The organism is Cobetia sp. 2AS, from assembly GCF_029846355.1.
In the GTDB taxonomy this organism is placed as follows: Bacteria; Pseudomonadota; Gammaproteobacteria; order Pseudomonadales; family Halomonadaceae; genus Cobetia; species Cobetia amphilecti.
In genome coordinates this window covers 461,372-922,744 of the sequence record NZ_JARWKQ010000001.1, presented here as the reverse complement: position 1 = coordinate 922,744, position 461,373 = coordinate 461,372, and the positions used below count along the sequence as shown (strand labels likewise).

The following is a 461,373-nucleotide window of genomic DNA, read 5'->3' as shown; positions in this document are numbered from 1 at the left end:
GAACATGAAATTGGGCTTGAGAGTGAGCTTGCCCGTGCATGGGGACAGGCATGCGGACGGGCATGCGGAAATTACGGGCTTTCAGGGCAACCAGGCGGCAATCGCCAATGAGCATATGTCCTTACCTTTTGCGAGAAGACGCCAGCCTCAAGGCCTTGTGCAAGGACCCGAGGCTGGCGCCTGAAGGGGTGGAGTGAAGTGGTGGGGTGAAATGGTAGATCAAGGTGGCGAGCGAGGTGACAGGTAGTGCAGCATCAGGCCTGGCGTCGCCACCCCGTCACCAGGCTGTCAGGGGCGCTCACCGCGCGCCAGACGCGCCTCGATCTCGCGGATCACCTCGGGCAGCTGCGCGATGGTATCGATCATGAAGTGCGGACCGGACGGCGCGAACTGGGCTTCGATGGCGCTGCGCCTTTCGTTGAGCTCTGCCTCTGACAGGGCCATGAACGCCGCGTGATCGAGCCCCATGGCGTTGCCGGAGCAGGTCAACGCGACTGTCCACATGCCGGCACTGCGACCTTCCAGCAGCCCCGGCGCCGTGTCATCCACCTTCACACAGGCCGCCACGTCAGTGATGCCCAGCGCGATGACATTGGCCAGAGACTGCGCCGGAGAGGGTCGCCCCTTGGGCACCTCATCGGTGGCCACGACATGATCCACCACCAGCCCATTGCCCTTGCCCCGTGCGACCACCTGCTCGAGCACCTCGCGGGGGTAGCCGGAGCAGGAGCCGATCTTGATACCCTTGTCGCGCAACCCGTTGATGACCTCCAGCGCACCGGGAATCAGTGCGGAGTGCGCTCCGATCTTGTCGATCTGCAGCGGCATGAAGCGCTCATAAAGCGCCGTGACATCGGCATCACTGGGGGCGTGGCCACAGGCTGCCTCGAAACGGGCCGCGATCGCAGGGTCATCACACAGGGTGCGGATGTGTTCCCATTTGCCCATGCCCATCGGGCCGCGCGCCTCTTCCAGACTGATGGCCACGCCGATTTCCGCGAAGGCCTCGACGAAGATCTGGGTCGGCGCGAAGGAGCCGAAATCCACCAGGGTGCCGGCCCAATCGAAGATGGCAGCCTGCAGACGATCCGGGGTGTGATATTGCATGACAGTTCTCCAGTCAGTTGAGTGCGACAGCGTCAGCGCACGGGTGGGCATCGTCGACACCCAGGGTGGCCAGCGCGTCATCCACGGCGGCCAGAAGTTGATCCATCACGCGGACATCCAGCTGTCCGATGCTGCCGATGCGGAAGCTCTCCACGTCGGTGAGCTTGCCCGGGTAGATGATGAAGCCACGTGCCTTGAGCTCGGCGTAGAAACGTGAAAAGTCGAAGTCCGGGTGTGCCGGGCTCAGGAAGGTGGTGATGATGGGCGACAGCCAGGCATCGTCGAGCAGGGTCGTGAAGCCGCGCTGACGCATGCCTGCCACCAGTCGCTGCATGTTGGCGCGATACCGGGCGTGGCGGCCCGCGACGCCGCCCTCCTCGGCGTGTTCCTTCAGCGCCTGGTGAAACGCCGCCACCACGTGAGTCGGCGGGGTATAACGCCATTGGCCGGTGCGCTTGAGGTACTGCCATTGATCGTGCAGGTCCAGTGACAGCGAGTGACTACGCCCCTGTGCCGCCTGCAGCGCATCACGCCGGGCGATCACGAAGCCGAACCCCGGCACCCCCTCGAAGCATTTGTTGGCCGAGGAGATCAGCGCCAGAAACGGAATACGTTGCGCATCGATCTCCAGCGCCCCGAAGCCACTCATCGAATCGAGGATCAGCTCACGACCGTGTGCTGCCACCACCTCGGCGATGTCCGCCACCGGATTGAGCATCCCGGAGCTTGTCTCGCAGTGAATCATGGCGACATGGCCAATCTCGGGCCTTTCCGCGAGTCTGTCGGCCACGGCCTTGGCACACGGCGCCTCGGCATCGCCCCATGCCAGCACGTCGCAGTCACGCCCCATGCGGGTCAGCAGACTGACCAGCCGCTTGCCATAGGCGCCATTGACCAGCACCAGCGTCGTACTCGTCGGCTCGATCAGACTGCCCAGCGCCGCCTCGACCGCGAAGGTACCGCTGCCCTGCATCGGCACGCACTCATGGTGCTCACTGGCATTGGCACAGCGGAGCAACTGCTGGCAGATCTCGGCGGTCTTGGTGTTGAAGTCCTGATCCCAGGAGCCCCAGTCCTTCATCATGGCGGCCTTGACGCTCGCACTGGTGGTCAAGGGACCGGGAGTCAGCAGGTACGGATGTTGAATGCTCATTGGTATATACCAGTTAATTTGCACAAAAAAAAGACGGCCAACGGCGTAATCAAGTCGCCTGTCGCCAGCGTTGGGCACGGGTCAACAGCAGATGACTGACCACCGCATGCAGCAGCTTGACGCCCAGACAGGTGAAGAAGATCAGCACTGCCATGGCGGCCGCGCTGGCGAAGTGCCCGGCTTCGTCGAGATGCATCACCGCGATGGAGGCCAGTCGGGTATCGCTGTTGTAGAGAAATACCACTGCCGAGACGGTCGTCATCGCGTTCATGAACAGATAGGCCGAGATATCCAGCACTGACGGCAGAGACACCGGCAAGGTGATGCGGCAGAAGGTCTTCCAGAACGGCACCTTGAGTGAGGCACCGACCGCCTCGAATTCCCCATCAAGCTGCTTGAGCGCAGTCACCGAGGTCAGGTGGCAGACGGTATAGAAATGCACCAGGGTGTTGAGCACCAGAATCGCGAAGGTGCCGTAGATCCAGTTCAGCGGGTTGTCGGCCTGGTTGAAGTAGAAGATGTAGGACAGACCCAGCACCATGCCCGGCACTGCCATCGGCATCATCGCCATGAAGTGTAGCCCCTGGCGCAGCGGGCGATAGCCCTGACTCTTCTCGGTCAGCCAGGCGTTGAAGAAGATGACCAGCGTGCCGATCAAGGTGACCCAGAAGGCCAGCGTCAGCGAGTTGAGCCACGCGTTCCAGCCACCACCCGCCAGCGCCTTGAAGGCGTAGTGATCGAGGGTCAGGCTCAGGTTGTAGGGCCAGAACTGCACGAGCGAGGCGTAGATGGCGGTACCGATCACGGCCAGAATCGCGGCGGCCACGCCGTAGCAGAGCAGCGTGAAGACCCAGTCACGCAGCGGGCTTGGCGTCGGCTGCCAGGGCACGGCGCGCGCCGAGAGCTGCGCGACCTGACGGCGCTGGATCCAGCGGTCCACCGCGAAGGACAGCAAGGCCGGCAACAGCAGGATGACGCTGACCACCGCGCCCATCTGGAAGTTCTGCTGCCCCACCACCTGACGATAGACATCGGTGGCCAGCACACTGAACTGCCCGCCGATGATCTTCGGCACGCCGAAATCGGTGATCGCCAGCGTGAAGGCCACGAACGCACAGGAGATGATGCCGTAGCGCGCGCCCGGCAAGGTGATGGTCAGAAAGCTGCGCCATTTGGGCGTTCCCAGCGCATCCGCGGCTTCATAGAGACGGGCATCGCTGTTGCTGAGCGCCGTCATCATGATCATCAGCGCATGCGGGAAGATCCAGAAGGTCATGCCCATCACGATGCCGATGGGGCCGTAGATGCTCTCCCCCAGCAGCACATCCTTGAACCAGCCCTGATTGCCGAACAGATACACCAGACTGATGGCTGGCAGCAGTGACGGAGCCAGTAGCGGCAGGATGGACAGCATGCGGAAGACGCGCTTGCCCGGCATGCAGGTTCGGGTGATGCCGTACGCGCACAGGAACGCCAGACTCACCACCGTCAGGGTACTGATCAACGCGATGCTGACGGAATTGATGATCGAGCCGACCAGCGCCGGCGTCTGCACATAGCGCGCGAAGTTGGCCAGGCCGACGAAGTCGCCGCTGCGGTCCTGCACGCTCTTGATCAGCATGGTGGCGAGCGGCAACAGCAGCCCGATGACCAGCAGCGCCAGGGCCAGCAGCAACATCAACAGACGCAAGCCGGACTCGCCTGACAGCCGACCCGGCAAGGGCAATGCGCGCGCCATCATGCCTGCGCCTCCACCAGCGGATACAGGCGGATCGCCTCGGACGGCAGACGCACACCCACCCGGGCACCGACCCGCACGCCCAGTGACTCACTGTCCTTGAGCGCCACATCCGCCGACAGTGTCTGCCCACAGCCCTCAAGCGTCAGAGTGATACGCAGGAAGGCGCCGAGAAACTCGACGTGATCCACCTGCGCCGACAACCCCTCACCCACTGCGCACAACGAGACGGCTTCCGGGCGAATGGCCAGACGCGCCTGATCCAGGCCTTCCAGATCATGCGCCGCGCATTCCAGTCGCTGCTGCCCCAGACGCAAAGTACTGGCGTTTTCGGGACAGCATTGCAGGAAGTTCATGCTGCCGATGAATTCGGCCACGAAGGCGCTCGCCGGCTGACGGTAGATCTCGGCGGGAGTGCCGATCTGCTCGATCACACCATGGTTCATCACCACGATGCGGTCCGCCATGGCCAGGGCCTCTTCCTGGTCGTGGGTCACCATGATGGTGGTGACGCCCAGCCGTGCCTGCAGTGCCTTGATCTGACTGCGCAGATGCAGGCGTACGCGCGCATCCAGTGCTGAAAGCGGCTCATCGAGCAACAGCAGCCCCGGCTCGGTCGCCAGCGCCCGCGCCAGTGCCACGCGTTGCTGCTGGCCCCCGGACAGGGCCGCCGGATACTTGCCTTCACTGCCGGCCAGGTCCACCAGGGTGAGCAGCTCCGTCACGCGACGACGCATCGCATCACGCGCATCGCGCCGATTGCGCAGCCCATAGGCCACGTTGTCGAACACGGTGAGATTGGGGAACAGCGCATAGGACTGGAAGACGATGCCGAAGTCGCGCGCCTGCGGCGGCAGTCGCGAGATGTCCTGGCCGCGCTGGTGGATGGTGCCTTCGCTCTGCGGCGCAAGCCCGGCGATGGCGCGCAGCAAGGTGGTCTTGCCACAGCCGGAGGGGCCGAGGAAGCACACGAACTCGCCTTCGCGGATCGCAAGGTCGATCTCGCTCAGGGCCGTGAACTGGCCATAGCGCTTGGTGAGGCCGCTGATCTTGAGGTGAATGCTGTCTGACGACGCAGAACGCGTGGTGAGTGCCTGAGGCGCTGCGTCACGCGCAGGCGCCCGGGCTGCAGGGGCGGATACCGCGCGCGGCGAGGCGCCGGCAGTCGATGGCGGCGCTTGACGCGAGGCGTGATGACGCGGGGGTGCGGTCACAAGAGACATGCGAGAAACTCCCGACCCCGGCGCAAGGCGCCGGGGCAATGACGAAGGTGGCTGGGCGTGACTTACTGACTGTCGGACTTGCCGTCGTAACGGCGCTGCCATTCGGCGAGCACTGCATCCCGCTGGTTGGCCGCCTTGGCAAAGTCAGCCTCGATCATCATCTCGGTGATATTGGCCGGATAATGCTCGATCGGCTTGGCCACCCCCGGATAGGCCACGACCGCATAGCCTTCGTTGTAGAGTTCATTGGCCGGCTTGGACACAGCCCAATCCATCAGCGTCTGCGCCGCCTCACGCTTGTCGGTGCCCTTCATGATCGCCGCGGCTTCCATGTCCCAGCCCAGCCCTTCCTCGGGGAAGACCAGGTCCACCGGTGCGCCCTGTGCCTTGAGGCGCGCGCCTCGGAAGGCGAAGGACACCCCGACCACGGCCTCGCCGGAACCGGCCAGGTTGCAGGGCGCGGAGCCTGAGTGGGTGTAGCGGGCAATGTTGTCGTGCAGGCGGTCCATGTACTCCCAGCCGCCCTCGTCACCCCACAGCTGCAACCAGCTGGCGACATCCAGATAACCGGTACCGGAAGAACTCGGGTTGGGCATGATCACGTGGCCCTTGAACTCGGGACGCGTGAGGTCTTCCCAGGACGTCGGCTTGGGCACTCCCAGTCGCTCACCTTCGACGGTGTTGTAGCAGAGCGAGGCGACCCAGGCGTCCATCCCGACCCAGGACGGGTCCTGGCCATCACGGTAGGCGGGGTCGACGAACTTGGTATCCAGCGCCTCGACTCCCTTGGGGGCATAACGCGACAGCATGCCTTCCTTCTCGAGCACCAGCAGGCTGGTCGCGGCCAGGCCCCACACCACATCCGCCTGCGGGTTGTCCTTCTCGGCAAGCAATCGTGCGGTGATCACGCCCGTGGAGTCGCGTACCCATTTGATGTCGATATCCGGGTGCGCCTGCTGGAAGCGCTCGGCATATTTCTGCAGATCATCGGACTCCACCGCGGTATAGACGGTGAGCTCGGTGGCCGCCTGGGCATTGAGGGAAACGACCAGACCAACGGCACTGGCCAGCAAGGAACGGGTGAGGAAGGAACGGGTCAAGAAGGACATCGGGACTCTCCAACGCTTGGAATGAATGGCTCTCGCCATCTGGTATATACCAAGAGTATGGGCGGGCCGAATGACACCCCCGTGACAGTCAGTTGAAACCCCAGTGAAACAGTGTTACCTCATATAGTGTCCCTGCAGCGCTGGCTCAGGGCTTGTTCTTGAGCGTGACGGTGATGCACAGCGCGTTGTGCAGCCAGCGCTCTTCGTCATAGCCGATGGGACGATGCTGCTCATCGAAGGTAGCGCGACGTACGGTCAGACCGGGGCTGCCCATGGCGACTCCCAGCTCCCGGGCGGCCTGCTCCCCCAGCGACTCGGAGTAGAAGCGCAGCTCACGGTGGGCCAGCGTCAGGCCGTAGCGCCCGCGCAGCTCCGCCCACAGTGACACCCCGAACTGGCCCTCCTCGAGCAGTCCCGGGGCGCGCTCCGGCACCACCCACATCGACTCGCTGAGCACGGCGCGCTCATCCACGAAACGCCGGCGGCGAATAAGATAGAGCGGTGTCTGGGCCGCCAGGCCAAGCGCTTGCGCAGCCGGTGGGTGGGCCTGAAGATCGGTCAGCAGCACTTCCGTGCGTGGGCGCCGCCCCTGCGCCGTCACATAGTCATTGAAGCCGGAGTCACGCGTGGGGTCGTAATCCAGCCGCGGCGGCGACACGAACCACCCACGCCGATTGCTGCGATGAATGCGCCCTTCCCCCTCCAGCTGCCCCAACGCCTGACGCAACGTCACGCGCGTGGTGTCAAAGCGCTCGGCCAGCACGCGTTCAGAAGGCAATCGCCCCTCTTCAAAGGCATCAGGGTCCTTCAGCTGTTCGCGCAGGCGATCGGTAAGGTGGAGGTAATACGCATCACTCATGACGGGGAGTCCTGACCAAAGATGAAGAGGGTTGCCACTACCGGGTAATAACACGGCGCCGCTTGCCCCGCCGGCGAAGAAAATGCCCGGGACTCTGCGCCGCCAAACGGCTGGATGCTCCAGAAACTATCACATTCGCGTGACTCGCACTGGCCTGCCAGCTTACGTGCAGGTGGCGCTGCAGGATTTCATGACAGCCGCCTGGTTGAGCTCACAGGCGTGGAGGGCGGTGGGATGGCACGCTGATGTTCAAGGGGGGTGAACGCACAATGCGCAGCCTCTAAGGGCCGCGCATTGAATGGGCAAACAGGAAACGAATGAGCGGCGGAGAACTCAGAACTCGCTGACGATATTCAGGTACTGCTGCATGTCCCCGACCATGGCCTGCTCCAACAGCTTGCCTGTCTCGATGGCATAGGGCTGCTGGAAGTGAATGTCCCACAGGTCTGACTCCGTGCGCCAATGCTCGTATATCACCAGCGTGTCGTCCTGCCCGTCGATGGTATACAGATCAAACACGAGATTGCCCGGCTCCTCACTGCGCGTCTTCGCCACATGCGTGGTGAATTGTTGCAGCAACCGAGCGCGATATTCTTCCTTGATCTTGAAGATGAAGAAGATACTAAATACCTCATCTTCCGGCTGCACGTGCCTGGGGTTCGTCTCATGCAATGGCGCCGGGTCAGTATCGTTCAAGGGCATCACCTCGAATGGCGATGCCAACGCCGTGTCAGCCAGTTTCAGCAGGGCTTGCGCGTAGGGCTGATTCACATGTGCCTGATGCGCTTCGGTGCTTGCCCAGCGCTCGTAGGCGAAGATGGTGGTGGGAGAATCCTTGGCCGCGAAGAAACGCATTTCCAGCATCCCCGGTTCAGCCGCTGAGCCCAGCTTGTTGTCAGCCAAGGCCTGCTTGAAGGTATCGAGTTGTTCGGGCTTGACGTCAAATTTCACGATCAAGGTGAGCATGGAGATGCCCCTTATAGTCAATGGTTGTCATCGGCCCAACGGCAAGACCTGCTGCGTCACGTGGCAGCAGCTCTGTCTTGGGAAGTGACTGACACTATCTTTCGCTGCCTGGCTGAAAAACCCGCGGCACGGAGAAAGACTTTCAATGAAACCTTGAACGTGAATTTAGCCCCCTCCACAGCAATGCGGCGCTTGAAACATGAGCCCGCGGCACTCACGCAGATCCAGAACGAAAAATCCCGCAGCCAAGGCTACGGGATCATCGAATACAGATACCACATGGGCAAGCTCACACCCTCATCCCAGGCCGTGCTTGCCACTTGCCGCAGAGATCAACGCCGCCCCACATGCCGTATGGCAGCCATGAAACGCTACCGGCTTGCCATTCAAGCTGATGGTGGGATGCCCCTCGATGATGCTGCAGGTGCTGTGGCCATCCTTGGGGCACGTCACCATGTCCCCCACCACTGCCACCGGCTTGCCCTCCAGCAGATAGTTGGACTGGGCAGACACCACCTTGCCGCCATGTGTCGTGCTATCCCCGAGTACGATGACGCCATCTCCGGAACTGAACATGCTTATCTCCTAGCTAGTAATACAACGCTTTATAAAATTCTATCACTGAATCAAGAACAACTGCGATAATTAAGACTTTATCTTCAAAGATCAACTGTATAAGAATAAACATTGACCACCATGAAATGGCCATTCATTTATAGCTCCACATTTACTAATGAATAAAAAAATGATAACATATCACGAACAAATTTAACTAACTGAGAAATATAGTGAGCAATTCATCTTCCACTTTTATCTTAGCAATATCACTTTTGCTACTCTCAGGCTGCAATGAATCTAAGTCCAATAGCGAGGAACTTACTACCTCCGATCAGGAAAAAATCGCGGCTCTTATCAAAAAAACTGAAGACAATATGATTTCTGTCAAAGGTGGTACCTTCCAAATGGGCGATTTTGGGCCTATTGATGAGGGGACCAATGGCCTACCTTACTCCGTTCACAAAGACAACAAGCCATTACATACAGTGACTCTCGATAGTTATTCTATTTCTACGACTCAAGTATCTTATGATGATTTTGATACCTATACGTTAGCCACTGGAAAACAAACTATAAACAACAGTGGCATTGAGAAAAAATATAGAGCTCCTAATGTTCCAGCGGGAGTCACGTGGCACCAAGCCAATGACTATTGCTTTTGGCTTTCTGCTAATACTGACAGCACCTATAAATTACCTACGGAAGCACAGTGGGAGTTTGCTGCGCGCTCAAGAGGTCAATTTTATATTTTTGCAACAAATGATGGCTCTTTTGAGAGAGGTGTTAATATACCTACACGTGAAGAAATTAAAAATAGCACTCCAGCTAATTCTTCATTATCTCCTAGCAAAATAAAAGCGATACCACCGAACCCTTTAGGCATTTATCAAATGGGGCTCAACGGATTCGAATGGACAAATGACTGGTACAGTGAAGGTTACTATAAAAACTCACCACAGCTTAACCCCCAAGGCCCTAATAGTGGTAGTGAAAAAGTCGAGCGAGGTGGAGGTTTTGGTGAAGGCCCTACAGCTATGTTCACTTTTAATCGTAGGAGCTCAAAAGCAAATGGGGAGTTTGTAGCTACAGACGGCAGCAAAAAGAGTCTACCTCTAGCAGAACACACATTCAGATGTATATCTATACCCAAATAAGAATATCGTGCTGAGCGAATCAAACCTGATCTTCCTTAACGAGTACTGTATCGGCTTGGAGTCTCAAGTTCATTCGACCGCAGAATGGTGTTTCAACCGCAACAGCGGTCGCGTTCTGACCTGTAATGGTGGCCTATTTTCCTACCAGTCAGATTATCCGGCTGATAGGGAGATGCAAGACGCACTGACTCTGTCAACGCGTCCTTCGCATCGCGTTGCGTCGCCAGCACTAGATTAGCCAGCCCGAACAGGCTACATAGCTGCGCCTAGTTCTTGGTCAGCCCCTTGTAGCGAACCTTCCGGTAGCCGTATAGGTTCTTGATGACGTGGAACGGATGTGTGGCCTTGGTTAGCTCGACCTTCAGCAGCAGTTCTATCATCGGGCTCTATTTCATCTTCTTGATGCCGCCTAGCTTGGCCGCGATACAGCAACGGGAATCCACTCCGTTTCGAGGGGTAATACACCAGGTACACTTAACCCTGGATAAACGCTATAGAGCCTGGCGACATTTGATTGACTTTTATCTCCTTTGGCGAGATCTGCTTCATAGTTATTACCAGTACCATCAAAAAAAGAACCTATAAATAGATTAGTATGGCAGGATTGCAATGGATTGCTAATATGTCTATTTTCATACGTTTTTATGCGTCTTACCTCTCCCTTGGAAAAGAAACTATCGAAATAACTAGGGTCATGACTCGAGCTTTCTACATTAGATGCCAGTTTTGCACTCATGGTCTAGACCTCCTATAAATATCTATTTTTCTATCGTCTCTAGCAATACCTGCTTTTAAATAGCTTTTCAAGAAGTCATTAAATCCCGGATCTTGATAATCTGAGAAACCTTTTATCTCTTTAGCCATATGCATAATATCACTAAAAACATTCCAATAACTTTTTAGAACCGTGCCGGAGTTTCTTTCTAATTCATTTAGATCTTCTTGCTGATTGTTTTTACTGCTTTCTAAAAATTTAATCTCTTGATTTATCTTTTGTCGGCGGTATTCATCTGAAGGCACAGGCCACCCTTTTACATCTCCGGGATAATCTTCATGATCCGGCGATAAATCACTTACCACAACCTTTATTCCTTTGTCGGGCATGAACTGTACCCACAATGTTCCTGCTGCAGGTGTCTGATACTTTGGAACGGATACATTGAATGTTTCAGTTACATTACCAGCGGCTTCCCGTTTTTTTAGGTCTTCTACCATTTCATCGCCATTCTTCCCTTTCAATGGATAGTAGACTTCGATCTCGGCTGTCAGCCCTTCATGCCATTGTTTTGGCACTTGATAACAGCAACGAATCCCCCCGCCTCCATAGGGAGCCATCGAACCACCATCCCCATAAGCATCAGGAACATCTGGATTTCTGACGCGAAAGGCACGAATACCAGTCCCAGCATAGTCTGCACCGGTGATATTCAGCTCTACAGTATCGGGCTCCTGTCCACAGGCAGTCAGTGAGAAGAGTATGCCCAAACTTAGCACCAGGTTACCTAATAATTTCATACAACATCCTTTGGTTGATAGTAGGATCTACTGTTTGGCGTATGCTATTACACATAAAGATGTCATTGGAGAACCTGAACAAAATATTCGAACTAAAGCTCCCCTATATCCTACCTTGATGTTTTGCTTTATCGAGACAATGTATAACTTGTGCTGGATGGTCATGTCCTTCTCGGAGGTCAATTCCATCGCATCACTCTGCGCCTGCATTTCCACCTTACCCTTTGCGGCAAACAGCTTGATGCTGGCACGTTGCACGAACAGCAAGCACTTTTCGGAGAGCGAGGCGATCAGGCTGCGGCCGGTGGCCAGGTTGATGTCTTCGTCGCTGGTGATGCTGAGTGACTTGCCCTGCGCCAGATGGGTGGATTCCGGCATACTCAGCGCGATGCCTGCCGGTGAGCTGACATGCAGCCAGGGGGCGTCGAGACGAGCTGCTTCACCACGCCCGCCCGCGCTGGCACTTGAGGCAGAGCTGCCATCGAAACTGGTGCCACTGTCTTCAGCGCCGTAGCGACCCTGGGCATCTTCACTGGCCTGCTTGAGATTGTCGCGCGACTCGAGCGCTTCTGCGTTGTGGCTGGTGGCGCTGTCACTGAGCGTATTGGAAAGCTGATAGGCGCTGGCCAACTGTTGCTGAGCGGGCGTCAGATCGAGCTGTTCGCCACTGGCGGCGATCTGGCCCCAGCTGGTCAGCAGCAGGCCCTGATGCGCGCGGATTGCCCCATAGGCGTCCGAGCGCAGCTCGAAGCCGGTACCACGGAAGCTGCCGCGTGTGTTGCCCTGTTGGTGGATCAGATAGCCGAGGTTGAGCTGTGATTTCTCGTGCTCCGAGTTCAGGCGCACACGCTCCTGATCGGTCGCATCATCGAAGACCAGCTCGTTGTAATTGTTATCACGGTAGGTCTTGCTCTTGAGGCCGGAGAGCAGGCCGTTGGAGCGCCATTGCGGGGTCTGGTCACCGTTATAGACGCGGCCAAGATCAGTAGGTATCAGTACCCTCTTCTCGTCAGTCTGCTCACACGGCCAACTCATGAATCGGTATGGAGCTATAAATATCAAAAAACCCTCATGGAGTAGCCATGAGGGTTTTTGGGTAATGCGAATAGTTTATCAACCTAGTCCATGGGTACCACTCGCCGCCGAGATCAACGTCGCACCACATGAGGTATGGCAGCCATGAAATGCGACAGGTTTGCCATTCAGGCTGATAGTCGGATGCCCCTCGATAATCTTGCACTTGCTATGGCCATCCTTGGGGCACGTCACCGTATCCCCCACCACTGCCACCGGCTTGCCCTCCAATAGATAGTTGGACTGGGCAGACACCACCTTGCCGCCATGGGTGGTGCTATCACCTAACACGATGACGCCATCGCCTGAACTGAACATTGATAATTTCCCTGCCTGATCTGATAAGTGTATTGTATTCCGTGATTGCATTCAAAAGAGATGCAGTTACTTTAAAATTATATCTTCACCGCACTCATCGATAATTTCCTGTGACCATTGTGGAATCTTACCATATCGACAGATGAGATAATGCCCAAGTATTTGCCATGAGAAAAAGACACACATAGAGCGATAGAAAACGGTAGAAAGGAAATTTATGGTCGAGTTGTCTGTGATGAGCCTGGGTATCGTATGTCGAGCAGATTCAGCTAACGATGGACGCCAAGACATGAGTGTCGGCGGAATTTCAAACTCATCATCATATTCCATGAAAGATTGGATATAATAAAAAAGATAAAAGACCTCATTTTTTGGAGCTTCTCTCATTTCAAGAATAGTATCGCCGAAGGAGAAACTATCCTCAACGCGAAAATCATCCATTAAAAAGCCACGCAACTCATATTGGCAGGCCGTAATAGACCTCCCTTTATAAGCAACAGCATATAAACAATCTTGCCAAGCCATTTCCTTGGGCTGATAATCCTTATTGCTGAAAAAATAGACTTTACTAGTTTCACGGTTAAAGACTACGGGATAGACAGAGTCTTTTTTCACTTCAAACCATGCACCTAAAATAAACGGATGAAATACAAATATAGCAAAAAAAATCTGAAAAATTGCGTAGAAGTATGCTTGAGCCGAAAACATAAAATAAGCAAAAATCGAGCAAAGTGTCACAATAACTGGAACATATAGAAAACTTGCTCCGAGCAGTCTTCCTCTCTCTCTAAAATCAGTATCCCCAAGAATCATATGGCTCTTATCAATATAAAATATTGATTGAGGCGGCGATTTAATTCTTTCTCCTTTCTTAATCACAGGGATTTCAATATCAGGATACTCCCCTTTTTTTATCATACCCGTAACACGAAGATACTTTTCGATATTCACTGCATTACTCTCTGTTAAGATAGATCACTATAAATAGCAAACCCTCATAGAGTAACCATAAGGATTTCGTGATTAATACGGACAGTTGATCAACCTAATCCATGGATCCCACTCGCCGCAGAGATCAACGCCGCTCCACATGAGGTATGGCAGCCATGGAATGCGACAGGCTTGCCATTCAAGCTGATAGTCGGATGCCCTTCGATAATCTTGCACTTGCTATGGCCATCCTTGGGGCACGTCACCGTATCCCCCACCACTGCCACCGGCTTGTCCTCCAACAGATAGCTGGACTGGGCAGACACCACCCTGCCACCATGTGTCGTGCTATCACCTAGTACGATAATACCATCGCCTTAACTGAACATAAGGCACCTCTACATAAATCACCAGAGATATACTCGGGAAATTTATTATATAATCCACAAGAGTATTAACAATAAAAACAGTCGTTATAGCAACAAACACTACAAGCTATAATACAATGCCTTCAACCCCCATAACATCAGGAGTGTTGTCACTGAAAGTCCAAAAATAAAACATACAAATGGCCAAGTAGTATCTAAAAAACTCAAATGCGTATTTTTATCTACATATGAGTATTCTTTTGAAACTTCATTATTCATAACATCTTCGGGCCATTTTGGAGCTTTACTAGTGATTATAGACAGTTTTCTCCCTAAAACAAAAAGCGAACTAATCGGTGACACAATTAATTGTGAAATAGGCATACCGCTGATCGGCGCCATTACTAGAACAATACTGAGCCTAAAACTTTCAGTCTTGTTCTTTATTGGAAGATAGTAACTAACTTTATTCACAAGATAATCTAGACTAGAATCATCTTCCATATAAAGGCGTACAAACTCCCAAAAATTTATTGCATCAGCTTTTGTTTCTGAAAAGCTTCCTAGTGTGAATGTTTGCAATACTTTCTTACGGTCATCTGACAAAATATGCACACAAATTTCGTAATGATAAGACTCAGAATGACTTATAGAAAATGGTTGTCTTGTTTTTTTAAAAAAAACAAAAGCCTTATCCCAATCTACTTCAATGAATCTATTTTTAGGTAATATAGCATATATCTTCTTGTTTATTTTATCAAACCTAATTGGGTAGTATGTTTTTTGAAAAATTTCTAATGATAACAATCGAAATGCTATATAAAAAATGGGCAGATGAAAAAACACAACCATCATTAAGAACCATTTAGCTGCCGGATCGTTACTTGCAACTGCTCCATATGTCATCATAGCAAGCACAAGAGACAAATATAATAAAAAACAACCACCGGCAAAGGTTACTATACCTTTATGTACAAACCAGCTATCAATTATCTCTAAATAACAAGAATTCACTTGAATTATATTTAGATTGTCATGGGGACTAGTGCTAGCTTTAATGTTTTTATCAAGCTTGCTACTTAATTCTTCTCTAGATATCTTTCTATTAAGCTTAAGGGCGAAAAAGCCATTTTTCTCCAATCCCAAAAAATTCATATCGATACCAATTTATTTATAGACCTAATATTCAACTTCTGCTCATTTAAGATTCTAAATCTAACTTTATCATCATATCCGACAAAATAGTAACTACCCATCCACGTATGAATTTCATCATCAGTGAAAGGTAGCTAATCAGACATCGTCTCCAGACTCGTCGGCCCGCCAAAACTGTGCTGTGCGCCTTTGACATCGACCTTTCCCGGCCCGTGCACTTCGATATTTCCGCCGCTCAGGCGGATATAGCTGCCGCCGCTGGTGAGCAGAATCTCGTTCTTGGCCTGGAGGGTGACGGTGCCTTCGGTGGAGGTGATGGTCATGTCCTTCTCGGAGGTCAGTTCCATCGCATCACTCTGCGCCTGCATTTCCACCTTACCCTTGGCGGCAAACAGCTTGATGCCGGCACGCTGCACGAACAGGGAGAACTTTTCGGAGAGCGAGGCGATCAGGCTGCGGCCGGTGGCCAGGTTGATGTCTTCGCCGCTGGTGATGCTGAGTGACTTGCCCTGCGCCAGATGGGTGGATTCCGGCGTGCTCAGCGCCATAACGCCCCTGGGCATCTTCACTGGCCTGATTGAGATTGACCCGCGACTCGAGCGCTTCTGCGTTGTGGCTGGTGGCGCTGTCACTGAGCGTATTGGAGAGCTGACAGGCGCTGGCCAATTGTTGCTGAGCGGGCGTGAGATCGAGCTGCTCGCCACTGGCGGCGATCTGGCCCCAGCTGATCAGCAGCAGGCCCTGATGCGCGCGGATTGCGCCGTAGGCGTCCGAACGCAATTCGAAGCCGGTGCCGCGGAAGCTGCCCCGTGTATTGCCCTGCTGGTGGATCAGATACGAGTGCCATTGCGGGGTCTGGTCACCGTTATAGATGCGGCCAAGATCAGTAGGTATCAGTACCCTCTTCTCGTCAGTCTGCTCACACGGCCAACTCATGAATCGGTATGGAGCTATAAATATCAAAAAACCCTCATGGAGTAGCCATGAGGGCTTTTGGGTAATGCGAACAGTTTATCAACCTAGTCCATGGGTACCACTCGCCGCCGAGGTCAACGTCGCACCACATGAGGTATGGCAGCCATGGGATGCGATAGGTTTGCCATTCAGGCTGATGGTGGGATGCCCCTCGATGATGCTGCAGGTGCTGTGGCCATCCTTGGGGCACGTCACCATGTCCCCCACCACTGCCACCGGCTTGCCCTCCAGCAGATAATTGGACTGGGCAGACACCACCTTGCCACCATGTGTGGTGCTATCCCCGAGCACGATAACGCCATCGCCGGAACTGAACATAGTTTATAACAACTCAATTAAATTATAGCACCCAATATAAATCAAGGCGCTTGATATAATGCTGCCTGCAATAAAACATATAATAGGCCAAGTACCTTCAACAAAGCTCAACTGGGCATTATTTTCAGAGCTTTTACTAAATTTATCTACACTCACATTTTCGTATTTCTCCTTAATATAAGCGGGCCACTCGGGCGTCTTACTTGTATACACCGCGAAGAGACGACACCAAGCCAAAACAGCCATAAAAGGAGAGGTTATAAATTGAACAAAAGGGCTGTTAGATGTCAAAAGCATTGCTCTGAATATACAAAAGACAATCGACTCCCTTTTGTTGTCTATAGGCATACACATATTTATAAGCTTTGAATTTTCCTTATATCCTGCAGGCTCCTCCATGTATCTTCTAATAAACTCCCAAATCGCACATGCATCATTTTCATCACCCCAGGCTGGATAACCTAAAGAGAAGGTTTCTAGAACAGTCTCTTTATCTTCGGCTAACACGTGCGCTTTTATCTCATAATAACCTTCGCTAGAAAAAGGTATATTATTGGCCTCGATATAAAAGAACAAGTCATCCCAGTTTTCGCTTACGAATTTACCTCTAGGCAAAATTGCATATACCTTACGCTCTAATCGGTCAAATCTGACTGGGTAATATGTTTTCTGAAAAGATTCTAATCTTAAATATTTATACCCGAAATAACCGAGCGGAGATATAATCACTAACATACCTATGAATGCGATCCATGTCTCATATCCTTCTTTATTAATAGAAGCCACTAATAAAGCAATTGCTGCAAAAAAGAATAAAAACAGCATTCCGAAAGAATATATTAATGAGTGCCCTTTATGAGCATACCAACGATCCACCACCTCTAAATAAATATTATTCATCTTGACAACCGAAAAAAGATCTTTCGGCAAGCATTGCATTCTATGCTTGCGATTTAATTTCCTGCATTTTTCATCCTCGGACAACTTCCTATTTATGGAGTACCTAAGAAGCTTACCTTGAGTTAGACCTTTGAAATCCACAGCAACTCCCAAAGATAATGTTCAAATTCAATGCAGCTTAAAATATTCCTTGGACTCAAGTAACAAGTGCAGCATCTACGGTGACCAAGGATCCTGAACACTCCCCAAGAATATTTGCGCTGGTGTTAGATTGCCGAGGTATTTTCGGGGGATAATCATTCAGCTTCTCGAGCAGTTGCGTAGCTCTGCATTGCTGACCTGTCGATAGACCGTTCCTTTAGGAAAGTACAGACGTATCAAGCCATTGGAGTTTTCGTTAGCCCCTCGCAGGCCCGAGCAGTAGGGGTCACAGAAATATATCTTTGCTGGCAAGGCCTTTGCGCCAACTTCTTGGTCGGCGAATTCCGGGCCGTTATCCAGGATAACGGTCAGGTTTACGCGTCCTCACAGATATACCGACTTTGTAATTTCACATGGGTTCCTGACGAAAAATCCCGCAGCCAAGGCTACGGGATCATCGAATACAGATACCACATGGACAAGCTCACGCCCTCACCCCAAGCCGTGCTTGCCACTCGCGGCAGAAATCAGCGCCGCCCCACATGCCGTATGGCAGCCATGAAACGCTACCGGCTTGCCATTCAAGTTGATAGTGGGATGCCCCTCGATGATGCTGCAGGTGCTGTGGCCATCCTTGGGGCACGTCACCATGTCCCCCACCACTGCCACCGGCTTGCCCTCCAACAGATAGTTGGACTGGGCAGACACCACCTTGCCACCATGAGTGGTGCTATCTCCGAGCACGATGACGCCATCTCCGGAACTGAACATGAGCACTATCTCCGCTTTAGGGGATTCCAAGAAAAGGAAAATATTTACATTATTTCATATTTGCGCTGCTGTGAATGTCTCTCAAACTGACGATCAGCGACAGCAGGGTCCTCTGAAAACTCACCTGTATACTTTGGCTCTTGTAATATCATTGGATCATCTGATGCAACGATGCATTCGGCCTCTACTGACGAAGGCCATACGGGCTTCTTACAGGTGCTCAAAGTGAACCATCTGCCAAGCGCCAAAATCAAAAGTAATGGATAAAAAATAGGGGCAAGATAATACCGATAGTCGCTAGCAAAGGACCACATGTTAGCATAAACATGCATATAGCAGTTTTTCAAAGAGACCTCTGCTGTTTTATCTATATGCCTGTCCAAAGGCTCATCAAACAAGCTATCAAGCGGCTCTTCCATATAGCGCCTAACAAATTCCCACATAGCCATTATTTGATTGACACGACTATCATCATAAAAATTGCCCACACTGAAAGTATCGACAATGACTCCATTTTTCATTACATGCCCACGCAAGTCACAATTATATTCCTGTTGATACCCTTTACCAATGTGCCAAAATATATCATTCCAATTAACCCTTAGAACACCACCAGATTTTCGATCACGATAACATACACCATCCTATTTTTACGATTGAACCTAATAGGATAAAAGCTTACAGTAAAAAAATCTCTACCTAAATGATACTTCCAGACAAAATAATCAGTTAAAGACAATATCAAAACAATAACAAGAAATGTAACCGCATGTATTGACATTACATCAATGGAATCTATATAGCCGCCTACATATATTGCAGAAAAAATACCTAAACCATTTATCAATGCAACCAATAAAAAGCCGAACGTTGTTTTTGACATTCCTCGGTGCCGATCAGCTCTATCTATGAATTCAGCGTACGTAGAATTCAGCTTTATTAAACTTCCATAAGAATCTGGAATAATCCCGTCTTGCCTAGATTTTGGAAGGGCCAAGAGTCCGTCAAGATTTGATGAATAATTTATGGCTATTGCCCTCTACAATTTATATAAAATATATCTTAAGATTTAGATATCTAGGCCGCAGGTATGACCGCAATACCGGTGAACGCTATAAGTGTGTTGCACTCGAAATTTGCGGCCGAGTGATATATAATTGACACTCAACTTTATCAATACGTATTCAACTCATCCTTGCCAAGCTTTTTTCCTTCATGCTATCCAGTGCATATTTTCTTTCTGTATATTGTGACTCTTGAAATTCTTTGAGTCGAGCAAGATAAACGTCATTAGCCCCTGCGTATATACGTCTGAAACGTAAATACCCGCCCCCTAACCAATATGATTCTCTTCCTCCTAAATCATCCATAGGCGGAATTTTACCATTTTCTTCATAAAGCCTTATATAACTTTCTTCTTTTTCAGTAAGCATCGCAACTGAATTAACCTTGCCATAATAGTATTTATCTCTTATATCTCGAATGGAGATCAAAGTCTTCAAATAGGTAATTACTTCGTCTTTGCTAGACCATTTTGTTAAAAATCCAGCAATTGAGTCATGGACATATTTATCCAACATAGTACTTATCGCACTACTTGGTGTACCAAAGCTTTTGCTTGCAATTGCGACTTTCTCCCAGTCATCTAATACTGAAGCATCAAATCCATATTGATAGTCTCGATATAGTTTCCAGCCAGGCCCCATAACAGCATACTTTAGTATCTTCTTCCATGCTGCAGTATCTCTCCATTCGAGATGCTGCTCAACGTTCTTGAATTCCTCCATTTCATCGCAAAATTGTGTATATGCACTATCAAGATTATTTTTATAGAATTGAGACGCACGCTTGTAACTTTCCAGACTAGATATTCCACCATTTCTATAATAGTTGAAGCGCCACTCTATACAGCTCTTCCAATGCTCTCGAATGATCCGCCCAGTCTCTCCTGACTTTATTTGACATGACGCAATATAGGAATTGAAGTCATCTATCAATTTCGGTGAGATTTCAAATCCTACTTTATCTTGCCCTAAGGCTTTCTCCAATTTTAAAGGAACACCTGATATTCGTGCATCACGATACATGACAGCTAGAGGAATACGAGATAATTGATCCCTACCTACTTCATCCTCTCCCTTCCCTTGTACTCCAGGGCCATACCCTCCACCTAAATCTGAGTGAGCTCCTGGAAATACGACTTCTTCGCCGTTAGCAGGCATTGATTGACTATTATAAATGGAGTCTAAAGGGAAGGACCTTCTATTCTCATGAGCCGCAACCAAGTGATAACAACGTGCAACTTCAGAGGGAATTGCCAATGATACCTCTGCATCTGCCCATGCCATATGACCGTGCTTAAAGGGAATCATATTTACGATACCGACGGATGCAACAGTATCAAACAACCCCAAATAATCATAAGTCACTGGAAAACCAGCTAAAGTCAGCCCATTACTTTGCGTCAGGTATGCATCAATCTTGAATAGTTTAATTACCCAATTGGAATATACCCTTGCCAAGGCCGAGCCACGGGAAAAACCAAATGTTGATAAGTATATGTTTTGAAGAACCCCTGGATCTTTATTATTTGGTAAGCCATCCCCTCCTTTCTCGATCATATGTGGAGAAATAGCAGCATATAACTTTTTCAACCAATTACTTAATTTAATCACTGCAACACGATCATAAGAAGTAGGAGATGCAGCTCGACCTACTTTCCTCGAGGCGTAATCTTCAAGAGCTTGCTTTATATTTACGCTCAAGGCCTCTGCTGTAAGATCTCCATAAAAATTCTTGACATCCTCGTTACTGATGATAGATCTTTTTATAAAGTAGCGACTTATGACATTGATAATCTGAGCCAGTGCCCAGACAATACGCACTTCTCCTAAGCGTCCTGTACCGCCACCGAGCGTTTCATCCCAGAACCCTTCTCCACTATCTCCTACTTGTGTAAACTTTGTGCCAATTCCAGGAGAATATATTCTAAAATAATTTTGGTAGTCAGCAATGTCTGTAATCCACTCCGTTTCGAGGGGCAATACACCAGGTACACTTAACCCTGGATAAGCGCTATAGAGCCTGGCGACATTTGATTGACTTTTATCTCCTTTGGCGAGATCTGCTTCATAGTTATTACCAGTGCCATCAAAAAAAGACCCGATGAATAGATTAGTATGACAAGGCTGCAATGGATTACTATTGTTCTCTCTAGATTTATAGTACCTAGCAATCTCTCTTTGTTCTTCTTGACCAAAAAAAGTCAACCTAGCACTAGGATCATTAAATTCGTCTTTTATCTCTTCAACAAGCTTAGCGCTCACTAATTGACTCCTTATATTCTTTTAATCTTTTTATTTTCAACTCTTTTGCTGCAATATCTGCCTTACTCTCTTTTATCAATAGCTCCAAGAACCGTGGGTCTTTGTAACCATTAATGCTTTTTATTTTATCTTTGAAATGTTTTTCATAAGAAACCCAAGCTGCTCTTAATGATTCACCAGATGGTTCATTAGTCCACTCATCTAGGCTGTCTATGAAAAGTTTTAAATCTCCTTTTTCGAGCTTAAGATCACGATCAATCAAGCTAATCCGGTATTCATCCGAAGGCACAGGCCACCCTTTGACATCACCCGGAAAATCTTCATGATCCGGCGATAAATCACTTACCACAACCTTTATTTCTTTATCGGGCATGAACTGTACCCACAATGTACCTGCTGCAGGAGTCTGATACTTTGGAACGGATACATTGAATGTTTCAGTTACATTACCAGCGGCTTCCCGTTTTTTTAGGTCTTCTACCATTTCATCGCCATTCTTCCCTTTCAATGGATAGTAGACTTCGATTTCGGCTGTCAGCCCTTCATGCCATTGTTTTGGCACTTGATAACAGCAACGAATCCCCCCGCCTCCATAGGGAGCCATCGACCCCCCATCCCCATAAGCATCAGGAACATCTGGATTTTTGACGCGAAAGGCACGAATACCAGTCCCAGCATAGTCTGCACCTGTAATATTAAGTTCTACAGTATCTGACTCCTGGCCACAGGCAGACAGTGAGAAAAGTATGCCCAAACTTAGCACCAGGTTACCTAATAATTTCATATAACTTCCTTTATTCGGTAGTACAATCTACGGCACTGGTTTATGCCATCATATAAAAAAATTTCTCGAGGTATGTAAATGTAATATTCGAGCTAAATGGTTCTATATTAAACCTTGGATCGCCGCTTTATCGAGACAATGCATAACTTGTGCTGGATACTCACTTTCCGCGACTTCATTTATTGTTTCAACAAGCCAATCATGGCGCTGAGACGGTTGCTCGAAGGCTTCATAGAGTTCCGTCTCGTTACGTCGCAAGTCATCAATCAAGGCGTCAATGCGATTCATGCTGACAAGCGCTTGGGTTTGTCCATCATTACATTGAATCTCTTCAAAACGTGCAGGAATGTCGACAGGAATTGAAGGTAGCTCAAGCGCATACCACGCACTATCTCGCCCGACATATTGCCATGCCAACATGTGCTGCATGAGATGGCCACACTGTTGTGGGGTCAGCATCTCGATCACTTGAGGTAAACGTCGCGTATCCGAGAGCCGCAATACGTAACGTGTCTTCTGCACACTCACCAAGCGGAATGCATAGAAACGCTCCCAAAGTGCTGACAAAGACTCCGAAGTGACAATCATGCTGACCATCGGGCTGCCTGATGTCAGCTCAGCCAGCGTATCGAGACGCCCTCTCCACTTGGGGTCGTCTCGCCCGATACGTAGCAATAGCGGCGACACTTGAAGCACTTCACGACGAGTTTTCGGCGAGTCCTGATAAAGCGCTCGCCACTCTGCTGCGGGCCATGAGGACTGTATCCAGGAATACAAAGTGTCGCGCCGGAAGGCAGCATCTACCAGTAGATAGACAGATGGCTGCTCAGCATGAGCTAACCATGCCTCAATCATCTCACCAGTCTCTACAGCCCAGTTGGGTGGATAATGATCTATCAGTTGCATAATGATCTCACGCGACATTCACCAATGGTGACCCGTTGGAGAGGTTTTTCAATAGACACTCGACGCAGATGGCTTCTGGCATTTGTGGCAATGCAGCCTCCAGACTCGCAGGGCCTGCAAAGCTATGCTGTGCGCCTTTGACATCGACCTTGCCCGGCCCGTGCACTTCGATATTACCGCCACTCAGACGGATATAGCCGCCGCCGCTGGTGAGCAGAATCTCGTTCTTGGCCTGGATGGTGACGGTGCCTTCGGTGGAGGTGATGGTCATGTCCTTCTTGGAGGTCAGTTCCATCGCGTCGCTCTGCGCCTGCACTTCCACCTTGCCCTTGGCGGCAAACAGCTTGATGCCAGCACGTTGCACGAACAGCGAGAACTTCTCGGAGAGCGAGGCGATCAGGCTGCGGCCGGTGGCCAGGTTGATGTCTTCGCCGCTGGTGATGCTGAGTGACTTGCCCTGCGCCAGATGGGTGGATTCCGGCGTGCTCAGCGCGATACCCGCTGGTGAGCTGACATGCAGCCAGGGGGCATCGAGACGTGCGGCTTCACCACGTCCGCCCGCGCTGGCACTTGAAGCGGAGCTGCCATCGAAATTGGTGCCACTGTCTTCAGCACCATAACGCCCCTGGGCATCTTCACTGGCCTGCTTGAGATTGACGCGCGACTCGAGCGCTTCTGCGTTGTGGCTGGTGGCGCTGTCACTGAGCGTATTGGAGAGCTGATAGGCGCTGGCCAATTGCTGCTGAGCGGGCGTCAGATCGAGCTGCTCGCCACTGGCGGCGATCTGCCCCCAGCTGGTCAACAGCAGGCCCTGATGCGCGCGAATCGCACCGTAGGCGTCCGAGCGCAGCTCGAAGCCGGTACCGCGGAAGCTGCCGCGTGTATTGCCCTGCTGATGGATCAGGTAGCCGAGATTGAGCTGGGATTTCTCGTGCTCCGAGTTGAGGCGCACGCGCTCCTGGTCGGTCGCGTCATCGAACACCAGCTCGTTGTACTTGTTGCCGCGGTAGGTCTTGCTCTTGAGGCCGGAGAGCAGACCGTTGGAGTGCCATTGCGGGGTCTGGTCGCCGTTGTAGACCCGCCCGGTGATCAGCGGACGATCCACGTCGCCTTCGAGGAAATCGACGATGACTTCCTGGCCGATACGCGGCACGAACACACTGCCCCAGCCAGCACCGGCGTTGGGTTGTGCAACACGCAGCCAGCAGCTGGCATCGGCGGCGCCCTTCTCGCTGCGGTCCCAATGGAACTGCACGCGCACGCGGTTGAGCGAATCGGTGTGGATCTCTTCGTTCTCGGGCCCGACGACAATCGCGGTCTGCGGACCACCCAGGTTGGGGCGCGGATGATCGAGAGACGGACGGTACGGCTGACTGAGCCTCTGGGATTCGAAGTCGATCAGATACTGGCCGGTGCCGACATCGGCATAATCATCTTGCGTGTCACTCTCAAGACCATGTGCCTTGCGCGCACTGGCCATGCGCGTCTGCAAGCTGCCTGGCAATACCTTGAGATGCGCGGAGACCGGCAGTGCATTCTCGGCGCAGACGGTCAGGCCCAGCACGAGGAATTCACGCTCACTCGAGTCGCCGTCTTCATGGCGGGCGTGCTGGCTGAGTTCGAACCAGCGGCCGACCTTCAACTGACGGGTGCCCCCGGCGCCGTAGAAGCGCTTGGCGCGAGATTCATGCGCCTCGAGGCGATTGACGGTCAGGCGTTCGCCGCGCGAGTGATCATCAAAGTAGTACTCGCCGGGGTAGTCGTAGACTTCCTGCTCGCTGAGGTTGCCCTGATCGCTGCGCGTGTCCTGACCGGAACGTTTTTCCAGGCTCGGCTGCTTGTAATCAAAGGTGCCGAGGCTGACACGCGTTGGCTGCTGCTGACGACGGCCGCTCCATTGGGTGATGGAGTCTTCCAGTTCGGTGGCGTCCTGACGGTGGAAGCGAATCACCTGTGGCTCAACCGGTGCGCAGGTCGCGACATCGTCGGTGATGACGAGGCGGTGGCCATTGAAGTCGCTGTCGTCAGAGGCGTGTTCGAAGTAGTAGAACAGCCCTTCCTGCTCCATCAGGCGATTGACGAAGTGGAAATCGCTCTCGCGATACTGCACGCAGTAACTGCGCTCAGGGTATTCACGACGCAGGTCCAAGCGCCAGCCACCCTGGGCTTCGCCTTGCGCGATGGCGTGGTTCGAGAACACCGACTCGATCACCTCGACGGCGGTGAGATCCTGGAAGATACAGCTGTCGCGGCCGAGCTTGAGCATCGAAAGCCACGGCACCAGCGTCAGCTGGTAATAGAAGACGCCACCGTCCTCACCGAGCAGCGCGGCCGACTCGACCAGCCCCGAGAGCTTGCGGTAGCTGCCATCGGCCTGGCGCACCGAGAGCGCCGCCGGCTGCGCCATCAGGGTCTTGAGTTCGATATCACCGTTCTGGGAGATGCAGTCGAGGGTATAGGCAAAGGGACGCGACATGCGCTCTTCCCCCACCAGGCGATGCGGGATGAAGTCCGCACCGCTCATCTCAAGCGTGAGCAGGCGCTCGTTCTGATCCAGTGAAATCTCGAACGACTCCAGCAGGCTATCCAGCCAGGAATTCTCTGCCATCCTTAACATCCTCACGGTGCGCGCTTGTTCGCTCGGCAAGCGAGTGCACCGGCTTGTTCAGTTCGGGTGATGCGTCTCAAGACGCAGCGATGTTCAACACAGGACGAGCACAGTCTGCACAGGGCAAGCGCAGAGTCGTCAGCGCTAACCGGCACAGGGCGTGAGTGTCAGCATCCGGGTCCGGGTATCGTCCCGCAGCGACACGACCAGGGCGCTGTCGTTGTCTTCCAGTTCCGCGATCGCCAGCACCAGCGCCAACGCCAGCCAGGCATCTCCCGGCCAGCCGCAGAAGCTGTCGAGCGTGGTGCCATCCTCGATCATGTCCAGTCCCGGCCAGCGGTTCATCAGGCTGGTGCCGGCTTCCACCGCGCGACCGGGCAGCCCGAGGCTATCCATCACCAGACGCATGGGCTCGAACGGCTCGCGGGGAGAGGCATGCTCGTCATTTCCCGCCTGCACGGGCCACTGGCGTTCGATCAGCTGCATCAGCGGTGCCGGCGAGCGGCGCAGCTCTCGGCTGCCCCGCGCCGGATGGGTCAGCGTTGCCGCCAGCGGCACCTGCCAGCCCTGCAAGGGAGCCGGTGAGTCAGGCGCGAGACGCTCGAAGAGCAGCGCCGCGACAGCCTCGCCGGGGAACAGACCGCTCGGGCGGGAGGCATACGCCAGCTGACCGCGTCGCGACAGCTCCGAGACGCTGCTGTCGAACAACAGCGAGTCGACGCTGAGCCAGATGACATGCGGCATGCCACCCGACGCTTCGGCGGCCAGCAGTTCATGCAGGTCCTGCTCGGCCGCCGCACGATACGAGACGCTACCCAGCGCGTCGGCGAAGGGCGTGGCCGCCACCGTCTCGCGCAGGCGTGCGATGAATCCCTCTACCAGGCTGGCATGACGGATCGGCGCACTCAGCACGATATCGAAGGGCGCGCCCTCCGGCAGCGCTTCTAGCATCAGCAGCGCGTCGATGATCAGGGCCTGGATCAAGGTCTCGAGCCGCTGATGACGGCGATCGAGTCGTGCCACCTGCTCGCCGGAGGCAGGCGATGCGCCCGCCTGGCCCAGCGCGATTTCGTGCACCAGCAGGCCATAGCCATCCGGGCCACGCAGGGTCGCGGAGATCTCGGCCGCCGCCGATGACGGCAGCTGCCCCTTGGCCACCGCCCCAGCCGAGGTCAGCGCCACGCCATCCAGCAGACACAGGGTGTCAGTGCGGTAGTCGCTGCGCACCTTGGTAACCGGCGCCTCGGGCTCTGCCGGGCGCACCTGCTGCAGGCGGTCATAGATCGAGCTCTTGAACATCATCAGTGATCATCACGCCGCTGAGTGCCCAGGGTTTCACGGATGCCGTCGACGATATGTTCCTCGCGGATGACATCACGCAGCCATTCCTCCAGCGGCATGCGGCCCCAGCGCACGGCGCGTTCGACCAGATACGGCACCGGGCTGTGCGGCTCGCTGCCCTTGAAGTACTGGGCGACGCCGTTGAGCATGTCGAAGGCTTCCTCACGGGTCTGCGGCGTGGTGCGCAGTGCCGCCGGCGCCATGCCCGCCTGAGCGGACGGCGTGGCACTCGCATCCCCGGTGGAGGCATCGCCACTTGCGGCGTCCGTCACCTCGGCATCGCTCTCGGCAGATGCCTGGGCCTCATCGTCCAGGCTGACCCCGCGCTCGCCCAGCAGTCGCTCGATCAACTGGGTGCAATCCGCCAGACCACGCTGCAGCTGACTGAAGGTCGGCGCGCTCACCCCCAGCTGGGCATTGAGCTGCGCCACCAGACCGGCCAGCGCCTGCTGGCACTTGACGATCTGCTGGTGACGCTCGCGGAAGGTCGCCGTTTCGGTCAGCACCACGGAGCGCTGGAAGATATCGGCATTGATCTTGCCATCCGCCAGCGCGCTTTCCATGGCATCCACGTCGGTACGCGCCAGGTTCTCGACCTGACGCGACTCCTCATAGCGGTCGAGCCCGTAGAGCTGCCCTTCCACCAGCGGCAAGGTGCCGATCATGCCGGCGAGAGTGTCATCCAGCCAGGTCAGACGTGCGACACGCTCTTCATCCCCTTCCTCGAGCGTCGGGTAAAGCGTCTCCCAGTACTGCTCACACAGCGCCGTCATCAGCTCCAGTCCCCAGGTCAGGCCCGTGAAGTGATCACGATGCGCCAGGCCTTCGCAAAGCCAGCCCGCCAGCGACAGGTCCTTGCTCTGCTCGGCCAGACCGTCGGCAGTCAACGAGATGACGGCGTTCCAGTCGGACTTCTTGAGATCGGCCTGCCATTCGCCCTGGCTCAGGTAGGCCGGGTCTGCGCGACGCGCTTCCTTGATCTCATCAAAGAGCAGCGAGAACCCCAGGTCCTCTCCTGTCCCATGAGCGCCGATTGGCGCGAGCAGTTCGTCGCGGTCCCATTCGTCGGCCATCTTGTCTCTCCTGAATCACGTGTTGATCGCGTTGCGAGGCAACGCCTGCGAAATCACTATGGCGCAGTGCTGTTGTTTCAGAGCCAGTTAGCACAGCGCTATTGGCACAGACCCTGATGGCAAAGAGCTATTGGCACAGAACTGACAGCGCAATGATTTCGCAGGCGCTCATCGAAGCAAACGGGGATGCGCAAGGGGAAAACAGACATGCCGGGAGAGCCTTTCGCTCCCCCGGCATGCCTTCTACCCGGACGTGATATCCCCTGAAAACGAGCTCACGCCAGCACGCTGGCCAAGCCCCGGGATGCCGCCCTCCTGTTCATGGACGGCGACTCACGCCGCCGCGCCATGAGCCGATACTCAGGAGTAGACGCGGTTGCGCGTGCGGTCCCAACCACCGGTGATGTTGCCGCCACCCTGGCCATCGCTGCGCTTCTGCTGGGTGTAGGTGACCTTGATACGCGCGAAGTTCAGCTTGATCTCTTCAGACGGCAGATCGTGACGCGAGTCGTGCACGGAATCGGTCGCACCGGCGCCGCCAGCCTGAGAGAAGGACGCCATTCCTTCCAGGTCCACGGAAGACACGATGACTTCCTCAAGCTTCACTTCCATGTAACGCACCTGCTCGCCACCGGCACGGTGAACCTGCAGGGTGATTTCCTTGATGTGCTGGCCGCGGCAGCAAGCTTCGAACAGCTTCGGAGAAGCCTTGTCGATGAACTTCTTGATCGCGAACTCGCTCAGGTTGACGCGCTCGGCAGACGCGCCGCCCGCAGAGCTGGCCGTCGCGGAAGTCGCCTGGCTGGCGCCGAATTCAAAGCTCAGCAGCTCGATCCAGTCCTTGTGATTGGTGTCCAAGCTCTCGCCCGGGATGCCGTCGATCTTGAGGTAGGCGTCAAAAGCCATGGTAAAACTCCATTTCAGTCATGTGATGGGTAGGCATCACGGGTAGCAGCACTCCCTGGCTGCCACCTGTAACGCGCGTTTGGACACGCTACCGCCAGGAGATGCCATCCAGGCACCCCCACTGCGTATGTCCATGCTTCTCCGCTCTCGTGCTCCGGGCCTGCCTTCAGGCCTGTCATCCAAGAGCTCGACTCCTCCATGAGTCGGCAAAGTGAAAACGGTTCAGCGCAGGCGCATCAGTTCAGCGCACGCACTTCAATCTCGACACGACGATTGGGCGCCAGGCAGGCGATCTTGTCGGTGCGCGACATCTCGCCATCGCACTTGACCAGCGGACGATCACTGCCGGCCCCTTCCGCGCCGATCAGCTCACCCGGCAGCCCCTTGCCCACCAGATAGGTGCGCACGGTCTCGGCGCGCTGCAGCGAGATCCGACGGTTGGCAGTGGCGGACCCGATCGGGTCGGCGTGGCCAGTGATGGTGATGCGCCCCAGGTTCGGCGTATTGGAAAGTCGCTCGGCGATGGCATTCAGCTGACGTTGCCCCTCGCCCTGCAGCCCTGAGTAATCCGCACGCCCGAAGGCGAACAAGGTGTCGGATTCCAGCGTGATGGTCTCGACGGTGCTCAGGGAGCGGTCCAGCAGACCATCGATGTAGTTGCGACTGGAGGACACCAGGAAGGTGTTGTCTTCCAGACGCGGCACGTCCGGACGCACGACCTGCTCGGCATAGAAGTTGACCTGCCGGCTGGCATATTCCAGATCACGGCTATCGCGCGGCACATCCTCCCCCTGGGTGATGGCCGGATACCAGTAGACCGGCATCTCGCTGCGCAGCCATTCCGGTTCGATGTCCTCGCGCGGCGTGCGCGACAGGGACAGGTAGGTCTTCAGGGTGTTGTTGCCGAAGTCCGCCAGCGCCTGGGCCGAGTTGTCACGCGGCTGGGCGTGGTCCTCGACTCCCGGGACATGGATATCGGTCTCGCGCGGGCCATCCTCGCGGTCATGCACGCTGATGGTCGGCAGCATGAACAGTGACTGGTTGAGGTTGCTGGCGATCGGCACCAGCATCGTCTGACGCAGCGCGCCGAAATAGACGTCCCGCAGCGCGGGTTCCAGCGTCTCGCCTTCATAGAGCCCGAAGCCGAGCGACCAGGGCACGCCACTCTCGTGATGACGCCTGTCGTAGCGGGCCGCGCTGTCACGCAGGGCATCCAGCGTCGCCCACTGGGCATAGGCATTCGGCTCGCCGGCATCTTCCTCGTAGGCGGCATCCAATGCCTGATCCAGCGCCCCCAGCTCTCGGGTATTGGCGGTGAAAGACACCGCCCACGCCAGGCACATGGCCGCGGCGAGCGCCAGTGCCAGCCACACCCAACGCAGCTGACGCCGACGCTGGAGATTGGCACCGCCATAAAGACCGACCAGATGCTGGTCCGGCAGTACCACCCGCGAGAACAGCCCCGAGACGAACAGCGGCTTGCCATCCTGATGGCCCGGCGCATGACGCTCGGTGACGGCGAAGCGTGACGCCACGTTACGCCCGTGGGCTGCCGTGCTGGCCTGCCCCTCGGAGAGCGCGCTGGTGAAATAGAAGCCGCGCAGCAGCGGCGCCGCCTGATAGGGATTGACCTTGAGCAGTTCCGTGACGAAATCGGTCAGGTGCGGAGCCAGCGCTTCCAGCTCACGCGGGAATTCCACCGCCGCCGGTGCCTCGCGGGTGCGCACGATGTCACCCTCCACCAGACAGCGTTCACCGGTACCCGCACAACGTGCCACCAGACGAGTCATCGCCTCACTGAAACGAGTACGCCAATCCGCCTCGGCATAGCCCTGGTGCGGGAAACTCATGCCCAGCACTTCATCGCGCTGCGCCGGCGCCAGCTGAGCATGGAACTCGCGAAAGCCCGGGATGTGGTCACTCTTGGTGAACACCAGATAGATGGGCAGAGCCGCACCGAGACGCTCGTAGCTTTCCTGGATGCGTTCGCGCAGCTGATGCGCCAGTGCCTCGACGTCATGGCGGTTCTGGAGCACTTCATCGATGCTGACCGCGACGATCAACCCATTGAGCGGCTGACGCGGACGATAGCGACGCAGCATGTCGAGGAAGGCACGCCACTTGCCGACTTCCTCCTCGGAGCTGACGTAACGCCCTGCGGTATCCAGCAGCACGGCCTCACTGCTGAAGAACCAGTCACAGTGACGGGTGCCACCGATGCCCGCGACACGTGCGCTTTCGCGCTCCGCGAAGGGGAAATCCAGCCCGGAGCGCGAGACCAGCGTGCTCTTGCCCACCGCAGGCTGACCGATCACCAGATACCAGGGCAGCGTATAGAGCACATCCCCCTGACGATTGAACCAGCCACTACGCTTCTCGCTGGCACTCTTGCGCATGCGGTCCAGCGCCGCCAGCAGTCGCTCGCGCAGCAGGCTGACTTCCTCGCGGTCCTGGGGCGCGGCACTGAGCACGGCGTCATCGGCGTTCTGGATCAGCAACGACTCGACATCCTGACGCTCGCCCACCCCACGGTAGAGCAGCAACAGATAGAAGGCGGAGGCGACGAGGAATGCCAGAATGCCGACCAGCAGGCTATCCAGTGACGGGAAGCCCAGGCTCACGCCGACGCCCCAGATCAGGAAGATGCCCAGGAAGAACAGCACGCCCAACCAATACGGGCGGTATTTGAGGATGTAGTACTTGAGAACGTGGAGCTTTAGCTTGTTCATGTCGGTGCCGATTCATCCTTGGATATGTCGCCGTATGCCATCTCTGCACTGCCCGGGTGTCTGGCTGGCTGCCCCGCCTTGTCGGCCGCGTCTGCAAGCGCAGCGCCATCTGCAAGTGCGACGCCATCTTCCAGCGCGGCGCTGTCGTTCAACGCGAGCAGGTAGGCCCCCATGCCCAGCGTCTGCGCCGCCTCTGATACCTGATCTGCTGCCGGCCCCGCTATCTGAGCCGCCTCGCCCTGCGCGCTTCCGAGCAGGCGCCAGCCACCGAGTGCCTCGGGGGCCGACTCGGCCAGGATGCGCAGTGCCTCCTGGTCATCGCGCGTGAAACGCACGAGCGTCGGGCGCATGAAGTCGTCGACGATCACGCTGATGTGCCCCGGCGCGCCATTGTCATGCTCCAGCCAGTGCAGCCACAGGTCCGCCGCCGGACGCTTCAGCGCGCGCTCCGGTGGCAGCGGCAATGCCACATGGCCCCGCTGGCCATGCCTGGCTGCCGACTGTCGGCGCAATGCCTGCATGTCGCGGGTCAATCTGCTGGCACTCACATCGGGAAAGCCACTGGCCAATGCACGCGTGAGGTCTCCATAGCGCACGTCTTCCAGAAAGCGCGCGAACAGACGCCGATGCAGCTTGAGATCGGAATCATCCAGCGGGCGCAGCGCCTCGATGCCCGCCAGTAGACGCTCCTGCGCCTGCTGGGGGTCTGCGCAATGCATCACATCGCGCAGCAACTCCCGCACCTGCCCCGCGAAGGTCTCGCCGAGGGTATGCACCCCGACACTGCCTTCCACCACCGGCGAGACGGCCAGCCGCTGGAAGACCAGCAGCGGGTAGCGTCGCCCGGAGGCGTCCTGCGAGGGCGACATGGCGCCCATCAACCAGGCCCCACCGCTGGCACGGTAGTGAAAGAAGCACAGCGGCAAGGCGTCGAAGCGTGCCTGCCAGTCTTCGTCGCGCTCGGCCATGCGATTCAGCGCCCGCTGCCACCAGCCATCCAGTTCCCGGATGTCCTTGTGGCCCGCATGGTGGGCGATGAAGTCCGCGCTGCCGGGCAGCTTGCCGAAGAAGCCGATCATGCGGTCATCTCCCGGCGACCGAGGGCATCGACAGGTTGCGCACCTGCTTGAGGTCCGTCAGCTTCACGCCGCCGAAGTTGCGCGCCTCGAAGCTCACCGGGCCGACCGGGGTGTACCAGGTGAAGCGCTGACGGGCGGTGTCCAGATCGGTCACGTCCGCGGATTCGATCAGCTTCAACAGACTCCAGCGATTGGGGAAGTTGAAGACCGTGATGCGTCGGCCGTCACGTGTCACCACATCCAGTCGCGCGCCGGAGACTTCCGGGTCGCCCGGCCAGACGAAGCGCTGCCAGTGCTGACGACCATTGCGATACACCTGCTGCTGGCCATCCAGTGTCAGCTGGATCGAGATCAGCCGGGAGGAAGGCCGGATCATGATCTCGAAGCCGTTCTCCACATCCGCCAGACTCTCCAGCACCCGACCCACTGCCGTGCCCTTGGTGATGGTGGCGGTGATCTTGGGGTCTACCAGCGGCGTGCCGTCCTGTTCGCCCTCTTCCAGATTGCCGACTTCTTCATTGTCGAAGCGGGTCAGCAGACCGGTATCGGGGTCGATGAACTGGCGCAGGTCGCGCACGGACGTCTCGTTGCCGGAATCACTGACCGGATAACGGCCACTGACCATGCGATGCCACGGCGAGACGACCTGCTCACCCCAGGCGGCGGCCAGCTGTGAGGCCACCGGCCCCTGCAGGCTGGCCACGGAGTAATCGATGGGCGCACGGAACAGACGCTGCAGCGACTGCACCAGCGGTTCCTGCGAGGTATCGACATTGGCGGCGACATAGTCACGGGCCGCCGAGATTTCATTGGGCTTGCCGCCGATCATCTCGGCCAGCAGCTGCTTGGTGCGCTTGCCGACATCGCCACGCTCGAGGCCGTCGAGGCGCACCTTGAGCTGACGCAGGCGCAGCTGATAGCGATTCATGACCGAGGCGTCACCGCCCTGGCCTTCATCCTGGGCGAACAGGCTGGCGACCGGCGCGAAGTGGTCCGCAAGCTGGCCATCGTGAACGCGGGGCAGCCCCTGCATCACGCCGGCACTTTCGGACACCTCGGCGCCACTGCCTTCCAGCCACGCCACTGTCTGGTCCCACATGCCTGCCGTCTCGACGGCCGGTGCGGTGGCTTCACCTTCACCTTGACCTTGCGGCTGCGGTGACTTGCGGGACTCGGCATCACGGCTGTCCCAGCGCGTGTTGTCATCCACGACGGCCATCAGTGTCTTGAGCGGTGAACGCTGATAATCGCTGAAGCGCGCCAGACGCTGACGCGAGAGCGCCAGGCCTTCGAAGCGACGCACTCCGACATCGGCCAGGAAGCGCTCCCAGGCCTCGGCGTAGTCACGCTTGTAGTGGGCCAGAATGGTCGCGGCGAATTCGCTCTTGCCCTGGGCCGCATCGGGGTTCTCGTCTTCCAGTACCCAGTCATGCTCCACCGGCAGGTCCGAACTCAGCGTCTTGAGCAACTCGGGGCGTACGAACTCGTCCCACACACGGCGCGTGAAGAAGGCCGGCACCGATTCCCCGGCATAGAGCAGGCCGCGTGCGCCCTCATCCGGCAGCATCACCGACAGGGTCATCGACGGGAAACGGGCTTCGGCCGCCAGACGCAGACGCAGGTATTCACGCTCCGCCGGCGAGTTGTCGAGCAGGAAGGCCTTGAGATCACGGCGTGAACGCGCCACGCGGTCCTCATCACGCACCAGTGCAGGCGCCTTGCCCTGCTCCAGGTATTCGCTGTAGAGCGCGACGTTGTCGGCAATGCGCTGATCGCCGCCCGGCACCTGACGACGGCTGTCGGCCAGCTGATGCCAGGCACGCGGCAAGGCTTCACGCACGAAGGCGACATCCGGGTGCGCGACGGGATCACTCAGGATCAGATACAGCTTGAGCGCATCGTAGGCATCGATGAGACCGGCGACCTGTTCCGGCGTCAGCTGATTGAGCACTTCACTCGAGAAAGCAGGCCCGCCGGGCATGCTACCCTCGGCCGGGCCACCGTCTCCCGGCGCGGTGCCATCACCGCCGAACCCCGTCGGCGAGCCACGCAGGGCGTCTGCCTTGTCGCGCAGCGCCTCACGACCCTGCTGGCGCGTGCTCCAGTAGGCGTCATTGACGCCACCGCGCAGGCGATAATCCGCCTCGCCCTTGAGCTGGCTGGCCAGTTCGCCCGGCGAGCGCGGCACGCTGCCCAGCGTCGGGCGCTCGGTCAGGCGCTGACGCAGGCGCTCACCGCTGGAGGTCAGCAGTGACTTGCCATCCTCGATCAACACATCGGAGGCCCCGGCCTCGGACGCGCTCTCCCCGCCCATGGCACGCAGCGAGGCAGATTCGGAGACGATGCCCAGCGACACCGCCAGGCGCCCGACGGCCCGCAGGCGGGCGTCCAGGTCCTCGGCCAGCGGCGCCAGCACCTGCTGCTTGAGCGTCGCGAAATACTGCGCTTCAAGCGTGGTGCCCAGGCGCTCGCCGCCATCCAGGCCCATGTGCTGATACCAGGGCAAGCCACCATCTTCACGGGCCTGTCGCACGCGCGACAGCTCGTCGTGGAGAAGATCGAGCTGCACGCTCGGCGTCACGGCACCGTCAAGCGACGTCAGTTGCGCATCGACGGCCTCGAGACTGGTGCGGCTCTGGTAGTAGGCGTTGCCGAGCAGACCCAGCGTCACCGCGCCTGCCACCCCGCCCACGCCGATCAACAGCGGGTTCAGGGAGCGGCCCTGACCATCGCGTGCGTAGTGACGCACCAGGTTGCGGTCCGGAATCATCACGTCGCGGAAGACACCGCCGACGAAATAGGGACGATCGCCGACGGCAGCACTCGCCGCTGTCGCGGACTGGGCGACACTCGGCTCCTTGAGTGCGAAGCCCTGACGGACCTGCTCATCGAGGATCGCCGGCATCGCGCTGCCATCCTGCAAGGCGCTGGTGAAATAGATGCCGCGCGTCAGCGGCCCACGCGCGCTGTTGCGACGCAGATCGAAGGGCTCGAGGAAGTCGGCCAGCAGGCCTTCCATCTCGGCAATGTATTCCGGGAAGTGCAAAAGCTCGCTGTCCGCCTGCTGACCACGTTCACGCAGGGCCGCTTCCACATGGCCGCGCAGCCCCGCCACCATCTCGGGGAAGTGTCTGGAAAAGGCTGCCACGACCCCCTTCTGGCGTGCCTCGGCCACCGAGAACGTCATGCCCCACGGCGCATGGCGGGCATCGCTGTCCAGGGTATTGAAGGCGGCGGTGAAGCCCGGCAGCTGGTCGGCCTTGGTGAACATCAGGTAGACCGGCGGCGAGGCATCGAGGGCATCGCGGAAGTCATTGATGCGCTCGATCAGCTGGCGTGCCAGCGCGTGGTTCTCGTCGCGCGGCGCATGCAGCAAGGCCGGCAGGTCGACCACGACCACCAGGCCATTGATGGGCGCACCGCGACGGCGACGCGCCAGCAGACGCAGGAAGTCACTGAAGGCACGCGCCGGCTGTTCCTCGGCGACGTAGCGCCCGGCGGTGTCGATCATCAGGGCGTCATTGCCGAAGTACCAGTCGCAGTACTGGGTGCCGGAATCGCCGCCCAGTCCCGCCACGCTGGAACTCAGGCCGGAGCGTGTCAGCAGCGAGGTCTTGCCGGAGGACGACAGGCCCAGCACCAGATACCAGGGCAGATCGCTGAGCGAGGCACTGCCACCCTTGTGCAGCCCACGCTGGGCGCGCAGCATGCGCAGCGCCGACTTGAGACGCTCACGCAGCACTTCGTAGTCGCCGGCTTCGGTGGCGGCATCCGCGGCTTCACGGTCCACTTCCAGCTGGACGAGGTCTTCCAGATCACGCTCGGCGCGCACCTTGCGATACTTGCGCAGCACGATGGCCAGCAGCCACACCGCGGTGAGCAGGGCCACGGCGATCGCGAGGCGTTCCAGCGAGCCACCCAGACGCGGCACCCACCAGACACACAGCACGACACCGGCCAGCCACAGCAGTGACGACGCCAGCCAGAAACTCTTGAGGAACCCTAGCACCCGTTTCATTCAGTCACGCCTCATGTCGTTGCGAACAGGGACGACAGTCGCTCGATGAGCGCCGTGACCTGAGCATCCAGCAGGTTGTCGAGCACCAGATAGACCGCGCCACAACACAGCGCGATCAAGAGCAGGTAGACCCACACCGGAATTTCGTAACGCAGCAGCTGGCCCACCTGGTCAGGCAGCTGCCAACCCGGCGACAGCACGGCGGAAGACTGGCGATAGCGCGCGATATCCTGGCCCAGAGTGCTGGCCACGTAGCGCAACTGATCGCGGTGTTCGAGGCGGAACTTGCCTTCGAAGCCCAGCGCCAGACACAGGTGATAGACCTCCAGCACATCCAGGTTGGCCTTGACGTCGGTGCGCAGTGCCTCGAGGCGCTCGAAGAAGCCCTCACCGGCCAGATGCACCCCGAAATAGGTGTACTGCAGCGGGTGCAGTTCCAGGTGCTGGCGAATGTTGCTGGCGCCGGCGCCCAGCACGCTTTCATCGAGGAAGGCGCACAGTGCGTACTGGGCGTCACGCACCTGGTCCATGCTGTAACCGACGGCCAGCGCCTGGGCTTCCAGCTCACGGAAGTAGTCGGCGACACGGGTCAGGAATTCATCGACGTTGCGCGCTTCACTGCCGCGACGAATCATCAGGATCAGTGAGAAGAAGTCCTGGGACAGCGTGCGCAGACGCGTATCCGCCGGCGCCGCCGCGCCGTTGGGCTGAGCACTGCCAGACTGGGCACTGCCGGTCTGGGCAGCGTCATTCGGCCGGGTTGCCGTGTACTGGTTCATTTCAGCACCGCCATCAATTCAATCTTGAGGTTGTGGAAGCCGCCGGGCACATAGAAGGCGATGGCCTGGGCGGCCATCATGCGTTCGTACATGCGCCCCTGGGGTTCCAGCGCGAAATAGTGGTTGTCCAGACGCGAGGGAATCGCGGTGGGCAGACGCGAGGCATGCACCAGCGAGCCGCCGGGCATGGCGCTGTTGACCACCACTTCGATGTCATCCGGCGAGCCGACCTTGAAGGCACGCGGCACCAGCTCCAGCAACTTGGCACCGGGCATGTCGGCATGCACGCTGATATAGAAGTCAGCGTCGGCAAGGCGCGCATCGTGCAGATGGGCGATGTAATAGGACGGCTTGGTCTGTTCCAGCGCGATGGGGATGTACTGGTTGGGCACCACGGTATCCAGCAGCTCGCGCGCCATGGTTTCCAGCGTCGTCAATGACTGGACCGGGTCTTCATGGCGGTACGGCGGCAGGTCACTCAGGCGGTAATCCATCGAGAAGGTCATCAGGCTCGCGACCAGATCCGACAGGAAGGTGTAGAGCTTCTCGGGATGCTGCTGCGGGTGTTGCAGCAGATGCGCCAGCGCCGGGTAGGCACGGTTGACCGTATGCAGCAGCCAGAACAGCGCCACGTCGCTTGAGCCGAATTCGGCGACCTGATCGGCGCGCTCGCGGCGACGGCCTGACAAGGTCTCGTGCTTGGCCTGCAGCATGCCGGCCAGGCGCTGGCCCATGGCCATCAGCGTCTCGCTGCTCGAGAGATGCAGCGCGGGCGGCACGAAGCGCGGCGAGACGGAGAATCCGCCGGCGGCATTGCGCGTCAGCACGGCCAGCGGGCAATGCGTGCTGCCTTCCAGGTCATCGCCTTCCAGCAGCAGACGCACATTGAGTTCCAGCAGGCTCAGCTCGTTCTCGCCATCGCCGTCCAGCAGATCCGGCAGGGAGTCGAAGCGCTGACGGAAGCGGCGACGCGCGCCCCGCTGCTGCTCATCTTCCTGCACATTGCCGGCGTAGGGTTGTACCAGGCTCAGCGCAGCGTGCACCTTGATCTCGCTGTGGCCCGCCAGTTCACCCAGGTCGCGCGCCCGCGGCAGGCTATCGTGCTGCGGTGCATCGAACAGCGTGCCGTCGGGGAAGACCAGCTTGAGGCGACTCAGCTGCAGGCGACCCTGGGCCAGCGCGCTTTCATCGATTTCCAGACGCTGCACGCCAAAGGCAAAGGGCCCGCTGCGCGTGCTGGCTTCGCCGAGCTGCCACTGGTGATACTCGTCCTGATACTGGAAGTGCTGGGGCAGCAGGAACATGCCCTCGGACCACCTCACGCGATTATGCTTGCTCACGAATCCATCCTTTATAAAGTCCGTCCGGTGTCACCGATGACGTGTCAGCCACGCGGTTCGTGGCCCGGGTGTCAGGGCTGGGTCGCCGTCGCCAGCAGGTCTTCGCTGTCGGGCGCCACCGTGATGTAGTGATCGGCCAAGGTCAGTTCGACGCCATCCGGTGAGGTGAACAGGCCGTCCTTGCGCATCGCATCGGCATCGAACAGCACGCGCCAGCGCGTGTCCGGGGTCTGTCGGAAATAGGCCGCGACCGCCACGTAACGGGCACCCGGCTTCAGCGGCGCCTCATCCACGACGTGCCCGCCGGGCACCATCACCACTTCGCGGGTATCCAGCAGCGTGTCACCCAGCACCTTGTCGGCGTGGTCCCACAGGCCATCGGGCGAGGCACTGGCGAAGGCTTCACGCGCATCCAGCTGATAGATGCGCACCACCACCGACAGCGACGCCTCGTCGACATCCGGATTGAGTGATTCATCGGCATCGAGGGTGAAAGCGACCGTCTCGTCCTGACTGAACAGGATGTCGCCCACCGTGCCGTCCATCTGCTGGCCCAGGCGGCTGCCGACGCCACAGCCACCGAGCAGCAGGCTGGCGCACAGCATGGCCGGCAACCAATGGCGCGGGCGCAGTGACCTGGCGCGCTGGGCAGCCTTCAAGAGATATCCCCGGACTGGCATGTGATGGTCCTCACTGCATCTCGTAGGTGAACTGGCCGGCGTCATCCAGCGCGATGCGGATGTCGCCCACCGGCTGCTGATCGGCCATGCGCTCCAGCACCCACTCCACCAGCGGCGGCATCATCGAACCGCTGAGCAGATGGTCGATGCTGCGTGCACCACTGTCGGTCTGGGTGCAACGCTCGGCGATATGATGCGCAAGCGATGAGTCGAAGCTCAGGTGGGCGCCGTGATTGCGCGTGAAGCGCGCGGACAGACGCGACAGCTTGAGGTCGACGATGCGCGCCAGGATGTCGCTGTGCACCGGGTAGTAGGGCACCACCTTGAGACGGCCGAGGAAGGCAGGCTTGAAGACGCCATTGAGGGTATCGCGCAGGCCCTCGACCAGCGCCTCGGGCGCCGGCGGAGTCGCCACGCCCAGGCAGCGGTTCATGATCTCGTCGGTGCCGACATTGGAGGTCAGCAGGATGACGCAGTTGCGGAAGTCGATCTCGCGCCCTTCCCCGTCATCCATCACGCCCTTGTCGAACACCTGGAAGAAGACTTCCAGCACGTCCGGGTGCGCCTTCTCGACTTCATCGAGCAGCACCACGCTGTACGGCTTGCGACGCACGGCTTCGGTCAGCACGCCGCCTTCGCCATAGCCGACATAGCCGGGCGGCGAGCCCTTGAGCGAGGAGACGGTGTGCGCTTCCTGGTACTCGGACATGTTGATGGTGATCAGATTGCGCTCACCGCCATACAGGGTATCGGCAAGGGCCAGCGCGGTTTCGGTCTTGCCGACACCACTCGGGCCGAGCAGCATGAAGACACCGATCGGCTTGTTCGGGTCTTCGAGCTTGGCGCGCGACAGGCTGATGCGCTTGCCGATCTCTTCCAGTGCGTGGTCCTGCCCGAGTACGCGCTCGCCCAACAGCGCCGGCAGACGACGCACGGTGTCGATTTCGTCACGCTGCATCTTGCCCAGCGGGATGCCGGTCCAGGCGGCGACGACTTCGCCGATGGCATTGCCATCGACACAGGCGTGTACCAGCGGCGCCTCGCCACCGGCCTCTTCCAGCACCGCACGCGCGGCGCGCAGTTCTTCCAGTGCGCTTTCACGGGCCGCGTCATTGGCCGCGTCGTTGGCCTCATCATTGATCTTGTTCAGAGCGGCGTCGGCCTTGAGCACCGCCTCGACGGCCTCACGCTGACGCGTCCAGTCGGCTTCCAGCGCCGTGACCTGAGCAGTGATGGCCAGTACTTCCGTGTCGATCTCGTCCAGACGCGGGGCATGGCCGTCATCGCCGCGCTCGTGTTCCCGGGCCAGCGCTTCCCGCTCGGCCTCGAGATCACGCAGGCGCTGACGGGCATCTTGCAGCGGTGCTGGCGTGGTCTGCTGGCCCAGCGCAACACGCGCACAGGCGGTATCCAGCACACTGACCGCCTTGTCGGGCAGCTGACGCCCGGTGATATAGCGGCTGGAGAGACGCACCGCCTGCACGATGGCGTCATCGAGAATCTCGACCTTGTGGTGATCGCGCATGCGCGTCGCCAGCCCACGCAGCATGTCGATGGCCTGCGGCTCGGCCGGCTCCTCGACCTTGACGACCTGGAAGCGACGCGCCAGGGCGGCGTCCTTCTCGAAGTACTTCTTGTACTCGGCCCAGGTAGTCGCGGCGATGGTGCGCAGCTCGCCACGCGCCAGGGCCGGCTTGAGCAGGTTGGCGGCATCGTTCTGGCCTGCCTGACCGCCACTGCCGATCAGGGTGTGGGCTTCATCGATGAACAGGATGATGGGGTGCAGGCTGCGCTTCACTTCCTCGATCACATCCTTCAGGCGCTGCTCGAATTCGCCCTTCACGCTGGCGCCGGCCTGCAGCAGGCCGAGATCCAGGGTGCGCAGCTCGACGCGTGCCAGCGGCGCGGGCACTTCGCCGGCGACGATCTTCTGCGCCAGGCCTTCGACCACCGCCGTCTTGCCGACCCCCGCCTCGCCGGTGAGGATCGGGTTGTTCTGACGCCGACGCGTCAGGATGTCGATCATCTGGCGCACTTCATCATCACGCCCCAGGATAGGGTCGATGTTGCCGTCACGCGCACTGGCGGTCAGGTCGATGGTGTACTGGTCCAGCGCCGGGGTCTTGTGACTGCCCGGGCGGGCAGCGCTGGCGCCCTCGCCTGACGTCAACTCACCCGCGCGCGGGGCATGTTGAGACGGCTGGGACAGCTCGGCTTCGGGACTGGCAGCCAACAGGCTGGTGAAGTGCAGACGCAGGTCCGCGACATCGATGCGCACGAAAGGACTCTCGAGACCCGGCATGTCGCTTCGGATCACGCGCGCCAGTTCCGGGTCTTCCAGCAGTGCCAGCAGCAGGTGACCACTGCGGATATGGGCGACCTCATGGTCGATGGAGGCGATCAGCCAGGCCTTCTCGATCAGCCGCGTGATATGCGGTGAGAGTGCCGGCGTCGCGGTGCTGCCCGTCTTCAGGCGCTCCAGCGAGCGATCCAGCTGATCGGCGAGTTGATCCAGGCCCAGCGAGTAGTGACGCGCGATGCGCAGCAGGTCGTTGTCATCGCCATCCAGCAGCTTGATCAGCAGATGCTCGACATCGACTTCATACTGGCGCTTGGCAAGGCACAGACCCGCCGCCTCTTCCATGGCACCGCGGCTGACATCATTGAGCTTGGCGAATAGCGTCTTGAGACTCACGGGGTCACTCCATCGAAGGGGATTCGTAACAGCACACTTCCCGAGGTGCTGCGTGGTGTCTGGCCCAGCCAACCCAGACGACCCAGCGAGATGCCGCTGGCACCTCCCAGGCGGGCCGACGGGACTTCACTGGGGTCGAGCTGCAATTCCAGCTCGAAATCGAGCTCCGGCCCGACATAGAAACGGATCAATTCCGTCATGCGCAGGTGGTCTTCACCCCCGGGCAGAAAACGGCGGAAGTCCGCCAGGCGCAGGGGGCCAGCGACCATGCGCAGGCAGGACTGGTAGTCCCAGGCACGCTTGCCGGCCACGGCGCTCTGGCCGAGACGCGCGTTTGCCTGACCCAGGCGCGTCAGTTCCGGCTCACTGATGTCGAGCCAGCGGCCCTGAAACGGCTTCACCTGACAGGGCACACCGAAGAACACGCCCAGCAATGTCTCGAGATTCTGCTGATTGCGTGGCCGCTGCCCGAGCAACCCGGCGAAGAAGGAGAACAGCTCACGCGGCAGCTCGCGGCTGCCGGCGCGCTGCTCGTCAGTGCCGTGGTTGTCACGGTTCTGACTGCCGCCGCTTTGACTGCCAATGCCCCAGCTGGGCGCCGCGTTGTCGCGGTTCTCGTCCACCTCCGGCGCCTCGACTGACGTCCTGGCGGCAGGCAGTGCCAACGGCGCCTGCGGGGCAAACAATAGCTCGGCCGAGGCACCCGACAGGCCACACAGCGCGTGCAACTGGCGCTCGATATCGGCCTGCCCCCGCCGCTCGTACTCGACGTGGAAGCGATACTTCTGCCACGCCTGATAGAACAGCGCCGTCATGCGGTGCGAAAACAGATCGAAGAAGGCATGGGCGCCGTCATCGCGCAGCTGCACGTGGCGGTCGATCAGTGTCTCGGTATACGGCCGCGGCAGTACGCCAGACGGCCCGACCAACCCCATGAAGGTGACCTGCACCTGGGTCAGCGGCTGGTCGGTGGGCGAACGCAGCGTCTCGCTCTCGAAGACAAGGTCACTCACTTCGCTGGCCGGGAAGTTCAGCGACAACTGGCTGCGAAACCGCAGCGGGTCTTCGTGCGGGCGCAGCTCGGGTTCGAGACGACCGGCACGGCTGTAGTGCAGCCGCAGCAAGCGTACGAGCTGAAAGAAGCTGAACCGGTATGGCTCAGCGCGCGCCTGGTCGATCAGACCAGGGGCTGAGTGCCGGTTCTGGCGGGCCATGTCACGACGTCCTTTTCGCGCTGGCGACTGCGTAATGTCAGCCGGGTGAAACTGTTGAGCGAGCAGTACTGCCCGAAGAAGTGATCCAGCACCATGCCGAACACGTAGATGCCGCTACCGATGAATTCCTGTTCATCCAGTTCCAGGGTGATGCCGATTCCGCGCACGAAGGCCGGGCGCGGATGCCCGATCCGCGTCATCGCCGGCTCACTGTGGATGCTGGCGATGCCATTGATCTGACGACGCGTGGCTTCGAGGTCGCGATAGTTGTAGAGCGAGAGCATTTCCAGCAGCGCCTCACGGCCGCGCTCCACCAGTGACAGGTGGTTGAGCGAGAGGTGCGAGATCAGACGCCAGATGACGCCCTTGCCCATCGGCGGCCGCGCCGAGGGCGTCGGCTTGCGCAGGCAGCGGATGGCCTTGACCACCTGCTCGCGCGGCAGGGTGAAATCGCCACGCGGATGGCCGAAGCTCAGGCGCTGCGGCAGATCACGATTGCTGCAGGTCAGCTTGAGGCTCAGCACGTCACTGGTGGCTTCGATGGCGTTCAGTTCGCGGTCCGCCAGGCGAAGCAAAAGCTCGGTGCCGGCATCCCGCTCACGGGCGGAAGGCACCCGCCGCGACAGCCAGTAGCTGGTCTCACGTGACGGTGCACTGCCCTGCGGCTCGAAGAACGGCGGGCAATAGCGCACGTGATCGCGCTCGGCGGTCTTCTGCACGCGCGTGACGCGATCGATCGAGACCACCTCGGCGCCGTGCGGGTTGCGCACATCGGCGACTACCGGGTATTCCGCCTGGGTATGCGTGAGCAGGATCGGCTCGGCCTGGCGCTCGAACAGGTTGATCACCGGCGTGCAGCCCAGGCGGAAGTGATTGCGCCCCAGGCTCTGGGACAGCCGCGACAGCCGCTCGTCCAGCGCATAGTCCGCGAAGTGGAAATGCAGCTCGAAGCGCGTGCCACTGGCGCGCGCCAACAGACGTGTCAGCCCTTCGACATCGAAGAACATGAACTTGTCGGGGAAGGTGAAGTACTCGTGCAGCAGGCGATAGCCGAGGAAGGAGCGCTCGGGGTAGTCGATCAGCCCCTCCTCGGGCGCGAACCCGACCGGCTTGAGCGAGTCCGTCGGCAGCGAGACTTCACGACGCTGCCCGCCTTCATCGAAGCTGACGCTCAGGCGAGTCAGGTTGTTGAACAGCAGTTCGTACATCGGGTGCATCAGGGCACCCTCGCCGTCCAGGAACAGGCGCAGGCGGTCGATCCCGAAGCTGCCCACCGACTGGTCATTGAGGGCCTCGAAGGCCAGATCCAGTCGCGCGACGCTGTCCTTGTCGCGGCCATTGAAGGCCGAGCGTTCCAACAGCGAGAAGCCGGCGCTTTCCACGCGCAGCGGCCACACATCCACCGGATAGCAGGTACGGAAACGGCAGGCCACGCCTTCCACCGGGCGCGAGAACATCTCGGTATGCCGCGCGACCTGATAGCGCCCGGTCAGCGAGGTCTGCTCACCGGGGTCGAGCTGTGCGATCGACAGCGAAGGCGTCGGTCGCAGGTAATGAGGGTAGAGCACATCGAGGAAGGCCTCGACGATTTCCGGCAGATCATCATCCAGCTTCTTGTGAACCCGTGCCGACAGGAACGCGAAGGACTCGACCAGACGCTCGGTGTGCGGGTCTTCGCAGTGGTCGCCTTCCAATTGCAGTCGTGCGGCAATCTTGGGGTACTCACGTGCGAACTCCCGGCCCAGAAAGCGCAGGTGCGAGATTTCTTGTTCGTAATAAGGCAGCAGTTCATCAAGCATCAGGAAAGGTTCTGCACTTTGTATTGCTGAGTGTCGGCATGCAGCACGGCATCGAACGCCACTTGCCGCGTTGCATCCTTGAGGACGAGGAGCGTCTCGACGCGAAAGCGCAAGAGGCGATCCTGGCCGTCCTGGTCAAGCAGCTTGACCTGCACGTTACGAAAGCGACGGTCATTGCTTTCGATGGCGTACTCCAGCTGACGCTGGATCAAGCGGCGATCTTCACTGCTGTGCAGGCCTCGGCCGAGAAAATCCGGCAGGCCGAAGCCCAGCACCGTGCCGCGCAGCACGGGAAAGTCATTCAAGCGACCTCCCAGCAATTCGCTGCGCGTGTTCACCAGAATCTCGAGGTCACGCACGATGGTGCGCTTGTACTCGTCGAGACTGACGAAGCGTTGCTCCTCCGCGGCCTCTCCCTGATGCGGTGCATCGTCCTGCAACCGATCCCACAAGGTGGGAATGAGGCGGCGGGTGCCATTCATGCGCATAACGCCTCCTTTTCGGCGATATACCGCATCGCCAGGCTGGCGTTGGCCAGTCTGACGATGCGGGCGTGCAGGACACGCAGGGAAAAGAGCGAGGGGTCTTCAGTGACGAGACGCCATCAGCTGCGAGTGGACTGCGGCAGCTCTGCGACCAGGCGCAGCGAGGCGGTCAGTTCATCCAGCTGGTAGTGCGGACGCAGGAAGGTCACGGCCTTGAAGACACCCGGCTTGCCCGGGACTTCCGCGACTTCGACACGTGCTTCACGCAGCGGGAACTGCGCCTTGGCTTCCTGGCTGGCGTTGTCGTCCAGCAGGACGTACTGGGACAGCCAGTCGTTCAGGTAGCGCTCGACACTGGTGCGCGAGGCGAAGCTGCCGACCTTGTCACGCATGATCGCCTTCATGTAATGCGCGATGCGTGAGGTGGCGAAGATGTACTGCATCTGCGAGGACAGGCGCGCGTTGGCGTTGGCTACATCGGTGTTGTACGTCTTCTGCTTCTGGGCGGACTGGGTGCCGAAGAAGGCGGCGTAGTCCGTGCCCTTGCAGTGCACCAGCGGGATGAAGCCCAGGTCTGCCAGCTCCTTCTCGCGACGATCGGTCACGGCGATCTCGGTCGGGCACTTCAGCGCCACTTCGCCATCGTCGGTCTGGAAGGTGTGGGTCGGCAGGTTCTCGACCAGGCCACCGCCTTCGACACCGCGAATGGCGACACACCAGCCGTAGTTGGCGAAGGCGTCGGTCACGCGCGAGCCCATGGCGTACGCCGCGTTCATCCACAGATACTTGTTGTGCTCGCGGCCATCGACGTTCTCGACGAAGTTGAATTCCTCGACCGGCGTGGTGTCCGGGCCATACGGCAGACGTCCCAGCACGTGCGGCAACGTCAGGCCGACGTAGCGCGCATCTTCGGAGTTGCGGAAGGACTTCCACTTGGCGTATTCGACGGTGTCGAAGATCTTGGACAGATCACGCGGACCGCTCATCTCGGTGAAGGAGTCCCAGCCGAACAGCTCCGGTGACGCCGCGGAGATGAAGGGGGCGTGCGCCGAGGCGGCCACGTGGGAGATCTGCTCCAGCAGATAGATGTCTTCCGGGCTGCGCGAGAATTCGTAATCGCCGACCAGCATGCCGAACGGCGCGCCACCGAAGGTGCCGTACTCTTCTTCGTAGACCTTCTTGAACAGCGCGCTCTGATCGAATTCCGGCGCCGATTTCAGGTCACGCACCAATTCCTTCTTGGTGGCGTTGAGCATCTGGATCTTCATGTTGCTGCCGGTCTCGGTCTGATCGACCAGATAGCGCAGACCGCGCCAGGAGGATTCCAGCTTCTGGAACTCACTGGCGTGCATGACTTCATTCATCTGCTCGGAGAGCATCGCGTCGATCTCGGCGATACGCGCATCCAGCACGGCGATGAGGTCCTTGCTGGGCATGACTTCGCCATCCAGCACCTGGGCGACCAGCTCTTCGATCAGGTCGCGCGCACGGGTGCGTTCAGTCTCGGAGCGCGCCACGCGGCTCTCGGAGATGATGCTGTCGAGCAAGGAAGACTGCGGCGCGAAGACGGCATCCTGCGCTTGCGGCGCCACTGTGGCTGATTCACTACGATTGTCACTCATGGTCTGACTCCGCAATCAGTTGTCGTCTTTGCGCACGGCTTGCTCGCGACCGAACTCGTCGCCCAGCGTCTTGAGCTTCTCGCTGTTCTGCAGCACGTCCATCAACAGCTCTTCCAGCTTGTCGTTGCCGCCCATCTTGTTGCGCAGATCGGCGAGCTTGTTGCGCACATCCAGAAGCTTGCGCAGCGGCTCGACCTGCTTGACGACATTCTGCGGCTCGAAGTCTTCCAGCGAGTTGAAGTTCAGCTCCACCGGCAGCTGGGTGCCATCCTTGCTCAGCGTGTTGTCGACGCGATAGGCAAGGCGCGGCTTCAAGCCCTTGAGGACGCCGTTGAAGTTGTCGCGATCGATGGCGACGAACTTGCGGTCCTTGAGCTTGGGCGGCGGGCTGAGCGGGTTGCCGGTGTAGTCACCGACGGCACCGACCACAAACGGCAGTTCCTTCTGCTCCTGGCTGTCACCGATCTCGACGTCATAGGTGATCTGGACGCGTGGTGCGCGAATGCGTCCCAGCTTGTGTTGTGTGCTATCCCTCTCCGCCATGGGGCATTTCCTTATGTGCTGTTGTGAAGTGATTGCGCGTGTCAAAAATGGGGGATCAAACTGAGCCGTCCGGCGCATCTTTGAGCGACATCAGCCTGTCAGACTGCCGCTATCGCCTTGAGTAGCCGCTGCTTGACGGCGTCATCCATCGACTCGATATCCGCGACATCGATCAGTTCTTCAAAGGTGTCGTTGCCGGCGATTTCGGTACTGCGCAGGATGGTGTCCTGCTCCGGCAAGTGCGAGCGGATGGGCGACCCCACCACGCAGAACGGCATGCTGCCGAATTCGTCCAGCTTCTCGAAACTGACCGGGAAGCGCAGGCCCAGCAACAGGCGCCCGAGGCCCGGGGCACGATTGACGCAATAGAACAGCATCAGGTAGTGCACCACGTAGCGCAGCAATTCTGCCGTGCTGCGATTGGGGTCCTTGATGATGTGGCGGAAGCGCTGCAGCGAGAAGCCGTCAAAGCCCACGACCCAACGTGTGGGGCTGGTGACGCGAATCACCTTGCCGGTGGACGTGAGGCGTACGTCATATTCATGCGGATAAAGGCGCGGGGCGGTGCTCAGAAGCTCCAGCGGCACATCCAGCTCCTGCAGCAAGCGGAAAGGCTCGGCATTGGCCGTGGAGTCATAGAGAGCGGTGAATTCCTTGAAGGCATGCTGTGCCTCACGGCCGCTACCGCGCGGCGCCCCTTGCAGGTATTCGCCAAAGATCATCTGTGGGCGAATCAAGGCCCCCAGCGTCGTCAGATAATCCGACGCATTGTCATACAACAGATCACTGACGACGCGAGTCTGCTTGCGCTGACGGATGAAGGCTTCAATGTCAAAGGACGAATCCATGTCAGATACTCTCCGTGCGCAGACCTTGCGCAACGCGTGATGAACCTCAGCCAAGCGGCTCGGCACGGGTGAACTGGTAATCGCTATCAGTGTCCTGCTGCCCCATCAACTCCAGGGTGTCGCCGCCCTCTTCCATCTTGAGCATCAGCGGCGCATCCCGCTCCAGACGCAGATAGGTAGTGCTGTCAGAGGTCTCGGCCTCGAAGTCGCCCCACTGCGTGGTCACGAAATCGCCCCCGATGGCATCGACGTGAGCTTCCTGCAGGAAGTACGCCGTGGGCTTGCCACTCTCGGAATCGCGATGCAGGGTCAGGTCCGCGCGGATGAGGCGGCAATCCTGGCAGGGAAGCGTGCCGACGAAGCGCTCGATCGGCGGCGGCGTGTAGTCGGCAGGGCCTGTGTCCGGAGCAGAGCTGCAACCGCTCAACAGCAGGAGCCCTACCACCAATGACCCGACAATGGCAATAAAAGAAGTCTTCAAGGTTTCACCGCCTGGTAAGGACATGCCGCCATTTCTTGACATCAATCTGCTTCCCTGTCAGATAAATCAAGACAACGTCTTGCCACCACTACCCTCTGATTGACGTGCTCGATACCGTAAATAGGTGACATCTTGCGGCGGGCATACAGAAGGAAAAGCGTTGACGATACATAGAAGGTAAATCTGTATATTTGTTCTAGCGCAGACGCGAATATGGAAACATATTGCAGGTGGAGATTCCAGCAAGAAACGCAAGGCAAATATCGTTTAAATAACGATTAACGCCATGCTTGCCACGCCGCAGAGCGGACGGCGCCATCTCCCATGGTGTCGCAATCATCTGACAGGGAGGCCTGCCGTACCTACCCTGGAGCGATAGTAAGGACTCAATCCTGCCCCGCCACTCCCGACTCGCCACCACCTAGCACGCAGGTCTGGAAAACACCATCAGAACAATGACATGCTGCCATATACCATACTGGAACAAAAGTGTTACAAAAATACCGAGATTGGATAACACAAATATGACAAGACAGTTGCCCATTACGCGACGACATTTCTTCTGACACTTTGAATCAGTTTAAACTAATATTATAAACGACCCTTTCACTGAGTGAAATGACAGAGTCATCACGTTGATGAAACCCCTCATTATTGACCAGCGATGTCTCCTTTTTTCGCATGCCGCACTTCCTGACCTCTCAGTCATGCAGGCGACCATTGCGCAACCATGCAGCCTCTTCACGCTCACTCATGGCGACCAGCGCCAGCAGAACTGCAGCCAGCCTCTCTCGCCCATGCGCTAGCGAGTCACGGGCCATCCTGATCGCCTTGCCCTGCTACAGACCCATGGCACCCGCTCCCCTTCGTCGGAGCTGACTCACGATCATCAGCCAGCATTGAAAGCCCCAACCACGAAAAGCCCGAGCCCTGGAAGGGCTCGGGCTGTCTGCACAACACTGGGGTGGACTTAGTCTACTAACGGTAGCTACCATCAGGTTGATGCTGAAGACCATTATAACTAGGCACGAATATATTGTGTTCTTCTTGCCAAGCACGCGACTGTTGAATAGCTTTCTCGATCTCAGTATCAGTCATATCTTTCGCAATTCTATTTTTTTCTTTTACACCAGCTGTACCTAATAGATCGTAATATTTGTAAGCCAAAACAAGATCTTTCGTGGTGCCTATTCCTTTTTCATAAAAAGGAGCCAAATCTCCCAAATTGATCATTTGAACCCCTTTAAATTTTGCGTCGACAGATCTTTTAGCCCATAGGAATGATTTATCTTCCTGACCTTGTGACAAATAAAACTTAGACAAAGAGGACGCAGATTGCCCATAGCCTCTTTCCGCAACTTTCAACAGCCAGTACTCAGCTTTATCCAGATCATTATTAACTATATTTGGGAATGTAATAGACTTCCCCCAATAAGCAATACCCAAACTTGTCTGAGATTTCGAATAGCCTTGCGCAGCTGACTCCATTAAGAAATATTTTGCTTTTTCAATACTTTTATGAACACCAATGCCATTATAATAGAATTGTGCCAATGCGTAACCCGCATCAGCCACATTGCCTTCCCACGCCTGATTCATAAACTTTGCAGACTTAGTCTTATCAACCTCTATATCTTGTTTTGAGTACCCCTGCGCATATAGCAACCCCAACAAATAACTTTCTACAGGCTTGATAGTCGAGCCAGCTTCCTTTAAAACATCAAAGTCTAACGCTTCGACTTCATTCTGTATATTATCCTCATTAGGATTATCGAAGTATACATTAGCATCAACGTGGCTTATATTCATGAATATAGTAAAAAATATAACTAAAAATTTCATAGTGAGTACTCATCGATACTTAATATATTGAGTAAAGATTAATCTGCTGACTGAAAAGCCCGAGACCTGGAGGGGCTCGGGCTGTCTGCATACATCGGGGTCAAGAGAGTCGACTAGCGGTAGCTGCCATCAGATTGATGCTCAAGCCCGTAATAACTAGGAACAAACGTGTTATGCTCTTCTTGCCACACACGAGACTGCTTGATGGCTTCTTGGATCTCAGCATCAGTCATATTTTTTACTACTCTATTTTTTCCATCGACACCAGCAGTTCCGCTAAGATCATAATATTTATACGATTTAATTAGATCAACATTAGTACCATATCCTAGCTCGTAATAAGAGGCGAGAGTAGAAAAACCAATTCCTTCCGACTCTGTGTACTTAGCTTTAGTTGAGGCTTTCATCCAATAAAAGGCCTTGCTTGGGTTCTCTTCGACGCCAATACCGTCTCTATAAATATATGAAAGATTCCCAGCTGACTGTCTATCCCCAGACTTAGCTGCTAAAGATAACCAGTATATAGATTTACTCATATCGACTGGAACCAGATCTTCCCATTGCCGCCCCCAATAGGCTCTCCCCAACGCACGCTGAGACAACAGGTATCCATCTTTAGCTGAAGTCAAATAGTATTTTAAAGATAAATCCCTGTTTTCTTTTACACAATATCCATTATAATAAATAGAACCTAAGACATAATCAGCATCAGAAACCCCATCAGCACTAGCCATCTTTAATAACTCTACACCTTTACCACAATTTTTTTCTATATTAAACCCTTTATCGCCATTGATCGTTAGCAAACCCAAATAATATTTTTTTTCTTTACTCGATCCAACGTTTTTAATTTCTTTTTCAGTATATTTACTTATTTTTTGCGACAGTACTTTCCCTGTAGGCTCTTGCACTAAAACTAGAGCAAAAGCATTATTGCTAGAAATTAATGTTAATATAAGGACTAAAATCTTCATTATTTCACCTCTAAATTAAAGAAATCACTTAGCAATTTTTCAGAACCATTAGTAGCAATCTTTATACTTAACTCATAGCTCCTACCTAAAGAAGATTCTGATACATCTTTCTCCCATGAAAATACTAGCTTGTTATCTTTTCTTATTATATTTACATCATTATTTTGAGAAAATCCTTGTGTAGTGTGCTGCGGCTCTGAAATGTTACTCAATAACCCTTCTCTAGATGTTTTATTCGCGTCGTCATTTGTCCAGCTCCAGCTTAAAACCGAATCAGAACTTTGCTTTGCAATTAAATTAACATTCATAGATTTACAAACATCTCGAGGAACTTCGATGTTAATTGCAAGATTGCTATGCATTTCATCGAAATGTAACTGTCTTTCATATTCATCATAATCTTTATCTATTAATGCTCTTGCCATTTTAACGCTTTGTGTATCTGAGCTGCTAGAAGTAAACTCCACAAGTATACCACTAAACACTAATTCAAGAGAGCTTTGTTCTGATTCGATATCGTCAAAGGGTAAAACCTGGGATATATGCCGGCCAATGATACTTCTATCAACCCAAGCTTGTACTGATGGCGCAACAATACTGATAAACTGGTAGGCAATATATAAAGTCAATATACCCAAGGCAACACCAATTGCCATACCAACTACTGCACCAGCCATCATAACAGCTGCAATAGTCACTAGGCCGTTAACTAATGATGCACCACTCATAGCTAAGCTGTAAGTTGAAGAAGTTGAGTGTCCCTTTTTAGTAGAATCTAGAGATTCACCAAACTTTGATGCAGCATCGAGTAGAGATGCACCTGCACCTATCAAGCCAACACCTTTACCTGTTATTTTCCAAAATACATTAGTGTCTGTTGCAAAACTGACCCATCCTACCTTCTGTGCGCCTTCTAATATAGCTGTAACACTACTACCCACACTAGAAGCTGCGCCCAAGAATTTGGCAAAGTACTCATCATCATTCTTTAGGGCTAAGTCATCCCACTTTGCATTAAAGGTAGTAGCTGAAATTACAACAAGTACGAATACATTACCTAAGCGACCACTGCCGCCATGATTTGAAATTTTTTCACTACTGATAGTTGTACTTATTGCTCTCAGCATGTCGTATGTCTGAGAAATTCGATCTGAATCAGTAACTTTTTTATCTTTATACCTATAAGTCGATTCTTCTCCTTCAGTGTTTTGTATATCTACTAACCCAGCTGGAGCCGGCAGTGCAACATTTATATAACTATCCATGCCAGCAGGCGGGGCTACAAAATTCCCTATATTGCCCTGGATATTCTTCAAAGCTTGAGATTTATCTATGTCACTACTATCGCCACCATCTATTTTTGAAACTACTTCTTTAAGCCAATTTTGGTAGCTAGAGAGCTTTACATCAATCGATTGAATTAAGGGTAATTGAAAGTTATCATTGAGTGCATACGGACTCGCCATATAAACTGCTTGATTATAGCATAGGAATTTTTTTATATTTAGTGATTGCTCTTGTTGCAAATCCTCTTCACCATTGTATTTAGCAACGTGGCTGTAGATTTTCAACGAAGAGAATGAGGTACCTATCATAGATGACATGATAGCACTCGCTGTTTCAATTTTTATAGCTAGTCCAGCATTATCTTCATTAAACATAGAGGGACTTGAAGTTTCACGAAGAGCTTTAAATACTTCTGCCCACTTGCGAAGCATTACAGCATCCAAATAGCTTTCTTCAGAGAGGCTATCAACCTGTTTTAAGGCCTTACAAACCATCTCTTTGTTATTAAAAAATAGCCCTAACATTAAGAGAGAGTCTTCGCTTGAAAAGTCGTCAGCCAAGTATTTCCACAAACTTACGCTAGCAGGCGACAGCATACCACCGTGCAACGAGTTAAATATATTCTTGCAAACTTCTAAACCCACACAAAAATCACTTTGGCTGTTACGCATGACTGCCGAAATCAAGTGATCTTGTACCCATAATGAATAATCACTGTCCTGCACCATGAGCAACTTGTCACACATATAAGTATGCGTTGCATACTCCTCCTCAAAAGACTTCAGTGAGCTAGCATCATACTGCTTCTTTAGCTCCTCTAAGTGCCTTTCTGATGGCGTTTTAAAAATACTATTTTCTTCATCATTTCGATTCAAAACCTTAAACCCAGGATTTTGAGACATCACTTCATTGCTATTACTACCCACATTCGTGTTTTTTTCTGATTTATTATTATATTCAATGAGCTCCTGATCCCGTTGATATCTTGCTCTCAAGATTTCTTTGTCTAGCGCTTGGACATTTAAATATATCTCGTTGTTACGTGCATCAATATCATTGTTTTTCGCCCGAGCATATTCTTTGCGATTATTCCCGGCATTCAGATAATCTTCTCGCTTTTTTTTCGCTTTTTTAAGTGGTGCTTCGATCTCAGATTTTTGACTGGCATCATACGAACGCTCAAAATTCTTCTGAAATGCATCAATTGCTTGTTTACAAAGAAGTTTGCGACGCCGCTCCTCACCCAATCTTTTAGAAGATTCATCTTCACCTGGATGGAAAAAGTCTTCTACCGCGGCAAGTGCTTGGTGACGATAAGCGTTGAGCTCCTGGATAATGCCTATTTCATCATTGACCGCGAGGATCAAGCCTCTGCCCTCGTAATCCGTCGAGGCATATCTGAGACGCTCGCTCATCGTCTGCTTCATTTCTTCTGGGCTATAGAGATCACGCTTTGGTCCACTGGACCAGAATTGCTCATCCAGCCCTGCTGCGCCGGGACTATATTCAGCGACCTGATCCAGCTCTTCCAAGCTGAAAGCATGATCTTGTGCCACCCCTGCTTTCCAGTCAGGAACATTGAATTTTTGCAGATACTTGTCACACCAGGGATCACCGCTAAGAATCCTGGATTTCACCTCATCCAGAAATCCTTCAGGCCATGCATGTTCCGTGTAGGCATAATACACATCACCGCTCTTGTCAGGAGTCGTGATAGTGACCAGAGAGGCTTGTAGGGATTCATTCTTGACGCGTGTGACTTTTTCTTCATCACTCTCGCCATCTCTATTGCCAGTCTCGAGCGTACACGGCATCGCCATCTTGTCCAGAGATGGAGGCTGCTTGACGGGGAACTGGTAATATTTTCCATCAGCGGTAATCGCAAATGCAGACCAATACATGCCATCGGGATTATCTTTATCGAACAAGTAAAGATAACCGCTGCGCAATTGGCGAAGGATATATTTATTGACCTGACTGGAGGTGCTATGGGCTATCTCTTCCTTGACCTCAGAGGGAACCACGCGCGTGGTGCGCTTACCATTCTCAAGTGTCTGGTCAAGCTTTATATCAGTAAAAGCCTTCACCCTATCTTCTGATAATTCAGGGATTTGCTGATTGGCATCATTACGTTGGCAGACAGCATATCGAACAGGCAGGATCGGAAAGCCAGTACGCTTGCAGAAACGACATTCGCCATTCACGACACTCAAAGCGACATGCTGATTTACTATTTGACCTGACATGAGGTTATACCTTTTCCCTGCTTTCCATGATCTTGTCCCAATCGGCGCTACCAAGCTTGCTGGTCAAGCTGATATAGCTGTGAGTGCTGCGTGAATCAGGTGTCGCTCTGGCGCTCAGTAACTGGCGCATGATCGGATGCTGATAGAACTTCGGATATGTGACCATCCCGTGGAGCACGAAGACCGAGATATCCTGTCGCTCTTCCAGACCACACTCCTTTGCGGCGACCAGTAACGCATCGGCAGTTGCGGCATCCGCAGAAGCTGCCTTGCTCTCTTCCGGAAGCGTGCGATATAGCTCCAGACAATGGTTCAGCATCCCTATCCGTCTAATGGCAGACCACTGCGTCAATGTCAGGTTCAATCTCCCGAGGTGACGCTGCTCACTGTGTGGTGCGATGCTCTGCAGTGCGTGGGCGTTATCCAGGTAGATCCACTGATCGACAGGCCCCAGCAGTGCCGATAGCTGCTCGCGGTCAAGAATGACCTCGAGGCGCTCCAATACTCGGGGGTCATGAAAACGCAGCAGCGCCTTCTTGCCTTCCGGGGTCGTCTGCTCAAGTTGGCGCTGGATATATGACACCACGCTGGAGAGCGGCTGAGCTGTGATGATCCAACCACCGAACGCGACCGGAGTCGTGAGACTTGCAGAGCGTTGCTGCCTCTCCTTCTCCAGCTCTTTGCCCAGGTGCGTTTCTGGCGGCACCGGTTGTAGATAGAGTTTCTGCGATGGCGTCTGGGCATAGAATCCGTTGCGTACCAGGCCCGCGGATGTCTGGTCCTTCGCACTCAATGCGCGCTGCGGCGTATTGCTCGGGTCTACCACGCGATACAGGCGTGACTCGGTAGCCGCTTGTCTTGCCATCTGCAGGAATTCCGCATCATCCAGCATGGCCATATCAGGACTCCACCACACCGTCGCCATTGGCGGCAGCGCTTTGTCCTTTACTCGGACACAGCAAGTCTTCGCCTTCCGGCAACTCCGTCATCGCGGCATTCAGACTCGTCGGCCCACCGAAGCTGTGCTGCGCGCCTTTGACATCTATCTTGCCCGGCGCATGCAGTTCGATATTGCCGTCCTTGAGGCGGACGTAGGCACCACCGCAGGTGAGCAGAATTTCCTTGGCGGCGTTGATATCGATGTCGTTTTCGGTGGAGGTGATGGTGACGTCCTTTTCCGCCGTCAGGTCCATCGCATCGCTTTGCGCCTGCACTTCGACCTTGCCCTTGCCGGCAAACAGCTTGATGCCGGAGCGCTGCACGAACAGCGAGAACTTCTCGACCACGGCGCCTACCAGACTGCGCCCGGTGGCCAGGTTGATATCTTCGCCACTGGTGACGCTGAGCGAGCGGCCCTGTGCCAGGTGCGTCGATTCCGGCGTACTGGTGGCGATGCCGGCGGGCGATGTGAGATGCAGCCAGGGCGCATTCAGGCGCGCCGCCTGCCCCCGCCCGCCATTGGTAGCACTCTGGGCTGAACTACCGTCGAAGCGGCTACCGCTGTCATCGGCGCCATAGGTGCCTTGGGTATCGTCGCTGGCCTGCTTGATCTGCGTACGCGCCGCGAGCGCCTCGGCGTTGTGGCTGGTGGCGCTATCGCTGAGCGTATTGGCCAGCTGATAGGCGCTGGCGAGCTGCTGTTGCGCAGGAGAGAGATCTAGCTGTTCGCCACTGGCCGCGATTTGGCCCCAGCTACTGAGCATCAGGCCGCTGTTGGCACGAATCGCCCCATAGGCGTCCGAGCGCAGCTCGAAGCCGGTACCGCGGAAGCTGCCGCGTGTGTTGCCCTGCTGATGGATCAGATAGCCGAGATTGAGCTGGGATTTCTCGTGCTCCGAATTCAGGCGCACACGCTCCTGGTCGGTGGCGTCATCGAACACCAGCTCGTTGTACTTGTTGCCGCGATAGGTCTTGCTCTTGAGGCCGGAGAGCAGGCCGTTGGAGTGCCATTGCGGCGTCTGATCGCCGTTGTAGACCCGCCCGGTGATCAACGGCCGATCCGCATCGCCTTCGAGGAAATCGACGATGACTTCCTGGCCGATACGCGGCACGAAGACACTGCCCCAGCCAGCACCGGCGTTGGGTTGTGCAACACGCAGCCAGCAGCTGGCATCGGCGGCGCCCTTCTCGCTGCGGTCCCAATGGAACTGCACGCGCACGCGGTTGAGCGAGTCGGTGTGGATCTCTTCGTTCTCGGGGCCGACGACAATCGCCGTCTGCGGGCCACCCAGGTTGGGCCGCGGATGATCGAGAGACGGTCGGTACGGCTGACTGAGGCGCTGGCTCTCGAAGTCGATCAGGTACTGACCGGTGCCGACATCGGCGTAGTCTTCGTGAGCGCTCTCATTGAGACCATGCGCCTGGCGCGCCTCGGCCATGCGCGCCTGCAGGCTGCCCGGTAGCGCCTTGAGATGCGCGGAGACCGGCAGCGCATTCTCGGCGCAGACGGTCAGGCCCAGCACGAGGAATTCGCGCTCACTCGCGTCGCCGTCTTCATGACGGGCGTGCTGGCTGAGCTCGAACCAGCGGCCGACCTTCAACTGGCGGGTGCCCCCGGCGCCGTAGAAGCGCTTGGCACGGGATTCATGGGCCTCGAGGCGGTTGACGGTCAGGCGTTCGCCGCGCGAGTGATCATCAAAGTAGTACTCGCCGGGGTAGTCGTAGACTTCCTGCTCGCTGAGGTTGCCCTGATCGCTACGCGTATCCTGGCCTGAGCGCTTCTCCAGGCTCGGCTGCTTGTAATCAAAGGTGCCGAGGCTGACGCGCGTCGGTTGCTGCTGACGACGGCCGCTCCACTGGGTGATGGAGTCTTCCAGTTCAGTGGCATCCTGACGGTGGAAGCGGATCACCTGTGGCTCAACCGGCGCACAGGTCGCGACATCGTCGGTGATGACGAGGCGGTGGCCATTGAAGTCGCTATCGTCAGTGGCATGTTCGAAGTAGTAGAACAGCCCTTCCTGCTCCATCAGGCGATTGACGAACTGGAAGTCGCTCTCACGATACTGCACGCAGTAGCTGCGCGCCGGATACTCGCGACGCAGGTCCAATCGCCAGCCGCCCTGGGCTTCGCCTTGCGCGATGGCGTGGTTCGAGAACACCGACTCGATGACCTCGACGGCGGTGAGGTCCTGGAAGATACGGCTGTCGCGGCCGAGCTTGAGCATCGCCATCCACGGCACCAGCGTCAGCTGGTAATAGAAGACGCCACCATCCTCACCGAGCAGCGCGGCGGACTCGACCAGGCCCGAGAGCTTGCGGTAACTGCCATCGGCCTGACGCACCGAGAGCGCCGCCGGCTGCGCCATCAGGGTCTTGAGTTCGATGTCACCATTCTGGGAGATGCAGTCGAGGGTGTAGGCAAAGGGACGCGACATGCGCTCTTCCCCCACCAGGCGATGCGGGATGAAGTCCGCGCCGCTCATCTCAAGCGTGAGCAGGCGCTCGTTCTGGCTCAGTGAGACATCAAACGACGACAGCAAGGCGTCGAGTACCCATGAATCTGACATGTTCTGCATCCCTGGCAGTTATCGTAGACGATGCCCTGTTGTACAAGACCGTCCATGGCTCTCAATCAGGCTGCACAGCATATAGGAATGCACTGATTTAGTTAATGACTCAACAGAGTGAACACTTACGCTGAAAGCTCGTTAACGACTACGTGAGGCGCAGCATGACTGGCGATAAAGGAGGATATGTCATGACGGAGTCGACACCAGAAATCAGTACAAGACTTGCCATCAATTCCGGTCAGTCGCGTGGTCTGCTCTCTCTATCTGCTCTCTATCTGTTCTCCCCATCTGCTCTCTATCTCTCGTCTTTCCTCTTCGCTCTGTCCTCTCCCCTCTTCGCTCTGTCCCCTGCTGTCTGCTGCTGTCTGCAGTCTGCCGCCTGCTCAGCCAGCGGGGCAGTCTGTGTGATAGCGCCCGGCCCAGGGTGTTATCTCGCGAATGGCGAGCCTGTCAGCCACTGCGCATACCGATTGAATACGCGGGATAATGTTCTCGGCGGCGAATATTCGCGACAAGAGACAAGTCGTTAATTCCATATATGGAAATCTATTTCTGCATGTGAAAAACAGTTTGACACCTTTGACGTCACTTCATAGCCTGTAGGCCAAATTCAGGAGGAGTGATGCATGCGCACTGACAAGAACTTCATCAACAACGAATTCGTCGCCTCATCCCAGGGCGAGATGATTTCGGTCTACAACCCGGCCACCGAAGCACTGGTAGGTCAGGTGCAGGCAGCAACCACTGACGAAGCGCTTGAAGCGGTGAGCATTGCGGCCAAGGCTCAGAAGGACTGGCGTGCCAAGACCAGCACCGAGCGTGCCGGCTACATGCACAAGCTTGCCGAGGCGCTGATGGCGCGCAAGGATGCCATCGGCCAGGCATTGGCAGATGAGTCCGGCAAGAGCCTGGAAGACGCCACCAATGAAGCCGTCTATGCCGCCGACATCACGCGCTACCACGCCGAGTGGGCACGTCGTATCGAGGGCGAGATCGTCCCCAGCGACACTCCCAATGAAAGCCTGCTGCTGCAGCGCGAGCCCATCGGCGTCGTGGCCTGCCTGATTCCGTTCAACTACCCGGTGTTCACCCTGCTGCGCAAGATCGCCCCGGCGCTGATCACCGGCAATGCCGTGGTCGTGCGTCCGAGCAACAACACCCCGACCTCCGCCTTCGAGATCGCCAAGGCGATTCAGGATGCCGGCATTCCGGCAGGCATCGTCAATATCCTGGCGATGGACCACGGCACCGCGGAAGCCGTCTGCACTCACCCCAAGGTGGGCATGATCACCCTGACCGGCAGCGTCGGCGCCGGTCGCAAGGTGCTGGAATATTCCCAGGTCAACATCGCCAAGTCCTCACTGGAACTGGGCGGCAAGTCACCGGCCATCGTCGAGCCGGATGCCGACCTGGCCAAGGCAGCGGCACAGATCGCGGCCTCTACCCTCACCAACTGTGGCCAGCTGTGCACCGCCATCGAGCGTGTCTATGTGCACGAATCCGTCTATGACGATTTCGTCGCCCAGCTGAAGCAGCAGATGGAAGGCGTCAAGTTCGGCAACCGTCTGGAAGATGCCAGCCTGATGGGGCCGCTGATCAACGAGAATTCGCGTCTCAACATCCATCAGATGGTGGAACGCGCCATCGATGACGGCGCCACTCTGGAAATCGGCGGCTACATCCCCGAAGGCAAGGGTCACTTCTACCCGCCGACCCTGCTGACCGGTTGCCGTCAGGACATGGAGATCGTGCAGGAAGAGATCTTCGGCCCGGTACTGCCGGTGCTGACCTACAGCGATGTGGATGAAGCGCTGGCACTGGCCAATGACCACCAGTTCGGTCTGGCCTCCGTGGTCTTCACCGAGAACTATCGCACCGCCATGAAGGTCGCCAACAACATCGAAGCCGGCGAGCTCTACATCAACCGCACCCCGGCGGACCCCTACCAGGGCTACCACGCCGGCTGGAAGCGCTCTGGCCTGGGCGGTGATGATGGCAAGCACGGCATGCTCGACTACACCCAGACCCGTCTGGTCGTGATGAACTACTGATCACGCCATTCCGTTTTACCTGTCACGCCTTCGGGGAACCCTCTCCCCGGAGGCGCTGACGCCCTACCCCATTTCTTTCCGGAAGCGCGCTGTTGGCGTCGAATGACGGCATGCCAGGCAGTGCGCTTCCACAATCTCCTGCTAGCCAGTGACCACTGAAAGGCCTGCCACCATGAAAGTTGTCAGTTGCGAGACACACATCGTCGCCACGCCGCCGCCCCACGTCGGCGGCATGTACTGGATCTTCGTTCAGCTGCGTACCGCTTGCGGCATCGAAGGGGTCGGTGAAGTCTATGCCGCCACCTTCCACCCGGAAGTCATGAGCAAGGCGATCGCCGATGTCTTCTCGCGTTACCTGGAAGGCAAGAACCCGCATCATATTGAACGTCTGTACCGCGAAGCCTTCTCCAGTGGCTTCACCCAACGCCCTGACCTCACCATGATGGGTGTGCTCAGCGGTCTCGAGATGGCCTGCTGGGACATCGTCGGCAAGGCGGCCGGTCTGCCGGTGTATGAGCTGATCGGTGGCAAGGTCCACGACAAGCTGCGCTCCTACACCTACCTGTACCCCAAGGATGCACGCGGCAACTACGACTATGACAACGTCGAGCTGGCTGTCGAATGCGCACTGGAAAACCGCGAGAAGGGCTTCACCGCGCTGAAGTTCGACCCGGCCGGCCCCTACACCGCCTACTCCGGCCAGATGCTGTCTCTGGAAGGCATGGACAAGAGCGCCACCTTCTGCCGCCGCATCCGCGAAGCGGTCGGCAACAGCTGTGATCTGCTGTTCGGCACCCACGGCCAGATGACGCCGGCATCCGCCATTCGTCTCGCCAAGTATCTCGAGCCGTATGACCCGCTGTGGCTGGAAGAGCCGGTGCCGCCGGGACAGAGCGAAGCCATGGCGCGCGTGGCAGACCACACCTCCATCCCGGTCGCGACCGGTGAGCGCCTGACCACCAAGTACGAATTCCACGATGTGCTCAAGAACAACGCGGCCTCCATCCTGCAGATGAACCTGGGACGCGTCGGCGGCATTCTGGAAGGCAAGAAGATCGCGGCGCTGGCAGAAGTCTATTACGCCCAGATCGCCCCGCACCTCTACAACGGCCCGGTCGGCGCCGCGGCCAGCATCCAGCTGGCGACCGCCACACCCAACTTCCTGATCCAGGAAAGCATCGGCACCTGGGATGGCTTCCACGCCGATGTGCTCAAGGAGAAGATCGAGTGGCGTGATGGCTACATCATCCCGTCCACCAAGCCGGGCCTGGGGGTCGAGCTGGACATGGACGTGGTCAAGGCCAATTCGCCTTACACCGGCCGAACCCTGCACCTGAGCATGGACCCGCGTCCCTATGACGTGAAGGAACAGTCCAGCACCGACTGGAAGCGCAAGCCGGAGGCGTAATGCCGATGCAATACGATTTCATCATTGTCGGTGCCGGGTCGGCGGGGTGCATCCTCGCCAACCGGCTCAGCGCCAGCGGACGCCACAGCGTGTTGCTGCTGGAGGCCGGCGGCAAGGACACCTCGCCCTGGATCAAGGTGCCGGTCGGGTTCGCCAAGACCTACTACAACCCGACCTACAACTACATGTATTACAGCAAGGAAGAAGCCGCGATGGGGGGGCGCAAGATCTATACCCCCCGCGGCAAGGTGCAGGGTGGCTCCGGCTCCATCAATGCGATGATCTATGTCCGGGGCCAGGCCTCGGACTTCGATGACTGGGCGCGCGCCGGCAACGACGGCTGGTCCTATCGCGAGGTACTGCCCTACTTCAAGCGTCTTGAATGCCACCCGGATGGCGACACCGAGTATCGCTCCGGCCAGGGGCCGATCGGTATCACGCCGCTGAAACATGGCGCGCACCCGATCTGCCAGTCGTGGCTGGAAGGGGCCCGCGAACTGGGTTACACGCTCAATGATGATTTCAATGGCGAACACTTCGAGGGTGCTGGCATCTATGAGGCCAACATCCGCAAGGGACAGCGGGACTCCAGCAATACCGCCTACCTGAAGCCGGCACTGTCACGCGACAACCTCACGCTCAAGCATATCTGTCGGGTGGAGCGCGTAACGCTGGAAGAGGCGCCCGATGGCGGCAAGCGCGCCACGGGTGTCGTCTACCGGCTTGATGACGAGGTCATCGAGGTGACAGCACATCGCGAGGTCATCCTCTGCGCTGGCGCCGTGGACTCCCCGAAGCTGCTGCAGCTTTCGGGGATCGGCGGGCGTGAGGCGCTGGCGACGCATGGTATCGAGACACAGGTAGACCTGCCGGCCGTCGGTCAGAATCTGCAGGACCACCTGTGCGCCAGCTACTACTACCGCGCCAATCGCACCACGCTGAATGATGACTTCGCGTCCTTCTGGGGCCAGGCCAAGGCGGGACTGCAGTATCTTATCAATCGCAGTGGGCCACTGGGCATGAGCGTCAATCAGGCCGGGGGATTCTTCCGCGGAAGCGAGGCGGAGTCAGAGCCGAACATCCAGCTCTACTTCAATCCGATGTCCTACCAGATTCCCAACGACCCGAAGGCCAAGCTGACGCCGGAGCCGTATTCCGGCTTCTTGTTGGCCTTCAATTCCTGCAGGCCGACCAGCCGTGGCAGCATTTCACTGGCCTCGGCAGACCCGGCGGCGCCGGCGACCATCTGCCCCAACTACCTCAGTACCCAGAAGGACATCGATGAGGTGATCCAGGGCAGTCGTCTGGTGCGCAAGCTGATGGGCGCGCCCGCTCTCAAGGCCATCACCGAGTGCGAGGTCGCCCCGGCCGAGACGGTCCAGGATGAGGACAGCATGCTGGCGTACTTCCGCGCTCAGGGAGGCTCCATCTACCACCTGTGCGGCTCCTGCGCGATGGGCCCGGACAAGGCGAACGCCGTGGTCGACAGCCGGCTGAAGGTGCATGGTGTGGCGGGGCTGCGCGTCATCGATGCCGCCATCTTCCCCAATATTACCTCCGGCAATCTGAATGCGCCGGTGATGATGGTGGCGGAAAAAGGCGCGGACCTGGTGCTGGCCGATCACACCGAGTGAGCCGAGGTCAGCCACCAAACAACCCGCGCACGGCCCATGGGTCTGGTACCCTATGGGCCGTTTTATTTTCAGCGCATGAGAGATGCCGTGTGGCATCGTTCATCCGTCGTCAAAGTGTCACAGCCCCGGATGCACGCCGTCTGTGACCGAGATTCGCGTTTCGGAGTGTCCCCGCGTTCATGAATCACGAGAAGACCAAAGCCCCTGCCGTCGACCACAGTGTCATGATTCTGGATCTGCTTGCGGCAGCCTCCTACCCGCTGACGCTCTCGGAAATCTGCGAGTCCACCGGCATCTCGCCTGCCACCGGACACCGCGTGATCAACTCCCTGCTGCACCATCAGCTGGTCGCCCACGATCCCGGTCGCAAGAAGTCCTACTGCATCGGCTCGCGCATCTTCCAGATCTCCTCGACGATCTACAACAAGCAGAGCCTGATTCCGGTCTTCTACCCCATCGCCGAGATTCTCAAGAACGAGATTCACCGCTCGATCTTCCTGTGCATCCCCATCGGGGATCAGGTGGTGGTGATCTCGAAGGTCGATGCCTCCGGCAGTGGCAGCTACAACCTCTACATCGGCAAGACCATGGCCCAGCACGCCTGTGCTGCCGGCAAGGCGATTCTCGCCATGCGCCCCGAGGCCTCATGCCAACTGTATCTGGAGGCTGCGACGCGGAGTACGCCTGGCCTGGCCGAACGCCGTGACGAGATGGATGCCGAGCTTGAACGTGCACAACGCCTGGGATATGCGGTGTCCAGCGGCGAGGCCGAAGGACAGCTGAGCTGTATCGCGGCGCCTGTCCTGAACATGCGCAACGAGCCCATTGCCGCCATCAGCGCCGTCATCAGCCAGGACTGCCTGAATCCGCAGCAGGCACGCGCCTACTCCAAGCATCTGGTCCAGGCGGCGCGCCAGCTGTCCTCGCGCATCATCTGAGGCCGAAAACGTTGCCTGGCGAGCCCGTCATGCTGCACCGCACAAAGTCTTGCCACTATATATAGGTATTTTCAGCACCCAATATAGGTATTTTTCAGCACCCAGCGATCTGACAGACGTTATCGATGTTGCTCTGATAGCGAAACGCGGCTGCGACAGCCGACAAGCACCTTGAGGGCGCCTTTTGTCGATGGCGCGAATGGTCGATGGCACGAATGCAAGATACCCGTGATTCACAAGGCCACCCTGGCCTCACGAATCACGGGTATCTTGCGTGGCATCACGGCGGCGTCAATCGCCTCCTGTCAGGAGATGACCGGCGCGCCGAGCAGTGCCTTGACCTCGACATATTCGGCCAGGCCTTCGTCGCCCCATTCACGGCCGTTGCCGGAACGCTTGTAGCCACCGAAGGGCGCATCGAAGGAGAACTCTGCCCCTTGCAGATAGCATTGCCCTGCCTGCATGCAGCGGGCGATCGGCAATGCTGCCTCGGCGTCACGCGCATAGACTGCAGATGACAGGCCATAGACGCTGTCATTGGCGATGGCGATCCCCTGCTTCACGTCATCGTAGGGCAGGATGCACAGCACCGGGCCGAAGACCTCCTCACGGGCGATCTCCATTTCATTGCTGACATTGGTGAAGATGGTCGGCCGCACATAGCAGCCCTTCTCGAGCCCTTCGGGCGGCTCGACGCCACCCAGCGCCAGCTCGACACCGTCGTTGATGGCCCGCTGCACCAGATCAAGCACCCGCTCGCGCTGACGCTGAGAGACCAGCGGCCCCATGGTGGTCGCCGGATCATTCGGGTCACCCACCACCTGCTCATTGGCGATCTCGACCGCCAGGCGGGTCGCCTCTTCCAGTCGCGAACGCGGCACCAGCAGACGCGTGAAGGCGTCGCAGGTCTGACCGGTGTTGGCCATCACGTTCTCGACATTCAAGCGCACGGCCGCGGCCAGGTCGGCATCTTCCGTCACCAGCAGCGGTGACTTGCCGCCCAGTTCCTGACAGACCCGCTTGACAGTGGGCGCGGCACTCTCGGCGACCTTGCTACCGGCAATGGTCGAGCCAGTGAAGGACACCATGTCGACCTGCGGATGGCCGGACATCACCGGGCCGATCTCGCTGCCCTCGCCCGTCACCACATTGAAGACGCCAGCAGGCAGACCGACCTTCTCGAAGATCTCGGCCATGATGAAGTCCTGCAGCGGCGTCTGCTCCGCCGGCTTGGCGATCACGGTGCAGCCTGCCGCCAGCGCCGGGGCCAGCTTGCCGATCAACTGATGCAGCGGATAGTTCCACGGGTTGATCAGCGAGCAGACACCGATGGGCTCGCGCATCAGAGTCACATCGCCCTTGCGCTCGTCCTCTTCCATCTGGAAGGCACGTTCGGCGTAGTAACGCATGCCTTCGATGGGGCCTTCCACGTGCAGCGCGCCGGCCAGTTGCACCGGGCAACCCATAGTGAGCACCTGCACGTCGCGCAGCTCATCGAAGCGACGCTGCATCTCATCCGCTGCCGCCATCAGGATATCGTGGCGTTCCTGCGCGGATGTCGTGGACCAGGCAGGCAGCGCCTGACGTGCTGCCATGATGGCAGCCTCCACATCCTGCTCACCGGCGCGCGGCACACTGGCGCACAGCTCGCCGGTGGCCGGATTGATGACCTCCATGCGCTCGCGCCCGAAGGGTGCCTGCCAGTGGCCATTGATGTAGAAGTTGTCGTGATGTTGCATGCCAGACCTCTCGTTGCTGGTGGGAGATAACACTTTCCCTGAGGGTGAGTCTCAAACGCAAATGCCCCGGAGGCCATTCGCACGGCGCTCCGGGGCAGTCTCCACGGCTCAGTTGCGGCCGGTAACGCCGACTTCGTAGCCGACTTCTTCCGGCTCGTCATCAGTCAGCTCTGCCGGGAAGCCGGTGCCGAGCACACGGACATCGGCGGCTTCCTCGAGACGACGGATGATGTTGGAGGACCACTCACGCGGACCGAAGCGCTCCTGACCATCGCGGAAGATGTCCATCAGCATCGGGGAGATTTCCAGCGGCACATCCAGGTTCTTGGCCAGGGTGTCAAACAGGCCGACATCCTTGAGCACCAGATCCATGGTGAAGCTGATGTTGCGGCTTCCGTTCAGGATGACCTGGGACTCGGTCTCGTGGACGAAGGAGTTGCCCGAGGAAATCTTGATCGCCTCGTAGGTGGTGTTCATGTCCATGCCGGCCTTCTTGCAGACGGTCAGGGCTTCGGCGACGGCGCACAGGTTGGCGGTGGCCAGATAGTTGGTCATCACCTTGAGCACGGAGGCGGTACCCAGCTCCCCGGTGTGCAGAACTCGACGCCCCAGGTTGGTCAGCACCGGCAGCACCTGCTCGAAGGATTCGCGGTCACCGCCGACGAAGATGGAGATATTGCCGGTGGCGGCGCGGTGGCAGCCGCCGGAGACCGGTGCTTCCAGTGCCTTGGCACCGGTGGCCAGCACCTTGTCGGCGATACGACGCAGTTCGCCGTCGTCGGTAGTGCTCATCTCGAGCCAGATCTTGCCTTCACGCAGACCGGCGATGATGCCGTCGTCGCTTTCCATCACGGCGCTGCAGGCAGCCGGAGACGGCAGGCAGGTGATGACCATGTCGTTGGCTTCGGCGAGTTCCTTGGCAGAATCCGCCCACTTGGCACCCTGCGCGAGGAAAGGCTTGGCGGCTTCCGGGTCAAGGTCACGCACGGTGACGTCATGTCCATTGCGCAGCAGACTACCTGCCAGCTTGCCACCCACGTTACCGAGACCGATGAATCCGACTTTCATGTGCTGTCCTCTTTGCTGTCTGCCTGCTGGCTGTCCGGTGTACTGCACCGGGCCGCTTGGGACGGAGTGGAATCCTGTCCGTCGTGGCCCATGTCATCTTGAAGCTCACCCTACTGGCCGACCTGCCTGCCAACAATTCATAAGAATTTGGCAATTGGTAACAATTTTTGTGAGTCCCCCAGACCCCACGTCTCCGAACGAACAGCAAATAGCGAACAGCGATCAACCGGCAGATGCCAGATGCCCAGCCCCCCATAACTCAGAACACAGAACCCAGAGCCCAGAACTCAGAACTCAGAACCCGGAAACAAAAAACGCCACCCGAAGGTGGCGTTGTCACGTAACAGCTCTCGCTCTGGCGGATCAGGTGGGCACGCTGCGACTCTGTGCCTCCAGCCAGCCAAGGAGGGTCGCGACGCGCGGATCCCGCTCCAGCTCGCGATGACAGACAGCCCCCCATTCACCGCGCCCGGTCGTCACCTGCCCGGTCGGGTTGATGAGTCGACCGTTCGCCAGGTCATCGTCGGCAAAGGGCCCGTTGACCAGTGCGACGCCCTCCCCGCGCGCCGCCATCTCCAGGGCGACTGCCAGGGTGTCGACCACGATGCAATTCCGGGTGGGACAAGGGCCTAGCGACAATGCCTCGAAGTAACTCTCCCAATTCCAGCCCTCGGTGTAGACCCCGATCAACGGCAGCGTCTTCAAGGCATCCGCGGGAACCGGGTGTGCATCGTCGCCCAGCAGCTGGGGGCTGCATACCGGGAGGAGGCGTGACTCGAACAACGGCTGCCAGTGCAGGTGGTCCGCCAGCGGCGCATCGCGGAAGACGATACCGACATCGGCATTGGCCTCATCGAACTCCCAGCCGAGACTGCACGTCATCAGCTTGAGCTCGACTTCAGGATGCATGGCCTGGAAATGCGACAAGCGAGGTGCCAACCAGCGAATCGAGGTCGTCACATAGACCTGAATCGTCAGCGGCTGGGCATGCTGCATCTGGCGCAGAGACTCGGCGCCTTGCACCAGGCCCGCCAGCGCTTCACGCACTACCGGATAGAAACGCTCGCCAGCCGCCGTCAGCACCACATGACGACCTTCACGGGCAAACAGTTTCACCTCCAGACTCTCTTCGAGACGCTGAATCTGGTTGGCGATGGCCGGATGCGTCAGGTTCAGTTCCTCGGCGGCCGCGCGGAGACTCAGCAGACGCGCAGCAGCTTCAAACCCTTTCAGCGAACTCAAGGGCGGCAGTTTCTGCAGTGGCAGAGGGGTTGGCATAGACGACACTCACGAAAGGCGGACGATGGGAGAGCAGGAGCCATTCTCGAAACTGACAAACGCCTCGCATGCCGCTCTCACCTCCGCCGAAAAGACAATGACAAAGACGGGTGACTGTCACAGACAGCCACCCGCGTAATTGCCTTCGATGATACCAAACCCATCGGGGCTCGTAAGGCTCCTGGCTTTGCATGGGTCTTGCTGCTTATGCGGGAGTCTTTACTATCCCGATTGCGACCTTCGCGTTTCTTTTTACGACAGGGCGCAAGATTTCTCGCGGTTCATTGCCATAGGCTGCATGCGCAACCCACTGCCACACCTGGGCGAGGTTTCCCGATCTGGAATGGCCAGCCATGAACGTGCGATAAACATGATATTCTCAACAAAAACAAACGTTCGATTCTTTCGCATCTTACAATGAGGCCCCCCGACCCCGACACCGCGCTATACCGAATCCCCTTCCCGCAAGAAACACTATAACAAGATCAAGGAGTGACCCATGTTTGGATCTTCCATTCGACCACTGGTCTTCTGGCCCCCGTTCATACTGCTCTTCGTATCCGTCGTCGCCAGCCTGGTCGACCTCGAAGGGTTTCTGGCTGTCACCACCAATCTCAACAACCAGGTACTGAGCAAGTTCGGCTGGTTGTTTTCCATCACGGCGCTCAGCATGGTGGTGGCCTGCCTCATAGCCTATCTTTCGCCGCTGGGCCGCACCCGTATCGGCGGCGAGAACGCGACGCGACTGTTGTCCCCATGGCGTTGGTTCTCCATCACGTTATGCACCACGTTGGCCGTGGGCATCATGTTCTGGTCGACCGCAGAGCCGCTTTATCATCTGCACTCGCCGCCCACCTCGCTGGACATTGCCGCCAATAGCCCGGAAGCCGCGCGGTTCGCGCTCTCGACCATGTTCCTGCATTGGTCATTCACGCCCTATGCGATCTACACCGTTCCTGCGCTGATCTTTGCCCTGATGCATTACAACCTCGGCAAGCCCTTCTCGCTCGGGACCCTGTTCGTGCCGCTGCTGGGAGATCGACTGATCGGTCGCAAGGGACGTGCGCTCGATGCACTTGCGCTCTTCGCCCTGGTCTGTGGCATGGCGTCATCCCTCGGCACAGGGGCCATGACACTGGCAGGCGGCATCGACCGCTTCCTCGGCACTGGCTCGGGCCCGCTGATGCTGGGCATCGTCACCCTCGCGATCGTGCTGTGTTTCACCGCTTCGGCGGCCAGTGGTCTGCAAAAAGGCATCGCACGCCTGTCCGCCATCAACGCCAAGGCCTTCTTCGCCTTTCTCATCTTCGTGTTTGCCTTCGGTCCGACGCTGACCATCCTGGGCTACGGCACGGAAGCGGCTGGCGAGTATTTCACCAACTTCATGAGCAAGAATCTGTTCACCGGGGCCTTCGACAATGACCCCTGGCCACAGAGCTGGACCATCTTCTACTGGGCCAACTGGATGGCATGGGCACCGATTTCGGCTCTGTTCCTGGGCAAGATCTCACGGGGGTATACCGTGCGACAGTTCATGCTGATCAACATGGTGGCGCCCTCGCTCTTCTCGATCATCTATGTCGCGGTGTTCAGCAGCACGACATTGAAGCTCGACATGGATACCACCGGGGCACTCAACACCATCCTCAGCGAGGCCGGGGCTGGCTCGGTGATCTACGCACTATTCGATGAGCTACCGATGAGCTCTCTGGTGGGGGGGATCTTCCTGGTCATCGCCTTCCTGTCCTTCGTGACAGCGGCCGACTCCAATACCGACGCCATCAGCCAGCTCTGCAGCTCGGATAGCCAGGAGGCTCTGGCAGGCAACGAAAGCGAAGACCGCAGCAAGGGCCGCCTGATGATGAAGATCATCTGGGGCTCGACCATCGGCGCCGTCGCCTGGATCATGACTTCCTTCGTCGGTATCGACGGCATCAAGATGCTCTCCAACCTCGGCGGGGTACCAGCGCTCTTCATCGTGATCGGTGCCACGGCGTCTCTGATACGTCTGGTCTCGATCGGTACCGCCAAGATCGGCCTCGAGCACACGCCGTCACGCAGTTATTCGGCAGAAGCCCATCAGCGTTGGCAATCTTCCCAGTCCAGCTGAGCCAACTCGAGATGGCGTGATACTCAAGTCCTCAAGGAGAAACCATGACACCCCCGGGCCGAGAGGCGACGGGGGTGTCGTGGTTTTCTCTTGAGTGTCATGGCCCGCACAGTGGCGTGGGCCATGCAGCCTGCGTGACGGCTCGGGTGCGTTAGCCACTGACGCAATTTCCGGACAGAACTTTCTGGAAATCCCGCCAGCGCATTACATGAACGCGCGCGTATATACGCCGTTGATGAGCGAATCTCAACGCTGACAAAACAGAATTTTATGAGTTAGGATCCGCACCCTCACAAGAAATTATAGGAATGCGTATGTTTGGCTCTTCCATCCGCCCCCTGGTCTTCTGGCCACCGTTCATCCTGTTGATGGTCGCGGTGGCAGCAAGCCTCATCAATCTTGAAGGCTTTCTCGCCACCACGACGGCCTTGAATGACTGGGTACTCAACAAGTTCGGTTGGCTGTTCTCGATTACGGCATTGGCGATGGTGGTGACATGCTTGATCACTTACCTGTCACCACTGGGTCGGACCCGGATCGGTGGTGAAAATGCCACGCGGATCCTGACACCCTGGCGCTGGTTTTCCATCACGCTATGTACCACGCTGGCCGTCGGCATCATGTTCTGGTCGACCGCAGAACCGCTCTATCATCTGCATACTCCCCCCGGTTCGCTGGATCTGACGGCGAACTCTCCCGAGGCGGCGCGCTTTGCGCTCTCGACGATGTTCCTGCATTGGTCATTCACGCCCTATGCGATCTATACCGTCCCGGCATTGCTGTTCGCCCTCATGCATTACAACCTGGGCAAGCCGTTCTCGCTCGGCACGCTCTTCGTGCCGCTGTTGGGTGATCGCCTGATCGGTCGCAAGGGCCGCGCGCTGGATGCACTGGCGTTGTTCGCACTGGTCTGCGGCATGGCATCGTCATTGGGTACGGGCGCCATGACATTGGCCGGCGGCCTGGACCGCTTCATGGGGACCGGCACTGGCCCGCTGATGCTGGCACTGGTGACTCTCGCCATCGTGGCCTGCTTTACCGCCTCCGCGGCCAGTGGTCTGCAGAAAGGCATTGCGCGTCTGTCCGCCATCAACGCCAAGGCCTTCTTCGTCTTCATGGCCTTCGTCTTCCTGTGCGGCCCGACCCAGACCATTCTTGGCTATGGCACCGAAGCCGCGGGTGAGTATTTCAACAACTTCATGCAAAAGAGCCTGTTCACCGGGGCCTTCGATGACGATCCGTGGCCGAAAAGCTGGAGTATCTTCTACTGGGCCAACTGGATGGCATGGGCACCGATTTCTGCCCTGTTCCTGGGCAAGATTTCCCGTGGCTATACCGTGCGACAGTTCATGCTGATCAACCTGGTCGCGCCGGCACTGTTCTCGATCACCTACGTGAGCGTCTTCGCAAGCTCCACTATCCAGTTCGACATGCAAAGTGGCGGTGCGCTTTACCAACTGCTGAATGAGTCTGGTGCAGGCTCCGTCATCTATGCCCTGTTTGACGAACTGCCGATGAGCACCTTGGTCAGCGCCGTCTTCCTGATCATCGCCTTCCTGTCCTTCGTGACGGCAGCCGACTCCAACACCGAAGCGATCAGCCAGCTGTGCAGCACTGACAGCCAGGCCGCCATGGCCGGTGACAGTGATGAAAATACCCATGATCGTCTGCTCATGAAGATCATCTGGGGCTGCACCATCGGCGCCGTCGCCTGGATCATGACGGCCTTCGTGGGCATTGATGGCATCAAGATGCTCTCCAACCTCGGCGGTGTGCCGGCGCTGTTCATCGTGATTGCCGCCACGGCGTCCCTGCTGCGTCTGGTGTCGATCGGTACCGCCAAGATCGGTCTCGAGCACACGCCATCACGTAGCTATTCTCCCGAAGCGCACCTGCGCTGGGAAAGCACTCGCAAGACAGCAGAAAGCTCTCGGTAAGCCAAACCCTGCGTTGAGCATGCCCACTACGCCCTGTCTTCGGACAGGGCGTTTTACTGTGGGTAGGCCGCTTTGAAGACTCGCTCTCCCATGGGTCAACACCCCCTCCAAGCCGAGTCAGTCGTTGCCTGAGCCATTGAGGGAGTCTTTTCCTCAAGCATTGGACAAGTAATACGCATGACGTAATGACAACGATTTATTCCACTTTCTGGCACCATTCAGAACACTCAGCAAATAAACACAACTCATGCCGAGTAATATTATTTATATAATACGTCATGTCTTCCATGCTGCTCTGGCACGTGTCACGCAACTGAACATCGTCGCACCCGCTCGTCCAACCACCGTTGACGTGAATGAGAGGCAAGCTTTGCCCGCCAGGGTGTAGACATTGACATGCGCATAATTTATCGTTGTCAACGAATTTGATAACGAGAGAAAATAAAAACACCGTTTCGCCAAGCTTGGGGCTGACCAACAACTCGCATCAGCGCTCTTGCAAGGCTTGACCGATAACAAGGACGCGTATGCGATATCATTATTCCGATGAAGGCAGATGCATGCCACGCCGCCCTCCCCCAAGTTCCCGCCTGACCGGGAAGTGCCACCAACTCCGTCTTCATTGACCGAGATTGCCGATTATTGATGACGCGGCCCACGTGCTGCGCTGGATGCCATTTGCTTGAGCAAATGACGCAGAACTACGTCCACGGCTAAGAACCTTCCCCTCCTTACTCGTCGCTATCGACAACCGTTTGCCCTCGGGCAACTGCGTTGCGTAGCGCCCTGTTTCCCTACCGAGGGCCAGTTCTTGAACAACGAATCGCTATATCAATTCTCTACCCTGACTGTCGTACTGCTGCTGCTTGCCTTCTATGGCGGCACCTATCTGATGACGCTGGGGATCCGCAAGAAAAATGAAGATGCCGATGCCTTCATGGTCTCCAACCATCGCGTTGGCTTCGGCATGGGCGCGGCGAGCATGACGGCTACCTGGATCTGGGCGGCCTCCTTCTATGCCGCCGCCACCTCCGGCTATACCTATGGTGTCTCAGGGCCGATCCACTATGGCCTGTGGGGCGCACTGATGATTCTGTTCATCTATCCCTTCGGCCGCCGCTTCCGCAAGCTGGCGCCCAATGCACATACACTGGGCGAGCTGATCCACGCGCGTCATGGCTCCTCCAGTCAGCTGATTCTGGCGCTCTCCAACCTGCTGGGTAGCGTGATCAGCCTGATGGTCAACTTCACCGCCGCCGGGGCGCTCGTGTCCGTGCTCTCGCCGCTCTCCTTCCAGGCGGGTGTGATCATGGCGGGCGTGGGGGTGCTGTTCTATACCTTGTGGTCGGGCTTCCGCGCCTCGGTACTGACCGACTTCGCGCAACTGGTTGCCTTGATGGCAATCGCTATCGTCATCATCCCGGCAGTGTTCTTTGCCATGGGTGGCCCGACAGAGCTGGTCGCAGGCCTGGACAATCTGACGCCAGAGCAGGCCAACTTCTTCTCGACGGATGCCATCCTGAATCAGGGTGCGCCCTTCTTCGTCGCGGTACTGGCCTATGCGATCGGCAATCAGACCATTTCCCAGCGCCTGTTCGCCGTCAACGAAGACCACATCAAGCCGACCTTCCTCACCGCGACGCTGGGCTATGGTGCCATCGTCATCGGCCTGGGCATGATTGGCCTGATGGCACTGACTCTCGGGGTGGAGCCGCTCAACGGCGACATGAACAACCTCATCCCGCAGATGGTGTCCGAGTATCTGCCGCCGTTCTTCATCGCGCTGTTCTTCATTCTGGTGATCGGCTCGCTGTCCTCCACCGCGGATTCCGACCTTTCCGCGCTGTCCGCCATCATCATGGCCGATGTCTATGGCAAGAATATCGCCCGCGGCAAGCCAGACCCGAAGCGCATGCTCTTCATCGGCCGCTTGACCATGATCATCGCCACGGTGCTGGGTATCGTCTTCGCCAGCTTCTCGCTGGATATCCTGGTGATGCTGGTCTTCGTCGGGGCTCTGTGGGGCGCGATCGTCTTCCCGGTCATCGCCAGCTGCTTCTGGAACCGGGTGACCAATACCGCCTTCACCACTTCCGTCCTCGTCGCGATGGTGATGTTCTGCCTGGCACGCTTTGAACTGGTGCCGCTGACGGGCATGAGCGGCCTGTTCTTCGAGCTGCTCGCCAGCATCGGCGGCGGCGTGATCATCGGCCTGATGGTATTCGGCTTCCTGGGGCGCATTCTCGGCATCCTTGCGGGAATCGCGGCCATGATCGCCATGCTGATCTTCGCGACTGACTTCCTGCGCGACTACACCGTCCTGCTCGCATCGTTGACCGCTTACGGCACCAGCACCCTGGTGTGTGTGGTCATGAGCCTCGCCAGCCGCCAGGAACGCTTCGACTTCGACACCATCACCGCACGTGTCGGCAACTATGACGAAGCACTCGACTCAGACGGTCGTGATACGACAACACCGATCCAGACTCAGCCTGCCGCCTCCACCGGCGCATGATTCTGGATACGTCCTAGACAGAACAGGGAGACAACACACATGACATTGCTATTTGCCACCTACGTACTGGTATGGCCAGTGCTCACCCTGGCGGTATTGATCGTCATCTGCCGCGCGGTCGCACGTGATCGCCGCAGTGCACGGGAAGAAAAGCGCGAGCTGGTATGAAGCTCCTGGCGTAATGTGACGCCAGGAACGCAAAAGCCCGCCTCTGGAATGTCCAGAGGCGGGCTTTTTTACGACTTACCGAAGAATAGCCTGTCTATCACGCCTGCTCGACGATCCACTCATGCGCAGGATCATTCTTGAACTTCCACACCCGCTTGGGGCCGGCCATGACATTGAGGTAGTAGAGCTCGTAGCCGTGCGGGGCGGCGGCGGGATGATATCCCTCCGGCACCATCACACAGCAACCGTCCTCCACCGCCATGGTCTCATCCAGAGAGCGATCATCGGTATAGACGCGCTGGAACGCAAAGCCCTGTGACGGATTGAGCTTGTGATAATAGGTTTCCTCAAGGAAAGACTCCTCCGGGAGGTTGTCCGCACAATGCTTGTGCGGCGGGTAGCTGGACCAATTACCCGGCGGTGTATAGACCTCAACCACCAACAAACTATCAGCAGGCTCTGTCTGCGGAAGAATGTCCTGCACATGGCGCGTATTGGTCCCCTCGCCTCGTGTCGAACAGGCCACCTGCTCGGGGCGAATCAGGCGCGCGGCATGGTTGCCATGCCCCGGAGCACTACAAACTGCTATTTCAAGCTCTGTCAGGGCTTCTACCGAGTAGGCGACGCCATCTGGCAAGTACACCGAATAGGGAGGCAAGTGATCGAAAACACTCATGCGCTCGCCGATATTCTCGAAAGTCTGGTCACCGGTACGCACGGTCGCGCGCCCCGAGAGCAGCACGAGGCATTGCTCACGACTCTCGGTGTGGCGCTCGAAACGCTCACCTTGTTTCAAGCGATGCACGCGAAAGCCCACGTGTGTCCAGCCTGCAGATTCCGGGGTTACCTCGAGCAAGGTGCCATCTTCACTCGGGGCATGCGGTCTTACCAGAAGGCTCATTGGTCGACTCCTATCATGGCGATGGCAATTCAAATTACTAAGCAGGTCTCAGCGGATTTCACTGAGCAAGACTCGCCGACCTTCTCGGTAGGAAATCAGCGCGGCTTCTGCTAGTTCAAGTGCCGCCAGACCATCTTGCGCTCCTGCCAACGGCGCCCGATTTTCCTGCCAGGCTGCCACGAAGTCGGCGACTTCCTGTGCATAAGCGCGCGAGTAACGCTCGAGGAAGAACCACTGTGGACGCTCATCCACGGCCCCCTCGGCACCTGTGAAACGCAACTGAGTATCCGTTTCGTTGCGCGCCTCCAACATCCCCTTGCTGCCAAACACTTCAATACGCTGATCGTAGCCATAGCAGGCCCGGCGAGAATTGCTGATATTGACCAACTTGCCCGACGCACTCTTCAGATTGATCAGGACACTGTCGAGATCACCTGCCTCACCAATAGCCGGGTCCACAAGACAGCTGCCACTTACTGTCACTTCCGTTACAGGCTCTCCGAGCAACCAGGCAGCCATATCCAGATCATGAATGCTCATGTCACGGAAGATACCGCCCGAGGCTGCAATATATTCAGCGGGGGGCGGCTCAGGGTCACGGCTGGTGATCGTGATCATTTCCAACTTGCCAATGCGTCCTGAGTCCATTGCGGTCTTCAGCGCGGAAAACTGGGGGTCGTGACGACGATTGAACCCCAGAGCGCAGGTGACCGGATACTCTTCCAACACCGCGAGACAATGGCGCGTACGCACTAGATCCAGGTCAATCGGCTTTTCACACAGTACGGCCTTGCCAGAACGAGCGGCGCGTTCCAGGAAGTCAGAATGCGTTGGTGTTGAAGACGCAATCAAGACACCGTCAATATCGTCAGAGCTGAAAACATCATCAGCACTTAGCACCGGCACGCCGTACTCGCTAGCCAGTGACTCGGCTGCTGCAGAAAAGGCGTCGCTAACCGAAGCCAGCTCGGCCGTCGGGTGGTCAGAGATAGCGCGAGCATGAACACGGCCGATGCGACCGGCACCTAACAGAGCGATTTTCATATAAGACTTCCTCTTCATGGCGTTTGTTGTTGAGCTTGTTGCAACTGCATTGCGAGAAGTCGCGGGGCTGGAAGGCAACACCTCCTGTGTTGACTTGCCAAGAGAACCCGCTGGTTATTGAAACATCAGTTTTCTATCTGCAATTTCTGACTATCTGTTGCCATATTGGCTTCATTGCGAACCCCCAGCCCGATTGCCAGCACTTGTGCCAGACATAACGTGGAGGTCAATCCTCTGAATCCCTGTACTTCCGCCTCATTGACGACCAATGCCACATCCGCTTGGCGAGTCAGAGGGCTCAACGAGGAATCCGTAATCAATATGATGGGGACCCCTCGCTCCCTGACCGACCTGACGGCGTTTTGTACCTCCTCGGCATAGGGGGCAAAGCTGGTCACCAATAGACAGTCCCGTTCAGACACTGCCTCGGCCTGCTCGCGATACATCGCCCCCATCCCATCCATGAGAAACGCACGCTTGGCCACGTGACGCAGCGAATAGGCCAGGTAACTTGAGACCACGAAGCTACGGCGAGCACCCAACAGATGAATGGCCTCCGCGGCCTGCATGAGGTCCAGCGCCCGCTCGATATCTTGCGTCGGCACGCGATGAGGCAACTGAGCCAAAGCTTGCAGATTGGCCTCGGCGAAATTCATCAGTAGCTCGTTGACGCTTGGGCTCGTCCCAGTGACCTCACGAGCCACACGAATGCGTTCGTTGTAATCGGGCTCTGCCTCAACCAAGCGTGAGCGGAACAGCTTCTGCATCTCCGAAAAGCCAGAGAATCCCAGCGCATTCGCAAAGCGGATCATGGTGGAGGGTGTCACCCCAGCTTTGTCAGCCAGTGCGGCTACCGTGCCGAATGCCACTTGCTGGGGATGATCCAGAAGAAAGCGAGCACTCTGCTGCAAGCGCTTGGAGAGCTCGGGATATTGCTCGCCTATATGCGCCTCTAGGGCTTCAAAAGTCTGCAGCTGACGCGCGGCGCGCTGCAAGGAATTGGGATCTGGCATAAATACTCCTCGCTGTGCCTACCTGACTGGGCGCTGAGATCTTGGCGATCCCCCGGTAGGCGATAGGGAGGAGTCTAGGCGCATGGAATGAAAATTCCAAGATCAAAATAAAATGAATATTCCGATTGCATTCCATCCGAATGGAATCTACATTCCAACTACCGGTCGCGATGGAATACGCCATGTTCCAGACCACCGGGCACTCGCATACTGGAAGAGAGCAGCGCCAGTCCGCTCTTCCTCACTGACAAAGACAATAACCAAAGAACGTCAGGAGCCAACCATGTACAAAGTCGAGCCTCTCGCCACCTCTCCGAACTCTCACAGAAGGATGCCACGCCTGCGTCGTGCGATAGCCAGTCTCACGACAGCCTTGTTAGCAGTCTCTGTGGCCAATGCCGCCTGGGCAGCCGAAACCGAGCGCTACGTCATGATCACGCATGGCCAGAACTCCGACCCCTTCTGGTCAGTCGTCAAGCGCGGCGCTGACGATGCAGCTGAAGAACTTGGCGTCGAAGTCGAGTACCGCGCACCTTCTACCTTTGACATGGCAAAGATGGCGCAACTGCTGGATGCTGCAGTAGCTTCAAAGCCAGATGGCCTTATCATTTCCCTGACCGACGCTGATGCACTGGGCAAAGGCATCAAGAATGCTGTGGATCAGCAGATCCCGGTCATCACCATCAATTCTGGTGGCGATAAGTCCAAGGAGGTCGGCGCACAACTTCACATTGGTCAGAGTGAATATGAAGCAGGGCGAGGTGCGGCAGAACGCATGGTAGAGAGCGGCGCCAAACACGGACTCTGCATCAATCAGGAGCAAGGCAACGTAGGGCTAGATGCACGGTGCGCGGGCTTCATCAAGGGGTTCGACGGTAGCGCCAGTGAACTAGCCACCAGCACCGATCCCACCGAAATCAAAAACTCTCTCGTTGCCTACCTCAATCAGCACAGCGAAGTGGATGCCATCCTCGCCTTGGGGCCTCTCGGTTCCGAGCCAATGCTCAAGGCAATGCAAGAAGCTGGCGCTACTCAAAAATTCCAGCTCGGCACCTTCGATCTCTCCCCCGACATACTCGCCGCCATTCAGTCGGGTGAAATGAACTTTGCCATTGATCAACAACAGTACCTGCAGGGCTATCTGCCGGTGGTCTTCATGCATCAGTACCACATACACGGTCTGATGCCGGCTGGCGATGTCGCCACAGGCCCCGGATTTGTCACCGCCGAGAATGCAGGTCAGGTCATCGAGCTTTCAGAGCAAGGCATTCGCTAAGCGAAAAGCTCAATTTGGCAAAACTTTCATTTCCATGATATGGCGTCCTCCCCCTATGAGGACGCCCGGAGAGAGCATCATGACTGATCACACTATCAGTGCCGTTCCGGCCGCTGATGACGAACGGCTTCGCCGCGTCCACCCTCTCAAGGCCGCACTGAAACGTCCCGAATTTGGCGCCATTGCCGGCACCATCCTGGTATTTGCCTTCTTCTCTGTCGCCGCTTCGGGGACCGGCATGTTCAGCCTGGCGGGCATCCTCAACTTCCTGGAAGTCTCTGCGCAGCTAGGCATTCTCGCCATCGCGGCATCGCTCCTGATGATCGGTGGTGAATTCGACCTTTCCCTAGGCTCAATGATCGGCTTTGCCGGCATCTTGATTGCCATCCCTGCCGTGCAATACGGCTGGCCCCTCTGGCTGGCCATTACTTTCGCCTTTGCTTGCGCCGTCCTGATTGGCTGGATTAACGGCTATCTGGTGATGCGCACAGGTCTGCCCTCCTTCATCGTCACACTGGGCTTTCTGTTCATCCTGCGCGGCCTGGCCATCGGCCTGACCCGCTTGACGACTGGACGCACCCAAGTCAGCGGTCTGCAAGAGATTGCCGATCATGACTGGTTGGCACCGTTTTTCTCCGGCGAGGTATTTACTGGCCTCTTCAGCTGGATGGCAGCCCAAGGCTGGATTGCCACCAACTTCGCGGGAAATCCAAGTGTCACTGGTGTCCCGGTCTCTATCGTCTGGTGGATTGTACTGGCCGCTGCCGCGACCTGGCTGCTGCTTTACACCCGCTTCGGCAACTGGATATTCGCCTGCGGCGGTGATGTGAATGCTGCACGCAACGTCGGCGTCCCTGTAATGAAGGTCAAGATCCTGCTGTTCATCTTTACCGCTGTCGCCGCCACCATCTTTGCCTGCCTGCAAGTCATGGATACCGGTTCAGCCGACACGACTCGCGGTCTGCTCAAGGAACTGGAAGCCATCATCGCCGTCGTGATCGGCGGAGCTCTGCTGACAGGCGGCTATGGCTCTGCCGTGGGTGCCGTATTCGGTGCGCTTATCTTCGGCACGGTACAGATGGGCATCTTCTACACCGGCGTTAACACTGACTGGTTCAAGGTCTTCCTCGGCGCCATGCTCCTGATCGCAGTACTGTTCAACAATTACGTGCGCAAGAAAGCTCTGGAGGCTAAGTAATGACTACTAACGCCAACCTGCAACAGACGCCGGAACAGACTACGACCGCCGCCGATCGCGCCAGAGGTGATACTCCGAAAGCCGCTGACACCCGCACTCCTCTTATCGAGATGCAGGCTGTCGACAAGCACTTCGGCAACGTAGTCGCCCTTTCCAATATTTCATTGAAAGTCTACGCAGGCGAGGTCATGTGCCTGCTCGGCGATAACGGCGCCGGCAAGTCGACCCTCATCAAGACGTTATCAGGAGTGCATGCCCCGACTCACGGTGAACTGCTGCTGGAGGGGAATCCTGCCAATTTCACGTCCCCCGGCCAGGCACTCGATGCCGGCATCGCAACGGTCTTCCAGGACCTCGCAATGATTCCCTTGATGTCGATCACCCGTAATTTCTTCATGGGCCGTGAGCCCACCAAGGGGTTCGGTCCTTTCAAATATGTGGACTGGGAGTTTGCAGATCGGGTGGCACGTGAAGAGATGGCCAAGATCGGGATCGATGTGCGTGACCCGTCTCAACCAGTCGGCACGCTGTCAGGCGGCGAACGCCAGTGTGTCGCAATCGCACGCGCTGTCTACTTCGGTGCCAAGGTGCTCATTCTGGATGAGCCAACGTCAGCACTAGGTGTCAAGCAAGCATCGAAGGTACTGCGCTATATCGCTCAGGCGCGCAACCGAGGGCTCGGCGTCATCTTCATCACGCATAACGTCCATCACGCCTACCCCATCGGTGATGCCTTTACTCTGCTCAAGCGCGGCACCTCATTAGGAAGCTGGCGCAAAGAGGACATCACTCGTGAGGAAGTGCTCAACATGATGGCCGGTGGCGAGGAAATGGCCAGCCTGGATGCAGAGTTGGCGGAGTTCCAACGGACGGATTCCGCCTCTGTTGCCTGACCGCTAGCAGGCGTACACGTAGATCATCAATAAGCACTACGGGGCTCCCCCCGATACCTCGATCTACATCGATTATTGTCAATGCCGGGTAACACCGGCCCATTAAGGGATATGCCCATGACGCGCCACTCTCCTCACTCACCGGATCTGGATGTCATTTGCCTCGGCCGCGTCGCCGTTGACCTCTACGCTGAACAGATCGGTGCGCGTCTCGAGGACGCCACCAGCTTCAAGAAATACCTGGGCGGGAGCTCCGGCAATATGGCGTATGGTACGGCACGCCTTGGACTCAAATCCTCGATGCTAGCTCGAGTTGGGAACGAGCAGATGGGGGAATTTCTGCGCGAAGAGCTCACCTCGGCCGGTTGTGATGTCAGCCACTTAATCCGCGATCCTGAACGCCTGACGGGCCTGGTGCTCCTCGGCATCAAGGACAAAGACCAGTTCCCCCTACTCTTTGTTCGTAACGACTGTGCTGACATGGCCATTGATGCAGATGATGTCGATCCGGCATTTATCTCCCGAGCACGTGCCTTAGCCATCACCGGCACTCATCTCTCTACACCGCGTACGCAGCGCGCTGCTCGCAAGGCACTGGATGCTGCACGAAACGCTGGTGTAAAGCGTGTCTTGGACATCGACTACCGGCCAGTACTCTGGGGGCTGACCAGCATTGGCGATGGCGAGACTCGGTTCGTCGCGGATGAAAGCGTAAGCCAGCACATGGCACGTTGGCTTGGCGACTTTGACCTGATCGTCGGCACGGAAGAAGAGTTTCACATTGCCGGCAACAGTACCGACACGCTAGAAGCGCTGCGTGAAGTTCGCCGTCATAGCGAGGCAGTGCTCGTGTGCAAGATAGGGGCGCGTGGCTGCGTCATCTTCGAAGAAGAGATCCCGCAACAACTGGAAGACGGCATTCTGGTCGAAGGCGTCAAGGTCGAGGTCATGAATGTACTCGGTGCCGGCGATGCTTTCATGAGCGGTTTCCTGCGTGGCTACCTGCGCGATGAAGGTTGGGAAACTTGCGGCCATTACGCCAACGCGTGCGGCGCCTTGGTGGTGTCCCGTCACGGGTGTGCACCAGCCATGCCCACAGAAGCGGAACTGTTCGATTATCTGAGCCGCCGCGAGTCCGTGCCTCGCCCGGATCTTGATGATCATCTAACCCACCTGCATCGCGTCACCACCCGTCGTGTAGCGCACTGGGACAGCGTGTTGGGACTGGCATTCGACCATCGCCGCCAATTCATGGACATGGCACGCGATGTCGAGGGTAACCCCGAGCGTCTGCCTCGCTTGAAGCAGTTACTGGTACAAGCCACCCGCACAGCAGCACAGCAGGCCGGCATCGCACGGCCGGCGATCCTCTGTGATGATGTCTTGGGCCAGGATGCACTCAATGACACCGCTGAACTGGAATGGTGGGTCGGCCGCCCGGTCGAGCTCCCCAGCTCACGCCCACTTCGCTTCCAGCATGGCGATGACATCGGTAGCCAGCTGAGACGCTGGCCGCGCCATCACATCGTGAAGTGCCTGGTGTTCTACCACCCCGATGACGAAGCCACACTGCGCCTTGACCAAGAAGCCCGCTTGCGCCAGCTGTATGACGCCTGCTGCATTTCCGGACATGAACTGCTGATTGAAGTGATTCCGCCACGTCAGGCAGACGCCCCCACCTGCGACGAGACCACCATTCCGCGCAGTCTGGAGCGTCTCTACAACCTCGGCATTCGTCCTGATTGGTGGAAGCTTCCGGCTCTTTCAGCCCAAGGCTGGGAAAAGGTGAGCCAAATCATCAGTACACGTGATAGCTGGTGTCACGGTGTCGTACTTCTGGGACTTGATGCCCCCATCGAAGACGTAAAGCGTGGTTTCGAGCAAGCAGCACGTTTCCCGATCTGCAAAGGGTTCACCGTCGGCCGTACATTATTCACCGCCCCCAGCCAAGCTTGGCTTTCGGGCACTATCGATGACGCGACCCTGACTCGACAGGCCGCTGACAACTATCTCGAATTGATTACCCATTGGCAGAAACTGCGTGATGCCTATTGCAACGCAGAGGATGCCAGTTCTGCCACCACGCTCGCAGAAGGAGTCCTGCAATGAGCTCTGTTTCTCACTCAGCGGCAGCGCCGGGTACCGTGCGCCTGACAGTCGCTCAGGCATTGGTGCGATACCTGAGTGCGCAATATATCGAGCAAAACGGACAGGAAGTCCCCTTGTTCGGTGGCTGCTTTGCCATCTTCGGCCACGGCAATGTGGCAGGCCTTGGCGAGGCCTTGCACGCCGCAAGTGATGCGTTCCCCACCTATCGTGCTCATAACGAACAAGGCATGGCCAATGCTGCCATCGCCTATGCCAAGGCGAACAACCGTCGCCGAATCATGGCGTGTACCTCGTCCATCGGACCTGGTGCCACCAACATGGTGACCTCTGCCGGGCTTGCCCATGTCAACCGATTACCGGTGCTGTTCTTGCCAGGCGACACCTTCGCCAGCCGCGCACCAGACCCGGTGCTTCAACAGGTCGAACATTTCAACGACCCCGGCCTGAGCGTCAATGATTGCTTCCGGCCTGTTTCGCGCTTCTTTGATCGCATCACACGGCCGGAACAGTTGCTGACCGGCCTTCCCCAAGCATTGGCCACATTGTTGGATCCCGTGGACTGCGGCCCTGCCACCCTGTGTCTGCCACAGGACGTCCAGACGCTGGCATACGACTGGCCTACCGATTTCTTTGACCGCCAGCTCCATCGTATCCGCCGTGCTCCTGTCGCTCAGGAAGAGCTTGTGATGGCGTTAGACACGCTCCGCTCAGCCAAGCGCCCACTTTTGATTGCAGGCGGTGGCGTGCACTACAGCGAGGCGTGCGATGCTCTATCCACATTTGCCAAGCAACACGGTATCCCCGTGGTCGAAACACAGGCAGGCAAAGGTGCCCTGCCTTGGAGCCACGCTCGCAATATGGGCGCGATTGGAGTGACGGGCGCGGCCAGCGCCAATCAGCTGGCACGTGAAGCAGATGTCATTCTGGCCATCGGTTCACGACTCCAAGACTTTACCAGCGGCTCTCGCACGCTCTTTGAAGCCGCCGATCAAACACTCATCAGCCTCAATGTCGGTCGCTTCGACGCCGTCAAGCATGGCGCACAGCAACTGCAGTGCGATGCCCTGCGGGGACTTGAGGCCTTGACGGCAGGGCTGGGTGACTGGACCGCGCCAGACAGCTGGGTGCAACGCCAATCCGGGCTCAAGCAGGAATGGGAAGCGATCAGGGAAAGCGTGATGGCTAACCAGGCACTCTCGCTGCCAACCGATGCTCAGGTACTCGGTGCCGTAAATCGTCAAGCGACAGAAGACACCACCGTAGTCTGTGCCGCCGGTGGCTTGCCAGGTGAGCTTCACAAGCTATGGGCAGCCACTGTCCCCGGCAGTTATCACGTGGAATATGGCTTCTCATGCATGGGCTATGAACTGGCCGGCGGGATGGGCGTAAAGATGGCCCACCCATCGCGTGATGTGACCGTCGTAGTGGGAGACGGTAGTTACCTGATGCTGAACTCCGAGCTGGCCACCTCAGTGATGCTGGGCCACAAATTGACCGTCGTCGTGCTCGATAACCGAGGCTACGGCTGCATCAATCGCCTACAACACGCGACTGGCGGTGCCGGTTTCAACAATCTGCTCAAGGACTGTCGCACCGTTCCGGAAGGCGCTCCCAAGGTGGATTTTGCGGCACACGCTCGTGCGCTGGGCTGTCAGGCCGAACAGGTCACAGGGATTGGCGAACTGGAAGCCGCCCTCGAGCGTGCCCGGGCCTCAGAGACAACCTACGTCATCGCGCTAGACACTGATCCGTTGCCCTCCACCCAGGAAGGCGGGCACTGGTGGGAGGTCGCCATTCCCGAGGTCAGCGAACGTACTGAGGTCCGTGACGCCTACCAGGGCTATGTGACGCAAAAACAGCAACAAGCTCACTAAGACATTCACAGGGTCGGGCGACAACAGACAGCCAGTCTCTCCGGCCCTGAAGCTACGCCATGCCGTTGGAGGCCACCGTGTCTCCCTGCACTCTTAATATCTCGAAGAAGGATACCGCCATGAGCATTCGCCTAGGCATCAACCCGCTGACCTGGACCAACGATGACCTTCCGAGCCTCGGTGCCGACACACCGCTGGAAGTCTGTCTCAGCGAAGGCCGCCAAGCAGGTTTTGCCGGTTTCGAGCTAGGAAACAAATTCCCTCGCACACCCGATGCCCTGTCTAAGGTGCTCAATGCTCACGATCTGGCGCTGGTATCTGGCTGGTACTCAAGCCGTCTGCTGGAGCGTAGCGTCGAGGAAGAGCTGGAAGCCCTGAATGATCATCTTCAGCTGCTCAAGACGTGTGGCGCTACTGTCATGGTGTATTGCGAAGTCAGCCGCTGTGTACATGGGGATCAAGACACTCCTGTCTCACGCCGCCCCGTCATGAATGATGCCGATTGGGAGCGTTTAACAACCGGCCTGGATGCAGTCGCAAAAGAGATGGCGTCTCAAGGCGTGGAAATGGCTTATCACCATCACATGGGCACCGTCATCGAGAGTGAAGCCGATGTGGACCGTTTGATGGCCTCCACCCAGCAGGTGAAGCTGTTGCTGGATGCCGGTCACCTGACCTATGCCGGTGGCGATCCCGTCGCTGTGGCACGCAAGCATGGCAACCGCATTACCCACGTCCACTGCAAGGACATCCGTATGGCACTGATGGACAACGCGATCAACCGTGACAAGTCCTTCCTGGATGCCGTACTGGATGGCGTTTTCACCGTGCCGGGAGACGGCGGTGTCGACTTTGCCGCGCTTTTCGCCGAGCTGAAGCGTCAGGGATATGGTCAGCACGATGATCGCTGGCTAGTTGTAGAGGCCGAGCAAGACCCTGCCGTCGCCGACCCGCTGACCTACGCAACGCTCGGTCACGACAATCTGGCTCATCTCGCACGCGAGGCAGAGCTGATCAACGCCTGATTCATCTGCCATTTCAAAGTTATCCGAAATATTTGGGCCGGGATGATGTGGCAACCGCGCTCAACAAATAGAACGGTTCTTATTCCTCTGCGCACGGAGGGAGCCGGCTCTAGGCCACTAGGCTGCATAGACAGCCCGCACGACTCAGATCACTTCGCTTGAGTCAGCGCCAATACCACTCTCCACGAGGACACGTTCATGCAACAGTTACATCACTTCATCAATGGTCAAACGCAACCCGGCGACAGCGGTCGTAATGCACCAGTCTACAACCCGGCCACGGGCGAGCAGTCCGCAAGTGTGTCACTGGCCAGTGCCGAGGAAACCCGCTCCGCCATTGCTGCCGCCAGCGCCGCCTTCCCCGGCTGGTCCAACACCTCAGCCCTCAAGCGCTCACGCATCCTGTTCCGCTTCAAGGCACTGCTGGAAAAGCATAGCGACGAACTCGCCACACTGATTTCGCGTGAGCACGGCAAAGTGCATTCGGATGCGCTCGGTGAGGTGACTCGCGGCATGGAAGTCGTCGAATTCGCCTGTGGCATGCCTCACCTTCAAAAAGGTGAACACTCTCTTAACGTCGGTACCGGCGTAGACAGCCACTCTCTGATGCAACCGCTAGGTGTCTGCGCAGGCATCGCCCCATTCAACTTCCCGGCCATGGTACCGATGTGGATGTTCCCCATTGCCCTGGCAACCGGCAATACCTTCATCATGAAGCCTTCGGAGAAAGATCCCTCTGCTCCGCTGCGCATGGCAGAACTGCTGACAGAAGCCGGACTGCCGCCGGGCGTATTCAACGTCGTCAATGGGGACAAGGAAGCCGTCGATGTCCTGCTGACCGATGAGCGGGTCGAGGCCGTTTCCTTTGTCGGTTCCACCCCGATCGCCGAATACATCTATTCCACAGCTTCTGCACATGGCAAGCGTGTTCAGGCCCTGGGGGGGGCGAAGAATCATATGGTCGTGATGCCGGATGCCGATCTGGATCAGGCCGCAGACGCTCTGATGGGAGCGGCGTACGGCAGTGCTGGTGAGCGCTGCATGGCGATCTCCGTAGCAGTACCGATCGGTGAGCAAACCGCTCAGCGACTGCGTGACAAGATCCTCGAGCGGATGGCCACCCTGCGAGTTGGCCCCGGCGAAGTCGAGGGGCAAGAAAATGACATGGGACCGCTGATCTCGCGCGTGCATGCCGACAAGGTCATCGAGTTCATCGACAGCGGTGTCGAGCAAGGTGCGGAGCTGGTCGTGGATGGCCGTGACATCAAGGTTCCCGGGCACGAGAACGGCTATTTCGTGGGCGCTACCCTCTTTGATCATGTGCGCCCAGATATGCGCATCTATGCCGAAGAAATTTTCGGGCCGGTTTTGTGTCTGGTTCGCCAGGAATCACTCGACGAGGCGATTTCCCTCATCAATGCCCACGAGTATGGCAATGGCACGGCCATCTTCACTCGCGACGGTGATGCTGCCCGCCAATACACCACCCGTATTCAGGTCGGCATGGTCGGCGTAAACGTCCCCATACCTGTGCCGATGGCATTCCATAGCTTTGGCGGCTGGAAGCGCTCACTCTTTGGTCCGCTTCACATGCACGGCCCGGATGGTGTGCGTTTCTATACCCGCATGAAGGCCGTAACGACTCGCTGGCCGGATGGACTCAGAAGCGAGCAGACAAGCCACTTCACGATGCCAACACTTTGATGTCTCCCCCTGCCATACATCTAATCCTGGCAGGGGGCACTCACTTCCTTCAACAACAATAGCGATCAATGGAGTCATTCATGAAACTAGGTGTCTGCACTTGGACTTTCGGCCCGATCTCTCTGGAAAATACCTTTGAGCGCGTCTCGCGCTTGGGGTTTGACGGTGTCGAGCTGCACGGAGACTTGGAAAGCTTTACTCCCGAGTATGTACTGGGCTTGTGCCAGAAGCACAACCTGCAAGTCTTTTCCCTGACGCCGGGTGACTGTGATCCGGCATCTCCGGATGCATCAGATCGGGAAGCCGCTGATAAGTATTACCGAGATCTTATTGATTTTGCGCATGCAATTGGCGGTGCTCGAGTATCACTCCATGGGTTGGTGGGACGCATCCGCCCCTCCGCAGGTAGCGATCATGCCACTGAATACGGCTATCTCGTTGAATTCCTCAGGCCAATCTGTGCCTATGCTGCAGAGCGGCAGGTACCTTTGGTTTTCGAAGTGCTCAACCGCTACGAATCTCACCTGATCAATACTGGGGAGCAATGCCGCCAACTGATCAAGGATGTCGGCAGCGATCAGCTGAAAGTGTTGCTGGACGCTTATCACATGAACATCGAGGAAGCCGACCCTGTGAAGGCACTGGCGCAGACCGGCCAGCAGCTCGGCCTTTACCACGTCGCAGATTCCAATCGAGGCGGAATTGGCCAAGGCCACAGCGCCCTGCAGCCACAATTCGAACAACTGGCTGAAATGGGTTATCCAGGGCCGATTATCATCGAGGCGCCAGCTATGGGCCCTGACCCCTTCACTCCTGTCAAAGAGGGCGACTACCTCACCAAGCTTGAACATCAGTTGTCACTGAGCGTTACAGCGCTCCGCGAGCAATTCGCCCCCGCTACCGCAATCTAACTTCATAGTGCCCACTATATCGGAGTCAGCCTTATGGCTGGCTCCGGTCTTATCAGGATGGATAGGCCCGCATGGGCCAAGAACGTCAAGACGTCCATCCTCAGAACAGAACAATATCAGGACCGGCCACGCCAACCCGCCGGAACCCTGGCCAACCGCGTCTTGCACAAGCATGACGCTGGAGGACATGCATGCCAGTCACGTCAGGATCGACACATCACAAGACCGGCTCCGAACATCAGGGGCTGACCAAAGGACAACTGGGCTATCTGATTCGTATCACGCTGATTGCAACCCTAGGGGGACTGCTATTCGGGTATGACACCGGCGTCATCTCAGGTGCTATCGGTCCCATCACGGATTACTTCCAATTAGCACCAGCAGAGAAAGGTTGGGCCGTATCGTCTGTGGTTATCGGCTGTATCGGCGGCGCCATCTGTGCAGGCTGGGTCTCTATTCGATTCGGAAGGCGTATGGCCTTCCTGATTGCTGCCATCCTCTTTTTCCTGTCTGCCATTGGCTCAGCGACAGCTACGGACTTCACCGTTTACAGTATCTGGCGAGTCATCGGTGGTATGGCCGTCGGCCTGGCAAGTGTCGTCGCCCCGATGTACATATCAGAAATGTCACCAGGCCACCTGCGAGGCCGCACTGTCAGCCTGTTCCAGCAATCGATCGTCTTTGGTCAGATGGTCGTTTTCTTCGTGAATTACTTCATTGCCAAGGGCATGGCAGAGGCCTGGATCATTGAGCATGGCTGGCGCTGGATGCTGGGATCAGAAGCCTTGCCCGCCCTGTTGTTTGCCATTCTGTTGATGTTCATTCCCGAATCACCTCGCTGGTTGGTCCTCCGTGGACGACACGAGCAAGCACGCGGAGTGTTGGCCAAATTTACCCCTGCCTCTCGTGTCGAGAGCACGCTGAAAGAAATCGTCTCTTCCTATCGTGACGCCACCCTGGAGAATCGCATCAGCCTCAAAGAGCGTGGCCTGCTTGGTTTAGTGGTGCTGGGCTCATTCTTGGCCTGCGCCCAGCAGCTGACAGGAATCAACGTCGTGATGTATTACGCGCCGGAAGTCCTCTCCACCGTAACTTCAAGCAGTGAAGATGCGCTGTTACAAACCTCCATCATGGGTGTGACCTTCGTGGGCGGGAATTTGCTGGGCATGCTACTCATCGATAAGGTCGGCCGCCGTCCGCTGCTGATAGCGGGAAGCATTGGCAGCATGATCGGTATGTGCGCACTAGGGCTGATCATTTCGCGCGATGCCATTGGCTACGGCGCACTACTGGCGCTTATTGTCTATGTCGTTTCCTTTGCTGTCTCTTGGGGCTGCGTATGCTGGACGCTACTGTCAGAAATCTTCCCCAATGCCATCCGCGGCCGTGCAATGGCCATCGCTCTGGCGGCTCAATGGTTCATGGGGTTTGTGGTCACCCAATCCTTCCCCATGCTACGTCAGAGTGAGTTCCTCAACTCGGCCTTCGGCACTGGCTTCAGTTTCTGGCTATATGCCGTCTTGATTTTGCTCAGCATGCTGATCGTGATGCGCTATGTGCCCGAGACCAAAGGCAAGACGCTGGAAGAATTGGAAGATATTACTGGTACACGTCTAAGTAAGCGCCGCCGGGAGCTCGCAAGCGCCAATGCCAGCAGTTGATACTCTACCCTCGCCATCGCAAGACTGACTTGTCGTAACACCTGCCCCTTGCCTGCCATCATTTTGCGATGGCTCGCAAGGGGCAAGTGTTTGAGGCCAGAAACACGCGAACACGATTCGCCTTCTCAGAAGATATCGTGCAAATGGGTTAGGCTCTCATTTCGAGACCTGTAACTCGAACCCGGACTCATCCCGAATCCCCACCCGGTTACCGTCGGGATCATGCAGATGTATGGTCCTGCCCCATGGTGTCTCTTCAATTTCGGCGTCGATACCCCAGGCTTTGACATCTGCCAATGCCTGATCGATATCCCTGACATTGAAGCGTAGCTTGGCGCTACCTTGTTCTGGTGTCTTGCCGCCTTCAATGGCTTTCCCACCCTGCTCGATCATCAGATAGCCCGCCCCATAAGACAGGCAGGTCAGCCTGAAACTGCCATCTTCCTTGCTGAACATCAGCGGCAGTTCGAAAAGACCTTGATAGAAAGCGACACACTCCTCGAACCGTTCTGTATTCAATATAAGGCCATACCGCGCGACGTTATGCTTCATCCATGTGTCCTCTGGCTGTGGCTTGGTGTCCTTTGATCATGCCATCGGTATCGGGGCAGAACGATAGTGCCCGGTGCAAGACATGCTCCCGCCAGCACGTGAAGATTGCCAGCGGGAGTAGATAACGACGGCTTGATGAACAGTCCAGAGCGCTCCTGGTTTACTCAGCGGTCAGTGGCAAGCCCTGACGAGCAAGACGACGGCGACGCTTGCTCAAGCGAGTGCCTGTGATGTTCTCGAGCTCCTCCAATGTCTTGCCCTTGGTTTCCGGCACGTAGCGCAGCACGATCATCAAGCTGATGAAGGTCAGGACAGCGTAGAGCCAGAAGCTGAATCCACCACCGACGAGTTCATTGAGGAAGTCGCTCTGGCGCATCATCGGGAAGGTCTGAGTGACGATGAAGCCCAGCAGCCACTGCGCCGCCACGGCCAGTGACATGGCTCGTGCGCGAATGGCATTGGGGAATATCTCGGAGACCAGTGTCCAGCAGACACACCCCCAGGAGATGGCAAACGAGACGACATAGACGATCAGGGCGATCAAGGCGCTGATGCCCGGTTCGCCATTGCCGATCACGACACCCAGGAAAGTCATGCCGACGATGCTGCCCAGGCTCCCCGCAATCAACAGCGGACGACGGCCGACCTTGTCGATCAAGAGCATGCCCAACAGGTTACCGGCGACGAAGGTCACCCCCATGATGGAGGTCTGGAACAGGGCATCTTCATTGCTGGAAGTGACGGCGGACAACACATCCGGGGCGTAGTACATCACCACATTGATGCCAGTCAGTTGCTGAGCAGCCGCGATGAATATCCCGATGGCCACCAGCCCCAGCATCCCCTTGGTACGCAGCGACGCGTGACGCTTGCTCTCATTGTGCTGGAAGGATTTCTGGATCTCCCCCAGCGTGCGTTCAATGGCGTCGCCATGATAGAAGCGCGCCAGGACTCGGCGGGCATCGTCCAGGCGCCCTTTCAGCACCAACCAACGTGGAGATTCCGGCACGAAAGGAATCAGCACCGCAAACAGAATGGAAATGATCGCTTCAGACCCCAGCATCCAGCGCCAGCCGTGATTCAGGATCCAGGTTTCCGCCATGCCCTTGGCAATGAAGTAGTTCACGAAGAACACCACCATCTGGCCAAAGACCACGGATTGCTGGAACAGACTGACGGTGCGCCCACGCATATACCCGGGTGACATCTCGGAGATATACATCGGTGCCATGACACTGGCCATGCCGACGGCAATCCCGCCGAGAATGCGCCACCAGATATAGGCATCGAAGGTGCTCGCCAGACCGGAGCCTAGTGCTGACGCCGTGAACATCAACGCTGACAGCATGAAGACGGCCTTGCGCCCATAGGCAATGGACAGGCGTCCGGCGATGAGTGCGCCACCGATACAGCCGATGACGACAGATGAGACTGCCCAGCCCTTCTCGGCCGCGGACAGATCAAAATACTGCGCGATGGGCCCGATGGCCCCGGAGATGACGCCGGTGTCATAACCGAACAGCAGGCCACCCAGGGCGGCCACTAGAATGATCTTGATCAGGAAGACAAGCTGCGCTGGCGTCAACTTTTCTTGATTGTCGGGTGAGGAGGAATCGGTTGATGCTGAGGGGATAGCGGTGTCGCTACCGGGGTGTGAAGTGGGCATGACGACCTCTCGTGATCGATTGTTATAGTATTACGAGAACTGCTGAGGCAGATGTGGCTCGAGTGCTCGTGGCATCTGAGCACCACGCTATCGAGACAAGTCATTGCTGTACCTTCCGTGCCCTGCCGTCTTCTGGCGTGATGACGACAGGGCTTCATGCGGATCAGGCTTCCGCCAGGCCCTTTTCAAGAATGCTGCGTTCAATGAATTCACGACTTTCGCGGGCATTTTCCAGCGCGCTGTTGTCCTTGGTCGGGTCCACGTCCTGCTCGACGGTGATCCAGCCTTGATAGCCGATGGATTCCAGGCTCTCGCGGACCGCGTCAAAGTCGACACAGCCCTGGCCCAGCGGGCAGAACACGCCCTGGCCGATGGCGGTATAGAAGTCGATGCCATCCTTCACCACGTTTTCCAGCACCGGCGCCTGAATATCCTTGAAGTGGATATAGGCGACGCGCTTGCCATAGGTGCGAATCAGCTCGGCGGGGTCGATCCCGGCATAGGTGCAATGGCCAGTGTCGATGCACAGCTTGACCAGGTCAGAGTCCAGCTCTTTCATGGCGCGATCGACTTCATCACGATACTCGATATAGGTGCCGGCATGCGGGTGAAGCACCGGCATCACGTCATATTCCTGACAGATTTCAGCCACTTGGCGGATAGTGACCATCATCTCGTTCCATTGCTCATCATTGAGACGTGTCGCGGTTTCCTGCTGGCCAGCCTCATCGGTGCGCGGCGAGCTGACGTGATCGATGATGACCATATAGTTGCCCTGCTGCGGCTTGAGCACTTCACAGGTCGCGCGGGTGTAATCCAGGATTTCCTGACGACGTGACGCGTCATGTAGATGCTTGAAGATGGTACCGGCGATCAGCTCGAGCCCTCGGCTGTCCAACGCGGACGCCAGTGCTGCCTGCTCGGTCGGCAGATAGTTGAGCGGACCCAGCTCCGTCGCCTTGAAGCCGGCACCGGCGATCTCATCCAGTACGGTCTGCCAGCTGGGGTTGGCGGGATTGTCGGCAAACTCGATACCCCAGGAACACGGTGCGTTGGAAAGCTTGATTTGCATGAGGATGTCCTTCTCTTTGGTGTTGTCGTTGTCTTTTGAAATAACCATCGTCAGTGGCGCAATGGCGAAGCGACCTCACAGAAACCACCAATCCATGGCGGCGATAACGTCAGAGTGAGGCGCTCCAGATGCCGGCAGTCAGGTCAGAACGCGACCCAGCGATTCTCGTTGTCAGACGATTCCACACAGCACTCCAGCAACCGCACACCTTCGATACCGGCGTCGATATTGGGGAACCAGAGCGACTCCAACTCCTGCTCTGACAGACCGAGATGCTGAGTACTTCTGCCATCACGGCGCGCTTCGGCGCCCTGCATGGCGAGTGCATAGCGGTGATAGACATTGGCCCAGGACTCGAAGAAGCCTTCGGCATGCCCGCCGCCGATGCGATTGCTATTCACGGCGCTGTCGCCTTCGGCGAGATAGCCCATGCCACGCTCGAGAATGCGGGCCGGCTCGCCCTGCACTTCCAGGCGCAACTGGTTGGGATACTCATCCCACCACTCGATACTGGCCTTCTCTCCCACCACGCGAATCTTCTGTTGGTGCATGGAACCCGCGTTCACGGCGCTGGCCCACAGCGACCCCACCGCGCCGTTCTGGTACTGGAGCAACACCTGGGCGTTGTCTTCCAGCGGCGCACGCGAGGCCACGAAACTCTGGCGGTGGCACATCAGGCGTTCGACCTTGAGTCCGGTGATGAACTGGCCGGCATAGAAGATGTGCGTCCCGAGATCCCCCAGCACATAAGTCGGCCCGGAAACGGCAGGACTGGTACGCCACTTGGCGCCGCTGCTGACCTGCTCCACCGGCTGGCTATGGAAGCCATGAGCGAATTGCATGTTGACCATGCGGATCTGCCCCAGCTCACCCGACTGCACCATGGCACGTGCCTGGTGCAGCATCTGATAGCCGCTATAGCCATACATGACACCGAAGACCAGACCGCGCGCCTGTGCTTCGGCCTTGAGCTCCTCGGCCTCGGCAACCGTGAAGGTCACCGGCTTTTCGCAGATCACATGCAGACCGGCCTTGAGCGCTGCCAGGCTGATGGCATGGTGGGTGCTGTTGGGCGTGGCGATGCTGACCGCCTGAATGCCGTCCTCGCGAGCAGCTTCGGCCTCGAACAGGCTGGCGTAATCCGGGTAGCAACGCTCTGGATCGAGTCCCAGGTTGGTGCCGAATTCACGCCCGCGTTCAGCGTCGAGATCGAAGGCACCGGCGACCAGCTGAAACAAGTTGTCACGATGGGCAGCAGCACGATGGGCGTGGCCGATTTCACTGCCACGGCCACCACCGACCATGGCCCAGCGCAGCGGTGCGATATTGTGTTCTTCATTGAACATCAGGGTTCTCCTGCAAATGCATGGGTGCTGGTAATTGGCGTTGTCATTCCAAGCGTGTTCATGAGGCCCGTTGCGGTGTGCGCCAGGCCTCACGCAGAATCAGAGCCCGCGACGCTGATGGACACGGCCGGCATTCATGGCGGTGACCTGCGCTTCATCCACGTCCTCGCGGACGACTTCGGGTAGCCCCACATCCCACCAGCAGTCACAGGAAGACCACTTGCTGGAATCGATATCCACCACGATGACGTAGGTCCGCGGGCTCTCCTTGGCGCGCTGGTAGGCGGCCCGGAAATCACTGATGTCACTCAGGTGCTCACCATAGGCACCTTGCGACTGGGCATGCTTGAGGAAGTCGACGCGTACCAGCTCATCGGCCTGGCTGCGACAATCGGCCAGCATGTTGTTGAAGGACGGATTGCCACTGTTGTTCTGCAGCTTGTTGATGACCGCAAACCCGGCGTTGTCACACACCAGCACGATCATCTTGTGGCCCGTCAGCACCGAGCTGTAGATGTCGGAATTCATCATCATGTAGGAGCCATCGCCGACCAGGACCACGACCTCGTTGTCGGGATTGGCGATCTTGGCGCCCCAGCCGCCCGCCACTTCATATCCCATGCAGGAGAAGCCGAACTCGATATCGAACTTGCCGAGCTGCTTGCTCTGCCAGTTCATGTTGAGCTCTGCCGGCAAGCCACCGGCGGCAGTCAGCACGGTATCGCCGGGTTCCTGCACCGCATTGACGCTGGCAATGACCTGGGCGTAGGACGCCATCTCGCCGGGCATGATCTCGCCACGGTTGGCGCACAGGGATTTCCACTCGGCGACCTCAGCCTGGCCCTTTTCCAGCCAGCGCTGATCGGCTTGCCATTCACCCAACCCGGAATCAAGACGCTCCAGCGTGTGGCGAGCATCGCCGATGACCGCCATGGCGCGATGCTTGATGGCATCCATATGCGCCACGTTGACTGACACGATCTTCAGCGCTGGATTACGAAACACCGACCAGGATCCGGTGGTGAAGTCCTGCAGGCGTGTGCCAATGGCCACCAGCACATCACATTGTGCCGCCATGGCATTGGCGGAATTCGAGCCAGTCACACCAATCGGGCCGATATTGCAGGGGTGGGATTGCAGCAGCGAAGAACGGCCCGCAATCGTCTCGACCACCGGAATATTACGACGTTGTGCAAAGTCGGCCAGCAACTGATTGGCTTCGGAATAATGAACGCCACCGCCAGCGATGATCAGCGGCTTCTCCGCCTTTTCCAGCAGGGAAATGGCATCCTGTACAGCACGCGTATCGGCTTCCGGACGACGAATATGATGGATGCATTCTTCGAAGAGTGCCTCTGGATAGTCATAGGCAACGCCCTGAATATCCTGTGGCAATGAAATCATGACCGGCCCGCAATTGGCGGGGTCCGTCAGCGTCGCGATCGCTGTCGGCAAGGACTGCATGATCTGTGCGGGATGAGTGATGCGATCCCAATAGCGAGTGACGGGCTTGAAGGCATCATTGACGCTCAGGCCTGGTTGATGGGCATGCTCGACCTGCTGCAGCACCGGGTCTGGCAGGCGTGAGACATGGGCATCGCCGGCGAACATCAGCAACGGAAGGCGGTTGGTGTGCGCGATACCCGCAGCCGTGATCATGTTGGTGGCACCCGGCCCGATGGAGGTGCTGGCGATCCCGATGCGCTGGCGCTTGTTGGCCTTGGCGTAGGCAACGGCGGCAACCGCCATGGACTGCTCATTCTGGCCGCGCCAGATCGGGATCGTGTCCTGGATGTTGTGCAGCTGCTGCCCCAGACAGGTCACGTTACCGTGGCCAAAGATGGCGAACCCGCAACCGAACAAGGTCTCGACACTGCCATCGAGTTCAATCTTCTGCGCCGCCAGGTATCTGGCGATGGCTTCGGAGACGGTCAATTTTATCGTTTTCATTCCTCTCTCCCGACGAGCATATGGCGTTGTTTTATTGTGTGCATTCAGGTCGAAAAATCCGCACCTGAAGCTCAGTGATGATGACGTAGGAAAATGATGGTCAGCGCTGAATTCTTCGCCGTTTGAAAAGACACTAGCAGCGCTTGAAAACGTTTTCACCCTCATTTTCAAAAAAAGTGCTTTCCTTGGATCAAAGTTCAATAAGGATGTCTTGGCATGATTGAAGCAGCCTATAAAACTGTCGCTTCGATCACCCTTATCCTATTGATCATCCCAAGGAGCACTCGATACCACTCCGGCGAAAGCCGCCATCTCGTTGCCAGTGGCGCTGGCACGAAAAGCGCTTCATGGGGAGTGATGCATGCAAAACGCAGCCTCCCAAAACGCTCTGCGAAAACGCCATGACCACTTCAGCATGGCTAGACGAGGCCACCATCCACAATATAGGTCTGGGCCGTCATCATGCGACTGTCATCCGCTGCCAGGAACAACACCATCCGAGCCACATCCTCGGGCTGTACCCGCTGGTGCAGGCTCTGATTTTCCAATACCTGCTTCTCCAGCTCGGGATTCCACCACAGCGCCTTCTGACGCTCGGTAATGATCCACCCCGGCAGCACGGTATTGACGCGAATCCCCGCATCTCCCATGTCACGCGACAAGGTGCGCGTCAGACCGATGGTGGCCGCCTTTGCGCTCGAATAGGCCGAGATGTCCCGCGAGCGACGCAGGAAGCTGGGCGAGCTGAAATTGATGATCGACCCGCCGCCCGCCGCCTGCATCCCGGCAAAGACTGCCTGACAGGCAAACACCACATGGCGAAGATTGGTGGCCTGAAGGTCATCCCATGTCTCGACATCCAGCTCCGTGAGCGGTACCCGGGTATCACGCGCGGCATTGTTGACCAGGGCCCCTATCGGCCCCCACTCATCTGCTGCAGCCTCGATGACCGTGCGCAGCTGCTGGATGTCAGTCACATCGCAATGTCGGTAATGCACCTCTCCTCCCTGATCGGTCAGACGCGCCGCCAGGGCCTCGCCTGAGGCATCATCGATATCGATGAAACTCACTCGCGCCTGCTGCTCACAGAAATGCTCTACCAAGGTCGCGCCGATGCCGCTGGCGCCGCCACTGATGAAGACATGCCGGCCTTCCAGGCTGGGATAACGTGCGAACTGATTCATTTTGCCTCTCCTCTGATAGCGTATCGCTGGCTCAGGCGAACGACTGCCACGGCCAGGTGCATTCAATAGCCTTCACAATGATTCGCGCTGCGCTCCATGTCCTTCAGTACTGCCTGTGCCCCTGCCATCAACAGACGTGTATCGGCTCCGACCGTGACCAGATCACAGCCACGCGCCAACATCCGTCGCGCATGCGCGGCACTGCCGTTGTGAATGCCGATGACGCTGCCGTGCTGCCGAGCCCGTGCGACAATCTCGTCGATCAAGATATCCATGGGGCCATCACCGTGATCAAACCCAGGTGTGTGCCCGTGTGACAACGCCAGATCCGCAGGGCCGATATAGATGCCATCCAGCCCCTCCACGGCCAGAATCTCTTCCAGGTTCGCCACGCCTTCGCGGGTCTCGATCATGCCCAGCACCAGCATCTCGTCATTGGCATGCTTCGCATAATCCGCTCCGCCATACAGCATGGCGCGATGAGGGCCGAAGCTGCGCATCCCCAGCGGGGGATAACGACAGGCGGCCACCAGTGCCCTGGCGTCATCGGCCGTGTTGATCAAAGGCGCGATCACGCCATAGGCCCCCGCATCCAGCACCTTCATGATCAACCCCGGCTCCAGGCTTGGCACTCGGACAAGCGGGACGGTGTCAGTGGTGGAGATGGCCGTCAGCATCGGCAGCAGATCGCTGTAATCGATCACCCCGTGCTGCATGTCGATGGTCAGGCTGTCCCAGCCCTGATGGGCCATGATCTCTGCCGAGAAGGCACACGGCATGGAGAGCCAGCCATTCACGACGCCCTCTTTTTGGGCAATGCGTTGCTTGAGGCGATTGAGGCGCATGGGGTCTCCCTCTGGAATTCATCAACGGTGGAGGTCACAAGGGACGGGGCACAAGAGCAGTCACAAGGTCAGTCACGCGTGAGGTTCACGGGTCGTGTCCAGGGAGGGTGAGCGTTCTCCATTCAGCACGTCGGGTGATGCTGGAGAGCGAGAGGCAAAGGTGGCGATGGGGACACCCGGCACCTCGACCTCCAGCGCGAAGACACTGCCAGACAAGGGGGCTGCGGCCAGTGCCTCAGGGCTCATGCCCTTGCGCAAGGTGGTCACGTAAAGCGTTGTCATATCGGCCCCGCCAAAGCACGGCATGGTCGGGCCGGGACATGGCAGGCGGACCTGGCGCGCCAGACGTCCCTGGGCATCCCAATAATTGAGGACTCCGCCAAAGACACCTGCACTCCAGTAGCCTCCCGCCATATCCATCGCCCCACCGTCGGGGCGACCGTGCAGTGCAGGCTGGGTCTCGGCAAACACTCGCGGCGTTCCCATGACACCATTTTCCGGGCAGTAGTCCGCGACATGGATCGTGTCGCGCCGCGTATCCGCAAAATGCATGCGCCGTCCATCAGCACTCCAGGCCAGTCCATTGGCGACAATGAGGCCTGACTGCAGACAATGCGTCTCGCGCTCAGGCGTGACCGAGTAGAAATGCCCCAACGGCCGGGAGCGGCTCGCTTCATCCATGGTGCCGATCACGAACTGTCCATTCGGTGCGACCTTGCCGTCATTGAAGCGCGTGCCAGCCAACGGCTCACCGGGTGGGCAGGCCAGGAACTCCAGTGCACCCGACTCGAAATCGAGCAGATGGATACCCGAACGCATGGCAACGATCAAACGCCCATCGGCACAGCGCCCGAAGGCACCCAAGGTCTCTGGCAGCACGCGACGCTCTCGCTTGCCATCACTCAGGCAGTAGCGCTCGATCGCCGGGGCATAAAGGTCCGCCCATAACAGGCTGTTGCGACTGGCATCCCAGACCGGGGATTCACCCAATTCCGCCCGGCTCTCTATCAACAGTTCGATTTCCGCCATTTCCTGGACTCCCGTCGACGATGGCTATGGCACATGCGTGGATACCCCTGCGGGCTTACACCTTCTATCTCTCTGCCCCCGATACCCTCGACCTTATCTCCCTGCTTCAGGCAGCGGCGCTCAATAGATATCGGGCTCAGGAGTACTGCCAGGGGCACCATTGGCAAAGTCGAAGTCACAGCCTTCATCTGCCTGGGTGACATGCGATTTGTAGAGAGAGGCATAGCCATGAGGGTGCCGGTCCTTGGGCGGCTGCCAATCTGCCAGTCGACGTTGGATCTCCTCCTCATCGACCATCAGGTCCAGCCGCCGATTGGGGACATCCACGGCGATGATGTCGCCGGTCTTGACGATGGCCAACGGGCCGCCGACGGCGGCTTCCGGCGCCACATGCAGAATGCAGCTCCCGTAGCTGGTGCCACTCATGCGCGAGTCGGAGATACGCAGCATGTCGCGCACGCCCTGTTTCAGCAGCTTGGCCGGAATCGGCATCATGCCCCACTCCGGCATGCCGGGGCCGCCCACCGGTCCGCCATTCTTGAGCACGATGATGCTGTCAGCCGTGACCGGGAGGTCTTCATCATCGATACGCGCCTTGAGGTCGGCGATATTCTCGAACACATAGGCAGGCCCTTGATGGACATGCAGACGAGGGTCCGCCGCGGTCGGCTTGATGATGGCCCCCTTCGGCGCCAGGCTGCCGGTCAGTACGGCAGTCCCGCCCGAGGCATTGACCGGCGTGTCCAGCGGGAGAATGACTTCCGGGCGCCAGACCTTGGCGCCCTCGATGTTGTCGCCGAGGGTGCGGCCGGTCACGGTCATGGCGGAGAGCTTCAGCTCACTGCCGATGTTCGTCATCAATGCCGGAAGCCCTCCGGCATAGAAGAAGTCTTCCATCAGATATTCGCCGGAAGGCTTGAGGTTCAGCACCAGCGGCACACGACGCGATATCTCGTTGAAGCGCTCCATCGGCAGCGTGATTCCGAGACGACGTGCCATGGCCACGATGTGGATGATGGCGTTGGTCGAGCCACCGATCGCCATGTCGACAGCAATCGCGTTATCAAAGGAGGCCTCGCTCATGACATCGGTCGGCTTGAGATCTTCCCAGACCATTTCCACCGCTCGCTTGCCGCTGGCGTAGCACATACGGTTGTGATTGGCGTCCACCGCGGGGATGCTTGAGGCCCCCGGCAGGCTCATGCCCAGCGATTCACCGATCGACATCAGCGTTGCCGCCGTGCCCATGGTCATGCAAGTGCCCGGAGAGCGGGCAATCCCATTCTCGATCTCGTTCCAGTCACTCTGACTGACGTTGCCGATACGTCGCTCATCCCAGTACTTCCAGACATCCGTACCGCTCCCCAACACCTGACCACGGTAATTGCCGCGCAGCATGGCACCAGCGGGGACATAGATGGTCGGCAGATTCATGGAGATCGCGCCCATGAGCACGCCCGGCGTGGTCTTGTCACACCCGCCCATGACCACGGCGCCATCCACGGGGTAGCTGCGAAGCAATTCCTCGACTTCCATGGCCAGCATGTTGCGATACATCATGGCGCTGGGTTTCATCAATTGCTCACCCAATGACATGGCAGGCAGTTCGACAGCAAAGCCCCCCGCTGCCGTGATACCACGCTTGATATCCTTGACCCGCTCAGGAAAGTGAGAATGGCAGGTATTGAGGTCGTTCCAGGTATTGATGATGGCGATCACCGGCTTGCCGACGAACTCCTCTCCCCAGTAACCCATCTGCTTGACGCGAGAGCGATGCCCGAAAGAGCGCAGATCATCCTGCTTGAACCAGCGATTACTGCGCAGATCGTCGACCCCTTTCCTGTTCATCCCGTACTCCTTACAACGTAATTGACCGAACAATGGCGTAGCAGAATCCGCACCGGCTGCCTCGAGGGCGGCCCGTCATTGCGTCATTCCTGAATGAAGTGGCATTGGCTATCTCAATTCCACAGCCGAATCAGCGCGTCAATTGACTGTCCGCCGTGATGGGAGAGACACCCAATCGCCATTTCGTCGACTGGAGTCGAGCGCGGTGGCGGCGAACTCGACACCACGCACACCACTGCGCAGGTCGGGATACCAGCAGGCCAATGGGTGCGGCTCAGTCCCCTGCTGGCAGGCAGTGATGTCCTCATGGAGGTCGCTATACAGGGAAGAAAAGGCTTCGCGATAACCTTCGGGATGTCCAAAGGCCACACGAGAGATGCGCGTGGAGGCTTCATGAAGTCCCGCTGCCCCTTTGGAGAGCAGCACAGGAGCGCCATCAAGACGGCGGAACAGGAGCTGATTGGGGGTTTCCTGATGCCATTCGAGCCCCCCGAGACTGCCGAAGATCCGGAAGCTCAGGCCATGCTCGGCGCCGGCAGCCGCCTGGGTAATCCACATCAGGCCGCGGGCACCATTGCCATAGCGCAACATTACGTTGGCATTATCGTGCGCTTCGCGTCCGGCCACGCTGGCCGTGACATCGGCACTCAATTCACTGGTCTCAAGCCCGGAAACATACTCGAGCATATGAAAGGCGTGGGTGGCGATATCATTGAGTATCATCGACTCCCCCGCGATGGCGGGGTCCATATGCCAGTCGTGGCCTGCCTTTTCCGCATCCGTCAGGCAGGCCAGGTGCCCCTGAACGTAGTCACACTGCAGCTGACGGATTTCACCGAGCTCGCCATTCTCGATCATGGCGCGTGCCTGACGCACCATGGGATAACCGGTATAGCCATAGGCCATGCAGAAGCGCAGCCCTGCCCGCTCGGCAATCGCTTCAAGCTCGCGAGCCTGAGCCGGATCATTGACCAGCGGCTTTTCACAGACGACATGAAAGCCCAGCTCCAGAGCCAGCTTGGCCAGGACGAAGTGACTATCGTTGGGCGTGAGAATGGCGATCACCTCAGCACCATCTTCGCGGGCAGCTTCCTCGCGTAGCAGTGATTCACCATCGCCATAACCACGTGCGATGTTGAGTTGTTCCGCCTGCTGGCGAGCACGCTCGGGATTCGATGACAGCGCACCGGCGACGACACGATACCGTCCATCCATCTGCGCCGCCGCACGATGGACCTGACCGATGAAAGACTGAACGCCTCCCCCGATCATCCCCATGCGCAGCACTTTGGGGGCCAAAGTGCTCGACTGGTGTTCCGCTGTCTGCTGTGAGCTTGAAGGGTGATCGAGTGAGGGCGGTGTCTGCTGAGTCATTGGGCGTCTCGGCTTCAGGCGTGGATGGCGTTATTGTTCTATCGCGTACCACAGGGGCTTTTCCTTGGCTTTGGTACGCTGCATATCAAGCAGCCTAGCGCAGCCAAACCGGCTTTGAAAATGTTTTCAAAGCCATTTAGACCAAGGGACGAGAAAGAACGAAAATCCACCGATGTGCCAACGAATCGCCAGTATTCCAGGCGGACTACCAAGAGAGTGCTGCTCCGCCACCAGAGAAGATTTCACGAGAAAACTATCAAGCGTTCTGCAGTGCGCGTGTCAGTTGACGTGACGAGTCGACCCGCGTTGCGTGATCTGACACGGCATGATGACCCGACTGGGCGCCATGCCACCTTGCTTGATGCGCGCGAACAACAACGACACCGTCTTGTTGACCATTTCCGTGAATGGCTGGCAGATCGTCGTCAGATCATAGGATTTGCTTGAGGCAAAGCGAATGTCATCCACCCCGACGATACCGATATCCTGTGGTATGCGGTGCGAGAACTCATGACGTATGGCGTCCATGCCGCCACATGCCATGATATCGTCAAAGTAGAAGATGCTATCAGGAATGACCTCCGCCTCTGCGAACAACTCACAGGTGGCTTCATAACCCGCATCGTAGCTGTGGCGATGCCCTTCCCCCACGCCATGCAAGGTCAGCCCGCGCTGCTCCAGCCGCTCGATGAAGCCACGCTTTCTATCCAGCGTGGCCTGCTCCTTGGTCGACGCCCCCACATAAGCCAGCCGACGATAACCGAGATCAATGAGATGATCTGCTGCCATGCGCCCCATCTCGACATCGTCACAGGTCACCACACAGGCGCCGGAATCTTCTCCATCACGCCCGAATATGGCCACAGGCGTATTCTGCTTCGCACAGGCCTCGACCAACTCCGGCGGCACCGATGCAGAAGTGACGATCAAGGCATCGACATGATATTCCATCACCAACGAGACAGCCTCCGAGATGCTTTTCTCGGTATTCACGTTGATCAACAAGGTGTGGCAGTTATGCCGCTGAATCGCAGCAGAAAATTCGCTGAGAATCGCCAGGTAGACAGGGTTCTCGAAATTGGTCACGAGAATCCCGATCAGGCTGGATTGCGACTTGATGCCTCGTGCCAGACGATTCGGCTTGTACCCCATTCGCTCGGCTACCGCCAGGATCCGGCTACGCATCTCGGGGGAGCTGCTGCCTTCAGGATTCATTGCCCGAGAGACCGCCGCAATCGAGACGTTGGCCTCCTTGGCAACTTCAGTGATGGTGACACGCTTGGATGAGGATATGTCCTCGGACTTCTTCATGCTCACTCCCTAACGGGGCTCAATGCTCAACATCTCATCAAGGCATTCCACCCCACATTGGATAATCATTGGCCGACCATACCGCGGATCACGCAAGCATGCAGCAGGCGCATGATGAAGAATACAGCCATATCACGTTGGCTTTGACGTGTGCCACCAGGGAGTCAATAGCCGCCTTTCGATAACACGACCCTGGCGACTATCTCTGGCAGCACGACGGCTCAGGACCACAGTAGAACTGACGCAACAGCCGATGCATCGGTTGCTGGAGCCTCGTCGTGGCACACCCAGACGATGACCTTGGATACGACTCGGAGGTCGCCAATCACGAAGATGTGCAAAGGGCTTTGACAGTAAATGTATTGCTATGCCCTCTATAGCCCCACCTGGCGAGGGACCAAGGAGAATATCAATGGCTTGACACGCCAGTACTTCTCCAAGGGGCAGTCTCCAAGAATGTCAGTAATACTGAGCTACGCAAGGTGCGTCGAGAAATGGAATGACCATTCTCGACAGCGCCTCGGCTATCGAATAGCCATCCCAAGTATTCTCGAGAGAATGTTCTAAAACCCTGTATACCATGCGTGCTGCTCTTGTTGCTGGAGCTCAGACACAAAAAACCGATGCCTGCAAAGCGCAAGCATCGGTAACATGGAAATATATATTAAAAAAGCTTTACGAATCGGACAGTTTATTCCATTCCTTTTCAGCGTCTTCTTTGTTCATGCCATAACGCTCTTGAACCTTTCCGACAAAGTGCTCCTTGCGACCCGCAATTTCGTCGACATCTTCATCTGTAAGCTCTCCCCAACCTTCGCGGACCTTACCTTTGAGTTGCTTCCACTTACCTTCGGCGATATCACTATTCATGGCAGTCTCCTAAATCAAACAGATAATGCGATAAATAAAAATCTACCAATGACCAGTCACATGCTGTGATTGAGCCTCATGGCAGGCCACGAATATAAGCTAGCACAGATATTAGGGCTCAACAACAGCCCTACCGCTTCACCTCATTGGTGGTGCGACCACTGACTTTACATAAAATATAGCGCGAGCCAGCCGAGTCAATACAACATCATCGACAGAAAGTTCCCTTCATCTTTCCGTGGCATACCGCCATTTCCCAGCCTTCAACAACCAATGTGACAACTGTCATTAAATGTATAGGGCAAAATATTCAGCATACCCCATCAATAACTCACTATAAGGTGCCGGATGATCGATTCTTACAACGAATCTATCCTTTATTAGCCTCTCGCATGCCCATCAAGCAATCCATACAGAAAAGGCATCATGGGTATCAAGCTGCACAATCAAGAGACAACGATACTGAAAATTCATGCCGACTTCCTAAGCAGCTCCTCCCAGCATTACGAACAAGATCTCGCTCGTCAGTTTGCGGTCAGCGTCTCAACCATCCAGCGATGACGTTACAAAAAACCCGCGGCTGACCGCGGGCAAGATCGAAACACTGGCAGACGATGATCAGCTTGGCATCCTGCTCCTAGAACCATACCTCGCTCTGGACACCGAAGGCCCATTCGCCTCCCGTGAAGCCTGCACTCCCGAGGGCATCGTCTTCGGAGTAATCATTGAGCTCCTCATCCCAGTCACTCCAGGACGCGAACAGGCGAATTTCCGGACGCTTCCAGAAGCCACCGACTTCAGGCTTGAAGGTCGGTGCAATGGTGAACTTGCGATACCCGCCTTCCACGGCAGTGCCTGTCGAGCCTGGGTCCAGGTCCATCCATTGATAGCTCAGCTCGTACTGCATCTCGAAATTCGTCGTCAGCTCATTGGCCAGACGCGCATTGAAGGTCGCCCAGGAATACTCATCTCCATCGTCGTAGCGATCTTTGCTCACCTCTGCCAGAACGGCTGGTGCGAAGCGCCACTTGGGTGCGAGATAGGTCGTGCCGTAAAGCCCCAGGCGAGTAGAGGTGGCGTCATCCGTCAGGTTCCCGTCAGCCCCGATGACCTTGGTCTCCGCGCCGAGCCCGCGGCCATGCAGCACGGCGGCCTTGAAGCTGCCATCGGCGAGGCCAAAGAAGCTGTCGCCATGGTAGGCCAGCATGGTGTGGAAGCCGGAATCGGCCGCTTCGGCCCCCGTGTCCATGGCGCGCTCTTCATTGTCTGCCGCCGACAGGGCACTGACCATCCACTGCCAGTGGCCGACATAGTTGTTCATGGTGAACGTCAGGTTGTCGGTATTACCGCCAGTATCGGAGTCCTCTGTCGGGTATTCACTGTAACTGCGCCCGTAGACCGAGAAGTTGGCTTTCCAGTCATCGGCAAGCTGGACGTCGTAGATACCTGCGCCGGTCCCGGCGAGGAAGATGAAATCGCTGTCTAGCCAGTGGATATCGAAGTTGTCCCGATCGAAGCGCTTGCCCGCCCAGATGGAGGAATTCTCGAAGGCGCCGGTAAAGCTCGGCAGATCGCTCAACTCCACGAAGACCTGTCGTACGTTCAGACTGGACTCGTCCGAGGTCCAGTCGTTACTGGTCTCTACTCCGTCGGCAATCATGGTGCGGTAAAGCGCCTTCGTCCCGTTGTCGTAGCGGGTCTTGTAGTTGAATACCGACTCGACGTAGGTGTCGGGCTCGTTCCCCAGCCGCCCGACCGCCCCGCCCACCGAGCCCGCCGGCGTGAGATAGGGGCCGCCTTCGATGCTCTTGCCTCCTTCGCCGATCAATAGCCCAGAGCGGGCATAGGCATTGAAGGAGAAACCTTCTTCGCCACTGGCCTGGCGCTCGACGGCCGCCAGACGCTCTTCGAGGTCCTCGGTCTGCGCGGTCACGCGCGCGGGTTGATCAGCCTCATTCGACTGGCGCTGAACGGCCATCGCGCGCTCTGCCTCGGCGGCGCGACGCTCAGCCGCTCTGGCCCGTTGTTCGGCGTCATCGATACGCTGTTCCAGCTCTGCGAGCCGCGCCTCGATATCGCCTGTCCCGTCGGCATTGGCGAGTCCACTGGTGCTCATGACCGCTATGGCAACGGCCATGACGAGTGGGGTCTTGAGCGGGTGCTGAGGGGGAGTTGTCATGTTGAAGAGAGCCTTTGTTGTTGTTGACGAATCACTCGCTTGGCGATGATCAGCGAAGTGGCGCCCGAATCATTGGCGTTGGCGTTGGAGGGGTGGCCACATTCACTTAATCGTTTAAGACCCTAGTGGCAATCCGGCGCTCCAGACACACGACTTATGTCGAAATTCGACCAAAGGGGAGCGATCACCGCGTAAAACTCCCATTTCTGGCGACATATCGGTGACAGCAAGACCAAAGTTCAGGTTGCGGATATCGACGCCAATCGCTTGACTGTGACTACGCCTTAATCGATTAAGAAACCACCATCAGACGACGTTGTGACTCTCCCCCACCCAGACGTCCGATGCGGGTCAAACAACAACAAGTGACGAGGATCCACCATGCAACGCAAGACGCTAATCGCCTCAAGCTTCGCCCTGCTGGGAGCAGCCACCACCGCCCCTGCCATGGGCGCGGACCTGACCATCTCCTGCGGTGCGGTCGGAGCCGAACTGGAACTCTGTGAACAGGGCGTCGCTGCCTGGGAAGACAAGACCGGCCATGAGGTCGATATCGTCTCCACGCCCAATTCCTCGACGGAACGCCTCTCGCTCTACCAGCAGATTCTGTCGGCCCAGTCCGGTGACATCGACGTCTTGCAGATCGATGTGGTCTGGCCGGGCCTGCTCGGCAATCACCTGCTTGATCTGCACCAGACGCTCGGCGAAAAGGCAGCGCAGGGCCACTTCAAGACCATCATCGACAACAACACGGTCGATGGCCGCCTGGTGGCCATGCCCTGGTTCACGGATGCCGGGGTGCTCTACTACCGCAAGGACCTGCTGGAGAAGTACGGGTTCGCACCTCCCGAGACATGGCAGGAGCTGACAGAGACTGCCACGCAGATCCAGGCCAAGGAACGCGAGACCGGCAGCGAGAAGATGTGGGGTTACGTCTTCCAGGGGCGTGCCTATGAGGGCCTGACCTGTAATGCGCTGGAATGGGTCGCCAGCAATGACGGTGGCGCCATTGTCGATGCCGATGGCGAGATCACCGTCGACAACCCCAATACGGCCTCCGCTCTCGACCTGGCCGCCAGCTGGATCGGCGAGATCACCCCGCAAGGGGCGCTCAATTATTCCGAGGAAGAAGCCCGCGGCATCTTCCAGTCCGGCAACGCCGTCTTCATGCGCAACTGGCCCTACGCCTGGTCGCTGACCCAGAGCGATGACAGCAAGGTGGCTGGCAAGGTCGGGGTGGTCAAGCTGCCTCACGGCGCCGAGGGAGAAAGCGCAGCGGCGCTGGGCGGCTGGAACCTGGCGGTCTCGAAGTACAGCGAGAACCCCGAGCTCGCCTCACAGCTGGTGGCTTTCCTCACCGGTGAGTCCGAGCAGAAACGCCGGGCCATCCAGGCCGCCTACAACCCGACCCTCACGGCGCTGTATCAGGATGAAGAGGTGCTCACCGCCGTGCCCTTCTTCGGCACGCTCTACGACACCTTCACCAATGCCGTGGCACGTCCGTCTGCCGTCACCGGTGACAACTACGGCCAGGTCAGCAACGCCTTCTTCAATGCGACCCACAGTGTGCTGAGCGGCGAGCAGAGCGGCGCCCAGGCCGTGGCTCAGCTGAAGGGCGAGCTGTCTCGCATCAAACGTCGTCGCTGGTAACCCGGGAGGTTTCGCATGACAACCACGCTCAATGAGTCAGTGCCGACGGACACGCCCTCGGCCCGGACCCGCAAACGCGGCACCAAGGTCAGACGCCAGCGGGTACGTGCGGCCTGGACCTATCTCGCGCCGATGCTGGTCGCGCTGGCCCTGGTGGCCGGCTGGCCACTGCTGAGAACCTTCTACCTCAGCTTGACCGATGCCTCGCTCTCGGACACGACCGGCGCCGCCTTCATCGGCTTTGAAAACTATCTCGTGAAGGACGACGGCGTCTGGTACGGCCTGCTGGCTGACCCGGTGTGGTGGAATTCCGTCTGGAACACCGTCTATTTCAGCGTCATCTCGGTGTCGCTGGAAGTTGTCTTCGGCATCATCGTGGCCCTGCTGCTCAACGCCGAATTCAAGGGGCGCATGCTGGTCCGCGCCGCGGTGCTCATCCCCTGGGCCATCCCGACCATCGTCTCCGCCAAGATGTGGGCCTGGATGCTCAATGACCAGTTCGGAATCATCAACCACCTGTTGATGGGGCTGGGGCTGATCGATGCGCCACTGGCCTGGACGGCGGATGCCGATCTTTCGATGTGGGCCGTGATCATGGTCGATGTGTGGAAGACCATCCCGTTCGTGGCACTGCTGGTACTCGCCGCGCTGCAGATGCTGCCCAAGGATTGCTATGAAGCCGCCGAGGTCGATGGCATCCACCCGGTGAAGGTGTTCTTCCGTGTCACCCTGCCATTGATCACCCCGGCCCTGCTGGTCGCCGTGATCTTCCGTCTTCTCGATGCACTGCGCGTCTTCGACGTCATCTATGTGCTGACCTCCAACTCGTCCAGCACCATGACCATGTCGATCTACGCCCGCCAGCAACTGGTGGAGTTCCAGGACGTGGGCTACGGCAGTGCCGCCTCCACGATGCTGTTCCTGATCATCGCGCTGGCCGTCGTGGTCTACCTCTACCTTGGCCGCCGCCAACTGGGAGTGGATAAATGAATCAGCATCCGATGAATCGTTACCAGATGACCCGACTCGCCAAGCTGGTCGGCAAATGGGCCTTGATCGCCATCATCATCGTCTACGCCGTGTTCCCCTTCTATTACGCGGTCATCACCTCACTGAAACCGTCCAGTGAGCTGTTCGAGGTCAACTACTGGCTGACCTCACTGGACTTCAGCAATTACGCCCAGATCTTTGCGCAGAAGAGTTTCCTGCAGGCGATCGGCAACTCGATCCTGATCGCCTTGAGCGTCGTGTTGATCGCCTTGCTGCTGGGTATCACCGCCTCCTATGCACTGGGACGCGTGCGCTTTCGCGGCCGCTCCACCGTGATGCTGATCATCCTCGGGGTCTCGATGTTCCCTCAGGTCGCGGTGCTGTCAGGGCTGTTCGAGGTGATTCGCAGCCTGAATCTCTACAACAACCCTGGTGGCCTGATTCTCAGTTACACCATCTTCACGCTGCCCTTCACTGTCTGGGTGCTGACGACCTTCATGCGTCAGCTGCCCATGGAACTGGAAGAGGCCGCGATCATGGACGGCGCTACGCCGTGGGAGACCATCACCAAGGTCTTCCTGCCCCTGATGTGGCCGGCCATGGCCACCACCGGGTTGCTCGCCTTCATCGCGGCCTGGAACGAGTTCCTGTTCGCCTTGACCTTCACGCTGACCGACAGCGAACGCACCGTGCCGGTCGCCATCGCCCTGATCTCCGGCGGCAGCCAGCATGAGCTCCCCTGGGGCCCCATCATGGCCGCCTCCGTCACCGTCACCATACCGCTGGTCATCCTGGTGATGATCTTCCAGCGCCGCATCGTATCCGGCCTGACCGCCGGCGCCGTCAAAGGATAATCTTCATGTCATTGCTCGAAGCCCAAATGCAGACCTCCTCCAGCTGGTGGCGCGGTGGCGTCATCTACCAGATCTACCCGCGCAGCTTCCTGGACAGCAACGGCGACGGGATCGGGGATCTGCCGGGCATCACCGCCAGACTCGATTACGTGGCCTCCCTGGGCGTGGATGGCATCTGGCTGTCGCCCTTCTTCACCTCTCCGATGCTCGACTTCGGGTATGACATCAGCGATTACCGTGATGTCGACCCGATGTTCGGCACCCTGGAGGACTTCAAGGTGCTGCTGGAGCGCGCTCACTCGCTCAATCTCAAGGTCATGATCGACCAGGTGATCAGCCACACCTCCGATGAGCATCCCTGGTTCCAGCAAAGCCGTCAGGACCGTACGAATGACAAGGCCGACTGGTTCGTGTGGGCAGACCCCAAGCCCGACGGCACGCCGCCCAACAACTGGCTGTCGATCTTCGGCGGCTCGGCCTGGACCTTCGATTCGCGCCGCCAGCAGTATTACCTGCATAACTTCCTGACCAGCCAGCCCGACGTGAACTTCCACCACCCAGAGGCCCGTCAGGCTCAGCTCGACAACATGCGCTTCTGGCTGGAACTTGGCGTCGATGGCTTCCGACTGGATACCGTCAACTTCTACTTCCACGACCAGGCCCTGCGCGACAATCCGCCGGTACCGGCAGGCGAAGCCAAGACACTGGGCGCGCCGGATTCCAACCCCTATACCTGGCAGCGCCACGTCTATGACCTGAGCCGCCCGGAAAACCTCGACTTCCTCAAAGACCTGCGCGCCCTGATGGATGAATACCCGGGTACCACCACAGTGGGCGAAATCGGTGATGACAAGCCGCTGGAGCGCATGGCGGAGTACACCGCCGGGGGCGACAAGCTGCACATGGCCTACGGGTTTGATTTGCTCAATGCCCCGCACTCCGCAGGCTATCTGCGAGAAGTCATCGAGCGCTTCCAGCGCCTGGCCGGTGATGCCTGGCCATGCTGGGCCCTGTCGAACCACGACGTCGTGCGCAGCGCTACACGCTGGGGTGCCGACGAAGACCCGGTGGCCTATCCCAAGGTCGCCCTGGCCATGGTGTTGTCACTGCGCGGCAGCGTCTGCCTCTACCAGGGTGAGGAGCTGGGCCTGCCGGAAGCCGAGGTGCCCTTCGAGCGCATTCAGGACCCCTACGGCAAGGTGCTGTGGCCGGAATTCAAGGGCCGCGACGGTTGCCGGACTCCCATGCCCTGGCGTCAGATGGCCCGGGGGGACTTCTCGAATGTCGAGCCCTGGCTGCCGGTCGATGAACGCCACCTGCCACTGGCCGTGGCCAATCAGGAAGACGACGCCAACTCGGTATTGCATGCCACACGCACCCTGCTGAATTTCCGCCGCCAACACCCGGTCCTGCGCGAGGGGAACATTGAACTGGTGGACGTGGGTGACGAGCTGCTGGGCTTTCAGCGCGAGCACGATGGCCAGCGCATGCTGTGTCTCTTCAACCTGACCGGCACCGAACGGACCACCGCACTGCCGCAAGCCTACGCAGGCGGCGCGCGCCTTCTCGAGGGCACGGGCTTCACTGCCGAACTGGACGAGGCTCAGCCCCAGGCAGCGCGCCTGGCACTGCCGGCCTATCAGGCTGCCTTCCTGGCACTCGACTAACCTTCTTTCGAAAGCCGGTGCCGAGCACCGGCTGGGAGTCGCAAGATGACAAGCGTAACCCTCTCCAAGATCAACAAGACCTTCGGCAGCACGCACATCATCAAGGATCTGGACTTGAAGATCGGCAGCGGAGAATTCGTGGTCTTCGTCGGGCCGTCAGGCTGTGGCAAGTCGACCTTGCTGCGCCTGATCGCCGGGCTGGAATCGATCACCGAAGGTGAGATGCATATCGCCGGCGATCTGGTCAATGACCTCCCCCCGCGTGAGCGCGGCGTGGGCATGGTCTTCCAGTCCTATGCGCTCTACCCGCACATGACGGTGTACGAGAACATGGCCTTCGGCCTCAAGCTTGCCAAGGCCGACAAGGACAACGTCGAGCAGCGCGTGATGGAAACGGCGCGCATCCTCCAGCTCGAGGAGTTGCTGAATCGCAAGCCCAAGGAGCTTTCCGGTGGCCAGCGCCAGCGCGTCGCCATGGGGCGCGCCATGGCGCGTGAGCCCAAGATCCTGTTGTTCGACGAGCCGCTCTCCAACCTGGATGCCTCGCTGCGCGTCCAGATGCGCAACGAGATCGCCCGCCTGCACCATCGCCTGGGCTCCACCATGGTCTACGTCACCCATGACCAGGTCGAAGCCATGACGCTGGCCGACAAGATCGTGGTACTGCGTGATGGGCGTATCGAACAGGTCGGCAGCCCCCAGACGCTCTATCAGGCGCCGGCGACCCGCTTCGTGGCCGGCTTCATCGGCTCCCCGACCATGAACTTCCTGCCGGCAGAGCTGCTGCGAAGCGAGGGCAATGGCTGTCGCATCTCGACGCCCGGGATCGGCGAACTGGATCTGCCTCGCGATGCCGGCGACGAACGCACTGGCAGCCGCCTGACGCTGGGGATTCGTCCCGAACACCTCTGCCTGGAAGAGGCCCGTGGCGACAACGCCTTCGAGATCGTCAACGTCGAGTACCTGGGCAACGAAGTCTATGTCTATCTGGACCCGAAAGACGGCGACAGCCTGCTGATCCACCGCAGTGAAGCCCCCAGTCAGTGGAAGATCGGCCAACGCGTCGCGCTGGTGCCGGACCTGGAGCACGTGCATCTCTTCGACAGCCAGGATCGCGCGCTGAGCCTGACCCAGCAACGCCAGGCAGCCTGACGTTCAGGGCCTGTTCTGCAGGGCTTTTCCTCGAGGACCTGGCAGCCAGGACTGAGTATCCAGCGCCTACTCACGGCGCCTCAGGCCAACCGCTTCATTCTCCGCAAGGACCGCACGGGCGGGAGCCATGGCTCCCGCCCAGGAGACTCGCATGTCCACGATTCGAGACACCCAGGTGTCGGCCCACGATTGGTGGCGCGGTGCCGTCATCTATCAGATCTACCCGCGCAGCTTTCAGGACAGCAATGGCGATGGCATCGGTGATCTGCCGGGCATCCTCGAGCGCCTGGATTACATCGCCTCGCTGAATGTCGATGCGATCTGGCTATCTCCCTTCTTCACCTCGCCCATGAAGGACTTCGGCTATGACATCAGCGACTATCGCGATGTCGACCCGATGTTCGGCACCCTGGAGGACTTCGACCGTCTGGTCGAGGCAGCGCATGCGCGCGGCCTGAAAGTCATCATCGATCAGGTGCTCTCACACACCTCCGACGCCCACCCGTGGTTCGAGGAAAGCCGCCAGAGCCGCGATAACCCGCGCGCCGACTGGTATGTCTGGGCAGACCCCAGACCCGATGGCGCACCGCCCACCAACTGGCAATCGATCTTCGGGGGCTCCGCGTGGCAATGGGATACTCGCCGCTGCCAGTACTACCTGCACAACTTCCTGATCGAGCAGCCGGACCTCAACTTCCATCACCCCGATGTCGTGACGGCCATTCTTGAAGAAGTGCGATTCTGGCTGGAGCGGGGGGTGGATGGTTTCCGCCTGGATGCCATCAACTTCTGTACACATGGTGAGCTAAAGGATAACCCGCCGCGGCGCGAGATCGCTGAGGGCTTCATTGGCGTGCGCCCGGACAACCCCTACGGCTATCAACAACATCTTCACGACAAGACCCAACCCGAGAACCTCGCCGTTCTCGAACGGCTGCGGAGTCTGCTCGATGAATACCCCGGCACCACCAGCGTTGGCGAGGTCGGCGACGATGACTCCTTGCGCGTGATGGCCGAGTACACCCGGGGCGACCAGCGGCTGCACATGGCCTATTCCTTCGATCTGCTGACCGAGAACGCCTCACCCGACCACCTCCTGGCGACCCTGCAGACGATGGAAGCACAGATCGGGGACGGCTGGCCGTGCTGGGCGCTGGGAAACCACGATGTCACACGTCTGGCAACGCGCTGGGACGCCGAAGCCTCGCCGGCGCGCCTGCGCCTCTATCTCGCCTTCCTGCTGACCCAGCGCGGCAGCGTCTGCCTGTATCAGGGCGAAGAGCTGGGACTGAGCGAAGCCCAGCTACGCCATGACCAGCTGGTGGACCCCGCCGGCATCACCTTCTGGCCACGCTACAAGGGACGCGACGGCTGCCGGACGCCCATGCCGTGGCAGGCCGGTGAGTCGCATGCGGGCTTCTCTCGCGTGTCTCCCTGGTTGCCGGTTCCCGACTTCCACCATGCCTTGGCCGTCGACCATCAGGAACACGACCCGGCATCGCTGTTGAATGCCAGTCGGGAGCTGCTCGCCTTCCGCCGCCGTCACTCCGCTCTCAGCCGAGGGGAGATCCACTTCCACTCGCTGCATGAGGAGGTCATCTGCTTCACGCGTCTCTCAGACGGCGAGTCGTTGCTGATCGCGCTCAACTTCTCTGCCCAGGCCCTGACTCTGGAGACCGCCTGGCGAGCGGAAGCCCTCGAGGATGCCCCCGGCATGATCAATGGTCACTGGCAGGCAGGTCGCCTGACGCTGCCGCCCCACGGCGTTGCCATCGCGCGCTGTGTTGGCGAGGCGCACTGAATCTCCCGCTTGCCGATCACGCGACTCACAAGGAGGTCATGATGACCCTGTCTCAACTCGACCCTCACGCACGCCTCGACTGGTGGCGTGGTGCCACGATCTATCAGATCTACCCCCGCAGTTTCATGGATGCCAACGGCGACGGCATCGGCGACCTGGCCGGCATCATCGAGCGCCTGCCCCATGTGGCCAGTCTCGGCGTGGATGCCATCTGGCTATCCCCTTTCTTCACCTCGCCGATGAAGGATTTCGGCTATGACGTCGCGGACTATCGGGATGTCGACCCGATGTTCGGCCACCTGGAGGATTTCAAGCACCTGGTCTCGCAAGCCCACCAGCTGGGGTTGCGCGTGATCATCGACCAGGTGCTGTCTCACAGCTCCGATCAACACGTCTGGTTCCAGCAAAGCCGTCAGGACCGCCACAACGCCAAGGCCGACTGGTATGTCTGGGCCGACCCGCTCCCAGATGGCAACCCGCCCAACAACTGGATGGCAGCCTTCAGTGGCCGCGCCTGGACCTTCGATGCCAAGCGCCGCCAGTACTATCTGCACAACTTCCTGGCCAGTCAGCCGGATCTGAATTTCCATCATCCCGAGGTGCGCCAGGCGCAGCTGGACAACCTGCGCTTCTGGCTGGATCTGGGGGTGGACGGCTTCCGCTTCGACGTCGTCAATTACTACTTCCATGACCGCGCCTTGACCGACAACCCAGCGATGGCGCGCGAAGGCGTCAACCCGGGCAACCCGCAGAGCTATCAGCGAATGCAGCACAATATCGAGCAACCGGAGAATCTGGCGTATCTGGAGCGCATCCGCGACATGCTCGATGAGTACCCGGGCACCACCAGTGTCGGCGAGATCGCCGGCAATGACCCTCTCCCGACCATGGCTGCCTATACCGCCGGCCAACGCCGCCTGCACATGGCCTACACCTTTGACCTGCTCAACAGTGATGGCGATGCCCGCGCGCTTTACGACGTGCTGACGCGCTTTGCCGAGCAAGGCGAAGACACCTGGCCTTGCTGGGCCCTGTCCAATCATGACGTGGAACGCAGTGCGACCAGCTGGGGAGAATCGCGCGCCCTGCTCGCCCTGACGGTGTTGTGTTCGCTGCGTGGCAGCCTGTGCCTCTATCAGGGAGAAGAACTGGGGCTTCCCGAAGCGGAGCTGGCCTTCGAGGACCTGCAGGACCCTTTCGGCATCAACCTGTGGCCCGAGATCAAGGGCCGCGATGGCTGTCGCACGCCGATGGTCTGGGATGACAGCCTGAACGGTGGATTCAGCCGCTGTGCGTCGAAGTCCGGCGTTGAGGCCACGCCCTGGTTACCGGTCTCCCCACGCCAGTTGCCATTGTCGGTGGCGCAGCAGGAACGCCGTGATGACAGCTTCCTGTCGCGAGCGCGTCGCCTGCTGCGCTATCGCGGCACCAGCCAGGTGCTGCGCGAGGGTGATCAGACCCTGATTGCCCCCGAGCGGCTCCCGGACGACGTCTTCGCCAGCGTGCGCCAGCATGGAGCGCAACGCCTGCTGTGTCTGGCACACCTCGGGACAGGCGATACGCCGAGCGTGATCGACCCGAGTCAACTGGCGCCAGACATCACCACCTGGACCACCCTCGAGATCGCCGGTGTCACGGCGACACACGCCTCTCACCACCCCCTGTCGCTGATGCCAGGCAGCGCCATGTGGCTCGCCCTCAACTGACGCCTGGCAGATTCGATGCTTCACGGGATGCTCGGTGGATGACGGTCATCCCGGACGCCGCAACAACAATCACAATGATGGAGTCGCACGCCATGCCTTCTGTTATCAGCACCCCACGCCAACGGATGCTCACGACCCTCAAGGGTAGCGCCGGTGCCCTGTTGTTGAGCGGGGCCTCATTGACGGCACCCCTCGCATTGGCCACCGAGGTCACGATTGCCTGTGGCCCCGGCGGAGATTCCGACATGTGTCCGGAGCTCGCCCAGCAATGGGCCGAGCAGTCCGGCAATCGTGTCAATGTGATCTCCACTCCCAACGACACCACCGAGAAGCTCTCGCTGTATCAGCAGCTGCTGAGCAGCGGTTCCAGTGATATCGACGTGCTGATCGTCGACATGGCGTGGCCTGGGCTGCTCGACGATCACCTGGTCGACCTTTCCCGTTACCTGCCCGACGATGCCACCGAGGGCTTCTTCCCCGTGCTGGTCGACAACGGCACCGTAGCGGGACGTCTGGTGGCCATGCCCTGGTACACCGACGCAGGCGTGCTCTATTACCGCAAGGACCTGCTGGAAAAATACGACCAGCAGGTGCCGGAGACTTGGCAGCAACTCACCGAGACGGCGCGCACGATCCAGGCGGCGGAACGTGACGCCGGCAATGCCGATTTCTGGGGATACAGCTTCCAGGGGCGCGCCTACGAGGGGCTGACCTGCAACGCACTGGAGTGGGTCGCAAGCCAGGGCGGCGGCACCCTGGTGGATGATGCCGGTGAGGTCACCATCGACAACTCGCGCGCCGCCGAGGCACTCGACCTTGCCGCCTCCTGGATCGGCAGCATCGCTCCGGAAGGCGCGCTGAATCATACCGAGGAGGAGTCACGTGGTCTGTTCCAGTCGGGCAATGCGCTGTTCCTGCGCAACTGGCCCTATGTCTGGAAGCTCAGCCAGGCCGAGGGCAGTCCGGTGGCAGGCAAGGTCGGCATGGCGCCCCTCCCTCATGGCCCGCAGGGCGAGTCACGCGCAACCCTGGGCGGTTGGAATCTTGCGGTATCACGCTACTCGGAGCACCCACAGGCCGCAGCGGAGCTGGTCGCCTACATCACCGCCGCTCCGCAGCAGAAGGCCCACGCCATGAAGATGGGGCGCAACCCCACCATCGAACACCTCTATCAGGATGACGAGGTGCTGGCGAGCAACCCCTCGATGGGGGAGCTCTATGAAGCGCTCAGAACCGGCGTCGCGCGCCCGGCCTCGGTGACGGGAGATGCCTACGCACGCGTCTCCAATGCCTTCTTCAATCGCACCCATCAGGTGCTGTCGGGCGAGGGAACCGGTGCTCAGGCGGTGGAAGCGCTCGGGAGAGAACTCACCCGCATCGGACGCCGCGGCTGGTAACGCCAACGGCCTCACCCCGCCAGGCCTTGCGCCTGCAGACTGATGACGCCCGGAAGGTCTCGCGCAGAGACGCGGGGCCTTTCCGGCGCTCTAGCATGCCCGTGCCCCCTGCCGCCTCGACAACAAGGATCGTGCAATGACATCTACCCAACTCCATCGCCATGCCGCACACGACTGGTGGCGCGGCGCAACGCTCTATCAGATCTATCCGCGCAGCTTCATGGACGCCAATGGCGATGGTGTCGGCGATATTGCCGGCATCATCCAACGTCTGGACTACCTCGCGACCCTGGGGGTGGACGCCATCTGGGTCTCCCCCATCTTCACCTCGCCCATGCAGGACTTCGGCTATGACGTCTCGGACTACCGTGACATCGATCCCCTGTTCGGCACTCTGGAGGACTTCTCGCGGCTCGTCGCCCGCGCACATGAGCTCGGGTTGGGCGTCATCATTGATCAGGTGCTGTCACACAGCTCCGATCAGCATGCGTGGTTCCGGGAAAGTCGCCAATCCCGGGACAATGCCAAGGCTGACTGGTATGTCTGGGCAGACCCGCGCCCGGATGGCGGTGCGCCCAACAACTGGTTAGCCGCCTTCGGTGGCCCGGCCTGGACCTTCGATTCACGGCGCTGCCAGTATTATCTGCACAACTTTCTCGCCAGCCAGCCGGACCTCAACTTCCATCATCCCGAGGTGCGTCAGGCACAGCTCGACAATCTGCGCTTCTGGCTGGAGCTGGGCGTCGACGGGTTCCGCTTCGACACCGCCAACTTCTACTTCCATGACCAGGCGCTGACGGACAATCCGCCGTCCTCGGACGACTACCGTAGCCGTGGTCATCCCCGCAGCTATCAACTGCTGAAACACAATGCGGATCAGCCGGAGAATCTCGACTATCTGGAAGAGATTCGTGCCCTGCTGGAGGAATACCCCGGCGCCACCAGCGTCGGCGAGGTCGGGGGCAGCGACCCGCTTCCCGCCATGGCAGCCTACACAGCGGGCCAGCACCGCCTGCATATGGCCTACACCTTCGACCTGCTCAACAGCACGGGCGATGCCGTGGACTTGCACGCCGTTCTGGCACGCTTTGCCGAACATGCCGGTGACGCCTGGCCGTGCTGGGCATTGTCCAATCATGATGTTCCGCGCAGCGCCAGTCGCTGGGGGAGCGCACGCGCCTTGCTGGCTCTGACGGTTCTCTGCTCATTGCGGGGCAGCCTCTGTCTCTACCAGGGCGAAGAGCTTGGATTCGAGGAAGCAAAGCTGAGCTACGCCGAGCTGCAGGACCCCTTCGGAATCGCGCTCTGGCCCGAGGTCAAGGGACGCGATGGATGTCGCACGCCCATGGTGTGGGAGCCTCATCGCCATGGTGGCTTCTGCGCCGACTCCCTATCGCCCTGGCTTCCCGTCAATGCCCAACACCAGTCACAGGCGGTCTCGCTGCAACAAGAGGTGCCCGAGAGTCTGCTGAATCACGTTCGCCGGCTGCTGAGACTGCGTGGCGAAAGCACGCTGCTCAAGACGGGGCAACAGACGCTCATCTCCCCGTCCGTGTTGCCGAAGGGTGTCTTTGGTGTGATACGTCACGACCGTCATCAGCAGATGATGTGCCTGGCCAACCTGGGACACCAATCAGACCACGCCCCGGAAAACGACAACGCCCCCGTCATGCTCGACCTGACAGCCCTGCTGGGCTCGCGAACACTGCATGGCCAGCATCATGACCCGATAGAGATCATCTCTTTGCCCGGCATGGCCACGCCTATCCTTGAGGCGGGCCAATTGAGTCTGGCGCCGGGGATGGCAGCCTGGCTGGTCGTGCCAGCCGATACCTCGCAAGTACAGGGCCGCTAGCAGGCGTTTCCCGGCTGGACGCCTTGTGCGCAGTTGGCCGCTCGGTCGGCCAACTCCGACACTTTCTGGGCATTTCTGGTACGCGGCGATATGCTATCTCTGCACTTAATCGTTCAAGCTTTTCATCTTCAGGAACCCGACGCCTGTGTCATCGCCTCGCCGCATCACTCTCAAGGAGCTAGCCGCACAACTCGGCGTCTCCACCGCCAGCGTCTCCAACGCCTTCAACCGCCCTGACCAGCTCTCGCCTGCATTGCGCGAGCGGATTCTCGAGGAGGCCAAACGGCTGGGCTATCGTGGTCCGGACGCCAAGGCGCGAAGCCTGCGTACGGGGCGCTCACGGATCATCGCCGTGGTACTCGCGGAGACACTGACCTACAGCCTCAAGGATGCCGTCGCCAGCGAGCTGTTGTCGGGCATCGCCGAAGTGCTGGACGCCCACGGCCATACCCTGCTGCTGCTCTCGGGTCGCCAGGATGCCTCTCAGGTGCCGGGGTCTTCCAGCATTGCCGATGGCTTCATCGTCTACGGGCTGATGGCCAGCATGGCGCTGGTGGAAGAACTCCAGAGCGCGGGTCACAAGCCCATCGTGGCGGTCGACTTCGATCTGGGCGATCACCCTGCCATCCACGTGGATGATGAGCCCGCCTGCTACGCCATCGCGCAACATGCCTTGAAGACACCCGCCAGTCGCATCGGCATCGTCAACCTGCGCCTGACCGACACGCCCTGCAATGGCCCCATCACCGACGCCCATACGCTGCTTCCGGCCGGCCGTACCATTACTCGCTCGCGTCTGGCAGGGTTTCATCGCGCCCTGGCTGAGAAAGAGGTGTCTTTGCAAGACGTCGCGATGTGGAACATCGAGGAAAACACCTATGAAGTCTGCGCACCGGTGCTGGCAGAGATACTCGACCTGCCGGCCAGCGAGCGGCCAGACCTCCTGCTGTGCATGTCAGACCGCATTGCTCTGACCGCCGTGACCCTGGCCGAACAACGTGGCATCCGAATTCCCGAGGATCTGCGTATCACCGGCTTCGATGGCATCGAGGAAGGACAATATCGGTCACCGCGCCTGACCACCGTCCACCAGGACAGTACCGAGAAAGGCCGCCTTGCCGCGCGAATGATTCTGGGGCTGGAGCCCGCCTCATCACACCGACTCTCGACACAGCTGATCCAGGGCGAGACCTGCCCGTGAGGAGATGTCGCCAGGAGTGACGCTATGGGGCGTGGCAGGTATCATCCCCAGCCCGTTCATCGCAGCCGAGGGAGGTTTCCATGCCGATCCTGCACAGCATCATTCACCGTATCGACAAGGGCAATAGCGAGACGCCGGCCCAGCTGGTGCCTGCCGCCACCGCCCTGCCGGCATCCGATGCACTGGAGAATCTGGTGTCCGGGCTCAATGACGCCTACCACGGCAAGGCCAAGAACTGGGGGCGTTTCAATGAAGACGCACCTGCCCCCTTCCCCGCCGAGTTGGCGTCTTTCCTCGCAGGTGATAGCGATTTCGCGAGCCTGACCCAGACGCTTGCCGGTCGACTCATGCCGTTGATCGATGACAACCTCCCGACAGGCGGCCATCTGCTGGTGGTGGATCACCAACAGGGCGAGACGCGCCACCTGTTCATGGCGTTGCTGCACCATCGTGATGGCTTCGCGATCGACGAGTCCCTCGCGGTAACGCCTGCCCGTCAGCTCAACATGACCCAGATGTCGCTGGCCGCACGACTGGATATCAGTCAGTGGCAAGGCAGCTCGACGTCTCACCCCTATCTGTCCTGGGCGCGCGATCGCGGACGCACCAAGCTCGCCGAGGCCTTCGCCGAGACGCTGGGCGCACAGGAGCAGCGGGATGCCGGCCAGGAAACCCGCACCCTGCTCAAGGCGTTCAGCGACTATGTCGAGAAGGAAGACATGGCCGAGGAAGCCAGCCGGCAGAAGACCGACACCCTGGTCGATTACGCTACCGACCAGGCCAAGCTCGGCGAGCCGATCACGCTGGATCAGTTGTCTGAGCTGATCGATGAAGAGCACCCGCAGGCCTTCTACGATCACATTCGCAACAGTGACTACGGACTGTCGCCGGAAATCCCGCCGGACAAGAAGACGCTCAACCAGTTCAAGCGTTTCACCGGGCGCGCCGCGGGTGTCTCGATCAGCTTTGACTCGCACCTGCTGGGCGACTCGGTGGAATACGATGAAGCGAGTGACCGTCTGATCATCAAGCAGGTTCCGACCGGCCTGCGCGATCAGCTCAAGCAGCGCTGAGCCATGCCAACTGGCAGCTGACGCGAACAGATGTGCACTGACTCGCCAGCAGTGCATCACAACGACAAGGGCCCGCTGCTGATGCAGCGGGCCCTTGAGTCACCTCGTCGCTCAGTATTCTCCAACCGGCTGAAGCACTACCTGGCGAGGGTGAAGGATGTGCGAATACCTCACTACTGCGACGAAAAAGTCGCTCAGCGTATCAACGCTTTTCTGGGGCATTTCTCTCGATCATGCTGATGGCTATCGCCAGGAAAAGTACGTCCTTTACCAAGAAGAAGTTGGCGATCAATACGCCATCGGTCACTTTCCAAACGTCGGGAGTCGTGAACAGAAAGCTCAGTGTCGTCAAGAATATGGCACTGGCCGCGAGACCAGAATAGAACGCTACCTTCCTGTACTTGAGACCAAGCAGAATACCGATAGCGACAAGGATCTCGGACAGGCCGACCAGGTTCGATACCGCTTGTACCGACATCACGTCATAGAGCCAACCCATGGCAAAATGGTTCTCGACCAGCGGATGAATGAGGCCCGCTTCCGTGGGAGTGAATTTGTAGGCTCCCAGCCATAGCAAGAGCAACGCAACACCGAATACGCCAACGTAATAGCCGATACTGCCCTGCTTGATTCCTTGATAATTACCTTGCATGCCTCATCCTCACTCCACTCATCTTGATTCACGAAACCTGTCGGCCTCAGCGTTCATCATGCTCCCCGGCAGTGATGTCTCCACGGCCAAGCTTCCTGCATGACTGATGCAATGAGATACGGCAGTTCCTCGCGCGCGGATGCAAAGGAAGGTGTTCTATTTGTCTTCTCGGGAATGTCAGACCCCGTATCGGGCGCATCTGTCTCCGTGGCGGCCGCACCCTGCAACGCAAAGCATGCAACACAATGCATAGAACGAAAAACACCGCTCTGCAGACTGCCAGAGCGGTGTTGATAGTGGTCCAAGCGTGATCTTACAGCCCTTCGAGAATCTCATTCATCTGGGCCCGCACGCTCTGCAGCCCACTGCCGGAGAGATACCAGAGGCCAGGCGAGAGCACGGTAACGCCAATGGTCTCACCGCCAGCGTCGGCCAACGCGGCTTTCAGCGCCTCAGCATCCATCGGGGTCTGACCGATGGCGGCACTGCGATCGATCACATAGAGCGCATCCGGCGCCATCTCGGCGATGTTTGCCGGTGACAGCGGGTAGAAGGTGCGCTTGCCACGGCTGACCGGCTCCACGGAATCCGGCAGCTCAGGCTGGGCGATCTGCAGAAGCTCCGTCACGACCGGCTCCTGGCGCAGGATGTAGCGACCGTCGTTATGGATCACGACCAGTGCCTCGAGATCCTCCGCCAGCCCTTCACGAGCCGTCGCGATATCCGACTCAAGCGCTGCCAAGTGCTCACGTGCCTTTTCCTGGGCATGGTACTCAGATGCCAGGCTCAGTACCTTGCCGCTCAGTGCCTCGAAATAGTCGCCTTCTGCAAGAGTCACATCGCGTGTTTCCGCCACCGCCTTCAGCGCCTCTAGCGATCCAGACTGACGGCCGGTGACGAGAATCAGGTCCGGCTCCAGTCCCGCGATCGCCTCGACATCAGGCTCCTTGAGCCCGCCGATGTCTGCTCGCCCCTCCACCAGATGCGCCACGTAGGCAGGCGCGGGCTTGTGCGACACACCGATCAGATGCTCAGACAGGCCGAGCTCATCCAGCGTATCGGCAGCCCCCCAGTCCAGACTGACGACTGAGGGACCATGCGCGCCTCCTTCAACCTCGTGAGCTTGCGCGCTCAATGGCAGAGAGGCCAGCAATAACGTGGTGACAGATAGCGTGAGTCCAGACACTTTCATCGACATTCCCTTGGTGCAAATAATAATTGGTTCGATTTGTGTTCTGGAAACTAGCACACCTTTCTTCCGTAATCCTGCAACTGTGCGTTGCACCCAATGCAATTGATGTACTCCAGCGTCGAAAACGCCCCAGTCACGGCAGGCTTTTGCAGCATCGCCGACAAGGGGAGCCTCGGCCCTCCTTGTCGGCGATGCTGGTTCAGAGTCTCAATGCTGAACGTCAATCACGGCATCAGGTGCCTTTATCATGCCCCCTTCAAACATCCACGAAGATCACTTCCCCAGTGATGAAGCCATCGACGGAGCGTTCGAATGCCTTGCTGACCAATGCGCTCGGCACTGGCTGGAAGCCCGGTATCATCTCGCCATACACCTCTCAGGCCTCTTCCAGCACGGTGGGATTGATGGCGTTGATGCGAATGCCTCGCGACACTTCATAGGCAACGCATTTGATGTTGATCTGAAGTCCCCGCGATAATCCCTCACCACACTGAGCGGTGAGTGAAATGTCCATGTCGCTTGACTCGGATGCAACGATTCAGGTGGCGGTCGCCTTCAGTGACTGCTCGAACCTTTCTAGGAAGAGGCCCGCTTCAGCCTGCGTGATACACAGTGGTGGGCGAATCTTGAGGGTACTGCCTGACTTGCCCGCCCCGCCGATCAAGACACCATTGTGCTTGAGGTCGTTGATCAACGCGGTCGTCCGTGCCGCATCCGCGGCTCCATCACGCGCCGGATCACACAGGTCTACGCCGAGAAACAAGCCAGCGCCTCGGACACCACTCACTTCCTCGAAGCGTGACTGAATATCGCGTAGCTGGCGCATGAGATAGGCGCCCTGACGCTGCGCATTCTCCATCAGGTTTTCTTCAGCGATGACATCGAGCACTGCTGTTCCTGCCGCCACCGCGACGGGCGAACCCCCGAAGGTATTGAAGTAGCCGACATCGGTATTGAGTTTCGCCAGCAACTCCTCGCGCGCCGCCAGCCCCGACATCGGGAAGCCGTTGCCCATCGGCTTGCCCATGGTGACCACATCCGGCGTGACACCATGACGTGCAAAGCCCCACATGCCATCACCGGTCCGCCCGAAGCCGGGCTGAACCTCATCAGCGATGAATAGCCCTCCCTGTGCTTGCAGCATCTCGACCGAGGGTTTCAGAAAACCGACGGGGTCCGCGTAGATGCCATCGCTGGAAAAGATCGAGTCCACTAGCAAGGCCGCACATCCGTAGCCCCGAGCATCTAGCTGCTCGATACCATGCCGTACCTGCTCAGTGAACCAGGCGGCGGGGTCCGATTGCTGGGACATCTCGGAAATCGGCAGGATATGGACATGATCCGGTGGCGTGCCCTGCTTGTAGGAAGACGGAGACACCTCGGTCACGGCCGCCGTGTTGCCGTGATAGGCCGCCTCGGTGACGATGATACCGTGGCGGCCCGTCCAGCCACGCGCCAGCCGCAACGCCATATCATTGCTTTCACTCCCGGTACACATCATGACCAGCCGGTTGAGCGCTGTCGGCAGCGTGTCCAATACGCGCTCTGCGTAGCGATGAATGCCTTCATGCAGGTAGCGGTTGTGCACATTCAACGTGCCCATCTGTTCCGCCACGGCTTGCACGACACGAGGATGGCAATGCCCGATCGAGGGCACGTTGTTGTAGACATCCAGATAACGTTTGCCTGAATTGTCATACAGCCACACTCGCTCACCGCGCACGATGTGAAGCGGCTCTTCGTAGAACAGCATCGTCGTCGGCCCGACCGTATCGAGTCGCTTGCGCACCAGCTCACTGATTCGCACATCCGCCTTGTCGATGTGCGCCATATTGAATGCATTCTGATCCAGTATTCCGCGTACCTTTTCCATCACGCCATCCTCACTTTGTGGTGTCGTTGCAGATCATCAGGTAGGTAGCCATCGCGCACCGGATGGCCACGTTGTGTCATATAGCGATGTGCCATCACCGCGGTATCGCGGCTGAAGTCACTGCCCAACGCCTGGCCTTCCTGGCTCTCCTGATGAGTTGCCAACCAGGCACATAGCAAGATGCGGCGAATCAGAATGAAGGTGTCGAGCATCGCCTCATCCGCTGCCGAGAATTCAGCAACCGAGCGATAGCCCTTGAGCCAGGCGTCCCGCAATTGCGGAACACAGGGGTCTGTCTCATGGAAGCTGATGGCGGCAGCGAAGTCATAGGCATACCAGCAGAAGCCACAATCATCGAAGTCGATGATCGACATGCCCTCTCCCGACACCAACAGGTTGGTCAGCCTCAGGTCGGCATGCACCAGGCCATAGCGATGGGGTGCCGTGCCGTATAACGCGATCTCTGACTTGATGTAGGGGATGGCCTCACTGATGGCGTGGGCCTCGCTCATCGTCATGCCGGGGGCATTACGCCAATCCCCCCATAGCCCTTGTGCAGAGATCATCGTCTCGAGATTCCAATGCTTGCGCACGAACCCTTCTGGCAACTGCCAACGACGACTGTGCGCATGCAAGGTCGCAGTGACAGCCCCGAGACGCTCGAACCATTCCGGCAAGCCGTCACCGATATCTGGCTCGGCTCCCGCTGCATACTCAAAGGCCACCACCAGTAATGTCAGCTCTCCCACGGAAATGCTCAGCACAGGGCTCCCCGTCTTAGTCGGCAAAGGGGCTGGCGTGTTGACCTCGGTGGTCGCCCGAATAGCGCGTATCCAGGCCAATTCAGACTCGATCTCTTCTCGGCAGTGATAGTCCGGCCGATGGACACGAATAATGATCTTGCGACCTGTCGCACTCTCCTCAGCGATGAAGGTCGCGTTCTCCGACAGGGTCAGGAGCGATACCTGAGCCTGTTTCGATAGGCCCCATTTCTCCAGACAGCGTGCCAACTCAATTTTTATTTGATTTGTAAGAGTGTCCGTATACATCTCACTACCTCGCTGACATCAGAAAGGCCGGGACGCTGCGAAATACTCACTGCCTCGCGATGTCACATGAAGGGCGGCCTCATGGTCGAAGCCATGCCCTCCTCGGCGATTCTTGTCCTTGTGGTCTCGGTGCCACTTCGCGGAAGAAACAGGCATGGGTATGCGAATCGATATTCCGAAACCCCGCTCCCTCTTTGAAGATGTGCGCGAAAGTTGCATGTACAGACTAACGACACAGCAAGGGAGAGCGTTATCAGCATCCGGCAAACCTTGCTTAACCACGAAAAACAATGAGTTACACGCGATATGCCACAATATGTGTCACTAGCAGGCGCAGACGATGCCACAGGGAAGAACAGGAAAGATTCACTCGCACCAGGCAAGTGCACGCGGGAGGCATGGGACGTCAATGAACAGGCCGGCAACCTGACCGATTGGTCACAGGAATATGATCAATACGGCGAGGGGAGATTCTATGGCCGTATCGATGAACTTCACCTGCCTCACATGCAGGTATTCAAGGAATACACCAGTCATGCGCTCGGGCAGCAATGTCATGTCTGGCCGGATTCGCTGTGGCTGGGCATCCCGGCAGCTCGGGTACCTTGCCGTATCAATGGCTACTCTCTGCAAACGCAGGACATCATGTGTCAGCCGGGAGACCATGACTTTGAACTGACCACACCTGATGACTTCGCGATCTATAGTCTGGTGATCCGGCGGGACTGGCTGGTGAACGTCGCGGGAGAGTCGGCACTGGCATTGCTGGAGGCAGACCCACAACAGGTGATGCGTCTGGAGGTATCATCCAAGACTCGGCAGGCCGCCACCTTCCTGATGGAATGCCTGCTCAAGCGTCAAGGTGCGGGGTTCGAGGTGCAGGTCCACCAGGACATTCTATCTCTGGCAATCAACACCATCCTGCACGAAAAGACGCCTCTCCCTGAGCGCTACCCGAGCTATCACCATCGGCGTCAAGTCGTCGCGAAGATACGTGACTACGTGAATGGCAGTGCTTCTGCCCCCATCAGCATCGACACCCTGTGTGACATCGCCCATGTCAGCCAGCGCACGCTTCACAACAGCTTCGTCAGCATTCTCGGTATCAGCCCGATGCACTTCATTCGCCTGAACCGCCTCAACCATGTACGACGTCGGCTATGTGACCCGAACAGCGCCAGTACGGTGAGCCAGATTGCCAATGACTGGGGGTTCTATCATCTGGGAAAATTCGCGCAGGATTATCGTCATTTGTTTGGCGAGCGGCCGTCGGTGACGCTGTCACGTTATCGCGCCAACCCCTTGCTGGAAGCGTGAAGGGGTTCAAGTGCGCGGATCATGACCTGACCGAGAGCTCACACCGCCTGTGTCGCACGACACTCAGGATATGCCGAGCATCCCCAGAATTGCTGGCCCTCACGCGCACCGGACTTGACAGTGCGCAGCACCATCCGGCTGCCGCATTTCGGGCATTCACGTCTCGCCTGTGGATCATTGCGCTGCTTGAGATGCTGTACATGGGCACGCTGCGTCGCCCGAGTCGGTGCCAGACGCCCTGTCAGCAGCGCCTCGTGCATGGCCTCGACCTGCGCCTCGCTGAAGACGGGGGTCTTAAACGACTGTACGAAGGGAACGAAGTCAGTGCCGCGCGTCACGTTGGACGGCATCTCACCCTTGAGCCTGGCGCTGCCGATGAAGATGATCACCGAATGCAGGTGTTCGAATGGCACGCCAAGCGTCGTCTCCAGCGCCTTGAGGTGACGGTAGTTCTGACGTAGCGGGTTCTGGAAGCTGAACGATTGGCGAGGAAACTGCTGGGTCCAGTTCGCCTCGTGCTCACTGCCGAAGATCCAGCCCTTCATGTTCTTGGTTTCCAGCACGAAGCAGCCGAAACGCGACAGCAGCACATGATCGATCTGGGTGGTGCCGTTGGCGGTATTGAGAGTGACATTGTGCAAGGCCCGATAGCCTTGCTTGCCGAGTCGACGCGCCATCCAGCGCACCCGCCACTCGCCGATGCGGCCTTTCATGCGGGAAGACTTGAGATAACGACTGACGCAGGAGGCCAGCACGAGGCATAGCAGTACACTCATCACTGGCGCGATGTTCGAAGGGACAACCACTGTCATGACTCCTGGTGCAGCCTGTACGGAAAGGAATCAAGCGAGGTGATTCGTCCAACCGGAGTACTGAGTCTTGATAAGGGAAAGGTAATGCTGCACCGCGCCCGATGGAGGAGCGCTGTGCAGCAAGCTGCCGAATTCTAACTATCCGGCGAACGCCAAGCTACTGTTCTCTATCGGTTTATCTCTGAAGCAGAGTACGACAGGACCTTATACGCCGACGAGAGAGAATCAGGTTGGCCGCGAGTCATTCACCTGAATCACTCTACTTCCAACGTAACCTTGTCGGTATCGAACGCCAACCGCCCTGCGATCGCCTGCATTTCCTCGATGGGCTGGTCGTAACTCCAGGCGATATCAGGAAGGTCTGATAGCGAGTAATAGGTGCTGTCGCCCTTGAAGGGACAATGGGTGACGGTACTGGAGACCGAGAGCTTCGCCATCGCCACATCGGCGCGCGGCAGGTAGAGCCTCGGTGGATAGCCCTTCTCGTGCAATTCCAGCGCGTTGCCGGTGTCAGCGATCACTGTCTCACCGACCAGGATTCGCACCCGCGAAGATAGCGGGTGCAGCGTGATACGCGGTTCGGGGTGGTCGGCCATGAAGACTCCTTTACGGGTTGGAAGATAGAAGCGGCAGATGAAGGTGCTTGGAGGCGCGTTCTAAAGGGGTCAGCCCATCATGCCCCACCGTCCCTGGCGAGACGGAAGCCGGAGAACGCCCAGCGCGCCTCGGGGGGGAAGAAGTTGCGATAGGTCGCGCGGATGTGGTCTGCCGGCGTGGCACAACAGCCCCCGCGGAGCACCATCTGACCGGACATGAACTTGCCGTTGTACTCTCCCAAGCTGCCCGGCAGTTTGCGAAAGCCCGGATACGGACGATAGGCACTGCCCGTCCACTCCCAGACATCGCCGAACATCTGACCCGGCGTGCCTTCGGCTCTCGCGGCCGCGACTGGCTGCAGATGATCCTGATCGACGAAGTTGCCCGTGAGGGGGACATCTTGGGCCACCGTTTCCCACTCGGCTTCGGTCGGTAGGCGAGCCCCCGCCCATTGCGCGTAGGCATCGGCCTCGAAGAAGCTGACGTGGCAGACCGGCGCGCTCAGATCCACCGGCACCAGGCCACCCAGGGTGTAGTGATGCCAGACGCCGTCGCGCTCGACCCAGTAAAGCGGCGCCTGCCAGCCTTCCGCCTTGACCGTGGCCCAGCCATCCGCCAGCCAGTACTCGGGGGTGGCGTACCCGCCGTTTTGCATGAACGCGAGAAACTCGCCGTTGGTCACCGGACGATCGGCCATCTGGAACGCTTCGACAAACTGACGGTGACGGCCCATCTCGTTGTCGTAGGCAAAGCCACCTTCGGCTGCATCATGACCGATCTCGCGAATCCCGGCTGGATAGGCCAGCCATCCAAGCGACGGCACCTCCTGCTCAGGGGCTGGTGCCAATCCCGGAGTCAGATCATCCCGATAGGCCGGACACAGCGGGTTCTGCGCCAGGATGTGCTTGATGTCCATCAATAGCAGCTCCTGATGCTGCTGCTCATGCGGCAGCCCCAGCTCCAGGCGGCGAAGAATCTCGGGCAGATGTTCCCGTGGCGGATTCTCAAGCAGCGCTTGCATGGCCTGATCGACGTGCGCGCGATAGCGATAGACATCGTCGACGGTCGGGCGCGAGATCGTGCCACGCTCGGCGCGCGGGAACGGTACGCCATGGGTCTCGTAGTAGGAGTTGAAGAGGTGGTCGTAGGCGGGATCGAGCGTCTGATAGCCCGGCTGAAACGGCTTCAGGATGAAGGCTTCGAAGAACCAGGTGACATGGGCGATGTGCCACTTGGGCGGGCTGACATCTGCCATGCTCTGCACCATGTAGTCTTCCTTGTGCAGCGGCGCACAGATCGCCTCGGTGGCGGCGCGTACCCGCTGGTACGCGCTTAGCCACTCCTTGGCATGCAGGCTATCGGGTCTTTCGATGACGGTGTCATGGGCAGATGACATGATGGCTTCCTTTGCGAGTCTGGTTCTCTCCCTGAAACGTGATCGGACAAGCTCTGACGGCCAGCACGGCTGACACGCCTCCCCTGCCCCATCAGCGCTTGGCCGGGGTGATGTCCCCACCCTATCACTCGTGTTGCTGATGCCAACTCTTCACGGGCTCTGGTCTTTCCTCTGAAACTAGGTCTGCACCTTGATCTCCCCCCTGATCTGATCTGATCTGCCCTGATCTGCCCTGGCCTTCACTTCGCCGTAACGCACGTCCCGCTGCAAGTGACTTGCCTGAGCGCGCCAGCCTCAGTTCTGCATCGGAATATTCTCTTCCCAACGAAAGCCGATACCGCCGCCCTGCCATACACCATTCTCCAGCGGGCTGGGGCCATGGATATCCACCTGCAGCGGCAGGCCGAAGCCAGGTGCCAGATCCTGAGTGCCACGCACGGTACTGCGATGCATGATCCGCAGGCCTTGCTCCTGTGCCGGCAAGTGCGCGCCGGGCGCGGCCCGATGCGCCACCGCCAGGTTATCGATGAACACGCAGTCGTTTTCCTGATACTCGAAGTCGAGGGCGTAACCCTCGGTGAAGCCGGCATTCAGGATGGTGTTGTACTCACGGCAGAGCTGCGTCAGCTCTTCGGCGGTCAGCAGTCGGAAGGCATCCTGATCGGGTAGCTTCTCGATCACTGCACCGGTCATGCCCAGATGAAGCCAGATGCACTTGCGACCGGTGATGGGGTGTTCGTGTACCACAGGATGTACGGCCCCGGAGGAGGAATTCACCGAAGCAAGACGGCGCCAGAAAGCCTGACGCTCGGCAGACAAGGCGTCATGGGCCGCGCCTGATGGGCAAAGCAGGTACCGCCGCCTTTCTCGGCCGGGCGGATGATGTGGTAGCCCGAGTGCGAGAATGTATCGGTATTGAAGCTGCCGTCGTTATGCCACTGCGGCCCGACACCGGGAATGCCGTGGCGGCGATCGTTCGACAGCCGGAAGATATGCCGGTTGCCGTCGGGCGTGGCCGGGTGCATGCCGTGAGTACTGTGCAGCTCCTTGCCGCCCCACCAGCAACTGGCGCGCAGGAAGTCATCGGCCTCCAGGGGCATATCGCGCTTGAAGACCAGGAAGCCGCGCTCGGCCATGATCTGCTCCAGCGCCTCAAGCACTGGCGCGGGCGGCGCGTCCTGAGCGGACAGATCGATCCCCCTCACCTCGGCGCCAATCGGCTCCAGCAGTGTGATGCTGCCGCCGAATTGCTCGATGACAGCCACCTGTGCCGGGTCGAGCTGAACGCCCGGCGCTGACTCGGCTACCTCAGTGCGTGTTGGATTCGCCATGACACTGACCTCCTGTCGCGGCTCCCACGCTGACGAGACGCTGATGTGTCATCAGACAGCGCTATCGCTGCGTGACGACACCCGCGGCTCACAGACTCTCAGCGTGGGATGAATGTATCAGCATTCTCGCAAACACATTCCCGTGCGCCAAACCTCGGCCCATCTCATCCCGAACGCTGCGAGTGGCCCATCAGGGTGACGTTGGTCAATCACGTCACTCGTATTTCTTCTGCCAACTCTTCACGGCGATCCGCTCCTTGAGCAGATCCAGCATGTCGATCAGCACCTGCTCGGTGATCTGCTCCGTCCTCGGGTCAGTGCGCGACCAGGCATCGAAACCACTCTCTGCCAGGTGCCCCACCAGCGCCGAGAACTCCTTGGAGCGCAGGCCGACCAGTGCTTCATCGACAAGGTGACAGGCCAGATCGGACAGCGAGCTTTCGAGCCCTTTGGTCAGCTGGGTGCCCATGGGCAGGCGCGAGACACGCTGGAGCTCCGGGCTCTCGGCAAGAGTGCGGCTGACCAGGCCCCGCACATAGCGCAGGGTATCGTCGCGATTCTGGGTATAGACGTCCCCTGCCATGGTCTCGAGGCGCTGGGTAATTTCCTGGATCAAGGCCTGCTTGCGCGGTTCCACGACACGCTCGATCACCGAGGATGAGAGGTCATCGCTGTCGCGCAACTGCTGCTGAACGTTGTCGAGCATGCGCAGGGAGATACGATCCGTCAGCTCCTCCAGCAGAATGTCGAGATACTTGGCGGCAACACGATAGACATACCATTGCCGCACATCGATCAATTCCAGACGTTGAAGACGGAACAACAACGAGACCACACGCAGCACACGCAACAGACGGAAGCCGCTCAGCGGAATGCAGCCCAGCACGTCATACCAGTGCACGAAGGGATAGAAGAACCAGCGGTGATAACGCCGCTCCGCGATGGCCACTGCCCACCCCGCCAGCACATCCAGCAGGAAGACGGCGACGAACGCCAGATCGATGGAGAGGAAATTGGCGTGGATGTTCTGCTCATAGGCCGCATGCAACCCGGGTGTCACGGCCTCGAAGGCCGTGTTCAGCGGGGGAATCAGGAAGAGGCTATCGAACAGCAGCAATGCCAGATTGGCGATCACGAGCACGATGATGAACAGATCCCACCACAGATGTATCCGCTCCCTGGCGGACGAGGGCGTGCGGGTGGCTGGCATGACAACTCCTTGGCGATTGTTTCAGAATGCGTAACGCGTCTTCCTGACTCAGCCTACAACGCTTCAGATGACCACGCTGGCGATGACCGCGCATCAGCTGACCACACTGGCGATGACGCTGTCTGCGAGGGCTTGCAGCGCTACCGGAGCCCAGCCCCGAATCGCCGTAGACACCCTATTAGTGAGGGAGACACCCGCATGAAACAAGCGCAAGTGATGACATGGGCCGCCGTGATGAGCGCAGCACTCACCCTGGGCGGCTGCGCAGGCGCTCAATCCTCTGAGGATTATCAAGGTGTCGACGAGCCACTGGAGAACACCTATTGGAAGCTGGTGACACTCGACAACCAGCCAACACCCGTGGTGGTAGGCAAGCGTGAAGCCCATATCGTCTTGCATACCCCTGACTCTTCGACACAAGACTCGCGAGTAGCCGGCTCCACCGGCTGCAATCGCCTGATGGGGGAATATCACCATGATGCGCAAGAACTCGGCTTCGGCCGTCTGGCCACCACACGCATGGCGTGTCCCGGTGAAGCTGGCTCACTCGAGCGCGATTTCCTCGCGACACTCAACGACGTGTCGGGCTGGCAGATTGAAGGCAAGACACTCACGCTGACCGATGAGCAAGGTGTGTCGCGTGCACGTTTCCAAGCAGTTCATCTCTATTGAAAGGTCAAAGTTCCAATGAAGACTTGCGGGCTTCACTCTACTGCTTCTTAGCGACAGCGCAGCTGGATCGCGAGCGTTGGACCTGCACGAGTTAGAGGCCACGCTGCCGGTAGCATTCAGCACGCTCAGCCTAGCTGAGAGCCTCCGTCTCCAGTACGGTATGGAACTTGTCATGCGAGCTCCAGCTTTCGGGATCATCGCTCTGGTCAGGTAGTAAATAGCCGGCTTGCCGAGCCTTCTTGCGCCGTTATGAAGTGTCGCTGGGGGATGCCTTCTTCCTGAGCGACTTCTTCGGCCACCGTGCGGTTGTGCGGCGGAAGCAGTTTTTTAAGGATGGCTTCTCGGAGCTCGTCGGAGTACTTCATCGGAACCTCATCACGCCTCATGGGGTTCAGAGCCTAACAGCCTCTGAAACTCCAACTAGCATGACAGCGGGGGGACGGGGCGCTGATCACGGCTTCTAGCAGCGGCAGGGCTAGGAGGGTAAAATCAGACAGGGCGTACCCTATCTTGTAGGTGAGATCCTGACTGTAAAAAAATCAATAGAGCCCTACCCTTCCTACATCCTCCCGTACACTAGGAATCGCCATAGCTCCACACACGGCTTCTGGAGTAGGTATCATTCACGCCCCTTTGTTATCCGGAGTACCACATGCCAAAGTCTTCACGCCCCAACCTAGCTGTTAGCGCCTATCAACAAATAAAGCAAGATATCATCAGGGGGGTGCATACTCCAGGTAAAAAATTGTTAATGAGCCATCTCAAAGAACGCTATGGGCTCGGTGTTGGGCCGTTGCGGGAAGCCTTATCACAACTTGTAGGCGAGCGACTAGTAATAGCTATTAGTCAACGCGGTTATCGTGTGGCACCAATGTCAGTAAGGGAGTTGCAAGATATTTATGATGCCAGGGCGAACTTGGAAAAATTAATAGTAGAGCTGGCAATAGAACGGGGAGGAGATGACTGGGAGGCTGACATTATTGCGAAAGGACATACATTAAATAAAGTTAGCGAAATTCATAGCCCCGAACAAATGCTTGATGTGTGGGATGCTCGTCATAAAAGTTTTCATACAGCTATCGCGGCCGGATGCCGCTCTCCTCACTTATTGCACGTACGTGAATCACTCTCTATTCAGGCTGAGCGCTACCGGCACTTATGGTTATGTCAGACTGTATTTTCACCACAGGCACTTACAAACAAACGAAAAGAACACTCCGAAATTATCGAAGTAATTTTAACACGTAATGCTAGTGCCGCAGGTGAGCTAATCCGGAAACACTTAATGACACCAGTGCCCTTGATAGGCGATATATTGGAAAAACTAGACCAATAATAGAGGTACGCTTAATCATAATGTCACATCAGCCGCACTGATTAAACCAATATAACCAGGCGCACTAGATGAATACATAGAGTATGAAGTCCAAGAGCCACTAGCAAACAAGACCAAATATTAAAAATATAAATCAAAAAAGCTTGAGGAAACATACAACAGAGGTCAAGACACTGTATAGGTACTTGTTATTGAAAGCAATAAAATTAATTGTTTAGCCATACAGCGTTTGCAGTAAAATTGCTTTATAACCGAAAGGGTTACTTATAATTTGATAGTGCGGTTTCAGCAATTGTTAGATTGACATCTATACTTACTCAAATCCCAGACACCCGATGCAACACATCGGGTGCTCAATAATACCTTATATTCTATCCTATATCAAATAACACTACAGTCTGTTAAATTTGTTTGTAGTACATTCAAAAGACAAAAATCATTCAATATAATCATTAACGCTAACTAGAAAATGCCTGCATGGGCACATCAACATCAATGGAAGCGATAAAGCCTTCACGCTCAGCGCTACGATTTCCCTCGTCAAAATCAGGTGCTACACAGAGGTAAAGTGTCTTACCCTCTGCGCCGCCTAGTGCAACAGCAAAAACCTGGTGTGGGGCAACACTTACTTCATCAAGTATCTTGCCACCCTTAGAGATCCGCAGAGCACGTTGATTTGTGCAGTCAGCAATCCAGACACAACCTTCAGCATCTAATGTCAATCCATCGGGCACGATGGTCGCTGCCTCTAAGCGTTTTTCGATACTCGACTCCTCCCCAATATCGCCAAAGTTCGCCCAATCATAACGAAAGCCGAGAGTACCATCTTCAAAAATATCAAAGGCTGAGAGCTTGTTACCAAAGAGCTCGTTGACGATCAGGGTGTTACCGTCTTCCGTGATCACCATACCGTTAGGAAACGATAGACCGTCAGCAACTACTCTTACCGAACCATCAGGGTTAACCAAAACAATATTCGTGGTGGCGTGGTCAGCGCCCCCCATCAGATCAAATCCAAAATTTCCCACATAAGCCTGCCCGTTCTTTGCCACCACCATATCATTAGCATGACCGCCACAAAGTTCATAGATGTTAGCATGCTCAACCAAAGTGCCGTCAGGCTCCATGCGTAAAATACGGCGATCTTTCATTGAGACCACCAACATTCGACCGTCGGGTAACCAACCAAGACCTGAGGGTTGATGCTCAACCTGGGCAACTGTTTCTATCGCACCATCTCTACATACCTTATTGACGGTATAGGTATAAAAATCAACAAACCAAAGTTCGCCATTATGCCAGCGAGGTCCTTCAGTGTAGGAAAATCCATCCGCCACGACTCGTAAATTTCGGTTAAGCATAACGCCCCCTCATACTGATAAAACTGCTTCTAATTGTTGGATATAAAAACCATACTATGATAAAGGCTTCTAATGAAAGGCCTCAGATAAGAGGCCTTTCATTTAAAATATATTAAAAACCTGATCTACCCTGCAAAGACCCAGCCATGCTTGAACGGGCAGCTATACCCCAGTTACCATCTTGTTTGGTTACAATATAGAATGAATCAAATGTCTGACCGGGAATATTATTCCCTTGTTCATCATATCGAGTGAAAGAAAGCGATACATGATATTTCATTTCACCAGTATCACCGTCCATTCCGGATTGAATAACATTTCTGTAGTCCCAGCGAGATTCCTTCCAGCCAATAGCTTTAAGAGAGCTTTTATTTTGATCAGATGCATAATCCTCAGGCTTTTGCCACACGTGAACATTTCCGCCAGAAATACGCACATGTGGATAATTTAGAGTTTCCGAAAGAGCTTTCTCATCTACAGCATTGAATGCTTCGAGAAATACATCAGTAGCTTCACAGGCGGGAGCAATATCATGCGGATACTCTCCATTGCTATTTTTTACGCAGTCGTCAACCAAGTCACCTCTTTCTGAAGAAGCCCCATAAGCGTTGAATGTAGCCAAAAGCAGTAGACTGGCGGCTGTTTTGTAGATATTTTTTACTGTCATTTTTATAAACTTCCTTTATCTGGCGTTTTATTATCTAAACTGTAGATCATTTCCCCTACAACATATCAGCAAACAATTTATAAATCTTTGATAGTCCCTACCTCCGTTGTCCTATTTAAAACAGCCTAGTGAAAGTCAAGAACACAAACAACTTGACCTACCATCGAAATCATACAGTTTCCACTGATATAGACAGGCAATCATCGATACCGACGCCATAACAATACTATCAGTCTAGACTGAAGAACCCTAAAAACTTCATGCCATCAACTCACTTCATTTACGTATAATAAAGTGAAGCAGAATACTATTCAAACATGTGCTTTAGTCTATAACAGACTCATACAATTCAATGATATCTTGTAGCTTACTCTTACGCGGGTTGACTGAAATATTTCCGCTTTTCATAGCATCTTTTGCCATATTTGGTATAGAAGATTTAACGACACCAAACTGAGTAAAACTGTCCGGTATGCCGATGTCTCTTGAGAGTGTCTCTACAGTATCTATCGATTTATATGCATGTGATAAGATAGTATCAGAACTAGTCCTTGGTACTCCCATCAAAAGAGCAATATCGGAGAATTTTTCTGGAACCGAAAGCAAGTTGAACTTCATTACCGTAGGAAGAAGCATGGCATTCGCTACTCCATGTGGAACGTTATATATGGCGCTCAGTGGGTGGCTCATGGCATGAACATTACCAAGACGGGTGTTACTGAAAGCAACCCCAGCGAGTAAGCTTGCATAGATCATGGAAGATCTTGCTTCTAAGTTACTCCCATTAAATACAGCTTGTCTAAGATTGCGTGATATGAGTTTTATGGCTTCAGTAGAAAATAACTCACTCAACGGAGAAGACATTGTGGACGTATATGATTCAATAGCGTGAACAAGAGCATCAAGACCTGTTGAGGCAGTAATACTTTGCGGCAGACTCTGGGTCAGCCCTGGATCGAGAAACGCCCATTTAGGTGCCATGCTTCTACCACCTATAGTTATTTTATAATCTCGACTTTTATCTGTTATTACAGAAAAAACAGTTACCTCACTACCAGTACCTGCCGTGGTCGGAATAGCAAGTAATGGCACCGGAAAATTATGGTATTTATCCACACCCTCAAGATCTGCAACTTCGATTGGATTTGTTGAGAGAACGGCTAAGACTTTAGCTGCATCAATAGGACTTCCTCCACCTATACCGATAATAATATCTGGAGCAAAATCCAGGGATGCTGAATGAGCTGTCTGCACCTCTTCTACAGTTGGGTTAGGTGAAATTTCAGTATAAACACATGTAGAGATGCCATTACATTCTAAAACATCCTCTACAATAGACAGAATTCCGGCTGATTTAACTCCTTGATCGCTAACCAAGAAGGCACGCTTGAATGAATTTTTCTCAAGCAGCTCAGGAACCTGATTAATACATTGATTTCCAAATACAATTTTCGTATCCATTGTGAATGTCATAGCTGTAGCCACTTCATACCTCCACTGCCTTAAATTAGCAATATCAAAAAGATAACTATCTTTCACATTTTTTATTCCTACGGTAGACATAAGCACTCCGCATGCCAATATTTTATTTTTTTGATCAGCGGGCAAAATATTTAAAAATATCCTTCAAAATCAATGTGTTAAAAAAACAATATACTTACTATACTTTTGTCTATATTTATTCTTACCCCTAAACTATAGACTTTAGCATAGAGATAAAAGTATAGTATTAGTGCATTTATGCACTGATACTGAGCATTTATGCACAATTGAGCAATTATGCACTTCAAATTTTTTATTTGAATATTCCCAACCACGTACATCGTGGATGTTCTCTATTGCCTAGTCATGCCCAATAACCAGGAACACCGGCGTAGCTCTCCCCTGGATGCGCACGATGCTGATATAGATAACGAGGAACAGCAAAGTCTAAACACCATCATACCAAGGCGAACGGCAATATCTCTGGCAGTAGAGAAGTACCACACGCAACTGGCACTGTGCCGGACGATCTGACAGAATCTCGATTAGAAAGACCACTGATTCAACTCGACCAACGATGGGAAGCCAATACTCAGAATTTCATCATAACTGACAATTGTCGCTGCTACCATGGAGAAAGTAACATGAGGAATATCAAGGATGAGTATAACACTGCGTTCTAACCAGATAAAACTAGCTATTAAATATAGTGCTCTAAATACGACAATTTTGCGTAGACCGCACTTCACCGTTTGTGCATTTTTAGGATAATAGAGATGAAAAATAAACTTTTTTTAGATTTAGAGAATTTTATACATTACTCTGATTCTCCTTGTTGTTTAACCGATTCTTCTGGTCAGCCTCTATACATAAATAAACCAGCTCAGCATATTTACACGTCACTTCCTGGGTCAATCACCGATAAAGTAAAGAGCTACGCAAAAAAAAATTTAGCAACCTCCGAATCCTTGAAAATCAGTTCGGAACAATATGCTTTATTAAGAAGTATCGTTATTGATGGGGAAAATTTCACTCATGTAACTATTAAGAATATAGCGTCTGATGGTTTTGATACGATTCTAGGTCGTAATATTAATAGCATCATGGAATCACTTCAAGAAGGAGTCTATATAACTGACGGAGAAGGTTTTACACAACGTATCAATCATGCATACACGGCTCTAACTCGTTTGACGAAGAAGAACGTCGAAGGCATTCATGTTCTAGAGTTAGTTAACCAGGGGATTTTCGATAGCTCTGTTACAGCTACCGTAATGCATGATAAAGTGACATCATCTAAGATGCAAAAAATAAACGGCGATAAAATTTGTCTCGTAACTGGCGCTCCTGTTTTTGATGAGGATAGACAGATAATTGCTGTCGTTAATTCAGCTTTGGACCTTACAGAGCTTAACAAACTGCAAGATAGTCTGGATAAAAGCAAAGTAACTCTTAAACATAAAGAGAACGAACTTAAACGTCTACGAGGCTATATTGTAGAAAGTGAAAATGTAAACTCTTTTAATATGGAAATGAAAAGAATAAATAAGACTTGCGAAAAACTATCAAAATTTAACGTGCCGGTAATATTACTGGGGGAAACAGGAACCGGAAAAAGTAATATGGCATATCGAATTCATAATAGTAGCGATCGCTACGACAAACCTTTTATTGAAGTTAATTGTGGGGCAATTCCTGAAACTCTTTTTGAATCTGAACTATTTGGGCATGTACAAGGTGCCTTCACTGGTGCATTAAAGTCAGGAAAAGTGGGATTGATTGAGTCTGCTGATGGGGGGACGCTTTTTCTAGATGAAATTGGTGAAATGCCACTTTCATTACAAGTTAAATTACTAACATTTCTCCAAACTAATAAAATAAGAAGACTTGGTGAGTCTTTAGATAGAAGTGTCGACGCTCGGGTTATATCAGCTACCAATAAAAACCCCGAAGACCTTATTGAAAAAGGAATGTTTCGGGAAGATTTATATTATAGACTTTCTTTAGTTAATCTAAAGGTTCCGTCTCTTCGTGAAAGAATGGAAGATTTATCAAGTCTCACAACATACATGCTAGATAAATCTAACAAGAAGCATAACTTAAAGAAAAGAATGTCTAATGAAGTTTTTTACTACCTTGATAAATATCATTGGCCAGGTAACATTAGAGAGTTGGAGCATACGATAGAGCAAATGGTTGTGCTTTCTAGTGATGATATAATTAGGCCATACGATTTACCTTGTAAAATATTTAATGACGACACCCAAAATATTACATCTGTTGGCAGGCATGACTCGCGAGTGATTGATTCAAGTAGTGAAATGACTCTCAAAGAATTCTTGGAATTTCATGAGAAAAACTTTTTATCTAATCATTCAAACAAATCAGAAGATATTAATAGATTGTCAGAAAAATTAGGTGTACACCGTACTACTTTGCTGAGAAAATTGAAAAAATATAATTTGCAATAAATTTATTTTTATATCCGACATAACAATGGCTCTTCGATTTTTCGTGATAATGTTATCGCCGGTGTGAAAATTCGAAGAGTCATAACAAGGCGGCTCGTAAGCCGCTAAAGATTGATATTAGTTGAAATACTTTTAGAAACTCTATGAGTTAATCAGATTGGAAGCAACAATCTCTAGCATTAATGATCTCAATCAAGGACTTTTATACAAACTCTAATTTCGAGAATTATTCGGTTTATACTCTTTTTGCACGATAAAGTATAATGTTATCCCAATGATTATTCCATAGGCAGCTCCGTATACTGCCAAGACAACAGCGACTATACCTGCAACACCTTTTTCCGTGCTGGTTTTAGCTTGTTCCATACCAACTTGAATACAGAGAAATCCTGTTACAAGCATGGTTAGAGAGAGTGCAATTGGTAAAACAGGTTGAAAAAAAGTCATAAGAGGTAGTAAAAAAAGAGAAATAAAATTTACCAGCATAAATGTCCCAGAGCCGCTAAAAACTGACTCCATTGCTTTTTTACCGAATGTATACCTCTCCAAGACAGTAGCTGTGACTGCAGTCCATACCGGTCCAGCTAATCCCACATATGGCGCAAATAGTGCATGAAGGATATTTCTTATCGCTGTTACAAGGTGTACTCTATCTGGATTATTATCGATAAACTCGTCATTCCTCAATGAGTTCATCTTGTCTACAAGTGTATCGCCAACAATAATATCACCATAGGCAATTATATATGCAATAACAGCAGTGGGTACCGCTAGAAAATATGTATTGAGTGAAGGAAAACCTATAGTAAATGGCAAGTAACTCCACATTTCCCCAAACGCTGGAGATACAATACCCCATTCAATAACTGGAATAGAGTATTCCGAGCTAAGCAAGCCTACTAAGATAGCAATAAGAATAGCGGGAACCATTCCATAGTTAGAAATAAATTTTACTATAGCGTTTCTTTTCCTCAAATTTTTAAAAGAGATAGAAAACATCAAATAAGCAGTCAACAAAGCTCCAACCGTGATAGATATTGGAGTTTGTAGAAGCCTGCCGCCCTCTTCAATCTCTCCGAGTAAGGCGGCTATACCGGCCCCCATCACAATACCCGACTTTAGTGAATTAGGTACGATATTTACTATTTTACCTCCTAAGCCTGTTAAACCAAACAATGCAAATATAAAGAAGACTAATAATTGGACTGCAACCAATGCCTGAATAGCTTCTGGTCCTGGCTCGTAATCGCCTAAAAACAATACTACCAAAGGTATAGCTGGAGTAATCCAGCCTGGTACTAAGGGTGTCCCCAGAAGTGAGGGGATCATATTTCCTATACCGCATACAATGATAAATGCTACTGCAACATCATAAGGAATCCCCAAGTACTGCTGTAGTAACGGGATCATGCTTATTGTAACAACAGACAGTGTGATTGCCTGAACACACTCAGCCATTTCAAAGCGATAATGAACAAATGGAATTCTTAGCTTGAATGGCCCAGCAGGAATGAATGGTTGCTCCTTCCCTTCTTTTATTTTTTCAGATCGCATAGCGCACCTAGATATATTATATAGTTGAATTTAAATTACTCGCCGAATAATAAGATTAGCTGCTTTCTCAAAGTTATTTTATTTTCAATTTTCCTTATGATTATCGATAAAAATGGCGGTCCATAGACCGCCAAAAATCTAACTGCTATAAGTTTTAAATGTTCAATTTCGTTTACCGTCAACCAAACGGGTGACACCTAAAGGATTATCGTCCTTAAGGGCCTTTGGTAATAACTCGTCGGGTAAGTTTTGATAGCATACAGGTCGTAAAAATCTATTAATCGCCGCACTACCCACCGAGGTGGTACGGGAATCAGATGTTGATGGGAAGGGGCCGCCATGGACCATGGCATTGCATACTTCGACCCCCGTGGGCCAACTGTTTACTAGTATGCGGCCAGCTTTACGCTCGAGCACTGGCAGCAGATTACGCGCTACACCTTGATCAGTTTCGTCCATCTGAAGCGTAGCGGTGAGCTGCCCATCCAAGTGCCTGGCCACGGCTTCAACTTCCTCGAAATCGTTGCACTCAACCACCAACGAGGCTGCACCGAATACCTCTGCATGCAGTGCATCGTTTTTAAGTAAATCACTCGCCGAGCAAGCAAATAGTGCTGGCTGACAGGCGCACAGGCCATCGCCGACAGGGCCACGTGCAATCTCACGGGCTTCACGTTCTAAAGCACTAACCCCAGCCTGATAGGCTGTATGAATGCTAGGGGTTAGCATGGTATGCGCAGCGCTTCGCTTTACTGCCTGACCAGCTGCGGCGACGAAGATATCCAGCCCCTCCCCCTTAATCGCAATGACTAGCCCGGGGTTGGTGCAGAACTGACCTGCTTGCATGTTCAGCGAACCAATGAAAGCCTCACCCAGCTCAGCACCACGGGAGCTCAATGCCGTCGGTAGTAGGAAAACCGGGTTGATCGAACTCATCTCGGCATAGACAGGTATTGGCTGCGGTCGACTTTGTGCCGTAGCCATGAGTGCCAGACCTCCAGAGCGCGAGCCAGTGAAACCCACTGCTTGTATCCGCGGATCAGCGACTAATGCTTGCCCAATATCATTTCCCGCCCCGAAGAGAAGCGAAAACACTCCCTCGTGGAAACCAGAGCTGGCCACAGCATTTTGCACCGCCCGCCCTACCAGTTCGGATGTCCCAGGATGGGCTGAGTGCGCTTTGACCACCACCGGACAGCCAGCAGCCAGCGCCGATGCGGTATCTCCTCCTGCCACGCTAAAAGCGAGAGGGAAATTAGAGGCACCGAACACTACTATGGGTCCCAAAGCCACGTGGCGTTGACGTATATCAACTCGCGGCAAGGGCTGTCGATCCGGAAGTGCTGAATCAATACGTACATCAAGCCATTCGCCGGCACGCACTACAGTGGCAAATAGCCTTAGCTGGCCACAAGTACGAACACGTTCGCTTTCTAGCCGCGTGCGCGGAAGGCCAGTTTCAGTCATGGCTCTAATAATCAGAGCATCACCGATTTCCTCGATCTCATTTGCGATAGCCTCTAAGAAGGCTGCTCGATCCTCTAGATCGCTTTCACGAAAAGTATCATAGGCGTCTTCAGCCAAGCGGCAGACTTTATCGATTTCACTTAACTCTATCCCTGGATAGTCCGGTGCAATTATCTCACCTGATGCAGGGTTTATGGCTCGAACGACTGACTGGTTGCCTTTAACAGACTCACGGCCAATTAGAGATGTTCCTTGAAGATTCATACTATACCCCTATTCATACTATTATTTTTCATCGTGTCTGTTCTTTACTCAACTCTGTGCTTTTTTCTTCAAGCAATTCGCTATGCAGATAGTCAAAGTCATTCATACAAGCATGGTTTATGCCATGACACGCTCCTAACTCAATAGTTTGCGCTTCTTCATCATGTGAAAAATAATTTTTCAAAACAGCTGGTTGCAGAAATTTCTATAGAGATTCTTGTTTTAACCAATAGAATGTAGCCTATAGATTGGTAGACTAAGGTATAAACTTATTCCCTGGCAATGCAGAATTGCTCAACAATTGTGCAAAAGTGCTCACGCTTGCTTTACCTATTTTCAGACTCCGTCCCATAGCCCGCGCTCAGACTAATTAGCTTTACGATTTAATTTATCAAATCTTCATCGCTACGCGAAGTGCATTATAGCAAAGCGTATTCTTTAGAGTACAGTGCTTTTATAAGTCAGGAAAATAGTCAAGCCAAAGACTTACAAATTTTAACCCTCCTGAATACTACCAATAATCGTGCAGTTTGTGGTGAGTTATGGAGCACAGTTTTTATATCAATTATAGGGTTGAATTGTCTTAACTATTGGGTTACGTGCAACCGAGATAGATGTTTCTTAAAGACGAAGCACAAGCTACTAAATTAAGCTCTCAAATCGCATAGCCACACGCAGCACCGACAAGGAATCTGATCATCCGACACCCAATACCTATCCACCATACGCTAGAATTGACAATAATTTAGAACTCAGCCATCAAGCTTACCTGTTCAACTATGCGAGCTCCGATCGGTAGCGCCGAAGTGGCCGCCGGCGATGGAGCATTTCCAACGTTCACCGTGCGCCGAGTATTAATGAACAAAAAGTCATCAACTAATTTACCGTCACGCGAAACCGCTTGAGCACGAACCCCAGCTGGATAGGGCTCAAGGTCCTTCAATGTCAGACTAGGACAGTACTTGCGCACCAACTCAAGATATCCCCTTTTATAGAAAGAGTTCTTCATCTCTGAAAGACCAGGCCGCAGGTTACGGCCCAGGACTTTAAGAATCCCCGGATTGGTTGCCATTCTTGACAGATCTGAAATCGAGACATCGCCCCTGTGATATCCTTCACGCTTAAAGGCAAGTACCGCGTTGGGTCCCACGGTCACGCTGCCGTCAATCATACGGGTCAGGTGTACACCAAGAAATGGCATCGAAGGGTCTGGAATTGGATAGATTAGGTGATTGACGATATCGTTGTGTTGCGCTGGCAGCCGGTAGTACTCACCCCGGAAGGGGCAGATGGTGAACCCTGGGTCCTGCCCCAGCATACGAATCACGCGGTCTGCCATTAATCCCGAGCAAGTCACTAGATAACGTCCTGTGAAGTCACCCTTACGGCTTTTCACCACGACTTCCTGGCTACGCTCTTCTAGGCCGACCACCTCATAGCCGTAGAGAATTTCCCCCCCCCTACGCGTGAACTCGGTTGACATAACTCGCGTCACTTCAGCGTAGTCCACAATACCACTAGATGGGACGAAAACCCCACCCAAGCCAGTAATGTTGGGCTCGCGTTCGGCCAGCTCACCAGCTGACAGCCACTCCCGCTCCAAGCCGTTGGCCTCGGTTCGCTCCCATAACGCCTTCATGCGCTGCATCTCGAGATCGCTAGTGGCCACCAGAAGCTTGCCACAGGTATCGAAGGGGATGCCGTGGGCTTCGCAGAACTCGACTGTGGCTCGGTTACCTGCTAAACAGAAGCGCGCTTTTAGACTTCCTGGGGTGTAGTAAACCCCAGCATGAATCACGCCACTATTATGGCCAGTTTGGTGCATTGCGGGCGCTTTCTCTTTCTCCAGTAGCAGTATCCGTCGTTCAGGGTAAGCCTGTTGCAGCTGCATAGCTGTAGACATCCCGAGGATACCGCCACCAATGATAATAAAATCGTGCATCGTGTGTCTCGCTCAATGTGCTCGCTGGAACCATACAAGTAGCCCTGCAAAGACATGTGAAAACTCATGTGCATGTCTTCACAGGGTCATAATAACTTCGAGCACCATCATACTTGGTGTGGATTACGGAGGGTCTTGGCGTGGTTAAAGTATCCACGTTGACGCATTAGCTCACGACGCAAGTCCGGATGAGGCTTGAACCGATCGCGACCATGCAACCAAAAGTGATTATTAATCAGCAGGAAACTCCCTACCGGGTTGGGCACCGAAAGGATATTCGGGCTATTCTCGAGTGACTCTGAAAGGTCAGCCAGCCAATTTCCCTCTTCGAAGTCTTTAGGCTGCACGAACTGGTCGATATAAGACAAGATCGGACGTCCTTCGCAATCCACATCAAACACCGGGTGGAAGGTGCTCCGGGTAACATTCTTGCTAGGCGGCACGGACCAGCACATGGGGCGGTGGGCAAGCGGGTGGGCAAAGAAGCGCTCAAGATCTTGCCAGTCGTCTAAATGAAGCAACAGAGAATTACCCCCCTCCATATTCTGCTCGTCGATCTTCATCATCAGCACATAATCAGTGTCCTGCTCGACGAAGGTACCATCGTTATGCAGTTCCATCACCCGATGCGGCTGCCGAAGGTAGGAGTCGGAGTTGTCGACGTTCTTAACCACGAAGCGTGCATAGTATTGACCACTCATGGCGTCATAGTTAGAGCGTCCAATCAAGTGAGCCACAGCAGTAGATAACTTGACCATGTCCTCGGCCTGTTCCACGGAGTCAAGTCCTTCCAACACGACTTGGATCCCCCCAGTGGCGCGATCCACCAAGGTGTTGACGAGCACTGACTGCAAGGTGTTGTCGCACAGGTCGTCGAGAATCTTAGCTACACGGAAACGAAGCATCGACTTGTATTCCAGCGCCTGCACCGGCCACTCGTCGGTGGCGGCGATGAAGGCCGCGACCACATCGCGGGAAATTGTCAGTTGCAGCAGTCGTGGTGAAACGAGAGAGGGCGCCAAGAAAAACCCGTGGATATCAGTGGGTAGAGGCATCGCTGTGTCGGTAAGCTGGTTCAGCACAGTCATGTAGATTCTCCAGTTTTAGTAAGCTTGCTCTGGAAAAATATCTACATTTTTGCATTTCGTCAAAATTTTTTTACTTTGAAATTTTTATCAGGTCTTAGACATCTGTTCCAGCAACACAGAGGGGAGCGGTGATTGGCACCTGAACACTGCTCGCGGGCCTTTTTAAAGAGCGACTGAGTTGGGCTTGTAGTCTTGGTGTGTAATGGTTCATCCACACCCAAGGTAAATGAGATGTGGTAGGACAGATGAGACCTCTTATGCCTTCTTCACATTGCGGCCGCTTCGCTACGATGCCGCTTTGCCCCCTCCTACCGACGGAGCCATAACAACCATTCCTTCACCCGACAACACCACAACGCCGCCTCCCGTTGCCGGAAGGCGGCGTTGTGTCATGAGATCCCCCCTTGCCGTCAGCTACTGAGCTCAACCTTGCTCTCTGTGCTGACTCAATGCGGGCTCATTGCTGACTCACAGCGTGAAGCCACCATCGACGGCGATGGCCTGCCCTGTCACGTGTTCGGCCTGGGCGAGGTAGACCACCAGCTGCCCCATGTCCTCAGGTGTCTGGGCGACGCCCTGGGGCAGCAGGCTCTTCTGCAGGCGCTCCCATGCAGCGGACTCGCTTTCGCCTTCCTGACTCCAGCGTGCCGAGAGCCCGCTCTCGCCCCGCCACATGCCGGTACCCACCACGCCCGGGCAGATCGCATTGACGGTGATGCCTTCCGCTGCCACTTCCTTGGCGACGGCATTGGTAAAGCCGATGACCGCGAACTTCGAGGCACAGTAGTGCGACAGATCAGGGAAGCCGACCTTGCCGGCCATCGAGGCCACGTTGATGATCCGCCCGACGCGGCGTGCGCGCATCACGGCGACCTCGGCCTGAGTGCACAGGAAGGTGCCGCGGGCGTTGACGTTCATGACGCGGTCCCACTCCTCCACCGTCAGCGCATCGATGGAATGGATGCCGATGATGCCGGCATTGTTGACGGCGATATCGAGCGGGCCGAGTCCGGCTTCGGCCTCTTCAATCAAGCGCCGCACGGACGCCGCATCCGCGACATCGACCTGAAGCGCCAGACACCGTCTACCCAGTGCCTCCACTTTTTCCGCCGTCTCGCGGGCGCTGGCGAGATCCAGATCCGCCACCACGATATCTGCGCCCGCCTTGGCCAATGCCAGCGCGATCCCCTGGCCAATACCGCGCCCACCCCCTGTCACCAGTGCAATCTTGTCGTTCAGTTGCATGAGTCGTCTCCTGAATCTCTCACTGAAATCTGCAAATGCTGCGCTGCTGCCATGACGCTGGCACACTGCCCAGCGCCACTGGCCTCAGCTCAGGTGGTGGACTTCCTGAAGGCCGTAGACCGGCGTCGGGATACCCTCGAGCCGCGCCTTGAGCTGCAGCGCCAGATACTGGGAGTAGTGGCGGGACTGGTGCAGGTTGCCGCCGTGGAACCATAACGCCCGCTGCTGGGTCGGCTTCCACATGTTGCGCAGCTCGCCCTCCCAGGGCCCGGGGTCCTTGAGCGTATCGGAGCCCATGCCCCAGCATTTGCCGACCTTGTCGGCGACGTCCTGCGAGATGATTCGTGCCGCCCAGCCATTCATCGAGCCGTAGCCGGTGGCATAGACGATCAGATCGGCGGGCAATTCCGAGCCATCGGTCAAGGTGACCGAGCGCGGATTGATGCGCTCGATGCCGACGCCACTGCGCAGCTTGATGTCACCATTGGCGACCAGATCACAGGCGCCCACATCGATGTAGTAGCCGGAGCCGCGGCGCAGATATTTCAGGAACAGGCCCGAGTCGTCATCGCCGAAATCGAGCAGGAAGCCTGCCGCCTCCAGTCGACGGTAGTAGTCGGCGTCGCGCTTGCGGATCGCCTCGAAGATCGGGCGCTGGAAGTCTGGCAGTATCCGGTAGGGAATCGAGGCAAAGATCAGGTCCGCCTTGTGGTGATCGATGCCGTTTTGCACCGCCTGCTCGGAATAGAGCGGCCCCAGCGCCTCTTCCATCAGCGAGTTGGACTTCACCACATGCGTGGAGGAGCGCTGCAGCATGGTCACGTCTGCATCGTTCTCCCACAGCGCGGCGCAGATATCGTGAGCGGAATTGTTGGCACCCACCACGACCACTTTCTTGCCACGATAGGCATCAGGCCCCGGGTGCTGGCTGGAGTGCTGCTGCTCGCCTTCGAAGGTCTCGGCTCCCGGGAAGTGCGGCACATTGGGCATGCCCGACATGCCCGTGGCCAGTACCAGCTGCTTGGGACGCAAGGTCACGGGCTTGCCATCGCGTACCACCTCGACCACCCACTCGCCGCTCGCCTCATCGAACTGAGCACTCTCACAAGCCGTGGAGTTCCAGTAATTGAGCTCCATGATTTTGGTGTACATCTCCAGCCAGTCCGCGACCTTGTCCTTGGGCGCGAACACCGGCCAGTTTGCCGGGAAGGGGATGTAAGGCATGTGGTCGTACCACACCGGATCATGCAGACACAGGGACTTGTAGCGATTGCGCCAGGCATCGCCCGCACGTGGATTCTTGTCGATCACGATGGTCGGCACATCCATCTGTCTGAGCCGCGCGGCCAGCCCGATGCCGCCCTGACCACCACCGATGATCACGCAATACGGCTGGCGCTCGTAGCCCAGCTCGGCCTCTTCGCGCTGACGCGACTCAAGCCAGGTCTCACGCTGCTTGTTGGCTCCATGCTCGGCGCCCTTGGGGCGCTGCATGCCCAGCGGCTCAGGAAATTCCTTGAGTTCGCGCATGGCGGTCAACAGCATCCAGCAGCGCCCTTCCTTCAGGCGCAACAAGCCCTTGCCGCGTGCATCTGCGGTCTCGAAGGTGAACCAGGCTTCGACGATGCCGCCAGCCTCACTGGCCTCACCATCCAGCTGCCAGCGAGAGGGAGCGACATGCTCGAGGGTCGCCGCGAGCATCGACTGGATCTCGTCCTTGCCTTCCGACGTCTTGAGATTCCAGGTGAAGGCGATCAAATCGCGCCAGTAGCATTCCTCGCCAAACAACGAGAGAACCCGGGCGATATCGCGCTGAGTCAGGGAGGACTCGAAATCATCGAGCCATTGCTGAGCGATCTGAGTTGGCGTGCGTGCGGTCATGGCGTCTCTCCGCGTGTTGTTGGATGTTGTAGTCACGCCTTCCATCCAAGGCATCAAGCATGCCAGCTTCGTCATGCACGACAGACAAAGCTCGTAAACACTTGTCATGAATGACAAAAATTCGCCACTACCGCGCCACCAACCTCCTCGCCTCGCTGGGCATTCCACCGTCCTCGTGACAACTGTACGCCGTACGCCTGACACGGGGCGTTACACCTGTAACGCCCCGACCAAGGATGCAGGCCAGGGTGATTGACGCTCCCGCCACACCGCATACGCTTGAAGGAGCACACGCCGCTTTCGCTATGGCCGCTGTTGTGACAACCGCGATTGCCACCGCCACTTTCACAAGAGCCATCGCCACTTGCACAAGAGCCATAGCCACAATCAAAAGAGCCGTCTCGAGACGGCCAGCGCCGAGGCAGCCATGATCCGCCAACTCGAAACGATGCAGCCCGACAAACGGCAGCATATCCAGACCCTGATGCAACTGGGCGAAGGCCGCGACGTCTTCCCCGAGACGCAGCGCGACGTCATCCGTCGTTCCTGGCAGCGCTGTCTGGAGGAATATCAGCTCGACCCCAGCCGCCCTCGCCCAGTCCGTGTTCTCACCCAGCAGGCGCTGCGCGATCATCAGGAATCGGCGGATGAGCTGCTGCACGTGGCACGTGCCGGGGTGGAGCGGCTCTATAGTCAGATCGCACAACATGGCTATGCGCTGATCCTCACCGATCAACGCGGTATCGCGGTGGATTTCCGGGGCCAACGTGATCAATTGAGTGAGCTGCGGCGCGCGGGCCTCTACCTTGGGTCGGATTGGAACGAGCGTTATGCCGGCACCTCGGCGGCGGGCACCTGTCTGCACGATGGCGCAGCCGTCACCTGCCATCAGCGTGAGCACTTCGATGCTACCCACATCGACCTGACCTGCACCGCAGCCCCCATCACCGATCCCCAGGGCCGAGTGATCGCCGCCCTCGACATCTCGGCGCTGAAATCACCCCGCCCGCAGGAGAGCCAGACCTTTGCGCTCTCCCTGGTCACCCTGCATGCCCGCATGATCGAGGATGCGTACTTCCTGCATCGCTATCGGGATTGTCTGATCCTGCGTTTCGACACGGCGCGGGAATTCGTGCACCTGAATGGTCGTGGCCTGTTTGCCATTCAGGAAGATGGCAAGGTGATCGCCGCCAATCACGAAGGCCGACGCCTGATCGATGCGCACCTTGAACGCTGGCCACCGTGGACGGTCTCCACCCTGCCCGCCGTCACGCAACTGTTCGATGGAGAGCTCAATGAGCTGCTGAGCATTCCGCACGCCAACCGGGATCAGATTCGCGCCTTCCGCCTGCGGGCGGATGACGCCATCGTCTTCGTGACCCTGATCGAGCCACGCGGCTATCCGGTACGGGCCCTCCCCACCGTCAGTCAGCAGGATGATCCGGTGCCCGAGCTGGACCAGCTCGCGGGAGATGATCCTTCCATGCATCGGCTGCTCAAGCTGGCGCGCCGCATGCGCCATGAAAACGTGAGCATCCTGATTCGTGGCGAGACGGGGACCGGCAAGGAAGTGTTGGCGCGAGCGCTGCATGACAGCGGGCCACGTGCCAAGGCGCCCTTCGTGGCGGTGAACTGCGCCGCCATTCCGGAATCGCTGATTGAAAGTGAACTCTTCGGCTATCTGCCGGGCGCCTTCACGGGAGGAAGGCCCAAGGGCATGCGAGGCCTGATCCAACAGGCCGACGGTGGCACACTGTTTCTGGATGAGATCGGCGACATGCCGCTGCCGCTCCAATCACGCCTGCTGCGCGTCCTCGCCGAGCGGGAGGTGTCGCCACTGGGGGCCGAGACGCCCATCAAGGTGGATATTCGCGTCATCACTGCCACGCATCGTGATGTCACGGAGCTGATCGCCAGCGGCCAATTCCGCGAAGACCTCTACTACCGACTCAACGGCGCCGAACTCCTGCTGCCCGCGCTACGTGAGCGTGCCGATCGTCACTACCTCATTCGCAAGCTGCATGCGGAACTGCAAGCCGAACGCGACCAGACACTCCACCTGCGCGCTGACGCCATCAGTGCGCTGTTGAGTCATCACTGGCCGGGCAACATACGCCAACTGCGCAATGCGATTGCCTTCTCGATGGCCACCGCGGAGGGCGATGAAATCACCCTGCATGATCTGCCGGAGGTCTGCCAGACCCACACCGGCAGCGCCCGCGGGGCTGCCAGCTCGCTTGCCGCTGCCTCCCCCTTTGCCTCCGGTGCTTCCCCGAACCCTGCCTCTCCTGCGCTCGCGTCTGCAGGGGCTGATGCGGGGACTGATGCGGACGCCAGCGAACTGCTCGAGCTGTTGCGTCACACGGACTGGAACGTCAGCCAGGTCGCCCGCCAACTCGGTGTCTCACGCCCCACCATCTACCGCCGCATGCGCCGCCACGGTCTGGTGGCGCCCAATCATCAGCCGCTCGCCTCATGAACCAGCCGCATCTTCATGGCCGAGTATGGAGAACGTGAAGAGTGCATGAGGATGTCGTGCTCTGAAGCGTCAGGTGCTTGCCACACACGCTGGCCCGAGCGGAAGTTCGGGCCAGCGTGTGTGTTTCTATTCTTACCCCTCTTACCCCTCTTTCCCACTCCTCACGTCAACGTCTCAGCGGCTCACGTTGCGCGCTTTCTGAGTCCGTCTCCCCCCGCTCAGCGTGCCTCTCACATCATGGATGCATTCTCACAGAGTGCAACTCGCTCACGAGACACCTGAAAGATCACGGGAAGATATCGATGACACAGTCAATTTTCTCTCTCAGGATCAGGGTGAACGCTATGAGCAATGAATTCGGTTTCAGCATCAAGAGTCTGCACTTCGACGAGAACTCCACGCCGCAGGAAAACAGCCGCCTGACCACCAACTTCGCCAACCTGGCGCGTGGTGAGAGCCGTCAGTAGAGTTTCGAGTCATTGATTACATCATGGTGGGTCGCGAGGGATGCCAGATCTTTGCTGAAAGGGAATACATCTGAACGAAAACCACGACATACGCCGGTGCTCCCCCCTTAGACAGCACCGACTTAATGATTAACTTTTTTCAGATACTTCCCATAAGATACTACATATTTCCAAGTTAATATCTACAAACTCATTCCAACTATATTGATCAGCATAATGCAACTCATACTGCCGATCGACCCGGCAAATATCAGGTCGATCGGCGTAAATGTTACATCTCTTATCAGCATCACTGTAATGCTTGCAAGTACCATCTCCCCGATCAAGAGGCTTAGTCTCGTTCGCCAAATTAACATGCTGACAACAAAGGCCACATTGGGTGCATGGAAACGTGCTTATCCCTTGATGCATGATGCCAACCATTTCCGCGTACTCTCAGAGTTCCCCATCTCGTAGGGCAATTCTATACCTCTCTTATCAACTTCGTCTTGTAAGAGCGACCCCCTCTGAATTTCATTGTTACAAGCTACTAACTGTTGCGAGAAATCTTCCAGCTCATCTGCATCAAGATTAAACTCGAGCTTGCTCAGCTCTATAAGATACTGATCCAGCTCAGCGTTGATGGACTGGAATTTCGCGATCATGTCGGCATGCGGCATGATCGACTCAACAAACGCCCAGATTTTTTTTGCTATGCCGCTATGGAGCATGAAGTAGCTCAGCCCCAAAGTGACGACGCCAGTTACCAGCGCGCTACAGAAAGCCGCCAGCTCGGCACCCAGCGGAAAATTGCACATCGGCAATAGTTGGGTATAGGCCACAGATCCCACCACCGTAGCAGCCCCAATGGACAGCACGGAGACGACAGCCTTACACAGATCAACAAAGCCTAACTGGTCGGGGTTAAAAATCAGCAACTTCAAGGCCTTTACAAACTGACCCCAGACCTCTCGGATGATTTTTACTGCCATGCGCTGCGTTGTAGCAAACACATTGAATAGCGTGGTTGTGAGGCTGGCAAATACGCCACCGAAGACGCCATCCTTGAAGGCCGTAAGAAAGTCCTTGAAGCGTGCCTTTACTCGTATCCAGATACCTTTCAGTGTCTTGTTGATACTGTCGATGAATGATGAAAAATCGAAGTTTTCTCTATTCTTCTCTACCAAGGCTGGAATTTGCTCGCGCAGTTCGAACCAGACCTCAGCCATGATCAACCCCAACATTTGGCGGGTGCCCATCTTCACCCCCGCCATACCCGATGCCTTAGCGGTCTGCTTTACGAACTTGCTGCTAGTGTAATAAGAGCGATTGATCTGCTGTTCGTAGGGCATTCTGGCTTCCGCGTCCCTTTTCCGCATCTCCTCGGAGTCAATGGACTTAAGCTCCTTGATCGCATTTTCCTTCTGACGAATCCTGTCTTCAAGTTCTCGAGCTTTGTGCCGCTCCTCGGGAGTGTTTCTTGGCATACTTTCCAGCCGCTGGATATCCCTGTCCCGCTTTTCTTCCTTACGCTCTATGAGCTTCGGTAGCTTTTCCAGGTATGCATTGATGGGGGTCGCACTCTTCGACTTGTTGACTGTTTCCTGCGTGGATTGGAGGTTGCTATCCTGATTGGCCAGTTTTACCCCATCCATCTCCGCTAGGGTGCGCCCTGGGTCATCATGAACTTCCTGGGCACTGATCACATGATCGAGATTACGCTTCTCTCCCGGCCCCATGGTGGTATTTCGATAAGGATCGTGAAGACCCCCAGCTTGATGCCGTAGCTTGTCATCACTCCCGGTCTTTTTAAACCTAGCGTCCTTATGATATAAGCCGCTATTATACTTTTCTCGATTTTGATAGCGCTGCTTTTCTCTGTCTGTGGCCCAAACCCCTTGGCGAGCGTTATGAACGGTGTCGACGTTTCCACCTATCTTGTCCTCAAACAGAAGAAAGTCCAAACCGAAACTGGTTGTCAAACTATTGACGACGGTTTTTTCGAGCTCTTTCGCCCAGTTAAAATCCTGCGCTGAAGTGTGCATAGGGAGACTCATGAAAAGAAAAGGTGATAGTGGGGAGCTTTCACTCCCCACTGGCGACATCAAGCTTCCTTGATGCCTTCCGCACTGGATGTCGCTTCTTCAAGCTGATTATCCAATTCACTATGATTGAGTATCATAGAGCCCTCTGCATCTGCCTCCATAACAGGCACACCTTTCTCATCCAGGAGTACTCCACTATCTACAGCTTTGACCTTAAATATCGGAGTAGTGATCAAATCAACCATAATGGCTGCCAATGCATAGCCATTTTCGATAGTACGCATGATCTCTTCATTCATCTTACTTATTTCTTTCGCCACACCGAGATCATGGCTTTTAATATACTGCAGATAACCGTCAATTTCTTTAAGTTTATCAAAATACAAAATAAACTTATCATCAAGTAATGTGAGTGCACTTTTTATCTTACGCACATAAGCCGTGGTCTGACTAAGATGCTCAATAGCTCGTTCCAGCTTTTTGATGGATTCATTGGCTTCCTCATCGGCCTTGCGAGCATTCCTGAGCGCTTCTTTACCATGGCTATTATAAGCCCAGCCTGCAATCGCCAATACAGGGCCAGCTACTGCGCCCCCAAGAATTGCCGTTCCACCAGCCATGCCCATACCGCCCGTTGCCAAAGAGCCACCACCAATGGCCGCCAGGGTGGCGTTGGTGGCGGCAGCCCCTGCCAGAGAGGATATCGCAGTGCCCGTTGACGCTGCGCCCAAAGCCATAACGCCACCGTAGACTGCAAACCCGGCAGCAGCACCGGCGGTGCCGGCTCCTGCGATCGTTCCCAGCACGCCAACGGCTGTGTAGCTATATTCCCCAATTTCTTGGAGCTTATGCTTGGGAATATTAACTTTCAGCTTATTCTTTCGACCCTCATTCAACTGCTGCTGAAGCTTGTCAGCCAAAACCTTGAACTCACCTAGACGCTTGCCAATCTCCAGCTCTTTTTTTCCCAGCGCTTCGAGTGCCCCCGTTGTCGTCTTCTCCTGTTTATTAAACACTTCTCGTTTTTCGTCATAGCGCTGCTGGGCACTCTTAACGATTTCGTCGGCTTCCGAATGACTCTGATAACCGTCATAGCCTTTCTTCGCGCCGTAGGCGGCGCTAGCCAGGGCTGCTCCAGCAAGGATTAAGGGAAGTGGCATAACAATATCCTTATTGATCAGCTATAAAAAATAAATTCCCAAATTTCAATGCGACCTTGGCCATATAGACTATGATCGATATAACAAGTTGATCACATCAGATATCGCAGCTATCCGCCAAGACCTAGGTATTACCCTATGCATATCGACCGAGAGCGATGATTCTTGAGGCATATTTTCATAATACAGGCACTCATTTCACTTCTTGTCATAAGAATTAGCTTTAATTACTGATACGACAATCCTGGTCGCAGCTTGGATTCCTTCGCCGTGCAGCATCTTTGCAGGGCGTACGACCCAATCGCTCCGGTGCACGACGCATCAACGCCTCAGCGGCTCACGTTGCGCACGTGCTGAGTCCGCCTCTCCCCACTCGATTCGCCGGCTTTCACAGCGCCAGACATGACGCCCGCCTCCATCATGAATTTCACTCAACTTGAACATTAAAAAATCCAGTTTGTCTCATGGAGACAGTCACTAGATACTCACCTCCATCAGATCGTTGATGAAGACTTCCCATGACGCTGCACTTCACAGCCAGCACACGGAACGTGATGGCGAGCAGCGTGCCTCCTCTCCCGGCATGGATGCGTTCTCACAGAGAGCAACCCGCTCACGAGACGCCTGAAAGATCACGGGAAGATGTCGACGACACAGTGAATTTTCTCTCTCAGGATCAGGGTGAACGCCATGAGCAACGAATTCGGTTTCAGCATCAACAGTCTGCGCTTTGACGAGAACTACGTTCCGGCGGAAAACACCCGCCTGACCACCAATTTCGCCAACCTGGCGCGTGGTGAGAGCCGTCAGCAGAACCTGCGCAGCACGCTGAACATGATCAACAACCGATTCAATGCGCTGGCCAACTGGGACAACCCCAAGGGCGATCGTTACTCCGTCGAGCTGGACATCATCTCCGTCGAGCTGAATCTCGATGCCGCGCGTTCCGACAACGCCCTGCCGATCATCGAGATCCTGCAGACCACCATCGTCGACCACCAGACGAATCAACGCATTGATGGCGTGACCGGCAACAACTTCTCGTCCTACGTGCGCGATTATGACTTCAGCGTGCGACTGCTGGAGCACAACAAGGGCAAGGACTCCTTCAGCGTGCCGGAGCAATTCGGCGTACTGCACGGCAATCTGTTCCAGGCCTTCGTGGGCTCTGCTGCCTACAAGGAATGCTTCAAGAAGCCGCCGGTCATCTGCATCAGTGTGTCGACCACCAAGACCTACCAGCAGACCGAGAACGTGCACCCGATCCTCGGGGTGGAATATCGCCAGGACGACGATTCCCTGACCGATGCGTACTTCAGCAAGATGGGCCTGAAGGTGCGTTACTTCATGCCGCCGGGCAGCGTTGCGCCGCTGGCCTTCTATCACACCGGCGACCTGCTCAACGATTACAGCAATCTGGAACTGATCAGCACCATCAGCACCATGGACACCTTCCAGAAGATCTATCGTCCCGAGGTCTACAACGCCAATTCCGTGGCCGGCAAATCCTATCAGGCGAGCCTGAAGCAGCAGGACCACTCACTGACGCGCATCGTGTACGACCGCGAAGAGCGCAGCCAGCTCGCCATCGAGCAGGGCAAATTCGTGGAAGAGAGCTTCATCAAGCCCTACCAGAGCCTGCTCGAGCAGTGGTCCGCCAACTGGTCCGCCAACCGATAACTCCATCATTGGTCAGCTCACTGATCCGCAAACAGCGCGCGCTGATCGACGAACGACATTCGCTATCTGAACCATTCCAAGGACAAGGTTATTCATCATGACGAGATTACTCCCGACCTCTACCGCTGGCAGCCTGCCGAAACCGTCCTGGCTCGCCGAACCGGAGGTCCTGTGGTCCCCCTGGAAGCTCGAAGGTGAGGCACTGATCGCGGGCAAGCAGGATGCCCTGCGCGTCTCCCTGCAGGAGCAGCAACACGCCGGGATCGACATCGTCAGCGATGGCGAGCAATCGCGTCAGCACTTCGTCACCACCTTCATCGAACACCTGAATGGCGTGGATTTCGAGAAGCGCGAAACCGTCAAGATCCGTGATCGCTACGAAGCCAGCGTGCCGTCCGTGGTCGGCCCGGTCTCCCGCCAGAAGCCGGTGTTCGTCGAGGATGCCAAGTTCCTGCGCTCGCAGACCGATCAACCGATCAAGTGGGCACTGCCGGGACCGATGACCATGGTCGACACCCTCTTCGATGGCCATTACAAGAGCCGCGAGAAGCTGGCGTGGGAATTCGCCAAGATCCTCAACGAGGAAGCCAAGGAACTCGAAGCGGCAGGCGTCGACATCATCCAGTTCGATGAACCGGCCTTCAACGTGTTCTTCGATGAAGTGAATGAATGGGGCATCGCCACGCTGGAGCGTGCGATCGAAGGCCTCAAGTGCGAGACCGCCATCCACATCTGTTACGGCTACGGCATCAAGGCCAACACTGACTGGAAGAACACCCTGGGCTCCGAATGGCGTCAGTATGAAGAAGCCTTCCCCAAGCTCCAGCAATCCAACATCGATATCGTCTCGCTGGAATGCCACAACTCCCACGTGCCGATGGAGCTGATCGAGCTGATCCGTGGCAAGAAGGTCATGGTCGGTGCCATCGATGTCGCCAACAACACCATCGAGACGCCGGAAGAAGTCGCCGAGACCCTGCGCAAGGCGCTGCAGTTCGTAGATGCCGACAAGCTCTACCCCTGCACCAACTGCGGCATGGCTCCGCTCTCCCGTGAAGTCGCCCGCGGCAAGCTGCAGGCACTCAGCGCCGGCGCCGCCATCGTACGCAAGGAACTCGAAGCGCAGCGCTGATCGCTTGGCGAAACACTGAACCGGCCAAGATACAGCGCGGGCCAAGGCACAGCACTGTCAGATAGCGCCAGGCTAGTCCCGAACCGAGTTGGCCCGACGATAGTGCTCGAGAGTGGAAGCAGCTGCGGCTGATACCGCCGCAAACAAAAATGGCCATCGTGAAGAATTCACGACGGCCATTTTTTCATCACTCACATCCTTGTCACTCAATCACCCAGTCCCGCGCTATCGCTGCAGCCCCTCCCCCACGGCTGACAATTACCACCTCCCCACTCTCCCAGGATTTGCCATGTCACTCCCCGACACCAAAGCTGACATCCATTCAGACACACCCATCGACCCCGCCAGTTTCCGTGAAGCCCTCGGCCACTTCGCCTCCGGCATCACGATCATCACCACCCAGGTCGACGACGAACCGATCGGCTTCACCTGCCAGTCGTTCTACAGCGTCTCGATGAACCCGCCGCTGGTCTCCTTCAGCGTCAAGGCAAGCTCGTTCAGCTATCCAAAGATTCGCCAGGCAGAACGCTTCGCCGTCAACATCCTCTCCAGCGAACAAAGCCATGTCTCCAACCAGTTCGCCATGCGCGGCGCGGATAAATGGCAAGGCATCGACTGGCAGCTCTCCCCCCTCGGCAACCCGGTCATCAATGACAGCCTGCACTGGCTCGACTGCAAGATTCACGCTGAGCACCCCGCAGGTGATCACCTGATCGTGATCGGGGAAGTGAAGGGACTGAATCTGGATGTTACGGGGTCCGCGCGGCCTTTGTTGTATTTCAAGGGGCAGTACGGGGGCTTGGCTGGAGTTAAGTAGTAATACTTGGATTGGCTGCTATCTAGTCGATAGCAGCCTCAGTACAATGGATAGAAAACAAAGCTTATATAATCCATGGTAACTCAGATAATATCACCATAGCCGTTATCAAAACTCCACTTAATTGAATATTTTAAATTATCCTCATAGACTCAAGCAGTTTTTGACCTACATAGCAAAAACTCTTACCATACCTGTTTTGTTGATAAAATCTTCCCCTACAAGGTAAGGACGGTGATAACCGACTTTAGCATCTTCCTCCTGATCCGGAGTAATCAGCATGATACACTGATGAGAGGGATGAACATCTCTTCCAAATATTATATCGGCATGCGCTTCGGCCGTACAATCAATTATCGCTCCATCACTTAAAGTCAGCCAAACATGTGCTTTTATTGGTTGATCAACCTCAGGACTAGTTAATTCTTGTTCTATCGCAGTACGGCTCATCTCACAATAAATATAATCATCCCAATATCTATCACCAATGGTAATATAACTATCTATTCCCATATCATCTTTCAAATGCTGCTTGATTAATGAGTGAACACGCACACATTGTGAAGCAAGATCTGTAGAGTCATTAAAACCATAGTGATATAGAGCATCACCACATAATTGAAATATCTCTTGAAGAGTTGAATGACTCAATTTTTCAGTGAATGCAGCTGGCATCTCTTTAACATTTAGACCCAAGCTTTCTGTATATTTCACTGCAGCCATAAATCTAGAGTTGTAATTCATTGCAAACCTTACTATGGATTATGTAAATTAAATAACACCCAAATTAAACCCAACAAAATAAAATAATCGCATTAATTGTTTTAGATGCTTTATCGCATGGTGATCTGTAACATTTCAACGCCTTACTCAAGGCAGGTTTTAACTAAATCTCAATCTTACTAAAACTGATATATCGAGCTATAATGTTACCACCAAACTCGCAAGTTTCCGTGAAGTCACCAGCTATCTCGCCCCGAGGATCAAGCTAATTACCATCTAGGTCGAGGACGAACCGATCAACTTCACCTGCTAGGTATTGTACGAAAAGTCATTTTTGCTAATGTGACTCATGAACATCCAGCATAGGTGCGGTATGACAGGACGCTACGAAATCTCGGATAGCCAATGGCAGTTGAGCGAAGACATTGTCTCACCGGCTCAATCGGTGGGCAGGCCCAGGAAAGACGACAGACAAATACTGAACGGCATCTTTTGGCCCTCTATTCTGGTACCAAGTGGCGCGACCCTTCCCGAATGTTATGGCCCTTGGAGCACTATCTACCCAAGGTTCGACAATGGCGTGAGGACGGTACCTTTGAGGCAGTCTTCTCGCAGCTACAACTGCGGCTTCGCGAAGATGGCCTGATGGATCTCGAGACCTGGATGATCGACTCAACCGCCGTTCGTGCAACACGCGGCTCCGCTGTTGGAGGCACAAAGGGGGATCTGAAGAATCCTTAGACCATGCGTTGGGCCGGGGTTGTGGCAGCATCACGACCAAAATCCATTTGATCTGTTATCGCTTTGGTTGGTCCATCGACTTCACGCTGTCGGCGGGGCAAGAATCGGATACGCGGTACTTCATGCCCACTCTGGAAAAGGTTCATCTACCGGGGTGTCGTAGCCGGCCACGAAAGCGTTGCCGCTACATCGTGGCATACAAAGGCTATGACAGTGATGAGTTGCACCGTTACTGCGACCGCGTTCGAATCAAGCCGATCATCGCTCAACGAAAGATGAAGCGAATACCCCGTCCAAGTCCTACGGGATTTCGATAAACCCATGTACCGTCAGCGAAATATCGTGGAGCGCTCTTTCAGTTGGTTGAAAGAGTTCCATCGTATTGCGACGCGATATGAAAGGTTGGCCCGTAGCTTTTGTGCGATCGTATACGTAGCTTACATACGCCGCTGTCTACGAGCCGACTTTTCGTACAGAACCTATAATTTTCCCTGTCATGACTTTCATTCGGACCAGAATTTTAAAGCATCAGCACATAACACAACTATATAACTATACGACTAAAATGAGGATACTGTCGATAGAACTTTAGGTAGCTTTCAATCATATTTAGTGATTTCTCTTCACTAGAGTCAAATAGAAATCCAAGTTGACTTTGTACAGCAGCCGCATCATCAGAAGGCATTGTCGCATCTATTTCTAGTCGCTCCTTCAGAGAGAGCACTGGAACCCTAACATCTAAAATCGAATCATTTTTATCATACAAAAAAGGCCACATTCCGAAGACCCTATCGCTTAGCAAGCAACTCTTCTCCTCGCTAGAGACTAAGACTCCAGAAACAGTAACCATTCTATGAGTATCTTGGTAAGTACATGCAACAATTGGGCAAAAAGAAACATTTTTGCCTTGCAAAGCAAGATATGCTGCCTTAATAACAGCATCTAATAAAATTTTGGGGTAGTTCTTAGAGGTTAACTGCTCTTCACTAATATCAAAAGCAAGATAATCGTTTAGCTTACTTTTTAGGCATTGTAGCCTAGCTCTTTTAAGCTCTTGTCTGCTTTTCTCACTATGCGAGCCTAATGTATCGATATTAGCATTAAGGGTTATTTTTACAACATCCCCTTCTTGGAGCTTCGATAGTAGTTGTCTAAACTCTTGGAGTTGAGCACCTATTTTTTTGGAGGATGCATAGTCAAGCCAAAAGATGACATTGCCTTCGATAGAAAAACTATCAATAAAATCTTCTGCAGTTTGATTTTTACAGTCAATACATCCAAAAGGAAGATTCTTCCTTTGTCTTTCAATTACACTTTCATCTTCCTCTAAACTTATCATTTTTTCAACATAAAGCTCAGAATGGATTTGTTTAAAATCCTCTAGAAATGGGCCTCCAAAACCAATATAAGTATATTTTTTCATTAAAAAATGCCTAGACATAATCTGCAAAGACTCTATGAAAAGTTTTCTATCAACAGCCTTTCCTGGCCTTAGGTGGTAAGGAATAAAGCCACCGCTCATAGCTCCTCCTTGGCATCCCTGAGGATAATATTAAAGCACTCTTCGCCAACCTCCTTTGGTTCACGATTTGAGTCACCAAATAAAAACTGAGAAACTTGATTTATCTCTAGTTGAGGTTTAGAGTACCTAATCTGCTTAGAGGAGGTTCTAGAAGAAGCTGGCCTAGGCAACTCAGGAATAAATTTCTTCTCTTTTTGATTTTTCCTAGGATTCACCCACTTATCATGCGGAATAACATCAGAAACATCTCTAACGCTTTTCATTGCAGAAGTCTTGAAGAGTTGCTTTTCTTCCTCTTTATACTGTTTCCAGTGATTAGTATGCTGAGTAAATAACCTCATACCCTCCATCATGTAGTCTTTTACTTGTAGATAAAGATCATCACTAGCTTCTAAGCCTCTCTTCGTTGTATTTATCGGAAGTTTATTAGCATTATTACATGTAAATTCAACAACTCCCGAGATGGTTATAAATTGATTATGATAATTAGGAACTTTTGCAACCCCCCAGCCGGTTAATCTACTTTTATCTTTATAGAGTACAACGCGCTCGTTCGCTATAATGGTCCAACCTGCTTCTTCACTTGATCGTTTAGGGGACTCATTCCACTCATCTAGTTCTGACTCGGACGGTGGCTCTGCTAGAAAACCGACAACAAGCCGCACATTAACATTGTTAATTTCACCTTCGTAAATATATGGCAACACGCCTTTCTTATTCTCATAATCTTCAAATGAAGATGCCATTACAGTCAACGGCTTTGGGCTTACAACCTTACCAGAAAGAGTAATTCTAAATCCTTTTTTTATAATATATGTATAATGCGTCGAGATTAGCTCATATAGTTGATCTTGGAACCAATCATGCTGTTCTTCTGAAAACTCATTGGCAACTGTTTGAACAAGTTTACTTATGATTATTTTGGTTCCATCATGATCTAAAGCTTCTTCTGGCTGGCTTAAACCCAAATCCCAATTATTTGTATCTTTAAGCCATTCAGGGGAGATATTTACAACGTACGAATCTGTGCCATGTTTTGAAATAACTGAGGCCTGACGCCCCATTTTAAAAATAGCACGCTTCATGCCTATTCCGTAAATACCTACAGTACTTAGATCTTCCTCCCTATCATCAGGCCTACCCATCCTAAAAGCATATTCTTTAGCAGTTTTAGATGGTATACCTCCACAGTTATCATATATTATAAATGAATTCTCATCGAAACTTATCTTGCAAAAAAAACCTTCATAAGGCCTATCCGCAGCGGAGATTTCACTCCCCATAATCGTTCGTGCAATACCATCCACACAGTTATCGAGAAGATCTAGAATAGCATCTTTTAAATCTATATCTCTCGTTAGCATTTCTACAAAAAATCTTTTTGTTGGGGCGGCATTAACTATTGCATCATCGCCTTTGTCTTCTTTTATCATATTTTCCTTATCCTTTTCCAAGCTCTCTTTCTGTATTTAATTTTTTTAAAATCACATTTAAAACATTTTCCGCAAAGATAGGAGAAACACTATTGCCAATCATCCTAAAGCTATGCCAAATGGTTGGATGAAATACAAACCAATCTGGAAACCCTTGAATCCTAGCTGCTTCTCTTATAGTTATCACTCTGGGCTGCTCAGGGTGAATGGGCCTGACAGATTGAAAGCTCCCTTTATCTTTCCCTGTACCCGCCCTTAAGGTAGGAGCTTGTGCATCCCATTTTAATCTTGGAAATCTACTTACACTGTCCACTTTTCCCGGTACAACTTTTTTGAACCGATTCTGTACTTCTAGTGTATGCTTAGTGAAATTTAAACCAGTGACGTAACCTTGGGTTATTTTATTTTTAAAATATTGATCGCCTAATTCATCATTGGGCAATGATCTCAAGAAAGATGCATAATCACTGAGTACTATAGTTCGGGGGTACTTCCCCACATGAAACCCTTCTTCCCCTTTCAAAACAGCTATGGATGGAGAAGGTAGATCTGATATAGCAGATCGAACGGTTACTTTCCTATCAACTGTACTCGAAAAATCAGCTTCTTTTAAAGACAATCCACTATGAGGCTTATAACCAACAACTACTACTCGTTTCCTGTTTGTAGGCACACCGTAATCACTTGCATTAAGCACCATAGGTTTTAAAACTACGTATTGCTTTTTGAACACTTCCAAAGCAGCATCGAGTGACTTCTTATTCTGACTATCTAAGATCCCTTCAACATTTTCCATGACGAAAAATAACGGGGATATAATATTAACTTGGTTAGCAAAGGCTACAACAAGACTATTTCTAGGATCAGAACTGTCACGCTTGCCTATCCTACTAAATCCTTGGCAAGGGGGACCTCCTATCACACCATCAGGCTGCCTGCCATCAAGAACTACTTGCCAAAATCTCTCATCTAATTTCTGTATATCAGCATGCAGAACTTTTGTACCAGGGAAGTTCATTCGCCAGCTAGAAGTAAGATCTTGGTCAATATCCACTGCTGCAAGCGTAGAAAAACCTGCAAGGTGCGCTCCCAAGGAAAAGCCACCTGCACCGCAACATAAATCAACAACAGTCTTATTCATTGAGCCATATATATTTAAGGAATAACAAGCCTTACGGCAACCCAGAAGCAAAACTTGTCAATCATAACACAAAAAAAATCAATTCAAAACCAAATGTTATAAAACCCCGATGCTATACGATATCTCAAGAATACTTTAATATTTTATTTATACCTAAAGAAAACAATTAAAGATTCCAGTGAGGATGAAACTCACTTAGTGATTCGTCAACGGCAGATTGTAATTCAGAGCCACTCTGCAGGAGTGTATATCCCCTCATCATGGAAAGCAGCTATCGTGATAGCGCAAAGAGTAACCCAAGAAGCCACCTCGTTGTGCGGCGAATTACGGCTTAGTTTACGTGGCACCTCATCTTGTTGGCCTTAATGCTCACATTGATCTGGATATCACCAATGAATTGTATCTCGAGGTTGTTGTAAACCAGCATCCCAGTTGCAGTGCTCATTGGTGGTGTGTATCGCTTGCCTCATCTCTTCACACGGCTACCGCACGGCGCTGCAGCAGGGCAAGCTCCGTCAAGGGATCATACGACCCAACGTCCTGTTGAGTCAGTCAACAATCGTAAACCCGAATATGTGAAATTTCATGAAACCTAATAGTAGCTGACTTGGTGCACTTCGGGTATAGATCGTCAGTTCAATGCGACATCCTGCGTCGCCTGAACGGTACGCTGTCTCGGTCCCCCAGCGCGCCTCGCTGCGCCCTCCTCTCTATCGCATCTAACTCCACGCCGGAAATTTCTGCGATGTTCGCCAACGCCTACTTGCTCTGTCTAACTGAACTGATACCCAGCTTCATAAAATTCATACGCCTACGTAAGACATTGCCAACGAATCCCAAAATCCACTTTTCCCAGCCCCACGGGAAATCCCCGCCTCAGCCCGGAAAATTCTGGTTCTTCAGGCCCCCCGCGTCGCTAACCAACTGATTTTCATAGAAAGTGGTGATAATTGAGGCTCCGATTCGCCCTATCTCATCTCACAGCCAAAACTCATATTGCACTGCAGCAAAAACAGGCGTATCAATGTACTCAGGTTCCTTACTTGGAGAGCACAATGGCTAAACAACCTGCCTGGTCAGAGTTGGTCCCGACGACGCCGGCTGCGATGTTCGATGTCTGGAAGTTGGGCACGACGTCGGTGGAGATGTGGTCGACGGCCATGTCGACCATCATGTCGCGCACTCAGTTGTGGGGAACCCAGTCACCGCTGGACCCGAAGATGATTACCGAGAACCAGAAGATGGTGTCGGAGAAGATCGCGGCCAGCTGGGAGATGTGGTTCGTGATGCAGAAGGCGTGGATGAACGCGATGACGGGCGGCAAGGTGGCGCCGTGGTGGACGACGGGCACCCTCTTCATCAAGCCGTTGCACAAGCGTACGACGGCCAACTCGCGTCGACTGTCGTGAGAGGCGTTGCATGACTTGCAGCTGCGGCCGATAGGCTGTGAGCTGAGATGCGCTCAGCTATGGTCAGATGCGCTCAGATGCCACAACGCAAGACGGGAGCCCTGGTGGCTCCCGTCTTGCGTTGTGCTCTGGCGATGATTTCAGTTCATTGCCCTGCTCTTTGCTTTGCGTGCCCTTTCCGTTGCGTGCCCTTTCCGTTGCGTGCCCTTTCCGTACTCTTTCTTCTCCGGGCCCTTTCTTTACCTATCCCTTCTCTGGCACGCCGCCAGCGGACTATTGGCCTGACTCGAGGGTTTCGTCTTCGGCGGTCAGGCAGGCTTGCCAGATGCGTTCGGCCACGCGCTGGTCATGCTCGGCGTGGCGGAAGAGGCAGATGTCCAACGGCGCGGTGTGGCTATCATCGCTGATGATGACGAGGCGCTCGGCGGCCAGCTCGTCGCGTACGGCGCGTTCCGGCACCCAGGCGATGCCACTGCCGGCGAGTGCGCCGCGCTTGAGCACGTCAGACATCGAGCATTCGTAGCGGAAGTTGAGACGCGCGGCGAGGTTCTGGCGGCCGATGATCAGTGCGGTCAATCGGCCGAGATAGCTGTCACTGGAGTAGCAGAGATAGGGTTGCGGTGTGTCGCTGTCGAGGGTGTAAAGCGCTTGGCCTGCGTCATCGACGGCACTGACGGGCACCAGTCGCTCGGAGCCGAGCACGATGGAGGGATAACGCACGATGTCGGTGAGCGTCGGGAGTAGCGGGCTGTTGTAGGCCAGCATCAGATCACAGTTGCCGCTGATCAGGGCATCGACACAGCCGGCGACGTGGTCGGGCACGATGCGTGCCTTGAGATTGCCCAGTCGGTTTTGCAGCTGTTCATGCCAGTCGACGAAGAAGCTGACCGCCAGCGTGTGCGAGGCGGAAATCGAGACGACTTCCTCTATCTTGGGCACGAAGCCGAGCGCCTCATCGCGGCCGACGCGCAATACCGAGAGCGCATCCTGGGCGGTGCGCTGGAAGGATTCGCCTGCGGGGGTCAGGCCGACGGGGAACAGGCTGCGGTCGATCAGGGTGGCGCCGACCCAGTATTCCAGATTGCGAATACGACGGCTGAAGGCAGGTTGCGTCACGTTGCGCAGGGTGGCGGCGCGCGAGAAGTTACGCGTCACCGCCAGGGTGAGGAAGTCTTCCAGCCAGTTCATTTCCACGGCGAGCACCTGAAGAGAGGCATGAATGAGGCAAAGGCACACAGCGCGCCTGGGTGAGCGCAGTATATCGCGTCGCTGCGTGCCTTTTCTTCAAGCTCTCTTCACTGGCTGATCGGATGGATGCAGCGCTGATCAAGCCTCGGCTTGCGCCAGTGCCACACAGCGCTGCGCGAGAATTTCCGCGGGGTCGAGCAGCGCTACCCGCTCACGCAGTGCCGCATCGAGCTCGATCAGCGGAAGCTCGGTACAGCCCAGGATGATCACTTCTGCGCCCCGCGCCAGCAGGTGGGAAATGGCAGCCTGCAGATGCTCGCTGCACTCCCCTGTCGTATGCCCCGCCTTCACACCGTGATGCCCGTAGATCGCCTCCATCACCTGGGTCTGACAGCTTGCATCAGGCACCAGCGTTTCCCGCCCCGAGCCCTCGATGATGTCGTGGTAGACCCGACTGGTCACGGTGCCGCTGGTTGCGAGCAACCCGACCCGCGTCACCGGCGTCTGCATCGCCGCGATATGGTCAACCACCGCCGTCAGCATGTTGATGATCGGGATGCCGATATAGGGCTGGATACGCGCCACGAAGGCATGCGCGGTATTGCAGGGAATCGCGATGGCATTGGCGCCATCGGCCTCCAGCCGCTGACAGGTCGCGAGCATCGGAATGCTCGGATCTTCGCCCTTGCCGATCAGATTGGCGGTGCGATCGGGAATCTGCGGATTCTGCTCCACCACCATCTTGAGGTGGTCCTGATCGCGCTCGGCACGCGTCAGGCTGACCACCTTGCGCATGAAGTCCACCGTGGCCGCCGGCCCTACCCCACCGAGCACACCGAGCTTGAAGTTGCGATTCTCGCGCTCGCGGTCCACGCCCAGTGCGTACTCGGCGTAGATGAGATTGGAGTCGAGCAAGGGCACCGGCACCAGCGGCTGCAGCGACTCCATCAGCACCGGAATCTCGCTCAGGCCCGGCACGATGATCTCCGCGCCCTGACTGACCAGGTCATCACAGGCCTCGAGCAACAGTTGCAGACACTCGCCACCATGATGGCCGCTCTTGATGCCGCTGGGCCCATAGATGGCCTGCATCAGGGCATCACGCTGCAGCGTGGCATCTGGGTAGATGACCTCGAGGCCGCCAGCTGTCGCGAGGCTTTCGTCTTGCGTGGCATCCGTGACAGCCATCGTGGCCTCCGGCTCACCGAAGCGCTGCTCGAAGATACCGGAGGCGCGCACGTAGCTTGAGGTCAGCACGCCGATCTTGCGCACCTCGGGATAGTCGCGGCGAATGCGCGCCAGCAGCGCATCGAAGATATCGACGACGTTGAAGCTGATTTCCGGGGTGATCTCGGCCAGGAAGGTGTGGGAGAGAAAGCATGGCACCATCGCGTTCTCGACCTTGCCCTGCATGTCCTTGAGCACGTTGTAGACATAGAACTTGCGCCGCAGCGGGTCGTAGGCCTCCGCCGCGATTCCCGGCCCATCATCGAAATGGCGTTGCTCGAAGGCGATATCCACTCCGCCCGGCGGCTTGCAGTACTGCGCCGCGCGCACCGTCTTGAGCAAGACATCCGCGCTGCCGATCGCCCCCAGGCCACCCACGACGCCGTAGCGAACGACAGAGGAGCTGGCTTTATGGGAAGGTGCGTTGGGGCGTTCCATGACGATGTTCTCCTGATGTCTTTGACACGCTTATCACGCGGATGCCGACAAGCCGATGATGATGACGCGGTAGGTGTTCAGACAAGAGCGCTCAACTGAGCTCTGAGCGCATGACGTGGGGCGTATTGAAGACTTCCTCGTCCAGCTCGCCTTCGCTCTTGGCCACCAGGCAGCTGACGGCGCAGTCACCCGCAACGTTCAGGCCGGTACGCGCCATGTCGAGCACACGATCGATACCCGCGATGATGGCAACGCCTTCCAGCGGCAGGCCGACGGAGGTCAGCACCAGCGAGAGCATGATCAAGCCGGCACCCGGCACACCGGCGGTACCGATGGAGCCCAACGTCGCGGTCATGATGATGGTGACGTATTCGGTCATGCCCAGATCGACGCCATAGGCCTGGGCGATGAAAAGCGCGCAGACGCCCTGATACAGCGCGGTGCCATCCATGTTGATGGTCGCGCCCAGCGGCAGCACGAAGCTCGAGACACCTCGCTTGACGCCCAGATTCTGCTCGGCGGCCATCATGGTCACCGGCAAGGTGCCGGAACTGGAGGTGCTGGTGAAGGCGAGCATGATCGGCTCGACACTGCCCTGGAAATAGCGCAACGGGTTCAAGCGCGCCAGAAAGCGCAGCATGCCGCCATAGACCACGATGGCATGCACGAAGCAGCCGAGATAGACGATACCGATCACCTTGGCCAGCGGCGCGAGCATTGCCAGGCCATAGGTGCCGGCCACCCAGGTCATCAGGGCGAAGACACCGTAGGGCGTGAAGGCGATGATGATGCTGGTCATGCGATAGATGATTTCCGCTGCGGATTCGAAGAACACGCGCACCGGACGGGCCTTCTCTCCCACCAGCGTGATGGAGAGGCCAAACAGGATCGCGAAGACGATGATCTGCAGCACATTGCCTTCGGCGAAGGCCTCGACGGCATTGGTCGGCACCAGCCCGAGCAGGGTATCGACGGCGGTCGGCGCTTCACGCACCTCGACATTGGCCGCGCTGCCCAGGTCGATCCCGACGCCCAGCTGGAAGACGGTGGCCAGCCCCAGGCCGATGGTGATGGCGACTGCCGTCATGCCCAGATAGAGCACCAGCGTCTTGACGCTCAGGCGGCCGATCTTGGAGAGGTTGTTGAGCGAGGCCACGCCAGTGACCAGCGAGATGAAGACCAGCGGCACGATCAGCATCTTGATGCCGCGGATGAACAGGTCACCCAGCGGTTTGATATCGGCGGCGATATCGGCGCGCCCGGTCTGGTTGAGCACGATGCCCAGCCCCAGACCCAGAACCAGTGCGATGAAGATCTGCTTCCACAGCGCCAGACGTGTCCAGGGAGACAGAAAGCGCGCAATGGGCCCGGGAGAGCGAGGCATCGGGGCGGAGGAAGAGCCTGAATCAGCCATGAGTGTTTCCTTCTTGTCATTATTGTTGGCTACGCGTGGAAGCAGCGCAGAGTGCAGACTGATGGTGATACAGGCCCCTATCTCGCGACCAATTCTTTATTTGGATTTTCCATGCAAGATTTGCATGACGACGAATTCTCCCCCTGATGGGCAGCACGCCAGAGGTCATTTTCTGCCCTGACACTGCGCACGCTTTTGACACGTTCACTGCTGTAGAACGCACGAAGCCCGCTCAATGAGCGGGCTTCGTACACTGACCACAATATTCAAGGTGTTGCATCCACAAAGATCAGCGGCACCTTTTCAAGCTGTCGATCATGCCTCCGGCAGGCCGAGAGCCTCCTTGACGGCCGGCCAGGCAGGTTCGCCATCACGGGTGGTCACGCCTTCCAGCCAGGCCTTGACCTTGGCTGGGTTGGCCTTCATCCAGGTTCCCGCCACCTCTTCCTGCGGGCGCTCTTCCTTGCCATAGCCATAGATGAGTTCACTCTGCTCCTCGGAGGTGAAGGAGATCTGATCCAGGAAGATGGATGCATTGGGGTGTGCTTCCGACCATGCCTTGTTGGCCAAGGTCTTCACATCACTGGCGCCACCACCCGGGCCCCAGAGGTCTTCCGGGTCATCGAGGAAGACCATGTCGTATTCGACGCCCATCCAGTGCGGAGTCCAGCCGACGAACATGACCCACTCATCACGCTTGATGGCATTGGCGACTGTCCCAAGCATGCCGGCAGTGGAAGACTCCTTGAGGTCCCAATCGCCGAGGCCATAGATATCCTCATCGACGGCACGGTTGGCGATTTCACTGGAGCCCGAGCCGATCTCGATGGAATAGATGGTCTTTTCGAACTTGTCGGCAAATTCCGGCTTGTCGACGTCATGCAGTGAGGTGACACCGGCTTCGGCCACGTAACGTGGCACGGCGAAATTGGCACGTGCGCCATCCACATTGTTGCCGAAGTCGACCATGGCATCCTTTGCCATAGCCGCCTTGTACATGGTGCTTTGACCCGGCAACCAAGCGGCCAGGTAGACATCGACTTCCCCGAGCGAGATGCCTTCGTAGGTGATCTGCGCGCCCAGCTGGCGGGTGGTGGGGGAGTAACCCAGTGCCTCGAAGACTTCGGAGGCGATCTCGGTCTTCATGGTCACGCCCGGCCATGGCGGCGCCGCGAACACCACACTGGCATCTTCCGCGGCAGTCGCCGGCGCTGACAGCGTTGCCAGCAGCAGACCACTGCCCGCCAACGCCATGCGCAGTGGCAGAGGTTTCAGCAGGTGGGACCTGGTGAAGGGAGACGACTTGAAGAAGGGGGACGACATAGTGGATTTTCCTCGTTGTTGTTATGAATACGCCATTGTCATGAAAATACTGGAAACAAGCGTTTGATTGAAGACGGCCTCTGCATAAATACCACTTCTGCAAAACCCACTTCCAGCAAATAATTCACAATACGAGCAGACAATTGCCTACCTTAAGCGCGATCGTTGGATCGATACAAGGCTCGGCGGCCAACGACGCGCATGAAAAAGCCCCCGCCATTCGTGAAAATGACGGGGGCTTTTCATGACGCATGCGTCGATGAATCAGAAGCTAGCGACCAGAAGCGAATGATCAGAAGCTGGCGATCTCTTCCGGACGCAGGAAGCGACATTCGCCCGGCTCCAGCTCCGGGTCCAGCTCGACAGCCCCGATGGCTTCGCGATGCAGGGCTTCGACGTGATTGCCGATGGCAGCGAACATGCGCTTCACCTGGTGGTAACGGCCTTCGGTGATCCACAGCAGGCCCACGGTGGCGGTTTCCATCTCGAGACGCGCCGGACGGGTCGGCTTCTCCTCGCCATCCAGCATCAGGCCGTGATCGAAGTCCTCCACGGCGCGCGCCAGCTCATCGCCTTCCAGCGGACGCGCCAGAGTGACGCGATAGCGCTTGGCACAGGCCTTCTTGGGCGAAGTGACACGGTGGTTCCACTGGCCGTCGTCTGTCATCAGCACCAGACCGGTGGTGTCGACATCGAGACGCCCGACGATGCTCAGGCGCTCGACATTGGGCAGATCGATCAGGTCATGCGCGCGCTCATAGAGGCCCGGCTTGCTGGTGCATTCCACATTGGCCGGCTTGTACAGCATCAGATAGCGCAGCCCCATCAGCTCCAGGTGCTCGCCATTCCATTCGACGCGCATGCCATCCTTGACGGCGCTCGCGGTGTTCTTGACTACCTCACCATCCACGGTGACATCGCCGCGGTGCACGACCTTCTTGGCATCGCTACGGCTGAGATCCGTGGTTTCGGTAAGGAATTTGTCCAGGCGCATCAGGCCTCCAGAGTGAAATGATCGGCGTCCATCCACGCCGGAAACTTGGTGCGAAACTCGTCGAGCGCGCCGCGATCAAGCGTCACGGTCTCGATGAAGGGCTGGTCTGGCGCAGGGTCGAGGATGGGCTCGCCCTTGAAGTCGCAGACCATGGAGTCGCCGGTATAGTGCAGCCCGTTGGCGTCGTCACCCACACGGTTGACGCCCACCACATAGGCCAGATTCTCGATGGCGCGCGCCTGCAGCAGCGTACGCCACGGATGACGCCGTACGCCCGGCCAGTTGGCCACGCACAGCAGCAGGTCATATTCAAAGGCGCTGTCGGCGGCGGTCTCGGCAGCACTCACGCCACCGATGACGGGACGCTGACGCAGCCAGGTCGGGAAGCGCAGGTCATAGCAGACCGAGAGCTGAATCCGAAAGCCGTTGAGCTCGACCAGCACCCGCTCATAGCCCATGCCATAACGCTCATGCTCACCGGCCATGCGGAACAGATGGCGCTTGTCATAGTGCGTCACCTCGCCGTCGGGCGTGGCCCACAGCATGCGGTTGTAACACTCGCCGTCATCCAGCACCGCAATGCTGCCGGTCATCACGCAACCGCGGGTGATGGCCTGTGCCTTGAGCCAGTCGACGCTCTCGCTGGACTCCATCGGCTGCGCCATCTCACGCGAATTCATGGTGAAGCCGGTGGCGAACATCTCGGGCAGCACGATCAGATCGGTTGCGGCATTGCGGCCATCGGCGCCCATGACCAGGCCAGCGGCATCCAGCTGCTCGCCGAGCAGACGGCAGTTCTCCGCCGGGTCTTCCCAGCGCAGGTCCGCCTGCACCAGGCTGACACGCAGTGTCGCCCCTCGCGAGGCATCGCCAGCATTCGCTTGCGAGGAAGTCGCCTGTGGCTGTGTCGTCATGGTCGTCGTGCCTCCCTGCTGACTGAATGGACGCTTGAGTGGCAACTGGCGGATTCGCGGCGGCGTGAGCCTTGCCCACCCTGCCGCTGGTCGTGCCACGCCTTGAAAGCGCTCATTCTACCGTCTGTGGCGATCAGATGTGAGAGGCAAAGCATGATCTGTCACCACCGCACTGCTCAGCACGCGCACGAATCCCTGGCGGCGGGTGTGAGCATCAGAAGCCAGTGATATATTGGCGATGAACGCAAAGTCGCCACGCCAGGTTGCGGCGACGTCTGTTCACCGCGAGCTTGCTCGCCCCCTCCCTATCCCGACTCACAGGAGAGCTTCATGCCTCAGCTTCGCTTCCACGGTGTCACGCCTGCCCGTCTTGCCCCTGTCTCGCGCGCACTGATCGATCAGCTGAGCGAAGCGACCGCCACCGCGCGCGACGAATTCACGCTGGAATGCATCACCACCCAGTATGTGTTCGATGGTCAGCTCGTCGATGCCTTCCCCTTCGTCGAGGTGCTGTGGTTCGAACGTGGCCAGAAGGTGCGCGATCTGTGCGCCCAGTCCATCGCGCAGGCAATGAAAGAGGCCGGCTATCCGGAGGCCGAAAGCTTCTTCATCGCCCTTGAACCTTCTGGCTACTACATCGCAGGTAAACCGCTGGCGCAGGATGGTTCGAGCGACTCCGCATGAGGCGGGAGCAGGCAAGCCCCTCAGTCGAGAGCCTGGCTCAGGCGCGCCGCGAGAGCGCCAAGGGTGTCGGCTTCGGGCTGGGCGCCTATGTGATGTGGGGCTGTTTTCCGCTCTACTTCGCGCTGTTCGAGAGCATTCCCGCCTGGGAAGTGCTGCTGCACCGCATCCTGTGGAGCTGCGTGTTCATGGTGCTGCTGATCAGCGTCATCCGACGCTGGTCGCCGGTGCGCGCCGCCTTCGCCGAACCCCGCAAGCTGGTGCCGGTGCTGGCCTGCTCGATCCTGATCGCGCTCAACTGGGGCATCTACATCCACGCGGTGGAGGTGCATGAGGTACTGCAGGCAAGCTTGGGTTACTTCATGACGCCGCTGGTCAATGTCGGGCTGGGCATGCTGTTCCTGAAGGAGCGCCTGTCGCGCGTACAGCTGTTCGCGCTGGGGCTGGCCGTTCTCGGCCTGAGCCTGCAGCTGATCGGCCTGACGAAACTGCCGTGGATCACGCTCTCGCTGGCCGTCACCTTCGGCACCTACGGGCTGCTCAGAAAGCGCATCGCGCTGGATGGCCTGTCGGGCCTGCTGGTCGAGACGATGATGCTCGCGCCACTCGCGCTGCTGCTGATCGGCGGTCAGTGGTTCTCCGGCGAATCGCACTTCACGGACAGCGATGTCGGCCCGCTGGGGCTACCCGCCAGCGTGCTGATGATGTCCAGCGGCGTGCTCACCGCGCTGCCGCTGCTCGCCTTTGCCGGTGCAGCGCGTCGCCTGCGCCTCGCCACGGTGGGCTTTCTGATGTACATCAACCCGACCATGCAGTTTCTGATCGCGCTGCTGATCTTCAAGGAAACCCTGCATCCGACGATGCTGATCACCTTCGTGCTGATCTGGAGTGGTCTGGCGCTCTATACCGCCTCGACGTTCTTCCAGCATCGCGCCCGACAGCGCGGCTGATATCACCCTTGAACTGACACCACGAACCAAAGCGAGGATGCCCAGCCATGCCAGACCCTGCTGCAGACTCCGTGAGCAGCCGCCTGTTGCGCTTTCTGCCGCGCCTGCTGGCCTTCGCCCTGCGCGTCATCGGACAGTTCATCGCCAACCGTGGCGTGCTGCTGGCCGGTGGCGTCGGCTACAACATCCTGCTGTCCAGCGTGCCGCTGTTCGCCTTGCTCTGCGTGCTGCTGACGCACCTGGTCGATGAAACGCGCCTGATGAGCATCATCGCCATTCAGGTCCAGCATCTGGGGCCGGGCCAGGAAGATATCCTGCTGGACGCGGTGCGCAAGCTGCTGGCCAATCGCGAGGTGATCAGCTGGATCGGCATGGGCGGCTTGCTGTTCTTCGCCGGACTGGCCTTTCGCATGCTGGAAGACGCCATCGCGCTGATCTTCCATCAGCATCCGGTGATTCGTAAGCGCAGCGCCTGGATTTCCGCCCTGCTGCCCTACGCCTTCGTGATGGTGCTGGGCGCGGGCCTTCTGGCGCTGACCCTGCTGGTGGCGCTGGCCTCGGCGATGAATGACGCCCTGACGCTGTTGACCGGTATCGAGCTGACCCTGGGCGATGCCGGCAGCGAGGTGATCTATCTGATCAGCATCGTCGGCATGTTCGGGCTGTTCAGCGCCATCTACAAGATACTGCCCCAGACCCGCGTCTCGACCCGCCGCGCGCTGGTCGGTGGGCTGGTCGCGGCCACGCTGTGGGAGCTGACGCGTCTCGCCTTGAGCTGGTACTTCACCCACCTGTCCTTCGTGGGTGCCGTCTACGGCTCGCTGGCGACGCTGATCGTGTTGCTGCTGGGGCTGGAGATCGGCGCCGTGATCCTGCTGCTCGGCGCCCAGGTGATCGCCGAGCTGGAGCAATGCTCACGCGAGAACATTCGCTGGTACCGCACGCCGGATCGCAAGCCGCTGACGCGACTGCAATCGCGCCGCAATGCCATGCAGCATGCCGGCGAGGTCAGCGAGGAGGAGGAGTTGGCAATGAGCCCAGACAGGGGTTCAGACAAGGTTGCAGAAAACGGCTCAGCAAACGGTTCAGCAAACGGCTCAGACAAGCGCTAGTACACGCCCTCGGAAAGCTCACCGCGCACAACGAAAAAACCGCCCCGGGGGGCGGTTTTTTCATGCTCGCATCGCAGAGATGATACCTGCGGTCACGCGAGTCGTTGTCGTCGTGGTCGACGCTTGACGGCCATTCGCCCGCGACGACTGGGTCGACAAGCGACGCCTCAGTTGACCAGCGAGGCTTCCAGCGAGATCTCGGCGGTGAACAGCTTGGAGATCGGGCAGCCACCCTTGGCCTTCTCGGCGGTGGACTGGAAGTCTGCCTCGCTGATGCCCGGCACATCGGCCTTGGTCACCAGAGCGACCTTGGTCACGCTGAAGCCGCTGTCGTCCTTGTCCAGATGGACGGTGGCGGTGGTATCGATGGCCTTGGGCTCATGCCCCGCCTCGCCCAGCATCATCGAGAGTGCCATCGAGAAGCAGCTGGCGTGAGCCGCCCCGATCAGCTCTTCGGGATTGGTGCCGGCGCCATCTTCAAAGCGCGTGTTGAAGCCGTAAGGCTGATCCTTGAGCGCACCACTTTCACTGCTGACAGTGCCTTTACCCTGCTTGACGCTACCTTCCCAATGCGCGGAACCGGTTTTCTTGATCGTCATGCCTGTCTCCTTGACCTGGGTGAACACTCAGGGCCGTTGCCCTGTCCCTCTCACATTGTCATGGCGCGTCGCGACTTCAAGGGGCGTCTGCCCTTTTGCCATCACAAGTGTCTGATCGATCGCGTGTCGGCTGCGCCTCAATCGAGTGAGCAAGACACGCCACCCTCCCCGTCGAGAGCGCCCGTCGCCACGGCCAATTATTGAACAAGAGTTGAATTCGCGCCGCGTGCCCCGATAACTGTTCTATCGATTACCTGGCGCGCAACGCCGAGTTGCAGTCACTCACGTCACCCTCTCATGTCTGGCATCGTGCGCTCGCAAGCTGGCGCAGCATTCGCCGACACCTCATACGTCGCCGGTGAATCCCTCACCCGCGCGGCTGCCGACACCGGCAGCCAGACCCGCAAGGAGTCCCCTCATCATGTTCTACAAGACCTCGACAGACATCGCTGACGACAACGCCTCTCTCAATGGCCAGCGCTCCGGCCTTCTCTCAGGCCAGCGCCCTGCCGCGAGCGCCCGCCTGCGCCGTGGCATCGGCGCCGCCGCAGTGATGCTGGGCCTGCTGGGCCTCTCCTCGGCCCAGGCCTTCGACGAGATGAACACCGAGACAGGGACCAGCGGCGCGGCCTCTTCCCAGCATTCCTCGCAGGGCCAGCCTACGCCCAGCCACTCCAAGCGCACCGCGGACGGCGCAGCTGACAACGGCGCGCACTATCAACAGAACGAACAGCCCGAAGCACGCCAGCAAGCCAAGGACAACGCCACGCGCCAGGTACAGAAAAGCCTCGATGGCGGCGAGATCGGCAGCCAGGGCGGCCGACACGCCAACACTGGCCAGGCCAAGCCGACCGAGAACTGGTTCGGCTGCCCGCCCTCCGGCAGCAGCAAGCAGAACGCCCAGTGCGACGGCAAGTGATCAACAGCACGGAGCACTCGCCATAGGCACGATTGGCGCTGATGACGCAGGCCCCGCAACCCACGGTTGCGGGGCCTGCGTCGTTGCGCGCATATGCTTATGTGCATGGAAAGCAGCACTGCGTTGCCACTTCATGCAGCAACCCTGAATTATTTGAAAAAAGTCTCGCAAATTCAGTCAATTACATGCACAGGTTGTCAAAACGACAACACTCTCCTTCCAGCGTTCCGGCTTGTGACACCCAGGTGCGGCAGGCACGATATAGGGCATGCAGATGATCCGTCGATCATTCATTCAGGCCACCGCTTTGCGTCGATCTTCACCTCTTTGTGCACGCAGACGCTCAGGGCCTACGACCGGATACGACAGCGGAATGCTTTCCGCGGGAGACGTACTAGATGACAGACACCACCGCACTGTTTACCCCCCATGCCTTCGCCGGGCTGGAGCTCAGCAATCGCCTGGTGCTCGCCCCGATGACGCGTACCAGCGCGCAGGATGACGGCCAGGTGCACTTTGACATGGTCGATTACTATCGCGATTTCGCGCGGGGCAACTTCTCGCTGCTGATCACCGAAGGCATCTACACCGATGAAGCCTTCAGCCAGGGTTACGCCAACCAACCGGGGCTGGCCAACCAGGCGCAGCAGGACAGCTGGCGTCCGGTGGTCGACGCCGTGCATCAACAAGGTGGCCGTATCATCGCCCAGCTGATGCATGCCGGCGCCCAGACCCAGCACAACCGCTTCAAGGATGAGGTCGTCGCCCCCTCCGAGAGCCGCGCCAGTGGCGAGATGCTCAGCTTCTACGGTGGCTCCGGCCCCTTCCCGCTGGCCCGCGAGATCAGCGAAGCGGAAATCCATGATGCGATCGCCGGCTTTGCCACCAGCGCCCGTCGCGCCAAGGAAGCCGGCTTCGATGGTATCGAGCTGCATGGTGCCAACGGCTACCTGATCCACCAGTTCATCAGTGAGCGCTTCAATCAGCGTGACGATGCCTGGGGCGGCGACGCCATCGCGCGTCTGGCCTTCCCGCTGGCGGTCATCCGCAGCGTGCGTGAAGCAGTCGGCGCCGATTTCGCCATCGGCATTCGCCTGTCCCAGGGCACCGTGACTGAGCCGGACCTCACCTGGCAGGGCGGGCCTGACAAGGCCCGCGAGCGCTTCGCCAAGCTGATGGAGGCCGGGCTGGATTTCCTGCACCTGACCGGCAGCGATGTCGATGCTCCCGCCTTCCCCGAGGCAGACGACGAGCGCGAGCGCAGCCTCAGCCTGACCGCACTGGCGGCACAGGTGCGCAGCGAGAAGGCCGCCGAGGTGAGCCTGATCACCAATGGCAATGTCGCCAACGTCGCGAAGGCGCAGGCCGCCCTGCAGCACGCGGACCTGGTCGCCATCGGTCGCTCGGCGCTGGCCAATCATGACTGGCCCAAGCGCGTACAACGCGGCACCTGCCTCACCGAGTTCGACTTCTCGATGCTGTCGCCGCTGGCCACGCTGGCCAACGAGGAAGACTGGCGCATCGCCAATGACAAGCCTGCCAACTGCGAGGGTCGCTGCTGATAGCGGCTGACAGGCAAGACGCAAGGAGCCCCGCCAGTTCACTGGCGGGGCTCCTTGCGTTGGGGGGCTGACCTCTTCTGGACCTGACCTGACTTCAGCGCGGCAGACGCTTCACTTCCCTTGCCAGTGATCCCGCCCCCACTGCCGACGCTGGTCGGGCGTGAGATACGACCAGGCGACGAAGCGGCTGACCTTCTGCCCCTGGGACATCTCGATCACCCTGACCTCGCTGGCGCCACTGCGCTTGAGGGCTTTCCTGATGCCGGTCAGGCTCGCCGAATGCGCGACCAGCGAGGTGAACCACAGGCACTGCGAGGCGACGTTGCGGCTCTCCTGGATCATGCGGGTGACGAAGGATTCTTCCCCGCCCGGACACCAGAGCTCGGCTGCCTGACCCGCGAAATTCAGCGCAGGCGCAGTGCGTGACCCACCCTTGCGTGAGGCATTGCCGCGCTGCCGGCGCGACTTGTCGAGCCCGCGCCATTTGCGCTGCGATTCCCGCGCCATATCGGCTTCACTGGCATGGAACGGCGGATTGCACAGCACCAGATCAAAACGCTCATCCGCGCCCCAGATACCAGCGAAGTGACGCGTGCGATCGGCCTGCAGACGCACCTCGATCTGGCCCTTGAGGCGCACATTGGCGCTCACAATCGCGCGAGCCGAGTCGATCGCCTGCGCGCTGATATCACTGCCGACCATCTGCCAGCCAAAGCTGCGATTGCCCAGCAGGGGGTAGATGAGGTTGGCGCCGGTGCCGATATCCAGCGCGCGCACGTGCTCACCCGCCGGCAGCTGACCGCCATTCGCCTCACTGATCAGGTCCGCCAGATAATGCAGATAATCGGCGCGCCCGGGGATGGGCGGACACAGATAGCCGGCAGGAATGTCCCAATGGGCGATGCCGTAATGGCGACTCAACAAGGCCCGATTGAGCGCCTTGACCGCCACGGGATCGGCGAAGTCGATGGACTCGCTGCCAGCAGGTGTCTTGATCACGAAGGCCGCCAGTGCCGGGCTCGCCTTGACCAGCGCGGCCATGTCATAGCGCCCACGATGCGGGTTGCGGGGGTGCAGCTGACCCTTGCGAGCCGGGGTCAGCTTGATGGCAGGCGCTTGGACGGAAGGCGCCTTGGCCGCGCTGGGCTTCTCGCGCGCGGCCGGATCACGACGGCCAGCCGGGGCGGCCTGCTGACGTCTGTCAGCCGAGTCGTGTCGGGGGGATGCGCCGGACTTGGCGAGGGGAGCACCGCGTGGGCGGCGCGAAGACGAGGACATGACGACATACCGGACAATGACAGGGGGCGCCATCTTACCAGAGGGCGCCGTTCAACACAGACCGCTGCCGCTCAGAACGCTGCCTATCAGGACAGGTCGCTACCGATCAGCGCTGCGCGCGAGTTGGCACGCTGATCGACCCGACGCGTCTGGGCACGGCGGGCCGTGGCGCGCTCGATGCTCAGCGGACAATTGCTGCAATAGCCCAGACACTCGATGCGATAACGCACGCAGCATACCTTGCGCGGCGTATGCCGTTCGCCGTGGCGGTCCATCACGTCGCTGACCGGCTGATAGAGCGGATTGCGCCGCCCGTCGGCCAGAATTCTGGTCGCCATCAGCTGACGTGCCGGCGCCGCCTGCGCGACCCAGCCCTGCTCTTCCAGCATGCCGACGATATAGACGAAGTAATGTGCCGCGTTGCTCCAGAAGACCTTGGGCCCCAGCGCAGTGTGCGGCACCAGGCGCTCGATGACGGCCTCAAGATGCGCCAGGTAGCCCTGAAAGCGCGCCTGGAGACGCGTCACCTCATCGGCCGACTCGATCTCCGCCGGGAGGCTTGTGCCCTGCCCCGCCGCATCATCGAGTATCAGCTGCGTGACCACGCCATGCTCGCCAAGGCGCAGCGAAAGATGTCGCAGCTCCAGCGGCAGTTGATGATCCAGCAGCAGGTTGGCCGCCAGCGGCAGCGATACCATCGAGGACAACAGGTACTTGGACCACTGGGAAAGCAGCGCCTGCTCATCGGGAGCGCTGTGGTGAGAGGCGGCGTCTGCCGGGCCGGTCTCGTACTGCATGCCATGCGCGGCGATGCACGCCGCCAGCCACCCAGGGCTGAGCACATCGCGCGCCGGTACTACACGCTGAAGCGACGCCTCATCACCTGCCTGCACCTGAGCGTAGGTAGTGATCAGGTCCCGATAGGCAACCATCGGACCGGCAAAGAGCGGGGAAAGCGCGTCGATCATCGGGAAGCTCGCAGACGTGAAGAAACAGACAGTGCCTCACATACTAACGAAAACTATTAGCATTTGCATATCAAAAAAGCATGATGAACCAGCAGGGCTTGCAATGGGGCTTCCAGCTCGCTGCGTCGGGCTCGCCAGCACTCACAGCCTGCCGTCCCGACACAGCCGACGACGCACCCAGGCATCGTAGACTCGCGTCAGCGCCGGCTCGATCAGCGGCCGCGTGATCAGCCACCCCAGCCAGGCAAGACCGGGGATGCGCGCAAGCAGCAGGCGATACGCCGGCATGCCCTCACGGATCTGCCCTTGCGCTGTCTCGACATGCAACGACAGCAATGCCTGCTTAAGCCCGATGCCACGAGCGGCGAGATGCTCGGCGTTATCCGTCGCATCCCACCACTCCACATTGGCGTCTTGGCGCGACAGCCGCTCGTAGCGGGCGCGTTCACGACGACACACCGGGCAGCGCGCGTCGTAGTAGATCCTGATGAGTGGCAAACCGTCACGCTGAGGTTGCTGGCTGGCGGTGTCCGACATGCTGGCCTCCCTCTTGTGATGAATGTGCGCGGTGCGCGTTTCTCAATGAGCGTTCAGCGCGACATCAGATCAGGACGCCGCGCCGATGCGATCGGAATACTCCTTGTCTTCATAGCGATGCAGCGGCGCGTCCTCGGCACAGTCCGGGCTGGTCTGGAAGGTCTTGCGCACATCGAGTACGCCCAGGCTCTGGATGGTGCGGCGCCCCAGCAGCACCGGGTAATTCATGCCGTCACGATCGCGCAGACTGAACTGCTCCTCGTAGCGCTCGCCGCCCATGCACAGCGTCATCAGCACCACCGGGCGCGTATCGCGTCCGCCTGCGCCGGACACCGTCAGGTCGCGATACAGGGGGCGCTCGAAGGTGTTCTCGACCTTGTCACCCTTGGCTTCGTCCTCGACTTCCACATCGAAACGCACCCACTCCTCGTCATCACGCTCGAAGGTCTCGATATTCTCGGCATGCATCGAGGAGGTCAGCGCGCCGCTATCCAGCTTGGCCTTCACCATCACGCCCCACGGCTCGATGGTCGCCTTTTCCACCCAGCCGAAGACCTTGTCGTCTGCCGCCTGGGCCACGGCTGGCGCGGCGAGCGAGGCAATCAAGCCGACACCGGCGAATTGACGGGCGGCGCGCGCAAGGGATGTAGCAGCGTGTCTCGACATGGTGACTCCTGGAAAAAGTGGCGACATTGCAAGGGCAATGCCCGACATCCTTCACCATGGAGGCTTGCGCCAAGGTTAACAAGGCGTGAGAACACACCCTCGTCTGTCACCCTGTCAGGCGAAAGCAACGGCCGGTTGCGAGCAGGCGATGACAGGCCACCCTTGATATGGCGCGCTGCCCCCACCAGCTATCAAGGAGGGCCGCGTCATCAGCGTACTGCTATCAGCGCATTGCTATCGGCGCACGGCCATCTACGACATCCACTCGACAGGAGGTCACCATGCAAGATCTATTACGTGAGTCACTTTCCCACTGGAGCCTGCTGCTGTGCTGGCTGTTGCTGATGGTACCGGCGCTGATCTGGGTCGTGCGTGACCTGACCACGAAGAATGCCCATCTGGCCCCGATGATGAAGTGGGTGTGGGGGCTGACCACACTCTACTCCGGCGTGGTGGGATTGCTGGTCTATCGCTTTGCCGGGCGTCGCCAGATCGCCGCCAACGGTGATGCCCGCAAGGGACTGAGAAGTGTCGCGCACTGCTATTCGGGCTGCGGACTGGGGGAATTCGTCGGCGTCAGCCTGGCGGTGGGCCTGTTGGCCATGGGCAATATCTCCACCGCGATCATCACCTTCCTCTTCGCCTACCTGTTCGGCTTCCTGCTGACGGTCGGCCCGATGCTGCAGGGCGGCAGTGATGACAAGCCGCAGGTAATTCGTGATGCCTTCAAGAGCGAGACGGCCTCCATCGTGGTGATGGAAGTGGTGGCGATCTCCGTGGACCTCTGGCTTGCGGGCGGCGCCGGCATGCATCAGCCGCTGTTCTGGAACTCGCTGATCATTTCCTTGAGTCTGGGGCTGCTCGCCGCCTGGCCCGTCAACGTCTGGCTGGTGAAGCACGGCGTCAAGGGTGGCATGGCGGACCCACGCGAGACGGACCCGCAAGCGCAGCACCATGCACATTGCTGAAGCGCGCGCACTGCTGAGGCGCGCGCACTGTCGATACGTGCAGAGTGTCGAAACGTGCAGGGTGTCAAAACGTGCAGAGTGTCGAGACATGAAAAAGCCCCGTCGGCATGCCGATGGGGCTTTTTTCTGACTGACCTCTCACACTGACATTCGCATCCCAGTCAGCGTGAAGCTGTCAGTCGCATCACGTTCAAGACGCTGACTTAGACGAACTCGCCGTTGTGATAGACCTGCTGCACGTCTTCACAATCATCCAGCAGCTCGAGCATCTTGTTGAGCAGCTCGGCGTCATCGCCGCCGACTTCGGTATGGATCTGCGGAATGAAGCTGATCTCATCGACTTCGAAGTCGAGGTCTTCACCGTAGATGTCGGTCAGCGCACCCTTGGCCTTGAAGTACTCGGTCGTCGGCGCGAGAACCGTGATGATGCCTTCGTCGAGCTCGATATCACTGACATCGACGTCGGCTTCCATCAGCGCTTCCAGGACCTTTTCCTCGTCCTCTTCCGCGCCCTTGAAGGCCAGGATGGCGCGGTGGTCGAACATGTGCGACACCGAACCCTGCGCGCCCAGCTTGCCCTTGCCCTTGTTGAAGCAGGTGCGGACTTCGCCGAAGGTGCGGTTGTTGTTGTCGGTCAGACAATCAACGATGACCATGACGTTGCCCGGACCAAAGCCTTCATAGCGCGCCAGAGCGAAGTCTTCGCCGCCGGTGCCCTTGGCCTTGTCGATCGCCTTGTCGATGACGTGAGTCGGCACCTGGTCCTTCTTGGCCTTCTCGATGAGACGACGCAGGCTCAGGTTGCCGTTGGGGTCGAGGCCACCGCTCTTGGCCGAGACGTAAATCTCGCGCCCGTAACGTGAATACACGCGTGCCTTGTTGAGAGAGGTACGCGCCATTGATTCTTTACGGTTCTGGAATGCTCTTCCCATGCAAGTCGACTCTTGTCCGCCTGAATTCAAATGCCCTTGCGACCATGTCGCGGGACCTGAAGCAGCATCGGCCTCCTGGCCGACACCGCAACGCTGTGACGAATAGTAACGCAGACAACGCCGTACGTCGCCATCCCTGCCGGGTCTTGCGCGTTGAGCGCAGCGCACCACGACGGGCAAGACGACTCAGGCATGCGACTGACCGTCACAGACAGTTGGTCGGCTTGGGCAGCCCGGCGATGCGCGCGCCCACCTTGGGCGGGCTGTCCGGGAACAGCCGCATCAGATGCAGCGAGCGACCCTTGTCGGGGCCAAACCGCTGGGTCATCGCCTTGCTCAGCGGGCGCATGGCCGGCGAGAGCGAGAAGCGCTGATAGAAGTCGCGCAACACCTCGATCACCTCCCAGTGCTCCGGCGTCAGTTCACGCCCCTCCTCGGCGGCCAGCATTTCCGCCAGCGCCGGGCTCCAGTCATCCAGATCGACCAGATAACCTTCCGCATCCAGTCCGATATCACGCCCATCAAGCGTCAGTGTGCGCACCGCTTCACTACTGGCCATACAGATCCTGATTCACTGTCTTGCATGAAAATTGAAAGGGAGAAGCGTCTGGCGCCTCAGAACCAGCTGACGGTCTTGTCGGCGGCCTCGGTCAGGGCGACGAAACCGTCGACGTCGACCACGATGACGTTCTCCGCGCAGCGCCCCAGCAGGCCGCGGGACTCGAGGTCTTCGCGCAACGCGAACAGCCGTCCCTCAAGCCCGGCAAGGTGCTGCTCGGCGTTGTCGAGGGCGCCATTGACGCCATCCTCGATCAACAGCAGCTGGTCTTCCGGACCCATGGCATTGAGCACATCATCATGGATGCGGCTGGAGAATGGCGAACGATTGAGTAGATGTAGATTCATGCAATTATCCAGGCAAGGGAAGCTGGGACTGCCACTGGCCATCAATCAAGAGATATCAATGACATGGCATCAGGAAACTGATGCGAGCATATCAGTCGCCAGCGTTGGCGGCAGTGACGTGTCAGAAGCTCAACACGCGCGAGAACGCGGTCGTCAGCGCGACCTCCTCGTCGTGCTCGAGCAGCGTGACCGGCAACAGCGTGACATCCTGCGCTGTCAGGCCGCGTGCGCGCAGGGCCGCCGCATCGACGTAGCAGCGCTCGACGTCATACATCTCAAGCGCCGCCAGCAGGTTGTCACTGCCCTTCTGCCCCAGCGGCCCGACCTGCTGCCCTTCCAGCAGCGCCATCACGCCATCGCCGGTGAACAGCAACCCGACCTCGCGCCCGAAGGCCGCCGCGACCATCGCCGCCTCCAGTCCCTCGCGCAGCCAGCTGCTGCCATGCGGGCCATGGCGCAGCATGACCAGCAGATCACCGGCGGCTATCCCGGCGTCATCGCCTGCTGGGGCTGCCGTCATCACATCGCTCATGGTCTGCTCCTCACTCGATAAGTGACATCATCAGTGACGACAAGAAATGACGTCATGCAAAGGTGATCAGGTGGTCATTGTCCAGCGTCGCCTCGACCAGCTGGCCCAGCCCCGTCAGCTCGAACGGCGCCTCGAGGGTATGCCCCTGCTTGCCATGCCGCGCCGCTTCGCGCTCATCGAGCATGCCGCGTCTCAGGCCCGCCGCGACACACACCTGCAGGCGGGTGGCGTGATTCTCGGCAAGCGACAGCCAGCGATCGCGCAGATGCGGCTCGTCCTGGGGCGGTGCCATCATGTTGGCGGCGTTGTAGACGCCATCGTGATAGAAGAACACCGTGGTCAGCTGATGGCCGCGCGCCAGCAGGGCGTCGGCAAAGCGCAGCGCCGAATGGCTGGCCTGCTGGCTGTAGGGGCCGCCGTAGACGGCCAGAGCATAACGCATGCGAACCTCGTGTGACTGCTCATGAATGGGCGCCATTCTAGCGCGTGTCACGCCACCTGACACCCGAACGCAAACGACCCCGCCGAGGCGGGGTCGTTTGCAGGTCTCATGTTCCTTCGCTTGACGATCAATCGTCGGAAGCGAAGCCCAGCAGGGCCAGCAGGCTGACGAACATGTTGTAGATGGAGACGTACAGGCTCACCGTCGCCAGCAGGTAGTTGGTCTGCCCGCCGTGGATGATCTGGCTGGTCTCGAACAGGATCGCCGCGGAGGCGAACAGCACGAAACCGGCGGAGACGGCCAGTGCCAGGCCGCTGATGTTGAAGATCATCGCTGCCAGCATCGCCAGAATCAGCACGATGGCGCCAGCGAACAGGAAGTTGCCAAGGAACGAGAAGTCCTTGCGCGTCACCAGTGCTACCGCGGACAGGCCGGCGAAGGTGATGCCGGTCATGCCGAGCGCGGTCATCACCAGCTGGCCGCCGTTGGGCAGGCTCAGGTAGGCATTCAGTACCGGACCGAGCGTGAAGCCCATGAAGCCGGTGAAGGCGAAGGTCGCGAAGATGCCGGCGGTGGAGTTCGCGGTCTTGTGGACCAGGAACATCAGGCCGTAGGCACCGATCAGCAGCACGAAGATGTTCATGCGGCCGACGCCCATGCTCATCGCCACGCCAGCGGTCAGCGCGGAGAACAGCAGCGTCATTGCCAGCATCATGTAAGTGTTGCGCAGTACCTTGTGAGTACTGAGCGAGCGGCTCGCGGTATCCTGCGAGACCTGCCAGGAGCTGTTAGCCATGGTGTCTATCCTCAGGTTGCTACGATGGATTCATCGATTTGACCCCAGCATGCCCTCAGGGGTTTGCCTAATCAAGAGACAGAACGATGAAAAGCCCTATTGAGGCAACCATCCGGCGCGTGCAAGGCAACGACATCGTCAGTCTCCGCAGCCATTGTGGCATGTGCGACCTTTCAAGCATCTGAACGACAAGGAAATTTACGCCAAGTCCTTGACCCTGACTGAAAAATCCGTAGTATTTCATCCCGTGAGTCGGAGGGATGGCAGAGCGGTTGAATGCACCGGTCTTGAAAACCGGCGTAGGTTAATAGCCTACCCAGGGTTCGAATCCCTGTCCCTCCACCACCTTGATTCCGAAAGCCCCGTCTACCTCAGGTAGGCGGGGCTTTTTCGTGGCCTGAGTCATGACCTGATTCATGGTCTGGTGCCAGCAGGCGGCTCCGGCGGCCTCACCCCGGCGCCATCCTGCTGCAAGTGATTGTCCGCGATGGCTTTTCCGAAGATTTTTCTTCGCCTAGCTCTTGCTATTCTCATCAGGTTCGGTAGTATTTCGCTCCGTGAGTCGGAGGGATGGCAGAGCGGTTGAATGCACCGGTCTTGAAAACCGGCGTAGGTTAATAGCCTACCCAGGGTTCGAATCCCTGTCCCTCCACCACCTTGAATTCCGAAAGCCCCGTCTACTTCAGGTAGGCGGGGCTTTTTCATTGTTGCCGCGCAGCGCCCATCGCCGCCACTTCGCTACCCTGCCTGAGCAGCGATGGCCAATGATGCGCCGGGCCGTCAGCGGACTTTCGGCTACAGTGAGCATCACTGCGCCAGACATTCCTTGCCGCAGAATGTGCGCTTGCCCCTCCCCCTTTAGACAAGTCGAGACACCATGCCATTTTCTGCCCTTGGTTTGAGCGATTCCATCGTCAAGGCCGTCACCGAGCAAGGCTACCAGACCCCGACTCCCATCCAGGAGAAGGCGATCCCCGTCGTGCTGGCCGGTGACAACCTGATCGCCGCCGCCCAGACGGGTACCGGCAAGACGGCAAGCTTCGTGCTGCCCATCCTGCAGACCCTGCAGCAGGCGCCCAAGGTACGCGCCAAGCGCGTACATGCCGTCATCCTGACGCCGACGCGGGAGCTGGCGATTCAGGTCGAAGACAACATCCAGCACTACTCCAGGTATCTGGAAGTCAGCTCCATGGCGATGTATGGCGGCGTGGAGATCGAACCCCAGCAACAGCGCCTGATCGAGGGCGTGGACATCCTGGTGGCGACGCCCGGCCGCCTGCTGGATATGCTGACCCGCCGCGCGATCCACCTCGACGAGACACGCACCCTCGTCATCGACGAAGCGGACCGCATGCTCGACATGGGCTTCATCGCCGATATCAACAAGATCGTCGAGAAGCTGCCCAGGGAGCGCCAGAACCTGCTGTTCTCGGCCACGCTCTCGGCCCAGGTGCGCGTGCTCGCCAAGACCGCTGTGACGGACGCCGTCGAGATCATGGTCGCACCGGAGAACATCACCGCGCCGGATATCAGCCAGTATCTGATCACGGTCGACAAGGAGTTCAAGTCCGCCCTTCTGAGCCATCTGATTCACGAGAAACAGTGGCAGCAGGCGCTGATCTTCATCGAGACCAAGCGTGGCGCCGCCAAGCTGGTGAGTCAGCTGGAGAAGCGTGACATCGCCGCCGAGTCCTTCCACAGCGGTCGCAGCCAGGCAATGCGCGAGCAGCTGCTGGCCGACTTCAAGGCCGGCACCATCAAGTATCTCGTGGCCACCGGCGTTGCCGCGCGGGGCATCGACATCGATGACCTCCAGCGCGTGGTCAACTATGACCTGCCGGACGCCGCCGAGGATTATGTCCACCGCATCGGGCGTACCGGTCGTGCCGGAGCCAGCGGTGAAGCCATCTCGCTGGTCTCGCGTGATGACTTCCGCAACCTGTGCGCCATCGAGCAGCATCTGGGCTATTTCGTGACGCGCGAAGTCGTGGAAGGCTTTGCGCCCAAGCTCGCGGTGCCGGCCTCGAACAGCGACTATGCCCCCAAGTCCGCAAGCAAGGGCCGTCGTCGCCAGTCCAACCGCCGCTGACTCTTCTCAAGGCAAGCCTGATAACGCCCTGACACACGCACGCCCCCGGAGACATGAACGTCATTCTCCGGGGGCGTGCTGGGTTGTATACCAAGCTTTGTTCGCAAATCTCTATGCGCAAAGCTCTGCTTACAGAGCTTTGCGCTCAATTGATGACGGCGATGCCCGGCCCACCCACGGGGCCCAGCTGGGTGTCACTGACGAAGCCATTGCCGCCGTCCTGCTTGGCGCGGAACAGATTGACGTCGGCCTTGGCGATCAGGCCTTCCAGGTCCTTGTCGCCGGACTGGCGCTGGGCGACACCGATCGACAGATTGACATCCAGACTGTTGAGGCCGTCATTGATGACGAACGGCAACGCCGAGGCGCCCTTGCACAGACGCTCTGCCACCTGATCGACGCGCTCGCCATGCAGCCCCGGGCACAACAGCACGAACTCCTCGCCGCCATAGCGCCCGACCAGGTCCTCCCCGCGCAGGATGCTGCGCATGCGCCGCACCAGCTCCTTGAGCACCTGATCACCGGCCTGGCGACCCCAGGTCTCGTTGATCAGCGCCAGATGGTCGACATCGACCATCATCACGCTCAGCGCCCCGTTGTTGATCAACATGCCACGCCCGCTGTCGACCAGCTCGGCGCGACTCAGGGCGCCGGTCAGCGCATCGAAGCGCCCTCCCGTCTCGAAACGCTGCTGCAGGCGCTCCACCGACCAGCCCATCTGCACCAGCACCAGCGTGAAGAAGATGGTCAAGACGCCCAGATTGATGATGCGAAATGCCAGCATCCAACCAGCGGGCAGCGGATTGGTCGGCCCTTCCAGCATCAGGATGATGTAGGCCAGCAGCGGCATGCTCAGGCAGGCGGCACACAGAAGAACGCGCCGCATGAACGACATGCGGATCGAGTAGATGCACAGCAAGGCGCCGAAGTAGAAGTAGTCGAACCCGGCCTCCGAGCCGAAATAGCGCAGCGAGAAGCTGATCTGCGCGCAGGTGCCCAACGCCATCAGCGTGGCCGCCAGGGCTTCACGGCGAGCACGGTGCAGCTGCAGGCAGACCAGATCGACGATCAGCATCGCCAGATTCAGCGCCAGAATGCCCATCTCGCCCAGCCACAACAGCAGGATGGCGTAGAGCAGATGGCAACTGACCGCCAGCACGTAGACCACGTTGAAGGTAGCATGAAAGGTCTTCTCATCCGCCGTGAGTCCGGGCGGGAATTGCTCGAATCGTCGCAGAAAGCCCGCGAGATGAGGATGTGGGCTGGCCATGTAGTCACCTCCTTGTCGCTGGCCACAATCGGTGGCCAGGCGCTGTCACGGACAAATTGGCCTGACATCAACAGAATACGATATTGATGAGTCCAAACACGACGCCCCCATTACACGCAGTGCAATGGGGGCGTCGTAGTGTGTGAAGCGCAGGCGCAGGTGCAGACACAGGCTCAGGCCCTGACACGGACTCAGGCTCAGTGCAGTCGCAGGCCGACCTTGGTGATGCGATTGCCTTCCACCTCGTTCACCACCCAGTGGATGCCATGCCAGTCGACATCGTCGCCGACCACCGGCACCCCGCCGACCCGACGGGTGATGAACTCGGCGATGGTCAGGTGGTGCTCGCCCTGGGAGAGCGTCAAGCCGTAGACATCGGCGATATCCTGCATGTTGGCATCGCCTTCCAGCGTGAAGGTCCCGAAGAAGGCGCGCTGCTCGTGCTGCAGACTCTCGCCATTGAACATGCGGTTGAGGCTCGGCACATCACACGAGCGCCCCACCACGCACAGCACATCCTGCTGATGCAGACAGGTGCTGCCCTTGGGGTGGATCAGCACCTTATTGCGGAACAGCGCCCCTACCTTGGCCCCCGACGGGAAGCGCAACATGCGCAGCGCCACGCCTTCCAGCGCCGTGTTGTCGACGCGATAGACCAGCATCTCATAGTCATTGACCGGCATGATGCCGAGCAGGTTGCGGCGACTGGGCTGTGCGCCCGGTGGCACCACCACCCTCAGCTTGCGCGCCATCGGCGCCAGCGACGAGCCCTGCACCAGCAGCGAGATGATGACCACGAAGAAGGCGACATTGAAGTAGAGACCGGCATTCTCGACCCCGGTGATCACCGGGAAGATCGCCAGCACGATCGGCACCGCCCCTCGCAATCCGACCCAGCTGATGAACCACAACTCACGCCAGCGGAAGCGGAAGAACGGCTTGAGACACAGGATGACCGCCAGCGGGCGCACCACCAGAATCAACGCCACGCTGAGGATGGCGGCCGGCAGCGCGAACTGCAGCATGGTCGAGGGCGAGACCAAAAGGCCCAGCATCAGGAACAGCACGATCTGCGAGAGATGCGCCAGACCATCATGCACCGGCAGGATGTGCTCCAGATGCCGGCCGGGGTGATTGCCGATCATCAGGCCGCACAGATAGATGGCGAGGAAACCGCTGCCGCCCATCTCGTTGGTGGTGGCGAACAGGCTCAAGCCCAGCGCCAGCGCCAGCAGCGAATAGAGGCCGGGCGCGAGGTCCAGATAGCGCATCAGGCGGGCGATCAGCCAGCCGCCGGCGATGCCCATGGCGGCGCCGACACCGAACTGCAGCAGGAAGCTCATGATGCCCGACGCGACACCGGAGAGCTGACCGGTCAGGATCTCGGCCAGCGTGATGGTCAGGAAGATCGCCATCGGGTCGTTGGTGCCGGACTCGATTTCCAGCGTCGCACCGACACGCTCATTGAGGTGGACACCCTGGCCGCCCAGCAGCGAGAAGACCGCCGCGGCATCGGTGGAGCCGACGATGGCCCCGACCAGCAGGCCTTCGATCAGGGTGAGGTCAAACAGCCACATGGCCAGAAGGCCCACCAGGCCGCTGGTCATGAAGACCCCGACGGTGGCCAGCACCAGCGCCGGTTTCAGGCCGGCACGAAACGTGGACAGCCGTGTGCGCAGGCCGCCATCGAGCAAAATGAGCGCCAGCGCCAGGTTACCGATCATGTAAGCGGATGAGGCGTCGTCGAACTGGATGCCCAGCACGCCATCTTCACCCGCCAGCATGCCAAGGCCGAGGAACAGCAGTAGCAGCGGCATGCCAAGACGCGCCGAGACGCGGCTGGCCAACACGCTCAAGGCGATCAGCGTGCCTGCCAGCAAGAAATAATAATTCAGGTTCTCTACCACGAGTGCTCCCCCGCCAAGCCCTACATCAGATCTCGAGTGACGTCCACGACGACTCACCCACAGTATTCCATGTCAGCGATGGGGCTGCAGAGAAATTTCACACCTTTCATGTACTTGCAGTGTGCAGCACGCGGATTTCACGCCAGGCTGCGCGGCGAGACCCAGGCCGGGGCTGCCGCAAGCTCAGCATAGGACCGCGGACCGAAGGCCTCCATCGCCCACAACAGCGCACGACACAGCTCACGCTGGCCATCGAGATCGATCATGCGCCCATGGCGCGAATAGCCCTTCATGAAGGCCTGACGCTGCTCCGGCGTTTCCAGCAGCAACTCCACCAGCGCCCAGTCGAACTCGATCGGTGCCCACACCAGCGCCTCCCAATCGCTCCATACCCAGCCGGTGGCAGCGCACAGGTATTGATCGGCGCGCATGTCCGGCAGACACCACACCGCGCGAGTCGGTGCCGGGAAGGTGCGCTTGAGCAGCGTGCCGAGTTCCGCGCAACGCGGGTGATGGGCGAGAAAGCGCGTGACACGGGTATTCCAGTGCAATAGCGGCATTGGCTGCGCCAGCGGCTGACCGAAGCCCGACACCGTATCCTGATGCAGGCGACCGAGCTGGTCGCCCAGCAGCTCACAGAAGGTGATGCTGAGATCACTCGGCTGCCCGCTGGACCACGGCAGGTGCCAGATGGGCGCGCCATCGAGACGCCCGAGAAAGGTCAGGGGCAGCGGCGGAATCGGCAGGCGCGCGGGCAAGGCGCCCGCCAGTCGCGTCAGGCCCTCCGGGGTCGCCCAGCGATCGGCGCCGAAGACCCCGCGCATGGCGCGCCAGAAGGGGTCATGGTCTGGGCCGGTGCGCGCCAGCTTGATGAGGCCGGGCGTGCCGCCACGCTGGCGCCATAGCCAGTTGGCGCTATCCGGCCAGGCGAGTGCCAGCGGCTCGAGCGGTTGGCCCAGATAGGTCGAGAGCCGGCGGGTCAGTGACTCCTCGGGCCAGCCCCTGGGCACGGGACGCGGCTCGCCAACGGCCTCAGCCGTGCTCGGCCGCCGCGGGGGAACGGGATAACTGGAACAGGTCGAGAGATCCGGTGTGTCGGGCATGATGATCTCCTTGGGCTACACGTCTTGTTACAGTAAACCTCAGCATACCCAAGGCGTGGCACATCGGCATAGTCCGTTTCGCCCCACTCAGGAAAGCCACCGCCTGCCCTGCCCGCCTGCCCTGCCCACCTGACCCGCGTCGGACAAGACACCGGCAAGACAGTGACGTTACACTGTCGGCCTGGATGGGGGTGCCCGAGGATGGGCTGAGAGCCGCAGCGATACGTCGCGCGACAACCCCTGGAACCTGATCCGGTTGATACCGGCGGAGGGAATCCCCGACGCGTGCCCTGCATGGCGCGTCACCTGCTTCCTCCTGCCGGCACGCCGCCTGACCACGGAATTGCCTGTGTCGCTGGGACTCACCCTCAACAACGCACGAATCGATTACGCCGGCCACACGCTGTTCCGCGATATTTCCGCGCGTCTGGAGGCCGGTAGCTGGACGGCACTGCTTGGGCGCTCCGGCTGCGGCAAGAGTTCGCTGCTGCGCCTGCTGGCCGGCCTGGAGATGTCAGACCTCCACCAGCTCGACCTCGCCACCGATGACGGTCAGCCGCTGACCGACCGCGTGGCCTGGATGGCGCAGCAGGACCTGCTGCTGCCGTGGCGGCGCGTCATCGACAACCTGTGGCTGGGCGATGACCTGCGCCGGCGGCCGCGCAATCGCAAGCTTGCCCATGAGCTGCTGGCCGCGGTCGGGCTTGAGGGCCGTGAGCAGGCCTGGCCGGACGCCCTCTCCGGCGGTCAGCGCCAGCGCGTCGCCCTCGCCCGCACGCTTTACCAGCAGGCACCGGTCGTGATGATGGATGAGCCGTTCTCGGCGGTGGATGCCATCACCCGTCTGGAGCTGCATGATCTGGCCAGCCGCCTGCTCAGGGGCCGCACCGTCCTGATGGTGACCCATGACCCGCTGGAGGCATTGCGCCTTGCCGATCAACTGCTGGTGCTGCGCCCCTCGCGCATCCCGGGCCACGGCGCCGAGCTGGAACGCCTGCCGGGGCTTGGCGCCGCACGCCCGGTGCCGCTGGATGACCCGGCCCTGCCACCGGCGCAGGCGCAACTGATCGCCCGCCTGCGTGATAGCGAGGAGGCCGCATGAAACGTCTGCACGCCATGCGTCACCTCGTCATCAGCGCGCTGCTCCTGCTGGGGCTGTGGCAGCTGATCATTGCCGTCACCGCCGTACCACCCTACATTCTGCCCACACCGCAGGCCGTGCTCGAGGTACTGATCCAGAAGGCGCCGCTGCTGGCCCATCACGCTGGCGTCACCATCAGCGAGATACTGGCCGGGCTGGTGCTGGGCATTCTGCTCGGCCTTGCCACCGCGCTGGCGCTGGCCTTCATTCCCCGCCTGCGCCGCACGCTGCTGCCGATGCTGCTGATCAGCCAGGTGATACCGCTGTTCGCGATCGCGCCGCTGCTGGTGCTGTGGCTCGGCTATGACATGCTGTCCAAGGTGGTGATGGCGACGTTGATCATCTATTTCCCGGTCGCCTCCACCGGCTACGACGGCCTGCGTCAGACCCGACAGGGCTGGCTGGATCTTGCCCATACCCTGGGTGCCAGCCCATGGCGCCGACTGATCCACATCCAGCTGCCCGCCGCGCTGCCGGCACTGGCCTCCGGCATTCGCATGGCCGCGACCGCCGCCCCCATCGGCGCCGTCATCGGGGAATGGGCCGGTGCCAGTCAGGGGCTGGGCTATCTGATGCTCAACGCCAACGCGCGCATGGAAATCGACCTGATGTTCGCCGCCCTGCTGGTGCTGGTCGCCTTCTCCCTGCTGCTCTATTTCTCGCTGGATGCGCTGCTGCGCGCCCTGATGCCATGGCACCGCGACCGGCTGACACGTCTGAGCTGACACGCCTGAGCTGATACACCCGGGTCAAGACGACTGGCCTTCGGGCAGACACTGCATGACCGCATGACCGCAAGATCGCGTTACCGAAAGACGCAACGACGCTCGACACAAATTGCATGAGCCTGACGACTGCCGCCCACGAACGGCAGCACCACTACCCTGTGATCACAAGGAACTCCGCCATGTCTCTTTCGTCATCGGCGCCACGGCGCAAAGCGCAGCCGACACGTTCACCGCGTGCCTCACTGCTGTCCACCGCCTTCGCCACCCTGCTGACCACGCTGTGCCTGAGCAGCCTGCCAGCCACCGCCATGTCGGCCCACGCCGCCGAGGCAGAACCCGCCACCAGCACCCAGTCAGCGCCGGAAATCGTCGCTCAACAGGCCGAGGTCGGAGTGAACGGCGACTCGGCCGCCTCGGCGCCGGTGGCAAGCCAGGAAGCCGTCGAAGCGACCGCCGGCGCCGCCGAACAGGCGAAGAACGGTACTGAACCGACCGCGGATGCCCCGCCAGCCGCCAGCGACGAACAGAGCGCTGATGCTGACTCCAAGGACGTTGCCAATGACGCTACCAAGGACGCTGCCACCGCCGAGCAGCCATTGACGCAGTTCAAGGTCATGCTCGACTGGTACACCAACCCCGGCCACGCCCCGCTGGTGCTGGCGCAGGAGCTGGGCCTGTTCAAGAAGCACGGCCTTGATGTCGAGCTGATCGCCCCCGCCGACCCGAGCGTGCCGCCCAAGCTGGCCGCCGCCGAGCGCGTCGACATCGCCATCAGCTATCAGCCGCAGCTGCACCTGCAGATCGATCAGGGCCTGCCGCTGGTACGTATCGGCACCCTGGTCGCCACGCCGCTGAATGTGGTGGTGGTACGCGCCGACAGCGACATCCAGTCGATCGCCGACCTCAAGGGCAAGCGGGTCGGCTACTCGGTCGGCGGTGTCGAGGAAGTGCTGCTATCCACCATGCTGCAGCACAGCGGCCTGACGCTGGATGACATCACGCTGACCAACGTCAACTTCTCGCTGACGCCGTCACTGCTGACGCGCAAGGTCGATGCCGTCACCGGCGCCTTCCGCAACTTCGAGCTGGCCCAGATGGCCCAGGAAGGCGTCAAGGGCCGCGCCTTCTACATCGAGGAAGAAGGCGTGCCGACCTATGACGAGCTGATCTTCGTCGCCAACAGCGACAGCTACGAGCGCAAGCAGACCCAGTACGCCGGCTTCCTCGCCGCCGTCGGCGAAGCCACCGCCTGGATCATCAATCACCCGGACCAGGGCTGGGAAATGTTCCGCGACTCCGACCCGGCACTGGATACCGAGCTCAACAAGGAAGCCTGGTACGCCACCCTGCCGCGCTTCGCGCTGCGTCCTGCCGCGCTGGATGCCGGCCGCTACCGTGACTTCGAGGACTTCCTGTTCGAGCGCGGCATGATCAAGAAGCGCCAGTCGCTGAGCCACCTGGCCGTCGACGTCAACGCGCCCTGAGACGCTGAGCGCTTGAGCGCGCCCAATGCAAAACGCCCTGCCGGAGATTCCGACAGGGCGTTTTGGGTTCAGGACCGGCTCACTCTCGCCGTCTTGTGCCTATTCCACAAGCGCTAGCGGCGTGCCAGGCGACGCGACAGCCACAGAATCTGCAGCGGCTGAATCACCAGCGCGATCATCAGCACCGCGACCAGCAGCGGCATGCCCTCCAACGCGCCGCTCGGCGTGCTGACCAGCAGTCCGGCGCCTACATAGCTGCCGGCGGCAGAACTCAGATGCTGCACGGCACTCTGGGTGCTGGTGAAGGCTGCCCGCTCGTGGTCGGCGGGAATGAAGCTGTTGAGCGTATTCTGGGTCACACGCCGCGCCGACGAGAACAGCATGTAGGCGCCAAAACCGATCCAGATCAGCGACGGTCCCGGCGAATGCAGCAGGAAGGCCCAGCCGACCAGCGCCGTCATCAGGCAGGTGATGGTGCCCGGCCAGACACAGCCATAGCGATCACACAGCCGTCCCGTCAGCTGCATGCCGACCAGCGACAGGCCGCCACCGATCATGTAGAGCCCACCGAGATCCTCGCGCGGCAGGCCCAGATTGAACAGCAGATAGCTTGCCAGGTTGGGAATCACCAGGAAGTTGCTGAACATCGCCGTGGCGATCAGCGCCAGCCCCAGCCGATGGTCGGGCTGGGCCAGGATGGCCAGGATCGTGGTGCCCTTGCGGCTGCGCTGACGCGTCTCGGGGTTATCGAGATGGCCGCGGATCGGCGGCAGTATCCAGGCCAGCAGCCCGCACACCAGCAGCGCCAACAGCGCCACGGCGCGAAATGGCGCCTGCCAGCCGAAGCCCTGCGACAGCCACAGCGCAAACGGCAGCCCCAGCACCGAGGCCACCGAGAAGGCGCCCATCACCAGGCCCATGGCACGCCCCCGGCGTACTCCCGGCACCACGTCGATCACGATGGCCAGCGCCGTCGCCGCCGCCGGCCCGCCGAACAGTCCGCCCAGCATGCGCGCCGCCAGCAGGGTCTCGAAGTCGGTGGCGAAGCTGGCGATCAGGTGACAGAGCGCCGCACCGAACAGGAAGCCCAGCACCGCCCAGCGCCGGTCGAAGCGATCGGCGTGTCGCGTCCACAGCAGAGTGCCCACCGCGGCGGCCAGCGGATAACTGCCGACGATATAGCCAAGGTGATCCAGCGGAATGCCCAGCGAGGTGGCAAAGTCGGGGCCCAGCGCCATCACCATGGTGAAGCCCATGATGACGGCGAACTGCAGCAGGGTGACCAGTGCCACCACCAGGCGCTCGTGGGTGGTCACCGGCGGGATGACCCGCTCGCTCGCGGCCGGCTGACGATTTTCGGAGTGACGGCTCGGCGTACTCAAGCGCGTGCGACGCGATCAAGGAACGCCACCACCGCCTGCTGGAACTCGCTGGCACGCTCGGCGTGCAGCCAATGGCCGGCCTCCAGCGAGTCATCTTCCAGCGCAGGGAAGTGCTCGCGCATCGTCGCCAGGCCCTCGGACTGCACATAGTTGGAGCGCGAGCCCCACAACAGCAGCGCCGGCAGCTCGACCGGCCCCTGACCGTGCGGCGCCTCGACGACCTGCGGGTAGCCCGCCGCGATATGGTCCAGCCCGACGCGCCAGCCCATGGCGCCATCGTCGAGACGCACCAGATTGGTGGCGAGGAACTGGCGAATGGCCGGGGTATCGACATGCTGCGCCATCACCGTATCAGCCTCCTTGCGTGAGGCCGGGCGCGCGTCACGTACCGCCTCGAAGGCGGCAAAGATATCGTCATGCCCGTGGCCATAAGCGACCGGCGCGATATCGGCGACCAGCAGGCTGCGCAGACGCTCGGGCGCCTCGAGCGCGACCTGCATGGCGACCTTGCCGCCCATCGAGTGGCCCAGCAGGTCACAGCGCTCGATGGCGAGGCTGTCGAGCAGCGCGATGACATCCGCGGCCTGCTCGGGGTAGCTCATGCCGGCCACGTGCGGGCTGCGGCCGTGGTTGCGCAGATCCACCGCAATCACGCGGCGCGTCCGCGACCATGACTTGATATGCGAACGCCAGTTGTCGGCACTGCCGAACAGGCCGTGAAGAATGACCAGCGGCGTCGCGTCCTGCTGGCTCGTTGTCTGTTCCTCGGCGCCATCACGAGCATCGCTCTCGTGGTAATAAAGCTCGACCGTTGTGCTCATCATCATCTCCATGGACGCTAGACAGACCGTTACGCTCCCCGTGGCTCAGGCGCAGTAGCTCAGGCGCAGTAGCTCAGGCGCGGTAGCTCAGGCGCGGTAGCTCAGGCTCAGTGGCGTGGCTCAGCGGCGTGGCTCAGCGGCAGCCGGCTCGCGGGGAGCGCCTATGTTAGCAAACTATCAAGCGCGCGGCGGCTCCGTCCTCGACGGCTCAGCGCGGGCTGGCTTCCAGATAGACCTTGACCGCCTGCCACAGCGGGCTGCGATAACGCTCCGGGTGCCACAGCATCGAGAAGCGCCGCTTCAGGTTGAGCTGGGGCGTGGCCAGCACCACCAGCTCGCCACGCGCGATCTCGGCCGCCACCGACAGCCGCGACAGACACCCCAGCCCCAGCCCGGCGAACACGGCCTGCTTGATAGCCTCGTGCTGGCCCAGCTCCATGCGCACCTTGAGGCGCTCGATCCGCCCGTGCAGTGCACGCTCGAAGACCGCCCGCGTGCCCGAGCCCCCCTCGCGCAGAATCCAGTCGGCCGTGGCGAGGTCCTCGTCGCTGAGCGCCACGCCACGCACGGCCAGCGGATGGCTCGGCGGCGCCACCACCACCAGCTCATCCTCACGCCAGGTCTGACTCATCAGGCGCGGCGCATGGCAGTCACCCTCGATCAGGCCGAGTTCGGCGTCATAGTTGAGCACCGCTTCCACCACCTGATGGGTATTGCGCAGGCGCAGATTGAGCTCGGTACCCGGATGTTCGCGCATGAAGGCCCCCGCCAGCCCCGGCAACAACCAGGTGCCGATGGTCGCGCTGGCGGCGATTTCCAGCTCGCCACGCAGGTTGCCATCCACCACGCCGGGCTCACGCGCCTCCAGCTCCAGCGCGTGGGTCTGCTCCAGCAATTGCTCGGCGCGCGCCAGCAGGCGACGGCCATTGGCGTTCAGGGCCAGACGGCGGCCGAGGCGCTCGAACAGCTGCACCTCGAGATGACGCTCAAGCTCGGATAGCCCCTGACTCGCCGCCGATTGCGACAGGCCGATCTCGCGCGCCGCGGCACTGACGGAGCCATGGCGGGTCACCGCCACGAACACTTGCAACTGGCGCAGCGTGATGTGGATCTGCATATCGGTTTTTCCGGTATGTAATAAAAGAATAATCGACTAACTGCCGAATAATATTCCCGAATAGACTAATCATCAAACCAGAGACACTAAGCAAGCGACGCAGACTCAAGCGCCCTTGCCGATGACAGCCGTGCACCCCACGCCAGCGCACGACCCATAACAAGACAGGCCATGTTCCGCACGGGATAGGCCACTTTCCTCAAGGAGAATGCTCATGGACGCACAGACCCTGACTCCCCCCGCCACTGCCGAGCGCTTGCGCCGCATGTTGCCGGGCCTCGCCCTGTGTGGCGGCCTGACCCTGGTGGGACTGGCATTGCATTCCATTCCGGCGCTGGCCTCCACCGGCATCAGCCCGCTGGTTTTCGCCCTGCTGTGCGGCATCGTGGTCGGCAACCTGCCGATCACCAGCCGGCACGCCGCGGCGCTCTCCCCGGGGCTGCATATCGCGACCAAGAAGCTGCTGCGTCTCGGCATCATCCTGTTCGGCCTCTCCATCACCCTGCAGCAGATTCTCGGCCTGGGCTGGAGCGTCGTCTTCCTCGATGTGCTGGTGATCACCGCGGTGCTGAGCAGCGGCTACTTCATCGGCACGCGCTGGCTGGGGCTGGACCGCGACACCGCACTGCTGACCAGTGCCGGTTCCGCCATCTGTGGCGCCGCGGCGGTACTGGCGACCGAATCGATGATCAAGGCACGCCCGGCGGCCACCGCCATGGCCGTCGCCACGGTGGTGCTGTTCGGCTCGCTGGCGATGCTGGTCTACCCGCTGCTCTACCCGCTGAGCGGCATGCATGAAGGCCTGTTCGGCATCTATATCGGTTCCACCATCCACGAGGTCGCTCAGGTCGTGGCCGCCGGTGAAGCGGTCGGCCCGGACGCCCTGGCCAATGCGCTGATCGTCAAGTTGATGCGCGTGATGATGCTGGTACCCTTCCTGCTGCTGTTGCCGAAGCTGTGGGCCATGCGTGCCCGTACCGAGGGCGATGACCGCGAAACCGGCGGCAGCATGACGATTCCGTGGTTCGCGCTGGGCTTCATCGCCATGGCCGGCATCAACAGCACCGGCGAGATCCCGGCGGCAGTGCACTCAAGCCTCTCTACCCTCGGCAGCGTGGCACTGACCATGGCCATGGCGGGCCTGGGCGTCGAGACTCGCATCGATCGTCTGCGCTCACTGGGCATGAAGCCTTTCCTGCTCGCGCTGATCCTGTTCACGCTGCTGATCGTCGGTGGCTTTGGCGCCAATCTGCTGCTGATGGGCTAATCCTCAGCACGGCAGTGATTGATTGCCCCAATGACTTTGGTAGTACGGCTCAATTGGCAAACCCGGGCAGGCTCAAGCACAATGGCGGCCATCGATTACTCACCGGCAGTGCCGGCGCCATTTTCTCGGCCCACCCAGTACGGGCTGAACGAGAGTCACGAACCTTAGGAGAGTCTCATGCTTGCAGTCATTTTCGGTCGTCCGGGTTGCCCTTTCTGTGTCCGCGCCAAGGACCTCGCGGAAGAGCTCACCGCCAAGCGCGATGATTTCGACTTCCGCTACATCGACATCCATGCCGAAGGCATCAGCAAGGCCGACATGGAAAAGACCATCGGCAAGCCGGTCGAGACCGTGCCGCAGATCTTCGTCGATCAGACCCACATTGGTGGCTTCACCGAATTCAACCAGTACGTGCAGGACGAAGCTCTGATGCCGCAGGCCTGATCGCCGCCATCAGCCGCTTCACTGCTGAAGCCCTCGCCATTGGCGGGGGCTTTTTTGTGCCTGCGTCACCGCCTCCCGCCCCTGGTCACGACACTCACTCGCACCACAACGCTGTGCACAGGGTCGCATCTTGCGCACCTTGCCGCTTGCGACAAAAGGAGGGGGCAGCGACAATCGCTGCCTTCTCCGCCCGTGTATGCACAAGGACACGCACATGAACATGTTGATGGAAGGCGCCGTGCTGCTGGGGTGCGCGGTGGTTGCCGTGCCACTTTTCCAGCGTCTGGGCCTCGGCTCCATCCTGGGCTATCTGGCCATCGGGGTACTGCTGGGTCCGTCGTTGATCGGCTTCATCTCGGAGCCTGGCGAAGTACTGCACTTCGCCGAATTCGGGGTCGTCATGCTGCTGTTCATGATAGGACTGGAACTGGAGCCCAAGCGCCTGTGGGACATGCGCCTCAAGCTTGCGGGCCTGGGCAGCGCCCAGATGCTGCTGTGCGGCGCCCTGCTCACCCCTGTCGGCCTGTGGCTGGGGCTGGAATTGCCCGCCGCCGTGTTGCTGGGCCTGATTCTGGCGCTGTCCTCGACCGCTTTCGCGCTGCAGGTATTGAGCGAGAATCAGCAGCTGGCGACGCCGCACGGCCAGTCGACCTTCGCCATCCTGCTGTTCCAGGACCTGGCGGTGATCCCGCTGCTGGCCTTGATGCCGCTGTTCGCTGACAACTTCGATGCCTCCACCGGCACCAACTGGATCGGCATCGCCAAGGGCATCGGCATGATCGCGGCGGTCATCATCGTCGGCCGCCTTGTCGTGCCGCGCCTGCTCAAGATGGTCGCGCGCAGCGAGATCCACGAGATCTTCACCGCCGCGGCCTTGTTCGTGGTGATCAGCACGGCGCTGCTGATGGAGTGGGTGGGGCTGTCCATGGCCCTGGGCGCCTTCCTGGCCGGGGTGCTGCTGGCCGATACCGTCTACCGTCACGAGCTGGAAGCCAACATCGAGCCCTTCAAGGGGCTGCTGCTGGGGCTGTTCTTCATGGCCGTGGGCATGTCGGTCGACGTGTCGCTGGTGATAGAGCGTCCGCTGACCGTGCTGGCGCTGACGCTGGCGCTGATGTTCGGCAAGGTCATCGTCATCACGCTGGTCGGACGCGTCGCACGCCTCAAGATGGCCGAGGCCCTGCCGCTGGCGGCGGTCCTGTCACAGGGTGGTGAGTTCGACTTCGTGCTGCTGACCGCCGGCATGGCCGCCGGCATCTTCGATCAGACCCTCACCAGCCTGGTGATCAGTGCGGTGACCCTGTCGATGGCTGCCACGCCCTTCCTCTATCGCTATGCCCGCCACCTCGGCGCCACCAGCGAAGCCAAGCGTCCCTATGATGAGGACTTCGGTGAGGAAACACCGCAGGTGGTCATCGCCGGCTTCGGCCGCTTCGGCCAGATCAGCGCGCGCATGCTCAAGAGTCAGGGCATCAACTTCACCGCCCTTGACCCCAATATCACCCAGGTCGAGTTCGTGCGTCAGTTCGGGTCGCGTATCTTCTACGCCGATGCCAGCCGCGCCGAATTGCTGCGGGCGGCGGGCGCCGAGCAGGCCAGGATCATGCTGGTGGCGGTCGATGATGCCGAGACCTCGACAGGCATCGTGCGCATGGTGCGCCATCAATTCCCGCACCTGAAGCTGTTCGTGCGTGCCCGCAACCGCCACCACGCCTGGGAGCTGATGGAACTGGGCGTGGAGCACGTGATTCGTGACACCTACGCCAGCAGCCTGGAGATGGGCGGAGAACTGCTGGTGGCGATGGGCTATCCCAGTGCTCGCGCGGCGGAAGTGGCGCGTGCGTTCCGGGAAATGGATGACAACATGCTCAAGCAGAACTACGAGCACCGTCACGACCAGAAAGCACTCGTCAACAGCGAGCAGGCCGCCATGGTCGAGCTCAAGCGTCTGTTCCAGAACAATCAGGACTGACGTCGCACGACTCGCCAGAGCGCTCAGTCGCGCCTGAAAAGACACAAGGGCCGCCCCGGCAGGGGCGGCCCTTGTCGTTGGTGGACTCGGCAACACCTTGCGTGCAGACCCGCCCTCTCGAGAGACAGACGGGCGGCCCGAGGCCTGCTCAGCCCTGCGACAGGCGGCGGGACGTCAGGCGCGCCCGCCACTGCGGGCCGAACAGATAGGCGCACAGCCCGATCACGATCAGCAAGGCCCCGGCGAGCACGCGGCTGGAGATCAGCTCATCATTGAGCACCGCGCCCAGGCTCATGGCGAAGATGGGGGTGATCAAGGTCGCCAGCGCCACCGTACTGGCCGACAGGCGTGACAGCACGAAGTAGTAGCACAGGTAGCCGATCAGCGAGCCGAAGATGCCAAGGTAGAGGATGGCCGCCATCGGACGCCCCTCCGGCAGGGCCTGCGGCACGCCATCGACGATCAGCGCACACACCAGATAGAGCGGCAGAGAGACCAGCAGCGCCCCCTCCGTCTGCACCAGCGGATGCAGCCCTGCCCGCTCGCGCTGCACCAGTACCCCAGAGGCCGCGAAGCAATTGACGGCCAGCAGCATGGTCAGCACTCCCTTCCAGCTGCCCGGCGGCAACGCCAGGGAATCCGAGACCGCGACGGCCAGTCCACTCAATGCCAACGCAAACCCCATCCACTGCAACTTGTCAAGTGGAGCACTTTTCAACCACCAGCGTGCATAAAGCCCTGATAGCAAAGGTGCCAGTCCAAACAGTAACGACATGATACCGCTTGGTAACCAGGCCGCAGAGAGGTAGGCGAAGTACATGCCACCCCAGATACCCAGAGCAGCTGCCGAGTAGCTGCGCAGCGCCCCACGCGAAAGGTCAATTTTCAGCCCCATCATGCGTAACAATGGGTAACCGAGGCATGCGGCAATTAACATTCTGCCCATCGCCGACCAGGCAGGCAGCCAGCCCGAGGCGCTCCACGAGATGGCCAGCGGTGTCGTCGACCACACCATGAGAACCACGCAATACGCCACCAGCACTGGCATTTTTACTCTCCGATCAAGAAACGCGAAAAAACGGATAATGGCGTTGAATACCCCTTTGCACGACTACCTATAATCGCTCCAGCACTGAGGTCATAGGGGCCGTCCAAGGAGGCATCATGCAACGCAAGGAATTCCAACAGCAGCTATGGCTGGACTTCGTCCATCGCCATCCCGACATCGGGGCGCTGGATATCTGGCCAGACAGCATCAACCCTGAATATCTGATGTTCCTGACGCTGAATCAGGGGCCTTTCAGAAGCGAGAAACTGTTACCCAGCCTGTATCACCAGGGCTATCGCCGCGTGAAACAGTACGCCATGGCCGACCGCGGCCTGCTGGTCGATCTGCTGCTTCCCCCGGATGGTGGCGCTGCCGTCATGCTGGCGGAACTGCAGGCCAACAGCCTGCCGCCGATGCACCGCGACCTGCTCAAGCGCCTGATCAGTCAGAGTCATCGTGATGACTGCAAGGGACAGAACCTGCTCGCGCCCTGCCGTCCGTGGGACATGCCGGACTGGCCGACCTTCGAGCGCCTGCTCGAGGCCAACCCGCTGGCTGCCTGGCTCTCCGTGATGGGGCCGCGCCTGCACCATGTCGGCTTCAATGCCGAAGAGCTTGGCGAAACGCTGGAAGCGGTCTGCGAGGGCATGCTGGCCTACGGCATGGCTCCGCAGACCGGGCGCCATCATGCGGTACTGCCCATCAATCCCAAGCTGCAGTATCACTACTACCCGGCCCACGCCCAGCGCATGGTGTTCGCGGACGGTGACGAGCATATGGTGGTGCTGGGCGGCATCGCCCTGCTGGCGACGGCACCGGTGACGACTCAACAAGAAGGAAAACAGCGTCCCGCAGAACAACTGCTGCCGGAACATACGCTGTGCCAGCTCAGCGCGTAACGGCTTCTTGGCAGCACTGCGCAATGAGATGAGTCGCATTCAGCCCCCTACGCATGTGTAGGGGGCTCTTGTGTTCAGCGGGTGACATGCCCTGTCATGCCATACCCTTCACACCCTCTCTTGCCATCACCCTTCATGGCATCACCCCATGGTGTCATCACCGCACGACTCGCCGCTTTCCCCCGCCATGCCTGCGTCTTGTGTCTGAGCCTCTAAACCTAACGTCGCAGACAGGTTATCAACAGAAGCTGTGGAAAAAGCTGTGAAGAATCTCTGTACATCTAGGTATCGCCATCGAGATCAGGCGAGCGCAGACAGATTGATCAAAAAATGATCAGTCGACCGCAAACAGCGCCAATTCCCCTTCCGACCACGCATCTGGCAGTGCATCAGGCGGCCGCTGTGGCAGCGACTACGGCAGCGGCTGTGGCCGTAGTGAACACCCCCATCAACTTCCACATCAGCCCAGAGACGAGAGCGCCAATGTCACTGGCGTGTTCGTGATCTGCCCGCCCAGCCAGTATGCCCCCAGATAGCCCACGCTGTAGGCCAGCAACAACGCCGGGAAGAAGCGCAGATAACTCATGAAGCTCACCTCGCGCACCTTGGAAAGCGCGATCACCCCGGCGGCGGAGCCAATCACCAGCAGCGAGCCACCCACGCCTGCGGCATAGGTCAGCGCCAGCCACTCCGCATCGTTCATGCTGACATCCGCCTTGAGCACTGCGGCGGTCAGCGGCACGTTATCCACCAGCGCCGAAAGCAGCCCGACCAGATAATTGGCCTGCATCGCCGGCATCAGGGCATAGAGCTGTGCCAGGCCTTCCAGCAGACGAGCTTCCTTGAGCGCCCCGACCATCAGCAGGATGCCGAGGAAGAATAGCAATGTATCGAATTCGATAATACGAATGTAATCAAGTATGCGGCGCTCTTCGCTGTCGCTGCGCCGTTCGGCGACATGTCCAAGCAGGAACATCAACGACATCCCAAACAGGAAGGTCAGCAGCGGCGGCACGCCAAACAGCACGTTGAGCCCGAGGGTCGATAGGATGGTGGCCAGAAACAGCCAGGCGACCAGACGATCAAGACGCCGGGTCTCGCGCGGCTCGCGCACCAGGTTCACCTCGCCTCCCAGCCCGGGCAGCAGTAGCGTCGCCAGCAGCATCACGCTGAGGAAGGACGGCAGCGCCAGCAGCATCAGCTCACTGATGCGCACCTTGCCCGCCAGGAAGATCATCAGCGTGGTCACATCCCCGGTGATCAGCGCCACCCCGCCGGAGTTGACGGCGAATACCGCCAGCACCGCAAAGCGCAGCGTCTTCTTCGGCGCCAAGCCCAGCGACAGCACCAGGGTCAGCGAAACCAGCGTCGCGGTGATGTTGTCGGCCAGCGATGAAAAGGCGAAGGCAAAGAGCCCCGTCAGATACAGCAGGCCGCGCTCCCCGATGCGTTTCGGCAGCAGGCGGTAGATCAGATTGGCGATCAGCCCCTTGGCATTGAGAAAGGCCACGAAGGTCATCGCCGCCATCAGAAACAGCCACAAGGTGGCGATCTCGAGCAGGTTCTCGTTCAAGACCTCGGGGACATCATCCACCGCCAGGGCCGCGGGGCCGAAGATGAATAGCAGCAACCAGCTGAAGGTGCCCAGCAACAAGGTCGTCTTGGCCTTGTTGAGATGGATCACATCCTCGATGGCAATCAACACGAAGGCGGCCAGCGCCAGCCCGATCAATAATCCCTGCAACCACATGCCACTCTCACTCCCTGAGATATCGCCGCGCAGCGGCGGCGATGATTGACGGTGCCCGGCGTGACTTCAGCGTGAGCCCTGCCACGACCTTTCCCTTGCACCGACCCGTCACACGACCGGCGATGCATCTCATCACAGCTGCGTGCGCCCCGCCATTCGACCTGAGGGGGCGTTCGCTTCGTGCAACGCAGGGTTGCCATCCCCCACGCAAGCGGGGTGGGCATCCACTCTTGGGTGAATTACGATGGCGCCACCTGATGAAGGAGTCATGCATGTCGAGTATCAGAGGTGTCATCAGCCTTGTCTTTCTGATCATCAATACCCTGTGCTGGGCGCTGCCGCTGTATCTGCTGGCCGCACTCAAGCTGATCACGCCATCGCGCCGCCTGCAGTTGCACATGCTGGAGGGGCTCAACCGCCTCGCCATGGGCTGGATCGGCACCAACAACCTGTGGATTCGCCATGTGCTGCGCCCGCGCTGGGACATCCACGTGCCGCCATCGCTGCGCGATGGGTCTGCCCGACGTCGCTGGTGGCTGGTGATCGCCAATCATCGCAGCTGGACTGACATCTTCGTTCTCCAGTACGCCCTGCACCGTCGTACGCCGATGCCCAAGTTCTTCCTCAAGCAGGAGCTCATCTGGGTACCGGTGATCGGCCTTGCCTGGTGGGCGCTGGAATTCCCGTTCATGCGCCGTTACAGCCAGCAGAAACTGGCCAGCAATCCGCGGCTCGCCGAGCGTGATCGCGAAGCGACGCGACGCATGTGCGAGCGCTCGCGCCAGGCGCCGATGGCGATCTTCAACTTCGTGGAAGGCACTCGCTTCACGCCCGCCAAGCACAGCCAGCAGCAAAGCCCTTTCCAGCACCTGCTCAAGCCGCGTGCCGGCGGCAGTGCCCAGGTGATCAACACGCTTGGCGATCGACTTTCCGGTATTCTGGATGCCACCCTCGATTACCGACATGCCGATGCCAGTTTCTGGCAGTTCCTGTGCGGTCACGGGGGCGACATCACGCTCGTCATCACTCAGCGGCCGTTGGAGCCCTGGATGCTGGACGGCAACTATCATGCGGACGCCGCCTATCGCGAGCGCTTCCAGCAATGGCTCAATCAGGTCTGGAAGGACAAGGATGCCCGACTGTCACGTGCAGGGAATGACATTGATGAACACTGAATACGGCCTGAATGCCGCGGACTTCTCGGCACGAGCGCAGGCCGGACCTGACGTGAACCGTCCACTTCTGCAGCGGGCCGGCCTCGCGCTGCGCTGGCTGGCGCTGATCTGCCTCGGCCTGTGGCTGAGCGGCTGCGCGACCGGCAGCTACTCCGGCTCGCCGGCCGGCCAGTGGGTCACCATCCAGAAGGGCGATACCCTGGGGCAGATCGCGCGCGATGCCGACATTCCCCTGCTGCGCCTCACGCGCTTCAATCCGGGCGTCAAGATTCGTGACCTCAAGGTCGGTCAGCGCATCCTGGTGCCCACCGCGCGTGAGCGGGCTCCCTCCGGCGGCCCGTATCGCTATCAGCTGCGCCCCGGCGACACCTACTCCAAGGTCGGTCGCTATTTCGGTGCCAGCCCGCAGCGCATTCAGGCCGCCAACCCCGGCAAGGACCCCAATGATCTCGATGTCGGCATGCTGATCTCGGTGCCGCTCAACGGTGGCCCGAGCCGCAGCGCCCCGGCCGCGCGCGCCAGCGGTGGCAGCCTGGTCGCCCGCCCGGACCCCGGCCCGCTGCAGAAGCCGGGCCAGTCATGGCGCTGGCCTGCCGCCGGCAGCGTGACGCGTGAATTCGGCACCAACGGCAATGGCCAGCTGGCGCCCATGCAGATTCGTACCGCCGCCAGCGGCATCGCCAGTGCACCGGCGCGGGGCGAAGTGCGCTTCGCCGACTCCATGCGCCAACTGGGCAACGTGGTCATCCTGCACCACTCCGGCAACCTGCAGAGCGTGCTGGCCCAGTGCGGCGAGATTCTGGTCAAGGTGGGTCAGCAGGTCACTCCGGGCACGCCGCTTTGTCGCGTCGCACGCGGCAACAACGGTCAGCATGAATTGCTGTTCGACGTGCGCCACGGCGGCAAGCCGATCGACCCGCGCGAGATTCTCGAGAAGCGCTGAACCAGCGTTGCTTCACGGCGCCAGCCCGACATGGCGCCACCTCCAATCCCCGCCAGATGACGACAGCGCCGGTGCCACGCCGGTGACTGTCGTCCTTGCTTGACGATTCATGAGACAACCCACATACCTCTGAGTTGTGAGGGGTTGAGGGTGTGTCATCGCTTCGTCACCTGCTTGTTATGCCGCCGTCACTCCCTCTCTCGATAATGACCACAATAGTCATCTAGGGAGACGTCATGGAGCGCATTGCCTTCGTCAGTGAAACCTGGCATCCGGAGATCAATGGCGTGGCTCATACCTTGAGTCATCTATGCGATCAACTCATCGCACGCGGCTGTGAGCTCCAACTCATTCGTCCCGCCACCCGAGATGGCAGCCTGGAGCCGCGTGTCCAGCAGGAGCTTCAGGTACGCGGCTTCCGCCTGCCCGGATATGACACCGTGCAGGTCGGCGTGCCGGCACCGCAGCGCCTGATGCGCATGTGGCGCGAGCATCGCCCCTCCGTCGTCTATATCGCCACCGAAGGCCCGCTGGGCATCAGCGCGCTGATGGTCGCCCGCCGTCTGGGCCTGCCGGTGGTCGCGGGCTTCCATACCAATTTCGATCAATACAGCACCCACTACCGGCTCAAGGCGCTACGTCCGCTGGTGCGGCGCGGCCTGCGACGCTTCCACAATGCCGCCAACATGACGCTGGTACCGACCCGCACCCAGGCAGACAGCCTGATGCAGCAAGGTTTCGAGCATGTGCAGGTGGTGGGACGCGGCCTGGATTGCGAGCGCTTCTCGCCCAGTCATCGCAGCGAAGCATTGCGCAAGTCATGGGGCGTCAGCTCACAGCAACCCGTCGCGCTGCACGTCGGGCGCTTGGCCGCCGAGAAGAACATCGAGCTGCTGATCCGCACCTATGAGGCCATGCTGGCCGTGCAACCGGACCTCGCCCTGGTGCTGGTGGGAGACGGCCCGCTGCGCGAACGCTTGGAACAGCGCCTGCCCGAGGCGATCTTCGCCGGCTTCCAGACCGGTGAGGCGCTGGCCGCCCATTACGCCAGTGCCGACCTGTTCGTCTTCCCGTCACTGTCGGAGACCTTCGGCAATGTGGTGCTGGAAGCCATGGCCAGCGGACTGACCGTGATCGCCTTCGATTACGCGGCGGCCGCCGAGGTGATCCGCGATGATCACCAGGGCCTGCTGGCGCCCTGCAGCCAGCCGGAGCGCTTCATCGAACAGGCGGTGGAGGCCTGCCAGCGGCCGGCCCGCATCGCCAGACTGGGACGTGCCGCCCGCGTGCGCGTCGAACCATTGGGCTGGAGCCGCATCGCCGAGGGCTTTCTGACCTGCTTGCGCCACGCCGAGGAGAAGCCCGATGCACGATCGCAGCCTTCCCGTCTTTGAGCGACTGGACCTTCTTGAGTGGCGCCTGTGCCGCCAGGTAGCACGCCTGGCGCTGTTCCGGCCGATACTCACCCTGTTTCGTATCGTCTCGCGCCTGGGCGACTGGCCGGTATGGGCGCTGCTGACGCTGAGCCTGCCGCTGCACCATGCCATGGGCGGCTGGCTGTTTCTGGAATTCGGCCTGGCGGCCGGTGCCGGGGCGCTGCTCTACCGCGCGCTCAAGACGCGGCTATGTCGGGAACGTCCGTTCATCACCTTCAACACCATCAACTGCACCATGCCGCCGCTGGACCGCTACAGCTTTCCCAGCGGTCACACCCTGCATGCTGCCCTCTTCGCCAGCCTGACCGCTCAACAGCTGCCGGAGCTTGCCATCCTCGTCACGCCGCTGGCGCTGCTGATCGCGCTTTCCCGGGTGATCCTCGGCTTGCATTACGTCAGTGATGTGCTGGCCGGCGCGCTGCTGGGGCTGGGCCTTGCCGAGGTGGCCATCCTGACCTTCGAGGCGCTGCTGACGACCTGACGCTCGCGAGGCATGCGCCAGCCCGGGGGCGGCGCGAATCGAGAGCCACTTGCCCAACCTGACGCGGCTCTGGCACTCTCGCCGCATGACGACTCCTTCTGCTGGCAATGATCTCTTCGCCGCCCTCTCGACCTCTGATTCGACGTCCGCGGCTGATGGAGCTGCGCGCCAGACGGCGGCGGATGGCTCGGCCCTGGCAGCTCGCCCACGCGAGCTGCCCGATGACTGGCTCACCCTCACGCACGGCTGGTACCGCCACCCGCTGCATCCGCTGTATCTCAAGCCGCGCGCCCTGACGCCGCTGCAGGCCGATCAGGCCCTCGTCACGCTGGAGGGCGATCTCGACTGGCAGCGCCCCAGCCTGAGCGTGCATGGCAAGACGCACCCGATCCCACGCCGTCAGGTGTGGATGGGCGATGTCGGCGCCCGCTATCGCTACTCCGGCAGCCTGTTCGAACCCAACCCCTGGCACATGACCGCCTGGCAGCTGGGCGAGCTGTCGCGTCATGCCATCAATCACGAGCTCAGCCCGCAACGCGATGACCTGGGGCGCAGCGAGCCCGTGATCCCGGAGCATTTCAACAGCCTGCTGGCCAATCGCTACGCCGATGGTGCCGACCGCATGGGCTGGCACAGCGACAACGAGCCGGAACTGGGCACTCGCCCGATCGTGCTCGCCATCTCGCTGGGACGAGAGCGCCCCCTGCGCTTCAAGGGCCATCCGCGCAGCCCCTATGCCGACACGCCGGCGTTCAATCTGTGGCTGCCGCACGGCTCGCTGTTGGTGATGGGTCGTGGCTGTCAGGACCGCCTCCATCATGCGCTGCCGCCGCGCAAGCTGGAGGGGCTGCGCATCAGCCTGACCTATCGCCAGTTGCTGACGCCCTCGCGCTGAGGTCGTCTTTCTTGTGCACTCTGCTTTCTCTCTTCTCGCTCTCCTCTTGCCTTCTTCATGCTCACTTCCAGCTCTAACGCCCTCTCTCTTGTTTCTTCTCTCTGCTTCACTTTGCCACCCCACATTCATTCCGCCGACGGATAACGGGCGCGCAGGGTCTCCAGCATCGCCTGTACCGCCACCGATAGCTCATGGCGGCCGCGACGGATCACTCCGACCCGCTGCTGAATCTCGGGGCCTGTCAGCGGCAGGCACTGACAGCCCAGCGCACTCATCTGCGCCGCGCTCATCACCGGCACCGCGCTGACACCCAGACCTTCCGCCACCATGCGCCCGCAGGTGACCAGCTGGTGGGTCTCGAAGGCGACATGCAGCGCCATGCCCGCATCCTCGAGGCGCTTCTCGAGCATGCGACGCACCCCCGAGGGCCGCTGCAGCGTGATGAAGTCTTCCTTGAGCAGCCGTGACCACTCGATGGAGGTCGGCGCCTCTTCCAGCAAGGCGTGGCCGGGGGGAATGATCGCCACATAGCGGTCCTCGAACAGCAGCTCGAACACCAGGTCCTGGCGCACGCCGGGGTCGAAGCAGATCCCCAGCTCGACACGGCCATCGGTGACCCGCTCGACCACCTCTTCGGCGATGACGTCATTCACTTCGATGGTGATCTCCGGATATTGGCGGCGAAAATCGGCCAGTACCCCGGGCAGAAGATTGCCGGCGAAGGTCGGCATCGCAGCCAGAGCCACGCGGCCGCGCCCGAGGCTGAAGCGCTGGCGCATCTCATCCTCGGCATGCTCCCAGTCCGACAGCAGGCGCCTGGCCAGCGGGAAGAAGGCGCGCCCCTCCGGCGTCAGGCTGACCTGTCGGGTCGAGCGCTGAAACAGGCGCCCGCCCAGCGACTCCTCCAGATTCTTGACCGCCAACGACAGGGCCGGCTGCGAGAGATGTACCAGCGTGCCCGCCTCGGCGAAGGACAGCGTGCGCGCCACGGCCACGAAGGCCTTCAGCTGTTTGAGAGTCATGTCGTGTCCTGTCCCGGGGTTGTTTCAAGAGATGTCACAAGAGGTGATGCGGCGCAGTTCGTCGTCTGTCGCTCGCAGGGCAGGCGCTCGCAGGGCATCTAGGCCATTGGTCATAGATGACAGCCACGAAGCTCTCACATGACTGACCGCTCAGCTCAGGCCGTTCCGCCCCGCTACCGCGTCAGCCCCGCCAGCATGGGGTTTGGCGGACTTTTTCCTCGCGAAAAGGCGCGATAAACAGCAGATCAATTCTTATTAAAAACTGATCAATGGATAGAAAAAACAAACTTATTAAATATATACAGACTCAGGATTGTCGGCAATGATGAAGACATCCCGACAACAACAGCTTGGATACTCAAGGAGATTCGCATGGCAGGATTCAACAAGGTGGTGACCAGCTACGCGGAGGCCATGGCAGGCCTCGAAGATGGCATGACGGTAATCGCCGGTGGCTTCGGCCTGTGTGGTATCCCGGAGAACCTGATTGCAGAGATCAAGCGCCTCGGCGCCAAGGACCTCACCGTGGTATCCAACAACTGCGGCGTCGATGGCTTCGGGCTCGGCATCCTGCTGGAAGACCGTCAGATCAAGACCATGATCGCCTCCTACGTCGGCGAGAATGCGCTGTTCGAGAAGCAGCTGCTCGACGGCGATCTGGAAGTCATCCTCACCCCCCAGGGCACGCTGGCCGAGAAGATGCGTGCTGCCGGCGCCGGTATCCCCGCCTTCTTCACCGCCACCGGTTACGGCACACCGATCGGCGAGGGCAAGGAAGTGCGCGAGTTCGATGGCCGCCCCTACATCCTGGAAGAGTCCATCAAGGGCGACTTCGCCATCGTCAAGGCCTGGAAGGCGGACCGCTACGGCAACGTCGTCTACCGCCATACCGCGCGCAACTTCAACCCGCTGGCCGCCACCGCCGGCAAGATCACCGTGGTCGAAGTCGAAGAGCTGGTCGAGCCGGGGGAACTGGACCCCGCCGACATCCACACGCCCGGCATCTATGTGGATCGCGTCATCAAGGGCAACTTCGAGAAGCGCATCGAGAAACGCACCGTCCGCTCGCGTTGAGCCCAGGGCTCCGCCGGCATGAATCGCCGCCATCAGGGCGACAGGCCCCACGGCGAACTTTCTCGACCGCCTTCACGACACGGCACAGTGCCTCATGGCTGATGGCACCCAAGACAAGGAAACAATCATGGCTTTGACACGCGAACAGATGGCCCAGCGAGTGGCTCAGGAAATCCAGGACGGCTCCTACGTCAATCTGGGAATCGGCATCCCGACACTGGTGGCCAACTATATCCCCGACGGTATCGAGGTGATGCTGCAGTCCGAAAATGGCCTGCTCGGCATGGGCCGCTACCCCTATGAAGACGAAGTCGACGCCGACATGATCAATGCCGGCAAGGAAACCGTGACCGCCATCGATGGCGCCGCCATCTTCGATTCGGCCGAATCCTTCGCCATGATCCGTGGCGGCCACGTCGATCTCACGGTGCTCGGTGCCTTCGAGGTCGACGTGAACGGCAACATCGCCAGCTGGATGATCCCCAACAAGCTGGTCAAGGGCATGGGCGGCGCCATGGACCTGGTCGCCGGTGCCGAGAACATCATCTGCACCATGACCCACGCCTCCAAGCACGGCGAATCCAAGCTGCTCAGCCAGTGCGAACTGCCGCTGACCGGTGCCGGCTGCATCCGTCGCGTGCTGACGGACCTCGCCTTCCTCGAGATCAAGGATGGTGCCTTCCATCTGCTGGAGCGCGCGCCAGGCGTGAGCGTCGAGGAAATCGAGCGCCTGACCGCAGGCAAGCTGGTCGTCCCCGAACACGTGCCGGAAATGCAGCTGGACGCCTGAGGCAATTTCTGCCCCGGGCACTGGCCACCCTCGCGCCGCTTTTGACCTTCGAGCCACTTTTGACTCATGAAACAATTGCGCTCGAGGGTGGCGAATCACGCCCCCGGCATCCCACGGATTTTTGCCGACTCTTTTGAGGAAAATCTCTCATGATGTGATGGGCGCATCACATCCTCTCTCCGAGAGCCTTGATGGCTTCGACGCCATCCGCCGGCAGCGCTGCCATCGCTGCCGGCTTTTTTGTGTCCATCGCCCGCCATACGGGGCTTTGCGCCATTCAACCCCCTATACAAGCAAAGCCGCACTATGGTCTTTTTCCTACAGGTGTCATCGCTCACACCAAGATAACGGGATAAAAAACAAGCGAACTCCCTGCCCTCGGTGTGGCGAAATTCTCAGCACTATTGGCACGGCTTTGCGGGCGAATTCTGCGCACGATTATTAGGCAAAAGGATAAGTTTTTGATATTTCATTTGACCTTGCCGCCCGAGCAGCGCAGTATTGCTCTCGTTGGTTAGCAAGTCGAATATCGTCAGTCGTGATCGAAGCACTTCGGTACCTGGTGTATATCCTCCTTGTTTTACCCACGTTTATCGGGTAACTCCCGGCAATATCATCAGTAAGGAATTACGATCATGGCAACTGGCACAGTCAAGTGGTTCAACGACACCAAAGGTTTCGGCTTCATTTCTCCGGACGACAACGGTGACGACCTGTTCGCACACTTCTCCGAAATCCAGGCTGAAGGCTTCAAGTCTCTGCAAGACGGTCAGAAGGTCTCCTTCGACGTCACCCAGGGCAAGAAAGGCCTCCAGGCCGCTAACATCAAGCTGATCGACTAAGCTTTGATTTTAGCTGGAAGAGGCTAACCCCTCCTCCGCCAGAAAAGCCCGCTTCGGCGGGCTTTTCTGCGTCTGGCGTTCGCGCACGCCGCGGGGTATCGCATCCCTCCGCATGCCCGAGTGCCAGACATGAAAAAAGGGACTGCCTGGGCAGTCCCTTTTTCGTTTCTCTTCCTTTTCGCATCTCTTCAAGGCGCTGCTACCCGCGACGGGTCGTCACGCCTCGCAGCGAGCGCTGACTGTGGCTCACCTGGCCACGGTGCGCTTACCCCCGATAGTAGCGCTGCTCGACGAACGGCATCTTCGTCACCGTCATCGGCAAACGCTTGCCACGCACATCGGCAAACACTTCGGTCTCGAGTGCGCTGTGAGCGATGCCCACGTAGCCCATCGCCACCGGCTTGCCATAGGTCGGCCCGAAGCTGCCGGAGGTCACCACACCGATACGGTTGTCCTGGGCATCATAGAGCTCAGCCCCTTCGCGGATAGGCGCACGCCCCTGGGCGACCAGCCCCACCCGCTTGCGGGTGTGATCCTTGTTGGCGATCTGGGTCAGGATGACATCGGCCCCCGGGAAGCCGCCTTCACGCTCGCCGCCCTGACGACGCACCTTGCCCAATGCCCAGATCAGACTGCCTTCCACCGGCGAGGTGGTGGTATCGAGATCGTGACCGTACAGGCACAGTCCCGCCTCGAGACGCAGCGAGTCCCGCGCGCCAAGACCGATGAACTCCACCTCTTCCATCGCCAGCAACAGACGCGCGAAGCGCTCTGCATCGGCATCGGGCACGGAGATCTCGAAGCCATCCTCGCCGGTGTAGCCACTGCGGCTGACCCAACACTCGATGCCCTCGATGGTGACGTGGGCATGATGCATGAAGGTCAGCTCGCAGGCCTCGGGTGACAGACGCTGCATTACCGCGTGAGCCATCGGCCCCTGCAGTGCGAGCAGTGCCCGATCATCCAGCACCTCAAGCTCGATATCCATCGGCAGGCCGACCCGCAGGTGCGCGATGTCCTGATCCTTGCAGGCAGCGTTCACCACCACGTAGAGGTGATCACCGCCATTGACGATCATCAGGTCATCCAGGATACCGCCGGTGTCGGAGGTCAGCAGGCCATAGCGCTGCATGCCCACCGGCAGGTCGATGATATCCGTCGGCACCAGGGCCTCCAGCGCCGCCTGCACATTCTCGCCCCGCAGGATCAACTGCCCCATGTGCGAGACATCGAACAGCCCTGCCTTGGCGCGCGTGTGTTCATGCTCCTTCTTGACGCCAAGCGGGTACTGCACGGGCATGGAATAGCCGGCGAACTCGACCATCCTGGCCCCCTGCTCGACATGCAGGTCATGAAGGGCGGTCTGCTTGAGACCCGTCACTGCGGCGGAATCGGACATCGTCATTCTCCAGGTTGGCTTGCGATGACTCTCAGAGATGGCGCCCGAACGGCACACGCTCTCTGGAGGCTTGTTGTCATGGGCACTGCTCTCAAGGGCACTGCCGACTTGAACAGGGCGCCCTGTGCCTGCACCGCCCAGGTCAGGCGACCCGGGCGATGCAGAAGGCAGTCAGTGGCACGGTAGGGCCAGGCGAGTCATCAGCGTCGTTCAGCGATCTTCGCCAGCCAGCACTTCCTTGCCATCAAAATAATCACGCGTCAGCTTGAAGACCACCGGCGACAGCAGCGCCAGACCGATCAGGTTCGGAATCGCCATCAGCGCATTGAAGGTGTCAGCCATGAGCCAGATCAGGTCGAGCTTGGCCATCGCGCCCAGCGGAATCGCGATCACGAACACGATGCGATACAGCATGATGGCACGCGTGCCGAACAGGTACTGGAAGCACTTCTCACCATAGAAGGACCAGCCAAGGATGGTGGTGAAGGCGAAGACCGCCAGCGCGATGGCCACGAGGTGGTTGCCCACCCCCGGCAGCGCCTGATCGAAGGACATCGAGGTCAGGGCCGCGCCGGTTTCCCCGGAAGACCACAGGCCGGAAGTGATGATTGCCAGCGCCGTGATGGTGCAGATGATGATGGTGTCGATGAAAGTTCCCAGCATCGCGACCAGACCCTGACGAACCGGGTTCTTGGTCTGCGCCGCCGCGTGGGCGATGGGCGCACTGCCCAGGCCCGCTTCATTGGAGAAGATACCGCGCGCAACACCGAAACGGATGGCGGCCATCACCGCTGCCCCGGCAAAGCCGCCGGTAGCCGCGACCGGATTGAAGGCATAGGTGAAGATGAGACCGAAGGCATGGCCGATCTGGTCGGCGTTGATCACCAGGATGATGATGCCGGCCAGGAAGTAGGCGATGGCCATGAACGGCACCAGCTTGCCGGCCACGCTGGAGATACGCTTGATACCACCGAGAATCACGGCGCCGGCCAGCACCATCATCACCACACCGGAGACCCAGTGCGGGATGGCGAAGGACGTTTCCAGCGCATCCGCGACCGAGTTGGACTGCACGGTGTTGCCGATGCCGAAGGCCGCGAAGCAACCGAAGAAGGCGAAGGCACCGCCCAGCCAGCCCCACTTGGCGCCCAGACCGTTGCGGATGTAGTACATCGGGCCACCGACATGGTTGCCGGTGTCATCGACTTCACGATAACGCACGGCACACACGGCCTCGGCGTACTTGGTCGCCATGCCGACCAGCGCGGTGATCCACATCCAGAAGATCGCCCCCGGGCCACCCAGCGCGATGGCGGTTGCCACGCCCGCGATGTTACCGGTACCGATGGTCGCCGACAGCGACGTCATCAGGGCATTGAAAGGAGAAATCTCGCCGTCGCCATCCTTGCCCGGCGCACGACCATTCCACAACAGCTTGAAGCCGGTACCCAACTTGCGAAGCGGCATGCCCTTGAGGCCTGCCTGAAGATAGAAGCCGACCCCGAGCAACAGGATCAGCATCAATGGGCCCCAGACGACGCCATTGATGGCACTAAAGACGGAACTGATCATTTCCACGCAGATTTCCTCCGCTGAATTGTTGTTATCACACGATGCGCAGTGACTCGTGGCGGTGCCATCCCCAGGCGGGTGATCGACCCGCGACGAGCCTCCCACGGCATTTTCACCGTTGGGACAGCTCACATTAGCGGAAGCTATCTCACTTCACTAGCCCAACAGGGCTTTACGCTGGCAGGTGAGGCAATCATTGCGTAAAAAGTACGATGAGACTGCGCCAACTCGCATGTTTCATCGCCTCATCGTGTCTTCTGGCAGCAGATCCTGCGCCGGGTGATCTCGAGACTGGCGAAAAAAGTCTCACAACAAACCGAGCCGAATGACGAGCTAGATGCAGAGCCGTATGCCCGACGCGGTCACGCTCAGGTAAAGACTCTCTCAATGCCACCAGCGCTCTCATGCGCTCTCATCAGGTTCGCTCTGCTTGAACGCATCAGGCATTGACAGCCGGGTCTTCACGACACAACATGGAAACAAGTTTCCGATAAGAAACTGTCGGCACCATAACGCGAGTTTGAGCGCCTCGCAACAGTGACTCGGACATCCTCGCCCACTGGCGCGACCGATCTCCCGCACTGCTGCGCTGCACTCAACCTCTCACGAGGTGTCACGGCGCACTGGAAAGGCGCCGGGCGGCCTGGCCAGCGATGCGCAGCCACGGGCCAGGCAAGCCCGTGATGGCGGGCTTCATGAGTGAACCACGCAAGACACTGGACGCCCGAAGAGTGACAGACCACGATAGAGGTACGGCCGTCAGCAATACACGCCCAAAGTCGTAGCATCACGCGGCAGTCTGCCACTGCCACACGCCGGGACCTTGGGGCATAATGACGTACCGATTCCCTGAATCAGAAAATCTTTTCACATAGGAAAACACTCATGAGCAATATTCCCGCCACGCTGAAGTACACCGAGAGTCACGAGTGGGTTCAGGACAACGGTGATGGCACCGTGACCATCGGGATCACCGACCACGCCCAGGAAGCGCTGGGCGATGTCGTCTTCGTCGAACTGCCGGAAGTCGGCCGTGAGCTGGCGCTGGAAGAAGAGTTCGGGGTCATCGAGTCCGTCAAGGCGGCCTCTGATCTGTACGCGCCGCTGGCCGGTGAAGTCATCGCCGTCAACGAGAGCCTCGAAGACGCGCCGGAATCCGTCAACGAAAGCCCCTATGACGATGCCTGGATTCTGAAGATGAAGGTCGCTGACAGCGCCGAACTCGACAAGCTGCTCGACGCTGATGCCTATTCTCAGCTGGTCGAAAGCGAAGCCTGATCGCCGTCAGCCTCCTGTCCATGCCGAAGACGCTCAGGGCAGGAGGTTTCAGCGCCTTTCCGCGCTCGCATAAAGTCGCACTCGCGCACAGCCACCCTCGTGACTGCGCCACCCCGTTTCGATGGCACGACACCCCTGACGCGACTGCCCTTGCAGGTCGCGCGGGGAGTGAAGCAACTGCAGCATGCTCGGCAGTGATGTCGATGCCCCCATGATTCCCGACGCCCTGCCCGCAGCTTCCTCGCTGGCACGGTGATGTTCCTCCCGCGGACTGCCCTCTGCAGTCCCCGTTGCAGCACAGGATTTCTTGCATGGCTCACGAGACGCTTACCCTGGCCCAGCTGGCCGGACACGACGATTTCATCTCCCGCCACAATGGGCCGACCGATGCCAATGTGACGCGCATGTTGGCGACGCTGGGCGAAGAGAGCATCGCCACGCTCATCGACCGCACGGTGCCCACCGCCATTCGTCTGGGCCGTGAGCTGGATCTCGAAGGGCCACGCACGGAATCCGAAGCACTGGACTACCTGAAGCGCCTCGCGCGTCAGAACAAGGTGTTCAAGACCTATATCGGCCAGGGTTACCACAACACCCACCTGCCGGCGGTCATCCAGCGCAACGTGCTGGAAAATCCGGGCTGGTACACCGCTTATACGCCGTATCAGCCGGAAATCGCCCAGGGTCGTCTCGAAGGGCTGCTCAACTTCCAGCAGGCGGTAATGGACCTGACCGGTATGGAGCTGGCCAACGCCAGCCTGCTGGACGAGGCCACCGCCGCTGCCGAGGCCATGGCGCTGTGTCAGCGCGGCAACAAGAAGAGCAAGAGCAAGCGCTTCTTCATCGCCGATGACGTGCTGCCGCAGACCCTGGACGTCATGCGCACCCGCGCCGACTACTTCGGCTTCGAGCTGATCATCGATGCCGCCGAGAACGTCGGCGAGCACGACATCTTCGGCGCCCTATTCCAGTATCCGGGCAACACCGGTCAGGTGCGCGACCTCGCGCCGCTGCTGGACGACGCGCGCGCCAATGGCGCGATGACCGTGGTGGCCGCCGACCTGCTGAGCCTGGTGCTGCTCAAGTCGCCGGGCAGCCTCGGCGCCGACATCGTCGTCGGTACCTCCCAGCGCTTCGGCGTGCCGATGGGCTTCGGCGGCCCACACGCGGCCTTCTTCGCCACCACCGACAAGCTCAAGCGCTCCATCCCGGGCCGCATCATCGGCGTCTCCAAGGACTCGCGCGGCAACCCGGCACTGCGCATGGCGATGCAGACCCGCGAGCAGCACATCCGCCGCGAGAAGGCGACCTCCAACATCTGTACCGCCCAGGCGCTGCTGGCCAACATCGCCGGCTTCTACGCCGTCTATCACGGTGCCGAGGGCCTCAAGCGCATCGCCACCCGCGTGCATCGCCTGACCAGCATTCTCGCCGAGGGCGTCAGCCGTTGCGGCATGGCACTGGCCCACGACAGCTGGTTCGACGCCATCACCGTGACCGGCGTGGATGAGGGCAAGATCCACGGTCGCGAGCTGACCCACGAGATCAACCTGCGCCACCACGGCGACGGCCGCATCACCATCAACCTCGACGAGACCACCACCGCCGCTGACGTCGGCGTGCTGTTCGACGTGCTGCTCGGCGAGGAGCACGGCCTATCCGTCGCCGCGCTGGACCAGGACCTGCTGGCCAAGGGCGCAAGCGCGATTCCGGCGGCCTGCCAGCGTGACAGCGACTTCCTGACCCACCCGACCTTCAGCCGCTACCACTCGGAAACCGAGATGCTGCGCTATCTGAAGCGTCTGGAGAACAAGGACCTGTCGCTGACCCACGCGATGATCCCGCTGGGCAGCTGCACCATGAAGCTGAACGCCACCACCGAGATGATCCCGGTGACCTGGCCCGAATTCGCCAACGTCCACCCCTTCGCACCGTCAGATCAGGTGGTCGGCTACAAGCAGATGATCGATGAGCTGTCCGCCTTCCTGGTCGAGATCACCGGCTACGACGCCATCTCCATGCAGCCGAATTCCGGCGCGCAGGGGGAATACGCGGGGCTGGTCGCGATCCGTCGCTATCAGGCCTCCATCGGCGAAGGCGCGCGCGACATCTGCCTGATCCCCAGCTCCGCCCACGGCACCAACCCGGCCTCGGCCGCGATGGCCGCCATGAAGGTGGTGGTGGTCGAGTGCGACGCCAACGGCAACATCGACATCGCCGACCTGCGTGCCAAGGCCGAGCAGCACAGCGACAAGCTGTCCGCGATCATGATCACCTACCCGTCCACCCACGGCGTGTTCGAGGAAACCGTGCGCGAGGCCTGTCAGGTCGTTCACGATCACGGCGGCCAGGTCTACATCGACGGTGCCAACATGAACGCCCAGGTCGGCATCTGCCGCCCGGGGGACTTCGGCGGCGATGTCTCGCACCTCAACCTGCACAAGACCTTCTGCATTCCCCACGGTGGCGGCGGCCCGGGCATGGGCCCGATCGGCATCAAGGCCCACCTGGCGCCGTTCGTCTCCAACCACGTGGTCACCCCGCTGGAAGGCGTGAAGCCGGAATGCACCGCCGTCTCGGCCGCCGCCTTCGGTTCCGCGGCGATCCTGCCGATCTCCTGGGCCTACATCAAGATGATGGGCGCGCAGGGGCTACGTGAAGCCACCGAGCTTGCGATCCTCAACGCCAACTACATCGCCACGCGTCTCGATGGGCACTATCCGGTGCTCTATCGCGGCAAGAACGGCACCGTGGCGCATGAGTGCATCATCGATATCCGCCCGCTCAAGGCCGCTTCCGGCATCAGCGAGGAAGACATCGCCAAGCGCCTGATCGACTACGGCTTCCACGCGCCGACCATGTCGTTCCCGGTGGCGGGCACCCTGATGGTCGAGCCCACCGAGTCCGAGTCGCTCTACGAGATCGACCGTTTCTGTGAGGCGATGATCGCGATTCGCGCCGAGATCACCCGTGTCGAGCAAGGCGAGTGGACACTGGAAGACAATCCGCTGGTGCACGCGCCGCACACCCAGGCCGACCTGATGGACGCCGAGTGGACGCGCAGCTACTCCCGCGAGATCGGCGCCTTCCCCAGCGAGCACGTCAAGGCCGCCAAGCAGTGGCCGGCGGTCAACCGGGTCGACAACGTGCACGGTGATCGTCAGTTGATCTGCTCCTGCCCGAGCATCGATCTCTACCGTGATTGAGAGCCGTGATTGAGAGCCAGCAATGAGACAGTGATGAAACACTGTCGCTGATCGCTCTGGCACAAAAACGCCCCTGCCGGGAAACCGGCAGGGGCGTTGTCGTTGCTGCTGTCTTTCAGGAAACTGCTCGAAGGCGCAGTGTCGCGCCAGCCAAACTTACTCCTTCCAGCTCTTGAGCAGCTCGTCGTAGGCGATGGTCTCGCCCTTGGGCTTCTCGTTGTCCAGCTTGGCCTTCGGCGCACCCGGCTGGGCGAACCAGTACTCCGCATCACGCTCCTCGTTGAGCTTCGGCCCACAGTTGTCCATCACCTTGGCACGCTCGAGACGCTCGAGAATGCGGTCCTGCGCCTTGGCCAGGCCATCGAGGGCTTCCTGCGGCGTGGCTTCGCCACTGGCGGCCTGGGAGATGTACTGCCACCACAGCTGGGCGAGCTTGGGGTAATCCGGCACGTTGGTGCCGGTCGGCGACCACTGCACCCGCGCCGGGCTGCGATAGAACTCGACCAGACCACCCAGCTTCGGCGCGGCATCGGTCATCGCCTGGGACTGGATATCCGACTCGCGGATCGGCGTCAGCCCTTCCAGGGTCTTCTTGAGCGAGACGGTCTTGGCGGTGACGAACTGCGCGTACAGCCAGGCCGCGTGACGATTCTTCTCCGGCGTGGAATCGAAGAAGGTCCAGGCGCCCACGTCCTGATAGCCAAGCTTCATGCCCTCTTCCCAGTACGGGCCATGCGGCGACGGCGCCATGCGCCACTTCGGCGTGCCATCGTCGTTGACCACCGGCAGGCCATCCCGCGTCATGTCGGCGGTGAAGGCGGTGTACCAGAAGATCTGCTGGGCGATGTTGCCCTGGGACGGCACCGGGCCGGACTCGGAGAAGGTCATGCCCTGGGCTTCCGGCGGTGCGTACTTGCCCAGCCAGTCGACATACTTGGTGGTGGCATAGACGGCCGCCGGGCCGTTGGCCGCGCCGCCACGTGTCACCGAGGAGCCCACCGGCTGACATTCCTCGACACGAATGCCCCACTCATCCACCGGCAGGCCGTTGGGCAGGCCCTTGTCGCCGGCACCCGCCATCGAGAACCAGGCATCGGTGAAGCGCCAGCCGAGTGACGGGTCCTTCTTGCCGTAATCCATGTGGCCGTAGACCCGCTCACCGTCGATTTCCTTGACGTCATTGGTGAAGAAGTCGGCGATGTCCTCATAGGCCGACCAGTTGACCGGCACCCCCAGCTCGTAGCCGTACTTGTCCTTGAACTGCTTCTTCAAATCTTCGCGTTCGAACCAGTCGGCACGGAACCAGTAGAGGTTGGCGAACTGCTGGTCCGGCAGCTGATAGAGCTTGTCATCCGGGCCGGTAGTGAAATCCAGTCCGATGAAGTCGTCCAGATCCAGCGTCGGCGAGGTGAAGGCCTTGCCGTCGCCTTCCATCATGTCGCTGATCGGCACGACCTTGCCATAGCGGAAGTGCGTGCCGATCAGGTCGGAGTCGTTGACGTAGCCATCGTAGATATTGCGCCCGGACTGCATCTGGGTCTGCAGTTTCTCGATGACGTCGCCTTCCTGAATCAAGTCGTGGGTCAGCTTGATGCCGGTGATCTCGTTGAAGGCCTTGGCCAGCACCTTGGACTCGTATTCATGGGTGGTCAGGGTTTCCGAGGCCACCTTGATTTCCATGCCGCGCAGCGGTTCAGCGGCCTTGATGAACCATTCGAGCTCGGACATCTGCTCGTCCTTGCTCAGCGTGGAGGGTGAGAACTCCTGATCGATCCACTTCCTTGCCGCATCCTGATACTGATCGGCCATGGCCTGACTGGAAAGGCCGACGAGCCCCGCCGCCGTGGCGAAGGCGATGGCGTAACGCAGGCGTGCGGGTCGAATGATGTGCTGACTCATGGGATGTCCCTTCATTGGCGTTATTGTTGTGTCGCGTCTTCCAACAACCACTTCCGTCAATCACGTGTCGCGCGGCGCGATTCGCCGCCTTGCTTGCTCTCGGTGCTGCTCGTCCTCCTGCCGTTGCGATCGGCTGTCGTTGGCTGCTGCTCTGTTGTTCTTGCTGCTCTGTTGTTCTTGCTGCTCTGTTGTCCTTGCTGACCTGCTTGCTCTGCTGCGCTGATGCCCTGATGCACTGATACTCAGCGGCTTGCTGTCACTCTCGCGCCTCCTGCAGCAGCTCGCGCTGGGCGCGGTAGAGCGAGGCCGGCTTCACGGCCTCGCCCGGTGACTCGACGCGGGCCTGCAAGGCATCCATCGGCGGCAAGGGGTCATACTCGGTCACGCCCTTGGCATTCATCACCCGGGCATAGTCATGGCGATTGGCGATGCCCAGCGCATGCCCGGTCGCCCCGACGACCGTCGGCATGATCACCTTGCCGAAGTGAGAATCGGCGCGCATGAAGGGCCAGGCAGCATGTGGCTTGCCGGTATTGACCGGGTTCCACAGCACCAGCCCGCGCAGATGATTGGGCTGATGGCCGACACTGGCGCCCCAGCGGTCGCGCACATGACCGCCACGCTTGCGATCGAACACGTTGTCGCGCGATTGCTGACCATGCAGCTCGATACCACTGTCACCGGCGTGCTCCAGTTCAAGGTAGACGTTATGGGTCGCGTAGCGGGCCACCCCGGGCGCATGCCAGGCATGACTTTGGTCGACTACCTGGCGGGCCAGTACCTGATTGCTGTCACTGATCGTCATCGCGATATGCCCGGGCTTGCCGGTCATCGTCACGTCCTCGAGTGTCAGCTGTGAACTGTGGCGCACCTTCACCCCCTTATTGAAACTGTCGAGCCGTACGTCACGCACCCAGCCATCCGTGATGCCATCCAGGTCCAGAAGGCCGAAGCCGCTGTCGTCCTCGGCGCTGCGGTGATGCTTGAAGTGCCCCCGCCAGTTGCCCTTGAGCGTGATGCCCTGCACCCCGACTTCCCGCGCCGGGTGCAGGCGTGCGATCCGCCACTGCTCACCGGGAAAGCGCTCATGCACCACCGGCAACGAGAGCGTGAGACGCTTGCCGTCACGTGCCACCACGCGGTAGCGCGCCCGCTTGATCACTCCGTCACGCTCGATCAACCAGCGTGACTCGCCGGTGCTGGCGTCCTTTTCCATCTGATAGGGTGCCAGGGCACGGGCCACTGCCTCAGACCGCTTGTCGATGCTCTCCAGCAACACCTCGTCGCCTGGCGCGAGCGCTGCGCCATCTGTCTCACCCGCCTCACCCGCCAGCGTGATCGTGTCCTGCGTATCTGCCGGCTGCCGGTGGCTCGTCGGCGTGACGGCTTGCCATTCTTCCTGCTTGCCCCCCTCGGCCAGATTGCCCAGATGCAGCAGCCAGGGAGTGCTCCAGTACCAGCTGGCGTGCAACGGCAGCATCGGCCGGGTCTGCTTGAGGTGCGTGACATCACTGCCCGCGCCCATCAAGGTCCAATGACTGCCTGCCAGACTCAAGCCCTGCATCTTGAGCAATGCCTCGCGCAGCGCCTGCTGGCGTTCTGCATCCGCCACCGCGGCTTTCAGTGCCACCAGGCGGGAGTGAAACCAGTCGCGCTCGGCTGCCCCATACACCACGTAATCCCCCGCCGGGAAATACAGCACGCCGCGTCGCGCCGGGCGGTCAGCGTCATCACTGCCCTGGCGCTGCCAGTCACGCATGGCGGCATGCGCCTCGAGAATGGCGCGGCGATCACTCAGGGTGTCACTGCCATCCGCGCCGTAGGCCGTGACATCGAACCGGCGCAGCGCGCCCTTTTCGCTCTCACCTGCCGAGCCCTTTTCTGCCTCGCCCTTTCCTGGCGCTTCACCCTCGTCACGGGACTCGAGCTCAAGCGCCGGAAGTGCCTCGCCCTGGTGGTAGCCGGCACGGGAAACGTCAGGCAGTGGCAGTGGCTTGCGCGCCTCGGGTGGGCGGGTCTGATTGGCCTGCCACACGCGCTGATACTGCTGCCACAATGTTGATTGCCCTGCATCTTCCGTTTCGCCATTCCCGACCTGCTGATCAGGCGTCGTGGTGTCCGGGTTGTCGAGCGGTGTACCGGCCCACCAACCGAGGGCGACAACGCAGGCAATGCTCAGCCCTATCACGCCCGCCCAGAGACGACGGCGGTTCTTGCGGCCCGGCGAGGGAGAGTCGCCATGTGAAGCGCCATGTAAAGCACCCTTTGAAGCACTATCAGTAGACGAGCGATGCGGTGAGCGAGATGACGACATGCAACGAGGTTCCAGAGCGGCGAATGTCACTGGCGGATGCCAGTCAGAACCGCTTGGGACTCCTCTCAGGCTGTCCGGTTCCGTGTTGCCACCGGGCGACGCTGCCTGTCGTCAGCGCTCTCTCCTCTCCACATCTCCCCGCATTTCATCCCCACTTCATCAACACCAGCATCCAGACGACACACACGATGCTGATCATCCACAGCACCTGATCGGTAAAGCCCAGCCACAGCAGATGCAGCCAGCCGCTGGAGAGCAGCCCGATGAACAGTCTGTCGCCCCGCGTGGTCGCGATGGGCAGAAATCCCTGCCGACTCAGTGTCGGGGTCACGAACTGCCAGGCGGTCATGCCCAGCAGCAGGGTGCCGATACCGGCAAAGAAGAGTGACGTGGGCAGTGTCCAGGCCATCCATTCCATCATCATGTCCTCTTGTGGGCCGCCAGCAGAGACTTGCTGACGGCAATGACAGCGGCGCTTGTCCTGGTGCCGATCACACCCGCCCCAGGGCGAAGCCCTTGGCGACATGGTTGCGCACGAAGTAGATCACCAGAATGCCGGGAATCAGCGTCAGGGCACCGGCGGCGGCCAGCACGCCCCAGTCGATGCCCGAGGCCGAGACCGTTCGCGTCATCACCGCCGCTATCGGTTTCGCCTCCGTCGAGGTCAGGGTTCGCGCCAGCAACAGCTCCACCCACGAGAACATGAAGCAGAAGAAGGCGGTCACCCCGATTCCCGGGCGAATCATCGGAATGAACAGCGTCAGGAAGAAGCGCGGGAAGCTGTAGCCATCGATATAGGCCGTCTCATCGATCTCCTTGGGCACGCCGGACATGAAGCCCTCCAGAATCCAGACCGCCAGCGGCACGTTGAACAGACAGTGCGCGAGTGCCACTGCCAGCGGAGTATCGAACAGTCCCACCGAGGAATAGAGCTGGAAGAACGGCAGCAGGAAGACCGCCGGCGGCGCCATGCGATTGGTCAGCAGCCAGAAGAACAGGTGCTTGTCGCCTAGGAAGCGATAGCGCGAGAAGGCATAGGCCGCCGGCAGCGCCACCGCCAGCGAGATGAGCATGTTGAGCACCACGTAGCTCATCGAGTTGAGGTAGCCCATGTACCAGCTGGGGTCGGTGAAGATCACCCGATAGTTGTCGAAGGTGAAGTTCTCGGGCCACAGGGTCAGGCCGCCGAGAATCTCCTGATTCGACTTGAAGGACATGATCAGCAGCCAGTAGATCGGCACCAGCAGAAACAGCAGATAGATCGTCATTACCAGACGCTTGCGTGTGGTCATCACTCGTCTCCTCAGGCGTCGTCACTGTCCTGATGGGTCATGGCGGTATAGAACAGCCACGAGACCAGCAGGATGATGAGGAAGTAGATCAGCGAGAAGGCTGCGGCACGTCCGAGATCGAACTGGCCGATCGCCATCTGGGTCAAGGTCTGGGACAGGAAGGTGGTGGTGGTACCCGGCCCGCCACCGGTGAGCACGAAGGGCTCGGTGTAGATCATGAAGCTGTCCATGAAGCGCAGCATGATGCCGATCAACAGCACGCTCTTGAGCTTGGGCAACTGGATGTAGCGGAACACGGCCCAGGGCGAGGCACGATCGATGCGCGCGGCCTGGTAATAGACATCGGGAATGGCACGCAGCCCCGAATAGCACAGCAGCGCCACCAGCGACGTCCAGTGCCAGACATCCATCACCAGCACCGTCACCCAGGCGTCTGCCGGATTGGAGGCGTAGTTGTAGTCGATGCCCAGCTGGCCCAGTGCCCAGCCGTAGAGTCCGATGTCCTCACGACCGATGATCTGCCAGATGGTGCCGACCACGTTCCAGGGAATCAGCAGCGGCAAGGCCAGCAGAATCATGCACAGCGAGACCATGAAGCCCTTGCGCGGCATCGAGAGCGCCACGGCGATCCCCAGCGGAATCTCGATGGCCAGCACCGCGAAGGAATAGACGAACTGCCGGATCAGCGAGTCGTGCAGGCGCTCGTCACGCAGGATCTCACGATACCATTCGGTGCCGACGAAGAAGCGCGTGGAGGGATCGAAGATGTCCTGCACCGAGTAGTTGACCACCGTCATCATCGGGATGATGGCCGAGAACGCCACCACGATGACCACCGGCAGCACCAGCCACCAGGCGCGATTGTTGTGTGTGCGTTGCATCAGGCGTTACCTCCCGGCCGCTCGTCATCTTCCCCTCTGGCAAGGCTGTCCGCCTCGCCACTGTCATGCGCGCCGGCCTGCGACAGATCCAGCAGATGCTCATCGAGATAGAAGCGTTGCCAGCGGGCGGGCAGACGCAGGCGCACGCGGCCTGCCGGCAGCGGCGCATCTTCCTCGATGCGCGCCTTGAACAGGCAGCCGCCACCGATGTCGAGATCCACCACCTTGTAGGTGCCAAGATCCTGCACCAGCGTGACCTGACCACTCAGCCAATGCTCGCGGGTGTCGGGAACCGCCGCCGCTGGTGAACTGTCGCTGGCCTCGAGCTCGACGAATTCCGGCCGGATGCCCAGCTTCAGCTCGCCCTTTCGCTCCTCAAGCGTCGCCAGCAGCGCCCGAGGAAGATGCAGCAAGGGCGCATCCTCCCCCGTGCCGAGTCGCACGCCCTGTGATTCCAGCGTGATGCTGGCCAGGTTCATGCCCGGTGAGCCGATGAAGTAGCCCACGAAGGTGTGCGCGGGGTCCTCGAACAGCTCGCGCGGGGTGCCGAACTGCACGATGCGGCCCTCATACATCACCGCGATCTTGTCGGCGAAGGTCGAGGCCTCCAGCTGATCATGGGTGACGTAGACCATGGTGATGTTGAACTGCTCATGGATCTGCTTGAGCTTGCGGCGCAGCTTCCACTTGAGGTGGGGGTCGATGACCGTCAGCGGTTCATCGAACAGGATGGCGGCCACGTCATCGCGCACCAGGCCACGGCCCATCGAGACCTTCTGCTTCTCGTCGGCTGTCAGGTTGCTGGCACGCCGAGTCAGCAGGTCTTCCAGCTCCAGCACCTGGGCGATCTCACGCACCCGGGACTGCACCTTGTGCTCCGGCTGGCGCTGATTGCGCAGCGGAAAGGCCAGATTGTCGAAGACCGTCATGGTGTCGTAGACCACCGGGAACTGGAACACCTGAGCAATGTTGCGCTCTTCCGGCGGCAGCCGATTGACCACGCGATCATCGAAGCGCACCTCACCCTCGGAGGGGGCCAGCAACCCGGAGATGATGTTGAGCAGCGTGCTCTTGCCACACCCCGACGGGCCGAGCAGTGCATAAGCGCCGCCCTGCTGCCAGACATGATTCATGCGCCGGATGGCGTAATCACTGTCCGCGGTGGGCGCCGCCAGGTAGCTATGCGCCAGATCATTGAGGTGTATTTCCGCCATCAGGCCAGCCCTCCGCCAGTCGTGGTGGGTCGCTCGGGCGAGCGGATCAGTGCCCCATCGCCACGCTGTTCCGCCCCGTCACCACCATCGGCGGCATAGACGAACAGCTTGTGGGCGGGGGCATAGACGCGGATGGCATCATCCACGGCGAAGTCGTGGATACCGGCCAGATGCAGGACCAGCGAGTGATCGTCATTGCTGACATGCAGGAAGGTCTCGGAGCCGGAGATCTCGGCGATATCCACCGTGACGGCGAACTCCAGATCATCATCGGCCAGCGGTGCCAGCCCCAGATGGCTGGGGCGGATACCGAAGCGGTAGGCCCCGCTCTCGATCCCCGCCAGTGGCGCGGGCAGCACGAAACGGCTGCTCTGCTCGCCGGCACTGGCCGCGCCGGAGAACGCCAGCTCACGTCCGCGCACCTCGGCCTCGAACAGGTTGATCTGCGGCTCGGAGTAGAGCTTCGCCGCCTCGACACTCAGCGGATGATGGTAGACGGCCTCGGTAGGTCCTGACTGCAGCACCCGCCCTTCATGCATCAGCGTGGTGGTGCCGCCGAGTGCCAGTGCCTCGCCGGGCTCGGTGGTGGCGTAGACGGCGATGGTGTTGCGGGTCGCGAACAGGCTGCGCATCTCGTGGCGCAGTTCTTCGCGCAGCTTGTAGTCGAGATTGACCAGCGGCTCATCGAACAGCACCAGGTCGGCGTCCTTGACCAGCGCCCGCGCCATGGCCGTGCGCTGCTGCTGGCCACCGGACAGCTCCGCCGGCTGACGTGCAAGGAACTGCTCGATATGCAGCATCTCGGCGATCTCGTGTACGCGGCGGCGGATTTCCTCGGGCGCCATGCGCGCCAGCTTTAAAGGCGAGGCGATGTTGTCGTAGACGCTCAGGCTCGGGTAGTTGATGAACTGCTGATAGACCATCGAGATGTTGCGCTCGCGCACCGGCCGACCGGTCACGTCCTCGCCGTTCATCACGATGCGCCCGTCACTGGGCACATCGAGACCCGCCATCAGGCGCATCAGTGACGTCTTGCCGGACAGGGTGCGTCCCAGCAGCACATTGAAGGAGCCGGGCTCGAAGGTCAGGTCCACCCTGTCGATATGGGTCTCGCGGCCAACCCGGCGGGTGACCGCCTCAAGGCTCAAGGACATGGCGCTGTCTCGTCTGGTGAAAATCATCGGGGCAAGGACACGGCCAACCACTGCCGAGTGTTCACACCCACCTGGTGACTATCCTCAAGCGAACCCTGTGCCAGCCGCGCGCAACCCCCTGCCCACAGACACCCTCCTTCAGCCCTCGGAGGGCGCCGGATTCCGCTCTTCTGTCGATCATTCAGTTACTTGCCAGATGCGACCAAGGCAGGGGCAGACCATGGTCTAGCCCGTCATCCGCCGTGTCTGCCGCTACTCTGATGAACAGTGTCTGAACACTAAAGTTCTCGGAACTGAACACTCACCACGCACAAGTGAACATTACCGTGAACACTCCCCCAGACCGATAACAGCATCGATAACAGCACCAATAACAACAGAGGCCTGAAAGGCCCGCCGCACAAGGGACGTCGCATGCCACTACCCCACGCCGCCAAGCACTCAGCGCGCCACGCTGCCCATCATTCGGCCAAGCATTCAGCCCGCCACGCAGAGGATCAGGCGCTCGATCGAGGCGCCGCCTGCGCATCTTCTGCGGCTGCTCTGCCCTCTGCTCCCTCCTCTTCTCTTCCCTCTTCTTTCCCCTCGGCGCTGCCGCCCTCAACTCTCAGGTGTCCGCCGGAGGAGCTCGTCTGGCGTCAGCGTCAGGCCGCCAGCCTGATGGCGACGGTGGCGTCAGCAGTGGCCGGCCATACCCTCAACCTGCTCGATCACTGGCAGGCGTGTCTGGTGCTGACCGACCGCGACGGCGTGGTGCTGGCAAGCTACGGCCATCAACAGCTGCTGGGCAATGACGCCGCCCTGTTGCACCCCGGCGCGCGCTGGCGTGAGGAGTCGCTGGGCCACAACGCCATCGCCGAGACCCTGAATGCGCCGCGCGCCAATCGCCTGGCACGCATCGCCCTCGAGGCGCATGACGCCGAATGCCTCAAGGGGCTGGCCAGTGCCAGTGCCGCGCTGCTGGCGCCCGCCAGCTGGAGTGCCAGTCGCGGCCTGACGCCCGGCGCCTGCGAGGGGTGCCTGGGACTGATCTGCGACCCCTACCGTGTGCGCCAGTACAGCCTCGGCATGCTCGGGGTACTGGCGGATGACATCGAGCAACGCCGTCTGGGCGAGGCGCATGGGCACGACCATCACCTGTTGCGCCTGCATCTCAACCGCTCGCAGCTGGATTCGCCCAGCGCGGCCCTGCTGGCCATCACGCCGCAAGGTCAGGTCGCGGCTGCCAGTCGCCGGGGACTGCAGCTGCTGGCGGCTCACCTTGAACTCACGCCCGCCTCCGACAGCGCAGACAACGCAGACAATGCAGCCAATGCATCGAACAGCGCAGCCCATGCTGCGGACAGCGACAGCTGCGCCACCCGCGATGACATCCACCTGCTGCTGGGCCAGCCGCTGGCACGCTGGCAGCTGGACTGGGCGCCGCTGGCCCAGCTCGCCGAGGCGCAGTGTGTAACGCTCACACAGCACCCGCGCTTCACGGGCTACACTCTGTGTGCAGCCCCGCCCAGGCCAAGGGTCGTGGCCCGCGCGCCAGCCAAGCACCCAGAAAGCCAGCCGCCGACCGAGACCGCCGCTCGAGAGACTGCATGCCACCCGAGCCTTGCGCGCCTGCATCATGGCGATGCCGGCTGGGCCAGGGTCTGCGAACTGCTGACGCGGCTGGTGAACGCCCGCCTGCCACTGCTGCTGCAGGGCGAGACCGGCGTCGGCAAGGAGGAAGTGGTCAAGGCGCTGCATCAGGCCAGTCATCGCGCCCATCAGCCGCTGGTCGCCATCAACTGCGCCGCCTTGCCTGATGAGCTGGTCGAGGCCGAACTGTTCGGCTATCGGCGCGGCGCCTTTACCGGTGCCGACCCCGCCGGACGCGAAGGCCGCCTGCTCGAGGCCAATGGCGGGCGCCTGTTCCTGGATGAGATCGGCGACATGCCACTGCATGTGCAGGCGCGTCTGCTACGCGTGCTGCAGGAGCGTGAAGTCACCCCGCTGGGCGGCGGCAAGCCGCAGCGGGTCGATTTCGAACTGGTCGCCGCCACCCATCAGCCCCTCAGCGAGCTGGTCAAGGCCGGGCGCTTCCGGGCGGATCTCTACTATCGCCTGTGTGGCGCCACCATCGCCCTGCCGCCGCTGAGGGAGCGTCACGACATCGCCGGCCTGAGTCGTGCCCTGCTGACCAGGCTGTGCCGGGAGCAGCAACGTGAGCTGCCGCGCATCACGCCCGCCTTCCTCGATCGCCTCACCCAGCATGACTGGCCCGGCAACGTGCGCGAGCTGGACAACGTGCTGCGTCTGGCGCTGGCACTGTGCGATGGGCCGACCCTGGAGCCGTGCCATGTGATGCTGGCGGGCGACTGCCTCGCGGTAGAAGGCGACTGTCCCGCTGCAGAGGGCGAGATTGCCCACCAGCCCTCGCAACCGAGCGGCCTGCCCTCGCTGCATGATCTCTCCAGTGCCGAGGAGCTGCAGAGTGCGCTGGACGCGCTGGGCGGCAACGTCTCGCGTCTCGCGCGGGAGCTGGGCATCAGTCGCACCACGCTCTACAAGCGGCTCGGCGCGGCCTGACGCAGCAGGCTTTTCCTCAAGCCCTGTCTCCAAGCCCTATCTCCAAGCCCTGTCTTCAAGCCCTGGCCCTGAAACGCCCGCGCCCCCGCAGAGTCTGTCTGCGGGGGCGCGGGCGTTTCTTGCGACTCCTGTTTCTCACCGCTATCAAGCGCTCAGCACTCAAGAGCAGAGGGCAGAGGGCAGAGGGCAGAGGGTAGAGGGTAGAGGGTAGAGGGTAGAGGGTAGAGGGTAGAGGGTAGAGGGTAGAGGACAGAGGTCAGCTCGGCGTCAGGCCGCGCAGTCGTTCATTACGCCGGCGAATCAGCTCCAGTGTCGTCAGCAGCAGAATCGAGACCAGCACCAGCAGCGTGGCCACCGCCAGAATCGTCGGGCTGATCTCCTCGCGGATACCGGACCACATCTGGATCGGGATGGTGGTCTGCGCCGGCCCGGCGATGAACAGCACCACCACCACCTCATCGAACGAGGTGATGAAGGCGAACAGCGCCCCGGAGACCACCCCCGGCGTCACCAGCGGCAGGATGATGCGGAAGAAGGTGCGACTCGGACTGGCCCCCAACGAGTGCGCCGCACGTGTCAGCGAGTGATCGAAGCCGGACAGCGTCGCCGTCACCGTGATCACCACGAAGGGAATGCCCAGCGCCGTGTGCGCCAGAATCACGCCCAGATAGGTCTGGGTCAGCCCCAGTTTCGAGAAGAAGAAGAACATCGCCGCGGCGCTGATGATCAGCGGCACGATCATCGGCGAGATCAGGATCGCCATGATGGTGTTGCGAAACGGCATGAAGCGACTGGAAAGCCCCAGTGCGGCAAGCGTGCCCAGTACCGTGGCCAGCACCGTCGCGCACACCGCCACGATGATGCTGTTCTTGATCGAGCGCATCCACTCATCCGAGGTGAAGAACTCCTGATACCAGCGCAACGAATAGCCATCGGGGTCCAGCGACAGCATCTTCTCCGAGAAGGTGAAGTAGGGTTCGGCATTGAACGAGAGCGGAATGATCACCAGGATCGGCCCGATCAGGAACAGGAAGATCAGCGCGCACAGCACGCAGAACACCCAATGCCAGATCCGCTCACCACGAGTTGCATAGGAAGGTATGGCCATCTGTCACCCCAGTTTGACCTTGTCCACACCGATCAGGCGGTTGTAGACGAGATAGAAGAGGATCACCACGACCAGCAGTATCGAGCCAATGGCCGCTGCCAGCCCCCAGTTGAGCGAGGTCTGCATGTGATAGGCGATGAAGTTGGTGATGAAGCGGCCCGACTGCCCGCCCACCAGTGCCGGCGTGATGTAGTAGCCGATGGAGAGGATGAAGACCAGAATCGAGCCCGCCCCGATGCCCGGCAAGGTCTGCGGGAAGTAGACGCGCCGGAAGGCGGTGATCGGCCCGGCGCCCAGCGAGCGCGCCGCGTGCATGTAGCTGGGCGGGATGGTCTTCATCACCGAGTACAGCGGCAGGATCATGAACGGCAGCAGGATGTGGGTCATCGCGATGATGGTGCCGGTCTTGTTGTAGATCATCTGGATACGCGCCTCCTCGGCGAGTATCCCGACGCCCACCAGCATGTCATTGAGCACCCCCTGCTGCTGCAGGATCGCGATCCAGGTGGTGGTTCGCACCAGCAGCGAGGTCCAGAACGGCAGCAGCACCAGAATCATCAGCAGATTGCCGCGACTGGCCGGCAGGGTCGCCAGCAGCCAGGCCACCGGATAGGCCAGCAACAGACACAGCCCGGTGATCGCCGCGCTCATCCAGAAGGTGCGGATGAACAGCGAGACGTGGATCTGCAGATACTCCGGTTTCTCGACGATCTCCCCTGTCGGTGAGAACTGGCGATCCACCGCCGCCAGATAGTAGGAAGCGGTGAGAGGCGACGATTCGCGCTTGATCAGACGCCAGATATCCGGGTCCTCCCAATCCTCATCGGCCTTGATCAGCGCGGCCTTGTAAGGGGCCTCCATGCGACCGGCACGGCGGGCGCTCTTCATGAACAGCGACCGCATTCCGGACTTTTCGTAGTTGAGACGCGAGGCGACGCGCCCGAGATTGCGCGCCTTGAGTCCCGCGGCCAGATCCTGCGCCAGGGCGGCGTAGGCGGCCTCTTCCGGCAACCCTTCGCCGTCCCAGTCGACCAGCACCTCGCTGGTGCGCGGCAGATAGGTGGAGACTTCCGGGTTGTCGACACTGCGTGACAGCATGTCGAAGATGGGCATGACGAATGCCAGCCCGATGAAGACCAGCAACGGCGCCACCAGCAGCAACGCCTTGATGCGGCTGCGACGGATGGCGCGATTGAGGCTCTGTTTCAGCGGTACGCCATCGGCGGTGGTCAGCGCCGCGCCGGGGGCACCATTGGGGTCATGTGCTGCGCTTCCGGACGTGGCCGGGGCGGAGGAATCGCTCATCCTGCACTCCTTGATCGGCTATCCGAGGATGCCTGGGCCGCCAGCCGGCTTCCGCGTGACAGTGACGGAAGCCAACCTGGCGGAATCAAGCATGGCCGAGGGGCCATCAGGCATGATCAAAAAGGCCCCGGCGCGCGGGTGTGCGCCACCGGGGCCAGCGGGTCAGTGCAGGGGTCAGCGTGCCAGCCAGGCGTTGAAGCGCTGGCTCAGCTCATCGAGGTTGTCGGCCCAGAATTCGTCATCCTTGGGGATGGCGGTCTCGAAGTTGGGGCCATAGGTGGGCATGTGCGGCTTCATGTCGATGCCGGTGTCCGCATGGGTCGAGACCAGAGCCGCGGAGGAGGTACGCGCCGGCCCGTAGGAGATGTACTTGGCCTGATCCGCCAGACGCTGGGTATCGGTGGCGAACATCAGGTAATCCTTGACCTTGTCGAGCTTGCCGGTCGGCACCACCCAGCCATCCAGCTCGAAGACCTGGGCATCCCAGACGATGGAGAATGGCTGCTTCTCGTTGACCTCGGCATCGAAGATGCGTCCGTTGTAGGCCGAGGCGAAGGCCACTTCCTTGTCCGCCAGCAGCTGCGGCGGCTGTGCGCCCTCTTCCCACCAGATCACGCTGTCCTTGATGGTATCGAGCTTGGCGAAGGCACGTTCGATGCCTTCCTCGGAATCCAGCATCTCGTAGACATCTTCCGGGGCCACGCCATCGGCCACCAGCGCCCACTCCATGTTGTTGATCGGCTTCTTCTGCAGCGCACGCTTGCCGGGGAATTCCTCGAGATTGAACACGTCATCGATGGAATCCGGCTGCTTGTCCTCGGGGAACATCTCGGTATTGAAGGCCACGATGTTGGAGTAGACGATCTGCGGCACGAAGCACTCGCTGAGCGAATTCTCGATGAAGTCCTCGCTGGCCGGCGTGCCATCCGGCGCTGCCGCGAACAGAGTGTCCGGGTCCAGCGGCTCGATCAGGCCTTCCGAACAGGCGATCAAGGCATCACTGGGCAGCATGTCGACCAGGTCCCAGGTGACGTTGCCGGCCTGGACCTGAGCGCGCAGACCGGACAGCGCATTGGATGACTTGTCGATATTGACGACGGTGTCGCCGCTCTTCTCTTCCCAGGGCTCGTGATAGGCCTTGTTCTGGCTGTCGGTATAGGCGCCGCCCCACGAGACGATATTGAGCGTCTCGGCCTGGGCCGCTCCGGCGCTCATGCCGGCCGCTGCCACGGCGACCGCCAGCAGGCTGCGCAGCGGCATGCCCGGGCGCGAGGTAGTGAATGACGCGGTGAACTGATTGACGACTGACATGGATGAATCTCCCTGATTTCTTGTTGTTGTGCTGCACTCTTGTCGCGAAATCTGCTCTTGCTCTGCTGAGGAAGCGTGCTCCACCTCCCGTGCTGCCTTGTCCTTTCTCTCCTGTCCTTTTCTCGCCTGTGCTTCCAGCCTGCTCTGACCCTTGCTGGCCTCAGGCATCCAGCGCCCGGCAGTCGCAGGCGTCCCATCCGACCTGCAAGGTCTGCCCGGGCCGCAAGGGCGGATAGCCCTCGGCATTGGGTGTCTTGATGATAAATTCGTCACTGCCACAGACCGCCACGCGCGTGCGCAGATGATCTCCAAGATAGATCACCTCGAGCACCTCGGCGGAGAAGACATTGTCGGGAGGGCTTTGCGTGCCCGCGGCGCCTGGCTCTTCCGCCGACAGCAGGCGCACCCGCTCCGGGCGCAGTGACAGCTGGGTGCGCTCGCCGACCTCATTGACGGCCACCTTGAGTGCCCGTACCTGCTCGCCACTGTCGAGGGTCACCGTGCAATGCTCACCCTGAGTGTCGAGCTGCGATACCTGGCCGTTGAGGCGATTGTTCTCGCCGATGAAATAGGCGACGAAGGCATTCTCCGGCGCTTCATACAGCGCCTCGGGGGTTGCCAGCTGCTGGACGATGCCGTCATTGAAGACCGCGATGCGGTCCGACATGGTCAGCGCTTCCGTCTGATCGTGGGTCACGTAGAGCATGGTGACGCCGAGGCGCTGGTGGATACGCTTGATCTCGAACTGCATCTCCTCGCGCAGATTCTTGTCCAGCGCCCCCAGCGGCTCATCCATCAGCACCAACTCCGGCTCGAAGACCAGCGCACGTGCCAGAGCGACCCGCTGCTGCTGCCCCCCGGAGAGCTGCCCCGGGCGGCGATCGCCGAATTCGCCGAGTCGCACCATGTCCAGCGCGTTGGCCACCTTGGTCGAGATCTCCTCCTTGCTCATGCCGCGCACTTCCAATGGGAAGGCCAGGTTCTCGGCCACGCTCATGTGCGGAAACAGCGCATAGTTCTGGAAGACCATGCCGATACCGCGCTTGTGCGGTGGCAAGTCGTTGATGGGGGTACCGTCGAGGAGGATGTCGCCGTGGGTCGGCGTTTCGAAGCCTGCCATCATCATCAGGCAGGTGGTCTTGCCGGAACCGGACGGCCCCAGCAGGGTGACGAACTCGCCGCGCTGGACTTCAAGATTGAAGCCCTTGACCACCAGCGTTTCGCCGTCATAACTCTTTTGCACATCATTGAAGATCGCGAAGCAGGAGCTGGTCTCCTGCGGCGCGTCGGGCTCAGCAGTCGTGACCATGCGTGGTATCCATACGTGTTGTTGTTATCGTGGAGCATGTGATCGAACAGGCTTCACCGGCCCTGATCGCTGCCCTCAGTCCCATTTGACCCTACGGGGGCAAGCGAGAGGCGACAAGCGCAGCGCTCGCTGAAAAGCGTTGAAATCAGGCTATGCGAAAGTCTACATGTTGAACTACCGTCGCCTGCCATTCGCCAAGGGCCCTCGGCAAGCCCCGCCGCTGAATCACCGACGCCACATGGCGCTTCCCCGGTGAGCGCCCACTGAAAAGCCCCCGCTGCACACAAGGCAGCGGGGGCTTTGGGTCTTTCAACTCTGGGTTACCCGAGTTGGGCAGCCATGTCAGAGCCTCTGGGGCTCAGCGGCGGTCAGAACTTGGTAATGACCCACACCGCGTGGATGATCCCCGGCAGGAAACCGAAGCAGGTCAGGATGATGTTGATCCAGAAATGCTTGTTGGCGACACCCACCTGCATGAGAACGCCCAGCGGCGGCAGGATGATGGCTAGAACGATGCGAATGATATCCATGAGTTGCTCCTTGCGATTGTGACAACCGTGACTCCACGGAGGTCATGAATGTTCGGTACTCGTGTTGATCAGTGTCCTTCTTGATCACTGTCCTTCTTGATCACTGTCCTTCTTGATCACTGTCCTTCTCGATCACTGCCCGTCTTGATCAGCGTCGACCTTGTCGACGTCATCGTCGTGCGCAGAGGCGGATCCGCCGGCGCGGGCCTGACGATCGATCTTCTGGGACAGCTTCTCGGAGTCCGCGGCCAGCTGCTCGTGGTAGCGCTCCCAGTCTTCCCAGTCATGCGGCGTCCCGGTGCGGGGCCGATGGCTGCCGGACTCACGTGCACGTGCCCAGGCATGTTCTTCCAGACTCTGAGGCTTGTCCTCCTCCTTGTCCTTGTCGCCGTCCAGGCCGTGCTTCGCCATGTACTCTCGTGCGTTCATCTATTGCCTCGCTTGCCAGACTCGACGCCTGACGATGCTGTGACGTACCCACTACCTATGGCTGACAGGGGCAAATATCAAGTCTGTATAACTATTTCCGGCAAAAAAGCCGCTTGCCGGCCAGCACGTTCCTGCCGAGAACAAGGCCATGCGCCAGCACACGACTGACTGTCAGCATCATCATCAAGAAAAGCTATCGCCTCGCTTGATGCAATCAAATTCACCCGCAAGAGGCTTGCCCCTAGACTGGCTCCAGTTTCGCAAGGCACTGATTTCTCATGCACTCGGCATTGTCATCGAGCCTCAGTCGCCTGCCATCCCCTTTAGATACGTCTCATCGAGACCGGAGCCAATTTCATGCAACTCGAATCACACGAAGGCCAGCAGGTCCCGAACGTCAGCTTCAAGATCCGTCGCGACGGCCGTCTGGTCGAGCGCACCAGCGAGGAGATCTTCTCGGGCCGCAACGTGGTGGTCTTCGCCCTGCCGGGCGCCTTCACCCCGACCTGTTCCTCCACTCACCTGCCGCGCTACAACGAGCTGGCCGATCGCTTCTATGCTGTCGGCGTCGACGAGATCGTCTGCCTGTCCGTCAATGACGCCTTCGTCATGGAATCCTGGGGCGAGCATCAGGAAGCCGAGAACCTGAGCCTGATCGCCGATGGCAACGGCGACTTCGCCGCCGGCATGGGCATGCTGGTCGACAAGAGCGACATCGGTTTCGGCAAGCGCAGCTGGCGCTATTCCATGCTGGTACGCAACGGCGTGGTCGAGAAGCAGTTCATCGAGCCGCAGAAGCCGGGCGACCCCTTTGAAGTCTCCGACGCCGATACCATGCTCGACTATCTGGACCCGGACGCCGGCCGTCCCAGCTTCGCTACCCTGTTCAGCAAGCCGGGCTGCCCGTACTGCGCACGTGCGAAGCAGATGCTCGACGAAGCACGCATCAGCTACGAAGTCATCGAAGTCGGCACCCGCGGCGTGACCTCACGCACCCTGCGCGCCATGACCGGCCAGGCCACCGTGCCGCAGGTCTGGATCGACGGCGAGCATGTCGGCGGCAGCGATGAAGTCGCTCGCTACTTCGGCAGCCTGACCAGCGCTTGAACGCATCACGCTGACAGGCCCCGATAACTTTCTCTTTTCATCACGCGCGGGCCACGCTCGCGCTTGAGACCCCATTGTCAGGTGCGCCACTGGCGCGCCTTGAGGAGTACGACGTGAACGAACGCCAGGTTGAAGTCGCCATCATCGGTGCAGGCAGTGCCGGTCTGGGTGCCTATCGCGCCGCCAAGGCACACACCGATTCCGTGGTCATGATCGAAGGCGGCCCCTACGGCACCACCTGTGCCCGTGTCGGCTGCATGCCGTCCAAGCTGCTGATCAGTGCGGCCGAAGCCGCGCATCACGCCCGTGATACCGCACCGTTCGGCATCAATATCGAAGGCGAGGTCAAGGTGGATGGCCGCGCCGTGATGGACCGCGTCAAGCGTGAGCGCGACCGCTTCGTCGGCTTCGTGGTCGAGTCCGTGGAAGGCATTCCCTCCCACGACAAGCTGCGCGGCAATGCGCGTTTCGAGACCGCCAACAGCCTGATCATCGGCGACAACGAGACTCGCGTCACCTTCGAGCGTGTCGTGATCGCCACCGGCTCACGCCCCAGCTACCCGGGCTTCTTCGAGAATGCCGGTGACCGCCTGATCATCAACGACAGCGTCTTCGACTGGGACGACCTGCCGGAATCCGTCGCCGTCTTCGGCCCGGGCGTCATCGGACTGGAGCTGGGCCAGGCGCTCACGCGTCTCGGCGTGCGCATCCGCATGTTCGGTGTCGGCGGTGCCATCGGCCCGCTGCGTGACGAGAAGCTGCGTGCCAATGCCGATCGCGTCTTCAACGAGGAGTTCTATCTCGACCCGGACGCCAAGGTCGAGAAGATCGAACGCGTCGAGGACGAGAATGGCGCCGGTGTCGAGATCACCTTCATCGAGCGTGGCAGCGAAGCACGTCTCACCGAGCGTTTCGACTACCTGCTCGCGGCCACCGGCCGTCGCCCGAACGTCGATCGCCTCAATATCGAGGCGCTGGGTCTGAAGCTGGACGAGCGCGGCGTGCCGATCTTCAATCGTCACACCCTGCAGACTCGTCTGAGCGACGACACGCCGAGCCATGTCTTCATCGCCGGCGACGCCAACAACGACCTGCCGCTGCTGCACGAAGCCTCCGATGAGGGTCGTATCGCCGGTGACAACGCCGGTCGCTTCCCCGACGTGCGTGCCGGTCAGCGCAAGAGCACCATCGCCGTCGTATTCAGCGATCCGCAGATGGCCACCATCGGCCTCTCGACCGCCGAGATCGAACAGCGCTACGGTGCCTGCGACTGCTACGCGGTGGGCGAAGTCGACTTCACCGGCCAGGGTCGCTCCCGCGTGATGCGCATGAACAAGGGCATGCTGCGCGTCTATGGCGAGCAAGGCACCGGCCTGCTGCTGGGCGCCGAGATCTTCGGTCCGCGTGCCGAGCACCTCGCCCACCTGCTGGCCTGGTCCCATCAGCAACGCATGACCATCGAGCAGATGCTGGAAATGCCCTTCTATCACCCGGTGATCGAGGAAGGCCTGCGCACTGCGCTGCGTGACCTCAACGCCAACCTGCAGCTGGGCCCGGCCATCGTCGAGCGCTGCATGGAATGCGGTCCGGGTGACTGACACCCCCTCAAGGCAACGGGACGCGCAGCTCACGCAGTGATGCCCTATGCTCTGAACAGATGTTGAATGTCGCCGGCAGTCACGAAAGTGGCTGCCGGCATTCATCGCACGACTCCCTCACCGGAGAGTCGAAGAGCAGTGACGCAGGAGACCTGCCCATGAAAGCCACCCAGTTCAAGGTGCCCTCGACCCTTCGCGACATCATGTCCCGCGACTGTTATCGCGTGAAGGCACGCACCAGCATTCTCGAACTCGCCCAGGGCCTGACCCACCACCGTCTGCCCGGCGTGCCGGTCGTGGATGACCTGGACCGCCTGATCGGCTTCATCTCCGAACAGGACATCCTCGGCAAGCTGCTCGACAGTGCCTATCACTGCGGCCAGCACGCCCAGGTCGGCGACCTGATGCGTCACGAAGTCCTCAGCGTCGGCCCGAATGACAGCATCACGGATCTGGCGCAGCACATGAATGGCCAGCGTCCCAAGGTCTATCCTGTGGTCGAGCAGGGCCGCCTGATCGGCATGGTCACCCGCCGCGATGTCCTGAGTGCGCTGCTGGTGATGCAGAACGGCTGTTGAGACAGTTCACCCATCAAGAAACTGCTTGGAGCCAGACCTAACGCACAGAGCCCCCAGCGGTCATCACCGCTGGGGGCTCTGTGCGTTAGGTCTGAGAAAACCAAGTGCATCGAGAGCGTCTTCAGCATGCTTGCACCAGCAGGCCAACGCCTCGAAGATTACCCAATGGCTAATCAATCTCTGCCGCCAGCCTGACGCCCATCAATTTACGCGCCGCAACCCGAGGCGGTGACAGTCGCTGGAAAGCGCTGTGCCGCGCCCTGCTAACAAGACCTCTGACCACAGTGAAAGTCGCTGAAAGCCTGGGGAAATTCGAACGTCCCAGGCGAAAACCTGCCAAAACCCGCGTATTTCAGGCATAAAAAAATCCGCCAGGAAAACCGTGGCGGACCAAAGAACAGTTAAAGCCAGACATAACATCGCGATAACATCATGTCCTTGCTTACTATGACTGCACCTTTTGCATTTCTATCCCGACGGTTGCCAAAAAATTCGGTCTTTTTTGTCACTGACCTTTACGGAATGTGAAAGCTGGGCTACGTGCGTTGCCAGTGGAAGACGCGCTAACCTGTGATCTGACCTGATCGCTGGATCGAGCCCCCACAAGGACACCGCATGTCTGCCACGCCCCATGACCTCCACGCCCTGACGCTGCGTCACCCGGAAATCGCCAGCCTGATGGCCGGCCGCGAAATCGGCTGGCTCAACCCTGAACACGTCGCGACCGCCAAGGCGCTCGCCTCACCGGCGCTGCAGGCGAGTGGCGTGGGAGTCCAGGACATCGAGGACGCCGACGCACGCCTGATGCGTTTCGCTCCCTGGATTGCCGAGGCCTTCCCCGAGACCGCCGCCGCGTCAGGGCGCATCGAATCGCCGCTGGTGGCAGCGCCTGGCTTACAGCAGGCGCTGAGCGGCATAGCCTCGACCGCTTATCCCCTCAGCGCAACCGAATCCCCGCTGCCCGGCCGCCTGATGATCAAGTGTGACAACGCCCTGCCCATCTCGGGTTCGATCAAGGCGCGCGGCGGCATCCATGAGGTGCTCAAGCATGCCGAGCGTCTCGCCGTTGACGCAGGGCTGCTGCATCAGGAAGACGACTACCGCGCCTTCCAGCGTGATGAGATACGTGACCTGCTGGCCGGCCAACAGGTCGTGGTGGGTTCCACCGGCAACCTGGGGCTCAGCATCGGTATCATGAGCGCGCGGCTCGGCTTTCGCGTCACCGTGCACATGTCGGCGGATGCCAAGCAATGGAAGAAGGACCTGCTGCGCGCGCGGGGCGCGGAGGTCGTGGAGCACTGCGGGGATTACGGCAAGGCCGTCGCCGCTGGGCGCGAGGAAGCGCAGCAGCCCAACGCCCACTTCATCGATGATGAAAGCTCGCGGGACCTGTTCGTGGGCTACGCCACGGCGGCCAGCCGCCTCGCGGAGCAGCTCTCAGCGCAGGGCATCCCGGTGGATGCCCGCCACCCGCTCTGCGTCTATCTGCCCTGTGGCGTCGGCGGCGGCCCGGGCGGCGTGGCCTACGGCCTCAAGCAGGTCTTCGGTGACGCCGTGCACTGCTTCTTCGCCGAGCCGGTCAACTCCCCCTGCATGCTGCTGGGCATGTTGACCGGAGAACATGACGGTATCGCGGTGGAGGATATCGGGCTGGACAATCGCACCTGCGCCGATGGCCTGGCGGTGGGTCGCGCCTCGGCCTTCGTCGGGCGTGTGATGGCCCCCTTGCTCAGCGGCATCCATACCGTGCGCGATGAGCATCTGCTCGAACTGCTCGCGCTGGCATATGACAGCGAAGGGCTCATGCTTGAGCCGTCCGCGCTGGCCGGCGTACCCGGTATCCACCACGTACTGCGCAATGACGCCCCCGAGTGGCACGCCTGGCGGGCGGCCAACGGGCTGGATGACGGCGAGGTGCAGGCCAATACCACCCATGTCGTCTGGGCCACCGGCGGCAGCATGGTACCCGAGGCGATCTGGCAGGCCGACTATCAGCGCGGCAAGGCGTTGCTGTCACAGGCCAGCGCAAGCCGGCAAGAGTGAGCGATCAGGCGATGAAGGCCTGCCACAACCACACGCCGGTCAGCGCCAGCCCGATCACTCCCAGCGGGCGCGAGTAGCGCTGCCAGAGCGCCAGCGCCTGATCCTCGACCAGTGCCACCAGGGCTGCCAGCCCGAAATAGCGCACCCCGCGCCCGATCAGCGCCGCCAGCAGGAACAACGCGACCGGATAGCCGCTGGCACCGGCGACCAGCATGGCGCTCTGGAAGGGAATCGGCACGATGCCGATCAGCATGATGGCAAGGAAGCCCTGCTCGCTGAAGCGCTGCTGGAAGGATTCAAAGGCCTGCTGCCCGCCGAAGAAGCCGATCAACCCATCGCCCCACATCGCCAGCGCGTAGGCCCCCAGATAGAAGCCCAGCAACGCCGCGGTCAGGTTGCCGGCGAGTGCCACCGCGGCCACGCGCCAGCGGCGCTCGGGGTGGCGCAGCATCCACGGGATCAGAACGACCTCGATGGGAATCGGGATCAGCAGGGTTTCCAGCATCGAGGCGATGAACAGCCACAGCATGGCGTGGCGGGAGTGATTGAGGCGGTCGAGCCAATCACTCGCGGAAGAGAGTTTCCACATGAAGGCAGCACGTTGTCCTGGGCGATGAGCTGCCCACTTTGCCTTGAGTCCGCCCCGCTTGCCAGCCTGCTTGTCCACCAGCGCGCACGCCTGAGCCAGAACCCTGACGCGCTACTCGAAGCCTTCCAGCCGCATGGCCGAGCGCACCAGCCGCTCGTCCTCCGCCTCCAGCTCTCGCAGGTTGTCGCGAATGCTGTGCAGATGCTCCAGCGCCGCCTTCTCCGCCGCCTCCGGCTGCTGGTCCATCACCGCGCGGTAGATGGCCGTGTGCTGGGCATTGATCTGGCTGCGGGGGATCGGGCGATGGTAGAGATTGCGCAGCGAGGCAAATACCGAGCTGAGCAGCAGATCATTGATGCCCTTGAGCGTATGCACCAGCACCGGATTGTGGGACGCCTCACAGATGGCGTGGTGAAAGGCGTGGTCGTGACGCGCCAGCTGCTGGGCATCCGGCAGCGCCTCATCGCCCGGCGCTGAGGACTCAAAATCAGGCGGATACTCGCGCACGCAGGCCGCCATCGCCTCGTAATGACGTCGGATCAGCACCCGGTCCGCCGGCGTGCCGCGCTGGGCGGCCAGTCGCGCCGACTGCCCTTCCAGCAGGGCCCGCACTTCCAGCAGGTCATACAGGGTGCGCGGCTGATCCCGAAACAGGTGCATCAGCGGGCTGATATCGCCGCTCGGCAACAGCGCCGCGACGCTCGAGCCCTTGCCGTGTCGCGTCTCGATGATGCCCTTGCCACGCAACAGCCTGAGCCCTTCACGCAGCGAGGCCCGCGAGATGCCCAGCCGCTCACATAGCCGGCGCTCCGAGGGGATCATCTGCCCGGGCTTGAGCACGCCGTCCAGAATCAATTGCTCCAGACGCGCCGCTGCCTGATCCGCGGCGCGCGGGTCAGCCCCTGACTCGCCGATGGTTCGCAGCATCCTGCCCCTCCCCTTTTGCTCGACCGTTGTGTGCTCGCCTTGATCAACCCGCTCGTGGCTCTTGATCGACCCGCCGGCAGCGCCTGGCGATTTCCGACTGGTCAGACCTGTCGATCAGCGGGCGCAAAGCCGCCTGATGGCAGCAGACGTGAGGCCAGTAAAGCGTGGTTTTCCTTGCACAAACACTAGACGAATGTCTGGTCAGACCACTGATGTGAAGCATGGACAAGGCCGGGGAGGCAGGCCAGATTGTGTGCAGATCAGGTGCGGCGGAGTCGACAGGCGACTCGCTCGAACCCCGCACCAGCCAACAGTAACGACAGACAGCACCAGCCGACAGTAACGACAGACAGCAGCCGCGCAGACCCCAACCTCCCGGGAGGCAGTGCATGAATATCCTCTATGACCCGACGCTGGATGGACCGCTGGCCCAGCACGACAAGGGCCAGGTGCTGGCGCATCTCACCACCCTGCTGCCGGACCTGACGCTGCTGCACCGCGAGGAGGACCTGCACCCCTTCGAATGTGATGGCCTGTCCGCCTATCGCGTCATGCCGATGCTGGTCGCCCTCCCGGAGCGGGTCGAGCAGGTCGCCGCCCTGCTGCGTGAATGTCATGCGCTGGGCGTGCCGGTGGTGACACGTGGCGCCGGCACCGGGCTGTCCGGCGGCGCCTTGCCGCTGGCGCAAGGCGTGCTGCTGGTGATGTCGCGCATGGCGCGGATTCTCAAGATCGACCCCGATGCCCGCACCGCGCGCCTGCAGCCCGGGGTGCGCAATCTCGCCATTTCCGAGGCCGCCGCGCCCTTCGGGCTCTACTACGCGCCGGACCCCTCTTCGCAGATCGCCTGCTCCATCGGCGGCAACGTGGCCGAGAATGCCGGTGGCGTGCACTGCCTCAAGTACGGCCTCACCGTGCACAACCTGCTCAAGCTCGAGATGCTGACCATCGAAGGCGAGGCGATGACGATCGGCGCCGACAGCCTCGACTCGCCCGGCCTGGACATGCTGGCGCTGATGACCGGCTCCGAAGGCATGCTGGGGGTGGTCACGGAAGTCACGGTGCGCCTGCTGCCCAGGCCCGAGACCGCCAAGGTACTGATGGCGAGCTTCGCCGATATCGACAAGGCCGGCCGCGCGGTGGGCGACATCATCGCCTGCGGCATCATCCCCGGCGGGCTCGAGATGATGGACAACCTGGCGATCCGCGCCGCCGAGGACTTCATCCACGCGGGCTATCCGGTCGAGGCCGCCGCCATTCTGCTCTGCGAGCTGGACGGCGCCGAGGCCGATGTCGTGGATGACTGCGCGCGAGTCCGTGAGGTGCTGGAGCGCGCCGGCGCCACCGAGATCCGCCAGGCACAGGACGAGGCCGAGCGCGCGCGCTTCTGGGCCGGGCGCAAGAATGCCTTCCCCGCCGTGGGCCGCATGTCGCCCGACTACTACTGCATGGATGGCACCATTCCGCGCCGCGAGCTGCCCGCCGTGCTGAACGGCATCGCGGAGCTCTCGCGCCAATCGGGGCTCGCGGTGGCCAATGTCTTCCATGCCGGTGACGGCAACATGCACCCGCTGATCCTGTTCGATGCCAATCAGCCCGGCGAGCTGGAACTGGCCGAGGAGGTCGGCGGCAAGATTCTCGAACTGTGCGTGGCCGCCGGCGGCAGCATCACCGGCGAACATGGCGTGGGCCGCGAGAAGATCAATCAGATGTGCGCCCAGTTCAACCACGAGGAGATCAGCGTCTTCCATGCCGTGAAGGCCGCCTTCGACCCCGCTGGCCTGCTCAACCCCGGCAAGAACATCCCGACGCTGGCGCGCTGCGCCGAATTCGGTGCCATGCATGTGCATGACAACCAGTTGCCGCATCCCGATCTGCCGCGTTTCTAGACAGCTGCCACGTGGCTGGACAGCTGCCGCGTGGCTGGACGGTTTCTCTGTCATGGACAGCTCTCGAATCCGCCGCCGCCTGACCTTTCGCTACCTGACGTTCGCCACTTCATCGCCACTTCATCGCCACTTCATAGCCACTTCAATAGAGACATGCCATGCCAGAGCCAGATGATTCGCTCCAGGATCAGGTGCCGAGCCATGCCGAGTGCGCTACGCCTGCCGCCAGCCAGCACCCGCAGCAGCAGGACGCCAGTGAGGCACTCCGCGCACAGGTCCGCGCTGCCCATGAGGCAAAGCGCCCGCTGCGCATCGCCGGCAGTGGCAGCAAGGCCTTTCTCGGCCGTGAAGTGGCCGCCGAGGAAGTGCTCGACATGCGCGCGCATCATGGCATCACCCACTACGACCCGGTGGAGCTGATGGTCTCGGTGCGCGCCGGCACGCCACTGGCGACGCTGGAGGCCGTACTCGCCGAGCAAGGTCAGCACCTGAGCTGCGAGCCGCCCCACTTCGGCCCCGCGGCGACCGTCGGTGGCACGCTCGCCTCGGGACTCAGCGGCCCACGCCGCCCCTGGAGCGGCAGCCTGCGCGACCTGGTGCTGGGCACGCGCATCATCAGTGCCGACGGCAAGGCGCTGCGCTTCGGCGGGGAAGTGATGAAGAACGTGGCGGGCTACGACCTGTCGCGCCTGATGTGCGGTGCTCAGGGCACGCTGGGCGTGATCAGTGAAGTCTCGCTCAAGGTGATGCCGCGCCCGGTGGCAAGCGAATCGCTGTGTCTGGAACTCAGCCTCGCCGAGGCGCTGACTCGCCTGAATGCCTGGGGCCGCACGCCGCTGCCGATCACGGCGACCAGCTGGCATGACGGCCACCTCAGCCTGCGTCTGGAAGGAGGCGAGCGTTCGGTCCAGGCCGGTTGCGAGCAGCTGGGCGGCGAGGCCCTGACGGCGGATCAGGCGACGGCGCATTGGACTGAGCTGCGTGAGCACCGCCTGCCCTTCTTCAGCGCGCGCGCGCCGCATCAGGCGCTGTGGCGACTGTCGCTGCCGCTGGCGCTGGACCACCTCGAGTGGCAAGCCGCCGTCAGCGAACTGCTGGGCCCTGTGGGGGATGCCGACCTGCTGTGTGACTGGGCGGGCGCCCAGCGCTGGCTCGCAAGCGATGCCCCGGCCCAGCGCATCCGCTCGCTGGCCAGCCGGCTGGGTGGCCATGCCATCTGTTATACCCCGGGCACCGTCGCCGCCGAGGACAGCCCGCTGATGCCGCTGGCCGCCCCCAATGCCCGCTATCACCTTCAGCTCAAGCAGCAGCTGGACCCCCACGGCATCCTCAATCCCGGTCGCCTGTATGCCGAGATGTGACTCACGCCACGACAGGAGACGCACCTGAATGCAGACCCACTTCAGTGACGCCGCGCTTGCCAGACCGCATATCCAGCGGGCCGACAAGGTCCTGCGCAGCTGCGTGCATTGCGGCTTCTGCAATGCCACCTGCCCTACCTATCAGCTGCTGGGCGATGAGCGTGACGGACCGCGCGGGCGCATCTATCTGATCAAGCAGCTGCTGGAGAGCGACCCCGAAAGCCCGGACGCAAGTACCCGCCAGCAGGCCAGCGAGATCACCCGCGAGACCCAGCGGCATCTGGATCACTGTCTGAGCTGTCGCAGCTGCGAGACCACCTGCCCGTCGGGCGTGCAGTATCACACCCTGCTCGATATCGGGCGTCAGGAACTGGAGCGCCGCGTCGGCCGCCCGTGGCGAGAGCGCCTGCTGCGCAGTGGCCTGCGCCATGCGCTGGTCGAACCCGCGCGCTTCAAGGCCCTGCTGACACTTGGCGTGCGCTTTCGTCCCCTCGCGCCTGGCGCGCTGGCCGACAAGATCCCGCTGACCCGCGAGCGAGACCGTCAAGCCAAGCACCCGACTGCCCCTGTCACCGCGACGCCTTCTGATCAGGCGCTTCCGCGCCAGGTGCTGATGCTGGAGGGCTGCGTGCAACCGGGCCTGGCCCCCAACATCAATGCCGCCACCGCCCGCGTGCTGGCGCGCTTCGGCATCGGCGTCACGCCGATCCACGAGGCCGGCTGCTGCGGTGCCATCGACTATCACCTCAACGCCCAGCAGGCCGGTCGCGCGCGCATGCGTGCCAACATCGATGCCTGGTGGCCGGCCATCGAGGCCGGTGCGGAAGCGATCGTGCAGACCGCCAGTGGCTGCGGGGCCTTCGTCAAGGAATATGGCGAGATGCTGGCCGATGACCCGGACTATGCTGAGCGCGCTGCACGCGTAAGCGCCCTGGCCCGCGATATCGTCGAAGTGCTGGGTGAGGAGATCGCCCGCCAAGATCGACAGAGTCTCGCGGCCGCGCCCGACCAACAACCGCTGGCCTTCCATTGCCCCTGCACCCTGCAACATGCCCAGGGGCTGGGCGGCGAGGTGGAGAAGATCCTGTCGCAACTGGGCTTCACGCTGGCCCCTGTCATGGAGGGCCATCTGTGCTGCGGGTCCGCCGGCACCTACTCGATCACGCAACCGGAGTTGTCACGCCAGCTGCGAGACCGCAAGCTTGAGGCGCTGGAGGCCAACGGGCCTGCGCGCATCGCCACCGCCAACATCGGCTGTCAGACGCATCTCTCGAGCGCCGGACGCACGCCGGTGAGTCACTGGATCGAACTGGTGGATGATGCCCTGCCCGAGACGCTCCCGCAGGAATGAAGCGTCACTATCTGTTTCAGTATCTGTTTCACTATCTCTTTCACTGTCTTTTTCCCCCACCACTGCCAAGGAAGCCCGATGATCACTCGCCACGTACTGACCCTCGCTGACGTCAATCAGATGCTGGACGCCGCCCAGAAGGAAGCCGAGGCCAATGGCTGGGCCGTCTCCATCGCCGTTGCCGACGATGGCGGCCACCCGCTGGGCCTGCGTCGCCTAGACGACACCCCGGCGATGACCGGCTACTTCGCCCAGGAGAAGGCCAAGAGCGCTGCCCTGGGTCGCCGCGAGACTCAGCTGTTCGAGGACTCCATCAACGGCGGGCGCACCGCCTTCCTGTCAGCGCCGCAGCTTGAAGGCATGCTGGGCGGCGGCGTGCCGGTGATGGTCGAAGGCCAGATCGCCGGCAGCATCGGCGTGTCCGGCGTCAAGCCGGAGCAGGATGCCCAGATCGCCAAGGCCGGGGTCGCCGCACTGGGCCTCTGAGGCGCCGCCAGTCTGGATAAAGAGGCCTCACCGGCTTGGATAATAAGTCCTCACCGGTTTAGGTAAAAAGCCCTCGCCGGCCTGAATAAATGGCGAATGAAAAGACCGCCGCGCCCATCAGGGCACGGCGGTCTTTTGGCATACGCCACTCTTGCGTCTGGGTCTTTCGGTCACGCCCCGCGAGGCGGCATGGCGGCCTCCACCGCGGCCATGAAGGCGCGCAGCTTGCCCGACTGCGGCAGGCGCTGGGGATAGAGCATGTAGATGCTGTTGGGTTCGCCCTCCTCATGCGCCAGCAGACGCACCAGACGACCTTCGGCCAGCTCACGGTCGACCAGATAATGGGCGACCCGGATGATGCCGGCATGACCCAGCGCCTGCTGCTTGAGCAGGCGGTGATCATTGATGGCCAATCCCCCCGCGAGACTGACCTCACCACTGGCCAGCGGCCAGCCGGACTGCCCCGACCAGACGTGGCAGCGATGATCGCCAAGCGCCGCGGCCGTGTGCGGCGTGCCATGCGCGGCAAGATACTCGGGCGAGGCGCAGCAGCAGTGGACGTAATCGAGCAGGCGACGCGCGATCATGTTGTCCGGTGGCGTGCGCGTGGCGCGAAATGCCACATCAAATGGCTCACGGGTCAGGTCATGACTCTCGTAACTGACGTCCAGACGCAGCTCGACTGCCGGATGGCGCGCCTGAAAGGCATTGCAGACCTCGACCAGATAACGCTCGGCGAACAGTACCGGCGCCGTGATGCGCAACACCCCGCTGTAGCCCTGACACTCCGACTCACTCGTCTGCTCCAGGTCGTGTTCAAGCTCGCGCTCCAGTGCCAGCAACTCGCCATGCACCGACTGCATGCGCTGGCGAATGCGCTCACCTTCCTCGGTGAGACGGACCGCCCGCGTGGTGCGGATCAGCAAGGGCGCCCCGATGTCCTGCTCCAGCCGCCGCACCTGCTCGGAAAGATGGGCACGCGACACGCCCAGCGCCTTGGCCGCCCGGGTGAAGCTGAGGGTTTCCGCCACCTGAGCGAACAACATCAGTCGCTCCACCTGCTTGTGATACCGCATCCTGCCTGCTCCTCATGCCAGCCATCCGGGATTTCAGTGATCGAGACTGCCACAGCATTGTACGTTCTGGCGAACAATCTATTCGTTCGCATGTGCTTATCAGACCTGCAGACGCGACCTAGACTGAAGGCGTCATTCGATGTCACCTCACCCCTGTGAGACATCGACGCCTCCACTCGCGAAAGGACTCCGCCATGCGCTATACCCCGGCTGAAGATCGCTACGAACGCATGCACTACCAGCGCTGCGGCAAGAGCGGCCTCAAACTGCCCCGCCTGTCACTGGGGCTCTGGCACAACTTCGGCAACAACGCCCACGAAGACAATGCGCGCGCCATCTGCCAGACCGCCTTCGATCTGGGCATCACCCACTTCGATCTGGCCAACAACTACGGGCCGCCACCGGGCAGCGCCGAGGAAATGTTCGGTCGCATGCTCAAGCGCGATTTTGCCGGCTACCGCGATGAGATGGTGATCTCCACCAAGGCGGGCTATCACATGTGGCCTGGCCCCTACGGCGAATGGGGCAGCCGCAAGTACCTGCTCTCGAGCCTGGATCAGAGCCTCAAGCGCATGGATCTTGATTACGTCGATATCTTCTATTCGCACCGCTTCGATCCGGACACGCCGCTGGAAGAGACGATGGGGGCGCTGGACAGTGCCGTGCGTTCCGGCAAGGCGCTCTATGCGGGCATCTCCTCCTACAATGCCCAGCGTACCCGCGAAGCCGCCGCTATCCTGCGCGAGCTGGGCACGCCGTGCATCATCCATCAGCCCAGCTACTCGATGATCAATCGCTGGATCGAGGAAGACGGCCTGCTCGACACCCTCGATGACGAGGGCATCGGCTCCATCGTGTTCTCGCCGCTGGCCCAGGGCGTGCTGACCAACAAGTATCTGGGCGGCGTGCCACAGGATAGCCGTCTGGCTCGCGGCGGAGCGATCAAGGAAGACCACCTCACCGAGGACAATCTGGAGCGGGTGCGCGCCCTCAACGCCATCGCCGAGCGCCGTGGCCAGTCGCTGGCCCAGATGGCCCTCGCCTGGGCGCTGCGTGGCAACCGCGTCACCACCGCACTGATCGGCGCCAGCCGTCCGGAACAGGTCAGCGATTGCGTCAAGGCACTGGATCATCTCGACTTCACCCAGGCCGAGCTCGACGAGATCGATCGCTACGCCGTCGATGGTGGCGTCAATCTGTGGGCGCGCTCGTCCAATGCCTGAGCTCGTGCCTGAGCCGCGACTGATGCCGTGAAGCGCGTGAAACACATCGCCCCCGCCGAGTGAGACTCGACGGGGGCGATGTGTTTGGCGTGACGTGCTGATGTATTGAGTTCAGCCGCCGTGCTCTGACAACGAGCTCTGACAACGTGCTCAGCCGCCGGCGGCAATGCCGTGCTCGCTGGCCAGCAACGCGCGGTAATCGGCGTAGCCCTTGCGGTAGGCGGCCACGCCTTCGGCCTGGGGCTGGGCGAGTGTCGCGTGATCCAGCGCGACCAGCCGCTCGCAGAGTTGCTCAAGCGTCTCGCCGTGGCGGCCTTGCCCCTCATTGCCTGACTGTCCCAGACACCAGCCCGCCTGAATCGCGGCGCCCAGGGCGGCGGCCTCGGTCACCTGCGGGCAGACCACCTCAAGGCCGAGAATGTCGGCCAGCATCTGACGCCACAACGGGCTTTTGGCACCACCGCCCACCAGGCGGATCTGGCGCGCCTCACTGCCCAGCGGCCCCATGCACTCGAGTGCGTAGCGCAGGCCGTAACTTGCGCCTTCCATGGTCGCGCGGCACAGGTTGGCCGGGGTGGCATTGCGACTGTCCAGCCCATGGAAACTGGCCTGGGCACGCGGCAGCATCGGCACGCGCTCGCCATTGAAGAACGGCAGCACCTGCACGCCCTCGGCTCCGCGCGGGGCACTTGCCACCTGGGCGGAGAAGGTGGCGATGTCGAAGCCGAAAATCTCGCGTACCCGTGTGGTCGCCGAGGTCACATTCATGGTGCATACCAGCGGCAGCCAGCCACCATCGCTGGCGCTGAAACTGGCCACCTGAGGGTCGCAGCCGGCCGGATAGTCCGCCGACCAGGCGCATACCGTGCCGGAGGTGCCCATGCTGAGCGTCACCCGCCCCGGCGCGATGTTGCCGGTGCCGATGGCGCTCATCATGTTGTCGCCGCCGCCGCTGGAGACGATGACGTCGTCACGCAGCCCGAAGCGCGCGGCGATCTCGGGGCGAATGCGTCCGGCCGGCTCGTGGGATTCGATCAATCGGGGCAGCACGCGCCGGGCATCAAGCTCCGGGGCGATCTGCGCGAAGACATCCAGATGCCAGCAGCGCCGCCGGGTATCGAAATAGCCGGTGCCCGAGGCATCGCCATATTCGGCGACGCGCTCGCCGGTCAGCCAGAAGTTGAGATAGTCATGCGGCAGCAGGATGCTGGCGATGCGCTGGTAGCGCTCGGGATGCCGCTCACGCAGCCAGGCGAGCTTGGAGGCGGTGTAGCCGGTCTGCAGCACCAGGCCGAGCGTCTCCAGACAGCCCGCCTCACCTCCCAGCGCCTCAATCAATGAGGCATTGTGCTCGCTGGTCTCGGTATCACACCACAGCTTGGCCGGATGGAGCGGCACGCCGGCCGCATCCAGCACCACCATGCCATGCTGCTGACCGGACACCCCGATCGCCGTGATGCGCTGCGGGTCCAGCCGCGAGGCGGCCAGTGCATCAGCGAAGGCGCCCTCAAGCGCCGCCACCCAGTCCTGCGGGTCCTGCTCGCGACGCCCGTTGGCGCCTTCCTGCAGCGCATGACTGCGCTGGCCCTGGGCCACGATGCTGCCGCAGGCCGGATCGACGATCACCACCTTGGTACTCTGAGTCCCACAGTCAACGCCTACCCACATGGGGCTCTCCCTGCCATCCGTCATTCAGCGGTCTTCCCCATCGGGGCCGATGGGGGCATTCGCGAGGCGCCAACGCCAGTCGGCGTTGAGCGAGTCCTGCTTGATCAGGTGCGCGTTGAGCATGTCCTTGTGATGGGTGCGCTCGTGGGCACCGCGGGCATCCTGGCCCATCTCGCGCCAGCGATGCAGCAGACGCGGCACCAGCACCTCATCCTCGATATCCAGAAAGATGCTGATGTCGAACAAGCCGAGCAGCGCGTCCCAGGGCGCGTGGCGCAGCAGCAGATAGTTGCCCTCGACCAGCACGATGCGATGGTGGGTCTCGACCACGCGGCCACCGGCACGTGCCAGGTCCAGCGGGCGATCGAAGACCGGCACGGCGACCGGGCCATCATCGGCGCGCACCCTGACGAGATCATGATAGAGCCCGCGCGCATCGAAGGTCTCCGGTGCGCCCTTGACGTAGAGCAGGCCCTGCGGCGCCAGCACGGCATTGTCGTAGTGATAGCCATCCATCGGCACCACTACGGCGATGCCGGGTTCCAGCGCATTGAGGGTCTCGCACAGGGATTCCGACAACGTCGACTTGCCCGCCGCCGGCGGGCCGGCGAGGGCCACGATGGTACGTGTGCGCTGACTGGAGGCGTGTTCCGCCAGCACACGGCTGGCCATGTCGTCCAACGAGGGCGACATGTGGGCCAGGCGAGAATCGGGTAAAGATGTCACGTGACTACCTCATTCATGGATGCGCACCCTTGCAGCGGGACGGAAGGTGTCTCTCATCCTTAGCTCATCCAGTTGCCACCGTCGACATTGAGTGTCTGGGCGACGACGAAATCGCTGTCTTCACAGGCCAGAAATACCGCGGCGCCGGCGTGGTCATCCGGCAGCCCCATGCGTCCATAGGGTACCGCCTCGCCGACCAGGCGCTTCTTCTCACCCAACGGGCGCTGTTCATGATGGGCGAACAGCGCATCGACCTGATCCCACATCGGCGTGTCCACCACGCCCGGCGCGATGCCATTGACATTGATGCCATGGCGGATGAGATCAAGCCCGCAGGACTGGGTCAGGCTGATCACGGCGGCCTTGGAGGCACAATAGGCGCTGACCAGCGCCTCGCCGCGTCGTCCGGCCTGCGAGGCCATGTTGATGATCTTGCCGCCCTGCCCGCGCTCGACCATCGTTCTGGCCACCGCCTGCAGAGTGAAGAACAGGCCCTCGACATTGACCGCCAGCTGGTGACGCAGCATGCCCTCGCTGACCTCCAGCACCGGCGCCATGGCGAAGACGGCGGCATTGTTGACCAGGATATCGATCGGCCCCAATTGTGCCTGCACGCATTCCAGCATGCTCTGACGCGAGACGCTCGACGTCACGTCCAGCGTCACCGCCAGGACGCGTGCCTGTGGCCCGGCCTGCTCGCGCAGCTGCTGGGCGGCGCGCTCCGCCGCCTCGCCATTGATGTCCGCCAGCGCCACATAGGCGCCTTCGGCGACATAGCGGGTGGCGATGGCCAGGCCGATACCGCCCGCAGCGCCGGTGACCACCGCCACCTTGCCGGCGAGTCGGGCGCTGCGCGGCGAGGTCAGCGGCTCACTATTATTGGCCGACTCGGATAGCGTCTGCATGTTGTCACTCCCTGACGGTGCTCATGTGGCGCTCAGGTCGCTGGCCTGACCGATACGTAGCTGACTGATCAGAGCGCTGACCTCCTCCATGCTCGCACAGCTCTGCCAGGCACCCGCCTCCAGCTGACGCTGGGCGTGGCCCGGCGGAATATGCCCGGCGCCGGTGAAGCCGATCACGCGCAGACCGGCCGCGACCGCCGCGCTGACGCCGGCGAGGCTATCCTCGATCACCACGCACTGCTGGGCATCACGCCCCAGCTGACGCAGCGCCAGCTGATAGACGTCCGGCGCGGGTTTGGGGCGCGCGACCTGCTCGGCCGTGAAGAGCGGCACCGAACCCAGCCAGCGATCCAGACCGGTAGCGGCCAGCGAGGCACGCACCCGCCGCTCGGCGCTGTTGGAGACGATCGCCACGGCCACGCCATTCGCCAACAGCCCGCCAAGCAGTTCCGCCATGCCGCTGATGGGCGCAAGTTCCTTCGCCAGACGTGACTCGATGGCGTGGTCGATGCGCTCCATCGCCTGCGGCGGCAGGGTGTGAGCGCTCATGGCCTCCAGATGCCCCAGGATGGCCTCGGTGGTCATGCCCAGCGCCGCGCGCAGCTCGGCCTCGGTGTCGAGGTCCGGCAGCCACTCACCCAGCTGACGCGACAGCTCCTCCTCGGCCAGCACTTCGCTGTCCACCAGCACGCCATCACAATCGAAGATCACCTGCTGCAAGGGTGTACTCATCTCATCATCCTCTCTGGCTTCCCGATTCGCGGCTGCCCGATTCATGCGCGGGCTTCCTGTGCGGCGCTGGCACTGGACAGGGAATTGTCCTGACGCGTCAGGCTGGTCAGCGGGTGACGGTTGAGATTCTGCAGCGCCAGCCCTTCACGGGTGAAGAGGTGCGCACGCTCGGTATCGAAGCCGTAGCGGATGCTGTCACCCACGCGGCTGTTGACGTCGCCATCCGCCATCAGGATCCAGCCGCTGTCGGACTGCTCGTCGGACTTGAGGCCGCCGATCGGCGCATCGCCGGAACCATCCGGAGTCGCCAGGTACAGAGAGGTCACCCCGCCCAGACGCTCGATGACCTGGACCTGGCCGCTGAACGGGCCTTGCGCGTCCAGCATCAGATGCTCGGGGCGCACGCCCAGCGTCAGGCTGTCGCCGACGATGACCGAGGCACCATCCTCGGTCTGGCTCACCACCGGAATCAGGCGCTCGCTGCCATCGGGCAGGCTCACCGTGACACCCTCGCCGGCCACGCCAGTGACGGTGATGTCGAGGAAATTCATCTTCGGCGAGCCGATGAAGCCGGCCACGAAGCGATTGCGCGGGTGATGGTAGAGCTCCATCGGCGAGCCGACCTGCTCGACCACGCCGCCCTGCAGCACGACGATCTTGTCGGCCATGGTCATGGCTTCGACCTGATCGTGGGTCACGTAGATCATGGTCGCCTTGAGCTCGGCATGCAGCCGCGCCAGCTCGATGCGCATCTGCACACGCAGTGCGGCGTCGAGGTTGGAGAGAGGCTCATCGAACAGGAAGATGCTCGGGTTGCGCACGATGGCGCGGCCGATGGCGACACGCTGACGCTGACCACCGGACAGAGCCTTGGGCTTGCGGTCCAGCAACGGCCCGAGCTGCAGCACCTCGGCGGCGGCGTTGACCTTCTCGGCGCGCTCTTCCTTGGAGACGCCGGCGAGCTTGAGGCTGAAGCCCATGTTCTCGCCCACCGTCATGTGCGGATAGAGCGCGTAGCTCTGGAACACCATCGCCAGGCCGCGCTCGGCCGGGCCGATATCGTTCATGCGCTTGCCATCGATCAGGATGTCACCGGAGGTCGCGTTCTCGAGACCGGCGATCATGCGCATCAGCGTGGACTTGCCGCAACCGGACGGGCCGACGAAGACCACGAACTCCTGGTCCTTCACTTCCAGATCGACTCCCTTGATGACCTGGGTGGTGGAGGCGCTGGCGCCGCTGCCGGAGGTGAATTCCTTGACGATGTTCTTGAGCGTGAGTGTGGACATGGGAAGTTTCCTTATCCGCACCTGCCCGAGGGCAGGTGATGGCAAATTTGGGTGGCATGGCAAGGGTGCAACATGCGTGTGGCTCTCGGCCGCCTGCGCTGATCTGCTATCAATCAATGTTCATCAGGCAATGTTCATCAGCCAATGTGGCGCAGGCGGCGTACCTCTCTGTGGCTTATGCGTCTTGCGTGTGCGTCTTGCATGTCTCTGACTGGCGCGGGTTACTTGACGGCGCCGAAGGTCAGGCCGCGTACCATCTGCTTCTGGGTCATCCAGCCGAAGATCAGGATCGGCGCGATGGCGAGCGTGGAAGCCGCGGACAGCTTGGCCCAGAACAGCCCTTCCGGACTGGAGAAGGACGCGATGTAGGCGGTCAGCGGTGCGGCGTTGGAGGTGGTCAGGTTCAGGCTCCAGAACGCCTCGTTCCAGCTCAGGATCACGCACAGCAGACCGGTGGAAGCGATGCCCGGCAGGGTCAGCGGCAGCAGCAGGTGGAAGATCTCCTGCAGGGTGCTGGCGCCATCCATGCGCCCGGCTTCGAGGATGTCCTTGGGAATGTCCTTGAAGAAGGTGTAGAGCATCCAGACCACGATCGGCAGGTTCATCAGCATGTAGATGATGATCAGGCCGGTGCGGCTATCCAGCAGGCCCAGATCGCGGAAGATCAGGTAGACCGGCAGCAGCACGCCCACGGACGGCAGCATCTTGGTCGACAGCATCCACAGCAGTGTCCCCTGGGTGCGCTTGGTGGGCAGGAAGGCCATCGAGTAGGCGGACGGAATCGCGATCAGCAGCGCCAGCAGCGTTGCCCCGAGCGAGATCACCACACTGTTGAGGGCGTACTTGAAGTAGTCCGCACGTGCCTGGATCTCGATATAGCCCTCGACGCTGGGCGTGAAGAACAGGCTGGGCGGCGTGGCAATCGCCTCGGCCTCGGTCTTGAAGCTGGTGAGGATCATCCAGAAGATCGGGAAGAACATCACCAGCGCGATGGTCCAGGCCACCAGGGTCAGGACAAGCTTCTTGTTGATCACGCTGCGGCGCGCGCGACTGGCGCTGACGGCAGCGCTGGCGGCGGCCACGGAATTGGAAGTTGAAGTCGACATCATTGAGTCTCCCTGTGCTGAGCGCTTGTCATCAGTTCTCGAGATTCTTGGCGACGGTACGCACCAGGAAGAAGGCCACGATATTGGCCAGGATGATGGCGATCACGCCACCGGCGGAGGCACCACCCACATCGAAGTCCAGCAGGGCGCGGATATAGATCAGGTACGCCAGGTTGGTCGAGGCAAGCCCCGGGCCACCGGAGGTGGTGACGAAGATCTCGGCGAAGATGGTCAGCAGGAAGATCATCTCGATCATGACCACGACGCTGATGGCACGCTTGAGGTGCGGCAGGGTGATGTAGAAGAAGATCGCCACCGGCCCTGCCCCATCCATGCGCGCCGCCTCGACCTGGTCGTCATCTAGCGACTGGATGGCGGTCAGCAGGATCAACACCGCGAACGGCAGCCACTGCCAGGTGACGATGATCACGATGGAGGTCAGCGGCAGGCTGGCGAACCAGTCGATGGCCGGCAGACCGAACAGCCCGGCGACCCAGGCGAGAATGCCGTTGACCGGGTGCATCATCATGTTCTTCCACACCAGGGCACTCACGGTGGGCATGATGAAGAACGGCGCGATCACGAACAGGCGCGCGACGCCGCGGCCGAAGAATTCCTGCTGCAGCAATACCGCCAGCAGCGTGCCGCCGACCACGGTGGCGACCAGTACCCAGCCCACCAGCAGCAAGGTGTTGCCCATGGCGGTCCACAGGGACGGGTCGGTCAGCAGGTAGTAATAGTTGTCGACGCCGGCGAAGCCGGACACCGACGGCATCATCAGGTTGTAACGCTGGAAGGAGAACCACAGGGTCATGACCAGTGGTACCAGCATCCACATCAACAACAGGCTTACGGCTGGGGCTTGCAGCGACAGGGTTCGCAATCCCCCGACGGTGCGTCCGGATGCTCTCGTGCGCATGGTGAGTCCTTCGATACGGTGAGGAAGTCAGGCAATGCGGTGGGCTTCAGGCCGAGACTCCCCGTGCCACGCCGCGAGGGCGTTGCAGGAGTCTCGAGAGGAAGGGGGTACCGCGGGTGCCGGACGGGGCTCCCGCCGTGCTTCGAGTCAATCTCTGTTGAGGCTCAAGGCAAGGCGGGAGGCCGTTGCAACGTTCAGATCAGATCGGTTGGGATCAGACCGGCTGGATCAGATCAGTAGCCCGACTGGCGCATGGTGCGCTCGGTGGAACGCTGGGCGGAGGACAGTGCCTGCTCGACCGACATCTGGCCGGCCAGCGCCGCGGCGATCATCTGACCCACCTGGGTACCGATGGACTGGAATTCCGGGATGGTCACCATCTGCACGCCGACATAGGGCACCGGCTCAAGCGTCGGGTCAGTCGGGTCAGCACTGGTGATGGCGTCCATCACGAAGCCGGCGAAGGGTGCGGCGTCCTTGTAGGACTGGTTCTCGTAGGTGGACACACGGGTGCCCGGCGGGATGCTGGCCCAGCCTTCACGCTCGCCGACCAGGTTCACGTATTCCTGGGAAGTGGCCCAGGTGATGAAGGTCTGGGCGGCATCCTTGGACTTGGAGGATTCCGGAATCGCAAGCGCCCAGGACCACAGCCAATGCGAGCCCTTCTCCGTCTTGGCGATCGGTGCCGGCGCGAAGCCCAGCTTGTCGGCCACGGAAGATTCCTTCGGGTTGTAGAGCTTGCCGGCCGCCGAGGTAGCGTCGACCCACATGCCGCACTTGCCGCTGGAGAACAGTGCCAGGTTCTCGTTGAAGCCGTTGGAAGTCGCGCCCGGCGGGCCGTACTTGCCCATCATGTCGACGTAGAAGTTGATGGCCTCGCTCCAGGCCGGGGAATCCAGCTGCGGCTCCCACTCCTCATTGAACCAGCGACCGCCGAAGCTGTTGACCATGGTGCCCAGCACCGCCATGTTCTCGCCCCAGCCCGGCTTGCCGCGCAGGCAGATGCCATAGACGCCTTCATCCGCGGAGTTGAGCTTGGCAGCCCAGTCGTTGACCTGGCTCCAGGTCGGCTGCTCCGGCATCTCGATACCGGCCTGCTCGAAGAGGTCCTTGCGGTAGTAGAGCATGGAGCTTTCGCCATAGAACGGCAGCGCGTAGAGGCCTTTCTTCTCGCCTTCGGTCACGCTCAGACCATCACGCACCGGCTTGATCAGGTCATCGACCTGATAGTCCTCCGGCAGGTTGTCGAGCTTGGTCAGCCAGCCATGCTTGGCCCAGATGGGCACTTCGTAGGTGCCGATGGTCATGACATCGAACTGGCCACCCTGGGTCGCCACATCGGTGGTCAGACGCTGACGCAGCACGTTCTCTTCCAGTACCACCCAGTCGAGGGTGATGTCCGGATGCGCCTTCTCGAATTCGCTGGTCAGGCTCTGCATGACCACCATGTCGGCGTTGTTGACGGTCGCGACGGTGATGGTCTCGGCACTGACCTGGGCGCTGAGTGGCGCCAGGGCAGCGACACTGGCGAGCGAGAGCAGATGACGGCGGGACTTGGTGATGTGAGGTAGGCGCATGAGGGCACTCCATCGGGGCGTTATTGGCATTGTTCTTTTCGAGGGCAGCGGCGCCTTGAGCACCGATACCTTCCCATCAACCGGCTTGGTGAACGGATGTCCTGGCGAGACATCGCGACGCAAACACGTTCGATCAAAACGTCATTCAGTGAACAAATGATCGGATCAGACCTGTGAAAAAGCAAACTCTGAAGCGCTATACCTTGGGCTATACAACCTTGGGATCTGATCCTTTGGGTGTAGGCCACAAGGCGGCATGGCCACTGAGCTTGCGTGCAATTCAGCATAGACAGATATTAGCGTTAAACGAAACAACGCAGACCACGATTGCCGCCCCGATTCTTTATCATTGAGGCGAACAAACGCGTCCGATTGTCAGACAAGAGAAGGCAGTGTTCGCCCCAAAAGTCATGGCTCCGACGCAATGATGGGAGAACCAAGGGGAAATAAATAGAGGACAAAGAGCGAATCAAGAGAGAGCAAAGGGCAAGAAAAAAAGCAGGTATCGAGGAGAAATAGCAAAGGAATGGCGAAGGAATGGCGAAGGAGTGACGGAGAAATAGCAGAGCAATAGCACCGGGAAGGTAACGGGACGCCTGGGCCTCACGCGAGCATCGCGCGGACAACGACAATGCTGAACCTTGGCAACGATAACGACACCAAGAACGACACCAGGAGCAAGGCATGGGGCCATGCGCCCCGCCCTGCTCCCGATGACTCGCTCGGCGCATTGTACGACGCGTATCCACGGGAGCCTGTCATCGGGAGCCAGTCGTCAAGCGCAAGCCGTCAGCAGAAAACTAATAGGCTGCAGACATCTCGATGAAACCATACGAAGACGGCAGTTCTCTGCTCACTCCCTGAGGGCCGCGCAGACCCGCTGGGCAGCCACCTCATCGATGATCAGCCCCTGCAGCCAACCACCGCGCAACGCACTCAGGATGGCCGGCACCTTGTCGTGCCCGCCCGCCAGCCCGATCAGCGGCTGCGCCTTGAGCGAGGTCAGCGGCACGCTGGTGATGCGCTGCGCCAGCGGGCAATCGATCAGCCGGCCATGGGTGTCCAGCGGCCAGCCCATCAACTCGCCCACGGCACCGACTTCCATCAGCTCATCGCGCTCGGCGGCGCTGATGAACTGATCCTGGAACAGCGTCGCCTGGGCATCGAGACGCCCGATGCCGATCATCCCCACATCGGCCTCGCAGGCGACCTTGAACACCGCCTTGACCAGATTCTGCCCCTGCAGCGACTCCTTCTCCTCGATGCTGGCCGCCACCACGGGCGCGGGTAGCAGGAAGCGATCAGCGCCGATCTTGTCCGCCAGCAGCATCACGCCGTCATAGCGGTTGGATGAGCCATCCAGCGCCACATTGCCGACCAGTGACACGATGCGATGCTGGGGGCGCTCGCTGCGACTCAGCGCTTCCACCGCCGCGCGCACCGCACGCCCGGTACTCAGCGAGATGGTCTGCGGCTGCTGGCGACCGAGATAGAACGCCAGACGTTCGGCACCCGCCACCGCCAGATACTCCGCGATGCTCTCCGGTGACTGGGTGTCCGAGGGCACCACATCGCAGAAGCTCAGCCCGAAGTGCTCCACCAGCGTATCCGACAGCGCCATGCTGCTGGCCACGGGATGATCGATGGAGATCTTGACCAGCCGCTCCTGGCGCGCCAACGACAGCAGGCGCTGCACGCCGGGGCGCGACACCCCCAGCTGAACCGCGATGTCATCCTGGGTCCGTCCACCGACATATGACAACCATGCAGCCCGCGCAGCCTGCTCCAGTCGCTGTTCAAACTTGTCCATGCGCTTTCTTCCACACTGTCGATTGAGTCCAACACTTTCCACGCCGCCGCCACCGAGCACAAGTGCCACGCGCCAACCCGCGCGCAAAACGACAACGCCCCGCCGATGAAGGCGAGGCGTTGCAGAGACGCTTTTTCGCGCCGATGGCATCAGCTGGCTGATGCCAGTGTGCCGTGAATGACTACATGAACCAGCGTGCGCCATACCCCCACAGCAGCACGGTGACCGCCAGCAGGCCCTCGAGAACCAGCACCCCGATCCCCAGTGTCGACCCGGTGACGAGGAAGCCTTCCTTGTTGGAGATGTCGAGCAGTGGCGGAATGCCCAGATACAGCAGGTATGCGCTGTAACACAGGCCAATGGTGCCCGCGAGGATACACACCCAGATGACGGGATAGAGCGCGACCAGCCCCGCGAGGAACATCGGCGTGGCGACATAGCCCGCGAAGATGATGCAACGCCGGCGACTGGGGTGCCCCGAGAAACGCTGCGAGAGCATGTGAATGACAGTGCCCATGAAGCCGATCGCTGTCAGTATGGCGATATAGAACGCGATACCGGCGAAGAAGGCATCCAGTGGCTCCAGAAGAATGGCGTGGCCTTCCGTCAGGCTCCAACCGAACTGCGTGGTCCCGATGTAGGCACAGATGACAGGCACCAGCGCCATGAGCAGCACATGATGTGCGTAGAGGTGGGTGATGGATTCGTGTTCCTTGCGGATGGTCTGCCATTCCCGTTGCGGATGCGCCATCAAGCCCCATACGTGGGTCAGCATGTGGTCTACCTCCCGTTGACAGTCGTCGACAATCCGGCCATGCGGTCCCGGCGCGGAGTTCGTGTCAGGGCAGTTGCACAGCCATGAATTGAGCGTAGACCACATTGCGCCAACTGGCAGTTCAACGCCCGTTGCCCCTTCCGAATCGTGCCGGTGCAGGCGTGAAACAGGCCAACCAGGGAAGCGTTGACCGGGACAGCGACAGCACGCCCTGCACTTTTGAGGGATACTTGATTTACCCCCTATGGATGGATGACGACGAATGCCAATCGGACAGCGTAGCGGCATGAAGGCAGTGCTTGTCATGCAGGGAGTGCACGACATGAAGAGAATGTTCGGCATCAAGAGAGCGCTCGGCGTGGGCCTGGCAGTGGGCCTTGCCACCCTGGGCACGCCCGCCCAGGCAGAGCCGGTCGCGCTGACCATGAGCCGCGAATACGGCCCCCAGACCATGATGGGCCAGCGCGCCCAGCAGTTCGTCGATCAGGTAGCATCGCTCAGCGGGGGCGAGCTCGAGATCACCTTCGGAGAGGGCCCGCTGAGTCGGCTGCGCTCGGTGAATCACCTCGAGGCCATCAACGCCGACATCATCCAACTGGCCGACTCCCACAGCGGCGCGCTGGCCGCCGAGATGCCGCTGTTCGGCCTCAGCTCGCTGCCGACCCTGGTAGATGACCCGCATCAGGCGCGCGAACTCTACCGTCTGGCGCGCCCCAGCTATGAAGCGCAGCTGGAAGAGCATGACCAGATTCTGCTCTATGCCCTGCCCTGGCCGCCCAGCGGGCTGTGGTCACGCAAGCCGATCACCACACGCGATGACCTCCGGGGCGTGCCCGTGCGGGCCTACGACCGCAATACCCAGCGCGTGCTGCTCAACCTTGGCGCCATCGCCACCGTGCTCGGCTGGGAGCCGATGCAGCAGCAACTGGCCGAAGGCCGTATCGAGGCGGTGATGACCTCGGCCCTGGGCGGCCTGACGGCTGAGCTCAACCGCACGCTGGATCACTACACCGCGCTGCAATACGCCATGCCACTCAATATCGTTCACATGAGCCGGTCACGCTTCGAAGCGCTCGACGAGACCCAGCGCGAGGCCCTTCTCAGCGCCGCGACCGAGATTGAAGACACCAGCTGGAACGCCATCGCCAGTGTCCTGGAACAGACCCATGCTCAGCTGGAAGAGGCCGGCGTGACGGTCAGCAACCCCCTCTCGCCCGAACTCAAGCGCTCACTGGCACGCGCCAGTGTCAGCGTGATCGAGAGCTGGCGCAGCAAGGTAGAACTTGCTGATAACGAGCTGCTGGATCGCTATCTCGCACAACGCGATACCCTCTGAGTCAGGCGCGCGACCGTGTCACCAGCCGCCGCCACGACGGCCGCCTTCCCGATAGCGCAGGGAAAATGCGCGACGTCACCCTGCAGCTGAGCATAAACGCAGGCATGCACTACCCTAGCGGGCAAAGGTCAAAGACAAAAAGAAAGGATTCCCCATGACGTCTTCCTCACGCATTTCCGCCCAGTTGTCCGCTGGCCTGGCCACGGCAGGCCTGATCGGCGCACTCAGCGCGCACGCCCAGACGACCCTCAGCATGAGCAGCGATTACGAGCCCGACACGATGATGGGCCAACGCGCTGCCGAATTCAGCCAGCAGGTCGCCAGCCAGTCCGAAGGCGACCTGACGCTGACGCTGCGCTCGGACATTCGCTCCGCCAGTCACCTGCAGGCCACTGCCGGCGGTGTCATCGACATCGCCGCGACACTCAGTGGCGCGCTCGCCGAGGAAGCCCCCTTCTTCGGCATCTCCTCGCTGCCGGCGATCGCCTACGACCTCGATGAAGCTCACCGCCTGTACGTGGTCGCGAAGCCGCGCTACGAGGAACTGCTCGCCGAATACAACCAGATCCTGCTGTATGCCCTGCCGTGGACGCCCAGCGGCCTGTGGTCGAAAGCGCCCATCGCTGACGGTGATGACCTGAAGGACATGCCGATCCGTACCTACGACCGCAACACGCAGCGTGTGCTGCTCAATCTGGGCGCGGCGCCTCAGGTGATGAGCTGGGGAGAGCTCAAACCCCTGCTGCCCGGTGGCAGCATCCACGGCGCGCTGACCTCCGCGATGGGCGGTGTCAGTGCGGAGCTCTACCGCTACATGCCCCACTTCACCACGCTCAACTACGCGATGCCGCTCAATATCATTCACATGAATCGCGATAGCTTCGACGACATGACAGAGTCACAGCAGCAGGCGTTGATCGATGCCGCGCATGCCGCCGAGTCTGCCGGCTGGACGGCCACCCACAGCGTGCTGGACGAGGCCTACACCATTCTGCAGGAGAACGGCGCGAAGCTGATCACCCCGGCCCCACCTGAGCTGCAGGATGCCCTCGAGGAGGCCAGCCAGCATGTGGTGGAAAGCTGGGAGCAGAAGGTCACCAGTGAGGATCGCGAACTGCTGACGAAGTATCTCGAATCACGGCCCGAGCGCTGAGCCCGAAAGCACTGATGATCGTCAGGCTCCAGACACGACAACGGCACCCTCGGGTGCCGTTGTCGTCTTCGTGCGCTTCACGTCTTGTGCAATAGAGCGGGGCTCTGCTCAGCGATGCGACGCCGCCAGTCCCGCGCCGGCCACGACGAACAGACTGCCCGTGGTGCGATTGAACAGCCGCACGCGCCGGTGGCTATCAAACCAGCGACTGATGCTGGAACCCGCATGGGCGTAGGTGCTCATCGTCAGCAGGTCCACCACCAGCCAGGTCAGCGCCAGCACCACGAACTGGGGCAGCTGCGGTTGGGCCATGTCGATGAAGTTGGGAAACAGCGCGCCGAAGAACAGCAGGTCCTTGGGGTTGCTGATCCCGATACCGAAGCCCTTGCGGCACAGTTGCCAACGCGTGGCTCGGGCGCGCATCTGCCCGTCTTCCCCCACGGCATCGAACACCACCGGCTGGGATGGCGCCCGCCAGGCCTGAATGCCCAGATAGATGAGATAGAGCGCCCCGACGATCTTCAGCACCAGAAACCCTGTCTCGGAGGCCGCCAATGCCGCGCCGAGACCCAGCGACGACAAGGCCATCAACACCAGTGACGCCGCCGCCCCGCCTGCCACCGTCGCGAACGAGCGGCGTCGACCGTGGCGCAGACCATGATCCATGCACAACAACGCAAACGGTCCGGGAAAGGTGATCAAGGCGGTGATGACGCTGACATATGCCAGCCAGACGGTGAGTTCCACTGGGGTTCCTTGTCGTTCAACGAGTGACGAACTGCTGAAAGGTGACCTGCCAATATCGCGACTCTCCGCCACGTCAGCAACACTTTTTGCTCCGATCGGCTCGGCAAGACAGCCGCTCCCCTCTTTGAGCATGTTGCTGCTGCCGATACCCATTTCTGCGGGAGAGCACGCACCGCTATCACTTTCGAGGGCTAGGGCGTCAACTACCTGAATGCCAAACCCGCTCCGCTGAACATGACAGCATTTAAATTAACTTCAACGAAATCTGAACCAGTGCGATTAACAAAAAATACTCACAGATCTAGCAGACGTACAACTATTTAAGCACTACCATAATTACGAAACAATTAAAATCTGGCTTGACTATCGCAGGAATACAATCTCATGGAAAGATTTTTTCAGTCAATCGAAAGAGCTATAGCATGTAATGACTGGTATGGAGCTCTCTCAACTGCTTTAACAATTCCAGACATTGCCGGTAAATTTGAAAACCCTCAACTTAACGTTGGTCAGCGATATAAACAATGGTACAGGGAATGGCTGCAAGAAACATATACTGGAAAGGGACCTGCGGTAGGAGGCCATATATTTCTAAGTGATGAGGACTGCTATGGATTAAGATGCAGTTATTTACATGCTGGCGGCGCCGAGCTTGAAAGTAAAGCTAAACATACACTTGAAAGGTTTCATTTTATCGAGCCACCCGAATGGGGATCAGCTCATAGAAATACGGTAAATGGAACCATATTGCAATTACAAGTAGATAAGTTCTGCGAAGATATAGTTTCAGCTGGCAGAGAATGGGTTTCTTGGGCTACTTCAGAACGCCAGGAAATTATTGAAAGAATGGATAGCTTACTTTTCATCCATAATGCCAACAACGGGATACCAGGGTTAATAGAGATTCACAGAAATTAAAAGAACGAGGGAGCACAAAAAAGCCCCCCTTTCGGGAGGCTTTTTTGAAGAATCTGGAGCGGGTGAAGGGAATCGAACCCTCGTCTTAAGCTTGGGAAGCTTCTGCTCTACCATTGAGCTACACCCGCAGGGCGGTGCATTGCGCACGCCAGAACTGCATTGTACTCAACGACTTAGCGCGGTCAAGCAACATCTGATGGAGCGGTTGCCGCAGGCGGCGTCGTACTGGCGATGTTGGTGGCCAAGCCGTTGATTGCATTCAGTATTCAAGCGCCGGTGATAATTCTCAGGCTGCGCAGCTATCGAGTTGCGCCAGCAGCACGCCACGGCGGGCGTCACTCATGCCGAGGCCTTCGGCGCGCTGCGGGAAGGCGGCGTCGATGGCATTGCGGCACAGGGTGAGCCACTGCGCCTCGCTGAGATTCAGCGCTTGCTGCACGGCGATGAAGTTGTCGAGCATGCCGCCGCCGAAATAGGCCGGGTCATCCGAGTTGAGGGTGATATTGAGGCCCGCCTCGATCAGCTTCGGCAGCGGGTGGTCTTCCATGCGCTCCACCACCTTGAGCGCGACATTGGACAGCGGACACACCGTCAGCGGGATACGCCGCTCGGCCAGTTCCGCGACCAGGGCGGCGTCTTCCAGACAGCGCACACCGTGGTCGATACGCTCCACCCCCAGCACCTCAAGCGCCGTGCGGATGTACTCTGCCGGGCCTTCCTCGCCTGCGTGCGCGACACGATGCCAGCCGCGCTCCCCCGCAAGTGTGAAGACCTCAGTGAACTTCTCCGGCGGATTGCCGATCTCGGCGCTGTCCAGGCCGACACCCACGAAGCGCGATTCAAAGGGAATCAGCGCGTCGAACAGCTCGCGCGCAGACGCCGCCGAATGACAGCGCAGGAAGCTCGGCACCAGCGCCGAGGTGATATCGAATTCCTTCACCGCCTCACGACAGGCGCGCTCCAGCCCCGCGAACTGGGTTTCCAGACTCACGCCACGCGCCAGATGCGCCTGCGGATCGAAGAACAGCTCCAGATGCTTGACGCCATCGGCGCTCGCACGGCGGAAGTAGTCCTGCGCCAGGCGGTAGAAGTGTGACTCGTCATTCAAGACGCCCATGCCCTGGTAATAGAGCGCGAGGAAGGCAGGCAGATCCGCGAAGTCATAGGCCGCCTCGACCTCCTCCAGGGTGGCGTAGGGCAATGTGATGCCCTGCTCCGCCGCCAGCTCGAACATCAATGCCGGCGTCAGCGAGCCTTCGATGTGCAGGTGCAGCTCCACCTTGGGCAGGCGGGCGAGAAAGTCATGCATGCGCGGGGTAAGGGTCATGGCCCGTCTCCTCAATGAAAGGCGGCGGCTGGAAGATAGCGGAGCGCTCACCACAGCCTGATGGCGCAATTCTAGCAATCCCGAGACCACCTTGAGGAGAGACGGCGCGGGAAATGCGATTTCTCTGCGCGATGCCCGCCTGCCGTGCCTTTTCGCGACTCGCCGAAATAGGCTATTTTCGTTCATTCGCACTCTCGCAAGCTCACGACACAAGCTCATCACAACAGTCATGAGCGTGCGACAGCCAGCAACGCCCAGCTCCATGCCGCGCTGACTGACATAACCATAACGATCGACGCTGAACACCAAGGACACGATAGCCATGCACGCTACATCCCCTGCCCGCCATCCCTTCTCACGCAGAAAGCATGCTCGACAGCGCGCTGGCGCCCTGCCCGCTGCGCTGCTGCTCAGCCTTGGCCTGCTGGCGCCCTTGAGCGCCAACGCCGCCCAAGACGCTCAAAACGATAAGACCAACTTCGCCCCGCTGGGCAAGACGGAGTGCATCGCGCCCGCCAAGCCCGGCGGTGGCTGGGATTTCACCTGTCGTAGCGTGGCCCGCCTGCTGGATGAGCAGAACCTCATCCCTGCCGGCATGCAGACCCTCAACGTGCCCGGTGCCAGCGGTGGCGTCGCCTTCGCGCATGTGAAGTCCAAGCGCCACGCCGATGAGCAGGTCATCGTCGCCGCCTCGAGCGCGACCACCACCCGCCTGGGCCAGCATGCCTATCAGGACGGCAAGGTCGACGACGTGCGCTGGCTGATGACGCTCGGCGCCGACTACGGTGTGATTGCCGTGGCCAAGGACTCGCCCTACCAATCGCTGAACGAGCTGCTGGCCGCCATGCAGGCAGACCCCAAGGCGGTGCGCTTCGCCGGTGGCGATGTCGCGGGCGGGTTTGATCACCTCAAGGTGCTGATGGCGGCGCGTGAGGCGGGCATCGACAATCTGCGCGCCCTGCCATATCTCGCCTACGACTCCGGCTCCGTCGCCATCACCCAGGTGATGGGCGGCCACCTGGAAGCCTTCACCGGCGACATGACCGAAGCCCGCGGCTTCGTCGAATCCGGCCACCTGCGCCTGCTGGCAGTGTTCAGTGAAGAGCGTCTGCCCGGTCAGTACAGCGACATCCCCACCGCGCGTGAGCAGGGCATCGATGTGGTCGCACCCAACTGGCGCGGCTTCTACCTGCCGGGTGGCGCATCGGATGCCGCCTTCGACTGGTGGGAGCAGACCCTCAACCGCATGGCCGAGACGCCCGAGTGGCAGCAGGTGATGCAGGACAACGGCCTGATGCCGTTCCACAAGTCCGGCAAGGCGTTGGATCGCTTCATCACCCAGCAGGTCAGCGATGTCGAGCAGATGTCGCAGGAGCTGGGCCTGCAGTGATCAACTGAGCCACTGAGGTACTGGCTCTCTGAGGCCCTTGAGCCCTGAGCGCCGCGCTCGCCCGGCAAACGCTCAAGACTGGCAAAAGCTCATGGCAGCCCCAAAAAAGCCGCCACCCCGTTTGCCGGGGTGGCGGCTTTTGGCTACTGGCTGGTTCTCTTCAACGACCTCAGGGCATGGAGGGCCACGGCCCCTTGGGCGGCTGATGTTCTGGGTCGAACTGATAGGGCGATTGCGGGTCGCTCTCTTCGTGCGGCTCAGAATCTCTCTCTGAATCTGTCTCAGTTGTCAGCTCCGCTCCCGGCAACAGCTCGGACAACCGCTCGGTCTCGAACGCGATTTCCGTGTCTGCATCAGCCTCGAGCAGCGGCTCTGCCACGTACTCGTGGTCCGGCTCCACCAGTTCCGCCTCTTCCAGTGGCGCGACGTTGGCCTCGAACGCCTCATCCAGCGCCTCTTCCAATGCCTCCTCGAAGGCTTCTTCCAGCGCGACCTCGAAGGCCTCTTCCTGCGCCGCTGCCTCGGCGGCCTCGGCGGCCAACTGCTCATCCTCGGCGTGTTCATGCGCCCACTCCACCGCCACCTCGACCGCCATCGGTGACGCCGTCGGCAGGATGTTGAGGTAACTGTCGGTCTCCTCGACCGGCACCATCTCGCGCTGGGTGATCTGATAGAGCGCATACAGCGAGATGGCCACGAAGGTGGTCGCCAGCACCAGCCAGAAGGCGTAGGGGTCCATCACTTCCATCGCGCCACCTGCCGCCAGCGGCCCGACGATGGCGCCCAGCCCGAAGGCGAACACCAGCCCGCCGGAGGCACCCGGCATCTCCTCGACCGACAGCGAATCATTGGTGAAGGCCAGCAGCAGCGCGTACAACGGTGTGGTCACGCCCCCGGCAAAGAAGGCCGAGGCGATCAACGGCCACAGCGCATCACCCGCCATCCAGCCGAACAGACATGAGCCAGCCCCGGCGGCGGACAGGCCACAGATGAGCACGCGGCGGTCCATGCGGTCCGACAGCCAGCCGATCGGGGTCTGCAACACCAGCGCACCGGCGAACAGCATGGCGATGAACAGAGCGATATGTGAGCCCGACAGGCCCACCTGGGTGCCGAAGACCGCGCCCATCCCCGATTGGGTCGCATAGACACTGCCGAGCAGGAAGATGCCGATGGCGCCCAGCGGTGACGCCTTGAACAGTTTCGCGAACGACATGGCCCGCGACACCTCGACCACCGGAGCCACGGCCGCCGACAGCAGAATCGGCCCGAAGGAGATCGACACCAGGATGGAGGCACAGATGAACAACACCGAGGTCGCGGCGTCGCCCAGCGTCAACAGGCCCTGCGCGCCGATGATGCCCAGTGTCTGCGCCATCATGTAGGCCGACAGCACCTTGCCGCGCGTCTCGTTGCTCGCGGCCGCATTCAGCCAGCTTTCCGCCGTGACATAGATGCCCGACATGCAGAAGCCGATCAGCAGGCGCAGCAGCGTCCAGGCCCAGGGTTCGGTCAGCAGTGGCAAGGCGATCAAGGCCGCCGAGATGAAGCTGCCTAGCGCCGCGAACACCCGCACATGCCCGACCCGCTGGATCAGCACCGGCGTATAGCGCGCGCCGGAGAGAAAGCCCACGAAGTAGCCCGAGGTGACGATCGCCAGCTCCGCCGAGGAGAAGCCCTCGATGCCGCCACGCAGACCGATCAGCGTGAAGTGCATGCCATTGCCGAGCATGATCAGCACGATACCCAGCAACAACGCCCACACACTGCCCAACACCTTGGCCATGAGTCTTCTCCCCTCCCCTGTCCCCTTGCACGATTGCCGATGGCACCCGGTCAGCACGCAGTCTGGCCACCGGCTACACGCTAGACCAAAGCCCAATGGCCACGCTTCTGCTGCAACGCCGCATAACGTTTCAAACACGACAAGCAAGCCAGAGCACTCGTGGACGGACAGCTCACGCAGGCGGCGCAAGTGCCCCGCTCAGGCCTGCTGGGAGAGGTGCGAGGGAGGCATGCAAGAGCAGCCAGAGAGAAACAAGAGAGCAACGATAGAGAAGCGAGAGAGGAACAAGAGAGAAGCAAGAGAGCGTCGGAAACCGCCAGATTCCGACACGACACCCAGCCAGATCATTCACAAAAATGCACCGCAAAGGTGCGCAAATATGCCTTTCGACCAAGGTCGGTGCGACGAATGGGTATCTTGCGAGCCATCGGGCGGCAGTCTAATTTCACCATACAGAATAAAGTTCCGCCTTACAGAACTGTAAGGTTGCTGTCAGGTTCGCGGCCGCAGGGCGAGTCTCTCGCTCGACCGCTGCCAGCGCCTGGCCCACGACATGTGCCGCTACCACAATCCAATAACACTAGAGGTCGCCATGACACGTCATATGACACTCAAACTCCTGACAGCCGCGGTGGTCACCGCCATGTCCGCCCAGGCCTTCGCCTTCGAACCGAAAGGCAAGGTTGACTGCATCGCTCCGGCTGACCCGGGCGGCGGCTGGGACTTCACCTGCCGCAGCGTCGGCAAGATCCTGTCTGAGCTCGATTTCGTGCCGGGCAACGTGCAGACCATCAACATGGCCGGTGCCGGTGGCGGCGTCGCCTTTGCGCACACCGTCTCCAAGCGTGCCGGTGACGAGCAGCTGCTGGTGGCCGCCTCCACCGCGACCACCACCCGTCTGGCCCAGGGCCAGTTCCCGGGCATGAATCAGGACCAGGTCGAGTGGATCGGCGCACTGGGTGCGGACTACGGCGCCATCGCCGTCTCCAAGGATTCGCCGTACAACACCCTGAGTGAGGTGATGGACGCGCTGAAGAAAGACCCGAAATCCGTCAAGTTCGCCGGTGGCAGTGCCGCAGGTGGCTGGGATCACCTCAAGGTGCTGATCGCTGCCCAGGCAGCCGATGTCGAGAACCTGCCCAAGGTCTCCTACCTGTCCTACAACAACGGCGGCGAAGCCATTACCCAGGTCGTCGGCGGCCACGTGCAGGCCTTCACCGGTGATATCTCCGAGATCCAGGGCTTCATGGAATCCGGCGACTTGAAAGTGCTGGCCGTGCTCTCAGAAGAGCGTCTGCCGGGCAAGCTGGCTGAGGTGCCGACCGCTCGCGAACAGGGCATCGATGCCGTCGCCCCCAACTGGCGCGGCTTCTATATCCCGGCGGGTGTCAGCGACGATGCCGAGCAGTACTGGACCACCACGCTGGACAGCGTCTATGAAAGCGAAGAATGGAAAGACGTGATGACCAAGAGCGGCCTGATGCCGTTCCACAAATCGGGTGCCGAGTTTGATGCCTTCGTGAAGGCACAGATCAAGGACATCCAGACCCTTTCCAAGGACATTGGGCTGATTCGCTGATGAATGACCGCATCTTTGGTCTGCTGATGCTCACCCTGGCCGTCGCGTACGGCTGGGGTGCCCAGCAGTTCCCGGAACCCTTCGGCGGGGCCGAGTCCATCGGGCCCGAAACCTTCCCCACGGTGCTCTCGATCGTGCTGGCGCTGAGCAGCCTGTATCTGATCGTGCGTCCCGACCCGGACCAGCAATGGCCGTGGAGCCGCACCGGCGCCGAGATGGTGCTGGCCATCGTCATCCTGTGCCTGTACACCGCACTGCTTGAGCCGCTGGGCTTCATCGTCACGACCACCGCTGCGGTCGGCACCCTGTGCTGGCGCATGGGCTCCAAGCCGGTTCGCGCCTACGTGACTGGCCTGCTTGGCGGCATCGTCGTCTTTGCCCTGTTCAACTTCGTGCTTGAGCTACCACTGCCGCTGGGCATCCTGGAGGTGGCGTAATGGAAAGTCTTGGCTTCTTGATGCAGGGCTTCGGCATCGCCCTGCAGCCAGAGAATCTGATGTTCGCCGTGCTGGGGGCCTTCCTGGGCACCCTGATCGGCGCACTGCCGGGCCTGGGCCCGGCCAATGGTGTGGCCATCCTGATTCCGCTGGCCTTCACCCTGGGCCTGAGCCCGGAAACCTCGCTGATCCTGCTGACCTCGGTCTACGCCGGTGCCATGTATGGCGGGCGCATCTCCTCGATCCTGCTCAACATCCCGGGCGATGAGCCGGCGATGATGACCTGTCTCGATGGCTATCCGATGGCCCAGAAAGGCAAGGCCGCCGAAGCGATGGCCATCTCGGCGATCGCCTCCTTCATCGGCAGCCTGATCGCCACCATCGGCCTGATCGTGATGGCGCCGTGGCTGGCCAGCTTCGCGCTGACCTTCGGCCCGGCGGAATACTTCGCGCTGTTCGTGCTGGCCTTCGCCACCCTGGGCGGCATCACCGGCAAGAATCCGGTCAAGACGCTGATGGCCGCCGCCATCGGCCTGATGATCGCCACCGTCGGCATCGATGGCTCTACCGGCACCCAACGCTACACCTTCGACGTGCTGGAGCTGTTCGAGGGCATCGACTTCATCATCGCCATCGTCGGTCTGTTCGCCATCTCGGAGCTGCTGTTCTTCATCGAACAGCACGCCGGTGAAGGCAAGCCGATGATCGCCATGAACAAGATGACCCTGAAGCTGAAGGATATCGTCGCCATCCTGCCGACCTCCTTCCGCGGCGGTGTGCTGGGCTTCATTTCCGGCGTGTTGCCGGGCGCCGGTGCGTCGCTGGGCAGCTTCATCAGCTACACGCTGGAGAAGAAGATCCTCGGCAAGAAAGGCAACTTCGGTGAAGGTGATCCGCGCGGCGTGGCCGCCCCGGAAGCCGGCAACAACGGTGCCGCCTCTGGTGCCCTGGTGCCGATGCTGACGCTGGGCGTGCCGGGTTCCGGTACCACCGCGGTGCTGCTGGCGATGCTGATCTCGCTCAACATCACCCCGGGCCCGCTGATGTTCACCCAGCACGGCGACATCGTGTGGGGCGTGATCGCGGCGCTGCTGATCGGTAACGTCATCCTGCTGCTGATGAACATCCCGATGGTCGGCATCTTCGTCAAGCTGCTGTCCGTGCCGCCCAAGTACCTGCTGCCGGTGGTGACCATGGTCGCCTTCGTGGGCATCTACTCCATCAGCCACTCGACCTTCGACCTGTACTTCATGGTCGCCTTCGGGGTCGCTGGCTACTTCCTGCGCAAGCTGGATATCCCGCTGGTGCCGGTCATTCTCGGCATGCTGCTGGGGCCAGAGATGGAGAAGAACCTGCGCCACGCCATGCAGCTGTCTGACGGCGACTGGACCATCCTGATCGGTAGCCCGCTGGCCGTGACCCTGTGGTGCATCGCCATCGCCGGCCTGCTTCTGCCGGTGATCGTCGGCCCCATCCTGCGTCGCCGCATGAGCGCCGCCAAGGCCGCCACCGACGCCTGATCCAGGCCAGGGTCTGCGCCTCTCGCGAGGTGGCATTCCCTGAATGACAACGCCCCCGCCGGTCTTGCCGGCGGGGGCGTTGTCATTTCAGCACTTTCCATAACGTGTCACTGGCGAGTCGCGTATCAGTCGCCCTGCTGCCACTGGGCGAGCAGGCGGTGGGCCTGGGCAGGCGTCAGGCGCGCCGTCGGGCCACTGAGCACGATGACTTCCGCCGGTGCCAGCCCCTCGTCGTGATGCTGGGCGACGCTGACCGCCAGCGCCGCCACCGACAGGCCGGCCGCCTCACCGGTCTCGATCTCGCCACTGTCGACACACTGCTGCAGCAAGGCGGACAGCGCCTCATCGACCAGCTCGCCCTCCTCCAGCTGATGACGCAGCGGCCACTGGCTGACATGCGCGTACTGGCACATCGCCTGACGCGGGCGTGTCACGCCCGCCACCGGTCGCGCCTCGGCCAGCGGGCCATGCTCGACCAGCATCAGGCTGGCCGTCTCGCCACTGGCGGCATTCAGCGCCGCCAACCAGCCGCGCAGCTGAGCCTCGCGGGCCGGCAGCGCCGGTGCCAGCTGGGCAAAACGCCCCAGCGCCGCGCCGATGGAGTAGATGCCATGGCTGTCACGCGCCACATAGCCGAAGTGCTCAAGCGAGCCCATCAGCCGCAGAATCGTGCTCTTGTAGAAACCACTGGCCTGCGCCAGCTCATTGAGCGTCAGGCGAGGGGTCGCGGGGGTAAAGGCTTCCAGCAGCGTCAAGGCACGCTCGACCGCTTCCACACGTTGATTGGCCATGCGGCGGGACTCCCACGGCAGGTGAAGAACGAGGCTGACAGGCAACGTGCGCCATGCCGTCTCAATGGACTTGAATCATGCCATAACGTTCTGACAGACAGAACATGACGCGCCTGTCGCACTGACGATACTGGCCGTGCAGCGTGGTAGAATGGTGAGCTACCACACTATTTCCGGTTACGTCCGCACAAGGTTCGCTCATGTCCATCTTCATCATCACCTTCGTGGTCTGCCTGATCGTCACCGTCGGCACCGTGGCCATGCTGATGATGTCGCGTACGCCGCGCTTTCGTACCGACTACAGCGATATCGCCCGCGTGCTGGACCAGGCGATCAGCGGCGAGATCAACGAGAACGAGTGGCACAGCGTGATCGGCTACCCGATTCGCCATGATGAGTACCTGGAAAGCCTGCGTCGCCGCTGCCAGGGCATCTTCGACAACCATGCCAGGCCGTGGCAGCTGGCCCAGGGCGGTGCGCTGTTCTCGCGCGCCGGTCGTGAAGAGCTCAACGTGCTGCTGGGCCATCTGCGTGCCCGCACCGGTGTCGCGGAGACTCGCGCCTGATGGCCGCCAGCGAGATGCGCCTGATCCCGCTCTCCAACCTGCGCGAGCACCACGATCACAGCTATCACCAGCTGGTGATCGGCCTCGATGGCCTGGCCGAGTTCGAGATCGAGGGCCAGGGCGGCGAGATTCGCCCGCTGACCGGCTGCATCGTGCCGGCCGATCATGTCCACTACTACGCGGGCATCGGCGAGAATCGCCAGCTGATTCTCGACCTGCCCGATGATGCGCCCTACCTGACCGGCCATCATCGCGACCTCAAGCGTCTGTTCGAGCGCCCACGCTTCTTCACGCTGGACACCCGCCTGCGTGGCTATCTCGAATTCATGCTCGCGGAAGTCAACGACTACCAGCAGGCGCCGGGCGACCTGCTCGCCGCCACCTTCCTCGCCTGCCTGAACACGCGCATCGAAGAGCCAATGAGCGCGCTGAGCACCAGTGGCCGTCAGCTGGATCTGGTCGCGCTCAACCGCTTCATCGACGCCAATCTCGGCCAGCGCCTCAGCGTGGCGGATCTTGCCCGCCAGTCACATCTCTCCGAGCAGCATTTCAGCGAGCGCTTCCGCGTACTGACCGGCCTCTCGCCCTATCAGTATCTGCTGCGCCGTCGGCTGGAAGAGGCACGCCAGCTGCTGGGCACCAGCGAGCTTTCCCTGTCCCAGATTGCGGATCGCTGCGGCTTTGCCAACCAGAGCGCCCTGTCCCACGCCTTCCGCAAGCATCTCGGCTTCCCGCCTTCGGCACTGCGCAAGTCGTGATCGAGTCGGCAGGAGCCGGTGAGGATCGCGTGTCAGATCCGTCCGTGTGTCTGGCACGCCGCTCTTGAATTCGCCGCTCTTCGATTCGCCCTCTCTCTAGCACGCCCTCCTTGATTCGCCCCTCTCTCTAGCACGCCCTTCCTCAATTCACCCTCGCTGGAAGTACGTCACCAGGGAGACGCACGCCGTTCAACGACGCTCCTACCGTCAGCTGCAAGCCAGTTCCCCCCCTCAAGCCTCTACCACCTTGGTATAACAAGATCGCGTCATTTCGCGGCATAGCCTCCGACAAAGGTCGGAGAAGCGTGTCACTTTTCTGACATGCCCGTGAATTTGACATGCGCAGCCGAGAAATTGGAAAGACCCGCCCCCCTGCGCCACCCTACATTCTCAGTCATACATCCAGACGTGCCGCTGTCGCGCTTTCTGATGCATTCTGCATCACTCCCGGCGCTGTGACTCGGCAATCCCATTCGGCGCTTCGACGCCCAGCAGCAAGGGGTTCGCACCATGACCACCTCCACTTCCTCCGATCAGCCCAGTGCAGTGAATGCCGCGATCACCTCGGCCACGTCCACAACCGCCCAGTCCTCAACAAACGGCAAGCAAGAGGTGCTCAAGGGCAATGTGCTCAAGGACAACATCCTGCGCAGTGACCAGATGCTGGCCGCCAGTACCTGGCAGCAGTCTCCGGAGGCGCTGTTCGCGCGCGTCAGCGACCACTACCTGGTCGATGAAAGCGCCTACGTCAGCGAGCTGGTCGGGCTACTGAACGCCGAAGACAAGGATGCCAAGCGCATCGGCGACAAGACGGCCGAGCTGGTACGCGAGATCCGCACCATGGACACCGCCGTCGATTCCATCGACGAGCTGCTGCAGCAGTACAGCCTCGACACCCAGGAAGGCGTGTTGCTGATGTGCCTGGCCGAGGCGCTGCTGCGCATTCCGGACAAGGAAACCGCCGATGCGCTGATCGAGGACAAGCTCGGCGTGGCCGACTGGAAGTCCCACCTGGGCCAGAGCGAGTCCTGGTTCGTCAACGCCTCCACCTGGGGTCTTCTGATGACCGGCAACGTCATCAAGATGGATCTGCCCAAGGGTGACGGCAAGCCGGCCACCTTCATCAACCGCATGGTCAATCGTCTCGGTGAGCCGGTCATCCGCCGCGCCATGTACCAGGCGATGAAGGTGATGGGCAAGCAGTTCGTGCTGGGCCGCGACATCAAGGAAGCGCTCAAGCGCTCCCAGCCGCTGTTCGACAAGGGCTACACCTATTCCTACGACATGCTGGGTGAAGCGGCCTGTACCCGCGACGACGCCAAGGGCTACTTCGACGACTACGCACGTGCCATCCGCACCGTCGGCGAAACCTCGCGCAAGCTGAAGGAAGGCACCCCGTCACCGTCCGTCTCCATCAAGCTGTCCGCCCTGCACCCGCGCTATGAATTCGGCCGTCGTGAGCAGGTGCTGGAAGAGCTGGTGGCAAGCGTGCGTGAACTGGCCGGCATCGCCCGCGAGCTGAACGTCGCCATCACCATCGATGCCGAGGAAGTCGATCGCCTCGAGATCTCGCTGGAAGTGTTCCGCGCCGTCTACGAGAGCGACACCTGCCGTGGCTGGGGCAAGTTCGGCCTCGTCGTGCAGGCCTACTCGACGCGTGCCCTGCCGACCCTGCAGTACCTGAACCGCATCGCCGACCTGCAAGGCGACGAGATCCCGCTGCGTCTGGTCAAGGGCGCTTACTGGGACAGCGAGATCAAGGAATCCCAGGAGCTGGGTGTCGAAGGCTATCCGGTGTTCACCCGCAAGGCCTCCACCGATGTCAGCTACCTGGTCTGCGTGCGCTTCCTGCTGTCCGAGAACACTCGCGGACGCATCTACCCGCAGTTCGCCACCCACAATGCCCACACCATCAGCACCATTCTGGATGTGGCCAACGCCGGCGAGACACGTCAGTTCGAATTCCAGCGTCTGCACGGCATGGGCGAAGCCCTGTATGAAGCCGCGCTCAAGCGCGCCCCCAAGGGAACCTGGTGCCGTATCTATGCGCCGGTCGGCGCGCACAAGGACCTGCTCCCGTACCTGGTGCGTCGTCTGCTGGAGAACGGGGCCAACTCCTCGTTCGTTCACCAGCTGGTCGACCCGCGCGTGCCGGTCGAGAGCCTGTGCACCCACCCGGTGGTCACGCTCAATCAGTACAAGACCTACCACAACCCACGCATTGCGCTGCCGCCGAACATCTATGGCGCAGACCGCCTGAATTCACGGGGCATCAATCTGAACATCAATAGCCAGTACCAGCCGCTGATCGACGAGATGGCCACGCACATGGACACCACCTACGACGTGCGTCCGCAGCTGGCCTTCGATGTCGAGGTCAATGCCGAGCGTCGTCAGGCCGTCACCTGCCCGTTCGACCGTCGTGACACCCTGGGCCACGTGCAGTGGACCAGCGCCGAGGAAGCCTCCAAGGCCATCGACGCCGCCTGGGCTGCCTTCCCGCGCTGGGAGCAGACGCCGGTCGAGGAACGCGCCGCGATTCTCGAGCGCTTCGGTGACCTGATGGAAACCCACACCGCCGAGCTGATGACCCTGTGCTCCCGCGAGGGTGGCAAGCTGCTCACCGACGGCATCGCCGAGATCCGTGAAGCGGTCGACTTCTGCCGTTACTACGCCAACCGTGCGCGTGCCGACTTCGCCGAGCCGACCGAGCTGCAGGGCCCGACCGGCGAGCACAACCAGATCATGCTCGGCGGCAAGGGCGTCTTCGCCTGCATCAGCCCGTGGAACTTCCCGGTCGCGATCTTCTGCGGCCAGATGGTCGCCGCCGCCGTCACCGGCAACACCGTGGTCGCCAAGCCCGCCGAGCAGACCTCACTGGTCGCTCACCGCGTGGTCGAGCTGCTGCGCGAAGCCGGCATGCCGCACGATGTCGTCCAGCTGCTGCCGGGCGATGGCCCGACCGTGGGTAGCGTGCTGTCCAGCGACCCGCGTATCACTGGCGTGTGCTTCACCGGCTCCACCCAGACCGCGCAGATCATCAACCGCTCGCTGGCCGCGCGTGAGAACGCTCCACTGCCGACGCTGATCGCCGAGACCGGTGGCCTCAACGCCATGATCGTCGACTCCACCGCCCTGCCGGAGCAGGTCGTCAATGACGTGGTGCAGTCCGCCTTCCAGAGCGCCGGTCAGCGCTGTTCCGCCCTGCGCGTGCTCTACGTGCAGGAAGACGTCGCCGAGCGCGTCATCGGCCTGCTCAAGGGCGCGATGGACGAGCTGAAAATCGGCGACCCGCGTGACCTGGGCACCGACGTCGGCCCGGTCATCGACGAGGAAGCACGTGCCGGCCTGCTCAAGCACATCGAGGAATATCGCAGCCAGGGCCGCGTGATCGCCGAAGCCGCCGTCGACAAGACCATCACCGAGCACGGCACCTTCGTCGCGCCGGTCGCCCTGCGCATCGATGGCATCGATAGCCTGGAAAGCGAGCAGTTCGGTCCGGTCCTGCACATCGCGACCTGGAAAGGCGGCGAAGTGGACAAGGTCATCGATACCATCAATGGCCTCGGCTACGGCCTGACCTTCGGTGTGCATTCGCGAAACGAAAGTTTTGCTAATGCCGTTGCACAGAAAATTCGTGTTGGTAATGTCTACGTCAACAGGAATATCATCGGTGCTGTGGTAGGTGTACAGCCGTTTGGTGGTCAGGGCTTCTCTGGTACTGGCCCGAAAGCCGGCGGCCCGCACTACCTGCACCGCTTCGCTACCGAGAAGACCCGTACCGTCAACACCACGGCTCTCGGCGGCAACGCGTCTCTTCTCGCCATGGGCGACGAATGACCGACGCTGCCTGCTCTCGCGGCAGCAGCAGAGGTCATGCCTGGCGGAAGACTGCATGCTGGACGTGCATGAGGTAGCCAGGTGACAGGGCATCAGGACGATGCCCAGTGGATGACGGCAGCACGCCAGGCCGTCATCTGCCCCGGACACCGACAGGGACGCCCACGGACATGAATCGCCAGCGACTGGCCCCTCATGCTCGTGCCCTGCGGTGTCCGTTGCCGTTTCCCCTTTTGACTCGACGGCAATATGCGGGGACGGACGAACGTCAGAAGATTCGTTTATGCGCTAGTCTGAACGTACAAGATTGGCAGGAACTTGCGAGAGCCACCGCGACAAGGCCCTCGAAGGACGTTCGATGCATGACGCAGGACTCCCGGCGACGGTCTGACAGGAACCGTCACTGGCAGTGAATCATCACGACGCTCGCCGTCCGACAACAATAAATGCAAAGGATTTACTCCACGATGGTCGATAACAGCCCCACCATACTCATCACGTTCGCTATCTATCTGGCGGTGATGCTCGGCATTGGCCTGCTGGCCTACAAGCGCACCTCCAACATGTCGGATTACATCCTGGGTGGCCGCTCATTGGGCCCCTGGACATCCGCCATTTCCGCCGGTGCGTCCGACATGTCCGGCTGGCTGCTGCTGGGCCTGCCCGGCGCCGCCTACCTCAGTGGCCTGTCCGCTGCCTGGATCGGCATCGGTCTGCTGGCCGGTACCTGGCTCAACTGGCTGATCGTCGCCAAGCGCCTGCGTATCTACAGCTTCGTCGCCAGCGACTCGCTGACCCTGCCGGATTACTTCGAGAAGCGTTTCCGCGACAACTCCAAGATGTTGCGCGTCATCTCGGCCGTCTTCATCCTACTGTTCTTCCTCTTCTACACCAGCTCCGGTCTGGTGGCAGGTGGCAAGCTGTTCGAGACCGTCTTCGGCCTCGACTACACCATCGCCGTGACCGTCGGTACCATCGCCATCGTGTCCTACACCTTCTTCGGCGGCTTCCTCGCCGTGTCGTGGACTGACCTCATCCAGGGTCTGATGATGGCCGCTGCCCTGATCGTGGTGCCCATCGTGGCACTCACCGACATGGGTGGCGTGGCAGAAGCGACCTCGCGCATCACCGCCGAGAACCCGCTGCTGCTGGAATGGTTCCGTGACGCCTCCACCGGCGAAGCGCTGACCCTGGTCGGCATCGTCTCCTCACTGGCGTGGGGCCTGGGCTACTTCGGTCAGCCGCATATCCTGGCGCGTTTCGCGGCCATCCGCAGCGAGAAGGACATCGGCGCGGCACGTACCATCGCCGTCGTCTGGTCTGCACTGGGTCTGTTCGCGGCCATCTGCATCGGCCTGCTGGGTCTCGTCTACGTGCCGAAGGACCTGGCCGACAGCGAGAAGATCTTCATGGTCATGGTGAACTTCATCTTCCACCCGGCGGTTGCCGGCGTGCTGCTGGCCGCCATCCTGGCTGCCGTGATGTCCACCGCTGACTCCCAGCTGCTGGTGTCGTCCTCTGCCCTGGCCGATGACTTCTACAAGGCGCTGTTCAAGAAGGATGCGACCCAGTCCGAACTGGTGTGGGTCGGTCGCTTCGCGGTGGTCGGTATCGCCATCATCGCCTGGATCCTGGCGCTGGACCCGAACTCCAGCGTGCTGGGTCTGGTGTCCTACGCCTGGGCCGGCTTCGGTGCCGCCTTCGGTCCGGCACTGATCATGTCGCTGTACTGGCGTCGCATGAACCGCTTCGGCGCGCTGGCCGGCATCATCGTCGGTGGCGTGACCGTGGTGGTCTGGAAGCAGCTTTCCGGTGGCATCTTCGATCTCTACGAGATCGTGCCGGGCGTCATCTTCGCCTACATCGCCATCTACGTGGTCAGCATCATGAGCGCAGCACCGGCTGATGAGATCACCACGGAATTCGACAAGGTCGAGAACCACGCCTGATTGAGGTGTGACAAGACACTGTTGAAGCCTGTACCTATTGCCGTTCATATCGGCAATACGACAACGCCGCCCTTCGGGGCGGCGTTGTCGTTCATGGCAACTTGTCCTCACTGACTCTGGCTGTCATGGCTTTCTCATATGGCCTGGTCACATGAGTGACTCGCACGGCCTAATCACATTGGCGAGGCTTGCGGAAATCGATCACCCAGACTCCCTCTTGCAGTGACAGCGCTGGCGATGGCACTTGAGACCGAGCTTGAGGCAGAACTTGAGACTGAACTGATGAAGGGGCGGAGGACTTACCGGTAGGCTGGCGGGTGGGCTGATCGGAGGCCTGACTGGCAGCATCGCCCGGCGCACAGGGCGACCGTGCTTGCAGGCGTGCCTTGAGCGCCTCATCGCGCAGCAAGGTCACCGCGCTGGCGCCCGCCAGGCGCAGCCGCACCACGGCCCAGTAGTTGTCGGGCGTGAAGGCGGCGACCAGATTCTGGCCCACGGCCGCCACCTGCTGGCGAGCGACCCGCGCCAGTGGCGCCACTGGCGCCTCGCCCAGCACCAGTACCGGCAAGGCATCGCGCGGCTGGTAGCGCTCGGCGTCGCGGGGCGAGTCCAGCGGCAGGCCCTGTTCCCGCGCCTGAGCCACCAGAGTGCGCGCCAGTTGTGTCTCATGGGCCTGCTGGGCGGCCAGCGCATTGCTCCAGGCGGCGAAGATCACCTCATGGCGCACCAGCAACAGGCCGGCGACGATCAACAGACACTGCATCAACGGGCACTGCGCCAGACGCCGCCAGACAGATGTCTTGCGCTGCGTGTTGGCCGATTCAGTCATGCTCGGCGTTGCGCTTGCCTCCGCGCTCGATCTAACGCTCTCTCTTGCTCTCACGCTCAGTGCCAGCATCAGGGCGCCACCCAGCAGCGGCCCCCAGGCGATCAGGGTGCGCGAATGAAATACCGGCTCGGCCAGCAACAGCATCGGCCCCCACAGGGCGGGAACCAGCAGCAGCGCCCACAGGGCCCAGCTCATGCGCTGCAGGGATAGCTGGCGCGCCGAGCGAGACCTGCCCTCGGGCGCGCCAGTAGCGGCTTCCTGTCGCACAAGCGCGCCGTGAGACAGGAGTCGCAGCAGCGCCACCCCGGCCAGCAGCGCCAGACTGAGCAGCAACGTGACCTGCCCCAACCCCTCACGCAGTGCGCCCAGCGCCACGCTCAGGTTGTGCTCGAGACCCGCCAGCAAGGCCTGAGGGTCGGCGAAGGGCAGCATCTGGCCATGCTGCTGACTGTACTCGCCCGCCACCAGCAGCCGCGTGATGGGCAGATAGAGCAGCAAGGCGACGGCGGCCAGCGCCCCACGCTGCAACAGCATCCGCCAGCGCGACCACAGTGACGTGCTGGCAGCGCCCGCGAACAGGGCTTCGAGCAGGCTCAGCACCAGAAAGGCATTCAGGGCCGGTTGATAGCAACACAGCGCCAGCAACAACAGCAGCAAGGCGCTCAGCGGTGGCTGCCAGGCCTGCCATGGCCCTTCGCTTATCCCTCCGGCTTGCTCTCCCTCTTCCCTGCTTTTCCCGCCAGCACGCAGCACCAGACTGGCCAGTATGGCACTGGCCAGCGCCACGCTCATCGGCAGGCTGTCGAAGGTGTAGCTGAAATTCTGCAGGGTGAAGGGCGTCAGCCAGATCAGCGCATTGCCCACTACGCAGCCCGCCAGCGAGAGCCCCGGCAGCCATCGCCACCAGGCCAGCGCCATGCCCGCCGCCAGCCCCCAGGCCGCCAGTTGTGGCAAGGGCGCGACATTGACCAGCACGTCGCCGAAGCCCAGCAGACGCATGATGCCCTCGGCGGCCGGGCGTGCATTGAGCATCCAGCCGTAATAGCCATCCAGCGCGCGACTCATGTCATCCAGATACAGCGCGCGCGTGGCGATCAGCGGCACAAGCCCGAGGCCGATCACCACCAGACTGGCAAGCAGGATGCGCCATGCCTGACGCCGTCTGGCATCAGCGGCATCACACGCTTGGGACAACGGCTGCGAGCTTGTCATGCACTGGACTCCCGATCAGAACGATACCCAGGACGGATGACGTCGAGAGTACCTGACTCGGGGCGCGATGGAATGCCCCGACGAAAGCCCATCAAAAACGCCACCCGAGGGTGGCGTTGTCGACCTGCCTACGTGATGCAGAAGTTACTCGGCCGGCGTGCTGGCCTGATGGAAGTGCACATCGCGCTGCGGATAGGGAATGCTGATGCCGCGCTCATCGAAGGTCAACTTGATGCGTTCGGTCATGTCCCACTTCAGCGCCCAGTAATCGGAGGCCTGGCACCACATGCGGAAGTTGAAGTTGACCGAGCTGTCGGCCAGTTCCGCCACGGCGATCAGGTGGGACGGCTCCTTCATGATGCGCTCGTCACCGGCGACCAGCTCCTCGAGCACCGCCTTGACCTGACGGATGTCGTCGTCATAGCTGACACCGACGACCAGATCCAGACGACGCGTCGGCAGCGCCGAGTAGTTGGTGATGGTGTTGGACATGACGCTGGAGTTCGGCACGGTGACCTTGCGGTTGTCCGGCGTCACCAGGCGGGTCTGCAGCATGGTGATCTGATCGACGCTACCGGAGGTGCCGGCGGCTTCGACGTAATCGCCCTTCTTGAACGGACGCAGCGTGACCAGCAGGAAGCCGGAGGCCAGATTGGACAGCGAGCTCTGCAGTGCCAGACCGATCGCCAGACCCGCGGCACCCAGCGCGGCGATCATGGAGGTGGTATCGACACCGAGCTGGTCCAGAGCGGTCAGCAGCACCATGACCACCAGGATGGCGTAGGCGATCTGGCCGACGAAACCGGCCGCCGCCTCGTCCATGCTCTTGCGGTGCAGCAGCGAGGTCGCCCACTGGGTCAGACGCTTGGCGACCCACATGCCGAAGACCAGCACGGCCAGCGCCGACAGCAGGGTTCCGCCCCATTGCAGCCCTATCTCGAACAGCTGACTGGTATCCATGGGGATGGCATTCAAAAATTCCACGACAACTCCTTGAGCATCCCTTGCGTGGCAGTCAGCAGACCACCGGGTGCTTTATCGTTATAGGGCACGAGGCGCGCGCCGGGGACGCACTGACACTCGGCCGAACGGATCATTGGGTATTCACGCGCACACAATTTACCTGACTATCGGCGTCACGTCAGTGCTCTTGCGCCCGGGGCCGCGTGCCCTGACAGGCCATTCATCCATTCAGGGCTGCGCTCGAGCGGGCGTCAGCCCCAGCGGTGAGCGCAGCGTCAGCGCATCCAGGCGCAGGCCCACGGGAAACTTGTTGGCATCCAGGCCCGCATCACGCGGCGCGATGGGCGGCGGCCCCTTGAGGGTCAGGCTGAAGCTGCCGTCGCTCGCGATCAGCGCGGCGGGCACCTCGACCTCGAAGCGCTCATAATTACCGCCCACCGGCCAGCGCGTGACGGTCTGCTCCCCGATCATGACTTCCACCGGCAGCGCGGCGGCCGAATCCGGGAAACGTGACAGCTCAAGCGCCACGACCACGGCCTGCGAGCCTGCCGGCGAGACCTCGGGCGCGACCCGCAGGCGCAAGGTGACCTCCGCCAGCCGCGCACTGACCGGCACGTCTGGCTGGGGCGAGTAGAAACCGGCCCACAGCACGCCGCAATTGCCCAGCGGCTCGCCCTTGCGGATGGGGTAGCGCTCACCCGGCGTCAGTACCGGCACCTCGCCCATCGGCCGGTAACAGGTGGTGGCATGCTCGATGAAGTAGCGCCGATAGTGATCATCGACCCTGGGCGTGCGCGCCAGCCACAGCAGGGTGAGCTCGAAGGCCAACACCACCACGGTGGCCAGCAGCCACCAGGCCCGCTGGCTGCGCCGTGGCCGTGGCGCGCCATACAGCGCATCAGACGAGCCAGAAGACGGTGTCATACCAGTTCTCCACCAGCCAGAGATTAGCGAGCGCGCCCAGCATGACCAGGCCCCAGGCCAGCGTGCGTGGCAGACGAGTGAGCAGGTCATGCAGGGCCAGCACGAACACCGGCATGCCGATCATGTAGCGCGGAATGGCGTCCAGCCCGGTCGCCAGCGGTACGAACAGCGTGAAGCCCGCCAGCCCCATCTCCAGCCAGCGCCGCTGCACGCCCAGCCAGCCGGTCAGGCCGACACCGACCAGCGCCATGCTCGCCTGCCACGCCGGGCGCAGCGTTTCCGGCGCGCTCTGCCAATAGCTCAGCCCTTCAATGAGGTTGGCGAGGGGGTTGCCCATCTCACGGCCCCAGGAAATCTGCACATGACTGAAGGCCAGCGCGTCGCCCGTCCGGTGATAGAGCAGCGCCATGAACAGAAACAGCCCCAAGGGTCCCACCACGCCGATCAGCAGCCAATCGGGCCGCCGCCACAGCTCGGCGAAGGCGCGCAGGCGCAGGCGTGCCACAAGCTCGATTCCCATCGCGATGACCCAGAACACCCCGGTGGCGCGGGTCATCGACAACAGCAGCGTCCAGAGCATCACGCGACCGGTGCGCTGACAGCGCCAGTCGATCAATGACGCCAGACACAGCAGCCAGAACAGTGACTCGGAATAGAGTGCGCTGAAATAGAAGCTGTACGGCATGCTGGCCGCCAGCCACACGAACAGCAGCAACGGCGCGCCGGGGCGCGTGATGGCCAGATAGCGACAGCCCAGCCCCAGCGCGACGGCCAGCAAGGCATTGCTCAGGAGCACGCCCATCAGTTCGGGGTCCAGCTGGCCGCCCAGCGTCACCAGCCACAGCAGCGCCGGATAGAGCGGGAAGAAGGCCCAGTTGGCGGCGTCGCCGTCGCTCATGCCACGCGCCTCGACATCGTAGCCGCGCGTCATGATGCCCTTGAACCAGCTGCCGTCGAACTGCGCCATGGCGTGCAGATAGCTGTGATCGCCCCACAGCGCGATGGCGAGCCAGACGGCGCGCGTCACCAGCAACGCCAGCAGGATATGCCCCCAAGGAATGCGCACGGCCTGCGCCCGCGCGAGCGCCTCAAAGGGGGGCGGCGTCTCGGCCGCCAGTGTCTTGAGGCGCTCCCCCAGGGTCGAGCGCGGCCCTGCGGTGACGCTGTCATTCATGCATGGTCTTCCTTGAAGGCCCACAACCGTGAGGCCAGATAGGTCACGATCGGCACCGAGAGCGTGGCGATCGTGATGGCGACGAAGCCCGACAGATCCAGCCCCTGCATCAGCAGTGCCAACAGGCCATTGTTGAGCGCGAAGCCGCCCGCCGCGACCAGTCCGAAGCGCCAGGCACTGCCCTGGCGCTTGAAGGTCAGCCGGCGATGGCCGACCAGCGAGACCTGAAAGGCGACGCAGAAGGCAATGATATTGGCGATGAACTCATTGAGCTGCGGCCACAGGAACAGCAGCAAGGCGGCGACGCCCAGGTGCACGCCCGTCGCGGCAAGCCCGACCAGCCCGAAGCGGGTCGCGGTGCCCGCCTCCTCCCTGGCGCGGGCAGTGACTGGTCTGTCGGACTCGCTGACGCCTTCACGATCAGCGCTCAAGTGATTCACCTCGCGCCGCGTCGCGTGACGCGCCGCGTACGACTCGCGCAGTGCTCAGGCCGCTGTCGAGGCCCCTGTCCGGTGACACGCTGCCCGGTGGGCTGTCGTGCAGACTGTCATGGTCGATCAAGTAAAGCGGACGCTGCTTGGTTTCCATGAACAGGCGACCGAGGTATTCGCCCAGCACGCCGATCGAGATCAGCTGCATGCCGCCGAAGAACAGGATCGCGACCATCAGTGAGGCATAGCCCGGCGCATCGGCGCCGAACAGCACCGTCTTGCTGATGATCACCAGGATATAGAGGAAGGACAGAGCGGCGACGACACTGCCGATATAGGTCCAGACCCGCAGCGGCCAGGTCGAGAAGCTCACCACGCCATCGAGGGCGAAGTTCCACAGCTTCCAGTAGTTGAACTTGGTGGTGCCGGCCGTGCGCGACGGGCGCTGGTAGGTGACGCCCACCGAGCGATAGCCGGGCCACGAGAACAGGCCCTTCATGAAGCGGTTGCGCTCGGGCAGGCGCCGCAGCGCCTCGACGACACGGCGGTCCAGCAGGCGAAAGTCGCCCGCATCGCGCGGTATCTCGGTGAAGGTCAAGCGGTTGAAGACGCGGTAGAACCAGCCTGCCGTCTTGCGCTTGGTGGCGGTGTCTTCATCGCGCGCGGCGCGCACGCCATAGACCATGTCGTAGCCGGCCTGCCATTGGCTGATGAACTCGAGGATCACCTCCGGCGGGTCCTGCAGATCGACATCCATCGGCACGACGGCATCGCCACGCGCCTGCTCGATGCCGGCGGACATGGCCGCTTCCTTGCCGAAGTTGCGTGTCAGGCTCAGGTAGCGCACGCGGGCATCACCGGCCGCCGCGGCCTCCAGACACGCCAAGGTGCCGTCGGTTGAGCCATCATCGACGAACAGCACTTCAAGATGTGGCACCTGCGAGCCCAGGGTCTTCTCGATGGCCTCCAGAAAGAGACCGATGGTCTCCTCCTCGTTCATCACCGGCACCACCAATGACAAGACCCAGTCACCGGAAAGGCGGCGCGACATGTCGCGGGGAATATGCCCCGACGAGGACTGCCGGCCAGACGCCTGGCCACAGGATGCATCAGCTGAGGACCGCATGGTATTTCCTCCATCGAGAGCCCCGTCATTCATGCACGCCAGGGCATCATCATCTGACTAGGTAAGAGTGAAGAGGACACAGGTGCTGCACCAGCGCCTTACCAGACACTCGCCCGCTCTCGATCGGCGCCTCTCCTCCCTCCGCTCCATTACCTCTTGGGGCCGAGGGCGACGAATACAACACGGCGTCAATGCGGATGGCGGCCAGCGCGAACCGGTCTGCCAGCTGCCAAAATCCGTGAAAAGCTCCGCACAGCGCCAGACATCGGCAAGGGCTTGCGAGAGCGGTCTGCGCGGGTCAATGAGCGCGACACTACCTCGCTGCGTTATAGAGCCTGCGGCCTCAACAAGTAAAGCCTGAATCACTCAAGGACTCGCAAGCCATGCCATTAGCCATCAACAAACACGGCCGCTCCAGGGAGCGGCCGTGTTTGCTTGTGCCATGACTGGAATCGCAATGCAAGGAGTCTGCGCAATCGCGTTACTGGCTGGACGCGAGGGCCACCAGCGTGATGAGCAGAAGACACCAGCTCAGCGGCGCCCCCAGCAGCCAGGCGCGGGTCGCATGGCGCGGCACCAGGCCGACGCCATGCGTAAAGCCGGCGCCCAGCCCCCACAGCGCGACCAGCAACATCAGATAGCGCGGCCCTGTCTGCATCGAGGCAATCGCATCCGGCCCCAGCAGCATCCAGATGGCCACCATGGCAGACAGGAGCAGCGAGGCCAGATGGGCAGGTCGAGTTCGGCACCAGGCCGGTGGTCGTGAGGCGTACCAGGGTCGTGACATCGAGCTCTCCTTGATCGGAACGGTCAGCGGCGCAGAAGTAACGTTGGGGGCCGCCTCACTCAATCATCGTCAAAGGTGTGGGTCTGCTCAAGCCACAATGCATTGATGATGCCCGCGAAGCAGGCCAGCAACACACCGAGAATCCAGGCGAAATACCACATGGTGTCGTCTCCTGACGAGGGCACTGCCCTCGCCTGTTGATAGCAAATGGAAGCAATTGGCTCAGCTAGCTCAACTCAATTCAGGCCAGCTCAACTCAGGTCAGATCAGCCCAGCGCACCTCAATACAGGCTGTGACCGTCCTGCTCGATATGCGCGACGTTGACGCGACGCCACATCTTCACGTAGCACCAGGTGGTGTAGAGGATGATGGTCGGCACCATCACTAGTCCCGCCACGGTGACGATGGAGAGCGTCAGCTCGCTGGAAACGGAATCCCACAGCGTCAGACTGGCCTCGCTCATGCGCGAGGACGGCACGATGAACGGGAACATGCTGATGCCGGCGGTGGCGACCACACCCCCTACCCCGACGGAGCTTGCCGTGAAGGCCGCGCCGCCCTTGCGCCGAGCCGACAGCACCATCGCGGCCAGCACACCGACCACCACGCTGAGCGGTGCCAGCAGCGTCAACGGCTCACGTGCATAAACATCCAGCCAGCTGCCCGGCCCGACCTGCTTGTCGAGCAGCTTCAAGGCCGAAGCGGTATCGCCCATCTGATCGATGCTGTAGCCCATGCCGGACAGCCACACCCACAGGCCGCCCAGCGCGAACAGCCCCAACGTCAAAAGGCCCAGCGGCTGCACCAGACGCGCGCTGCGTGCGGCGACGGCCTCATCGGCACGTGCCACCAGCCAGGTACCGCCATGCAGCATTACCATCACCACCGACAGCGCGGCGCACAGCAAGGCGAAGGGGTTGAACAGGCCCAGGTAGCTGCCGGCGTAGCTGGCACGCATGAACTGATCGACTTCCAGCGGCACGCCCTGCAGCAGGTTGCCGAAGATCAGCCCGAAGAAGGCGGTGGGAATCAGACTGCCGGCGACGATGCCGCGGTCCCACCAGCCGCGCCACTGGGTGTTCTCGAGCTTGGAGCGGTAGTCAAAGCCCAGCGGGCGGAAGAACAGCGAGAACAGGATGGTCAGCATCGCGAAATAGAAGCTGGAGAACACGGCGCCGTAGACCACCGGCCACACCGCGAACACCGCGCCAATGGCCGTGACCAGCCACACCTGATTGCCATCCCAGTGCGGGGCCAGGGTATTGATCACCACACGGCGCTCGCTGTCACTGCGGCTGACCAGCGGCATCAGCATCGCCGCGCCCATGTCCATGCCATCGGTGATGACGAAGCCGATCAGCAGCAGCCCTACCGCCACCCACCAGAACAGCTTGAGGATCTCGTAATCCCACATGATCCGTTACTCCTTGAATGACAGCGAAGGATTGAGTGACATGCCGTCATCTTCGGACATGGCGCCATGGTGGATGCCGCCGCGCTCGAAGTGATAGCGACCGGTGTGCAGGGAAGACGGCCCCTTGCGCGCGAAGTGGAACATCAGCCACATCTCGATGACGAAGAACAGGCTGTAGAAGGCCAGGAAGCCACCGATGGACCACCACAGGTCGGACTCATCCAGACTCGAGGCCGCCATGAAGGTCGGCAGGATCTCCCCCACCGCCCACGGCTGACGTCCGAATTCGGCCACGAACCAGCCGGTTTCCACGGCGATGAACGGCAGTGGGATCGACAGCAGGCAGATCCACAGGAAGGGCCGCACGTCGAAGCGGTGCTTGGCGGTCATCCACACCGCAGCGATGAAGATCACCAGCATCGCCATGCCACAGGCAACCATGATGCGGAACGAGAAGAACATCGGCGCGACCGGCGGAATCGAGTCGGCGGCGGCCTTGTCGATCATCTCCGGCGTGGCATCGGAGGGCGTCTCGACGTAGCGCTTGAGCAGCATGCCGTAGCCGAGATCATCCTTGACCGCATCGAAGGCCTTGCGGGTGGCGATGTCGTCCTGGCCATCACGCAGCTGCTGGAGCAGGTCATAGGCCTGCATGCCATTGAGGATGCGTCCGCGGTGCTCCTCGGTCAGCTCCTTGATGCCGGGGATCTCGGTATCCAGCGAGCGCGTGCCGATCAGGCCCATGACATAGGGAATATGGATGCCGTAATCGGTGTGCTGGGTCTCCTCGTTGGGCAGTCCGATCAGCGTGAAGGACGCCGGCGCCGGCTCGGTTTCCCACATCGCCTCGATGGCGGCCATCTTGGCCTTCTGGACATCCCCGACCTCGTAGCCGGACTCATCGCCCAGCACGATCACCGAGGCCACCGAGAACAGGCCGAAGGCGGCGGCGATGGCGAAGCTGCGCTTGGCGAAGCCCAGGTCACGCCCCTTGAGCAGATAGAAGGCGCTGATGCCGAGCACGAACATGGCGCCGGTCACATAGCCGGCCGACACGGTATGCACGAACTTGGCCTGGGCGACCGGGTTGAAGATGACATCCGCGAAGCTGGTCAGCTCCATGCGCATGGTCTCGAAATTGAAGGCCGCACCGACAGGGTTCTGCATCCAGCCGTTGGCGATCAGGATCCACAGCGCCGAGAAGTTGGAGCCGAAGGCGACAAGCCAGGTCACCATCAGGTGCTGACGCTTGGTCAGGCGGTCCCAGCCGAAGAAGAACAGGCCGACGAAGGTGGATTCCAGGAAGAAGGCCACCAGGCCCTCGATGGCCAGCGGCGCACCGAAGATGTCGCCGACGTAATGCGAGTAGTAGGCCCAGTTGGTGCCGAACTGGAATTCCATCGTCAGGCCAGTGGCCACGCCAAGGGCGAAGTTGATGCCGAACAGCTTGCCCCAGAATTTGGTCATGTCCTGGTAGACCTGCTTGCCGGTCATGACATACAGGGATTCCATGATGGCCAGCAGGAAAGCCATGCCGATGGTCAATGGTACGAACAGGAAGTGGTAGAGCGCGGTCATGCCGAACTGGAACCGCGACAGCTCCACGACGGTATCGGAGATCATGTCTTAACCCCTTTGCGATAAGGCGGACGGTCAGGCTGCCGTCCCTGCATGCGCTTGCCACCGACGTCGGGCGGACGCATCAGGCCGACTCTCGCCGGCAAGCACACAGGCAATGGCACCGTGGCACCAAGACCTTGGTCGGCATTGTCTACCCTCCCGCGCCAGTCTCCAGATGTCAGGTTGTCGCACTCACCGGGCGAATGTCGCACCCGCCACCTCCGCCAAGTGCCTGTTGTCACTGGACAACTCCGCTGCAAGCCGCATGGATGCTGGAGCGATGGGGCTCGCTGGCCTGGCGCCATCTCAACGCTGACTCTGCGCACCCCTGCGCGCGCTGCGACCATCGACCACACTGCGACGTTGCACCACGCTGCGACCGACTGGCGCACCCAAGCGCCGCCAGGCGCCGCGCAGCAAGCCATCACGGCCCCGCGCCATTGACGCGCTGGGAACGAGAGTTTTGTGCCGCAGGCCTGTCACTTCCCCAGCAGGCTAACTATCATGGCCAGTCATCGCAGCGCTCACCGACAAGGATTGCCAGTGAACGCTTACCGCCTATCACCCGAGACCGTGATTCCTACCTGACATGACGCATCGCTCCCCCATTCATCCCTCTGCTGGTCACACCGCCACCACCAGCCCCAGCGCCACGGCGCCGCGCGGCCACGGCGATTACTGCGAAGCCGGCCTCGCCCGCCTGCTGGAGCAGCACGACCTCAATAGCTTCGATGCCCTGTGGCAAGTGGCAGCCCACGACGTCGACGCGCCGAATCGTGAACGCGGCGGCGTCTCGACGGTTTCGCTGCTGACGCTCGAGGATGAAGACGGCAATAGCCATCGCCTCTATCTCAAGCGCCAGACCAACCACCTGGGCCGCAGCCTGGCGCGCCCGCTGGGCGAACCGACCTTCTCTCGCGAATGGCGTGCCATCCGCCACTATCACGCGCTGGGAATACCGGCAGTGGACGCCGGCTGGTACGGCGAGCGGCGCGCAGGCCGGGAATGGCGCGCCATCCTGATCACCTTCGATCTCGCCGGGCGCGATGACCTGGACCACTGGCATGAACGCTGGTCAGAGCTCGACGCGGGCATGCGCTCTCAGGTCATCACCGCCAGCGCCCGCCTCGTTCGCGAGATTCATCAGGCTGGCCTGATGCATGGCTGCCTGTTCCCCAAGCACCTCTTCCTGAGTCGCCCGCCGAGTGAGTCGCCGGACAGCACCTGGCAGATGGACGCCGTCATCATCGACCTCGAGAAGACGCGCCGCTTCGTGCTGCGCCGCCACGAGTGTCTGCGCGATCTCTACGTGCTGTGGCGCCGCCTGAAGGGCTGGCAGCACGATGAATGGCGACAATTTCTTGCCGTCTATCGCGATGCGGATGCGCAGAGCGCCGAGGTCAGTCAGTGGCTGAAAGAGCTGGAAGCACGCGCCGCACGCAAGCGTCGCTGAGCCTGCAGAGCCCGGTGACGACTTTGGCGTAGTGAGCACTAACCTCGCGCACGGCATGCGACCAAGGTCTTGGTCACCTTGCGCGAGGATGAATGAGGATGTCGCTCGAATGCGTCAGCACAAGTCTCACTCGTGAGACATTAAACTTCCCTGAAATAATCGGTAACATCCGCTAACAGGACGCCTAATAAGTTTTCAAACAACGTTCTAAAAAAATGCTTGCTAAACAGAACGCTGTTTTTTATAGTTCGCAGCGTCCCCTGATCGACGCAGCCACGCAGAGCACACGGCCCAAGCCGTAGGGTAGCGAGGCACTGCTGACAGGCAGCTCACGAAGCCAAGCTTCAAGGAGAACTACACATGAAAGCTATCAAGATCCTGACCGCTACTGTTATCGCCGGCACCATGGCAATGGGCGCACAATCCGCCATGGCCTATGGCAAGGGTGACATCTTCCTGCGCGGTGGCGTTGCCAAGGTCGACGGCAAGAGCAACAACGGCAACGGTCTGATCGCCAAGGATGAGTCTGGCTTCGCCGGTTCCGTGGGCTACATGTTCCACGACAACCTGGCCATCGCCCTGCAGTCCACTGAAGAATTCAGCACTGACTGGGAAAACAGCGCCGGTGGTTTCGATCAGATGCCGATCAACCTGATGCTGCAGTACTACCCGCTGGGCGGTACTGAAGCCCGCGTCCAGCCGTACGCTGGTGTCGGCCTGAACTACACCCACTTCTCCGGTGAGTCTGCCGGTGGCCAGAGCATGGACATCGACGACAGCTACGGCGCCGCTGCCGAGCTGGGTGTGGACCTCAAGATCACCGAAGCCTGGGCCGTCAACGGCTTCGCTCGTTACGCCGACGTCAAGGCCGATACCAAGATCGCCGGTCAGGACGTGAACGACACCGAGCTGGACCCGGTCACTGTCGGTGCCGGTGTCACCTACCGCTTCTAAGTCCTTGCGCGAGGCGTGAACATGCCTCCAGCGAGTACCTGGCAAGCCGTGTGATGCCGCGTCATGAAAACGCCAGCGATGGAGCTCGGCAACGCCGAGCCGTCCAGGCGCCAGATGGGCATCACACACAAACGCCGCAGACCTTCGGGTCTGCGGCGTTTTCGTTGTGGGCAGCCAACGGCTACACGGCGGATCTTGAGCGACGTGGCGCAGAAATTGACCTGGATCAACCACGTCCCTGACCGAGCAAGAACGCCCGTAAACTCTTGCCCCAGATCAAATTTCTCGAAATTCGGCTACCTAGAATGAGGGCATTGTTTCCCGCCATCCTTCAGGAGCCATCATGTCCGACGTCGTCACTCGCTCAGCCTCCCTCCCCGCGCACCTGACTTCGCGTAGCCCGCGCTCTGCAGCACGCCCGTGGCAGCTTCTGGCACTGGCAGGCCTCACCAGCCTCGCGACTCTCGGCGCCGCACCGGCCATGGCCGCCGACTCGCTGAATGGCGGCTCTCACAGCTCTCTCAACTCTCTCAGCTCTCTCAGCTCTCTCAACTACGGCGCCGGGCAGTTCTGGACGCGAGCGGGTGTCGCCAAGGTCTCGCCGAAGAGTGACAACGGTCGCATCGATGCCATCGGTGCCGATGTGGATGTCGATGATGACAGCGCCTTTGCCTTCACTCTCGGCTATCGCTTCACCGACACCTTCGGTATCGAACTGCTGGCGGCGCAGGATTTCGACCACGACATCTCGCTCAATGGCCAGAAAGCCGGTTCCGTCGATCACCTGCCGCCGACCCTGACACTGCAGTACTACCCGCTTGGCGGACGTGAATCGCGCATCCAGCCGTACATCGGTGCAGGCGTCAACTACACCCACTTCTCCGATGAAACCCTCGACGATGGCACCAAGCTCGAGATGGATGACAGCTGGGGCGCGGCCGCACAGATCGGCGTCGATCTGGTGATCAACGAGCACTGGGCGGCCAACGTCGCCGCCTGGTATCTGGATATCGATTCCGATGTCACCGTGGCGGGCAGCGTCAACGACAAGGTCGAGATCGACCCCATCGTGACCATGGCCGGGATCAGCTATCGCTTCTGATCAGCCACTTCCTGGCTAGCGTTGCTGATCAAGCGCATCTGACTGGCCAGAGACGACAACGCCCCGCCAGCCCATCTCGGGCCGGCGGGGCGTTGTGCTTTGTACTTGGTGCGTTGTGCGTTGTGCGTTGTGAGTTGTGCGCTCGGCACGCCTCAGCGCGGGGCGGCTTGCCCACTGTTCGTCGTTGCCGAAGCATTGGAAGTTGTTGCAGTCGATGAGGCTGAGAGAGTTGAGGGCGAAGGCGGCGTGGCCTCGTCGACCGGCGCCTTGCTCACCTTGCCCGGACGCGGGCGGTCCAGCACCAGCCCCAGCACCACCAGTGCCGCGCCCGCCACCATCAGCGCGGTCCACTGTTCATCGAACAGCCACCATGCCATCAGCGCGGCACACGGCGGTACCAGGAAGAAGGTGCGCGCAACCTGGTGGGCCTCGCCACGCTCCAGCATCAGCATCAGCAGCCAGATGGCGCCGACCGAGATGGCGATCACCAGCCAGGCCATGGTCAGCAGCAGACGCGGCGTGGGGTCAAAGGCAAAGCTGCCGACACTGGTCGCGGCGACGACGAACACCGCGCCCGCACCGAGATACTGGAACATCAGCCCCTCGACCAGCCCCATGCGCCCGGAGACCCGCTTCTGCCACAGCGTCGAGCTGGACACGCCGATCAGCGCCACCAGACACCAGACGAGCCCGATCAGCGGCCACTCCAGGGTGCCCGCGCCGTCCTTGGCAAGCCCTGCCCCCAGCACCAGGCTGACGCCGATGGCGCCACAGCCAAGCCCCGCCCACTGCTTGGCCCCCAGCCGCACGCCGAACAACGGCAGTGACAAGGCCACCGTCACCAGGGGATGCAGGCTGACCAGCAGCGCCGTCAGGCCCGCCGGCAGCCCCGCCTTGACCGCCGCGAACACGCCACCCAGATAGGCGCCATGCAACAGCATGCCGATGCCCATCTGCGCCAGACGGTCGTTGCGCCGCCCCCACTGACGCGGCTTGCGGCGCAGCCACAGAATCAACCCCAGCACCGGCAGCACCAGCAGGCTGCGCACCAGCAGCAAGGTGAAGGGTTCAGCGTCCAGGGTACCGAAGCGTGCGGCGATGAAGCCGCTGGCGAACAGAAACACGAAGCAAAGTGGCATCCACATCACGCAGACTCCAGCGAGAGAAATGACAAGCGGTCGGCCCGGGGCAGGTGCAGGATATGCACCGACGGGACCACGACATGAGCCTTCAGCTTGCCGCGAACCCTCAAGGGGGCACAAGATACAGATAATCACCAATTCAAGGGGTACAGACAGGCATGTCATCCGCCGAGCACGCTTCGTCCGCCAGCCGCCCTTCGCTTGCCGGCGATGCCATCAGCTCAACCACCAGCTCAATCGCCAGCTCAATCGCCAGCTCAGGCGCCACTGCCGCGACGCTGCCGCGCTATCAGCAGCTGGTCGAGCGACTCAAGGCCCAGATGGCGACGGGCAAACTGAGCGCGGGACAGCGCCTGCCTTCGCTCAGGCGGCAGGCGGCGCAGTCGGGACTCGGCCTCAACAGCGTGATTCGTGCCTATGGCGAGCTGGAGGCGGCGGGCCTGATCATCGCCGAACCGCGTGCCGGCTATCGGGTCGCGCCAGCGACGCAGGCTGCTCACGACGCGGATGCCCTGAATGGCGCCCTGAATGGCGGCTCGCAGACCAGTCCAGCTTCATCTCGTCACCCCGGCGAATCGCAGCACGGGCAGCGGGAGTCACATCACAGGCCACGTGCCATCACCACCCTCACCATCAGTGACCCGGCCTGGCAGGCGATGGCGAATGCCAGCGATCCGCGCCTGGCGCCGTTGGGTGCCGCTCATCCGGAGCTGGACGCCCCCGCCGTGCGACGCCTGTATCGTCTGGCGCGCACTCAGCTCGGGGCGCATGCCCAGCATCCCAGCGCCTATGCCCTGCCGCCGGGCTCGAGCGCGCTGCGCACCGCCATCGCCCAGCACCTCAGTCACCACGGTCATCCCTGTGACAGCGACGCCCTGTTGATCAGCCAGGGGGCACAGCATGGCATGTCACTGCTGCTCGGCCAGCTGCGGGCCGCCAAGGGCCGCTGCCGGGTCGGCGTCGAAGCGCCGGGCTATTTCGGCATCGTGGCCGCCATCGAAGCCCAGGGCCATCAGGCGATCGCCATTCCTGCCCGCGCGCACCAAGGACTGGATGTCGAGGCGCTCGAGCGTCTGCTCGAACGTCATGATGACAAGACGCCCGCCCTGACGCTGGATGCCCTGATCGTGACCGCGGATGGCCACAATCCCCTGGGCGGACAGCTGAGCACGCCAGATCGCCACCGCCTGCTGGCACTGGCGGCCCGCCACGCCATCCTGCTGGTCGAGAACACCACCTTTGCCGAGCTGAGTTTCGATACCCGCCAGCCGTGGCTGGCCGACCTCGCCCACCGCCATGCCGACAGGCCGATGCCTGCGCTGATCAGTCTCGGATCATTTTCCAAGACGCTGGACCCCCGCACCCGCTGCGGCTGGCTGTGGCTGTCACGGCCCGAGCAGGAGTCACCACTGGGGCTGCAGGCGATGATTCGAGCACGCTGGGCCAATGGCATGGGCGACATGCCGTGGATGCATGCTGCCCTGAGCGAACTGATCACCAGCGGGGATTACGGCCGCCATGTGCAGCGCATGCGACGCTGCTATGCGCGCCGCCTGGAACGTCTGCGCGCGCACCTGAGTGCAGCACTGGGTGACCGAGTCTGGCTGCCGCCGCCGAGCGGCGGCTATCTGCAATGGTGTGGCCTGCCCAGCCTTGAGGCGCGCCAGCTGGAGCAGTTGCATCAGGACCTGCTGAATGCAGGCATCGCCACCCTGCCCGGCAGCCTGTTCAATGCCGAACAGTCCGGACTGCGTCTCAATGCGGCCCAGCTCGGTGAGGAAGTGACGCAGAGCGCTGCGCGGCCCTCTGACACGGCTCCCCGCCAGCAGGACATACTGGCGCGCCTCACCGCTCACCTGCAATCAGCCCTCGCACAGGGCGAGGGCTGATTGAGGTGCGATGTCTGGATTTGCTTATGGCACAGACTTTCAGGCCATGCGCAGCGCCTGCTCGCGGCGGCGCGCCCACACCTGATTGATCACCAGTGCCGCCACGATGACCGCCCCACCCAGCGCCAGACGCGCCAGATCGGCGTCGCGGTTCCAGATCAGCAGATTGACCAGCAGGCCCGCCGGCACCAGCGCATTGTTCATGATCGCCAGCGTGCCGGCATCGACCCGGGTTGCGCCCTTGTTCCACAGGAAGTAGCCCAGCCCCGAGGCCACGATGCCCAGCCAGCCCAGCACCACGAAGTGCACCGGCTGCGACGGCAGCTTGTCGGTACTGCCGAACAGCAGGAACATCACGATCACCAGCGCCAGCGCGCCGAGATAGAACCAGCCGAACACATGGCGATGGGCGACATCCGCCGGCAGCTGCGGAGCGACCTGACGGTAGGCCACCTGCCCGATGGCAAAGCACAGATTGGCGCCCTGCACGACCGCAAAGCCGAGCCAGAAGCCGTCACTGACCCCGTCGTAGCGAATGATCGCCGCACCCAGCACCGCAATCGCGGCGGTCAGCAGGTAGAATGGCGACAGGCGCTTGTTCATCAGGTCATCGAGCAAGGTGATGTAGATGGGCGTGAAGATGGTGAACAGCAGCACTTCCGGCACAGGCAGCAGCAGGAAGGAGCGATAGAAGAAGATGTACATCAGGCCAAGCTGGATCGCGCCGATGGCCATCAACTGGAAGCGCAGACGACCGCTGATCGCCCGCGGGCGCATGAATGGCGCGAAGATCAGGCACGCCAGCGCGATACGCGTCAGTACGGCCAGATAGCTATCGACCTGACCGGACAGATAGACGCCGATCAGGGAAAACGAGAAGGCCCAGAGGGCCGTGACACCAATCAGGTAGGACATGACGAGTAAACCCGGTAGCCAGAAGAAGTTGACACCAATTGTAACCCTCTATGCGCTGCTCGCGCAGATTCGCCGGCTGGATTTTTCGTCACGCTCCGGCCCGGCCTCGCGCAATGCCTGGTCTGGGCAGGGAAGCGGCGAGGTGACGGTCACCCGCGAAGCCCCAGCTTCCCCCCACGACGGGGCACGACAGGCGGCTCAGCAAAAAGCGGAGAGCGTGGTATTTCTCGAGCAGGGCCAGTTCCAGCTCGAGGGCCAGTCATCCAGCGTCAACTTCCACAACCGCTATCGCTGGCAGCTGGCCGCGGATGGCGCGGCGCTGTCGCTCAGTCATGAGCGTCGTGGCCGCGATGCCGCCGTCTTCCTGTTCGACCTGGTGGCCGACGGCGCTCGAGGCGAAGATCACTTCGTCAGTCGTGAAGCGCATCTGTGCATCGATGATCTCTACGCCGCCACGCTGGTCATCGTGCGCGATGAGGCGGGCAATGCCCTGGGCTTTGATCTCGACTGGCGCATCACCGGCCCGCGCAAGGATGAACACCTCGCCTACCGCTATCGCTGCTGAGCGCGACCAGCATCTGACATGAGGCCTGTCGGCGCTTGACGGGACAGATGGCAGCACATGAAAACGCCGCTGACGGATCACTCCGTCAGCGGCGTTATTGCCTAGCGGCCGATCAGGCCAGCAGACGCGCCTTGAACCACTCACCGATCGCCTCGATTTCCTCGAGACACACGGCGTGCGCCATCGGCCAGGTCTGCCATTCCAGCGGATGCCCCAATGCACGCGCACTCTCGGCGCCCGCCTCGCCCAGTGCCAGCGGCACGATATCGTCGTGGGTACCGTGATGGACACTGATGGCCAGGCCCTGATTGGCGGCGCTCGGCGCAATGGTCGCGCTGGTCGCGAAATAGGTCGAGAGCGCCAGCAAGCCGCCCAGCGGACGCTCGCAGCTCAACGCCGCCTCATAGACCACCGCGCCGCCCTGGGAGAAGCCGGCCAGAATGATGCGCTCACTGGCGATGCCCTGGGCGATCTGCTCCTCGATCAAGGCATGCACGTAGGCTGCGGATTCACGCAGCTGCACCTCATCGACACGCCGCCCGAGATTCATCTCGAGAATGTCGTACCAGGCCGGCATGCGCATGCCGCCATTGACGGTCACGGCCAGCTCCTGTGCATGCGGAAAGACGAAACGCACGCCGTGATTCTCAGGCAGACCCAACGCAGGCACCACGGGCACGAAATCACTGCCGTCAGCACCCAGGCCGTGCAGCCAGATCACGCAGGCATCCGCCTGGGCGTTCGGCTCGATGATCTGAGGGGCACGGTGGCCATGCTGCTGTGATGCGTCACTCATATTCAGCTCCGGTCGGTAAGAAGGGGAATGCCGCCCAGCCTACCATTGACGCTGGCATCTGCCACCTGCGTGCCTCATGTTGCGTACAGCATGAATCCGGGCATAAAAAAACCCGCCATGGTGGCGGGCAATGAATGTCGGGACAGCGACACCCAGGACAGGAAAGCGTTTGAGAAAGGGTTTTGCCACCGAGTCGTTCAAGACGGGCTGGTGGAGGGGCCCAAAGCCCTTACTCAAGCGTTCTGCTCACTATCCAAGTGTCTCTACGTCTGGGATATTTCCTTTCGCTTTCCCTGAATTTCGGTAGTCACTGGCTTGCGCATCAGTGCCTACGCCTTCGATCATCGCTGCGCGGTGATTCAAGCAACGGCAATCAAATCACAGCGCTTCAATTGTTTCGCAATGACAACTTACGGCATGAAGTCGTGTGAACCATCATCATCGAAAGCTCAGCGATGGTCGGCGTCGATATCGACTGCACCATGCACATCACTATCGGCAAACACATTGCCACGGCTGGTGATCAGAATGTCAGGATTTGCGGCGTAGCGCTTTTCACTCTTCTGATAATCACGCACTTCGCTGTGAATGCCGTGAGATTGAGCGCTATTGAAACGCGCATTGCTGCTGTCATCAGTGCTGATATCGGCACTGGCCAGACCGCTGGTGGCGAGGGCAAACGCTGCCAGGCCGTGAGTCATGAATGACTTGATCATCTTTCTATCCTCCGTTCATTTTCACTATCGAGTTGCCATGAAGTGACACATCATTGATCGCTTCATGTACTGGGTATATCCAGGCGAGATATCTATCAGAGTTGATACTTGATATTACCCACGTGAACAATTATCAAAGACCATCAACAAGCACTACCCATAAGGATGCGACTTACGATGGCGCGCTGTTCAGGCTTGCCCATGGGGGGCCCTTCTACGTCATCGTACGAGCCACGGGGCGTCGCTGCGCGGGATGACTCCCGACAGTCACTGGCCATTTCAGGAAGGGTCAGACTGTCGTTGCACTTCGCGACGAGGTATCACCTGGCGATCAGTGTCAGTGACACTGCTGTACGACTGGCTTGTTCACGCTTTTAGATCTTCAAGCTCTAGCTGCTTAAAACTCTTGCTGCTGCTCATGACGACACTTGCTGCGGGGACACTTGAGTCAGTTGCTGCTATGCGTTGTCACGAATCAGAGCGGGGCTCAGACAACCTGAATCGGACAATCTGAATCAGACGCTTTCGCTCAGGGCATGCTGGACGCGAGTCGCGGAAACGCTCTTGCCAGCATCGTTGACGAATTGCTGGGAGTCGGACGCCAGTGTCTCGCGCTGACCTTCGATCGCAGCATCGTTGAGGGAGCTTTCGACACGGCCCGCGGCAACGCTCATGCCGGTATCGGCAAAGGTGCCTTGCTCGGAGGCGGCGGACTGGGCCTGGCCGTGGATGCTGGATTCGCTGAGCGCAGAACGCACCTGAAGGTCAGCGACGCTGTCTGCAAAGGCAGCACCGGTGGCAGCAACGGAAAGCGCGGTAGCGGCGATGAGGGTATTGAGCATTTTCATGAAATATCTCCAGGGAAATCTTTGTTCGGGTCAACTGGGCCAGCCGAGTCAACAAGGTCAGCCAGGTCGCAAGCAGAGTCTGTCTTGGGTGCCGTCAGTGTGACGGCGCGACGCATCAGGCGTTGTCGTTCAGGGCATGCTCGACACGTGACGCGGCAACGCTCTTGCCGGAATCATTGACGAACTGCTGGGTGTCGCGAGTGACCTGCGCCTGCTGGCCCTTGATGGTCTGGCTGTTCAGCGCCTGCTCGACACGGCTGGCCGCAACGCTCTTGCCTGCATCGGTGATGGCCTGCTGCTGAGTGGCTGCCTGCTGGGCCTGACCGTGGATCACGGATTCGCTGATGTTGGCGCGAACCTGCTGGTCGGCAACGCTATCGGCATTGGCGACGCCAGTGGCGGTCACGGACAGGGCAACGGCGGCGATAAGGGCATTGAGGGTTTTCATGAGATGACTCCAAAAAAGGTGAATAGCGAATAGATAAAAGGGAGATCAGTGCTGCTGTGGTCCTGGGGTCATGAATCAGGACCTGCAGACTCAGGCGTTGTCGTTCAGCGCATCTTCAAAGCGTGATGCCGCGACACTCTTGCCGTTGTCGTTGCTCAGGCTCTGGCCGCGGGTGACGGCGTGCGTCTGTTCACCCTTGATGGTGTCGGCGTTCAGGGACTGCTCGACACGGTTGGCAGCGGCACTCATGCCGGACTCGGCAGCATTCAGCTGCGTCGCGGCGGGCTGCGCCTGGCCGTGGATGACCTGTTCGCTCAGTGCGGCACGCACCTGGGCATCGGCAACACTTTCATCAGCGGTGGCAACGCCGGTGGCAGCAATGGAAATGGCAGCGGCGGCGATCAGGGAAGTCAGGGTTTTCATGATGATTCTCCAGAAATGGGCAAAGTCGAATGTCAGGTGAGGCGATGTTCGGGGGTCACTGAGTTGTCAGCGTGACCTACCCGGCTTCAGGCGTTGTCGCTGATGTGCTGCTGAACGCGGCTAGCGGCGACGCTCTTGCCCTGATCATTGACGGTGGCGTTGGCCTGGGACACGGCAGCGGTATCGACGCCGCGGATGTGGTCAGCATTGAGCGCCTGCTCAACGCGACCGGCAGCAACGCTCATGCCCGTTTCGGAGAAGCTCTGCTGGCTGGTGGCAGCCGGCTGAGTCTGGCCCATGATCTGCTGGCTGCTGATGGCGTTCTGGACGCGCACGGCGGCGGGGCTATCGTCGGCTGCGAACACGGAGGTGCTGGCAGTGGCGATGGCGACGGTAGCGATCAGAGTCTTGAGGGAAATGTTTTTCATGGTGTATCTCCTGGTCCTGGTGCGGATGCTTCCGCTTTGAGTCGTTGTCAGTCAGTGAAGGAGTGGTTTGCTGACCCCTGTCCGGGTCCTGGCCTTCACTGACTGTGGTGCGTGCTGCGTTTCGATGATTAACAGACTAATGGTTAAGCTGCGTTCAAACTAGCCGTGCAACTGGAAGCTCACTGTTTCTCTTTGAGCAACGCCACTGGATACAAACGGCCTTCCCCAGCGATTGACCCTCCTGCCCCTCTCATCACCCATAAAGCTATTGCAGCGGCTCTGAAAAAGATTTGTACAACATGGAGAGTGCAAGAATTCCTTGTTTGCGTGCTGGCCCATCCCCTTGAGCGGCGCTTCGGCCTGGCAGATCACTATCGACTTTGGTTGAGGAAGACAGTGTCTCGCCCACCACCTTGGTCGAACATGCTGCACGCTGCAGGGTGTGTCTTGCTGTGCTGATGAGTTATACGTCGCCACAGCAGAACTGGATGCCACAAAAACAAGAAAATGCGTATTTTTCTTTTTGCTTTGGCTGAGACGCCTGAAAACAGCGTCCAGCAGCAAGAAATTGTGCACATCAATCTTTACGAATATTCATTGACCGATTGTTCAGGGTGTGGATTCTGCCCCTCACACTGTCAGTCGGTGACGCCTTGCCCACTGATGTCGAGAAGATTCATGTCGCTCGACAACCAGGAGCTCGAGGTCAATACCGCCTCATCAGCCCTGCATATTTGCTGCAACATTGATGGAATGCATTGTGAACCTCGCGAGCCGCGGGATATATCCCCGCACCGGAACAGGATTGATTCCCCCAGCGAATCAATTCAGCGCTCTGCCAACCCGGACTGAAGCACCCTCACTCACCCACGCGAAGTAATCCTAACGTTTTCAATCGCTTAGGCGACCCACGCAACGATGTCAAAATGATGACAGCCTGGGGACTGCCGTCGCATTTCCGTCGGCGGACAGCAGAACGTGTTGGAAGAGCGTCAAGAAAGCGGTGAGAAAGTGTCGCGTGAGCAGCGCAAGACTGGAGTAAAGGGTGTCGTAATAACTGGCGTAAAGGGTGTCGTAATAACTGGCGTAAAGAGTGGCGAGTGAGGAAAAGGAGCGAGAAGACAGAGCGAGAAGACAGAGCGAGAAGACAGTGGGAATGGAGAAGGGAGAAGGGAGTAGATAGAGAGAGGAAAGGAGCGCCAGCGTGACACCACGGCTGGCAAGCAGCACTCGGCTCGGTTCACACAGAGCCAGGCCCGAACGGTGCCACGCATTATCGACCGTCATCCGACGTGGGATACACTGGCGTCATGCCTATCGAGCCCGAAGCCCCGCCCCATGCATCGCCCGGTGCAGCCGAGTCATCGCCCCCTTTTGCCCAATGGGCCGACTCCCCCTGTGCGACCGGCTGCGACCTGCGCCGCGATTGCGCGCGCTACAGTCACCCGCGCGTCAGGGATATCGCCTGGCTTCTGAGTGCCCCGGATCTCTTGCAGCTTGCGCGTTATCCGCGCCCGTCCCTGGCGGCACTCGGGCTGGAGGATGACCGCGTCCGCCACCGCTGGCTGATGACGCTGGAGCAGGCGCCCCACGCGCTCGAGGCCGCCGTGAATGAGCGCCGCCACTATCGCCTGGGCCACTACCATGAGCTGCTCTGGCAATTCGTGCTGGCACATGCGCCCGGCAGTCGCCTGCTGGTCAACAACCTCAGGATTTCCCAGAGCAAGATCACGCTGGGCGAGCTGGATATGCTCTATCTGGCGGCGCAGGACACGGCGCCCACGCACCTGGAGGTCGCGATCAAGTTCTATCTCGGCCTGCCCGAAGGCCCCGAAGCGGCCGACAGCCCCGCACGCTGGATAGGCCCCGGCGGCGCCGACAGCCTCGCCATCAAGTATCAGCGCAGCCTTGAGCATCAATTGCCCCTGGCCTATACCGAGCGCGGACAGCAGACGATCCGCCAGGCACTGACCAGACAAGCACTGGCCAGACAAGCACTGGCCAGACAGGCAGGCGCGAGCGAGACGAACCCACCGTCGGCAGAAAGCCCGTCTGCCCCGCTGCTTGCAGGCCAGCAACTGGCATTGCCCGGCTGCCTGTTTCGCCCCTGGCAGCCAGACGTAGCTCCCGCCGACTGTCTGCCCTCGCCCCGCCATTGCCACCCCGAGAGTGCGCGCCAGGCCGGCTGGTGGATGAGCGTCAGCCAGTTTGCTGCCTTCTGCCAGACCCTCGAGGCCTCCCCGATGCATGGCGGCCCACTGCTGGGCTGTGTCAGGGAAAAACCTGCCTGGCTGGCCGCCCCGCCCGTGGCGTCGCTACAACCATGGCATGAACTGGACCGCTGGCTGCGCGATCACTTCGTGCCACCTGCCGCTGATGACCTCAGGCCGGACGAACCGGTTCAGCAGCACAGCCCCCAGCGCACGCATCAACACCCCCGCCAGCTGTGGCTGGAGCGCAGCGTGGCGGCGCCTGACGGCGAGCCGACCACCGCCAGCTCGCCTCGCCAGCAATGGCGCATCTTCGTAGTGCCGGACGACTGGCCGAGCTTCATTCCACTACCGCCCTCGGCACCTGCCGCGCAGTGAGCCTGACGCGTGGCTTGCTGGTGACTTTGTCTTGCTACGTGAAATCAACGATAATGCGCCGCGTCAGATCAGGGTGGCGACAATCCGTCAGCCTGATCTCGCCATTCGACCCGCGCGCAACACTACCCCGCTGCTCCCGGGTCTGCTGGTGACCCACCCCTGTCGCTAGCCAACGGCTTCTCGGCACGTCTTCTTGCCTGACCGACCACCTCATCGGTCACCTGATGATGCCTGCTGCAACGCATCTGCTGAATCCGTAGGACGTCATAGTGAAAACACGACTTTCCAGCCTCGATATCGTGGCGCTGGGCTTCATGACCTTTGCCCTCTTTCTGGGCGCAGGCAATATCATCTTCCCGCCTCAGGTGGGTCAGGGCGCGGGTGCCGAATTCTGGCCTGCGGCATTGGGCTTTCTGGCCACCGGTGTCGGCATGCCGCTGGCCGGTATCGTCGCGGTGGCCGTGATCGGCGGCGGCCTCGACAAGATCACCTCGCCGTTGCCCAAGTGGGCGGCCGCGGCCTTCGGCGTCGCCATCTACCTGTCCATCGGGCCGATGTTCGCGATTCCGCGCACCGGCACCGTGGCCTTCGAGATGGGCATGCGCCCCTTCATCGACATGTCAGCACAGAGCGGCCTGGCCCTGCATTCGGTGCTGTTCTTCGGCATCGCCACGCTGATCGCGCTGAGCCCGGGCAAGTTGATGGATGTGGTCGGCAAGTGGCTGACGCCGCTGCTGATCGCGCTGCTGGCGCTGATCGCGCTGTTTACCATCATCGACCCGCAGGGACCGCTGGGGCCGGTAAGCCCCGAGTGGGCCGAGACGCCGTTCATGACCGGCTTCCAACAGGGCTACCTGACCATGGATGCGCTGGCCTCGATGGTGTTCGGCATCCTGATCGTCTCGGCGATCAAGGCACGCGGCATCACCGCGACCGCTGACGTGACCCGCTACACCCTGTGGGCCGGCGCCATCGCCGCCATCTGTCTGGCCGCCGTCTACCTGCCGCTGACCTACATGGGCGCCACCAGCCATGCACTGGTCAGCGAAGCCGCCAAGGGCGAGCTGATCCCGGTCTACGTCGAGGCACTGTTCGGCGATGCCGGCAAGCTGATCCTGGCGCTGGTCATCACCTTGGCATGCCTGACCACCGCGGTGGGCCTGTTGACCTCCTGCGGCGAGTTCTTCCATCGCCTGCTGCCGAGCGTGCCCTACCGCCTGCTGGTGATCGTGATGGCCGTGGCCTCGGCGTTGATCGCCAACCTAGGCCTCTCGACCCTGATCAGCGTCTCGATTCCGGTACTGGTGACGCTCTATCCGCTGGTGCTGGTGCTGACGCTGCTGTCCTACCTGCGTCCGCGCCTGCACGATGCGCCGCGCGTGTTCGCCTGGACCCTGGGCCTGACGCTGCTGGTCAGCCTGCTGGATGGCTTCGAAGCCAGTGGCATCGACTCGCTGATGGCCATCTCGCACCGCATCGAGCCGCTGCTGCCGCTGGCCTCGATGAATCTGGGCTGGCTGACGCCGGCGCTGGCGGGGCTGATCATCGGCATGCTGGCCAGCCGTCGTGACCAGACGAACCTGGACCCGGCATTGGCCGCGCAGGACTGAGGATCACGCCAATCAGTCGCGCAGCGTGACCAGAAACACGAAAGCCCGCCTCTCCAACGAGAGGCGGGCTTTTTTGTTGCCACACGACAGCTGACAGAAAACAGATGACAGACGCCCGTCCGCTGTCTGGCGACCGTCAGCGCGGCGTAGTGCGCGACAGGCCCAGCTGAGCCAGGGTGGCGTCATCCAGCGCATGCACGGCCTCGACGCCGCTCAGCGCCGTGAAGTAGTCCGGCGTCAGGAAGTCACGCCCGCCAAGCAGGTGCTCCAGGTATTCTCGTGCCGGCTTGAGGCCCTCGGCGGTGCGCTCGGGCAGCGCCACATACACCCAGGCGTCGATCACGCCTTCGCGGGTGATGATGGGATGAAGGAAACGCTCATATTCATGCGGGCGGCCTTCGAAGGGGTCCATCAGCGTGATCTGCTCGGCCTCGAGCAACTCATACAGCACGCCTTCGACGCGCTCGCCCGGCGCAGGCTGCACGTTGGCATGCGCGATACCATCGACCCGAGAGGCCTTGTCGAAACTCAGGCGATGCTCTTGCAGCCAACCATGCTCGGCCCGTCGCGTCTCGCCGATGCGTGCCTCGACACGCGCCGGATTCATGTTGCTGCCGTAGGCGAAGTAATAGGCCATGCAAGCTCCTGACAGTTGTCTCGAGGCGCAATGCGAGGGCATCACGCCTGCATAGGGGCACAGTGGGCGGTGTCGGGTAGAGGAGGCTCAGTGCGTCGTGATCAGCGTGTCGATCTCGCGAATCACTTCCGTCATCGCCACGCGGCGCTCGGGGCGGGCATCCTTCAACCAGGCCTCGATGGCCGGCGCCACTTCACACTTGGCGGGGAACGGCGCACGGGCATCGCACAGCGCTTGCAGACGGGCGATGAACACGAAGCGCAGCCACTGGCCCATGTCCATGCGATCGACACAGAATGGCTCCACACTCATGAAGGCCTGCGGGGATGGCGTGTCCATGCGCCACAGGTCTGCTGCCTTCATGGTCGCTTCCAGACGTGCCAGCAACGCGCGCAGCTCGTCGTAGGGATTGCCGGCGATCTCGCCGTCCTGGGGTTGTTCAGTCGGATTCATGCGACCTCCGTCAAATCATGCATGGTTCGTTCACGCTATTATCCCGATGATGCTCACGGAAGGCCAGGAGGCCGCATGGCAGACACGCTGTTCAATGATGTGATGATACTGCTGGGAGCCTCGGTAGTGGCCGCGGCGCTGTTCCGCCGCCTGCATCTGCCGCCGGTGCTGGCCTATCTGGCGGTCGGCTTTCTGGTCGGCCCCCATCTGGCGGGCTGGATCGGTCGCCCGGAAGAACTCGCCTTCCTGTCGGAATTCGGGCTGGTATTTCTGCTCTTCTCGCTCGGCCTCGAATTCTCGGTGCCGCGCATGCGCGCGCTCAAGACTACGGTATTCGGGCTGGGTGCCTGTCAGGTGGCGGTATGCAGCGGGCTGTTCTGGGCACTGGGCTGTGCGCTGGGCCTGTCACCGGCGGCAGCGCTGGTCGCGGCCGGCGCGCTGGGGCTTTCCTCCACCGCCATCGTCACGCGGGAACTGGCGCGCTGGAATGAGCTGGACAGCCCCCACGGCCACGCCGCCGTGGGCGTGCTGCTGTTCCAGGATCTCGCCGCCCTGCTGTTCCTGATCCTGATTCCGGCCATGGCCGGTGATGGCAGCCAGCTGCTCAGTGACCTGGGCCTGATGCTCATCAAGGGGCTGGGGCTGGTGGCGATGATGCTGATGATCGGCAAGTGGGTGCTGCCGTTCGTGTTCCAGGAAATCTCGCGCGCGCGCTCGGAAGAGCTGTTCGTGCTCACCGTGCTGCTGGTGGCGCTGTTCTCCGCCTGGCTGACCCACAGCCTGCACCTGTCGATGGCGCTGGGCGCCTTCCTGGCCGGGATGATGCTCGGCGAGAGTCATTTCCGCCATCAGATCGAGGCCGACATCCGACCCTTCCGCGACATCCTGCTGGGGCTGTTCTTCGTCTCGGTGGGCATGTTGCTGGACCCGCAGGTGTTGCTGGCCCAGTGGTATTGGGTCGTCATCGGCGTGGCCTGCCTGCTGGCGACCAAGGCACTGCTGATCACCGGGCTGGCGCGCCTCTCCGGCCGCCCGCTGGACAGCGCGCTGCGCACTGGCCTGGTGCTGTCCCAGGGTGGCGAATTCGGCTTCGCGCTGCTGGCCCTGGCCAGTCAGCAACGCCTGATGGACAACGAGACCGTGGGCCTGGTGGTGGCGATCATCATCGGCTCGCTGGTGGTCACGCCAAGCCTGATTCGCCACAACCAGCAGCTGACGCGCCGCCTGTGTCGCTCCACCACACCCACTCAGGAGAACCCGCACACCACCGCGGAGCTGAGCGCCGCCACCGCCCCGCTCAGTGGCCATGTCATCGTGTGCGGCTTCGGGCGTGTCGGCCAGACGGTGGGGCGATTTCTCACTCAGGAAAAGCTTGAGTGGATCGCCATCGATGCCGACCCCATCCGCGTCCACGAGGCCGCCAGCGCCGGTGAGCCGGTGGTGTTCGGCGATGCGCAGCGTCTGGAAATCCTGCGCGCACTCGGTATCGAGCGCGCCCGTCAGGTGGTGATCACCGTCAATCAGCTCTCGCACGCGCTGGCCATACTGCGCGCCATCCAGCCGCTGGAACTCGAGAACCTCAAGGTGCTGGTGCGCACCCAGGATGACGCGGACCTCGAGACCTACAAGGCCGCCGGGGCCACCGAGGTGATTCCCGAGGTGCTCGAGGGCTCGCTGATGCTGGTCTCGCATGTGCTGGTCAATCTCGAGGTGCCCTTCCGACGGGTGGCGCGCTCGATCCAGAATGCACGCGAAGCGCGCTACAGCATGCTGCATGGCTATTTCCATGGTCAGCAGTCCCAGCTGACCGACAAACGCGGCAACCCGCTGCTGCGGCGACATCCGCTGACGCTGACCGCCGATGCCTGGGCCTGTGGCCGGCGACTGGACGACATCGCCCTGCCGGAGGTGTGCGGCATTCTCGTCTCACGCGTGGTGCGCGCCAGTGGCGAGAACCTGGAAGAACCCACCGGCGACCTGACGCTGGCGTGTGGCGATACACTGGTATTATCGGGACTGGCTGATCATATTGAAGAGGCGGAAACCCGCCTGCTGACCGGCTGACAGGCCTTGAGCGGCAGGCGACACCCAAGACTCCGCCGCCTACTGTCCTGCCGCCAGCAACCTTGCTTGCCTGCGGGAGGGAGAGCGTCACAGAGAGTCAGCTCGGATGAACATACTGATGAGCACACTGAAGGGATCGACATGTCAGGGGGCACGGCCCTGCATGGGAGATAGCACCCATCACCAGGAGGCAATACACATGGAAAGCGCAGGCGTACACAACTACATGGAGCAGCTGGTGCTCGACCAGCTGCGCTTGCATCCCGATAGCCATGCCATGGATGTCGACAGCCGCGAAGACGTGGCCTGCATCGCGCTCAACCAGCTGGCGCCCCGCTATATCCGCCACGACGTCGACATGGCGTTCTACATGGCGCCCGCCGAGCAGGAGCTGCTGGAAGAGCGCGTCTCGATGGCGCTTCAGGAAGCCTTCGACAAGGTGCGTTCGATGCCCCGCCACGGCTAGCCACGCGCTGCGGCCCCATGAAGCATCGCCCTGAACGCGCCCTGCAACACCAGAAGCGGATCAATGATCACCGCCAGCGAAACGACAACGGCCACCGCGATGGATATCGCGGTGGCCGTTGTGTCTGTCGCAGATGCTGCCCGAGGCGTTACCTCAGGTGGCCTGAGGGGCATTCCCTCAACCGGGCAGTATCAGATGCCCTCGGCGCACTGCGGCGGCACTTCATCCAGCACCTTGCGCAGGAAGGCGCGCGTGCGGTCATCCTTCGGTGCACTGAACAGCTGGCTCGGCGGCCCCTGTTCGACGATACGTCCGCCTTCCATGAAGATGACGCGGTCGGCGACTTCCCGCGCGAACTGCATCTCGTGGGTGACCACGATCATGGTCTGGCGCTCGACCGCCAGCTGCTTCATCAGCTCCAGCACCTCATCGACCCATTCCGGGTCCAGTGCCGAGGTCGGCTCATCGAACAGGATCACCTCGGCCTGGGCGGCCATGGCGCGCCCGATGCCGATACGCTGCTGCTGACCGCCTGACAGAGCCGCCGGGAAGGCGTCCGCCTTCTCGCTCATGCCGATACGCTCGAGAATCTCGCGCGCTCGCTGGTGCGCCTTGGCCTTGGGCCAGCCGTTGACGACGATCAGGCCCTCGGCAATGTTCTCCAGCGCCGTCTTGTTGGCGAACAGCGCATAGTTCTGGAACACGAAGGCACTGCTGCGACGCAGACCGAGAATGTCGTGACGGCTGGCGCGTGTAGCCTCGACCTTGCGCTCGCCGATCTGGATCTCACCACCATCGGGCTGCTCGAGGAAGTTGATGCAGCGCAGCAGCGTGGACTTGCCGGTGCCTGACGGGCCGATGACGACGATGATCTCACCCTGTTTCACTTCCAGAGTGATGCCATCGAGTACGGCCTGCCCGCCGAATTTCTTGACCAGGTTTCTGACTGCAATCATCGCTGATAGGCCTTGTTGAGACGTTTCTCCATCCAGCGCTGCACGAAGGACAGCCCTTCCACCATCACCCAGTAGACGATGGCCACCATGATGAAGGATTCAAAGTACAGGAAGCTGCTGGCCGCTTCCTTCTGGGTCGCGCCCATCAACTCGGTCACCCCCAGCGTGAAGGCCAGCGACGTGGACTTGATCATGTCCACGAAGTAGTTCATCAGCGTGGGGGCCGCCACGCGGGCCGCCTGGGGCAGCACGATGCGTCGCATCAGCTGGACATTGGTCATGCCGATGGAGAGCGCCGCTTCGGTCTGGCTGCGATCGACCCCGACGATGGCGGCGCGGATGGATTCGGCCATGTAGGCCGAGAAGTGCAGCGTCAGGCCGAGAATCGTCGCGGTGACGCCATCGATCTGGGTCAGGAACGCCATCACCTGCGGCAGGCCGTAGTAGAACAGGAACAACTGCACCAGCAGCGGCGTGCCACGGAAGAAGGAGATGAACACGATGGTCAGCGCATTCAGCACCGGCACCTTGAGCACCCGCACTACCGCCAACAGCGAGGCCAGCACCAGCGCGGCCACCATGCCGATACAGGCCATCTTGAGTGTCAGTGGCAGGTATTTGAGCATGACCGGCAACAGGCCAAGCATGTAATCGATATTGAGAGTATCCATTCGTTATCCGGACAGGCTGGGGGCTTGGCTGAGGGTCTGGAAAGACACCCGTCGACATGACGACAACGGGGCGACGGTCAAGCCGTCACCCCGTTTGCACATGACATCCTTGCATGCGCCCTTGTATCAGGGCGCAGCGGGCAATGTTCAAGGCGTGGTGATGTCGTTGCCGAACCACTTGTTGGAAATCTCGGCCAGGCGGCCATTTTCCTTGAGCTCGGTCAGCGCGGCATCCACCTCGTCACGCTTGGCCTCGCCTTCGGCGTCCTTGCGGAACGGCAGTGCGTTCTCGAGACGCGAGAACGGCTTGCCAGCCAGTTCCAGCGGCAGCGGCGTCTTCTGGATCACCTGGCTTGCGCTGACGCGGTCCATCACGAAGGCATCGACACGGCCCAGGGCGGTGTCCTGCTCGATGTTGGACTCATAGGTCTTGATGTCGATCTGGTCGGCGTAGGGCAGCTCTTTCATCAGCGCTTCGTAGTTGGAGCCCAGATTGACCGCCACGCTGTGGCCCTTGAGGGACTCGACGCCGGTGATCTCGTCATTGCCGCGACGCTTGACCACCTGAGCCCCGTCATAGACGTAGGGCTGGGTGAAGGCGAACTTGGCCTTACGCGCATCGGTGATGGTGATCTGGTTGGCCACGGTGTCGATGCGGCCGGCTTCCAGCGAGCCGATCAGGCCGGAGAAGCTCATGGTCACGAATTCGATGTCGTCGCCGGTGATCTCGCCGACGGCGTTGAGGACATCCACTTCAAAGCCCTGCAGCTTGTCCTGCTTGACGAAGGTGAACGGGAAGTAGCCGCCCGACATGCCGACCTTGAGGGTGTCAGCCTGTGCCGCCAGGCTGCCCAGGGTGGTCGCGCCCAGCGCGGCAGCCATCACGGCGCCCTTGAGAGCGGTAGAAGAGAAGACAGCTGCGAGCGAACGTGATTGGCGCATCGGGATTCCTCATGGATCGCAAGACTGGGCCATTGGCGCTGGACGGTCGCTGACATTCGGCTGATCGCGGATGTCGAGCCAACAGAACAGGTATAAGCACAGCCTTTTATATGTGATTTGGTTGTATAGGATAACGGGACTGCCCCGCATTCCCAATCATTTCATCCCTTAAGGACATAACCAGAAGGAATAAGACAGCAATTCTGTCAATGAGCGCGATTCTAGCATGCCTGTCATGGCGGGCCAGTGGCGCCGTCTGGGCCACCTGCAGCGCTAGATGTCAGCCTGACGACAAGTGGATGACAGTTATTCACGCCATCCGTGGACGATGCTGTGGATAACCCGTCTCGGTCACGCTGCAAGCCGCGCCAGCCGTGGGATGACGAAAATTGATCAAAAAATCATCAACCTGTAAAACGCTCAGCGGGACTTGAGGTGCCGCGTCATCTGTCAAGCCGTCACGGGTCGAAAGAGCGGCCATAATAGGGACAGGTCGCCCTCTTCCCTCTGGCCGCCAGCACACGCCAGCGGGTGGCATGACAGCCGGTGAATCGCTAAAGTCGCTGCCATTCCAGACATGCTCAGGCACATGTCACGCGCCGGCAGCTGTCACTCAACGACACATGCCACGCCTGGCAATGATGCTCGACAAGACTCTTTTCTCCCATTCTTCCGCACGCCAAGCCAAGGCGTGGTGGAGACACAGCCGTGGTGAGCCTCATGACTCCTCTCTCTTCCTTGAGCAACTTCTTCACACGCACCGGCGCCGAGCTGCACCTTTATCACCTGGGTCGCACCCTGGCGCCGCTCAGTCTTGAGCTACTGGAAGCCTTCGAGACCGAACAGCAGCCCTGGGAGCAGCCCTTCAAGGGCCAGGCACGCCTGGCATGCGTGTTCCGTCCGGCCGGGCTCGACGATCCGCTGGTGTGGTTTCTGGCCCTGCCGCTGGATGAGGAAGGCCGCCTGTCCCCCGCACAACGCGATGCCTTCCTCGAACGCCTGATCACGACGCTGGGTCAGACGGCGCTGACCGTCGGCCGGCCTGATCTCCAGCAGGCCGAGGCAGGCAAGATCGACAATCTGATGCAGGACAATCCGCTGGCCTTCACGCCGGATGACAGCCTGCGCGCCATGCTGCACGCCCGTGCCAGTCTCGATTGCGACCGCCCTGCCAGCCAGTACTACGAGCTCGCCGAGCAGTATCTCACCGCCCAGCTACCGCTGGATGACTGGCCGTCACTCGGTCTGCAGGGCATCGCCGACGTGCTGACACGGCGCGGCGAGCTGTCCAGCGAGCTTGCCGCGGCCTTCGTGCAGCGTCTGGCTGACCTGCCGGACACGCCGCTGCGCGCCATCGCGCTGTGTCTGGAGCAGGCACCGCCCGCCCATGCCCAGCTGGCCGCCCCGCTGCCGGAGGAATACGAGACCGAGCTGCTCACCGCCTTGATCGCGCGTGGTCAGGCTGCACGTGACCTGGGGGATCTGGAGACGCTGTGCGCCTGCCTGCGGGCTGCCGGTGTCAGCCCACGCCCTGCGGCGGCGGAGTGGATCGATGCCCTGCTGGCCGACGACGAGGCCGTCAATGTCGACGTGCTGGTCGCGATCGCCGCGCGCGGCTACGCCCATCTGGAAGATGCCGAACGTCTGCCGGCCTTCCTGACCCGCCTGGCCAGCTGCCCGCAGGCCAACTTCGCTGCCCTGGCCCGCGACCTCGCCCTGATTCCGCGTCTGCGTCTGCCGGTGCTGATGACGCTGCGCAACGCAAGTGCGGACAGCCCGCTGGGTCAGGCGCTTGCCGCCCTGACCCGCCAGGCCGAAACCGGCAATCCTGCCCCGCGTCATTGACGCCGGGCATGCCCGCAGGTGACAGTGCTTGAGATCATGCGCATAACCCACGACACTTGATCGAACACTTGAACAGACACTCGATCGGACACTTGCTCAAGGCATGGAATCGGGGCTGATCAGCACCGGTGAACAGGGCGCGCGGCAACGCGCCACCGGCACGACGCCACCCGCGCCTGTGGCCGTGGGTGACTTGTCCAGCGCCCGCAAGCGAGGCGTCCGGCGGCGATGAAAGCGCGCCATCACCGCGTGCCATGACCGCGTGCCCGGGGCGGTTTTGCCGGGCGCTGTCCGCGCCACCGTCATCCCCCGCTTCGTGAGGCGAAAAAAGAGGCTTCAGCAAGGATTGCTGTCAGTACGTTAAGTGACTATGCTGCGCGCCCGCCTGGCCATTACCCCGCCATGCCGGCAACGCACATTACGCTGTGCCGCGCCTGCCCGGTGTCTTCATGCCGTGAGCCGCTGCCCGCTTCGCTCACGCCCTCTGATTCAGGATGAAACATGTCGCATCACAAGAACACTTCGCGTCATCACATCGACAAGGCACCGCCCCTCGATCTCAAGACACTGAATCATGACCTGCTGGGCTTTCGTCCGCGGGGCGTGGTGGGTCGGCGTGAGCTGATCGAGCTGCCGGAACTCAAGCTGCACCTCAATGCCAAGATCGACACCGGTGCGCATTCCAGTGCGCTGCATGCCGAGAGCATCGAGGTCTTCGAACACAACGATGATCTGTGGGTTCGCTTCATCACCCGGACCGGCGGTAGCGACTCCCCGCCGCATACGGTCGAGACGCCGGTGCATGATCGCCGCCGCGTGCGCTCATCCAATGGTCAGGCCGAGTGGCGCTACGCGATTCGCTCGCGCATGAAGCTGGCCGGCCTTGACTACGATATCGACATGACGCTGGTGGACCGCTCCCAGATGCGTCACCCCATTCTGCTGGGGCGCCGTGCCCTGCGTCGCCTGCTGGTCGCACCGGGCGCCGCCTATCTGCATGGCGAACCCTGACGGCACCAGCCAGGCGCGCGGCGGCATGCTTCGGCATCTCGCCCCAAGACGCTGGCCCCGGTGCCATCTGCATCGCGTGACGCCTCGAGACGACAAGGGCTTCACCGGCGAATACCACGCCTCCTGACGGGCATCACGTCAGTCTTCTTCTGATTCATTCCTATCTCTGTCTGGCCCATTCGGCTCCGGAGGATTTCATGCATATCGGTATCCTGTCGCGTAACTCACGCCTCTACTCCACCCGTCGCCTGATCGAGGCCGCCGAGGCACGTGGCCACACCGCGCGCGTGGTGGACACGCTGCGTTGCTACATGAACATCGCCTCGCACCGCCCGTCCATCCATTACAAGGGCGCCGAGATCGAGCACTTCGATGCCGTCGTGCCGCGCATCGGTGCCTCCGTCACCTTCTATGGCTGCGCCGTGCTGCGCCAGTTCGAGATGATGGGCACCTACGTGGTCAATGATTCCGTGGCCATCTCCCGCTCCCGCGACAAGCTGCGCTCCCTGCAGCTGCTGTCGCGCAAGGGGCTGGGCCTGCCGGTCACCGGCTTCGCGCATTCGCCGGATGACATCCCCGACCTGATCACCATGGTCAAGGGCGCGCCGCTGGTCATCAAGCTGCTGGAAGGCACCCAGGGCATCGGCGTGGTACTCGCCGAGACCAACCAGGCCGCCGAGAGCGTGATCCAGGCCTTCATGGGCATGAAAGCCAACATCATGGTGCAGGAATACATCAAGGAGGCGCGTGGCGCCGACATCCGCTGCCTGGTGGTGGGTGACAAGGTGGTGGCGTCCATGAAACGTCAGGCGGCCGATGGCGAGTTCCGCTCCAACCTGCACCGTGGTGGCACCGCGAGCGAGATCCGCATCACGCCGGAAGAGCGCTCCACCGCCATCCGCGCCGCCAAGGCCATGGGCCTGTCCGTCGCCGGTGTCGACCTGCTGCGCGCCAATCATGGCCCGGTGATAATGGAAGTGAACTCCTCGCCGGGCCTGCAGGGCATCGAGACGGCCACCGGCAAGGACATCGCCGGTCTGATCATCGATCACATCGCCAAGTCCGCCGCGCCGGCCAAGAAGATTCCGCCCAAGCCCAAGGGCTGAGGGCTTGAGCCTTAGGGCTGAAGCCTGAGAGCATTGCGGGCAACGCTTGATCAAGGGTGCAGGTCGTCATGACTGCACCCTTGGCGTTTCTGGGTCAGATGGCCGCGCGTGTACGAGCGTGAGCGACGAAAACAGGGCAAGGCCAGCGCCTGAAAGGCAACGATGATCGTCACCAGAACGTCATTGTATTGTCGTAAACTGCAGGGATTGACAGTGCGGGAATAAATATCCTGACTTTCTGCCCTTCAGGGGTAGAAAAACACTGTTTTCACCCGCACAATCTCTTCTGACGGAGGAGGTGACCGCCCATGTTTCTCGACAATCGCCAGGTGGCGATGGATAGCGTCCAGGAAGCCCTGGCAGACAGTCTTGATTATTTCGAGGATAACGCCGAACGGCTGCGTCCCGCGCTCCTGAAGGCCTTCGAGCCCTTCTATGCGAGCCGTGTCGAGCTCAAACAGGCCCTGGAAGTCGAGACACGCAAGCATCTGAGCCTGATGCCGCGCGACGCCGATGTCGAGCGCGATGACTACATGTGGCTGTGGAGTCGCCTGAAGAGCATCGTCGGCAATGACAATCAGGTGCTGATCAACGAGCTGCTCGAACAGGAACGCGTCCTGATGCAGGCCTGCTCGACCGCCTTCACGCATCCGCTGCCTGACAGCATGGAAAAGGTACTGGAAGGCATCTTCCACAACTGCCGCCATCTGATCCGCGAGCTGTACCGTCACCAGACAGGTCAGGCCGCTCGCCGCCGCGCCGGCTAGCCACCTGCCCGCCGCCAGGCCGTGAACGCAAGACGCCCCGCCTTCCAAAGGAAGTGCGGGGCGTCTTCGTATTGACCCTGTGCGTCTGGCGAGACCAGTGCGCGGCTAGTTCGTATCAGACCTGACAGGCAGCCACTGGAGCAATGCCTGCTTCACCCTGGGCAGACTGGCCAGCAGGCTTGCCTGCGCCTGACGCGCGAGGGCATGCGGGTCCGGCGTGTCGGCAGCGTTCTCTTCATCCGTCACATCCACTCCATCCGCCACATCCACTCCATCCGCCACTTCCACTCCATCCGCCACATCACGACTGACAGCGGCCTGCTGCCCTGCCCCGGCTGTCACGGAGTTCTCCCGCGGCGACATCACGTGCTTGTCTGAGGAGTGAGATGACGAGGGATGCGAAGATGAGGGCTGCGATGATGAGTGCGATGACAACACCGGTGTCGGCAGCGACTCCTGCGGTCCGAGGAAGCGCGGCTTGCGCCCCCACAGGTAGAGATCACCCACTGTCGCCGCACGGGCCAGCCACTCGCGCAGCATCAGCTTGAGCCCCGGCGGCTGGCGCTCGGAGATGGCCGGGCAGCCTACCGCCTCCAGGCCCAGCGCATCGGCGATGAAAAGCGCACGTGGCAAATGCCACGGCTGGGTGACCAGCACCGCCTCGTCGACACCGAAGACCTTGTGCGCTCGTACGAGGGTATCGAAGGTGGAGAAGCCCGCGTAATCGAGCGTCATGAACTCCTGCGGCACGTTGCGCGCTCGCAGATCACGCCACATGGTCATCGGCTCATTGTAGTAACGCGTACGGTTGTCTCCCGAGAGCAGCAGGTTGGAGACGCGGCGCAGGCGGTAGAGCTGGGCGGCGGTATCGAGGCGCGCCTGATAGTGCGGATTGCTGCCCCCGCCCACCAGGCCGTGGGAGGTGCCGAACACGATCCCCACCTCACGGCTCTGACAGGTCAGCGGTGACGTGGCAATGCGATCGTGCGTTGCCATCACGACCCAGAGGTTGAGCCCGACCACCGTCATTGCACCGGCGGCCAGCAGACCGACGATGGTCCAGCCAGCCCGCATGATCACTCGCTGCATCTCTTCCTCACGCCCATCCCTGCCTGTCTTTCCTGCCGTTACCGTCACATCGTGCAGGCATGAGCGCCCAGCCTACCCAAGCGGCCGAGGCTCTGCCAGCACTGACTGTTCCCCGGCCACGCATGCGGGTGACTCCGCTCAGTCTTCCTGCACCATCACGGCCTTGACGTTGACTGGCACCTGGGTCGCGATGTTGCCAAGCCCGGCCAGGTCACGCAGGGTGCGAATGCCATCGACCAGCGCGAACTGCTCAGCATCGACCATCACCGGCGTGAGGGTCTGCACCAGCCAGCGATCGCCGCGCAGGCGCGTCACCTGCAGGCTCATCGGCAGGTTCTGGGTGTTGTCGTGCAGCGTCAGCTGGCCTTCGACATCCACCTTCTGAGTGTCGCCCGGCTCCATCACCTTGAGGGTCGGCATGTCGAGACTGGCGGTCATCACGGCCAACGGATAGGTGCCGGACTCGAACAGCTTCTCGCTGACGCGCTGGTCACGAATGTCGATACCGGTACTGGCGGAGTCGAGGTCGATCTCCACCGACAGCTGACCGGCGTCATTGACGCGCGCCCGCCAGGAGGTGAAAGCATCCGTCTCGACGGTGCTGGCGCCCGACTTGGCCATCTTGGTGGTCTGGAAGCTCAGCTGCGAGACGTCGCCATCCAGCTTCCAGGCGGCCTGCGCGCTGGCAGCGGCGCTCAGGATCAGGGTGGCGGTCAGGGTGCGCAGCGCAGTCTGGAATCGCATTGGGGAGTCTTCCTTGAGGCAGGTGATACGGGAAACCGTCAAACGGACGTGCCGACGCGGCCCGAGGCAGCAACTTGCCCGGACGCTCAGCAACGTGAATTGGATAGCCGGATGGACGAGAGGTTCCCGCCCATCCGGTTGCGTTTGCTGCATCTCACCCAAGTGTTACTGCGACTGACGGCCATGAAAGGCCTCCAGGGAGCCGCAGACAATAAAGGGCGACAACAGCAGACGACAAAGGCGCGCTGATGATGCTCAGAACATGCCCAGTTCCAGGCGGGCATCCTCACTCATCATCTCGCGCGACCAGGCAGGCGAGAACACGATCTCGACGTGGACCTTGGAGACATCCTCGGCGCCGAGAATCTTGCGCTTGGCGTCCTCGGCGATGACGTTGCCCATGCCGCAGCCCGGCGCGGTCAACGTCATCTTGAGATTGACCATCTTCTCGCCGCTGATCAGGGTATCGATACGACAGCCATAGACCAGCCCCAGCTCAACGATGTCGACCGGGATCTCGGGGTCGAAGCAGGTGCGCAGCTGGGCCCAGACGAAGGCCTCGATGTCGGCATCGCTCTGGCCGGCCGGCAGATGCGGACGCGGCACGGCGTCCAGCCCCAGCGCATCGAGGCTGAAGCTCTCGATCAGGTACATGCGACCCTCGAAGGCGACGCTGACGGTGCCGCCCTTGGCCTGCATGACTTCGACCACCGAGTCCTCGTGCAGGGTCACCGACTTGCCGAACGGTACCGAGATGCCCTCCACGTCCCGCTGCAACGGCATCTTCTGGCCCTTGCCGAGGCTGGCCAGCTGGTCTTCAGTGTGGCTCATGCCCTCTCCTTGCCGAGCCGCATGACAGGCATGCGGCTCGTGAATTCTGTTGGTTCACTCAAGACGTGCGGGTGACAACATCCCCTGGCAAGGGCCGATACCAATGAGGCCCGCCATGCGCGAGCCTCATTGATCAGCGCCCGTCAGGGCCACCGCAGGGTGGTGCTCAGCGCACCATGGTCAGCACACGCTGCAGGGCATCGACGAACATGTCGATCTCTTCCGGCGTGTTGTAGGCCGCGAAGGAAGCCCGACAGGTGGCGTCGACACCGAAGCGACGCAGCACCGGCTGCGCGCAGTGGTGGCCGGTACGGATGGCGACCCCCAGCTGGTCGATCAGCAGACCGATATCCTGGGCGTGGGCACCATCGACCACGAAGGAGATCGCGCCCGCCTTGTCAGGCGAGTTGCCGATGATGCGCAGGCCGTCCACTTCGCGCATGCGCTCGCTGGCATGGCGCATCAGCTGCTGTTCCCAGCGCGTGATCAGCGCCATGTGGGTGCAGTCCAGCCAGTCGATGGCCTTGCCCAGTCCGATGACCTCGGCGATGGGCGGCGTGCCGGCCTCGAACTTGTGCGGCAGGTCCGCGAACAGGGTGCCATTCTCGAACGACACCGTGCGGATCATCTCACCACCACCCTGCCACGGCGGCATCGCCTCCAGCAGCGCTTCCTTGCCGTAGAGCACACCGATGCCGGTCGGGCCGTACATCTTGTGGCCCGAGAAGACATAGAAGTCAGCATCGATCTCGCGCACATCGACCTGCTGATGCGGTACCGCCTGGGCACCATCGACCAGAATCAGCGCGTCGTGAGCGTGTGCCAGCGTCGCCATCTCGGCCACCGGGTTGATGCTGCCCAGGGCGTTGGAGACCTGATTGACGCAGACCAGGCGCGTCTTCTCGCCCAGCAGGTCGCGGTAGGCCGCCATGTCGAGCACACCATCGTCGTCACACGGGATGACCTTGATGACGATATCGAGACGCTCGGCCAGAAGCTGCCACGGCACGATGTTGGCATGATGCTCCATCACCGAGATCAGCACTTCATCACCGGCGTTCAGCCAGTTGGCTCCCCAGCTGTTGGCGACCAGATTGATCGCCTCGGTGGTGCCGCGCGTGAAGATGACTTCCCGCGTCAGGCGCGCATTGATGAAGCTGCGCACCTTCTCACGCGTACCTTCGAAGGCCGCCGTCGCCTCATCCGCCAGGGTATGCAGACCCCGGTGGATGTTGGCATTGGTCTTGCGGTAGTAGTCGCTCATCGCGTCGATGACGGCGGTCGGCGTCTGGCTGGTGGCGGCGCTGTCCAGATAGATCAGCGGCACATCACCATGTACGCGACGCTCGAGGATCGGAAAATCCTCGCGTACCCGCACGACGTCGAGCATCAGGTTGTCGAGTGCGCTCATGCAAAGTCCTCATCACGTGCCACCGCCACGGCGCCACCGCCCAGCTCGACGCTGAGATCGACCAGCTCATCGAGGTGGAAGCGTGACGGCAGGCGTCCCGCGACACTGCGCTCGATGCGCTCGGCGATGGCGTCGATGCCCAGACCGGTCATGACTTCGTTGGCGAAGGCCAGGGTCAAAAGGCCACGGGCGGTCTGCTCATCGATGCCACGGGCGCGCAGCGCGAACACGGCGGTCTCGTCGAGCTGACCGGTCGTGGTGCCGTGGGAGCACTTGACGTCATCGGCGTAGATCTCGAGTTCCGGCTTGGTGTTGATCTCGGCGCGGTCCGACAGCAGCAGGTTGGCGTTGTTCTGATGCGCCTCGATCTGCTGACTGTCGCGCTTGACCAGCACGCGGCCATTGAAGACGCCGCGGGCGCGGTCGGCCAGGATACCCTTGTAGTTCTCGTCGGAGAACGTCAGTGCCTCGTTGTGATTGACCAGCGAGTGGGTGTCCACGTGCTGGCGATCACGACCGAAGAACAGGCCATCGAGGCGTGCATGGGCGTTGTTGCCGTTCAGGTCGCAGACGATGTCGTTGCGCACCAGACCACCACCGGTGTTCAGGTTGATGGAGCGATACTGGCTGTCACGCGGCTGCTCGACCTGCAGCGAGGCGATATGCGTCTCGCCGGTGGCGGCTTCGCCCAGCTTGTAGTGATTGAGCACGGCGCCGCGCTCCAGCATCACTTCGCTGACCATGTTGGTGAAGTTGGTCGCGCCACTCTCACCGATGTGATGCTCGATCACGCTGGCTTCGGCGCGGCTGCCCAGCTGCACCAGCAGACGCGGGTGGCTCATGGTCACGGGCTGGCCTTCGACGGCGGCACGCGACAGGAACAGCACGTAGACCGGCTTGGCGAGCACCGTGCGCGGGCCGACCTGAATCACCGCACCCTCTTCGGTGAAGGCGGAGTTCAGCGCCACGAACGGCGTGAAATCGATGCCGGTCAGGCGGTTCAGCGAGCCGCCGATGACTTCCGGCTGATTGACGATGGCGTCAGACAGCGGCACGACACGCACGGTGTCGGGCAGGTCTGCCACATCGGACAGCTCGGCATTGTAGAGGCCATCGACGAACACCAGACGGTAGGCGTCGACGTCGAGAGCCAGCGCATCCTTCACGGCCGGCGCGAGGCTTGCATCGTCGGCGAGACGATATTGCTGACGACCCAGTGCCTGGGTGTCGGTGTACTTCCAGGCCTCGACCTTGCGGGTCGGCAGGCCGAGGGCTTCAAAGCGGGCGATGCCGGCCTGACGGCGGGCGGCCATCCAGCTTGGATCGGCCGCAAAGCGAGCCTTGCGGGCAGCGAATTCGCTGGCGAAGGCTTCGCTGCCGGGGACGGACGCGGTAGCAAGTGCTGTCATTACGCGGTTTCCTCCTGCAGCCAGTCATAGCCCTGGGCTTCGAGTTCGAGTGCCAGCGACTTGTCACCGGACTTGACGATGCGGCCATCCATCAGCACGTGGATCTGGTCCGGCACGATGTGCTCGAGCAGACGCTGGTAGTGGGTGACCATCAGCACGGCGCGGTCTTCGTTGCGCAGCGAGTTGACGCCCTTGGCGACGACCTTGAGGGCATCGATGTCGAGGCCGGAGTCGATCTCGTCGAGCATGGCGAGCTTCGGTTCCAGCACCAGCATCTGCAGGATCTCGTTGCGCTTCTTCTCACCGCCGGAGAAGCCTTCGTTGACGGCGCGCTGCAGGAAGCTGGCGTCCATCTGCATGAAGGCCAGTTTCTCGCGGATCAGCTTCATGAATTCCGGGGCCGGAATCTCGCCCAGGCCTTCGGCTTCACGCTTGGCGTTCAGCGCCGCCTTGAGCAGGTAGACGTTCTTGACCCCCGGGATTTCCACCGGGTACTGGAAGCCCAGCAGCATGCCGGCACGCGCACGCTCTTCGACTTCCATCTCCAGCACATCCTCACCTTCATAGGTAATGGTGCCCGAGGTCACTTCATAGCCGTCCTTGCCGGCGATCACGGAAGACAGCGTGGACTTGCCTGCGCCGTTCGGGCCCATGATGGCGTGGACTTCACCCTTGTTGATGGTCAGATCGAGACCCTTGAGGATTTCCTTGCCTTCCACCGAAACGTGCAGATCTTTGACTACGAGCATGTTGATACCTTTTGCTGACAGGCCGCCCGCGAGCGGCCCTCAAGAATGGGGTGAATGCGAAAGGGACGGCGGGATCAGCCGACGGCGCCTTCAAGGGTGACGTTGAGCAGCGCCTCGGCCTCGACGGCGAACTCCATCGGCAGCTCCTGGAAGACGTCCTTGCAGAAGCCATTGACGATCATGTTGACCGCATCTTCCTCGCTGATGCCGCGCTGACGGCAGTAGAACAGCTGATCTTCGCCGATCTTGGAGGTCGTCGCCTCGTGCTCGACGGTAGCCGTCGCGTTGCCGATTTCCTGATACGGGAAGGTGTGCGCGCCACAGCGGTCGCCGATCAACAGCGAGTCACACTGGGTGAAGTTGCGCGCGCCCTTGGCCCGCGGGCCGATCTTGACCAGACCACGATAGGACTGCTCGGAGTTACCGGCCGAGATGCCCTTGGAGACGATGGTGGACTTGGTGCCCTCACCGATGTGGATCATCTTGGTACCGGTGTCCGCCTGCTGACGGCCATTGGTGACGGCGACGGAGTAGAACTCCCCGACACTGTCCTTGCCGCGCAGGATGCACGACGGGTACTTCCAGGTGATCGCGGAGCCGGTCTCGACCTGGGTCCAGGAGACCTTGGAGCGGTCACCACGGCAGTCGGCACGCTTGGTGACGAAGTTGTAGATGCCGCCCTTGCCGTCTTCATCGCCCGGATACCAGTTCTGGACGGTGGAGTACTTGATGTAGGCGTCTTCCAGTGCCACCAGCTCGACCACGGCGGCGTGCAGCTGGTTGTCATCACGCTGTGGCGCGGTACAGCCTTCCAGATACGAGACCTGAGCCTGCTTCTCGCAGATGATCAGGGTACGCTCGAACTGGCCGGTGTTGGCGGCGTTGATGCGGAAGTAGGTGGAAAGCTCCATCGGGCAGGTCACGCCTTCCGGCACGAACACGAAGGAGCCATCGGTGAAGACGGCCGCGTTCAGCGCGGTGAAGTAGTTGTCTGCCTTGGGCACCACGGTACCGAGATACTGCTTGATCAGCTCCGGGTAGTCCTGGATGGCTTCCGAGATGGAGCAGAAGATGACGCCCGCCTCGGACAGCTCCTTCTTGAAGGTGGTGGTCACGGACACGGAGTCGAAGACCGCGTCGACCGCGACACCCGCCAGTGCGGCACGTTCGTGCAGCGGGATACCCAGCTTCTCGTAGGTCTCGAGCAGCTTGGGGTCGACCTCATCCAGACTCTGCGGGCGGTCTTCCGGCTTCTTCGGGGCGCTGAAGTATGAAATCGCCTGATAGTCGATCTCCGGATAATCCAGGTGGGCCCAGGACGGCGCCTTCATCTTCAGCCACTGCTGATACGCATCCAGACGCCACTCCAGCATCCACTCCGGCTCACCCTTCTTGGCCGAGATGAAGCGAATCACGCTTTCATCCAGTCCCGGCGGAATGGTGTCGCTCTCGATATCGGTCACGAAGCCCTGCTTGTACTCGCGCTGTACAAGCTGCTCCATCTCCTGGCTCGCCATGCTGGTCTCCTCTCCCGGAGAGCTCCGGGTCTGTTCAGATGCCTGATCACCCCGCCCGAATCGCAGCGAAGTTCGAATGTTCGTGTTGCCCCGGCGACGTGTGTCGCGCGGCAACGGATTCAGCGTTTGCCGGTGCTGTTGGCTGCCGTGGCCATGGGGGGCGGCTCGTCATCCCCGTACAGGCTGATGGCCTGAATCGGCAGTTGCACCGGCATGCGCAGTGGCGCGGATGACGCCAGATGCGCCAGCGTCACGCTGCCCAGCAGCTCACTGATGGCGTACGAGACGCGCTGCCAGTTGTCGGCCACCCCGCAGGTGTTGACCAGCTCGCAATCGCCGTCGGCGTGGCTGCATTCGGTCACGGCCACCGGGCCTTCGATGGCGCTGATGATGTCGCTGGCCGTGATCTGACTGGCCGGGCGTGCCAGGCGATAACCGCCCAGCGCACCGCGCCGCGACTCAAGCAGCCCTGCCCGCACCAGCGCCTTGAGCGTCTTGCTCACGGTGGGATGCGGCAACTGCACGCTTTCGGCCAGATCGATCGCCGCATGGGCCGAGTCCGGCTCGCGGGCGATGCGCGCCATCACGACAGCGGCATAATCGGTCATCTTGGAAAGCTTCAGCATGCTGGCCTCCACCACGGGAAGATTAATTGGGGACCATTTTAGTCCTGTATCAGAACGATGTGAAGCGGGGACCCCACCGAAAACGTCGAATTGCGACCTGGGCAACCAGTTTGCCGACAAGATAGCCGCCGATCACAACAAAAATAACAATCATTCCTATTTAAAATATCTACCAGCCACGCCCGAAGCCCCAGGCGCTTCCCGTGCGCAGCGGGAGATCGATGACGGCCGCCCCTCCCCTGCAACGCAAGCCCTCTCTAAAGACCCCCCTTCTCAAGCCCCTCTCCATCTCCACAACTCCACAACTCCACAACGCAAGACACCCCGCCGGGAGAATCCCGACGGGGTGTCTTGGTCACGCCATCATGCCGTCATGCAAGGCTCATGTGAGCGATGCGTGATGATCAGCCGTGGAACGGGTTGCGCAGCACGATGGTCTCGTTGCGGTCCGGGCCAGTGGAGATGATGTCGATCGGCACGCCGACCTGCTCTTCCAGGAAGCTGATGTAAGCGCGGGCGTTGGCCGGCAGCTTGTCGACTTCGCGCACGCCGATGGTGGAATCGCTCCAGCCCGGCAGGTCCTGGTACAGCGGTTCGATGGCTTCGTAGCCTTCGGAATCCACTGGGTTGTCCAGTACGTCGCCATCCTTGCTGCGATAGCCGATGCAGACGCGGATGTTCTCGAGACCGTCCAGCACGTCCAGCTTGGTCAGGCAGATGCCGCTGACCGAGTTGATCTGCACGGCGTGACGCAGGGCGACGGCATCGAACCAACCACAACGACGCGCACGACCGGTGGTGGCACCGAATTCGTGGCCACGCTCGGCCAGGTGACGGCCGAACTCATCGAACAGCTCGGTCGGGAACGGACCGGAGCCGACACGCGTGGTGTAGGCCTTGGTGATGCCCAGCACGTAGTCGAGATACAGCGGACCGACGCCGGAACCGGTGGCGGTGCCGCCGGCAGTGGTGTTGGAGCTGGTGACGTACGGGTAGGTACCGTGGTCGATGTCGAGCAGTGAGCCCTGAGCACCTTCGAAGAGGATGTTCTCGTTGGCCTTGCGCACGGAGTGGACCAGATCCACGGTGTCGCAGACCATCGGGCGCAGCTCTTCGGCCATTTCCATGGCTTCGTCCAGCACCTGCTGGAAGTCGACCGGCGCTTCACCGTGATAGTGCTGCAGCACGAAGTTGTGGTAATCCAGCACTTCGCCCAGCTTGGAGGCGAAACGCTCACGGTGGAGCATGTCACCCAGACGCAGGCCACGACGCGCGACCTTGTCTTCGTAAGCCGGACCGATGCCGCGACCGGTAGTACCGATCTTGGCGACGCCACGGGCCTTCTCGCGCGCCTGGTCCAGACGCACGTGGTAGGACAGGATCAGCGGACAGGCCGGCGACAGACGCAGGCGATCACGCACCGGCACGTCGTTGGCTTCAAGCTCACGGATTTCCTTGATCAGCGCTTCCGGAGACAGCACGACACCGTTGCCGATGACGCAGGTCTTGCCCGGGTGGAGGATGCCGGACGGGATCAGGTGGAGGACGGTCTTCTTGCCGTCCAGCACCAGGGTGTGACCCGCGTTGTGGCCACCCTGGAAACGCACGACGGCGCTGGCGGATTCGGTCAGCAGGTCGACGACCTTGCCCTTGCCTTCATCACCCCATTGGGTGCCGAGCACGACTACATTCTTGCCCATGGTTCCTATCTCTTTCGGTGAATAACCGTCGGTGAAAACCCACTCACAAGTGCAGCTGCCCTGTCGGCAGCTGCACCTCGGGACCCAGTGGCCCCAGCTGTTCTGCTATCTGTCACTCGCTGCCATCGCTCTCGGATCACCGAAGCTCAACCCTTCAAGCTCAGGCATCCAGGCTCAGTCATACAAGCTCAGGCATCGAGTGTGACGACCTGCCAGCCGCCGTCGCCATTGACCAGCTCACGGTTGCAACGGTGTGCATCCGCGCCGGTGGTCTGGCCCGGCAGCGCTTCGATGACACGCTCGCCAGCGGCACGCAGCTGGTCGACACACTCACGCAGCGCGCTGTCGTTGAGTGCCGGCGCCCAGATGCCATCACAGGCCGGAGCCTGCACGGCCAGCGAGGCCAGCTGCTTGAGGTCCATCGAGAAGCCGGTGGCAGGACGCGCACGACCGAAGGCACGTCCAGTATCGTCGTAGCGCCCCCCCTTGGCCAGCGCCTGACCGTAACCCGGGACGTAGGCCGCGAACACCATGCCGGTGTGATACTCGTAACCGCGCAGTTCGGCGAGATCGAAATAGAGCGTGACCTGCGGATGACGCTCGCGGACCGCGCAGCTCAGCGCCGTCAGCTGATCCAGAGCGCTGGCGACTGCCGCCGGTGCGCCGGCGAAGGCGGTACGCGCCTGGGCAAGAATCTCGTCATCACCGTGCAGGTGCGGCAGCGCCTTGAGCATGCCCGCCACTACCTTGTCACCCACCACGCGATCGATCAATGCATCGAGAGCGGAATACTGTTTACGCTCGATGGCGGCGAACAGCTCACGCTCGTGCTCGTCATTCATGCCGGCTTCGGCGATCAAGGCACGATAGATGCCGATATGGCCCAGTGCCAGGTGCAATTCACCGGCACCGGCCTGCTCGAGACTGGTCAGTGCCAGGTGCAGGATCTCGTGGTCGGCCTCGAGGCCGGCGTGACCGAAGAGCTCAGCACCGACCTGCACCGGGCTGCGACCGCCCTGGTGCTTGTCCGCCTTGGTGCGCAGCACGTTGGCGCAGTAGCACAGACGTACCGGGCCTTCGCGGTGCAGGGAGTGAGCATCCATGCGCGCCACCTGCGGGGTGACGTCGGCGCTGGCGCCCATCATGCGACCGGTCATCTGGTCGGTCAGCTTGAAGGTCTGCAGATCAAGCTCGGTACCGGTGCCGGTCAGCAGCGAATCGAGAAATTCGACGGGCGGCGGCAGCACCAGGTCATAGCCGAAGCGATGATAGAGGTCGAGCAGCGCGCGGCGCAGCGCCTCCATACGGGTTGCCTGAGGGGGCAATACCTCATCCATGCCATCCGGGAGGAGCCAGCGATCTGCGATGGTCATTGCGCTATCCTGCGAGAGATTTATGACAAGGGGTGACTCGTGACGCGAGGAAATTAACCCGGCTGGCGTGCGTGACGAACGCGACGCCTGCGGGGGATTTCACAGCAGCCGACCGAGACCCGTGAAGCAAGGTCCTGCTCGACGCTTTCCTGTCGGCCTTGCGCCTGTGCATGAAAAGCGGCCACAAAAAAACCGGGCGGTGCCCGGTTGCAGGAGTCTAGCATGAATCCTTGTGGGATGAACCCCGCGAACCTCTCGTACGGCGTTCATCCACTGCGCGGCCTCTGATGCTGCCAGAGGCCGCGCGCAACATCCCCGAAGGCGAGCCTTCGGGCTTAATGATGCTGCTTACTTGCTACCACCCTGCGGGTCCTTGAAGAAGCGGAAGAACTCGCTGTCCGGCTGCATGACCATCATGTTGCCATCGCCCTTGAAGCTGTCGCGATAGGCCTGCAGTGAGCGGTAGAAGCGGAAGAACTCGGTATCCGCCCCGTAGGCACCGGCATAGATGGCGGCGGCGGAGGCATCGCCCTCACCGCGCAGGGTCTGCGCCTGTTCTTCGGCCTGCGCGAGCAGGACGGAACGGCGACGATCGGCATTGGCCTGGATCTTCTCGGCCTGCTCCTGGCCCTGGGCACGATACTCTCGTGCCTCACGCTGACGCTCGGTCTTCATGCGCTCGTAGACCGCCTGGGAGACTTCGTCCGGCAGGTCGATACGCTTGACGCGGATATCGAGAATCGACACCCCCAGTTCCTTGCGCATCACCTCGTCGAGCTCTTCGGTGGGCTTCTTCATCAGCGCGTCACGCTGCTCGGAGATGATCTGCACCAGCTCGAGCTTGCCGAACTCGTTACGCAGACTCTCGTCGACACGCGGCGCGATCAGGCGCTCAGCCATCTGCTCGTCGCCGGAGGTCGCTTCGTAGTAGCGCTTCGGATCGACGATCTTCCACTTGACGAAGGAGTCGACGATGACGGCCTTCTTCTCGCGGGTCAGATAACGGCTTGCCTGGGCATCCAGCGTCAACACGCGCGTATCGAAGGTACGGATCGTGTTGTAGACCGGCAGCTTGAAGTGCAGGCCGGGCTGGATGTTGTCTTCCACCACTTCACCAAACTTGAGCTTGATGGCGCGCTGGGTCTCATCAACCGTGTAGAGGCTGTTGCTACCAAGCCAGGCCACTACGGCCAGACCGGCGACGGCCATCAGTGAGCGATTGTTGATCATTAACGACCCTCCCGACGGATGCTGTTGCTGCTGTCAGTGCTCTGGCTGCGGCTCAGGGCATCACTCGCCTGTCGGGACACACGGTCCAGCTCGCTACGACTCATGCCACTGCTGTCTTCAGCGGCAGCACTGGACTTGTTGGCCAGCTTGTCCAACGGCAGGTACATGAGGGAATTGCCGTTCTCGACATCCACCAGCACCTTGTTGGTCTTGCCGAGCACTTCGCCCATGGTTTCCAGATACATGCGCTCGCGGATGATTTCCGGCGCCTTCTGGTACTCGGTCAGCAGGGACGTGAAGCGGTTGGCTTCACCCTGGGACTTCGCGACCACGGACTCCTTGTAACCCTCGGCTTCCTCGATGATGCGCTGCGCCTGACCCTGGGCTTCCGGGAGAATCGAGTTCTCGTAGGCCAGTGCCTGGTTGATCGTGCGCTGACGATCCTCACGCGCCTTGATGACGTCATCGAAGGAATCCTGGACCGCTGCCGGCGCAGAGGTGGACTCGACGTTGATGGTCTGCAGCGTCAGGCCGACACCGTAGTTGTCCAGATAGGACTGCAGGCGCGACTTGACGTTGCTGGCCAGCAATTCACGACCGGAGGTCAGGATGTCGTTCATGTCGGCACTGCCGACTTCGTGACGCAGCGCAGAGTCCATGGCGTTCTCGAGACTGATCTCGGGCGCACGGACGTTGAGCAGGAAGTCACGCGGGTTGGACACCTGATACTGCACGGACATCTGGACTTCGACGATGTTCTCGTCCTGGGTCAGCATCGATTTGGTCTGGGAGAGCGAACGCACCTTGGTGACGTTGACCTCACGCACATCGTCGATGATCGGCGGATTCCAGTGCAGGCCCGGACCGACGATGTCGTTGTACTTGCCGAAACGCAGCACGACGCCACGCTCTGACTGATCGACCAGATAGAAACCGGAAGCCGCCCAGATGGCGACCAGGATGACACCGATGATACCCGGCAGTGCGAAGGCATTGGTGCTGCCACCGTTGCCGCCATTGCCACCGGCACCGCCACGACGCTTGCGGCCATTACCGAGCATGCCATTGAGCTTGTCCTGGAATTTCTTCAGCGCTTCGTCGAGGTCGGGCGGTCCACCATTGCCACCGCCGTTACCCCCGCCCCCCTTCTTGTCCCCGTTGCGACCACCGCCGCTCCACGGGTCATGCTGGTTGCCGCCACCCGGCTCATTCCAAGCCATACGTCGTCTCCACTCAGTCGATGTTCCGCTCGTCATTATGATGACGCCGCCCTGCCAGCTGCGACCGGTTCCGTGCCTTGAGCCTGATGGCCTCCGGCAACCGATTCTCTCGTACGGCATGGCGACGCGTCCCTTGCGGGAGAAGGCCATGGCCCTGCCCGACGGCCATCGTCCGTCGGACGGCATCCAGCCAATCCTGCTGAATGCCCGCTGCTCTGACGCGCAGGGCAGGCCCTGCGCGAGGGCATCCATCGTCATTCGTGCGCGGCGATGGATGCCGGGTAGTGCTTGCCACTGCGTTGCGACAACGGTGCGCTGCTGCCTCGTGCGCCACTTCTGCCTCGTGCGCCACTTCTCATCGAGCTGCTGCGCAGCGCACCGGCGCAAGTCTCGTTACCTGACGGTATCAGGACTTGTGCGTGACCGACACGCGATGCTTTTCCGCGCGTTCGGCGGACAGCTCACGCTGCCAGGCTTCGCGGTCGTCATGTTCACCGCCGAGATAATCTTCAGGCGATTCACCAAGATGCGACAACAACTGCAGAAAATCGCGTTTCTCGAGACGAATGTCCAGCAGCGCATTGCCCTGCTCGTCATATTGCTCGTCCTTGACCGCGTCCAGCTCATGCAGGCCTGCCCGCAGACGGGACTTCGCAGGCCCCAGCGTCAGCCGCATGGAGATGACGTTGTCGGACAGCAGCTCGGCGAAGGCCTGCATCAGCAGATCCAGCCCCTTGCCGTCGCGTGCCGACAGCCACACCGCCAGCGGACGACCGAAGCCATCACGCTCGATGCGCGGCGCCATGTCGAGTCGGTCGATCTTGTTCATGACCAACAGACGCGGCACGTCACCGGCATCGATCTCGCTCAGGACGTGATTGACCTGCTCGGTATTGCGGTCATTCTCCGGGTCTGCGGCGTCGATGACATGTACCAGCAGATCCGCTTCCGCCGCTTCCTGCAGGGTCGCCTGGAAGGCTTCTACCAGCTTGTGCGGCAGATGACGAATGAAGCCGACGGTATCGGCCAGGACTGCCGGACCGACATCCTCGAGCTCCAGACGACGCAGCGTCGGGTCCAGCGTCGCGAACAGCTGATCGGCGGCGTACACCTCGGAGGTGGTCAGCGCGTTGAACAGCGTCGACTTGCCGGCGTTGGTATAGCCGACCAGCGACAGACTCGGGATCTCGGCACGCGCACGGGCACGGCGGTTCTGATCGCGCTGCTTGTGCACCTTCTCGAGTCGCTTGTGGATCGACTTGATACGGGCGCGCAACAGGCGACGGTCAGTCTCGAGCTGGGTTTCCCCCGGGCCTCGCAGACCGATACCGCCTTTCTGACGCTCAAGGTGGGTCCAACCCCGCACCAGGCGGGTGGACATGTACTCGAGCTGTGCGAGTTCCACCTGCAGCTTGCCCTCATGGGTCCGCGCACGCTGGGCAAAGATGTCGAGAATCAGACCGGTACGGTCGATGACGCGACACTTGAGCGTGGCTTCGAGGTTACGCTGCTGGGAAGGGCTCAATGAATGGTTGAAAATGACCAGCTCGGCTTCGTGCACGGCCAAGGCCTCTTGCACTTCCTCAAGCTTGCCTTCTCCGATGAACGTACGGGAGTCGGGGCGGGGCCGGCTACCCTCGATGAGGGTCGCCGGCACGGCGCCTGCCGAACGTACGAGTTCGAGGAGCTCACCGGCATCCTCGCGTTCTTTTTCGTCCCGGAAATTGACATGCACCAGGACGGCCGTTTCACCGGCTTCGGGTCGTTCGAAGAACAATCAGCGCCTCTAACTTCAGCTTTCTGTGGACGGCACGCTCGGATCCTGGGCCGGCAGGCGCACATTGCGCGACGGCACCACGGTCGAGATAGCGTGCTTGTAAACCATCTGGGAGACAGTATTGCGCAGCAGGATCACGAACTGATCGAAGGATTCGATCTGGCCCTGCAGCTTGATGCCGTTGACCAGGAAGATCGAGACCGGGATACGTTCCTTGCGCAGGATGTTCAGGTACGGGTCCTGGAGTGATTGACCTTTGGACATGTGACTCTCCGTAAAAATGTCTCGTTCGAGGTAAGTATGGTTATGTTCGCCAGCGCTCCGGGTTGCCCTCTTGAGGGGGCTTCACGGGCGCGGGTCGTGACCGCTCATGTTACGCTAAGTGCAGGTCTGGCGCACGATTTTCAAGGTTTCACTGTAAGGATCTACACCCATGGAATCCACCGGGTGAATCCCCTGCCAGCTCCGCAACCAGGTCAACTGTCGCTTGGCGAGTTGACGCGTCGCGATGATGCCGCGTTCGCGCATCTCATCCCGGCTCAGATGGCCATCGAGAAAATCCCACACCTGACGGTAGCCGACACAACGTATCGAGGGCAGGCCCGCATGCAGCTCCGGACGTGCCTTCAGCGCTTCGACCTCGGCAATGAAGCCCTGTTCCAACATCTGATCAAAACGCGTCTCGATACGTTCATGTAACACGGCTCTATCGTGGGGCGCCAGTGCGATCGCTATCGGCCGGAACGGAAGTTCCGCCTCTGGCTGCTCCGCGAGCAGCTCGCTCATCGGGCGCCCGCTGATCAGACAGACCTCCAGCGCGCGTGTCAGCCGCTGGGGGTCAGTGGCCCGAATGCGCTGTGCCGTGGCCGGATCAAGCCGCGCCAGCTGCGCATGCAGCGCCTGCAGACCCTCGGACTGGATACGCGCCTCGAGCTCCGCGCGCAGCTCGGCATCCGCTGCCGGCAGCTCCGCTACGCCTTCCAACAGACGCTTGAAATACATCATGGTGCCACCGACCAGCAGCGGCATCTTGCCGCGGGACTGGATCTCGGCGATATGCGCCAGCGCATCGCGACGAAACTCGGCGGCGGAATAGCTCTCCAGCGGGTCGAGAAAGTCGATCAGGCGGTGTGGCGCTCGGGCCAGCTCGGCCGCGCTCGGCTTGGCCGTGCCGATATCCATGCCGCGATAGATCAGCGCCGAATCGACACTGACCAGCTCCGCGCCCTGCTCCTCGTGCCAGCGAATGGCGAGGTCGGTCTTGCCGGAGGCCGTCGGCCCCATCAACAACACGACAGGCGGCTTGTCAGCCACCTCAGGCGCGTGGTGTCGGGAATCTTCAGGGGGTTGAATCTGGGTCATGGCCTATTGTCTGGGCTGGGAGGTGAATCAGGGGTGAACCGCGACGACACGGGGCGTCATCTACTGGCCGCGCAGGAACAGCTTGTCGAGCTCATGCATCGAAAGCTCGGTCCAGGTCGGCCGGCCATGATTGCATTGCCCAGAGCGCTCGGTGCGCTCCATGTCACGTAGCAGAGCATTCATTTCCGGAATCGTCAGTCGGCGGTTGGCGCGCACGCTGCCGCGACACGCCATGTCGGCGAGCAGTTCATTCATGTGCGCCTCCATGCGGTCACTGCGCCCATAGCGCTCAAGATCTTCCAGCATGCCGCGCACCAGGGGTTCCACATCGGCATTGCCGAGCACGACCGGCACCTGACGCACCAGCAGCGTTTCCGGCCCGGCAGCGTCCAGCTCGACGCCCAGACGCGTGAACGCCTCGGACTCGCGCTCGAAGGTGCCCATCTCACGCGCACTGACCGCCAGCGATACCGGCACCAGCAGCGGCTGGGCCTCCAGATGGCCGCCGCCGTGAACGTGCTGCTTCATGCGCTCATAGGTGATGCGCTCGTGAGCGGCATGCATGTCGACCATCACCAGCCCGCGCGAGGTCTGCGACAGGATATAGACGCCGTGCAGCTGCGCCACGGCGTAGCCCAGCGGCGGCGTGTCATCATCATCACTCTGGGCCGGCAGGCCTCGCATCACCACTGCCGAGCTGCCTGAGACCGAACCACCTGAGACCGCGCCACCCGGGACCGAACTGCCTGAGCCCGAGCCACTAGAGACAGACGGCGCCGACATGCCAGACCCTGCGTCGCTGGAAGGCGCGCCACCGGACGGCCCACCCACCTGAGGCGAGTCGACCCGCCAGCCGGGCGCAGCTTCCCCGACACCGGCCTGCGCACCCCCCAGTCCTGCGCCCTGCCCTGGCCCGTCACCCTCGCGGCCACCTTCGCCCAGCGTGACACGTGGCGCACGCCGCGCCTCACGCTCGGCACTGGCGATCGCCGCCGGATCATTGGCCACGCCCGCGCCGCCACCCGGCGTCAGCAGATGATCTTCGCTGGGGTGCAGCGCCCGATAGCCGGCCATGAACTGACGCACACGCTCGGCACTCAGGCGTTCGCTGGAGCGACCATCACCGGCAGGCGGCAGCTGCGAGGAAGGCTGCCAGGGGGCCGCAGCGCCTGCAGGCGCGCTCGGCGAGGCCGACGAGTCGCCCCCGGCCTGCGAGCCGGCCGATATCGATTGCTGCTCGGAAGCGGCATTTGGCTGGGCGTCCTGTTCCTGACGGCCAAGACGCATGCCCTGCTGCTGCCAGCCGGGGTCCTCCTCCTTCTCCTGCCCGTCGATGCCGGTAGGCGCGGCGCTGTTGTCACCGGGGCGCACCTCGGCCAGCGCCTTGTGCAGGCTCGAGAACAGGAAGTCATGCACCAGTCGCCCGTCCCGGAAGCGCACTTCGTGCTTGGTCGGGTGAACGTTGACATCCACCACTGTCGGGTCGAGCTCCAGATAGAGCACGAACACCGGATGCCGACCATGGAACAGCACATCGCGGTAGGCCTGACGAACGGCATGCGCGACGAGGCGGTCGCGCACCACGCGGCCATTGACGAAGAAGTACTGCTGATCGGCCTGGGCACGCGAATGCGTCGGCAAGCCCACCCAACCGGACAGGCGCAGCCCGGAGGCCTCGATATCCAGATGCAGCGCATGCTCGAGGAAGTTGCGCCCGAGCAGCGCACCGATGCGCCGCTCCACCGTCAGGGTGTCTTCACCGGCGCGCAGCTGGTGCACCACCTTCTGGTTGTGACGCAGCGTCCAGCCGATATCGTGGCGTGACAGTGCCAGCCGCCGGAAGCTTTCCTCGACATGGCCGAACTCGGTCTTCTCGGTGCGCATGAACTTGCGGCGCGCCGGCGTATTGAAGAACAGATCACGCACCGCGACGCTGGTGCCACGCGGATGCGGCGCCGGGGAGACGCGCGGCGCCATCTCGCGCCCTTCCGCCACCACGCGCCAGCCATTGGCTGGTTCCTCCGAGACATTCGAGAACAGCTCCAGCCGCGAGACCGAACTGATCGAGGCCAGTGCCTCGCCCCGGAAACCGAGGCTCGCCACGCCCTCGAGGTCATCCAGGCTCTCGATCTTGCTGGTCGCATGCCGTGACAGCGCCAGCGGCAGGTCTTCCTCGGTGATGCCGCAGCCGTTGTCGCGCACGCGAATCAACCGCGCTCCGCCACCTTCCAGCTCCAGCTCGATGCGGGTGCTGCCGGCATCGATGGCGTTCTCGACCAGCTCCTTGACCACGGAAGCCGGCCGCTCCACGACCTCACCCGCCGCGATCTGGTTGGCAAGGCGCGGATTGAGGATACGGATCCGTCGCTCGCCAGGGCGAGCGGGCTGCATGTCGGTCAGCTCGTCAGACATCGATAGACTCCTGGATACACGAGCGAAAAACCCCGCTTCTCTGAAAACGATACTGTCCGCCGACCCAGCCACGGCAAGCAACGCATGCCGGAACTGCATCAGCGGACAGTGTCTGCACCCCGCCAACGCAAGGCGCGGTCAGGGCGACTTCATGACGTCAGGTTCAGCTGCGCGGAATCTTGAGCAGCTGGCCCACGCGCACCGTGTCGCCACTCATGTTGTTGGCCTGCTTGAGGGCCGCCATGCTCACGTTGTGGCGCTGGGCCACTTCCGACAGCGTATCGCCACTCTTGACGCGATATTCGCCGCCATTGCCACCGCGTGCCTGGCTGCGCTGCCATGCCAGCAGACTCGCGGGCGGCGGATTGCGCTCGAAGTGGCTCTGGATTCCCGAGAAGATCGAGCGCGCCAGCTTCTCCTGATAGGGGCCGCTGTTGAGGTTGCGCTCTTCCTGGGGATTGGAGATGAAGCCCGTCTCCACCAGCAGCGAGGGGATATCCGGCGACTTGAGCACCACGAAGCCCGCTTGCTCCACCTGACGCTTGTGCAGGGAATTCATGCGCCCGAGGTTGGCCAGCACGCCGCTACCCGCCGCCAGCGAATCATTGAGCGTCGCGGTCATGGTTAGGTCGAGCAAGACGCCACGCAGCATCTCATCCTTGTCATTCAGGCTGAGATTGCCATCCACGCCCCCGATCAGGTCAGCACGGTTTTCGGTGGCGGCCAGCCAGCGTGCGGTCTCGGACGTCGCGCCGCGGCTTGAGAGCGCAAAGACCGAGCTGCCGTGCGGGCGCGGGCTGTTGAAGGCATCGGCGTGAATAGAGACGAAGAAGTCTGCCTTCTGCTCACGCGCGATCTCGGTGCGCTTGCGCAGCGGAATGTAGTAATCGCTGTTGCGGGTCAGGATGGCCTTGAAGCCGGGCTGGGCATCGAACATGCGCTTGAGGCGCTTGCCGATCTTGAGCACCACATCCTTCTCTCGAGTCCCGCTGGGGCCGCTGGCGCCCGGGTCTTCCCCGCCGTGGCCAGGGTCGATCGCGATGATGATGTCACGCTTGGGATGTGCCGCCGCCTGGGTATTGACCACAGGTTCCGCCGGCTCGCCCTTCAGCTTGCGCTTGGCCGCGGCCTGTTCCTGCTCGCGGATACGGGCCTCGATGGGGTCGATGGGGTTCTCGACCGCCGATTCGCCGGGGAACTCGAGATCCACCACCAGGCGATTGCCGTACTTGGCATTCGGCGCCAGCGTGAAGTCCTTGGGATTGACCGGGCGCGTCAGGTCGAGCACCACACGCAGGGCATCCCCTTGACGCCCGCTGCGGATCGACTTGATGGCACTGCCTTCGAGATTCAGCGCGGCGAACTTGCGCTCGACCGCGGCACTGGCCACTTCGCTGCCGGCAAGGTCGATCACCAGACGGCGCGGATTGTCGAGGCCGAAGACCTTGGCCTTGGCGGCACTGTCGAGATCGAACACCAGCCGCGTGTGGTCCGGTGCGGTCCACAGGCGCAGGTTCTCGACCTTGGCGGCCAGCGCCTGCGGCGCCAGCACCAGACTGGCAAGCGAGCAGACGACGCCACCCGCCAGCCAGCGACGGAAACTGCGCGCCAGACGCATACGGGGGATTTTGGACGCTATTTCAGGCATCAGACAGGATGACCCAGACAGAAAGAACATGAATGAAGATAACGAATGATCGGACACTGCGCCGCCAGACAACGCAAGCGGAACGGCGTCATCATGCCTGAGAGGTTCGACGCTCGGCCAGTGTTGCCAACCAACCCTCACCTCGCGGTGTCAGGGCAGTCAATTCGGCCTCGCGTCCTTCGTCGGCGACGAACAGCGTGATGCGCAGATCCGGCGTGGGCAGAAAGCCCTGACCACAGCTCGGCCACTCGATCAGCGCCAGGCTGTCGGCGGCGAGCAGATCGCGCCCCCCGATGAACTCGAGCTCTTCAGGGTCGGCGAGACGGTAGAGGTCGAAGTGGTTGATGTGCCACTCGCCACCCTCGGCCCGTGGCAGCACGTAGGGCTCCACCAGGGTGTAGGTCGGGCTCTTGACCGCGCCCTGGTGACCATAGGCGCGCAGCACGCCGCGGGTCAGGGTCGTCTTGCCCGCCCCCAGCTCGCCCTCCAGGAACACCAGCCCGCGGCCGGCAAGGATATTTCCCAATTGAGTGCCGAAGGCAACCTGGGCGTTTTCATCAGACAGAAGTATGCGCATCTCGGGCCCGTGGATTGAGCAATAAATGCATATAGGATGCCAGATCACCTGCGAGCAGGCCACGTTCACCACGCTCCTGCACCGCCCGGTCGGCCGCCAGGGCATGCACCAGCACCCCAAGCCTTGCCGCCTGCGCCATGGCGCGCGTGACTCGCCGGGCCTGCGCCGCCTCATCCTGGGAGGAACGCGGCTGGCGTGCATCGAAGCCGCCGTTGAGCGCCTGCGCCGCCAGACCCGCGATGATGCCACCCAGCACATCGCCCATGCCGCCACTGGCCATGCCCGGATTGCCATAGGGGCAGAGCGCCACCGCCGGCCCCTCAAGTACCCCCACAGCGCTCGCCACCAGACTGCCCGCGCCCTTGAGCACCACGCTGCCGCCGAAACGCTGCTGAAGCGCTCTTGCGGCTGCGATCCGATCGTGTTCGATGTCCGCCACACTGCAATCGAGCAAACGCGCGGCCTCGCCGGGATGCGGCGTCAGCACCCAGTCGTCGCGACGGATGATGTCGCCTTCGCTCGCGCGCCAGGCCAGCAGGCTCAGGCCATCGGCATCCACGACCAGCGGCTGCCCCGCCGCCAGCACCCGCGACATGCCGCCCCAGCCCCACAGCATGCTCTCGAGACTCTCCGTGCCCATGCCGGGCCCGACCAGCGTCACGCTGGCCTGTGCCAACTGTGATTCCAGCACGGCGAAGCCATCGTGGCTGCTGCCCTCCGGGCCACTCTTGAGACCGCGTGCCATGACCTCGGGGCAGCGCGTCAGGCTGGCGCTGATATGCGCGGGCGCCGTCAGCAGCGCGACCTTGCCGGCACCGGCCCGCGCCGCTGCCTCACTGGCCAGCAACACCGAGCCCCCCAGCCCCGGCCCACCGCCGAAGACCAGCACGCTGCCGGTATCGCCCTTGTGGGCCAGCGGCGAGCGCGGCACCAGCTCGGACTCCAGCCAGCGCGGTGTCAGCCGCTGCACGGCGTCCTCTGCCAGCAAGGCCGCGGTTCGCGACTGCGCGACCACCTCCGGCAACACGCGCGCCGCGCCCAGGCGCGCCAGACTGACGTGCCCGGCGTGCAGCTCGGCGCGCCCGGTGTGCAGGCCCGGCTTGTCGACCAGAAACGTCAGCGTCACATCCGCTTCCACGGCGACACCCGCGACCGCGCCCGTCGCGGCGTTCAAGCCTGAGGGCACATCCAGCGCCATGACATGCACGCCCTGCTGATGAGCGTGATTGATGCGCTCGATGGCTTCGACCACGCTGCCGCGCGGCGCATCGCGCAGGCCGATGCCGGTCAGCGCATCCACCAGCAAGGGCCAGCCCTTGAGCAGCGCATCCGCCGCCTCCTCATCGGCCTTCGGCCATGCCAGCGTCTCGACGCCAGCCTCGCGCGCCGCGATCGCGGCCAGCTGCGCATCACCGGTCAAGGCATCCTCCGGCGTCAAGGCGATGACCCGCACCTCGAAGCCCGCCAGCAATGCCAGACGCGCCAGCAGATAGCCATCGCCGCCATTGTTGCCGCCGCCACACAGCACGCACAGCCTGCGCGTCTCCGGCCAACGCTGACGCAGCAGATCAAACGCCGATTGCGCGGCGCGCCCCATCAGGCGCTTCTCCACCGGCGCCTCGCTCTGGCCACTGTCAGCGGCGACGGTCTCCTCCGCGAGCATCCAATGCTCCAGATCACGCAGCGCCGCCAACGGCCACAGACAGTTGACCGAACGCCACAGCGTCATGGTTGCCGAAGATGCCGGGGGGCAGGTCTGGTCAGAGGTCGATCCGTGCGCTGTCATACCTACACTCCTTGTCTGGATATCCATTGCCTGGCTGGATGTTCGTTGCCTGTCTGGACGCTCGTTGCCTGTCTGGATATGCGTTGCCTATCGTGAGACATGGCGCTGCATGCCGCCTTCCTTTCTACTGCACCTTACCTGCCGTGCTCGCGCCGTCAGGCAGCACGCTTGGGCTGACCGGCAAGTTGCGCTAAGGTGGCGCGCCTCTGTCCTCGATCTCGCTGGAACCCCCATGTCTGCTCCGCACTCATCCACCGCCGCCGCTTCACCTGCCGACACCGGGAGCCCCGCTGCCGATGAACAGGCCATGGCGGAACTGGCAACGCGCATCAAGACATGGGGGCGCGAGCTGGGTTTTCAGCAGGTCGGCATCACGGATGTCGACCTCTCGGCCCACGAGGCCTATCTGGAGCGCTGGCTGGCCAATGGCCATCACGGCGAGATGAACTTCATGGCCAAGCACGGCACCAAGCGCACTCGTCCTGAGGAGCTGGTGCCCGGGACACTGCGCGTCATCAGCGTGCGCCTCGATTACCTGCCGCCTGAGGTCGAGACCACTCAGGTGCTCAGCCAACCTGAACGCGCCTATGTGTCACGCTACGCGCTGGGGCGTGATTACCACAAGCTGATGCGCAAGCGACTGGCCAATCTGGCCAAGCAGATCGAGAAGGAAGTCGGCAAGTTCGGCTATCGCGCCTTCGTCGACTCCGCCCCGGTGATGGAGCGCGCCCTGGCACAGAAGGCCGGCATCGGCTGGTTCGGCAAGAACGCCATGCTGATGAATCAGCAGGCCGGCTGCCTGTTCTTCCTGGGCGAACTCTACACCGACCTGCCCCTGCCGGTGGACGCCCCCTTTGAAAAGGAACACTGCGGCAGCTGCAACGCCTGCAAGGTCGCCTGCCCGACGGATGCCATCGTCGAGGACAAGGTCGTCGATGCGCGGCGCTGCATCTCCTACCTGACCATCGAGCTCGATGGCGCCATCCCCGAGGAATTCCGTCGCCCGATGGGCAACCGCATCTACGGCTGCGATGACTGTCAGCTGTTCTGCCCCTTCACGCGCTTCGCCAAGGCGACTCAGGAGACTGACTTCTCGCCGCGCCATGATCTGGATCGCATCGAGCTGATCCGCCTGTTCTGCTGGGGGGAGCAGGAATTTCTCAGCAAGACGGAAGGCAGCCCGATTCGACGCATCGGCTACGAGAAGTGGCTCTCCAACATCGCCATCGGGCTGGGCAACGCGCCCTGGTCGGAGCAGGTCGAGCATGTGCTGCGCGCCCGTCTGGCCTACCCCAGCGAGCCGCTGCGCGAGCATGTGCGCTGGGCGCTGAAGGAGCAGGCCATCAAGCGCGGCGCCCGCCTGGCCACCGCGCTTTGAGAGCCGTTGCCTAGAGGAACGATGCTTAGACGATGCCCTGCTGGGTCAGCTTGAGGAAGGTCTTGCGGTAATGCGCAAGCTCCGCCAGTGACTCACGGATATCGTCCATCGCCTGGTGAGTCGCACGCTTCTTGAAACCATCGAGCGCGGCCGGATTCCAGCGCTTGGCCAGCTCTTTCAGGGTCGAGACATCGATGTTGCGGTAGTGGAAGAATTCTTCCAGCAACGGCATCTCGTGCTGCAGGAAGCGGCGGTCCTGATGCACGCTGTTGCCACACATCGGCGAGGCGCCTGCCGCCACGTGCCGGGCCAGGAACTCGAGGGTCTGGCGTTCGGCTTCGGCGGTATCTATCTGACTTTCCTTGACGCGCTTCACCAGCCCGGATTCACCATGGGTGCGCGTATTCCACTCATCCATCGCCTCCAGCAGGCTGTCCGGCTGATGCACGGCCAGCACCGGGCCTTCGGCGATCAGGTTGAGGTCGCCGTCGGTGACCAGCGTGGCCACCTCGATGATGCGCTCACGCGCCGGGTCGAGACCGGTCATTTCCAGGTCGATCCAGATGAGGCGGTCGGCCTGTGCGGTGGGATTTGCCATGGGTCACTCCTTGCTGAGCAGATGATGGAATGGCGCGGGACGCCAGTCGATGACAGCAGTATCACACGCCATCCCGGGGCGTCGCACGACACCCGAGGGCGCAAAGGGTACAATCGCGCCGCAAAGGGGGGAAGACTCTCCCATCCCTGGCGAACGAACGGCGACCGGAGTCACCAGCCAAGCATGAGTAAACGCAAGCTAAGCCGCCAGCAGCAATGGCGAATCGAGAAGGTGCAGGCCGAGCGTACCAAGCGCGCCGAGAAGCGCGAGACGCAGGACCGTGACAAGCTCGACGCCGGCGAATATGGCCCGGAGCAGCATGGCCGTGTCATCGCCCACTTCGGGCGCAGCCTGGAAGTCGAAAGCGAATCCGGCAGCCTGCACCGCTGCCACCTGCGCGCCAACCTCGAGACGCTGGTCACCGGTGACCGGGTCATCTGGCGCGAAGCCAGCGATGCCAGCGGCGTCGTCGTCGCGCGTGGCGCACGCACCACCGAGCTTGAACGCCCCGACATGCGCGGCGTGCTCAAGCCGGTGGCGGCCAACATCGACCAGATCCTGATCGTGTTCGCCGCCGAACCCGCCCCGCAGCCCAACCTGATCGACCGCTATCTGATCGCCGCGGAAGCCACCGGCATCACGCCGGTGCTGGTGCTCAACAAGGTCGACCTGCTGCCGGAAAGCGGCGGTGAGCTGCGCGACCTGCTGGCGCGCTATGAAGCGCTCGGCTACGAAGTCGTCGCCTGTACCACGCGTGGCGAGTCGGGGCTTGACGCCCTCAAGGCCCAGCTCAGCGACCGCACCTCGGTCTTCGTCGGCCAGAGTGGCGTCGGCAAGTCGTCCCTGATCGGCATGCTGCTGCCCAGGGAAGAAGTTCGTGTCGGCCCGCTGTCAGCCGAATCACGCCAGGGCATGCACACCACCACCACCGCCTGGCTCTATCACATGCCGGATGGCGGTGACCTGATCGACTCGCCCGGCATCCGCGAATTCGGCCTGGTGCACCTGACTCCCGAGCAGGTCACCGACGGCTTCCGCGAGTTCCACGACTATCTCGGCTATTGCCGCTTCCGCGACTGCAAGCATGAGAAGGAGCCGGGCTGTGCCCTGCTGCAGGCCGTGGACAACGGCGAGATCGGCCGCGTGCGCTTCGAGAGCTACAAGAAGATCCTGCTCTCGCTGACCGAGAGCTGATCAGGCGCTATAAAAAAAGCCGTCAACAAAAAGCCCCGCCAGGCAGTCACTGCCTGGCGGGGCTTTTTCATGCACGACGCTCTCGAGACACATCACTGCCGCTTTCGAAGCCTAGCCTTCCAGCAACAGCAGCAGTGACAGCGCGAACAGCACCCACATGGTCGGGCGAATCTCGCGCGCCTTGCCGACGCCGAGCTTGATGACCACGAAGCTCAGGAAACCGAACACGATACCGTGGGTGATGGAATAGGTCAGCGGAATCATCACCATGGCGATGAAGGCCGGAATCGCATCATCGAACTGGTGCCAGTGGATCTTGCCGATCGGCTCCATCATGAACACGCCGACCAGAATCAGCGCCGGAGCGGTCGCGATGGACGGTACCAGCGACAGCAACGGCGCCAGGAACAGGAACGGCAGGAAGCAGAGCGCCACCACCACCGCGACCAGCCCGGTGCGTCCGCCCTGACTGATACCGGCCGCCGATTCGATGTAGGCATTTGCCGGGCTGGTACCCAGTGGCGCAGATACCAGCGCCGAGAAGGCATCGACCATCATCGAGCGACGGATATTGCGCGGGTCACCATTCTCGTCCTTCAGATTGCCCGCCTCGGCCACCGCCATGAAGGTCGAGAGCGCATCGAAGAACACCGTGAACAGGATGACGAAGATGAACGGCGCATAGGCCACCTTGAGCGAACCGAGCAGGTCCAGCGCCAGCAGGCCGCTGAAATCAGGCGCAGCGAAGATACCGGTGAAGTTGACCAGCGTCGGCTGAGCGATCTCCGGCGGGAAGTAGGCGCTGCCATCCCCCCACAGACGCCCGATGGTGGTCGCCATCAGGGTCGTGACGATGATGCCGATGATCAATGCGCCGTGGATGCGCTTCGCGACCAGGATGGCGGTCAGCGCCAGCCCCAGCAGGAAGACCACCAGCGAGGGCGTCATCGGCGCGACACTGACCACGGTGACCGGATTGGAGACGATCAGCTTGGCATTCACCAGACCGATCAGGGTGATGAACAGGCCGATACCACAGGCGATGGCGTAGCGAAGCTGAGCGGGAATTGCATCGATCACCAGGCGGCGCACGTTGAACAGGGCCAGTACCGCGAAGATGACGCCGGCCCAGAACACGCAGCCCAGCGCGACCTCCCAGCTCATGCCACCGCCCAGTACCATGGTGTAGGCGAACAGGGCATTGATGCCCATGCCCGGCGCGACCAGGATCGGGTTGCGCGCGTACAGGCCCATCATCAGGCTGCCGAAGAAGCTGACCAGCACGGTCGCCGTGAGGGCGGCACTGAATGGCACGCCGGCGGCTGACAGGATGCCGGGATTGACCACGATGATGTACATCGACGCCATGAAGGTGGCGATGCCCGCCAGCACTTCCGTGCGCGTCGTGGTGCCTTCGGCACGCAGTGAGAATAGGCGCTCGAGCAAGATGATGACTCCCGTTCAGGATGAAGCGATTGAGTAGCAGCTCAGCGTCGACGGGTCGCCGACACGCTGCACCGAAATGACACACGTTGAGCGCCCGCACCGCACTCGAAGAGTGCAGCAGCGCCACTGGCTATAGACAGTGTATTGCCTGGGGCCGCGAAGAGGGTGTTCCCGAGGGCCAGAATGTGGCATTCGCCTCAGGCCCGCTGCACTGAAACAAGCGCTTCTTTCGACAAGACCTACTGGATCTACTGGCTGCTGGGGCTACTGGCTGGCCTCGCCAGCAGATCAGAAGCCTGTCCAGAAGGCTGTCCAGAAGGTCAGGTCATGGCGCGCACTGTGCCCTGCTGGCACACGCGTCGTCCACGTCTGTGCCGTTATGCGTGCGCACTGGGCATTCACACGTTCGCCCCGGAATGTGACGCGCGGCATTATACTGAAAACCTGTCGTTTCAGGGGACAAGATGGCAAGGAATCTGGCGCGGTGACACTTCGCCTCGCCGCAGTCACTTGATCGCAGTGACTTGACCACAGTGCCAGCCGACGTGCCATGATGCCGGAAGGATCACTCTATTCGTAGAAGCAAGGATTACGCCATGTCTCACGATTCTTCACACCCTTCCCCCTCGGAAGCCGACCTGCTGCCCTTGATCGTCGAACCACAGCAGCTCGCGGAGATGCTCGACCATCCTGATATCGTGATCGTCGACGTGCCGCTGAAAGCCGAAAGCCATGCGCGTCACGTGCCCGGCGCTCGCCTGCTCGACTTCAAGCAGCTGGTCGGCAGCAATGACGATGACATTCCCGGCGTGCCGAGCCCCGAGGCACTGTCTGGCGTAATGTCGGCCCTTGGCATCACCCGCGACAGCCATGTGGTGGCCTATGACGATGAAGGCGGCGGCTGGGCCGGACGCCTGCTGTGGACCCTGGCGCTGCTCGGCCATACCCGCTACAGCTACCTCAATGGTGGCCTGCACGCATGGCAAGGCGATGGCCTGCCGCTGAGTGACACCGTCAGCGACTGGAGCCCCAGCGAGTATCACGCCGCCTACATGGACACCAGCGTGATGGCGACGCGGGAAGACATTCTCGATCGACTGGCGGCCGAGGACCCGCAGGAAAGCGTCGTGGTCTGGGATGCGCGCTCCGCGGAAGAATATCGCGGCGAGAAGGGCCAGAACACCCGCCTCGGCCATATCCCGGGCGCCGTGCATTTCGAGTGGACCGAGGCCATGGACCGTGAGCGCAACCTGCGCATCCGCGATTATGCGGAGCTGGTGACCGAACTGGGCGCTCGCGGCCTCAACCCCGAACAGCACATCGTGACGCACTGCCAGAGCCATCACCGCTCCGGTCTGACCTGGCTGGTGGGTCAGGCGCTGGGCTTCAGCGATGTGCGCGCCTATCCGGGCTCCTGGAAGGAATGGGGCAACCGTGACGATACGCCCATCGAACGCTGAAGGCGCTTGATCGCAGACTGGAACGCCCCTGTCCGGCGCCAGCACGCCAAGGCTGGCCATGCCGGGATGACACGCATGGCCTGTCTGGCAACTGTCGCCAGGCCCACGGCTGCGGCAATTCGCAGGCTTGAGCCGTTATTGACGATGGGCTAAGGTGCAGCCCAACTGCTGGCCGCCGCTGTTGCCGGCCAACGCCCGCCCTCTCGAGGAGCGGGCTTTTCATTCCTGAAAGTGCCTGCAAGGATCGCCATCGTGGATCGCGCCAAGCTGTTTTCCCTGAGCCAGTACCCACTGCCCCAGCACCTGATCTCACGCCTCATCGGGCGCATCGCCGCCTGCGAGAATCCGTGGGTCAAGAACACCTTCATCGAACGTTTCATCAAGGCCTACGACGTCAACATGAGCGAGGCGCTCGAGGAGAATCCGCGCGCCTACGCCTGCTTCAACGACTTCTTCACCCGTGCCCTCAAGCAAGAGGCCCGCCCCATCGAGGAAGGACTCGTCTCGCCTGCCGATGGTGTGCTGTCGCAGTTCGGAGCCATCAGCCACGGCACCCTGGTGCAGGCCAAGGGTCAGGCCTTCTCGCTGACCCAGCTGCTGGGTGGCAGCGAGGAGCGTGCCGCCCCCTTCCGCAACGGCCGCTTCGCTACCGTCTATCTGTCACCGAAGGACTATCACCGCGTCCACATGCCCCTGGCGGGCCGCCTGGTGGAGATGGCCTACGTGCCGGGACGCCTGTTCTCGGTCAATGAAGCCACCGCCACGCATGTGCCGGGCCTCTTCGCCCGCAATGAGCGCCTGGTCTGCATCTTCGAGACCGAACACGGCCCGATGGCCATGGTGCTGGTCGGCGCGATGATCGTCGCGGCGATCAAGACCGTGTGGAGCGGCCAGGTCACGCCACTGTCCGGCGATGTCGAGACGACCCGCTTCGATCAACTCATCGAGCTGGCACGGGGCGCCGAGATGGGTCGCTTCCAGCTCGGCTCCACCGTGGTGATGTGCTTCCCGGACAGCGTCGAGTTCGATGACGCCCTGACACCGGGCCAGAAGGTCAGCATGGGTCAGTCACTCGGCATGCGCCCGTCTGCGACAGCGCCGGCTCCGGCCGAGTCAGAAGAGCATGCGACAGAGACGGCGCAGGGCACGCCGGCCACCGACGAGAAATAAGGTCAGGCCTGGCGCAGCGCGAGCACGACACTCGCGCATAAAGCCCGCACATGAAACCCGGGCATAAAAAAAGGGAAGCCCCTGGCTTCCCTTTTTAACGACAGGAGCCTGACCGCGCTCCTCGCCTTCTTGCCTTGCCCCGCGATGAACGTTGCCATCGGGGTGATCACTACCTTCAGTGCCCAAACAGATCAGAGTCCTCCATGACGGGCGTCACGCTCTCACGACGCGACTGCCGGATGATGCCTCGAAGGCTCCGAGGGTTCGAGCCATCATCTGTCGCCTTCTTTCACCATGCCCGATAAAAGAAGACCCGCTGCGACCATTGCCCTGGTCCTGCCATCACCTTGTCTGCGGGCTTCGCAGGCAAGCGCCAACCCTCCACGCTGACCTCTACAGTCTAGTCGACGCACGCTCGGCAAGCGTGTTGGCAATAAACGCTGGGATTCACGCAAATCACATCGAAAGCTGCCTCTCATATCGGCTCTCAAGCACGTGATGCCGGAAAAGCGATGACCGCCGAGATATCGCGCTCTCCCAGCGCCAACATGATCAGGCGATCCAGCCCCAGCGCCACCCCGCTCCCCGCGGGCATCCCCGCCTGCAAGGCCGCCACCAGGCGCTGGTCCGCCGCCACCTCAGGCAGACCCTGGGCGACTCGCGCGGCATTGTCTTCGGCAAAGCGCGCCGCCTGCTCACTGGCATCGGTCAGCTCGTCATAGCCGTTGGCCAGCTCGATGCCCGCCACATAGGCCTCGAAACGCGACGCCACCCAATCACCCTCACTGTCCTGATGCTTGCGCGCCAAGGCAGCCTGCGCGGCCGGATACTCGGTGACCAGCTCCACGGTGGCTTGTCCCTGCGCTTCTATCCCCTCTGACCCTGGCCCCTGCGCTCCTGCGCCCTGTGCTTCTGCGCCCTGTGACCCTGAGCCAAGAGTCGGCTCGATCACCAGACTCATCAGCGCATCCAGGCAGGTCTCATGCGACCAGTCGTCAGCCGCGACCTCACATTCTCGCGCACAGGCGGCTCGTAGCTCCTCAAGCGAGGCCGTGAAGGGGTCCAGCGCCAGCACACGGCGAAACAGCGCACGGTAAGGCGTGATGGCAGGCCTGGCCTGGGCGCCTTGTGACTCATTGAGCAACGACGGCAGGTCGGTCAACTGTGCCCCGAGCGCCATCACGCGCCGGATCAGCTCGCAGGTCTCCGTCATCAGCGCCTCAAGACTCATGCCGGGGCGATACCACTCCAGCATGCAGAACTCGGGATTGTGGCGGCGGCTGACCTCGCCATCGCGGAAGGCACGCGCGATCTGGAAGATCGGTCCGCTGCCGGCCGCCAGCAGACGCTTCATGTGAAATTCCGGCGATGTCTGCAGCCATAGAGGCACGCGCTCACGCTCGCCCGGCAACTGCGCGCTCAAGGACAATGACGCGAGACCGACATCCGTCGAACCGGCCCGCCCCAGCACCGGCGTTTCCACCTCCAGCACCTCACGCTCGGCGAAGAAGGTGCGCACCTCACTCATCAGACGCGCGCGCTGGACGAGCCGCTCGCGCGTGGCAGTGGGCGCCCAGTCCTCTGCCAGGGCGGCGCCTGGCGCGGCAGCGGCTGAGAGAGGTGAAGCAGCGGCGGAAGAATCGGCATCAGACATGGACAGGCTCGAGGAAGGGATCAGCGGTGAACGCTGGCCTATCGCGAGGGCTGATCGACACGATCACCCTGCACGACCGACCAGCAGGAATGAGGAGCACGAAGGAGCAGCACAAACGATGATGCCCCGCACGAGGCGAGGCATCAGGGTGTTCACGGCGTGAGCGAAAGGGCTCAGGCGCGAGACACGTACTCGGCGCTGCGGGTATCAACCTTGAGGACTTCGCCCTGGTTGATGAACAGCGGCACACGCACCACGGCACCGGAAGACAGCGTCGCCGGCTTGGAGCCACCGTTGGCGGTGTCACCCTTGAGGCCCGGATCCGTCTCGACGACTTCCAGCTCGATGAAGTTCGGCGGAGTCACCGCGATCGCGTTGTCATTCCACAGCGTGATGGTGTAGACGACCTGCTCTTTCAGCCACTTGATGTTGTCGCCCAGCGCCTTGCCATCGACGGCATACTGCTCGAAGGAGCCATCGGTACGCATGAAGTGCCACATTTCCCCGTCGGTGTAGAGGTATTCCATGTCGACTTCCATGACGTCGGCAGCTTCGATGCTCTCACCGGACTTGAACGTCCGCTCCCACACACGACCGGTCTTCAGGTTGCGCAGCTTGACGCGATTGAAGGCCTGCCCCTTGCCCGGCTTGACCAGCTCATTGTCAACGATGGCACAGGGGTCATTGTCCAGCATCACTTTCAGACCGGACTTGAATTCGTTGGTAGAATAATTGGCCATCTTGCTCGCTCTCGACTCGTTAACGGGTCTTGCCCGCCATGAATTCCAGATTGCCGCCTCACGGGCAGCAACCATGACTAAGAAGTGATGCGCATGATAACCCGAACCTCGCCATCCTTGCATACCATCACGCATGAGACGTGCGAAAGTCACGATGTGACACCCCTCGCACTCCACTCGAGTCCGCGCGGTGACTGGCGTGCACAGCTGCGCGACGTCATTCGCTCTCCCGAGGCGCTGCTGGACCGCCTGGGACTGGATCACGAATGGCTTCCCGGCGCCAGCGACGGCCATGCCCTGTTCTCGATCCGCGTTCCCGAGGCCTATGCCAGCCGCATCCGCCCCGAAGACCCGAATGACCCGCTGCTGCGTCAGGTGCTGCCACTGGACAGCGAGACGGACGTGCTCGACGGCTATGTCACCGACCCGCTGGAAGAAGCGGAGCACACCCCGCTCCCGGGACTGATCCACAAGTACACCAACCGAGTGCTGCTGATGGCCAGCGGTGGCTGCGCGATCAATTGCCGCTATTGTTTCCGGCGCCATTTTCCCTATGAAGACCACCAGCCCAGCCGCGCGCAATGGCAGGACATTCTCGACTACCTGCGCGCCGATGAGCGCATCCACGAGGTCATCCTCTCGGGTGGCGACCCGCTCGTGTCTCCCGACAGGCGACTGGCCTGGCTGGTGGAATCATTGGGCGAGATACCGCATCTCAAGCGTCTGCGTATCCACACCCGCCTGCCGGTGGTGATACCGGATCGCGTCAATGCCGAGCTGCTGGACTGGCTGAAGGCGACGCGACTGCAGAAGGTGCTGGTCATCCACAGCAACCACGCCAACGAGCTGGACACGGAGGTCGCCGCGGCCATGACACGCCTCAAGGCAGCCGGGGTCACCCTGCTCAACCAGAGCGTCATCCTGCGCGGCGTCAATGACTCGGTGGAAACGCAGACGTCCCTCGCCGAGCGACTGTTCGAGTGCGGGGTGCTGCCCTACTACCTGCATGCCTTCGACCCCGTCCAGGGCGCCGCCCACTTCGCGGTCAGCGATGAAGACGCCTGTGCCCTGATGGAGGCACTGCTGGAGCATCTGCCCGGCTTCCTGATGCCACGTCTGGTACGCGAGATCCCCGGGCGCCGCTCCAAGACGCCCCTGAGTGGCGCTCACTCCCCGGGCCACCTCGCAGACCACGCCCAGACTGTCGGCCATGATGACCATCCGGACCCGACGAGAGCCACGCTGATTGCCCGCAGTTGAAATCCACCGATGAGATCAGACCTTGAGGTCAGCACTGCGCCATGCGCGGTGCGCTTGCGAAAATCTGCTACCATCGCGGCCCCATTTCGCTAGAATCGCTGGCCATCATCACCATCGGCACACGCCCCAAGAGACGTGGCCACGCTCAAGGAGCCCATCACATGCCTCATCTCGTCATTGATTATGCCGACAGTCTGGCCCCCAGCCTCGACATGGACGCGATCATGGATGACCTGCATGCCGCCGCCATGCAAAGCGGCCTGTTCAAGGAAAGCGACATCAAGGTGCGCGCGGAAAGCTGGCGTCACTGGCGCCTGGCGGGCAATCAGGCACCACTGGCGCACAAGCATGGCTTCGTCAACCTTCACTGCCATCAGCTGGAAGGCCGAAGCGATGACGACAAGTCGCGTCTGGCGGACATCCTGATGGAAGCCCTCAAGCCGCACTGCGAGGCCGCTCGCGAGGTCAGCGTGGAGATCGTCGAGATCACGCGCGCGACCTACCGCAAGCACAAGGCCTGACCCTTCAGGCAATAACGCAAGACGCCCCGCCGGCAGGCTGCCGCGGGGCGTCTTGCGTTATTGCACCTGCCCCGTATATCGCCGTATCCGGGGCTCATGCGCGGTGTTTAGGTCCCTGTCATGGCCTGGGGAACGTGCAGCAGATCGTTCAGACGATGGGCATGCTCGGCAGCCTCACGACCCACGGAGGTCAGATAGCCACCATCGGGCAGCGTGGTCAGGCCCTTGGCGTGCAGACGTTCTGCCGCAGCGACCATGTCAGGACTGGCATCGTGGCGAATCTTCAAGCCCTTGAGGGCGGCGTCATGCGGGAACAGACACAGCAGGTGCAGTTCATCGTCATAGGGTGACGGCATGGGCAAACTCCTGACGGCGTGGCGAATGGCGTTTTGGGAGGGCGACAACAGACAGACTCCGAGTCGTCGGCGCCTGTCACCAGTCTAGTCACCGTGCGCAAAACCACCCTGCTGCTTTGGGACTAGACCCCGTCCCATCCGCCCCGAGCATCGAAAACGCCCCCACCGCAACCGCGGTGAGGGCGTTTTCGATGAGGCACTGTCAGGCACTCACTGCAGACTCAGTGCTTGAGGTCCTGCTGGCGGTAGCCCATCAGATAGAGCACGGCATCCAGGCCCAGAGTCGAGATCGACTGACGCGCCTGTTCACGTACCAGCGGCTTGGCGCGGAAGGCGATGCCCAGCCCCGCTTCAGCAAGCATCTTGAGGTCGTTGGCACCATCCCCGACGGCGATGGTCTGCTCCATGCGCAGGCCGTGACGCTCGGCGATCTCGCGCAGCAGCAGCGCCTTGCGCTCGGCATCGACGATCGGTTCACGCACCTCGCCGGTCACCTTGCCATCGACGATCACCAGCTCGTTGGCGTGGATCTCATCGAAGCCCAGCAGCTGCTGGAGGTGACGCGCGAAGTAGGTGAAGCCACCGGAGAGAATCGCGGTGCGATAGCCCAGCGCCTTGAGATTGGCCATCAGACGCTCGACCCCATCCATCAGCGGCAGGTTGGCGGCGATCTCCGCCAGCACCGACTCGTCCAGCCCCTTGAGCTTGCTCATTCGCTCACGGAAGCTTTCCTGGAAGTCCAGCTCACCGCGCATGGCACGCTCGGTGACTTGCGAGACTTCCTCGCCGACCCCATGACGACGCGCCAGCTCATCGATCACCTCGGTCTTGATCAGGGTCGAATCCATGTCGAAGCAGATCAGGCGGCGATGACGACGCCAGATATCGTCTTCCTGGATCGCGATATCGACACCATGCAGCGCGCCCAGCGCCAGCGCCTTCTCGCGCAGCGCATTGATGTCGGTCTCGTGCTCCGGCAAGCGCAGCCAGCACTCGACACAGGCGCCTTCGGCCGGTGACTCGCCATCCAGCGGTTCACGCCCCGACAGGCGATGCATGAGCTCGACGGTGATACCGAATTCCGCCGTCAGGCCGCCGACCTCGGCGAGAATGCCCGCCGGCAGCCGCGGCGCCAGCAGCGTCAGAATCCAGCGCGGGCGCTCCAGCTGATGGCTCCAGCGTGCATATTCCTCGGCGCCGACCTGCACGGCCTGCACATCCAGTCCCAGCTGTTCCCCGGCAGCACTCAGCGCCGCTTCCAGTTCGGACTGCGCCTCCAGTGCCACCAGCGCTTCCAGCGACACAAGCCCGAAGGTCACGCTCTGATTGATATCCAGCAGACGTGCGCCACTACGGGCCAGCGCCTGACCGAGCCCTGCCAGCTGTCCCGGGCGAGCCGCACCGGTGGCGCGGATCAAGATACGTTGTGTCATCGGAAAATCGTTCCTGAGCAATGAATCATCAAGAGGTTACCTCCAGGGCAGCTCGCCACTGGCATCATCAACTGTCTACGGCCAGACGATCGACCTTCTGGAAGCCCTTGGGCAACTTGCTGCCGCGTCGGCCACGCTCGCCACGATAGTAGTCAAGATCCGCGCCCTTGAGCAGCGTCTTGCGCTTGCCGGCGTGCACCACCAGCGTGGCCCCGGCAGGCACGACCACCAGCGAGCGCACGAATTCCTCACGATTGGCGGCACGTTCGCCCGGAATCGACAGCATCTTGTTGCCCTTGCCCTTGGACATTTCCGGCAACTCGGCGAGCGGGAAGACCAGCAGACGTCCTTCGTTGGACACCACCGCCACTTCCAGCGGCGCGGCATCCCCCTGCGCCGTCTCAGGCACCTCGGGGATCGCCACCGGCGGCAGTACCGCACAGCCGCGCGGCAAGGTCAGCGCGGCCTTGCCGGACTTGTTCTTGCCGGTCAGCTGCTCGAGCGTGGTCACGAAGCCATAGCCACCATCGGAGGCCAGCAGATAGCGCGCCGAGGGCGCGTCGAGCAGCAGCCCGACCATCGAAGCCCCCGCCGCCGGATTCATGCGCCCGGTGATCGGCTCGCCCTGCCCGCGCGCACTGGGCAGATTGTGCGCGGCCAGCGTGTAGGCACGCCCGGTGTCATCCAGCAGCACCAGCGGCTGATTGGTCTTGCCGCGCGCCGCCAGATGGAAGCGGTCGCCGGCCTTGTAGGACAGGCCTTCGGGGTCGATATCATGCCCCTTGGCGGCGCGGATCCAGCCCTTCTCGGACAGCGCGACGGTGATCGGGTCGGCGCCCATCAGCTCGACTTCCGACAGCGCCTTGGCCTCGCCGCGTTCGACCAGTGGCGAGCGACGTGCATCGCCGAAGTCAGTGGCAGCCTGCTCGAGCTCACTGTCGATCAGGTCCGTCAGGGCCTCGTCATTGCCCAGCAGATGCTTGAGGTGCTTGCGCTCGCGCTTGAGCTCGTCCTGCTCGCCCCGCAGCTTCATCTCTTCGAGGCGTGCCAGGTGACGCAGACGCAGCTCGAGGATCGCCTCGGCCTGACGCTCGGAAAGCTGGAAGGTCTCGATCAGGCTGGCCTTGGGATCTTCCTCCTCGCGGATGATGCGAATCACCTCGTCGAGATTCAGGTAAGCCGTCAGCAGCCCCTCGAGGATATGCAGACGATCCTCGACCTTGGCCAGACGATGCTCGAGGCGGCGACGCACGGTGGCACGACGATAGCGCAGCCACTCGGCCAGCATCTCGTGCAGCGCCATCACGCGCGGGCGCCCCTTGAGGTCGATGACGTTCATGTTGACGCGCGCGTTCTTCTCGAGATCCGTGGTGGCGAACAGGTGCGCCATCAGGCCTTCGATATCGACCCGATTGGAGCGCGGCTGAATCAGCAGGCGCGTCGGGTTCTCGTGGTCGGACTCATCGCGCAGGTCCGCGACCATCGGCAGCTTCTTGGCCTGCATCTGGGCGGCGATCTGCTCGATCACCTTGGCGCCGGAGACCTGATACGGCAGCGCCGTGATCACGATATCGCCTTCTTCCAGCACATAGCGGGCGCGCATCTTCACGCTGCCACGACCGGTGCGATAGAGCTTGGCGAGGTCGGTGCGCGGCGTGATGATCTCCGCCTCGGTGGGGAAATCCGGTGCCGGCAGGAAGTCCATCAGCTGATCGCTGTCGGAGTCCGGGTTGCGCAGCAGGTGGCGTGTGGCGGCCACGACTTCATGCACGTTGTGTGGCGGAATGTCGGTCGCCATGCCCACCGCGATGCCGGTGGTGCCGTTGAGCAGCACATTGGGCAGACGCGCCGGCAGCACCTTGGGCTCGTTCATGGTGCCATCGAAGTTGGGCACCCAGTCGACGGTGCCCTGGGAGAGCTCGGACAGCAGCACCTCGGAATATTTCGACAGACGCGATTCGGTGTAACGCATGGCCGCGAAGGACTTGGGGTCATCCTGGCTACCCCAGTTGCCCTGCCCATCCACCAGCGGATAGCGATAGCTGAACGGCTGCGCCATCAGCACCATGGCTTCGTAACAGGCGCTGTCACCATGCGGGTGGAACTTGCCCAGCACATCGCCGACGGTACGCGCCGACTTCTTGTACTTGGCGTTGGCCGTCAGGGACAGCTCGCGCATGGCGTAGACGATGCGGCGCTGTACCGGCTTCATGCCATCACCGACATGCGGCAGGGCGCGGTCGAGAATCACGTACATCGAGTAGTCGAGGTACGCCTTTTCGGTGTAGTCACGCAGGGCCAGACGTTCGACGTCACCCTCCGCAACCTGGATATCCATGCTCATGGGCGCTTGACCTTGATTACGAGCGTAAAACCGGGGAGCGCCTGACTGTGGCGCTCCCGAAAGAATGCTGTCGCGCAGCTTGTCTGGCTTTCGAAGTTCAGCTGCGCTCGAAGCCCAATTGGCTTTCGAAGTTCAACTGGCTGTGAAAGCTCAACCGATGCTCAGACCTCGATGTCGGCCATGTTGCCGTAGTCCTCGAGCCAGCTCTTGCGATCACTGGCGCGCTTCTTGGCCAGCAGCATGTCGAGCATCTCGTGGGTGCCGTCATCCGCACTGCGCGTCAGCTGCACCAGGCGGCGGGTGTCCGGCGCCATGGTCGTTTCCCGCAGCTGCAGCGGATTCATCTCACCCAGACCCTTGAAGCGCTGCACATTGGGCGTGCCACGCTTGCTCTCGAGCTGCTTGAGGATGTGCGCCTTCTCGCTCTCGTCCAGGGCGTAATGCACTTCCTTGCCCAGGTCGATGCGGTACAGCGGCGGCATGGCGACGAAGACGCGCCCGGCATCCACCAGCGCCGGGAAGTGACGCACGAACAGCGCGCACAGCAGCGTGGCGATGTGCAGACCATCGGAGTCGGCATCCGCCAGGATGCAGACCTTGTGGTAGCGCAGCTTGGTGAGATCATCCGAGCCCGGGTCCAGCCCGATGGCGACCGCGATGTCGTGGACTTCCTGGGAGGAGTAGATGTCATGCGACTCGACTTCCCAGGTATTGAGGATCTTGCCGCGCAGCGGCAGGATCGCCTGGGTCTCGCGGTTGCGACCCTGCTTGGCGCTGCCGCCAGCCGAGTCCCCCTCGACCAGAAACAGCTCACTGTCGGCAGGGTCGGAGCTTGAGCAGTCCGAGAGCTTGCCCGGTAGCGCAGGCCCGGAAGTGACCTTCTTGCGCGCGACCTTCTTGGCGCTCTTCAGACGGCGCTGGGCCGCCGAGATCACCAGTTCCGCCAGCGCTTCGGCCTGGTCGACATGATGATTGAGCCACAGCGAGAAGGCGTCCTTGACCACCCCGGAGACGAAGGCGGCGACGCTGCGCGAGGACAGGCGCTCCTTGGTCTGACCGGCGAACTGTGGATCGAGCATCTTCACCGACAGCACGAAGGCGGCGCGCTCCCACAGGTCATCCGCACTCAGCTTGACGCCACGCGGCAGCAGACTGCGGTAGTCACAGAATTCCTTGAGCGCCTCGAGCAGGCCGGAACGCAGGCCATTGACGTGGGTGCCGCCCAGCGGCGTGGGGATCAGATTGACGTAGGGCTCCTGCACCAGCTCGCCGCCTTCCGGCAGCCACTGGATGGCCCAGTCGACGCCATGCTCCTCATCCTCGAAATGACCGACGAACGGCGATTCCGGCAGTCGCTCGAAACCATCGGTGGCGCCGAGCAGATAGTCGCGTAGGCCATCCTCGTAGTGCCAGGTCGTCTCGCTGCCATCCGTCTCGGTCAGCACGACTTTGAGCCCCGGGCACAATACCGCCTTGGCGCGCAGCAGGTGACGCAGGCGCGCCATCGCCAGACGCGGACTGTCGAAGTAGCTCTCGTCCGGCCAGAAACGCACCAGAGTGCCGGTATTGCGCTTGCCGACGGTACCGATCTGACTCAGCTCCTCGACCTTCTCGCCATTCTCGAAGGCAATGCGCTGACGCAGACCCTCACGGCAGACTTCCACCTCAAGGCGTGTCGACAGGGCGTTGACCACCGAGACCCCCACGCCGTGCAGGCCGCCCGAGAAGCGATAGCTGTCCTGGGAGAACTTGCCCCCCGCGTGCAGCTTGGTGAGGATCAGCTCGATGCCGGTCACACCATGCTCGGGGTGGATGTCAGTGGGCATGCCACGACCGTCATCGCCGACCTCGATACCGCCATTCTCGAGCAGGCGCACGCGGATTTCCTTCGCGTGCCCCGCCAGCGCCTCATCGACGGAGTTGTCGATGACTTCCTGCGCCAGATGGTTGGGCCGAGAAGTGTCGGTATACATGCCGGGCCGCTTGCGGACCGGTTCGAGGCCGGAGAGGACCTCAATGGAACTGGCGCTGTACTGACTCATCGCAGCCTTGTGTCCTTGGTGTTGACGTCCGCCATCCGACTCGCCATTTCACGTGCGCGAGACGGACAACGAATTCCTGAAAAATGAGAGACCGGCGCCTGGCGTTCAGCATCGAACGCCCTGCCAAGTCGTGCCAATCCATGTCGTGCCAAGAGGTGCCGTGCCCAGCCAGGTCGTGGTGTGTCGTAGCAGAAAGCACCACGCGCATTACCTGCTAGTCCGGCGCGACATGCATCGCCGCTGCGGTGGCGGGGGCCAGCCGGTGCCCGCCATGCGCCATGATCGCCGGCAGATATTCCGCCAGCTGCGCAAAGCCGTGATCGCCACCCGGCGTGATGATCAAGCGACTTCCCTGATAGAGCCCTGCGGCATCATTGACATCCAATGTCTCATCGGCCGTCGCCAACAGCACCAGGGTGCGCTGCGCCGTAACCGGTTCCGCTTCCAATGCGAGCAGTCCGGGCCCGAAATCCTCGGTGACGGTGAACGTCACGCCGGTATAGGGGTTGGCATGCACCGAACCGAGCCATTCGCTGACCAGTCGCGCGGGACGCACGGCCGGATTGATCAGCACGCTGCGCGGCCCCTGACGCCAGACGCTCTGAGAGGGACCAGACGGCCCCTCGAGGCGCGCGGCCTCACGCGCGACCAGCCAGGTGGCCAGAAAGCCGCCCATGGAACTGCCGATCACCATGATGGCGTCATCACAGGCAGGGTCTGCGGGGTCCAGCGCCAGGCGCTCACACAACGTGAGATAGGCCGCGTTGACCGCCGCCTGACCCGCGCCGGGCTCCGGGGGGATGTCCGGCATCACGCACGGCAGGCCGAACTGCTCTGCCGCGCGCTGCATCAAGCGTGCCTTGGGCGAACAACTGGCCGAATTGAAGCCGTGCAGATACAGCAGACCCTTGACGGGCGCGGTGGCGTGCATCACTGCCGTATCTGACGGAAAGGGGGAATTGGCCATCAGCACTCCCGACAACACGCCAGACCGCGAAACCTTCCCTCCCACGCCTCAAGATGGCTGGGCATATCTCGAGCGTTCATACGCTGGAAGCAGGGATTTCGACGGTCCGCGTCGTGCTGTCTAGTGTAAACGATTGATTCGCTTATAGGATAGCGAGAATACTGTATAAATCAACAGAGAGCGACGACTGACGCCGCCGCTCGTCTTGCATGGCATATCAGCATGCCCTCACTCACACACTCTCACTCTCACTCACATCCGCCGTGGGCTCAGCGCGGGTCCTGATCCTGGGCTGCCCACACCGCTTCGATCAGCGCACGGCTGGAGGCATCCAGCGTCTCGAAGCCTTCGCCGGTGGTCATGGTCGCTTCGGTGGCGGTGGCGATCTGCTTGCCCAGCTCCACACCCCACTGATCGAACGGGTTGATATCCCAGATGGTGGCCTGAACGAAGACCTTCTGCTCGTAGAGCGCAATCAACGCACCCAGCGTTTCCGGTGTCAGCGTCTCCAGCAGCAGCGTGGTCGACGGCTGATTGCCACGGTAGCGCTTGTGGTTCGGCTGCGCCTCATCACCGGGGATGGCGTCATCACCCAGCATCAGCACACGTGACTGGGCGAAGCAGTTGGCCAGCGTCAGACGGTGCTGTGCCTTGAGGTGGGCGCGTGTCTCGGCGTCCTCGACGTGATCATAACGGCACATCGGCGCGATGAAGTCACACTCGACCGCCTGGGTGCCCTGGTGCAGCAGCTGATAGAAGGCGTGCTGGGCGTTCGGCCCCAGCTGGCCCCACAGCACCGGACAGGTCGAGTAGTCGATCATCTCGCCATCGTTGGTCACTGACTTGCCGTTGGATTCCATCTCCAGCTGCTCGAGGTAGCTTGCGAAGTATTCCAGGCGACCATCGTAGGGCAGGATGGAGTGGGCGCGGATATCGAGGAAGTTGTTGTTCCAGATCCCGGCCAGCGCCAGCAGCACCGGCAGGTTGTCTTCCAGCGGCGCGGTGCGGAAGTGCTCATCCAGCTCATGCGCCCCGGCCAGCAGGCGACGGAAGTTGTCCATGCCGACATTGAGCGCGATGGGCAGACCGATCGTGCCCCACAGCGAATAGCGCCCGCCGACCCAATCCCAGAACAGCAGCTGATGTTCCGGCGCGATGCCCCACTCGGTCATCTTCTCCGGCTTGGCAGAAGCGCCGATGAAGTGCTGACGGTTGATCAGCGCCTCCAGGCGCCCTTCCGGGTCGAGGCGTGACTTCAGCCAGTCGCGGGCAGTGCGGGCATTGGACAGCGTATCGATGGTCGAGAATGACTTGGAGGACAGGATGAACAGCGTGGTTTCCGGGCTGAAGGATTCCAGATAATCCGCCAGCTGGGAGCCATCCATGGTCGAGGCGAAGTGCACGCCGATCTCGTGGATGTCCTTGGGACGGCAATCGCTCAGGGCGCTGGAGACCATCAATGGACCGAGGTCCGAGCCACCGACACCGAGATTGACCACGTCGGTGATCGGCTTGCCGGTGGCGCCGCGCCATTGGCCACTGTGGAAGGTGCCGACCATCTCGGCCAGGTGCTCGAGGCTCTCGTGGATGGCCGGCACGATGTCCTCACCATCTACCTCGAGGCTGGCGGAGCGCGGCAGACGCAGCGCGGCGTGCAGCGCCGGACGGTCTTCGGAGCGATTGACATGCTCACCGGCCAGCAGGCGCTTGATACCCTGCTCGACGCCGGTTTCGCGCGCCAGCTCCAGCAGCAGCTTCAGGGTCTCGCCCTTGAGGCGCTGCTTGGAAAGATCCAGACGCAACCCCGCGGCAGAGCGTGTGAAGGTCGCCACTCGGTCACGCCCTTGCGCCGCATCCTCGGCGAACAGGTCCTTCAGATGCACATCGGCCATATGCTCTTGATGATGGCGCGCGAGAGCCTGCCAGGCCTGGGTATTACGACGCGCAGAACGTGCCGCTGATTGAGTGGACATGGCCACCTCTCTCCTTGAAGTGTAATGACCGGCCCTGCATGGCCCGGCCTGAAATCGATTGATGGAGGCATCACCCGCCGGCCGTGACGGGTGCGTCACGGGCGCCGAATGCGTAGAATGGCGGGCCCGACGGGGCGCTCTGCCCGGCCGGTCCTCGGCCACAGGCATGTCGCCCTGGCCCACTGCCCGATGAAGCCTTGATCCATGAGTGATGCATCTTACCGTGACGCGATATTTACGACACCCCTTGACCGTGTCGCCAGCTTCTCCTTCGACGAGCAGGTCGTCAGCTGCTTTCCGGACATGCTGCGCCGTTCGGTGCCGGGTTACGGTCAGATCATCGCCATGCTGGGCCTGATGGCCCGCGCTCACCTGCGCCCCGGCGCGCGGGTCTATGATCTGGGCTGCTCACTGGGTGCTGCCAGCATGGCGCTGGCCCGCGAGATGGCCGCCGAGGATATCGAGATCGAGGCCGTCGATCTGTCCAGACCGATGGTCGAGCGCGCCAGCCGCGAACTCGCCGAGGCCTTCCCCGACCATCGCATCAACGTCACCGAAGCCGACATTCGCACCCTCGACTATCAGCCAGCCGGCATGATCGTGGTCAATCTGACGCTGCAGTTCCTGCCGCCGGAAGACCGCGACGCCGTGATCGACAAGCTGTTCGCGGCGCTGGAACCCGGCGGCGTGCTGATCCTCTCCGAGAAGATCATCAGCGATGATCCGGTCGAGAATGCCTGGCTGATCGAACGGTATCATGACTTCAAACGCGCCAACGGCTACTCCGATCTGGAAATCTCCCAGAAACGTGAGGCCCTCGAGGACGTGATGAAGCCCGACAGCCTGAACACGCATCACGAGCGCCTGGCGCGCGCCGGCTTCCAGCGCAGCCATACCTGGCTGCAATACCTGAATTTCGCATCGATGGTCGCCTTCAAAGCCGCCGAATGACCGCTACGCCTGCACGGACCCGACCCAGCGCATGAGCATTTCCCCGTATGACCGCGACCTTTACCGCGCCTTCACCGAGCTTGCCTGTGAGCCAGGCGCCGTCGGCGACGGCTTCGCCCGCTGGCTGGGCGCCCTGCCCGAGCAATTGGCCAATGGCCTGGACCGCAAGCGTCACGCCGACCTCAAGGCCTGGCATGGCGCGCTGGAAAAGCTGCCCACCCTGCCCGACACGCGCGATGTACAGCTGGATGCCGACCGGGTCGGTGCACGCTTTCCCACTGGCCTGACTAGCGGCCAGCTGCGCCAGAGCGAGAACCTGCTGCGCGCGATGATGCCGTGGCGCAAGGGCCCCTATCAGCTCGACGAGATCCATATCGACACCGAATGGCGCTCCGACTGGAAGTGGCAGCGTCTCGCGCCGCACCTGTCGGACCTCACCCATCGCCGCGTGCTGGATGTCGGCGGCGGCAATGGCTACCACGGCTGGCGCATGGTCGGTGCAGGCGCGGCCTTCACGCTGGTGATCGACCCTTCGCCGCGCTTCTACTGCCAGTTCCATGCCTTACGCCACTTCATCGGCGCGGACCACCCCCAGGGCCGCAACCTGCACTTCCTGCCGGTGGGCATCGAGGATGTGCCGACGAAGATGGGCGCCTTCGATACCGTATTCTCGATGGGCGTGCTCTATCACCGCCCCTCGCCGATGGACCACCTCTTCCAGCTGCGCGACACTCTGCGTCCCGGCGGCGAACTGGTGCTGGAAACCCTGGTGGTGGAAGGTGACGTGACGACGGTGCTGATGCCCGGCGAGCGTTACGCCGCGATGCCCAATGTCTACTTCCTGCCCTCCTCGCAGGCGCTGGCCCACTGGTGCGAGCGCGCCGGCTTCAAGGACGTGCGCATCGTCGATGAAGCCGTGACCACCCTGGACGAGCAGCGTGCCACCGACTGGATGACCTACCACTCGCTGAGCGACTTCCTCCATCCCGCTGACCCGAGCCTGACCCGCGAAGGCCACCCGGCGCCGCGGCGTGCGGTGCTGATCGCCACTCGCGCCTGAACTTGCGTCTGAGCAGGCACCTGAACGCGCGTTCGAGACACGGACTTCTCGTCGCGCCAGGGCCGCCGGCGGCAGAGATACAAGAACGGCGATGCTCCATGAGCATCGCCGTCTTCTTTTCTCATATCAGACACTGCCTCGCGTCTCAGACAATTCCCAGACGCTGCGCCTGTCGGTACAGGTTGCCGCGATCGACCTTGAGTCTGCGCGCTGCCTCCGCCCAGTTGCGATCACTCGCCTGCCAGACCCGCGAGATGTGCTCACGCTGAAATGCCTCGGTGGCATCGCGCAGCCCCAGCGTCTCGTCGCCGTCCTGCAAGGCGGTGCGCGGTGCAGAGCTTGCTCCTTCTGTCTGACTCGCTTCCGCCGCCTGACTCGCTCTTCCCGCCTGATCCACCAGCCCCACCTGCGCGCCCTGAATCTCCTGCGCCGCGCCGGTGGCCCGTTCAAGTGACATCTCGGTATTGACCTCCAGCCCCAGCAGCTCCGGCGTGATCACCACCAGCTGGCGCCCATCGGCGCGCAGGCGAGTCGGGTGGGCACCATGCGCGAGCCGGGCATGCAGGGCGGCGCGGCTCAGGCAGTGCTCCAGCTCACGCACGTTGCCGGGCCAGGGGTACTCGCACAGCAGGCGCTCCGCCGCCGGCGTCAGGCGCAGATTGCCCAGTCCGAGGCGCGTGCGGTTGTGCTCAAGAAAGGTGCCGGCCAGCGCCAGCAGATCCGCACGCCCGCGTTCACGCAGCGGCGGCACCCTGAGCGGGTAGACGCTCAGGCGGTGATAGAGGTCTTCACGGAAATGCCCTGCGGCGACCTCCGCCTCGAGATCGCGATTGGTGGCCGCGATGACGCGCACATCGACTTTGACCACGCGATCGCTGCCCAGCGGCTGCAGCTCGCCTTCCTGAAGTACCCGCAACAGCTTGGGTTGCAACGCCAGCGGCAGCTCGCCGATCTCATCCAGCAGCAGGGTGCCGCCATCCGCCATCACGAAGTGGCCACGGTGATCATGGGTCGCGCCCGAGAAGGCGCCACGCCGATGCCCGAACAGCGCACTCTCGACCAGGTCCGGCGACAAGGCGGCGCAGTTGATGCGTACCAGCGGCCGCGCAGCCCGCCGAGAGGCGTCATGCAGACGCTGGACCACGCCCTCCTTGCCCACGCCGGTCTCGCCCTGCACCAGAACCGTCATCTCGGTATCGGCGACCGCCTCCAGCTGCGCCTCGAGCCTGGCCATCGCCGGGCCCCGCTGCGGGCAGGCCATGGCACTCTGTGACGCCATGCCTGTCGGTGAGACCACCATCGGTGCCGAAAGCCCTGACCTGCCGTCCGTGGCCCCCGCAGCCCACTCCTGTCGCAGTGACAGCGACAGACAGTGTGCGGGGAGTGACAACCAGGCCTGCAACTCCTTAAGCGGAAGTGCCAGCTCATCCGTACTCGCAGAGGCGCACAACGATTCCAGCGGGGCCAACACTCCTGGCGTCAGCGCATCGAAGGTCATCACTCCCAGCAGGGTATCGCCCTCGCGCAGCGCGATACCGGCACAGTCATGCACCAGCAGATCCGGCCCATGCACGTCCCCCAGCAGGCCATCGAAGGGGTCTGGCAGGTCGCTGTCCAACGCGAAACGATGCACTCCCGTGTGCTCGGCGATCGCCTTGAGCCGCGGGTGCTCCGCCAGCGCGAAGCGTCGCCCGCGCACCTCGGCAGGCAGGCCGTAGGTGGCCAGTGGCAACAGCTCGTCACGCTCGGGCAGGTAGCGCATCAGGGTCGCCGCCTCACCGGGCAGCTGCTGCATGATCGCGGCCAGCAGACGCGTCCATGGCAGCGCGCGCCGCTCGCCGCCCTCCTCGCGGGACAACCAGGCGGCAAGCCAGGCATTCACGGCCGCGACCGGCGTATCGTTCAGGGGCAGGTGGGCATCGGGCATGCGGGCATCCTTGCGGGTATCGGGAGTGAGAGAGGGCTGAATCTTGATGTCATCATGACACGCTTGATGTCATTAAAACACGCCACATGACCATGTCTTTTTGACATCACAGGCCTGCAGGGTGCATGACGACTGGCCTCGAGAGTTGGCACGCCCCTTGCCATGGATAGGAGGACATCAATCAGAGGTATCGTCATGCTGACCAACGCCCAGGAAGACCTGATCGCCGCCACCGCTCCCGTCGTCGCCGAGCATCTCAATGCCATCACGGCGCGCTTCTATCCGCTGATGTTCGAGCGCTATCCCGAGGTGAAGCCGCTGTTCAACCAGACCCACCAGGCCAGCGGCGGTCAGGCCCGTGCGCTGGCCGGCGCCGTACTCGCCTATGTCGGCGCGCGCCACTCGCGTGAGGCGGTAGACCGCCTGCTGGCGCCCGTGGTCAGCAAGCATGTCTCGCTCAATATCCTGCCGGAACACTACCCCATCGTCGGCGAGTGTCTGATGGCCGCCATCGGTGAGGTGCTGGGGGACGCCGTCACGCCGGAGATCGCCGATGCCTGGGGCGCCCTCTACGGGGAACTGGCCGCTGTGCTGATCGCCGCCGAGCAGGGCCGCTACGACAGCTTCGCCGCTACCCGCGGCGGCTGGCAGGGGCTGCGCCGCTTCCGCATCGTGCGCACGCAGGACGAGAGCCGCGAGATTCGCTCGCTGTACCTGGCGCCGGTGGAAGGCCCGATGTTCTCCTTCCTGCCGGGCCAGTACATCGGCATGCGCCTGACGACACCCCAGGGCGTGATCCATCGCCATTACAGCCTGTCCCACGCGCCGGACGAGCGTTTCTGCCGTATCTCGGTCAAGCGTGAGGCCCACGGCCAGTCCAGCCAGTACCTGCATGCGCTGAAGGCAGGTGACGAGATCGAACTGCTGCCGCCAGCCGGCGAGCTGACCTTCGAGCATGCTGCCCCGCAGAGCGCCGATGCCCCGGTGCTGTTGCTGTCGGCGGGTGTCGGCCAGACGCCGATGCTGCCACTGCTGACGGCGGCGCTGGCGGCGGGCCGCCAGGTGATCTACCTGCATGCGGCGCGCAATCCCGAGGTGCATGCCTTCGACGCCACTCTCAAGGCACTGGTCGCGCAGTATCCAACGCAGCTGCATTATCAGGTCTGCTACGAACAGGCCGAGACGCTGCCGCCCCATGCGCAATTGGGCATCATCGAGCGCGACTGGCTGGCGCAGCAGATCGCCGCGACCGGTGCCAGCGCCGAGTCACTGCAGGCCTTCGTGATCGGCCCGCATGGCTTCATGCAGAGCATGATCCAGCACCTCAGCCGTATCGGCGTACCGCTCAGCCAGTGTCACCACGAGCATTTCGGCCCCTCCGCCCCACTCGCCATCGACACTGCTGTCGCCTGATGCGCCAGGCGTGAGCCGCGCCATGCAAAAAGCCCCCATCGCCTTGCGGCCATGGGGGCTTTTGCGTTCTCCGGCTTCATTCCAGCAGGCCGTGTTGTTATTGCGTGTCCAGCGTTGTTGTTGGTATTTCGCTGACTTCCATTCTGCTGTCGCTACAGGACGGAATCAGTTGGTGCGGCCGAGCAGCTCGCGTACATCGCGGGCTTCCCAGTGCGGGAAGTGCTTGCGCACCAGCGCGTTGAGGTCGGCTTCAAACGCGGCCCAATCGGTCTGCTGGATGGCGGCCTGGGTGCCGGAGCGACCCACGCCGCGAATCATGCCCGCGCCGACGGTCACGTTGCTCAGACGATCGATGACGATGAAGCTGCCGGTCCCCGGGCTTGAGCGGTAGTCATCCACCGGCACCGCCTGGGTCAGCTCGAGCTGGACGCGGCCGATGGCGTTCAGCGCCAGGCTGTCGCCCTCGTGATGCTCCAGCGTGTTGACGTCGTAGAGGTAGTCGATGGCGCTGACCTGGCCGGTCAGGTCACGGGTTGCCAGCTTGATATCGTACTGGCGTCCCGGCTGCAGCGGCTTCTCGTGCATCCAGACGACATCCGCTTCCAGCGCATTGGAGAGCGGCAGTTCGGCATCCGCCGCTACCAGCCAGTCGCCACGCGAGATGTCGATCTCATCGTCAAGCGTCAGGGTGATGGCCTGACCCGGGTAGGCGATCTCGAGATCACCATCGAAGGTGACGATGCGTTCGATGGTCGAGGTCTTGCCGGATGGCAGCACCTTGACGCTGTCACCCGGGCGCACGACACCGGCCGCCAGAGTGCCGCAGTAACCGCGGAAATCGAGGTTGGGGCGATTGACGTACTGCACCGGGAAGCGCAGATCGCTGAGGTTCTGGTCGTGGGTCAGCTCGACGGTTTCCAGCACCTCCAGCAGTGACGGGCCCGCTTCGCCATCGACGGTGTACCAGTCCAGTGCCGGGCTGCGATTGACGACGTTGTCGCCCTTGAGCGCTGACATCGGCACGAAGCGGATGTCCGGCGCATTCAGCTTGTTGGCGAATTCCTGATACTCGGCGACGATCTCGTTGAAGCGTGTCTCGGAGTAATCGACCAGGTCCATCTTGTTGACCGCGATCACCAGGTGCTGGATGCCCAGCAGGTCGGCGATGAAGCTGTGACGACGGGTCTGGGTCTGCACGCCGTAGCGCGCATCGATCAGGATGATCGCCAGGCTCGCGGACGAGGCGCCAGTGGCCATGTTGCGGGTGTACTGCTCGTGCCCCGGCGTGTCGGCGATGATGAACTTGCGCTTGTCGGTCGAGAAGAAGCGATAGGCGACATCGATGGTGATGCCCTGCTCGCGCTCGGACTGCAGGCCATCGACCAGCAGGGCCAGATCGACCTCGTCACCGGTGGTGCCGCTGGTCTTGGAGGCCTGGGTGATGGAGGCCAGCTGATCTTCATAGATCAGCTTGGAATCGAACAGCAGACGACCGATCAGGGTCGACTTGCCATCATCGACGCTACCGCAGGTGATGAAGCGCAGCAGGTCCTTGCGCTCGTGTTCTTGCAGGTAGGCTTCGATATCCGCGGAAATCTTGTCTGACGCGTGGGACACACTCTTCTCCTTGCCGCTGTCATGGGCCTGATGAGGTGGCGAGCCAGTGTCGCGAGCCAGTGTCTCGTGAGGCTGCGAGCCGACTCATCAGGCGAATTGTTCGTTCGGGTCATCAAGCGCCGCGTGGCGGCGCCTGCAGGCAATGTGCCGGGGCGATCCTAGAAGTAACCTTCGCGCTTCTTCTTCTCCATCGAGCCTGCCTGGTCATGATCGATGGCACGACCGGAGCGCTCGCTGGTACGCGTCAGCAGCATTTCCTGGATGATTTCCGGCAGGGTCGCGGCGGTGGATTCCACGGCGCCGGTCAGCGGGTAGCAGCCCAGGGTACGGAAGCGCACGGACTTCATTTCCGGCACTTCGCCTTCCTTGAGCGGCAGACGGTCGTCGTCGACCATGATGTCGAGGCCGTCACGCTTCACCACCGGACGCACAGCGGAGTAGTACAGCGGCACGATCTTGATGGATTCGAGATAGATGTACTGCCAGATGTCCAGCTCGGTCCAGTTGGAGAGCGGGAAGACGCGGATGGACTCACCCTTGTTGATCTTGGAGTTGTAGATGTTCCACAGCTCCGGACGCTGGTTCTTGGGGTCCCAGCGGTGGTACTGATCGCGGAAGGAGTAGACGCGCTCCTTGGCGCGCGAGGCTTCCTCGTCACGACGTGCGCCACCGAAGGCAGCATCGAAGCCGTGCTTGTCGAGTGCCTGCTTGAGGCCGGCGGTCTTCATGATGTCGGTGTACTTGGCGCTGCCGTGATCGAACGGGTTGATGCCCGCCTCGACGCCTTCCTGGTTGATGTGCTCGATCAACTCCATGCCGACTTCCGCGGCCATCTCGTCGCGGAACTTGATCATTTCCTGGAATTTCCAGGTGGTGTTGACGTGCATCAGCGGGAACGGCGGCACGCCCGGCGCAAAGGCCTTGCGCGCCAGGTGCAGCATGACGGCGGAATCCTTGCCGATGGAGTACAGCATGACCGGATTGGCAAATTCCGCTGCCACTTCACGGATGATGTGAATGGATTCGGCCTCAAGCTGCTTGAGGTGGGTCTGACGTTCGGGGGTAAGCATCGCGTGCGGCAACCTCGTGAGCGTTGGGACACGCCCCGAGAGGCGGCCCGTGAAGTCAGTGGCGCGCTCTGTCAGCGACAGATGAATGCCCCGAGGGAGCACGCCGAATGGTTACACGGTACTCGCCCCGCCTTGATAACGTCAAAGAATCAGAAACTATCTTTTAAGACCAAAAAGGCATACCTGATACCTGTGAGCCTTGCACCACACTCATCAACACCGAGGGCACTCACGCTGACGCTGTGGCAGCACCAGCGCATGGTGACGAGCTTGCCCGCCCTTCCTTGCGAGCCTGGCTAGAGCGTGACCCGCTCCACCCAGGTCTCGAGATGCTCGCCATCGAGATCCACCACGCGCAGGCCGGGGCGCGCCGCCTCATCCACGGCGAAATCATGGCTCAGCGGAGCGAACTGATCGGAGGTGGAGGGAACGCCATAGACGGCCACACTGCCCTGCCCACACGGCATGAGTTGCGTGAAGGCCTGATGGATATGCCCACACAGCACGGCCCGCACCTGCGGGTACGGGCGCAACGTTTCCCACAGCGCATCGCGGTCGGCAAGGCCCAGCGCATCCATCCAGTCCGAGCCGATCGGCAGCGGATGATGATGCATGGCCAGCAGGATCGGACGTGGGTCCAGCTCGACGGAAAGCGCCAGTGACTGCGCAAGCTCGCTCAATTGCTCCTCGCCAAGCTCTCCACCGGCCTGCCCGGTGACGCGCGAATCCAGACACAGCAGTCGCCAGTCGCCCAGATCCAGCTCGTGATGGAAGGGACGCAGCTCCTGCATGAATTCAGGATGATCGTGGTTGCCCGCGAACCAGAACCAGGGACAGCCCAGGCCATCGAACAGCTCTGCCGCCATGCGATAGGAGGCAGGGCTCTCATCCTGGCTGACATCACCGGTCACCAGCAGGATATCGGGGCGCAGGCGCGAGGCATGCGCCATCACCGCCTCCAGCTGACGCCAGGGGAAGCCCAGCCGTGAACGCGCATCAGGGTCGGCGCGCAGATGGCAATCACTTATCTGAATCAGTCGCATCGGTCTCTCGAGCAGCAGGGAAATGAACAGAACCGCGACGGCCGGGCCATCGCGGTTCTGTCAATCAAGACGGGAAATCCATCGGGTGTCAGCGCCTGTGCGCCATGCCAGCCCCAAACGTCACGGCAACTCCGGCACATCCGCCTGCCCGAAGGCGCGGGCATGGGTCAGCCATTCGCCGAGAAAGCGATTGAGCTGAAGCTTTTCGTCCGGCTGATGCATGCGCGGATTCGGGTAACGATTGCGCCCTGAGAAGTGACGCTGGCGCTGAAAGTCGGTGACCTCCGCCATGCGCACGTCGTGGTACAGGTGCACGCTCATGCGCGGCGAATCGATGATGTGGTCCAGCACGCCGGTCTGGGCGACCGTGACCATGGTGGTATAGGGCGCGCATTCGACCACCTCGAGCAGCAGCGTGCCGAAGTGGCCCTGATTGCCCGCCAGCGGGAAGGCGAAGCTGTCACCGGCCTCGGCCTTGCCGAGGATGCGCGTGAGGCGCAGATAATTGGACCCGCACTCGGCATGGAGTGCTTTTAGGTCAGCCACATAGGCTTTCTTGACCTGCATGGGCGATCTCCTTGCGAATCTCAGAACATTGGCATGTTGTCTGTCAAAGCACGCCCGCTATCGTGCGTGGCAAGATGCGGGCAACGTGCGATAAATCAAGCGCTGCGCCAGCGCTCAGGCTGTCGGCGATCAGCTCTCGGCTATCGACTCTCGAGTCCAGCTCTCGGGACTGAGGCTGAGACGAAAACCGAGACTGATACGGACACTGGCGCAGACAGTGATCGTTGCTGGCTGCCGGTTTTCAGCAAGCCTCTAGAATAGCAGCTCTGACGCGCAGGTTGAGGAAGCCTGCGTGAGACGCGGGGGATTGCCAAGCTTCGCCTTCACTGCCTCAGGCATGCATGACGCGCAACGAGGCACGTTCACGCAGCAGCCATTGCATGGCCATGATGGCCATCGCATTGCCCAACCGCCCTTGTTCCAGCAGCGTGAGGGCCGCCTGGAAATCGAGCACATGCACGCGGATGTCTTCATTCTCCTCGGCCAGACCATGCACGCCGCCCAGCCCACTGCTGTCACACAGACCGATGAACAGCGTGACCTCCTCGGTACAGGCGCCGGGGCTCGGGTAGTAGCGGTACAGTTCGATCAGGTCGGTCAGCTCACATCCAGCCTCCTCGATCGCCTCACGGCGCGCGACCTCATAGGCCTGTTCGTCCTTGTCCACCAGCCCTGCAATCGGCTCCAGACTCCAGGGCGTGCGTGCATCTTCCAGCATGCCGGCACGAATCTGCTCGACGAAGACCACGCGGTCGTTGACCGGGTCGTAGGGCAATACGCCTACCGCATCGTGACGAACATGCACCTCGCGATGGATCACATCGCTCCAGCCACCGTTGAAACGCTGGTGGCGGAATTCGCGCTGCTCGAGGCGAAAGAAGCCGTCCTGCAACACCCTGGCCTCGACCAGTTCGACATCATCATGTGCGAAGGCCTGTTGCCCTGCGACGTGCTCTTGTTGCTCGCTCATGCATCCTCCTTGGCTGAGCAGACATTATCCTGTCCTGCCGCGAGACTGGCCAGCCCGTCACCTGCAAACTTGCTTGCCGCGCCGCACTGAGTCCGTCATCAGCGCCATTCAAGGCGCCATCTGAAGGCATCTGGGCGACTTCTCATCCACAGAGCGGTAAACGACACGGCCCGAGCGGGATCTCCGCTCGGGCCGTGTCATGCAGGAATTCATTCGGGGATGTTACATCAGCGCCTGACGCCAGCGCTGCCGTTCACTTGCATGACTCACTGATGTCACTCCAGCCAGTCTCCGCTTCTGGCAGCCATGCAAGCGATACGGGCGGCGGAGACTCACTGCAGGCGCTTGATCAGCGCGGCAATCTCTTTCTGCAATTCCTGATCGGCCAGCTCACGATTGGGGCGTGGCGGCCCGTCCTGTGCGAGACGCGCATGCTTGAGCGCTTCCTCATCACGGCCTTCTGAGGCCAGATAATCGGCGTAATAATAATTGGTATCCATGCCCGTCGGGTTGACCTCAAGCCCCTTGCGCAGCACTTCTCCCGCCTTCTCATCATCCCCGAAGCCCACCGGCCAGCCGGGCGCCTTGTCATAGAGCGCGCCAAGCGTCACATAGGCGGAGGCATTGTCGCCCTTGGGGTCGAGCGTGATCGCCTTCTCGAGCGTGGCCTTGGCTTCCTTGGCCAGATCCAGCGCTCCGAGGCCACCGCGCGCCTTGGCCCATGAGGCCAGAATGATGCCTTCCCAGGTCAGCACATGGGCATTGTCCGGATACTGATCCGCCAGCGCGCGTACCTCCTTGCCCAGGGCCTCCATGCCCTTTTCCTGAGCATCACCGGAGACCTGATAATTGATCTGTGCCCAGCGCTTGGAGAGCGGGAAGACGTCATCATCGCCCGGGGCAGCATGGACTCCGGTCATGCCGGCCAGCGTGATGCCCAGCGCCATGCCCCCGGAGAGCAATACGCGACAGCAACGGGATATGACACGGCAAGACGGGTGTGAAGATGGCAGCATGGGCATGGACAGCTCCCTGATTTTCGTTATTGTTGGCAGATTCAGCATGGGTGACGCGCAAGTGCTCCGGCGAGCACACACTGACTGTAACGAACGTTTGAATCGGCCGCCAATCACCCTTGGTCGCAGGTCTCAACGCTAGCGAACATCGCACACGACGCCTTGAGCCTTACCCACAGAACCAGCGGAGCAGACCATGCAAGGTCGCAACATGACACGCTGGCGCGACCCCAAGACGGACCCGCGCCAGGAAAAGAAGAGCAACGTGATTACCCCGCAGGGCCACGCGAAGATGAAGGGGCTGGCCGACCACCTGAGGCGCGTGAGGCGCCCGGAGCTTTCGCGCAAGACGGGCGAAGCTGCCGCCATGGGGGATCGCAGCGAGAATGCGGATTACACCTACAACAAGAAGGCGCTCAATCAGACCATCGCCAAGATCGCCTATCTGGAGAAACGCTTGGATGAGCTGACGGTCGTCGATCGCCTGCCCGCGGATCTGAAGCGCGTCTATTTCGCGGCCTTCGTGACGCTGGAGGACGAGCAGGGAGAGGAAATGGAGATTCGCATCGTGGGCCCTGATGAGACCGACAATCCGCGCCGCTGGATCAGCGTCGATGCGCCCCTTGCCCAGGCATTGCTGGGCAAGGGGCTGGATGACGAGGTGAGCGTGGCCGCGCCGGGCGGCGAGACGACCTACATCATCACGGCCATCCGCTATCAGTCGCCTGAGGCGTAAGCGGCGAGCTGGGCATCAGGCCGCAGGGAATCAGCGCGCCTTGCGTGCACGATAGACCTTGAACTGGCGCGTTTCCGCGAGCACTTCAAACTCGCCGAAGGCCGCCTGCAGCAGATCGGGATACGGCAGGAAGGCGTTGGCGACCAGCGTCAGGGTGCCGCCGGGCATCAGGTGATCCGGTGCCTGGCTGATCAGGCGCGCCGCCGGTCCGTAATCGATATCGCGCTCATGATGGAACGGCGGATTGGCCACGATGGCCTCGAACCGCTCCCCCTCGAACGCCGCGAACACATCGCTCAGGCGTACGTCCGCCTCAAGCCCGTTGAGCGCCAGACTGCGACGGGTCGCCTCCACCGCGAAGGCACTGACATCGCCTGCCATCACGCGCGCCCCGTGACGCGCCAGCCAGCAGCTGATGATGCCGTCACCCGCCCCGATATCCAGCGCACGCTTGTAACCACGGGTCGGCAGGTTCTCCAGCAGCAGCGCGGTCCCCGGGTCCAGCTTGGCATTGCCATACAGTCCCGGATGACTGGTCAGTCGCATCTCCAGCGCCTCGAATTCGCCCCAGCCTTCTGTCCATTGTCCAGCCACTGCCAGTGGCGATTCACTGCTGGCGGCCTGTTCGGCCGTCAACTCACGCGTGGCAGATGACCATAGCTGGCAACGGCGCGCGGTATCGTCCTTGCGCGCCGTCATCCCCAGCGCCTTGAGGATGCGCTCAGCGCGCTTGATGCCGCCGTTGACCTCGCCCACCACCTTGATCGGCGTACCGGTCGGCAACACCTGGCACAGCGCCACCAGCCACCACTCGCCCAGCGCGTGCGCCTTGGGCCAGAACACGATGGCACCCGCGGCTTGCGTGATGGTGTCGTCAGCCCGCGCATCGGCGAAGGACACCGCATGGCTGACCCGGTGCCCGGCCTCCCGCGCGGCATTCACGATACCGGTGTCATGCCCCCAGACACGCCGCTGGCGGTCCGATGACAGCCACCAGTCATCACGCGGTGCAGCGACCCACAGCCAATCACGGAAATCACTGTCCTGACGCTCGAGCAGCTGACAGGCGGGGGTTTGAGCAGACATGAAGACTCCAACAGGGTAGGAAGATACGGACAACGGCGAGAGCGCCGGATATCGAAACAATACGGTTGTGCGGGTGCCGCCTCAGGCTGGACGCACCAGCTCATAGTGCAGATAGCGGCCCAGATAGACGAAGGGGGGCGTGCGCCAGTGCTGACACTCGAGCGCGAGCAATTTCTGCATGTCAGCCTCGCTCAGCGGGTCGCGTGAGCGCAGATAGTCATGGAAGACGCGCAGCCCGGTCAGCTCACGTACCTCAAGACCCGCCTCCGCGGCCCACTGACGTATCTCGCCATCGCGCAGCGGTGAGATGGGCGTCAAGCGCTTGCCGGTACCCCAGCCCGCCAGGCGCCCTTCCAGCACCTTGTCGAAATTGCCCTTGCTGACATTGGAAAACGCCAGCGCATCGCGATTGAAGACACTCAGCGACATGACGCCACCGGGCGCCAGCAACTCCGCGAGCAATGCAAAACCCTCCCGGGGATCGACCAGCCACTCCAGCACGGCGTGGCACACCACCACCGGCCACCGCTGATCAGTCTCGGCGGCGAAGCCCTGCAGATCACGCTCCTCCCAGACCAGCCGCCCAGCGAACGGCTCATCATTCGACAGCGCGTCGGTTTGACCTGGCACTTGCGGATCTGACGCCTCCTGAGCCGCCCGGGATGGGTCAGCCGTCGTACCAACGGACAACCCCTGGCCTTGCGGCGTGGCAGTGCTCAGGAAGCGTTTCGCGCGCTCACGCATCTCGCCAGAGGGTTCGACCAGCGTGAGATGGTGTCCGCGCGTGAGCCACCAGTGGGCTGTCTGCCCAAGCCCCGCACCGATTTCCAGTACCGGGGAAGGCGGCAAATGCGAGAAACGCTCATCCATCAGGCGCTGGGTGAGCGCAAGGCGAACACGGCCGCGCTCCGTGGTGTAGAAACCACGTTCGAACTTGTCGGCCAGACCGTCGAAATGACGATCAGCGGTGGCACGGCGAACGCGGGAAGCGCCAGCGCGGGACGAGGTTTTCGGCTCAGGCATGAAGTATATCTTGGCGAAGGAGAAAGAACTGACGAAGCAATGGTGCAGATAATGCCTCACTCACTCGCCAAAGGCACTTCTCGGTGCGGATGAACCGCCCACTGATGCCGCTGACGGCCCGCCGCCACGCATTTCCTCCGCCAAATGGATCGGCGTAGAATGGCGCCTGCATCGAGGGGCCAAGGAACGGCACATGGCGAGGAAAGAGGTCATGGGGCAGAGAAAGACCGACACTTGATCGACTTGAGCAGCCAAGGCTTCAACGTGACTGACTTGTGCACATCGACTCCACTTCCGACATAGACCTCAGCCATGAAACAACGCGTCCTGCTAATCGTCCGCAAGCTCAACATCGGCGGTATCCAACGCAATACCGTCAATCTCGCCAATGTCTTGCACCGCGAAGGGCATGAGGTCCATGTACTGGTACTGAAAGGCGAACTGGAACTCGTCCCGGATGCCGGCGTGCACCTTCACCAGGTCGACTTCGACAAGGCATTTCGCAAGACGGGCATCGGCCTGTTCTACGACCTGTTCACCCGCCTGCTGCTGGCTCCGTGGATCAAGGGCTCAGGATACGTCTGGCGGGGCTATTACGGCGGCCACTATCTGCGCCGTTTCGTCGCGCGTCTGGAAAAGGAACACGGCCCGATCGATCGAGTCATCACGCGCGGCCAGGGCGCCTTCGAGACCTTCTGGTCGTGGCGGGACCCTCGCCTGTGGCAGGTGGCGGTGTCATGGCCCGGCGACCTGAAAGAGGGCTGGCAACAACGCTTCTTGTTGAGCCGCCTGTATAGCGGCAAACAGGTCGTGTGCAACACCGACAATGTGCGCCAGCAACTGGAACACCTGCTGGACCATCACGGGATCAAGGCGGCGAGACTCGCGACCATCGGCAATGTCTGTGATCTGGATGCCATCGCCGCCATGGCAGAGGAAGAGGTGGAACTGCCCTCCCGCCCTTACGTGGTGCAGGTGTGTCGTCTTTCGGATGTCAAGCGTCAGGATGTGCTGATCAAGGCATACCTCGCCTCAGGCATCGAGGAAGACCTCGTCATCGTCGGCGATGGCCCCAAGCGGGAAGCCACCGAAGCACTGATCCGCGAGCTGGGCGTCGGCGACAAGGTCCACCTGATCGGTAGCCGCCTGAACCCCTACCCGTGGATGAAGCACGCCCGTCTGTTCGTGCTCAGTTCGCGTAGTGAGGCCTTCGGCATCGTGCTGGTGGAGAGCATGTGCTGTGGCACGCCGTGCGTGGCACCGGATGTCCCCGGCGGCATTCGCAACGTGTTGATCCATGATCAAGCGCGCCTGATCTCCGAAGACTCCATCGAGGCGCTGGCAGCCAAGATTCGCGAAGGCCTCGCCAACCCGCCGGCACTCGACTCGGATCCGGAGCTGATCGAACGCTTCCGCGATACCCGCATCATGCAGGAGTTTCTGTCCCTGCCCACTGATGCCGTGACATCAAACTCCCGCTGACACCCAAAGCCCTGCATTTATCGAGAGACTCTCTTGCAGGGCTTGCTCTAGCGCTTCCCGAGACGCTGAACTGGCAGGACGTTTGACTGGCAAGACGATTGGCTGGCAAGACGGTTGGGTGACAAAGCGATCGACAGACACGGCGATGCGATGTCCAGACCAAGAGTCAGGGCATTATTGATCGAGTATCGGATAGGGTAATCAAGTGCGGAAACCAAGCTCGGAAGTCGGGCCTGAAGCCAGGACAGACGCTGCTCACAGAGCAAGGGCCGAGCACACAACGAAGGGTACAGAGAAGACGATAAGGCGATGACGCAGAAGGCAGGACAGATGACGTCGTCCAGAAGGTGGGATTGCTGGCGCCCCCTGCAGGAGTCGAACCTGCGACCTGCCCCTTAGGAGGGGGCCGCTCTATCCAGCTGAGCTAAGGGGGCGTAGCGAGCGGAAGTATAAGCCATTGAAGTGGCGAGATAAACCCGACAATTGCTGCACCGCCTGCTTCACGCCCCCTGTCATCAGCCACATGCTTCAGCCACTGGATCAATATCCTGAGAGCAAGCTCGACGCCTGATTTCGGTGCCATGCCCCCTGGCTGGCTGAGACAGCCTCATGAACATGCCTTCCCTATCCTTTCGACAACCGGGCCTCCGCATCGCCAATCACCTCTGCCATCGGACGCGGGCGCCCCAGCAGGTAACCCTGGACTCGCTCGCAGCCCATGCGCCGCAAGACTTCGAGCTGCTCCGTCTCTTCCACGCCTTCCGCCACGACATCGAGTGACAGAGCGCGCGCCATCATCAACATGGCACGCACGATCTCGTTGCCTGTGGTACGCGTGTCTGGCGCATCCTCAAGAGACAGGTCATTGATGAAGCTGCGATCTATCTTCAGCTCCTTGAGCGGCATACGACGCAAACGCGACAGATTCGAGTAGCCGATGCCGAAATCATCAATCGAGAAGCTCAGGCCCAAGGCTGCCAACTGGTCAATCTTCTCGAGCATTGCCGCTTCATCATCCGTCGCCAGGCTCTCGGTGATTTCCATACGCAAGAGCTCAGGCGCGAAGTCATGTTGCGCCAGCAGCCTGGTGACCTGCGGCACGAACTCGCTGCTACGGAACTGTACCTGACTGACATTGACCGCCATCGGTAGCGCATAGCCTCGGGCGGTCATGGCAGCAAGCTCGCGACAGACCTGCTCCAGCACCCAATGCCCCAGCTCGAGAATCAGTCCGGACTCCTCCGCGATGGGGATGAAGGTCGCTGGCGAGACCATCCCCAGCTGCGGGTCATGCCAACGCAGCAATGCCTCGGCGCCACACAATTGCGGCTCACCACTTTCGGGCAGGGAAAATTGCGGCTGGAGGTGGACACTCAGCTGCTGGCGAGACACGGCCTCACGCAACGCGTGCTCCATCCGGGCGGCATCGATGATGCGCTGGCGCATCTCGGGCGCGAAGAAACACAGCCGTGCACGCCCGGCCCCCTTGCTCTCATAGAGCGCGATATCCGCTTGATGCAGGAGGTGACTCCAGGCATCGCCCTCTTCTCTATCGATCTCGGTGTGCTCCGCCTTGCCAGCCGGCAACACTTGGTGAGAGCAGACGCCATAGCCTTCCTCGTGACGCGGATAGAGCGTGATGCCCAACGAGCCGGTCAACTGATGCGTTCGCCCTTCAAGCTCCAGCGGCTCCTGCAGTCGCTCCAGCATCTGCTCCGCCACCTGGCGCGCTCGGCTAGCCGCTTCGCGCGGCCCACCGGCTCTCGGTGCCAGCAGCACGATGAACTCGTCTCCCCCATGGCGCGCGAGGAAGTCCTGCGGGCCCAGCATCTCTGCCAGACGCGAGGCGACCTGCTTGAGCGCCAGGTCACCGGCATCGTGTCCGAGGATGTCGTTGAGACGCTTGAAGTGATCGAGATCCAGGAACATCAGCGCGCCCATCTCGCCGGGCTGGGCCTGCTCCGCCAGCTCACAGAGATGACGACGCACGAGACGCCGGTTGGGCAAGCCGGTCAACGAATCGTGCAAGGCCTGATGCGTCAGTTGCTGGTCACGTCGATAGCGTTCGATCGCCAGTCTGGCTACCTTGACCGCCACTTCGAGCAAGCCATGGTGAGTCGCATCGAAGACCTCGCCTGTCTCGGCATAGAAGGCAAAGCTGCCCAGGGGGTTATCGTCGCCATCGAGAATCGGCATCGACAGGCAGGCATCCAGCCCCAACGCATGCGGATGCTCACGGAAGCCCTCCCAGGCAGGTTCCTGCGCGATGGAAGGCGTCATGACCGGCTTGCGCCGCCACATCGCCGTCCCACAGGTGCCCACGCCTTCCCCGATCTTCAAGCCACGGGTGAACAGCATGAAGCTTGCCGGCAGGCTGGGCCCCTGCCCTGCCACGATGGTGCGGCCCACATCATCCAGCAGTAGCAACGAGGAGCGCACCTGAACCGCGGCGCCTTCGATGGTCAGGCACAGGTCTCGCAATGTCTTGTCCAGAGACTGACCTGCCGCCACGGCTTCCAGCAGCTCAAGCTGGGAGTGGCTCAACATCAAGGCCCGGTGCATCTGGGTAATGTCCGTCTGCAGCCCCAGATACCCTTCCACCCGCCCCCTGGAATCCTTGAGCGGTATGCAGCGCAGCCGCAATCGCAGTGGTTGGCCATTGCTGTCGTAATGCACCAGCTCCTCATCGCTGGGTTCGCCGCGGCGGCGCTGTTCACGCAATCGGGTGATGACCAGCAGATCGGATGCCGGCCCCATCAGGAATTCACTGGGCACCTTGCCGACCACCTGCTGCTCTCGATAGCCGAGAAGCTGCTCAAAAGCGGGGTTGACCCAGCGAATGCGCCCTTCGAGGTCGTAGCAACAGACGCCGTTGCTGGTGTGATCCAGCAGCTGATTCAGCAAGCCTTCGGCTTCCTGGCCATTGGCGGGCCGGGAAGTGCTCGGCATGGTGCCAAACGATGTGGTGTCACTCACTGGCGTATCCTCAGCAGACTCCTCTGCGATCCTGGCTGGATGACATGCCGAGCCTTGTGCAGGACTCGGAGAATTACCAGCACCAGCGTGCCTGATCCTCGGCACCAGTATGCGGCCTATGTATCAGTAATATTAACCCACTGCGATGCGTTGAATATGAGTCCAGCGTCATTCGATCGGCACTGGCGTCGATCATCATTCGACTCTCGAGCGCTGCTCAGGCTTTGAATCGAGCGCGTTCACTCCCACAACACTGACAGCGCTCACATTTCAGATGCCCTGACAGCATGATCCACTCGGCAGCGTCGGGCGTAGTACACACATCACGCCATTCGCCACGGAGAGCCACTCCTTGAACGCTCTGCTGCCCCTTGTGTCAGTCACACTCTGCATGCTGCTCTCGGGATGCGGGCCGCACTACCTTGCGGCCAGTGACATCCACCAGGCCCCTTACCTTGATGAATTCTCCGCCTCACCCCATCTCGTGACCCGCGACGCCACGTCGCTGGCATGGGAGTCCTGGCAACCTGCGCAGGCAACCCCTCAGCGCGCCATGCTGCTCGGCCTGCACAGCTACGGCGACTTCCGGCTGGCATATGCCGATCTGGGCCCGTGGCTGGCCGGACAAGGCATCGTGACCTACGCCTATGACCAACGCGGTTTCGGGGAGTCCAGCCAGCAAGGGCGATGGCCGGAGTCCCCGTTGCTGGTCGAGGACCTGGTGGACGCCATCACGGTACTGCGCCAGCGCCACCCGAACCTCCCCTTGATCGTGGCGGGCGAAAGCATGGGCGGCTCGGTGATACTCAATGCCCTCGCCCAGCACCCGGCGCTGTCGATCGATGGCAGCCTGCTCGCCGCCCCGGGCGTCCGCGGTGGCATCCGCTGGCGCTATCTGTAAAACGCAGGACTCTGGACGGCGGCGCACCTGATCCCCGCAACCAGCGTGGAGGTACCACGCAGGTACCCCGAAGGAGAACTTCAGCCCGCGGCCGCCAGGCGATTGGCCGAGGATTCCCGCGTCGTGCATTCCGTGCGCCTTGATGCCTATTACGGCCTGATTCGCTTCACGGATCATGCCAGCGATGACATCGCGGCACTTTCTGCTGATACACGACTGCCGCCCACTCTGCTGTTGCACGGTGATAGCGATGAGACCGTGCCCCGGGTGGCCATCGAGCGGCTGGTCAGCGACTGGCCGAGCGCCTCACGCGATACGCTCGAGATTCATTACCTGCCCGAGGCACCCCACCTGCTGCTGCAATGGCACGACAGTGAGCAGGTACGCGGACGGATAGCACACTGGTTGGCCGAGATCCTGCCAGCGCACGCTTCACAAGATTGAGCTTGAGAGTAAGCGCGAGAACGAGGCGATGGACGTGACACGCCGCGTCATGCCGATAGCGCGAGCCCCACAAACAACAACGCCCCGAACAGGGTTCGAGGCGTTGCTGTCTGTCTATCTATCTAACTATCGCCCCTGCGAGGGGCATGCTGGCCACTAACCAGCGATCACTGACGCGCGGTCTTCAGGGCATCAGCCAGTTCACGGGTCAGGGCGTGCACGGCCTGAGTACCCTGCTCCGGCGTCTCGGCATTGGCCTGCAGGTCGATCAAGGCAGAACCGACCACCACACCGTCGGAGAAACGCCCGATCCGCGCCGCCTGTTCAGCGGTACGGATACCGAAGCCGACCGCGACCGGAATATCGGTATGCTCACGAATGCGACCGACCTCGGCCTCGACCTTCTCGGCAGTCGGTGCCGCGCCGCCGGTCACGCCATTGCTGGAGACGTAGTAGAGGAAGCCCGAGGTGTTGGCCAGCACACCCGGCAGGCGCTCGCTGTCAGTGGTCGGTGTAGCGAGGCGAATGAAGCTGATGCCCGCTTCGCTGGCCGGGACGCACAGCTCGTCATCGTGCTCCGGCGGCAGATCGACGACGATCAGGCCGTCGACGCCGGCCTCGCTCGCCTGCTCGAGAAAACGGCTCACGCCACGACGATAGATCGGGTTGTAGTAGCCCATCAGCACGATGGGAGTGTCCTGATCGCGCTTGCGGAACTCGCTGACCATCGCCAGGGTGCGGTCCATGGTCTGGCCGGCCTTCAGGGCACGCTGGGTAGCATGCTGAATGGCCAGACCATCGGCCATCGGGTCCGTGAACGGCATGCCCAGCTCGATGACATCGGCTCCGGCGTCCGCCATGCCGAGGAAGGTCGCGAGGCTGGCATCGTAGCCGGGGTCGCCCGCAGTGATGTAGGTCACCAGCGCGGCACGATTCTCGGCGCGCACGGCAGCGAAGCGACGGTCAAGACGGCTGCTGGCAGTAGTGTCGATAGCGGAAGTGCTCATCAATAGACTCCGAATTTGCTGGCCTGCAGGCATCGATGACAGCTGCAGGCGAAGAAGGCATGGGGCGCTCAGACTCGATCAGCGACTGACGATTCTGACGCCGGGCAACACGTGACAGACCCGGGCTTACTCGCCGTCAGGGTTCAGGCCCAGTTCGTCGGCCAGGTGATGAGTCACGGTGGCCATGTCCTTGTCACCACGGCCGCTCAGGTTGACCACCATCAGGTGGTCCTTCGGCAGGCCCGGTGCACGCTTGATGACTTCCGCCAGCGCGTGGGAGGACTCCAGCGCCGGAATGATGCCTTCCAGACGGCACAGCATCTTGAAGGCGTCGAGCGCTTCCTGGTCGGTCGCGGCGACATACTCGGCACGCTTGATGTCATGCAACCATGCGTGTTCCGGACCGATACCCGGATAGTCGAGACCGGCGGAGATGGAGTGCGCATCGCCGATCTGACCTTCTTCATCCTGCAGCAGGAAGGTGCGGTTGCCATGCAGAACGCCCGGCAGGCCGCCCTTGAGGCTGGCAGCATGACGCGGAGTCTCAAGGCCTTCACCAGCGGCCTCGACACCGATGATCTCGACGCTTTCCTCATCGAGGAACGGGTGGAACAGGCCCATGGCATTGGAACCGCCGCCGATGCAGGCGACCAGCGAATCCGGCAGACGCCCTTCCTTCTCCTGCAGCTGCACGCGGGTTTCCTGACCGATGATGGACTGGAAGTCACGCACCAGCTGCGGGTACGGGTGCGGCCCGGCCACGGTACCGATGATGTAGAAGGTGTCATCGACGTTGGTGACCCAGTCACGCAGCGCCTCGTTCATGGCGTCCTTCAGCGTGCCATCACCGGCGGTGACAGGCACGACCTTGGCGCCCAGCAGCTGCATGCGCTGCACATTGGGCTGCTGACGATGGATATCGGTGGAGCCCATGTAGATCACGCAGTCCAGCCCGAAACGCGCCGCCACGGTGGCAGTCGCCACACCGTGCATGCCGGCACCGGTCTCGGCGATGATGCGCTGCTTGCCCATGCGGCGAGCGAGCAGTACCTGGCCCAGCGCATTGTTGATCTTGTGAGCCCCGGTATGCATCAGGTCTTCACGCTTGAGATAGATCTTGGCGCCGCCCAGCTGCTCGGTCAGGCGCTCGGCGAAATACAGCGGGCTCTGGCGGCCGACATAGTCCGCGGACAGGCCAGCCAGCTCCTCGGCGAATGCCGGGTCCTGCTTGGCGGCTTCATACTCGCGCTGCAGGTGCAGGATCAATGGCATCAGCGTCTCGGCAACGAAGCGGCCGCCGAAATCACCGAAGAAACCCTTGGCATCAGGCCCTTGGCGCAGGCTGGGGGTAGCAGTCGTCTGGCTCATGCTGAACTCCTCGAATCGTGTCAGTGGCTGGTCTCACATACTGCGCAAGGCATCTGCGGGGCCAGCGATATGGTGATCATCCTAGCGCTGCAGGCACTGGAAGAAAAACGATAAATTCGCCAAGATGTGTGAGAAAATCTCACATATGGTCGAGACGGTCATTGCCGCGCAGCCACTCTTTCCATGCCAATGACACGTCCAGCACTCGCCCAGCACTTGCTCAGGAGACACACCATGGAGCGCACCGAGCTACTGCCTCCCCTCAATGCCCTGCGCACCTTCGATGTGGCAGCTCGCCATGAGAGCGCCTCGCGCGCCGCAGAGGAACTGCATGTGACCCACGGGGCCGTCAGCCGTCAGATCCGCCAGCTGGAAGACGCACTCGGCACACGCCTGTTCGATCGCGCCGGGCGTGGCCTGACGCTGACACAGGCCGGCCGTGAGCTGGCGACCGCGACCCGTCATCACCTTGGCGGTCTGGCACGCGTGTGCGGTGCACTGGCACGCAGTGATGCGCGGGCGCCCTTCGTGCTGAGCTGCCCGGGGTCGTTTCTGGCACGCTGGTTCATTCCGCGGCTGGGGGCACTCAAGGACGCCCTGCCGGAACTCGAGCTGCACCTGACCGCCAGTGATGACAACGAAGGGCTGCGCAATGGCGTGGACGGTGTCCTGCGCTTCCAGACGCCGCCCTTTGACGACGCCGAGCATCAGGAGACGCGCGTGCTGGGCACCGAGCGCATCGGGCCCGTCCTGCGGCCCGACAGCGAGTGGCTGAGCGAGGCATCCAGCCCCCCTCCCCCCGAGGTTCTGCTTGGCCTGCCCCTGCTGCATACCCGATCGCGCCCGCAAGCCTGGCCGGATTGGTGCTCACGCCAGGGGCTATCCAGTGAGGGGCTTGATTACGCGCAAGGCTTCGAGCACCTCAACTACCTGCTCGAGGCGACACTGGTCGGGCTGGGCGTCGGCATCGCGCCGGACTATCTGGTGGAGGAAGACCTTCGCAGCAAGCGCCTCGTCGCCCCCTGGGGCTTCGTCGAGACCGAGGCATGCCTGACGCTGACCTTGCCGCAGGTCGGCCGCGCTCGTGCTCGCCACCCGCATGCCGAGGCGCTGGGCGAATGGCTCGCCCGGGAGCTGGCGACGGCACCGCCCCACTAGCCACACTTTGTGACAGGCATAAAAAAAGCCAGTCACAAGGACTGGCTTGCCCGGACATGTATCCAGAGGATAGCGCCGGAAAGATCGTGAATCCGCTCAAGGAACCATCGCAACCTGCAACGCAGGCTGGAAGCGAGGATGGGCGAACAACCCTGCGCATTGAACGACGCAGCCACCCTCGGCAGAAATGATCGAGGAGCCATGGCTGGCTCGACTCGAAGACTTCACGTCAGGTGGCCAGTCCTTATCCGAGATGGAAGACTCGAGATGAAGGGTGACGGCCTGACGCGTTTCAACTGTCAGCATCATATCTTTTAGTCCGCGAACAAAAAAGGGCCCAAACAGCAACAGACCTTTGCTGGAGAAGCACCATCAATCGCTCGCATGGCCGACCGGTATCAGTGACAGCCAGGGGCTGCAGCACCCTTGTCCGAGGCGAGGGCCCCCGAGGCGCGATTCGGCGGATTGTTGCCGCCGAGTAACAGACGCTGAATATCCGTGGCCGCCATCGGCTTGTAGAAGTAATAGCCCTGGATCAGGTCACAACGCATCTCGCGCAGCAACTCCAGCTGCTGTTCGTTCTCGACCCCTTCCGCGACCACCTCCAGCCCGAGGCGATGCCCAAGGAAGACCGTAGCCTCCATGATGGCGCGGTCCTTGGGCTCCTGGGCGCACTCGATCACGAAGGAGCGATCTATCTTGAGCGCCGTCACGGGCAACAACTTGAGATAGCTCATCGAGGAATAGCCGGTGCCGAAGTCATCGATGGCGATCTTGTAGCCACGGTCGTAGAGCGCCCGCAGGCTGTCGCGTACCTTGATGTCGGCATCGATCAACACGTTCTCGGTCAGCTCGATACCGATGTCCCGCGGTGTCAGTCCGTATTCCTCGACATAGGCCTCAAGGCGGGTGAAGACATCCGAGCTGATGGCCTGGCGTCCGGAGATGTTGATGTCGATCCGGTAGCCTTTCAGCCCCATGGCGCGCCATTCGGCCTGCTGACGACACGCCTGGCGGATGACCCAGTCTCCCAGACGCTCGATCAGATTGGTGCGCTCGGCGACCTTCACGAAATCGGAGGGCGGAATATAGCCCTCGGGAGAATGCCAGCGCAGCAGCGCCTCGAAGGATTCGATGCGCTCACTGCGCGCCGCCACCTGCGGCTGATAATGCAGCGACAATTCCCCACCGCCATCCTGATTCAACAGCGCCTGCAGGCGTCCGGCCAGATGGTGCTGATGCAGCATCTCGTTGCGGACTTCCTGATTGAAGAACTGATAGCCATCGCGCCCGGCCAGCTTGGCACGATGCTTGGCGACATCGGCATTGCGCACCAGCTCGGCCGCCTCGCTCCCATTCTCGGGATACAGGCTGATGCCGATACTCAGGCGCAGCAGCAACTGGCGCCCTTCGATCTCGAAGGGTCGCTGGAAGTCCTGACGAATGCGCTCGACCACCGACAGGGCATCACTCTCGTAATCCAGTCGTGGCATTGCCAGCACGAATTCATCGCCACCAAAGCGCGAGAGCAGATCCTGATTGCGCTGGAAGCCCTGCAGACGCTTGGCCACGCTACGGATGACGCGGTCACCCATCTCGTAACCGAGGGTGTCATTGATCTCGGTGAAATGATCGATATCGAGAAACAGCACCATCAGGGTGTCGTCATGACGCTGACATTCACTGAGCGCCTCGCCGAGTTCGCTCTCGAAGGTCTGGCGATTGGGCAGCTCCGTCAGGGGGTCGAAACGCGTCATGTAATCCAGATCACGCTGGACCTTGCGCTCACCCGCCAGATCGATGTCGATACAGAACATCAGCGGGTTGTCAGTGCGCTCTCCCAACATCACATGGTGGGAAAAGACAGGCACGGGGGCGCCTGACTTGTGCTTGAGCTCAAGTTCACTGGAGGGAATCTCGATACCCTGAGAGACCCAGGCATGGTGTGCGTCCACCACGACATCTGCCATCGTCTCCGGGATCACCAGAGTTTCCAGGCATCGTCCGCGAGCTTCCTGCTCGCTATAGCCGTATAGCCGCTCGCTGGCCTCGTTCCAGTAGATGACGCGGCGCTGGCTGTCATAGCCCTGAACGGCGACGCGCGGCAGACTTTCCAACAGCTCTCGAAAGCGCTGATCACTGACGGGAAGTCCCTTGCTGGTCGAGAGGCCAACCATACTCGTCTGCATGACCGCCTCCTGCGTATGCTGATGATGTGACACCTGACGCTTGCGAGATAGCATGATGCCCGCAGTTGCGCCAAGAATCACCATCAGTAACGCGGTTGGCCATCGACCCAGCATGCTCTGGCCCCACATCACCACCACCATCAACGTCAGTACCACGGCAATGATGACGGGACGAGAGCACAATATTCCGGCGGCCCTGCTGGCCTGGCGGAACCCTTTAGCCATGTTGAAGGATACCTCCGCTGCCGTCCTTCGCCTGTTCGCCGGACTTCGGCGGGGCAGATCAACTCGTGACGGGATGTCACTTCGAACGAGTTCTCTCACACGCAGAACGAGTTCTTGTCGTCATGAGAAAAGTCTAAGGGTCTGCTGCGCGTAAACCCAGCGTCTTGCAGCGCCTCTCGATAACTATCCTCAACGCTTCATGCAGTGCCAGGCGGCTTGAACCTGCGTTGCGGTGCTCGTCTGCAAAGGGCGAAGAATAGCGTTAATGACTTACATAATGCCAGTCGATTAGATTACTCATACCTTGATATTGGCCATGTACCCATATTGATGATACTTGCGCGAGATTAGCGTGTTACCGCCATGGTACGGGTTTGACTATCTCGTGCGCACCTTCCCATTCTCCTCGACGTTGCCAACGCAACACCTTCCATTTGCGCCCAAGCGCACAAAACGTCGAGGAATTTCATATGAACATCGCAAATCGTGGCGTACGTCAACTGGCCGACTCTTCCCGCAAGATCACCTTGGAACAGGGCGGCCTGGTGGAGCACTACCCGACCCCCAAGACGGACACCACCCCCTTGCGCCTGCCGCTTGCCTCGCAGTACTGGCCGGAGGCAGTCCACGAGGAGCTGGCACGCCAGCATTGGAGCAAGGCATCCATCACCTCCCAGATCGACCTCGAGGCCTGGCAAGGCTTCCTGAAGGACCTGCCGCGTGACCCCTACGTCAACACCCGCTGGAAGCGCATGTCCTGGCTGCATCTGAACGACCAGCATGAAGTCGAGACGCTGGGCGAATGTCCGATGGCGCAGGGCGGCAAGTTCAATGACGCCGCCAGCATGGCTGACCGTCTGCGCTATTACGCACCGCTGGAAGAGAGCTTCACCGAGCGCGAGGATGTGCGCGCCTTCGTGAAGGCCTGGGCCGACATGTGGGGTATCGGCCCGCGTGAACCTATCCTGATGCAGATCACCGGCGTGCGCGGTGATGGCACCATCGATCCTCTCCAGGGCCAGGGAATCCACGCCGATGGCTGCAAGTACCTGAGCATCCTGGTGCTCAACCGTGAGAATGTCAGCGGTGCCATCAACACCCTCTATCAGGACAAGGCAGGCAAAGAGCTGCTGACCACCACGGAGCTGGCACCGGGCGAGGTCCTGCATATCCACGATGACCAGCTGTTCCACAGTGTCAGCTCCATCACCCAGGAGAACGCCGGCGAGCACTTCGAGCGCTTCATCATCATCATCAACTGCTCGTTCATCGACGAGTTCCAGAACCGCATGCTGCGTCGTCATTTCCCGGACGCCGTCCTCAACGACTGCGAGTGAGCAACGGATTGCTCGCGAGCCATCGCAGCGAGACGCATCGCAACTTGCGGCGTCGTCTCATCTGAAGCCCCGCCGCGCAGAAGCCACGATGCCGATGCCCCCCCCGATACGTGAAACCCTGTTCTGAGCGCCTGAGTACCTGAGCACCTGAGTATCTAGGTGCCTAAGCGCCTAAGTGTCCCAGTGCCCGAGCCTCATGGCGTCAGACACAGGAAAGAAGAAGGAGAACCTGCCATCAGGTGACGCACTGTCACAAGATGCGCGCCGACGAAAACGTGCATGTGCAGCACCCAGCGCCAGCCGGGCCACCGGCTGGCGCTTTTATATGCCACAGAGCGCCCGCTTCGCGCTTGCCTTGAATCATGCATCTGCCCTGTTACACGATTCTTCCTTCTTCTCTCTCTTCTTATCTCCTCTTCATTCTGCTCTCTTCACTCTTTCCTTGTTCTCGCTTTCTCCTCCTTCATCCCCTCCTCTTGTTCTGCTCTCCCGCACCGCCGCGCTTTGCATTACTCTGGTGTCTTGCGCTTGGCGCTCTCGCCTGTCGAGACGCGCTTGATTGCATCGTCGCTTTGGCGGCGCTGCCCTCCCCCTATGCATCAGGGACCTCTCATGACCTTTGAAAGCGGGCTGACCTTCTTCATTGCCATCTTCCTGTTTGGCATCACCCCCGGGCCTGGCATCCTGGCGCTGCTGGCGCGCGGCATGAGCCAGGGTGGCAATGCCTGCGTGCCGATGGCCGTAGGCATGAGTCTCAGTGATGTCTGCTACATGCTGGCGGCGGTATTCGGCCTGTCGGCACTGGCCACGCATTGGGGCGAAGTCTTCGTGGTCATCCGTATCCTGGGCGCCGCCTACCTGCTCTATCTCGGCTACAAGTTATGGACGAGCTCACCGACACTGGAGGAAGCTGAAGTCCCCAGGCTACGTGGCAACTGGTGGAAAGGGTTTCTACAGGGCTTTCTCATCTCGGCATCCAACCCCAAGGTCATCCTGTTCTATATCGCCTTCCTGCCCACCTTCATGGATATCACCCAGCTGACCGGCAGCGATATCGTGATCGCCGCCGGACTCAACCTGAGCGCATTGCTGCTGGGCGTGGTGCCGGTGGGCTATCTCGCCGGGCGTGTCCGCCGCTATCTGCGCTCGGCGAAGGCAGTCAAACGCCTCAATCGCAGCGCCGGCGGCCTGATGATCGGGGCGGGCGGCTATCTGGCATTGCGCGGCTGACGCCTGAACGACGCTCCATGTGACGCGAGCGCCTTGCACAAACACAAACGCCCCTGCCGATTGGCAGGGGCGTTTGTGTCGAGAGGCATGGGGTGGGATTACAGAGCGCTTGCGCCCAGCCCACGGCGTCAGTGCACACTGTCGGCGCTGACGTCAGCACCAGTGTCCTGCACTTGCCGTCCTTACTGGCGGATACCTTCGATGACCAGATACAGATCGACGGTGGCCGCATTCGGGCCAAGCTTGGACGTGTCGATGCCGTAGTCGGCGAGCTTCAGCGTAGTGGTGCCTTCAAAGCCCTGACGGTAGCCGCCCCACGGGTCTTCACCGCCGCCGATATGATCCACATCCAGGGTCACGGGCTGCGTCTGGCCGTGCAGCGTCAGGTCGCCCTTCAGCTTGCCGGAACCATCGCCGGTGGACTCGAAGCCAGTCGAGGTGAAGGTCGCCGTCGGATATTGGGAGACATCCAGGAAGTCTGCCGACTTGATGTGCTTGTCGCGTTCGGCGTGGGCACTGTCCAGGCTATCGACATCGACTTCTACCGACACCTTGGCATCTTCCGGCTTGCCCTGGTCATAGGAGAAATCACCACTGAACTCCTTGAACTGCCCCAGCACGTAGGAATAGCCCAGATGGCTGATCTTGAACTGGATGAAGGCGTGCTGGCCATCGGTATCGATCGTGTAATCGGAGGCCTGTGCCTGACCCGCCATCAGCGGCAACGACGCCGCCATGAGACCTGCCACCAGTGACTTGCCGAGGAAGGATGTCTTGTTCATGTTGGTGCTCCTTGAGAGGTTTCGTCACATCTGGCGTTCGAGCGTACCCAACGCCTTCCTTTTCGTCAGCGCAGCGGTCGAATCATGCGCCGCAACGTGTCCTGCCCATCCAGCAGGTGATGCTTGAATGCCGCCGCCGCATGCCCCAGCGACAGGATGATCAGCACACAGGCAGCATACCAATGCACCTCACCTGCCAGCGATGCCTGATCCTTCAGTCCCGAGATCACTGCCGGCACCTCGAAGAGATCGAATACCTTGATGCCTCGCCCGTCAGCGGTGGAAATGAGGTAACCCGAGATCATCACCACCAGCATCAGCACGTAGAGCAGCACATGCCCGACCAGCGCCGCGCGCTGCTCATTGCGCGTGCCGTGCGCCTGTGGGGTCGTCTGGCTCCAGCGCCAGGCGAGCCGCACCAGCGTCAGCACCAGCAATATCACCCCGACCGAGCGATGCCACCACGGACCGAGCTGGTACCAGGCATCGTAATAGCCAAGCGACGTCATCCACCAGCCCAGCGCGAAGAGCCCGACGATGGCCAGCGCCGACAGCCAATGCATCACGATGACAGGCCAGCCCCAGCCCCGTCGAGAATTACGCCACATGAGGTGCTCCTGATGACAGTCTCCACCTGACCATCGAGCTGGCAGGTTCTTTGAGCAAGAGCTTAACCAGTGCCCGAACGGACGCCAACCCTTGCGGGCAACACCAGCGAAATTGTCCAGAGACACCAACGCTCGGCAGAACCGGGCGTTGGTGTGCAAAGGCAGGCGTTACGGGACTCAGCTCGCGAGGCGATCAAGTCCGCGCGCCAGATCACGCTTGATGTCGTCGAGGTCTTCCAGGCCGACGGCAATACGCAGCAGGCCCTCTTCGATGCCGGCGGCCGCTTTCTGGTCATCGCTGAGGCGACCATGAGTCGTGGTGGCCGGGTGCGTGATGGTGGTCTTCACGTCGCCCAGGTTGCCGGTGATCGACAGGATGCGCGTCGCATCGACTACCGACCAGGCCGCCTCACGGCCGCCCTTGACCACCACCCCCAGCACCGCACCGAAGGCCTTCTGCTGGGCCTTGGCCAGTTCATGCTGCGGATGGCTCTCAAGTCCGGAGTAATGCACCCGCTCGATGGCCGGATGCGCTTCCAGCCAATGTGCCAGCGTCAGCGCGCGTGCACAGTGGGCTTCCATGCGAATGTTCAGCGTCTCGAGGCCCTTGAGGAAGACCCAGGCGTTGAAGGGGCTCAGGCACGGCCCGCAGGTACGCACCACGCCATAGACCTCTTCCATCAACGAGGAGCTTCCCACCACGGCGCCGCCCAGCGTCCGGCCCTGACCATCGAGATACTTGGTGGCGGAGTGGATGACGATATCGGCGCCCAGCGTCAGCGGACGTTGCAGAGCCGGCGTACAGAAGCAGTTGTCGATGGCGAGCCAGGCGTCGTTCTCATGGGCCAGCGCCGCCAATGCCTTGATATCGCCAAGCTCGGACAGCGGATTGGACGGCGTCTCGGCGAACAGCAGCTTGGTGGCCGGCGTGATCGCGTCGCGCCAGGCGTCCAGATCCTTCAGTTCGACGAAGCGCGTGGTGATGCCCAGCTTGCCGAAGTACTTGGTGAACAGGCTGACACTCGAACCGAAGATGGAACGCGATGCGACGATTTCATCGCCGGATTCCAGCAACGCCAGCACGGTGGACATGATCGCGGCCATGCCGGAACTGGTCGCCACGCAACGCTCACCGCCTTCCATCGCCGCCAGGCGCTCCTCGAAGAAGCGCACCGTCGGATTGGTGAAGCGCGAGTAGATGTTGCCGGCTTCATCGCCCCCGAACTTGGCTGCGGCCTCAGCGGCGCTGCCATAGACGAAGCTTGAGGTGGTGTAGATGGGCTCGCCGTGTTCCTGCTCGGCACCGCGCAGGTGACCGGCGCGGATGGCGAGCGTCTCGAGGCCCAGCTCATCGCGGGAAAGACCGGCGCGGGAAAGATTGTCGTCGTGCATGGTGTCCAGTACCTCTACTGATGGAATCTACTGCCCTGTGAATCACGATCCAGCGTCACGCGCCGCTGTGACATGTCGCGTCCTCAGCATTTCGGGTCGCGTCGACAGCAAGAAGAAGGAAAAGCGATGCGCCAATGTTACCGGTTTTGAACGCGCAACGGGCCCCGGATTTCTCCGGAGCCCGTTGCGGTTCGCTCATCGCTTGATTGCCTGCCGAGGATGGCAGGCAGCCGGATCAGTCGAGATCTTCCGAATCGTTGTGCAGATCCACCACCGCGTGGGTCTCGCCAGCGCTCTTGGCGCCATCGTTGCGCGAGGCACGCAGGTCGTTCAGATAGGCTTCGTCGATATCGCCGGTCACGTAGACACCGTCGAACACGGAGCAATCGAACTCATCCAGCGCCGGATTGACTTCACGACAGGCGTCCTTCAGGTCGTCGAGGTCCTGATAGAACAGACGGTCAGCGCCAATCAGGTCCGCGATTTCCTTCTCGGTACGGTCATGGGCGATCAGCTCTTCCGCCGCCGGCATGTCGATGCCGTAGACGTTGGGATAGCGAACCGCCGGTGCTGCCGACGCGAAGTAGACGTTCTTGGCGCCCGCTTCGCGCGCCATCTGGATGATCTCGTTGCAGGTGGTGCCGCGCACGATGGAATCATCCACCAGCAGCACGTTCTTGCCGGCAAACTCGATATCGATGGCGTTGAGCTTCTGACGCACGGACTTCTTGCGCAGTGTCTGACCCGGCATGATGAAGGTACGGCCGATATAGCGGTTCTTCATGAAGCCTTCGCGGTAAGTCACTCCCAGATGCTGGGCCAGCTCGAGGGCGGAGGTACGCGAGGTATCGGGGATCGGAATCACGACATCGATGTCCTGCTCCGGCCATTCCCGCACGATCTTGTCGGCCAGCTTCTCGCCCATGCGCATGCGGGTGCCGTAGACATAGGCACCGTCGAGCAGGGAATCCGGACGCGCCAGGTAGACGTGTTCGAAGATGCACGGCTTGAGGACCGGATCATCCGCGCACTGCAGGGTGTGCAGCTCACGCTCCATGTCGATGAATACCGCTTCGCCCGGGGCCAGATCACGGATCAACTCGAAGCCGGCGACGTCGAGCGCCACGGATTCGGAGGCGATCATGTACTCGACGCCTTCGGCGGAGTCACGCTTGCCGAAACACGCCGGACGGATGCCGTGCGGGTCGCGGAAAGCGACCAGGCCAGTGCCGTTGATGATCGAGACGGCCGCGTAGCCGCCCTTGCAGCGACGATGCACACGACGCACGGCATCGAACACATCACCGGCGCCCAGACGCATGCCCTGCTTGCCCAGCTCGTGAGCGAAGACGTTGAGCAGCACCTCGGAATCGGAGCTGGTGTTGATGTGACGCAGATCAGAGGAGAACAACTCCTGCTTGAGCTGGTCGGAGTTGGTCAGGTTGCCGTTGTGCGCCAGCGTGATGCCGTAAGGCGAGTTGACATAGAACGGCTGTGATTCCGCCTCGCTGGAGGAACCGGCGGTCGGGTAGCGAACATGGCCGATCCCCATGTTGCCCTTGAGACGCTGCATGTGACGAGTGCGGAAGACATCACGCACCAGACCATTGCTCTTGCGCAGCAGGAAACGACCTTCGTGCCAGGTCATCATGCCCGCGGCGTCCTGCCCGCGGTGCTGCAATACGGTCAGCGCGTCATACAGCGCCTGGTTGACCGAGGCGTTGGCCATCAAACCTACAATCCCGCACATCCCGTCATTACCTCACTAATACACACTTGGATAGGGAAGCGCACGCTGGCGACTGCCGGCGCCCGTCCATATGGCAATATGAGTGCTCACACGGCGCAATTGTCAGGCCTGCCCCCCATGCAGGCAACACCTGACCGATGGGTCAACCCTTCGACTGGCCCGCATGAGGCTTCAGCAACGCGTGCCGAATGCCAAAAACGACAACGCCGGGCCACGATGCCCGGCGCTGAAGATCCTGCCTGTCACTGCTCAGCATCCGCATTGCGGCTTGCGGCCTCGCCAGCGGTGCTGCCTCTGAGCAACGCCTCCAGCGAGGGCTGGTCCTGGGCGGAATCCTGGCGCGTGAACGACTGCAGCGCCTGCTGGCTGAGGCTGTCGCTCAACGCACGCCCTTCTCGCTGGGCGCTGTCGATCAGACCGCTGGCCTGCTGCTTGAGCCGGGTGCCGCTGGTGGAGTCCGGCAGCGACACGCTCTGACCCCAGTCACCGCCCGTATCCCACTCACGATAGCGAGCCAACGACCAGTCGCGCAGCTGTTCAAGCGTCGGCCGCAACTGGGCGGCCTGCCAGTCGGCGCTGTCACGCAGGGGCGTCAGCCCCACCACGGCGGTGATCAGCACCAGTATGACCGCCGCGCGCAAGGCGCCGAATACACCGCCGAGCAGGCGATTGAAGCCGCCCATGCCGGCTGCATGAATCAAGCGTTCCAGCAGGCGCAACATCAGCCCCCAGAGCAGCACGCTCGCGATCACCACCAGCACGAAGCCGACCGCGGTGCGGATGCCGGGCGAGACGATCATCTCTTCGAGCAGGCCACCCACCTCGGCGCCGAACTGGCGTGCCGCGACCAGTGCCACCAGCCAGCCCGCCAGGCCCAGGGCCTCGCTGAGCAGGCCCCGCATCAGCCCCAGCAGTACCGAGATACCGATCAGGCCCAGACATAGCCAATCGATCCAGACCAGCTCGTTCACTCACCCTCCTTGCGTCGTACCAGCAGGCCCTTGATATTGACCTGCTGCTGCAAGCGCGAGCGTGCGGACTCACCGATCTCGGAAGACTTGTACGGGCCGACGAAGACAACGGTCAACTTGCTGCCACGCGGGATCCGGTATGCCGCGAAACCCTTGCCCTGCAGCTCCTTCTGGAGACGCTCGGCGTTGGCCGGGTCACCGAAGCTGCCGACCTGCACGGCCCAGCCACCGGCGGAAGACGACGGCGCATTCGAGGCAACCGCAGGCTTCGGTTCAGGCTTGGGCGCGGGCTTGGGTTCAGCCTTGGGAGCAGGCTTGGGCTCCGGCTTGGCAGCGGGTTCCGGTTCCGGTTCCGGCTTTGGCTTTGACTGCGGCTCGCTGCTGGCCACAGAGCGGGTCGGCGACAACTGCTCGGCCTCGGCGACACGGCCTTGGGACTCGGAACCGCTGTCACTGCCGGCACCCGGGGCACTGTCACGCACCTTGCCGTTGCTGTCGACGAAGGTGATCGGCACATCCGTGCCGATCTTCAGCTCGCTGGGCGGCTGCGGCTCATCGACGTTGGAGCGATCGATATCCACCGGCTTGCCAAGCGTCATCACCGGACTCGGGCGCTCATCACGGGCCGGCGGCTCATCGAAGAGCATCGGGATGAAGATCACCCCCAACGCCAGCAGGATGACCGCACCGCTGATTCGCTCGCGTTTGCCATATTTCATTGTGACATCTCCCTTGCACCCGAAATCCCGGACCCGCCGCCGGCCTGCATCAGGCCTGGGCGTCGAGCCACATCAATGCTTCACCGACCGTGAAGAAGGAACCACAGACTAATACTTCTCCAGCGCTCGTCTCGCGTGCCAACCATTCGGCTGCAGCGGTGACCGTCTCGCACTCCGCCAGCACCTCACCACCACAGTGGCGGACCACGGCGGCAAGCTCACTGGCCTGACGGCTACGCTCGCCCTCCAGGGTGGCGACGACGAAGCCGTCCACCACCGGTGCCAGCGCCTGAATCACGCCAGCGGCATCCTTGTCGCCCAGCATGGCGAGCAACGCCCGCCGCGGCTGAGTGGCAGGATCCCGCGCGCAACGCAGATCATGAGCGGCAAGACGACTGGCCAGATAACTCGCGGCATGCGGGTTATGGCCGACATCCAGACACCAGTCACGCCCGTGACGACTCAGCCACTGCATGCGCCCCTTGAGCTTGACGCTCGCCATGGCCTGCTGCACGCATTCGGCATTGAGCTCGATACCGGCCTCGACCAGCGCATTCAGCGCACTGGCCGCATTGTCGCGCGGCAAGCCCGGGTCTGGCAGTGCATCGAACGTCAGTGCCGGCGCTGACAGGCGCTGCCATTGCCATTGCGAGGTAGCCGAATGGTCCGTGCTGCCATTCACATTGCCATTCACAAATTCAGCCGCGACCTGCCAGCGAAAGTCCTGCCATAGCACCTGCGGCGTGACACCCAGCGTGCGAGCATGCGCCGCACAACTGGACGGCAGCACATCCGAGCCGAACACGGCCGGCTTGCCGGCGCGCAGAATACCGGCCTTCTCGAAGCCGATGTTCTCGAGGTCGGTGCCAAGAAACGCGGCATGATCCTGCGCGACCGTGATGATCATCGCGACATCACAGTCGATGATGTTGACGGCGTCCAGACGCCCGCCCAGGCCGACTTCCAGAATCGCGAGCTGCGGTTGCTGCTGAGCGATCAGCCACAGCCCGGCCAGCGTGCCGGCCTCGAAGTAGGTCAGGCTGATCACGCCCTCGTCATCCACCGGCTCACCATTGGCTGACAGCCCGGAGTGGCGCGCGGAATCGACCTGCTCGAAGGCCGTGACCAATGCCGCATCACTGACGTCTTGACCATTGAAGCTCAGACGCTCGTTGTAATGCAGCAGGTGCGGAGAGGTATAGGTGGCGGTGCTCAGCCCGTGGGCACGCCCCAGCGCCTCGAGCATGGCAACCGTCGAGCCCTTGCCGTTGGTGCCGGCCACGGTAATGATGCGGCCACCGAGCCGACGCGCACCCGCCCCGACCAGACCGAGACGCCTGGCCACGCACAGCACTCGGGCAAGGCCCATATCGATACTGACGGGGTGCTGATACTCGAGGCGCGTCAGCCACTCATCCAGCGAGAGGCCACGCGGCACGGCATCATGCAGGGGGGAAAGCTGCCACGAAGCGGCATCCAGCGGAGGGAGTGAGGAAGACTGCAGCACCTCATCGGTGCTGCAGCTTGCCGGGGCGGAGCCCTGCTCAGCCATCGCGACGTTCGCCTTGCGGCTTCTCGCTGGTGAAGGTCTCGTCGAGCACGCTGTCCACGGCGGAGCGCGGCTCGGCCGGTGCTTCGACAGTCGCATCCGCCTCGACGGATTCTTCTTCGACGACCGCATCCGCGACCGGCAGGTTGGCGGCGTTGACCGGCATGCCCTGCAGCTTGAGCAGGATGCTGGACAGGCGCTCACGCATCTCGCGGCGGTGGATGATCATGTCGACGGCGCCATGCTCGAGCAGGAACTCGGAGCGCTGGAAACCTTCCGGCAGCTTCTCGCGCACGGTCTGCTCGATGACACGCGGACCGGCAAAGCCGATCAGGGCGTTCGGCTCGGCGACATTCAGGTCGCCCAGCATCGCCAGCGACGCAGACACGCCACCGAAGACCGGATCGGTCAGCACGCTGATGTACGGCACGCCAGCCTGCTTGAGCTTTTCCAGCGCCGCGGAGGTCTTGGCCATCTGCATCAGGGAGAACAAGGCTTCCTGCATGCGAGCACCACCGGAGGCGGCGAAGCAGACCAGCGGGATGTTCTCGGCCAGCGCAAGCTCTGCTGCACGCACGAACTTCTCGCCGACGATGGCCCCCATGGAGCCACCCATGAAGCTGAACTCGAAGGCCACGGCCACGACCGGCTGACCGGAGAGAGCACCGCGCATGGCGACCAGCGCATCCTTCTCGGAGGTCTGCTTCTGGGCAGCGCTCAGGCGATCCTTGTACTTCTTGGAGTCGCGGAACTTGAGGCGATCGACCGGCTCGAGATCCGCCGCGATTTCCTCGCGGCCTTCACTGTCGAGGAACCAGGACAGACGCGCACGCGCAGTGAGACGCAGGTGGTGGTCACACTTCGGGCAGACGTTGTCGTGCTTGGTCAGCTCCGGAAGGTACAGGACTGCTTCGCACTTGGGGCATTTACGCCACAGGCCGTCAGGAATGGAGGTACGCCGATCCTTGCGTTGGATACGGCTCATTGACGGCACAATCTTGTCAAGCCAGCTCATGGTGGGGAGGCTTCCGTTTTGCTGCTGTTCTGGGCACCGCTCGACGACTGTCGGCGGCCATGCGAGTTGGCACATATTCCAGGGCGTTCACGCCCCCGGCAATATGGCGGGCAGCTACCATCACAGGGCAGTGCCAATGGAAAAGACCGTGCAACCCATTGGTCGTACGGCCACTTTTCCGAATTCTGGGGGTCATTGTAGCGGCTTCGCCCCCCTTGCGGGTAGTGCGAGATGCCAATTGAGCGTTGCGGCCCTCGCCGCTTGGGACGAAAGCAACGCAAGGGCCACAACGCTTGACGGCAAATCAGCGCTGATGGCGGACTGCCTGACAGAATGCCTGCATGCGCTCGGCACTCTTCTCGCCGGGCGCGGCTTCCACACCGCCGGAGACGTCGACCGCGTAAGGGGCGACCTGCGCCACCGCCGCGGCGACATTGCCTGACTCGAGACCCCCGGCCAGGATGACCGGCAGCGGCAGATCGGCCGGGATGCGCGACCAGTCGAAGGTCTCGCCGGTGCCACCGGGCACGCCGGGGCGATAGGCATCCAGCAGCAAGCCACGCGCGTCATGGTAGCGCGCCGCCTCCGCGGCGAGATCGATCCCGTCACGCATGCGCAACGCCTTGATATAGGGCCGCCCAGCCGCTCGGCACTGCTCCGGCGTCTCATTGCCATGCAACTGGAGCAGATCGAGATGCGGTGCCGCCGCGGCAATCTCTTCGGCGCTGGCATCCACGAACAGGCCGACCCGCGTCACGAAGGCCGGCACGCACGCGGCAAGCTCGGCCAGCCGCGCCACATCCACCGCACGCTTGCTGCCCGGCCACAGCACGAAGCCCAGCGCATCGGCACCTGCTGCCACGGCGTCGCGGATATCCTGCTCACGCGTCAAACCACAGATCTTGATCCGGGTACGCTGGCTCGCTCGAGCGCTCATCTCGGTCATGGGATCACTCCGTTCAACGTGAGGATTCATTCTGGGTGGCAGCCGTCAGCGTGTCATCCTCGGCGCCTGCCGCAGGGTCGCCTGCCGCAGGGTCGCCTGCCGCAGGATCGCCTGCCGCAGGAATCGCTTGTTCATGCTCGCGACTGAGGCGCTCGGCTTCACGGGCCACGTTGGCCAGCCGGATGGCCTCCTGCTCACTGAGCTTGCCTGCCGCGCGCGCCTCTTCGGCACCCTCGGCCTCGGCACGCGCCATGCGTGAGCGCACCATCGGGCAGTCCGGCAACGGGCGCTCGCCCGTCCACTCGCCAAGATGTGCGACCAGACCAGGCCCCAGGGGTTCCTTGGGCAGCGCATAGCGCGGCGGATAGATGACATCGACGAAGTGAAGCCCTGTCGCCGCTGCCGTCGCGCTCGAGCGCGTGCGATCTCCTCCGCGCATCAGCTCGACGATCCACTCGACAGGCTTCTCGCCACGCCCGATGGCCATCAAGGTGCCCGCGATATTGCGCACCATGTGATGCAGGAAGGCATTGGCCTGGATATCGATCATGACGATATGGCCATGGCGACTGACTTCAATGAAGTGCACGTGGCGGCGCGGCGAGCGCGATTGACAGCCTGCGGCGCGGAACGCCGAGAAATCCAGCTCGCCCACCAGATGCGCCGCCGCGGCCTGCATGTCGGCGACATTGAGCGGCTCGCGACACCAGGTGACATTGTTGCGCTCCATCACCGGCCGAAACGGCTGGTTGATGATCATGTAGCGATAGCGACGGGCGATGGCGCTGAAACGCGCGTGGAAATCATCAGGCACCGGCACGGCCCAATGAATCCCGATATCGGGGGGGAGGTTGACGTTACCGCCCATGCGCCAGGCCTTGCGACTGCGGCCCACGGGGGTATCGAAATGCACGACCTGACGCACGGCATGCACACCGGAATCGGTGCGGCCACTGCAATGCACGGTAATCGGCGTGGAGGCGACCTTGGACAAGGCCTTCTCGAGCGCTTCCTGCACGGAGGGGGCGTGGCTCAGACGCTGCCAGCCACAATAGCGGGTGCCATCATATTCAACGCCCAGAGCAATGCGCCCCGGGCGTTTCTCGTTATCATCCAGCGGTGTAAAAAAGGGCATCAGGTCAGACCAAAGCGCTCCATCAACGCCAGCGCCTCTTCACGGACCATGTCATCACTGGCAGTAGCGAGCGGCTCAAGCAGCGCAGCCGCCTGATCATCATCGCCATCCACCAACAACTGACGGGCTTCCTCGAGCTGTTGGAATGCCACGGTATCCTGGGCGCCAGCCCCAAACCCTGCCGACTCGACAGAGGGATAGGCATTATCCTGATCCCCAGACTCGAACGCCACTTCCTCGACCTCGAATTCCGAGATATCACGCCGCGGCACGTCCACCTCTTCCAGCGTCATGCTATCCAGTGACGGCAACTCGTCCATGCCATCGACTGCGGCTGACGGCTTGCTGGACACCTCATACGGCTTCTGGCTCGCAGCGCTGCCTTCACTTGCGCCACTGCTCTCACTTGCAGCACCGTTCTTCTCACTTGCGGCACCACTCTCGATCGCGGCGTTGTCATCCAGCTCTTCACGCAGCGAGGTGAACTCGACGGACTCGCCCTTGAGCGCGCTATCCGCCGCCTTGGATGCCGCGGTATCAGTGCCCTTCTCGCCATCGGCGTGACCAGCATCCCCCAGCGTCAATTCCGGCGCCTGGTAATCGATCACGTTGTCGCTGTTGAAGTGGCTCTCACGCACGGGCGCCTTCTCGAGGTCCTCGCCCTTGAGGCCCGGTTCGAACGCGACGCCTTTATCGGGAGCATGCTCGACCAGCGGTTCGCTCACGCCGTCACTGGCATACGATTCGCTGTCAGACAGCGCGCCGGCATCTTCCTGGTCATCAAGGGAGGCGTCAGAGCCCGTGGCGGATGCATCTGACATGCCGTGAGCCGCATCATCGGCCTTGTCGCGACCTTCAAGCGGCGCGCGAGGCGCTGCCGCCTGCTGGCTTGCCACCCCCGACAGATAGGAGACCTTGCGCCCCACCTGACTCGCGCCGCCGCCTGCGACAGCACGCAGCGCACTGCTTGAGACACTGTAACGATCCAGCAGCGCCTGAGCCTCGAAGCGCTCTTCTTCATTGCCGGCCGCCAGCACCTGCTCACCTTCCTGATGCAGGGCTTCGGCGTTGCCAAGCTCGCCATGGACTCCCATCAGCTTGAGGCGCAGGTCCTGGCGTGCGGGATCTTCCACCAGACCGGCTTCCAGCAGGGCCTGCGCCTGATCGAAGCGGCCGTAGGCGATGAAGATGTCCGCCTCGCTGATCGCCGCCGCTTCCGGCTGTGAGAGCGGCTCGAGACTGCCGGAACCCCGGCGCGCCGCCACATTGGCATCTTCAGACGCAGATGACTTGTGACCCGCGGCAGCAGCGGCAGTCGAGGCCGCAAAGGTATCCGGGAAGACGCGTGGCTTGTCCTGGTCGGGCTCTTCATTGCCGCGGACCGCATCGGCAAAGCTCATGTTTTCATCGCCCCCGGAACTGGAGCGGCGGCGCATCAACAACAGCAACAGAAGCAGTAGTGCACCGGCTGCACCGCCGACGATGGCCAGGTTGTCCTGCACCCATTTCCAGGTTGCCTGGGGCCACGGCTGCTTGGGCAATACCAGGTTGCCCTCGCCGTCGCGCGGCTGACCGAGGTCCACGCCAGCCGTGATCAGGCTTTCCGGCAACGCCAACGGCGAGATACCGCTGTTGACGAGCAGACGATTCTGTTTGGCGAGCAGTACCTTGGCCGTCTCGAGCTGCTCGGTACGCTCTGCCAGAGACGCTCGCAGCTCGCCGACTTCGTTGCGCAGGGAGGCCACTTCGCTACGCAGGTCATCCCGCTCCTGCTCCAGCTGATCGAGGCGCTGCTGATTGGTCAGCAGCTGGTCTTCCAGCGATTCGAGGCGATCAGACAGTTCATCGATCGCCTGCTGGCTACCCGCCGATATCTGACCACTGGCCGCCGCCTTGGGCTTGCTGCCGTCTTCATCCAGCAGCGTCAGACGCGGCTTGCCGTCGGCACCCGCGCTGGCGGGCCCGCTCGGTGCGGCCGTGGCCGCAGGCGCAGCACTGGCGGAGGGCTCGTTCGATGTGCTGGCCGCAGCGGTTTTCTTGCTGGCCGGAGCCGGCACGGTCTTGCCCTGCGCGCCCGCGACCCACTGCTGATACTGCTGACGCACTTCCTTGTCGGCCTCGGTACGCGAACGCCCCAACATAGTGCTGCGGTCCGGCACGCTCAGCACCACTCCCGCACGCAACTTGTTGATATTGCCGCCCGGGAAGGCCCTGGGGTTGGCTTCCTGGATCGCCAGCATCGCCTGACGGATACTGACACTGGCATCCGGACGCACGCGACGCGCGATCGTCCACAGCGAATCACCGTTGCGCACCTTGATGCTGGACGGCGGTGTGCTGGATGACGCACTGCGCGAGGCAGCCTGGCTGGGCTGAGCATTGTCGCGAAACACCACGGAACGCGTCGGCGAGGAATCGTTGGTGGCCAGCGGGCGCGAGCGCGCGCCGGCAGGTGTCACCAATGACGGCTGACTCGAATAGCCCGCCGGATCGAACAACAGGGTCACCTGACGCTGCAGCTTGCCATTGGGCCATTCGACATCCAGCAGCAGGTCCACATAGGGCTCACGTACCGCGCCATTGGTGGATAGCTGGAGGTAGTAGCGCCCACCCTGCTGCTTGACGGCAACCTTGATGTCATCGCTGACATAGCTGCGATCGACGCCCGCTCGCGTAAAGGCGGCAGAATCGGCAACGCCGGCCTTGATGAGGCTGGCATCGAGGCCCGAGGTATCCGTGAGGCCGATGCGCGCGTCCAGTGGCTGATTCAGATTCGAGCGCAACCGCGGCGATTCCATGCCGACTGCCAAGGCCTGAGCACTGTAGACGGCGAACGACACCGCCAGTGCGAGAGGAAGCTTGCGTCCCATTGAGTGTCCCTTCGTATGCGGCCGAATCATTGCCCGGCCTGCGCATTATGTTACGTATACTTACACAAGATACCAGAGAGTCCGTCCCAAGAGTGCGGGAAGCCATTGGCAAAGTGGAAAAAGTTTCAACGATAGAGTGACGGCCCACGATCGATAAAGGCCGCAGAGGCGTCATATCGCGAGTGACCAGCTCGACGATATCCCCTTTACGATACCCGTAAAAAACACCTCCCTGCCATCATGCATCAAAAGCGCCAGTCAAAATCGCAAAAAATGCGCAGGAAAGACTGAGATATCTGGTACTCGCCGTGACATCAGTGACCTATCTCTTACCTGAAATCACCGATCTTCCATGACGTAACGTGCAAAAGAGAAACGCCCTCGACTCCAGAGAGCCGAGGGCGCTTTCAGGTCAGGCTCGCAATGAACCCGACGACATGCTGCTACACAGTGCGATCAGGCCGCGCGATGTTCACGCAGGATGGTCAGCATGCGCTTGAGCGGCTCCGCGGCCCCCCACAGCAGCTGGTCACCGACACTGAAGGCGGACAGGTATTCGCCACCCATCGCCAGCTTGCGCAGACGGCCGACCGGTACGGTCAGGGTGCCGGTCGCAGCGGCCGGCGTCAGGTGCTTGAGGCTGTCTTCCTTGGTATTGGCGACGACCTTGACCCAGTCGTTGTGCTTGGCCAGGCGGTCTTCGATCTCGTCCAGCGGCACGTCCTGCTTGAGCTTGACGGTGAAGGCCTGGGAGTGGGAACGCATCGCACCGATACGCACGCACAGCCCATCGATCATGATCGGGTTGCCCTGGCTGTCGAGAATCTTGTTGGCCTCGACACCGGCCTTCCACTCCTCGCGGGTCTGACCGGATTCCATCGCGGAATCGATCCACGGCAGCAGCGAGCCGGCCAGCGGCGCACCGAACTGCTGGGTCGCGAAGTCATCGCCGCGCATGGTGGCGGTCACCTTGCGGTCGATGTCGAGGATGGCGCTGGCCGGGTCCGCAAGCTCGGAGGCCACGCTGCCATTGAGCTGGCCCATCTGGGTCAGCAGCTCACGCATGTGGCGCGCACCGCTGCCGGACGCCGCTTGGTAGCTCATGGAGGTCATCCACTCGACCATGCCGGCCTCGAACAGGCCGCCCAGGCCCATCAGCATCAGGCTGACGGTGCAGTTGCCGCCGACGAAGGTGTTGGCACCGGCGCCGATCTTCTGGTCGATCACGTGACGGTTGACCGGGTCCAGCACCAGCACGGCGTCCTTGTCCATGCGCAGGGTGGAGGCCGCATCGATCCAGTCGCCCTTCCAGCCGGCTTCGCGCAGCGGGCCGAACACCTGCTTGGTGTAGTCGCCGCCCTGACAGGTGACGATGACATCCAGCGCCTTCAGCTCATTGATGTCATTGGCATCCTTGAGCGCCGGCACCGGCGTGCCCACGTCAGGACCGGCCTGACCGACTTGGGAGGTGGAGAAGAATACCGGCTCGATACCGGCGAAATCGTTGTCATCACGCATGCGTTGCATCAGCACGGAACCGACCATGCCACGCCAACCGACAAATCCGACTTTCAACATACTTGTTCTCCTTGTTCATGCACGGCCGGGAGCATGGAAGACACCACCGCTCCCGACACAGGAATGACCCGCAGCGAGCACAGGCAACTCACACGAGGCGAGCCTTGCCCAACGCTCCAGCCGCAGGTCCTGACATGAGAACCCGGCGACGCACGCCGAGCTCCCCCATGATCATCACGTGAACGCCGCTGGCTTGCGGCGTTCACGCGGGTCTTGCCTTACGCCTGGGCCTTGAAGGCGGCCAGCACGGCATCGCCCATCTCGGAGGTGGAGACCTTGCGCGTCCCGGCGTAGGCGATGTCGGCAGTGCGCAGACCTTCATCCAGCACCACGCCGACCGCCTTCTCGATGCGCTCGGCCCAGGCGGCTTCGTTGAGCGAGTAGCGCAGCATCATGGCCACCGACAGGATGGTCGCCAGCGGGTTGGCGATGCCCTGACCCGCGATGTCCGGCGCGCTGCCGTGGCACGGCTCATACATGCCCTGACCACCCGCATTCAGCGAGGCGGACGGCAGCATGCCGATGGAGCCGGTCAACATGGCGGCCTCATCCGACAGGATGTCGCCGAACATGTTGCCGGTGACCACCACGTCGAACTGCTTCGGAGCACGCACCAGCTGCATGGCGGCATTGTCGACGTACATGTGCGACAGCTCGACATCCGGGTAGTCGGCGGAGATGCGCTCCATCACGTCACGCCACAGCATGGTGACTTCCAGCACGTTGGCCTTGTCGACGCTGCACAGCTTCTTGTTGCGCTTCTGCGCCATCTCGAAGGCGGTGCGACCGATGCGCTCGATCTCGGACTCGGAGTAGACGTAGGTGTTGTAACCAACCTGCTGACCATCACGCGTCTCGATGCCACGCGGCTGACCGAAGTAGATGCCACCGGTCAGCTCACGCACGATCATGATGTCCAGACCGGACACCACTTCCGGCTTGAGGCTGGAGGCCTCGGCCAGCTGCGGGTAGAGAATCGCCGGACGCAGATTGGCGAACAGCTCGAGCTCCTTGCGCAGTCCCAGCAGGCCGCGTTCCGGGCGCAGCGAGATGTCCTCGAGCTTGTCCCACTGCGGGCCACCGACTGCGCCGAGCAGGATGGCGTCCGCCGCCTTGGCCGCCTCCAGCGTTTCCGCCGGCAGCGGGTGACCGGCCGCGTCATACCCTGCACCACCGACCTTGCCTTCGCTCAGCGTGATGTCCAGACCTTCGCTGCGGGCGGCTTCAAGGATCTTCACGGCTTCGGCAGTGATTTCCGGGCCAATGCCATCACCGGGCAGAATCAGGATATTGCGGCTCATCTGGAACTCTCCTTGGGCCGGAAGTCTTCCGGCGAGACCGACGGTACACCATCGGTGCTGAGACTGGGCTCGCCGCCATTCTGGACGGCGAGCCATGACGAATATGTTGCGATGTCAGGCGCTGACTGACGCGACGCTGGCCAGATCAGGCCGTCTTGCCGTCGCGGAACAGCCACGGACGCTCGGTGCGATGACGCTTCTCGAAGCTGTCGATGGCGTCCTGGTCCTTGAGGGTCAGACCGATATCGTCCAGGCCTTCCATCAGGCAATGCTTGCGGAAGCTGTCGACCTCGAAGGGAATCGACTCACCGGACGGCGTGATGACCGCCTGTGCCTCGAGGTCGATATCCAGACGATACCCTTCCACCGCCTCGGCTTCCTTGAACAGACGGTCCACCGTGTCCTCGTCGAGGGTAATCAACAACAGACCGTTCTTGAACGAGTTGTTGTAGAAGATATCGGCGAAGCTCGGCGCGATGACCACGCGGAAGCCGAAGTCGGTCAGTGCCCAGGGCGCGTGTTCACGCGAGGAACCACAACCGAAGTTGCGACGCGCCAGCAATACGCTGGCACCCGCGTAACGCGGCTGATTGAGCACGAAATCCGGATTCAGCGGACGCTTGCTGATGTCCTGACCGATATAGCCCTCATCGAGATAACGCAGCTCATCGAAGAGGTTCGGCCCGAAGCCGGTACGCTTGATCGACTTCAGAAACTGCTTCGGGATGATCAGGTCGGTATCGACGTTGGCGCGATCAAGCGGTGCCACGAGGCCCTGCTGGCGAATGAACTTTTCCATGTCGGGCCTCCTCAGGCGACTTGAGTGTTGTTGGTAGGGATGGGGGCAAAGTCACGAACATCAACGAAGTGACCCGCAATCGCGGCAGCGGCGGCCATGGCCGGGCTGACGAGGTGCGTACGCCCACCGAAGCCCTGGCGGCCTTCGAAGTTGCGGTTGGAGGTAGAAGCACAATGCTCACCGGCGCCCAGCTTGTCGGCGTTCATCGCCAGACACATGGAGCAGCCCGGCTCACGCCATTCAAAGCCCGCCGCGAGGAAGATCTCGTGCAGCCCTTCCGCTTCCGCCTGCGCCTTCACCAGGCCAGAGCCCGGCACCACCATCGCCTGCTTGAGGCTCTTGGCGACCGTGCGGCCTTCGGCCACGCGCGCCGCTTCACGCAAGTCCTCGATACGCGAGTTGGTGCAGGAACCGATGAACACGCGGTCCAGCTTGATGTCGGTGATCTTCTGCTGAGCGCTGAGGCCCATGTACTCGAGCGCACGGGTGATGCCACGCGCCTCGGTGTCATCGCTGGCCGCGGCCGGGTCCGGCACCACGCCATTGACGCTGGTGACCTGCTCCGGGCTGGTGCCCCAGGTGACCTGCGGCGCGATGTCTTCGGCCTTGAGCACCACGACCTTGTCGAATTCGGCGTCCGCATCGGAGACCAGATTGCGCCAGTCGGCGACGGCCGCTTCCCACTGCTGGGCGTTCGGCGCATAGGGGCGCTCGTAGAGATAGTCGATGGTGATGTCATCGACACCGACCAGACCGACCCGCGCACCGGCTTCGATCGCCATGTTGCAGATGGTCATGCGGCCTTCCATGGAGATGTCCTGGATGGCAGAGCCGCCGAATTCGATGGCATAGCCGGTACCGCCGGCGGTGCCGATCTCGCCGATGATGGCGAGCACGACATCCTTGGCGGTGACGCCAGTGCCGAGACGACCATCGACGCGCACCAGCATGTTCTTCATCTTGCGCTGGATCAGGCACTGGGTGGCGAGCACGTGCTCGACCTCGGAGGTGCCGATCCCGTGGGCCAGTGCCGCGAAGGCACCGTGGGTCGCGGTGTGGGAATCGCCACACACCACGGTCATGCCCGGCAGAGTCGCGCCCTGCTCCGGCCCGACCACGTGCACGATGCCCTGACGCGCATCATTGATGGTGAACTGCTCGATGTTGAAGCTGTTGCAGTTGTCGTCGAGGGTCTGCACCTGAATGCGTGAGGTCTCGTCCTCGATACCCGCGATGCCGGCAGCACGCTCCTTGAGAGACGTCGGCACGTTGTGGTCCGGCGTTGCCAGGTTGGCATCCAGACGCCACGGCTTGCGACCGGCCAGACGCAGCCCTTCGAATGCCTGCGGCGACGTGACTTCGTGCAGCAGGTGACGGTCGATGTAGATGAGTGCAGTACCGTCATCGCGTTGCTTGACCAGGTGCTGATCCCACAACTTGTCATAAAGGGTCTGGCTAGCCATGTCGTGTCTCCTCGTGGCGCCTTACGGTAAGAGCGCGCTTGCTGCCTCGGGGCTCGTAACGGCCCCTTGATGAGGGTGTGTCGTCCAGTGTTGATGGCGGGGCGGTCGTGCGAGCCCGTGGATAGTGACCACTTGCTTGCTGGCTCCAGCATCGCCGCCGCGCCCTGTGCCATCAAGAGTACTCGGCGACAATGAATAAAAGCAATTCATGTTTTTCATGCTTTGGATTCCCAAAAGGAATACCATTGCTCATCAGGTCGTGATCAGGAGTGCATCCGCCTGCGCCGGCATCGATCGCCCCGCTTGACGCTCCCCTGAATGTCTCTCTGAATGCCCTCATGACAGGATAGCTGCCCCACATGGACACACCCTCTCTGCAGGCCTTCGTCGCCGTCGCCGAAACCGCCTCCTTCTCGCTTGCCGCCGAGCAGCTGCACCTCACCCAGCCGGCCGTTTCCAAGCGCATTGCCCAGCTGGAGCAGCTGCATGGCGCACGGCTGTTCGATCGCATCGGGCGGCGTGTCTCGCTGACCGAGGCCGGCAATATCCTGCTGCCCCGCGCCCGCGCCATTCTGGTGATGCACGATGACACCCGGCGTGCGCTGCGTAATCTGTCCGGCGAGGTAAAAGGCAGCCTGACGATGGCCACCAGCCACCATGTGGGCCTGCACCGGCTGCCGCCGCTGCTCAAGGCCTTCACCATGGCCCACCCCGAGGTGCGCATGGACATGCGCTTTCTGGATTCGGAACAGGCCTATCAGGGCGTACTGGATGGGGAGCTGGAACTGGCCGTCGTCACCCTGGCACCGCATCGCGATCCTAATCTGACGGTGGTGCCGGTGTGGCTGGATGAGATGCGCTTCGTATGCGGGCGTGATCACCCGCTGGCAGGCCATAAAGCGTTGCCGCTGGCCGCCCTCTCACAGCACGACGCCGTGCTGCCGGGCCACCTGACCTTCACGCGCGGCATCGTCATCGACACCTTCGCCCGTGACGGCCTCTCGGTGGAAGTCTCGATGTCCACCAACTACCTCGAGACACTCAAGATGATGGTCGCTATCGGCCTGGGCTGGAGCGTATTACCGGAAAGCATGATCGATGACGAGATCGAGATCCTGCCCATCGATCACCGCCCCATCGAACGCCAGCTCGGCTACCTCTATCACAACAACCGCACCCTCTCGAACGCCGCCAGCGCCATGATCGAACTGTTGGAAGGCGCAAGGGATGCGGCGTCGAGAAACCTCTAGCGCACTCGAAAGCCCCGCTTGGAAATACAGCCTGAACGCGCAACGCCAGCCCCGAAGGGCTGGCGTTGCGGTTCTGACTCACTGCTTGTGGCGCCGCGGATCAACGCTTGTCGCTATCCTTGGCATTGCCAGACGCGCCATCCGTCTTGCTTGCCGCAGGCTTGGCATCGTCCTTCTTGGCCTCTTCCGCTGCCTTGGCGGCGGCCGCCTTGCTGGCATTGGAGGGACGGCCACGGCGCGGCTTGGGCGCTTCGCTGCCGGTGTCACTCTTGGCGGTGGTACTGGAAGCACCAGAGCTTGAAGTGCCCGAGCGGGTAGCCCCCTGACTGGAGGAACCGGTGCTGCTACCCGTCTTGGCAGTGCTCGCGCTTCCCGTCGAGCTGGCAGTGCTCTTGCGCGTCGTTGCGGGCTTCGTAGCGCTGGAACCCGAAGCCGTGGAAGAAGTGCTGCTGCTCGAGGTGCCGGATGCAGGCGGCTTGCTGTCAGAGGCTGACGTGCTCGCAGTCGCCTTGCTTGCGGTCGTCTTGCTTGCAGTCGTCTTGGCCGCCGTTGACTTGTTGGCAGTGGTCGTCTTGCTGGCTGCCGTCTTGCGTGGCGTGGAGGTCTTTCTCGCCGTGGTGGTCTTGGTCGCTGAGCTACCGGTGCTGCTGGCAGCCGTGCTCGCAGTGCTCTGTTTTGCCGTACTCGCAGTGCTCTGTTTTGCCGTGCTCTGTTTTGTAGTGCTGTCGCTGGCCGTGGTGCTGGTGGTCGTTGCGCTCTTGGCAGCAGTGCTCCTGGAGGCTGTGCTTTTGGGTGCTGCACGCTTGCGCGCGGCGGGCTTGCTTGCCGGCGCTGCCGGCTCAGCGGCTGGGGTTGATGCGGCCTTGGAAGCGGCAGGTCTGGTGCTCGCACCTTGCGCTTTGGAGGCACTGGATGAGCTGTTGCCCGCCGTGTCACCGGCATCATTGGCGGCCTTGCCGGTGACGGCTTCGGTCATCGCGGTCATGGCCTCTTCCACCGGCAGCGTCACCTGCTTGAGCGCTTCATTCACGCTCTTCTCGACCGTCTGCTGCACATCACGCACGGCCTGGAGCTGCGCATCCGCCACGCTGGTGATCTCTTCCGGCACGCTCTGCCCCAGCACTTCCGGAATGGTCTGGCGCGCATAACGCCCCGGCGCCGCTTCGATCAAGTCGAGCTTGCCCTCGCCCGGCGTGCGCGCAGAGACCTCCGGTTCCGGCTCCACGAAGCCATTGCCGGTCATCCACGCCTGCCAGTCATTCCACCAGGAACCTTCGTGCTGCTCGGTGCCCTCGAGCCACTCATCCGGCGTTGCCGGCAGGCTGTCATTGGTGGCGTAGCCGTACTTGTTCTTGTGCGGCGGATTGACGATACCCGCGATATGACCAGAGCCACCGAGCACGAAGCGCTTGATGGAGGCCTTGGGCAGCTGGGTGCCGTTGTAGGTGGTCTGCCACTTGGCGATGTGGTCCTCGCGCGCGGAGACCCAGTAGCTCGGTGTCTCGATCTGCGAGAGATCGATCGGCACGCCGTCCAGCTCGATGCCGCCGGGCTGCACCAGGCGGTTCTCCAGATACATGTGGCGCAGATACCAGGCATGGGTACCGGCCGGCAGGTTGGTGCCGTCGGTGTTCCAGTACAGCAGGTCGAACGCGGTCGGCGCTTCGCCCTTGAGATAGTTGGAGACGTAGAACGACCAGAACAGGTCATTCTCGCGCAGCAGATTGAAGGAGAACGCCATCACGCGGCCATCCAGATAGCCGTCCTGCGCCATCTGCTTCTCGAGCCCCTGCAGCACCGGCTCGTTGAGGAAGACACCGATCTCACCGGGATCGGAGAAGTCCTGCAGCGTGGCCATGTAGCTGACCGAGCGCACGCGGTCGGACTGCTTCTCGGCCGCCAGATAGGCCATGGTGCTGGCCGTCAGCGTGCCGCCGATGCAGTAGGACAGGATGTTGACCTGCTTCTCGCCGGTGGCCTGCTCGATGGCATCCATCGCGGCCAGCGGGCCCATCTGCATGTAATCGGCCCAGGTGAGATCACTCTGCTCGGGCCCCGGATTGCGCCAGGAGATCAGGAACACGGTGTGACCCTGCTCCACCAGCCAGCGCATCATCGAATTGTCCTGACGCAGATCGAGAATGTAGTACTTGTTGATCCACGGCGGCACGACCAGCAACGGCGTGCTGAAGGCCTTCTCGGTGGCCGGACGATACTGGATCAGCTGGATCAGCTCGTTCTCGAAGACCACGTCCCCCGGCGTGACGGCGATGTTGTCGCCGAGACGGAAGGCTTCGGTGTCGGTCATCGCGACATTGATGCCTTCGGCGGAGTTGGCCAGGTCATCGCGCAGACGCTTCAGGCCGTCGAGCAGGTTCTGGCCGCCGGTCTCGCGGGTCACGCGCTGCACTTCCGGGTTGGTGGAGGCGAAGTTGGAGGGCGAGAAGGCGCTGACGTACTGGCGCGCGTAGAACTCGAGATTGCGCTTCTGGCTCTCCGGCAGGCCTTGAATGCCGGCCAGCATGTCGTCCACGGCGCGCGAGAACAGCAGGTATTGCTGCACGAGGAAGTGGTAATAGGGCTCGCTCTGCCAGGCCTCATCGCGGAAGCGACGGTCAGAGCGCGCGGGCGTGATCACCGGCTCGACGCTCTCGCCATTCAGCTCGCGCAATGTGCCCTGCAACAGGGCCATCTGGTCCTGGAAGAGGCGCGTCTGGGTCGACATCAACAGTTGCGGGTCACGTGCCAGGGCCTCGGCCCCCGCCTGGAAGCAACGACCCATCTCGTCATAGATGGTGGAAGCGGCAGCGCTGGGCCATAGGCGCTCCAGCATGTCACTCATCAAGGCTTGATACTGGGCACTGGCCTGCTGCATCACGCTGGCCCACTCCGTGCCTTCAGCACCGTCGGGGAACAGACTGGTAAAGGCCTGAGAGAATGTCTGCGAGAACGCCTGCTGCTGGGCTGAGTCCATATCGCCCTTCCTCCTTGTCATTGACCATCACGTCATTGGCTATCGAAGCTTGGCTGCCGAGCATCTGCCGGCGGCACGATTTCATCGAATCGAATCCTTCCTGACCACTGAGCAGTGCCATGCCGTCTCTCGTGAGACGGGCGCCTTCACTGGCGACGGGCACTGCTTTTCAGACTGTTTTGAAGACCGTTTCACGGCTGATTTCAGGGTGCTGCAGGCGAGCATGCCAAGGCAAGCAAAGTGCGCTGTCAGCTAAAATGCGCTGTCAGTTGGAATGATCCGCCTCCTGCAGGTCTGCTTTCCGTCGGATTCGCGCGCGGCAAATACGAGAGCAAAACAGCCTGTGTGCCAGCGTGCTCATCTCCAGCATGCGCCTTCCAGCACGACAGGGGCAATGCCTGAAAACGGCAAAAAAAAGGCTGGCGCAAGCGCCAGCCTTTTCGGGGTATACCTTAGTTCTGCTTGGCGCGGCTTGTCGCGGCAGCCGGCTTGTTGCTGGCAGCGGAGGATGCCTTGTCCTCTGCTGCTGAAGCGGCTTTCTCTGTGGCAGCGGACGCCTTGTCGGTGGCTTCCTTGCCAGCGTCAGAGTAGGCCTGTTCGAGCTGGGCGCGCATTTCGTTGCCCATCTCGGCCAGCTTCAGGGAATCATCCATCATCTGCTGAGACAGCTCGGTCGCCACTTCCAGCTGGCGGTTGCTGAACTCGCTGAACTCTTCCATACCCTTGATTTCAGTGGCAGCACGCGCACGCTCGAGACCAGTCTCGGTATAGCGCTTGGCGGCGTCCATCTGATAATCGGCAATCTTGCCCATATGGTCGAGCATCAGAGTGTTGAGCTTGCGCATCGGCTGGTAGAAGCTGCGGGCTTGCTCGGCAAAGGCGTTGAACATCTGATCCTGCTGCATGACGGTTCCTCCCATGGATTCCGTACCGGGACAGCGCGCAGAAGTCTCTGCGCCACCTGTGGAGCACAGCAATATGCTGCACTGCACAAAGACTAGTCTGCTCCTCAGGTGGTTGCAATCCCATGACAGAAAACTGTCAAAGGACATTTTCTGTCATGGGATTGGCCGGGCATGCCTCACATCGCTGTCAGCCAAGAGCGTTCTTCGCGCCTACCGGTCATCAACTGCGCTTGGCGCGTGAGCGCGCACTGGCCGCAGAGGCCGGTTTCGCATCATCCGCCCGGTTGGCGCTTTGCTCTGCTTTCTGATCCGCGCCTTGATCACCACTGGGCCCCGAACTCCTGCGTGCGGCAGACTCCGTATTTTCAGTCTCCTTGCCTTCCGCGCCGCCCTGACCGAACTGCTGCAAGGTATCCAGCATCATCTTCTGATACTGATTGAAGGCGGCCATGCCCTGGGCCATGCTCTCGCCCATATCGCCCGGCATGCCGCCCGCTGCGCCCTGCCCGGCATTGCCAGCGCCAGACGCGCCGCCCATCATCCCCTCAGCCATGCCTGGCGGCATGAACTTGGCAAACGGCGTGCCCGCGCCCGGTGCCATCAATGGCTTGAGCAGACTCATGGGGTCGTAGTCTTCAACACCCGCCTCCATCTGGCGACGAAAGCGCTCCATCAATTCCTGCTGGAAGGCTTCCACGTCCGGCAGGCCCATCGCCTGGCGAAACTCCTGCGGCGTGAGGTCGAATTCGACATTGATCTTCATGGCAGATTCCTTGTGTTGTCTGCCCGCGCACGGCGTGGTGCGCGAGTCCGCTGGCATGCATGCCATTCGAGTCTAGCAGCGCGAATGACACGGGGGCAGCCTGATACTTACGTCTTTTCTTATTTACTTTCCGCAAGCCAGCCCACAACGCAAGACGCCCCAGCCACGAAGGATGCAGGGCATCACTCCACGACTGGGGCGTGTCTTTCTAAAAGCTCAGCAACGCCGCAAGCGGCTTACACCTCGCGCAGCACCGGCGTGTCGACCTTGACGTCGGCGTTCTGACCGCGATGGCGCAGCAGGTGGTCCATCAGCGTCAGCGCGACCATCGCCTCGGCGATCGGCGTGGCGCGGATGCCGACACACGGATCATGACGGCCGGTGGTGATCACCTCGACCGCCTCGCCGTTGACATCGATGCTGCGCCCCGGCAGTCGCAGGCTGGAGGTCGGCTTGAGGGCGATGCTGGCACGGATGGTCTGGCCGCTGGTGATGCCGCCCAGAATGCCGCCGGCATGATTGGAGAGGAAGCCTTCCGGCGTCATCTCGTCACGGTGCTCGGTGCCCTTCTGGCTGACCACGGCGAAACCATCACCGATCTCGACGCCCTTGACGGCATTGATGCTCATCAGGCCATGCGCGAGTTCGGCATCGATGCGATCGAAGATCGGCTCACCCAGGCCGACCGGCACGCCAGTCGCCTCGACGGTGACCTTGGCACCCACGGAATCGCCTTCCTTGCGCAGGGCGTCCATGTACTGCTCCAGCTCCTCGAGGCGATCGGCATCGCCACAGAAGAACGGGTTGGTGTCGACCAGCGACCAGTCCTTGACCTCAAGCTCGATGGGGCCGAGCTGGGACAGGTAGCCACGCACCTGCACGCCCAGGCCCGCCAGATACTTCTTGGCGATGGCCCCGGCGGCGACGCGCATCGCGGTCTCGCGGGCCGAACTGCGGCCGCCGCCACGGTAGTCACGCTCACCGTACTTGTGGTGATAGGTGTAGTCGGCGTGGGCCGGACGGAACTGGTCCTTGATCTTGCCGTAGTCCTTGGAGCGCTGATCGGTGTTCTCGATCATCAGGCCGATGGCCGTGCCGGTGGTGCGGCCCTCGAACACGCCCGAGAGAATGCGCACCTGGTCCGGCTCGCGACGCTGGGTGGTGTGGCGCGAGGTGCCGGGACGGCGGCGGTCCAGATCGATCTGCAGATCCGCTTCGCTGATCTCGATGCCCGGCGGGCAACCATCGATGATGGCGCCCAGTGCCGGGCCGTGGCTTTCGCCGAAGGTGGTGACGGTGAACAGCTTGCCGAAGGTATTTCCGGACATTCAGGGGGTCCTCAGGCGATGCCGCCGGTCATGGCCGACGGCGTTCTGATAATAGTTGTCGTAAGCGTTGCAGAGCCTGGCGGCCTGCGCCCGTGCTTCTGGCAAATCCCGCCGGGGCAGGCGCCCGCCAGCTCAAGCGAATTCAGGTGCGCAGACTTCCAGCGTCTGGGCATCGATGGCGAAGACGCCGTTGCCGCCGCGCTCGAACTCCAGCCACATGAAGGGCACTTCCGGGAAGGCTTCCATCAGGTGACGCTCGGAGTTGCCGACCTCGACGATCAAGACGCCGTCCTCGGTCAGGTAGTCACGCGCCTCACGCAGGATACGACGCACGATATCCAGGCCGTCGTCACCGGCGCCCAGCGCCAGCGCCGGCTCATGGCCGAATTCCTGCGGCATGTTGGAGAGATCGAAGGTATCCACATAGGGCGGATTGGAGACGATCAGGTCATAGCGCTTGCCCGCCACGCCCGCGAACAGGTCCGACTGCACGGCGATGACACGCCCTGCCACGTCGTGGCGTTCGATGTTGCGTCGCGCGACTTCCAGCGCCTCGCTGCTGATATCGACCAGGTCGACTTCCGCGGTCGGCATCACCAGCGCGGTGGCGATACCGATGCAGCCGGAACCGGTGCACATGTCCAGCACGCGAGTCGGCGGCAGTTCCGGGAACCAGGCCGAGAAGCCGCTCTCGATCAGCTCGGCGATCGGCGAGCGCGGAATCAGCACACGTTCATCGACATCGAAGGGCACGCCGGTGAAGAAGGCCTCACCGAGCAGATACGGCAGCGGCTTGCGGGTGGTGATGCGCTCACGCACCAGCGCCACGATGCGCGCACGCTCCATGGTCAGAAGGCGCGCGTCGATCACGGCGGGGTCCGTGTCCCACGGCAGATGCAGCGCACCCAGCACCAGCGCCACCGCTTCGTCCCAGGCAGAATCGGTGCCATGGGCGAAGTGCAGGCGATGCGCGTGGAACTCACTGGTCGCCCAGCGGATCAGGTCGCGCAGGGTCACCAGCTCCTCGACGAGACGGGAGTCCGGCTCACTGAGACTGGAAGGATGGCGCAGGTCGGACGCGGAAGATGTGGACACGGTGATTCCTGTAAGCGGACAGATGGACAACGAGCGCCGCCAGTCGTGAGGGGTCGGTGGCGTCTCGCGCAGGCATTGTAGCGTTCACGAGGCGTGGCGGCGACCCTTGGCATGCCTTGATGGCGCGCCTGCCGCTTTTGTCTTCGCAAGCGACAATCGTTTGACTTCGACAGTGACAACCGCCTGTCTTCGACAGCGACAACAGCCGCGCTATACTGCGCGACTTGCCATTTTATTGCCCGCGGAGCCCGGCCATGCCACCCAACCACGACGACAGCTCGGATACCGGCGACGACTTCAACGCCTTCCGTGCCGCCCTCAAGCAGGCCGGCGTACGCAAGATCACCACCAACCGCGCCGACCCCGGCCGCAAGCCCGTCGACAAGGAAGAGCAGGCGCGTCTGGCGGCGCGCCGCGCTGCCGCCAGCGAAGCCTCGACCGACACGCTCGGCACGCCATCGCGCACCACCGATGGTCAGGTCGAGCCGGTCACGCCCAGTCAGCTGCTCGACTTCGCGGTGCCTGATCTCCCCTACCGCCAGCGTCAGCGCCTCAAGCGCGGCGAGATCGCCTGGGAAGCGGGCCTCGATCTGCACGGCTATACGCTGGAGCAGGCCCGCATCGAGCTCGAGTCCTTCATCGACGATGCCATCGCCCGTCGCTCACGCTGCGTGCTGGTGGTGCATGGCAAGGCATGGACCGGCATGGCCGATCACCCGATCATCAAGAGCCACGTCAATGCCTGGCTGCGCCAATGGCCTGACGTGCTGGCCTTTACCTCGTCACTGGAGCTGGATGGCGGCAGCGGCGCAGTCTATGTCCTGCTGCGCAGCAAGGGCCGTGACCCGCTGCTCGACTGAGCGAATCCCGCGCTCGCCACACCGCCGAGACATTGACGATCCGAGCACCTGAATAGCGAGCACCTGAATAGCGAGCATCTGAATAACTGAGCGCCTGAATAGCTGGGCATCCGAATAGTTGAGTATTTGAGTAGCAGAGGCAGGCCTCACGCCGAGCCTGCCGCCATAACGACAAGGGAACACCCTGATGACACCCAACGCTGAACAGCCAATGCGCACCTCTTCACGCCGCGCCCTTTCCGCTGCCATTCTCGGCGGTGCGACCGCCGCTGGCCTGTCGCTGGCCTTCGCCATGCCGGCCGCCGCCAGCGATGCGCTGTCCGACAGCACGCTTGCGCGCGTGCAACAAGGCCAGGTGCTGAAGGTCTGTACCACCGGTGACTACGCGCCCTTCAGCCACCGTGAAGACAATGGCGACTTCGAAGGCATCGACATCGACATGGCCGCCTCACTGGCCAGGAGCCTGGGCGCCACCGTACAGACCGTGCCGACCAGCTGGCCGACGCTGATGGAAGACTTCACCTCCGGCAAGTGCGACATCGCCATGTCCGGTATCTCGGTCAAGCTGGACCGTCAGGCTCAGGCCTACTTCAGCCAGCCGTACCAGACCGGCGGCAAGACGCCCATCGTGCGCTGCGAGGACGTCGACAAGTACCAGACCGTCGCGCAGATCAATCAGCCCAGCGTGCGCATCACCGTCAATCCGGGCGGCACCAACGAGCGCTTCGCCAATGAATTCCTGAGCGATGCCACGCGCGTCGCGCATAACGACAACCGCACCATCTTCAACAACATCATCGAAGACCGTGCCGATGTGATGGTCACCGACGCCATCGAGACCCAGCTGCAGGCCAGCCGTCACCCGGAGCTGTGCAGCGTGCATCCTGATGCGCCGTTCACCTTCTCCCAGAAGGGCTATCTGCTGCCGCTGGGCGACAACATCTGGAAGGCCTACGTCGATCAGTGGCTGACCCAGATGCAGGGCACCGGCGAGCAGGCCGCCATCTTCGACAAGTGGATCAACGGCTGAGGCGACGCTTCGCTCAGGCTCCGGTCACACGCTCTGCAATGAAGCGCTCTGTATTGAAGAGCACTGCAACGAAAAGCCCCCGCCAATCGGCGGGGGCTCTTTCATTAAAGGGCAACTCACGGCAGGCTAGCCGTCGCTGCCCTTCTCGTAGCGATCCAGCGCTTCGGCGGCCAGATGACGCCCCAGCTTGATCAGGCCCGCGGCGCGGTGGAATTCATAGGCGCCACACACCGTCTTGGGAATCTCGACCAGGATATCCGGCGGATAGCCGGCGATCTTGTACTTGGCCAGCGTCGCCTGGGTAATATCGAAGGAGCGCATCATCATGTCCAGCTTGCCCCAGGCAAGCTCCGGCGCGTTCTCATCGACCCGCTCAGGCTCGGCTTTGGACGGCGGCTGCTTGCCCTGGGTGACAGCGCCAGTCTCTGTCTGCGGCTCTGCCAACGCTTCTGACCCCGGCGCTGGCTCGGCATCGCTGCTTTTCAATGCCTCGAACTTCAGGCGCGAGGCATCGCCCGGCGGCAGCGGGACACCGCCGACCGGACTGGCAAATGCCATGCCCTGCTGGTCCTCCAGCGCCTGTTCCTTCTCGGCAGAGAAGATGCGCTCGGCCCCGCGACGCACTCCCCGCAGCCAGTCACTGAAACCACCGCCGCGCGCTTCCAGGGCGGCTTCGCGCGCCTCTTCCTCGGCGGCATCGGCCGGCGGCAGCATCTGCTCCAGTGTCTGGTTGCGCGGCGAATGCGCCGTGGCATTGACCGCCAGCACCAGGTCAACATGGGCGGCGACCAGCGGCGTGATCGGCAAGGGATTCATCAGGCCGCCATCCACCAGCACCTTGCGGTCGCGTTGCACCGGCGTGATCACCCCGGGCACCGCGATGGAGGCCCGGATCGCCTCGAGCAGATTGCCGCTCTGGAACCAGACCTCCTTCTGGGCGATCAGGTCGGTGGCGACGGTGGTGACCGCAATCGGCAGATCCTCGATGCGCGTGTCGCCGATCAGGGCTTCCAGCTCATCCATGATGCGGCGCGCGCGGATGGCGCCCATCGGGCTCCAGGTGACATCCACCAGCCGCAGCACGTCGAAGTAATCCAGCTCACAGACCCAGTCGCGATAGGCATCCAGCTTGCCGGCGGCATGGATGCCCCCGACCAGTGCGCCCATCGAGCAGCCCGAAATGGCGCGAATGTCGTAACCGCGCGCCAGCACTTCCTCGATGACGCCGATATGGGCGTAGCCTCGGGCCCCGCCACTCCCCAGTGCCAGGGCGATGGTCTTGCGCTTGGCCATGGCATGTCTCCCGCTGCAGATGATGAAAGATGAACGGACGCGGCACGCGGTGCATCGCTCAGTGCGAGCTGATCCACTCGACGACGGCATCGGCGACCGCCGCCACATGGGCCGGCTCCAGATGCAGGTGGTGGCCGCCCGGCAAGACGCGACGCTCGAGCCTCTTCACGGCATCGCGTGCCTGCTGCGCCTCGTGCCTTATGGTCAGGATACCCTGCTCGCCCTCGATCAGCAGTACCGGTTGGGTCAACGCCGCCAATAACGCCAGCACCTGCTCCGGGGTGTAGCGCATCAGTGAAGGCCGCAGCAGGCGGCGGTCACTTCTCAGCCGCAGGCCACCGTCTCCCAGCACCTCGAGGTTGCGCTCGACGATCGGCCGCGCCGTGTCGGCATCGATCGGCGTGACACCTCCCGCGACCCGCGCCGCCACGGCGTCCTCGACATGACGATAATGGGCACGTCGCGTGGCGGAGCGTCTGACCGGCTGCGCGTGGCGTGCCAGCAATCCGCGGCGCAGCTGATCGACCACCTCCGAGGCTGGCGTGGCAAGTGCGCCGATGCCATCGATCAGCACCAGTCGCGCGATATATTCCGGCAGCGCCGCAGCCACCTGCCCCGACACCGCCGCCCCCAGCGAGTGCGCCATCACCGTGACCGGCGCGCGCGGCAGCCCCTCGTCATACAGGCCTTCCAGTGCCTCGATCACATCGTGGCAGTAATCCCATACCGCATAATCACCGTGCTCACCCAGCGGACTCGAGTGCCCGTGACCGACCATGTCGATGGCGATGAGACGAATGCCCAGCCGTTCACACAACAGCGGCGCCAGGCGACTGAAGCTGGCGGCATTGTCGAGCCAGCCATGCAGCGCCAGCCACGTCGGTGCCTGCTCGGCGTGCTCGGCAGGCGCCCACTCCAGGGCCGCCAGCTCTCCGCCCGTGCGCCGCGGAAAGCGACGCTCACGCAGCGTAACGTTGGCGCTGAGGGAAGCCTCTGCGATGTCCTGAATGGATTGATCAGTGCTCATGCTTGCCTCCCGGCCAGCAGGCCTGGCGGCAGTACATCCGGCGGCGCGAGGTCGGCGATGGCCGCCAGCAGCGCGGCGCGCGTCTCCTGTGGGTATTCAAAGGGGTACATATGTCCTCCCCGGACATGCTCCACCGTCAGCCCGGCGCGGCGCAGGCGTGCCTGACGCGCCGGCGTGAGCAGATCAGACTGGGCGCCGGCCAGAATCCTGACCGGCACCGCCAGCTTCGCCGGCGAGCCTGACAGGTGATCGCTGAGGTGACGGAAGATCTCGACCTCATGACGGGTATCGAAGCTCAACGACAGGCTGCCATCCGCGTGACGATGGGTGGCGTTGTCGACGTAGTCGTCCAGCGCCTCTGGCGTGAAGTTGGAGAACAGCGAGCGACGGCGCAGGTAATCCTGCATGGCCTGACGAGAATCCCAGCGTGCGCGACGCCCACGGGTGCGGCCTGCCGGCGTGACACGATCAATGAAGCCGAAGCGCTTGGCGACCTTCATGCCCAGCGCATCGCGGCCCAGCATCAACGGCGGGTCGAGCAGCACGAGGCAGTGGAAGCGTTCCGGCTGCTTGAGCGCCGCCATGTAATTGACGATGCCTCCCAGCGAATGGCCGACCCCGATCACCTTGCGCCCGGTGCCGCCCGCCGCGGGCAACGGCCCCAGCACGGCGTCCAGACATGCCAGCCACTCATCACGCAGCGAGATCAGATTGTTGCCGACCGGATAGGCAGGGTCGTGCGCCAGTCGGTCCACCGGCAGCAGATTGAAGTGCTCGGCCAGCGGCGCCAGCAGGCTCTTGTAACAGGCACCGGTGAAGCCATTGGCATGCGCGAAGGCCAGCACCGGGCGCTCGGTGTCGGCATTCAGGCCCGCCGGGTCAGCATCGCCCTGCTTGGACAAGGCCTGTTCGGACAAGGCACGTTCGGACAGGTCCTGCCCGGGCCGGGGTTGCCGTGAGGTGGCATTCATCGCAAGGTCTCCTTACCACGGGCCGCCGTCCCTGACGCGCCCAGACAAACGGTTGTTTAAATATAGTCAACAGCATGCCAGCCCCGCCCCATGGGCGCTACTCCTCCCTTTGGCCCATGGAGCACCTCACTCCCCTTCCATGCCCGCCGGCACCAGCGCAGCGGCTGTTTCCGTGCTCGACTCAGCTGCTTCCGATCCCGTCTCAGCTGCTCCTGGCTCAGGCAGCGCCAATGCACGACTGACCGCCAGCGCCGCCTGAACCGCGGCAGCCGTGAGCTCAATGGGCTCGTCTTGCAACGCCCTCGCGCCCAGTGCCAGAAGATGATCGCGCAGCGCGCCATTGACCTGTATCTCGACGGCATTCAAGCGCGCGACCAGTTCAGGTGGCCACCCTTTGCCGGAGAGCGTCAGCCGTGCCCAGGGCTTGCTGCCCGCCGCGATGGCCAGCACCAGCTGGGTGCGATCATTGAGCTGCTCATGCTGACGGTAATAGAGCGAGGGGCGCGACCAGTTGAGGGTCAGCGTCACGGCAGGCTGCCAGGCGTCTGGCTGGGCTGCGCCGCTTTCAGGCGTGGAGGCGCGGGGGCGCAGGTCATTCTGCGTCAGCGGCGACAGTGCAGCGAGAATCTCATGGGCAGCGTCGCTGTCAGGTGCCAGGCCTCGCACCAGCGGCGCTTGCCGTGCTGAGGCGTCTTGAGCAGACGCCGCCAACGAGATGTCCATCCGACTCAGCGGCTTGTACACCGCGGCGTCACTGCGCAGCTGAATGACATCCAGCACCTCGCTGGGCGCCATGCCGCCGCGCCAATCCGGCAACCCGATATCGCGCGTCAGCTCCCAGATCGGCGCGCCATTCGCACCAGCCATGGCGGGGGAGCCTTTCACGTTCGCATCCGAGGGTGACGGCACCCACCGCACGTAACGCCCCGCCAATTCAGCACTGCCCGCACCGCTCAGCTGCGTTGCCGCCGCGGGCCTGGCGCCCAGTTGCAGACTCACCTGAGCGCCATTGCCCTTCACGCTCAGCAGCGGTGACTGCGCGCTGAAGCCCAGCGCTTCAAGTGCCTTGTCCGTGGCCGGCTTGCGCGTGCGCAATTGTGCCTCGCCCAGCTGACTCACCAGCGCCTCCACCTTGCCCTGGCGGGCAGGCCAGCCGGCCAATGAGGTGATCTGCCAGTCGCCTGCGGGCCCACGCGCCAGACTCAACCAGTCCTGGCTGGCCTCTGTGCCACGCCGGATGCCGATGCGCTGGGCTGAGGCGGCCACCTGCGACAGCAGCGGCAAGGGCTGCAAGATGCCTGACTGACCCGCGGCCACTGTCGTCAGCGCCTCGCTCATCAACGAATCACTTTTCCACTGCGCAGGGTCTGCCCCGCCCGTGGCGGCGCCTGAGCGCAGCGATTCCAGCAGTGACGGCCCTGCGGTGAGCGCCGTCACCGCGGCCACGGAGACCAGCGCCGTCAGTGCCCATCCCGTCCGATTGAAGCGCCCCATCAATCACCTCCCGACTGGGTTGTATCGCTCGGTCTTGTCTTGCCTGAAGCCGCCTTGCCTGAAGCTGCCTTGCCTGAAGCGGCATTGCCTGAAGCGGCATTGCCTGCGGCTGACTTGCCCGAGCCTGTCGAAACGCTTGTGGCGGCGTCACTCGCGGAGCGGGCGCTGTGCTGTCCATTGCGCTGCTCCTTGCGCTGTACATCTCGTTCTGCGCTGCGCTTCCCGCTGGGCTGACCGTGGCCCGACAGACGCCCTGTCGACTGATAGCCCGCGCGACGGCTGGCGCGATAGCGGCGCCAGCAGATCAGCTCGCCAAGCAGGCTCAATGCCACCGGCAAGGCCAGCAGCGTCCACAGGCGCAGCTCGCGGCGCAGGGCATCACGCTCGGCATTCGCCTCACGCTGCTGACGTGACAGCGCGTCCTCGAAGTCATGCTGCATCGCCGCCAGGGCGTCGCTCTGCTGCGCGGCTTCGGCCTTGCCAGACACCGGCGTCGCGCCGAGCGCACTCAGACGCGTCTGCCAGTCATTGCGCAGCCGGGTCTCCTCGGCGGCCTGATGATCGGCCAGTTGATGCAGGCGCGTCAGCTCGCGCACCTGATGGGCACGCGCGCGCAGGGCGGCCAGCTCGGGGCTGCCCGCCAGCAGGTCCACGGCATTTTCCAGCCAGCGCGCATTGGCATTGAGGGCCTGCTCGCTGCCATCCGCTGCCGTGCGTCGCCACAGACGATCACTGGCCATGTCGACATCGCTGACCACCAGCAACTGGCCGCCCTTGGCGCCTGCCGCTGGCCATTGCGCCAGCACGGCCAGCCCGCCCGCCGGCGGTGTTTCCCCCGCCAGTCCCGACAGCGGACGCGGATCCATGCGGCTGGCGTGAACACGCGCCGCCGGAATCAGCCGCGCCTCATCACTGCCACGAATCAGCCACTGCAACGGCGCGTCTTGCGCTCCCGGGCCTTTCGATGATGCGTCTGCTGCATCAGGCAGCGGCGCCAACCAGCCCGCGCTGGACATCACCAGTTGCTCGACATTGAGGTTGAGCGCGGCGTCCGACAGCTGGGCAGCACTTAGCCCGAGCAACGTCGGACTCAGCGCACGCGTGCCGTCCAGCAAGCCGATCGGCAAGGCCAGCTGCGCATCCGCCACCACCTCGCCCGCGCGTGATTCAAGCCCGGCGCGCGCCAGCAATGTCGTCAGCGCCTCGGAAGCCGGCGCCGGCTGATCGAGCATTTCGGGCAGCGGGTCCACCAGCATCAACACTCGGCCGCCACGCTCGAGATAGGCCGTGATGGCCTCCAGCGTCTTGACCGGCAACAGCCGCGGCGCGATCACCAGCAACGCATCCTGATCGGCGATCGGGCGCGCGGCATCATCGCCGGCCGACAGCCAGTCGATGCGCAGGCGTGCATTGAGATGCTCCATCAGGCCCCAGCTGCCCAGCGCTCTGCCCTGCTCCAGACTGGGTTGGCCCATCACCGGCAAACGCGAGACGACGCCCAGGCGCGGTAGCTCGGTGCGCGAGACTTCCTGGATCTGGCGTGTCACCTGCGCTTCCAGCCCGCCGATATCCGCCGCTTTGAGCAGCGGAATGGCGCGGCGTTCGGCGTAGGGGCCATCCACCACCAGCCCGAACAGCATCTCTTCGCCGCCCGGCAATGACAGCTCGGTCAGGCCCTGCGCTTCGAGATCCGCGAAGTCGGCACTGTCCGGCGCAGGGTCGACACGCTTGAGGCGTATCTGCGGCTCACGCGCGAAGGCGGCCAGACGCGTCTCGATCCGTGTCGCCAGTTCACGCAGCTGCGGCAGATCGGCGGCGAAGCGTTCGCTGTAGGCGAAGGTCAGCGTCACCGGTGCCTCGAGGCCACCGAGCACCGCACGACTGGCAGGGCTCAGGCTGTGCTGACGCGTGGCGGTCAGATCATGCGCGCGAGTGAGCGGGTTGTGGCCGTCGGCCGTCAGCAGCGGCGGCAGGCGCACGCCGGCCAGCAATAGCGCGGTGACCGCGGCCGCCAGCGCCGCCGTGACCAGCCACTGTGGCGCCTGCTTGCGTGCATGGCGCTCCTGACTGAGGCCGCGCGCCTGCAATACCAGCCCGGCCAGGGTCAGCAGCAGGAAGTAGCTGGCATCGAGCCAGGTCGGCCGGCCTTCACTGAAAGGCGTCAGATGCGCCGGCAAGCTGATCAGATCGAGCAGCTGCACCCAGTGCGGCGCCAGATGCTGAGCCAGCTGGCTCGTCACCGCAGGTGTGCCTGGAAGCATCAGCGCCAGGCCCAGCACCAGCGCCCCGAGCCACGCCGATAGCGCAGAAGGCGCGCGCACCGCCAGCGCCTGACCGAGACTGGCCAGCGCCATCACCAGCAGCGCCATGCCCAGATAGCCGCTGAGCATCAGACCGAGATCCGGCGTGCCCAGCCAATGGATCAGCACCACCAGCGGCGCCGTCATCGCAAGTCCCAGCCAGCCCAGCACGCTGGCACTGATCAGACGTGCGCTGGCCAGTCGCCACGACCCCAGCCCGAGGCCGGACAGCCATTCGAGCAGGCCGTTGGCGCGCTCTTCCGGCCAGCCACGCAGGGCCAGCAGCGGTGTCCACAGCACCAGCAACCAGGGCAACACCTGCCACAGCGAGCCAAGATCGGCGCGATCACGTGCCAACAGATCGCCCACCTCGAAGGCCCCCAGCGGAGCCAGCACCGCCATCACCACCAGCAGCGACCAGCTGGCGCCCTGCGTCAGTGCCTGATGCAGGTCACGGCGGACCAGCGCGAGAACGGCCCTCATGACGACACCTCCTGATCTGCGCGCGGTGTCTGCTTGCGCATCGGCAGCGGCGAGGGCTGTTCCGCCATGCGCGTCACCAGCTGGCGGAACGCGACCTCGATATCGCCCCGTTCGTGGACGCATTCATCGAGGCGGATTTCCATATAGCTGCACCAGCGTGCCAGCGCGGGGCGCGGGTCCTGGTGGAGACGCCCGGCCAGGCGCAGCACAGCGCCGGTCGAGACCACCAGCGGCGACTTGTCACGCGCCATGGCATCCCCGGGCTTGACGGGCGTGATGGCCGCCACGCCCGGCAGGCGCGAGACACTGGCCAGCTCGCGCTCGCTCAGGGCCCGACTCAGCGTCACTCGCCATACCGGCAGGCTGGAACTCGCGCCATACCCCGCGCCGTAGCGCGAACGGCTGCCACCCAGGATGCCTTCGCTGACGGAGGTCGCGGCCAGCGCCTCAGGCGTGTCATCGAAGCCCAGCTGGCCATTGGCCATGACCAGCACGCGGTCACAGATACGAGGCACTTCCTCCAGCAGGTGGGTGGAGACGATGATCAGTCGCTCGCGACCCAGCTCACGAATGAAGGCGCGCACGCTGTCCTTCTGCAGCGGGTCCAGCCCATCGGTGGGCTCATCGAGCAGCAGGATGTCCGGGTCATGGGTCAACGCCATCGCCAGTGCCACACGACGCCGATAGCCTTTGGATAACACTGCGCACAATTGATTGGCGAAAGGCGTGATATCCAGGCGATCCATCAATGCCGCAAGGCGATCATTGTGCACCTTGCGCGACAACCCATGCAGACCCGCCACACACTCGAGGCTCTCGCGCACCGTCAGCTGCGGCCACAGGGGCGCGCCCTCCGGCAGATAGCCGATACGACGCTTGAGGCGATTGAGCTGGCGCTGACTGGCGCGACCATCGAAGGCTTCGCCTTCCAGCTCCAGCTGGCCCTGGGTGGCGGCGAGCGTGCCCGCCAGCATGCGCAGACTGGTGGTCTTGCCGGCACCATTGGGCCCCAGCAGACCGATGACCTCACCACGCGAGGCCGTGAAGGTCAGCCCGGTGACAGCCTGTTGCTGGCCGAATTGACGCCCTAGCCCACGACTGACCAACAGCGCCGGGGAAGCGGACGGCTCGTCAGACGCGCGCGCGGGAGTTGCCGCAGAGCGAGTCGCCACAGAACGAGTCGCAGCAAAGGGCGTCGCGTCAGAGGGCGTCGCGGCAGAAGATGACGCAGAGGTCGTGTATGGGTCCTGCAAGATACCCGCTCCTTGTACTTTTCTTGATAGGGGCAATGCGCTGCCGAGGCTGATGGTTCCGGCAGGTGATCATGAGGCCGGAAGATAACCGTGGCCCCGGCAGATAACCGTGACAGATGACAATGCAGCGCACAGGGTAAGCGGACAGCCTGCGCTCGCCAAGCAGGAGTGCGCGCACAGTCGCCACTCGCGCGGTTATGGCGTCTATTCCGCCCTTTGCCGGCCCTCAAGGCGCGTCGCAGCGCCGGTCTTCTCTACCATCACATCCGCCCGCGCCCCTAGTTGGCGGCATGCGGTCAGCGCGACCTGATACCAGAGCTGATACCAGAGCTGATAGCGGAACTAGCACCGGGGCTGATGCCCGAGCTAAACGACTATCCCTAAGTCTAAGGAAAGCCTGATATGCTGGGCGGTGACAGGCACGCGCTGTTGTCAGAGCGCCTGGCCGGCCGCCTGGCTGTCATCGCCTTCACACGTTGAGCCAATATTTCACCTTGCTGGACAGGACCCCTCGATGCCCAAGCATGACAAGCAGTCCGCTACTTCCTCGCCGTCTTCCAGGCCGCGTCGCGATACCCGCCTGCGCAACGGCCTGTTCTGGGCCTTGCTGGCAGCGGCCTTGATCACGGGCTTCTGGCTGGCCTGAGCCAGGCCGCCGCGGCAGTTCACGACGGGGCTGATACGACAGCTCGCAACAGTCTTGCATGGCAGTTCACTATGGGCGGTCGCGCAACGCTCGTCAGACGCTGACCAAAAGCCTCATCAGACAGACCGCAACACTCACAGGACAAGGGTGGAAATGAGCGAGACTACTTCATGAACGACATGCTGGCGCTGTTCGTCGCGACCCTGAACGTCACCGTTCCGGTCTTCGCGATGGTATTTCTGGGCCTGGGCCTCAAACGCCTCGGCTGGATCGATGACACCTTCATCGGCACCGCCTCATCGCTGGTGTTCAAGGGCACCATGCCGGCGCTGGTCTTCCTCTCCATCGTGCGCGCGGACCTGGATCACGCCCTGCGCCCGGGCATGCTGACCTATTTCGCGCTGGCGACACTGGGCACCTTCCTCCTGCTGTGGGGCTGGGCGATCCTGCGCGTGCCGAGAAAGGAACGCGGCGAGGTGGTCCAGGGCTCGTTTCGCGGCAACTGCGCCATCGTCGGGCTGGCACTGGCCGCCAATCTCTATGGCGATCTCGGCCTCTCGATGGGCGGCATCCTGATGGGGGTCGTCATCCTGTCCTACAACATGCTGTCGGTGGTGGTGCTGTCGAGCTATCTCGGCGATGGCCGCACCAGCTGGAGTGGCATCGCGCGCGGCATCATCACCAACCCGCTGATTCTCGGCGTGCTGGCCGCCCTGCCCTTCGCGGCCTTCAGCTGGCAGCTGCCAGAGTGGCTGGAGACCTCCGGCGACTACTTCGCGCGCATGACGCTGCCGCTGGCATTGATCTGCATCGGCGGAACCCTGTCGATGCGCTCGCTGCGTGAAGGCCGCAAGCTGGCCCTCAGTGCCAGCCTGATGAAGATGATCAGCGTGCCGCTGCTGGCGACCACCGTCGCCGTGCTGCTGGGCTTCCGCGGCACCGAACTCGGAGTGCTGTTCCTGTTCTTCGCCTCCCCGACGGCGGCGGCAAGCTTCGTGATGGTGCGGGCGATGGGCGGCAATGACCGCCTGGCCGCCAACATCATCGCCATCAGCACCCTGATGGCGGGCATCACCATCACGGCAGGCATCTTCGTGCTCAAGCTGAGCGGTCTGGTCTAGCAGCAGCGGTCTGATCAAGTAGCAGCGGTCTGGCTGCAGGTCACAACGAAACGCCCCCGCCAGTGCAGACTGGCGGGGGCGTTTCATTGTGGCTCAATGGTTGTAGCTCAATGGTTGTAGTTCATGACAGCCGCGCGTGACTTACGCCAACTCCGCCGGGCTCACGAACTGGTGTAGATCCGCCAGGCCAGCGGCCCAAACATCGGCGTCCAGCCAGGCGAGACTTGCGGTGGCAAAGGCCAGCTGGGTACTGCCGGGGCCATCGACCAGGGCGCTGGCCAGATTCGAGACCAGCGGATTGTGGCTGATGATCAGCCAATCGCGCGGCTCGCGCCCTTCAGAAGTGGGCGGCACATGGGTCTGCAGCCAGTCGAGCACCGGCGTCAGCGGGTCGTCCGGGGTGATGATCTCGAGCGTGGTCTGCTGCTCACCACTCAGCTCCAGCGCCGAGGAGATCTCCTGGGCGGTCTGCTGGGCGCGGGTAAACGGACTGACGACCAGCGTCAGCCGCGCACGGCGCTCGGCGGGCAGCTGATGGGCCAACCAGCGACCGATGCGGCGCGCCTCTTCGCGGCCATATTCACTCAATTCGCGGCTGGGGTCCGGCGTGCCGGCCTGGGCCTCACCGTGACGCATGATCAGTACACTCATGACATTCTCCTGAAAAGATGACTGCCGCAGCGCAAGCGCTTCATCACTCGCTTTGTCGCTGCTGCCGATGACCAGGGACTCGCCAACCGGAGCGTTGCACGAGTCAGACAAGGGGATGGCGAAACACGCTCCATCACCCGCTACCTGCTATGAGTCCTCAGGAGCCGTCGGGTTCCAACTGCCGCGCCTGCTGCACCGACTCACGCGACAGCACGAATTCCACATCGCTGGATTGCTCACCGCCCATCAGCGCGCGGGCCATGTGATGCGGGTCGACATTCTCGAACAGCACCTTGGCCATGCCACTGACCAGCGGCATGTAGATGCCCAGCCGCTCGGATTCATCCTGCACCAATCGCACGGTGTTGACACCCTCGGCGACCTGCCCCAGCACCTCGACCGCCTGGTCGAGGGTGCGCCCTTCTCCCAGTGCGTAGCCGACCCGATAGTTGCGCGACAGCGGCGAGGAGCAGGTCACGATCAGATCGCCCACGCCGGCAAGGCCGAGGAAGGTCATCGGATTGGCGCCCTTGGCCACGGCGAAGCGGCTCATCTCGGCCAGCGCGCGGGTCATCAGCATGGCGCGGGTGTTCTCGCCCATGCCCAGGGCCGCAGCCATGCCGGCCGCGATGGCGTAGATGTTCTTCAGCGCCCCGCCCAGCTCGACGCCGTAGCGATCATTGCTGGCGTAGACACGGAAATAGTCGCAGCCGAAGGCCGTCTGCACGCGAGCGCGGGTGTAGGCATCATCGGAGGCAATCACCGTGGCCGTCAGCTGCCGCTGGGCGATCTCGGCCGCCAGATTGGGGCCAGACAGCACGCCGATGTGCGTGAAGCCGGTTTCCTGCTCCAGCACCTCGCTCATCAGGGTGAAGCCTTCGCTCTCGATGCCCTTGGTGGTGGCCACCAGAATCTGCCCTTCACGCAGGTGAGCGCGCGCCTGACGGACCACCGTGCGGAAGGCCTTGGAGGGAATCGCCACGCACACCAGTTCGGCTTCGGCCAGTGCATCGGCCATATCGGTGGTAGCACGCACCGAGGCATTGATCTCGAAGCCCGGCAGATAGCCCGAATTGCGGTGCCGGGTGTTGACCTCCTCGGCCTGGCTGGCATCACGCATCCACTGGGTGACGCTGGCACCGTTATCGGCGGCAATCGAGGCGATCGCGGTCCCGAAGCTGCCGCCACCCAGCACGCAGACATTGAGTCCCACCGCCTGTGGGGTCGTTTCGCTTACCTCGCGATCACGAATGGCCCGACGAGGTGAAGGGGTAGTGGCAGACATGCAGACTCCTTGGATGACGATGTGCTCAGTGAATGGCAGGCATTGTACTCATAGTTTGTCAGAGAATGCTGAACAAGAGATGTCTGCGCAGACCTCGTGGCAACGCAGGGGGCTGCGCCTGAGTGACGCGCCTGAGTGACGTGCCTGAGTGACGTGCCTGCCACGTGCGCCTCACAAGCAATCTACCGGCATGCACCATCGATACGCATGAATTCTCGACATGTACAAAAAACCGGCAATTCCTGCCCCCTGAGGCGCAGAAATTGCCGGTCTGTTCAGCACTGGCGTGATAGCGGCAGACTTGCCCCCATCACGCCGAGGCGTCAGATCACAGCGTCTTGAGGGCCGTGATCATGTCGCCGACCACCTTCTGACCATCGCCATATACCATGCGCGTGTGGTCAAGATAGAACAGGTGATTCTCGACCCCGGAGAAGCCGGAGCCCTGACCGCGCTTGATCACCAGCACATTGCGTGACTGGTCGGCGTTGAGGATCGGCATGCCGTACAGCGGGCTTGAGGCGTCGTTCTTGGCGACCGGATTGACCACGTCATTGGCGCCGATGACCAGCGTGACGTCGGTGGTCTCGAAGTCGTTGTTGATCTCGTCCAGGTCCGCGATCATGTCGTAGGGCACACCGGCTTCCGCCAGCAGCACGTTCATGTGACCCGGCATGCGACCGGCGACCGGGTGGATCGCGAAGCGCACTTCGACGCCACGCTCACCCAGCAGCTCGACCATCTCCCAGACCTTGTGCTGCGCCTGTGCCACCGCCATGCCGTAGCCCGGCACGATGATGACGCGCTCGGCGAAGGCCAGCTGCACGGCGGCGTCCATCGGATCGGAGGCCTTCATGCTGCCCTCGATCTCGCCCTGCTCGACACCTGATGCGCCACCGAACTGCTTGAACAGCACGTTGCGGATCGGACGATTCATGGCCTTGGCCATCAGCTGGGTCAGCAGCGTACCGGCCGCCCCGACGACAGTACCGGCGATGATCATCGCGGCATTGCCGAGCACGAAGCCTTCCATCGCCACCGCAAGGCCGGTCAGCGCATTGAACAGCGAGATGATCACCGGCATGTCGGCGCCACCGATGGGCAGTGCCAGCATCGCGCCGAACAGCAACGCGAGCGCGAAGAACACCAGTACCAGCGAGCTTGATGGCTCCACCGCCGCGATCACGACACCCAGGTAGACCGTCAGGCCCAGCACGATCATGTTGATCAGCTGCTGACTCGGGAAGTTGAACGCCTTCTTGAGGCGCCCATCCAGCTTGGCCCAGGCCACGATGGAACCGGAGAAGGCCACCGCACCGATCATCGCCCCGAGTACACCCAGCCACAGCGCCAGCGAGCCGTGCTGCTCGATCAGTGCCGGGTTGTCACTCATGCGCATCAGCTCGACCGCGGCGATCGCCGCTGCCGCACCGCCGCCCATGCCGTTGTAGATGGCGATCATCTGCGGCATGTCGGTCATCTCGACCTTGTTGCCGGAGTACCAGGCGATACCGCCACCGATGACGATGGCCAGCAGCATCAGGCCATAACGACCATCAATCTGCGGATGCAGGAAGGTGAGCAGCGTGGCCACGACCATCGCGATACCGGCCCAATGGATGCCGCTGCGTGCCGTGGAAGGATGTGACATGCGCTTGAGGCCGAGGATGAAGACCACCGCCGCCGCGAAATACCCTGTTTCGACCAGCCAGTTCATCAGCGAGCCTCCTTGTCGTTGATGCCATTGGCAGCGTCTGTGCCCTTGCTGCGATCACTGGTCTTGAACATTTCCAGCATGCGCTCGGTGACCACATAACCGCCGACCGCGTTGCCGGCCCCCAGCAGCACGGCGATGAAGCCGATGAACTGCTGCATGCCGGTCTCGGCCTGACCGAGGGCGATCATCGCCCCGACCAGCACGATGCCGTGGATGAAGTTGGAACCGGACATCAGGGGCGTGTGCAGAATCACCGGCACGCGCGAGATGACCTCGTAGCCGACGAAGGCCGCCAGCATCAGGATGTATACGGCAGAAAGTCCTTCGATCATGCGGCGTCCTCCGCGCGAGCGCGTACGTCATCGTGGGTGATGCGGCCGCCTTCGGTCAGACGCATCGGGCCGAGCACCGCATCCTCGAAGTCCAGCGTCAGTTCGCCGTCCTTCATGAAGGGGGTCAGCAGGTTGAAGAGGTTCTTGGCGTACATCTCGCTGGCATTGACCGCCAGGCTCGAGGCCATGTCGAGCGGGCCGAGTACCGTGACGCCGGCGTGCTCGACACGCTTGCCGGGCTCGGTCAATTCACAGTTGCCACCGCCTTCGGCGGCGAGATCGACCAGCACGGCGCCGGGCTTCATGCCCTCGACCATCTCGCGGCTGATGATGCGCGGCGACGGACGCCCCGGAATCGCGGCGGTGGAGATCACCACATGCGCATCGCCCATGTGACGTGCCAGCGCATCGGCCTGCTGGGCGCGCTCGTCATCGGTCAGCTCGCGGGCGTAGCCGCCCTCGCCGGAGGCATCGACGCCGGTATCGATCATCTTGGCGCCCAGTGATTCGACCTGCTCACGCGCGGCAGCGCGGATGTCATAGGCCCACACCTGGGCGCCGAGACGCTTGGCGGTCGCGATGGCCTGCAGACCCGCGACGCCGGCACCGACCACCACGACACGCGCCGGACGCACGGTCCCGGCGGCAGTCGTCAGCATCGGGAAGAATACCGAGGACTCATTGGCCGCCAGCAGCGCGGCGTGATAGCCCGCGACACCCGCCTGCGAGGACAGGGCGTCCATGCTCTGGGCGCGCGAGATACGCGGCACGAATTCCATGCACAGGCTGGTCAGCCCCTGGCTGGCAAGCTTGCTGATCAGCTGCGGGTTCTGGTACGGCGTCATCAATGCCACCACCACCGCGCCTTCACGGAACTCGCTGATCTGTGACTCGCTGGGCGTGCGCACGCACAGCACGAGATCCGCCGCGGCACGCGCCGCCGCGATATCGGCCTCGGCGACGACCGCCACCCCGGCCTGGGCGGCGTAGGCCGCATCATCGAAGTGCGCATGACGTCCGGCACCGCTCTCCACGTGCACGATGGCGTCGCTGGTGTCACTGACGCTGCTGTCCAGGTGACGCGCGAGCTTGCCGGCCGTCACAGGGTCCAGCGCGACGCGGCATTCCCCGCGCGCCAGTGTGCTGCTCACGCCCTCGTCGGGTGTCACCAGGTCCGGTGCACGCATCTCGCGCACGACTAGAATATTCAGCATCGCGCACCTCGTTTCACGTCCGTGTTCATGCCTGAGGCTGCCAGCCTTGATAGGTTCATGGCGTCGTTCCTGTTGAGCGCTGATTCGCGCCATCCTGCCTGCCGGAGGCGCTTTCAGCGACGTTATTGCCTGTCACAGGTGAGACTTGCCTGAATCGCAAGCCGTGACTCACGCATGGCCAGAAGGCCTGACATCACCCGCGACACGATGAGTGTCCAGCATCAGTCTTTTCTTGTCGGTGCATCAGGGTCAAGCGCTGCATTGCAAAAAAAGCAATAAAATCAAGCATAAAGCTATCGTTATGGCAGCCATAACAGCCGCCTTATGCTGACAGGCGTCTTGCGACACTACCAAGTGACTGATTTGCAATGAGTTTACAAAAGGCACCCCACCAAGAATAGCTCAGCTTTGTGTTATGCATCGCATAATCTCGAGCTTATGGCTGCGACAGTGCCTGCCATGAAAAATGGGATACCGCCGCAGCAGTATCCCATTTTCGTGACGATGACTTGAGTGTCAGCGCGTGTTTCCTGCATTGCGCCAAGCGGATGTCCGGCCATGGCTTGCACTGTCAGCGAAGCAGTTCAGGCCCCCTCCATGAGAACCGCTCAGGACGAGCAACTCATGCAGATCGGCGCCGCATTCGCCGCCGGTGGCCGTGTCCAGTCATCGACGAGTTCGGCATCCACGCCCTGCGCCTGCCCCAGCTCCAGCGCCGCCTCCAGACTGCCCTCCTCGGGGCGGAAGAAAGGCGCCGTCAGACGCTGACGCAAGGCCTTGAGCGTAGTGTCATCACCCTGCTCGACCCGTGCGATCACCTCCAGCAGCAGATGCGTGCGCGGCACATAGAGCGGATTGCAGCCGAGCATGGCCAGGCGACGCTGGCGCTCATCCTCGGCGGAGAGCCCGATGGCCAAGACGCGCGCCTGATAGCGCGCGAGCCACGCCGAGGCTTCATCGCGCGCCTGGGCCGAGTTGCCATGCGGCCCACGCTCACCCGCCAGACGCACGACCAGCGTTTCCGGCGCGGGCTGCGTGACATCCCAATGACTGAGCAGACGGTAGGCATGGGTGTGGTCGACCTTGCCGGCCGCCAGCAGCTCGCGCCACTGCTGCACCAGCGTCATGTCCTCATCGCGCGCATCCGGCAACCCGAGACGCGCACGCATCAGGCGGGCATATTCACGCTGCAACTCGCCCTCGTAGGCGCCCAGCGCAGCGGAGAGCGCTTCGACATCGATCAGCGGCGACAGCGCGATCCCCAGACGCTCCAGATTCCATAGCCCGATGCCCGGTTGCTGGGCGAAACCATAGCGCCCGGCCTGATCGGTATGATTCGGCACCAGATTCTCTTCATAGCCATCGAGGAAGGCGTAGGGCCCGTAATCGAAGGTCAGCCCCAGCAGCGACATGTTGTCGGTGTTCATCACCGCATGCACGAAGCCGTAGGCCTGCCAGGCCGCGATCAGCTTTGCGGTGCGAGTGATCACTGTCTCGAACATGGCCAGCGCGCTGGTCACGCGCACCTGGTCTGTGAGGGGCTGGTCTGTGTGGGGCTGGTCTGCAAGCGGCTGGTCCGCCGCTGCCTGCGCGCCGCCTTCCGGCAGAGGTTCAGTCAGCTCCTTGGGCAGGCACTCAGACAGATGCTCAGGCAGGCACTCAGCAAAGTGCTCCCGCAGGGCGTGATCGATCAGTGTCTTGAGGTCTTCATGCCGGCCGGAATGGGCCAGCCACTCGAAGTGCCCGAAGCGCAGGTGGCTCTCGCAGACGCGCAACACGGTAGCGCCGGGCTCGACGGTCTCGCGCTGGACCCGCTCGGCATTCACCGCCAGCGCCAGCGCGCGGCTGGTGGGAATGCCCAGCGCGGCCATGTACTCGCTGGCCAGATACTCGCGCACGCTGGAGCGCACCACCGCCTGACCATCGCCGAAGCGCGAGTAAGGCGTACGCCCGGCGCCCTTGAGATGCAGATCGAAGGTCTTGCCGTGGTCGGTCTCAAGCTCGCCGAGGAGAATGCCACGCCCGTCGCCGAGCTGCGGGTTGTAGTGACCGAACTGATGGCCAGTGTATTTCTGGGCCAATGCGTCCATACCCGGCAGCAACTGCTCACCGGCCATCAAGAGGCGCAGCTGCTCGAGCGCCTCCTCGCTGGAGGCGTCAGAGGTCAAGGGCGTCTCCAGCCCCAGCAAGCGGGCGCAGTCAGGACTCACATCGGCAAGGCGCGTGCCTTGTCGCGGCTGCGGGGCGATACGCGTGAAGAAGTGCTCCGGCAGGCGGGCATAGCGATTGTTGAAGCGCAGCGCCGCCAGGTCGTGCACGTGCGCGGCGGGCGTAGGGGCAAACTCACTCATCAAGAGGCTCCGTCGGGCCGCCGGGGGTCGGCGACTCGCTGGGGGAAGAAGTGAACGCGGCGGCGTCGCTCGGGGTCAACAGGCTGCGCAGGCCGCCGGAGGGCCGCCCGGGCGGCAGCTTGCTGGCCATTTCATACAACTTGCGCGCCGTCGTGTCGGTGCGTGCCTGACGCTTGAGCGCCTGCAGGGCATCGTCGGAGTCCCGGGCATGGCCCAGGTGCTGATCATGAGCCAGGTGCTGAGCATGGCTGGCAGGAGCGCCCGAGGCTGGCGCCTGATCGCGCGTGCCAGCCGCAGCAGACGTGCCCTCAAGCGAGGTCTCATGCCGGCGCAGCAGCAGGCGCTTGCGCGGTGTCAGCGCCAACTCCGACAGGCGTGCCTTGCCCCACCACGGATGTGGCGCCTGCACGCCATGCGTGGACTCGCTCAGCCAGGCCTGCGGCAGTGCCTCGAGCAGAGGGAAGCGCTCACTCTCGCCCTGCGCCTGCCACCAGTGGCTCAGGCGCTCATTGAGCACCAGCAGCTGGCGTGCCCGCGTGGCGGCGGTGTAGCTGAGATTGGTTACCAGCACCTGATTGGGCAATTGCTGGCGCGCGCCTGGCAGTGCCAGATCATCGGCCAGCACCACGCAATCAAATTCGAGACCCTTGGCGCGGAACACCGTCCCCAGCATGACCGTGGGCAGCTCGACCGACTGCCCCCGCGAGTGAGCACTGACGATGGCGGCCTGCAGGTCGCCATCGTGCTTGCGCAGCTCCCCGATCCATTGATCGAGTGGCGCCTGGGCATACCAGGAGGCCAGCTCATGCAGGCTGCGCGCCTGGTGATCATCGAGACGCGTCAGCGCTCCCAGCACCTGCGCCGGGGTCTGACCGAGCCGTGTCAGGGAGGGGGGCAGCAGTCGCCACCACTCACGCTGACTCGCGCTGTCGCCCTGCTCGGCCATCTGGTGTGCGCGCCAGAGCCGCCAGTGATCCAGCAGCCCCGCCAGCGGATAGCCTTCGATGCCGTCCAGCCAAGCCACCGCGATGCCGCGCTGATGCAGTGACAGCGCCTCACCCAGCGCCGCCACCGGGCCGGCACTGATCACCGCATGGCGCTTGCCGGAGTGCAGCAATGCCTCACGCACCGCAGGCAGCGCCAGACGGGTCGCCGGGCCGAGGCCGCTCATGGCCTGCTCGCGGGCGGTGGGCGAACAGGCCGCCAGCCGCGTGCCCAGCGCCGCCAATGCCGGTCCGAAGCGCCAGGCACCGGGCAGCGAGTAGACGGTGGCATCGGCCAGCAGCGGCGAATCCAGCGAGCTCATGCCTTCCACCTGACGCGACAGGCTCTGATGCGGGTCGCCGATCAGCAGCAGGTCGCAGCGCTGGCGACGCAACATGGCCAGCAACGCTGGCGTGGCGTCCTGCGCCTCATCCAGCATCACCAGGTCGGCCTCCAGCGACTGGCCATGCTGCGACCACAGCTTGAGCAAGGCGTTGAACGACAGGCTCTGCTGGTGATCGGCGGGGTCCAGCAGGCACTCCCACACCAGTCGCATGCTCTCGACCAGCTGGCGCAGCTCATTGGCGCTCAGCCGTTGTGCCACGCCTTCGGGCAGGTGCTCAGGCATCGGCACCGCGTCGCTCTCGGCGAAGAAGGTGTTCAGGCCCTGGGCGATCAGGCTGCGCGACTGGCTGGAAAGACTGCCCAGCCAGCTGAGGCTCTGCGGCGCCAGACGGCGCGTGATGTCGGGCTGCCGCTTGAGCTTGTCGCCGTACTCCTCCATCAAGGCCTGGCGTGCCAGCTGATGCAGCGACAGCGACTGGACATTGGCAGGCAGCTGACTGGCAGTCCGCCCGGCCACCGCCGGGTTGAGCGAGGTGTAGATGAGGGTCTCGTCGGCATAGGTACGCGCCAGCTCGACCATCAGCACGGTCTTGCCGCTGCCGGCACAGGCACGCACCACCACGCAATCGCTGTGCTCGGCGCTGTTGGCCGGCGTGCGATCGCGCAGGCGCGAGGGAAAGGGATGGGCGAGAATTCGCCGTTGATCATTGCTCAGGTGCATGGCGGCATGATCCCCCCTGTCAGCGCGGGGGGCAAGACCTTCGCTGCGCGATCATGACTAGGACAGGGCGCCATTGGCCGCGAGGCGCTCACGCACGGTACGCATCAGGCCACGATTCCAGCGCAACAGATCATAGAGCGTGGTGAAGTAGGCATTGCCCCGCGTCGAGTAGGCACTCAACGTCGGGATGAGGTCTTCGGCGCGCACCGGCTGGCCCGCGTTGCGCAGACGCCCGCGCAGCTCACGTAGCTCGGCATAGCTGCGCTGGGAGTTGAGGTTGTCGAAATAGGCGGCGATACCCGCCTCCAGGCTCTCGAAACGCCGATATTCACGCCCCGGCGGCCCGATACCGCAGCCGCGCGAGAAGCAGCGCATGCCGAACAGATTGTTGCCCTCACGGGCATGGCCCGACGTCCCCCAGCCCGACTCCTCGATGGCCTGCACCAGCACCATGTCCAGCGGCAGGGTATCGATGCGCAGCAGCAGGCGCGTCCAGCTGACGCCGATGTCCTCGCGCGTGACGTCACAGGGCAGATTGGCCTGATCACACAGGCCGTTGAGACGCTCCTGCTCGCGCTCGCTGTAGTCACGCCCTCCGTCCCCGGCGCGCTTGCGCATCGCCAGCAACCAGTCGCGCTGCTCGGCGATGCGCTGATTCTCGGCCACCACCAGCGGAATCATCAGCTCGAAGAATGCGACCTTGCGCTTGTTGCCCGCGGGATAGGGTCGCAGGTCCGGCATCTGATGGGTCCTGTCACGGGCCAGCAGCTCATCATCCAGCCGCGCCGCCTGCGCCATCGAGCCCAGCCCCATCATCAGCAGCAAGGCGGCGCTGACCAGACGAACAGAGCCCAGACGAACAGAGCCCAGACGAACAGCGCCCAGACGGACAGGGTTCAGGCGCCGCGACCAGGCCCTCGAAGACAGCCGTGGCAGGCCACGCACTCCGCCAGTCAGCCAATCCGCAGAGAAAGGTAGGTAAGTCATGTGCTGCGCTCATCGAGAGGGATGCAGTAGCAAGACGCGAGATACCATCAGCATATCTCATGAGGCTGCATGAAACCCTAAAAACGCGTGGGCGAGAAGATGGCGCGGTTGGCCAAGCGAGGAAAGACACGGCAAGCCCTGTCATCCGTCACCGACAGACCGCCAGGCGATGCCGCCTTTCGCGCCACTGACGCGGCGCGCGCTCTGCGCTCCCTGCGCTTCCTGCCCTTTTTCCCTTTCCCCTTCAACCCTCCCTTACCGCCTTCCTGCCCTTCCTGCCCGTCAAGCCCTGCACCTCGCACTGGACGCTATCGCTGACGACACACCCAACGCAAAACGCCCCCGCAGCATAGGCTGCGAGGGCGTCGTTGCGGACATGCTTGATCAAGCCAGTGGCTCAATCGTTCCGCCGTCTCAGGCGCTGAGCATGCTGTTCAGGCGGCGCACGTAAGCGGCCGGATCTTCCAGCGCACCGCCTTCGGCGATGATGGCCTGATCGAGCAGCACGTGTGCCAGATCGGTGAAGTAATCGCCTTCACCGCCTTCCAGACGCGTGACCAGAGCGTGCTCCGGGTTCAGCTCGAGAATCGGCTTCACTTCCGGCAACGGCTGGCCAGCGGCTTCCATCATCTTGCGCATCTGGTAGCCCATCTCGTGCTCCGGCAGCACCACGCAGGCCGGGGAATCGGTCAGACGGTGCGTGATGCGCACTTCCTGAACGTTCTCGGCCAGCGCTTCCTTGACGCGCTTGACCAGATCTTCCTTGGCCTTGGCGGTCTCTTCCTGGGCCTTCTTCTCTTCTTCGTTCTCGACATCGCCGAGATCGAGATCGCCCTTGGCGACATCCGCGAAGGACTTGCCGTCGAACTCGGTGAGGTGGCTCATCAGCCACTCGTCGATGCGGTCGGTCAGCAGCAGGACTTCGATGCCCTTCTTGCGGAAGATCTCGAGGTGCGGGCTGGACTTGGCGGCATTGAAGCTGTCGGCGACCAGATAGTAGATCTTGCTCTGGCCTTCCTTCATGCGCTCGACGTACTGGGCCAGAGACTGGTCCTGGGTCGCGCTGTCGGTCTCGGTGGTGGAGAAGCGCAGCAGCTCGGCGATCTTCTCGCGGTTGGCGAAGTCTTCCGCCGGGCCTTCCTTGAGCACGGAGCCGAACTGGTTCCAGAAGGTCTGGTACTGCTCGGGATCCTTGGCCAGCTTCTTGAGCATGTCCAGGCCACGCTTGGTCAGCGCGGACTTGAGCTTGTCGACCTGCGGGTCCTGCTGCAGCAGTTCGCGCGAGACGTTCAGCGACAGGTCGTTGGTGTCCAGCACGCCCTTGATGAAGCGCAGGTACAGCGGCAGGAACTGCTCGGCGTCGTCCATGATGAAGACGCGCTGCACGTAGAGCTTCAGGCCACGCGCGGCGTCACGCTGGTAGAGGTCGAACGGCGCACGGCCCGGCACGAACAGCAGGCTGGTGTACTCGAGCTTGCCCTCGACCTTGTTGTGGCTCCAGCTGAGCGGGTCGGAGAAGTCATGCGAGACGTGCTTGTAGAAGTTCTTGTACTCCTCGTCGCTGACCTCGGACTTGGAGCGCACCCACAGCGCGGTGGCGGAGTTGGCGGTTTCCCAGTGGACCTGCTCGTTGCCTTCCTCGTCCTTCTCGACGCGCTTCATGCGCACCGGCAGTTCGATATGGTCGGAGTACTTGGTGACCAGGTTGCGCAGACGATAATCGTCAGCGAACTCGATGGCATCGTCCTTGAGGTGCAGCACGATCTCGGTACCGCGCTCGGCGCGCTCGATGTCTGCGACGCTGAACTCGCCTTCGCCACGCGAGGTCCACTCGACACCCTGGTCAGCGCCCAGGTCGGCGCGACGGGTGCGCACGGTGATCTCGTCGGCGACGATGAAGCCGGAGTAGAAGCCGACCCCGAACTGACCGATCAGACGCGAATCCTTCTGCTGGTCACCCGACAGGTTCTTCATGAACTCGGCGGTGCCGGAGCGTGCGATGGTGCCCAGGTTGGCGACCACATCGTCACGGCTCATGCCGATGCCGTTGTCACGCAGGGTGATGGTCTTCGCCTCGGCATCGTGCTCGATCTCGATGCGCAGTTCGCTGTCGTTGCCGTAGAGGGCATCGTTGTCCAGCGCCTGGTAGCGCAGCTTGTCGCAGGCATCCGCCGCGTTGGAGACCAGCTCGCGCAGGAAGATCTCGCGGTTGGAATACAGCGAGTGGATCATGAGGTGAAGCAGCTGCTTCACTTCAGTCTGGAAGCCATGCGTTTCGGTGTGAGTGGCGGTCGTCATCGAAAAGGACCTCTATGTCGTGGATGCCTGAAAAGAAGATTCGCGGTGGCCAGAGCGCCCCCGCAACAATGGAACCGGCTCGCCGACGCCTGCCTTTCTTGGGCGGCAGATCGAAGGAAGCACTCGTGGATCAGATATGGGGCAAGGGTGAGGGATTTCAAGGCACTAGCGACAGATGATTGCGCCATGCGCGCCAGGCATGTGCCACGGAAACCCCAAGCGGCTCCCTGGGGTAGTAGCGAAAGGAGCCAACGAAGGAAGCCAACGGAGAGATAGCCATCAGGGAGGCGCTTTCGAGTGTGATGCCTGCGGAGCAGGCATCACCTGCCATCACGGGGAGGCGAGTGATTCCAGCACGAAGTGCATGCGCGCGCTGGCGACCGGTTGCTCGCGGGATTTCTGCCAGGCGCTGACGCGCACATTGGTCATGCGCCGACCTTCACGCATCACTTCACAATCGATGCGCGTCACCTGATCGCCGCGCGCCGTGGCCAGATAGTCGATGGAGAAATCGATCAGCTTGGGCAGGCGCGCTTCACGCCCGCCGCGCCCATGCCGCCTGAGCACCTCAAGCGTCGCGGCGGTTTCCATCGCCGCGGCCAGCACGCCGCCATGCACCGCCGGTAGCATCGGGTTGCCGACATTGTCGGGCATCGCCGCCATGGAATAGCTCAGCGCCTGCTCAGGATGCAGCTCGACATCACTGGCCGCGCCCGCCTGCTGCCCGTCAATGGCACACAGCCCAAGCCCGATCGCCTGCGCGTAGGGCAGACTCGCCAGCAGCGCCGCCAGGTCAGCGTGAGTGCGCTGCCCTTCGACGAAACGCCGCGCACTGAGCAGGCCGCGCGGGTTCTGGGCATCGCGCGGCGCCTGCGGCTCGGTTTTCTCGCCTGCTGGCTGTGCAGCCTGTTCTGACTGCCCCAGCGGTTCCGACTCGTCCATGGAGGGATTCGCGGAGGCTTGAGTATTGGCCGCCGCCAGCAGCGCCTCGGCAAAACCGCTGGGCGTATTGCGCTCGCCGAGCCTGACGAAGTTGCCGATCGCACGACACAGGATCTTGCCCGGCTGCTGCCAGATCTGCGCCTCGGTAAACACCATCGATTCCGTGACCCGCAGCACGCGCGCCTCGCCCACCAACGCCAGGCCCTCGACGCCGGGTCGGTAGTGATCGAGGCGCAGATCCAGCGTCGGGCAGACTTCCGGTGCCGACAGCCCCGTGAGCACGGCACTGCCGCACAGCGTATCGGCGAACATGGTCAGCACACCGCCATGTACCAGCCTGCGGTGCGGATCGCCGATCAAGGCCGGTTGCCACGGCAGCTGCATACGGATGGCCGGCGCGGCGACCTCCTCGACCCTGACGTTCAAGCGCGCCGTGTGCGGAATGAAGCTCAGAAATCCGGTCAGCGCCCGCGCCCAGCTGGCGTCATCCAATACGCCACCCGCAGCCGGCACGTCAGCGGGATTGACGGCCAGCCCCAGCAGGCTCTGCGGCACTGCAGGCATCACATCCACAGCGGCATCGCCATCAACGTGAGGGAGACCAGATAGCCGGCGCCCCACAAAAGGGAGCGCAACGGGGCGATGTTGGCCAGATAGCAGCCCCAATAGCCCAGACGTACCAGCACGAAGATCACCGCCAGCGTGGTCGCGATGGGCGCGCCCGGCGCGGTGATCACGCTGACCAGCACCCCGGCGGCAAACAGCGGAAAGGCTTCGATGGTGTTCTGGTGCGCGGCGAGCGCGCGGGCCCCGAAGCCCGTCAGTTCACGCTGCTGTGCGCGCGGATCGTGGTTGTCGTAGCGTCCGGTTCGCTGTTGCGCCCAGGCGACCGGCACCTTGGTCAGCACCAGCATCAGTGCCGCAAACAGCAGGCAGGCATAGATCAGCATGCAGAATTTCCTTGAAAGGCGTTGTTCAGGGCGTTGCCACAGCGGCGCGTCTCGTTTGTGAACAAACGGTGCGCCGCCCTGTGATAAACGGCAGATCAGACACTGACGGCGCGCCATTCAAACTGGTGTTTGATAGCGTGTCACGAGCATGGCAGGGTCGCGGCGTCCCTGCCATGCGGCCAATGGCCAGTGCCAGCCGTCAGGGCTGGTAGAGGAATGGTGTTTCCACGCTGCACGCCTTCAGGGAGTCGGCGGCTCGGAGGGATCAGGTTCGGGAATCTCGCCACGCCACAGGCGATAGTCGGCCAGCGCATCATCGAGCTTGCCGAGCAACCAGGTCACGATCACCAGATCATCGAGAATCCCCAGCCCCACCAGCAGATCCGGGATCAGATCCAGCGGCGAGACCAGATAGATGAAGGCGCCGGCCGCCAACCCCAGCGCCTTCCACGGCACTGGGCGATAACGTCCGCTCACCACGTCGCGCAGCAAGGGCCCCATGGTGCGCAAGGCGGCGCCTGCCTTGCCCAGCACATGTCGGCGGCCAAACAATCGCGTCAACCATAATGCCTTGCCCATAGTGGACTCCTCACGGGTAGCACAAATTTCATTCACTGAGCTTTTCATCTTCGCGGCAGCACAGCCGCGATATCACTCTCGGATAATTCACTATCAGTATCAGATGGTGCTGTTATTCAGCGCCGACCACTGCCACGATAGCCACTATCGTTACTGAATCGGCAACCCCTGATAGCCAATATCGGGGCACTTGTTCAACATCGGGGCACTGAACCGCCACCACAAGGTCGCAGCCAGTCCACGCCCCCTTTACTGACAGTCGCAGGAGTCCCAGGTGACACCAGGCAAGCAAACACTCCGACCCCGTGGCAGCCGTCGCTTCGCGGCGCTGCGGCACCTCACCGGCCTAGGCCTGCTGTTGGGACTGAGCCTGCCCCTGCAGGCCGCCACTCCCAGTGACCAGAGCTTCCGCGCCGCCTTCGATGATGCACGCGCCAAGCGTTTTGACGAGATTCAGCAGGTCGCCGTCAATGGCCACGTGCTGGAGGGCTACATCGAGTATCACCAGCTCAAGGCCCGCCTGCCGTACGCCACCGCCGCGGAAGTGCTGTCCTTCATCGAGCGTCACGCAGACTCGCCGTTGGCCGAGTGGATGCGAGGCCAGGCGATCTCCGCCTACGGGCGCACCGGCCGTCATGATGCCCTGCTGGAAGTCAGCGATGGCGTGCCGGCGGGCGCGCAGCGCCAGTGCTATTACTACACGGCGCAGCTGAGCAATGATGTCGCGAGCGCATCGCAAGGCGGCCTGAAGCTCTGGCATGTGTCCGGCTCGCAGGACTCGGCCTGTGATCCGTTGTTCTCGGCGTTGCGCGAGCGTGGCGTGATCGATGATCAAGCCATCTGGGAGCGCGCCATGCTCGCCTGGGCTGCCGGCCAGGGTGGCATGGTCAGCTATCTCGAGCGCCAGCTGCCCAGCAGCTGGCAGCGGGCCATCGCGGCACGCGAACAGCTGGAGGGCAACTTTGCCGCCATCACGCGCCTGCCGACCAACCTCGGCCACGGCGGCCATGCCTTCGCCGCCTTGAGCGTCGCCGCCATGCATGGCTTCGTGCGTGCCGACACCGAGGCCGCGCTGGAAGCCTGGCGCAAGGTGAATCCGCACATGCCGATGAGTGATGAACAACGCCACACCGTCGAACGCGACCTGGCCTGGTATTCACTGGTACGCGACATCCCCAACAACCGCGGCTGGGTCGATCAGCGCCTGACCATCCTCGATGACGAGGAGCTGTTCGATCTGCGCATGCGCAACGCGGTGCGCGATGGCGACTGGCCGCAGGTGCGTGAATGGGTGTTGAAGATGCCGGACCGCTTCCGCAATGAAGCCCGCTACCAGTATTGGCTGGGGCGTGCCGATGACAGCCTGGGTCGCCCGCAGGAAGCACGCGCCGCCTGGACGCGCGCCGCGACCGAGCGCAACTTCTACGGCTTCCTGGCCGCCGACCGTATCGGGCAGGCGTATTCGCTCAATCGCGATGACCAGGACTTCTCCGACGCGGAACTGGCCGAGGTCGCCGAGACGCCGGCCGTCAAGCGTGTCAGGGCGCTGATGAACATCGACGAGATCGGTCTGGCTCGCTCCGAGTGGTTCAACGCCGTCACCCAGGCGGATGACGCCGATGCACGCCGTCTCGCAGCCTATGCACTGCAGCAGAAATGGTATGACCTGACCGTCTTCGCCACCATCCGCGGCCAGCTGTGGGATGGCCTTTCCTGGCGCTTCCCGCCGGCCTGGCAGCAGGACTTCCAGCGCTTCGGTGCCGATGCCGGCGTCGACCCGTGGATGCTGATGGCACTCGCGCGTCGCGAGAGCGCCTTCAACCCCACCGCCACCTCGCCGGTGGGCGCACGCGGCCTGATGCAGCTGATGCCGGGCACCGCCGCTCAGGTCAGCCGCGGCCTGGGGCTACCCACGCCCAGCAACGCGGCGCTGGGTGATCCGGTCACCAATATCCGTCTTGGCAGCACCTATATCCGCGAGATGCTGGACCGCTACTCCGGCAACCGCCTGGCCGCCGCCGCGGCCTACAACGCCGGGCCGGGGCGCGTCGATCGTTGGCTCGCCGACACCCCGGGCGAATACGACCGCTTCGTCGAGCGTATCCCCTTCAAGGAGACCCGCGAATACGTCAAGGCCGTGCTGGCCTACCGCGTGATCTTCGAAAGCCTGGCCAAGGGCACCAGCGAGGGCGTCAAGGTGGTCAGCGACCGAGAAGTCAGCCAGCGCTACACCACCGCCCTGGTGGATCGCCGCTGAGCCGAGCAGCATCCAGCAACGAAAACGCCAGCCCCTTGGGGCTGGCGTTTTCGTTTCCATGGCATCAGGGCGCATGGCGTCATGGCCCATGGCATCAGAGCTCATTGCGCCCTTCAGCCATTCTTTCAGTCATTCGTTCAGTCAGTCATCGCGACGTGGACGAATGGCGGGCGAGACCCCTGACTGGCTCTCGCCCTTGGCTTCGCCCGGTCGCGAGGCAGCCACGCCATTGCCGAACGGCGGCTTCTGCTGAGGGGTATACCGTCCCAGCGCCTCGGCATAGCTCAGAGGTCGCCCTTCATCGCCTCCCTTGCCCTTGCCACGCCAGCCCTGGCGCTTGCCGGGAGCGCCCTGGGGCTGTGGTGCGTCGTCATGGGCCTGAGATTCCGCATAGGGCTGAGATGCCGCATGGGAGCGAGGCGCATAGGGCTGAGACGCCCCCTCGCCCTCAGACTCGCTGCCCGGGTATGCCTGCGACACCACCGGCTCCGATGCCGCTCGGCCGGAATAGGCCAGAGGCTGGGAGCGCGTGACGCGCGGTGTACGCATCATTCGCACCATCAGCCAGACCGCCAGTGCCCAGCAGAGCGTCCCCAGCACGCCATAGACGATCATCGCCCAGACATTACCGGGGCGGTGGCCGGCATTGATGATGATCACACGCGACAGATCGATATCGGGCCAGCGCTCGGCCAGAAGGGAGCGCTCATCGCCCGGCAGGTCCGTCTCGGCGTGCAATACGGTGCCGAACAGGCCATCGGGGAACTCGATCAGCGGCGGCACGTTTTCCAGGCTCTGCACGGAGTCGGTTCGCACCAGCACGCCCATGCGCTCGATGCGCGGCCATTCTTCCGAGGGAATGCCATCGATGCCCCCGAAGGCGCGTGACAGACCGGCCAGCTCCAGCAGATAGGGATTCATGTCAGAGATGACCGGATAATAGAGCGTCTCGATGCGGCGCCCCCCGTCTGCATTGGCATCGAGGCGGAAGGTCTCGGTGTGCTCGCGATAGACCGCCCAGTGATTGCGCAACGAGACGAACTGATTGACCGGCAGATTGCCCTGCTCCACCGACTCGAGATTCAGCGTTTCGGGGCGCGTGGTCACGCGACCGACCCAGCGCCCCTCATCGACGGCGTACAGCCAGGCCGCTATCCCGGCGACCACCAGCACCACGGCACTCAACCCGCCCAGACGGCGACGAAGGGTATGTGAAAGACTCATCCGATTGCGTTCCCTGCCAATGCCAGCCTTGATGGGCCGGTCTTCATGTCATGAATGCAGCACTGTACCGCTGCTGTCGTTGGCTCGGGCAGGCATGAGCACCGGCCCGGGCATCATTGTTGTTCGAGCCGTGCTGCCAATCGATTGCTCTTGTCGCAGTAGCGTTGCCGCAGACGCAGGATCTCCAGAGAATTCGAGGACAGGGCATCCAGCACGTAGCGGTTGCAGGCCTGCTCGGCTTCTCGATGCGCCGCTTCCAGCGCCTTGCGCGCCTTGCGCTCTGCCGGCGTCATGCCCGCATAGGGGTCGCGCCGGGGCTTGAAGGTCGCTGCGGCCTTGCAATACATGGTGCGGGTGTCGATATGCGCCGCCCGTCCCCGGCGCTGCAAGGCATGACAGGTCTCGACGAACAGTCGGCTGGCCATGCGCGAGCACTCGCGCTGCTCGACGGCGGTACCGGTCTTTTCCAGATGTGCACAGACCGATTCATCATCGATGCGCCACAGCTGGTGGCGGAAGTCGATGGTGTAACCGTAGTAAAGCACCCGTACCTGCTGTACGCGGGAATCGTAGACATCACTGATATCCCGAGCCTCCAGGTGCGTGACGACCTTGAGAAAGGCCGCCAGTGTCAATGTCACAGGATCCATGTGTCATCAAGGATACGAACCGTCATCCCATGCGCTCCGTTGCGATGTTGGCAGTGGCCGCTCATCCCTAGCGGCCTAGCGCCAGCCGTGCCCCCAGCAGCACCATGACGGACCCGGTGATGCCTTCCATCCAGCAGGCGACCCGCGGCCTTGCCAGCCAGCGCCCTGCACCACCGACCATCAGCGCCACGCTGATCTGCCAGAGATTGGCGATCACGAAGTGGACACCCGCCAGCCACAATGACTTGAGCACGGCCGGGTCGGTCGGCGCGATGAACTGCGGCAGAAAGGCCATGTAGAACACCACCGTCTTGGGATTGAGCACATTGGACAGGAAGCCCTCACGCAGCGGCAGCCAGCACGATACCTGCTGCCGTGTCACGCTGACGTCGACATTCAGCCCGCGCGCGCGCCGCGCACTCTTGAGACTCTTGATGCCCAGCCAGATCAGATAGCCCGCCCCGACCAGCTTGAGGGCCGAGAACGCCCATGCCGACTGCAACAGGATCAGCGAGATGCCCGCCGACGACACCAGCGCGTGCACGAAGAGACCGGCACAGATCGCGAGACTGGTGAGCACGCCGTCACGCAGGCCACCGCGCGAGGTATTGCGAATCACCAGCAGGGTGTCGACCCCGGGCGTGACCGTCAGCAAGGTGATGGCCACCACGAAGGACCAGAAGGCAGCATCGAACTGGATGAAATCAAACATGACGAACGTCCTTGCGACAGACCCGCTTCAGTAGCCGAATTCGTGCCCCCATGGCACTGAACAGGCGACCAGTCTAGGCGAGCACGGCCAGCCTGCAAAGCCATCCCCATCAAGATGACAGCCTGGTTTGCCTCTGAATGGTGCACTTCAGTCTTTTGTCTTACTGCGTTGCTACATAACGGCGCAGGCGCTCTCATGAGCCCGCAGCTGATGGCCTGCAGAAGCCATCTCGCGTCATCAAGGATACGAGCCTCGACTCCTAAAATACGCTGCGTCGCTGTTGAGCGACCAACGCAGCCTTCAACCTACCAACCAGAACCCCGTGGCGATATCCAGCAGCAGCACCAGCAAGG

369 protein-coding genes, 4 tRNA genes, 7 pseudogenes and 1 riboswitch (1 of these 381 running past the window's edge) are annotated in these 461,373 nt (G+C 61.0%); of the genes and pseudogenes, 121 read left to right on the top strand and 259 right to left on the bottom strand.

The window, feature by feature from the left end; genetic code table 11:
- Positions 1–288: 288 nt before the first annotated feature.
- From phnX to QD356_RS03870, 8 genes are all read right to left on the bottom strand, one after another.
- Positions 289–1,107, bottom strand: coding sequence for a phosphonoacetaldehyde hydrolase (gene phnX / locus QD356_RS03905; RefSeq protein ID WP_192838049.1), 819 nt, complete (start codon positions 1,105–1,107; stop codon positions 289–291).
- A 13-nt stretch (positions 1,108–1,120) separates the two neighbouring features.
- On the bottom strand, positions 1,121–2,260 hold the full coding sequence (locus QD356_RS03900; RefSeq protein ID WP_192838048.1) for a 2-aminoethylphosphonate--pyruvate transaminase: 1,140 nt from the start codon (positions 2,258–2,260) through the stop codon (positions 1,121–1,123).
- A 49-nt stretch (positions 2,261–2,309) separates the two neighbouring features.
- The gene (locus QD356_RS03895) at positions 2,310–4,001 is read right to left on the bottom strand and encodes a putative 2-aminoethylphosphonate ABC transporter permease subunit (protein ID WP_192838047.1); all 1,692 of its coding nucleotides are present in this window, start codon (positions 3,999–4,001) and stop codon (positions 2,310–2,312) included.
- Positions 3,998–5,221, bottom strand: coding sequence for a putative 2-aminoethylphosphonate ABC transporter ATP-binding protein (locus QD356_RS03890; protein ID WP_192838046.1), 1,224 nt, complete (start codon positions 5,219–5,221; stop codon positions 3,998–4,000). The genes QD356_RS03895 and QD356_RS03890 overlap by 4 nt, the downstream gene beginning before the upstream one ends.
- A 62-nt stretch (positions 5,222–5,283) precedes the next feature.
- Positions 5,284–6,330 carry a putative 2-aminoethylphosphonate ABC transporter substrate-binding protein gene (locus tag QD356_RS03885; RefSeq protein ID WP_131431808.1) on the bottom strand — a complete coding sequence of 349 codons (1,047 nt, stop codon included), beginning with the start codon at positions 6,328–6,330 and terminating at the stop codon, positions 5,284–5,286.
- Positions 6,331–6,475: 145 nt separating this feature from the next.
- Complete coding sequence (locus QD356_RS03880) at positions 6,476–7,189, bottom strand: UTRA domain-containing protein (protein WP_192838045.1); 714 nt, start codon at positions 7,187–7,189, stop codon at positions 6,476–6,478.
- A gap of 333 nt (positions 7,190–7,522) precedes the next feature.
- On the bottom strand, positions 7,523–8,155 hold the full coding sequence (locus QD356_RS03875; RefSeq protein ID WP_192838044.1) for an antibiotic biosynthesis monooxygenase: 633 nt from the start codon (positions 8,153–8,155) through the stop codon (positions 7,523–7,525).
- 297 nt (positions 8,156–8,452) lie between these two features.
- A complete protein-coding gene (locus tag QD356_RS03870; RefSeq protein ID WP_077377206.1) occupies positions 8,453–8,731 on the bottom strand; it encodes a PAAR domain-containing protein in 279 nt (92 codons plus the stop codon).
- Positions 8,732–8,943: 212 nt separating this feature from the next.
- Between QD356_RS03870 and QD356_RS03865 the strand changes: the two genes are divergently transcribed.
- Entirely contained in the window at positions 8,944–9,867 is a 924-nt protein-coding gene (locus QD356_RS03865) for an SUMF1/EgtB/PvdO family nonheme iron enzyme (protein ID WP_192838043.1), read from the top strand.
- 153 nt (positions 9,868–10,020) lie between these two features.
- Here the strand turns inward: QD356_RS03865 and QD356_RS03860 are convergent.
- The 40 genes and pseudogenes from QD356_RS03860 to tssI (QD356_RS03665) all read right to left on the bottom strand — a co-directional run.
- Positions 10,021–10,205: pseudogene (locus QD356_RS03860) on the bottom strand (IS5/IS1182 family transposase); the annotation flags it as partial.
- Between the two features lie 71 nt (positions 10,206–10,276).
- On the bottom strand, positions 10,277–10,603 hold the full coding sequence (locus QD356_RS03855) for a hypothetical protein (protein ID WP_192838042.1): 327 nt from the start codon (positions 10,601–10,603) through the stop codon (positions 10,277–10,279).
- A complete protein-coding gene (locus QD356_RS03850; protein WP_192838041.1) occupies positions 10,600–11,382 on the bottom strand; it encodes a DUF3304 domain-containing protein in 783 nt (260 codons plus the stop codon). The genes QD356_RS03855 and QD356_RS03850 overlap by 4 nt, the downstream gene beginning before the upstream one ends.
- Before the next feature lie 27 nt (positions 11,383–11,409).
- Positions 11,410–12,417: a type VI secretion system Vgr family protein gene (locus QD356_RS03845; protein ID WP_192838040.1), complete on the bottom strand. Its 1,008-nt coding sequence runs from the start codon at positions 12,415–12,417 to the stop codon at positions 11,410–11,412.
- A 78-nt stretch (positions 12,418–12,495) separates the two neighbouring features.
- Positions 12,496–12,774 (bottom strand): PAAR domain-containing protein, encoded by a 279-nt coding sequence (locus QD356_RS03840; protein ID WP_192838039.1) that lies wholly within the window; start codon positions 12,772–12,774, stop codon positions 12,496–12,498.
- Between the two features lie 66 nt (positions 12,775–12,840).
- Positions 12,841–13,725, bottom strand: a complete 885-nt coding sequence (locus QD356_RS03835; protein ID WP_192838038.1) for a DUF6708 domain-containing protein — start codon at positions 13,723–13,725, stop codon at positions 12,841–12,843.
- Positions 13,726–13,814: 89 nt separating this feature from the next.
- Positions 13,815–14,069, bottom strand: coding sequence for a PAAR domain-containing protein (locus tag QD356_RS03830; protein ID WP_279877018.1), 255 nt, complete (start codon positions 14,067–14,069; stop codon positions 13,815–13,817).
- Between the two features lie 123 nt (positions 14,070–14,192).
- Positions 14,193–15,227: a DUF6708 domain-containing protein gene (locus tag QD356_RS03825; protein WP_192838037.1), complete on the bottom strand. Its 1,035-nt coding sequence runs from the start codon at positions 15,225–15,227 to the stop codon at positions 14,193–14,195.
- Positions 15,228–15,361: 134 nt separating this feature from the next.
- On the bottom strand, positions 15,362–15,790 hold the full coding sequence (locus QD356_RS03820; protein ID WP_279876787.1) for a DUF2345 domain-containing protein: 429 nt from the start codon (positions 15,788–15,790) through the stop codon (positions 15,362–15,364).
- A 118-nt stretch (positions 15,791–15,908) separates the two neighbouring features.
- A pseudogene (locus QD356_RS03815) lies at positions 15,909–16,163 on the bottom strand (type VI secretion system Vgr family protein); the annotation flags it as partial.
- A 78-nt stretch (positions 16,164–16,241) separates the two neighbouring features.
- On the bottom strand, positions 16,242–16,520 hold the full coding sequence (locus tag QD356_RS03810) for a PAAR domain-containing protein (protein WP_192838036.1): 279 nt from the start codon (positions 16,518–16,520) through the stop codon (positions 16,242–16,244).
- 3 nt (positions 16,521–16,523) lie between these two features.
- The gene (locus QD356_RS03805; protein ID WP_192838035.1) at positions 16,524–17,420 is read right to left on the bottom strand and encodes a DUF6708 domain-containing protein; all 897 of its coding nucleotides are present in this window, start codon (positions 17,418–17,420) and stop codon (positions 16,524–16,526) included.
- A gap of 633 nt (positions 17,421–18,053) precedes the next feature.
- Positions 18,054–18,332 carry a PAAR domain-containing protein gene (locus tag QD356_RS03800; protein ID WP_192838034.1) on the bottom strand — a complete coding sequence of 93 codons (279 nt, stop codon included), beginning with the start codon at positions 18,330–18,332 and terminating at the stop codon, positions 18,054–18,056.
- Between the two features lie 44 nt (positions 18,333–18,376).
- A pseudogene (locus tag QD356_RS03795) lies at positions 18,377–18,919 on the bottom strand (hypothetical protein); the annotation flags it as partial.
- Between the two features lie 597 nt (positions 18,920–19,516).
- Entirely contained in the window at positions 19,517–21,658 is a 2,142-nt protein-coding gene (locus QD356_RS03790) for a DUF2235 domain-containing protein (protein WP_192838032.1), read from the bottom strand.
- A complete protein-coding gene (locus QD356_RS03785; protein ID WP_192838031.1) occupies positions 21,648–22,442 on the bottom strand; it encodes a DUF3304 domain-containing protein in 795 nt (264 codons plus the stop codon). Before QD356_RS03785 ends, QD356_RS03790 begins: the two co-directional genes overlap by 11 nt.
- Positions 22,443–22,544: 102 nt before the next feature.
- Positions 22,545–23,348: a DUF4123 domain-containing protein gene (locus QD356_RS03780; protein ID WP_192838030.1), complete on the bottom strand. Its 804-nt coding sequence runs from the start codon at positions 23,346–23,348 to the stop codon at positions 22,545–22,547.
- A 7-nt stretch (positions 23,349–23,355) separates the two neighbouring features.
- On the bottom strand, positions 23,356–25,956 hold the full coding sequence (gene tssI, locus QD356_RS03775; RefSeq protein ID WP_192838029.1) for a type VI secretion system Vgr family protein: 2,601 nt from the start codon (positions 25,954–25,956) through the stop codon (positions 23,356–23,358).
- A 144-nt stretch (positions 25,957–26,100) separates the two neighbouring features.
- Positions 26,101–27,258, bottom strand: a complete 1,158-nt coding sequence (locus QD356_RS03770) for a hypothetical protein (RefSeq protein ID WP_192838028.1) — start codon at positions 27,256–27,258, stop codon at positions 26,101–26,103.
- Complete coding sequence (gene tssA, locus QD356_RS03765; RefSeq protein WP_192838027.1) at positions 27,258–28,370, bottom strand: type VI secretion system protein TssA; 1,113 nt, start codon at positions 28,368–28,370, stop codon at positions 27,258–27,260. Before tssA ends, QD356_RS03770 begins: the two co-directional genes overlap by 1 nt.
- A gap of 360 nt (positions 28,371–28,730) precedes the next feature.
- Entirely contained in the window at positions 28,731–29,276 is a 546-nt protein-coding gene (locus QD356_RS03760) for a type VI secretion system tube protein Hcp (RefSeq protein WP_107335063.1), read from the bottom strand.
- Between the two features lie 236 nt (positions 29,277–29,512).
- On the bottom strand, positions 29,513–32,005 hold the full coding sequence (gene tssM, locus QD356_RS03755) for a type VI secretion system membrane subunit TssM (RefSeq protein ID WP_192838026.1): 2,493 nt from the start codon (positions 32,003–32,005) through the stop codon (positions 29,513–29,515).
- Positions 32,002–33,084, bottom strand: coding sequence for a type VI secretion system-associated protein TagF (gene tagF, locus QD356_RS03750; protein WP_192838025.1), 1,083 nt, complete (start codon positions 33,082–33,084; stop codon positions 32,002–32,004). Before tagF ends, tssM begins: the two co-directional genes overlap by 4 nt.
- A gap of 4 nt (positions 33,085–33,088) precedes the next feature.
- The gene (locus QD356_RS03745; RefSeq protein ID WP_192838024.1) at positions 33,089–37,102 is read right to left on the bottom strand and encodes a type VI secretion protein IcmF/TssM N-terminal domain-containing protein; all 4,014 of its coding nucleotides are present in this window, start codon (positions 37,100–37,102) and stop codon (positions 33,089–33,091) included.
- An 11-nt stretch (positions 37,103–37,113) separates the two neighbouring features.
- Positions 37,114–37,881: a type IVB secretion system protein IcmH/DotU gene (gene icmH / locus QD356_RS03740; protein ID WP_192838023.1), complete on the bottom strand. Its 768-nt coding sequence runs from the start codon at positions 37,879–37,881 to the stop codon at positions 37,114–37,116.
- Positions 37,878–39,221 (bottom strand): type VI secretion system baseplate subunit TssK, encoded by a 1,344-nt coding sequence (gene tssK, locus QD356_RS03735; protein WP_192838022.1) that lies wholly within the window; start codon positions 39,219–39,221, stop codon positions 37,878–37,880. The genes icmH and tssK overlap by 4 nt, the downstream gene beginning before the upstream one ends.
- Positions 39,222–39,292: 71 nt before the next feature.
- A complete protein-coding gene (gene tssJ / locus QD356_RS03730; RefSeq protein WP_192838021.1) occupies positions 39,293–39,901 on the bottom strand; it encodes a type VI secretion system lipoprotein TssJ in 609 nt (202 codons plus the stop codon).
- A 10-nt stretch (positions 39,902–39,911) separates the two neighbouring features.
- Entirely contained in the window at positions 39,912–42,596 is a 2,685-nt protein-coding gene (tssH, locus tag QD356_RS03725; RefSeq protein ID WP_192838020.1) for a type VI secretion system ATPase TssH, read from the bottom strand.
- The gene (tssG, locus tag QD356_RS03720) at positions 42,593–43,810 is read right to left on the bottom strand and encodes a type VI secretion system baseplate subunit TssG (protein WP_192838019.1); all 1,218 of its coding nucleotides are present in this window, start codon (positions 43,808–43,810) and stop codon (positions 42,593–42,595) included. The genes tssH and tssG overlap by 4 nt, the downstream gene beginning before the upstream one ends.
- Entirely contained in the window at positions 43,774–45,609 is a 1,836-nt protein-coding gene (gene tssF / locus QD356_RS03715) for a type VI secretion system baseplate subunit TssF (RefSeq protein ID WP_107335071.1), read from the bottom strand. Before tssF ends, tssG begins: the two co-directional genes overlap by 37 nt.
- Positions 45,609–46,091 carry a type VI secretion system baseplate subunit TssE gene (gene tssE, locus QD356_RS03710; protein ID WP_107336591.1) on the bottom strand — a complete coding sequence of 161 codons (483 nt, stop codon included), beginning with the start codon at positions 46,089–46,091 and terminating at the stop codon, positions 45,609–45,611. Before tssE ends, tssF begins: the two co-directional genes overlap by 1 nt.
- 122 nt (positions 46,092–46,213) lie before the next feature.
- The gene (gene tssC / locus QD356_RS03705; RefSeq protein ID WP_107335072.1) at positions 46,214–47,716 is read right to left on the bottom strand and encodes a type VI secretion system contractile sheath large subunit; all 1,503 of its coding nucleotides are present in this window, start codon (positions 47,714–47,716) and stop codon (positions 46,214–46,216) included.
- 15 nt (positions 47,717–47,731) lie between these two features.
- Entirely contained in the window at positions 47,732–48,259 is a 528-nt protein-coding gene (gene tssB / locus QD356_RS03700) for a type VI secretion system contractile sheath small subunit (protein ID WP_077377258.1), read from the bottom strand.
- A 98-nt stretch (positions 48,260–48,357) separates the two neighbouring features.
- Entirely contained in the window at positions 48,358–49,107 is a 750-nt protein-coding gene (locus QD356_RS03695) for a hypothetical protein (protein ID WP_107335073.1), read from the bottom strand.
- A gap of 46 nt (positions 49,108–49,153) precedes the next feature.
- Positions 49,154–49,588, bottom strand: a complete 435-nt coding sequence (locus tag QD356_RS03690) for a copper resistance protein NlpE N-terminal domain-containing protein (protein WP_192838018.1) — start codon at positions 49,586–49,588, stop codon at positions 49,154–49,156.
- 978 nt (positions 49,589–50,566) lie between these two features.
- On the bottom strand, positions 50,567–51,430 hold the full coding sequence (locus QD356_RS03685) for a tetratricopeptide repeat protein (protein WP_192838017.1): 864 nt from the start codon (positions 51,428–51,430) through the stop codon (positions 50,567–50,569).
- Between the two features lie 113 nt (positions 51,431–51,543).
- Positions 51,544–52,404 (bottom strand): tetratricopeptide repeat protein, encoded by an 861-nt coding sequence (locus tag QD356_RS03680; protein ID WP_192838016.1) that lies wholly within the window; start codon positions 52,402–52,404, stop codon positions 51,544–51,546.
- On the bottom strand, positions 52,404–55,937 hold the full coding sequence (locus tag QD356_RS03675) for a T6SS effector BTH_I2691 family protein (protein WP_192838015.1): 3,534 nt from the start codon (positions 55,935–55,937) through the stop codon (positions 52,404–52,406). The genes QD356_RS03680 and QD356_RS03675 overlap by 1 nt, the downstream gene beginning before the upstream one ends.
- Positions 55,938–55,941: 4 nt before the next feature.
- Positions 55,942–56,835, bottom strand: a complete 894-nt coding sequence (locus QD356_RS03670; RefSeq protein ID WP_192838014.1) for a DUF4123 domain-containing protein — start codon at positions 56,833–56,835, stop codon at positions 55,942–55,944.
- 1 nt (position 56,836) lies between these two features.
- Positions 56,837–59,443, bottom strand: a complete 2,607-nt coding sequence (gene tssI, locus QD356_RS03665) for a type VI secretion system Vgr family protein (protein ID WP_192838013.1) — start codon at positions 59,441–59,443, stop codon at positions 56,837–56,839.
- A 629-nt stretch (positions 59,444–60,072) separates the two neighbouring features.
- On the opposite strand from tssI (QD356_RS03665), the gene aldA reads away from it, so the two are divergent.
- From aldA to QD356_RS03645, 4 genes are all read left to right on the top strand, one after another.
- Entirely contained in the window at positions 60,073–61,497 is a 1,425-nt protein-coding gene (gene aldA / locus QD356_RS03660) for an aldehyde dehydrogenase (protein WP_054555865.1), read from the top strand.
- A 172-nt stretch (positions 61,498–61,669) separates the two neighbouring features.
- Entirely contained in the window at positions 61,670–62,905 is a 1,236-nt protein-coding gene (locus tag QD356_RS03655; RefSeq protein WP_077373025.1) for a mandelate racemase/muconate lactonizing enzyme family protein, read from the top strand.
- Positions 62,905–64,539, top strand: a complete 1,635-nt coding sequence (locus QD356_RS03650) for a GMC family oxidoreductase N-terminal domain-containing protein (RefSeq protein WP_225996398.1) — start codon at positions 62,905–62,907, stop codon at positions 64,537–64,539. The genes QD356_RS03655 and QD356_RS03650 overlap by 1 nt, the downstream gene beginning before the upstream one ends.
- A 179-nt stretch (positions 64,540–64,718) precedes the next feature.
- Positions 64,719–65,477 carry an IclR family transcriptional regulator gene (locus QD356_RS03645; protein ID WP_107335081.1) on the top strand — a complete coding sequence of 253 codons (759 nt, stop codon included), beginning with the start codon at positions 64,719–64,721 and terminating at the stop codon, positions 65,475–65,477.
- Between the two features lie 305 nt (positions 65,478–65,782).
- Here the strand turns inward: QD356_RS03645 and QD356_RS03640 are convergent, their stop codons facing one another.
- The 3 genes from QD356_RS03640 to QD356_RS03630 all read right to left on the bottom strand — a co-directional run bounded on the left by QD356_RS03640 (position 65,783) and on the right by QD356_RS03630 (position 69,562).
- A complete protein-coding gene (locus tag QD356_RS03640; protein WP_192838012.1) occupies positions 65,783–67,216 on the bottom strand; it encodes an aldehyde dehydrogenase family protein in 1,434 nt (477 codons plus the stop codon).
- A gap of 108 nt (positions 67,217–67,324) precedes the next feature.
- Positions 67,325–68,284 carry an NAD(P)-dependent oxidoreductase gene (locus QD356_RS03635; RefSeq protein WP_192838011.1) on the bottom strand — a complete coding sequence of 320 codons (960 nt, stop codon included), beginning with the start codon at positions 68,282–68,284 and terminating at the stop codon, positions 67,325–67,327.
- Between the two features lie 363 nt (positions 68,285–68,647).
- Positions 68,648–69,562, bottom strand: a complete 915-nt coding sequence (locus QD356_RS03630) for a LysR substrate-binding domain-containing protein (protein WP_192838010.1) — start codon at positions 69,560–69,562, stop codon at positions 68,648–68,650.
- A gap of 499 nt (positions 69,563–70,061) precedes the next feature.
- On the opposite strand from QD356_RS03630, the gene QD356_RS03625 reads away from it, so the two are divergent.
- The 4 genes from QD356_RS03625 (at position 70,062) to QD356_RS03610 (ending at position 76,292) form a co-directional block, all read left to right on the top strand.
- Complete coding sequence (locus QD356_RS03625) at positions 70,062–71,672, top strand: BCCT family transporter (protein WP_192838009.1); 1,611 nt, start codon at positions 70,062–70,064, stop codon at positions 71,670–71,672.
- Between the two features lie 314 nt (positions 71,673–71,986).
- Positions 71,987–73,609, top strand: coding sequence for a BCCT family transporter (locus QD356_RS03620; RefSeq protein ID WP_192838008.1), 1,623 nt, complete (start codon positions 71,987–71,989; stop codon positions 73,607–73,609).
- Positions 73,610–74,420: 811 nt separating this feature from the next.
- The gene (locus QD356_RS03615) at positions 74,421–76,124 is read left to right on the top strand and encodes a sodium:solute symporter family protein (RefSeq protein ID WP_192838007.1); all 1,704 of its coding nucleotides are present in this window, start codon (positions 74,421–74,423) and stop codon (positions 76,122–76,124) included.
- A gap of 39 nt (positions 76,125–76,163) precedes the next feature.
- Positions 76,164–76,292: a putative transporter small subunit gene (locus QD356_RS03610; RefSeq protein WP_225996397.1), complete on the top strand. Its 129-nt coding sequence runs from the start codon at positions 76,164–76,166 to the stop codon at positions 76,290–76,292.
- A 97-nt stretch (positions 76,293–76,389) separates the two neighbouring features.
- Here QD356_RS03610 and iolB read toward each other — a convergent pair whose 3' ends face one another.
- The 3 genes from iolB to QD356_RS03595 all read right to left on the bottom strand — a co-directional run bounded on the left by iolB (position 76,390) and on the right by QD356_RS03595 (position 79,250).
- Positions 76,390–77,193: a 5-deoxy-glucuronate isomerase gene (gene iolB / locus QD356_RS03605; RefSeq protein WP_192838006.1), complete on the bottom strand. Its 804-nt coding sequence runs from the start codon at positions 77,191–77,193 to the stop codon at positions 76,390–76,392.
- 48 nt (positions 77,194–77,241) lie between these two features.
- Positions 77,242–78,237 (bottom strand): inositol 2-dehydrogenase, encoded by a 996-nt coding sequence (gene iolG / locus QD356_RS03600; protein WP_192838005.1) that lies wholly within the window; start codon positions 78,235–78,237, stop codon positions 77,242–77,244.
- A 125-nt stretch (positions 78,238–78,362) separates the two neighbouring features.
- Positions 78,363–79,250, bottom strand: coding sequence for a MurR/RpiR family transcriptional regulator (locus QD356_RS03595; protein WP_192838004.1), 888 nt, complete (start codon positions 79,248–79,250; stop codon positions 78,363–78,365).
- Between the two features lie 283 nt (positions 79,251–79,533).
- Between QD356_RS03595 and QD356_RS03590 the strand changes: the two genes are divergently transcribed.
- From QD356_RS03590 to QD356_RS03550, 9 genes are all read left to right on the top strand, one after another.
- On the top strand, positions 79,534–80,526 hold the full coding sequence (locus tag QD356_RS03590) for a sugar ABC transporter substrate-binding protein (RefSeq protein ID WP_225347893.1): 993 nt from the start codon (positions 79,534–79,536) through the stop codon (positions 80,524–80,526).
- Positions 80,527–80,605: 79 nt separating this feature from the next.
- Positions 80,606–81,724, top strand: a complete 1,119-nt coding sequence (locus QD356_RS03585) for an ABC transporter permease (RefSeq protein ID WP_192838003.1) — start codon at positions 80,606–80,608, stop codon at positions 81,722–81,724.
- Between the two features lie 110 nt (positions 81,725–81,834).
- Positions 81,835–82,617: an ATP-binding cassette domain-containing protein gene (locus QD356_RS03580; protein ID WP_192838264.1), complete on the top strand. Its 783-nt coding sequence runs from the start codon at positions 81,835–81,837 to the stop codon at positions 82,615–82,617.
- Between the two features lie 117 nt (positions 82,618–82,734).
- The gene (iolC, locus tag QD356_RS03575) at positions 82,735–84,726 is read left to right on the top strand and encodes a 5-dehydro-2-deoxygluconokinase (protein ID WP_192838002.1); all 1,992 of its coding nucleotides are present in this window, start codon (positions 82,735–82,737) and stop codon (positions 84,724–84,726) included.
- Positions 84,723–86,600: a 3D-(3,5/4)-trihydroxycyclohexane-1,2-dione acylhydrolase (decyclizing) gene (gene iolD, locus QD356_RS03570; RefSeq protein WP_192838001.1), complete on the top strand. Its 1,878-nt coding sequence runs from the start codon at positions 84,723–84,725 to the stop codon at positions 86,598–86,600. The genes iolC and iolD (QD356_RS03570) overlap by 4 nt, the downstream gene beginning before the upstream one ends.
- Positions 86,601–86,719: 119 nt before the next feature.
- Complete coding sequence (iolE, locus tag QD356_RS03565) at positions 86,720–87,625, top strand: myo-inosose-2 dehydratase (RefSeq protein ID WP_192838000.1); 906 nt, start codon at positions 86,720–86,722, stop codon at positions 87,623–87,625.
- A gap of 198 nt (positions 87,626–87,823) precedes the next feature.
- A complete protein-coding gene (locus QD356_RS03560; protein ID WP_192837999.1) occupies positions 87,824–89,329 on the top strand; it encodes a CoA-acylating methylmalonate-semialdehyde dehydrogenase in 1,506 nt (501 codons plus the stop codon).
- 80 nt (positions 89,330–89,409) lie between these two features.
- Positions 89,410–90,240, top strand: a complete 831-nt coding sequence (locus QD356_RS03555) for a sugar phosphate isomerase/epimerase family protein (RefSeq protein ID WP_192837998.1) — start codon at positions 89,410–89,412, stop codon at positions 90,238–90,240.
- A 191-nt stretch (positions 90,241–90,431) separates the two neighbouring features.
- Positions 90,432–91,901, top strand: a complete 1,470-nt coding sequence (locus QD356_RS03550; RefSeq protein ID WP_192837997.1) for a sugar porter family MFS transporter — start codon at positions 90,432–90,434, stop codon at positions 91,899–91,901.
- A 156-nt stretch (positions 91,902–92,057) separates the two neighbouring features.
- Here QD356_RS03550 and QD356_RS03545 read toward each other — a convergent pair whose 3' ends face one another.
- From QD356_RS03545 to QD356_RS03485, 13 genes are all read right to left on the bottom strand, one after another.
- Positions 92,058–92,453, bottom strand: a complete 396-nt coding sequence (locus QD356_RS03545) for a VOC family protein (RefSeq protein WP_192837996.1) — start codon at positions 92,451–92,453, stop codon at positions 92,058–92,060.
- 160 nt (positions 92,454–92,613) lie between these two features.
- Positions 92,614–94,119, bottom strand: a complete 1,506-nt coding sequence (locus tag QD356_RS03540) for a sugar porter family MFS transporter (RefSeq protein ID WP_192837995.1) — start codon at positions 94,117–94,119, stop codon at positions 92,614–92,616.
- Positions 94,120–94,282: 163 nt separating this feature from the next.
- Positions 94,283–95,191 carry a TIM barrel protein gene (locus tag QD356_RS03535; protein WP_107335093.1) on the bottom strand — a complete coding sequence of 303 codons (909 nt, stop codon included), beginning with the start codon at positions 95,189–95,191 and terminating at the stop codon, positions 94,283–94,285.
- 143 nt (positions 95,192–95,334) lie between these two features.
- A complete protein-coding gene (locus tag QD356_RS03530; protein ID WP_054555846.1) occupies positions 95,335–96,537 on the bottom strand; it encodes a Gfo/Idh/MocA family oxidoreductase in 1,203 nt (400 codons plus the stop codon).
- 99 nt (positions 96,538–96,636) lie between these two features.
- Positions 96,637–98,487, bottom strand: coding sequence for a 3D-(3,5/4)-trihydroxycyclohexane-1,2-dione acylhydrolase (decyclizing) (iolD, locus tag QD356_RS03525; RefSeq protein WP_192837994.1), 1,851 nt, complete (start codon positions 98,485–98,487; stop codon positions 96,637–96,639).
- Positions 98,488–98,906: 419 nt separating this feature from the next.
- Positions 98,907–99,671, bottom strand: a complete 765-nt coding sequence (locus tag QD356_RS03520; protein ID WP_192837993.1) for an SDR family oxidoreductase — start codon at positions 99,669–99,671, stop codon at positions 98,907–98,909.
- 62 nt (positions 99,672–99,733) lie between these two features.
- Complete coding sequence (locus QD356_RS03515) at positions 99,734–100,516, bottom strand: aldolase/citrate lyase family protein (protein ID WP_107335096.1); 783 nt, start codon at positions 100,514–100,516, stop codon at positions 99,734–99,736.
- Positions 100,517–100,588: 72 nt separating this feature from the next.
- The gene (locus QD356_RS03510; protein ID WP_192837992.1) at positions 100,589–101,545 is read right to left on the bottom strand and encodes an SMP-30/gluconolactonase/LRE family protein; all 957 of its coding nucleotides are present in this window, start codon (positions 101,543–101,545) and stop codon (positions 100,589–100,591) included.
- 120 nt (positions 101,546–101,665) lie between these two features.
- Positions 101,666–103,393, bottom strand: a complete 1,728-nt coding sequence (gene araD / locus QD356_RS03505; protein WP_107335098.1) for an L-arabinonate dehydratase — start codon at positions 103,391–103,393, stop codon at positions 101,666–101,668.
- Positions 103,394–103,531: 138 nt separating this feature from the next.
- Positions 103,532–104,767 carry a Gfo/Idh/MocA family oxidoreductase gene (locus tag QD356_RS03500; protein WP_192837991.1) on the bottom strand — a complete coding sequence of 412 codons (1,236 nt, stop codon included), beginning with the start codon at positions 104,765–104,767 and terminating at the stop codon, positions 103,532–103,534.
- Positions 104,768–105,046: 279 nt separating this feature from the next.
- Complete coding sequence (locus QD356_RS03495) at positions 105,047–106,078, bottom strand: LacI family DNA-binding transcriptional regulator (RefSeq protein WP_054555839.1); 1,032 nt, start codon at positions 106,076–106,078, stop codon at positions 105,047–105,049.
- A gap of 675 nt (positions 106,079–106,753) precedes the next feature.
- Positions 106,754–106,948, bottom strand: coding sequence for a CsbD family protein (locus tag QD356_RS03490; RefSeq protein ID WP_043334054.1), 195 nt, complete (start codon positions 106,946–106,948; stop codon positions 106,754–106,756).
- A gap of 637 nt (positions 106,949–107,585) precedes the next feature.
- Entirely contained in the window at positions 107,586–109,127 is a 1,542-nt protein-coding gene (locus QD356_RS03485) for a carbohydrate porin (RefSeq protein ID WP_225996396.1), read from the bottom strand.
- Between the two features lie 381 nt (positions 109,128–109,508).
- Here QD356_RS03485 and QD356_RS03480 point away from each other — a divergent pair, with 381 nt between their 5' ends.
- The 11 genes from QD356_RS03480 to QD356_RS03430 all read left to right on the top strand — a co-directional run bounded on the left by QD356_RS03480 (position 109,509) and on the right by QD356_RS03430 (position 124,473).
- On the top strand, positions 109,509–110,777 hold the full coding sequence (locus QD356_RS03480; RefSeq protein WP_192837990.1) for an ABC transporter substrate-binding protein: 1,269 nt from the start codon (positions 109,509–109,511) through the stop codon (positions 110,775–110,777).
- 15 nt (positions 110,778–110,792) lie between these two features.
- Positions 110,793–111,767 (top strand): sugar ABC transporter permease, encoded by a 975-nt coding sequence (locus QD356_RS03475; RefSeq protein WP_043334056.1) that lies wholly within the window; start codon positions 110,793–110,795, stop codon positions 111,765–111,767.
- Positions 111,768–111,778: 11 nt separating this feature from the next.
- Positions 111,779–112,621, top strand: a complete 843-nt coding sequence (locus QD356_RS03470; protein ID WP_043334057.1) for a carbohydrate ABC transporter permease — start codon at positions 111,779–111,781, stop codon at positions 112,619–112,621.
- A gap of 26 nt (positions 112,622–112,647) precedes the next feature.
- Positions 112,648–114,288 (top strand): alpha-glucosidase, encoded by a 1,641-nt coding sequence (locus QD356_RS03465; RefSeq protein ID WP_192838262.1) that lies wholly within the window; start codon positions 112,648–112,650, stop codon positions 114,286–114,288.
- 45 nt (positions 114,289–114,333) lie between these two features.
- Positions 114,334–115,440, top strand: a complete 1,107-nt coding sequence (gene ugpC, locus QD356_RS03460; RefSeq protein WP_107335103.1) for a sn-glycerol-3-phosphate ABC transporter ATP-binding protein UgpC — start codon at positions 114,334–114,336, stop codon at positions 115,438–115,440.
- 151 nt (positions 115,441–115,591) lie between these two features.
- Positions 115,592–117,241, top strand: a complete 1,650-nt coding sequence (locus QD356_RS03455; RefSeq protein WP_192837989.1) for an alpha-amylase family glycosyl hydrolase — start codon at positions 115,592–115,594, stop codon at positions 117,239–117,241.
- A 41-nt stretch (positions 117,242–117,282) separates the two neighbouring features.
- Positions 117,283–118,947 (top strand): alpha-amylase family glycosyl hydrolase, encoded by a 1,665-nt coding sequence (locus tag QD356_RS03450; RefSeq protein ID WP_192837988.1) that lies wholly within the window; start codon positions 117,283–117,285, stop codon positions 118,945–118,947.
- Positions 118,948–119,039: 92 nt separating this feature from the next.
- On the top strand, positions 119,040–120,344 hold the full coding sequence (locus QD356_RS03445; protein ID WP_225996395.1) for an ABC transporter substrate-binding protein: 1,305 nt from the start codon (positions 119,040–119,042) through the stop codon (positions 120,342–120,344).
- A gap of 136 nt (positions 120,345–120,480) precedes the next feature.
- On the top strand, positions 120,481–122,199 hold the full coding sequence (locus QD356_RS03440) for an alpha-amylase family glycosyl hydrolase (RefSeq protein ID WP_192837987.1): 1,719 nt from the start codon (positions 120,481–120,483) through the stop codon (positions 122,197–122,199).
- 145 nt (positions 122,200–122,344) lie between these two features.
- Complete coding sequence (locus QD356_RS03435) at positions 122,345–123,400, top strand: LacI family DNA-binding transcriptional regulator (RefSeq protein ID WP_192837986.1); 1,056 nt, start codon at positions 122,345–122,347, stop codon at positions 123,398–123,400.
- Between the two features lie 80 nt (positions 123,401–123,480).
- Positions 123,481–124,473: a nucleoid-associated protein gene (locus QD356_RS03430; protein WP_192837985.1), complete on the top strand. Its 993-nt coding sequence runs from the start codon at positions 123,481–123,483 to the stop codon at positions 124,471–124,473.
- 202 nt (positions 124,474–124,675) lie between these two features.
- Here QD356_RS03430 and QD356_RS03425 read toward each other — a convergent pair whose 3' ends face one another.
- The 4 genes from QD356_RS03425 to QD356_RS03410 all read right to left on the bottom strand — a co-directional run bounded on the left by QD356_RS03425 (position 124,676) and on the right by QD356_RS03410 (position 129,239).
- Entirely contained in the window at positions 124,676–125,125 is a 450-nt protein-coding gene (locus QD356_RS03425) for a DUF417 family protein (RefSeq protein ID WP_192837984.1), read from the bottom strand.
- A gap of 313 nt (positions 125,126–125,438) precedes the next feature.
- Positions 125,439–126,317, bottom strand: a complete 879-nt coding sequence (locus QD356_RS03420; protein ID WP_192837983.1) for an ABC transporter substrate-binding protein — start codon at positions 126,315–126,317, stop codon at positions 125,439–125,441.
- A 538-nt stretch (positions 126,318–126,855) separates the two neighbouring features.
- Positions 126,856–128,190 carry an aspartate aminotransferase family protein gene (locus tag QD356_RS03415; RefSeq protein WP_192837982.1) on the bottom strand — a complete coding sequence of 445 codons (1,335 nt, stop codon included), beginning with the start codon at positions 128,188–128,190 and terminating at the stop codon, positions 126,856–126,858.
- Complete coding sequence (locus QD356_RS03410; protein WP_192837981.1) at positions 128,190–129,239, bottom strand: phosphotransferase; 1,050 nt, start codon at positions 129,237–129,239, stop codon at positions 128,190–128,192. The genes QD356_RS03415 and QD356_RS03410 overlap by 1 nt, the downstream gene beginning before the upstream one ends.
- A gap of 507 nt (positions 129,240–129,746) precedes the next feature.
- On the opposite strand from QD356_RS03410, the gene QD356_RS03405 reads away from it, so the two are divergent.
- A complete protein-coding gene (locus tag QD356_RS03405; protein WP_225996394.1) occupies positions 129,747–130,556 on the top strand; it encodes a helix-turn-helix domain-containing protein in 810 nt (269 codons plus the stop codon).
- A gap of 38 nt (positions 130,557–130,594) precedes the next feature.
- Here QD356_RS03405 and QD356_RS03400 read toward each other — a convergent pair whose 3' ends face one another.
- From QD356_RS03400 to QD356_RS03380, 5 genes and pseudogenes are all read right to left on the bottom strand, one after another.
- The gene (locus QD356_RS03400) at positions 130,595–131,332 is read right to left on the bottom strand and encodes an NERD domain-containing protein (protein ID WP_192837979.1); all 738 of its coding nucleotides are present in this window, start codon (positions 131,330–131,332) and stop codon (positions 130,595–130,597) included.
- Positions 131,333–131,622: 290 nt separating this feature from the next.
- On the bottom strand, positions 131,623–131,964 hold the full coding sequence (locus QD356_RS03395; RefSeq protein ID WP_192837978.1) for a DUF427 domain-containing protein: 342 nt from the start codon (positions 131,962–131,964) through the stop codon (positions 131,623–131,625).
- Between the two features lie 77 nt (positions 131,965–132,041).
- Positions 132,042–133,361, bottom strand: coding sequence for an ergothioneine biosynthesis protein EgtB (egtB, locus tag QD356_RS03390; protein WP_192837977.1), 1,320 nt, complete (start codon positions 133,359–133,361; stop codon positions 132,042–132,044).
- Between the two features lie 294 nt (positions 133,362–133,655).
- Positions 133,656–134,692, bottom strand: a pseudogene (locus tag QD356_RS03385) (TauD/TfdA family dioxygenase).
- Between the two features lie 214 nt (positions 134,693–134,906).
- The gene (locus QD356_RS03380) at positions 134,907–135,902 is read right to left on the bottom strand and encodes an ion transporter (RefSeq protein ID WP_192837976.1); all 996 of its coding nucleotides are present in this window, start codon (positions 135,900–135,902) and stop codon (positions 134,907–134,909) included.
- Positions 135,903–136,100: 198 nt separating this feature from the next.
- On the opposite strand from QD356_RS03380, the gene QD356_RS03375 reads away from it, so the two are divergent.
- On the top strand, positions 136,101–136,574 hold the full coding sequence (locus tag QD356_RS03375) for an META domain-containing protein (protein WP_225996393.1): 474 nt from the start codon (positions 136,101–136,103) through the stop codon (positions 136,572–136,574).
- Positions 136,575–136,780: 206 nt separating this feature from the next.
- Here the strand turns inward: QD356_RS03375 and QD356_RS03370 are convergent, their stop codons facing one another.
- Positions 136,781–136,939: a hypothetical protein gene (locus QD356_RS03370; RefSeq protein WP_192837975.1), complete on the bottom strand. Its 159-nt coding sequence runs from the start codon at positions 136,937–136,939 to the stop codon at positions 136,781–136,783.
- Between the two features lie 287 nt (positions 136,940–137,226).
- On the opposite strand from QD356_RS03370, the gene csiR reads away from it, so the two are divergent.
- A complete protein-coding gene (gene csiR, locus QD356_RS03365) occupies positions 137,227–137,910 on the top strand; it encodes a DNA-binding transcriptional regulator CsiR (RefSeq protein WP_192837974.1) in 684 nt (227 codons plus the stop codon).
- A gap of 458 nt (positions 137,911–138,368) precedes the next feature.
- Here the strand turns inward: csiR and QD356_RS03360 are convergent, their stop codons facing one another.
- From QD356_RS03360 to QD356_RS03350, 3 genes are all read right to left on the bottom strand, one after another.
- Complete coding sequence (locus tag QD356_RS03360) at positions 138,369–139,271, bottom strand: SMP-30/gluconolactonase/LRE family protein (RefSeq protein ID WP_192837973.1); 903 nt, start codon at positions 139,269–139,271, stop codon at positions 138,369–138,371.
- Positions 139,272–139,383: 112 nt separating this feature from the next.
- On the bottom strand, positions 139,384–139,938 hold the full coding sequence (locus tag QD356_RS03355) for a hypothetical protein (protein ID WP_192837972.1): 555 nt from the start codon (positions 139,936–139,938) through the stop codon (positions 139,384–139,386).
- A 324-nt stretch (positions 139,939–140,262) separates the two neighbouring features.
- Positions 140,263–141,501, bottom strand: a complete 1,239-nt coding sequence (locus tag QD356_RS03350; RefSeq protein WP_192837971.1) for an iron-containing alcohol dehydrogenase — start codon at positions 141,499–141,501, stop codon at positions 140,263–140,265.
- A 695-nt stretch (positions 141,502–142,196) separates the two neighbouring features.
- Between QD356_RS03350 and QD356_RS03345 the strand changes: the two genes are divergently transcribed.
- Positions 142,197–143,891, top strand: a complete 1,695-nt coding sequence (locus QD356_RS03345) for a sigma 54-interacting transcriptional regulator (RefSeq protein WP_192837970.1) — start codon at positions 142,197–142,199, stop codon at positions 143,889–143,891.
- Between the two features lie 213 nt (positions 143,892–144,104).
- Here QD356_RS03345 and QD356_RS03340 read toward each other — a convergent pair whose 3' ends face one another.
- From QD356_RS03340 to QD356_RS03315, 6 genes are all read right to left on the bottom strand, one after another.
- On the bottom strand, positions 144,105–145,445 hold the full coding sequence (locus QD356_RS03340; protein ID WP_192837969.1) for a solute carrier family 23 protein: 1,341 nt from the start codon (positions 145,443–145,445) through the stop codon (positions 144,105–144,107).
- Between the two features lie 162 nt (positions 145,446–145,607).
- Positions 145,608–147,176 carry an aldehyde dehydrogenase (NADP(+)) gene (locus tag QD356_RS03335; protein WP_192837968.1) on the bottom strand — a complete coding sequence of 523 codons (1,569 nt, stop codon included), beginning with the start codon at positions 147,174–147,176 and terminating at the stop codon, positions 145,608–145,610.
- A 745-nt stretch (positions 147,177–147,921) separates the two neighbouring features.
- Positions 147,922–149,118 carry an L-2-hydroxyglutarate oxidase gene (gene lhgO / locus QD356_RS03330; RefSeq protein WP_192837967.1) on the bottom strand — a complete coding sequence of 399 codons (1,197 nt, stop codon included), beginning with the start codon at positions 149,116–149,118 and terminating at the stop codon, positions 147,922–147,924.
- A 107-nt stretch (positions 149,119–149,225) separates the two neighbouring features.
- The gene (gene glaH / locus QD356_RS03325; protein WP_192837966.1) at positions 149,226–150,206 is read right to left on the bottom strand and encodes a glutarate dioxygenase GlaH; all 981 of its coding nucleotides are present in this window, start codon (positions 150,204–150,206) and stop codon (positions 149,226–149,228) included.
- A gap of 468 nt (positions 150,207–150,674) precedes the next feature.
- Entirely contained in the window at positions 150,675–151,451 is a 777-nt protein-coding gene (locus tag QD356_RS03320; RefSeq protein WP_192837965.1) for an SDR family NAD(P)-dependent oxidoreductase, read from the bottom strand.
- 84 nt (positions 151,452–151,535) lie between these two features.
- Positions 151,536–153,332 (bottom strand): NAD(P)/FAD-dependent oxidoreductase, encoded by a 1,797-nt coding sequence (locus tag QD356_RS03315; RefSeq protein WP_192837964.1) that lies wholly within the window; start codon positions 153,330–153,332, stop codon positions 151,536–151,538.
- A 427-nt stretch (positions 153,333–153,759) separates the two neighbouring features.
- On the opposite strand from QD356_RS03315, the gene QD356_RS03310 reads away from it, so the two are divergent.
- Both QD356_RS03310 and QD356_RS03305 read left to right on the top strand, forming a co-directional pair.
- Positions 153,760–155,811 carry a sigma-54-dependent Fis family transcriptional regulator gene (locus QD356_RS03310; protein WP_225996392.1) on the top strand — a complete coding sequence of 684 codons (2,052 nt, stop codon included), beginning with the start codon at positions 153,760–153,762 and terminating at the stop codon, positions 155,809–155,811.
- 344 nt (positions 155,812–156,155) lie between these two features.
- Complete coding sequence (locus QD356_RS03305) at positions 156,156–156,278, top strand: putative oxygenase MesX (protein WP_192837963.1); 123 nt, start codon at positions 156,156–156,158, stop codon at positions 156,276–156,278.
- A gap of 395 nt (positions 156,279–156,673) precedes the next feature.
- Here QD356_RS03305 and QD356_RS03300 read toward each other — a convergent pair whose 3' ends face one another.
- Both QD356_RS03300 and QD356_RS03295 read right to left on the bottom strand, forming a co-directional pair.
- A complete protein-coding gene (locus tag QD356_RS03300) occupies positions 156,674–158,302 on the bottom strand; it encodes a hypothetical protein (RefSeq protein ID WP_192837961.1) in 1,629 nt (542 codons plus the stop codon).
- Positions 158,303–158,361: 59 nt separating this feature from the next.
- The gene (locus QD356_RS03295; RefSeq protein WP_192837960.1) at positions 158,362–159,462 is read right to left on the bottom strand and encodes a chemotaxis protein; all 1,101 of its coding nucleotides are present in this window, start codon (positions 159,460–159,462) and stop codon (positions 158,362–158,364) included.
- 690 nt (positions 159,463–160,152) lie between these two features.
- Between QD356_RS03295 and QD356_RS03290 the strand changes: the two genes are divergently transcribed.
- From QD356_RS03290 to QD356_RS03280, 3 genes are all read left to right on the top strand, one after another.
- Positions 160,153–161,142 (top strand): DUF1852 domain-containing protein, encoded by a 990-nt coding sequence (locus QD356_RS03290; RefSeq protein ID WP_192837959.1) that lies wholly within the window; start codon positions 160,153–160,155, stop codon positions 161,140–161,142.
- 97 nt (positions 161,143–161,239) lie between these two features.
- Complete coding sequence (locus tag QD356_RS03285; protein WP_054555785.1) at positions 161,240–162,274, top strand: methionine synthase; 1,035 nt, start codon at positions 161,240–161,242, stop codon at positions 162,272–162,274.
- 289 nt (positions 162,275–162,563) lie between these two features.
- Positions 162,564–163,091 carry a flavin reductase family protein gene (locus QD356_RS03280; RefSeq protein ID WP_192837958.1) on the top strand — a complete coding sequence of 176 codons (528 nt, stop codon included), beginning with the start codon at positions 162,564–162,566 and terminating at the stop codon, positions 163,089–163,091.
- A 168-nt stretch (positions 163,092–163,259) separates the two neighbouring features.
- Here the strand turns inward: QD356_RS03280 and QD356_RS03275 are convergent, their stop codons facing one another.
- A complete protein-coding gene (locus QD356_RS03275) occupies positions 163,260–163,835 on the bottom strand; it encodes a hypothetical protein (RefSeq protein ID WP_192837957.1) in 576 nt (191 codons plus the stop codon).
- A gap of 352 nt (positions 163,836–164,187) precedes the next feature.
- Here QD356_RS03275 and QD356_RS03270 point away from each other — a divergent pair.
- A pseudogene (locus QD356_RS03270) lies at positions 164,188–165,029 on the top strand (IS5 family transposase); the annotation flags it as partial.
- 70 nt (positions 165,030–165,099) lie between these two features.
- Here the strand turns inward: QD356_RS03270 and QD356_RS03265 are convergent.
- From QD356_RS03265 to QD356_RS03255, 3 genes are read right to left on the bottom strand one after another with little or no spacing between them, the layout of a single operon-like run.
- Positions 165,100–166,077, bottom strand: a complete 978-nt coding sequence (locus tag QD356_RS03265; RefSeq protein ID WP_192837956.1) for an O-methyltransferase — start codon at positions 166,075–166,077, stop codon at positions 165,100–165,102.
- Complete coding sequence (locus QD356_RS03260) at positions 166,074–167,531, bottom strand: ATP-binding protein (RefSeq protein WP_192837955.1); 1,458 nt, start codon at positions 167,529–167,531, stop codon at positions 166,074–166,076. The genes QD356_RS03265 and QD356_RS03260 overlap by 4 nt, the downstream gene beginning before the upstream one ends.
- A complete protein-coding gene (locus QD356_RS03255) occupies positions 167,518–168,651 on the bottom strand; it encodes a DNA cytosine methyltransferase (protein ID WP_192837954.1) in 1,134 nt (377 codons plus the stop codon). Before QD356_RS03255 ends, QD356_RS03260 begins: the two co-directional genes overlap by 14 nt.
- Positions 168,652–169,706: 1,055 nt before the next feature.
- On the opposite strand from QD356_RS03255, the gene QD356_RS03250 reads away from it, so the two are divergent.
- Positions 169,707–170,060 (top strand): hypothetical protein, encoded by a 354-nt coding sequence (locus QD356_RS03250; RefSeq protein WP_043335079.1) that lies wholly within the window; start codon positions 169,707–169,709, stop codon positions 170,058–170,060.
- A 273-nt stretch (positions 170,061–170,333) separates the two neighbouring features.
- On the opposite strand, the gene QD356_RS03245 is transcribed toward QD356_RS03250, so the two are convergent.
- The 6 genes from QD356_RS03245 to QD356_RS03220 all read right to left on the bottom strand — a co-directional run bounded on the left by QD356_RS03245 (position 170,334) and on the right by QD356_RS03220 (position 177,558).
- The gene (locus tag QD356_RS03245; RefSeq protein WP_225996442.1) at positions 170,334–171,248 is read right to left on the bottom strand and encodes a LysR substrate-binding domain-containing protein; all 915 of its coding nucleotides are present in this window, start codon (positions 171,246–171,248) and stop codon (positions 170,334–170,336) included.
- Positions 171,249–171,386: 138 nt separating this feature from the next.
- Positions 171,387–172,913 (bottom strand): amino acid racemase, encoded by a 1,527-nt coding sequence (locus QD356_RS03240; RefSeq protein ID WP_192837952.1) that lies wholly within the window; start codon positions 172,911–172,913, stop codon positions 171,387–171,389.
- Between the two features lie 91 nt (positions 172,914–173,004).
- Positions 173,005–174,327, bottom strand: coding sequence for a dicarboxylate/amino acid:cation symporter (locus tag QD356_RS03235; protein WP_225996391.1), 1,323 nt, complete (start codon positions 174,325–174,327; stop codon positions 173,005–173,007).
- A gap of 315 nt (positions 174,328–174,642) precedes the next feature.
- Positions 174,643–175,650, bottom strand: a complete 1,008-nt coding sequence (locus QD356_RS03230) for an ABC transporter substrate-binding protein (RefSeq protein ID WP_225996390.1) — start codon at positions 175,648–175,650, stop codon at positions 174,643–174,645.
- A gap of 292 nt (positions 175,651–175,942) precedes the next feature.
- Positions 175,943–176,644: a pseudouridine synthase gene (locus QD356_RS03225; protein WP_054555772.1), complete on the bottom strand. Its 702-nt coding sequence runs from the start codon at positions 176,642–176,644 to the stop codon at positions 175,943–175,945.
- A complete protein-coding gene (locus tag QD356_RS03220; RefSeq protein ID WP_192837951.1) occupies positions 176,644–177,558 on the bottom strand; it encodes a nitrilase family protein in 915 nt (304 codons plus the stop codon). The genes QD356_RS03225 and QD356_RS03220 overlap by 1 nt, the downstream gene beginning before the upstream one ends.
- A gap of 330 nt (positions 177,559–177,888) precedes the next feature.
- On the opposite strand from QD356_RS03220, the gene QD356_RS03215 reads away from it, so the two are divergent.
- Genes QD356_RS03215 through QD356_RS03205 form a run of 3 tightly spaced genes read left to right on the top strand, consistent with a single transcriptional unit; the run spans position 177,889 to position 180,301 of the window.
- The gene (locus QD356_RS03215) at positions 177,889–178,242 is read left to right on the top strand and encodes a DUF1904 family protein (RefSeq protein WP_192837950.1); all 354 of its coding nucleotides are present in this window, start codon (positions 177,889–177,891) and stop codon (positions 178,240–178,242) included.
- Positions 178,239–179,189, top strand: coding sequence for an EamA family transporter RarD (gene rarD / locus QD356_RS03210; protein WP_192837949.1), 951 nt, complete (start codon positions 178,239–178,241; stop codon positions 179,187–179,189). Before QD356_RS03215 ends, rarD begins: the two co-directional genes overlap by 4 nt.
- Positions 179,190–179,236: 47 nt before the next feature.
- Positions 179,237–180,301: a YihY/virulence factor BrkB family protein gene (locus tag QD356_RS03205; RefSeq protein ID WP_192837948.1), complete on the top strand. Its 1,065-nt coding sequence runs from the start codon at positions 179,237–179,239 to the stop codon at positions 180,299–180,301.
- 167 nt (positions 180,302–180,468) lie between these two features.
- Here QD356_RS03205 and QD356_RS03200 read toward each other — a convergent pair whose 3' ends face one another.
- On the bottom strand, positions 180,469–180,900 hold the full coding sequence (locus QD356_RS03200; protein WP_043335071.1) for an OsmC family protein: 432 nt from the start codon (positions 180,898–180,900) through the stop codon (positions 180,469–180,471).
- Between the two features lie 421 nt (positions 180,901–181,321).
- Here QD356_RS03200 and QD356_RS03195 point away from each other — a divergent pair, with 421 nt between their 5' ends.
- Entirely contained in the window at positions 181,322–181,819 is a 498-nt protein-coding gene (locus QD356_RS03195; RefSeq protein ID WP_192837947.1) for a hypothetical protein, read from the top strand.
- Positions 181,820–182,217: 398 nt separating this feature from the next.
- Positions 182,218–183,381 carry an NADH:flavin oxidoreductase gene (locus QD356_RS03190; RefSeq protein ID WP_192837946.1) on the top strand — a complete coding sequence of 388 codons (1,164 nt, stop codon included), beginning with the start codon at positions 182,218–182,220 and terminating at the stop codon, positions 183,379–183,381.
- A gap of 111 nt (positions 183,382–183,492) precedes the next feature.
- Here QD356_RS03190 and rlmF read toward each other — a convergent pair whose 3' ends face one another.
- The 4 genes from rlmF to QD356_RS03170 all read right to left on the bottom strand — a co-directional run bounded on the left by rlmF (position 183,493) and on the right by QD356_RS03170 (position 186,830).
- A complete protein-coding gene (gene rlmF, locus QD356_RS03185; RefSeq protein ID WP_192837945.1) occupies positions 183,493–184,659 on the bottom strand; it encodes a 23S rRNA (adenine(1618)-N(6))-methyltransferase RlmF in 1,167 nt (388 codons plus the stop codon).
- Positions 184,660–184,745: 86 nt separating this feature from the next.
- Positions 184,746–185,627: a siderophore-iron reductase FhuF gene (gene fhuF / locus QD356_RS03180; protein WP_192837944.1), complete on the bottom strand. Its 882-nt coding sequence runs from the start codon at positions 185,625–185,627 to the stop codon at positions 184,746–184,748.
- 141 nt (positions 185,628–185,768) lie between these two features.
- On the bottom strand, positions 185,769–186,164 hold the full coding sequence (locus QD356_RS03175) for a DUF393 domain-containing protein (protein ID WP_153635436.1): 396 nt from the start codon (positions 186,162–186,164) through the stop codon (positions 185,769–185,771).
- A gap of 69 nt (positions 186,165–186,233) precedes the next feature.
- The gene (locus tag QD356_RS03170) at positions 186,234–186,830 is read right to left on the bottom strand and encodes a RimK/LysX family protein (RefSeq protein ID WP_052384744.1); all 597 of its coding nucleotides are present in this window, start codon (positions 186,828–186,830) and stop codon (positions 186,234–186,236) included.
- A 281-nt stretch (positions 186,831–187,111) separates the two neighbouring features.
- Between QD356_RS03170 and QD356_RS03165 the strand changes: the two genes are divergently transcribed.
- Positions 187,112–187,798: a DUF4396 domain-containing protein gene (locus QD356_RS03165; RefSeq protein WP_192837943.1), complete on the top strand. Its 687-nt coding sequence runs from the start codon at positions 187,112–187,114 to the stop codon at positions 187,796–187,798.
- Positions 187,799–188,001: 203 nt separating this feature from the next.
- Here QD356_RS03165 and QD356_RS03160 read toward each other — a convergent pair whose 3' ends face one another.
- From QD356_RS03160 to QD356_RS03135, 6 genes are all read right to left on the bottom strand, one after another.
- A complete protein-coding gene (locus tag QD356_RS03160) occupies positions 188,002–188,730 on the bottom strand; it encodes a YebC/PmpR family DNA-binding transcriptional regulator (RefSeq protein ID WP_054557332.1) in 729 nt (242 codons plus the stop codon).
- Positions 188,731–188,935: 205 nt separating this feature from the next.
- Positions 188,936–189,289 (bottom strand): TusE/DsrC/DsvC family sulfur relay protein, encoded by a 354-nt coding sequence (locus QD356_RS03155; RefSeq protein ID WP_043335059.1) that lies wholly within the window; start codon positions 189,287–189,289, stop codon positions 188,936–188,938.
- Positions 189,290–189,345: 56 nt separating this feature from the next.
- Positions 189,346–189,636: a sulfurtransferase complex subunit TusB gene (tusB, locus tag QD356_RS03150; protein WP_043335056.1), complete on the bottom strand. Its 291-nt coding sequence runs from the start codon at positions 189,634–189,636 to the stop codon at positions 189,346–189,348.
- Between the two features lie 121 nt (positions 189,637–189,757).
- A complete protein-coding gene (tusC, locus tag QD356_RS03145; RefSeq protein ID WP_225996389.1) occupies positions 189,758–190,168 on the bottom strand; it encodes a sulfurtransferase complex subunit TusC in 411 nt (136 codons plus the stop codon).
- Positions 190,169–190,220: 52 nt separating this feature from the next.
- A complete protein-coding gene (gene tusD / locus QD356_RS03140) occupies positions 190,221–190,610 on the bottom strand; it encodes a sulfurtransferase complex subunit TusD (protein WP_043335054.1) in 390 nt (129 codons plus the stop codon).
- A gap of 127 nt (positions 190,611–190,737) precedes the next feature.
- Positions 190,738–191,406 carry a Bax inhibitor-1/YccA family protein gene (locus QD356_RS03135; RefSeq protein WP_054557334.1) on the bottom strand — a complete coding sequence of 223 codons (669 nt, stop codon included), beginning with the start codon at positions 191,404–191,406 and terminating at the stop codon, positions 190,738–190,740.
- 254 nt (positions 191,407–191,660) lie between these two features.
- Between QD356_RS03135 and QD356_RS03130 the strand changes: the two genes are divergently transcribed.
- The 3 genes from QD356_RS03130 to QD356_RS03120 all read left to right on the top strand — a co-directional run bounded on the left by QD356_RS03130 (position 191,661) and on the right by QD356_RS03120 (position 193,495).
- Positions 191,661–191,751: transfer RNA gene (locus QD356_RS03130), tRNA-Ser, on the top strand.
- Between the two features lie 219 nt (positions 191,752–191,970).
- Positions 191,971–192,061 (top strand) — tRNA-Ser (locus QD356_RS03125).
- A gap of 222 nt (positions 192,062–192,283) precedes the next feature.
- Positions 192,284–193,495: a DEAD/DEAH box helicase gene (locus QD356_RS03120; RefSeq protein WP_192837942.1), complete on the top strand. Its 1,212-nt coding sequence runs from the start codon at positions 192,284–192,286 to the stop codon at positions 193,493–193,495.
- 145 nt (positions 193,496–193,640) lie between these two features.
- On the opposite strand, the gene QD356_RS03115 is transcribed toward QD356_RS03120, so the two are convergent.
- From QD356_RS03115 to QD356_RS03105, 3 genes are all read right to left on the bottom strand, one after another.
- A complete protein-coding gene (locus tag QD356_RS03115) occupies positions 193,641–194,765 on the bottom strand; it encodes a GGDEF domain-containing protein (RefSeq protein WP_192837941.1) in 1,125 nt (374 codons plus the stop codon).
- Between the two features lie 197 nt (positions 194,766–194,962).
- A complete protein-coding gene (locus QD356_RS03110; RefSeq protein ID WP_131431696.1) occupies positions 194,963–196,672 on the bottom strand; it encodes a potassium/proton antiporter in 1,710 nt (569 codons plus the stop codon).
- A gap of 137 nt (positions 196,673–196,809) precedes the next feature.
- Entirely contained in the window at positions 196,810–197,775 is a 966-nt protein-coding gene (locus QD356_RS03105) for a hypothetical protein (RefSeq protein ID WP_192837940.1), read from the bottom strand.
- Between the two features lie 177 nt (positions 197,776–197,952).
- Positions 197,953–198,066, top strand: a riboswitch (TPP riboswitch).
- Positions 198,067–198,124: 58 nt separating this feature from the next.
- On the opposite strand from QD356_RS03105, the gene QD356_RS03100 reads away from it, so the two are divergent.
- From QD356_RS03100 to QD356_RS03090, 3 genes are all read left to right on the top strand, one after another.
- The gene (locus QD356_RS03100; RefSeq protein ID WP_279876714.1) at positions 198,125–198,877 is read left to right on the top strand and encodes an ABC transporter ATP-binding protein; all 753 of its coding nucleotides are present in this window, start codon (positions 198,125–198,127) and stop codon (positions 198,875–198,877) included.
- The gene (locus QD356_RS03095) at positions 198,874–199,641 is read left to right on the top strand and encodes an ABC transporter permease (protein ID WP_054556747.1); all 768 of its coding nucleotides are present in this window, start codon (positions 198,874–198,876) and stop codon (positions 199,639–199,641) included. The genes QD356_RS03100 and QD356_RS03095 overlap by 4 nt, the downstream gene beginning before the upstream one ends.
- 182 nt (positions 199,642–199,823) lie before the next feature.
- Positions 199,824–201,128, top strand: coding sequence for an ABC transporter substrate-binding protein (locus QD356_RS03090; RefSeq protein WP_225996388.1), 1,305 nt, complete (start codon positions 199,824–199,826; stop codon positions 201,126–201,128).
- A 113-nt stretch (positions 201,129–201,241) separates the two neighbouring features.
- On the opposite strand, the gene QD356_RS03085 is transcribed toward QD356_RS03090, so the two are convergent.
- The 3 genes from QD356_RS03085 to QD356_RS03075 form a co-directional block, all read right to left on the bottom strand.
- Positions 201,242–202,510 carry an MFS transporter gene (locus tag QD356_RS03085; RefSeq protein WP_192837939.1) on the bottom strand — a complete coding sequence of 423 codons (1,269 nt, stop codon included), beginning with the start codon at positions 202,508–202,510 and terminating at the stop codon, positions 201,242–201,244.
- Positions 202,507–203,331 (bottom strand): alpha/beta fold hydrolase, encoded by an 825-nt coding sequence (locus QD356_RS03080; RefSeq protein WP_318833281.1) that lies wholly within the window; start codon positions 203,329–203,331, stop codon positions 202,507–202,509. The genes QD356_RS03085 and QD356_RS03080 overlap by 4 nt, the downstream gene beginning before the upstream one ends.
- Before the next feature lie 208 nt (positions 203,332–203,539).
- A complete protein-coding gene (locus tag QD356_RS03075; protein ID WP_043335040.1) occupies positions 203,540–204,448 on the bottom strand; it encodes a LysR substrate-binding domain-containing protein in 909 nt (302 codons plus the stop codon).
- A gap of 214 nt (positions 204,449–204,662) precedes the next feature.
- On the opposite strand from QD356_RS03075, the gene QD356_RS03070 reads away from it, so the two are divergent.
- The 3 genes from QD356_RS03070 (at position 204,663) to QD356_RS03060 (ending at position 208,131) form a co-directional block, all read left to right on the top strand.
- Positions 204,663–205,715: a YeiH family protein gene (locus QD356_RS03070; RefSeq protein WP_225996387.1), complete on the top strand. Its 1,053-nt coding sequence runs from the start codon at positions 204,663–204,665 to the stop codon at positions 205,713–205,715.
- A 177-nt stretch (positions 205,716–205,892) separates the two neighbouring features.
- Entirely contained in the window at positions 205,893–206,159 is a 267-nt protein-coding gene (locus QD356_RS03065) for a GrxA family glutaredoxin (protein ID WP_043335038.1), read from the top strand.
- Between the two features lie 214 nt (positions 206,160–206,373).
- Positions 206,374–208,131: a monovalent cation:proton antiporter-2 (CPA2) family protein gene (locus QD356_RS03060; protein ID WP_192837937.1), complete on the top strand. Its 1,758-nt coding sequence runs from the start codon at positions 206,374–206,376 to the stop codon at positions 208,129–208,131.
- A gap of 148 nt (positions 208,132–208,279) precedes the next feature.
- Here QD356_RS03060 and QD356_RS03055 read toward each other — a convergent pair whose 3' ends face one another.
- Positions 208,280–209,146: a DMT family transporter gene (locus tag QD356_RS03055; RefSeq protein WP_225996441.1), complete on the bottom strand. Its 867-nt coding sequence runs from the start codon at positions 209,144–209,146 to the stop codon at positions 208,280–208,282.
- 149 nt (positions 209,147–209,295) lie between these two features.
- On the opposite strand from QD356_RS03055, the gene QD356_RS03050 reads away from it, so the two are divergent.
- Entirely contained in the window at positions 209,296–210,078 is a 783-nt protein-coding gene (locus tag QD356_RS03050; protein ID WP_043335032.1) for a DUF1338 family protein, read from the top strand.
- Between the two features lie 460 nt (positions 210,079–210,538).
- On the opposite strand, the gene nhaD is transcribed toward QD356_RS03050, so the two are convergent.
- Positions 210,539–211,828, bottom strand: coding sequence for a sodium:proton antiporter NhaD (gene nhaD / locus QD356_RS03045; protein WP_192837935.1), 1,290 nt, complete (start codon positions 211,826–211,828; stop codon positions 210,539–210,541).
- Positions 211,829–212,100: 272 nt separating this feature from the next.
- On the opposite strand from nhaD, the gene QD356_RS03040 reads away from it, so the two are divergent.
- The 5 genes from QD356_RS03040 (at position 212,101) to QD356_RS03020 (ending at position 216,758) form a co-directional block, all read left to right on the top strand.
- Positions 212,101–213,003 (top strand): acyltransferase, encoded by a 903-nt coding sequence (locus QD356_RS03040; RefSeq protein ID WP_192837934.1) that lies wholly within the window; start codon positions 212,101–212,103, stop codon positions 213,001–213,003.
- On the top strand, positions 212,993–213,946 hold the full coding sequence (locus tag QD356_RS03035; RefSeq protein WP_192837933.1) for a LysM peptidoglycan-binding domain-containing protein: 954 nt from the start codon (positions 212,993–212,995) through the stop codon (positions 213,944–213,946). The genes QD356_RS03040 and QD356_RS03035 overlap by 11 nt, the downstream gene beginning before the upstream one ends.
- Before the next feature lie 236 nt (positions 213,947–214,182).
- Complete coding sequence (locus QD356_RS03030) at positions 214,183–215,340, top strand: glycosyltransferase family 1 protein (protein ID WP_192837932.1); 1,158 nt, start codon at positions 214,183–214,185, stop codon at positions 215,338–215,340.
- A complete protein-coding gene (locus tag QD356_RS03025) occupies positions 215,312–215,863 on the top strand; it encodes a phosphatase PAP2 family protein (protein WP_043335024.1) in 552 nt (183 codons plus the stop codon). The genes QD356_RS03030 and QD356_RS03025 overlap by 29 nt, the downstream gene beginning before the upstream one ends.
- 85 nt (positions 215,864–215,948) lie before the next feature.
- Complete coding sequence (locus QD356_RS03020) at positions 215,949–216,758, top strand: alpha-ketoglutarate-dependent dioxygenase AlkB (protein ID WP_192837931.1); 810 nt, start codon at positions 215,949–215,951, stop codon at positions 216,756–216,758.
- A gap of 125 nt (positions 216,759–216,883) precedes the next feature.
- On the opposite strand, the gene QD356_RS03015 is transcribed toward QD356_RS03020, so the two are convergent.
- Complete coding sequence (locus QD356_RS03015) at positions 216,884–217,780, bottom strand: LysR family transcriptional regulator (RefSeq protein WP_192837930.1); 897 nt, start codon at positions 217,778–217,780, stop codon at positions 216,884–216,886.
- Between the two features lie 372 nt (positions 217,781–218,152).
- Between QD356_RS03015 and QD356_RS03010 the strand changes: the two genes are divergently transcribed.
- The 3 genes from QD356_RS03010 (at position 218,153) to QD356_RS03000 (ending at position 220,486) form a co-directional block, all read left to right on the top strand.
- Positions 218,153–218,854: a CoA transferase subunit A gene (locus QD356_RS03010; protein WP_043334485.1), complete on the top strand. Its 702-nt coding sequence runs from the start codon at positions 218,153–218,155 to the stop codon at positions 218,852–218,854.
- A 127-nt stretch (positions 218,855–218,981) separates the two neighbouring features.
- Entirely contained in the window at positions 218,982–219,644 is a 663-nt protein-coding gene (locus QD356_RS03005) for a 3-oxoacid CoA-transferase subunit B (RefSeq protein WP_043334487.1), read from the top strand.
- Between the two features lie 635 nt (positions 219,645–220,279).
- Positions 220,280–220,486, top strand: a complete 207-nt coding sequence (locus QD356_RS03000; RefSeq protein WP_043334489.1) for a cold-shock protein — start codon at positions 220,280–220,282, stop codon at positions 220,484–220,486.
- 265 nt (positions 220,487–220,751) lie between these two features.
- On the opposite strand, the gene gcvT is transcribed toward QD356_RS03000, so the two are convergent.
- Positions 220,752–221,867: a glycine cleavage system aminomethyltransferase GcvT gene (gene gcvT / locus QD356_RS02995; protein WP_213114338.1), complete on the bottom strand. Its 1,116-nt coding sequence runs from the start codon at positions 221,865–221,867 to the stop codon at positions 220,752–220,754.
- A gap of 228 nt (positions 221,868–222,095) precedes the next feature.
- Positions 222,096–223,463, bottom strand: a complete 1,368-nt coding sequence (locus QD356_RS02990; RefSeq protein ID WP_043334493.1) for a sodium:alanine symporter family protein — start codon at positions 223,461–223,463, stop codon at positions 222,096–222,098.
- Positions 223,464–224,342: 879 nt separating this feature from the next.
- Here QD356_RS02990 and gcvH point away from each other — a divergent pair.
- Together gcvH and gcvP are read left to right on the top strand one after the other, a co-directional pair.
- Positions 224,343–224,735, top strand: a complete 393-nt coding sequence (gcvH, locus tag QD356_RS02985) for a glycine cleavage system protein GcvH (protein WP_043334495.1) — start codon at positions 224,343–224,345, stop codon at positions 224,733–224,735.
- Between the two features lie 311 nt (positions 224,736–225,046).
- Positions 225,047–227,941, top strand: coding sequence for an aminomethyl-transferring glycine dehydrogenase (gene gcvP, locus QD356_RS02980; protein ID WP_192837928.1), 2,895 nt, complete (start codon positions 225,047–225,049; stop codon positions 227,939–227,941).
- 156 nt (positions 227,942–228,097) lie between these two features.
- Here gcvP and QD356_RS02975 read toward each other — a convergent pair whose 3' ends face one another.
- The 7 genes from QD356_RS02975 to QD356_RS02945 all read right to left on the bottom strand — a co-directional run bounded on the left by QD356_RS02975 (position 228,098) and on the right by QD356_RS02945 (position 236,695).
- Positions 228,098–229,840, bottom strand: a complete 1,743-nt coding sequence (locus QD356_RS02975) for an ABC transporter substrate-binding protein (protein WP_192837927.1) — start codon at positions 229,838–229,840, stop codon at positions 228,098–228,100.
- Positions 229,841–230,096: 256 nt separating this feature from the next.
- Positions 230,097–232,154 (bottom strand): DUF4955 domain-containing protein, encoded by a 2,058-nt coding sequence (locus QD356_RS02970; RefSeq protein WP_192837926.1) that lies wholly within the window; start codon positions 232,152–232,154, stop codon positions 230,097–230,099.
- Between the two features lie 145 nt (positions 232,155–232,299).
- Positions 232,300–232,572, bottom strand: a complete 273-nt coding sequence (locus tag QD356_RS02965) for a DUF2160 domain-containing protein (protein ID WP_043334560.1) — start codon at positions 232,570–232,572, stop codon at positions 232,300–232,302.
- A gap of 73 nt (positions 232,573–232,645) precedes the next feature.
- The gene (locus tag QD356_RS02960) at positions 232,646–233,446 is read right to left on the bottom strand and encodes a carbohydrate ABC transporter permease (RefSeq protein WP_043334505.1); all 801 of its coding nucleotides are present in this window, start codon (positions 233,444–233,446) and stop codon (positions 232,646–232,648) included.
- Positions 233,447–233,457: 11 nt separating this feature from the next.
- Positions 233,458–234,327 carry a sugar ABC transporter permease gene (locus QD356_RS02955; RefSeq protein WP_043334509.1) on the bottom strand — a complete coding sequence of 290 codons (870 nt, stop codon included), beginning with the start codon at positions 234,325–234,327 and terminating at the stop codon, positions 233,458–233,460.
- Positions 234,327–235,541, bottom strand: a complete 1,215-nt coding sequence (locus tag QD356_RS02950) for an ABC transporter ATP-binding protein (protein WP_192837925.1) — start codon at positions 235,539–235,541, stop codon at positions 234,327–234,329. The genes QD356_RS02955 and QD356_RS02950 overlap by 1 nt, the downstream gene beginning before the upstream one ends.
- Positions 235,541–236,695, bottom strand: coding sequence for an ABC transporter ATP-binding protein (locus QD356_RS02945; protein WP_192837924.1), 1,155 nt, complete (start codon positions 236,693–236,695; stop codon positions 235,541–235,543). The genes QD356_RS02950 and QD356_RS02945 overlap by 1 nt, the downstream gene beginning before the upstream one ends.
- Positions 236,696–237,355: 660 nt before the next feature.
- Here QD356_RS02945 and QD356_RS02940 point away from each other — a divergent pair.
- The gene (locus QD356_RS02940) at positions 237,356–239,257 is read left to right on the top strand and encodes a sigma 54-interacting transcriptional regulator (protein ID WP_192837923.1); all 1,902 of its coding nucleotides are present in this window, start codon (positions 237,356–237,358) and stop codon (positions 239,255–239,257) included.
- Between the two features lie 256 nt (positions 239,258–239,513).
- Here QD356_RS02940 and QD356_RS02935 read toward each other — a convergent pair whose 3' ends face one another.
- The 6 genes from QD356_RS02935 to QD356_RS02910 form a co-directional block, all read right to left on the bottom strand.
- Positions 239,514–240,365, bottom strand: coding sequence for an ABC transporter permease (locus tag QD356_RS02935; RefSeq protein ID WP_192837922.1), 852 nt, complete (start codon positions 240,363–240,365; stop codon positions 239,514–239,516).
- A 3-nt stretch (positions 240,366–240,368) separates the two neighbouring features.
- Positions 240,369–241,670 (bottom strand): ABC transporter permease, encoded by a 1,302-nt coding sequence (locus tag QD356_RS02930; RefSeq protein ID WP_054556762.1) that lies wholly within the window; start codon positions 241,668–241,670, stop codon positions 240,369–240,371.
- A gap of 174 nt (positions 241,671–241,844) precedes the next feature.
- Positions 241,845–242,981, bottom strand: coding sequence for an extracellular solute-binding protein (locus QD356_RS02925; RefSeq protein WP_225996386.1), 1,137 nt, complete (start codon positions 242,979–242,981; stop codon positions 241,845–241,847).
- Between the two features lie 160 nt (positions 242,982–243,141).
- Complete coding sequence (locus tag QD356_RS02920) at positions 243,142–244,290, bottom strand: ABC transporter ATP-binding protein (protein WP_131431673.1); 1,149 nt, start codon at positions 244,288–244,290, stop codon at positions 243,142–243,144.
- Between the two features lie 368 nt (positions 244,291–244,658).
- Complete coding sequence (locus tag QD356_RS02915) at positions 244,659–244,820, bottom strand: YqaE/Pmp3 family membrane protein (RefSeq protein ID WP_192837921.1); 162 nt, start codon at positions 244,818–244,820, stop codon at positions 244,659–244,661.
- 132 nt (positions 244,821–244,952) lie between these two features.
- The gene (locus tag QD356_RS02910; protein WP_192837920.1) at positions 244,953–245,231 is read right to left on the bottom strand and encodes a hypothetical protein; all 279 of its coding nucleotides are present in this window, start codon (positions 245,229–245,231) and stop codon (positions 244,953–244,955) included.
- A gap of 375 nt (positions 245,232–245,606) precedes the next feature.
- On the opposite strand from QD356_RS02910, the gene QD356_RS02905 reads away from it, so the two are divergent.
- From QD356_RS02905 to QD356_RS02890, 4 genes are all read left to right on the top strand, one after another.
- The gene (locus QD356_RS02905) at positions 245,607–246,356 is read left to right on the top strand and encodes a glutathione peroxidase (RefSeq protein ID WP_107335176.1); all 750 of its coding nucleotides are present in this window, start codon (positions 245,607–245,609) and stop codon (positions 246,354–246,356) included.
- A gap of 113 nt (positions 246,357–246,469) precedes the next feature.
- On the top strand, positions 246,470–247,954 hold the full coding sequence (locus QD356_RS02900; protein ID WP_192837919.1) for a dihydrolipoyl dehydrogenase: 1,485 nt from the start codon (positions 246,470–246,472) through the stop codon (positions 247,952–247,954).
- 158 nt (positions 247,955–248,112) lie between these two features.
- Entirely contained in the window at positions 248,113–248,532 is a 420-nt protein-coding gene (locus QD356_RS02895; RefSeq protein ID WP_192837918.1) for a CBS domain-containing protein, read from the top strand.
- Between the two features lie 615 nt (positions 248,533–249,147).
- Positions 249,148–250,575, top strand: coding sequence for a D-serine ammonia-lyase (locus tag QD356_RS02890; RefSeq protein ID WP_192837917.1), 1,428 nt, complete (start codon positions 249,148–249,150; stop codon positions 250,573–250,575).
- Positions 250,576–250,579: 4 nt separating this feature from the next.
- Here the strand turns inward: QD356_RS02890 and QD356_RS02885 are convergent, their stop codons facing one another.
- Positions 250,580–251,164: a VTT domain-containing protein gene (locus tag QD356_RS02885; RefSeq protein ID WP_192837916.1), complete on the bottom strand. Its 585-nt coding sequence runs from the start codon at positions 251,162–251,164 to the stop codon at positions 250,580–250,582.
- A 111-nt stretch (positions 251,165–251,275) separates the two neighbouring features.
- Positions 251,276–252,091 (bottom strand): transcriptional regulator GlcC, encoded by an 816-nt coding sequence (gene glcC, locus QD356_RS02880; protein WP_192837915.1) that lies wholly within the window; start codon positions 252,089–252,091, stop codon positions 251,276–251,278.
- A 389-nt stretch (positions 252,092–252,480) separates the two neighbouring features.
- On the opposite strand from glcC, the gene glcD reads away from it, so the two are divergent.
- From glcD to QD356_RS02860, 4 genes are all read left to right on the top strand, one after another.
- Positions 252,481–253,980 carry a glycolate oxidase subunit GlcD gene (gene glcD, locus QD356_RS02875; protein ID WP_192837914.1) on the top strand — a complete coding sequence of 500 codons (1,500 nt, stop codon included), beginning with the start codon at positions 252,481–252,483 and terminating at the stop codon, positions 253,978–253,980.
- A 158-nt stretch (positions 253,981–254,138) separates the two neighbouring features.
- Positions 254,139–255,341: a glycolate oxidase subunit GlcE gene (gene glcE, locus QD356_RS02870; RefSeq protein ID WP_192837913.1), complete on the top strand. Its 1,203-nt coding sequence runs from the start codon at positions 254,139–254,141 to the stop codon at positions 255,339–255,341.
- 28 nt (positions 255,342–255,369) lie between these two features.
- Positions 255,370–256,692 carry a glycolate oxidase subunit GlcF gene (glcF, locus tag QD356_RS02865; protein ID WP_192837912.1) on the top strand — a complete coding sequence of 441 codons (1,323 nt, stop codon included), beginning with the start codon at positions 255,370–255,372 and terminating at the stop codon, positions 256,690–256,692.
- Between the two features lie 78 nt (positions 256,693–256,770).
- Positions 256,771–257,178 (top strand): heme-binding protein, encoded by a 408-nt coding sequence (locus tag QD356_RS02860; protein WP_043334532.1) that lies wholly within the window; start codon positions 256,771–256,773, stop codon positions 257,176–257,178.
- A 170-nt stretch (positions 257,179–257,348) separates the two neighbouring features.
- Here the strand turns inward: QD356_RS02860 and QD356_RS02855 are convergent, their stop codons facing one another.
- Complete coding sequence (locus QD356_RS02855) at positions 257,349–258,254, bottom strand: LysR family transcriptional regulator (protein ID WP_192837911.1); 906 nt, start codon at positions 258,252–258,254, stop codon at positions 257,349–257,351.
- A gap of 194 nt (positions 258,255–258,448) precedes the next feature.
- Here QD356_RS02855 and mgrA point away from each other — a divergent pair, with 194 nt between their 5' ends.
- The gene (gene mgrA / locus QD356_RS02850) at positions 258,449–259,477 is read left to right on the top strand and encodes an L-glyceraldehyde 3-phosphate reductase (protein ID WP_192837910.1); all 1,029 of its coding nucleotides are present in this window, start codon (positions 258,449–258,451) and stop codon (positions 259,475–259,477) included.
- A gap of 150 nt (positions 259,478–259,627) precedes the next feature.
- Here mgrA and xylB read toward each other — a convergent pair whose 3' ends face one another.
- The 10 genes from xylB to QD356_RS02800 form a co-directional block, all read right to left on the bottom strand.
- On the bottom strand, positions 259,628–261,145 hold the full coding sequence (gene xylB, locus QD356_RS02845; RefSeq protein WP_192837909.1) for a xylulokinase: 1,518 nt from the start codon (positions 261,143–261,145) through the stop codon (positions 259,628–259,630).
- Between the two features lie 24 nt (positions 261,146–261,169).
- Complete coding sequence (locus QD356_RS02840) at positions 261,170–261,871, bottom strand: nucleoside/nucleotide kinase family protein (protein ID WP_318833280.1); 702 nt, start codon at positions 261,869–261,871, stop codon at positions 261,170–261,172.
- A 59-nt stretch (positions 261,872–261,930) separates the two neighbouring features.
- Positions 261,931–262,776, bottom strand: coding sequence for an L-iditol 2-dehydrogenase (locus QD356_RS02835; protein WP_153635406.1), 846 nt, complete (start codon positions 262,774–262,776; stop codon positions 261,931–261,933).
- 21 nt (positions 262,777–262,797) lie between these two features.
- Positions 262,798–263,508: an HAD family phosphatase gene (locus QD356_RS02830; protein ID WP_225996385.1), complete on the bottom strand. Its 711-nt coding sequence runs from the start codon at positions 263,506–263,508 to the stop codon at positions 262,798–262,800.
- Between the two features lie 41 nt (positions 263,509–263,549).
- Entirely contained in the window at positions 263,550–264,797 is a 1,248-nt protein-coding gene (ugpC, locus tag QD356_RS02825) for a sn-glycerol-3-phosphate ABC transporter ATP-binding protein UgpC (RefSeq protein ID WP_192837908.1), read from the bottom strand.
- 221 nt (positions 264,798–265,018) lie between these two features.
- Entirely contained in the window at positions 265,019–265,906 is an 888-nt protein-coding gene (locus QD356_RS02820; RefSeq protein WP_199852368.1) for a carbohydrate ABC transporter permease, read from the bottom strand.
- Between the two features lie 28 nt (positions 265,907–265,934).
- Positions 265,935–266,822 carry a sugar ABC transporter permease gene (locus tag QD356_RS02815; RefSeq protein ID WP_043334545.1) on the bottom strand — a complete coding sequence of 296 codons (888 nt, stop codon included), beginning with the start codon at positions 266,820–266,822 and terminating at the stop codon, positions 265,935–265,937.
- Positions 266,823–267,055: 233 nt separating this feature from the next.
- A complete protein-coding gene (locus QD356_RS02810) occupies positions 267,056–268,399 on the bottom strand; it encodes a sugar ABC transporter substrate-binding protein (protein ID WP_107335189.1) in 1,344 nt (447 codons plus the stop codon).
- Between the two features lie 853 nt (positions 268,400–269,252).
- Positions 269,253–270,209: a sugar-binding transcriptional regulator gene (locus QD356_RS02805; protein WP_192837907.1), complete on the bottom strand. Its 957-nt coding sequence runs from the start codon at positions 270,207–270,209 to the stop codon at positions 269,253–269,255.
- Between the two features lie 181 nt (positions 270,210–270,390).
- A complete protein-coding gene (locus QD356_RS02800) occupies positions 270,391–270,984 on the bottom strand; it encodes a Yip1 family protein (protein ID WP_082388794.1) in 594 nt (197 codons plus the stop codon).
- Positions 270,985–271,306: 322 nt separating this feature from the next.
- Between QD356_RS02800 and dctP the strand changes: the two genes are divergently transcribed.
- Positions 271,307–272,320: a TRAP transporter substrate-binding protein DctP gene (gene dctP / locus QD356_RS02795; protein ID WP_192837906.1), complete on the top strand. Its 1,014-nt coding sequence runs from the start codon at positions 271,307–271,309 to the stop codon at positions 272,318–272,320.
- A 154-nt stretch (positions 272,321–272,474) separates the two neighbouring features.
- Positions 272,475–273,473: a TRAP transporter substrate-binding protein gene (locus QD356_RS02790; RefSeq protein WP_192837905.1), complete on the top strand. Its 999-nt coding sequence runs from the start codon at positions 272,475–272,477 to the stop codon at positions 273,471–273,473.
- Positions 273,474–273,581: 108 nt separating this feature from the next.
- On the opposite strand, the gene QD356_RS02785 is transcribed toward QD356_RS02790, so the two are convergent.
- Positions 273,582–274,220, bottom strand: a complete 639-nt coding sequence (locus tag QD356_RS02785; protein WP_054556779.1) for a LysE family transporter — start codon at positions 274,218–274,220, stop codon at positions 273,582–273,584.
- Positions 274,221–274,604: 384 nt separating this feature from the next.
- On the opposite strand from QD356_RS02785, the gene QD356_RS02780 reads away from it, so the two are divergent.
- Positions 274,605–275,138 carry a hypothetical protein gene (locus tag QD356_RS02780; protein ID WP_192837904.1) on the top strand — a complete coding sequence of 178 codons (534 nt, stop codon included), beginning with the start codon at positions 274,605–274,607 and terminating at the stop codon, positions 275,136–275,138.
- 54 nt (positions 275,139–275,192) lie between these two features.
- Here QD356_RS02780 and QD356_RS02775 read toward each other — a convergent pair.
- Together QD356_RS02775 and QD356_RS02770 are read right to left on the bottom strand one after the other, a co-directional pair.
- A tRNA-Gly gene (locus QD356_RS02775) sits at positions 275,193–275,266 on the bottom strand.
- A 158-nt stretch (positions 275,267–275,424) separates the two neighbouring features.
- Positions 275,425–276,465: an adenosine deaminase gene (locus QD356_RS02770; protein WP_318833279.1), complete on the bottom strand. Its 1,041-nt coding sequence runs from the start codon at positions 276,463–276,465 to the stop codon at positions 275,425–275,427.
- A 322-nt stretch (positions 276,466–276,787) separates the two neighbouring features.
- Here QD356_RS02770 and QD356_RS02765 point away from each other — a divergent pair, with 322 nt between their 5' ends.
- Complete coding sequence (locus QD356_RS02765; protein WP_192837903.1) at positions 276,788–277,855, top strand: tripartite tricarboxylate transporter substrate-binding protein; 1,068 nt, start codon at positions 276,788–276,790, stop codon at positions 277,853–277,855.
- Positions 277,856–278,024: 169 nt separating this feature from the next.
- On the opposite strand, the gene QD356_RS02760 is transcribed toward QD356_RS02765, so the two are convergent.
- A complete protein-coding gene (locus tag QD356_RS02760; protein WP_192837902.1) occupies positions 278,025–279,641 on the bottom strand; it encodes an MFS transporter in 1,617 nt (538 codons plus the stop codon).
- Between the two features lie 604 nt (positions 279,642–280,245).
- On the opposite strand from QD356_RS02760, the gene QD356_RS02755 reads away from it, so the two are divergent.
- The 3 genes from QD356_RS02755 to QD356_RS02745 are packed head-to-tail and all read left to right on the top strand — an operon-like array spanning position 280,246 to position 283,177.
- Entirely contained in the window at positions 280,246–281,220 is a 975-nt protein-coding gene (locus tag QD356_RS02755) for a tripartite tricarboxylate transporter substrate-binding protein (protein ID WP_225996384.1), read from the top strand.
- Entirely contained in the window at positions 281,220–281,657 is a 438-nt protein-coding gene (locus QD356_RS02750; protein ID WP_043335453.1) for a tripartite tricarboxylate transporter TctB family protein, read from the top strand. Before QD356_RS02755 ends, QD356_RS02750 begins: the two co-directional genes overlap by 1 nt.
- Complete coding sequence (locus QD356_RS02745) at positions 281,657–283,177, top strand: tripartite tricarboxylate transporter permease (protein WP_043335451.1); 1,521 nt, start codon at positions 281,657–281,659, stop codon at positions 283,175–283,177. Before QD356_RS02750 ends, QD356_RS02745 begins: the two co-directional genes overlap by 1 nt.
- A 125-nt stretch (positions 283,178–283,302) precedes the next feature.
- On the opposite strand, the gene QD356_RS02740 is transcribed toward QD356_RS02745, so the two are convergent.
- On the bottom strand, positions 283,303–283,968 hold the full coding sequence (locus QD356_RS02740; RefSeq protein ID WP_107335199.1) for a helix-turn-helix domain-containing protein: 666 nt from the start codon (positions 283,966–283,968) through the stop codon (positions 283,303–283,305).
- Between the two features lie 200 nt (positions 283,969–284,168).
- On the opposite strand from QD356_RS02740, the gene QD356_RS02735 reads away from it, so the two are divergent.
- From QD356_RS02735 to putP, 4 genes are all read left to right on the top strand, one after another.
- Entirely contained in the window at positions 284,169–284,534 is a 366-nt protein-coding gene (locus QD356_RS02735; RefSeq protein WP_043335450.1) for a hypothetical protein, read from the top strand.
- Positions 284,534–285,292, top strand: a complete 759-nt coding sequence (locus QD356_RS02730) for an AraC family transcriptional regulator (RefSeq protein WP_192837901.1) — start codon at positions 284,534–284,536, stop codon at positions 285,290–285,292. Before QD356_RS02735 ends, QD356_RS02730 begins: the two co-directional genes overlap by 1 nt.
- Before the next feature lie 660 nt (positions 285,293–285,952).
- Positions 285,953–289,132 carry a bifunctional proline dehydrogenase/L-glutamate gamma-semialdehyde dehydrogenase PutA gene (gene putA, locus QD356_RS02725; RefSeq protein ID WP_192838250.1) on the top strand — a complete coding sequence of 1,060 codons (3,180 nt, stop codon included), beginning with the start codon at positions 285,953–285,955 and terminating at the stop codon, positions 289,130–289,132.
- Between the two features lie 467 nt (positions 289,133–289,599).
- Positions 289,600–291,081: a sodium/proline symporter PutP gene (gene putP, locus QD356_RS02720; protein WP_192837900.1), complete on the top strand. Its 1,482-nt coding sequence runs from the start codon at positions 289,600–289,602 to the stop codon at positions 291,079–291,081.
- A 169-nt stretch (positions 291,082–291,250) separates the two neighbouring features.
- On the opposite strand, the gene QD356_RS02715 is transcribed toward putP, so the two are convergent.
- The 10 genes from QD356_RS02715 to QD356_RS02670 all read right to left on the bottom strand — a co-directional run bounded on the left by QD356_RS02715 (position 291,251) and on the right by QD356_RS02670 (position 301,565).
- Positions 291,251–293,122, bottom strand: coding sequence for a glucosyltransferase domain-containing protein (locus QD356_RS02715; RefSeq protein ID WP_192837899.1), 1,872 nt, complete (start codon positions 293,120–293,122; stop codon positions 291,251–291,253).
- Positions 293,123–293,266: 144 nt separating this feature from the next.
- A complete protein-coding gene (locus QD356_RS02710) occupies positions 293,267–294,106 on the bottom strand; it encodes a mechanosensitive ion channel domain-containing protein (protein ID WP_279876686.1) in 840 nt (279 codons plus the stop codon).
- A gap of 207 nt (positions 294,107–294,313) precedes the next feature.
- Complete coding sequence (locus QD356_RS02705; RefSeq protein ID WP_192837898.1) at positions 294,314–295,009, bottom strand: hypothetical protein; 696 nt, start codon at positions 295,007–295,009, stop codon at positions 294,314–294,316.
- Positions 294,984–296,183, bottom strand: a complete 1,200-nt coding sequence (locus tag QD356_RS02700; RefSeq protein WP_192837897.1) for a hypothetical protein — start codon at positions 296,181–296,183, stop codon at positions 294,984–294,986. The genes QD356_RS02705 and QD356_RS02700 overlap by 26 nt, the downstream gene beginning before the upstream one ends.
- Positions 296,180–296,614: a GtrA family protein gene (locus tag QD356_RS02695; RefSeq protein WP_192837896.1), complete on the bottom strand. Its 435-nt coding sequence runs from the start codon at positions 296,612–296,614 to the stop codon at positions 296,180–296,182. The genes QD356_RS02700 and QD356_RS02695 overlap by 4 nt, the downstream gene beginning before the upstream one ends.
- Complete coding sequence (locus QD356_RS02690; protein WP_225996383.1) at positions 296,604–297,740, bottom strand: glycosyltransferase family 2 protein; 1,137 nt, start codon at positions 297,738–297,740, stop codon at positions 296,604–296,606. The genes QD356_RS02695 and QD356_RS02690 overlap by 11 nt, the downstream gene beginning before the upstream one ends.
- A 481-nt stretch (positions 297,741–298,221) precedes the next feature.
- A complete protein-coding gene (locus QD356_RS02685; protein ID WP_192837895.1) occupies positions 298,222–298,527 on the bottom strand; it encodes a cyd operon YbgE family protein in 306 nt (101 codons plus the stop codon).
- Between the two features lie 59 nt (positions 298,528–298,586).
- On the bottom strand, positions 298,587–298,688 hold the full coding sequence (cydX, locus tag QD356_RS02680) for a cytochrome bd-I oxidase subunit CydX (protein WP_024951692.1): 102 nt from the start codon (positions 298,686–298,688) through the stop codon (positions 298,587–298,589).
- 120 nt (positions 298,689–298,808) lie between these two features.
- On the bottom strand, positions 298,809–299,942 hold the full coding sequence (gene cydB, locus QD356_RS02675) for a cytochrome d ubiquinol oxidase subunit II (RefSeq protein WP_192837894.1): 1,134 nt from the start codon (positions 299,940–299,942) through the stop codon (positions 298,809–298,811).
- A 6-nt stretch (positions 299,943–299,948) separates the two neighbouring features.
- On the bottom strand, positions 299,949–301,565 hold the full coding sequence (locus tag QD356_RS02670; protein ID WP_192837893.1) for a cytochrome ubiquinol oxidase subunit I: 1,617 nt from the start codon (positions 301,563–301,565) through the stop codon (positions 299,949–299,951).
- Between the two features lie 586 nt (positions 301,566–302,151).
- On the opposite strand from QD356_RS02670, the gene QD356_RS02665 reads away from it, so the two are divergent.
- The 3 genes from QD356_RS02665 to QD356_RS02655 all read left to right on the top strand — a co-directional run bounded on the left by QD356_RS02665 (position 302,152) and on the right by QD356_RS02655 (position 305,071).
- Positions 302,152–303,015, top strand: a complete 864-nt coding sequence (locus QD356_RS02665) for a lipopolysaccharide kinase InaA family protein (protein WP_192837892.1) — start codon at positions 302,152–302,154, stop codon at positions 303,013–303,015.
- A gap of 360 nt (positions 303,016–303,375) precedes the next feature.
- Complete coding sequence (locus tag QD356_RS02660; protein ID WP_054556795.1) at positions 303,376–303,969, top strand: OmpW family outer membrane protein; 594 nt, start codon at positions 303,376–303,378, stop codon at positions 303,967–303,969.
- 481 nt (positions 303,970–304,450) lie between these two features.
- Positions 304,451–305,071, top strand: coding sequence for an OmpW family outer membrane protein (locus tag QD356_RS02655; RefSeq protein ID WP_192838248.1), 621 nt, complete (start codon positions 304,451–304,453; stop codon positions 305,069–305,071).
- 152 nt (positions 305,072–305,223) lie between these two features.
- On the opposite strand, the gene QD356_RS02650 is transcribed toward QD356_RS02655, so the two are convergent.
- A complete protein-coding gene (locus QD356_RS02650; RefSeq protein WP_192837891.1) occupies positions 305,224–306,216 on the bottom strand; it encodes a DMT family transporter in 993 nt (330 codons plus the stop codon).
- 155 nt (positions 306,217–306,371) lie between these two features.
- On the opposite strand from QD356_RS02650, the gene QD356_RS02645 reads away from it, so the two are divergent.
- Positions 306,372–308,102: a PLP-dependent aminotransferase family protein gene (locus tag QD356_RS02645; protein WP_192837890.1), complete on the top strand. Its 1,731-nt coding sequence runs from the start codon at positions 306,372–306,374 to the stop codon at positions 308,100–308,102.
- Positions 308,103–308,141: 39 nt separating this feature from the next.
- Here QD356_RS02645 and QD356_RS02640 read toward each other — a convergent pair whose 3' ends face one another.
- Positions 308,142–309,017: a carboxylate/amino acid/amine transporter gene (locus QD356_RS02640; RefSeq protein ID WP_043335420.1), complete on the bottom strand. Its 876-nt coding sequence runs from the start codon at positions 309,015–309,017 to the stop codon at positions 308,142–308,144.
- On the opposite strand from QD356_RS02640, the gene QD356_RS02635 reads away from it, so the two are divergent.
- A complete protein-coding gene (locus tag QD356_RS02635; protein WP_192837889.1) occupies positions 309,016–309,582 on the top strand; it encodes a DUF6314 family protein in 567 nt (188 codons plus the stop codon). The genes QD356_RS02640 and QD356_RS02635 overlap by 2 nt on opposite strands.
- Positions 309,583–309,694: 112 nt before the next feature.
- Here QD356_RS02635 and QD356_RS02630 read toward each other — a convergent pair whose 3' ends face one another.
- The 6 genes from QD356_RS02630 to QD356_RS02605 all read right to left on the bottom strand — a co-directional run bounded on the left by QD356_RS02630 (position 309,695) and on the right by QD356_RS02605 (position 313,241).
- The gene (locus QD356_RS02630) at positions 309,695–310,378 is read right to left on the bottom strand and encodes a carboxylesterase (RefSeq protein WP_192837888.1); all 684 of its coding nucleotides are present in this window, start codon (positions 310,376–310,378) and stop codon (positions 309,695–309,697) included.
- Positions 310,379–310,827: 449 nt separating this feature from the next.
- On the bottom strand, positions 310,828–311,094 hold the full coding sequence (locus QD356_RS02625; protein WP_192837887.1) for a hypothetical protein: 267 nt from the start codon (positions 311,092–311,094) through the stop codon (positions 310,828–310,830).
- 515 nt (positions 311,095–311,609) lie between these two features.
- A complete protein-coding gene (locus QD356_RS02620; RefSeq protein WP_192837886.1) occupies positions 311,610–311,942 on the bottom strand; it encodes a hypothetical protein in 333 nt (110 codons plus the stop codon).
- 115 nt (positions 311,943–312,057) lie between these two features.
- Positions 312,058–312,390 carry a hypothetical protein gene (locus tag QD356_RS02615; protein ID WP_043335408.1) on the bottom strand — a complete coding sequence of 111 codons (333 nt, stop codon included), beginning with the start codon at positions 312,388–312,390 and terminating at the stop codon, positions 312,058–312,060.
- Positions 312,391–312,480: 90 nt separating this feature from the next.
- A complete protein-coding gene (locus QD356_RS02610) occupies positions 312,481–312,813 on the bottom strand; it encodes a hypothetical protein (RefSeq protein ID WP_192837885.1) in 333 nt (110 codons plus the stop codon).
- Between the two features lie 86 nt (positions 312,814–312,899).
- The gene (locus QD356_RS02605) at positions 312,900–313,241 is read right to left on the bottom strand and encodes a hypothetical protein (protein ID WP_107335218.1); all 342 of its coding nucleotides are present in this window, start codon (positions 313,239–313,241) and stop codon (positions 312,900–312,902) included.
- Between the two features lie 1,310 nt (positions 313,242–314,551).
- Here QD356_RS02605 and QD356_RS02600 point away from each other — a divergent pair.
- Complete coding sequence (locus QD356_RS02600; protein WP_192837884.1) at positions 314,552–315,829, top strand: DUF1853 family protein; 1,278 nt, start codon at positions 314,552–314,554, stop codon at positions 315,827–315,829.
- 269 nt (positions 315,830–316,098) lie between these two features.
- Entirely contained in the window at positions 316,099–317,439 is a 1,341-nt protein-coding gene (brnQ, locus tag QD356_RS02595) for a branched-chain amino acid transport system II carrier protein (protein ID WP_279876672.1), read from the top strand.
- Between the two features lie 136 nt (positions 317,440–317,575).
- On the opposite strand, the gene QD356_RS02590 is transcribed toward brnQ, so the two are convergent.
- Together QD356_RS02590 and QD356_RS02585 are read right to left on the bottom strand one after the other, a co-directional pair.
- On the bottom strand, positions 317,576–318,076 hold the full coding sequence (locus QD356_RS02590) for a gamma-glutamylcyclotransferase family protein (protein WP_192837883.1): 501 nt from the start codon (positions 318,074–318,076) through the stop codon (positions 317,576–317,578).
- 87 nt (positions 318,077–318,163) lie between these two features.
- A complete protein-coding gene (locus QD356_RS02585; protein ID WP_054556809.1) occupies positions 318,164–318,529 on the bottom strand; it encodes a YqcC family protein in 366 nt (121 codons plus the stop codon).
- 75 nt (positions 318,530–318,604) lie between these two features.
- Here QD356_RS02585 and QD356_RS02580 point away from each other — a divergent pair, with 75 nt between their 5' ends.
- Entirely contained in the window at positions 318,605–320,593 is a 1,989-nt protein-coding gene (locus QD356_RS02580; RefSeq protein WP_192837882.1) for a cation:proton antiporter, read from the top strand.
- A gap of 199 nt (positions 320,594–320,792) precedes the next feature.
- Positions 320,793–321,059 carry a late competence development ComFB family protein gene (locus QD356_RS02575; RefSeq protein ID WP_054556810.1) on the top strand — a complete coding sequence of 89 codons (267 nt, stop codon included), beginning with the start codon at positions 320,793–320,795 and terminating at the stop codon, positions 321,057–321,059.
- A 191-nt stretch (positions 321,060–321,250) separates the two neighbouring features.
- Here QD356_RS02575 and QD356_RS02570 read toward each other — a convergent pair whose 3' ends face one another.
- The 3 genes from QD356_RS02570 to QD356_RS02560 form a co-directional block, all read right to left on the bottom strand.
- Positions 321,251–322,015, bottom strand: coding sequence for an amino acid ABC transporter ATP-binding protein (locus QD356_RS02570; protein WP_131431600.1), 765 nt, complete (start codon positions 322,013–322,015; stop codon positions 321,251–321,253).
- A complete protein-coding gene (locus QD356_RS02565; protein WP_043335389.1) occupies positions 322,012–322,686 on the bottom strand; it encodes an amino acid ABC transporter permease in 675 nt (224 codons plus the stop codon). The genes QD356_RS02570 and QD356_RS02565 overlap by 4 nt, the downstream gene beginning before the upstream one ends.
- 147 nt (positions 322,687–322,833) lie before the next feature.
- Positions 322,834–323,568, bottom strand: coding sequence for an amino acid ABC transporter substrate-binding protein (locus QD356_RS02560; RefSeq protein WP_043335456.1), 735 nt, complete (start codon positions 323,566–323,568; stop codon positions 322,834–322,836).
- Positions 323,569–324,348: 780 nt separating this feature from the next.
- Here QD356_RS02560 and QD356_RS02555 point away from each other — a divergent pair.
- The 4 genes from QD356_RS02555 to QD356_RS02540 all read left to right on the top strand — a co-directional run bounded on the left by QD356_RS02555 (position 324,349) and on the right by QD356_RS02540 (position 328,357).
- Positions 324,349–325,473: a DUF3549 family protein gene (locus QD356_RS02555; protein ID WP_192837881.1), complete on the top strand. Its 1,125-nt coding sequence runs from the start codon at positions 324,349–324,351 to the stop codon at positions 325,471–325,473.
- Positions 325,474–325,974: 501 nt separating this feature from the next.
- Positions 325,975–326,484, top strand: coding sequence for a RimK/LysX family protein (locus QD356_RS02550; RefSeq protein WP_082388802.1), 510 nt, complete (start codon positions 325,975–325,977; stop codon positions 326,482–326,484).
- 197 nt (positions 326,485–326,681) lie between these two features.
- Entirely contained in the window at positions 326,682–327,590 is a 909-nt protein-coding gene (rimK, locus tag QD356_RS02545; RefSeq protein WP_043335225.1) for a 30S ribosomal protein S6--L-glutamate ligase, read from the top strand.
- Between the two features lie 308 nt (positions 327,591–327,898).
- Complete coding sequence (locus QD356_RS02540; protein ID WP_043335223.1) at positions 327,899–328,357, top strand: hypothetical protein; 459 nt, start codon at positions 327,899–327,901, stop codon at positions 328,355–328,357.
- Positions 328,358–328,462: 105 nt separating this feature from the next.
- On the opposite strand, the gene QD356_RS02535 is transcribed toward QD356_RS02540, so the two are convergent.
- The 19 genes from QD356_RS02535 to QD356_RS02445 form a co-directional block, all read right to left on the bottom strand.
- Positions 328,463–329,446 carry an ElyC/SanA/YdcF family protein gene (locus QD356_RS02535; RefSeq protein WP_192837880.1) on the bottom strand — a complete coding sequence of 328 codons (984 nt, stop codon included), beginning with the start codon at positions 329,444–329,446 and terminating at the stop codon, positions 328,463–328,465.
- Between the two features lie 138 nt (positions 329,447–329,584).
- Positions 329,585–330,190 carry a YceI family protein gene (locus QD356_RS02530; RefSeq protein ID WP_192837879.1) on the bottom strand — a complete coding sequence of 202 codons (606 nt, stop codon included), beginning with the start codon at positions 330,188–330,190 and terminating at the stop codon, positions 329,585–329,587.
- Between the two features lie 255 nt (positions 330,191–330,445).
- Positions 330,446–331,021 (bottom strand): putative Fe-S cluster assembly protein SufT, encoded by a 576-nt coding sequence (gene sufT / locus QD356_RS02525; protein WP_043335218.1) that lies wholly within the window; start codon positions 331,019–331,021, stop codon positions 330,446–330,448.
- 166 nt (positions 331,022–331,187) lie between these two features.
- Positions 331,188–332,432, bottom strand: coding sequence for a cysteine desulfurase (locus QD356_RS02520; RefSeq protein ID WP_153635361.1), 1,245 nt, complete (start codon positions 332,430–332,432; stop codon positions 331,188–331,190).
- Positions 332,429–333,841, bottom strand: coding sequence for a Fe-S cluster assembly protein SufD (sufD, locus tag QD356_RS02515; protein ID WP_192837878.1), 1,413 nt, complete (start codon positions 333,839–333,841; stop codon positions 332,429–332,431). Before sufD ends, QD356_RS02520 begins: the two co-directional genes overlap by 4 nt.
- On the bottom strand, positions 333,841–334,590 hold the full coding sequence (gene sufC, locus QD356_RS02510) for a Fe-S cluster assembly ATPase SufC (protein ID WP_043335213.1): 750 nt from the start codon (positions 334,588–334,590) through the stop codon (positions 333,841–333,843). The genes sufD and sufC overlap by 1 nt, the downstream gene beginning before the upstream one ends.
- Positions 334,591–334,664: 74 nt before the next feature.
- On the bottom strand, positions 334,665–336,107 hold the full coding sequence (sufB, locus tag QD356_RS02505; protein WP_054557094.1) for a Fe-S cluster assembly protein SufB: 1,443 nt from the start codon (positions 336,105–336,107) through the stop codon (positions 334,665–334,667).
- 119 nt (positions 336,108–336,226) lie between these two features.
- Positions 336,227–336,733, bottom strand: coding sequence for an SUF system Fe-S cluster assembly regulator (locus QD356_RS02500; protein ID WP_192837877.1), 507 nt, complete (start codon positions 336,731–336,733; stop codon positions 336,227–336,229).
- A gap of 404 nt (positions 336,734–337,137) precedes the next feature.
- Positions 337,138–338,433, bottom strand: coding sequence for an adenylosuccinate synthase (locus QD356_RS02495; protein WP_043335209.1), 1,296 nt, complete (start codon positions 338,431–338,433; stop codon positions 337,138–337,140).
- Between the two features lie 188 nt (positions 338,434–338,621).
- Positions 338,622–339,806 (bottom strand): ATP phosphoribosyltransferase regulatory subunit, encoded by a 1,185-nt coding sequence (locus tag QD356_RS02490; protein WP_131431591.1) that lies wholly within the window; start codon positions 339,804–339,806, stop codon positions 338,622–338,624.
- Positions 339,807–340,154: 348 nt separating this feature from the next.
- On the bottom strand, positions 340,155–341,036 hold the full coding sequence (gene hflC / locus QD356_RS02485) for a protease modulator HflC (RefSeq protein ID WP_043335206.1): 882 nt from the start codon (positions 341,034–341,036) through the stop codon (positions 340,155–340,157).
- Entirely contained in the window at positions 341,036–342,256 is a 1,221-nt protein-coding gene (gene hflK / locus QD356_RS02480) for an FtsH protease activity modulator HflK (protein ID WP_043335204.1), read from the bottom strand. The genes hflC and hflK overlap by 1 nt, the downstream gene beginning before the upstream one ends.
- Positions 342,257–342,662: 406 nt before the next feature.
- Positions 342,663–344,033: a ribosome rescue GTPase HflX gene (hflX, locus tag QD356_RS02475; RefSeq protein ID WP_192837876.1), complete on the bottom strand. Its 1,371-nt coding sequence runs from the start codon at positions 344,031–344,033 to the stop codon at positions 342,663–342,665.
- A 15-nt stretch (positions 344,034–344,048) separates the two neighbouring features.
- A complete protein-coding gene (gene hfq / locus QD356_RS02470) occupies positions 344,049–344,297 on the bottom strand; it encodes an RNA chaperone Hfq (protein ID WP_043335203.1) in 249 nt (82 codons plus the stop codon).
- A gap of 114 nt (positions 344,298–344,411) precedes the next feature.
- Positions 344,412–345,395 carry a tRNA (adenosine(37)-N6)-dimethylallyltransferase MiaA gene (miaA, locus tag QD356_RS02465; RefSeq protein WP_225996381.1) on the bottom strand — a complete coding sequence of 328 codons (984 nt, stop codon included), beginning with the start codon at positions 345,393–345,395 and terminating at the stop codon, positions 344,412–344,414.
- Positions 345,396–345,455: 60 nt separating this feature from the next.
- Complete coding sequence (gene mutL, locus QD356_RS02460; protein ID WP_225996380.1) at positions 345,456–347,807, bottom strand: DNA mismatch repair endonuclease MutL; 2,352 nt, start codon at positions 347,805–347,807, stop codon at positions 345,456–345,458.
- Between the two features lie 163 nt (positions 347,808–347,970).
- Positions 347,971–349,425 carry an N-acetylmuramoyl-L-alanine amidase gene (locus tag QD356_RS02455; protein ID WP_043335201.1) on the bottom strand — a complete coding sequence of 485 codons (1,455 nt, stop codon included), beginning with the start codon at positions 349,423–349,425 and terminating at the stop codon, positions 347,971–347,973.
- A gap of 121 nt (positions 349,426–349,546) precedes the next feature.
- Complete coding sequence (gene tsaE / locus QD356_RS02450; RefSeq protein WP_043335197.1) at positions 349,547–350,032, bottom strand: tRNA (adenosine(37)-N6)-threonylcarbamoyltransferase complex ATPase subunit type 1 TsaE; 486 nt, start codon at positions 350,030–350,032, stop codon at positions 349,547–349,549.
- The gene (locus QD356_RS02445) at positions 350,013–351,818 is read right to left on the bottom strand and encodes an NAD(P)H-hydrate dehydratase (RefSeq protein WP_192837875.1); all 1,806 of its coding nucleotides are present in this window, start codon (positions 351,816–351,818) and stop codon (positions 350,013–350,015) included. Before QD356_RS02445 ends, tsaE begins: the two co-directional genes overlap by 20 nt.
- A 307-nt stretch (positions 351,819–352,125) precedes the next feature.
- Between QD356_RS02445 and queG the strand changes: the two genes are divergently transcribed.
- Positions 352,126–353,196, top strand: coding sequence for a tRNA epoxyqueuosine(34) reductase QueG (queG, locus tag QD356_RS02440; RefSeq protein WP_225996436.1), 1,071 nt, complete (start codon positions 352,126–352,128; stop codon positions 353,194–353,196).
- A gap of 25 nt (positions 353,197–353,221) precedes the next feature.
- Here queG and orn read toward each other — a convergent pair whose 3' ends face one another.
- Positions 353,222–353,794, bottom strand: a complete 573-nt coding sequence (gene orn / locus QD356_RS02435) for an oligoribonuclease (protein ID WP_107335235.1) — start codon at positions 353,792–353,794, stop codon at positions 353,222–353,224.
- Positions 353,795–353,977: 183 nt separating this feature from the next.
- Here orn and rsgA point away from each other — a divergent pair, with 183 nt between their 5' ends.
- Entirely contained in the window at positions 353,978–354,988 is a 1,011-nt protein-coding gene (gene rsgA, locus QD356_RS02430) for a small ribosomal subunit biogenesis GTPase RsgA (RefSeq protein ID WP_192837873.1), read from the top strand.
- A gap of 111 nt (positions 354,989–355,099) precedes the next feature.
- Here rsgA and QD356_RS02425 read toward each other — a convergent pair whose 3' ends face one another.
- The gene (locus tag QD356_RS02425) at positions 355,100–356,434 is read right to left on the bottom strand and encodes an NCS2 family permease (protein WP_153635353.1); all 1,335 of its coding nucleotides are present in this window, start codon (positions 356,432–356,434) and stop codon (positions 355,100–355,102) included.
- Between the two features lie 596 nt (positions 356,435–357,030).
- Here QD356_RS02425 and QD356_RS02420 point away from each other — a divergent pair.
- Complete coding sequence (locus QD356_RS02420; RefSeq protein WP_192837872.1) at positions 357,031–357,894, top strand: rhodanese-like domain-containing protein; 864 nt, start codon at positions 357,031–357,033, stop codon at positions 357,892–357,894.
- Positions 357,895–358,146: 252 nt separating this feature from the next.
- Complete coding sequence (asd, locus tag QD356_RS02415; RefSeq protein WP_192837871.1) at positions 358,147–359,064, top strand: archaetidylserine decarboxylase; 918 nt, start codon at positions 358,147–358,149, stop codon at positions 359,062–359,064.
- A gap of 487 nt (positions 359,065–359,551) precedes the next feature.
- Here asd (QD356_RS02415) and QD356_RS02410 read toward each other — a convergent pair whose 3' ends face one another.
- Positions 359,552–360,652, bottom strand: coding sequence for an EF-P lysine aminoacylase GenX (locus QD356_RS02410; RefSeq protein ID WP_192838245.1), 1,101 nt, complete (start codon positions 360,650–360,652; stop codon positions 359,552–359,554).
- Between the two features lie 239 nt (positions 360,653–360,891).
- Positions 360,892–361,458 carry an elongation factor P gene (gene efp, locus QD356_RS02405; RefSeq protein ID WP_077374233.1) on the bottom strand — a complete coding sequence of 189 codons (567 nt, stop codon included), beginning with the start codon at positions 361,456–361,458 and terminating at the stop codon, positions 360,892–360,894.
- Positions 361,459–361,614: 156 nt separating this feature from the next.
- On the opposite strand from efp, the gene epmB reads away from it, so the two are divergent.
- Both epmB and QD356_RS02395 read left to right on the top strand, forming a co-directional pair.
- Positions 361,615–362,718: an EF-P beta-lysylation protein EpmB gene (gene epmB, locus QD356_RS02400; protein WP_279876656.1), complete on the top strand. Its 1,104-nt coding sequence runs from the start codon at positions 361,615–361,617 to the stop codon at positions 362,716–362,718.
- A 161-nt stretch (positions 362,719–362,879) separates the two neighbouring features.
- On the top strand, positions 362,880–363,239 hold the full coding sequence (locus tag QD356_RS02395; RefSeq protein WP_077374236.1) for a 5-carboxymethyl-2-hydroxymuconate Delta-isomerase: 360 nt from the start codon (positions 362,880–362,882) through the stop codon (positions 363,237–363,239).
- A 107-nt stretch (positions 363,240–363,346) separates the two neighbouring features.
- Here the strand turns inward: QD356_RS02395 and QD356_RS02390 are convergent, their stop codons facing one another.
- From QD356_RS02390 to pgi, 6 genes are all read right to left on the bottom strand, one after another.
- The gene (locus QD356_RS02390) at positions 363,347–363,595 is read right to left on the bottom strand and encodes a TIGR02647 family protein (protein WP_077374239.1); all 249 of its coding nucleotides are present in this window, start codon (positions 363,593–363,595) and stop codon (positions 363,347–363,349) included.
- A gap of 221 nt (positions 363,596–363,816) precedes the next feature.
- Positions 363,817–365,028 carry a phosphoserine phosphatase SerB gene (gene serB / locus QD356_RS02385; RefSeq protein WP_077374242.1) on the bottom strand — a complete coding sequence of 404 codons (1,212 nt, stop codon included), beginning with the start codon at positions 365,026–365,028 and terminating at the stop codon, positions 363,817–363,819.
- 67 nt (positions 365,029–365,095) lie between these two features.
- The gene (gene parC, locus QD356_RS02380; RefSeq protein ID WP_077374245.1) at positions 365,096–367,372 is read right to left on the bottom strand and encodes a DNA topoisomerase IV subunit A; all 2,277 of its coding nucleotides are present in this window, start codon (positions 367,370–367,372) and stop codon (positions 365,096–365,098) included.
- A gap of 161 nt (positions 367,373–367,533) precedes the next feature.
- Positions 367,534–369,414: a DNA topoisomerase IV subunit B gene (gene parE / locus QD356_RS02375; RefSeq protein ID WP_192837869.1), complete on the bottom strand. Its 1,881-nt coding sequence runs from the start codon at positions 369,412–369,414 to the stop codon at positions 367,534–367,536.
- 214 nt (positions 369,415–369,628) lie between these two features.
- On the bottom strand, positions 369,629–370,381 hold the full coding sequence (locus tag QD356_RS02370) for a YqiA/YcfP family alpha/beta fold hydrolase (RefSeq protein ID WP_225996379.1): 753 nt from the start codon (positions 370,379–370,381) through the stop codon (positions 369,629–369,631).
- A 269-nt stretch (positions 370,382–370,650) separates the two neighbouring features.
- Entirely contained in the window at positions 370,651–372,354 is a 1,704-nt protein-coding gene (pgi, locus tag QD356_RS02365) for a glucose-6-phosphate isomerase (protein WP_192837868.1), read from the bottom strand.
- Between the two features lie 204 nt (positions 372,355–372,558).
- On the opposite strand from pgi, the gene cmoA reads away from it, so the two are divergent.
- Positions 372,559–373,305 (top strand): carboxy-S-adenosyl-L-methionine synthase CmoA, encoded by a 747-nt coding sequence (cmoA, locus tag QD356_RS02360; protein ID WP_043335167.1) that lies wholly within the window; start codon positions 372,559–372,561, stop codon positions 373,303–373,305.
- 31 nt (positions 373,306–373,336) lie between these two features.
- Positions 373,337–374,365, top strand: coding sequence for a tRNA 5-methoxyuridine(34)/uridine 5-oxyacetic acid(34) synthase CmoB (gene cmoB / locus QD356_RS02355; RefSeq protein WP_192837867.1), 1,029 nt, complete (start codon positions 373,337–373,339; stop codon positions 374,363–374,365).
- Between the two features lie 145 nt (positions 374,366–374,510).
- On the opposite strand, the gene norR is transcribed toward cmoB, so the two are convergent.
- The gene (gene norR, locus QD356_RS02350; RefSeq protein WP_192837866.1) at positions 374,511–376,292 is read right to left on the bottom strand and encodes a nitric oxide reductase transcriptional regulator NorR; all 1,782 of its coding nucleotides are present in this window, start codon (positions 376,290–376,292) and stop codon (positions 374,511–374,513) included.
- 195 nt (positions 376,293–376,487) lie between these two features.
- On the opposite strand from norR, the gene QD356_RS02345 reads away from it, so the two are divergent.
- On the top strand, positions 376,488–377,705 hold the full coding sequence (locus tag QD356_RS02345; RefSeq protein ID WP_192837865.1) for a globin domain-containing protein: 1,218 nt from the start codon (positions 376,488–376,490) through the stop codon (positions 377,703–377,705).
- A gap of 165 nt (positions 377,706–377,870) precedes the next feature.
- On the opposite strand, the gene cysN is transcribed toward QD356_RS02345, so the two are convergent.
- The 6 genes from cysN to QD356_RS02315 all read right to left on the bottom strand — a co-directional run bounded on the left by cysN (position 377,871) and on the right by QD356_RS02315 (position 383,988).
- The gene (gene cysN / locus QD356_RS02340; protein WP_192837864.1) at positions 377,871–379,322 is read right to left on the bottom strand and encodes a sulfate adenylyltransferase subunit CysN; all 1,452 of its coding nucleotides are present in this window, start codon (positions 379,320–379,322) and stop codon (positions 377,871–377,873) included.
- 158 nt (positions 379,323–379,480) lie between these two features.
- Positions 379,481–380,392: a sulfate adenylyltransferase subunit CysD gene (gene cysD, locus QD356_RS02335; RefSeq protein ID WP_054557074.1), complete on the bottom strand. Its 912-nt coding sequence runs from the start codon at positions 380,390–380,392 to the stop codon at positions 379,481–379,483.
- A gap of 296 nt (positions 380,393–380,688) precedes the next feature.
- Positions 380,689–381,435 (bottom strand): metallophosphoesterase, encoded by a 747-nt coding sequence (locus QD356_RS02330; protein WP_192838500.1) that lies wholly within the window; start codon positions 381,433–381,435, stop codon positions 380,689–380,691.
- A gap of 120 nt (positions 381,436–381,555) precedes the next feature.
- Positions 381,556–382,002 (bottom strand): DUF1249 domain-containing protein, encoded by a 447-nt coding sequence (locus tag QD356_RS02325; protein WP_043337025.1) that lies wholly within the window; start codon positions 382,000–382,002, stop codon positions 381,556–381,558.
- Between the two features lie 331 nt (positions 382,003–382,333).
- Positions 382,334–382,972 (bottom strand): NUDIX domain-containing protein, encoded by a 639-nt coding sequence (locus tag QD356_RS02320; protein WP_192838499.1) that lies wholly within the window; start codon positions 382,970–382,972, stop codon positions 382,334–382,336.
- 332 nt (positions 382,973–383,304) lie between these two features.
- Positions 383,305–383,988 (bottom strand): hypothetical protein, encoded by a 684-nt coding sequence (locus QD356_RS02315; protein WP_131431568.1) that lies wholly within the window; start codon positions 383,986–383,988, stop codon positions 383,305–383,307.
- 196 nt (positions 383,989–384,184) lie between these two features.
- On the opposite strand from QD356_RS02315, the gene QD356_RS02310 reads away from it, so the two are divergent.
- Complete coding sequence (locus QD356_RS02310) at positions 384,185–384,724, top strand: GreA/GreB family elongation factor (RefSeq protein ID WP_192838498.1); 540 nt, start codon at positions 384,185–384,187, stop codon at positions 384,722–384,724.
- A gap of 30 nt (positions 384,725–384,754) precedes the next feature.
- Here the strand turns inward: QD356_RS02310 and QD356_RS02305 are convergent, their stop codons facing one another.
- Complete coding sequence (locus tag QD356_RS02305; protein ID WP_192838497.1) at positions 384,755–385,810, bottom strand: methyltransferase; 1,056 nt, start codon at positions 385,808–385,810, stop codon at positions 384,755–384,757.
- A gap of 81 nt (positions 385,811–385,891) precedes the next feature.
- Positions 385,892–386,833 carry a methyltransferase domain-containing protein gene (locus QD356_RS02300; RefSeq protein ID WP_192838496.1) on the bottom strand — a complete coding sequence of 314 codons (942 nt, stop codon included), beginning with the start codon at positions 386,831–386,833 and terminating at the stop codon, positions 385,892–385,894.
- A gap of 312 nt (positions 386,834–387,145) precedes the next feature.
- On the opposite strand from QD356_RS02300, the gene QD356_RS02295 reads away from it, so the two are divergent.
- A complete protein-coding gene (locus QD356_RS02295) occupies positions 387,146–388,315 on the top strand; it encodes a glycosyltransferase (RefSeq protein WP_192838495.1) in 1,170 nt (389 codons plus the stop codon).
- A 357-nt stretch (positions 388,316–388,672) separates the two neighbouring features.
- Here the strand turns inward: QD356_RS02295 and QD356_RS02290 are convergent.
- Positions 388,673–388,749: transfer RNA gene (locus QD356_RS02290), tRNA-Arg, on the bottom strand.
- 190 nt (positions 388,750–388,939) lie between these two features.
- Positions 388,940–391,291: an EAL domain-containing protein gene (locus QD356_RS02285; RefSeq protein ID WP_192838494.1), complete on the bottom strand. Its 2,352-nt coding sequence runs from the start codon at positions 391,289–391,291 to the stop codon at positions 388,940–388,942.
- Positions 391,292–391,682: 391 nt separating this feature from the next.
- On the opposite strand from QD356_RS02285, the pseudogene QD356_RS02280 reads away from it, so the two are divergent.
- A pseudogene (locus QD356_RS02280) lies at positions 391,683–392,636 on the top strand (alpha/beta fold hydrolase).
- Positions 392,637–392,803: 167 nt separating this feature from the next.
- Here the strand turns inward: QD356_RS02280 and trpA are convergent.
- Positions 392,804–393,643, bottom strand: a complete 840-nt coding sequence (trpA, locus tag QD356_RS02275; protein ID WP_107335249.1) for a tryptophan synthase subunit alpha — start codon at positions 393,641–393,643, stop codon at positions 392,804–392,806.
- A 126-nt stretch (positions 393,644–393,769) separates the two neighbouring features.
- Positions 393,770–395,011, bottom strand: a complete 1,242-nt coding sequence (gene trpB, locus QD356_RS02270; protein ID WP_054554923.1) for a tryptophan synthase subunit beta — start codon at positions 395,009–395,011, stop codon at positions 393,770–393,772.
- 234 nt (positions 395,012–395,245) lie between these two features.
- Between trpB and QD356_RS02265 the strand changes: the two genes are divergently transcribed.
- Positions 395,246–396,169: a LysR family transcriptional regulator gene (locus QD356_RS02265; RefSeq protein ID WP_192838491.1), complete on the top strand. Its 924-nt coding sequence runs from the start codon at positions 395,246–395,248 to the stop codon at positions 396,167–396,169.
- A 398-nt stretch (positions 396,170–396,567) separates the two neighbouring features.
- Here the strand turns inward: QD356_RS02265 and QD356_RS02260 are convergent, their stop codons facing one another.
- Complete coding sequence (locus QD356_RS02260) at positions 396,568–398,358, bottom strand: EAL domain-containing protein (protein ID WP_225347763.1); 1,791 nt, start codon at positions 398,356–398,358, stop codon at positions 396,568–396,570.
- A gap of 695 nt (positions 398,359–399,053) precedes the next feature.
- Here QD356_RS02260 and QD356_RS02255 point away from each other — a divergent pair.
- On the top strand, positions 399,054–399,920 hold the full coding sequence (locus tag QD356_RS02255; RefSeq protein ID WP_084589647.1) for a 2OG-Fe dioxygenase family protein: 867 nt from the start codon (positions 399,054–399,056) through the stop codon (positions 399,918–399,920).
- Between the two features lie 612 nt (positions 399,921–400,532).
- The gene (locus tag QD356_RS02250; RefSeq protein ID WP_192838490.1) at positions 400,533–401,150 is read left to right on the top strand and encodes a LysE family translocator; all 618 of its coding nucleotides are present in this window, start codon (positions 400,533–400,535) and stop codon (positions 401,148–401,150) included.
- A gap of 182 nt (positions 401,151–401,332) precedes the next feature.
- Here QD356_RS02250 and QD356_RS02245 read toward each other — a convergent pair whose 3' ends face one another.
- From QD356_RS02245 to leuC, 15 genes are all read right to left on the bottom strand, one after another.
- On the bottom strand, positions 401,333–401,932 hold the full coding sequence (locus QD356_RS02245) for a YceI family protein (RefSeq protein WP_043336921.1): 600 nt from the start codon (positions 401,930–401,932) through the stop codon (positions 401,333–401,335).
- 65 nt (positions 401,933–401,997) lie between these two features.
- Entirely contained in the window at positions 401,998–402,540 is a 543-nt protein-coding gene (locus QD356_RS02240; protein ID WP_153635333.1) for a cytochrome b, read from the bottom strand.
- A 177-nt stretch (positions 402,541–402,717) separates the two neighbouring features.
- Entirely contained in the window at positions 402,718–403,932 is a 1,215-nt protein-coding gene (locus QD356_RS02235; RefSeq protein ID WP_043336917.1) for an O-succinylhomoserine sulfhydrylase, read from the bottom strand.
- A gap of 235 nt (positions 403,933–404,167) precedes the next feature.
- The gene (gene purF / locus QD356_RS02230) at positions 404,168–405,682 is read right to left on the bottom strand and encodes an amidophosphoribosyltransferase (RefSeq protein ID WP_043336916.1); all 1,515 of its coding nucleotides are present in this window, start codon (positions 405,680–405,682) and stop codon (positions 404,168–404,170) included.
- A 242-nt stretch (positions 405,683–405,924) separates the two neighbouring features.
- On the bottom strand, positions 405,925–406,653 hold the full coding sequence (locus QD356_RS02225; protein WP_192838489.1) for a CvpA family protein: 729 nt from the start codon (positions 406,651–406,653) through the stop codon (positions 405,925–405,927).
- Positions 406,650–407,372 carry an SPOR domain-containing protein gene (locus tag QD356_RS02220; RefSeq protein WP_192838488.1) on the bottom strand — a complete coding sequence of 241 codons (723 nt, stop codon included), beginning with the start codon at positions 407,370–407,372 and terminating at the stop codon, positions 406,650–406,652. Before QD356_RS02220 ends, QD356_RS02225 begins: the two co-directional genes overlap by 4 nt.
- A gap of 49 nt (positions 407,373–407,421) precedes the next feature.
- Complete coding sequence (locus QD356_RS02215) at positions 407,422–408,924, bottom strand: folylpolyglutamate synthase/dihydrofolate synthase family protein (RefSeq protein ID WP_192838487.1); 1,503 nt, start codon at positions 408,922–408,924, stop codon at positions 407,422–407,424.
- The gene (gene accD, locus QD356_RS02210) at positions 408,917–409,936 is read right to left on the bottom strand and encodes an acetyl-CoA carboxylase, carboxyltransferase subunit beta (RefSeq protein WP_043336910.1); all 1,020 of its coding nucleotides are present in this window, start codon (positions 409,934–409,936) and stop codon (positions 408,917–408,919) included. Before accD ends, QD356_RS02215 begins: the two co-directional genes overlap by 8 nt.
- A gap of 304 nt (positions 409,937–410,240) precedes the next feature.
- Entirely contained in the window at positions 410,241–410,873 is a 633-nt protein-coding gene (locus tag QD356_RS02205; protein ID WP_192838525.1) for a phosphoribosylanthranilate isomerase, read from the bottom strand.
- 22 nt (positions 410,874–410,895) lie between these two features.
- Positions 410,896–412,017, bottom strand: coding sequence for a tRNA pseudouridine(38-40) synthase TruA (gene truA, locus QD356_RS02200; protein ID WP_318833287.1), 1,122 nt, complete (start codon positions 412,015–412,017; stop codon positions 410,896–410,898).
- The gene (locus QD356_RS02195; protein ID WP_192838486.1) at positions 412,017–414,887 is read right to left on the bottom strand and encodes a FimV/HubP family polar landmark protein; all 2,871 of its coding nucleotides are present in this window, start codon (positions 414,885–414,887) and stop codon (positions 412,017–412,019) included. Before QD356_RS02195 ends, truA begins: the two co-directional genes overlap by 1 nt.
- Positions 414,888–415,343: 456 nt before the next feature.
- Positions 415,344–416,465, bottom strand: a complete 1,122-nt coding sequence (gene asd / locus QD356_RS02190) for an aspartate-semialdehyde dehydrogenase (RefSeq protein WP_192838485.1) — start codon at positions 416,463–416,465, stop codon at positions 415,344–415,346.
- 218 nt (positions 416,466–416,683) lie between these two features.
- Positions 416,684–417,766, bottom strand: coding sequence for a 3-isopropylmalate dehydrogenase (gene leuB, locus QD356_RS02185; protein ID WP_043335563.1), 1,083 nt, complete (start codon positions 417,764–417,766; stop codon positions 416,684–416,686).
- 145 nt (positions 417,767–417,911) lie between these two features.
- Positions 417,912–418,565: a 3-isopropylmalate dehydratase small subunit gene (leuD, locus tag QD356_RS02180; protein WP_107335256.1), complete on the bottom strand. Its 654-nt coding sequence runs from the start codon at positions 418,563–418,565 to the stop codon at positions 417,912–417,914.
- A gap of 11 nt (positions 418,566–418,576) precedes the next feature.
- Positions 418,577–420,028, bottom strand: coding sequence for a 3-isopropylmalate dehydratase large subunit (leuC, locus tag QD356_RS02175; protein ID WP_192838484.1), 1,452 nt, complete (start codon positions 420,026–420,028; stop codon positions 418,577–418,579).
- 359 nt (positions 420,029–420,387) lie between these two features.
- On the opposite strand from leuC, the gene QD356_RS02170 reads away from it, so the two are divergent.
- Positions 420,388–421,278 carry a LysR family transcriptional regulator gene (locus QD356_RS02170; protein WP_054554935.1) on the top strand — a complete coding sequence of 297 codons (891 nt, stop codon included), beginning with the start codon at positions 420,388–420,390 and terminating at the stop codon, positions 421,276–421,278.
- 1,111 nt (positions 421,279–422,389) lie between these two features.
- On the opposite strand, the pseudogene phaC reads toward QD356_RS02170, so the two are convergent.
- The 5 genes and pseudogenes from phaC to prmB form a co-directional block, all read right to left on the bottom strand.
- Positions 422,390–424,153: pseudogene (gene phaC, locus QD356_RS02165) on the bottom strand (class I poly(R)-hydroxyalkanoic acid synthase); the annotation flags it as partial.
- Between the two features lie 551 nt (positions 424,154–424,704).
- Positions 424,705–425,157 carry a phasin family protein gene (locus QD356_RS02160; protein ID WP_043335557.1) on the bottom strand — a complete coding sequence of 151 codons (453 nt, stop codon included), beginning with the start codon at positions 425,155–425,157 and terminating at the stop codon, positions 424,705–424,707.
- A gap of 220 nt (positions 425,158–425,377) precedes the next feature.
- Positions 425,378–425,920 carry a DUF6489 family protein gene (locus tag QD356_RS02155; RefSeq protein WP_192838526.1) on the bottom strand — a complete coding sequence of 181 codons (543 nt, stop codon included), beginning with the start codon at positions 425,918–425,920 and terminating at the stop codon, positions 425,378–425,380.
- Positions 425,921–426,156: 236 nt separating this feature from the next.
- On the bottom strand, positions 426,157–427,248 hold the full coding sequence (aroC, locus tag QD356_RS02150) for a chorismate synthase (RefSeq protein ID WP_043335551.1): 1,092 nt from the start codon (positions 427,246–427,248) through the stop codon (positions 426,157–426,159).
- 132 nt (positions 427,249–427,380) lie between these two features.
- Entirely contained in the window at positions 427,381–428,343 is a 963-nt protein-coding gene (prmB, locus tag QD356_RS02145) for a 50S ribosomal protein L3 N(5)-glutamine methyltransferase (RefSeq protein ID WP_192838482.1), read from the bottom strand.
- Between the two features lie 254 nt (positions 428,344–428,597).
- Between prmB and QD356_RS02140 the strand changes: the two genes are divergently transcribed.
- Both QD356_RS02140 and QD356_RS02135 read left to right on the top strand, forming a co-directional pair.
- A complete protein-coding gene (locus QD356_RS02140; protein WP_131431499.1) occupies positions 428,598–429,203 on the top strand; it encodes a Smr/MutS family protein in 606 nt (201 codons plus the stop codon).
- Positions 429,204–429,390: 187 nt separating this feature from the next.
- Positions 429,391–430,233: a transporter substrate-binding domain-containing protein gene (locus tag QD356_RS02135; RefSeq protein ID WP_225996479.1), complete on the top strand. Its 843-nt coding sequence runs from the start codon at positions 429,391–429,393 to the stop codon at positions 430,231–430,233.
- A 126-nt stretch (positions 430,234–430,359) separates the two neighbouring features.
- Here QD356_RS02135 and QD356_RS02130 read toward each other — a convergent pair whose 3' ends face one another.
- The 6 genes from QD356_RS02130 to QD356_RS02105 all read right to left on the bottom strand — a co-directional run bounded on the left by QD356_RS02130 (position 430,360) and on the right by QD356_RS02105 (position 438,973).
- Positions 430,360–431,526, bottom strand: coding sequence for a patatin-like phospholipase family protein (locus QD356_RS02130; RefSeq protein WP_225996478.1), 1,167 nt, complete (start codon positions 431,524–431,526; stop codon positions 430,360–430,362).
- A 58-nt stretch (positions 431,527–431,584) separates the two neighbouring features.
- Positions 431,585–432,553: an alpha/beta fold hydrolase gene (locus QD356_RS02125; protein ID WP_192838481.1), complete on the bottom strand. Its 969-nt coding sequence runs from the start codon at positions 432,551–432,553 to the stop codon at positions 431,585–431,587.
- Entirely contained in the window at positions 432,550–433,524 is a 975-nt protein-coding gene (locus QD356_RS02120; protein WP_192838480.1) for an alpha/beta hydrolase, read from the bottom strand. Before QD356_RS02120 ends, QD356_RS02125 begins: the two co-directional genes overlap by 4 nt.
- Before the next feature lie 126 nt (positions 433,525–433,650).
- A complete protein-coding gene (locus QD356_RS02115) occupies positions 433,651–435,018 on the bottom strand; it encodes a hypothetical protein (RefSeq protein WP_192838479.1) in 1,368 nt (455 codons plus the stop codon).
- Positions 435,018–437,801, bottom strand: a complete 2,784-nt coding sequence (locus QD356_RS02110) for a GldG family protein (RefSeq protein ID WP_192838478.1) — start codon at positions 437,799–437,801, stop codon at positions 435,018–435,020. The genes QD356_RS02115 and QD356_RS02110 overlap by 1 nt, the downstream gene beginning before the upstream one ends.
- The gene (locus tag QD356_RS02105) at positions 437,798–438,973 is read right to left on the bottom strand and encodes an ABC transporter ATP-binding protein (protein WP_192838477.1); all 1,176 of its coding nucleotides are present in this window, start codon (positions 438,971–438,973) and stop codon (positions 437,798–437,800) included. Before QD356_RS02105 ends, QD356_RS02110 begins: the two co-directional genes overlap by 4 nt.
- Positions 438,974–439,568: 595 nt before the next feature.
- Between QD356_RS02105 and QD356_RS02100 the strand changes: the two genes are divergently transcribed.
- Positions 439,569–439,700, top strand: a complete 132-nt coding sequence (locus tag QD356_RS02100; protein WP_263643036.1) for a hypothetical protein — start codon at positions 439,569–439,571, stop codon at positions 439,698–439,700.
- 170 nt (positions 439,701–439,870) lie between these two features.
- Entirely contained in the window at positions 439,871–440,821 is a 951-nt protein-coding gene (locus QD356_RS02095) for an AEC family transporter (RefSeq protein ID WP_043335541.1), read from the top strand.
- Between the two features lie 141 nt (positions 440,822–440,962).
- Here the strand turns inward: QD356_RS02095 and sixA are convergent, their stop codons facing one another.
- From sixA to QD356_RS02035, 12 genes are all read right to left on the bottom strand, one after another.
- The gene (sixA, locus tag QD356_RS02090; RefSeq protein WP_054554945.1) at positions 440,963–441,472 is read right to left on the bottom strand and encodes a phosphohistidine phosphatase SixA; all 510 of its coding nucleotides are present in this window, start codon (positions 441,470–441,472) and stop codon (positions 440,963–440,965) included.
- Positions 441,473–441,629: 157 nt separating this feature from the next.
- On the bottom strand, positions 441,630–442,757 hold the full coding sequence (locus QD356_RS02085; protein ID WP_084589572.1) for an NAD(P)H-dependent glycerol-3-phosphate dehydrogenase: 1,128 nt from the start codon (positions 442,755–442,757) through the stop codon (positions 441,630–441,632).
- A gap of 328 nt (positions 442,758–443,085) precedes the next feature.
- Positions 443,086–444,474 carry an NAD(P)(+) transhydrogenase (Re/Si-specific) subunit beta gene (locus QD356_RS02080; protein ID WP_043335534.1) on the bottom strand — a complete coding sequence of 463 codons (1,389 nt, stop codon included), beginning with the start codon at positions 444,472–444,474 and terminating at the stop codon, positions 443,086–443,088.
- Positions 444,474–444,806 carry an NAD(P) transhydrogenase subunit alpha gene (locus tag QD356_RS02075; RefSeq protein ID WP_043335532.1) on the bottom strand — a complete coding sequence of 111 codons (333 nt, stop codon included), beginning with the start codon at positions 444,804–444,806 and terminating at the stop codon, positions 444,474–444,476. Before QD356_RS02075 ends, QD356_RS02080 begins: the two co-directional genes overlap by 1 nt.
- Complete coding sequence (locus QD356_RS02070) at positions 444,803–446,020, bottom strand: NAD(P) transhydrogenase subunit alpha (protein WP_225996477.1); 1,218 nt, start codon at positions 446,018–446,020, stop codon at positions 444,803–444,805. Before QD356_RS02070 ends, QD356_RS02075 begins: the two co-directional genes overlap by 4 nt.
- Before the next feature lie 608 nt (positions 446,021–446,628).
- Positions 446,629–448,371, bottom strand: coding sequence for a protein adenylyltransferase SelO family protein (locus QD356_RS02065; RefSeq protein WP_192838476.1), 1,743 nt, complete (start codon positions 448,369–448,371; stop codon positions 446,629–446,631).
- Positions 448,364–450,421 carry an ATP-dependent helicase gene (locus QD356_RS02060; protein ID WP_192838475.1) on the bottom strand — a complete coding sequence of 686 codons (2,058 nt, stop codon included), beginning with the start codon at positions 450,419–450,421 and terminating at the stop codon, positions 448,364–448,366. Before QD356_RS02060 ends, QD356_RS02065 begins: the two co-directional genes overlap by 8 nt.
- A 57-nt stretch (positions 450,422–450,478) precedes the next feature.
- Positions 450,479–451,408: a glucosaminidase domain-containing protein gene (locus QD356_RS02055; RefSeq protein WP_192838474.1), complete on the bottom strand. Its 930-nt coding sequence runs from the start codon at positions 451,406–451,408 to the stop codon at positions 450,479–450,481.
- A 414-nt stretch (positions 451,409–451,822) separates the two neighbouring features.
- Positions 451,823–453,706, bottom strand: a complete 1,884-nt coding sequence (htpG, locus tag QD356_RS02050) for a molecular chaperone HtpG (protein WP_192838473.1) — start codon at positions 453,704–453,706, stop codon at positions 451,823–451,825.
- 330 nt (positions 453,707–454,036) lie between these two features.
- Positions 454,037–455,212, bottom strand: coding sequence for a PaaI family thioesterase (locus tag QD356_RS02045; RefSeq protein ID WP_225996476.1), 1,176 nt, complete (start codon positions 455,210–455,212; stop codon positions 454,037–454,039).
- Complete coding sequence (locus QD356_RS02040) at positions 455,212–455,598, bottom strand: MAPEG family protein (protein WP_153635312.1); 387 nt, start codon at positions 455,596–455,598, stop codon at positions 455,212–455,214. The genes QD356_RS02045 and QD356_RS02040 overlap by 1 nt, the downstream gene beginning before the upstream one ends.
- Positions 455,599–455,838: 240 nt before the next feature.
- Positions 455,839–456,177, bottom strand: a complete 339-nt coding sequence (locus QD356_RS02035; RefSeq protein ID WP_107335278.1) for a YkvA family protein — start codon at positions 456,175–456,177, stop codon at positions 455,839–455,841.
- A gap of 274 nt (positions 456,178–456,451) precedes the next feature.
- On the opposite strand from QD356_RS02035, the gene QD356_RS02030 reads away from it, so the two are divergent.
- Positions 456,452–458,434, top strand: a complete 1,983-nt coding sequence (locus tag QD356_RS02030; RefSeq protein WP_279876633.1) for a transglycosylase SLT domain-containing protein — start codon at positions 456,452–456,454, stop codon at positions 458,432–458,434.
- Positions 458,435–458,575: 141 nt separating this feature from the next.
- On the opposite strand, the gene QD356_RS02025 is transcribed toward QD356_RS02030, so the two are convergent.
- The 4 genes from QD356_RS02025 to QD356_RS02010 form a co-directional block, all read right to left on the bottom strand.
- Positions 458,576–459,658: a hypothetical protein gene (locus tag QD356_RS02025; protein WP_192838472.1), complete on the bottom strand. Its 1,083-nt coding sequence runs from the start codon at positions 459,656–459,658 to the stop codon at positions 458,576–458,578.
- Positions 459,659–459,771: 113 nt separating this feature from the next.
- On the bottom strand, positions 459,772–460,308 hold the full coding sequence (locus QD356_RS02020) for a hypothetical protein (RefSeq protein WP_043335517.1): 537 nt from the start codon (positions 460,306–460,308) through the stop codon (positions 459,772–459,774).
- A gap of 67 nt (positions 460,309–460,375) precedes the next feature.
- Positions 460,376–461,020: a LysE family translocator gene (locus QD356_RS02015; protein ID WP_043335514.1), complete on the bottom strand. Its 645-nt coding sequence runs from the start codon at positions 461,018–461,020 to the stop codon at positions 460,376–460,378.
- A gap of 300 nt (positions 461,021–461,320) precedes the next feature.
- On the bottom strand, positions 461,321–461,373 hold the final stretch of the coding sequence (locus tag QD356_RS02010) for an exopolysaccharide biosynthesis protein (protein WP_192838471.1). Its footprint extends 532 nt past the window's final position; only the last 53 of its 585 coding nucleotides appear in the window; the start codon falls outside the window, past its right edge; its stop codon occupies positions 461,321–461,323.

Excerpts from the sequence above, each read along its gene's own strand:
- QD356_RS03440 (WP_192837987.1), top strand. The coding sequence starts at position 120,481 with ATGACATCTACCCAACTCCATCGCCATGCCGCACACGACTGGTGGCGC.
- QD356_RS03360 (WP_192837973.1), bottom strand. The coding sequence starts at position 139,271 with ATGCTTAACCGAAATTTACGAGTCGTGGCGGATGGATTTTCCTACACT.
- QD356_RS03780 (WP_192838030.1), bottom strand. The coding sequence starts at position 23,348 with ATGCAACTGATAGATCATTATCCACCCAACTGGGCTGTAGAGACTGGT.
- QD356_RS02700 (WP_192837897.1), bottom strand. The coding sequence starts at position 296,183 with ATGAATGACAGCGTCACCGCAGGGCCGCGCTCGACCCTGGGGGAGCGC.
- mutL (WP_225996380.1), bottom strand. The coding sequence starts at position 347,807 with ATGTCTGACGAGCTGACCGACATGCAGCCCGCTCGCCCTGGCGAGCGA.
- QD356_RS03220 (WP_192837951.1), bottom strand. The coding sequence starts at position 177,558 with ATGACGACACAGCCACAGGCGACTTCCTCGCAAGCGAATGCTGGCGAT.
- QD356_RS02305 (WP_192838497.1), bottom strand. The coding sequence starts at position 385,810 with ATGTCTGCTCAAACCCCCGCCTGTCAGCTGCTCGAGCGTCAGGACAGT.
- QD356_RS02325 (WP_043337025.1), bottom strand. The coding sequence starts at position 382,002 with ATGCAGGTCAAGAAAGCCTATGTGGCTGACCTAAAAGCACTCCATGCC.
- QD356_RS02520 (WP_153635361.1), bottom strand. The coding sequence starts at position 332,432 with ATGAGCGCACTCGACAACCTGATGCTCGACGTCGTGCGGGTACGCGAG.
- QD356_RS02960 (WP_043334505.1), bottom strand. The coding sequence starts at position 233,446 with ATGACCACACGCAAGCGTCTGGTAATGACGATCTATCTGCTGTTTCTG.
- QD356_RS03020 (WP_192837931.1), top strand. The coding sequence starts at position 215,949 with ATGACGACTCCTTCTGCTGGCAATGATCTCTTCGCCGCCCTCTCGACC.
- QD356_RS03165 (WP_192837943.1), top strand. The coding sequence starts at position 187,112 with ATGCAAGATCTATTACGTGAGTCACTTTCCCACTGGAGCCTGCTGCTG.
- QD356_RS03885 (WP_131431808.1), bottom strand. The coding sequence starts at position 6,330 with ATGTCCTTCTTGACCCGTTCCTTCCTCACCCGTTCCTTGCTGGCCAGT.
- QD356_RS02815 (WP_043334545.1), bottom strand. The coding sequence starts at position 266,822 with ATGCGCACGAGAGCATCCGGACGCACCGTCGGGGGATTGCGAACCCTG.
- QD356_RS02555 (WP_192837881.1), top strand. The coding sequence starts at position 324,349 with ATGACTCCTCTCTCTTCCTTGAGCAACTTCTTCACACGCACCGGCGCC.
- QD356_RS03805 (WP_192838035.1), bottom strand. The coding sequence starts at position 17,420 with ATGAATAATATTTATTTAGAGGTGGTGGATCGTTGGTATGCTCATAAA.
- QD356_RS03855 (WP_192838042.1), bottom strand. The coding sequence starts at position 10,603 with ATGAGTGCAAAACTGGCATCTAATGTAGAAAGCTCGAGTCATGACCCT.
- QD356_RS03450 (WP_192837988.1), top strand. The coding sequence starts at position 117,283 with ATGACCCTGTCTCAACTCGACCCTCACGCACGCCTCGACTGGTGGCGT.
- aroC (WP_043335551.1), bottom strand. The coding sequence starts at position 427,248 with ATGTCCGGAAATACCTTCGGCAAGCTGTTCACCGTCACCACCTTCGGC.
- QD356_RS02945 (WP_192837924.1), bottom strand. The coding sequence starts at position 236,695 with ATGTCCTTGAGCCTTGAGGCGGTCACCCGCCGGGTTGGCCGCGAGACC.
- QD356_RS03265 (WP_192837956.1), bottom strand. The coding sequence starts at position 166,077 with ATGAGCGGTGGCTTTATTCCTTACCACCTAAGGCCAGGAAAGGCTGTT.
- QD356_RS02765 (WP_192837903.1), top strand. The coding sequence starts at position 276,788 with ATGCACGCTACATCCCCTGCCCGCCATCCCTTCTCACGCAGAAAGCAT.
- QD356_RS02890 (WP_192837917.1), top strand. The coding sequence starts at position 249,148 with ATGTCTGCCACGCCCCATGACCTCCACGCCCTGACGCTGCGTCACCCG.
- QD356_RS02930 (WP_054556762.1), bottom strand. The coding sequence starts at position 241,670 with ATGAGCGATTCCTCCGCCCCGGCCACGTCCGGAAGCGCAGCACATGAC.
- QD356_RS03005 (WP_043334487.1), top strand. The coding sequence starts at position 218,982 with ATGGCTTTGACACGCGAACAGATGGCCCAGCGAGTGGCTCAGGAAATC.
- tusC (WP_225996389.1), bottom strand. The coding sequence starts at position 190,168 with ATGAGCGATGTGATGACGGCAGCCCCAGCAGGCGATGACGCCGGGATA.
- QD356_RS02895 (WP_192837918.1), top strand. The coding sequence starts at position 248,113 with ATGAAAGCCACCCAGTTCAAGGTGCCCTCGACCCTTCGCGACATCATG.
- QD356_RS03875 (WP_192838044.1), bottom strand. The coding sequence starts at position 8,155 with ATGCTCACCTTGATCGTGAAATTTGACGTCAAGCCCGAACAACTCGAT.
- QD356_RS03410 (WP_192837981.1), bottom strand. The coding sequence starts at position 129,239 with ATGTATACGGACACTCTTACAAATCAAATAAAAATTGAGTTGGCACGC.
- QD356_RS02135 (WP_225996479.1), top strand. The coding sequence starts at position 429,391 with ATGACACCCAACGCTGAACAGCCAATGCGCACCTCTTCACGCCGCGCC.
- QD356_RS02020 (WP_043335517.1), bottom strand. The coding sequence starts at position 460,308 with ATGGATCCTGTGACATTGACACTGGCGGCCTTTCTCAAGGTCGTCACG.
- QD356_RS03025 (WP_043335024.1), top strand. The coding sequence starts at position 215,312 with ATGCACGATCGCAGCCTTCCCGTCTTTGAGCGACTGGACCTTCTTGAG.
- QD356_RS03495 (WP_054555839.1), bottom strand. The coding sequence starts at position 106,078 with ATGAAGAAGTCCGAGGACATATCCTCATCCAAGCGTGTCACCATCACT.
- QD356_RS02635 (WP_192837889.1), top strand. The coding sequence starts at position 309,016 with ATGACGAGTAAACCCGGTAGCCAGAAGAAGTTGACACCAATTGTAACC.
- QD356_RS03825 (WP_192838037.1), bottom strand. The coding sequence starts at position 15,227 with ATGAATTTTTTGGGATTGGAGAAAAATGGCTTTTTCGCCCTTAAGCTT.
- QD356_RS02970 (WP_192837926.1), bottom strand. The coding sequence starts at position 232,154 with ATGTCGTCATCTCGCTCACCGCATCGCTCGTCTACTGATAGTGCTTCA.
- QD356_RS02570 (WP_131431600.1), bottom strand. The coding sequence starts at position 322,015 with ATGATTGCAGTCAGAAACCTGGTCAAGAAATTCGGCGGGCAGGCCGTA.
- hflK (WP_043335204.1), bottom strand. The coding sequence starts at position 342,256 with ATGGCTTGGAATGAGCCGGGTGGCGGCAACCAGCATGACCCGTGGAGC.
- QD356_RS02445 (WP_192837875.1), bottom strand. The coding sequence starts at position 351,818 with ATGACAGCGCACGGATCGACCTCTGACCAGACCTGCCCCCCGGCATCT.
- QD356_RS02345 (WP_192837865.1), top strand. The coding sequence starts at position 376,488 with ATGCTGACCAACGCCCAGGAAGACCTGATCGCCGCCACCGCTCCCGTC.
- xylB (WP_192837909.1), bottom strand. The coding sequence starts at position 261,145 with ATGTGGGTAGGCGTTGACTGTGGGACTCAGAGTACCAAGGTGGTGATC.
- QD356_RS02690 (WP_225996383.1), bottom strand. The coding sequence starts at position 297,740 with ATGCGGTCCTCAGCTGATGCATCCTGTGGCCAGGCGTCTGGCCGGCAG.
- rlmF (WP_192837945.1), bottom strand. The coding sequence starts at position 184,659 with ATGTCCTCGTCTTCGCGCCGCCCACGCGGTGCTCCCCTCGCCAAGTCC.
- QD356_RS02740 (WP_107335199.1), bottom strand. The coding sequence starts at position 283,968 with ATGGCCAATCAACGTGTGGAAGCGGTCGAGCGTGCCTTGACGCTGCTG.
- QD356_RS03475 (WP_043334056.1), top strand. The coding sequence starts at position 110,793 with ATGACAACCACGCTCAATGAGTCAGTGCCGACGGACACGCCCTCGGCC.
- leuD (WP_107335256.1), bottom strand. The coding sequence starts at position 418,565 with ATGGAAAAGTTCATTCGCCAGCAGGGCCTCGTGGCACCGCTTGATCGC.
- QD356_RS02045 (WP_225996476.1), bottom strand. The coding sequence starts at position 455,212 with ATGCCTGCAGTGCCGCAGAGCCTGCTGGGGCTGGCCGTCAATCCCGCT.
- QD356_RS03245 (WP_225996442.1), bottom strand. The coding sequence starts at position 171,248 with ATGAACTGGCTGGAAGACTTCCTCACCCTGGCGGTGACGCGTAACTTC.
- QD356_RS02910 (WP_192837920.1), bottom strand. The coding sequence starts at position 245,231 with ATGGCGAAGCACGGCCTGGACGGCGACAAGGACAAGGAGGAGGACAAG.
- QD356_RS02125 (WP_192838481.1), bottom strand. The coding sequence starts at position 432,553 with ATGAGCACTGATCAATCCATTCAGGACATCGCAGAGGCTTCCCTCAGC.
- putP (WP_192837900.1), top strand. The coding sequence starts at position 289,600 with ATGGTCGATAACAGCCCCACCATACTCATCACGTTCGCTATCTATCTG.
- tagF (WP_192838025.1), bottom strand. The coding sequence starts at position 33,084 with ATGATCGGCTTCTTCGGCAAGCTGCCCGGCAGCGCGGACTTCATCGCC.
- QD356_RS02245 (WP_043336921.1), bottom strand. The coding sequence starts at position 401,932 with ATGAACAAGACATCCTTCCTCGGCAAGTCACTGGTGGCAGGTCTCATG.
- QD356_RS03000 (WP_043334489.1), top strand. The coding sequence starts at position 220,280 with ATGGCAACTGGCACAGTCAAGTGGTTCAACGACACCAAAGGTTTCGGC.
- cmoB (WP_192837867.1), top strand. The coding sequence starts at position 373,337 with ATGAGCATTTCCCCGTATGACCGCGACCTTTACCGCGCCTTCACCGAG.
- QD356_RS03630 (WP_192838010.1), bottom strand. The coding sequence starts at position 69,562 with ATGCCAACCCCTCTGCCACTGCAGAAACTGCCGCCCTTGAGTTCGCTG.
- QD356_RS03340 (WP_192837969.1), bottom strand. The coding sequence starts at position 145,445 with ATGCGATCTGAAAAAATAAAAGAAGGGAAGGAGCAACCATTCATTCCT.
- QD356_RS03400 (WP_192837979.1), bottom strand. The coding sequence starts at position 131,332 with ATGAGTGTACTGCTATGCCTCGTGCTGGCCTCCTGCGTCAGTCGTTAT.
- tssB (WP_077377258.1), bottom strand. The coding sequence starts at position 48,259 with ATGGCGGAGAGGGATAGCACACAACACAAGCTGGGACGCATTCGCGCA.
- QD356_RS02650 (WP_192837891.1), bottom strand. The coding sequence starts at position 306,216 with ATGTGGATGCCACTTTGCTTCGTGTTTCTGTTCGCCAGCGGCTTCATC.
- iolD (WP_192837994.1), bottom strand. The coding sequence starts at position 98,487 with ATGAAAACGATAAAATTGACCGTCTCCGAAGCCATCGCCAGATACCTG.
- QD356_RS03685 (WP_192838017.1), bottom strand. The coding sequence starts at position 51,430 with ATGAAATTTTTAGTTATATTTTTTACTATATTCATGAATATAAGCCAC.
- iolC (WP_192838002.1), top strand. The coding sequence starts at position 82,735 with ATGACGCGCCACTCTCCTCACTCACCGGATCTGGATGTCATTTGCCTC.
- QD356_RS02075 (WP_043335532.1), bottom strand. The coding sequence starts at position 444,806 with ATGATCGAAGGACTTTCTGCCGTATACATCCTGATGCTGGCGGCCTTC.
- QD356_RS03480 (WP_192837990.1), top strand. The coding sequence starts at position 109,509 with ATGCAACGCAAGACGCTAATCGCCTCAAGCTTCGCCCTGCTGGGAGCA.
- QD356_RS03585 (WP_192838003.1), top strand. The coding sequence starts at position 80,606 with ATGACTGATCACACTATCAGTGCCGTTCCGGCCGCTGATGACGAACGG.
- QD356_RS03560 (WP_192837999.1), top strand. The coding sequence starts at position 87,824 with ATGCAACAGTTACATCACTTCATCAATGGTCAAACGCAACCCGGCGAC.
- QD356_RS02255 (WP_084589647.1), top strand. The coding sequence starts at position 399,054 with ATGAACATCGCAAATCGTGGCGTACGTCAACTGGCCGACTCTTCCCGC.
- QD356_RS02600 (WP_192837884.1), top strand. The coding sequence starts at position 314,552 with ATGCCTATCGAGCCCGAAGCCCCGCCCCATGCATCGCCCGGTGCAGCC.
- QD356_RS03515 (WP_107335096.1), bottom strand. The coding sequence starts at position 100,516 with ATGCGCCTCAATCGCCTCAAGCAACGCATTGCCCAAAAAGAGGGCGTC.
- QD356_RS03035 (WP_192837933.1), top strand. The coding sequence starts at position 212,993 with ATGAACACTGAATACGGCCTGAATGCCGCGGACTTCTCGGCACGAGCG.
- QD356_RS03610 (WP_225996397.1), top strand. The coding sequence starts at position 76,164 with ATGACATTGCTATTTGCCACCTACGTACTGGTATGGCCAGTGCTCACC.
- QD356_RS03155 (WP_043335059.1), bottom strand. The coding sequence starts at position 189,289 with ATGGCCAGTAGTGAAGCGGTGCGCACACTGACGCTTGATGGGCGTGAT.
- QD356_RS03300 (WP_192837961.1), bottom strand. The coding sequence starts at position 158,302 with ATGCACACTTCAGCGCAGGATTTTAACTGGGCGAAAGAGCTCGAAAAA.
- QD356_RS02205 (WP_192838525.1), bottom strand. The coding sequence starts at position 410,873 with ATGAGCGCTCGAGCGAGCCAGCGTACCCGGATCAAGATCTGTGGTTTG.
- QD356_RS03695 (WP_107335073.1), bottom strand. The coding sequence starts at position 49,107 with ATGGATTCGTCCTTTGACATTGAAGCCTTCATCCGTCAGCGCAAGCAG.
- QD356_RS02095 (WP_043335541.1), top strand. The coding sequence starts at position 439,871 with ATGAACGACATGCTGGCGCTGTTCGTCGCGACCCTGAACGTCACCGTT.
- QD356_RS03075 (WP_043335040.1), bottom strand. The coding sequence starts at position 204,448 with ATGCAGATCCACATCACGCTGCGCCAGTTGCAAGTGTTCGTGGCGGTG.
- QD356_RS02790 (WP_192837905.1), top strand. The coding sequence starts at position 272,475 with ATGACGTCTTCCTCACGCATTTCCGCCCAGTTGTCCGCTGGCCTGGCC.
- QD356_RS03230 (WP_225996390.1), bottom strand. The coding sequence starts at position 175,650 with ATGTCGTCCCCCTTCTTCAAGTCGTCTCCCTTCACCAGGTCCCACCTG.
- tsaE (WP_043335197.1), bottom strand. The coding sequence starts at position 350,032 with ATGCGCATACTTCTGTCTGATGAAAACGCCCAGGTTGCCTTCGGCACT.
- tssA (WP_192838027.1), bottom strand. The coding sequence starts at position 28,370 with ATGGCCGACGAATGGGACCGCGACGAACTGCTCGCGCCAATCGGCGCT.
- QD356_RS03840 (WP_192838039.1), bottom strand. The coding sequence starts at position 12,774 with ATGTTCAGTTCAGGCGATGGCGTCATCGTGTTAGGTGATAGCACCACC.
- QD356_RS03170 (WP_052384744.1), bottom strand. The coding sequence starts at position 186,830 with ATGTCGAGACACGCTGCTACATCCCTTGCGCGCGCCGCCCGTCAATTC.
- QD356_RS02750 (WP_043335453.1), top strand. The coding sequence starts at position 281,220 with ATGAATGACCGCATCTTTGGTCTGCTGATGCTCACCCTGGCCGTCGCG.
- QD356_RS03030 (WP_192837932.1), top strand. The coding sequence starts at position 214,183 with ATGGAGCGCATTGCCTTCGTCAGTGAAACCTGGCATCCGGAGATCAAT.
- QD356_RS03890 (WP_192838046.1), bottom strand. The coding sequence starts at position 5,221 with ATGTCTCTTGTGACCGCACCCCCGCGTCATCACGCCTCGCGTCAAGCG.
- glcE (WP_192837913.1), top strand. The coding sequence starts at position 254,139 with ATGCCAGAGCCAGATGATTCGCTCCAGGATCAGGTGCCGAGCCATGCC.
- QD356_RS02665 (WP_192837892.1), top strand. The coding sequence starts at position 302,152 with ATGACGCATCGCTCCCCCATTCATCCCTCTGCTGGTCACACCGCCACC.
- QD356_RS02455 (WP_043335201.1), bottom strand. The coding sequence starts at position 349,425 with ATGCGTCTGGCGCGCAGTTTCCGTCGCTGGCTGGCGGGTGGCGTCGTC.
- QD356_RS03470 (WP_043334057.1), top strand. The coding sequence starts at position 111,779 with ATGAATCGTTACCAGATGACCCGACTCGCCAAGCTGGTCGGCAAATGG.
- pgi (WP_192837868.1), bottom strand. The coding sequence starts at position 372,354 with ATGTCCACTCAATCAGCGGCACGTTCTGCGCGTCGTAATACCCAGGCC.
- QD356_RS02640 (WP_043335420.1), bottom strand. The coding sequence starts at position 309,017 with ATGTCCTACCTGATTGGTGTCACGGCCCTCTGGGCCTTCTCGTTTTCC.
- QD356_RS02965 (WP_043334560.1), bottom strand. The coding sequence starts at position 232,572 with ATGGAATGGATGGCCTGGACACTGCCCACGTCACTCTTCTTTGCCGGT.
- QD356_RS02040 (WP_153635312.1), bottom strand. The coding sequence starts at position 455,598 with ATGCTGATCTATGCCTGCCTGCTGTTTGCGGCACTGATGCTGGTGCTG.
- QD356_RS02585 (WP_054556809.1), bottom strand. The coding sequence starts at position 318,529 with ATGAATCCGACTGAACAACCCCAGGACGGCGAGATCGCCGGCAATCCC.
- dctP (WP_192837906.1), top strand. The coding sequence starts at position 271,307 with ATGAAGAGAATGTTCGGCATCAAGAGAGCGCTCGGCGTGGGCCTGGCA.
- QD356_RS03090 (WP_225996388.1), top strand. The coding sequence starts at position 199,824 with ATGTCTCTTTCGTCATCGGCGCCACGGCGCAAAGCGCAGCCGACACGT.
- QD356_RS02240 (WP_153635333.1), bottom strand. The coding sequence starts at position 402,540 with ATGTGGCGTAATTCTCGACGGGGCTGGGGCTGGCCTGTCATCGTGATG.
- QD356_RS02540 (WP_043335223.1), top strand. The coding sequence starts at position 327,899 with ATGTTTCTCGACAATCGCCAGGTGGCGATGGATAGCGTCCAGGAAGCC.
- QD356_RS02860 (WP_043334532.1), top strand. The coding sequence starts at position 256,771 with ATGATCACTCGCCACGTACTGACCCTCGCTGACGTCAATCAGATGCTG.
- efp (WP_077374233.1), bottom strand. The coding sequence starts at position 361,458 with ATGGCCAATTATTCTACCAACGAATTCAAGTCCGGTCTGAAAGTGATG.
- QD356_RS02120 (WP_192838480.1), bottom strand. The coding sequence starts at position 433,524 with ATGAATGCCACCTCACGGCAACCCCGGCCCGGGCAGGACCTGTCCGAA.
- QD356_RS03235 (WP_225996391.1), bottom strand. The coding sequence starts at position 174,327 with ATGGCTGATTCAGGCTCTTCCTCCGCCCCGATGCCTCGCTCTCCCGGG.
- cmoA (WP_043335167.1), top strand. The coding sequence starts at position 372,559 with ATGAGTGATGCATCTTACCGTGACGCGATATTTACGACACCCCTTGAC.
- QD356_RS02950 (WP_192837925.1), bottom strand. The coding sequence starts at position 235,541 with ATGGCGGAAATACACCTCAATGATCTGGCGCATAGCTACCTGGCGGCG.
- QD356_RS03040 (WP_192837934.1), top strand. The coding sequence starts at position 212,101 with ATGTCGAGTATCAGAGGTGTCATCAGCCTTGTCTTTCTGATCATCAAT.
- QD356_RS02975 (WP_192837927.1), bottom strand. The coding sequence starts at position 229,840 with ATGAGTCAGCACATCATTCGACCCGCACGCCTGCGTTACGCCATCGCC.
- parE (WP_192837869.1), bottom strand. The coding sequence starts at position 369,414 with ATGAGTCAGTACAGCGCCAGTTCCATTGAGGTCCTCTCCGGCCTCGAA.
- QD356_RS03305 (WP_192837963.1), top strand. The coding sequence starts at position 156,156 with ATGAGCAATGAATTCGGTTTCAGCATCAAGAGTCTGCACTTCGACGAG.
- serB (WP_077374242.1), bottom strand. The coding sequence starts at position 365,028 with ATGACACAACGTATCTTGATCCGCGCCACCGGTGCGGCTCGCCCGGGA.
- QD356_RS03820 (WP_279876787.1), bottom strand. The coding sequence starts at position 15,790 with ATGCCCAGGGGCGTTATGGCGCTGAGCACGCCGGAATCCACCCATCTG.
- QD356_RS03455 (WP_192837989.1), top strand. The coding sequence starts at position 115,592 with ATGTCCACGATTCGAGACACCCAGGTGTCGGCCCACGATTGGTGGCGC.
- QD356_RS03205 (WP_192837948.1), top strand. The coding sequence starts at position 179,237 with ATGCCAGACCCTGCTGCAGACTCCGTGAGCAGCCGCCTGTTGCGCTTT.
- QD356_RS02420 (WP_192837872.1), top strand. The coding sequence starts at position 357,031 with ATGTCTCACGATTCTTCACACCCTTCCCCCTCGGAAGCCGACCTGCTG.
- QD356_RS03510 (WP_192837992.1), bottom strand. The coding sequence starts at position 101,545 with ATGGCGGAAATCGAACTGTTGATAGAGAGCCGGGCGGAATTGGGTGAA.
- araD (WP_107335098.1), bottom strand. The coding sequence starts at position 103,393 with ATGAACAGGAAAGGGGTCGACGATCTGCGCAGTAATCGCTGGTTCAAG.
- glcC (WP_192837915.1), bottom strand. The coding sequence starts at position 252,091 with ATGCTGCGAACCATCGGCGAGTCAGGGGCTGACCCGCGCGCCGCGGAT.
- trpB (WP_054554923.1), bottom strand. The coding sequence starts at position 395,011 with ATGAGCCAGACGACTGCTACCCCCAGCCTGCGCCAAGGGCCTGATGCC.
- QD356_RS02920 (WP_131431673.1), bottom strand. The coding sequence starts at position 244,290 with ATGGTCACGACTGCTGAGCCCGACGCGCCGCAGGAGACCAGCTCCTGC.
- QD356_RS02265 (WP_192838491.1), top strand. The coding sequence starts at position 395,246 with ATGGAGCGCACCGAGCTACTGCCTCCCCTCAATGCCCTGCGCACCTTC.
- QD356_RS02940 (WP_192837923.1), top strand. The coding sequence starts at position 237,356 with ATGGCGACGGTGGCGTCAGCAGTGGCCGGCCATACCCTCAACCTGCTC.
- QD356_RS03320 (WP_192837965.1), bottom strand. The coding sequence starts at position 151,451 with ATGCAACTGAACGACAAGATTGCACTGGTGACAGGGGGTGGGCGCGGT.
- QD356_RS03395 (WP_192837978.1), bottom strand. The coding sequence starts at position 131,964 with ATGGCCGACCACCCCGAACCGCGTATCACGCTGCACCCGCTATCTTCG.
- QD356_RS02490 (WP_131431591.1), bottom strand. The coding sequence starts at position 339,806 with ATGACCATCGCAGATCGCTGGCTCCTCCCGGATGGCATGGATGAGGTA.
- QD356_RS02565 (WP_043335389.1), bottom strand. The coding sequence starts at position 322,686 with ATGGATACTCTCAATATCGATTACATGCTTGGCCTGTTGCCGGTCATG.
- QD356_RS03370 (WP_192837975.1), bottom strand. The coding sequence starts at position 136,939 with ATGAAGTACTCCGACGAGCTCCGAGAAGCCATCCTTAAAAAACTGCTT.
- cysD (WP_054557074.1), bottom strand. The coding sequence starts at position 380,392 with ATGCTTACCCCCGAACGTCAGACCCACCTCAAGCAGCTTGAGGCCGAA.
- QD356_RS02370 (WP_225996379.1), bottom strand. The coding sequence starts at position 370,381 with ATGGCCAATTCCCCCTTTCCGTCAGATACGGCAGTGATGCACGCCACC.
- QD356_RS03250 (WP_043335079.1), top strand. The coding sequence starts at position 169,707 with ATGGCTAAACAACCTGCCTGGTCAGAGTTGGTCCCGACGACGCCGGCT.
- aldA (WP_054555865.1), top strand. The coding sequence starts at position 60,073 with ATGCGCACTGACAAGAACTTCATCAACAACGAATTCGTCGCCTCATCC.
- miaA (WP_225996381.1), bottom strand. The coding sequence starts at position 345,395 with ATGACCCAGATTCAACCCCCTGAAGATTCCCGACACCACGCGCCTGAG.
- QD356_RS02015 (WP_043335514.1), bottom strand. The coding sequence starts at position 461,020 with ATGTTTGATTTCATCCAGTTCGATGCTGCCTTCTGGTCCTTCGTGGTG.
- QD356_RS02315 (WP_131431568.1), bottom strand. The coding sequence starts at position 383,988 with ATGCTGCCATCTTCACACCCGTCTTGCCGTGTCATATCCCGTTGCTGT.
- QD356_RS03625 (WP_192838009.1), top strand. The coding sequence starts at position 70,062 with ATGTTTGGATCTTCCATTCGACCACTGGTCTTCTGGCCCCCGTTCATA.
- QD356_RS03215 (WP_192837950.1), top strand. The coding sequence starts at position 177,889 with ATGCCTCAGCTTCGCTTCCACGGTGTCACGCCTGCCCGTCTTGCCCCT.
- QD356_RS02235 (WP_043336917.1), bottom strand. The coding sequence starts at position 403,932 with ATGCACGACGACAATCTTTCCCGCGCCGGTCTTTCCCGCGATGAGCTG.
- QD356_RS02760 (WP_192837902.1), bottom strand. The coding sequence starts at position 279,641 with ATGGCCAAGGTGTTGGGCAGTGTGTGGGCGTTGTTGCTGGGTATCGTG.
- glaH (WP_192837966.1), bottom strand. The coding sequence starts at position 150,206 with ATGACTGTGCTGAACCAGCTTACCGACACAGCGATGCCTCTACCCACT.
- QD356_RS02495 (WP_043335209.1), bottom strand. The coding sequence starts at position 338,433 with ATGGGCAAGAATGTAGTCGTGCTCGGCACCCAATGGGGTGATGAAGGC.
- QD356_RS03095 (WP_054556747.1), top strand. The coding sequence starts at position 198,874 with ATGAAACGTCTGCACGCCATGCGTCACCTCGTCATCAGCGCGCTGCTC.
- QD356_RS02250 (WP_192838490.1), top strand. The coding sequence starts at position 400,533 with ATGACCTTTGAAAGCGGGCTGACCTTCTTCATTGCCATCTTCCTGTTT.
- lhgO (WP_192837967.1), bottom strand. The coding sequence starts at position 149,118 with ATGCACGATTTTATTATCATTGGTGGCGGTATCCTCGGGATGTCTACA.
- QD356_RS03620 (WP_192838008.1), top strand. The coding sequence starts at position 71,987 with ATGTTTGGCTCTTCCATCCGCCCCCTGGTCTTCTGGCCACCGTTCATC.
- QD356_RS03895 (WP_192838047.1), bottom strand. The coding sequence starts at position 4,001 with ATGATGGCGCGCGCATTGCCCTTGCCGGGTCGGCTGTCAGGCGAGTCC.
- QD356_RS03850 (WP_192838041.1), bottom strand. The coding sequence starts at position 11,382 with ATGAAATTATTAGGTAACCTGGTGCTAAGTTTGGGCATACTCTTCTCA.
- QD356_RS03870 (WP_077377206.1), bottom strand. The coding sequence starts at position 8,731 with ATGTTCAGTTCCGGAGATGGCGTCATCGTACTCGGGGATAGCACGACA.
- QD356_RS02730 (WP_192837901.1), top strand. The coding sequence starts at position 284,534 with ATGGCCGCCAGCGAGATGCGCCTGATCCCGCTCTCCAACCTGCGCGAG.
- QD356_RS02885 (WP_192837916.1), bottom strand. The coding sequence starts at position 251,164 with ATGTGGAAACTCTCTTCCGCGAGTGATTGGCTCGACCGCCTCAATCAC.
- QD356_RS02310 (WP_192838498.1), top strand. The coding sequence starts at position 384,185 with ATGCAAGGTCGCAACATGACACGCTGGCGCGACCCCAAGACGGACCCG.
- QD356_RS02300 (WP_192838496.1), bottom strand. The coding sequence starts at position 386,833 with ATGCCTGAGCCGAAAACCTCGTCCCGCGCTGGCGCTTCCCGCGTTCGC.
- QD356_RS02080 (WP_043335534.1), bottom strand. The coding sequence starts at position 444,474 with ATGAACTGGCTGGTCGAAACAGGGTATTTCGCGGCGGCGGTGGTCTTC.
- QD356_RS02705 (WP_192837898.1), bottom strand. The coding sequence starts at position 295,009 with ATGACACCGTCTTCTGGCTCGTCTGATGCGCTGTATGGCGCGCCACGG.
- QD356_RS02685 (WP_192837895.1), bottom strand. The coding sequence starts at position 298,527 with ATGTCACGACCCTGGTACGCCTCACGACCACCGGCCTGGTGCCGAACT.
- QD356_RS03745 (WP_192838024.1), bottom strand. The coding sequence starts at position 37,102 with ATGAAACGGGTGCTAGGGTTCCTCAAGAGTTTCTGGCTGGCGTCGTCA.
- QD356_RS03545 (WP_192837996.1), bottom strand. The coding sequence starts at position 92,453 with ATGAAGCATAACGTCGCGCGGTATGGCCTTATATTGAATACAGAACGG.
- QD356_RS02070 (WP_225996477.1), bottom strand. The coding sequence starts at position 446,020 with ATGCTGAATATTCTAGTCGTGCGCGAGATGCGTGCACCGGACCTGGTG.
- QD356_RS03335 (WP_192837968.1), bottom strand. The coding sequence starts at position 147,176 with ATGAATCTTCAAGGAACATCTCTAATTGGCCGTGAGTCTGTTAAAGGC.
- QD356_RS02625 (WP_192837887.1), bottom strand. The coding sequence starts at position 311,094 with ATGATCAAGTCATTCATGACTCACGGCCTGGCAGCGTTTGCCCTCGCC.
- QD356_RS02755 (WP_225996384.1), top strand. The coding sequence starts at position 280,246 with ATGACACTCAAACTCCTGACAGCCGCGGTGGTCACCGCCATGTCCGCC.
- QD356_RS03275 (WP_192837957.1), bottom strand. The coding sequence starts at position 163,835 with ATGAATTACAACTCTAGATTTATGGCTGCAGTGAAATATACAGAAAGC.
- QD356_RS03050 (WP_043335032.1), top strand. The coding sequence starts at position 209,296 with ATGCAACGCAAGGAATTCCAACAGCAGCTATGGCTGGACTTCGTCCAT.
- QD356_RS02575 (WP_054556810.1), top strand. The coding sequence starts at position 320,793 with ATGGAAAGCGCAGGCGTACACAACTACATGGAGCAGCTGGTGCTCGAC.
- csiR (WP_192837974.1), top strand. The coding sequence starts at position 137,227 with ATGCCAAAGTCTTCACGCCCCAACCTAGCTGTTAGCGCCTATCAACAA.
- QD356_RS02935 (WP_192837922.1), bottom strand. The coding sequence starts at position 240,365 with ATGGCCATACCTTCCTATGCAACTCGTGGTGAGCGGATCTGGCATTGG.
- QD356_RS02215 (WP_192838487.1), bottom strand. The coding sequence starts at position 408,924 with ATGGCTGAGCAGGGCTCCGCCCCGGCAAGCTGCAGCACCGATGAGGTG.
- QD356_RS03310 (WP_225996392.1), top strand. The coding sequence starts at position 153,760 with ATGATCCGCCAACTCGAAACGATGCAGCCCGACAAACGGCAGCATATC.
- QD356_RS03900 (WP_192838048.1), bottom strand. The coding sequence starts at position 2,260 with ATGAGCATTCAACATCCGTACCTGCTGACTCCCGGTCCCTTGACCACC.
- tssE (WP_107336591.1), bottom strand. The coding sequence starts at position 46,091 with ATGAATGGCACCCGCCGCCTCATTCCCACCTTGTGGGATCGGTTGCAG.
- sufD (WP_192837878.1), bottom strand. The coding sequence starts at position 333,841 with ATGACAGCACTTGCTACCGCGTCCGTCCCCGGCAGCGAAGCCTTCGCC.
- QD356_RS03055 (WP_225996441.1), bottom strand. The coding sequence starts at position 209,146 with ATGGTGTGGTCGACGACACCGCTGGCCATCTCGTGGAGCGCCTCGGGC.
- QD356_RS03160 (WP_054557332.1), bottom strand. The coding sequence starts at position 188,730 with ATGGGAAGAGCATTCCAGAACCGTAAAGAATCAATGGCGCGTACCTCT.
- sufT (WP_043335218.1), bottom strand. The coding sequence starts at position 331,021 with ATGAGCCACACTGAAGACCAGCTGGCCAGCCTCGGCAAGGGCCAGAAG.
- ugpC (WP_107335103.1), top strand. The coding sequence starts at position 114,334 with ATGACAAGCGTAACCCTCTCCAAGATCAACAAGACCTTCGGCAGCACG.
- QD356_RS03430 (WP_192837985.1), top strand. The coding sequence starts at position 123,481 with ATGCCGATCCTGCACAGCATCATTCACCGTATCGACAAGGGCAATAGC.
- ugpC (WP_192837908.1), bottom strand. The coding sequence starts at position 264,797 with ATGTCCACACTCACGCTCAAGAACATCGTCAAGGAATTCACCTCCGGC.
- QD356_RS02550 (WP_082388802.1), top strand. The coding sequence starts at position 325,975 with ATGTCGCATCACAAGAACACTTCGCGTCATCACATCGACAAGGCACCG.
- QD356_RS03635 (WP_192838011.1), bottom strand. The coding sequence starts at position 68,284 with ATGAAAGTCGGATTCATCGGTCTCGGTAACGTGGGTGGCAAGCTGGCA.
- QD356_RS02610 (WP_192837885.1), bottom strand. The coding sequence starts at position 312,813 with ATGAAAACCCTGACTTCCCTGATCGCCGCCGCTGCCATTTCCATTGCT.
- queG (WP_225996436.1), top strand. The coding sequence starts at position 352,126 with ATGGCGGAACTGGCAACGCGCATCAAGACATGGGGGCGCGAGCTGGGT.
- QD356_RS03425 (WP_192837984.1), bottom strand. The coding sequence starts at position 125,125 with ATGCAAGGTAATTATCAAGGAATCAAGCAGGGCAGTATCGGCTATTAC.
- tssC (WP_107335072.1), bottom strand. The coding sequence starts at position 47,716 with ATGAGTGACAATCGTAGTGAATCAGCCACAGTGGCGCCGCAAGCGCAG.
- QD356_RS03785 (WP_192838031.1), bottom strand. The coding sequence starts at position 22,442 with ATGAAATTATTAGGTAACCTGGTGCTAAGTTTGGGCATACTTTTCTCA.
- QD356_RS03420 (WP_192837983.1), bottom strand. The coding sequence starts at position 126,317 with ATGAAAGTGTCTGGACTCACGCTATCTGTCACCACGTTATTGCTGGCC.
- QD356_RS03115 (WP_192837941.1), bottom strand. The coding sequence starts at position 194,765 with ATGGCCAGCCCACATCCTCATCTCGCGGGCTTTCTGCGACGATTCGAG.
- QD356_RS03255 (WP_192837954.1), bottom strand. The coding sequence starts at position 168,651 with ATGAATAAGACTGTTGTTGATTTATGTTGCGGTGCAGGTGGCTTTTCC.
- QD356_RS03880 (WP_192838045.1), bottom strand. The coding sequence starts at position 7,189 with ATGAGTGATGCGTATTACCTCCACCTTACCGATCGCCTGCGCGAACAG.
- QD356_RS02220 (WP_192838488.1), bottom strand. The coding sequence starts at position 407,372 with ATGAAATATGGCAAACGCGAGCGAATCAGCGGTGCGGTCATCCTGCTG.
- QD356_RS02620 (WP_192837886.1), bottom strand. The coding sequence starts at position 311,942 with ATGAAAATGCTCAATACCCTCATCGCCGCTACCGCGCTTTCCGTTGCT.
- QD356_RS03065 (WP_043335038.1), top strand. The coding sequence starts at position 205,893 with ATGCTTGCAGTCATTTTCGGTCGTCCGGGTTGCCCTTTCTGTGTCCGC.
- QD356_RS03550 (WP_192837997.1), top strand. The coding sequence starts at position 90,432 with ATGCCAGTCACGTCAGGATCGACACATCACAAGACCGGCTCCGAACAT.
- putA (WP_192838250.1), top strand. The coding sequence starts at position 285,953 with ATGCTGGCCGCCAGTACCTGGCAGCAGTCTCCGGAGGCGCTGTTCGCG.
- htpG (WP_192838473.1), bottom strand. The coding sequence starts at position 453,706 with ATGACGACCGCCACTCACACCGAAACGCATGGCTTCCAGACTGAAGTG.
- QD356_RS02025 (WP_192838472.1), bottom strand. The coding sequence starts at position 459,658 with ATGAGTCTTTCACATACCCTTCGTCGCCGTCTGGGCGGGTTGAGTGCC.
- gcvH (WP_043334495.1), top strand. The coding sequence starts at position 224,343 with ATGAGCAATATTCCCGCCACGCTGAAGTACACCGAGAGTCACGAGTGG.
- tssF (WP_107335071.1), bottom strand. The coding sequence starts at position 45,609 with ATGCTTGATGAACTGCTGCCTTATTACGAACAAGAAATCTCGCACCTG.
- QD356_RS03315 (WP_192837964.1), bottom strand. The coding sequence starts at position 153,332 with ATGACCGCACGCACGCCAACTCAGATCGCTCAGCAATGGCTCGATGAT.
- gcvP (WP_192837928.1), top strand. The coding sequence starts at position 225,047 with ATGGCTCACGAGACGCTTACCCTGGCCCAGCTGGCCGGACACGACGAT.
- phnX (WP_192838049.1), bottom strand. The coding sequence starts at position 1,107 with ATGCAATATCACACCCCGGATCGTCTGCAGGCTGCCATCTTCGATTGG.
- QD356_RS03650 (WP_225996398.1), top strand. The coding sequence starts at position 62,905 with ATGCCGATGCAATACGATTTCATCATTGTCGGTGCCGGGTCGGCGGGG.
- norR (WP_192837866.1), bottom strand. The coding sequence starts at position 376,292 with ATGCCCGATGCCCACCTGCCCCTGAACGATACGCCGGTCGCGGCCGTG.
- QD356_RS02955 (WP_043334509.1), bottom strand. The coding sequence starts at position 234,327 with ATGCAACGCACACACAACAATCGCGCCTGGTGGCTGGTGCTGCCGGTG.
- icmH (WP_192838023.1), bottom strand. The coding sequence starts at position 37,881 with ATGAACCAGTACACGGCAACCCGGCCGAATGACGCTGCCCAGACCGGC.
- QD356_RS03590 (WP_225347893.1), top strand. The coding sequence starts at position 79,534 with ATGTACAAAGTCGAGCCTCTCGCCACCTCTCCGAACTCTCACAGAAGG.
- egtB (WP_192837977.1), bottom strand. The coding sequence starts at position 133,361 with ATGTCATCTGCCCATGACACCGTCATCGAAAGACCCGATAGCCTGCAT.
- QD356_RS02580 (WP_192837882.1), top strand. The coding sequence starts at position 318,605 with ATGGCAGACACGCTGTTCAATGATGTGATGATACTGCTGGGAGCCTCG.
- tusB (WP_043335056.1), bottom strand. The coding sequence starts at position 189,636 with ATGAATCTACATCTACTCAATCGTTCGCCATTCTCCAGCCGCATCCAT.
- QD356_RS02925 (WP_225996386.1), bottom strand. The coding sequence starts at position 242,981 with ATGTCAGTCGTCAATCAGTTCACCGCGTCATTCACTACCTCGCGCCCG.
- QD356_RS03530 (WP_054555846.1), bottom strand. The coding sequence starts at position 96,537 with ATGTTCAATGAAGAACACAATATCGCACCGCTGCGCTGGGCCATGGTC.
- tssG (WP_192838019.1), bottom strand. The coding sequence starts at position 43,810 with ATGGCCCGCCAGAACCGGCACTCAGCCCCTGGTCTGATCGACCAGGCG.
- QD356_RS03290 (WP_192837959.1), top strand. The coding sequence starts at position 160,153 with ATGAGCAACGAATTCGGTTTCAGCATCAACAGTCTGCGCTTTGACGAG.
- QD356_RS02560 (WP_043335456.1), bottom strand. The coding sequence starts at position 323,568 with ATGGCTGCCGCGCTGGGCGCGACCACCCTGGGCAGCCTGGCGGCACAG.
- QD356_RS03225 (WP_054555772.1), bottom strand. The coding sequence starts at position 176,644 with ATGCGCCTGGACAAATTCCTTACCGAAACCACGGATCTCAGCCGTAGC.
- QD356_RS03555 (WP_192837998.1), top strand. The coding sequence starts at position 89,410 with ATGAAACTAGGTGTCTGCACTTGGACTTTCGGCCCGATCTCTCTGGAA.
- QD356_RS02035 (WP_107335278.1), bottom strand. The coding sequence starts at position 456,177 with ATGGGCAAGGCATTATGGTTGACGCGATTGTTTGGCCGCCGACATGTG.
- QD356_RS02055 (WP_192838474.1), bottom strand. The coding sequence starts at position 451,408 with ATGACTTACCTACCTTTCTCTGCGGATTGGCTGACTGGCGGAGTGCGT.
- sufC (WP_043335213.1), bottom strand. The coding sequence starts at position 334,590 with ATGCTCGTAGTCAAAGATCTGCACGTTTCGGTGGAAGGCAAGGAAATC.
- QD356_RS03080 (WP_318833281.1), bottom strand. The coding sequence starts at position 203,331 with ATGAGCACAACGGTCGAGCTTTATTACCACGAGAGCGATGCTCGTGAT.
- QD356_RS03465 (WP_192838262.1), top strand. The coding sequence starts at position 112,648 with ATGCAGACCTCCTCCAGCTGGTGGCGCGGTGGCGTCATCTACCAGATC.
- iolD (WP_192838001.1), top strand. The coding sequence starts at position 84,723 with ATGAGCTCTGTTTCTCACTCAGCGGCAGCGCCGGGTACCGTGCGCCTG.
- QD356_RS03655 (WP_077373025.1), top strand. The coding sequence starts at position 61,670 with ATGAAAGTTGTCAGTTGCGAGACACACATCGTCGCCACGCCGCCGCCC.
- QD356_RS02835 (WP_153635406.1), bottom strand. The coding sequence starts at position 262,776 with ATGCAGACGCTATCCGAGTCGGCCAATAATAGTGAGCCGCTGACCTCG.
- truA (WP_318833287.1), bottom strand. The coding sequence starts at position 412,017 with ATGCCCTTTTTTACACCGCTGGATGATAACGAGAAACGCCCGGGGCGC.
- QD356_RS02715 (WP_192837899.1), bottom strand. The coding sequence starts at position 293,122 with ATGACAAGCTCGCAGCCGTTGTCCCAAGCGTGTGATGCCGCTGATGCC.
- cydX (WP_024951692.1), bottom strand. The coding sequence starts at position 298,688 with ATGTGGTATTTCGCCTGGATTCTCGGTGTGTTGCTGGCCTGCTTCGCG.
- QD356_RS03060 (WP_192837937.1), top strand. The coding sequence starts at position 206,374 with ATGAACATGTTGATGGAAGGCGCCGTGCTGCTGGGGTGCGCGGTGGTT.
- QD356_RS02735 (WP_043335450.1), top strand. The coding sequence starts at position 284,169 with ATGTCCATCTTCATCATCACCTTCGTGGTCTGCCTGATCGTCACCGTC.
- QD356_RS03405 (WP_225996394.1), top strand. The coding sequence starts at position 129,747 with ATGCAGGTATTCAAGGAATACACCAGTCATGCGCTCGGGCAGCAATGT.
- QD356_RS03770 (WP_192838028.1), bottom strand. The coding sequence starts at position 27,258 with ATGATGTTCAAGAGCTCGATCTATGACCGCCTGCAGCAGGTGCGCCCG.
- QD356_RS03535 (WP_107335093.1), bottom strand. The coding sequence starts at position 95,191 with ATGCAAATCAAGCTTTCCAACGCACCGTGTTCCTGGGGTATCGAGTTT.
- glcF (WP_192837912.1), top strand. The coding sequence starts at position 255,370 with ATGCAGACCCACTTCAGTGACGCCGCGCTTGCCAGACCGCATATCCAG.
- glcD (WP_192837914.1), top strand. The coding sequence starts at position 252,481 with ATGAATATCCTCTATGACCCGACGCTGGATGGACCGCTGGCCCAGCAC.
- QD356_RS03800 (WP_192838034.1), bottom strand. The coding sequence starts at position 18,332 with ATGTTCAGTTCCGGAGATGGCGTCATCGTGCTCGGAGATAGCACCACT.
- QD356_RS02820 (WP_199852368.1), bottom strand. The coding sequence starts at position 265,906 with ATGATGTCGACTTCAACTTCCAATTCCGTGGCCGCCGCCAGCGCTGCC.
- QD356_RS03105 (WP_192837940.1), bottom strand. The coding sequence starts at position 197,775 with ATGCCCGACACACCGGATCTCTCGACCTGTTCCAGTTATCCCGTTCCC.
- purF (WP_043336916.1), bottom strand. The coding sequence starts at position 405,682 with ATGTGCGGGATTGTAGGTTTGATGGCCAACGCCTCGGTCAACCAGGCG.
- QD356_RS02160 (WP_043335557.1), bottom strand. The coding sequence starts at position 425,157 with ATGCAGCAGGATCAGATGTTCAACGCCTTTGCCGAGCAAGCCCGCAGC.
- QD356_RS03520 (WP_192837993.1), bottom strand. The coding sequence starts at position 99,671 with ATGAATCAGTTCGCACGTTATCCCAGCCTGGAAGGCCGGCATGTCTTC.
- QD356_RS02670 (WP_192837893.1), bottom strand. The coding sequence starts at position 301,565 with ATGATCTCCGATACCGTCGTGGAGCTGTCGCGGTTCCAGTTCGGCATG.
- QD356_RS02060 (WP_192838475.1), bottom strand. The coding sequence starts at position 450,421 with ATGCACCTGAGCAATGATCAACGGCGAATTCTCGCCCATCCCTTTCCC.
- QD356_RS02110 (WP_192838478.1), bottom strand. The coding sequence starts at position 437,801 with ATGAGGGCCGTTCTCGCGCTGGTCCGCCGTGACCTGCATCAGGCACTG.
- QD356_RS02535 (WP_192837880.1), bottom strand. The coding sequence starts at position 329,446 with ATGCAGCGAGTGATCATGCGGGCTGGCTGGACCATCGTCGGTCTGCTG.
- QD356_RS02195 (WP_192838486.1), bottom strand. The coding sequence starts at position 414,887 with ATGGGACGCAAGCTTCCTCTCGCACTGGCGGTGTCGTTCGCCGTCTAC.
- QD356_RS02855 (WP_192837911.1), bottom strand. The coding sequence starts at position 258,254 with ATGCGGTATCACAAGCAGGTGGAGCGACTGATGTTGTTCGCTCAGGTG.
- QD356_RS03500 (WP_192837991.1), bottom strand. The coding sequence starts at position 104,767 with ATGACTCAGCAGACACCGCCCTCACTCGATCACCCTTCAAGCTCACAG.
- orn (WP_107335235.1), bottom strand. The coding sequence starts at position 353,794 with ATGGCAAATCCCACCGCACAGGCCGACCGCCTCATCTGGATCGACCTG.
- QD356_RS03280 (WP_192837958.1), top strand. The coding sequence starts at position 162,564 with ATGTCACTCCCCGACACCAAAGCTGACATCCATTCAGACACACCCATC.
- tssM (WP_192838026.1), bottom strand. The coding sequence starts at position 32,005 with ATGAACAAGCTAAAGCTCCACGTTCTCAAGTACTACATCCTCAAATAC.
- accD (WP_043336910.1), bottom strand. The coding sequence starts at position 409,936 with ATGAGCTGGCTTGACAAGATTGTGCCGTCAATGAGCCGTATCCAACGC.
- QD356_RS03675 (WP_192838015.1), bottom strand. The coding sequence starts at position 55,937 with ATGTCAGGTCAAATAGTAAATCAGCATGTCGCTTTGAGTGTCGTGAAT.
- QD356_RS03070 (WP_225996387.1), top strand. The coding sequence starts at position 204,663 with ATGGACGCACAGACCCTGACTCCCCCCGCCACTGCCGAGCGCTTGCGC.
- sixA (WP_054554945.1), bottom strand. The coding sequence starts at position 441,472 with ATGAGTGTACTGATCATGCGTCACGGTGAGGCCCAGGCCGGCACGCCG.
- hfq (WP_043335203.1), bottom strand. The coding sequence starts at position 344,297 with ATGTCCAAAGGTCAATCACTCCAGGACCCGTACCTGAACATCCTGCGC.
- QD356_RS03485 (WP_225996396.1), bottom strand. The coding sequence starts at position 109,127 with ATGACAACTCCCCCTCAGCACCCGCTCAAGACCCCACTCGTCATGGCC.
- QD356_RS03670 (WP_192838014.1), bottom strand. The coding sequence starts at position 56,835 with ATGGCCATGCTGGATGATGCGGAATTCCTGCAGATGGCAAGACAAGCG.
- QD356_RS03200 (WP_043335071.1), bottom strand. The coding sequence starts at position 180,900 with ATGACGATCAAGAAAACCGGTTCCGCGCATTGGGAAGGTAGCGTCAAG.
- QD356_RS03845 (WP_192838040.1), bottom strand. The coding sequence starts at position 12,417 with ATGAGTTGGCCGTGTGAGCAGACTGACGAGAAGAGGGTACTGATACCT.
- QD356_RS02590 (WP_192837883.1), bottom strand. The coding sequence starts at position 318,076 with ATGGCCTATTACTTCGCCTACGGCAGCAACATGAATCCGGCGCGTGTC.
- fhuF (WP_192837944.1), bottom strand. The coding sequence starts at position 185,627 with ATGATCGACGCGCTTTCCCCGCTCTTTGCCGGTCCGATGGTTGCCTAT.
- QD356_RS03135 (WP_054557334.1), bottom strand. The coding sequence starts at position 191,406 with ATGGCTAACAGCTCCTGGCAGGTCTCGCAGGATACCGCGAGCCGCTCG.
- QD356_RS02905 (WP_107335176.1), top strand. The coding sequence starts at position 245,607 with ATGCAACTCGAATCACACGAAGGCCAGCAGGTCCCGAACGTCAGCTTC.
- QD356_RS02805 (WP_192837907.1), bottom strand. The coding sequence starts at position 270,209 with ATGGACAAGTTTGAACAGCGACTGGAGCAGGCTGCGCGGGCTGCATGG.
- QD356_RS02780 (WP_192837904.1), top strand. The coding sequence starts at position 274,605 with ATGGAAAGATTTTTTCAGTCAATCGAAAGAGCTATAGCATGTAATGAC.
- QD356_RS02530 (WP_192837879.1), bottom strand. The coding sequence starts at position 330,190 with ATGCGATTCCAGACTGCGCTGCGCACCCTGACCGCCACCCTGATCCTG.
- QD356_RS03595 (WP_192838004.1), bottom strand. The coding sequence starts at position 79,250 with ATGCCAGATCCCAATTCCTTGCAGCGCGCCGCGCGTCAGCTGCAGACT.
- rarD (WP_192837949.1), top strand. The coding sequence starts at position 178,239 with ATGAGGCGGGAGCAGGCAAGCCCCTCAGTCGAGAGCCTGGCTCAGGCG.
- QD356_RS03355 (WP_192837972.1), bottom strand. The coding sequence starts at position 139,938 with ATGACAGTAAAAAATATCTACAAAACAGCCGCCAGTCTACTGCTTTTG.
- QD356_RS03760 (WP_107335063.1), bottom strand. The coding sequence starts at position 29,276 with ATGGCTTTTGACGCCTACCTCAAGATCGACGGCATCCCGGGCGAGAGC.
- QD356_RS02115 (WP_192838479.1), bottom strand. The coding sequence starts at position 435,018 with ATGGGGCGCTTCAATCGGACGGGATGGGCACTGACGGCGCTGGTCTCC.
- QD356_RS03120 (WP_192837942.1), top strand. The coding sequence starts at position 192,284 with ATGCCATTTTCTGCCCTTGGTTTGAGCGATTCCATCGTCAAGGCCGTC.
- QD356_RS03680 (WP_192838016.1), bottom strand. The coding sequence starts at position 52,404 with ATGAAGATTTTAGTCCTTATATTAACATTAATTTCTAGCAATAATGCT.
- QD356_RS03015 (WP_192837930.1), bottom strand. The coding sequence starts at position 217,780 with ATGACTCTCAAACAGCTGAAGGCCTTCGTGGCCGTGGCGCGCACGCTG.
- QD356_RS03010 (WP_043334485.1), top strand. The coding sequence starts at position 218,153 with ATGGCAGGATTCAACAAGGTGGTGACCAGCTACGCGGAGGCCATGGCA.
- tssJ (WP_192838021.1), bottom strand. The coding sequence starts at position 39,901 with ATGCCAGTCCGGGGATATCTCTTGAAGGCTGCCCAGCGCGCCAGGTCA.
- QD356_RS03380 (WP_192837976.1), bottom strand. The coding sequence starts at position 135,902 with ATGCCAGCCACCCGCACGCCCTCGTCCGCCAGGGAGCGGATACATCTG.
- QD356_RS03190 (WP_192837946.1), top strand. The coding sequence starts at position 182,218 with ATGACAGACACCACCGCACTGTTTACCCCCCATGCCTTCGCCGGGCTG.
- QD356_RS02655 (WP_192838248.1), top strand. The coding sequence starts at position 304,451 with ATGGCCGCCGACTCGCTGAATGGCGGCTCTCACAGCTCTCTCAACTCT.
- sufB (WP_054557094.1), bottom strand. The coding sequence starts at position 336,107 with ATGGCGAGCCAGGAGATGGAGCAGCTTGTACAGCGCGAGTACAAGCAG.
- QD356_RS02330 (WP_192838500.1), bottom strand. The coding sequence starts at position 381,435 with ATGCGACTGATTCAGATAAGTGATTGCCATCTGCGCGCCGACCCTGAT.
- tssI (WP_192838013.1), bottom strand. The coding sequence starts at position 59,443 with ATGTCAGATTCATGGGTACTCGACGCCTTGCTGTCGTCGTTTGATGTC.
- QD356_RS02130 (WP_225996478.1), bottom strand. The coding sequence starts at position 431,526 with ATGGCCAAGCGCAAGACCATCGCCCTGGCACTGGGGAGTGGCGGGGCC.
- QD356_RS03195 (WP_192837947.1), top strand. The coding sequence starts at position 181,322 with ATGTTCTACAAGACCTCGACAGACATCGCTGACGACAACGCCTCTCTC.
- QD356_RS03810 (WP_192838036.1), bottom strand. The coding sequence starts at position 16,520 with ATGTTCAGTTCCGGCGATGGCGTTATCGTGCTCGGGGATAGCACCACA.
- rsgA (WP_192837873.1), top strand. The coding sequence starts at position 353,978 with ATGAGTAAACGCAAGCTAAGCCGCCAGCAGCAATGGCGAATCGAGAAG.
- trpA (WP_107335249.1), bottom strand. The coding sequence starts at position 393,643 with ATGAGCACTTCCGCTATCGACACTACTGCCAGCAGCCGTCTTGACCGT.
- QD356_RS03580 (WP_192838264.1), top strand. The coding sequence starts at position 81,835 with ATGCAGGCTGTCGACAAGCACTTCGGCAACGTAGTCGCCCTTTCCAAT.
- hflC (WP_043335206.1), bottom strand. The coding sequence starts at position 341,036 with ATGATCAACAATCGCTCACTGATGGCCGTCGCCGGTCTGGCCGTAGTG.
- leuB (WP_043335563.1), bottom strand. The coding sequence starts at position 417,766 with ATGAGCCGCAATATCCTGATTCTGCCCGGTGATGGCATTGGCCCGGAA.
- QD356_RS03285 (WP_054555785.1), top strand. The coding sequence starts at position 161,240 with ATGACGAGATTACTCCCGACCTCTACCGCTGGCAGCCTGCCGAAACCG.
- QD356_RS02260 (WP_225347763.1), bottom strand. The coding sequence starts at position 398,358 with ATGCAGACGAGTATGGTTGGCCTCTCGACCAGCAAGGGACTTCCCGTC.
- mgrA (WP_192837910.1), top strand. The coding sequence starts at position 258,449 with ATGCGCTATACCCCGGCTGAAGATCGCTACGAACGCATGCACTACCAG.
- QD356_RS02770 (WP_318833279.1), bottom strand. The coding sequence starts at position 276,465 with ATGACCCTTACCCCGCGCATGCATGACTTTCTCGCCCGCCTGCCCAAG.
- QD356_RS02915 (WP_192837921.1), bottom strand. The coding sequence starts at position 244,820 with ATGGATATCATTCGCATCGTTCTAGCCATCATCCTGCCGCCGCTGGGC.
- tusD (WP_043335054.1), bottom strand. The coding sequence starts at position 190,610 with ATGCGTTATGCTCTGGCCGTCTACGGCGGCCCCTACAGCCAGCAGGCC.
- QD356_RS02645 (WP_192837890.1), top strand. The coding sequence starts at position 306,372 with ATGTCATCCGCCGAGCACGCTTCGTCCGCCAGCCGCCCTTCGCTTGCC.
- QD356_RS03345 (WP_192837970.1), top strand. The coding sequence starts at position 142,197 with ATGAAAAATAAACTTTTTTTAGATTTAGAGAATTTTATACATTACTCT.
- QD356_RS03350 (WP_192837971.1), bottom strand. The coding sequence starts at position 141,501 with ATGTCTACCGTAGGAATAAAAAATGTGAAAGATAGTTATCTTTTTGAT.
- QD356_RS02065 (WP_192838476.1), bottom strand. The coding sequence starts at position 448,371 with ATGAGTGAGTTTGCCCCTACGCCCGCCGCGCACGTGCACGACCTGGCG.
- QD356_RS02295 (WP_192838495.1), top strand. The coding sequence starts at position 387,146 with ATGAAACAACGCGTCCTGCTAATCGTCCGCAAGCTCAACATCGGCGGT.
- QD356_RS02320 (WP_192838499.1), bottom strand. The coding sequence starts at position 382,972 with ATGAGCGAGCAACAAGAGCACGTCGCAGGGCAACAGGCCTTCGCACAT.
- leuC (WP_192838484.1), bottom strand. The coding sequence starts at position 420,028 with ATGGCTAGCCAGACCCTTTATGACAAGTTGTGGGATCAGCACCTGGTC.
- QD356_RS03540 (WP_192837995.1), bottom strand. The coding sequence starts at position 94,119 with ATGCCCACTTCACACCCCGGTAGCGACACCGCTATCCCCTCAGCATCA.
- QD356_RS02140 (WP_131431499.1), top strand. The coding sequence starts at position 428,598 with ATGCCACCCAACCACGACGACAGCTCGGATACCGGCGACGACTTCAAC.
- nhaD (WP_192837935.1), bottom strand. The coding sequence starts at position 211,828 with ATGTGGTTGCAGGGATTATTGATCGGGCTGGCGCTGGCCGCCTTCGTG.
- QD356_RS03640 (WP_192838012.1), bottom strand. The coding sequence starts at position 67,216 with ATGCAACATCACGACAACTTCTACATCAATGGCCACTGGCAGGCACCC.
- QD356_RS02660 (WP_054556795.1), top strand. The coding sequence starts at position 303,376 with ATGAAAGCTATCAAGATCCTGACCGCTACTGTTATCGCCGGCACCATG.
- QD356_RS02155 (WP_192838526.1), bottom strand. The coding sequence starts at position 425,920 with ATGAAGATCAATGTCGAATTCGACCTCACGCCGCAGGAGTTTCGCCAG.
- QD356_RS03375 (WP_225996393.1), top strand. The coding sequence starts at position 136,101 with ATGAAACAAGCGCAAGTGATGACATGGGCCGCCGTGATGAGCGCAGCA.
- QD356_RS02830 (WP_225996385.1), bottom strand. The coding sequence starts at position 263,508 with ATGAGTACACCCTTGCAGCAGGTGATCTTCGATTGTGATGGCGTGCTG.
- rimK (WP_043335225.1), top strand. The coding sequence starts at position 326,682 with ATGCATATCGGTATCCTGTCGCGTAACTCACGCCTCTACTCCACCCGT.
- asd (WP_192838485.1), bottom strand. The coding sequence starts at position 416,465 with ATGTTGAAAGTCGGATTTGTCGGTTGGCGTGGCATGGTCGGTTCCGTG.
- QD356_RS02390 (WP_077374239.1), bottom strand. The coding sequence starts at position 363,595 with ATGCCGTCACCCTATGACGATGAACTGCACCTGCTGTGTCTGTTCCCG.
- QD356_RS03645 (WP_107335081.1), top strand. The coding sequence starts at position 64,719 with ATGAATCACGAGAAGACCAAAGCCCCTGCCGTCGACCACAGTGTCATG.
- QD356_RS02085 (WP_084589572.1), bottom strand. The coding sequence starts at position 442,757 with ATGTCTGCCACTACCCCTTCACCTCGTCGGGCCATTCGTGATCGCGAG.
- iolB (WP_192838006.1), bottom strand. The coding sequence starts at position 77,193 with ATGAGCCTTCTGGTAAGACCGCATGCCCCGAGTGAAGATGGCACCTTG.
- QD356_RS02395 (WP_077374236.1), top strand. The coding sequence starts at position 362,880 with ATGCCTCATCTCGTCATTGATTATGCCGACAGTCTGGCCCCCAGCCTC.
- cydB (WP_192837894.1), bottom strand. The coding sequence starts at position 299,942 with ATGTGGGATTACGAGATCCTCAAGCTGTTCTGGTGGGTGGCGGTAGGG.
- QD356_RS02605 (WP_107335218.1), bottom strand. The coding sequence starts at position 313,241 with ATGAAAAACATTTCCCTCAAGACTCTGATCGCTACCGTCGCCATCGCC.
- tssI (WP_192838029.1), bottom strand. The coding sequence starts at position 25,956 with ATGGCAGAGAATTCCTGGCTGGATAGCCTGCTGGAGTCGTTCGAGATT.
- parC (WP_077374245.1), bottom strand. The coding sequence starts at position 367,372 with ATGAGCATGGATATCCAGGTTGCGGAGGGTGACGTCGAACGTCTGGCC.
- iolE (WP_192838000.1), top strand. The coding sequence starts at position 86,720 with ATGAGCATTCGCCTAGGCATCAACCCGCTGACCTGGACCAACGATGAC.
- QD356_RS03175 (WP_153635436.1), bottom strand. The coding sequence starts at position 186,164 with ATGTCGGACACCGCCAGCCAGCAACCTCAGCGTGACGGTTTGCCACTC.
- QD356_RS02170 (WP_054554935.1), top strand. The coding sequence starts at position 420,388 with ATGGACACACCCTCTCTGCAGGCCTTCGTCGCCGTCGCCGAAACCGCC.
- QD356_RS03415 (WP_192837982.1), bottom strand. The coding sequence starts at position 128,190 with ATGGAAAAGGTACGCGGAATACTGGATCAGAATGCATTCAATATGGCG.
- QD356_RS03445 (WP_225996395.1), top strand. The coding sequence starts at position 119,040 with ATGCCTTCTGTTATCAGCACCCCACGCCAACGGATGCTCACGACCCTC.
- QD356_RS03295 (WP_192837960.1), bottom strand. The coding sequence starts at position 159,462 with ATGCCACTTCCCTTAATCCTTGCTGGAGCAGCCCTGGCTAGCGCCGCC.
- iolG (WP_192838005.1), bottom strand. The coding sequence starts at position 78,237 with ATGAAAATCGCTCTGTTAGGTGCCGGTCGCATCGGCCGTGTTCATGCT.
- QD356_RS02810 (WP_107335189.1), bottom strand. The coding sequence starts at position 268,399 with ATGCGCCTACCTCACATCACCAAGTCCCGCCGTCATCTGCTCTCGCTC.
- QD356_RS02100 (WP_263643036.1), top strand. The coding sequence starts at position 439,569 with ATGCCCAAGCATGACAAGCAGTCCGCTACTTCCTCGCCGTCTTCCAGG.
- QD356_RS03490 (WP_043334054.1), bottom strand. The coding sequence starts at position 106,948 with ATGAATAGTGATATCGCCGAAGGTAAGTGGAAGCAACTCAAAGGTAAG.
- QD356_RS02745 (WP_043335451.1), top strand. The coding sequence starts at position 281,657 with ATGGAAAGTCTTGGCTTCTTGATGCAGGGCTTCGGCATCGCCCTGCAG.
- QD356_RS02500 (WP_192837877.1), bottom strand. The coding sequence starts at position 336,733 with ATGCTGAAGCTTTCCAAGATGACCGATTATGCCGCTGTCGTGATGGCG.
- QD356_RS02615 (WP_043335408.1), bottom strand. The coding sequence starts at position 312,390 with ATGAAAACCCTCAATGCCCTTATCGCCGCCGTTGCCCTGTCCGTGACC.
- QD356_RS02630 (WP_192837888.1), bottom strand. The coding sequence starts at position 310,378 with ATGAGTGACGCATCACAGCAGCATGGCCACCGTGCCCCTCAGATCATC.
- QD356_RS02800 (WP_082388794.1), bottom strand. The coding sequence starts at position 270,984 with ATGCTGACCCACGTATGGGGCTTGATGGCGCATCCGCAACGGGAATGG.
- QD356_RS03240 (WP_192837952.1), bottom strand. The coding sequence starts at position 172,913 with ATGGAACGCCCCAACGCACCTTCCCATAAAGCCAGCTCCTCTGTCGTT.